The following is a 461,373-nucleotide window of genomic DNA, read 5'->3' as shown; positions in this document are numbered from 1 at the left end:
ACGAAAACCGCCAAGGTCTCTTTTGGAAATTTTCGCTTGATACGCAATCCTCCCGCTACATCGATATCGAAAATCACATTCTTGCCTTCGGCCCATAATCTTTCGACTTCGCTTTTCAAGGTGCCGTAGAAATTATCGCGGTACACCTCTTCCCATTCTAAAAACTTGTCGTTCTTTATGTTGTTCTTAAATTCGGATATGGACATAAAGTAGTAATGCTCCCCATTTTTCTCCTTTATCCTACGAGGCCGCGAAGTTGCAGAGATTGAAAAAGCGAGGTTAAGATCAGGCTGCTCCAAGAGATGCCGTACGATAGTTGTCTTTCCGCTACCGGATGGTGCCGAAAATATAATAAGTTTGCCGCCTTTCATTGTATAGGTTCAAGTTTTAATTCGAGTTTCAAACTCAAGTTTGCGCCAAACGTCCGGGTGGACCAAGAATCAAGCTCAAGCTCGTGTCGACCCACGCCTCGTAAACTGGTAAATTCCCAGTCAAAATACGTCACCACGGGCCAGCGGATCGGGCAAAGGTCTTGATTCCTGGTTCGTAGTCCTTTTTCAGAGCACGTTCAACATCTGTTCCTTGATCTTCTCCAGTTCATCCTTCATTTGCACTACCAGTTGCTGCATTGGGGCATAATTGGCCTTTGAGCCAATGGTATTGATTTCACGACCGATCTCTTGGGCAATGAATCCCAGTTTTTTCCCGTTCGATTCTTTGGAATTCAGGGAAGTCGCGAAATAGTTCAAATGATTGTCCAATCTTACCTTTTCTTCGGTGATATCGTATTTCTCCAAATAGTAGACCAATTCCTGTTCGAACCGGTTTTCATCAAGGTCGGCCTGTATGTCCGCCACCGCTTTTTCTAAGCGCTTTCGAACCTCGATCTGACGGTCGGGATCCATTTGCTCGACTTGGCCCAAGAGGATTTGAAGGTTTTGGATGCGCAGTAAAAAATCCTTTTCTAGAATGCTTCCCTCATCCGATCGAAAATCGGCGATTTCTTTGAGTGCCTCCTGAACGGCACGTTGAATGGCCTCGTATTCTCCAGGTTCTATATCCTCACGCTCCGTTTTGAGGGAATCAGGCATGCGTAAGGCCATTTCCATCAGTTGAATATCGTCGCCATCGGCAATCGAGCGTAACTGATTCATGTAATTTTTGACTGCGGCCTCGTTTACTTCGGCTGAAGTTTCGTCTCCTGTAAACTCTATGTAGAGACTGAAATCAACCTTACCCCTTTTAAGGGCGCCGGCGATCGTCTTTCTCAGTTCCAGTTCCTTTTCGCGATAGGACGAGGGCATCCGTGCATTCAGGTCCAGACTTTTACTGTTCAGGGATTTGAGCTCTACGCTAATTTTTTTTGAGGGAAGCTGTATCACGTGCTTCCCAAATCCGGTCATGGATTGAATCATAGGATTTTGTTGGGTTCTGACAAATATAATGAAGTTAAGGAAAGTAGTTCGGACCCTCTCACAAAATTCAGGTGAAGCCCGCATGGTCAGAGCCAACCCGAGCTGAGGATGCCCCTGCTTTTTTCAAAGCTCCCGTACCCAAATATTTCGAAAACTGACCCGGCTGTCGTCGCCGTGATCTTGGAGTCTTAAAGGCCCTTTGCCGTGTGCCGGATTTTTTGGCCATCCGATATACGGGGTGGTGCCTTTAATTTCAGTATGGTCTTGGATTACGATGCCGTTTTGAATGACCGTCACCGTACCCGATTTAATTTTACCGCCATCTGAGTTGAATTCCGGCGCGTGGTAGATGATGTCGTAGCTGTTCCATTCTCCCGTCGGCCGTGACGCCATGGCAAGGGGCGCACCTTGTTTGTATATCGACCCGACCTGTCCGTTAACGTAGGTAGGATTGTCATTTTGGTCTAAAATTTGGATTTCATAGATTCCGTTGAGAAAAATACCGCTGTTGCCCCGGTTCTGTCCCTCGCGCTGCACCGGCAGAGGCGATTTCCATTCGATATGGAGTTGCATGTCACCGAATTCCTGCTTGGTCTGAATGTCGCCGGTCTTATCGGACACGGTCATACTACCGTCATTGTTCAAGTGCCATTTGGCGGCGGTGCTGTCTTTTGTACTGATCCATTTGTCAAGGTCTGTACCGTCAAAAAGGACAATGGCGTCACTCGGCGGATCACCATATTCTTCCCCGGGTTGTACTTTGGGAACTTTTGGCTCGTAATATTCGGTACCTTCAGGTTCTGTGGGTTCCGGACCCGAATACTCCTCATAAGTAATAACGGAATCTTCGTTGTTCCCGGTCTTTTCCATGGGATCGACTTCAACCTTCTCTTGGCAGGAAAGCATGAGTGCCGATGTAAACACTCCCATTATATAAAACTTGTTCATAAAGTTAATTTGGCTTGATTAAACGTCGGTCGTTAGCTGAACGGCACGCTCTCGCCGTCCGCGACCGAACAGCGTAGTTTGTTAAATTTGAAAATGTTTTTTTAGAACTCCACACCGCTACTGCAACTGCCTACTTTTTCAAAGTTCCTTAATTTTTATATTCCTATATGAGACCTTGTCCCCGTGGTCTTGAAGGACAATTTTCCCTTCTACGAACTTTCCGAATCCGTCCCAACCGGCAAATTTGGATTTAGAGACCATGGTATCCCACATTTCACCGCCTACCGGAAAAGTTGTAATTTCTTCCCCATTGAGTTCAACACTGCCCCGCTTTTCGCCGTTGTCGACCGTAATGACCATGGTATTCCATTCTCCGACGGGTTTGGTCGCATCTTTCGACGGGGCTATCATATCGTAAAGCGCTCCCGCCTGATGGGTGGTGCCCGCTTTGGCATCAGGGTGTCTTTCATTATCCAGCACTTGAATTTCAGGTCCTGTATGATAGGGCCTGTCGAAATCGCCGTCCTCCTTTACGCCCCACATGATACCACTGTTGCCGCCTTCGGAGATTTTCCAGTCCAGCGACAGTACGAAATCAGTAAATTTCCTTTCGGTAACCAAATCATGTATCTCGCCATCCTTGCGATTTTCGGGAGGATGAAAAACCATAGCGTCATCTTCGATTTTCCAATGGTCGGATACGCCGTCTTTTTGAAACTCTTTCCAACCGTCAAAAGAAGTGCCGTCGAAAAGTACCGTCCACTCTTGGGGAGGTTTTTCTGTTTGCGCTTCCGCAATACGTTCGGATTCCATTTTTTCCTGTGATTTTTCCGATTTGTCCTTACAACCGATCGTCAAGGTTGCCGCGAACAGAAATAGGATTAAATTTCTCATAATTTTAGAATTTGAGTAAATGATTTGATGCATCCTGAAATTTGCCTTTGTCTCGGGGATGGATTGCAGAGGCACAGGAAAGCGTTCATCGCAACGTCGAGCGCTTACTTTGTAATCCCCAATATCCTTCTTAACCTATCCTCATCGATATCGGCGCCCGCGAAATCGTCAAAGGCTTTTTCCGTCGCCTCGATGATATGGTCCTGAATAAAGACGGCGCCTTCCCGCGCTCCCTGCTCGGGACTCTTGATACAGCACTCCCATTCCATTACCGCCCAAACGTCGCACCCATATTGGGTAAGCTTGGAAAAGATCGTTTTGAAGTCAATTTGACCGTCGCCAAGAGAGCGGTAACGTCCGGCACGGTCACCCCAGTTGTTATAGCCCCCGAAAGCGCCCTTTTTCCCCGTGGGATTGAATTCCGAATCCTTTACGTGAAAAGACTTGATGAATTCATGGTAATGGTCGATGTATGCAATATAATCGAGCTGCTGCAGTACAAAATGGCTGGGATCATAGAGAATATTGACGCGCTTATGGTTTCCGGTAGCTTCCAGAAAACGCTCGAAGGTATCGCCGTCGTGCAGATCTTCGCCGGGATGGATCTCATAACAGACATCGACCCCTTCCCCGTCATAGTGGTCCAGGATCGGCATCCAACGCTTGGCCAGCTCCTCGAAGCCCATTTCCACAAGTCCGGGCGGTCGCTGCGGCCAGGGGTGCCAGGTATGCCAAAGTAAGGCCCCGGAGAAAGTAGCGGATGTCTTAAGGCCTAATCGACGGCTGGCGGTCGCCGCTTTTTTGACGACATCGACGGCCCATTCGGTGCGCGCCGTGGGATTGTTTTTGACCTTATCGGGAGCAAAATTGTCGAACATCAGGTCATAGGCCGGATGCACGGCCACCAATTGTCCCTGTAGGTGGGTAGAGAGTTCGGCAATCTCGAGTCCGTATGAATTTACCTTCCCTTTCAGTTCATCACAATAGTCTTGGCTTTCGGCGGCCTTATCGATATCGATGAGGAAATTTTCCCATGTGGGTATTTGAATACCTTTGTACCCTAAATCCGACGCCCATTTACACATCCCGTCCAAAGAATTGAACGGCGCCTTGTCATCTACGAATTGCGCCAGAAATACGGCGGGTCCTTTAATTGTCTTCATGCTCTCGACTGAAATTTTTACGGTTGTACTTCGTTTGTTTTCCCTTTACTATTGGAATTAGCCCTATATTTAAATGCTAAAATTCAATTCAAAAAGATATTCCCTGCCAATTTTTTTTTGCAAGTCATAAATATAGGAAATCCATCAGGATAAAAAGAAAAATTACGGTACGAATACAAAGAGGGATACGGCACCCTGGTAGTTAGCCCGCGGTATAGCAGGAGCTGGGCCGACAATAGACTCCGGGTACGCGAAAAAGTTTATTCGATACAATCCTGGAGGTTTCGAATTAAAATCGAACGGTTATACCGGTTTAACGGAATACTTTGTCTTTGTTCCATAAAATGGCACTCACAACCGACGCCTTCGTATATTTTATGCCAAAACAATCGGGGCACCACAATATGAACAGTCTTAATTTAAATCGGCAATTAGTAGTATGGAAAATAAATCTGCCCGCGCCCTTTGGGGCGATTATTTGGACAAACATTTAGAACATGTCTTTGTCAATGCCCCCAGAACGATTCACTTCTCCAACAACGAAAAGGATGCCAACGATTATGCCGTGTTGGTCAAAAAGGGCATAAAAAAAGCGACATCCATGTCTCTTTTGGGATTGCAGCACCGCGGTGAACCTTTGCCTAAAATCGGGGACTTTTTGGTCGTAACGGATTGGGAGGGCCGAGCGCAATGTTTAGTGCGCACCACCAAGGTCACCCTGAAACCTTTCTTTGCAATCGATGTGACCTATGCCCTTAAGGAAGGTATTGGGGACAAAAGCCTTGCCCATTGGAAAAAGGTACACTGGGATTTTTTTGCTGACGAGCTGCAGCGCTTCGGCCGTGAACCCAGGGAAAGCATGATCGTAGTCTGTCAGGAGTTCGAAAAGGTATCTTAAGATCAAAACAGGTTTTCGTAAGATCCACTGGTATTCTTTGCACAAAAAAAGACCTGGGACATTGAATGTTCCAGGTCATTTTTACAGCAAATCGTTTCTATATCGACCCGCGAAAAATCGGCTATTTGCTCAGCTCGACAAACCGGCGGACATCGGCACGGTCAAAATCACTTCTCCAGCTCGACCCAAACGTTACCTTCTTTGTGCGATTCGACCGTAGCCTCGACAAAGTTCATACCGCGGACGCCGTCGACCATCGTTGGAAATTCACCCTGGTCGTATTCTTCCCCACGGATGGCCTTGGCGGCACCGAGGTAGATGTTCGCCATGGAATCGAAGATGCCTTCGGGATGTCCAGGTGGCAGTTTTGTTCCGGCCAATGAAAGCTCACTGTTGTAAGCGTGCCCAGGCTTGTAAATTTGAGTTGGGTCGGTGTCGCTGAGAAGGTATAAAAAATTCGGATCTTCCTGCTTCCAGCGTAAACCGCCTTTTTGACCGTAAATGGAAATACCCAAAGCATTTTCTTCACCCGTAGCGACCTGACTGGCCCGAATCACACCCTTCACGTGGTCGTCCATTCTGATGAGCACCGTACCGTCAATGTCCATTTTATTATCCTTGTACAAATAGTTGAAATCGCAAAGTATGGAATTGATATTAAGTCCTGTGGCATATTCCACCATATTGAAGGCATGGGTACCGATATCCCCCATACACGAACTTATACCCGCTTTCTCGGGATCCAGACGCCATACGCTCTTTCGCTTTTCCTCATCGTGGATAATTTCGTTGATCCACCCTTGATAATACACGGCATCGACCTTGTGGATTTTGCCCAACACACCCTCCTTGATCATTTCGCGCATTTGACGTACCATCGGGTAGCCCGTATAGGTGTGGGTCAGGGCGAATACGGTGCCCGCTTTTTCATGGGCCTTCTGCAACGTCTTGGCCTCTTCTAAGGTCGTGGTCATCGGTTTTTCGCAGATGACATGAAATCCGTTTTCAATTAATTTCAACGCCATGGGAAAATGGAGAAAATTGGGCGTTAGTATCGAGCAGACCTGAATACGCTCATCTTCGGGCAATTTTAATTCCTCTTCCACCAAGGTGTCGAAGTCTTTGTAAATTCGATCTGTGGGTACGTCGATTTCCTCGGCGAAGGCGATACTATCCTTTATATGAGGATTGAAAACCGCCCCGACGATTTCGTAATTATCGTTGATTTGTGAGGCTACCCGGTGCAATACACCGATGAGGGAATCTCCCCCGCCGCCCAAAATTCCTAATCTGATTTTCTTTGGCATGTAATTGTTTTTAAATGTTAAATTGTACCGAAAATAATAATATCCTTCCCTTGATGAAGAATAAGTAAATGGAAAAAAGAAGAAAGACCGCTACGCAAAAGGAAGGCGAAAGACTTTCTATCCCGTATCCAAAAGGCAAGATACTAAAAAACGATCTCCACGATCTACGTCTTATAGCTGATTTTCACATCTTTGAACAGTGTCCCGAAGAGCAGCAGCACCAAAAACGCAAATCCTGCAGGAAATAACCATATCGTACGCCAATCGTGAACGCCGTCGGAGAGCAGATAGGCATCGGTAATCTCTCCAGCGGCCCAAAAGCCGATCAGCATACCTACGCCATAGGTCGCCAAGGTAATCAAACCCTGAGCAGCGCTTTTATATTCCTTACCAGCCTTGCTATCCGTATAAATCTGTCCACTGACAAAGAAAAAATCATAACAGACGCCGTGCAACGCGATACCGACAACGATCAAGGCCACAAATTCGCCAGTATCCCCGTACGCAAACAAAAGGTACCGTAGGCCCCAAGCGAACATGGCCACCAACATGGTCATCTTAAACCCAAAACGCTTAAAGAAAAAAGGGAGCAAAAGCATAAAAACCAATTCCGAGACCTGGCCGAAACTCATCTTAAAAGCGGGATTGGCCACCCCGATTTCCCCCAAGAACTGTCCGGCATGCTGATAATAAAAGGCCAAAGGAATTGATATAAGTACCGAGGCCAAGAAGAAAACCAGAAAATTCCGATCTTTTAAAAGGGAAAGGGCGTCCAGCCCCAAAACATCCGAAAGACTTATTTTTTTCGATTTATCGACCCGGGGCGGCGTTTTCGGCAACGTAAAGCTAAATAGGCCCAGTACAGCCGAAGCGATAGCGGACATCAAAAACGTATTTCGAAGAAGACCCTCGGAAATTCCCTGTTGTGAGTCCCAATTCAAATAACTGATCAGCATTCCCGATGCAATCCATCCCACGGTCCCGAAAACACGTACGAAACCGAACTCCTTGCCGGGGTCTTTCATCTGGTTGAACGATACCGAGTTGACCAAGGCCAAGGTGCTCATATACATAATCATATAAGCCAGCAGATATGGAAAAAACAGGGTGAAATCGGAAGTTTGATAGAGCAAATACATCAGTACGGCTCCCAAGAGATGCAGAATTCCAAGTATCCGCTCGGCGTTAAAATAGCGATCGGCGATCAACCCTATGACGAAGGGCGCCAGAATAGCACCATACGACTGCGTGGAGTAGGCCATTGCCGTCTCGCTGCCGTCGGAACCCAACGTATTCGGAAGATAGATTCCCATGGTCACGTACCAACCTCCCCAAACGAAAAATTCGAGGAACATCATTATAGAAAGTTGGGTGCGTATCGTACCGGTCATAGAAGAGGATTATCTTTTGGAGTATATATAATCGGAGACCAAGGGCTCTATTCCGTTAGCCCTGAAATCCATGGCAATCTGCCCACGGTGGTACGTCGAATGATTGATGATGTGAAACAGCATGTCCTGCAGGGTGTGGGCAAACGACTTACCTTCCGTATTTTCGTAATCGATTGTTTTTTCAAAATCCTCGGTGTTCGAGGTAATACCGAAAGAGTCCCGTTGGTTTTCGTAATGGATGTCGCCCAAGGCCTTGATGTCATGCGACTGCCAAACTTCGTACTCCGACTTTCGACCCAGAATGCGGGCGTTCCATATATGGTGCGCGTTCAGGATATGGCTGAACAGCCGTAGACTTTTTTCGGACACTGCATCGTTGGTCGTCAAAATAGCTATCAATTCTTTGTTGCAATGAAAGTTATAATCGAAAATTGAGTTGAAATATGATTTCACGTAGCTAGTTATAGGTGTATATCAAAGAAAAAGCACCCCCATACCTTTAAACGTGGGGATGCCGTTCCGTTATTAGGCCATTTCCTGGGCTGCCCTGAGCAACAGCTCCTTGGTGGCAATGATGCCCTCCTCCTCGCTGAGTTCGCTACCTTCAAATTCTACCCCGATGTAACCGGTATACCCGTGGTCTTTGACGATTTGCAGCATTTTTTTATAGTCGATTGCCCGCTCATTTCCGGCCTCGTCGAACACATTGCTCTTGGCACTGACTGCTTTGGCGTAGGGCATCAATTCCTCGACCCCTTTATACTTATCATAATCCTCGGCACAGCCATCACTGGAGCGTTCAATACAGAAGTTCCCGAAATCGGGCAGGGTACCGACGTTATCCATATCGACCGTAGCCATTACATCGGCCAGCATTTCTCCGTTCGATGAGAGTCCACCGTGATTTTCTACAAGAATATTGATGCCTTTCTCCTTGGCATATCCGCCCAACTGGGTCAGCCCATCAACGGAGTTGGCTTTCCATTCTTCGGGCTCGTCGCTTCCTGCCAGGTTGACCCTTATGGATTGGCATCCCATATCCTTGGCCGCATCGACCCATTTGTGGTGACGCTCCACGGCCTCCTTTCTTTCTTTGTCGTCGCTAACTGCAAGATTGCCCTGCCCGTCGATCATAATCAAAACGTTCTGCATTCCGTGCCTTTCCGCTTCGGCATTCGATTTTTCAATGAAATTGGCCATCGCTTCCTCGGAATATTCATTGTTATCCAAATCCGCAGGATACAGTTGACTTACATACTCCAAGCCCGAAAAGCCCCAATCTTTGGCTTTTTCGGCAAAGCTGTACGGGTCGACCCCATCGTTGTTTATCATTTTATGGATGCTCCACTGCGCCAGCGAAAGCTTGAAAAACGGATCGACCTCCTCTACGGTCAAATCGGCATCTTCCAAGTTTTCCTCCTCTTTCTTTTTGGTCTCCTTACAGGCATACATTCCTAAAAAGGACAATGCCAGTCCAGCTTGTGAGCTATTTCTGATAAATTTTCTTCGTTTCATTGATTGTGGATTAATTAATGGTTTGCTAATTACTGGATTCTGAGAATATTAATTCAAATATCACTCGAAAATACTACGATATCAAGAAGAATAGCGACTAAATGTAGAAAATTAATTTAATATTTAATAAATTTAGCATCTAAACAATTCGGTTAGATGGATAAATTTTATTACAACCAACAACAGGAATCGTACGATGCCATCGTGGTGGGTACGGGTATCAGTGGAGGATGGGCCGCAAAGGAGCTCTGTGAGAACGGGCTCAAGACATTGGTACTCGAACGCGGTCGGATGGTCAAGCATATAGAGGACTACGAGACCGCGAATATGGACGATTGGGACTTCCCCCTCCGTGGCGAACTTCCGTTGGAGGAACAGAAAAAGCAGCTCAAACAGGCCCGTACCGGTTACACCACGAAGGCACCGAGCCACATGTGGTTCGTCAACGACCTCGTGCATCCGTACAACGAGATCAAGCGCTTCGATTGGATGCGCGGCTATCACGTCGGCGGCCGTTCGCTGCAATGGGGCCGGCATAGCTATCGTTGGAGCGATTTCGACTTTGCCGCCAACCAAAAGGACGGGATATCGATAGATTGGCCGGTACGGTATCGCGATATCGCCCCGTGGTACGACAAGGTGGAAGCCTATATCGGGGTCACTGGGGAACCGTTGGGCCTTGAACAGCTGCCCGACGGGATTTTCGAGCCCATGATGCCGCTCAATTGCCTCGAAGACCATTTTAGGGAGAAGGTAGCCGAAAATTTTGATGGTCGGGTCGTAACGGCAGGGCGGGTCGCCCACATCAATAGTGATAAAAAATTCGAGGGCGACCGACGCCAGCGCTGCCAATATCGAAACCGTTGTATCCGTGGGTGCCCTTTCGGCGCCTACTTCAGCAGTAACTCATCTACCCTGCCCGCCGCAGAGGCCACCGGCAATATGACCCTTCGGCCGGATTCCATCGTACACGAGATCATTTACGACCCCGACACCAAAAAGGCGACCGGGGTCAAGGTCATTGACCGCGTAACCAAAGAGACCCATGAATTCAAAGCCAAGGTCATTTTTCTATGTGCATCGGCCATTGCCTCCACCGCTATCTTGATGCAATCGAAATCCGACCGCTTTCCCGATGGTATGGGGAACGATTCCGACCAGTTGGGCCGAAATATCATGGACCATCATCTGGGCGTCGGTGCTTCCGGCAAGTTTGATGGTTTTGAGGACAAATATTATAAGGGACGAAAGCCCAACGGTATCTATCTGCCGCGTTTCAGGAACCTGGGCGGCGATTCGAACCGTACGGACTATATTCGTGGTTTCGGCTACCAAGGCGGGGCCTCGCGGGGCAACTGGGAAGACTCGGTCGCGGAACTGTCTTACGGAAAAGAGCTGAAGGAGACCATTCTCAAACCTGGAGGCTGGAGGTTCGGGATGACCGGTTTCGGGGAAATGCTGCCCTACGAAGAAAACCGTATGACCCTTGACTACGAAAAATTGGACGGATGGGGACTGCCTACAGTTACTTTCGACGCGGAGTTCAAAGAGAATGAATGGACCATGCGGAAAGACATGAAAGACTCCGCCGTGGAAATGCTGGAAAAAGCGGGACTTAAAGACGTACAGCCCTACGATAATCCAGGGGCACCTGGTCTTGGAATCCACGAAATGGGTACGGCAAGAATGGGAAGAAGCCGACGCACCTCGGTACTGAACGCCTATAATCAGGTACATGATGTGCCCAACGTATATGTGACCGACGGGGCCTTCATGACCTCCGCCAGTTGCGTCAACCCATCGTTGACCTACATGGCCTTTACCGCCAGGGCCGCGAACCATGCGGCGGAGCAACTTAAAAAAGGAACCATATAATGGACAGAAGAAAAGCACTCAGAAATATGGGGTTGGCACTCGGTTACACCGTGACCGCCCCTACTTTGATAAGCATCGTTCAAAGCTGTAAAAACGAGACGGAACTGGAATGGACGCCCGACTTTTTTAGTAAGGATGAAGGAGCGGCCCTTACAAAGCTGGTGGATATCATCATCCCAAAGACCGACACCCCCTCGGCTTCCGAAACCCAGGTTCACCTCTTTATCGACAGGTTTACGGATCAGGTAATGGAACCCCAACAGCAAGAATTCGTCAAGATGTCGATCGGCCGTTTTATGGAGAAGGCCCTTAAGGATTCGGAAAAGGAGAAGGCCGGGGACCTGACCCCAGAGGAACTGGAGCCCGTACTCGCCACCGCGCTAAAAACGACCCCTGAAGATCAAATCAAAAATTTTGAGGCCATAAAACAGTATCACGAGGCGCTGACGGATGGCAAAGAAGCCATCCTTGCCGAAGATATCTTCCGTTTCGCCTTTGCCAACAATCTAAGGGGCCTGACCATAATGGGCTATAAAACCTCGGAGTACGTTGGGGAAGAAATACTGGAGTATCTTCCCGTTCCCGGTGAATATATTCCCTGCGATGATTTGCAGGAGCTGACGGGCGGCAAAGCGTGGTCCATATAGGATTCATAACTTGAACCGAAAGAGCAAGAGTTAGGGGCGAACACAATGGCCTTTAACTCTTTGATCTTTTTGGGCATATGTTAAATTCCAACACCTTCTTCATATCATTTAAAGAAGAAAATCCGAAGAATAATTATACCAAATTAAACTCAAATAAACATGAAGCGAAGAAACTTTCTACAAAAAACAGCTCTGACCGGAGGGGCACTATCCATGGGCGGGGCACTCACCTATGCCGCTATCCCGAATACCTCCGCCGAACCCCATAAATTTAACCTTAACTATGCCCCCCATTTGGGAATGTTCGAAGAACTTGCGGGCAAAGACCCGATCGATCAAATCAATTTTATGGCCGATCAAGGTTTTACCGCCTTTGAAGACAACGGCATGATGAAGCGCGACACCGCCCTCCAGACCAAAATGGGCGAGACCCTGGCCAAGCGCGGTATGACCATGGGTGTTTTCGTAGTCGATAAAGGAGGTAATATGGCGAACACCTTGGCTGCAGGCAAGCAAGAATACATCGATATATTTTTGGACGGATGTAACAGGGCCGTCGAGACCGCCAAAAGGTGCAACGCAAAATGGATGACAGTAGTACCGGGCGGCTACGAAAGAAACCTGCCTATCGGAGTACAGGACGCCCATGTTATTGAAGCCCTAAGACGCGGTGCCGAAATTTTTGAGCCGCATGGCCTGGTCATGGTACTTGAGCCGCTGTCCGACTCTCCCGACCTATATTTGCAGAACTCCGATCAGACCTACATGATTTGCAAGGCGGTCAATAGCCCTTCCTGTAAAATATTATACGATATATACCACCTACAGAAAACGGAGGGACATATAATCCGCAACATGGATCTCACTTGGGACGAAATCGCCTACATCCAAATCGGGGACAACCCTGGAAGAAAAGAACCTACCACCGGTGAACTTAATTACAAGAACATTTTTAAGTGGATTTCCGAAAAGGGATATGACGGGGTGCTTGGCATGGAACACGGAAATTCCAAAGAGGGCAAGGCCGGCGAACAAGCCGTAATCGATGCGTACAAGCAAGTTGACGACTTTCTTTGATTGTTGGATATTACCAAGAGTTTAATGGTACAAGCTTAATTTGGAATAAGGGGAATAATCCTTTTGATAGCTTTCCAACGTATATCAAGTAGCGAAGTCCTATCCCTTTTGTCCATGGACAAGTACATTCTTGTATTGTTTATCTACATCGTGGCCTACGTCAGCGCCGTGGTGGCTCGTCCGTATATAGAAAAATAGGTATCTTGGACAATGTAAGTCTTACCGAAATAGTAGCGTAAAACAGGTGACTAAGCTCAGACCGGCAATGGCAAAAAGAAGGACGTAAACGATAATCGCTTTGGTCGTCCGATTTTTGGAATTCTGGGGATATATTGAGTTCATCAGTGGAAGTTATGTTTTCGAAGTTACTACCTATTACCGAGCTGTAAATCGGATTTGTATAGTTAGTCGCAAAACCTGTATGGTTGACAGAGGTATTCCAAATTATTCCGCAAAGGCCTTAGGGCTACTGGCAATCATTCCCTCGAACATTTTTTATCCTCGAAATTGCCTAGGGGCTATTGTACCCGCATCCGAGTTGAAGCAAATAGCCAAACCAAAATTCAACGTCTGGCGCAACATGATCTTTAATTCCAGATTCGGTCTTTTACCAACTGTCCGTGTTATTCGGAATTATCGATCTAAACCTTAATCGCAGCCTTCGCGGTCGATGTCCGCCTTGGCCTCGTCGATACTTTGTTTTATTTCTGATCTACTGGCCGTGGGTACACACTTATAAACGGATTCCAAGGCATCCAAATAGGCTTTTGCGGCATTTTTATAATCGTTGCAATTGCTCTCGGTCGGATCTTGGCTGTACGCTGTAGCCGCGTTGGAATATCTTTCCAACTCACCACTATATTCTTGGGCCCAATTTCCGTCGAAACAGTTGCCCGCCGGGTTCAAGGGGTCGTCTTCACTGCATCCTGCGGTCATTGCAATCATTGCGGCGCCACAGCCGATCAAAAAAAAATTTCCCTTCATTGTCTTCAAAATTTTCATATTTAAGATTATTAATAGTTAACTAATGTATTTACCCGTTGTTTACTTCGAAATTCACGATATTCGTTATTCACACTTATGTAGCGTTGACATCTTGGTTGCCGGATTGAATATCCCAAAAAAAACTTTGATCCCCACCTATTCTGCTTTCATGAAAGAAATGGCTTCAATGTTTGAAGTCCCAATCTAAAAGCTACTAAAATTATATTCGCCGAGGTCAATGGTCATCGGGTCTTTCTCCAAGGCGACACAGGTCATTTTTGCACTTTGCTTTTTCTTCTTTTTATTGACAAAATCCATTTCCATCATCAGGCTGTTCTCGCCGATTTTATCCAACCATTTGGGATCAAATCCTTTAGGTAGCTGTTTGGCATTGCTACCCGAGTACATATCACTGAAACTGACAGGGGTATCGAAAGCTATGTACATGGTCATTTTTGTATCTTCGTTCTCCATCTGAAAGCCTTGGCAGGTATAGCCCAGGATTTCCTTGGTGCCGATTTCCTTCAATTCATATTCATCCATATCGGATTCTTGGGCGACGGCTTCTGACAAATCCGGATTCGACATGACCATACCGGTTTTCTGTCCCCCATTGTCCATCAGAATCGTGGTAGTCTCAAGCCCTGGATCGATTACCATCAACATATTGCCCATAGAGCCTGTGCCTTGGTTCAGCTCTGGTCTACTACCGAAAGCCCCGCCATCTTCAGATAAAAAATAGTTCAAATCGATGTCTCCCTTTTCGTGCGACATGCGCAACGTGTAGCGCCAATCGAACTCGTACGAACCTGGCAGTACATCGGGGTCGACCTGGGAGCCGCCCATAGTTCCCATCTCCATGGTCAAAACCTCGTCCAAGGCCTGGTCGGTTTTTTTTGCTGCTTCTTCATCCGCCCTGTTCAATACGGTGCGTTCTGCCGCTTTTTCGGCACGTTTGCCCAGTTTTTTGAGAAACTGACCCTGCACCGTGGTCCCGATTAGCAGCAATACGATGAATGTGAATGTTTTTGTTCTGATTTTCATTTCCTGATTTTAAAGGTTTAGCTTAATATTTACCTAAGATAGCCCTAATCCGATGAAAGCGACCTTGATAATTTGACTATTTGTTCAAGGAATACATCTGGTCAGGTATTTATCATAGTTGATCGTAAGGTTTTATGCCAATCGAAATGGTGTGTTAAAAGGTGCCCACAGATTTTAATCGTTCGATAGGAGATGGCTTTAGATGGTCTCGTAAAACGATTTGGTGATTCGCACCGTAGCTCAAGGATTTATAAGGACTTTGTCGATGCGATGTATCATTGCTTAATATTCTAAAGTTCGAAATATTAATAATTGTAACAGACCACTCAACCAAAAATGTATAGATGACGTGTTTTCCTGTATAGATCGCACGAGAAAGGACATTAATTAGGTACTAGTCGAAATACCAATCTCGAATGCGGTCAACTCCTGCTCCGATTATGTTGTTAGCGTTTCGCAGTACCTTAGAAAATAGTTCTGCGCAGTGCCACACTTCTCCAACTTGTATTAACGATTTCCCTCCTCGAACAGCAGGTTGACCTTAAAATATGGATTTATTGCCTACGCATTGATATCCCGGTTTTGGGCAACCAAGGTATCCGAACAAAGCATATTGCACAGATATACTTTTAGGTCATAATACTGGTTGTTCGAGTTCATCAAATAGTCACGGTCCAGGGGCGTACTTCGGAATCTTCGTCTCAAGCTTCCGAATCGGTAGTACAGGCGCTGCCGGTCAACAGAAATGGCGAGGTGGCCAAGACAAGCAGGAATTTTGACTTCATGATCGTTTTAAGATTTTTCATTTCCTACCTATAGGTGTTCCGTTCATCAAAAAGTAAACATAAGGCCTTCTGTCAGAATTCACATTCTCAGGTCTGTTCGACAGGTAGAAACAATTTTTAATCGGAACTTTGAGAGTTTTGGCAAACAGCTTAAGCTCCAAGCTGTATAATCGGTCTTGCTAAAATGTATATTATGTCATCTACTACCCATCGCGGATTTTATGCGAATTCTAGAGAAGTCAAAGCGGCCACTACCATCCAGGCCGCCAGTATCAAGATTGCGAAAAGCACCCATGTTGCGGGGTCGATTTTTTTTAAGGTGGTCATGTTCTCGGGTTTTGGGTTCGGAGTTTGGATTTTAGGATTATCCGCCTACTTATTTGATTGGGAAGCCGGACTTTAGAAGGTTTCAGGTACAATTTACATAGCAATCGCAATAGCGGATACCACATATGTACCAATATATGCAACAGATGTAACGTGAACTTGAAAATCTACCCTACCGCCAGCTATGGAGCACTTTATAGATAATCCGCCGGGGTTTTTTTGTAGGTTTCCTTAAAACATTTGATAAAATACGACGGAGTATTGAAGCCGACCGTGTAGGCTACCTCGCTAACCGAGGAATCGCTGGTCTTGAGAATGTGCAACGCCTGTTTCAAACGTTGCGAGCGAATAAACTCAGTTGTACTTAAACCCGTATAAACCTGCAATTTTCGATGTAGCTGCATACGGCTCATCCCCATTTTATGGCTGAATGATTTGGCGCTAAAACCTGAGTCGTTCAGATTTTCGTCAAGCACCTTTTGAAGCCGGTTCAATAATTTCTCATCAGTGGGGGTTATGGCGAGGTCCTTGCTCTTCAAGACCACTTCTTGGCTATAGCGATCGCGCAAAGCCTTTCTGGCCCTTATCAAGTTTTCGACCCGGGTTTGCAAAACGTTTATTTTAAACGGTTTTACGACAAAATCATCGGCACCTGACCGCAACCCCTGTATCTCCTGTTCTTCATCGGTACCGGCGGTCAACAAAATAATCGGGATGTGGCTGGTACGCCCGTCGGATTTTAAGGTGCGACAGAGTTCGATGCCGTCGGCTTCGGGCATACGTACATCGGAAATAATCAGGTCGGGTACGGTTTCCAAGGCCTTTTCGATACCCTCAGCTCCGTTCGCAGCTTCCAAAATGCCATATCGTTCCGCCCATACGGATTTTAGGAAGCTTCGAACCTCGCTATGGTCCTCGACGATAAGAATCAGGGGCAGTTCGTTAGAATCGGCATTTACGGAAATTGCGTGTGGGAATACCTCATCAACATTGGACTCAATATAGTGGGCTTCCGTCGATGCTGCTTCTGGGTACCTATTCGTGTCGTTGAATGGCTTATTCGAACTCTTTGAGGCACCGTTGGGAGCGGCAAATTCCCGCTCCGGCCATTCCTGAACCATTTCGTCCGTGGAAGCTTTTGGATTATTTGTTTGGGGCATCGAAATTTCGAGAGGCAGTTCAACATGAAAAAAAATGGTGTCATCGGCTTCCATCCGAACACCGATTTCGCCTCGATAGAGCTGTACCAGCTCCTTGACCAAAGACAGGCCTACCCCGGCACCTTCGGCATGTTCGTCTTTTTGGTAAAAACGGGCGAACAGCTTCTCGACATCGATTTGAGATGGTTCCTCTACAGTATTTCGTATTCTTATTTGCAGTTTCCCACTCTTCTTCAAGGCCTCGAACCGGCACGTTCCCCCGTTACGGCCATATTTAAAAGCATTTGATAGCAGGTTCGTCACGATTTTCTCGAGGGCATCCCCATCGTAATACGCTCTTCCAAAAGGATCGATTTGGATGTCGTAATCCATATTTTTTTGCGAGGCCCGGTATTCGAAAGAGCTGGCAAGCATCCCCAAAAAGAGACCGAGGTCGCCTTCCATCATTTTCAGTTTCAGTTTGCCCCTTTCGAGCTTTGCCAAGTGCAAGAGCTGGTCTACCAGGGCAATCAAGCGGTCGGTGTTGCGTTTGATCATCGAAAAATTCGAGACCTCGGTGTCAGTAAGTCCATCCTCGCCCAATTTGGCATCGATGGGCCCCGAAATCAAGGTTAGCGGCGTTCTGAACTCGTGGGATATATCGGTATACAGTTTTGATTTCATATCGTGCAATTGCTGCAATCGCCGTGTCTCATCCTCCTTTAGCCGCAAATCGAGCTGCATTCGCCAACGCCACTTGAGGTACATATATACCATCAGTATGGTAGCCAACAACAACAGGACGTATACGAATTTGGCAGCGGCGGTGGCGTACCAGGGCGGTGCAATGGAAAACGAGTAGGTTGCGGAATTTTCGCTCCACACCCCATCGTAGTTGCTACTTCTGACCTGAAATCGGTAATCGTCCGGCGGTAGTTGCGTATAGCGAGCGAGATTGACGTTGCCCGCTTCCACCCAATCCTCATCGTAATTGTCCAGTTTGTACCGATACCGGTTCTTCTCGGGAAGGGAATACTGCATGCTCGAAAAGGTAAATGAGACCGTGTTTTGGTCATGATCGAGTTCGGGGCGACGGGATAGGGAACGGGGGGCGTCGAGTACGCTGAATCCAGTGATAGTAGTCTTGGGCGGCATGGTGTTTTCCTTAATTTCATCGGGCCTGAACCAATAAAACCCGTCCAACCCACCGAAATAAAGGGTGCCGTCCGGATCTTTATAAGAAGCCCCGGTGTTGAATTCCGTGGCGAGACCCGCATAATTCGTGTAGTTGGTGATTTGGGGATCTCCCGCAAAAGTTGCGCCGGGAGCGAATTTGGTAATACCCTTGTTGGAGCTTAGCCAAAGGTTTCCCGTGGCGTCCGGTAAAATGGAATAGATAACGTTATTGGCCAGGCCTTGGTCGACGGTGTAGGTGCGGAATCTTTTATTTTTAATATCGAAGGCGTCGAGTCCGCCGCCATTGGTGCCGATCCAAAGAATTCCGTTAGGCCCATGATAAAGAGACTTGATCCTGTCGCTGGATAGAGAATCGCCATCCTTCCGGTTATAGGTTTTAAAAGTCCTTTTCCCGACATCGAAATGGGCAACTCCATCGGTTTCGGTGCCTATCCACAAGTTTCCTTTTGCATCTGAGGTAATTACGCGTATGTTGTTGCTCGGAAGGCTATTCCCTTGATCGGGATGGTGTACGAAACGATCGATTTTTCCTTTTTCCTTATCGAATAGAATCAATCCCTGCTCCCGTGTACCCAGCCAAATTCGGTCGGCGTCATCCTTATAAATGCACCAGATGGTCTGGGCCCGCAACGGAACATCCGTATCGATTGAATAATGCAGGAACTTCCCATCGGCAAGCAGAAGGTCGAGCCCGCCGCCTTGGGTACCGATCCACAAATCATTGTCTGCATCTGCCCAAAGGCTCATGACCCGGTCGGAGGATATCGTATTCCGGTTTCCGGACGCCGCGTTATAAGTGAGCCAACTATTGGTGGCCGGCTCGTATCGGGTAAGGCCCTTACCCGAGGTACCAATCCAAACGATTCCATGTTTATCGACTGTAATGGACCGTACCACGTCGATATTGATGTTCTCGGGGGTTTCGTAATTGGTGAGGGAGTTCAACTTTTCAAGGTATTCATCATAATAGCTTGCTCCCGCCCCATCAGTACCGAACCACAGGGTACCGGTGTAATCTTCATAAATACAGAGGATGTCGTTATAATGTAAGGCTTTCGGGTTATGTTTCTCGGCACCGAAGTGTGCGATGCTGTTTTTTTCGAAATCGATCATGTACAGTCCTCGACCATAGGTAGCGACCCACAATCGCTTCTTTGAATCGATATGCAAGTCCAAAATGTTGAGGTCCTGGGTAAGTGGATCCGTAAACGGCAGTTCGGAGATACGATAAAAACTATCGTCGTTCTTTATCCTAAAATAAAGCCCATCGCCGAAAGTCCCGATCCATTGCCGCCCCGCCGCATCATAAACGATGTCGCTAAAATTTATTTCCGCCGTATCGTGGCGGGTCTTCGGAACTATCCGTAGCGCCTCTTCCGATTCGGGCGAATATACGACAAGGTGCCCGTCGGTGGCCAATGTCACAACGGCATCACTGTTTTGGGCGATATTGTAGATTGTCCCCCCAACCTCGGAAAACGGCAGCACCTTCTCCGGTCGGGCCGCATCGGGCCGCAATACGTAAAGTCCTTTGGAATAAGTACCGATCCACAGGTTATCGTCTTGTCCTTGGTAGATTACGCTGGCATTGTCAATATGGGGCAGGATCTCGAACTTGTCTCCCAGGGGATCGAACTTGCGGGGAATTTTGTCCATGGGGATTATCCACAGCCCGCCCTGCCTATCGTTATAGACCTTTCCGAGATGGCTATAATCGCGTTTCGTGATGTCCACGAACCGGTACGGATAGACTTTGAACTTTTTCCCGTCGTATCGGTTCAGACCGTCTTGGGTTGCGATCCAGAGATAACCGGTGCTGTCTTGGGTTATGGATATGGCGCTATTCTGTGAAAGCCCTTCCTTGACCGATAACTGTCTGAAATTGACCTGCGATTGGGAGAAAACGGATTGCGCCCCGCCCAAGGCTATCATTAAAAGAACGAGAACGACTCCTTTTGTTGTCTCTGTTGTCGGGTGCATGGTTTTATGGATAGGATGAATTCCAACTCCCTCCGCTAACCAAGTCGTATATGTAAAAACTATGATACCGCCAATCCGTACGGTCCGTACGATGTATCAGAATTGATATTTACCACAAAGGATGCTGATTCAGGTAGTTCCCCCGAAACCTATAATCGAGCACATCACCGGATGCCAAAAAATTGGATAGGTGTTCCAATAATGGTCCCATCAAGCGGCATAAAACCACGCTTAATTGTACAGCGCGATGCCTAGAACCGTACCTTATGGAATGGCAGTCTCATAGTAATCAAAACTTTTTTGCTCTTTCTGGGCGACTGTCACAGAAATTCAAAAATCAAAAATTCCATCTTCAAGGCTAGCGCTCAGCTTGATAATGTTAATTGAGTGTTCTAAAATTACATAATTTATTCACAATGAACACCATACATGGATGAGAAATTTTGTGCTATCATTAACATTTATCGGAAGGCACTCATAGAAACTATTTTGGCACTATCGAATACTATCCTGTAGATTTTTCCCTAGTACAGCATTTTCGGTCATGTTTTCCCCGATCACAACTTCTTTCTCCAACAAGGAATTTTCCGCCGCGTCTTCCCTAACAATTAGCCCCTGATCGAATTTCGCAGTATTCTTCGCTTGGCTTAAGACGGCAAGGACCAACACCATAACCCACAAAGTAAACATCAAAACACACTTTTTCATGATTTACGCTTTTTGGTCAGTTGGAGTATATTCCCTTGCTGCGGCTACCACTAGAATGTTCGCTAACCTGTAACTAAATTAACAGGTCATCGGGCTTAGAAAAAACGACCTTGTATAGATGGTGTTGTTTACTGTATAAATGGTGAAACCCACCAACCTATAAACTAATATTGGTCTAGATGCTCCGGATACAAAAAGTCATTATACGGAAAGCGGGTGACATGTATATCGCGTACTTCGTCGTACACTCTTTTTTTAAACTCATCCAGGTTCTCTTTATTCAATGCCGAAATAAATAATGCCCTATCGCCTACCCTTTGCATCCAGGTGCGTTTCCACTCTTCGATGGTAAAATGCCTTTCGGTCTTTTCGGTAACGAGGTCATCCTCGGCTATCGTTTCATGCTTGTAAAGATCGATTTTATTGAACACCATGATGGTACTCTTATCCGCGCTGTCTATTTCGCATAGAATTTTGTTTACGGAATCGATGTGCTCCTCGAACTGCGGATGCGAAATATCGACGACATGAAGCAACAAGTCCGCCTCCCGTACCTCATCTAAAGTACTTTTAAAACTTTCGACCAACTGGGTGGGCAGCTTGCGGATAAAGCCGACGGTATCAGTCAAAAGAAAAGGCAGGTTTCCGATAACTACTTTACGCACGGTGGTATCCAATGTAGCAAAAAGCTTGTTTTCGGCAAAGACATCGCTCTTGCTGATGACGTTCATCAAGGTAGACTTCCCTACGTTCGTATAACCGACCAAGGCCACCCGCACCAAACTGCCGCGGTTGCCGCGTTGGGTCTCCATCTGTTTATCTATCTTGGCCAGTTTCTTTTTCAGCAACGAAATCCTATCGCGTACGATACGTCTATCGGTCTCGATCTCGGTTTCCCCCGGACCGCGCATTCCGATACCTCCGCGCTGCCGTTCCAAGTGCGTCCAAAGTCCCGTCAACCTCGGCAAAAGATATTCATATTGTGCCAGTTCGACCTGGGTACGGGCATAGCTGGTCTTGGCACGTTGGGCGAAAATATCGAGGATCAGAGTTGTACGATCTAAAATTTTGCACTTCAACTGCTTCTCGATATTGCGTTGCTGGGCGGGACTCAGCTCGTCGTCAAAAATAACCGAACCGATGTCGTTTTCCTTAACGAACTTCTCAACTTCCTTCATTTTACCGCTCCCGATAAAGGTCTTGGGATCGGGCGGATCCATGCGTTGAACGAAACGTTTTTCGACTTCACCTCCAGCCGTGTAGGTCAGGAACTCGAGTTCATCGAGATATTCGGTCACTTTTTCCTCGTTCTGTTCGCGGTTCATAATTCCGATTAAAACCGCCTTTTCGTGTTCTATGGTCTGTTTCTCAAGCATATCGTGTCACAAATTGCAACTTTATATAGTAACGACCAAGCTATTTTAGCACTTTTAGTAATCCAATCGAAATTGGCTTGTGCGTTAAATTCAAAAATTTTTGGATAGGTCTGGAAACTTGGGGTTGCAATCCTCAAACATGGGGCACCATCGCTACAATACGTCCAAACCAACCTTCCGGTCGGTCAGTCTTTTATTCTACTACCATCGAGAACGGGCTGAATAGTGGTAAACACCGAATTTATCGATGAAGGGATATCTCAGAACAGCGAACGAACGTAGGGGCGTAAAAACAGACCGAGCGATCGGTAAGCAGATGAAATTATAAGATATTGAAAGTTGTCTGCACAGTTTAAAACCTTAAAGCGACCGGGTTCAGGACAGGGTTACGGATTAATCGTGCTTCGTGGATTTTGTGTCTTTTGTATCGGCATCATCATCCTCATTTGATCCGTCGGTCGGGGCAATGGGTCCGGGACCGGAGTTGTATTCCAATACGCCGGATCGCTGGGCTCGGGTCTTCCAATTTTTTCGGGCTAGTTCCTGAAGGTCGGCCACGCTATCACTTTCGTCCATGATTTCCAGTCCGAGTAGGGTCTCGATAACATCTTCCATGGTGACCAGACCGCTTACCGAGCCGTACTCGTCCACAACAAGGGCGACATGTTCCCGTTTTTTCACCAGGGTATCGAATAGTTTGGGGATAGGGGTATTTCGTTCGGTCACCAAAATTTCCCGTTTAATTTCAGAAAGAGGTATATTACCGTTATCCTTGACCATCTCCTCAAGGATATTATCCTTTAGGACGAAGCCGTCGATATGGTCGAGCTTATCGCCATGGACAGGGATACGGGAAAACCGCATTTTCGGATTGGCCTTAAAAAATTCACCGATAGTCGTTTTTTCGGAGGCGATTTTCATCACCGCCCTCGGTGTCATGACATCTTTTACCAACACCTCATCGAAGCGCAGCAGGTTCTTGATTATCGTGGATTCCGATTTTTCGAATACGCCCTCTTCCTGGGCGACCTCGGTCATGGCCGTAAAATCTTCCCGGCTAAAGACACTGCCCTCATGGGCCTTGCCACCGACCAACTTGGTGAAAAGCTGCAAAAACCATAACAATCCCGTGTATTTAAGCGCCAGCACCATGATATTCAAGGTTTTTGCGGTAAAATTAGACAGGTTGCGCCAATAGGTCGCCCCAATAGTCTTGGGAATGATTTCGGATGCGACCAAAATCAAAATCGTCATAATGGTCGAAACAATCCCGACCATCAGGTCTTCGGTAAATGTTACCCCGAAAGCAGTCCGTTGCGTACTACCGTACAGTTCCGCATAAGCGACTTTGGCCTGAACGCCCACCAATATAGCACCTACAGTATGTGCTATAGTGTTTAAGGTAAGAATGGCGATCAAAGGCTTATCCACATCTCGTTTTAGCTCCTCCAAGATTAAAGCGTAGGCCTTGCCCTCTTTTTTCTTTACGTTTATGAAGGTTGGATTGATGCTTAGCAACACCGCCTCCAGCACAGAACACAAGAACGAAAAAAAGATGGAGATAAGCGCGTAGAAAATGAGTAGGCCCATGGACGGATTTTGTGCTAAAATAATGAAAAGTAGGCAGGCTTGGAATTCAAAACGTCAAATTATCAGGCCTAGTTGTTCTTTAGAACGCTATAGTTGAAGGATGCTGTGAATCTATCTTTTTGAAAAGACGGGGATTCCCATGCTTATCGACCAACTAACTATTGTCGGCCCGGACTTATCGTTTCGGAACCGTAAGCGGGGGCTTGGGTTATTTTCCTCTCGAGGGCTTGATAGAACACCTGCTGCACCGCCGATCGGATATGGAGTTCGTAAAGATTTCGATGGTCGCGGGACGGATAGACCCGATTGGACAGAAAAATATAAACCATTTGATTTTTAGGGTCGGCCCAAACGAAGGTCCCTGTAAAGCCGCTATGGCCAAAGCTTTTAGGACTTACCTCCGGCGCGGGGTAGGCGTCTTCGAGAGCCAGGGTGTCGTTCCCCAACAAAGGTTTGTCAAAGCCCAAACCCCGACGGTTGTCGTTTTCGGGATACTGTACTTTGATAAATTCCCTGACCGTATCGCCCGACAAATAGCGCTTGCCATTATAGATGCCGTACTGTAGGTACATTTGCATCATTTTGGCTAGATCGCGCGCCGTAGAGAAAAGTCCCGCATTGCCGGATACTCCGCCCAATAGGGAAGCATTTTCATCATGTACCCAACCCTGGGTCAGGGTATGCCGAAAAATACTGTCCTCCTCGGTAGGCACAATTTTATTGGAAAAGCCTTTGGTACTGGGCCGAAACCCTAGGGTCGGCGCACCTATGGGCAGATAGAAATTCTTTTGCAGATAGTATTCGTAGGAATCTCCAGTCATCTGTTCGATAAGCTCGGGAAAGACGAGAAAGGTGAGTCCGGAATAGCGGTACTTCTTTTCTTGGGCCACCTTCGAGCGGTCGATCATGCGGTACATCTTTCGGTCAAATCGGTCTTTAACGTACAGTCCGTCATACGCCCGATATTGGAAACGGTTATTCGGTTCGGCCCTAACGAACCTACGTTTTGGCTTACCGTTCTTTTTGAGCACCTCGTTCAAAAAAATGATATAAGGTTCAAGTCCCGCTTGATGCGCCAGGATTTCCCGAAGCGTGATGTTCTTCTTGTCCTTTCGATTTTGCCAGCGTTTCCAATAGGTGCTGAACGGGGCATCAAGATCCAGCTTACCCTCACCGACCAATTTCATGATTGCGGGCAGCGGGCCCGCAATCTTGGTGACGGACGCCAGGTCGAAAATATCGTCCGCAGCCGTGCGTTGGATGCTATCATAGGTGTGGTAGCCGTAGGCTTCCTCAAAAATAATTTTTCCTTTTACCGCGACGAGAACCACTGCTCCCGGAAAGGCTTCTTCTTTTATTCCTTTCGTTATTATTGAATCGACTTTGGTGTGCAGCGAGGAGGGGTCCAGACCCATGTCGGCTGGGTGAACCGAAATCAAGGCGTCTTCGGGGATTTGAATGGTGTCGACCGAGGAATCTTCCTGTCCCCGCAAGGTGACCAAGAATAAACTGAGTAGTATATAAATTGCTGTTTTCATGGATTCAAAACGTTTCGGCTACATCAATCGCACGGCATCTTTCGCGAAATAGCTCGCAATAAAATTGGCGCCCGCCCTTTTTATGGCCGTCAACTGCTCCATCATTACGGCATCGTGATCAAGCCATCCTTTTTCGGATGCGGCCTTAAGCATGGCGTATTCCCCGCTGACCTGATAGACCGCGACGGGGACTTCGACCGCATCACGAATCTCACGGACGATATCCAAATAGCAGAGGCCTGGTTTTATCATCACGATATCGGCACCTTCCTCGACATCCATTCGGGTTTCCTTTAGGGCTTCCATCCGGTTCGCGGGATCCATTTGGTACGTGTTTTTATTCTCCGGCACATCCTTTTGATCTACAGGAGCGGAATCGAGGGCATCGCGGAACGGGCCATAAAAGGCACTGGCGTATTTGGCACTATAGGCCATAATTCCTGTATCGGTTAGGCCTTCATCTTCGAGGGCCTCCCGGATGGTACGGATGCGACCGTCCATCATATCACTTGGGGCGACAAAATCAGCTCCGGCATTGGCATGACTGAGGCTCATTTCAGCCAATATTTCGGAGGATTCATCGTTTAGAATCCGTCCGTCTTCCACGATTCCGTCATGCCCGAAAGAAGAATAAGGGTCTAGGGCGACGTCGGTCATAACCAGCATTTGGGGACAGGCATTTTTGACCGTCTTGATGGCCAATTGCATGAGGCCTTTATCGTTCACCGCCTCGGAACCCTTGTTATCCTTTAGGTCGTCGGACACCTTTACGAAGAGAAGCACGGCGCGGAGGCCTAGTTCCCACAGTTCTTTGACCTCTTTTTCAAGATAATCTAAACTCAACCGATAATAATCGGGCATGGAGGGAATTTCTTCCTTTGTGCTTTTACCCTCGACCACAAAAAGCGGCACGAGAAAATCGCTCGGGGTCAGTAGGGTCTCGCGCACCAGATGGCGGATGGCAGGATTGGTTCTCAGTCTTCGATTTCTTCGTAAAGGATACATAGTAATAACAATTAATTCAAAATTCTATTTAGAATCATGAGAAATGGATTGATCGGTATTCTCCGTTTCTTCCCGACACTCGATTATCCGCTGTAAGGCACGACCATGCCCATAACTGGCCCAGACCCCAACATCCTTTTTGATTTTTTCGGGATTCTCCTCGGCGTCGATATAGTTTCTAATCGACGCTACGGCCGGGGCATCGAAGGCATCGATTTTCATGAGGGAGCCGTTCCCGGGAATGGTGTAGGCCCCGTCGTAATCGTAACAGACCACCAGTACCGTATCACCCGTACCGATTCCGGATTCGTAAAAGCAATCCGTTGTAAAAAACCTTTGGTTTTTATAGGTACTGTCTCCCAAATCTTTGATTTTGAAGACTTCTTCAATGGCTATGGTCCCTTTTTGCGGGATATACAAAGGACCGGCTTCGTTGGTGGGAGCTTCCAAATTCTTAACTACGCCCGTAAATACCAGTGACAGCTCGTCTCCGCAATTGCCGACAAATGGTCCGGCTTCCGGCCACCAGTAGGTGTAGCCAACATCTAAAGTGTCGAGCATAAATTCGATATTAAGGTCACTTTTTCGCTTTTTGCCAAATTTGCAGGAGGTAATCGCGACCAAAAGCAGAAGCATCAGGATCGGGGCCCATAGACTATGCAATGGGCATTTCGGACCCCGCCTATTTGAACCTGATCTATTTTGTGCCTGCGCCCTAGCATTAATGCCAAGGTGTGAAACAGACCCATATTTTCGGTTCTTCAAACCCATTCCCTAGGGTTTTTGAGTACATCTAACAATCTTTCTTCCTCGCTGCCTGCCTGCTCTCGATGATCATACCGCCATTGCACGAAGGGTGGCAGGCTCATCAGAATACTTTCAATACGTCCATTGGTCTTCAGGCCGAACAAAGTGCCCTTATCGTGTACTAGATTGAACTCCACGTAACGGCCACGGCGTATTTCCTGCCATTCGCGCTGATCGGCCGTATAGTCGATGTCCTTCCGCTTTAAAACAATCGGTATATAGCTGTCGAGGAAGCTGTCGCCCACCGCGGTCACGAAATTATACCAATCGTTCATTCCCATTTCCTCGGTTGCTTTACAGTAATCAAAGAAGAGTCCGCCGACCCCCCGCGCCTCGTTCCGATGTCCGTTCCAAAAATATTCGTCGCATCGTTTTTTGTACAAGGTATAAAATTCCGGGTCATGTTTATCACAGGCCGCCTTACAGACCGCATGAAAATGTTCCGCATCTTCCTCGAACAGGTAATAGGGAGTCAGATCCTGACCCCCACCGAACCATTGATCTGCAATACTCCCGCTTTTATCGTACATCTCGAAATACCGCCAATTGGCGTGTACGGTCGGCACCATGGGACTTCTAGGATGTAATACCAAACTCAATCCACAGGCGAAGAAGTCGGCATCCTCCACCCCGAAATAGGCCTGCATGCTCTTGGGAAGCTCACCGTGAACCGATGAGATGTTCACCCCGCCCTTTTCAAAAACATTTCCGTTCTCGATAACCCTCGTACGACCCCCGCCTCCTTCCGGACGCTCCCACAAATCTTCGCGAAATCTGGCCGTGCCATCAACTTCTTCGAGCTTTGCGGTAATCGTGTCTTGCAGGACTTTTATGTAGGAGTGGAATTTATCCCTCATATTTTTAGTATTTAGTACAAAGTATTAAGTATCATGTATATCCGTTTAAAAAACATAGCCTGACCTAGGACGGTAAGTCCAATGTTAAGGGGACTGATATAAAGTAAAGTACTATCCATTTATAGAAAAGTCCACCGTCTTAAATTCCATTGTATTCTGTCTTATTTGACGATTGGGTAATTTTAGGTAGATAAGAATTTAGTTATAAAACCGCTTCCACGTTATAAAACCCGATGTCTCGTTAACCACCCATCAAGTTTACTCAGTACTTAATACTAATTGCTTTGTACTTTATACTCCTTTACCGCATCGACAAATGCCTTCGCATTCTCGACGGGGATATTCGGCAGAATACCATGTCCCAAATTCACCACGTATTTATCCTTTCCAAATTCGTCGATCATTTGGGTCACCATTCTTTTAATGTCCGCGGGCGGGGAAAGTAGGCGCGAAGGATCGAAGTTACCTTGTAATGTAATGTTTCCGCCTGATAGATAGCGTGCGTTTTTGGGCGAGCAGGTCCAATCTACACCGAGAGCGGCGGCTCCGGATTTCGCCATGTCGCCCAAGGCGAACCAGCATCCTTTGCCGAACACGATGACGGGCGCTTCGTCTTTGAGGGCTTCGATAATTTGTTGGATGTACTGCCAGGAAAACTCTTGATAATCGCTAGGGGAAAGCATACCGCCCCAGGAATCGAAGACCTGTACCGCATTTACGCCCGCCTTGACTTTCGCCTTTAGATAGGCAATGGTCGTATCCGTAATTTTTTGAAGCATTTCATGAGCCGCAGCGGGTTCTGTAAAGCAGAGTTCCTTGGCCTTGTCAAAGTTCTTGCTGCCCTGACCTTGTACGCAATAACAAAGTATCGTCCAAGGTGATCCCGCAAAACCGATCAGCGGCACTTCGTCGTTCAGCTTTTCCTTGGTAGCCTTGATGGCCTGCATCACATAATCGAGCGCATCGTCGACATCGGGCACGATGACCCGGTCTATGTCTTTCTGGGTACGCACGGGATTCGGCAGATACGGTCCGAAATTGGGCTTCATCTGCACCTCGATATCCATCGCTTGTGGAATGACCAAAATATCGCAAAATAGAATGGCCGCGTCCATCCCGAACCTGCGGATGGGCTGTACTGTTATTTCGGAAGCCAGTTCGGGGGTACGGCAACGGGTAAAGAAATCGTATTTTTCTTTGATTTCCATGAACTCCGGCAAGTAACGGCCGGCTTGGCGCATCATCCACACGGGCGGGCGCTCTACGGTCTCGCCTGTAAGGGCACGGAGGAACAAGTCGTTTTTTATCATAGTTTCATTTTGTTCTAAAGTGCGAGGAGCACGTTAGCGAAGGCAAAACGTGTGACGCGGCAATCCGATTAAACTAATTTAGTGTCAATCAAGTGTTGGCGACGCGGCAATCCGTTCAAAGTACCAAAGTGTAAATCTTGTGTTGGCTCTGGCAATTACTCGTGTAATTTAACATACTGCTCGTTCACCAGTTCGATGACGCTCTCTACAATCGGCGTTTTCGCCACCCGCACATCGGCAAAATGCTTTCGTGCTTCCGCTGCCGTGGTCTCACCAATACAGTATGCGATTTTATCAGGTGCATTTTTTATCAGATAACTCTCGACCGTAGAGGGACTATAGAACATGACCCCCTCGATGTCGTCGTCTACTTTTTCGGAAACGTGTTTTGTTTCATAAGCCTCGATTTCGTTGACCTTGATATTGTTTTCCGCCAAAATCGTCGGGATCGTGTCGAGCCGTAGGCTGCTGCAAAAATAGGTGACCTCAAGGCCTTCCATATATTCCACCAGATAAGCTGCCAGTTTTTCGGCATATTTCTCCTGATGTTTTACGGGGCCGATACGGCGTTCGATCAGGCGCTTGGTCTTTCTGCCGACGCAATAGATGTTTTCGAACCTCAAGTCGGCGGCGTCTACATTCTGTAACAGTGCCTCTACCGCGTTTTGACTTGTTACAATTACATTGTGCTTTGGCTTTTTAAGCTCATAGGCCGAAATGCGATTGGGACTCACCTTTATGAAGTCTTTGGATTTTACACGGACGGACTTGTCAAACAGCGCTAGCTGCTTTTGACTCAGATCTTTGGTGGAGAAAATATTCGTCTTCAAGATAGCGCCCTGAATTTCGTTCATCAAGAGTTTGCCCCCACGGCTCAAAATGCTGTTGGCGCAATCACGCCCCAAGAATTCGTGACGGCCTAAAGGCGCACTGAACTCCGATTGCAGTTTTTTCTTCCCGTCGACCGTTAATAGCACTCCCTTTAGAGTGACCTCGTTTTCGTCGATAGTGGCCAAAGCCCCGATAGGTGCCGTACAGCCCCCCTCGAGAATACGTAAAAACTCCCGTTCCAGTCGGGTGCAGATATCGGTGGGTTCGTGGTTGAGCTGGGCACAGGCTTCCCGAACGACGGCGTCGTCTTCTAGGGCCACCACCATAATCGCACCCTGGGCGGGGGCCGGCATCATCCAGGTTAGACCGACAGTGTTCTCCGGCTCCAGACCGGTACGCTCCAGCCCCGCCGCGGCGAAAATAGCGGCGTTCCAATCATTTTTCTTCAATTTTTCGTAACGTGTTTGAACGTTCCCCCGCAGATCGACCACGGTATGGGTGGGGTAACGGTTCAGCCATTGGGCCTTTCGCCGTAGGCTTCCGGTAGCGATAACGGCCTCCCTTTCGGCCAAAAACTCCTCATTTTTCTTAAAGGCAAGGATGTCAAGAAAATTGCCGCGCTCGAGTACGGCCGCCTGAACGATGCCTACCGGAAGTTTCGTCGGCACGTCTTTCATGCTATGCACGGCCACATCGATTTCACCGCGCAACATCGCAACATCCAGCGTTTTCGTAAAAATACCGGTAATCCCCATTTCGTGAAGCGGTTTGTCGAGTACGAGATCCCCAGTGGACTTAACGGGAACAATCTCGGCCCGATGGCCCAGAGCCTCTAACTTATCCTTAACGGTGGTCGCCTGCCACAGCGCCAGTTCGCTATCGCGGGTACCGATGCGTATGATTTTGTTCATGGGGTGTCTACTTCGAGTTGAAAGACGCTCTGAATAAGTTGAAGGCTGGTATCGGAATCAACATCATCGCCTTTCAAGTGGTTGGCGAACTGTTTGGTGATTTTCTGAATGATGCGGTTAGAAATGATATCGGCCTGTTGTTCATTGAAATCGGAGCGTTTTTTGGACTGGTAGTCCATTTCCTCCTCTTTCATGGTCTTTAGTTTCTTTTTCAGCGCCTTGATTACGGGTGCGAATTTTCGGGTTTCCAACCATTGATCGAAATCGTGTCGCACTTCGGCGATGATTTCTTCGGCATGTGGCACATACTGTTTTCGTCGTTCCAAAGCCTCATCGGTCATTTGAGAGAGATGGTCAAGGTGTATGAGGGTAACGTTCTCTAATTGGGACACCTCATCGGACACATTTTTGGGAATGGACAGATCCAAGATCAACAGCGGCTTCTTTGTGTGGATCAATTCCTTGGATACAGTTGGCGATTGGGCGCTTGTGGCCACGATTAGCACGTCGGTATTCCGGATTTCGGTCTGCAGGTCGCCATAGTCCCTTACCGTCAACTGGAATTTCCCGGCAATTCTTTCTGCTTTTTCCTTCGTACGGTTAACAAGGGTTATGTGATTGTTCTTGGTATGCTTGATCAGGTTTTCACAAGTGTTGCGACCGATCTTCCCGGTTCCGAAGAGCAAAATGTTCTTCTCCGAAGCATCGGGAACGTTTTCCAAAATATAGCGAACCGAGGCAAAAGCTACCGAAGTTGCCCCGGACGATATCTCGGTTTCGTTCTTTATACGTTTACTGGCCTGAATAACAGAGTTGCAAAGACGTTCTATAAACGGATTGGCAAGTTCAAATTTTTTGGAACGGTTGAAACTCTGTTTCAATTGACTGATAATCTCAAAATCGCCCAAAATCTGACTGTCCAGACCAGTTCCGACCCGAAAAAGGTGTCCGATGGCCTCATTGTTCTTATAAACGTAGGCCACATCCTGAAATTCCTCGATTGAACCGGTCGTATTATCGCAAAGCAGTTTGATTAGCTGAAAGGGATGTTGGGCAAACCCGTACAGCTCGGTACGATTACAGGTCGAAGTCGCCAAAAGTCCGTCGATGCCCTGTGCCTTTGCCTGCATCAGCAATTTCTCACTGGCGGCTTTTCCGAGACTGAAATTGCCCCGGGTCTCGGCATCGGCTTTCTGGTAATTGAGACCAATGCTATAGAACGAGTTATGTCGAGAAATATGGTAGTCTTTCATTAATTGGAATGGAAATAACGAACCTGGGCAAAAATAAAGGGTGTACTCCGTAAAAAGTAACGCTAGCGGTACAATTAGTATCGATACCCGATTTTTGGCTGAATTTGGATAGTGATTCGCTCTAAATCCTTATTTTTGTAGGAAATACAACGCTTTACAGCGGATTTATTTAGAACCTTTCTAAATAACCACAGGGAATATCGCAAAGGCTATGGAGGAAAAAAATATCGCTCAAGGTTCATTTCAGGAAGTCTTTATCGAAGACGGGTTTTTCGTTCTCAAGATACAGAACGACACCCCGGAAATACAACGGGTTACCCGAGAAATCGATAGCAGTTTTATCCAGTTCCATTTTTGTTTGAAGGGTGGCGCCAAATTTGTCTTCAGTCAGGGAACCTACGCTTTGGAGGTTTCCGAAGAGAATTCCCTTCTTTTGTACAATCCTCAGTTGGACCTTCCCATCAATCTCGAACTAACTCCCAATTCGTGGCTGGTTTCGGTAGTCATGACTATCCGGAATTTCCACTCCCTTTTCTCAAGGGAAGCGGAATACATCCCGTTCTTGAGTGCGGAAAACAAGGATAAAAAATATTATTCGCAAGAAAAGGTCAGCCCCGCTATTGCCGTGGTTCTCAGTCAGATAATGAACTACAACCTGCATCCCTCCATCAAGGAACTGTACATCAAGGGGAAGGCCTACGAACTCATCTCGCTCTACTTCAACAGGGGGGAGGATGCCGATGTGGAGCAATGCCCGTTTCTGGTCGATGAAGACAATGTCCGCCGCATCCGCAAGGCCAAAGAAATTGTGATAACCCGGATGGCAGAGCCTCCCACCCTGGCAGAGCTATCCGAGGAAATCGGATTGTCCCTTAAAAAATTGAAAGAGGGCTTCAAACAAATTTATGGGGATTCGGTGTTCAGTTTTCTTTTCGACTATAAGATGGAATACGCCCGAAAGATGCTCGAGACCGGCCAACATAACGTTAACGAGGTCGGTCTTAAAGTGGGTTATAGCACGGCGAGCCATTTTATAACCGCATTTAAAAAAAAGTACGGTACTACTCCGAAGAAATATCTGATGGCTATGGCAGGCTCATAGCCGTTTATGAAAAACAGGGTTCTCCGCTGCACCGTATCTTATCTGTTTCGGAAGATTGGAGCTAGAGTTTTGGCCGCGCCACCATGATTCCGGAATTTTTCTTGACCTTTTTGAGATAGTCCGTCAGTGTAAGCTCGCTTACCTCTACTTCCATGGAGCCGGTGGAGGCGTGTAGCAGGTGGATGCGCCCGTCGTCTTCCCGGGTGGCGAAACCGGTATGGGTAATGTCAAGGCCATCGATGGAGGTGGTCAGCGCAATAATGTCACCGGTTTGGATGAGATGCTCCTTATCAGCGATATCTTTTTGCGGGAGGATGTAAATGCCCCGGTCGTTCAAGGCTCTTTCGGATGCCTTTATCCTTTCAAAATTTCCTTCATCGCTTAAAAAAGGATACAGGTCGCGGTGGGTACTCATAAAGTCGATATCCTTGGTAATTTTCTCTCCTCCGATTTCGGCGGTGATATCTTTCAACAGGCCCTTTTCTTCGTTATTGGCAATCCACTCTGAAAAATAATGCAGCCGGGAAGCGTAACCGTCGAGTTCGCCATCCTTGTAGCGAATATTTTCCAAGGTTGCGATAAAGTCGTCGAAGTCCGATTCCCCCTTCTCGAGCATCCGACCAAAGGCCAGCACGTTTTCAACATAGGTGGTACAATCGAGACCTTGCAGGTTGACGACCAGGGTTTCGATGTCCCCGATTTCAAGCGTTTTTGCTACGTAGGGCGTGCCCTTGAAGGTCTTCCCGATCGCGACCAAAGTTTCTCCGAAATCTGCTTTAGCCAAAACGTCGATTTCCTTGAGCTTGTTCTCGACCGCTTGCCTGTCCACGGGGGAGCAGGTGATGGCTTGCGAAAAAGAAGTTTGGACTACAATCAGTGCTATGGCAAGAAATATGCTTTTCATTCTTTTTATTATCAAGTTAATGGTTAAAACCCTGCAATTTTATTGCAGCTCCTTTAGTTTCTATAAACAATTTAGTCGCCAAAGTTACTGAGTTACTCGGTTATTGGATTATGCCGGATTTCTTACAAAATAATCCAATAACTTAACAACCCAATAACCGTTCGCAATTTCAGTGCCTAATGAACACTACGGATTATCAATCCATACGTGGTTTGATTTTATCCGTGATAAGGAACTCGGCAGTCAACGGTTCAATTTAAATTGAAGGTTTCCGTACTCGCTATCGAAACCGCTGTTAGGAAATCAGGGCGCAAGGGATTGATAAGCAGGTTATGCTCCTCCGGATAGACGGACAGGTTCAATCTGGCCGACGGGATTCTAAGCGCCACACTTCTCATCGCCCTTGCCCAACTTGTACCGATTTTCTGGGTCGATTTTGGCCACGGACGGGAATTCCATTCCTTCTGCAACTCCTTGATCGACAGGTCCAATCCGATTCGATTTCCAAGGTATACTCTGGATTGTTTTGCCTTTTATGGGGCAAAAAATCTCCCAATAGCACTAGGTTCCCGGGCCCAAAAGGGTCCGTATTGTCCCCCACAAAGCGGGTGCTCTCCCCTGAGGGATAAGTACCAGCTCCAGTTCTTGATGGTGGTGCCACAATTTTATAAAGTGCGGAAGCCCAACGACATGGCTTACGGAAAAGTATTGGCTATGAACGCTATTGGTCCACCTTATAATATGGGAATTCACCATTTGCAATTCGTACCTGTTCGTATAAATCGGAAATGAAGGTAATGATAATTTGGGCAATACCCGTAATGCGCGAAACCGTTCGGTCGGAACACATGGGCACGCGGCTGGTCTTTGAGCAGAAAGGCCTCGCCCACTCATCCGAAATATGGTACAAAATCAATCCTGCAAAACAGTTAAAGACCCCCCTACTATCCCAGGCTATACTGGCCAATCATTTTCCGTATTTTACGATTTCCTTTTTTTGGACACAAAGTCGAGCGGACGGGCAAGGAAAGAATTCAGGGAATATGTCGCCAAGATGAGTTTCAAGGCCTATTTTTGCAAATGAAAAATTTCTAGCTATGAAATGAGCCATAATAAATCTTGATACCAACCGAGATGAGTACTGGCGCATTACATCTGACCCTTGAAAAAAAAATACAGATGAAAGGAGTTCTATTGGTCAATCTAGGTTCCCCCGAAAGTCCCACTGCAAAGGACCTCAAACCGTATCTCGACGAGTTTTTAATGGACGAACGGGTCATCGATGCACCCCTATGGCTCCGCAATATCATCGTACGCGGGATTATCCTGCAGACCCGACCCAAAAAATCGGCAGAGGCCTACGCCAAGATTTGGTGGGACGAAGGCTCGCCACTAATCATTATATCCGAACGTTTTACCGACAAACTTCGGAAGCAGACCGACATGCCCGTGGCCCTCGGGATGCGCTACGGTACGATGAGCATCAAAAAGTCGTTACAGGAACTAAGGGACAAGGGCGTCGAGGACGTATTATTGGTGCCGTTATATCCACATTACGCCATGTCTAGCTATGAAACCGTAGTGGTCAAGGCGATGGAGGTTCAAAAAGAATTTTTTCCGCAGACGCGATTGACCACACTTCCGGCCTTTTACCGCAATCCAGAGTACATCAAAGTATTATCGAAAAGTATAGCCGATGGCCTGAAGAATTTCGATTATGACCACATCCTGTTCTCATACCACGGCATTCCCGAAAGGCACATCCGAAAATCGGACCCCACCAGCTACCACTGCAAAATCGACGGCAGTTGTTGCACTATCAACTCCGTGGCCCACCATAGCTGCTACCGGCATCAAGTCTATAAAACGACCGAACTTGTGAAAGCGACGCTCGGACTCAAAGACGAACAGGTGAGCTTGTCGTTCCAGTCCCGTTTGGCCGGCGACCCTTGGCTTAAACCCTATACGGATTACGAGTTCGAACGTTTGGCGAAGGAAGGTGTCAAGCGCTTGGCCGTTATCACCCCTGCCTTTGTGGCCGACTGCCTGGAAACCTTGGAGGAAATCGCCATGGAAGGCAAAGACCAGTTTATCGAAGCGGGCGGCGAAAACTACACCCACATCCCTTGTTTGAATGACTCCGATGCATGGGTGCAGGTAATGGCGAACTGGGTAAAGGATTGGGAAACTACGGGGCGGCTTCCCTCGTGAGATGTTAGACATCGATAAAATTGAACAAAAGGTGCCGTTTGAGCTTCTTTAGACGTTAACATCCGCAATTTGAAATGGCAAAAGTATCTGCAGAACAGCTCGGTTCGGAACCGATCGGCAAATTGTTGATCAGGCAATCCGTACCGGCTTCCATCGGTATTTTGGTGATGTCATTGAACGTGTTGGTCGATTCGATCTTTGTGGGCAACTGGATCGGCTCCATTGCCATCGCCGCCATCAATGTCGTACTGCCCGTGTCGTTTTTTATCGCCGCCCTTGGAATGGCCATAGGCATCGGGGGATCTAGCATAATATCGCGCGCACTTGGTGCGAACAACCCCGAAAAGGCTTTAAAAACCTTTGGCAACCAGATTACCCTGACGCTATTGGTCACCGTGGCGATGGTCGCTTTAGGACTCTACTATGTCGATACGCTCATCCCCGCCTTTGGGGGCAAGGGCGCCATTTTTGATCCTGCCAAGACCTACTACAAAATCGTACTGTACGGAGTACCCTTTTTGGCGCTCTGTATGATGGGCAATACCGTCATCCGGGCCGAGGGAAAGCCAAAATTCGCCATGATCGCCATGATCATCCCCTCGGTGGGCAACCTGTTGATGGATTATGTCTTTATCTACATCTTCGATTGGGGCATGGCCGGTGCGGCATGGGCGACCACGGCTGGGTATCTGGTATGTTTCGCCTATATTCTCTATTTTTTCCTATCAAAAAACTCCGAATTAAAGATCAGCCTGCCACATTTCGGATTGGACGGGGACATTTTGAAGGAAATCGGTTCCTTGGGCTTCGTTACCCTTTCCCGCCAAGCGGTGGTGAGCATTACCTATCTTTTAATGAATAACATTCTCTTCGGCCTCGGCGGGGAGGCCATGGTGGCCGTTTACGCCATTATCGGCCGGATGCTGATGTTCGCGTTGTTTCCGGTGTTCGGGGTTACCCAAGGGTTTTTGCCCATTGCCGGTTTTAATTACGGCGCCGAAAAATACCAAAGAGTACGGGAGTCCATCAATACGGCCATTAAGTACGCAGCCATCCTGGCCAGTATCGTTTTCGTAGGATTGTTCCTCTTTCCGGATGAGATAGCGGGCCTCTTTTTGGGCACTGGCCCGGAAATGTCGGAAGAAGACCTAGCGACCAATACTTTTGTACTGGGGCATATTCCCTTGGCCATGCGACTGGTATTCGCGGCAACCCCCATCATCGCGCTCCAGCTTATCGGTGCCGCCTATTTTCAGGCCATTGGGAAAGCTGTCCCGGCGTTATTGCTAACCCTCGCACGACAGGGGTTCTTTTTCATCCCCCTGATCTTGATCCTGCCCCATTATTTAGGTGAACTCGGCGTTTGGATATCCTTTCCGATTGCCGATACCCTGGCCACCATTGTCACGGGATTTTACTTGCGGAGGGAGGTAAAACGGACTTTAGTGAAGAGAGGGTTTCCCTAAAACCAGTATCCCAAACTGAAAAAGAAGTTATTCGTTTTGCCCTCCGGAGACCAGGAATAGTGGACTTGTAGTGGCCCTAGAAAAGATTCCCAACCATAACCGATTCCGTATCCGGAATAGTCGGGAAGTGTGAACCATTCGCCGGTTCTAAAAATGTCGTCGTCGACGTTCGAGAAGTTGGCCGTGAACATTAGATGGTTTTTGGGCCAAAACTCATAATCGAGCCTCCCGTAAGCCTTGACAAAGCTGTTGCCCGGTAAGCTTATAAAGTCATAGCCGAAGAACGGAATATTATTATTGATCAAGTCCGTTCCAAATCCGCCTAGGATAAAATCGAAAGAAGTAACGTCGGATGTACCCAGTTTAAAACCTCCCTCGGTCTCTATGTTCAAGGAAAGGTATTTTGAAATGGGCACCGCCCCGCCCATCCGGGCCTTTGCAACGGAAAATTCCTTGAAATTATCGTTAAAATCCGAAGAAAGAAGATAAAAGTGAAAGTCTCCATCAAAATATAGACCCTTTGACGGAAAGTACGCATCATCGTAGGTATCAAGGGTCAACTTCCCAAAAACACTGTAGAAATTACTGTTTTCGAAATACGTTTTTCCGTCAGACGTTCTTCGATCGGCACGAACCTCATCTTCGCCTAACTGGCCCAGGGTTCTGGTACTATATTTCAGTAATTTATGCTCGACACCCATTCGATAAGCGAACTCTTCCCGTAAAACCGTTTCCACATAAACCCGATTTGTAAAGTCTGAAACATCAAGGTTGATTGTACCTAGATTGATGCCGGAAGGCACTTCGTAGTTGCCCCGTATTAAATCAAAATCGATTTCTTTACGGAAGTCATTAAACCTTGAATTCAGACCAAAGCTCCAATACGATCCTTTATCCACGTAGTATTGGAAATTATACCGTACGTTATCACCAATAATAAAATCAAAGGAGGCTACATCGTCACGGGTCAACAGCTGTTTTCTGGTTACATTGAGAATCGCGGCCGTTTTATAAAGGTCATCGTAGTGGGCACCGATTCGCACAAAAGTCTTGACCGGGTTCTCGGTGAGATCCAGAATTAATTCCTGCTCGCCTCCGCTATCTTTCAATTTATAATGGATGGTCTTAAAGTTTCTGGTCGCCGCGAGATTACCCACTCCCTGTTCCAGTTTTGAAAACGTAGTTTCCCCATCCTTACCCAGCCGCAATTTACCTTTTACGTAGCCTCGGGGGTAATTGGCGCTACCGGTCACGGTCAAATGATCAATGGTCAATTTTTCTACGGGTTTTATAACGGGAACCTGGCCTTTGACGTCGCCTTGCATTTTAGCCAGTCTCCGCAGGTCACCGTAGCTTTTTTTTGCGGCCACGGCACCACTTTCGATAATACGGGCGGCAAGATTAAAGTCGATGACGGAAAATTTATCGATTTCCGGCTTGATGTAGACATCGGTCTGTTCCGATTTTTCAACCATATCATTCACGGTCCTATAATTGTTGATCTGCAGCAGGATTTCCGTGGCCGAGATAAGCCCTTCCCGATCCCGGAGTCCATGCTGCACATCGACTCCGATGATTACGTCGGCCCCCATGTTTTTTACTTTTTCAATCGGGTAATTGTTGACCACTCCCCCGTCGATCAATAAGCGGTCGTCTGCCTTGACAGGTTCGAACAGCGAGGGCAGGGCACCACTTGCCATAACGGCCTGAGGCAGATAGCCTTCTTTTAAAATGACCTCCTCGCCGTTTTCCACATCCGTGGCGATGCATAGAAAGGGAATCGGCAGCTTATCGAAATCGGTGATATTCTTTACGGGATAAAGCAATTTTACCAGCTCATTGTACACATTCTGTCCTCCTGAATATGCGGAAGGCACGGAAATCTTAAACTTGCTAAAGGGCAAGGTAACAGCGTAGCGCTCGGAATCTTCCTTTTCGTAAAAAGTCTTTGCGCTGCGGGGCAGATTATCATCGATCAGGTTGGTAAAATCGGTAGTACGAAAAATGGAATCGAGCTCGGTGGCCGTATATCCAGCTGCGTAGAGCGCGCCCACAATAGCACCCATGCTGGTGCCCCCGATGTAGTCGATTTTGACCCCCGCCTCTTCAATGACTTTTAAGGCCCCAATGTGGGCCAGGCCTTTTGCCCCACCCCCGCTCAGAACCAACCCTACCTTCGGACTACTGCTATCACCGACTTGGCCAAAGGCAAAGATTCCCGAACCTAAAAGCACTACTAAAAGAACAACACAATACTTCATTTGTACTAGCAATGGATTTTTACTTCAGGCTCGTTGTTAGAAGGCGCTCCCCATTAGCGAAAAGTCTCATAGATTTTTTTGGCCTTGGCCCTGCCCACGGTCTCCGCCAAGCTTTCCAATGAAGCTTCCTTGATTCGCTTTACCGACTTGAATGTTCTCAACAATTCACGTGCCGTTTTTTCCCCTACCCCGTTTATACCTTCCAATTCAGAGCTGATGGCCGCTTTGCTACGTTTGTTCCGGTGGAAGTTAATGCCAAACCGGTGTGCCTCGTTACGGAGTTGCTGTATGATTTTCAGGGATTCGGATTTCTTGTCCAAATACAGAGGAATGGGATCTTCGGGAAAGTAGATCTCCTCCAGCCGCTTGGCAATACCTATGATGGCAATTTTACCCCGTAGCCCCAACACCCCCAGACTCCTGACAGCGGATGATAGCTGCCCCTTCCCCCCGTCTATAACAATCAACTGCGGTAGGGGTTCTTCTTGGTTCAAGAGACGTTTGTACCTTCTATATACGACTTCTTCCATCGACGCAAAGTCGTCAGGGCCCTCGACAGTCTTAATGTTATAATGACGGTATTCCTTTTTTGAAGGCCTGCCGTTCCTGAAGACCACGCAGGCCGCTACGGGGTTGCTGCCCTGAATATTACTGTTATCGAAACATTCGATATGCCGTGGTTCCTTCGAAAGTCGTAAATCCTTTTGCATTTGCGCCATAATACGGTTCACGTGCCGATCGGGATCGACGATCTTGATCTGTTTGAATCGTTCTTGCCTAAAAAAGCGGGCGTTGCGTTCGGAAAGATCGAGAATCTTTTTCTTATCGCCCAATATCGGTACGGTCACCTTCAAGTTTGGTTCTACCGTGACCTCGAACGGGAGATATAATTCTTTGGAAGTGGATTTAAAGCGTTGCCGTATTTCCGTTATGGCCAACTGTAAAAGGGTTGCATCGCTCTCGTCGAGTTTCTTTTTTATTTCCATGGTATGCGATCGGATGATCGACCCGTGTGACAATTGCAAAAAGTTGATGTAACCATGTGATTCGTCGGAAATAATCGAGAACACATCTACATTGTTGATTTTGGGGTTTACAATGGTCGATTTCACCTGATAATTTTCCAAGACCTCGATTTTCTCCTTCATGAGCTGGGCCTTTTCGAACTGCATATCGGCGGCCAAAGCTTTCATCCGCCGTTTGAAATAATGTAACGACGATTTAAAGTTACCCTTGATAATTTCCCGGATATCATCAATTTGCGCATGGTATTCCTCCGCGGTTTGCATCCCCTCACAAGGTCCCTTGCAATTGCCCAGATGGTATTCAAGACAAACCTTGTATTTGCCCGCATCGATTTTTTCGTGGGAGAGGTCGTAGTTGCAGGTTCGCAACGGGTAAACACTCTTTACCAAATCGAGCAAGGTACGTACCGTTTTCATGCTGGTGTACGGTCCGTAGTACTCCGATCCGTCCTTGATTACTTTACGGGTTGGAAAAATTCTTGGAAAACGTTCGTTTTTAATACAGATAAATGGATATGATTTATCATCCTTGAGCAGTACGTTATAACGTGGACGGTATTTTTTTATTAGATTATTTTCCAACAATAACGCATCCGACTCGGTCGGAACGACGATATGTTTGATCTGCCGGATTTTTTTGACCATGACCCGGGTCCTGCCATTTTCGTGGATCTTGGAAAAGTAGGACGCAACGCGTTTTTTAAGGTCTTTTGCCTTGCCGATGTACAGAATTTTACCGTCGGCGTCATAGAATTGGTAAACTCCCGCACTTTTGGGCAGAGTACTTAGTTGGATATCTATGGCTACCTGGGACATTCGGATTAAAAACCTTTATTTAGCTGTGGACACTATCGCAAAGTTAGATGGTTACTCGCTAATAGGATCCCTAAGCTTATCATAATTTTATGTAAGGGTAGAGTGTAGGGCTTTGATTGTTAATACATACGCGCCCAAATTTCAGAAATTCGGTGTCCGAACCCTGCTACCCTTCCTGAAAAAAGTTAAATTTTACTTAAAAAATGCATTTCATCGATAAAATATTCCCATTGGCGGTGAAATTAACAATTTATTTATCTAGTTTTAACGTATCAAAATCAACTACCCCCATGGATAAATACATTATAACCCTAGTATTATATTTACTATTGATGATTTCTTTTAAGGTGTACTACTACGTCAATGCAAAGGAGTAGAGAACACCCATTTCGTCCCAACATAGGGCAGAATAGATATGCTGAAAAAAAATCTAAGATCGACTTACGTCGAGCGTAGAAAAGCTATATCCGACCATCATCTTCTAAAATCAAGCCTGGCTATCGCCAATGCCTTGCTCGACTTGCCCATTTGGCATCATGAATACTATCATATATTTATGTCCATTGCGGAAAACAGGGAAGTAGACTCCACCCCTATACTATCCATTTTACACGGTAAAGACAAACAAATTATTATTCCTAAGGTCTCTTATAAAGGAAACTTACAGCATTATTTACTCACCGATGCAACAAAACTTCGAATCAATCGGTGGAACATACCAGAGCCTGTCGATGGCATAGAAATCCCTACCGACAAAATCGACGTAGTTTTTATCCCCTTATTGGCATTTGACAAGAAAGGTAATCGGGTCGGTTACGGAAAGGGGTTCTATGATATCTTTCTTAGAAAATGTCGAAACGATGTGCTGAAAATAGGGGTTTCCCTCTTTAAGGCAGAAGACAGCATCGAGGATGTCCATATCAACGATGTTCCGTTGGACTACTGTGTTACCCCCGAAAAAATCTATTATTTCTCCGGAGGCGGGGGGGGGCCGTAATTCTTACCGCTATCGGTTTCCGCTTCCGCTTCATCGTTCCCAAAGGCTTTTTTGTTGAAAACGATCAAGATGCCCACCCCGGTACTGATCGCCATATCGGCAATGTTGAAGACCGGCTCAAAGAACCGAAAATCAGAACCCCCAAAATAAGGCACCCATTCCGGCCACGTAGTATCGATTAAGGGAAAATACAGCATATCAACTACCCTTCCGTGAAATAAATCGGCATAAGGTTGGTCGGAGAAAGCTGTGGCCACTTGCTGATAGCTGTCGTTAAAGATCATCCCGTAAAAAACCGAGTCTATAATGTTTCCCAGGGCACCTGCAAAAATCAGGGAAACTGCCCAAATCAAGGTATTCGAAGATTTTTTCCGAACCGTGTCAAAGAGCCAGTATCCGATACCTGCAACAGCAAATAATCTGAAAACGGTCAATACTAGTTTCCCCATCCGATCCGTAATAGGAAAAAAATCGCTGAGCTTAGCCCCCCAGGCGGCCCCGGAATTTTCGATAAACAGTATTTTGAACCAACTGAACACGTCGATGGATTCCCCCAGAACGAAATTAGTCTTGATGTAGAATTTGCTCACCTGATCTATCAGTAAAAGCAATACAATGATCAGCACCGATTTCCTTAAACTCATAGTTTCGGTTAGAAATTAGGTGCAAAAATAGGGAAATAGGGGCATATTATTCGCAATGCCACGTATAGGGGCTTAGAAAAGTGGTTCTGCCACGGGATTTTAGGGCAATCGCAAGGCCTTACCAGCCCTTTAAACGGCTCGCTGATTGTAAAAAGACGGAAAGAGCAAGGAAGGAAAACGACTAACCTTTCTTATGCCTGCAATAAGGCAGGCCATCGATAAAAAGCATTCTCCTGTCTTCAGCAATCTTCGTTCCTTCTTCCTTTCGTCTTTTTGTGAGATTAAATAATACACCCTTTTTTCACAGTAGTAATGGTGGAGCCAAAAAAAGATAGGTAGCACCTGTACTTCTTACTGCTGCATATTTTTCGCTTCGATGCTGAGGGTAGCGTGCGGCACCAATTTAAGCCGCTCTTTTGCGATGAGCTTGCCTGTTACCCGACATACGCCATAGGTTTTGTTCTCGATACGCAAAAGGGCATTCTTGAGGTCACGGATAAACTTTTCCTGGCGGATGGCCAACTGCGTATTCGCCTCCTTGCTCATGGTCTGCGACCCTTCCTCGAAGGCCTTGAACGTAGGCGACGTATCGTCGGTACCATTGTTGCCATCGTTCATATAAGAGCTTTTAAGCAACTCTAAGTGGCTTTTGGCCTTTGCAATCTTTTGTTCGATCAGCTCCTTAAATTCGGCCAGATCTTGATCTGAATACTTTACTTTTAATTCTTGTGACATAACCTAATGTTTTACGATAAATAATTTTGTCTTTACTTCATCGAAAGCTACTTCGGCACCTGTTTCCAATTGCGCTACAAGGTCGAGCTCGGCGGTCAGGGTTTCCGCCTTGATATAATCGAGATTACTTTCTACGGCCGTTTCAACACGCCCATCCTTCATAATCTTTACATCAATCTTGTCCGTCACTTCGTATCCCGAGTCCTTTCGAAGGTTCTGAATCCTATTGATCAACTCCCGGGCAATGCCCTCTTTTTTAAGTGCATCATCGATTGAAACATCGAGGGCTACGGTAAGCGGACCTTGACTGGCGACTAACCAACCTTCGATATCTTGCGAAGACACCTCTACATCCTGTAACTCTAATGTAACGCTTTTATTTTCAATTTGGAAGGATATTTTTCCCTCCCGCTCTATTTTTTGGATATCCTCTTGCTGAAACTGGCCCACCGCTTGGGCGATTTTCTTCATGTCCTTGCCGTATTTCGGACCTAAACGCTTGAAATTCGGCTTAATCTGTTTGACCAAGATTCCCGAAGCATCGTCCAACATCTGGATTTCCTTTACATTGACCTCTGATTTGATTAGGTCGGCAACAGCTTCTATTTCCTGTTTTTGCTTTTCGGTCAATGCGGGAATCATAATTTTCTGCAACGGCTGACGTACTTTGATCTTTTCCTTTTGACGGATGGACAACACCAACGAAGATATGGTCTGCGCCATTTTCATCTTGCTCTCCAGCCCCTCGTCGACAATGGATGCATCATATTCAGGGAAATCGGACAAATGAACGCTTTCAAAGGCTTCCCTCTTCGTGACGGCCGTCAAATCTTTAAAGAGCCGATCCATAAAAAAAGGAGCCACGGGAGCGGAAAGCCTCGCTACGGTCTCCAAGCAGGTGTACAGCGTCTGATAGGCCGAAATCTTATCTCTTTGATATTCCCCTTTCCAAAAACGTCTCCGGCACAAGCGAACGTACCAATTGCTCAAATTTTCCTGTACGTAATCGGATATCGCCCGAGCCGCCCTGGTGGCCTCGTAATCGGCATATGCCCCGTCAACGACCTTGATCAGGGAATGCAGTTCGGATAAGATCCACCGATCGATTTCCGGTCTTTCGCTTAGCGGAATGTCATCCTCCGAATAATCGAAGGCATCAATATTGGCGTACAGCGCGAAGAACGAATAGGTATTGTAAAGCGTGCCAAAAAACTTTCGTTTGACCTCAACGATTCCGTCAATATCGAACTTGAGGTTGTCCCATGGATTGGCGTTCGAGATCATGTACCAGCGGGTCGCATCGGCACCGTGGGCGTTCATCGTATCAAAGGGATCGACGGCGTTGCCCAGGCGTTTGGACATCTTTTTGCCGTCCTTGTCCAGCACTAGGCCGTTCGAGACCACGTTTTTATAGGCTACGGAATCGAAAACCATCACGGCGATGGCGTGTAGGGTATAGAACCAGCCACGGGTCTGATCGACGCCCTCGGCGATAAAATCGGCGGGAAAGGGAATATTCTTTTGTTCGAGCAGGTCGCGTACCGTACCGCCTACCTTATCGGAATATGCACCTACCGCCCCCGCATAGGCTCCGGTCGATTCCGATGTGCCGGAACTTTCCTCCCCTTCGGAGCCCTGATCGGCACTGGCGAAAGGAAAATGCCACTGCGCATAGGGCATCGAGCCGCTATCGAACCAGACATCGATCAGGTCCGCCTCGCGTTTCATGGGCTTCCCGGTTGGAGAGATCAAGGTGATTTCATCAACGATATTTTTATGCAGGTCGATGGTGCCGTAGTTCTCATCGGACAGGTCGCCCACCTTAAAATCACTGAAGATGTCCTGTTCAAGTACCCCGGCCTCCACGGCTTTGGCCATTTCGGACTTCAGCTCGGCCACAGAGCCGATAATGAGCTCCTCCTGTCCGTCTTCCGTCCGCCAAATCGGTAACGGAACGCCCCAGTAGCGGGACCTAGATAGGTTCCAATCGTTGGCATTGGCCAACCAATTGCCGAAGCGGCCCTCGCCGGTGGATTTCGGCTTCCAGTTAATGGTCTCGTTCAGTTCCGCCATGCGGTGCTTTACCTCAGTGACCTTGATAAACCACGAATCCAACGGATAATACAGAATAGGCTTATCGGTACGCCAGCAGTTGGGGTAACTGTGTACGTATTTCTCGACCTTAAAGGCCTTATTCTCTTCCTTTAACTTGATCACAAGCTCGACATCGACCGATTTTTCCGGAGCCTCCCCCAAATCATAGTACTCGTTCTTAACGTATTTTCCGGCCAATTCCCCCATTTCGGGCCTAAACCTGCCCTGAAGGTCAACCAGGGGAACAGGATTATCGTTTTCGTCCAACACCAGTAATGGGGGTACTTCGGGATCGGCCTGTTTGGCGACCTGGGCATCATCGGCCCCAAAGGTCGGGGCGGTATGCACGATACCCGTACCGTCTTCGGTGGTCACAAAATCTCCCGCAATCACCCGAAAAGCGTTTTCTGGGTTTTGGTAGGGTAGGGCGTAAGGAAGTAATTGTTCGTATTTGATCCCGACCAGCTCTGTCCCTTTGAACTCCTTGACCACGTAATAGGGAATCTTCTTGTCGCCGGAAACGTATTCCAACAGTTCCGGCTTGGTATCGACCCGCTTAAACTTGCCCGAAAACTGTTCGTAGACCAAACTTTTGGCCAAGACTACGTTCAGAGGCTTAAAGGTATACTGATTGTAAGTTTCGACTAAGACGTAATCGATCTTCGGACCGACGGTCAAGGCTGTATTCGAGGGCAGCGTCCAAGGGGTGGTCGTCCAGGCGAGCAGATAAATATCGCCCTCATCCTGCAGGAAGTCCGGCAACGATGACTCCACTGCCTTGAACTGGGCTACCGCAGTCGTATCGGTGACATCCTGATAGGTGCCGGGCTGGTTCAACTCGTGGGAACTCAGTCCCGTTCCGGCCTTGGGGGAATAAGGTTGGATGGTATATCCTTTGTATATCAATCCCTTGTCGTAAATCTGCTTCAGCAACCACCAGACCGATTCCATGTACTTGGGGGTATAGGTGATATAGGGGTCGTCCATATCGACCCAATAGCCTACCTGTTCGGTCATTCGGTTCCACACATCGGTGTAGCGCATGACCGCTTTTTTGCAGGCGGCGTTGTAATCTTCAACCGAAATTTTACTGCCGATATCCTCTTTGGTAATACCGAGTTCCTTTTCGACTCCGAGTTCAATGGGCAGTCCGTGCGTATCCCATCCGGCCTTTCGGTTGACTTGAAAGCCTTTCATGGTCTTATATCTGGGGAAAATATCCTTGATGGTACGGGCCATTACATGATGGATACCCGGCATGCCGTTGGCGGACGGCGGCCCTTCATAGAAAACGTAATTGGGATGGCCTTCCCTTGTGGAGACGCTTTTTTCGAAAATGCCGTGTTGTTTCCAGTAAGCGAGCACCTCCTCGGCTACTTTGGGCAAGTCCAATCCTTTATATTCGGCAAATTTCATTGGTAAGGGTCTTTTATTGCGTGATTTTTAGGCTGCAAAACTAGGGATTTTTCGTGGGATTTTGAAGATTGGGGACCATGGGTATTCACCTTATCAGTAAAACGGGACTAAACGACGTCCAGATGCTGAAACCATTCGTATATCTTTGCAACAAAAAAAACCAAAATCATGAAAAAAGTACTTTTAAGTTCATTTTTAATGCTTGCCCTGAGTGCATCTTTCGTCTCCTGCAGGGATGCCGAGAACAAGACCAACGATGCCATGGAAGAGACCGAAGACGCCATTGATGACGCCGGGGATCGATTGGAGGAGGTAGGCGATGACATTCAAGATGGTGCGGAAGAGGCCGCGGACAATGTGGAAGATGCTGCCGACGACGCCGGTGAAGCCATTGAGGATGCCGTTGACGATAACTAAAGCATTATGCCGATTCATTTCGAAACCTATATTTGACGTAGGACTGTAGATGAGGCGGAAAAGTATTCAATAGTTCTTAAACAATCTAGTGGTTTCAGGAAAAGCCCCGATGGAAAAATCGGGGCTTTTTTGTGAAGGGAGGGATGCGTCCCGGACCTTATTTGACGTAAACCATGAAGCTCAGACGTCATCGAGATACTTCGAATATGAATGAGTTGGGACTAAAACCGCCATCCCAAACCCAACACCAGGTTTCTGCCCGGCGCGGTAATACCAGAGGAATACGAGCGGTAGCGCTGATCTGTGATGTTTTCAAGACTGACGGAAGCTTTTACGGCATTGGAAATCGCGAACTGGGAACGAAAATTCAAGGTGTACCACGAAGGGGAGTACGGCCTGCCCCTCTTATCGGTGGCGTAGATGTAGGTCTTTTTACGTTCGGATGCCGCAAGGTCATCATAGGATATCTCCCCGTTGTAATTCAAGAACAGATCAAACTTCCACCCTTGTTCAGTCCAAATAACATGAAAATCCCCGAAAGTCGGAGGCACATGCCTGGCGGGAGATTCGATGCCGTCTTCCTCTTCTTCCATCCCTTCGGTCAATGTAAGGTTGGAAACGAGGGACCACTGTTCGAAGAGAAAAGCTTCCAGCCCGAACTCGAATCCGTAAACGAAGGCCATGGCAGCATTCTGTATCGCCTGAACATCGCTAAGCTCCCCATTGTATTCAATCTGGGAAGCCCCATCGAAGCGATAATCCCTTCTTACTAGAGCATCTACCAAATAGGTATAATAGGTGGCCCCCCTTAAGGTCAGTTTATCGTTGAAATTCTTATAAACTCCTAATTCGAGGTTGTAGGCATATTCGGGTTCTAGATCAGGATTGGGCACGACAACCCCGCCGGGCTCGGAATCGAATATCTTGCCGGTGTCGTCGATGTTCGGCGCCCGAAATCCGGTCGATCCGTTCAAGGTAAGCTGAAGGTTTTCCTTAGGAAACCAGCTCAACCCAACGCTACCCGTTAGTGCTCCGTTGTCCAAGTTCGCATTGTCAAACGGAAAAGGATAGAATGACGTGTCAAAAACGGCATCGATCCATACATGGTTATAGCGTAACCCGGTAAGTAACGTGAAATTGGGCCTGGCCTTGTATTCCCCATTGATATAGCCAGCAGCGCTCTGCCAGCTCGAACCGTCGGGATATCTCGAGGGGGCATCGGCCAACTGATCGGTTTCAATATTCCGTTGGCTACCGTCGGATCGGATTTTATTGAAAATATACTCCGCACCGTAGTACAGCCTTAAGTCCCCTATTTTTTTATTCTCGAAATCGAGATTGAGGGAGAAGGCATCGACCACTTCCTCTGTCGTAAAACGAATTCGATCTTGAAACCCCCGGTCATTACGGCTTTCCTCAAAATGTTGATAGGCCGTGGTCACTTTGAAGGCGTCATAAAAGACATTCTTCCCTTTTTTTTCGAGCTGCAGGTTCCCCATAAACCATTTTTGGGGGCCGTAGTACCATTCCGCAGACCGCAACCCGCTGCCCTCCTTGTTGGGTCGGATCAAACGGTCGTATCGGGCGTAGTCGGAAGTTTCGGAATAATGAATTCCCAATTTATAGTTCCACCTCGCGTTCGGCCGATACTGCACTTTCTGCATCAGGTTAAACTGACGATATCCCGTCGGACGTTGTTCCCTAGGGTTCTTGTTGGAGACCAAAACATCTTCCCCGTTGCTCCGGGTCACATAGTTTTTTCGTAGATAGGAATCCGGACCGTGTCCGCCCATCCAAAGGTTGCCAAAATCGGTATAGGAGGCACTGGTCAAAGAAGCCCATTTTTTCTTGCCAAGATTGAGATCGAAGTGCAAGGTATTCTCGGTATTAACGGAGGCAAACCGATAAGCGGCATTCCCAGAAACGGCCAAATCGTTCCCATGGGCAAGAACGGCGTCATTGGTATAAAAATTCATCACGCCCCCGATGGCATCGCTCCCGTAAATCACCGAACCTGGTCCGAAGATCACTTCGGTCTTTTTGACCGTAAAGGGGTCGATCGAAATCACATTCTGTAGGTTGCCGCCCCTGAAGATGGCGTTGTTCATACGCACTCCATCCACCGAAAGCAACAAACGGTTGGTTGCGAAGCCCCGAATCGTGGGACTTCCACCACCCAATTGGCTTTTTTGAACGAATACCTTTCCGCTATTTTGCAATAGATCTGCCGAGGTTTGCGGATGCGTAAAGGAAATATCACGCGCATCGAGGGCCACTATCTTGTTGGGGATGTCTTTTTTCTGTTGTTCCCATTTCGAGACCGAAAGTATCACCCCCTCGAGTTCCTCGGCCTTCATCGTGAGGTATACCACATTTGAATGTCTAAGAATCCGGTTTTTTGTAGTACGCCAAGGGGTATAGCCTAAGCGTTTGAAAGTTATGCGTTCCTTGCCATCAAAAGATGAAAGGTCACATCTTCCGTTGCTGTTGGTCAGCACGGTTTTAGAGCGTGCCGTATTGTAAACGGCCACATTGGCAATGGGCTGTTGATCTTCCTCATCCATGACCGTAATCTGCTGTGCGGATAATACCTGGATAAAAACCAAGGAAAATACGAGAAAGTTCCATTTCATATTACCCGAAGACTTCGTTTAAGACGGCAAGGGACTTCGGTTTTCGAAAGCCCTGTAAATGTAGTTCAAAATACAGGACTAAGGACTGCAAAAGCTCCCGCCGGCCGGTTTTGTTCATTTTGATAGTATGTATCGCATCAAAATGCATGCCCATGAACGATTTGAAGTTCCCAAGATTTTCCCCCGTCAGTACCGGATGCAGTGATGGGGTGTCAGTAAACTCGCCCTCCATCAAATCAAAGCACGAGGCATGCATATCGGAGGTGTCGGGGTAGAATCCCAGGTATTTGGTAAGTTGAATCAAGAAATGACAGTGAAAATTGGCAGTTTGGCTATGGGTGTCCAGCCATTGCAAAGAAGCCTCCAAAAACTCGAAGAGCCCCTGGTTCCGTTCTTCCTCACGAATACAATACCCTAGCGTCTCGGCCAAAAAAAGTGTCGTGGCATTTTTGGCCATATCGCTATGTACCGTTTGGTATGCGTAATGGATCCGGGCTTCCCGAATACGCTCTAGAGTGCCTTTATTCTTATGGTCTGCGACAATTTCCAACTGTGCAAGGGGTTGGAAATAAGCGGATTTTAATTTCCTCTTTTTTGAGGACATCACTCCTTTCAGCAAGTAACTTTTCATGCCATCGGATGCCGTGAACGCCCTTACAATAAGGCTTGTGTCGCCATATTTCAAGGAGGTCAGCACTATGGCCTTCGTAGTTATTGGCATATTTTCCCACTATCGCTTCCTATATTACCCCTTGGGCTAGCATAGCTTCCGCGACTTTTACAAATCCGGCGATGTTGGCTCCCTTTACGTAGTTGCAATGGCCATCTTCCTCCATCCCATATTCCACGCAGGATGCGTGGATATTTTCCATGATTCCACGGAGTCGATCGTCTACTTTTTCCCGAACCCAACTGTAACGCAATGAATTTTGGGTCATTTCGAGGCCCGAGGTAGAGACGCCACCGGCATTCGAGGCCTTCCCGGGGGCGTATAGGATTTTGGCTTCCCGAAAAGCGCGCATAGCCCCTGGGGTGGAAGGCATATTGGCACCTTCCGAAACACAGGTACAACCGTTCTTCAATAGAGTCTTGGCATCATCCTCATTGAGTTCATTCTCCGTGGCACAGGGTAATGCTATATCACAGGGTATCGCCCAAGGTCTTTGCCCTTCGTGATATTCTGCGGACGGATATTCTACGGCATATTCCGAAATTCGTCCGTAACTTTCGTTTTTAAGGTCCATCACAAAGCTTAGTTTTTCCGTATCGATGCCTTCCGAATCATAGATATACCCCCCCGAATCGGAAAGGGCTACGACCTTACCGCCCAAATCGATAATCTTTTCCGCGGCGTATTGTGCCACGTTCCCCGATCCTGAAATTACCACAGTTTTACCCTCAATATCGTCATTTTTGGTCTGAAGCATGCTCTGCGCGAAATAAACCGTTCCGTATCCCGTCGATTCAGGCCGTATTTTCGATCCGCCCCACGAAAGTCCCTTCCCGGTAAGTACCCCGGTAAACTCGTTCTTAATCTTTTTGTAGGTGCCGAACATAAAACCTACCTCCCGGGCACCGACCCCAATGTCCCCGGCAGGAATGTCGGTAAACGGACCAATATGGCGGCAAAGCTCGGTCATAAATGATTGACAGAACCTCATGATTTCGCCATTCGACTTCCCCTTTGGATCGAAATCGGACCCTCCCTTGCCCCCGCCCATGGGCAAGGTGGTCAGACTATTTTTGAAGACTTGCTCGAATGCCAAAAATTTTAGAATACTCGCATTCACGCTGGGGTGAAACCGCAACCCACCCTTGTACGGTCCGATAGCGGAATTCATCTGTACGCGATATCCACGGTTCACATGAATCTGGTTATTGTCGTCGTACCAGACCACACGAAAGGATATAAGGCGTTCCGGCTCTACCATCCGCTCTAAAATCCGTTTATCATTATAGATCTTATGTTGTGCAATGTAAGGAATCACCGATTCTGCTACATCTTGCACCGCTTGCATGAATTCGGGTTCATGGCTGTTTCGCTTCTCGAGGTTGGCCATGAATTCCTGAACATTTGCTTTCATAGGGTTGTTTTGGTTTAGTTTATTATTTTTGACGCCGCGAAATATATTGAACTTGGAGCAACCTGACAAGAAAAAATCAAGCTTTTAGGGCTTGCTCCAAATCTGCGATCAGGTCTCCAGCATCCTCGATGCCAACGCTTAATCGAATCAGGCCATCGACAACGCCACTTTTCTCACGCTCTTCTTTCGGAATGCTGGCGTGGGTCATACTTGCCGGATGGCCCGCCAAACTCTCTACCCCGCCCAATGATTCGGCCAACGTGAACACCTTCAATTTTTCGACGATGTTGATCGCATCCTTTTTGTTCCCGCTTTTTGGAATAAAGGAGACCATACCACCATAATCGTTCATCTGTCGTTTGGCTATCCCATGATTAGGATGGGTTTCAAAACCCGGCCAGAAGACCTTGTCTATCTCGGAATGGCCATTCAAATATTCGGCGACCGCCCGACCGTTCTCGCAGTGCCGCTGCATGCGAACGTGCAGGGTCTTAATGCCACGCAAGGCCAAAAAGCTGTCCATCGGCCCGCAAACGGCACCACTGGCGTTCTGTATAAAATAGAGTTTGTCGGCCAACTCCTTTTCATTGACCACCAACGCCCCCAAGACCACATCGCTATGCCCGCCAAGGTATTTCGTGGCCGAATGCATGACCAGGTCGGCGCCCATATCCAGTGGTGTCTGCAGGTACGGGGTCGCGAAGGTATTGTCTACCGCCAACAAAACATCGTGTTTTTTCGCGATTTGCGAAACCCCTTCGATGTCGATCACGTTCATCATCGGGTTGGTGGGCGTCTCGACCCAGATGAGCTTGGTGTTTTCGTTGATATACGTTGCTATGGTATCGGCGTCTTGCATGCCAACAAAATGGAACTTGATACCGTATTTTTCGAAGACCTGTTTAAAAAGCCGGTAGCTGCCGCCGTATAGATCGTTGGTCGATACTACCTCGTCGCCGGGATTCAACAACTTGATAACAGCGTCCATTGCTGCCAAACCACTGGCAAAAGCCAGGCCGAACTTGCCGTTTTCTATGCTGGCCAAGGCGTTTTCCAATGCGGTACGCGTCGGATTGGCACTTCGGGAATATTCATAACCCTGATGGCCGCCCGGCGTGGTCTGGGCATAGGTCGAGGTTTGATAGATGGGCGGCATCACGGCCCCATACGCCTTATCGGGATGCTGTCCGCCGTGAATCGTCTTGGTATTGAATTTTAACTTTTTTTCGTCCATGTGCTACAATTATTCCTGCAAATGTATCGTTATCTTTGGTAGCATACAAAGGCATGGAACGCTTGTTTCTGCCATAAACCGACCCGACAACCCCAATTTATGAAGGCCTTACTCCCCTGTTTTCTGATTCTTTTAACCCTTATCAGCTGTCAGGAAGAAGAGGATAAACTGACTTTTGAGCGGCTGCGTTTGGATGAAAACCCGTGTACGGATTGCCCCGAAATCTCGATCGAGATACCCCGGGCCATTGAACGTACCAAGACAGCGGCGGCCATCAACACGGCCTTACGGGAAGAGATTATTGCCATGCTGCTATTCGACGATGAGGTGGAAGTATCGGACCTTGACGACGCCCTGATTTCTTTTTCCAATGGATATGCGGAATTACAAAAAAGGTACGCGGACGAGACCACCCCGTGGGAAGCTAAAATCGATGGGGAAATCGTTTATGAAGACCCTAAAATACTGACCGTACAGCTCGATTCGTATGTTTTTACCGGGGGCGCCCACGGCTATAGTGCCAAACGCTTTTTGAACTTCGACAAACAAAGAGGCGTTGAACTCGAAAATTGGCAGCTCTTTCAAAACCGAAAGGATTTCCAGAAATACGCAGAGACCAAATTTCGCGAACAGGAGGGTATTTCCTCCGAAGCCCCTATAAACCAGACTGGGCTAATGTTCGAACAAAATAGGTTTTACCTGCCTGAAAACATCGGTTTTAGCGAAGAAGGTGTGAAGCTGCTGTACAACCCCTACGAAGTCGCTTCATATGCCGACGGACCGATTGTTCTGACCCTTCCGTTTAAGGAAGTCAAACCTTATTTGACATCCAACACAAAATCGTAACGGTCTTTTTCTACTTTTTGACCACTTTTTGCAGTCCGAGTATCGTACCCAAGTGTATTCCCTCGTGAAAGATATTGAAGGTCATGGCATCCTCTACATTTTTCAAGGTGACGTTCACACTGGCGGTATATTCGTTGTAGTCCTCGAACAGACGCTTTTCATAATCCTCTTTTGCCCAATCCGCGGTAGAGATCAGAAAATCGCCGACAACCTTGATTTCCTCGTCGGTGGCGGTGCCGTCGGGTACGGTTCCTTTTTTGAACTTTTCCACGAGCCCATCCGGCACCCGCATTTGCAGATTACTGAATTTATAGACCAGCAATTGTTGGGTTGCCACCACATGGGCGATGTTCCACCAAATGTTATTGCGAAACCCGGAAGGGATCTCCAACAGTTGTTCCCTGGGCGTGTTGTCCAATATTTTATGAAGGAGTTTACGGTGCTGTAAGGTAGTGTCGAATACTTTATCCATATGTGCCTAATTTTATTTCGGATTCTCAAGTTTCAAAAATAGTACAATCGGTTTAAAAATGGCTTTCTTTGTAAAATAAGCTGTATCCAGCAATTATCCAGTTTCCCCCTCCAGCGAAATCCCGCCAAAGAAACAGAAAAAACATCCACATCCATGAAAAAAATCTACCACCTCGGCACCTGCAACACCTGCCAACGTATCCTTAAAGAACTGCAACCTGTGAACGACCTGAAATTACAGGACATTAAAACAAAAAACATTACCGAGTCGCAACTCAATGAAATGAAGGGTCTTGCAGGAAGTTATGAGGCCCTTTTCAGTAGACGGGCCCGCCTATACCGCGAAAAAGGATTGCACGAGAAAGAGCTTTCCGAGACCGATTACAAAAACCTGATCTTGAAACACTATACTTTTCTGAAACGGCCGGTTATCATTGTCAATGACCAAATTTTTATCGGAAATAGCAAAAAAACCGCCGCTTGGGCCCGGGAAGCCCTACAGGACTAAGCGCATCATGGTTGTCGACCTGACGAAGTATTCGCCAGCGCGGAACAATGAAGCAAGAATGGACCGGCCCTGGGTTCTAAATTTCCAGATATAATCTAATGAACGTCACCTAAGTCCTTGGGCACTTCGGCAAACCTCCGCGTGTCTTCTTTGGTAAGCGCCTTAAAATCCCCAGCTTTTTTCGCACTGCTGAAAGCTTTCAAAAATTCATTGGTCAGTCCGGTGAGCTTACGAGTCCTAAGATCGATCCAGGCGCCCATCATCTCGCAGCGGGCAAAGTTCTCTCCCTTGTGGTTGTAGAAGTTATGACGGAACTCGAAGAACTTGGCGTCCTCGCTCATCCCTTTAATCTCCAAGGAAACCTTGATAGGTTTTCCCGGAAATGCTTCCTTAAAATAATAAATTAACTCGTGGAACGCTACCGGACCGAGCTGGTTTTCTGCCAAGGTTTTCTGGTCAAAGCCCAATTCGAACAAAAAAGCCATACGGGTATGGCTCATGAAATTCATATAGGCCGAATTCGCCATGTGGCGATTGGCGTCGAGGTCGCTCCAACGGATTTCGAATTCTTTTAGAAACATGGATAATCAGAATTTTAATGGTGTTCAGCAGAAGTTTACATTTTTCTTCCAACAAATATTCGACAAAGATAAAAGACCGTTAGGCTTTTAGGTCCCGGAAGAAGAAGAAATTTTTCATTGCAGATAGTCTGCATCTGAGTGTAGCTCAACGACAAAGGCTTGCAATGAATCCATCTAAGTGCGATTTTTTTTAATGCTTGTCCGCTTAGAAACCGAAAGAGCATTTTGCTGCCTTGGGCGGTTCTACCGAGCGCAGCCGAGGTATAGTCGAAAGGTCAAACCGAAACGTCTCGACTGCCAACCTGTACTGAGTGCAGTCGAAGTAATCGACGGGACATTCTTAACTCAAGTTGATCGATTGGGTGTTCTTCGGTACAAGCATTTTTTCCTTTGGGAAGTCGCTCTTCCTCCCAGCAAGATTCGGGCAAATCGAAAATACGGTATCGGACCTTCCCAAGCTGAACTTCCCGCCCATCCAAGAAATTGGTCGCCCCGTGTTTTACATTTATATTTGTAGGATATCTTAAAATCAGATTCCATGTCTTCGAAGCCGTCCGTTAAATCAGTAGCAAGCCCATCTTTTATTAAAGATCTTTCACTTCCCGCCATTGCCGCCCCCATGTTCTTGATTTCCTGTCCGAAATTGGTCGTCGAATGCTGTAAGGCGGGCATAGTAGGCACTTTTCCAGCCCTGAACCAGCGTACCAGCGAAGGTTTCGAGGCGTGGTTGGTCGAAATCAAGTCCGAACTTCAAAAATTCGAAAAGGAAACCGGCCGAAAGCCCGCCCCTTTCGGAGTCAACCTGATCGTGCACAACACCAACCCTAGGGTCGAGGCCGACCTTAAACTTTGCGTAAAGCATCAGGTACCTCTGATTATCACGTCATTGGGCGCGGTCAGCGAGGTGGTGGATGCGATACATAGTTACGGGGGACTCGTATTTCATGACATCATTAAAAAACGCCATGCGGAAAAGGCCCAGGAAGCGGGGGTGGACGGATTGATCTTGGTGGCAGCGGGAGCCGGCGGTCACGCGGGAACCACCAACCCGATGACTCTGGTGGCCGAAATCAAGCGATTCTTTAACAAGACAATCATTCTTGCCGGATGCATTTCCACCGGTCGCGATATCGCCTCGGCCCTTCAAATGGGGGCGGACCTCGCCTATCTCGGCACCCGCTTTATCAATACCGAGGAAAGCAAAGCTACCGATGCCTACCGTAAAATGATCATAGATGCAGGAGCCGGCGATGTGGTCTATACCGCAGCAATTTCCGGGGTACACGCCAACTTTTTGGGAGCTAGCCTTCAGGCCGCCGGCATCACGGCAGAAGATTTAAAAAAGGACACCAAAATCGATTTCGGAAAAGAGCTCGACACCGAGGCCAAGGCCTGGAAAACCATTTGGTCCGCCGGGCAGGGTTCCGCGCTTATCGACGATACCCTACCCGTCGCGGAACTGGTCGAGCGTTTAAAATCAGAGTTTAAGACCTCTATTGAAGAGCAGGCCAAGCTGTTGGAAAAATTCAAGGTCTAATCGTCGCTTTGCGGCTGTTCAAGGTTCAAGGTCGATCACTATCACCCTCTGAACCTTGAAACCTTCAACCTCAAATAAGCCAAAACATACATTCGAACCTCCCTGACCGTTGTTCAACACCCTTTTTATGCCGTTACTACCAACAGACTACAATCCCCCATTTTGGAGCAGAAGCGGGCACCTATCTACCATCTACTCTGGGCTCTTCCGAAGGGTAGTCGGGCTCCACCAAGAACGTGAACGGCTCGAACTGCCCGACGGCGATTTTCTGGATTTGGACTGGAGCTTTGCGGATCGCGCAGCATCAAGAGAAATGAGGTCGGGAGAAATACCATCCGAGGAAATGCCGTCCCGTAGAATTGCAACCGAGAAAGAGGCATCCCAAGGAAAAACATCCCATATGGTGGCCATTCTTCTTCACGGGTTGGAAGGGAATGCCCAACGCCCCTATATTGTCGGAAGCGCTAAGATCTTCACCGAGGCGGGCATCGATGTCTGCGCGGTCAACTTCAGGGGCTGTAGCGGAGAGACCAATCGGTTGTTCCGCTCGTACCATTCCGGGGCTACCGAAGATTTGGATGCCGTGGTACGACATATCCTAAGCGAGAAAAAATATAGCGATATCTATATCAAAGGCATCAGTTTAGGGGCGAACATGGCCTTAAAGTACGTTGGGGAGGACCGAGAAATATCCAAAAGAATAAAGGCGGTCATCGCCGTATCGACGCCCTGCAACCTCCATAGCTCCTTAAAGGAACTATTGAAGCCCAAAAACTTTGCTTATGCTCTACGGTTTCGGAACCATCTGGTAGGCAAACTGCTGCTAAAGTTGCCCCTTTTCCCCGATAAAATTACAGCGGAGGACATCAAAAGCATAAAGAACCTAAGAGATTTTGATGAAATTTATACCGCTCCGGCACACGGATTTAAGAATGCACTGGACTACTACGAGCAATGCAGCTGCCGTCAATTTTTACCGAAAGTAAGGGTGCCCTCCCTGATTATCAATGCGGGGAACGATTCGTTTCTGGGCCCCGAATGCTATCCGGTCAAGGAAGCTGAAAAGTACAAAATGATTCATTTAGAAACCCCAAAATTCGGCGGTCACGTGGGATTCGTCGATTCAAGGAATCGTTATTATTCCGAAAAAAGAGCAATAAAATTCCTGAGAGAGCTCGTTTAGATTGATCGATTCATTATATTAGGGGCTGCAAATTGAAATGCCTTAATTCCTCGGTGGGGACAGGCGTAAAAAAAATACACAAATGAAAAAGTTACTTGTATTGTTTGCCTTAGGCGGATTGGTCATCGGCTGTGGCGAATCAAAAAAGGAAGAAAAGAAAGAAGGTTTTGAAATGAACCGCACAAAAAAAGAGGATAAGACGACAGAGGCCAAAAGCGAAGGCGTGCCGGTCGATATGGACAATCAAGGGGTAGGTCCGTTCAAGGACATCTCCTTCGACAGTGACATCGACCAGGAAATGGCCTCCGCGGGAGAAGCCAAGTTCAGTGCCATCTGCACGGCCTGCCACATGGTCGATAAGCGTATGATCGGTCCCGCCCTTAAAGGCGTTTATGAAAGGAGAAGCCCGGCATGGGTGATGAACATGATCATCAATCCCGATGGCATGCTGAAAGAGGATCCGATTGCCAAGGCCCTGCTCGAGGAATATAACAACGCCATCATGTTAAATCAAAACCTGTCCGAAGAAGAAACCCGAAACATTGCGGAGTATCTACGAACGCTATAGACCTCGGTTCTTTCACTGAAAGAGTGTGTCAAAGAGTACTTTTACCCTACGATGACCAGTGAGGTAAAAGTACTTTTTTTCCTGGCGGATTCTTCCTACTGGTATGGCAGCAATGTATTTGGAAGTCGATCTCTCCAAGGAACTATGTTAAAATCAGTCTTGTCATCAATACTTGTTCATGACCGAAAAAGAGAAAATGCTTCAGGGGGATTACTACGATTCCAGAGATCCGGAATTGTTACATATGTACCACAGGGCCCGGAAACTAATTAAAAAATATAATCACCTTGATTCGGAACAGACTCAAGAACGTGAGCGTTTCCTAAGTGAACTCTTCGATTACAAGGGTCGGGGCGTTTGGATCGAAGCTCCATTTTTCTGTGATTACGGAGAAAACATATCCATCGGGGAAAATACGTTCGTCAATGCGAACTGCATGTTTTTGGACAACCACCGAATCACCATCGGAAAGGACGGTTTGATAGCACCTTTCGTACAGATTTATACCGCGAACCATCCCCTAAAAGCTACCGAGAGGATTATCGAAACCGATAACGGGTCTCGCTACCGCACTTTTGCCGAACCTGTCAGCATTGGAGATAAAGTTTGGATTGGAGGGAATTCGATTATCTTTCCCGGCGTAACCATTGGGAATAATGTAACCATTGGAGCGGGAAGTGTGGTTACAAAAGACATCCCCGACAACGTCTTGGCGTATGGAAATCCTTGCAAAATTCAGCAGGTGCTTTAGATGTTTCAACAGCAAATGTCGACGTAAACGGCTTGGACGACACCATTTGGATAGGCAGAAAAACAAGCGAACGAATCGGACAACCACGTGAGGCTGTTGGATTATACACTGTACTCCAACCCTAGAATCCCCAAATATTGTAAGGGTTTTTTAATTCGTCATCGTCTCGTTTGTTCCCATTGTCCATCATCACCTTGTAAGTCGGGTCTTCAAGCACGTTCACATCGATAATCTCGTCGGCATTTCTGATCAACCGAATGCAGTCCCTACTCAAGTGGCGCAGATGCACCTTTTTGCCGACCTTGGCATAGCGTTCGGTGATTTTGTTCAGCGCATCGATACCGGATTGATCGGCGACGCGGCTTTCCCTAAAATCGATGATAACCTCATCGGGATCGTTCTGAACGTCGAATTTTTCCCCGAACAGGGTAGTCGAACCGAAAAATAGCGGACCATAAATCTCATAATGTTTAACGCCATTCCCGTCGATTCGCTTTCGTGCCCGGATTCGCTTGGCATTTTCCCAGGAATAGGCCAAGGCGGAGATGATTACCCCTAGCAATACGGCGATAGCCAAATTATGGGTGATTGCCGTAATCAGGGTGACCAGTACCATTACTACCACATCGGAATTCGGCATTTTTCGAAACGTCCTAAAACTGGCCCACTCAAAGGTGCCGATGGCGACCATGAACATCAGGCCGACCAAAGCGGCCATCGGTAAACGTTCGATCAGGCTGGAACCGAACATGATGAACACCAATAACATAATCGCCGCGGTAATACCGGACAAGCGGGCCCGCGCCCCTGCGGATACATTGATCAGACTCTGCCCGATCATGGCGCATCCGCCCATCCCGGAAAGAAAACCGGAAAAGATATTCGCCGTACCCTGTGCGACACACTCTTTGTTACTTCTGCCCCGCGTCTCCGTAATCTCATCGATGATGTTCAGCGTTAAAAGGCTTTCGATCAGACCGACGCCAGCCACAATGGCCGCATAGGGGAATATAATCTTAAGGGATTCGAGGTTTATGGGAATCTGCGGGATGGACAAGGGTGGGAATCCGCCCTTTATGGATTCTCCTTCGCCCATGATTCCGGCCACGGTCAGGGTGTCGACCCCGAACCCGATGACAATCGCCGAGACCACCACTATTGCCACCAAAGAGGAAGGTACCGCCTTGGTCAATTTCGGAAGTCCCCAAATGATCAGCATGGTCAACAAGGCCAAGCCCAGCATGGTCAAAAACGGACCCGCTGGCAAAAGCTCTTCCGTACCTTTCTGATAGAAGTTAGGAAACTGGGCCATAAAAATGATAATGGCCAGTCCGTTTACGAAGCCAAACATCACGGGCTGCGGCACCAAGCGGATGAACTTTCCCAAACGAAGCAGCCCGGCCGTAATCTGCAATGCACCCGCTAAGATCACCGTTGCGAAAACATAATTGAGGACGGTTTCCGGTTCGATACCGGGAAAATTCCGCTTAAGCTCCAAGATCAATCCGATAAAGACTACCGCCACGGCCCCGGTGGCACCGGAAATCATTCCGGGTCGACCTCCAAAAATCGAGGTAATCAAGCAGAGCACAAAGGCGGCATAGAGTCCCGTCAGGGGAGAGAATCCAGGGATCAGGGCAAACGCAATAGCCTCTGGCACTAAAGCCAGGGCAACGGTCAGACCGGAGAGGATTTCAGTCTTATAATCGACTTTCTGCCTAAAGTCGAAGAGGTTGAGATACTTTTTCACGGGGTCGGTTTTTTTGAGCGGGCAAAAATACGGCATAAAATGGTATTAGCCAATACTGATGGCTTAATGCTGAAAACCTGAGGTCTAGCCTCTGAACAATACAAAAGACATTTTTTTGCTCAGGGCACGGACATTTTCGCGCCTGCCCTAATTTTTATCCGTTGAGAAGACGTATATGACCCTGTGCAATGCCCGATTCCGACAATCGTAGAAAGCCAATGATTTGAAAGAGCTGTTGTTCCGACATCACGAATCTGCCCCTTGCCCCCAATGCGACCGCTTTTCAGTCGTACGGGTGCATCTTTACTAGTTCCCTGTCTCCCATTTGGACGAGCCCAACAATCTTTTCCCGAGTTCAGTCAGTTCGGCCCTACCGTATTTTTCCTGTTCCCAATTCCTGGGATCACCGGGAAAAGCGTATCCTTCAGGCGCAATACGGTGTTTCCACGAGTCGATACGCCATTGCCGCAACTTTTCGTTGTCCTCTTCGGCGGGCATCATGGAAATATATTGGGCGATGCGCACCTTATCCCTTGATTTGTTCGGGCGTATACCATGAGGCAGGGTGCTGTTGAAAATAAGCAGGTCGCCGGCCTCCATTTTAACTTTCACCAGTTTATCCTTGAGGTCGGAAATATCGGGCTGGAAACGATCTCTATCTTCCGGCTGGGTTTTTTTCCATGTGTCGTAATTGCGGTACAACCAGGGAATACATTGAAAACCGCCCATATTTTCATCCATCTGATCGGCAAGGGCCAAGACGCCCTGTACGTTTTGGGGTCTCGTCTCGGGATCATAATCCCAATGGATAAAACCTCTTTTATCCGAATCTGGCGGCAAAGGGAAATTGAGATTGGCCCTATCAATGGTCACCCAAAGCTTTTCGGTACCCCACACATCGACGAAAGCATCGTACAACCGGGGCATTTGCCGGTTGTTCCAAAGATGCTGATGGTTGTAGACCTCGACCATTCCGGTACCGGTCAGCTCCTTCATTTTCATTTCGGCACGGGGCGGGGCATACCAAGTTCTGGAATCGCCGGGATCTTTTTCATCGAACTCCCAAAGAAAATCGGCGGTTGCCTGTGCCTGTTTTTTGGGCACGGCGTTCTTTATCACGATATAGCCGTTGTGTATCCAGAATTTCCAATCGTCTTCGCTCAAAACACGTAAAGGCTCCTTATTGCTGCGTTCGTTCAACTTTTGTTGACTGCTCGTGGCCGTAGAAGGATTCCCCGGTATTTCCTTGTGGGCCTTATTGGCCATTTCCATTTTATGCTTCGACTTCATGGAGTAGGAATTTTTATAGCGATAAATTACGTAATTTCGTCAATTGAAATATAATGAAAGTGCTTAATTTTTCAAAATCGGAAATCCCATAATAGAGGAACAAGTATGGTTCATATGAGCATTACCACTTGAAAATCTTAAAACAATCCATCAGTGAAAACTAAATTCTCCTATCTAGTACCTCTTGTCGCCCTCTTCTTTATGTCCTCATGCGCCCATCGTTTGGTCGGCACGTGGACGGTGCAGAAATACGAATCCGTAGGCCACGGGAATAAAGGAATTTCAGTTCAGAATGTCGGCTCGATATCCTTTGATAAGGATGGTACGGGCCGGAAGGAAATGAACTATACGGTACTGGGGGTCGAGAAAGACGACAGCACCCCTTTCCAATGGTCGGCCACTGATAGCTATATCACCATTGACGGCGAGGATTCCGACCTGTCGAAAACCTGGATATTCGTGGAAAACAAGGGAAAGAGACAACAGTGGAAATCTACCGATGGCAAGAACCAGGTACAGACCTTGGAACTGGTGAAGCAATAGAGATCAAAGCACCAAAATGCAAGATCGAAGGTCTCCGGATTGGTCGGAGTAGGTATCGCCGCAAAGCTTTGGTGAAAGCCTCATCATTAAAATAAGTAGCATGGAAATATTTACATCCTTAGAACCGTGGACCATTGTTCAAATGGGGGTTGCGGCCTTATGTATCTACATATATATCATGTTGGTTACGCGAATCGCCGGGAAGCGGACTTTCGCCAAGATGACCAGTTTCGATTTTGCCGTGACCATAGCGATGGGGTCGATTTTGGCGGATGCCGTGAACAAACCGGTATCTAGCTTAATGCCGGCGTTTGTCTCCTTGGCCCTTTTGGCTTTTTTACAAGTGCTATTCGCCAAGATACTTTCATCTTCCGACAAAGTCGAGAATTTGGCTACCAACACCCCCATTTTATTGATGAAGGATGGAGAAATCTTTGAGAAAAACCTTAATAAGGCCTTGGTCAGTAGGGCTGACCTGATGGGAAAACTGCGGGAAGCGAATGTGCTACAACTTTCGGAAGTTAGAGCGGTAGTATTCGAGACTACTGGCGATATCTCGGTATTACACACCACCGAAAACACGGAACTGGAAGAGGTAATCATGGAGGATGTTTCAAATTGAGATTTCAAAAAAATCCTTATTTCCAATGGTGTAGAAGTGCAACTCCGGAAAATCAGCCTAGCCCCTGCCCTCGATGGATGGCTAGCATTGCTAACAGATTTCTCTTAAGTTTGTAAACAAAACCGCCCTAGCTTTACTAAGCCAGGGCGGTCTCTAACTAAATAACCAACCAAAAATCGTGATTTTCTCAAAGTGCTGTTCTGCTACTATTAACGCAGCATAGTACGCAAATAGTGCCTTGGGCTTACTTAGCGGATGTTAAAGTATTGTGCGTTTCATCGTATTTGTCCCAAAAAGAAGTCATTCATCGATCAATGGGATTGAAATGCACTTTTTTAAGCTTACATAAAGACCATTACATCCGGAACGGTCGTGGCCGATCCAAAGACTTAGGACCGTTCTTCACTTTAAAATGAACCAATCCTTCAGAATTTCGCTCTGGAAAGCTGGCTCCAGGTCCACGCCGTACGGTTCTTTAGCTTTCATTTTTAGCCCTATTTTTGTCAAATATGGAAAAGAACGGAAAATTTGCAGTCATCGGGGGCGGAAGCTGGGCGACAGCCATTGTTAAAATGCTTTGTGTCAATCAGGACAGCATAGGATGGTACATGCGCAATTCGGATGCGGTAGGATATATTAACATCCAAAAGCACAACCCCAATTATCTGAGCTCGGTCACTTTTGATACGGACAAGCTCAAACTGACCGATGATATCAACGTCGCCGTTCGCGAGGCGGATATCCTAATCTTTGCCGTGCCGTCGGCATTTTTAGGTAGCGAACTCAAAAAACTGAACGTCGGCATTCAAGAAAAAATAATTTTTTCGGCGATTAAGGGAATAGTTCCCGAATCGGGAATGATCGTCGGAAAACATTTCAACACGGAATACGGTGTTCCCTTCGAGAATATCGGAGTAATTACCGGTCCCTGTCACGCAGAAGAGGTCGCCTTGGAACGCTTGTCGTACCTTACCATTGCCTGTGCCGATACCGAAAAGGCCGAGTACGTTGCAGAAAACCTTCGCAGCCAATATATCAACACCAGGGTAACCGAAGACATCATCGGAGCAGAATACGCCGCCATGCTCAAAAACATATACGCCATTGCAGCGGGGATTGCCCACGGCCTCCGCTACGGCGACAACTTTCAGGCCGTGCTGATGAGCAACGCCATCCGCGAAATGAAGCGGTTTACCAAGCGTATCCATAAAATCGACCGGAACATCAACAACTCCGCCTACCTTGGTGATCTCTTGGTGACGGGCTATTCCACCTTCAGCCGCAACCGGATGTTCGGCAATATGATCGGCAAGGGCTACACCGTAAAAAGCGCTCAAATGGAAATGAGCATGGTCGCGGAAGGATACTATGCCGCCAAAAGTGCCTACGAAATCAAGTCCAAATTCAAAAAGAAGGCGAGAACGCCCATCATAGATGCGGTGTACGCCATTCTATACGAAGGGAAAAATGCGAAACAGGTTTTCTTGGAATTGACGGAGGAGCTGGATTGAAACTACATCGCGGGCAAAGCGAAGCAATCCGTTCAACATCATAGCGTGTTCAACGGATTGCCGCGTCGCTTTGAACTTGTCGGTAAGTTGAACCATTAGTCCCCACTCCTCGCAATTACTGCCGAGATTGTCCCCGCTCCAATGAAAAATCGGAATGCTCCTCCAATTCTTTTTGTAAAGTTTCGCGCCAGGACGAAATCTGGGCATGGTCGGCTTCGTAGATGGACTTAAATTCTTCCAAAATCGGCTCCATTAAATTTCGGACGCTGTCGATATCGAAGTACAGTCGGCCCGTTCTTCGGATAAAGAAGTCCATAGGATTCTGCACCATTTCGAAGTCGATGCAAAATCGAAGTTCGGCTTTGGCCATACGCACGTTCTTATCGCCATCCCTTAAGGATGCGTAGGTTTTCAAAATGATTTCCGTTTGCTTTCCGTAGCAGGTGACCAAAACCCAGGCGTCGTGTTCGGTAAAGCCCTCCGGCTTGATACGTCTGTACACCTCGCCGATGTATTTTGTAACGTCCTTGAACTTTTTAAACCCTTCATTGCCGCAGAGGGGAATGTCGTCGGTAAAGCACTCCTTGAGTTTTTTGCTTTCGTTCTCGTCTTCGTCTATCTTCTTGGCGATACGGTCAACGACCCGTTCGGCCATTTTGCGGTATCCGGTCAACTTGCCCCCGGCAATACTGATAAGGCCCGTATCGGAGGTAAAAATCTCGTCTTTTCGAGACAGTTCGGAGGCGGACTTTCCTTCTTCATGGATCAAGGGCCGTAGTCCCGCCCAGGATGAAATGATGTCTTCCATCTCCAACTCGATTTTGGGAAACATATTATTGACCGCGGAAATCAGGTAAATGGCATCCGCAAGATCCGTATGTACATCATCTTTGTCCTTGTTGAAGTTGGTGTCGGTAGTACCGATATAAGTAACCTTGCCCCGCGGAATGGCAAACATCATCCGGCCATCGGGCACATCAAAATATACCGAATGTTTTACAGGCAGTTTTTCGTAGGGAAACACTAAATGCACGCCCTTGGTCAAATGCAGTTGCTTCCCTTTTTTCGAATTGTTACGGCTTCGCAACTCATCGACCCACGGCCCGGCGGCACTGATTACATACTTTGATTTTATACCGAACGTTTCATTTGAGAGGACATCCTTGACCTCGACTCCCGCTACTTTCCCATCCTCATAAATAAAGTCCTCGACGGCGGCATAATTCAAGGCCTCCGCCCCGTACTGTAAGCTGGTCTTGATCGTTTCTATGGTCAGCCGCGCATCGTCGGTACGGTATTCGGCATAATAGCCCGCGCCCTTTAATATTTTTTTGGGCAGCAAGGGCTCCAATTTCAGGGCCTCTTTTTTATCCAACATTTGCCTTTTGTCTTCTCCTTCGACCTGGGCCAGGATATCGTACACCTTTAGGCCGATTGAAGTCAACCACTTTCCGTAAGAACCATTTTCTATCAACGGTAACAGCATTTTTTCGGGAAGCACCAGATGCGGGGCCAACTTATGAACTATGGCTCGTTCGGAACCGACCTCCTTGACCAACCAAAAATCGAACTGTTTCAGGTAACGTAGCCCGCCGTGAATCAGTTTAGTGGATTTGCTGCTCGTGCCCGACGCGAAATCGCCCTTTTCGACAAGAGCGACCTTTAATCCACGCGAAGCGGCGTCTAAGGCGATTCCCCCGCCCGTAATTCCACCGCCGATGACAACAAGGTCATAGTTGGTATTGGATAGACTTTCGACGGTTTTACCCCTATTCAGGTACGAAAATTTTATGCTGTTCGCCATTTTCTTTTTTTTAATTTTTAGCTGTGGCCACAAGGTACGAATTGTTATGGATCACACCCTCTCGACCGTGACCGACTCGTTGATATAGACAATCAAACGATTGTTGATCTTATAGCCCATGGCCTGTAGCGCATCGGCATACGTATAGAGTTGCTCCTTGTACTTTGGATCGGGCCTGCCCGTTTTATAATCGATCAGGGTTGCCTCGTTCCCTTCTAGTACCACCTTGTCCGGCCTCAGGATTTGCCCATTGGAGGTGATGATATCCCTTTCGTTTTTGACTATTCTATTCTCCTGGAAATATTCAGTCAATTCCGGATGATTGACTACTTGACGTATACTTTTCTCCACGTTTTCAATTTCGTGGTTGGCCACATCCCCGTTCCGAAACAATCCTTCCAATGCGGTCTCGATATCTCTTTCGGTCTTTACAAGGCCCAAAGCATGGTGGATGAGGTTCCCTTTGGTCAGGGCTTCCTCCCTCCCCGTATCCCAGAGCATTCCCGCTTTCGTCAGGATACGGAATCCGGGACGGTTCTTAAACGTATAACGATAGGCCACCTGCTCGTGGGAAGCAACGGGCAAAGCCTCGGTATTTACGTTTAATTGGCCAAAACTGTAGCTGTTTTCATCGTCTGACCACAGTCCTTTTTCTTTCAGATAGGCTATAAAAAGTCCCGAATACAGATCTGTCTTAGGTTCGCCCTTTTTGGTCAGGTCCTTTTCACTGATAACGTACAGGGCCTTTTCGGCGCGGGTCAGGGCAACATAAAGTACGTTGAACGCGTCGAGCTCCATCTTATGTTCCTCCTCGCGGTACAATTCCGCCGCCACTTCGCCGTAGTTTTCGACTTCCTTTTTTTCGTTGACCAGTACCTCTTCAAAACCGTTGAAACGATCCGGATCTACGGGGAGCCACATCTTTTTGTCCGTCCGCTTGTAGATATTCTCGTTAGCAAAGGGAAAGATAACGATGGGAAATTCGAGTCCCTTTGCCTTATGGATGGTCATGATCCGAACCGCATCGATGCTGTCAGGGGCCGATATGCCGAGTTTGCCCTTTTTCTTTTCCCAATGGGATAAGAAGGATGAAATACCGATACCTTGCTTTTGCTCAGTTTCAAAAACGACATCCATAAAGTATGTGATATAGGCATCGGATGACGGAACCAGATCAAATTGTTTGATGGCCAATTCCATGGCATCATAGATCGATATCTGTTGAAGAATCCTTATATCGAAGCCGTAACCGGTCCGCAAGAGGGTAGCGGTGTTGTGCAGATTGTTATAGATAAAATGGTGTGGATTTTCTTTTTCAGATGATAAAAAGGATAAAATTTCATAAGCCGTTTCAAGATTGGTCACATCTTGGCCGAATTCCAAAAGATGGACCAAAAACCGCACCTTGTCGCTACTGTTCAAAAGCAGACTTTCGGAAGATATGGTGGGGATGTCTTGTTGCGCCAGGTAATCGGCCAACAAGACGCCTTCTTTTTTGCCCCGGACCAATATGCAGATGGAATCATACCCATATTTTTTATCGGTCAGGACTTGGATAGTCTCCAGCACCGCTCCGCAATACCGATCGTTCTTGTCCGTGTCTTCGTCCTGTGCTATAAAGCTCAGCTGTACCTTTCCACCCTTTTTGGCATTGTATCGCTGCCGGTTGCCCTCGACGAAAAGCTTATGGTACAGTTCATTGTTCAAAAGTGGGCCTGTAGCCGTAAAAAAGTCGTTGTTAAATTTGATGACCTCTTCATGACTGCGATAGTTAATAGGCAGCATCTCGGTAAGTGGCGTCTCGACAAACGGATTTTCGACCGCATTGGCGAGGTTCAAAAATTGCTCCGCCCTTCCGCCTCGCCACCTGTAAATGGCTTGTTTGGCATCGCCGACCAGGAAGAGCGAACCGCGTCGCCCCTGCATGTCCTCACTTTCAAGGGCATTGCCTATCAAGGGCACAAGATTATTCCATTGCAGGGCGGAAGTATCCTGAAACTCGTCGATAAAATAATGACGATATTTCTCGCCCAGACGCTCATAAATAAAGGGAGCAGGCTGGTTTCTGATTTCCTTGGATATCAAGGCATTGAACTCCGATATCGACAATTGGTCATTTTCAGACTGCACCGCCTTCACCTCTTGTTGGATGGCATTGAGGACCGTTAGGGGCACGATATTACCGGCGGCGTTCTTTAGGAACGCCAACTCGAAATACCCGGTTTTAAGGGAGTCAAAGATTGTGGTGAGTCTCGTATGCAGCCCATCCAGTTTGGACTTGACATCGTCGGGTGCGGATTTGTTGTATAGTGTTGCGGTTTCAAAATTTTGCTTCCAACCAGCACTAAAATCCATATTGAGGTCCCCATCCGCAATCTTTCTCAGGAACTTGGGGAAATAGCTTCCGGTAAAATCGGAATTCTGCAAGCCCTCTTCCTCGATCAGTCGCAAAGTGGTTGAAGCGGTCTCGATTAAGTGTCCCCCTACTGTTGTCGACTTTCCATATAGTATTTTCTTCAATTCCAGAAAATCGTCGATTTCCTTATTCTTGAGTTTTTCAAGGTGTGGGGTATGGGTTTCGTTGAAAAGCAGTTTCCCGATATTAAAAAGATCGATGCTGACATCCCAACTCTTATCCTCGTCTATTTTTTCGAGGGCGAAATCTAAAAGCACGTTGGTCAACTCCTTATTCGTACCCGCTCTATAAATCAGCCGTGCTACGGCCTCATCCAGCAAAAGGTCGCTATCGAGAATTACCTCGAAATTTTGGGGAAGCTTCAAGTCCTTGGCAAAGGTACGGATCAGGCGATGGGTGAACCGGTCGATGGTGGAGACATCGAAAAAGGCGTAATTGTGCAGAATTTCCTTTAGCGTCTTTCTAGACCGTTCCCGAAGGGTTGGCGCATCGATCTGCAGCTCGTGCATCAAATCCCGAAACAGTGGCGGTGCCAATTGGATATCGTCCACGGTACCGAATTGGTACAGGCTGTCGAGAATTCGCCGTTTCATCTCGTTCACCGCTTTATTGGTAAAGGTGATGGCCAGGATCTTTTTGAAACGACCCGGCGTCGAAAGGGCAATCTTTAGATAGCTCTTGGTAAGGGTATGGGTCTTACCCGAACCAGCAGAGGCATCGAAAATTTTGAAGGGTGCTGGATGCAAGTGCTTTTTTACGCAAAATACGGATTCTATCGCTGTTCTTAACAAATAATTAGGGAGATTTACCTGTTAATACACGTATATTAGCTGTTAGGCACATTACGTGCTCAAACAACTTTCTATTAATCTAAAACACTATAAAATGGCTTTTGACTTACCAAAATTACCATACGATTTTGACGCGCTGGAACCCCACATAGATGCTCGCACCATGGAAATTCACCACGATAAGCACCACGCGGGCTATACCAAAAAATTGAATGCCGCGATTGAGGGAACGGACTTGGAGAACAAAAAAATAGAGGACATTCTGCAAAATCTCGACATGTCGAATACTGCCGTACGCAACAACGGAGGTGGGTTCTATAATCACTCCCTTTTCTGGAAAATGATGTCACCCGACGGTGGTGGCAAACCTTCCGGAGATGTCGCTAAAGCTATCGACGATGCCTTCGGCTCTTTCAATGACTTTAAAGAGAAGTTCAGCGATGCCGCCGGTTCTCGATTTGGATCGGGATGGGCTTGGTTGTGTGTGCATAAGGGAGGTAAGTTGGAAATCTGCTCCACTCCCAACCAAGACAGTCCGTTGATGCCCGACACCGGTTGTGGCGGACGTCCGATATTGGGACTCGACGTTTGGGAGCATTCCTACTACCTAAAATACCAAAACAAGAGACCCGAATATATTGATGCGTTTTTCAGCGTTATCAATTGGGACGAAGTTTCTAAACTGTACGCCGACAATAAGTAAGCCGAGCTCACAAGTTATGAACTAGGAAATTATCTCATGAAAAAAGGCCTGCCGCATTAAGTTGCGGCAGGCCTTTTCCGTTTAACAAACTATCTTCTAAATCTTATTGCACCAACTTGCATTCGATATTATGACCCCGCCCAGCGGCGGGGTTAATTCCGCCTTCCATTTTGTAATCTGCCTTGGCAGTTGCAAAATGGGGCCTGATTAAATAGAAAAGGGCGGAGAAGTCTCCACCCTTTTCGTCCCAAATCTTACCATAAACTTAACCTACTTATGCTATGGCGATGTAAAAATACTGGTATTACGACAAACAAAAAAGAATTTACCTCGAAATTTACGTATTTATTTAAAATTCGGGTCTTGCCAATAAAAAGGCGGAACAACTTGTTCCGCCTTTTCCCCAAATCTTACCATGAACTTAACCTACTTATGCTATGGTGGTCCAAAAATAGGCCAAGGCCGCCTGTCAAAAAAAGGTTTTAGACCAAAGGACGTTTCTTCGGCTGAACTGCGGAAATCAATGGCCAATACTAGAAAGTAGTTCATAAAGAAGGGGGGGGGGAAGCCTCAAAAGTGGGAACAATGGTGGGAAGTGAACTCACTTAAACTTTTTTCTGAAACCGAGAATTTCGGCTTTTGTGCCCTAACGAAGGCTTTTTTGAGCAGCATGGCCATAGTTCGACGCGATCAAAAGACAAAATTAGGGTGCAAAACGTGAAACTGGCAGGTAAAAGAGAAAGTCAACGAGTACATTAACCCAGAATTCCAAAAGATGGTTAAAATGTAGCTCTATACCATAAAAAAGGTGGAGAAATCTCCACCTTTTTTGCCCCAAATCTTACCATAAACTTAACCTACTTATGCTATGGTAAGCTCAAATTTACTTTGGAAAGATCGATAAGAAGTTCAGAGAACGGTATAGAACCAAAATGATCGACGAAACGCGGTTTTTAGGTGCATTTTATCGATTAAATCATACAAAGCAGCAATTGGAGCGATTTTAATATGCGCGTTGGTTCTTGCCCTCATAGAAGTTGATAAAAGCGTTATTGACCACCCGATTCCCTCCTGGGGTGGGGTAATTTCCAGTGAAATACCAATCTCCCAGGTTTTTCGGACAGGCCTGGTGGAGGTTTTCGATAGTCTGATAGATAATTTGCACTTCGGCCTGGACCTCGTCGGAACTCAATAATTCGCCCGTTTTTTCCGAAATTTCGGCGGCTGTAAACGGTGCATAGAACTCCTTAACATGGTTTATTACCTCAGCATCGTTCGAATCGGTCTGCTGAAGGCACTTATTGTAGATATCGTCGATTAGGTCCGTGGTTTTACGCTCTTGATGTAGGGCCAAAGCCGCTCTGAAGGCTATAAAATCTTCCAACTTGGCCATATCGATCCCATAGCAATCCGGATAGCGGATTTGCGGGGCCGAAGAAACTACAACAATCTTCTTAGGGGATAACCTATCTAAAATACGCAGGATGCTTTTCTTCAAGGTGGTGCCCCGAACGATGCTGTCGTCTATGATAACCAAATTATCCCCTTTATCCACCGAGCCGTATGAAATATCGTAAACGTGAGCCACCAAGTCATCCCTGCTACTGTCTTGGGTGATGAAGGTGCGCAGTTTTGCATCTTTGATGGCGACTTTTTCGATGCGAGGGCGAACTTCCAGGATTTCATGGAGCTGCTCACTGGTGATTTTGGCGCCAATCGAAAGTATCTGCTCTTCCTTTCGCTTGTTCAGGTAGTTCTGTGCCTCGATGACCATGCCAAAAAAGGAAGTCTCGGCAGTATTGGGAATATAGGAAAACACCGTGTTTTTCAAATCGTGATCAATGGAGTTTAATATCTGCGGGAAAAGCAGTTTTCCCAACAATTTTCGCTCTTGATAGATTTCCCTATCACTCCCGCGCGAAAAGTAAATACGTTCAAAAGAACAAGCCTTTCTTTCTACCGGGGGCAGTATTTTCTTTAGGGATGTTTTTCCGTTTTTTTCTACAATGATGGCCTTCCCCGGATCGAGCTCCTTGACCTCTTCATAGGGCACATTGAAAACCGTTTGTATCGCTGGACGCTCGGAGGCAATAATCACCACCTCATCGTCCTGATAATGATAAACCGGACGAATTCCCGCAGGATCTCGCATCACGAAAGCATCACCGTGGCCCAACAGTCCGGCAATGGCATACCCACCATCCCAGTTTTTGGCCGCTTTTTTTAAAATTTTATACACTTTCAACCGCTCGGCGATCAAAGGTGAGGCTTCCTGTTTGGTATGGCCTTCTTTTTTAATTTGTTTGTAGAGCTTGGCAACCGCATCATCCAAAAAATGACCGATTTTTTCCATGACGGTCACCGTATCCGCCATTTCCTTGGGATGCTGCCCCAATTGGATAAGGTTATCGAATAGTTCGTTAACATTGGTCATGTTAAAGTTCCCGGCTACGATAAGGTTGCGGTGCATCCAATTATTCTGCCGCAAAAAGGGATGTACGCTCTCGATACTGTTCTTACCAAAGGTGCCGTATCGCACGTGGCCTAACAGTACCTCCCCGATATAGGGTATGTGCTTCTTCTGCTGTGCAACATCGTCAACGTATTCGGGATGCTCTTTCAAGGTCGTGTTGATACGGGCGTTGATCTGGTCAAAAATGTCCTGAATGGGTTGTTGGGCTATGGAACGGACCCGGCTCATATAGCGTTCCCCGGGACTCATATCCAATTTTATACTGGCAAAGCCGGCCCCGTCCTGCCCACGGTTATGTTGCTTTTCCATCATCAGGTACATTTTATTTACCCCGTAGAAGGCCGTACCGTACTTTTCTTTATAGTATTCCAGGGGTTTCAATAACCGTATCAAAGAAATACCACACTCGTGCTTGATCGCGTCGCTCATTGGATTATAATCAAAAAAGCCCTAACAATTTCGTTAGGGCGTAAAATCAACTTAATTCTATATCGAATTGGGTCAAGGTCTTAAATTGGTGCAAGCGTTGGTTCACTTCCTTCCTTTGGAGGTCTTGCATCCGTTCCGTACCGAAACGCTCTACACAGAAAGAGGCCAAGTTAGATCCGTGGATTACTGCATTTTTCAGGTTTCCGAACGAAATACTGCCCGTGGCCGCCAGATAGCCGGCAAATCCCCCCGCGAAAGTATCCCCGGCGCCCGTCGGGTCGAAAACCTCCTCTAAGGGGAGTGCGGGAGCGAAGAACACCTTCTCGCCGTGGAACAGTAAAGCTCCGTGTTCGCCTTTCTTTATGACCACGAATCTAGGTCCCATTTTTTGAATTTCCTCCGCCGCCTTGACCAACGAATATTCCCCGGTCAACTGTCTTGCCTCCTCATCGTTGATAGCGATGACATCTATGTGTTCGATGACCCGATTGAGTTCTTCGAGGGCATTATCCATCCAAAAATTCATGGTGTCCAGGACAATCAACTTGGGGTCGGCCCTCATCTGTTCAATGACACTCATCTGAATGGAAGGATGCAGATTACCTAGCATGACCACCTCGGCGTCCTTGAAACTATCTGGAACAACAGGATTGAAGTCCGCCAAAGTATTCAGTTCTGTGACGAGGGTATCCCTTGAGTTCAGGTCATTGCGATATTTTCCCTTCCAATAAAAGGTCTTGCCTCCCTTGACGACCTCCAGGCCGGACAAGTCGATGTTCCTGTTTTTGAGCAAATCGAGGTACTCCTGGGGCAGATCGTCACCCACAACGGAAACGATGGCCGAATCTACATCGAACTGCGATGCGGCAAGTCCGATGAATGTGGCGGCACCCCCAAGAATCTTGTCCGTTTTGCCGAAAGGAGTCTCGATTTCATCAAAGGCAACGGTGCCTACGATAAGAAGTTTGCCCATAGAAAGTTTTGTTGTATTTGGAATCAGCGGGCAATATCGTTCGCCGGCTGATTCCAAATTTCTGCAAAGATACGGTTTTGGTGTACCAACGAAAATAAAATTCCCCGTCTATTTCGCCCAAAACCTTCCGTCAATTACCCCCGTTTTCTGGCAGATCACGTCAAAACCTAACGACGAAGCAATTAGGCCGGCACCGCAACCTTATCGTACTTGTCCTGTATATTGAGCTCTATCCATTTCAGGCAATCGGCGAACGTTTCGAAAATATGCTCTTCGGGAATCAGTTCTGGAATGACATCTACCCGCTCCATCATATATCGCGGCTGATCGAGCAAATCGACCAACAATATACTGATACCAGATTTTCGAAGGTCGATAAGCACATCTTCGAGCGTGTACAGCCCCGATTGGTCCATATACTGCATACGGTCCATTCTTATGATTACCGTAGAGGCCGTTCTTGGCACCTGGTTTGCCAAGGCCTGAAAATCGCTGGTAGAACCGAAGAACAATGGACCTTTAAGATGTTTAATAAAGACTTCTTCCTTTAGTTTTTTCGGAAAGCCCGCCTCGTCTGCCCAGCCCTGTTCCTTTTCTAAGGTTTTTACATCGGAGCGCTGTGCGGTCATATCGCCTATTTTTTTCATAAACATCAACGAGGCGATGACCAATCCTACCCCAACGGCGTAAACCAGGTTCCATACTGAGGATAGTACCAAGACTATAAGCATTATCACCACCTCGGAACTGAGTTTTACGGGTCCGATACTCATGTCCTTGGGAAGACTTGGTATCGCTTTGAGTCCCTTGTAATCCATTACACCTATGCCAACAGTTACAAGAATTCCAGCAAGTACGGCCGCCGGTATCTGCGATGCTACCGGACCTAAGGCCAAAAGAATGACTAGCAGAAGTATGCCTGCGATCATACCCGACAATTTTGTCTTCCCGCCCGCATTTATATTCACTACGGTTCTGATGGTCGCACCCGCACCGGGAATCCCTCCAAAAATAGCAGCGATACTATTACCGATACCCTGACCGACCAGTTCTTTGTTCGGGCGATGCTTGGTCTTGGTCATGTTATCGGCCACTACAGAAGTCAGCAGCGAGTCGATGGCACCTAAAAGAGCCAAAGTCAAAGCCGTAAAAATATAGGGCGTAAGCGCGCCCAGTTCGAAATTGGTAAAAATTTCCAAGTGGGGAATCGGAAATCCGCCGGGTATTTGCTCAATGGGGCGGTAATCCAAACCAAAACCATAAGCGACTCCCGAAACTACCGCCAAGGCGACAAGAGCGCTCGGAATGGTGGTGGTAATCCGCTTAAAACCATAAATTATAAAAATCGTGGCCAAGGCCAATATCAACTCCAACCAGTTAATATTGCTTAGGGCCCTAGGTAATACCTTAAAAGCTCCAAGAACCCCTGAGGCCTCTTTATTGGCGAGGGTTGCGGCTTCCTTTTGAATGTCTTCTTGAGTGACTGTACCGGCCCGTTCGATGGTTTCCTCAAAATCTTCCAGCACCAAAATGCCTTCCCCGGCCTCTTCCTTTAGGATATTTTCGAGAATGATTTCTTCTGCCATGGGCTTATATCGGGCAACAAATTCGGCGTCTTCCTTGGGATAATAGCCCAATGCCGGCAAAATCTGTGTGACCAGAATTATGACACCAATGGCCGTCATAAACCCCGACACCACAGGATAAGGAATATACCGGATGTATTTACCGATACCCATAAGACCGAGTCCGATTTGCATAAGACCTGCCAAAAGGAAAACAATAAGAATAGCGGGAAGTGCCTTTTCGAGGCTTCCGTCGTTGGCCGCGACGATACCGGCAATTACGACCATACTTACCGCAGTCATCGGTGCCGTGGGTCCGGATATTTGGGTATTGGTGCCCCCAAACAGTGCGGCAAAAAAACCGATAAAAATAGCACCGTAAAGTCCGGCACTTGGGCCCATGCCCGAACTAACGCCAAAGGCAAGGGCCAAGGGCAGGGCGACTATGCCGGCCGTGATTCCGCCGAACAGATCGCCCTTGAAATTTGAGAATATATTCTTCATTTGGAATGTTTCAAGGTTTACAAAATTTTTAATCTCGGCCTTATAAAAAAACCGTGGTAAACATCAATCCAAATGATAGATTTCCATGATGTTGTCAAGGATACCCTCAAAATCGATGTTGAGGTCGACAAGCTCGCCCGTACGAACGTCGAAAACCCACCCGTATACCCTAAGGCCCCGGTCGCGGTAGGCTTTTTGAACGGCCGCGGTCTTGATAAGATTCACGCATTGTTCTTGAACATTGAGCTCCACCAGGCGATCGTATCTTTTATTCTCGTCATCGATTTCGTCCAATTCGGTTTTATGTAGGCGATAAACATCCCGGATGTTCCGCAACCAAGGATTGAGGATGCCCAAGTCGGCGGATTGCATAGCGGCCTTTACCCCGCCACAGGCATAATGTCCGCAGACCACGACATGGCCCACTTTTAAATGGTCGACCGCGTAGTTCACTACAGACATTACGTTTAGGTCGATGCTGGTGACCATATTGGCGATGTTGCGGTGTACAAAAACTTCCCCGGGGCCCATGCCCATGAGTTCTTCGGCGGTCACCCTACTGTCGGAACAGCCGATGTAAAGCAGTTCGGGGCTTTGGCCTTTGCCCAGCTTATCAAAAAAGTCGGCATCTGCGGATAGTTTTTCCTTGATCCAATTTTTGTTGTTTTTGAATACCTTGTTGAGATCCATATATCTTGATTTTAAGTAAATAGGTGAATACCGGAGTTCCTATCAGATGGAATCCAATAACCTGATGAAATATAAAATTAATGAAGCTGTAAGAATGGGTAAAAAATTCGGGAAAGTATGGCCGATATTTCCAGACGGAATCTGGGAATCTTTCAAAAAATAGCACGGGTATTTCTACCGGTTATGTTCTAAACAAAAGACTATTAAGCTTGACAATCTTTCCCGTAGGCGATCCGTTCCGGTGGCGGAAGAATGATTTCCGCTTTGTGATCGGAGTTTCGAAGTAGATAGGGATTGAATAAAGCAGACTGTTGTCTTAGGAATAACAACGAAAGATCGGATAATCCGCTATTGACTACCTTTTTTTCATCAGCACCTTTTTTGCCCTGTTCCTGGTGCTCTTCCTCGGTAAGGTTCGTGACCATTACAGGTTCATCGACATCAATCAAAGTAGTCACGCTAGGCGCGGTAATGGCAAAAAGCCAGAGACCAAGGAGAATAAAATGCATGCGGGACTTCGACATGGTAAGCTTGAAATTTCGGTAAAAATAAGGGAATTCTAATTGTGGCACGTTAAGAAAATATTAAAAATCCTTCACTAACCTAATGTCCTCCGAGGGAATCCATCCAAATGTGCCGTCGGCGATACGGATTTTTTTCCAATCGTTCAGTTCGTCTAGTACGTTCACTTTGGTGCCTTCGTGAAGGGCAAAAGCCTCTTGGCTTATTTTGTTGGGCTCTGATTTAACGCTTGTCTGCTCCGCGAATACGATGGCAGGCCGGTCGGCTTGAAAGGCTTTATATTCCATGTAGGCAAATACGACCGACGCAATGGAAAGGAAAAGACAGACGGTACTCAATATAAAGGCCAAACGTTTGCGCGAGGAATAGCGGAAGTAGTAAAAGCCGATATAGAGCAGCACGAACAGTATCATAAAAACAACGGCAACGTAGCCCCATTGATCAAAGGAAAGCACATCGAGAAAACTGTTATAGATTCTTGCAAATCCGGTTTCCGGCATCGTATCGATGGCGTCAAGAGTCATGTTCCGCGCATACGATAAATTGTTTTTTATTTCAGGATCGTTGGGCTTCAATAGCAAGGCCTTCTCATAATAATAAATACTTGGCGCAATCTGGTTGAGCTTGTAATAGGCATTCCCCAAATTATAGTACAGTTCGGCGGAATGCTTGCCATTATCGAGAATTTCAAGGTAATTGTCAACGGCAGCCTGATACTTTCCGTCATTATAGGCATCCGTCGCCCGATTGAACAGGGCGTCGCTTTGTGCAAAGGCCGTGAACGACATGATGAAAATCAGTATGTAGCCTAGTTTTTTCAATGGATGTTATTTAAATTGATGCTTTCACAATTGTTTATCCAATTGCGAGATCACCTCACTGGCCCTATCGTAATCCTGCTGCATCTGCACTTCGGAAAACGGGCTGTAACGGGCCATTTCGCAGTTTTTGAGCAGGGCTATAAAACCGTCCTTGGTCGATTCGTCCGCTTTCTTCTCCTCCAGTAACGATGCTATTTTCTCCTTGTTGAATTCCGAGGTCTCAATCTTAAGCTTTGCCTTTAGATAGTTGTGCAGGCCTTTTTCCAAGGCAATATAAAAGGGTTCCTTGTTGCCTAGCTCTTTTCGGGCCTTCGAGAGATATTTCCGCGCGAGCCTGTTCGCCCTTCGTATGCGGTTGCCGACCACATCGCTGGCGATCGCTTCCCGTTTCTTTCCGAGGGCAATGGCTATCGGAATCAGCAAGAGGGGCAACAAGAGCCATAGATAAAATCGGGTGGACCCGAAAAAATGCTTGGTGCCGATAGCGGTGAAGTTGGACTTCAATTTTATAAAATTAAATTGACTGCCCGTCGTCACGGATTGTTTTCCCTGGAAGCCCGGAGTGGTATCGGAGCTGGCGCTCGCACTCGTCGGCCCCTCCTTCACATTGATCATGATCTCATCGGAAGTGAGGGTCTTATAGGTTTCGGCCGAGGGATCAAAATAGGTGAACGAAACGGACGGCACGGGGTATTTTCCGCGATAGGAGGGTACAATCGTATAATTATTACTTACTGTGCCCCGGGACCCGGATAGCGTGGTCCTCACGTTTTCCTCAAATTCTGGTTCGTACACCTCTAGCGCACTGGGCAGAGTGGGTTCGGGCAGTTGAAAAAGCTTTAGGTTGCCCCTGCCGCTTACCTCTACCTTGGCCTGTAATGATTCCGACGCGTTGAGCTCCGTCTTACTGGTCGTCACCGAAAAATCGAACGCCCCTACCGCTCCGCTAAAATTGACCGGCTTGCCCTTTTCCGGCAAGGGTTTCACGTTAATCGTACGATTGCCCGCGGAGACCGTCTTGGTGGTCTGTGAATAGATACGGCCCCCGAAGAAATCGCGCTTGTTCGTGGGCACGTCAACGGTGACCTCCAGAGACAGCGGTTCGATGGCCAGCTTTCCGGATTTTTGCGGATAGAGCACCACTCTTTTCAAGATAACATAACGATAGGGCTTGCCCTTGTAGGTGCCGTTCTCGGCGGAAAGGCGTTTAACGGGAATGTCTTGGCTCCAAAAATCATTGTACTTCGGATTGTCCAAGGGCTGATAGTTCGAAACACTGATCGAGGGGCTTACATATAGTTTGTAGACCACGCTCAGGGCCTCGTTGAGATAGGGAGCCGTTTTCGAGACCTCGGCCACCAGATGCAAGCTTTCGTCGGCCACATCATCTGCGGTCATCTGGTCACTGGGCTTATCCACGGCCGCCGTGACCTCGACTTCCTTGGGAGTGGATTTATAGGTCTTGCCGTCGATGACGATGGTCGCTTGTTTGATCGTAATCGTACCCTGAGATCTCGGCGCCAAGGTATAAGAATAGGTCTTGGAATAACTGCGCACCCCGTTTACCCATGATGAGCTGATGGACTGTGATGGCCCCCGAAGCACTCGAAAACCGGTAAAATCCGGGGGATTGAAATTGTCGCCGTCTTTGTTCATGGCAAAATCGACCCGCAGCCTTTCATTGATGCCCAGCTTATCTTTACTGAGCTGCATCTCGAAAGTGATGGCATCACTGTCCTGGGCCTTTAGCACAAGGGCCAAAAGCATTAGGGGAATTAGGGTGATGTAGCTCTTTATCAAAATCATTTTTCTTCTATACAGCGATGTATTGGACGTGAGACTATTTCTTCCAAGGCTACCAGTCCTTTTCATTCTTGACCTTGGCGCCCTTGACTTTTTGGGCGTCAATTTTTTCCTGCACTTTTTTCTCCTCGTTCTGCATGGCCTCCAACAGATTCTGCACTTGCTGCTTGCTCAGTTGATCCGGACGGCGTTGCTGGGGCTGTTTTTCTTGGTCGTCTTGTTCGGATTTATTCTCTTCTTTTTTATCGTTGCCCTCGCCTTCTTTGTCCTCGTCTTTCTGCTCTTCGTTCTGGTCTCCTTCCTCGTTCTTATCGTTTTCGTCTTTGTTGCCCTGCTCCTTGTCCTTGTCCTCGTTATCTCCTTCTTTTTTATCCTTGTCCTTTTCGTCCTTGTTTTCGTTTTCGTCCTTGTTTTCCTCGTTCTGATCGTTCTTCTGCTCCTCTTTTTCCAGCATTTCTTTGGCGAGCGCCAGATTATATCGGGTCTCGTCGTCGGTCGGATTGTTCCGCAGGGCCTCTTTATAGGCCTCGACCGCCTTTTGATAATCCTTTCGCTTCATGAACACATTGCCCATGTTGTGGTAGGCCACGTGCTTTTCTTCCTTATCGGTGGCCAATTCCCCTGCCTCTTTAAAGCGTCCGAAGGCCTCGCTGTAGGTTTCGTTGTGGTAGTAGGCGTTTCCCAAATTGTAGCGGGCAGCCGCATTTTCATCGCTTTTGGCGATAGCGCGGCGGTAATCCATCTCCGCTTCTACAAATTTATCCTCGGAAAGCTGTTTGTTCCCTTCCCAGGTCAAATTTTTGGATTGGGTAAGGGCCTTCTCTCTCGCGCTTTCATCGTCTTGGGCGAAGGCCAAGCATCCTATTAGAATAAAAAAATATGTTACCTTTAGTTTCATCTTTGTATTTTTCAATCGATACTTTTGAACTTCAGCCAAGTCCGCATTTGGTTCAAGGTTTAATCGCTGCTGCGCAGCCGTTCAAGGTTTAAGTTTGGAGACAGGGAAATCGATGGTTCCCGTCACCCGTCTTCCTTCAACTGTCCTTCTTCTTTACTTCTTTCTTCCTTCATCTTACTCCACTTCCCTCTCGTTGAACAAGTTCAATTTTCGCAGCCAGGTGGTCTTTTTTTCCAATGTCAGCACATCCAAAAACAAAAATAGGAGTCCGAGTCCCAAAAACCATTGGAACTGGTCTTTGAATTCTGCGAACTGTTTGGCCTCGAATTCCTTTTTGTCCATCTGTAACAACTGTTCCTTTATAAACTCCACTGCCTCTTCGGTATTCGAACCGTTGATGTATTCGCCATTGCCCTCATCCGCGATTTCCTTGAGAAACGACTCGTCCAATTTGGTAATGACCGTTTCCCCCTTATTGTCTTTCTTCAATCTTTCGACCACTCCGTTGCGTTTGATGGGGATGGGGGCTCCCTTGGCCTGGCCGACACCGATCGTAAAAATTCGGATGCCTTCGTCGGTGGCCTTTTCCACCGCATCGATGGTCGACCCACCGGAATGGTCTTCCCCATCGGAAATGATGAAAAGCACCCGATTGGTCTGCTCTTGGTCGTTGTAATAGGTGGTTGCCAATTCGATGGCCTGATCGATCGCCGTACCCTGGGAGGTGAGCATATCGGTGTTCATGTTCTGTAGGAACATCTTGGCCGCCCCGTAGTCCGTTGTAATGGGCAACTGTGGAAACGCCTGTCCCGCATAGGCGATTATGCCGATTCGGTCACTGGCCAATTGGTTGATAATCTCGGAGACCAGGCGTTTGGATTTTTCCAACCGGTTGGGGGCAATATCTTCGGCCAACATACTCTTGGAGACATCAATGGCAAATACGATATCGACCCCTTCGCGTTTGACCGTTTCGAGTTTCGTACCGATTTTCGGGTTGACCAGCCCCAGGGTCAAAAAGGTGAGTCCCAATAAAAAAAGGAACAACTTTAATCCCGACTTGAATTTCGATCTGTCCGGCGTCAGGCGTCTTAACAGTTCCGTATCTGCGAACTTGTTCCGGGTGCGCTTTCTCCAAAGTTGCAGCAACAAGAATAGGACGATGAGCACCGGGAGGATGCCCAGCAGATAGAAGTATATTTTTTCGTCTAATTGAATCATGGTCTCAAATAAAACTCCGGAAAAGGGTATGTCTCAATATCCATTCCAACAATAACAAACCCCCTGCCAAAAGCACCCAAGAACGGAATTTCTCTTCGTACCTAAAGTACTTGAACTCTTCGATGTCGGTTTTTTCGAGCTTGTTGATCTCTTCGTAAATCGCCTCGAGTTTTTCGTTGTCCGTTGCCCTAAAATATTTTCCATCGGTCACTTTGGCGATATCTTTCAAAAGCGGCTCATCGATTTCGACCTGTCGCATGCCATAGCGAAAAGATCCGTCCGCATTATAGGCAATCGGCGACAGTGCATTACCGTTGGTGCCGATACCGATGGTATAGGTCTTGATTCCGTATTCCACGGCGAGATCGGCGGCGGTCTGGGGCTCTATAAATCCGGAATTGTTGACTCCATCGGTAAGCAGGATGATAATCTTGCTCACCGCCTTGCTTTCCTTCAAACGGTTGACGGCAGTGGCGAGCCCCATTCCTATGGCCGTCCCGTCGTTCAGCTCTCCGTAGGTAATCTCACGTAGGGCACTCAACACAATAGCTTTGTCGCTCGTGATCGGGGTCTTTGTATAGGCTTCTCCCGCATAGGCCACGAGACCGATACGGTCGTTCGGGCGTTCCCTGATAAAATCACCGGCCACTTCCTTTAACGCTGCCAAGCGGTTCGGTTTCAGGTCGCGTGCCAACATGCTTGACGAGACGTCGATGGCCATTACGATATCGATGCCCCGGGTGGTCTTCGTTCGAGTGGAAATGTCCTCGGTCTGGGGGCGCGCCATGGCCACAACTATGGCGGCTAAGGCCAAGAGCCGAAGTACAAACAACAAGGGCTTCAACCGCGGTAGAAATCCCGATTGCGAAAACCCCTTAATGCTCGGCATTTTCAGGGATGCCACCTGTTCCCGACGTTTATAGAAAAACCACAGCACGGCCAGGGGAAGCAACAATAGCAACCAAAAGAATTCCGGGTTCGCGAAGGTGATATTCTCAAGCATTATACGTCTGTTTTGACTTCGACCGTGTTCAACACGTGCTCCACGATCTGTTCGGCATAGGTATCCCCGTCCCGCCAGGTCAGCATGACCTGTTGTTGGAAGCCCGGGCCGCCGAAAAGCAGTAGGGCGTATTTGCCGGGAACCTCCTCCTTGGCATCGGGCACGGCAAAATTGGCGCTACCGTATATTTTTACACCTTTGACCCCGGTCACCGTGGTAAATTCCTCGTCTTTCGTAATGATATTCTTGGCACCCCTGCTTTCCAGCCCGCGAACAAAGGCATCGATGGTCCGTTCGTAGTCCGGTTCGGTTTGCTGGGCGTACAAACTGGAGGCCACCCCGATTGCGAAAATTCCATCGGGAGCTTGGTATTCAAAGGCCTGTAACTCTTGGATGTCGGTCTTCGACCCGGGTGGGACGACGGGGGATTGCCTTTTCAATACTTCGGGCGTTTCAAGACTGATCGGAGGGTATCCGTAGGTACTGGCGACCCACTCTCCCTCGAGCAGACTTTTGGTGGGGTGGCCCAAGACGGTATCCTTTACCGGGTCAAAACCGTAACGAACGACAGCAATACCGGCCGTCAACACCAGGAAGCCAAAAATCGCGGCAATACTGATCGCGACCTTTCGTCGCTGCTGTTTGCGCGCCTGCTCCTCTTTATATTCCTCCTGCTCCATGAGCTCCTCTATCGTAGGCTCGGGCAGGGCATCATGGGTCTTGGTAACGATTTCCTCGATGGATTTTCTGTCGTTCCGTGCGATGGATGACTCCGGTCGTGACCTGGCAAATTTTACCAGATCGGCCGTTTGTAAAATTCGCTTGAACTGCTTGAGGGTATCGTCTTCAAGTCGCAGTTCCCCAGCGTCCCTACGCAGTTCCAATTTGGTTATCAGCTCATCGGTGGTGCTCTCCATGGCCGACACGTTCACGTCTTCCTCGAGATAGGATCGAACAATGTCGGTGAGTTCGGAGTAGTATTCTTTGTACTCCTCCTGGATAAGGTATTTGGAATTCTCCAGTTTTTTCAGTTCCAGCAACGCCCGGTCATATGCGGGCAATAGCGCTACTTTTTCTTCTTCGGACAAGGGTTTCTTACGGAAAACGAACCAATAGAGCAGGCCTGCGACCACGGCCAATCCCAACAGGATGCCCAGCACCCAAAACCAAAGCTCGGTACGGCTCTTTTCGACCTCCATCAGGGGTTTGATGTCGTACATTTTCTGGGTGAGCGTATCGACGGGAACGTTCGCCACGTTCACTACGGTCGAATCGGTAAAAAAGGCCTTGCCATTGACCTCGATGCGTTGGGCGGGCAGATTATAGGCCCCCGAATCGAACTGGGTTAGGGCATAGGTCTTCTGCAAGGTCATCCTGGCTTGCTTGCGGGTGGTATCCGTGGCAAAGGCCTCTACCGTTTCCAAAGGGGAAAAGGTCTGTCCCTCCGGAAAAATGACCTGTGCCGTGCTATCTGCCTCGACCGTCACCGTAAAATTGACCTGTTCCCCGATCTTGATATCGGTGGTATCGGTCCTTGAAGTTATCGAGGGAACTTTTTGGGAAAATCCTATAGAAACCGAGAATAATAGACACAGGAGGATGCCCCGTTTCACGGACGAAAAATTCCAAATCCCAAATTCCAAATCCCAAATCATGCGTTGCTCATTCCTTTTTCGACGGACACTGATTCATAAGCACTTGGGGGCATCCAAGTTAAATAACCCTGAATCCATAACACCGATCATCCCCTTCGTTTAAAATAGCCCAACAACTTTTTTACATAGCTCTCATCGACACGACAGCTCAGGGTCCCGCAGCCGGATTTCGTAAAGGTTTCCCTAAAATAATCGACCCGCTGACGATTGTAGTCACCATAGGCATTCCTGACGCTCCTTGACTGGGTGTTCACCAATTGCACCTCTCCGGTCTCGGCATCCAAAAACTGTACCATTCCTAAATTGGGAATATTCTCTTCGCGTTCGTCGTAGATACGTATTCCCGTCAGGTCGTGTTTGTTGCCTGCAATCTTTAACGTCTTTTCGTAGTCGTCGGCTATAAAATCGGACAAAACGAAGACAATGGCCCTTTTCTTCATGACACTGCTCAAGAACCGCAAGGCCTCCGTGATATCGGTACGGTTGCTTTCGGGCTTGAATTCCAATAACTCCCTTATGATACGCAACACATGGCTCTTGCCTTTCTTCGGGGGGATGTACAGCTCCACTTGATCCGAAAACAGAATCAAGCCCGCCTTATCGTTGTTCTGCAAGGCCGAAAAGGCCAGAGTGGCCGATATTTCGGTAATGATGTCCTTTTTAAATTGGTTCGCTGTGCCGAAAAGCTCCGAACCGCTCACATCGACCATAAGCATCATCGTGAGCTCGCGCTCCTCTTCGAAAACCTTCACGTACGGTTCGTTGTACCGGGCGGTAACGTTCCAATCGATACTGCGAACATCATCGCCGAACTGGTATTGCCGCACTTCGCTGAATGCCATTCCCCGGCCCTTGAAGGTGGAATGGTATTCCCCCCCGAAAACATGATCGGAGAGACGCCGCGTCTTGATCTCGATCTTGCGTACTTTTTTAAGTAGTTCTTTAGTATCCATTTTTTCAGTAGGCAGTGGCTGTTTCGATCGGTAGTGGCAGTTGCGGTCGACAGTGGCAGTCACCGTTGTATTTCTAACACTCCTGCCTACAGCCACCGGAACTGCCCTCTACTTTCACGGTACTTCGATTTCGTTGACGATCTTGTTGATGATCTCTTCGGAAGTGATGTTCTCGGCCTCGGCCTCATAGGTGATACCGATTCTATGTCTTAGCACATCGTGCACCACGGCCCGTACATCCTCTGGCACCACATAGCCCCGGCGTTTGATGAACGCGTAGCATTTGGCGGCATTGCCCAAGTTGATGCTTCCCCTCGGGGACGCTCCAAAACTGATGAAATGCTCCAAGCTTTCGAGGTTGTATTTCTCCGGATATCGAGTGGCGAAAACCAGATCGAGAATGTATTTTTCAATTTTCTCGTCCATATACACCTCGCGCACCGCTTTCTGGGCGCTCAAGATCTGGTTCAACGTGACCACCGGATTTACCGTATCGTATGCCCCTAAAAGATTTTGACGCATGATCAATTGCTCTTGGTTCATTTTCGGATAGTCGATAACGGTCTTGAGCATAAAACGGTCGACCTGCGCCTCGGGCAACGGATAGGTCCCTTCCTGCTCAACGGGATTCTGTGTGGCCATCACTAAAAAGGGCTTGTCCAAAATAAAGGTTTCGTCGCCGATGGTCACCTGTTTTTCTTGCATGGCCTCCAGAAGCGCGGACTGCACCTTGGCCGGGGCGCGGTTAATTTCATCGGCAAGCACGAAGTTGGCGAAAATCGGACCTTTTTTGATGGAGAAATCGTTGAGCTTCATATTGTAGATCAACGTCCCGACCACATCGGCGGGCAATAGATCGGGAGTAAACTGAATACGACTGAAGCTACCCTTTACGGCCCTTGCCAAAGTATTTATGGCCAAGGTCTTTGCCAGTCCGGGCACCCCTTCGAGCAAAATATGGCCCTGTCCCAAAAGACCGATCAATAGTCGCTCGATCATGTGTCTTTGCCCGACGATCACCTTGTTCATTTCGGTAGTCAATAGATCGATAAAAGCGCTTTCACGCTCTATTTTTTCGTTTACCGCACTGATGTCGACAGCCGTATTCTCTTCCATAGTATTTTTATAAATTTATATTGGATAAGCGGGTTGGTATAACAAGCATGCAAATTGAAAATTTATTGCTTGCCCCGCTGTTAATGATAGGTTAAAAAAGCGGCGGGACCCTGAGTTTTAGCAAGAGTTTAAGGGATTTACAGTTTCTTTCGAACTGTGGCACACAAACAGATCTCATTAAAACAGGAAGCCCTCAAATTATCTGATTAACTTTGAACGGACCTAAACCTTGACATAGGGCGGTGACCTAGGGGCAAAGACTATTAAATCTCAAAAACCGGTCGATTTTTAAAACTCTCAACAATTTCACTTCTTAATTCATTCCGGCTTAAGTCCTATTTAACGAGTGGGCAATGACGGATAAACAGCAATCAAAATAACGCAAAGAACTAAATATGAACGCACCAGAAAACAAAAAATCATTGACAAACAAAATAGCCTTGATCACCGGCGCAACCAGTGGCATCGGAAAAGCCACGGCGATACTCTTTGCCGTTGAGGGTATTCAACTCATTCTTTGTGGAAGACGCCAAGATCGGCTAAACGGTCTGAAATCCGAATTGGGGAAGCAGACCAAAGTACATACCCTTAATTTCGACGTCCGCGATAAAGATGCCGTCTTCGACGCCGTAGCTTCGCTTCCGGATGAATTCGCGGATATTGACATCCTCATCAACAATGCCGGTAACGCCCACGGCCTCGACCCCATCGATGAAGGCAATCCCGATGATTGGGATGCCATGGTCGATATTAACGTAAAGGGACTCCTATACGTATCGAAAGCGGTCTCCCCGCGAATGGTCAAGCGAAAATCCGGCCATATTATCAACATCGGTTCTACGGCCAGTAAGGAAGTTTATCCGAAGGGCAACGTGTACTGCGCCACCAAACACGCCGTCGATGCCCTGACCATCGGCATGCGAATGGACCTCAACCCTTACGGCATCAAAGTGGGCGCCGTAAACCCAGGGGCGGTAGAGACTGAGTTCAGCAATGTTCGCTTTAAGGGCGACGACGACCGTGCCGACGAGGTCTACGACGGATTCAAACCCCTGTTGGCGGAAGATGTCGCCGAGACCCTGTTTTTTGTGGTTACCCGTCCCCCGCACGTCAACATAGCCGATCTGGTGGTTACCCCGACGGCCCAAGCTTCGGCGATGGTATGGAATAAGGACTGAACCATGATCAACAAACGCCTTCTTGTCAAAAACTTGCTCGCCCATAACGACGAGAACAGCTTCTATGACAAAAAACGTTTTGTCGATATCGGAAGCCGGGAGGGGAAGGCCAAATTTTTAAAACACGTCTGTGCCCTGGCCAACAGCAACCCCAAGAACCGATCGTTCATTGTAATCGGGGTCAAAGATGAGGACAATAAGATTGTCGGGGTGGACTTCTTCGATGACAGTAAGATCCAAAACCTGGTCAACGCGTACCTCGACAACCCGCCGCTGATCAGCTATGAAAACATTCCCTTTCCCAATCTGCCCGAAGGCAAGGTGGTGGGGCTGGTCACGATCACCTCGACCGGAAAGGTCTGTGCATTGCGCAGGAACATTTGGAAATATTACGGCGGCATGGTCTTTTTCCGCGACGGCAGTATGAGCATGCCCAAGGCCTTCGATATCGAGCTTAAGGACATCAATGCCGAGGCCGTTGCCACCATCGAACAACATGCCAAGAACAATATCGAGCTGACCCTTGACGGGGTCATCGACTTTCTCAACCACCGCCACCCCGATTTGGAGAGCGACTACAAGGTATTCAAAGAGCAATTCGTGGTCTGCTGGGCCGGCAACCAAAAAAAGATAAACAACAAAACCTATTATTCTCGGGTAGATATCGAGCTGATCAACGAACAGGTGAAGCTGTTTTATTCCACTTTAGACGAGGTAACCATCACTTACGACGAGAATTCCTTTACCACCAAGGAATACGTGCAGTTGGGATTAGGCAGGCAACAGAGCCATTATCCCCTGGAGGAAGTCGTCATCACGTTCGAAAACAACGGTACCTACCAAATTCAGACCAGGTTGCTTTTTGAACCGCCCAGATACGACACAAAAAACCTGCACCACGTTTACAACGCCAACAACGCCCTACTTCAAAAACTCTCAAAAAGCGTCGTCTTGACCGATTCGGAGAGAAAAGATCTGAAGCAACTGCCCGATACTTACCTCATATGTTATCTGAACGGATTTGAAGAGGCCAAGGAGCAAATGGATGTGGCCCGTCCCTTGTTGAAAGAATACGACGAGGCAGGATATCGCTCGTTAAAGGAGGCCCAGCGAATCATCCGAAAGGTGCAGTACAATTAATGCCCGATGCACTGCACACGGTGAATACATTAACCTTCAGTCTACAAAATTTCAATTATCTTGGCCGTTGAAAAATCGGCATGGGATCCTGAAAACCGATCGCGGCCTTAAATAAATTCCTAATTAAATCTTTATCGACACTATGAAGACCGAAAACTTAATCATCCTGCTGATCTGCCTTGTGCTGGGCGGCATTACAGGGATGGCCCAAGAGGGTCAGCAAAACGGCAAAGAACGGCCCAACATCCTTTTTATTATGTCCGATGACCACGCCTATCAGGCCATAAGTGCCTACGACGATCGATTGTTAAAAACCCCCAATATCGATCGCTTGGCCAAGGAGGGCATCCGCTTTACCAACGCCAGTGTCACAAATTCAATTTGCGCCCCGTCACGGGCGGTCATCCTAACCGGGAAACACAACCATATCAACGGGAAAATCGACAACCACATGGCATTCGACACCACCCAGGTTACTTTTCCGCAACTGTTTCAAAAAGCGGGCTACCAGACGGCCATGTTCGGCAAGCTTCACTTTGGAAACAGTCCGAAAGGGGTCGACGAGTTTATGATCTTGCCCGGGCAGGGGAACTATATCAACCCGGAGTTCATCACCAAAGAAGGCGGTCGGGTGACCAAACAGGGTTACGTGACCGACATTATTACCGACATGACGTTAGATTGGCTGAAGTCCGGCCGCAACGCCGAAAAGCCATTTATGATGATGTACCTGCACAAAGCCCCCCACCGACCTTGGTGGCCGCGTGCGGATAAATTTAAGGAGTTTTACCAAAAGGAATTTCCACTGCCCGAGACTCTCTTTGACGATTACGAGAACCGGGGCACCGCCGCCAAGACCGCCGAAATGAACCTGTTGAAGCACATGAAATACAGCCATGACAGCAAGGTGTTTCCGCAAACCATCGCCGAAATGGGAGGTGTCGAACCCGAAGTACCGGAATTCGATATGGGGTTCTGGGGGCCCTTTGGTCGGGCTACCGCAGAACAACAGGCCGAATACAGGCCCGTTCTCGAAGCCATTAACGCCGACTTCAAAGAAAACTGGCCGTCGATGACCGATCGTGAAAAAATGATTTGGAAATATCAGAGGTATATGCAAGATTACCTGGGCACCATATCCTCGGTGGACGATAATGTCGGGCGGGTGCTGGACTATCTTGACGAGAGCGGGCTGGCTGAAAACACCATCGTCGTCTACACCTCCGACCAAGGTTTTTATCTGGGCGAGCATGGGTGGTTCGATAAACGCTTTATTTACGACGAATCGTTCAAAACACCCTTACTGGTCCGATGGCCGAACGTCATCACTCCGGGCACCACTGAAGACGAGATGGTGCAAAACCTCGATTTCGCACAGACCTTTCTCGAAGCTGCGGGCATATCCGCCCCTGACGACATGCAGGGCGAAAGCTTGATGCCCTTGCTCGAAGGGAACAATAAGGAATGGGATCGCGATGCGGTCTATTACCATTATTATGAATATCCGAGCGTGCACATGGTCAAACGACATTACGGTATCGTGACCAAGGACTACAAATTGGCGCATTTTTATTACGATGTGGACGAATGGGAGCTCTACGACCGCAAGAAGGATCCCAACGAAATGAATAACGTTTACAACAACCCGGCCTATGCCGACGTGGTCGAGAAGCTAAAAGCGGAACTGACCAAGCTCCGGATAAAGTATAAGGATTCGCCCGAGCTTGACCAGAAATATATCGATATCTATAAGGAAAAAATGAAATAGCCGACCAAATGAACCTAGTCGAACTAGCGGCTCGCCCTGATCTGCTGCACGGTAGGTAGAGCCTGGTTCGACCAAAGAGATTTTATAGCGGGATATAAAGAAGATAGAATAGCCCTTTGTATAGTTTAAATTTTATATTACTTTTAACTTTCATTTTCGTCCGAACGGCAAAATGGTGACCTTGCCTTACGACAACTTTTTAACCTTAACTATACAACCTTAAATTCACCACCCCATTCAAAATCACCTAATCATTTAATCTCTCTCGAGTTATGAAAGAACACTATCTCAAAGGAGCGCCACCATGGCGTATTTCAAAAATCGCCCTGACCGCGATATTGACCATTTTCACGCTGATGTCTCCCTTATTTCAGGTTCAGGCCCGTCCTGATACGGCAAGGACCAATGTACAACAGCAGGTCTCCGGAACCGTTTCCGATGCACAAGGCGTTCCCCTGGCCGGCGCCAATATCGTTGAAAAAGGGACTACCAACGGCACCCAGACCGATTTCGATGGAAATTTTTCGCTCGAGGTCGGAGATAATGCCGTGTTGGTTGTTTCCTATATCGGATTTGCCACCAAAGAAGTCAATGTTGATGGTCAATCCACCGTCTCGATAACTATGGACGAAGATGCCGCGGGGCTCGATGAAGTGGTGGTCGTCGGATACGGAACCCAAAGCCGGGAGAAGGTCACCGGAGCAATCAGCTCGGTCGATGGTGATGCCCTTGCGCAACGTCCCGTAACCAGTACGACGACGGCTTTGCAAGGCCAATCTCCTGGGCTCACCATTATCAATAAAGGCGGGGCTCCCGGGGTCGAGGACGCGGGAATCCGGATCAGGGGCGTCGGAACCCTGAACAATTCCGACCCGTTGGTACTCGTCGATGGTATCGAGCAATCGCTTAGTTCGGTCGAACCCCAGAACATCGAATCCATTTCGGTATTGAAAGATGCGTCCTCTGCCGCGATTTACGGTTCGCGAGCGGCCAACGGGGTAATTCTAGTGACTACAAAACGAGGCACCTCCTCGGGCACCATCTTATCCTATAACACCTTTGCCGGGGTCCAAAATCCCAGCTTTTTCCCCGAAAAAGCGGATACCGAATCTTGGTTGCGCCTGGAAAACGAAGCACAGGTCAATGCCGGGGGCTCGCCTACTTTTTCCGAAGAATACATCAGGAACGCCGTCGCGGGAACCAAGCCCTTCGAGTTTCCCTGGGCGAATTGGGAAGAGGGCATTTTCAATAAAAGTGCCCTGATGCAACAACATACCTTTAGTATCTCCAGTGGAGGGGACCTAGGTAAAATCTTCGCATCGGTCAACTACAGCGACACCGATGGTATCCTTAAGAACTTCAATAATAAAAGGACTACGATGCGTATCAATGCGGACCTGTTCGCCAGCGAAAAGCTGACCTTTAAAGCGGGCCTCATGTACCGGAACGAGAACTTCAGCGGTCCCGGGCACGCCATTAATGCCTCCGGAGTTGCCGGTCAACGGCTGATCCAAGGCCTATTGCACATCAACAGGAACGTGGTCATGGAATACCCCGACGGCACCTACGACCTGGTCGCGGGATATTGGAACCCCCGGGCCATGGGCCAAGAAGGGGAAACGAAACGAAAAACGGATGATGTCGTGGCCCAAGGAGGTTTCGATTACACTATTAATGATGCCCTCTCACTCGAAGGAAACGTAACCTATAAATTTGACAATATCGGTACTTCCCGGTTTATGAACAGCTTGGCCGGAATGAAAAACTATGTAACGGGGGAGCCGCAGACCGTGGCAGGATGGTTCGCCACCAACGAATTGTTCGAAACCACCCAGCGGGAAAGAGAATTCAGCCAAAGATTGTACCTGAACTATTCCCAGCAGTTTGGGGCTCACGAAGTGGAAGCCTTGGCCGGATATGAGGAAATTCACAACACGCTCAAGTTCGTGGAGGCAAGCCGGCAGAATTTCTTTAATAACGACCTAAGGGATTTAAACGCCGGGGGCGTCGATAACCAGGATATAGAGGGATACAATCAGGAATGGCGACTGCGATCCTTCTTCGGCAGGCTCGACTATTCATACGACAATCGCTATCTGCTTCAAGGCAATCTGAGATATGATGGATCTTCGCGCTTTGGTGATGGGAACCGATGGGGACTGTTTCCCTCTGTTTCTGCAGGATGGAACCTGACCAACGAAGCCTTTATGGAAAGCGTGGTGGACAATACCGCAATAAGCAACATCAAATTAAGGGCTTCTTGGGGACAACTTGGAAATCAGGATATTGGCCTCAACAGGTTTAGGAACATGTACGATTTAAATGAAGGCTACCAATTCGGAGGCAATATCGTATCGGGTTCGGCTATTACGGAGGCGGGCAACCCGGATATCACCTGGGAAACCTCTACTATGACCAACGTGGGGCTCGATGCCAATTTTATCGACGGCCGCTTGGCCCTGGTCGCCGAATATTTCTGGAAAAATACGGAGGATATCTTACTCGAACTGCCCATTTCCACCATTGTCGGGGTAGATCCCCCGGTTCAGAATGCGGCCAAGGTCTCGAATAATGGGTATGAGATCAGTCTAAACTATCGCGGGGCCTTTAAAGACAACGACGGATTCAACTACTCCGTAGGAGTCAATTTCTCCGACGTTATTAATAAAATTGAGGACCTCCAGGGAGCCGGGCCTTTCATCCCCGATAATTTCACAGTGTGGACGGAAGGGGAATCGATGAACTCCCTGCGCGGTCTGACCTCTCCCGGCCTGTATCGCACCCAAGGAGATTTAGATCAATATCCGGTTACGCTCCACCCGAGTGTGGGTATCGGTGACATCATTTACGAGGATGTCAATGGCGATGGCCAGATCTCACAATCCATCGCCCCGGGCGGCGACCAGATCATTATCGGCAACGAAGACCCCCGATATGAGTTCGGACTGCGGTTCGAGGCCTCGTACAAAGGTTTCGACTTCTCGATGTTCTGGCAGGGCGTACTGAAGCAAAAACACCTGCTTGATGGCGCGATTCCCGAAGGGCCCGCCTTTTCGAACTTCATCCATAAAGAAATGGTTGAAAACGCTTACCATCCCGAAAGGAATCCCAACGGCTCTTGGCCATTGGTAACCTCCGGCAATACGTGGAATATCGTTAAATCCGACTTTTGGTTGATCGATAACAAGTATGCCCGTTTGAAAAATTTCCAGTTGGGATACACCCTACCTCAAGACATCTTTTCCAAATTTCGAATCTACGTTTCCGGGGAGAATATGTTGACCATTACCCCCCAGGAGCTTTTCGATCCAGAAACCCCAAGGGGACGAAGCCAGTTTTTCCCGCACACCAAGACCATGAGTGTTGGCATGAACATTGTATTTTAAAATTAGATGACTATGAAAACATATAACAACATAAGATATATATTATTGGTCGCCGGCATTCTGATAATGGGCTGTAGCGATGGTCTGGACGAAGGCCTGGATATACAACCGACCGGCGAAGTCTCACAAAATGCCTACTGGTCGACCGAGAGGGACGCCCGATTGGCGGTTAACGCCATTTATAATGAACTGGACGGCACCCAGTCGGTAATTGCCCTGGATGGTGTAACGGACCTCGGATTTCATTCCGCCTCGAACGTTCCTACCTTCAACGATGTACGATTGGGGGAAATTGATGCTTCCAACGGTACCATAACAGCCATTTGGGTGCGGTACTATAGAGGGATTACCAAAGCGAACGATGTGCTGGCCAATATTGACCAGATAAGCGAAGGGGATCAGGAGGTAATGGCACGTTTAAAAGCAGAGGCCCGATTCCTCCGGGCCTACTACTATACACAGCTCGCAAGCCTGTGGTGCAACGCCCCACTAATTTTAGAGCCCTTAGAAGTCAACGAACAGCGTCCCGCCAATTCCAAGGAAGAGATCGTCAGCTTTGTCATCGCCGAATTGAACGATATCATCAATGCCGAGGCGCTTCCCTTGACTTATGGTCCGGACAATACAGGTAGAGCCACCCATGGTGCTGCTTTGACCCTCAAGGCCAGGGCGGCCATCCGGAACGGTCAGTTCGAAGTGGCCCGAGACGCGGCGAAGGCCGTAATGGACCTGGGTATCTATGGACTTTATCCCGACTATCAAAAACTGTTTCAGGTCGAGGGGCAAAATTCCCAAGAGGTCATCTTCGACAGGCAGTACGCGGCCGGAGGCGATACTTATAACAATTTCGGTTATTCCGCCGCTACTATAGGCGGAGGTTCCGGGGTCGAACCCATGAAAGGCCTGTTCGACATATACGAATACAAGGGTCCGGAGAATCCCGATGACCCTTACGAGAACAAAGACCCGAGATGGGACTATATCGCCTATTACACCGGGCAACCCATTGGAAACAGCATCTACAATTCGTGGCCCACGAGCCCTACGCCCGACAGGGTCGCCAGTACGGAATTTTCCACGCTCTATGGCCATAACCTGAAAAAATGGGTAGATTATGATGCGTTCTCAGATAATCCCGATCTTGGCGACATCAACATGATTATCATGCGCTATGCCGATGTACTTCTGATGTATGCAGAGTCCAAAATAGAATTGAACGAGATCGATCAGTCCGTTTTCGACGCTATCAACGCGGTGAGGGAAAGGCCCACCGTTGAAATGCCGCCCATATCCCCTGGACTGGGCCAGGCGGACTTAAGGCAGGCCGTCAGGGACGAACGGGCTAGGGAATTCGCTTTCGAAGGTCTTAGATTGTTCGACATCAACCGATGGCAGATCGGCGAGATCAAAGCTGGCCTACTTGAAGGAATGTACTATATTGATGAGGCCACCGGGGAGTGGGAAATCATGGACTACGGGCAGATCGCCAAGTTCGATCCTAACAGGGATTATTGTTGGCCCATCCCCCAAAGGGAAATGGATATTAACGATGTAATCACGCAAAATCCTGGTTACGCAAATTAACATATTATGAAAACGGGTAAAGAACAAAACAGCACCAACCGTAGAACCTTTATAAAAACAACCGGGGCGGCCACCATTTTTAGCGCTGCCACTCTCAATATGGGCTTTGCAAACCCCCTATTCTCAGGAAGCAAGGAACAGTTAAAGGTAGGCTTGATAGGTTGTGGCGGTCGGGGTACCGGGGCCGCTTCGCAGGCCATTTCGGCTGATTCCGATACCGTGCTCTACGCCATGGGGGATATTTTCGAAGACCGGCTCAACAGCTCGCTCGATATCCTTAAAAAAACACATGCGGGTAAGGTGCAAGTGGACAAAGACCGTCAGTTTCTCGGTTTCGATGCCTACCAAAAGGTAATCGACTCCGGGGTCGACGTGGTCGTACTGGCCTGCCCCCCAGGATTCCGCCCACAGCATCTTTCTGCCGCAGTGGATGCGGGGAAACATGTCTTCTATGAAAAACCGGTAGCGGTCGATGCGCCCGGTGTTCGGAAGGTAATCGAAGCCGCTAAAAAGGCCAAGGAGAAGAACCTGTCAATGGTTTCGGGCTACTGTTTTCGGTACGATATGCCCAAACAGGCCCTTTACGGGAAAGTACTTGATGGGGCCATCGGCGACATCAAGGCCATTTCTACCACGCGTAACGGGGGAGAACTCTGGTACAAGGAAAGACAGCCCGATTGGAACGATATGGAATATCATATGCGCAATTGGTACTACTACAACTGGCTCTCGGGCGATTTTCTTGTGGAAATGTTTGTCCACAGCCTCGATATGATGGCCTGGGCCATGGGCGAGAAAATGCCCGTATCAGCCACAGGAACCGGAGGAAGGCAGTGGCGTACAGATGAAAAATATGGCAATATATACGACCATTTTGCACTGGAGTACGATTACGACAATGGGGTCAGAGGGTACGCCTTTACCCGACAACAGAACGGGGGCTCCTCCAAAAACGCAGTAGAAATTATGGGTACCGAGGGCAATGCCCTTTTTGAGGGTAGTCGGCACGAAATCACCGGCGAAAACCCTTGGCGCTACCGCGGGGAAGAGAACGATATGTACCAAGCCGAACACGATGCCCTGTTCGATTCCATCCGCAACGGAAAAGGAATCAATGACGGGGACAGAGCGGCTCGCAGCACCCTGTTCGGGGTGATGAGCCGAATGGCGGCCTATAGTGGCCAAACCGTCACTTGGGACGAGGCCATGAAGTCGACCAAGGCATTGGGCCCGGATGATTACAACTGGGATTTGGAATACAAGGGTCCCGATATAGCAATCCCGGGCGTTACCAAGGTTTTGGGATAACAGCTTCTATTTGTTTTCTCTTTTAATAAAATAAACCGGTTTTTGCGTCTCCAAGCCAGACAGGAATCCAAGGTTATCCCGAACCTGATCTGACTACAGCTTAGTTTTGCGGTAAGCATGGATTCTTGGAACCTCCTGCCTCGCCCCTACGCCATTTTGGCGACATACATTTTAAGATCCCTTACACGATAAGACAAAAAAAAGGGAGCCATTTCCGAATATAAGGCTACCAAATAAATCAAGAACACAAATTATGTCAAACACAACAAAGAATACAGAAACAACTTCATCCAGAAGAAATTGGCTAAAAAACGTAGGAATGTTAGGTGCCGCATCGATGGCCCCCTCATTGGTCATGGCCGGGTCGAACCACGAAAAGAAGCATAGCAGCCTCTACAACAATCAGCCCATCCGTCTAATTGTATCCACCTATTCGTACTGGCATTTTGAACCCGAAAAATATCCAATCGAAAAGGTTATCGAAAATGCTGCCAAAATCGGTTTTGACGGGGTGGAGATATTGCACCGGCAAATGGAAAACGAATCGGTGGAATATATGAACAAATTGAAACGAATGGCCTTTGAAAGGGGCCTAGCGCTTCCATTTTTATCCATCCATCAAAATTTTGTGGAACCCGATGCGGCCAAAAGAAAGGAGCATATCGAACACACCCTAAGGTGCATCAAACTCGCCGTGCAAATGGGCATTCCGGCCATTCGAATGAATACCGGTAGCTGGAAAGGCAAAAGACCGGCCGATTATTACGAGCACGGCAGAAAGGAACCGACAGAGGGCTACACCGACCAAGATGCCATCAAATGGGTCATAGAAAGCATGAAGGAATGTCTCGAAGAAGCTGAAAAGGCCGGGGTCATCCTTTGTCTCGAAAACCATTGGGGGCTATCGTCGAATATAGACTACCTCGAGGAAATCCATAACGCCCTGTCTTCATCACCGGCCATGGGCCTTAATCTGGATACTGGCAATTTTGTCGGCGAACCCTATGATGATTTTGAACGCCTGATCGGGCATGCCGATATTATTCAGGCCAAAACCTACTATGGCGGAGGAAAGTATTACGATAAGGATATGGATTACGACCGTTTCGCCAAGATTATGCGCGATGCCAACTTTACAGGCTACGTTTCATTGGAAATGGAAGGCGATGAAGATCCCGAGACGGCGGTACCCAAGAGCTACAAATTGTTACGGGAAGCCTTTGCGGTGTAAGTTCATCTCACTATAAAGTCCATATCCATGCATTTCTAATACATATTGAACTATGAAAAAGTTACAAAAGTCTGCCTTCGCGAACCTTTCCGCCTTGTTTTTTATTATGTTCTGCGGTCTCACCTACGCCCAACATGAAAAGTTCGAGTTCGATTTCGGCACATCGACCTCCTTGGAAGATGTTTTGGCGGGCAGTTCGGAAGACGGCGCCACCCTTAAATGGATCAATGTCAACACCGTAAAAGAAGGATGGTCGGTCAACGACGACGGCGTACTGGTGAACCAGGGCCATCCCATTGGGGTAGTACGCTCGGAGAAGCAGTATGAAAACTTTATCCTGCACGTGGAATGGCGACACATGGAAGCCGGCGGAAACTCGGGTATTTTCGCCTGGAGCGGAGCCAACCCGCCGGACGATTCGCCTCTACCAGACGGGGTAGAGATTCAAATGCTCGAACTCGATTGGGTGAACATTAACGCAAAAGACGGTGTTCCGCAGCCCATAGCCTACGTGCACGGCGAGGTATGGGGCGTGGGCGGTGTCGTGACCGACCCTGACAACCCCAGGGGAGAACGGAGTAAATCCATTGAAAACCGAGCCAAGGGCAAAGGGGAATGGAATACCTATGACGTAGTCGCCGTTGACGGGGTCATCAAACTTGCCGTGAACGGTAAATTTGTCAATGGTATCTCAAAATCGACCCAGAAGAAGGGCTATCTGTGCCTTGAATCGGAGGGCGCGGAAATCCATTTCAGGAATTTTAAAATCATCGAACTGCCCCCGGGAGTAACCTCGCACGAGCAGACGGCACCCTTGCTTGATTATTGACCCATTACCTTCCTGAACGAATTCGGGCAAATTTGATGACCATAGTAAATGATAAACGTATGAAACAGTTGCTTTTTTTCCTTTCCTTCTTACTTTGTACCTCGAATGCCATTGCCCAAGAGACCCGAAGTCTTTTCAACGGCGAAGACCTGTCAGGGTGGACGAAGCACGGCTATGAATACTGGTATGTTGACGATGGTGAACTGGTCTGCGAAAGCGGTCCTGAGGAAAAATACGGCTATCTCGCCACCAACAAACCTTACAAAAATTTTATACTGAACCTCGATTTTAAATTGGAGTCCAACGGCAACAGCGGAATATTTATACGCTCTCACGTCGGTGGGGACGACGGAACGACCATTCGCGGATGGCAGGTCGAGGTTGCGCCTCCCGATTTGCACACTGGTGGCATCTACGAATCTACGGAAGGAGGAAGGGGATGGATAATAAAACCCGAGCCCGAAGATGAAAAAGTACTCAAGCCCGATGACTGGAACCACATGAAGATCGAGGCCAATGGCGATAAAATCGTCAGCTGGCTAAATGGGAAAAAGATGGTGGAGCTAAACGATGAAAAAATAGGGGAAGGTAGGGGCTCTATCGCCCTTCAAATCCACAGTGGTGGTGGAATTAAGGTGCGGTGGAAAAATATTGAAATTCAAGAACTGGATTAGAAATTCCTTGTCAAAAGAAATAGTGCTAGTTGGTCACGCGTCTAAAATCACAAGAATGTGAAACGGGCACCAACAAATTTTGAAAATTACTTCACAAAAATTGATGTTTAAAAAATTTAGTGCGAGAGCGTAGGGGTTACCCGATAGCTATCGCAATTGTTAATCTATTAATTAGATTATTTTCGAATAATTTAAAACTGGTAGTATGAAAACCTTGGGCACTGTTTGGCTTTTGCTGTTGACCGTTTCCGCAGCCGAGGACAATGAATTCTATACCTTGGAAGACTTTGCCCGAATCGAAAAAATAGATGTCCACACCCATGTATGGACGGACCGGGATACGTTTGTCGAGCAGGCCAAAAAAGACAATTTCCGGATGCTCAATATCGCGGTGGACCTGTCGAAAGGACAGGCATTCGTTGAGCAACAGTTTGCATATTGCCGCGACCAGAAAAGAAGGTACCCTAAAGCTTTTGAAATGGCCACCGCTTTTTCAATAGCGGATTGGGACAATCCCAACTTTGTAGAAAACACCATTGCCTGGCTTGACCGGTGTTTTGACCAAGGGGCGATCGCGGTAAAGGTCTGGAAGAACGTTGGAATGGTATTTCGAGACAAAAACGGGGAGCTTGTGATGGTCGATGACCCAAGGCTGGACCCTATATTCGACCATCTGACCCAAAAAGGAATTCCCTTGATCGGGCATTTGGGCGAACCCAAAAACTGCTGGCTCCCCTTGGAAGAAATGACCGTGAACAACGACCGGGACTATTTCGGCGAACATCCCGAATATCACATGTACAGGCATCCCGAACTGCCCTCCTATGAAGAACAGGTCGCTGCTCGCGACCGTATGCTCGCAAAACATCCCGATCTCATATTTATGGGCGCACATATGGGCAGTCTCGAATGGAACGTTGACGAATTGGCAAAACGTTTGGACCGATTTCCCAATATGAGCGTGGACCTCGCGGCCAGAATGGGGCAAGTGTTCTATCAGACCATACATGACCGCGAAAAAGTGCGTGATTTTTTTATTAAGTACCAAGATCGCATTCTATACGCCACCGATAAATCCGACACCGGCGAAGATGACCCTGATGCCCTTCAAAAAGAAATCCATGACCGATGGCTGCAGGACTGGCGCTTTTTCGTGACCGACGACCCCATGACCAGCGAGCGGGTTAGCGGAAACTTTATAGGCCTAAGGCTGCCAAAAGCGGTGGTCGATAAAATTTTCCGTCAAAATGCCGAAAGCTGGCTCGGAATGTTTGCCATTTAACTACAGTTTCAGCCTGATAAGGCAGTTCCAAAGAGCAGAAAGCCGACCGAGAAATCTCTCGGGCCCGTATCCCCAGTCGCTGCGATGCAAAACGATTGTAACGTCCTCAAAAAATAGCGTCATACTCCGGTAAAGCAGGTATAGCTCCGTAATTCGTGGTCGTAATGGCACCCGCCCAGTTCGCTTTTTCCACCATTGGGACAAGCTGGTCGGTATCATCCAAAATCTGATGCGGATTTTTAAGTCGGGCGATTTGATAGAGCAAACATCCGATAAACGCATCGCCCGCCCCCGTAGTGTCTATAGGCTCAACCTTTACGCTTGCGACCCTTCTTTTAAAATCCGGGGTGCTAAGCAATGTACCTTTCTTGCCCAAAGTGATAGCAATAATCGGGCTGCCTATACCATGCAATACGGCACAGGCCTTTTCGACATCATTCTCACCTGATAGTAACTGGGCTTCCTCCAAGCTGAACTTACACAGATGCGCCTTCTCAACAAAATGGCGGCATTTCTCTATGAAGGTCCCTTCTTCGCCTTTCCAGAGGTCGCCGCGAAAATTGGGATCAAAGCTGATCAGGGCCTCTTGGGCCAGGGCATCCACGAGGTACCGGTCGTAGGCATCATTGAGTCCACCTCCCAGTAAGGCCGTAGCCGATCCAAAATGCACTACATTCCCCTTAAAACCATTTTTCACCACAGCATCGTATTCCAGCTTTTTATCGGCGCCCCGACTGAATACAAAATCCCGCTCCCCATTCGAAGCAATCGAAACATAGGCCAAGGTCGTAAAATGCTTCGAACGCTGTGCCAAAGTAACATTGACCCTATTTTTTTCAAGTGTGTCCAGCAAATACGTTCCGAAGGGATCTTCGCCGACACAGCCTACGAACTTGCTCTTGCCGCCCAACTTGGCCACGGCACAGGCCACATTGGCAGGGGCCCCACCCGGCTTTTTCGTGAATACATCCGCTTTGGATAGGTCGCTGCCCTGATTTTCGGCTACAAAATCAATCAACAGTTCTCCGATACAATAGATGGTCTGCATACGTCTAGTTTTCAATATCCCACTAAACTAATCACAAAATACCAGACCTAACAAAACCTGGCACCCTTTTTTTAGGTCAATCCATAAGAGAAAATACAAGCTTTCCAACGCGTAATCCTGCAATCCTGTTTATTTTTACGGCATGAACGAAAAAAGGACATTGGTAATCGGGGACATTCATTCGGGGCTTAAGGCCTTGCACCAGATTTTGGAGCGCGCGGAGGTCTCTACGAACGATCAGCTTATATTTTTGGGGGATTATGTAGATGGGTGGAGCGATGCAGTAGAAACGGTCGACTATCTGATAACCTTGAAAAAAACTCACCGTTGTATTTTTATCCGAGGAAATCACGATGAGCTTTGTGTGGAATGGCTTCGCGGCGCAAACGACAACCCCACTTGGCTACAGCATGGTGGGGGGGCTACATTGGCCTCGTACAACGAAGCGGATGACAAAACAAAAGAGCGGCACATCCTGTTTTTTGACAGTCTGAAAAACACGTTTATCGATAAGGAGAACCGCCTTTTTTTACACGCTGGTTTCACCAACCTGAAAGGCATCGAGTACGAATATTTTCCCGAAAGCTTTTACTGGGACCGCACTCTTTGGGAACTTGCGCAATCCCTAGATCCGAACCTGCAGAAAGGGAATCCATTTTATCCCAAAAGACTATCCCATTACAACACGATATTTATAGGACATACTCCAGTTTCGAGAACCGATGTTGCCGAGCCAAAACAGGCCGCCAACGTATGGAATCTCGATACCGGGGCAGCCTTTAAAGGACCCCTCTCGATGCTTGACGTCGATACGAAGCAGGTATGGCAGAGCGATCCGGTGCATACCCTTTATCCCGATGAACGGGGACGGAACTGAAAATAGATGTATTTTCCGTTCCATACTTCGAACAAATTCCTTATTTTATCGATAGTCTTTATATTATTAACGTTCTTTACAAAAACAAGCAAAATACTAGTTTGATTTCGAATCTATGCTGCCTTACATGCTGTCGTGGAACTACATAGGACTCTTATTTTTCAAAAAAAATTCTATTTAAAAGGATTACTATCAAACAGGTATCTAACAAATCAGAACAATGGCTGAAAAAAATATACGATTAGAGGTAATGCAGGCCATAGAGCCGCAAGTCGAAGGATTCATGGATTCGTTCTTGATTCCTATCGAGGAGATTTGGCAACCTTCCGATTTTTTGCCCGATTCAGAAAAAGAAGGCTTTTTGGAATCCGTTCGCGAACTTCGGGGCGATTCCAAAGAACTAGGATATGACTTTTGGGTAACCATGGTGGCGGATACCATCACCGAAGAGGCCCTGCCCACTTACGAATCATGGTTGATGGACGTGGTCGGTATCGATCAACACGGAGAGAATAAAACGAACGGATGGGCCAAGTGGGTACGTGCCTGGACCGCCGAGGAAAACCGGCATGGCGATGTGCTCAATAAGTATCTTTACCTATCCGGACGAGTGAATATGCGAGAGGTCGAAATCACCACCCAGCATCTGATCAACGACGGCTTCGATATCGGAACCGACCGCGACCCTTATAAAAACTTTGTGTACACCACATTTCAGGAACTGGCCACCAATATCTCGCACAAACGCGTGGGGCAGATGGCCAAAAAAAAAGGAAACACCCTTTTGGCCAAAATGTGCACCATCATCGCCGGTGACGAAATGCGCCACCATCTGGCGTACCGTGAATTTGTTAAGACTATTATGGGAGAGGACCCTTCCGGCATGGTACTGGCTTTTGCCGAGATGATGAAAAAGAAAATTGTGATGCCCGCCCATTTTTTAAGGGAATCGGGCGGCACCATCGGGGAGGCCTTTGAAAACTTTTCGAACTGTGCCCAGCGCCTGGGTGTCTATACCGCGCAGGACTATGTGGATATCCTACGAAAACTTAATACTTATTGGGAAATGGAAAAGGTAAGGGACCTTTCCGAAACGGCTGAAAAAGCACGGGATTACCTTGTGAACCTGCCCGACCGCTTGGAGCGTATCGCCGAACGGATGAAGTTTCCGGAGGACCAATATCGGTTTAAGTGGGTGGAAGCGAACGGCATGGTTTAGGAAGCGCAAGTTCATGTCTCAAGTTTAAAATCAAACTTGCCTAGCCCGTTTTCGGAAATCCGAACTTGTAAATTACAATTTTCCATGGTCATGCTCTTCCTGCCATCGGAAGAGTTCCTTCCACATCCCTTTATGGCACATCTTCGCCTGCATGGGCCAGGATGACGGGTCATGAACCTTATAACGTTCTGCCCCGGTGTTCAAAATTTCTTGGCAGTTGGCGACCGATGTCTCCGACAAAGCCTTCCATGTCATGATTCCGGCATGGTGAAACATACCGGCGATTTTAGGACCTATGCCTTCTATTACCGTTAAGTCGTCCTTTTCAATCGTTTTTCCCAAGGCGTCGCTTGCCGCCTTAGCGTCAAAAGCAACTAAAGTAGGAGCAGTTGGGGTAAGACCCGTTTCCATTAAGGCTTCTCTCCCTTCGGATGAGGACCTCGCATCGATGCCGGGTCGGGAGAGCAACTTTTGCTTGCAAGTCTCCAATTCTGACCGTAGCTTAGAATTTTCATCACGCAATAGGCTCGATTCAGAGGATATATCTTTAGGCGCCACTATACCTTTCCCCATATAATAACCCAATATCCCGCAAATAATACCTGCGAATAAGAGAATTAGCCAGTACCCAACAGCTACGTTTTCAACATCCATATTTTTTGAGTTAATTGTTAACAAAAAGGAGCACAATCATTAAATCAGGCCAGTAACACATTGATGTCATGGGGCTTCCGCTGCTTGACTCTAAGATAAATGTATTGAAAAAATTAGAAGGTACGTCAGAGCTTGAGATAAAATCCGTTGAACTAAGCCAGTGGACCTGTAAATGGCCGGCTTTCTGCAATTTATACAATTTCAGCTGCCATTCGTAAAAAGAAGCTTGTTCAAAGAACTAATTTTTCAGACATTGGATGGAGTAATGGTCAACCGTGGGATTTTGGCATCCGGAACCGGAAAACCATCGGAATCAATTGGCGGTAAGCCCTGCTGACCGTTTGAGCCAGTCGCGCCTGTGGCGTGATGAAGGAGCTAAGCGGTCAGCGGACGACTTACCTTAAGCGCTTTACAGTGTTGATCTCCCCTACAAGATATCGACCTTATTAGCTCTAAGTGGAATTAACAGGAATAGACAGCGCAAGTATGAAGATTTGTTCTCCAATCATACACTAAAAACGACCAGTCGTACAATTAGACTGGATTACCTCTACCAAGCACCTTATATTTAACCGAAAGATAGCATAAAGATGTCATGGAAACGGGAACCTTTAACTTATTCATCCAAACGTATTGGGCCATCGCGCTGGTTGCACATGCGCAACCAGCCACAGACCGGAGCGGGTAAACCGACCGAACCCCAGAAAGGGGAGTACGATATAAGACCATAGAACGCCATTTTAAGCGTCGAATATTTAAATAGTTGTTTGAGCCTGCCATGCGGCAGGGAAGTCAGTTAGTTTAGTGTTCAGACCCGCTGTATTTTTCGCTTGCCTATTCGGGGGAAAGTCAAGTAAAAAAGAAAGACAGCGGGTTTTTTTATTCCAAAAGACTGCACCTTTACAGCTCAAAGGTTACCCCTGCGCACCTGCAACCGATGAGGCCCACAATCGACGAGGGAGAAACGACCAAGAGGATTGCCCCTTTACAGCTCGAAGCTTATACCTTGGGCTAGCGGTAATTCAGTGGTATAGTTAATCGTATTCGTCTGTCGCCGCATATAGATTTTCCAGGCATCGGAACCGCTTTCTCGACCCCCGCCTGTCTCTTTCTCCCCACCGAACGCTCCTCCGATTTCAGCCCCGGACGTCCCAATATTCACATTAGCGATACCGCAATCGCTTCCAGCTACCGAAAGAAAACGTTCGGCTTCCCGAAGGTTGTTGGTCATAATGGCGGAGGACAGGCCCTGCACCACCCCGTTATGAATCTCAATGGCATTTTCGACATCGCCGGAATATTTTAAAAGATAGAGCACGGGAGCAAAGGTCTCGTGTTGAACGATATTAAAATCTGGTTCGGCCTCGGCAATGGCCGGTTTGACGTAACAACCGCTTTCATAGCCCTCGCCTTCCATTACGCCGCCATCAACGATTACTTTACCGCCCTCATCGACTACTTTTTGAAGTGCTTCTTGATACATCACAACGGCATCGGTATCGATCAAGGGCCCCACGTGGTTGTTTTCGTCCAGCGGGTTGCCAATACGCAGTTGTTTATAGGCATCGACCACGGCATTCTTCACCTTGTCGTAAATAGAATCGTGAACAATTAATCTACGGGTCGAGGTACAGCGTTGCCCTGCGGTACCGACCGCCCCGAATACGGCCCCAATGACCGTCATCTTTATATCGGCATCAGGGGTGACAATGATGGCATTGTTTCCCCCGAGTTCCAATAGGGATTTTCCCAGACGTGCGGCAACGGCCTGCGCAACAATTTTGCCCATCCGGATAGATCCCGTGGCCGAAACCAAGGGAATCCGGGAGTCTCCGGTCATCATTTCCCCAACTTTATAGTCCCCATTGATCAAACAGGATATCCCTTCGGGAAGATTGTTGGCCTTAAAGATTACGGCAGCGATATTCTGACAGGCTATACCACACAACGGCGTTTTCTCGGATGGTTTCCAAACGCATACATCGCCACAGACCCAGGCCAAGGCGGTATTCCAGGCCCAAACGGCCACCGGAAAGTTAAAAGCAGAGATTATACCGACCGGTCCGAGCGGATGATATTGTTCGTACATCCGATGGCCCGGTCGCTCGGAGTGCATGGTCAGGCCGTGCAACTGCCGGGACAGGCCCACCGCGAAATCGCAGATATCGATCATTTCTTGGACCTCCCCCAGCCCTTCCTGATAACTTTTACCCATTTCATAGGATACCAGTTTTCCCAAGGGCTCCTTCAATTCGCGTAATTTTTCACCGAACTGTCTGACGATTTCACCGCGTTGCGGAGCCGGCTTCTTACGCCAGTCCACGAAAGCATCCGTGGCCGCGGACATCACTCGTTCATAATCTTCTTTTGAGGTGGACTTCACTTTGGCAATCAGCTCCCCGTCGACGGGAGAACGGGACTCGATAATTTCACCTGAACCGAAGTTTTCCGAACCTGTGGAAGTCCCCGCATTGATTTTTTTTATTCCGAGTGCTTTTAAAGCCGCGTCGATACCGAATTCCTTAGCAATTTTTGACATGGTGAAAATTTTTGAGCATTGATGATGAAAGATTCCTTGCAAATATACCGGTTCGATACCAGAATTCAACTAACTTGGAGGAGCACCGGTGGGCAATGTCGTTCTTAAATAGCGAACGAGGACACAAAATCCCTTTCCTCAACAACGGATGTCGGGTTATTCAAAGATTCATCACTTCTACGTCTTGTTCGGAAAAACAAGATTGAACTGTGTTCCTCCCCCATTGGATTCGTAAGAGAGCTTGGCCGAAATCTGCCTGCATAGCGCGCGAATGATTTCGAATCCGATGCCCTCGGCCTTTTCGATATTGAAATCCTTAGGCAGCCCCTTGCCGTTATCGAGTATGGATAACGACACCTTTTCGGGGTTTAAGCGTTCAACGTGAATCAAAAGCTCGTTGTATTGGGTGGTATCGGGGTAGGCATGTTTTAAAGCATTGGTAACCAGTTCTGAAATGATGAGTGCCAAAGGTACGGCGTTATCAAGGTCGATGGAGATTTCGGGACATTCGATTTTGTAACTGAACGAATACGACATTTTCTTCTGGTGCTCCATCAAATCGTTCAGGTAGTCGGAGAGGTTGACGGCCTTTGAGTCTTTGTCCTGATAGATTTTTTGATGGGTCAAGGCTATGGCCGAAATTCGTGCCTGACTGTCGGAAAGCGCCGTTACGGCCTCTGCGCTGAACAGTTTTCTCTTTTGCATGTTCATAAGGCTCGAGGTAATCTGCAGATTGTTCTTGACCCGGTGGTGTATCTCGCGCAGCAGATTTTCCTTTAGTTCGTTCGAAGCCTCAAGCTCCGATGTTCGCAAGCGTACCCTAGCTTCCAGCCGGTCGTTGTATTCGTCTCTTCTCTTGACGGTGTAAGTCAGTAATATTGTCGATATCAAGCCCAAAATCAAGACTACATAAGATTCAAAAACATGGGGAAAGGCTAAATATTCGGACTTTGGTATATAGTGGATATCCCACAAACGGTCGACCGCATTAATCCGTCCGTTTATTGAGCGGTTAGCAAGAGCTTCGGGAGTGGTGTCGCCGAAACTGGAATATAAGAGTTCGACATCGGAAGTTTCGTCGTGAATGCAGATATCGAGAACGTTCAACTCTGAAGCGAGGGTGTTTCCGATAAGGTCATCCATACGGTACACCGCCGCCACGACCCCTTTTGTTTGGTTAGAGATGGTATCGGATACCGATTTCAAAGCCAATACTCCGGGCACATCATTATCGTTCAATATAAGGGTTATAGGTCCCGTGAGTGCAACTTTCTCGGTTCTGATGGCGCGATCGATAGCCTTTCTTCGCGTATCATCGGAGTAGAGATCGTACCCGATCGCCTTTTGTGAATATGTTAACGGGTTCAATACTTGAATGGGATAATGTACCCCTCGCGCAGTCGAAACGACCAAGCTATCGAGCGTATTGGTTTTGGTGATGACGGTCAATCTTTCGAAATCATCCTCAGTGGAGTCTTCAATTCTTGGAGCCCATTCCAGTGCTCTGATACCATTTAATTCCCTCAAAAATGGGTTGGTAAAGCGTTCAAAAAGCGTCTGTGAAACCTCCGAGGTGTTTTCGTAATAAAAAGCCATCGACTCAATGACAAGGTTTATTTTGTTCAGCTCTTCCCCTAATTTCAGCTCCGCCTTGGCGACGGCATTTTCTACAGTAGCTTTGTTTCTGTCTTGATAGGTTTTATTGATGGAGTAGAAAATAAATATGGAAAGAGCGGTACCCAATACCTTGACTGCCGCATATTTTGCCAATTGCCCCTTTGTCATCACATCTCAAATTAGGGAGCAGCAACAAAACGTGCGTCTACGGGCATTACGGTCCCACAATTGTCACAGGTACGCAACTCTTTAGAACCATAAAAGTGTTTAAAGTGTCCTAAAAAATCTTTTTCTATATCGTTCAGGGTAAAATAGGTCTCGTAAAGCTTATGGTTGCAATTATCGCAGAACCAAAGCAGACCGTCATCAACGTTCATATCGGCGCGTTTACGTTCGATGACAAGGCCGATGCTGCCTTCATGCCGGACCGGACAATGAGGGGTCTTGGCTGGATGCAGGTACATATCTCCCGGCCCGAGCTCGAAGGTTTTCTTACGGCCACCTTCTTGGATATGCACTTCGATATGGCCCTCTAGTTGATAAAAAAGCTCTTCGGTCTCGTTGTAGTGGTAGTCTTTTCGGGCATTGGGGCCGGCGACGACCATTACAATATAATCTCCGGCATCTTTGTAGAGGTTTTTATTGCCCACGGGCGGTTTCAGGGTGTCGCGGTTTTCGGCAATCCATTGCGATAGGTTAAAGGGGGGGGTAATGGCCATGACGGAAAAGAGCTTAGAAAGTTATGATTTCATAAATTTAGGAATTTGTTGGTTAAAAAGGCATACAACAAAGAGAATCCTAAACTAAAAACTGTTCCTTCCAAAAATAAGAAAAGAAAATGGCTTAGGAAATAATAAAGAGAAGCAGTACTCCAATAGCCGTCCGGTTAGATCATGACCACGAGATGGATTGGGGCCTCCTAACATCAAACCAAACCGCTTTCGGGCTTAAGCAGGCCCAAGTATAATTTACCGGTAAAAAATCTGCGTAAAGTAGGCCGTACCGTTCTCATCTTTTTTCACGCTGATGGCGGTATGGGTAAAGTCGTCTTCCATGGTGTGTTTGTGGTTGGCACTGCTCAACCAACCGACGAACGCCCCCGAGGCGGTCGAGTAGTCCTTTGCCACATTCTCGGCGACGAATTGCGCATCGACCTCCTTGGAAATGGCGGAGGCCCTTATCGTGAAATTATCGTGATTGATCGCGCCTTTGCCTATCATATAATCGGTATGGACATTGGCCTGGTCATAGGCGGTCGCATTGAATTGCAGCGCATTCTTTCCTAACGAAACCCGGTGGTCGTTGACGAGGCTCAGTAATTCTTTTTCTACTTCCCTTACGTTTTGGCGCTCGACGCTGTTCAATGTCTCCCCTGACTCTTTTGAGCAAGAGACCAGGGCACATGTAAAAACGGCGAGGACCATTAAATGTATCCTCATTTTCATACAAAGTTCTATTTTGCAGCTAAAGCGGGGCCTGTTCACGGCAGTAGGCGGCAACAAATGAAATTCTCGTGCCTTTAAAGTCGATGAGGGGAAACATCAACAGGAGCAATATTGAAAAATATTCCGTAAACTAACTTCTTTTATTGTTTCTTTTCGATAAAATGCCGGTTTTTTGGATTAGCGGGCCAGCCCGAAGGATTTATTCCAACCTGGTCAGGCATGCATGTCGACCGAACGGAACCTGCGGCTGAACACCCACCTGGGAAACTATTTCGGCGTGAAACGGGAGTAGAATCAAGGGAACTTTAAAGATTTGACTCGATTTGGATAACTTTTTGGGCTTTACGGTGGACTTATCGCAGAAAACAGCGGTATTTTTGAAAAAATTAGTACGGATAGGTTGAGACACTATGAGCCTGGTTTAAATACCTGATCGATAGATTTTAACTACAATTCGAGATGTCCGTTCAAATTAGGTCTCGACTGCGCTCGACCTGACATATTGGCGACAGTGAAACATAATTATTGAGTAACTATCAACTGACCTCTACAAACAGATTTCCGCATGATGGCCAAACCGCTATTTCGTTTACTGCTTCTGTCCTTTCTTTTATTGGGATGTACTTCGAAGGATGAAAGTCCCGCCGATCATCGCGACAACCTCAACCGATTTCAAAATCACGTTACTCAGGTAACCCATGGCATGATTTCCGCACAAGACGAGGTGCGTATTGTTTTGATCGAGCCCGTAACGGGATGGAACAAGGGTGATGAACTCGATTCCGACCTGCTGGATGTATCCCCGAACGTAGCGGGAAAACTTATCGCTTTAGACGGACGCAGCCTTGCCTTTATCCCCAAAAATGGCTTTGCACAGGATACGGAATACCGGATCTCCCTTAACCTAGGTGCACTTATTGAGGAGCTTCCAAAGGATTTGAGAACCCTCGTATTCAACGTCAAGACCCTCGAACAGCAGTTCAATATCTACACCGATGCCCTGCAATCCTATTCCAAGGAAAAACAATACCTCACCGGACAATTGCGGTTTGCGGACGAATTTTCCCTGAAGAAGGCCAAACAACTGATATCGGCCACTCACAATGGGAAAACAATCGGTATAAAATTTGATTCCGCGGTAAAACAAGGCACACAATTTTCGTTCAAGATCGATAGCATCCAACGCTACGAACAGGATACCGAGCTTAAAATTGCTTGGGACGGCGGTGCCTTAGACCTAGACAACAAGGGCCAAAACACCATCATGATTCCTGGAAAGAGCCATTTTACCATACTGGATGCAAGGGTCGAAGCCGGGGAAAACGCTCTCGTTCGGATCAACTTTTCAGACCCTATCAAAAAGGAACAGAATTTTAAAGGCTTGGTGGATTTGGAAGACGACGATGCCCCCAAATATTCGGTCGATGGCAACAGTTTGATAGTCTATCCGTCAAGGGATATCGAAGGTACGGTCGACCTCGAGGTCTTTGAAGGCATCGAAAGTACCGATGGATATAAACTAAAACAAAAATTCAGCGAGCGTATCGCATTCGAGGCGTTACGACCACAGGTGCGGCTCCTTTCGAACGGCGCCATCCTTCCGTCCTCCACCAATTTAAAGGTCAATTTCGAAACGGCTAATTTGAAGTCCGTCCGGGTTGCGGTCTTTAAAATCTTTGAGAACAACATCCTACAATTCCTACAAAACAACAATCTGAACGACCAAGGCAACCTGCGTGCAGTGGCGCGTCCGATAGCCCGTAAAAAACTCTCTCTTCTAAACAATCTCTCCAACCCCGAGGGCAAATGGTCCGCCCATGCGCTTGATCTAGAGTCCCTTATATCGCCCGAGCCAGGAGCGATCTATCGGGTGGAGTTCGATTTCGGGCCGCACGACAGTTACTATCCATGTGAGAGCAGCAATTTCTCGGCGGAACCCGCATCCGAAGAAACCAATATCGAGACCGAGGAAAACGGCTATTGGGACGGTATCGGATATGCCGATACATATTATGGGGACTATAATTGGAACGAACGCGAGAATCCGTGTGCCCGTTCTTACTATTATAACAAAACGGTCGGTACGAACCTGCTGGCTTCCAACCTTGGGGCTACGGTCAAAAAGGGACTCAACAACAGCTACTTTGTGGCGGTCAACGATATCTTGAAAACCAATCCGGTCCCGGGCACCAAGGTCACATTCTACAATTATCAGCAACAGCCGATGGGCCAGGTGGTTACCGAGGCCAACGGTACAGCAATTTACGATGCTGAAAAATTGGCCTATTTTGCCATCGCGGAATACAAACGACAAAAGACCTATGTAAAGCTCAATGATGGCAACGCTCTTTCACTCAGCAAGTTCAGGGTAGATGGGGCACAACTACAAAAAGGATTGAAAGGCTATATTTTCGCCGAACGTGGCGTCTGGCGACCGGGCGACCGCATATTTCTGTCCTTTATGCTGAACGATGCCGCCAATCCCCTTCCCGACAACCATCCGGTCAAGTTAGAGCTGATGGACCCCTATAACAAGGTAATGCATCGGGAAATAAAGACCGTGGAGCTTGACAATTTCTATCAATTCGAGGTCAAGACCGATGACAACGCCCCGACGGGAAATTGGTTGGCCAAGGTATCCGTGGGTGGGGCATCCTTTACCAAGACCCTGAAAATAGAGACCATTAAACCCAACCGGCTCAAGATCAAGACAGAATTCAATGCCGATTTTTTGGACGGGGCCAAACCCATTAATGGCGCTATGGAAGTAAAATGGCTGCATGGTGCGGTAGCGAAAAACTTGAAAGCCGATATTACAGCCCGGTTCAATACGACGGATACACAATTCGAAGCCTATCCAAATTTTGAATTTGACGACCCGACCCGTAGTTTTTCGGTGGAGGACCATGTCGTTTTCGACGGGCAAATCGATGCAGGGGGCCAGGCAGATTTCAGCATTGACCCACAGTTGAAAAGTCGGGCCCCAGGCATGCTGCAAGCGGCTTTCATCACCAAGGTGTATGAAAACGGCGGCGACTTTAGTACCGATGTGTTTACCAAACCCTATTCGCCCTACAGCACCTACGTCGGACTGAAAACGCCAAAGGGCGATGAGACCCGGGGGATGCTCCTAACAGATACCCCGCACACTTTCGAGGTAGTCGCCGTTGGCGGAAAAGGCCGGACCAAAGCAGCCAAGAATCTAAAAGTTAGCGTTCATCAAGTAAAATGGCGCTGGTGGTGGGATACTTCGGCGGACAACCTTTCCAACTTTAGCAATAGCCAGTTCCATGAAAAGGTGTTTGAGACAACGATCGGTACCGGAGCCGATGGCAAAGGAAGCTTTCAATTCGAACTGGAATATCCCGCGTGGGGCCGGTATTTGGTACGGGTCGAGGACACTGATGGCGGCCATGCGACCGGACAGACGGTGTACATCGATTGGCCGGGCTGGGCGGACCGGTCGCAAGAAGGTGACCCATCGGCCGCCACCATGTTGGTATTCTCAACGGACAAAGAAACCTACACCCCAGAGGAAACGGCCACGGTCACTTTTCCGAGTTCGGAGGGCGGTCTCGCTTTGGTCACTGTCGAGAACGGGAGCGAGGTGTTGGAAAATCTTTGGGTCGAGACCGCAAAAGGAGAAACGAAGTTCGAGCTGCCGATGAAGGCCATCTATACGCCTAATGTTTTTATCCATATTTCGTTGCTACAGCCACATGCCAGTACCCTAAACGACAATCCTATACGATTATATGGCGTGGTGCCGGTGGCGGTGGAAGATCCCGCAACCAGGATCCAACCGACTCTTGCCATGCCCGAAGTCCTACGGCCCGAGGAAAAGATTACCGTAAAAGTGGGCGAGCGGAACAACAAAGCCATGACCTATAGCCTGGCAATCGTCGATGAAGGCTTGTTGGACCTTACCCGCTTTAAAACCCCCGATCCCTGGAATACTTTCTACGCCCATGAAGCCCTAGGCGTCAAGACTTGGGACGTTTACGATGATGTCATCGGTGCCTACGGCGGGAAAATCGACCAGGTTTTCGCCATCGGGGGCGACGGGGTACTCGCGGGCGCCGAAAACAAAAAGGCGAACCGCTTCGAACCCATGGTCGTGCACATCGGACCGTTTCATCTAAAAGCAGGCGAGATCAGGTCACATCAAATTGAGATTCCGAAATACGTTGGCTCCGTACGTACCATGGTCGTCGCCGGCAACCTTCAGAAGGAGGCTTACGGGTCGGCCGAAAAAACCACACCGGTTCGCAAGCCACTGATGGTATTGGCTTCCTTACCGCGCAAGATGACTCCGGGCGAGAAAGTGATGCTGCCCGTTACGGTCTTTGCGATGGAAAACAAGATCAAGAACGTAACCTTACAGTTGAAAAAAGATGCCTCTTTCCGGATTTTGGGCCAGTCTTCCCAATCGGTCGCTTTTGACCGCCCCGATGAAAAAATGGCCTATTTCGAATTGGAAGTAGCCGATTTCACCGGGAACGGAAAAGTGACGGTGGAAGCCGACGGAAACGGCGAGACCGCCTCCTTCGAAATCCCCATCGTTGTGGTCAATCCGAACCCCGTAACCTCCGAAACTACGGAGGTGGTATTAGAGCCAAAGGCCTCGCAAACCATTGCCTTGGAAACTTTTGGCATCGCGGGAAGCAGTTCCGCCAGTATTGAATTTTCGACACTTCCCCCGATGGATTTTACCGGCCGGATGCAATCCCTGATCAGCTATCCGCACGGTGGTGTAGAGCAGATTACCTCCGCCGCCTTCCCGCAGCTATACCTGCAAGACATTTTTGACCTCGACGGTAACCGAAAAAAGAAAATCCAACAAAACATCGTCCGTGCCGTAAAAAGTTTGGGCAGTTACCAGAACGCTTCCGGCGGCTTCTCTTACTGGCCTGGACAAAACAACGCCGATGACTGGGGCACCAGCTACGCGGGACACTTTTTGTTGGAAGCGGAAAAGAAGGGCTACGTACTGCCCGTCGGGTTTAGGTCGAGCTGGATTGCTTACCAACGCAACGCCGCCAAGCAATGGCGTACCGCAAGTACGCGCTCGGACCTCGCCCAAGCCTATCGCCTCTTTACCCTCGCCCTTTCAGGCAATGCCGACATCGCGAGTATGAATCGTTTGCGAGAAACAGTCGGACTCTCCGACGAAGCGAAATTTCGCTTGGCGGCTACCTATGCGCTGATCGGACAAGCAAGTGTAGCGAAAGATATTCTAACTACGGCCCGCTTGAACTTTGACGGCTACAAATACAATGGGTACACCTACGGATCGCCCGCAAGAAACCGGGCCATGGCCTTGGAAACCTATATCCTTTTGAACGACAGGTCCAAAGCGCGGAGTCTTGCCGAGACGATCGCCGACGGCTTGTCCGACAACCGCTGGATGAGTACCCAAAGCACCGCCTACAGCCTATTGGCCATGGCTAAATTCGCCAAAATGATCGGCGGGAAAGGTATCAAGGCCACGATAACACTGAACGGCAAATCGGAGCAAGTACGTACCGATAAAACCTTGGCCAACCGTGGACTGACCTTCAACGAAGGAAGTAATACCATCGAAATCCAAAATCAGGAAAGCAACACCCTTTTCGTCAACATCGTTAACAGCGGCGTCTTACCGGTAGGCGAGGAAAAGGTCCTCAAAAAAAATCTTTCCGCCCAAGTGGATTTCAAGGGTCGTGACGGCACTCGATTAGACGTTGCCCAGCTCAATCAGGGCACGGACTTCGTGGCCGAGGTAACCTTGACCAATACCACGGAGAAGACCCTAGAAAATATGGCGCTCACCGAAATCTTCCCCAGCGGTTGGGAAATAGTCAATACCCGCTTCACCGATTTCGGGGATTTCGCCCAAAATGAGCTTACGCATACCGACCTCCGCGACGACAGGGCCTATTTTTATTTTGATATGAAAAAGAACGAGACCAAAACGTTTAGGATTCTGTTGAACGCTTCCTATCTGGGCAGCTATTATCTGCCCGGCATCCAGGCCGAGGCCATGTACGACCATGATTACTTGGTGCGGACCAATGGACAGTGGGTCGAGGTGGTGCAGGAGTAAGGTGTAAATCAAAAAATCAGGGTCAATTATCAGGGTTGCAGCCGTCCTCATTAATTCCCTATTTTTGAGCGTTATGGAAGATATGGTTCAAATACCCGACGATTTTATCAATAAAAACACGGACTTTCCGGAGCTGATCGCTGCCCTGAAAAAGGGATTCGCCTCGGAAGATATCTTGGTACCCATGCGGCACCACCACGATTTTCCGAACCCAGAGGTGGGGGCCGATTCCACCCTTTTGCTGATGCCGGCATGGCACTCGGGAAAGGTGGCCGGGGTCAAGATCGCTACGGTAAGTCCCGAAAATGGTCGGTTTGACCTGCCTTCCATTCAAGCCGTCTATGTTTTGTTGGATGCTTTAAAGGGTACGGTAATGGCGATGTTGCAGGCCAAAAGCCTGACCGCAAAGCGTACAGCCGCTGCCTCGGCCCTGGCCTCTTCGTTTCTGTCTCGAGCGGATGCTTCTTCGCTGTTGATGATCGGTACCGGCGCACTTTCAACCAATCTGATCCTTGCCCACGCCAGCGTCAGGCCCATTAAAAACGTATACGTTTGGGGACGTGATTTTGAAAAGGCGCAGTTGGTATGTGATGCCCTAAAGGCAGAGGATTTCGATTGCCGGCCCGTGACGGCCATCGAGGAAAAAATCACGGAGGTCGATATCGTATCGTCGGCAACCCTGTCCCCCGATCCGCTGATTTTTGGGAAGCATCTCAAAATCGGACAACATATCGATCTGGTCGGGGCCTATAAAAAGGATATGCGCGAGGCGGATGACGAAACGCTCCAAAAGGCATCCGTCTATATCGATACCTTTCAAGGCGGACTTAAGGAAAGCGGCGATATTGCCATCCCACTGAAGACCGGTGCCCTAAAGAAAGAGGATATCAAGGGAGACCTCTTCGGGCTTTGCTCCGATAAGGTCAAGGGAAGAAGACATCCCGAGGAAATCACCTGTTTTAAATCTGTCGGCCACGCTCTTGAGGACCTCACGGCCGCATCTTATTACTACCAAAAATTCATCGATGGCTAAGGTGTTCGCGCGTATCCGACAAAAAATTGATCTTTATCCCCCCGAAGATTGGCTGCAGATCAAGAGCATTGATATGCATACGGGCGGGGAGCCCCTGCGGGTCATCGTGGAGGGCTTTCCCGAGCTAAAGGGCGGTTCCGTTCTGGAATACCGTCGGTTTTGTCGGGAACATTTTGACCATTTGCGTACGGCCCTGATGTTCGAGCCCCGGGGCCATGCCGATATGTACGGCTGCATCTTAACGCCTCCCAACGATGAAAATGGCGATTTCGGAGTTATTTTTCTGCATAACGAAGGCTATAGCACCATGTGCGGACATGCCATTATTGCCCTTTCGACCTTGGCCGTTGAAATGGGGTGGGTCGATGTACGGGAAGGAGATAACACCCTCAAGATCAATGCCCCCTGCGGGCGGATCACCGCTTTTGCCCATATGTGCCAGGGCAAGGTCACGGGCGTCCGTTTTCATGGTGTACCCAGTTTTGCAGTGGGTCTCGATAGAACGGTCGAGGTCGAGGGTTTGGGCAAAGTAAGGTATGACCTGGCCTACGGTGGAGCGTTTTATGCCTATGTCGATATGGGGAAGAACCATTTTGATTTCGATTTGACCCCAAATTCGTATCGCAACCTAATTTCTGCCGGGATGGATATCAAACGTGCCGTAGTGCAGCAGGATGCCGGCGTTGTGCATCCGTTCGAGGAAGATCTCAGTTTCCTATACGGAACGATTTTTATCGGGGACCCCTCCCGAATCAGGGGAACCGATCGCATCGAGGATGCCACCGAACCGGACGTTCATAGTAGAAACATCTGTATTTTCGCCGAAGGGGAAGTAGACCGCTGTCCCACCGGGTCTGGCGTATCCGGAAGGATGGCCATCCACTGGGCTAGAGAGGAAATCGAAGTTGGAGAGACCATCGCCATCGAAAGCATTACCGGATCGGTATTCAAGGGGTCCGTAGTATCCGAGCAAGATTATGGGCCATTCAAAGCGGTCATTCCCCGAATAGAGGGTACGGCGCATATCACGGGAACGCACATTTTTATTATCGACCCGAACGACCCGATGAAGGACGGGTTTATCCTGCAATGAAGCCCAACAAGACCGGTCATTTCCCCTCACCACTCCTTCTTCCACTCCCGATATTTTTCGAGCTGCCCCCCGTCTAGAACGGACTGCAACTTGCTTTCCATATCCTGATAGATATTACCGGGTATTTCACCGTTGGCATTTTGTACCCTGTTGAGGTCGTCTCCCATCGCATTTTTAAAATTATCAATTTGCTTCTCCGTCATTTCCAGACGTTCGTACAACGCATCCAAATTGAGACCGGAGCCGGTTTGGGCCGGTTCGGTCGACATCTTCAAATTGTTGGATGCCCCAGTAGTACCCCCGGTCTGCGCGGCGGGCCCCACTCCGGCGGCATCTTCGGGCATAGCCTGCCGTTCGTTGTCTTTTTTTAGTTCCATATTTGAATTTTCACTGGATACTTCCTGGTGCTCGTTCCGGTCCTGCTGTTTTGCATCCTTACAGCTGACTGAGCAAATAATGGCAATTACCGGTAAGGCGTTTAGTAGTGTTCGATACATTTTCATATTGATGGCGTTTAGTGTATATACAATTAAAGATAATAAAACATCCGAAAAAAACCGTTTGAGGATAAGACAGCATCAATCAACGGCTTCCCGACAAATTTTCACGAAGGGAGTGGGCAAATGCCGTGTTGACATAACGGGACTTCACGAATCGCAATAGTCACGGTTTCTAGGTTGGACGATCACCTAAAGAATAAACGTCTCCTTCTCCACCAGCGGCTCCTTTAAGACGCGATCGAACACAAGGGCCCCGATTTGCTTGATGGGTTCATAGAGCACGGACTGCTCCATACTTTCGTCCTGGATTAGGCCGGCCGAAGTATTGACCCTGTCGAAAAACACGAGCAGCGCCCCGAGGATGACCGCTACCTTCACTACGCCGAAAACACCGCCGGCCAACCTGTTGAGCCATCCGAGCAGGGCGAAGGCGGCCACCTTGGTCAAGAGCCTACCCAATAAACTGACCACCAATACAATTAAGATAAATGTAACTACAAACGCGGTGAGGTTAACGTAACGTTCGTTCCAATCCATGTTTTGGGAGAGGTAGTCCCCAATGTAATATGAAAAATGAATGGCACCGTAGATACCGGCGATGAGGGCGGCAATCGAGGCCAGTTCGATAAAGAGTCCGTTTCTAAGCCCCCTCCACAGGCCCCATAAGAGCAATATTCCTAGAATAATATCCAAAAAAGACACGAGCGGCAGTTTTTACAAAAATAGTGATTTGATTTGTACCTTTGAGCCATGTCAAGAGACGAGCAACTAAAACAGAATTGGGATACGCTGGTTAAAAAGCTCTCCCAACAATTCGCCGATGGCGACCCTTTGGATCTGGACGCGATCATCTATCTGGTCGGAATCCAAGAGCTCGGTCAGTTCGATAGAAAGTTTAAAAAGGACCACAAGCTGGATCTGATGCATATCGCCATCTGCCGTTTGCTGGAGCCTTACGGCTACTACGAATTCGAGTTTTTCGATGAAGAAGGATGGCCGCATTATACGATAAAGGAAGAACTGCCACCCTTGAAGGCAGGAGAGCAGTCAGTGCTTATGAAGGAAGCGATCGTCGGGTATTTTTTGGAACTGGAATATATAGGATAAAACTTCAAGCGTCAAATTCCAAATTCCAATAGAAATGGAAAGACCGTATTATGCCGCAATATTTACCTCGTCCCGCGCAGAGGGCGACCACGGATACGCCGAGATGGTCCGTCACATGGAAACATTGGCCCAACAGGAACCGGGCTATTTGGGCATAGAAAGTGCACGCGAAGACACCGGCATCACCGTCAGCTATTGGAAAAGTCTGGAAGCCATCGCCCATTGGAAAGCCAACACGGACCATCTATTTGCACAATTCAAAGGTAAGACCGATCGGTATAAATGGTGTAATGTGCGGATATGTTTGGTAGAGCGGGGGTATGATTTCCACACGTAAAGCAGTCATTTGAGCTATGCCGGCCTTCCCGAAAAAATATTTCTTTACACTAAGTATAGTGGCGACCCTCCTAATCGCCTACTACCTCTGCCTTCCCACCACTCTTTTCAACGCCCCTACCGCGACCGTGGTCGAAAGCCGGCACGGCAGCTTGCTCGGGGCAGTGATCGCCGACGACGAACAGTGGCGTTTTCCGATAGTGGACAGTGTCCCGTACAAATTCAAAAGCTGTCTGTTGCAGTTCGAGGATGCGTACTTTTACCGACATCCGGGTTTTAACCCCGTTTCGATGGTCAAAGCGATGGGCGCCAATATTGCCGCAGGCAGAACCCTACGTGGCGGCAGTACGATCACGCAACAGGTGATCCGGCTCTCACGGGATGGCAAGAAACGGACCTATCTTGAAAAAGCGATCGAACTGGTCCTGGCCACTCGATTGGAGCTTCGGGAACCCAAGGAAGCCATCCTAAAGCTCTATGCCAGCCACGCCCCGTTCGGGGGAAACGTGGTCGGCCTCGATGTCGCCGCCTGGCGCTATTTCGGACTCCGGCCGCACCAGCTTTCCTGGGCGCAAGCGGCGACACTAGCTGTGTTACCCAACGCCCCGGGCCTGATCTATCCCGGCAAGAACCCATCAGCACTTCGGGTCAAACGCGACCGTCTTCTGAAAAAATTGCTGCAGCAAAATCGTATCGACATCATCACCTATGAACTGGCCCTGCTCGAAGAACTTCCGCAGAAACCCCATCCCCTTCCGAAAACAGCCTCGCACTTGGTGCAGTTTATGGCCAAGAAACACCGCGGAAATCGAATCACCAGCACGGTGGACGAAAACCTGCAGCGCAACATCAACGGCCTCGTACAAAAGCACCATCAAAACCTTCGGCAGAATCAGGTGCACAATGCCGCCGTTTTGGTATTGGATGTAAGGTCCAGGGAGGTATTGTCGTACGTGGGCAACACCCAGACCACTGCCGAGCATCAAAGGGATGTCGATTTGATTCAATCGGCGCGAAGCACGGGCAGTACCCTAAAACCGCTGCTTTATGCGGCCCTGTTGGATGCCGGCGAACTGTTGCCCGACATGCTCGTACCCGACGTACCTACCCAGATTGCGGGCTATACTCCTGAAAACTACAGTGAGGAGTACAGCGGTGCCGTACCCGCAAAGGATGCCCTGGCGCGTTCGCTCAACATTCCCGCTGTGCGTTTGCTGCAGAAATATGGCCTCGAAAAGTTCCGCGATCAGTTGGACGCCTTCGGGTTACGGGGACTCGATAGACCCGCCGACCATTACGGCCTGACACTGATCCTTGGGGGCGCCGAAAGCAATCTTTGGGACCTGTGCAAAACTTACGCGAACCTGGCATCCACCGTGAACCACTTTAACCGCACATCAAGCGAATATTTCGAAAAAGAGTTTGCCGATCCCGTGCTGCAAACCGACCAAAGGGTCGAATTCGGGGAAAAATCCATCGAAAAAACCCTTTTCGATGCCGGCAGTATTTATCTGACCTTCGAGGCCATGAAAGAGGTAAATCGACCTCAGGCCGACGAATCGTGGCGGTTCTTCGATAGCAGCAGGCCTATTGCCTGGAAGACCGGTACCAGTTTCGGCAATAAGGACGCTTGGGCCATCGGGGTTACGACCGACTATGTAGTCGGTATTTGGGTCGGCAACGCCGATGGCGAGGGCCGGCCCAATATGACTGGGGTGGCCAGTGCGGCCCCCATCCTTTTCGATGTTTTTGGTTTGCTTCCAAGGTCTCGATGGTTTCAAAAACCCTTGGACGCGTTTGTCGATATCACAGTCTGTTCCGGAAGCGGTTATCTGATGACGGATGCCTGTCCCCCTAAGACCATTTCCATCCCGAACAAAAAGAATTACGTGAAATCCTGTCCGTACCATCATAGGGTTCAGTTGGATGCCAACAGACAATTCCGGGTCAACTCATTCTGTGCCGATTTGTCCGAGACCGTATCCCAATCTTGGTTTACACTGCCGCCCTTGATGGAGTATTATTACAAACGCGTGCATCCTACCTATAAAACCCTTCCCCCTGTTCGTGAAGATTGCCGAAGCACGGGTAGGCCGGTGATGGAGTTCATCTATCCCCAAAATGGAAGCCGTATATCCCTGCCCAGGAATTTTGAGGGCAAGATTAATGAATTGGTGCTCAAACTAGCCCATAACCGTCCCGACACGGAGGTCTATTGGTATCTCGACAAGATTTATTTGCAAAAGACCCGGAATTTTCATGAAATTGGGGTAATTCCATCCCAAGGAGAGCATAAGGTTACCGCCGTCGACGCCCTAGGTCACGAGATTTCAATCATGATTACCGTAGAGTAGTTTGAATGCGGGGAATTAAACCCTATATTTAACGACCGTTCAGTACGATCAGAGGGCCCAAAGACATGCTTTTTAAACAATGCTGTTGATTCTAGCACGCCTTGAGTCTTGATTCATTGTCCACGATCCAAGCCAACGGGCCGGAAAGTGAGCTTGACTCTTAACTCTCAATAAAACAAATCTCATCTAAAATCCCATTTCAAAATGAACTATATCATCTCCCTAGACCAAGGAACCACCAGCTCCCGCGCCCTTTTGGTCGACGAAAACGGAAAAATCAAGGGCATGGTGCAAAAGGAGTTCAAACAGCTATTTCCGAAATCGGGATGGGTAGAGCACGACCCGATGGAAATATTGGAGTCCCAATTGGGCGTATTCGACGAGCTGATCAAAAAGGAGAATATAAACCCGGAGGACATCAAGGCCATCGGAATCACCAACCAGCGGGAGACGACCGTAGTCTGGGACAAACAAACCGGGGAGCCGATCTATAATGCGATCGTTTGGCAGGATATACGCACCGCCGATATCTGCGAACATCTCAAGAATAGTGGATTGACGGAACATGTTCAAACAACAACCGGGCTGGTCATCGACTCTTATTTTGCGGGGACCAAGGTCAAGTGGATTCTGGATAATGTTGATGGTGCCAGGAAAAAAGCCGAAAACGGCGAGCTATTGATGGGCACCATCGATACTTGGCTCGTTTGGAACATGACGGGGAAAAAGAACCATGTTACGGACTATACCAATGCCTCGCGAACCATGGTCTATGACATTGTCAACCTACGATGGGACGATAAAATGTTGAAGGTCCTAGGAATTCCCAAATCGATGCTGCCCGAGGTAAAACCTTCCGCCTATCATTTTGGGGATTATGATTTGGAAGGCACTAAAATTCCGATCGCCGGAATCGCCGGGGATCAACAGGCCGCCTTGTTCGGGCAGGCCTGCTTTAAAAAGGGAACGGCCAAAAACACCTACGGCACCGGATGCTTTATGTTGATGAACACCGGTACCGACCCCCAATTCTCAAAAAACGGATTGCTGACCACCATCGCTTACGGCCTTGACGGGAAGGTGTATTACGCCCTCGAAGGCAGTATTTTTATCGCCGGGGCCGCGATTCAGTGGTTGAGGGACGGATTGGAACTGATCGAGAACGCCAAGGATACCGAGGCCCTTGCGGATTCCGTAAAAGACGAGAATCCGGTGTACGTAGTGCCAGCTTTTGCCGGCCTGGGCGCTCCCCATTGGGATATGTATGCCCGCGGTGCCATCTTCGGCCTTACCCGCGATACCGGAAAGGCGCATTTGGTCAAGGCCACACTCGAATCGCTCGCCTATCAGACTAGGGATATATTGAAAGCCATGGAAAACGATTCGGGCATTCAACTCAAAAACCTTCGGGTCGATGGTGGGGCCTGCGCCAATAACTATCTCATGCAATTCCAAGCCGACATTCTCGATTCCGAAGTTCACAGACCGGAGGTCATAGAATCGACCGCAATGGGCGCGGCATTTTTGGCCGGCATTCAAATTGGATTATGGAAACAGGAGGACGTAGATCAAAACCGTCCTATGGATCGAATTTTCAAGCCTACTTTTGACCGGGTAAAACGCAAGCGGCTCTACACGAAGTGGAAAAAAGCCGTGGAACGGACCATGGGATGGGAAGACCAATAGGCTTTTGACGAAGCAAGGCAGCATCGCGAAATCGGGATGTCATAAGACCGCCCTAAAAGTCATATCCTATTTTAAAGTATTTTCTTTTAGCATCAAAATTCGATTTCTAAACAACCTATTAATCAACTAGGATTAACTATTTTGCAAGTTATGTACGGAAAAATCAAAGAACATCTACAAAACGAATTGGACCAGATCAAAGAAGACGGTCTCTACAAAAAAGAACGTATTATTACGTCTGCCCAAGACGCCGTCATTCAAATCTCGACCGGCGAGGAAGTCATCAATTTTTGTGCTAACAATTATTTGGGCCTATCGTCTCATCCCGAAGTCATTCAAGCGGCAAAGGATACGTTGGACTCCCACGGTTTTGGCATGTCATCGGTACGGTTTATTTGTGGTACGCAGGACATTCATAAGGAACTGGAAAAGAAAATCGCTGAATTTTATGGCACGGACGATACCATATTGTACGCAGCGGCATTCGACGCCAACGGCGGATTGTTCGAGCCTATTCTGACCAAAGAAGACGCCATTATCTCCGATTCGCTGAACCATGCCTCCATTATTGATGGGGTTCGTCTGTGCAAGGCCATGCGGTTTCGGTACGCCAACAGTGACATGGCAGATCTCGAAAAACAACTCAAACAGGCCAATGCGGACAATGCGCGGTTCAAGATTATCGTGACGGACGGGGTTTTCTCCATGGACGGCCTGGTGGCTCCCTTGGACGAAATCTGCGACCTTGCCGAGAAATACGATGCCCTGGTCATGATAGACGATTGTCATGCCACGGGCTTTATCGGAGCTCGCGGACGTGGCACCCATGAAGAGAAAGGGGTAATGGACCGGGTCGACATTATTACTGGCACCCTAGGAAAGGCCATGGGAGGGGCCATGGGAGGTTATACTACCGGCAAGAGAGAGATTATTGAAATATTGCGCCAGCGCTCACGCCCGTATCTTTTTTCGAATTCCCTTGCTCCCGCTATTGTGGGCGGCTCCCTCAAGGCGTTTGAATTGGTGGAAAAGGACAGCTCATTGCGCGATAAGCTTCACGATAACACGGACTACTTTAAAAAAGGACTTAAAGATGCCGGCTTCGATATCATAGATGGCGAATCCGCAATTGTACCCGTAATGCTTTACGACGCCAAATTGGCCCAAGAAATGGCGAGCAGACTGCTCGAGAAAGGAATCTATGTAATCGGTTTCTTCTATCCCGTGGTACCGAAAGATATGGCGCGCATACGCGTACAACTCTCCGCCGCCCATGAAGTGACCCATCTAGACAAAGCCATTGAGGCGTTTATTGAAGTGGGAAAAGCAATGAAAATCGTTTAAATGCATCATTTTTTCCATAAAAGGCGTTAAAAAAATTTATTGATTGATTTTGTTAATAATGTTTAACAACTTACATTTGCAGCTAATAAACACTTAAACTTAAAAATTTGAACATGAAACATCTTAGCAAATTATTGGTTGTCGCCCTGCTATTCGTAGGCGTTGGCAGCATGCAAGCGCAAGACGAAAATAACCCGTGGCAGGTTAGTTTTGGGGTGAACGCCATTGACGTCTATCCGACGAGCGACGACAACTTCCCTACTCAGACCAGCTCTTTTGGTAATGAGTTCTTCAACGCGAGCGACCACTGGAACATTCTTCCTTCCATTTCTTACATTGGTGTATCCCGCTCCGTAGGCAACAATTTGTCCGTTGGTGTTAGAGGTTCGTTGAATAAGATCGACAAATTGGGCGATGTTGGCGTGGACGATCTTTCCCACTATGCTTTAGATGGAACAATAAAATATGCTTTTGCACCCGAATTTATCCTCGATCCATTCGTTGAGATCGGTGGTGGTTATACTTGGGTTGACGAAATTGGTGCCGGTACCGTAAATGGTGGTCTTGGTATCAATTTTTGGTTTACCGACAATATCGGTCTTACCGTACAAACTAGCTACAAGCACGCGTTCGAGGATTACGGACGCAAGCATTTTCAGCATATGGCTGGAATCGCGGTTAAATTCGGCGGCACCGATACGGACGGTGACGGCATCTACGATAAGGACGATGCTTGTCCAGAAGTTGCTGGCTTAGAGGAATTCCAAGGTTGCCCAGATTCTGACGGCGACGGTATTCCGGACAAAGACGATGAATGTCCGAATGAAGCCGGTTCTAAAGAAATGAACGGTTGCCCAGACTCTGATGGCGACGGCATTGCCGATAAAGACGATAAGTGTCCGAACGAAGCTGGTATAGCTGCGCTTGATGGATGTCCTGATGCTGACGGTGACGGAGTTGCCGATGGAGACGATGAGTGCCCGAACGAAGCAGGTCCTGCCGAGAACAACGGATGCCCATGGCCCGATACAGATGGTGACGGCGTCTTGGATAAAGATGACAAGTGTGTTGACACTCCCGGTACCGTAGCGAACGACGGTTGCCCAGAAGTTACCGAAGAAGTTCAGAAGCAATTGAACGAGTATGCTCGTACCATCAACTTCGACACTGGTAAATCATCGATTAAAGCTGAATCAACTTCAGTAATGGTCGACATTATCCAAATCCTGAACGAGTATCCTAATGCTAAGTTCACCGTCGAAGGTCATACGGATAGCGTGGGTAGCGAAAAATTGAACAAGAGTCTATCTGAGTCTAGAGCACTTTCCGTAAAAGAGTTCTTAGTTGACAAAGGTATCCAAGAGTTCAGATTGTCCGCCATCGGTTACGGTGAGGATAAGCCTATCGCCACTAACAACACTAGAGCCGGTAGAGCAGAGAACAGAAGGGTTGAAATCAACTTGGTTAAAGAGTAAGTTTCACTCCATATCATTAGAAAAGCCCTGGCAAATGCCAGGGCTTTTTTTATGCCGAATTCACAGCACATTATCATGGCAACAATCTAATCCCTATTTTTGAAGTCGTTTGCGGGCTGTCATTAGCATTTGAATTTGACGTTTACCTACTTAGACGCCTAATCCCGACTTCGGACTTAGGACGAAATATTTTAAAAGGTGGTTCGTTCATGAGAAATATCGGTAGTCTTGCGTCTTAGGTCATATAGTCTCATGTCATTATTGGACGATTGGGTAAATAGACGGACAAGCATTTTAAGGTTTAATAAGAATGGGTATGACTAGTTTTTTGGAGGATGTTGTAGCCGAGGTCGAAATGAAATATGAGACATTCGAAGACCTCATATTCGTGCTGCCGAGTAAGCGCGCTGGCACATTTCTGAGAAAGGCCCTCGCCGAAAAAGCGGACAAAACCTTTTTCGCACCTGATATTTACAGCATCGAAGAGTTTATCGAAAAAATTTCGGGATTGGCCTATGCAACCCAAACCCAGCAGCTGTTCTACCTGTATAAAACCTACGTATCGCGCAAGCCTGACCCGCAAGACAACTTCTACAGTTTTTCAAAATGGGGCCAGACATTGTTACAGGATATCAATGAGATAGATCGTTACCTCATCGACGCCGAAAAGCTCTTCGACAGTCTTTCCGATATCCAAGAGATGGAACATTGGTCGTTACGACCGGGAAAGACGCAAATGATGGAAGATTACCTCAGCTTTTGGAACAACCTAGAACCCATATATCGCAATTTTAACCATGCTCTGTTGAGCGATGGGTTAGGTCACCAAGGCTTGGTCTATCGAACGGCCTGTGACAAACTGGAGGAATATCTCACCCATATGCCCGCTAAGGTCTTTATTTTTCTAGGCTTTAACGCACTCAATACGGCGGAAAGTCAAATCATTCAGCAAATTCTGGATACCTGTCCCGCTGAAATTTTTTGGGATATTGATAAGCATTTCCTAAACGACGCGGTTCATGACGCCAGCTACTTCATCCGTCATCATGGTAAAACATGGCCCTATCTGGCTGCCCGTGGCATAAAGGGAGTAAGCGAACATTACCTCTCCGAAAAAAAAATAAAGATTATTGGGGTGCCCAAGAATGTTTCCCAATCGAAATACACCGGCCAATTGTTGCATGATATACACCAAGGGCATCCCGGAGGCTTGAAAAGCACAGCTGTAGTACTAGGGGAAGAAAGTCTGCTAAACTCTTTATTGAATGCAATCCCTCCCGAAATCGAGGGAGTAAATATTACCATGGGATATCCACTGCACAAGACGCCCTTGGCAACTTTTTTCGAAATGTTCATCGCCCTTTACATTAACCGTAGTAATCAAGGATGGTTCTACCGTGATATACTTGATTTTTTGGCGCATCCCAGTACCAACGCATTGTTGAATGCAAAAGATGACCCGATCAAGGAAACCATTCAAACCCGTATAAAGAGCAAAAATTGGATTTACATCAAAGCTTCACGACTGTGGGCTTGCACGCATCGGAACGACAAAACGCTCAAGCTGGTCTTTCATGAAAATAACCCCAATCCTCAGGAAATTGTTCAGATAGGACTAAACATCATTGCCGAACTTAGAACAAGGCCTCAAAATAGGGCAAGCCGGCTAGGCATGGAATACCTATACCGGTTCTACGAACTATTCAACCAGCTAGACACACTTCTTGGGACTTATAATTTTATAGACGATCTAAAATCCTTACAGAGCTTATATCGAGAGCTTTTATCCTCCGAGACCCTCGATTTTCAAGGAGAACCCTTACAAGGTCTTCAAATCATGGGGATGCTCGAAAGCCGCAATTTGGACTTTGATACGGTAATTATAACTTCGGTCAATGAGGGAATTTTGCCATCGGGAAAATCAAATAATTCCTTTATTCCCTTCGATTTAAAATTACATTCCAATCTGCCCACCTATAAGGAAAAGGATGCAGTCTACACCTATCATTTTTATCGCCTGTTACAACGTGCCAAGCAAGTTTACATTCTATATAGTACCGAACCGGATGACGGATTGGGGGGCGGGGAACGGAGCAGGTTGATCGATCAACTACTGACCGACGGGAACAGGCCTCAGCATATTGTCGAGACCCAAGCCTCGCCCAGCATATCCCCTAGCTCAAAACATCTGAAACAAATAAAGAAGGACGCGTCGTTGCTCGATCTTATAAAATCACATGCTGCCAAGGGATTTTCCCCGACTTCGCTCAGCAACTACATTCGCAATCCCTTAGAATTTTATCGGCGTTACGTATTGGGCATCGACGATGTTCTTGAAGTTGAAGAAACGTTAGCGGCCAATACCTTTGGCACTATCGTGCACGACACCCTTGAAGATCTGTACCGTCCATTTTTGGGCGAGTATCTCACCGTAGAAGGGCTGAAAACGGCTAAAGCCGATAGCAAGGGAATAATCGAACATCATTTCAAAAAGAGCTACGGAGACGGGGATATCTCAAGAGGTAAGAACCTTATTGCTTTTCATGTCATCCACCGCTATATCGAAAATTTTATTGATCAGGAAATGGAGAATGTCAAGCACCATCGCATCAAACTGTTGGGTCTTGAAGAAAAATTACAGGTATCGCTGGATATTCCTGGAATCGATTTCACAGTTAATTTAAAGGGAAAGCTGGACCGTATCGACGAAATGGACGGTAACGTACGGATTATCGACTATAAAACGGGAAAAGTAACCCCTGCCCAAGTAGAAATTGTAGCTTGGGAAGACATCGCCTCAAATTACGATTACAGTAAAGCCTTTCAAATACTATGTTACGCTTTGATGTACCACAAACAAGACCCGATATCATCTATCGAGGCAGGAATTGTTTCGTTTAAAAACCTCGGTGCCGGTCTGATGCGTTTTGCCACCAAGCCCTCAAAAAGAAGTCGCGCGAAAGACACGAATATTACGCAGGCGACCCTAGATCAGTTTGGTCAAGAGCTGAGTAATTTAGTACTGGAAATCTGCAATCCCGATATACCATTTAGCGAGAAAGAGGTGTAGCTACTTCTTATCGGGCCTACTTGGGCGAACCTCTATTTTACTAGGCAAGGTCCGTGGATGCATCTTTAGCAGGTCGATCACCAGCTCTCCAATATCCTCGGGATGAATTTTCCAATCGTCGGAGCTGTCAGGCTCATTTCCCGCAAAATGAGTTTTGACCGAGCCGGGCATAATCGTTGACACCTTGATATCATACTTTCGCAAATCAAGCATCGCCGCTTGGGTAAAACCGACGACCCCGAATTTCGAGGCATTATAGCCGGCTCCGTTCGCAAAAAAATTGCAGCCCGCCAGACTGGCCAAAGTCATGTAATATCCCTTGGATTTTTTCAGGGCTTCAACGGAAGCCTGAAGGGTGTGAAAGGCCCCGCTGAGATTCGTGTCGATCATTTGATGCCAGTCCTTGTCCGACATTTCATCTATCGGGGCAAAGTTTCCGACCCCCGCATTGGCCAAGACCACATCTAACTGCCCCCATTTGTCCAAAATTTCCTGGACAGCCTTTTTCTCGTCATCGTGATCGGCCACATCTGACTCAATGGCCAATACTTGATCATCTTTTGCTAAGTGTGCGGCCGCTGCCTTGACCGATTTCAAGGTACGGCCACTCACGGCGACTCTCATACCCGCTTCGAGCAGCTTTTGCGCAACTCCATATCCAATTCCTTTAGAGCCTCCCGTAATGTAGGCCACTTTATTCTTCAAATCTTTCATCTGTATCTCTGTTTTTGTTGTTTAAGCTGATTTATTGATGTCAATTTATTTTTGCTGGCCACCTACCGTTGCCTGATCAGTGAAAAAAAAATCCGGACAGGGTGGGTTTGTCGTTTGAATAAGATTGACGGAACGGCTGAAGGCCTTTCCCAATATTTCTTAATCCTAAGTCGCTAAGGTATTCTTTATGTACAAATAACGTTGTGGTATCCAAAATTCTCTTGTCTCATACGCAAACTTTATGTACAAGCCCACTGTATCTTTAGACAGATTTCTTGCTTAAACGGGATGAGTGAACTATTTTTAAGATTTGCAAAGTTTCGTTTGTCAACTTTAGTCCGAGCATACCGAAGCTCAGTCTCAATCTCTAAGGTCTACTATGAAGTATGAAAATCCCTTTCTGCAAGGCAATTTTTTATTAGGAAGCAAACAAGCGGAAACCCTATACCACGATTTTGCGGCCAAAATGCCCATAATCGACTATCACAACCACCTACCCCCTAAGGCCTTGGCCGATGACAAGAACTTTGAGAACATCACGCAGGCCTGGATCAATGGTGACCATTACAAGTGGCGCGCGATGAGAAACCTGGGTATCGAGGAAAAATTCATTACCGGTAACGCTTCCGATAAAGAGAAATTCAACAAATGGGCCTACACCGTGCCCTATACCATGCGAAATCCGCTCTACCATTGGACGCACATGGAACTATCGCGGTATTTTGATCGTAAAGACCTACTTTCAGAGAAAAATGCTTCGTCGATCTATCAATCAGTGTCGGAGACATTGAACACTCCTGATTTCAGTTGTCGAAACCTGATTTCAAAAATGAACGTCAAGGTATTGTGCACAACCGAGGACCCAACGGACACCTTAGAACATCACCAAAGACTCGCCAAAAGCGATTTTGATACCAAGGTAAGTACCGCATTCCGACCCGACAAGGCTCTGCTTATAGACAGCGATGACTATAACGGTTATCTAGACACGCTTTCGGATGTCTCAGGCGTTTCCATCGACACCTACGATGCCCTGTGCGATACCTTGAAAAAGCGCATTTCGTTCTTTCACGATAATGGTTGCAGACTCTGCGATCATGGTCTGAGTCATCTTTATGCTGAAACCTTTACCGATGCAGAGGTGAAATCCATCTTCAAAAAACGCCGGGAAGGCAATGAGCTATCGGAAGGGGAAGCGAATAAATTTCGAAGTGCCCTGCTCTTGTTCCTCGCGGAAACCTATCATGATTTTGGATGGGTACAACAATTCCATCTGGGCGCGTTGCGGAACAATAATAGCAGAATGCTCGAAAAATTGGGTCCCGATACGGGCTGGGATTCCATCGGCGATTACCAGCAAGCCGAAAGCCTGTCGAGGTTTTTGGATACCCTGGACGGAAGAAATAAGCTGACCAAGACCATTCTCTACAACCTCAACCCTACCGATAACGCCGTCTTGGCGACCATGATCGGTAATTTTAATGACGGAAGCATCAAAGGCAAGGTTCAGTGGGGATCGGGCTGGTGGTTCTTGGACCAAAAAGATGGGATGGAAGATCAGATGAATACCCTGTCGAATATGGGGCTCATCAGTTGTTTCATCGGAATGTTGACGGATTCTAGAAGTTTTCTGTCCTTTCCGCGGCACGAATATTTTCGACGTATATTGTGCAATCTTTTCGGGGAGGATATCAAAAACGGGGAATTGCCCAACGATATGGAGTGGATCGGCAAACTGGTGCAGGATATTTGTTATACTAACGCTAAAGAATACTTTGATTTTTAATGAAATCGTATCTCAACCTTATCGTTTGTCTTATAATCGCATTGGGCACGAGCTCCTGCGAAGAATTGATAAAAACGCGTACCGTACGTCTGGGGCATGGGCTCGACACGAGCCATTCCGTGCACAAGGCGATGGTCAAAATGGGAGAGCATCTTGAGGAGCTATCCGACGGAAAAATGACCCTAAAGATTTATCCCAGTCAGCAACTGGGTACCGAAAGGCAGTGTCTTGAACTACTGCAAATCGGAAGTCTGGATATGACCAAGGTCTCCGTAGGCACCTTGGAGAACTTTGCCCCCAAAATGAGGGTCTTGGGCCTTCCCTTTTTGTTTCGCGACAGACAACATTCCTTTAACGTATTGGACGGCCCCATCGGACAAAGCCTTCTGAACGAAGGAGAACAATATTGGCTCAAGGGACTTGGATATTATGATGCCGGTAGCCGAAGTTTTTATACCAAAGACCGCCCCGTTCACAGTCCAGAAGACCTAGTCGGCCTTAAAATAAGGGTGATGGAAAGTGTTACTGCCGTCAATATGGTCAAGGCCCTTGGAGGGTCACCCACTCCCATTTCTTGGGGCGAGCTCTATACCGCCCTACAACAGGGCGTAGTAGATGGAGCCGAAAACAATCCGCCCAGTTTTTATCTTTCGAGACACTACGAGGTCTGTAAATTTTATACGTTGGACGAGCATACGGTACTACCGGACGTGCTTTTGGCGGGTACGCATCTCTGGGACAAACTTTCCGAGGAAGAGCGCGGCTGGTTAAAACAAGCCGTTGACAACTCCATCGGATATCAAAGGGAACTATGGATGGAGTCGGAAAAAGAGGCCTTGGCCGAAGTAGAGAAGGCCGGGGTGGAGATAATCAGACCCAATAAGGAATTGTTTTCCGAAGAGGTCGAGGACATCTATGATAAGTACAAAGAAGATACTGAGCTATCCCAATTGATACAAGATATCAGGGCAACTAAATAAAATAACCTAACCGTCACGTAACTTATAAAATCTGCATAGGAGGATTGACGTAGGAAGTAAGACTAACCAATAAACCGATCAAAAATGCGATTACGGGCAACAATCGATAAAATCCTGGCCAATGCCTTGGTCATTCTTATGGCGGTGATGACCCTGAACGTACTGTGGCAGGTTTTCAGCCGGTTCCTTTTGGGCGCACCCAGTTCCTTTACCGACGAGCTGGCCCGCTATCTATTAATATGGATCGGCATCTTGGGAGCAGCTTATGTTTCCGGTCAAAACCTGCATGTCGCCATCGATGTGCTGCCCAAAAAATTCAGCGAAAAGACCCAGAGACGCCTCCGTGCCATCGTTGATTGGCTCGTTATCTTGTTTGCTTTCTGCGCCTTTGTCATCGGAGGATCTCGGCTAGTCTATATCGTATATGTCCTCGAACAGCATTCGCCTGCCCTTCAGGTTCCGTTAGCCTTGGTCTATTTGGTTATTCCCGTTAGCGGAGTACTGATCATCTATTATAAAATTTTCGACCTATTTAAAAAATAGTTTCCATGGAGTATATTCCCGTCTTGGTGCTGGTCATCAGTTTTGTCGTCTTATTGGCCATCGGCACACCCGTAGCCTGGAGCATCGCCATTTCATCGGTATTGACCATGCTGACGAGTATTCCCTTTACACCCGCCTTCACGACAGTATCGCAACGCATCGGCACTGGACTCGACAGTTTTGCTCTCTTGGCCATTCCCCTCTTTATACTTTCGGGAGAGCTGATGAACAAAGGCGGTATCGCCCATCGGTTGATCGCTTTTGCCAAAACCTTGGTAGGGGCCCTTCCGGGCGGACTGGCTTTAATCAATATCATTTCCGCAATGTTAATGGGTGCAATTGCGGGATCGGCTATGGCGGCGGCATCTGCCATGGGAAGTATCATCGGTCCGGAGATGGAAAAAGAAGGTTATTCCAAGGAATTTGGGGCGGCCGTCAATATCACCGCGGCCACGACAGGTCTAGTCATTCCTCCAAGTAACGTATTGATTGTCTACTCCTTGGCCAGTGGCGGTGCTTCGATAGCCGCCTTGTTTCTTGCCGGATACATCCCTGGGATACTTACCGGTCTATTCCTTATGATCGTTGCCTCTTTATGGGCCAAGAAAAAAGGTTTTAAGCTGGGAAAGCGAAGTTCGCTAAGGGAAATTTTTAGGACCTTCATTGACGCATTTCCCAGTCTGCTCATGTTGGTGGTGGTCATCGGCGGTATCGTAGCCGGTATCTTTACCGCGACGGAAGCTTCTGCTATCGCAGTCCTCTACAGCTTGATTCTTGGCTTTGTCTACAGGGAAATTACGTTTCCGAAACTTCCACAGATTTTATTGGATTCATCGGCGACCACGGCTATAGTAATGCTACTTATAGGCACATCGATCAGTATGTCATGGGCCTTGTCTTACGAAAATATCCCCCAGGACATCAGTACTGGACTTTTGGCGCTAAGTGACAACCCAATCGTCATTTTATTGATAATCAATTTGTTGTTACTATTTGTTGGCATCTTTATGGATATGACGCCCGCCGTTCTCATCTTTACCCCGATATTCTTGCCCGTGGTAACCGCATTGGGCCTAGACCCCGTACATTTCGGCATCATCATGGTACTCAACCTATGTATCGGTCTTTGCACCCCGCCCGTGGGCTCGGTGCTCTTTGTAGGCGTCGGTATAGCCAAAACTACCATAGAAAAGGTCGTAAAACCGCTGTTGCCCCTTTTTGTGGCCATGATTATCGCCTTGATACTGGTAACCTATATTCCGGCCCTAAGTCTTTGGCTACCTAGTTTGTTCGGACTTTAATATCCCGGGTTCTGCTCCAGGAAGCCCGCTGTACCAGAAGCGGCGTCCACTACGCTCTGTGGAATCGGAAAGAGCCTTTTGTTGACATCGGAGTCGGTCTTGTTCGTCCAGGTATCTTCATAGGTGCCGAAACGGATTTGGTCACCCCTGCGGAAGCCTTCCCAGTACAGCTCGAAACCCCGTTCGCGGTACAGAATATCCAAGTTCATGGTCTCTAGGGCGGCGGGAGTTTGGTCCGGACGGGCATTCCTTGAGGTCCGTACCACATTTACATCCGCCAGGGCACCCGCAACATCGCCATTTCTCATCTGAGCCTCGGCACGCATCAAATAAATTTCGGCCAGCCGCATCAATACGAGGTCGACACTGCTAAAATTATTTCCATCATCGGATGTACGGCTAAACTGATATTTAGAGCACCTATAGCCCGTGTTATGCAAGGATCCTTCATTGCTGAAGTTGACCTCCAAGGTATGGTCGACGTAACCCACGTCACGGTCAGGTCCGTTTCCCTTACGCTGCACTATGGGATAAATTCTGACCCCGTCGTCACAGGTTATGAATTCGCCACTTTCATCTTTTCGGGGACCCCATTGGATGCCCCGTAGAATGCCCCTATCCATTTCAAAGGAAACCGGTTCAACACAGTAATAACTGTCCTCGGTCTCAGTGGCGACGAGAGGCTGGCGATTGGCAAGGTCTTGCAGCTGTTCTTCGGGCACTAGAGTATTCCTTTTATAAAACCGGGCATCGGCATCGGCGGGATCGACATCTCCATAGGCATCTACCCAAGTCCGATAAAAATCGGGCGTAATTGCCGGGCCGTCGGTACCGTCGGCGCTGGGGTATTCCGGTCTGGGGAACATAGATCCAGCAATGGACCAGTACGCCCACCGGCTGTGCTCCCTTTCCAACACTCCGCGCTGATCCAAGGCAAATATGAGTTCCGGATTGCCGTTGTTATCATCGTTGAACAAATCAAAATATTCGGGGGAGAGCGAAAAACTCCCCGAATTGATGATGTTATCGGTATACTCAATGACCTTGTCCATATCTTCTTGGGTAAAGTCGGGGGTACCGTAAGGGGCGCGATATACGGCCGCGTTCAGGTGCAACCGCGCCAACAGGCCCCAAACGGCCGATTGGGTCATTCGGCCCGGCCCTCGATCGGTATTGATGACATCGACTACCGACAACAGTTCGTTTCGTATATAGTCGATGGCTTCCTGGGTCTTGAGCACCGTTGATAGTTCTTGGCCTGCGGATTCTTTTTCGAGAACGAGGCCCCAGCTGTCTAAAAGCAACAAATTCAAATAGGCTCTAAGAGCGATCATTTCATACAAGGCCCCTTCCGCTTCGGCATCTCCCTCGTCTGCCAAGGGCCGCAAAGTTTCGATGGCCGCCAGAGTTCGGGAAATATTGGTCGTCAATTGGTTCCACCCACTGGCCACTAAATCGTTGGTGGGTGTAAAATTATGGGCATGGGCCGCTAGGTATTTACCCCCGTCGAACCAATCGGTTCCGCCCCGATAGGGCAGTATGGCCTCATCGGAGGGAATCAGTTGCAAGCCGTAAAAATTCGTGTGTCGCCAGGTCCAGGACACATAGCCATAAGCGGGCGCAATGGCTCCACTGACGACCTCCGCCTGAGATCCGGTCAGGGATTCATCGATTAATTCCTCGTCTAGGTCGGTACAGTTCCAATTCAGAAAAGTGGCCAGCATCAAAATTGAAATTATCAATTTATTCTTCATTGCGAATCAATTTTATTTAAAAAGTTACGTTTAAGCTTACCACCAGTGTGCGGGGAGACGGATAGGTAAACCGGTCGATACCAAAGGTTTGAATACCGTCTATTTCGTTACCGGTATTGACTTCGGGATCGAATCCGGTATAATCCGTGATCACAAAAAGGTTTTGACCGGTAAGGGTAAACCGTATTTGTTTGACCAAGTCGCTGAGACCCATGTTCTGGGTATCTAGGTTATATCCCAAAGTGGCATTGTTCAATCGCAGAAAACTGCCATCTTCCAAATAGCGGGTGGATACCTCGTTGGAATTGCTGATATCCTCATCGGGAAACTGTATGGCAAAATCTGTGGTGTTCAGGCTTTGGTTGAGCTGACTCTTGCTGAATAGGCTCATGGCCGTATGATTGTACACTTTGGTGCCCGCTATTCCGTTGAAATTCAAACCTAGGTCAAAATTTTTATAGTTGAAACCCAGGTTGATGGCATAAATAAGTTCGGGCTGTGCCGTTCCCACGGGAATTCGATCATCGTCTAAAGACTCGCCATCGCCGTTGACATCGCGAAATTGGTTCAGCCCATCGGCACCTATTCCGATAAACTCCTTCATATAGAACGTACCGGCAGGCTCCCCGTTGAGATACCCATTTATCGTAGCCCCGGTCTGCCCCGCACCCTGGGCCTGGCCCGTGGTTATAATTTGAAAAGGGGAGTTGGCCACCTCGTTATCGATAAATGTGATGTTGCCGCCAAGATTCATAAAGAAGTCCTCCCCGATCTGCGTATTATAGTCCAAAGAGAATTCTACTCCGGAATTATGTATTTCCAATTCGGGAATGTTCGTCCATATTTTTTCAGTGGGCTGTATGGGATCTATCCGATTCGATAGCAATACCACCTTGCTCGTAACCTTGTCAAAATAGTTCAAGGTACCCGTTAACCTATTGTTCATCAGTCCGAAATCCAGCCCGACATTCATCTGTGTAGCGACTTCCCACTGTAGGTTGGGGTTCGCGGTACGCACGGGCACGGTTCCAAAGGGATAACCATCGGAAGTGGTGGCACTCGGACTTAGGGGGTACGTATCGTTATCCGCCTTGCTGTCAACGTAACTGGCCAAGGTGACCTTGTTATCGATGCCCTCTTGATTACCGGTCTGGCCCCAACTGGCCCGTAACTTCAAGGTGTTGAAAACAGTGTTGTCGGCCATAAAATCTTCCTTATTAATATTCCAAGCCAAGGCTACCGATGGAAAATAACCGTATTCGTTATTCGCTCCGAATTTCGAGGAACCGTCCGCCCTCATGGTCGCCGTTATCAAATACTTCTCATTGTACCCGTAGTTCAATCTACCGAAGTAGGACTGCAATTCGTTTTTCTCGGCGACGGAGTTCAGACTGGTAGGATTCTCTTGACTGCTCAGCTGATCTTGAAACCGGGGTTCGATGTCATTATCCGCGAACCCCTCCAGCTCGAACCGTTTCTGTTGAAAATAGATGTCTTGGTACGAATGTCCGATTAAAAAGGTAATGTTGTGCACGCCTTTGGAAACATTGTAGGTCAGGGTGTTTTCGATCAAGGTATTTCTATTGCGGGTAAACGTCGTCTGTAAAGTGCCCTCGTCCAGACCTTCCAGCAATGCATAGGGTGTCTGCTGTACATCTCGATCTGTAGAGGAGTAGTCAACACCGAGATTCAATTTATAGGTCAATCCCTCCACAATTTCCAAAGAAGGTGAAATGTTGGCCAGAATACGGTTGCTATTGGTAAAATCTTTATAGATGCGGTTACGGACCACCGGGTTCAGCCGATCATCGAACAAGGTCGGTTGTCCATTGGTAAAGGCTGGTATGGTCGGATTCAACTGGAGCATATCGGATACTATAGCCCCGATATCGGGCCTATCGTTTTCAGTTCTTGAAGCGGTCAGATTAATATCTACGTTCAAACGGCCGTCCAAGGCCTTTTGGTTCAGGTTGACCCGCCCGGAATAGCGAGTCAGCGAACTGTTTTCCAATACCCCCTCTTGGTCGTCGACGCCAGTGGATACATAATAGGAAAACTTATCGGGGGCTCCCCCGCCCATGGAGAAGTTGACATTTTTGGAAATGCCGGTCCGTGTCAGGGCATCCTGCCAGTCGGTATCCGCGCCGCCATCCTGCAAGTTGCCTCCGATGGCCGTCACCTGCTCCCTGAACTCATCGGCCCCGAACACATCGACCTTATTGGCAAAAGTTGAAAAGGCGGTCGATACGGAGAGGTTCATTTCGGTCTTGCCGGCCATTCCTTTTTTAGTGGTAATCGCAATCACCCCATTAGCGGCCCGGGCCCCGTAAATTGCGGCAGCGGAGGCATCCTTCAGTACATCGATCGATTCAATATCCTGCGGATTGATAAAATTCAATGGGTTCGAGGCCACCCCCGTGGATGTATTATCTATAACAAAACCATCGACCACAAAAAGCGGGGTCGTGCCCGAACGGAAACTCCCGAGTCCTCGGATAACAATATTTTGCGCGGCACCCGGCTCGCCACTGACCGCGGTAACATTGACGCCCGATATTTTACCTTGGACCAATTGCCCAGGGTTGGCGACCACTCCCTTATTAAAGTCCTCGCTTTTAATGGAACCGATGGAACCGGTCACGTCTGATTTCTTTTGCGTACCATAGCCTACGACCACTACGTCTTCGAGTTGGGTGGCGTCTTCCTGCAACTGTATCCTCAAGGTGGTTTGTCCTGCAACTGGCTCTTCCGTACTTGAATAGCCCAAATAGGAGACTTCTAAAACGGCCCCGTCCCCGACATCGATTGCAAAATTTCCATCAAAATCCGTGGTTGTTCCGTTGGTCGTCCCTTTTTCAACTACTGTGGCTCCCGGCAAGGGCACATTTTCCGGATCGGTAACGGTGCCGGTTACCGTGGTCTGCGCCCAAGCGGTACCAACCAATAGCAGCCCTGCGATAAGCAAGGTCAATTTTGCATTTTTCATATAGTAAGGCTTGATTGATTGTCATTTACTCCGTGAATGTACTAAATTTTCATGGACACCTAAAATATAGAACCGAGATATTATCTATATTAAAGCGTATCTAAAAATTTAATGCATTCCATCGGCTTATCCGTATTAATAAAATCCACTCCCAAATCAACAAAAGCCTTCCAAGCGGATTTGGAGTCCGGTGTAGCCCAGAAACGGAAGGGTTTGTTAAAGTCGTGGGCTTTTTCAATGACAGCAATAATCCTTTTACGGTCTTCCGATGTCATTGCGCCTTCTCCGCTCCATTCGGAAAAATTCCGGAAGCTCAAGCTGACAAGAGCTATCTTTTGAAGGATAGCAGGATTCTCGAGAGGCTGCAAATTCTGATGGTCGAAGAAAATATATTTGGGATAGTTTAGGTATTCCGGAGGTTTTGGTCGGTTGCCGGAAATGGCAATGGTTACCCTATCACTGCCGGTAATCGAAGGATAATTTTCGAGTATACCGTTCAGGGTTTGAAGGGTAGTATAGGGTTCTGATTTAATATCGATTAGTAACACGAGTTCTTCTGCCCCATCGAAACCCAGGGTAAGGGCTTTTTTCAAAGGCTCGAGATACAGTGCCTCCAAAGTGCGGAGGGTATCTATTTCTTTCCGGGTATGCGCCACGTACAGGTCGTTCTCGATCAAAAACACATCGGCCTCGATGGAATTGGCCCCAGCGGAATAAGCTTTCCAAAAAGGAACATTTTGTAGGTAATCATTATGCGAGTGTACGCCGGCCTGGGTGACATTTTGCGCCATCAAGCCGTTTCCCATCACGATTAAAAAGATTATCAGCTTTTTCATATCCGATGTTTTTTTCTTTCGCCAAGATATGAAATGTAGACGGTAGCTGGAGTAAGAATCGGAAAACGAAAGTTCAAAGGTTGGAAAGGCGTAGCTTAATAGGATTAAAGTGGCGTTATTCTGAATAGAAATATAGAAACAAAAAATCCCGAAAAAAGGGCAGGCTCTACCAAACTGTCGTGGGGCAAACGACCGTAAGGAATTAAGACTGCTTGTTTAATTTTCGGGAATACTTTAAAGTTCCGGCACCGCAATAATTTTTTAGGCGGCCTGTTGGGCGGCCCGGTGTCTTTTTTGGAAAATATCCTCCAAGGTTTTATTGATATCCTCCAGTTCCGGAGTCAGGGTCGATAGGTTACCGCTAACATCGGTAGTGACCTCTTTGCCGCAGTGAATGCATTTGTACTCCTTGATGTGCAGGGTTACTTTTTTTGAAACGGCGTAATGATGGCCGAACAGATTGCAGAATATTTTTTTCATGGTGGTAGGTTTAAGCACATCTCCGGCCTTGGGAACCGTTGATGTTAGATAAGAGATTTGGGTCATTAAATGTCGCATCAGGACATATTATAAAATAACTAACGTCACCATGTCCTTTTTTATTGGATAATTCCTTCCGCAAGAAGCATATTTTCGATGAACTGCAATTTTATCGATAAGCCGCATGCTTCCATCGTCAAGATTACAGCGCAATGCCTCAAGCATTCATCAGCTCCTCGATCTCTTCCACCTCAATGGGGATATTTGCCATCAAGTTAAATGGTTCGCCTGTGTGCTGAATTACCACGTCATCTTCTAAACGTACGCCAATCTTCTCATCGGGAATATAGATGCCCGGCTCTACCGTAAACACCATATTCGCTTTCATAGGCGTCTTTAACGCGCCGTAATCATGTGTATTAAGGCCGATATGATGGCTGGTGCCGTGCATAAAGTATTTTTTGTAGGCGGGATGTTCTTCGGTCTCGTTTTGAAGGTCGGCCTTGTCGAGCAGCCCGAGTCCCAAGAGTTCAGAGGTGATAAGCTTACCGACTTCTTTATGATACGCTGCCCATAATGTACCGGGAACCAGCATTTTCGTGGCATCGTCTTTCACTCGGAGTACGGCTTCATAAACCTGCCTTTGGCGTTTGGTGAACTTGCCGTTAACGGGGATGGTACGGGTCAGGTCACTGGAGTAATTGGCGTATTCCGCCGCGGTATCCATTAGAATCATATCGCCGTCTTGACACTGTTTATTGTTCTCCAGATAATGCAATACGTTGGCATTGTTCCCCGACGCGATGATGGGCGGATAGGCAAAGCCCTTGGAACGGTTTCGTACGAACTGGTGCAAGAGTTCGGCTTCGATCTCGTATTCCCATACTCCCGGTTTCACAAACTCCAGAACACGACGGAACCCTTTTTCAGTGATATCACAGGCCTTTTGCATCAAATCGAGCTCTTCCGGTTCTTTTATACCCCTGATTTCCTGTAGAATGGGATTGCTTTTGGCGACCTGGTGTGCCGGAAATTTCAGCTTACAATTTTGAATAAAACGGGCTTCCCGGGTTTGGGTCTCGACCGCTTGGCGGTAATGCTCGTTGGTATTAAAATAGATGGTCTCGGCTTCAGTCATCAGGTCAAAAAAAACCGAATCGAATTCTTTGAGCCAATAGATGGTTTCGATACCCGAAACCTCGGTCGCTTTGTCCTTGGTCAATTTTTCCCCTTCCCAAATGGCGATGTGCTCATTGGTTTCGCGTACAAAGAGGATTTCCTTACGAGTTTTATCCGAGGCATCCGGAAAAAGCAATAGGATGGACTCTTCCTGATCGGCCCCGCTCAAGTAGAAAATATCGCGATGCTGTTCAAAAGGTAGCACGCTATCGGCACCGATGGGGTAAATATCATTGGAATTAAAAATCGCAATGCTTTTCGGCTTCATACGGGCCTTAAATTTCTTGCGGTTTTTGGTAAAAAGGGAATTGGGAATTTGCTCGTATTTCATTGGCTTTGGGCTTTGTTCAAAAATAAGCATTTATCCTTAGAGGTTTAGAAAGCAAAAAGCCAACTCCGCGGGGGCGGAATGGCTTTTCTAGATTTGGTGCTATCGATTTATTTAAATTAAGCGTGCTGTTCTTCGTGCTTACCTTCCTTAATTTCCTCAATCAGCTTGGCGTTAAAGGCCGGTAGATCATTTGGATTTCTGCTTGTCACAAACCCTTGGTCTACTACTACTTCTTCGTCCACCCAATTCGCTCCAGCGTTAATTAAGTCATCTTTGATCGACACATAACTCGTCATCTTTCGACCTTTTACCACATCGGCGCTAATGAGCGTCCACGGAGCGTGACAGATGGCCGCTACCGGCTTCTCTTGTTTAAAGAAATCGCGTACGAAAGTCAAGGCTTTATCATTATGTCGCAAGGTATCGGGATTTATTACCCCACCTGGCAACATTAAAGCATTGTAATCGTCGGCTTTCACATTGTCCAGGGTTTCGTCCACATCGTAAGAATTAGACCAATTCCCGTCTGACCATCCTTTGATTTTTCCAGCTTGCGGACTAACGATGTCTACCTGAAAACCTTCCTTTTCCATGGCTTCCTTTGGAGATTTCAATTCACTCTCCTCAAATCCGTTTGTCGCTAATATTGCTATCCTTTTCATATATCCTATTATCTTTAAATGTTATCGATTAATTTCATCCCCAATCTAAGCTACATCATCGACAATCTCCGTTAAAACCCTATTAAATAAGGGGTTTCAAAGGTTAAAGCCCTCCCAAGTGTGCGGTATTCCATCCTATTTTAACGCGTTTGCACCGACTTTAGGTGGTCAATGACCTCGCGTAGGCAAGTTTCGAGTTCCTTTTTGATTTCGGATTCCCAAAATCGAAAAACGGTATATCCTAAACGCCGCAGTTCTTCGTTTACCTCTCGATCGCGCTGCATGTTGCGTTCTATCTTGGCGATCCAGAATTCCCGATTGGTTTTGACCTTGGGTTTTCGTTCCGACCAGTTATGGCCGTGCCAGTATTCCCCATCGATAAAAATGGCAGTTTTATACTTTTTTAAGAGGATGTCGGGCTTGCCGATCAACTTTTTGTAGTCGATACGATATCGGTATCCCGATGCGTACAGGGCTTTTCGAAAAGCGAGTTCGGGCTTGGTGTTCCTGCCCCTTATTTTGCTCATTATCTTGGAGCGCTTCGGGGTAGTATAAAAACCCGATTCTTCGTTAAAACGGGGAACCTTGATGCGCTTTTCGGAATAATCTTTGGGCATTTTTAAAAATAAGGAAAGCCCTTCAGAAACCTTGTTAAGCAAATGTCAAGAAAAATCCCAAACTCCATACGTCGGAATTTGGGATTGGTTTTACTATTGAGTTCGGGTCCGTGTTACCCCTTTACGTTGGCCGATAAATACTCGCGGTTCATTCTTGCGATGTTCTCCAAGGAAATACCTTTAGGGCATTCCACTTCACAGGCCCCGGTATTGGTACAGTTCCCAAAACCTTCGAGATCCATTTGGCGCACCATGTTCTGCACGCGCTCGGTAGCCTCGACCTTACCTTGGGGCAGCAGTGCAAATTGCGATACCTTGGCGGAAGTGAATAGCATCGCACTGGCATTCTTGCAAGCGGCGACACAAGCGCCGCACCCGATACAGGTGGCCGCATAAAACGAATCGTCCGCATTTTCTTTTTCAATAGGGGTAGCGTTCGCATCGACCGTGTTACCAGAGGTGTTGACAGAAACATAACCCCCTACCTGCTGTATCCTATCGAAAGCACTGCGATCTATTACCAAATCTTTGATTACAGGAAAGGCCGTTGCACGGAACGGTTCGATAACGATGGTGTCTCCGTCATTGAACTTTCGCATGTGCAATTGGCAGGTCGTAACCAATCGATCGGGACCATGCGGTTCCCCGTTGATCTGCAATGAACAAGACCCACAAATGCCTTCTCGACAGTCGTGATCGAATTGTACGGGCTCTTCGCCCTTATTGATAAGCTCTTCGTTCAAGACGTCCAACATTTCCAAAAACGACATGTCTCCCTCAATCCCATTGATAGGGTAGTCTTTCATTTCTCCTTTGGACTTGGCATCTTTCTGACGCCATATTTTCAAGTTTAATTTCATGAATTATCCATTTGAAAAGTAAACAATTTGAAAATATAACAATAGACCTATTGTTACATTAATTCAATCGATGCATTATTTATACGAGCGCGTTTTCAGTTCAATATTCTCGTACTTCAGGTTTTCTTTATGCAAAACCGCGTTTTTAGGCTCGCCTTTGAACTCCCAAGCTGCGACATACTTGAAATTTTCATCATCCCGTAAGGCCTCGCCTTCCGGCGTTTGGTACTCTTCCCGGAAATGTCCGCCGCAAGATTCATCACGGTGCAGCGCATCCTTGGCAAAAAGTTCGCCCAATTCTAGAAAATCGGCAACCCTGCCGGCCTTTTCCAATTCGGCGTTCAAGCTGTCCGCAACTCCGGTAACTTTAACATTGGCCCAAAAGTCTTCCCGCAACGCAGCAATGTCATCTATGGCCGATGTTAGATCTTCCGCATTCCGGGCCATCCCACATTTGTTCCACATAATCTTGCCCAATAGCTTGTGGTAATGGTCCACTGAATGCTTGCCGCTGCCGGACATCAATTTTTCGATACGCTCCCTAACCGCTTCCTCTGCCTGATCGAATTCCGGGGAATCGATAGATATTTCACCGGTTCGGATATCGTTGGATAAGTAATCCCCGATCGTATAGGGCAAAACAAAATAACCATCGGCCAAACCTTGCATCAGAGCCGAAGCTCCCAATCGATTGGCCCCGTGATCGCTGAAATTGGCTTCCCCGATACAGTAGCAACCATCGACGGTAGTCTGCAGATTATAATCGACCCACAGTCCGCCCATGGTATAATGTACGGCAGGATAGATCATCATAGGGGTCTCATACGGATTCTCATCAACAATTTTCTCGTACATCTGAAAAAGGTTGCCGTACTTGTTCTCGACCACCTGCCTACCCAATTTTGTGATGGTCTTGTTATCGGCATCCTTCATTCCATGGGTCAAAGCCTCCTCTTTTCCGTAGCGCTCAATGGCGGATGCAAAATCCAAATACACGGCTTCGCCTGTTTTGTTGACCCCAAAACCGGCGTCGCAGCGCTCTTTGGCGGCCCTTGAAGCTACATCCCTCGGCACCAGGTTACCGAAAGCGGGGTAGCGACGTTCCAAATAATAATCCCGGTCTTCCTCCTTTAACTGGGTCGGCTTTAATTTTCCCTGACGAATATTCTCGGCATCTTCCTTGCGTTTGGGCACCCAGATGCGGCCGTCGTTCCGAAGGGACTCGGACATTAGGGTCAATTTGGACTGGTGGTCGCCCGAAACGGGGATACAGGTGGGGTGTATCTGGGTAAAGCAGGGATTCGCGAAATAGGCTCCCCTTCGATGCGCACGCCAAGCGGCCATTACGTTGCTTCCCATGGCATTTGTGGAAAGAAAAAACACGTTTCCATAGCCTCCGGTGGCCAAGACCACCGCGTGGGCAGAGTGGCGTTCTATTTCCCCGGATACCAGGTCGCGGGCGATAATGCCCCGCGCCTTACCGTCTACCAAGACCAGATCCATCATTTCATGACGGTTGTAAGGCTTGATTTTCCCCCGGTTGATCTGCCGGTTCATGGCAGCGTAACATCCCAATAACAACTGCTGGCCCGTCTGGCCTTTGGCGTAAAAGGTCCGGGATACCAAAACGCCCCCGAAGGAGCGGTTGTCCAATAATCCGCCGTACTCCCGCGCAAAAGGCACGCCTTGGGCCACGCATTGATCGATTATATTTGCCGATTCTTCCGCCAGACGATATACGTTCGCCTCACGGGAACGGTAGTCTCCCCCTTTTACGGTGTCGTAGAACAATCGATACGCGCTATCCCCATCGCCCTGATAATTTTTCGCGGCATTGATCCCTCCCTGTGCAGCGATGGAATGCGCGCGCCTGGGGGAATCTTGATAGCAAAAGGTCTTTACGTTATAACCAAGTTCGGCCAAGGTCGCCGCAGCAGATCCCCCGGCAAGCCCTGTGCCGACCACGATAACATCAATATTCCGTTTATTTGCCGGATTGACCAGGTTGATTTCGTTCTTATGTTTCGTCCACTTATCGGCCAACGGCCCTGAAGGGACTTTAGAATCCAATTTGCCCATTATCTACTGTGTTATCGGATTAAAATGATGGTAAAGCGCGATAAAAATAAAACCTGCGGGGATTGCTATCGCATATATTTTGGTGAAACCTACAATGGCAGGGGTGTATTTGTTGTTTACGCCCATACTTTGAAAAGAAGAGCCGAAGCCGTGCCATAGGTGCAAGGCCAAGAATACGAATGAAACAACGTAGATCGCGGTTCTCCAAACCGATTCGAACTTGTACGCGGTCTCCTCAAAGTACCGGGTCGGATCTTCCGGATTCGCCGAAAGGTACTTATAGTCCATCTCATGCACCCAAAAATCGTACATATGCAGTCCTAGAAACGCGAGTACGACCAGTCCGGTGATGATCATGTTGCGCGACATCCAGCTGGCATTGGCACTCCCAGTGTATTTTTTATACTTTATCGCCCTTGCCTTGTTGTTTTGGATTTCGAGCACAATACCCATTACAAAGTGGACGATAACGCCCGCAATAAGAACAGGTTGCAATATAAATTGCACCAGCCCGTTGTAGCCCATAAAATGTGACCACTCATTAAAGGTATCGGGAGCAAGTACCGAGGTGACGTTGATCGTGAAATGTTGTGCCAAAAAGAAGACCAAGAAAAGACCCGAAAGGGCCATAACCACTTTTCGGGCTATCGAAGATTTAACCAATCCGCTCATTGTTTAAAGTTGGAATTAGGAAGCGCTTCCAATGTCAGTTTTTAATGCGATCCAGCCGACAGATACCGGCTGGGCATAACGTACGATTTAAGATGCGCTACGAGTTTGGAATCTTCACAAATTTACTTTAAAGCGGACTGTTTAACAAACTTATCGGGATTTTAGTTACGTATTTAGAGCCATTTTAAAAAGGAAAATGGTGCCAAAAGGACGCAATGGTATGACTACTATATTTGCTATGGATTTCGATTAATTCAAGAAGAGGTCACCTGACGGACTTTAACCAAGCATCTTTTTGGGAGCGTTTGACCCGATGAAGTTCACTCAAGGCTTTTTGCGCATCATTAAAGCTGTCGTACGCTACCATATGCAGTCCGAAAGGATTGGTTCCGATATAGGAGGGGTTGAAACCCAGCTTTTGCAACTGTGCTATTCTTTTATCGGCATTGGTTTTATAGCGGAATGCGCCAGCAATTATGTGGTGTATTTTTTGTCCCGCTTTGTCCGTTACCGACTTCTTTGTGGTTTTCAGGGTAATCGTAGGCAGCTCTAACGGGTCGGTGTCGAAAAAAGTGGCCTCCTGAATACGTTTGGAAACCTGTTGCTGCGCCTCTTCGCGCACCAACTGATGATTGTTCCGGTCGGCCTGGTAGAACTGGAAGCCTGCCACCCCGGCAGTAAGCGCCAACAAGACGACCGCCGCATATTTTAAATAGGGTCGGGCCGCTACACTTTTGCGAGTTTCGGGCGTGAAGGCAAAAGGAGTCTTTTCTTCCAAAGCGGCCACCTCTTCTTTCATGGTTTCCCGAGCTACCGGAACGGCGGCAAAAGAGGACATCCCGTAGGAAGCCATCAGATAATTGGTTTTTCCGGAAGGCTGAAACTGTATCCTCCCCTCGGCACCGGACCAGACTTCACCGATTTGGGCCAACTCGAGCCGCTCCCCGTTTTGCAGTCTTGAGATCCAATCTGCCACCTCTTCCTCGACCTGCTTTAGCATGTCTTCGAAAGTGGTTTTTTGGACTTCTGCCATATGGGACACCAACAGCCCGTCATTGGCCACCAGCTGCTGGTTGAAGGATACCCTTTTCATCGGAGGATAAAAGGTCTGGGTTTCTTCATGGATGACGGCGGACCTCGGTTGGGTCAAAAACGCGCCGAAACCCGGCACCACAACGCAGTTGTAGCGGTAAAGCAGTTCAGATATATAGTGTTCTAGTGCCATCTGGTACAAAGATTATAAAATTTAAATGGGGATACCAGCCGCCCGCTTACTATTTATTAACATTATATTTGATGCGCTTTGTGAATAACTTTGAATTCGCTCTTTATGAACGAAATGGACGAAAATGAGCTTATATCGGTCTTACGGCTGCAGCATGTTCCGAATATAGGCGATGTGACCGCAAAAAAACTGATATCCTATTGCGGGAGCCCCGCTGCGGTCTTCGCCGATAAGCGGCAACGGCTATTGAAAATAGACGGCATCGGCTCTTACACCCTAAGCGGACTCTACGATGCGCAACATCGGGAGGCTGCCGAAGCGGAGTATGAATACATCGAAAAAAATCAAATCGAATACACGTATTTCTTGGATGCCCGACATCCCGAATACCTGAAACACTGCTCCGATAGTCCCGTGCTGTTGTTCCAACGCGGGAATATCGAATTGACAGGGCGAAAAATTATCAGTGTTGTCGGTACCCGTCAAATAACAAGCTACGGCAGGGCTTTCTGCGAGAAATTCATTGAAGACATCGCTCCCCTGAACCCGATTATCGTGAGCGGATTTGCCTATGGAGTCGATATTACGGTTCAGAGAGCGGCGGTAAAACACGGCCTGCAAACCATCGGATGTCTGGCGCACGGCCTCAACCAAATCTATCCGAAAGCACATGCCAAATACATTAGGGATGTCGAGAAAAATGGGGGATTTTACACCGAGTTCTGGAGTACGAGCCAGCCGGAAAGGGAGCATTTTCTAAAGCGGAACCGCATCATTGCGGGTATGAGCGAGGCTACGGTAGTAGTAGAATCCGCGGAAAGAGGGGGCAGTTTGGTCACAGCGGATATTGCCAACAGCTATGATCGCGATGTCTTCGCCGTACCGGGGCGTACCCATGATAAATACAGCGTGGGATGCAACAACCTCATCAAACGACATCGGGCCCATATGATGACTTCGGCGGCCGACCTGGTCTATCTGTTGAATTGGGACGTCGAAGAAAAAAAGAACCAAAATGCGCAACAGCAGCTTTTCGTGGGATTGGACGATACCGAGCGAGCGATCCACGATTATCTGCTTAGGGACGGCAAACAATTGCTGGATACCATTGCGCTGGAATGTCGATTACCGGTGTTCAAGGTATCATCTACCTTATTGAACATGGAAATAAAAGGGGTCGTGCGGCCCTTGCCTGGAAAAATGTTCGAGGCCGTCTAGGACGGGTCATAACACGACCTCGTTGTTCAACCATTTCTCGATCAGCCTATCGTTATGCGAAATGTCGACCAGGTGAAACTTCTTGAAGGTTTTAAGGATTTTGGCGGTCTCCAAAGGTTCGATACATACCGAGACGGGGGAAAGATAATTGGAATGTACCAAGAAAATCTTCTCTTTTTTCTTGACCAAAAAACCCACGTGGCCCGTATCGAAACCTATAAAATACACACCTGGCCGTACATGCCCTTTTATTTCTGACAAAGCTTTTTCGGAGTCTTCGTGTGCGATGGTCGTAATCTCAGAGCCGCAGCTCAACGCCCGTGCCTCGTCAAGGGGTGATTTTTGTGCCAACCTGAACCGGTTCAGGTTTAGGCCCATGTCTTTCAGCGTCGTAGCGATGAAATAGCCGCAGGCAATCTTCCCCTTTTTGGGAATGGATGTGTGCCCCCCGAAACTCCATCCGGTTCCATACCAAAAAGGAATGATCCGGTCGGTCAGGTGCCGGCCGAAGCTCCTCTTTACACTGTCGATGCTGATGCGGTTTTCCTTGAAGGCGTTGCGCAGGCGTATCCTGATAAAATCCGCCTGTGCCTTGGTGGCCACATATGTGAGGGAATCGGGATTATTGTAGGCTTTGGGGTCTTCCAGCTTCATTGTGATAACGGCAGCCGCAAAGGCTGAAATCCGGACATCACTTTCATGGGAATTAGCATCGTTCAATGTCACAGCGAAGCCTTGAATTCCGCTGCACAAAAAAAGAATGCTAAGTATAAATCGCATATACTACCCTTAAGAATATCCCATGATTCTACTCAGAATTTCCTGAAACAAAATAAATTTGGAATCGCTTGTACTTTAACAAGACCGTCTGAAGTACTTGAGCGACATGGTTATGCAATAGTAACGTAAAACTTGGAGATAGATTGAATAGAAACGGTAAAAATCGTAAAGATTTAACGTATAAGTTGTTCTATATCTTGAGATTGACCCCCCACCACACTTCATAATCGCGGGGCACTAAGGGCCGATAGCTTTGGTAGCCCTGATCGGCAATTCTCAGTCCCTTTATGGCTCCCTTCTTATCGAGTTCGTAGCCAAGGAAAATAAAGGAGTGCCCGTAAGGGTCAAAATCGAGCACCTCGGCTCCATGACGCACTTTTTCGTAATCTTCCCGCAACCGCCATACCTGTACCAGCGCCCCGGGACGAAGTTTTCCGCTCCATATTCCTTCGGTATCGACCAATTCCCCAAGACCTGCGATCGCAACTGCACCGGCGTTGCCTTTGGCCCTGTACTCGAAGGGCAGGTCACGCCATTCCGCATCTGATTTCGTTGCGGTAATGAACAGGTTGTTGAACACCTGATGAGGCGTCAACTGCTTCGTAGCGATGGCATCTGGCAAGTCTTTGTAAAACGGCCGGCCGTAAACATCTTCGTAGGCCTTTGCAAAACGGCTTTTACTGACGACCAAGCAATCTCCTCCAGGATTTTTATTTATACTGTTATAGTAATTTTCAACGATTTGTCGGGCGACTGGATATTCCGGCTTGAGGTGAAGGGGCTTTCGGGGAATGGCGAAATTTGTTGCATCGGTAGGAATTTCCTTCACCCGAGCGACAACTAGGTTAATCGGGACTTTCTCCAAGAACCGGCTATCCTGGGAATTCGTTGCCTGACTTAACCCGTCCCCTGCGTTGGAAAGAGATGCCTGTGCACGTAAGGGAGTCGATTCGGCACCTAAAAAGAATATTGCGGCAAACAGCCATAGGAGCGGATCGGATGCGTTGGATATAAAAGGTTTAAAAAACATAGTTTCTGAAGATAACGGCGAGAACGAAGAATTTTTATTTGCCAATATATCAATGCATTCTGGAGGACGGCATAATCTCATCCTAAATTTGACATAATTTGTTCTTCAAGGCAGTTTATTCGTTCAAAATTAGGAAACCTCCCCTACGGATTGAATCCAACAGCTATTATTCTTGATGCAATAGGTTTGAAAAGGCGGCCAAATAAAAGGCGGTACGGGAAGGTTGTCGTTCTTATAAAATACAGTCTACCGTACTTTCCATCGCTCAAGTCGTTCCAGAGGACGCCTACACATCGTCGTAGTCCACTTTTAAAACCGAGGTCAAGGGGTGCGCCTGGCAGGTCAAGATAAATCCTTCCTCGATTTCGCCGTCCGTTAAAATCTGGTTTTTGGCCATTTCGGCCTTGCCCTCCGTGACCCGTGCGATACAGGTGCTGCACACTCCGCCTTGGCAGGAGTAGGGGGCGTCGATATTTTCTTTGAGTACGGCATCGAGAACCCTCTCTTTTTTGTCCATGGTCAGGTCGAAAACCTCGTCGTCGACCGTAACATGAAGTTGAGTCATGCCTTCTGGCGTGACAGGAAGTTCGTCCAGGATCCCACTGCTGGTAAAAAGTTCGAAGTGTATTTTGTCTTTGGGAACCTCATTTTCCTTCAAGGTGTCGGACACCAGATTGATCATAGGTTCGGGCCCGCAAAGGTAATAGGCATCGAACTCCGTGTCTGCGTGCTTGTTCTTGAGCACGAAATTGACCATAGCGGTGTCGATGCGGCCGAATCGCGAATCGTCTTCCTGGGTCTGACTGGTCACAAAATACGTAAAGAAGCGGTCTGAGTGCTCCAGTTCCAGCTTGACCAATTCCGTGTAGAACATCGTCTGTTCAAATGATTTATTGCCATAGACCAGCACAAACCTACTCTCGGGATGACTATCCAATACGGCCTTGGCGATACTCATTATCGGGGTAATTCCACTGCCGGCCGCAAAAGCGGCAATCGTCTTGGGACGATCGGTAGCATGGAACGTAAACCGGCCCTCTGGCGGCATAACTTCCAAAGTGTCGCCCACCTTTAATTGAGTATGTGCAAAATGGGTAAACACACCCTTGTCCACTTTTTTAACCCCGATGGTAAAGCAATCGCTTCTAGGCGAGGAGCAGATGGAGTACGATCTTCGCAGCTCTTTGCCCTTTATCTCTTTTTTTACGGTAATGTACTGCCCCGGAACAAAATCGAAGGTCTGAATCAATTCTTTGGGAATACTAAAGGTAATCGCCAGCGAATTCGGAGTAAGCGATTTAATGTGTTTGACCGTTAAGGGATGGAAATCTGCCATAGTATATCAGCTGAAAATTTAAAAGCATCTAGCCCGTCATCCGCAACTGCGACGGCCCACCTCTCACCGAGGACTGCAAAAATACGGATTGGGAAATCGATTTAAAACGTAAAAGCGAAAAACATGTCCCTGATTTCAGAACAAAACGCTACTTTTAAACGGGTCTATCCCATAATTTTACAAATCCGATGCTGAAACACTTCCTGAACCTGCAATGGAAATCGTTCTTTAGGGCCGCCTCTTTCAAAACCAACTTGATCCTCAAGATTTTTATGGGCTTTATGGCCCTGTATTTTATGGTGGTGTTTCTCTCAATGGGGGTCGGGGCGTTCTATCTTATCGAAAAGTCGGGATGGGGCGATCCCCTCCTGATAGTCAACCAGTTTCTAATCTATTATTTGGCGGGGGACCTCGGATTTCGGTATGCCCTTCAAAAAATGCCCATCACCAACATAAAACCTTTGCTCTACCTTCCCATTAAAAAAGTCCAGATTGTCCGTTACTCCTTGGGCAAGACGGTAGTCTCCTTTTTTAACTTGGCCCACGCCTTTTTCTTCGTTCCCTTTTCGGTGGTACTTTTGATCGAGGGATACGCCCCTTTGGGCGTTATAGGATGGCATTTGGGCATCCTGGCGCTTATCTACTGCAACAATTTCCTGAACGTCCTCCTAAATAATAAGGACAGTATCTTGATTCCCTTGGCCATAGTCTTTGCCCTTCTGGGCATCTCCCAGTACTACGGCTATTTTGACATTACCCGGTTGACGGCTCCCTTTTTTGAAGCTCTTTACGAGATACCATGGATGGCACTACTTCCTTGGGCTCTTTTAATTGGACTTTATACCGCAGCGTTCAATTATTTCAAAAAAAACATGTATTTGGATGCCGGTCTAGCACAAAAAAAGACCGAGGCCAAGTCCGAGGATTTCTCGTGGCTGGACCGCTTCGGGAATCTCGGGGTCTTCCTCAAGAACGACATCCGGCTTATCAAACGCAACAAACGCTCCAAGACTACGGTACTGACCAGTGTTTTCTTCCTTTTTTACGGTCTATTGTTCTTTACCGGGGCAATCGAAACCTATGATGGCCCTATTTGGAAGATTTTCGCGGGAATCTTTATCTCCGGGGGCTTTCTTTTTACGTTCGGACAGTTCGTGCCGAGTTGGGACAGCTCGTATTATCCGTTGATGATGAGCCAGAACATCAAATACAGAGACTATTTGAACTCCAAATGGTACTTGGTAACCATCGCCACCCTGGTCAGTACTATTTTAGCACTTCCTTATCTCTATTTCGGATGGGGCGCCTATCTGGCCGTTTTGGTAGGTGCCATCTATAATATGGGTGTCAACTCGTATCTAGTATTATGGGGCGGGGCCTACATCAAAACCCCGATCGACCTGACCTCGAACAAGAGGGCGTTCGGCGACAAACAATCCTTTAACTTAAAGACCATGTTGCTAACGATTCCGAAACTGCTTCTGCCCTTGCTGGTTTACGGACTGGGACATTATCTTATCAATCCGGCCGCAGGGTATATCTTCGTAGTCCTGGCCGGGTTGGCCGGGTTTACGTTCAAGAGCTTCGTTTTTAAACAAATCGAAAAGGTCTATAAAAAGGAAAAGTACAAGACCCTGCTGGCGTATAAACAGACCTCTTAATCCTGAAAGATGCGGTGGAAAAGCTTGAAGAGCATGAAATAAAAGAGATCAAAATTAGGGGCCTCCCCAAAAGATCCTACCCGTCGGGAAACGGACTGAAGTAGGGCTGACGGGCTGGCGAGAATGATTCAATCCGGCGGGAAACGGGCCGAAGTGGGCTGGCAGAATGGCCTCAAGGATAAATGATTACTGGGAACGGAACGACCGACCCGGGCTGTCGAAACGCATCGAAGAGAGGCTTAGCAATATAAAATTGATTCTAAATGATAATAGCACAGAATCTCACTAAAAAATACGGGGCGCAAACCGTATTGAACATCGAAAACCTGGAAATTCCCAAGGGCCAAAGTTTTGGACTGGTAGGTAACAATGGCGCCGGGAAGACCACCTTCTTCAGCCTCTTGTTAGATTTGATTCAGCCTACCACCGGTCGTATCGTGAACAACGAGGTTCAGGTAGATCAAAGCGAGGCCTGGAAACCCTTTACCTCCGCCTTTATTGACGAGACCTTTCTGATCGGCTATCTGACCCCCGAGGAATACTTCTATTTTATCGGCGAACTCCGAGGCCGGAACAAGGCTGATGTGAACGCCTTGCTATCCCAATTTGAGGATTTCTTCCATGGGGAGATATTAGGGCAGAAAAAATACCTGCGCGACCTCTCCAAGGGCAACCAAAAGAAGGCCGGCATTGTGGCATCCTTTATCGGCAACCCCGAGGTGGTGATCTTGGACGAGCCCTTTGCCAACCTCGACCCCACCACCCAGATCCGTCTTAAGGACATTATCAGAAATTTGGCTGCCAAGCAGGGCGTAACCGTTTTGGTGTCGAGCCACGACCTGATCCATGTTACGGAAGTCTGCGAGCGGATCGTCGTCTTGAACAACGGCGAAATAGTTAAGGATATTGAAACCTCTACCGAGACCCTAAAGGAATTGGAACTGTTTTTTGGCGGTAACGAGGTTTCGGCCGACCCCCTGCCCGGTGCGAATGCATCCATCAATCCCCCAAAGACATGGAATGATCCGATGAACGTTCCGCCGCACGAACCCGATGGTCGGTAAGACAAAGGTGTTTTTGAGCTATTCTTTAACAGGTTGACATTGTCAACACCAAGTTTAAAGACAGTTGGTATCGGTGTTTTGCATCCTACCACCCCCCAACCCTCCTTTTTTGATTATATTTCCCGATGAAATACATAATAATACCGCTAAATTTTAGTTTAGCTTACATAGAGCTCGGGGCAGGTAACTCCAAGACCTTGCATCCCAAGGCAAATTCAATATTATCTTGGCAATTTTGAAATTTAGAAAAAAATACATCCTTTTAACGCTTTTGGGGGGCATCGTTTTCAACGCCTGTTCCACCAAAAGGGATGCTTTTTTGAACCGCAACTGGCATGCCCTCAACACCAAGTATAACACGCTGTACAACGGTAACCTAGCCTTTGAGGAAGGCCGTGAGGGACTGAACGCAGGCTATCAAGACGATTATTGGGAGATACTACCTGTAGAGCGCCTAGAGGTTACCGAGGATATTAAGCTAGATTCCGAAGACAACAATCCCAACTTTATCATCGCCGAGGAAAAGGCGAGCAAGGCCATTCAGAAACACAGTATGGACATCGGGGACGAGGAACGCAACCCGCAGACCGACGAGGCCTTTCTCTTACTGGGCAAGGCGCGTTACTTCGATCAGCGGTACATTCCCGCCCTCGAGGCCTTCAACTATATAATCAATAAATACGACTATAGTGACAAGCTGGCCGAGGCGCATATTTGGCGCGAAAAGGTCAACATCCGCCTAGAGAATGAAGACCTTGCCATCAAAAACTTGAAACGTGTTTTCAAGTATGAAAACCCCGATGACCAAGAATATGCCGATGCCCGGGCGATGATGGCTCAAGCCTACATCAACTTGGATTCGTTGGGCAAGGCGATCCAGCAGCTCAAAATCGCATCCTATCAAACCAAAAAAAATCCTGAAAAAGGACGTTATTATTATATTATCGGGCAGCTCTATAATCGACTGGACCAAAAGGACAGCGCCAACTACGCGTTTAACAAGGTCATCGAGCTGAACCGTAAATCGCCGCGCGTCTATATGGTCAACGCGGAGATCGAAAAAATCAGGAATACCGAGGTTACCCCTGAAAACAAGTTGGAAATGCTCGAATTTCTGACCAACATGGAGGAAAACCGGGAAAACCGTCCCTTTTTGGACAAAATCTACCGACAGGTCGCGGAATACCACCTCGAACAAAAAAACGATAGCATGGCCTTGGTCTATTTCAACAAGTCGTTGCGGGCCACCCAGAACGAGCCCAAGTTGAACGCGCTGAACTACGAAAATTTGGCGAGCTACAATTTCGACCGGAACGAGTACAAATTGTCCGGGGCCTATTACGACAGTGTCCTGACCAACCTACAGGAAAACACCCAAAAATACCGTTCGACCAAGAAGAAGCTCGACAACCTAGCGGATGTTATCAAATACGAGGATATCGCACGGTATGCCGATAGTGTAATCACGCTGTACAATCTCCCGATCGACGACCAGATCGCCTATTTCGAAAAGTATGTGGCCGAGCTGCAAGCAGAAAAGCTTGCCGCCGCCAAAAAAGAGGAAGACCGTATGACCGCCGGCTTCGCCCAGTTCGCGGAAAGCCAGGGCGGCAAGGAAAACAAGGGCAAATTTTATTTCTACAACCTGACCAGCCTGGGCTACGGCAAGAACGACTTCATGCAGCGATGGGGCAAAAGAAAACTGGAAGACAACTGGCGCTGGAGCAAAAAAGGACGGTTGCTGCCCTCCGAAGCTACCGGCGGACCGGTTGCCGCCAATGATAGTCTCGACGGCACACCGACCGAAGAGGAGCAATTGACGGTGGACTATTATATGGATAGGATTCCGAAGGAAGAAAGCCATATCGACAGCTTAAGCACGGAACGCAACTTCGCCAACTACCAATTAGGGCTGATCTATAAGGAAAAGTTCAAAGAGAACCTTCTGGCGGCCGAAAAGCTCGAAGATGTGCTGGCATCCGACCCCGAAGAGCGATTGATCCTCCCTTCAAAATACAACCTTTATAAGATTTATGAGGCTGCCGGCAGTCCTTTGATGGCGCAAATGAAAGCCGATATCCTTCAAAACCATTCTGATTCTAGATACGCTGAAATCTTGCTCAACCCCCGCGCGGTGCTCGAAAATGAGGCCGATAGTCCCGATGCCCGCTACGCCGCCCTGTATAAACTGTACCGTCAACAGGAATTCCTGAAGACGATTACCGGGGCCGAAGAAAATATAGATCTATTTACCGGCGACCCGATAGTGCCCAAATTCGAAATGCTGAAGGCCAATGCCATCGGACGGTTGAACGGGTTCGAGCCTTTTAAGGAGCAGCTGGACTATGTAGCGTTGACCTATCCCAACAATCCCGAAGGCAAAAAAGCGGAGCGGATGGTAGCCGAACAACTGCCCAAACTGGCAATCAAGGAGTTCTCCTCGGTAACAGGTGCTACCGGCGCGGGCAATTGGAAGGTCGTTTTTCCGTTTAGAAGAAGCAACAATGAAATCGCGTTACGGGTCAAGCAGGACCTGAAAGCTGCGATTGAAGACCTGAGGTATAGCAATATCGTGTCAAAGGACGTCTACACCTTGGAAGATCAATTCGTAGTGGTGCACGGCTTCCCCTCAAAAGATTACGCCCTAGGTTTTGTAGAACTATTAAAGATTAACAGAGATTATGGTATCGATAATAGGAATTTTGTAATTTCATCATCCAACTATAAAATTATACAGGTACATAAAAACCTACAGGAATACCAAAACCGGATTTTGGAATGATCAAGTGAATTAAACGTGTTTCCATATACTAAACCATCAACTTATTCCGTTGAACTTACCTAATCTATCGTTGTCCGCTCGTCGACAGCAAAATTGCAACGATTATTCCCAAAGTTCATTAATCCCAAAAACCATAAACCATGTTTTCTGACAACAAAAAACCACGCACCATGAATGAAATAGGCGGACAACCCAACCGAATCGAAAAAAACACCAAAATCAAGGGAGACATCGTCTCCGAGGCTGATTTCCGTATCGACGGAAAACTGGATGGCAACGTAAAAACTTCCGGCAAGGTCGTCATCGGAAAAGACGGCTATATCAATGGCAAGGTAGAATGTGTGAACGCCGACATCGAGGGTAGTTTCAATGGCGAGCTATTGGTCTCCGACCTGTTGTCCTTGAAATCATCGGCCCTGATCGAGGGCACCGTCGAGGTCGTAAAATTGGCGGTAGAGCCCGGCGCGACTTTCAACGCCACCTGTTCCATGAAGGGCAAAAGCGGTTCCCTGAACGGAAAATCGAGCGGCTCGAGCAATGGCTCCGCCTCTAGTAACAATTTCAAATCGCAGCTGACGAACACCAGCAAGCATGAGCCAGCAAAAGCCTCGTAAAGAAGATAACGGCAACAGTGGATTGCGAACGGCGGCCCGATTTTCGGGTATCGCCATTCAAATGGGACTCACCATTTATCTGGGGAACCTATTGGGGTCATGGCTGGACCAAAAATTCAATCAGGATTTTTGGGAGATTAGCGTGACCCTTTTCGCTATTTTTCTCTCTATGTATTCGGTCATCAAACAGGCCAACGCATTAAACAAGTGATAGCGTGCACAAAATCATCATAAGCTATATCGTTTCGTTCGGTCTCTTGCTCTTGGTCGGGTTTTCCGCACATCAAAGCATCATGGATTACCTCGGGAAATCACTAGATTTTTCACTTCTCCATAGCTATCTCTTCCATGCAGTTTTCTCCTGCGCAATCTGCACCTCGCTATTGACACTCTCAAAACTGCCCCAATTCCGCGCTCAACTCGGCTTCATCTATCTGGGCGGGCTACTATTAAAGCTTTTGGCCTTCGCCGGTATTTTCCAAGACATTGTATTGCGCGAGAACCCGATATCTACCGCCAGCTCCGTTTCCTTACTTGTTCCGATCGCATTGTTCTTATCCCTCGAAGTGTATTTTATCGCCAAACTGTTACGCCGGATCGACACCAAATTTAAATAAAGGAATTTTGGTTTGAGAAAACATTTTATTGATTACCTTTGCGCGACTTTAAAAGAGCCAACTTTTTGAACGATCTGCAATGAGAAAAGCAATGTCGCGTTTGCGTTTTACAACCATCCTTTTAGTATCGTTGGCCTGTTTTCAAGGCTTTTCCAGCCCTCCGCAGGAACAAGGGGACCGAGTAAACACCCCAAATGAAGTCGAGAATTACATCAATCACCATATTAAGGATGCGCACGACTTCTATCTCTTCTCCTATAACAATGATGCCGGGGAACGAAAACACGTAGGTTTTCCCCTGCCCGTTATCCTTTGGTCTAACAATGGTTTGGTCAGCTTTATGTCCTCCGAATTCCATCACGACGATGAAGGCGAAGTTATCGTGGAAAAAGGAGGGTCACGTTTTGTAAAATACCACACCAAGATCTACGAACTGGAGGAAGGTGCCGGAAGCCTATCCCTTGATGAGAGCCACCACCCCGTCAATGCCGAAAAAGTGCTGGATTTTTCGATTACTAAAAGCGTCGTCGGCATTCTATTGGCAGGCCTCTTGATGTTCTGGGCCTTCTCATCGTTGGCCCGGCAGTATAAAAAAAGAAAAGTGCCAAAAGGTATCGGGCGGGTTCTTGAACCCCTTGTTCTTTACGTACGGGACGAAATAGCAAAGCCCAATATTGGCCCAAGGCACTATCGGAAGTTTACGGGCTATCTATTGACCGTGTTCTTTTTTATTTGGATATTGAACCTTTTGGGCATGACCCCGTTCGGCTTTAACGTAACCGGTCAATTGGCGGTTACCGCCGCCTTGGCTTTTTTCACCTTGATTATCTATACGTTTAGCGGCAACAAAGACTATTGGCAGCATATGCTATGGATGCCCGGGGTCCCCGTGTTGATCCGTCCCGTTCTGGCGATCATCGAATTGGCGGGGGCGTTTATCATCAAACCGTTTTCCCTTTTGGTGCGGCTTTTCGCCAACATCTCCGCGGGTCATATCATCCTTATGAGCTTGATTGCTATTATGTTCACCCTGAAGGATAGTCTCGGCACCGGGGGAGCGACCGCCCTCTCGCTCATTTTATCTTTCTTTATATTACTCATAGAGCTTTTAGTGGTCTTCTTACAGGCGTATATTTTTACCATGCTGTCTGCCCTGTTCATCGGGATGGCAGTTGCGGACCACGACCACGACCATTCCCCGGGGGAGTCGCTCGATACCGAGGAGGCCCGAGAAAATTTTATCTAGAGTTCGTTTAATTTAATATATAAATCATTTTACTATGTACAATTTAATTGGAGCCGGTTTGATCGTAATCGGAGCAGGTATCGGACTAGGTCAGATCGGTGGTAAGGCCATGGAGGGTATCGCCCGCCAGCCAGAAGCTACCGGTAAGATCCAAACTGCGATGATCATTATCGCCGCACTTTTGGAAGGTTTGGCATTCGGTGCCCTGTTCCTTGGAAAATAAGGAACGATCAAGAAAAGACATCGCCCTGTAACGGTTGGTTGCAGGGGATGTTTTATAAATTGCCAATTCCTTTTGACAAAGGATAGGGACTTAAGTTGAACGACTTACAATTTTTGAAACGATATGGAAACATTAGTGAACGACTTTTCACCGGGATTATTCGTTGTTCAGTCCGTCTTATTGATTGGATTGATTTTCCTGCTGGTGAAATACGCCTGGAAACCGATCTTGACCTCTTTGAACGAGCGGGAATCGGGAATAGAGGAAGCCTTAAAGGCGGCGGAGAACGCCCGCAAGGAAATGCAGAACCTACAGGCCGACAACGATAAGTTACTCAAGGAAGCCCGGGCCGAGCGGGAGGCCATGCTTAAGGAAGCCCGGGAGATCAAGAATAAAATGATTTCCGACAGCAAGGAACAGGCCAAGGTCGAAGGTGACAAAATGATCAAACAGGCCCAATCGGCAATCGAAAGTGAAAAGAAAGCTGCGATGGCCGATATCAAGAACCAAGTGGCAGAACTTTCGGTAGAAATCGCGGAGAAAGTGTTGAAAGAGCAGCTATCCAACAAAAAAGAACAACTGAAGCTCGTCGACAATCTTTTGGGCGATGTCAAGCTTAACTGATTGTAAAAAATAGCTACGAGCCGTGATTAGGAAAGATTAAGATTATGGAACAGAGAGCAGCCTTACGTTACGCCAAAGCCGTCCTTGACCTGGCCATCGACAATAAAGCGACAGAGGCCGTCGAAAGAGATATGCGCAGCGTAACTGCGACCATCGCCGACAGTAAAGAGTTACGGGCAATGTTGGCCAGCCCGGTTGTCAATGGAGAGACCAAGAAAGAAGCTTTGAAAGCAATCTTCAAGGACAATGGTGAAATTACCAAGGGACTTATTAATACCCTGACCGACAACAAACGTATCGGACTTTTGAACGAGGTAGCCCTGAAATACATCATCCTCAATGAGGATTTGAAAGGCGAGGGAGTTGCCTACGTGACCACCGCCGTGCCCTTGACTCCCGAATTGGAGAAAAAGGCCCTAAAGCAAATAGCCAAGATTACCGAAGACAAGGTTACTATCGAAAACAAGATCGATCCGAGCCTTATCGGCGGATTCATATTGCGTGTCGGAGATTTGCAGTACGACGCCAGCGTAGCGAACAAATTGAACACTATTAAAAGAGAGCTAACGAACACCATATAATTAAAATAACGTAAGAACAAAGATAGGTTTCTGCCGCCAGGCAGGTCTAACGTCTAATGTCTAACGTCTAACGTCTAAAAACAATGGCAGGAGTAAAAGCCGCCGAGGTATCGGCAATCTTAAAGAAACAGTTATCCGGATTTGATTCATCCGCTTCGTTGGACGAAGTGGGTACGGTATTGCAGGTAGGTGACGGTATTGCCCGCGTCTACGGTTTATCGAACGCCCAATATGGTGAATTGGTGGAGTTCGAGGGCGGTCTCGAAGGTATCGTCCTGAACTTGGAGGAAGACAACGTCGGGGTCGTTCTTCTGGGCCCATCCAAGGAAATCAAGGAAGGCGCTACCGTTAAACGTACCCAGCGGATCGCTTCTATCAAGGTAGGCGAGGGCATCGCCGGCCGCGTGGTCGACACCTTGGGGACCCCTATCGACGGGAAAGGACCCATCGCGGGAGAAACCTATGAGATGCCCTTGGAGCGAAAGGCGCCCGGGGTAATTTATCGGGAACCGGTAACCGAACCCCTACAGACCGGGATCAAGGCAATCGATGCCATGATTCCCGTAGGACGTGGACAGCGGGAGCTGGTCATCGGCGACCGTCAGACCGGAAAGACCACCGTTTGTATCGATACCATCCTGAACCAAAAGGAATTTTACGACGCCGGGGAGCCCGTATATTGTATCTACGTGGCCATCGGACAAAAGGCCTCTACGGTGGCCGCTATCGCCCAGACTTTGGAGGACAAGGGCGCTTTGGCCTACACCACCATCGTTGCCGCAAACGCTTCCGACCCAGCGCCCATGCAGGTATACGCTCCCATGGCAGGTGCTTCGATCGGGGAATATTTTCGCGATACCGGCCGACCTGCCCTGATTATCTACGATGATTTATCAAAGCAAGCGGTGGCCTACCGTGAGGTGTCCCTTCTGTTGAGAAGACCCCCCGGACGTGAAGCCTACCCAGGGGACGTTTTCTATCTGCACTCCCGTTTGTTGGAGCGGTCGTCGAAGATTATTAACGATGACAAGATTGCCCAGGAAATGAACGATTTGCCCGACGTGTTAAAACCGATGGTAAAAGGTGGCGGTTCTTTGACCGCCCTGCCGATTATCGAAACACAGGCTGGCGACGTTTCTGCGTATATCCCGACCAACGTAATCTCGATTACGGACGGACAGATATTTCTCGAGCAAGATCTTTTCAACCAAGGGGTGCGCCCCGCTATCAACGTGGGTATCTCCGTGTCGCGTGTGGGCGGTAACGCACAGATCAAATCCATGAAAAAAGTAGCGGGTACCCTGAAATTGGACCAGGCGGCCTTCCGGGAATTGGAAGCCTTTGCCAAATTCGGTTCCGATCTCGATGCTGCGACCCTTAACGTTATCGAAAAAGGGCGTCGCAACGTTGAAATTCTTAAACAGGCTGAAAACGACCCCTACACCGTAGAAGACCAGATCGCGATCATCTATGCGGGATCAAAGAACCTGCTGCGCGATGTGCCCGTCGATAAGGTAAAGGAGTTCGAAAGGGATTATTTGGAATTCCTGAATGCCAAACACCGTGGCACGCTGGATACCCTGAAAGCCGGAAAATTGACCGATGAGGTTATCGAAACCCTGACGCAGGCGGCGAAGGATGTCTCCGCAAAATACAGGGATTAGTAGGGAAGTATTGAGTATTATGTATTGAGTACAAAGTATTTGGTATGGGTAAATAGTTGGTGGCATTTTATAAAGTTCGCGTACTAACTACTCAATACTAAGTACTAAATACTAAAAAAATGGCAAACCTTAAGGAAATAAGAAACAGGATCTCATCGGTATCTTCTACCATGCAGATTACGAGTGCCATGAAAATGGTGTCCGCTGCGAAGTTGAAGAAAGCGCAGGATGCGATTACGGCCATGCGGCCCTACGCCGATAAGCTGACCGAGTTGCTACAAGGCTTGAGCGCCAGTTTAGATGAGGATTCGGGAAGCAAATACTCGGATGCACGCGAAGTCAGAAAGGTCTTGGTCGTTTCGATAACCTCGAACAGGGGGCTCGCAGGGGCTTTCAACTCCAATGTCCTAAAGCAGTGCGTAGTGCTTTCCGATGAAGTTTACGCAGGTAAAAAGGTCGATTTTATGGCCATCGGGAAAAAAGCGAACGATTACCTAGGCAAGCGTTCGACCGTCATCCGTAACCACAGCAACCTGTACGATGATCTGACGTTCGAAAACGTTTCCGCCATTGCCGAGGAACTGATGCATGAATTCACGGCCGGCAACTACGACCGTATCGACATCGTTTACAACCGGTTCAAAAACGCAGCGACACAGATTGTGACCACCGAGCAGTTTTTGCCCATAGTCCCCGCCGAGGGCGACGAAAACCTGAGTGCGGATTACATCTTCGAGCCTTCGAAAATCGAAATCGTGGAGCAGCTGATCCCGAAATCCTTAAAAACGCAATTGTACAAAGCCATTCGAGACTCTTTTGCCAGCGAACACGGTGCCCGTATGACCGCCATGCACAAGGCGACCGACAACGCCACCGAGCTCCGCGACGACCTGAAACTGAAATACAACAAGGCCCGTCAAGCCTCCATCACCAACGAAATTTTAGAAATTGTTGGCGGCGCGGAAGCGCTAGCGCAATAATTCGGCGGAGCGCAAGCGGAGCCAAATTATCTCAGCGGCGCGGAAGCGCTAGCGCAATAATTCGGCGGAGCGCAAGCGGAGCCAAATTATCTCAGCGGTGCGGAGACCTTGAGCAATTCGGCGGAGCACAAGCGGAGCCAAATTATCTCAGCGGTGCGGAGACCTTGAGCAATTCGGCGGAGCGACAGCGGAGGCGTTGAACAATTAGACATTATCCGTACCGCCGTATTGTATAGGTATTGTTCCTGTGTTTGAAGGTGGCGTCAATTTATTTTAACGACTCCTTCAAGAAAACAATTGGAAGACTTCCAACTACCGCTCAAGCCATTAGTATCGCCCTCAAGGGTCATTATCATATTTTCGCAAGCTTGCAGACCTTCGGGATTCTCAAATATAAAAGGGTCGGACACATCGAGGGTCATAGTATTTCCTGATACGATTCCTGAAAACCGACGTTCTTACAGAGCCTCGCCTCTAACCATAACAAACCTACCGCGTACCGTATTCCAGCAATGGGAAAAATTGATTTTTATATCCCACGGAGCACCGGAATCAGGGTTGCTTAAACTGCCCTCCATTACCATATCGAATTGTCTTTTCCCTTTTAAAAATACCAAGGCATCCAATTTATCGGTAATGTTCGAGCCATTTTTTACCATGGTATAATTCTGCTCTAACAATAGCACCAATAGTTGCTCTTCCGACGCTTCGGGAAATTTTGAGCCCAGTTGTATTCCGAAGGCATTATTATGCAAATTCATGGCTTTTAAATCTTTGTCCTTCGTCAGGGTTTCACGGGCAGCGCTCATTTTCTCCGCAAATTCCTCATTGGTATTCTTCAGCATTAGTGCACTCCATAAAGCGTGTTTTAAAGCCGAAGCTTTTGCTCCAATGAACGCCACGTCTTCATCGCAGGGATAGAACATCACTGCGTGGTCATAGGAAACCTGAATGGAAGGGATGCCGTTAAATGCCTCTAAAGGGCTAGTGAGAACCAATCGCCATTCCGCCTTTGTCATAGATGACGACAAATCGAAAAAAACATCGGTATCATCAGACTTAGGAGCCTCACTAGAGGTGTTCGCATCCGCTATTTCATCGAAAATCGCCCTAGACAATTTAGAAGTATCATGCAGCAAAGCTTTATCTGACTTGACAACTTTCTCGTACGTCTCATTAAATTGTATATAGGTTGGCGGTAAGACAGCATTAAATTCTTCCTCGCTAATTAATCCGATACCACCGGCGTCTTCCATTTTTTCCTCATCGTCTTTCGAGCATGAGGTTAAAAGAAGTAAAGTGAAAAGAAACATAAATTTGAAATTTTTCATCTTTAATGGCATAATTAGTTTAATCATTTAGATAGTCCACTTCAAACTCGTTCCAGACCCTTTTGTTTTTTTTATTGAACTCCCCGTCAAGATATTGTTCATTTTTATCTCTTCCTTCAGCTGCGCCCGATTGATAGGAATCTAGAATAATCCGGAATTCTACTTTATCGGAACTGTTGATTTTTTCCAGCTGGTCTTCAGAGATAGCATATCTGGCATTGGTCACGGAGCTTACCCCGCCGATATCTATATCAAAATCGGAATTGTAGGAACCTTTGGTGGTCAGATCAAATCGTTCGTAGTCCAATAAAAAAATAAGCGATTCGCCTTCCATGACCTTGGCGAATTGCTCGTTATCGGCCTCTACCTTGAAAAGAATGGCCAATTCGTAGGCCCCATTTTTAAGTACCTGTTTTTCCAAATTTAGAAACGTCTTGAAGGTGGGCGCGTCCGTACCAAAAATGAGATTGCCCAATGCGTTCGTGCCCGACAGCTGGCTGAAAACCCGATTCCCCTCCATTTGGTAGGTGGTGGTACCGTCAAACTTATCTGAAGTTTCCTGGACACTTACACCGAATAATTCCTTAAAAATGTTCTGTTTCTTTTTTTGGGCCTTTACGGGAGTAAGAATCAATAGAGCGATGCACGTAATTGCGAATAGATAGTTTTTCATTTTCGGGCTGCTATGGTTAATAAGGATGTATCGAAAGTAAAGCGTGCTGGTATCTGGATACTTGGTCATTTATTAATCCTATTTCGGGAGATGCTTTATCGGAATCATAGATCAATCGGCCCGTATTGTTCTCTATATATTGGTTGTCGGGGTCGCTCTTATCATCGAGCATCAAGCCTGCGAATTGAAAATTAAGAATGCCGGTTTTGCTGGTTGTACCGGTTATCGCTGTGGCCGTTTCGACTGCGAGGTAACCCTCATTTTGAGTTTCCGATTTTATAAAAATCGAGAATGTGTCATCATTGCCCGAAATAAAAGATCCTTTCCCCAATGATGTCTGACCGTTACCCGTAATTTTGAAGTCAATGGTCAGACTGTCATTATTTTGGTTGGACAAGGTGAGCGTTTGATCGGAGAGGCGCTTCCCGATACTGTCAATTCCGGTAGTGCTAGCTTGGATAACAGATGGTGCTATCTCGTAAATCCCTTCTATTTCCGGTGGCTTGCTCCCCGTATGGATGACGAACCCCAAGTTTTTTAGTGCCTCGACCAGCTCTGGAGTGTAGTACTTCTCAATGTCCGATAAGCTACCGTCGAACGTGGGCTCCGGTACGGGGGGCACCATTTCTTCTGGTGAATTGTCACCGGATCGTGTACAGGAACATAAGATGAGCAGGATTAGGACTAAAGTTGAGGGTTTCATAAAACACCTGTTTATCAAGGCATTCGAAAAATAGCAAAGTCCTCAAATTTTCAATCATCCGATTAGTCTCCGTGGAAATCCAGTTAGTTTTCGTTTGAAAACTGGACTTTTCTGTCATCGGTGCCTTTTTTAAAAATTATCCGTAATTTGTTGCTGTTAAATCGCTGATTACCACCGATGCACCTTAAAGGTCTCCTTATAACTTTCCTATCGCTCTTGCCATTCGGTACTTTGCACGCCCAGCAGTATATAATTGATTCCTTAGAAAATGAGCTCGTACATCCGACCAACGGACTGACCATGGGCGAGATAATGAACGAACTGAGTTGGTATTATGCCACAATCAACCCCGAAAAAGGTCTTGGAATAGCCGATAATGCTATTGAAGTAAGCATGAAATCCAAGGATTCGTTACAGTTGGGCATTGCCTACGAGAGAAAGGGATATAATTATGAAAATTTAGGCGAGGATTCGTTGACCGTCGAAATGTACGATACCGCCGGTAGCATCTATATCGGAATAGGACACCGTAAAAGACTGGCCACCTTGGCATTTAACAAGGGAAATTTCTATTTTAATAGGGCACGGTACAAACGCTCCTTGAAAGAGGCCGGTGTATCCCTAAAGGAATATGAACAGCTAAAGGATACCGTCAAAATTGCCCGCATCCAAAATTTGATGGGACTGAACCATATGTATTTGGGAGATTATCCCGCCTCGATGGAGGCTTTTCGAAAGGGTATGATAGTTCTGGAACAATCGAACAGGGATGCAACCCGTTTCTATTCCGCCATTCTCGGTAACCTGTCGATACTATTTACAAAATTGTCCGAGATGGAAAAGGCACTGGACTACCAGTATAAATCATTGGCCATTGACAGAAAAAATAACGATTCGATCCGCATTGGTAACTCATTACTGCATATCGGTCAATTATACGGCCGGTCGGACCAACATAACCAAGCCATGGATAAGTTCCGATCCGCATTGGAAATCAAGGAAAAATCCGGAAATAAATATGAAGTTGCCAGTGCCCTGGCCAATATCGGTATTACATACGCGGAACTACGGCAATATACGCAGGCTCTTGAATTTTTGGACAGGGCCCGGGTATTGTATGTAGAAATCGATCATCTAACCAATCTTTCGACAGTTAATCTGAACATCGGGGATATTCACTTGACCGAGGGCCGAATCCAACTGGCCAAATCACATTTTGAAAAGGCCATGTCGTTCGCGAAAAAAGCGGGGGATAAAAGAGCTTCAATGTTAGCCGCCGAAGGCTTGGCCGCCAGTGCTTTCAAAGCTTCCGAATTTGAAGAGGCCTACACATGGCAATTAGAGACCATGCATCTAAGAGACAGCCTATTATCCGACGACAAAAGAAATGAGATAGCAAGATTGGAAGCGAAATATAAGTATGACAAAGAAAAGGCTGTGCTTAAAGCGAATTTTGAAAAAAACAAGGCCATTGAACAAGCGAATTTAAAGCGACAGATATGGATACGAAACCTAAGCATCTGCGGTGGATTGGGAGGCATGTTGCTCTTGGCCTCTGGGTTTGTCCTTATAAGACGAAAAAGGGAGGCCGAACTCAATGCCAAGATAGCGACCTCAAGACTAGAAACGCTCAGGGCGCAATTGAACCCTCACTTTATTTTCAACAGTCTAAATTCAATAAACGATTTCGTCCAACGAAATGAGACGGAGAGCGCCAGCAGCTATTTAACCCGTTTTTCTAAAATGATGCGTAAGACCTTGGACAATTCAACGCGGGAAGAGGTGTCCCTAGGCGAAGAGGTTGAATTTTTGAAAGGCTATATAGAACTAGAACGGCAAAGGCTGGATGATAGGTTTGACTACACGATTCATGTGGATAACGAGCTTGATCTAGAAGACACCTTGATTCCGCCTACCCTGCTCCAACCTTTCGTAGAGAACAGTATATGGCATGGTCTGTCCCCTAGGAAAGGAAAAGGTGGTTTTCTCTCCATCCGTATCCATAAAAACCGAACTCATTTAAACTGCGTCATAGAGGATAATGGTGTAGGCATGCATCAAAAAAGAAGGACTGAAAATATACGGAACGGTTCATTCGGAGCGGCCAGTGTTACCGACCGATTGAACCTATTGAACCAACTTCGACGCAAGGGGGAATCTAAAATCACCTATGTAGAGAAGGGTGAAGGCGTGCAGGTCGAGATACGACTTCCCATAATTCACGATTCGGATCTATGATAAAAACGCTTATAATCGATGATGAGCAGCATTGCATAAACGTTCTGGTCAACTATTTGAAAAAGTACGATGCCTATCACATCTGTGCGGCCACTAAAACCCTCGAAGAGGCTGTTGAATTGACGGCTTCAATGCAGCCTGATCTGGTTTTTTTGGATATCGACCTTGGCAACGGTACCGGATTCGACTATCTCGAGGCAGTTCGACCGAATATCGCCTTTAGCATCATATTCACAACGGCCTATGACAGTTACGCTGTAAAGGCAATAAAATTCAGTGCGTTAGATTATCTGTTGAAACCTATTGACCATAACGAATTGCATACCGCGTTGCAAAAGGTCGAGTCGACCCTGTCGAAACGAGAGCGCTTCAAACAGTTGGAAAGTCTCGAACACAATGCCAAGCACGAAACCATGGGCAATAAATTCATTCATATCTTCACTACGGGCATGTGCCACAAAATCAACACTAAGGATATCGTGTACTTAAAATCGGATAACAGCTATACGGAATTCTATTTAGAGGATAAACCAAAGGTCACTGCCTCCAATACCCTTAAATATTACGCGGAGCTATTGGAAGAAAGTCACTTTTATAGAATCAACAAGTCTTATTTGGTGAATACCCAGCGAATTGAAAATTATCGAAGACAGTCCAGAGAGCTTATACTGGACGACCGCACCATTCTAACCGTGGCAGTTAGACGACAGAAGGAGTTTCTTACAGACATATTTAAGAAATGATATCATAACCGGGTTGCAATGTATATCGATTACCATCGGTCGTCGAAAGCGAAGCGAAAAATCTGGGTTTAGGAGGACGAATATGGACTTTGCCACATCCCTATAAAAAGGTACTTTTGGGGAATAATCCGCTCAGGTATTGAATCCGCTCAAAAAACTCTTCCAACAAACGGCCATCTACGGTGTGGCAACGGTACTGCCGCGGATGCTTTCCTTCATTTTGGTGCCACTTTATACGGGGGTCATGGCCACCGGGCTCTACGGGGAGGTCAACATTATCTTCGCATGGTTCGCCATTTTCAATGTGTTTTTAGCCTACGGTATGGAAACCGCGTTCTTTCGGTTTTTTAACAAGGCTGATGACGAAAATGTGGTCATATCGACTTCCCTGATTTCTATTTTGGTAACCACCCTGATCTTTGCAGTTGTTGCCTTGCTGTTTCAAGCTCCATTGGCACACATGCTCGGTATAGACATTAAATATGTATGGTATGTAGCGATGATATTGTCTTTGGATGCCCTTGTCATCATTCCCTTCGCCTGGCTTCGGGCCACTGAAAGACCGACACGATATGCCGTAATAAAAATCGGGAATGTAGGCATAAACCTAGGGCTGAACGTATTTTTTCTGCTTGTTCTACCATGGACCGCCACCGAAAATTCCGGTGGATGGTTTGGATGGATGTACCGTCCCGATTTTGAAATCTCCTACATCCTGATTTCGAATTTGATCGCCAGCGGGTTGACCTTGATTGTGATGCTGCCCTTGTATTTTAGGGGTAATTATTTCTTTGACCGCGTGCTATGGAAACGGATGATGCGTTACGCCTGGCCTGTTCTAATTGCGGGGATAGCTTTTACGATAAACGAAGTCTTCGACCGTATCATGCTGGAAAAGCTTTTGCCCGATGACATTGCGGAAAGCGAAATTGGAAAATACTCCGCCTGTTATAAATTGGGATTGTTCATGACCTTGTTCGCAACGGCCTTCAGAATGGGAATCGAACCTTTCTTTTTCAGCCATGCCGGTACCGAGAACCCCCAGAAGGCCTATGCCCAGATTACCAATTATTTCGTCGTACTCGGCAGTATCATCCTCTTGGGGGTCGTGGTCTACGCCGATGTACTGAAAGTAATCATCGTGCGCGACGAGGCCTATTGGGAAGCCATGGATATTGTTCCCCTGATAGTATTGGCCAGTTTCTTTCTCGGCATCTACCACAATCTGTCCGTTTGGTACAAGGTCACCGACAAAACCCGCTACGGGGCCTTTATCTCGATTATAGGTGCCATTATAACAATCGGTATAAACTACTTTTTTATTCCGGTTATTGGTTATATGGCCTCTGCCATTGCGACACTCTCGGCGTATGGTACCATGATGGTATTGTCCTATTATTTTGGAAAGTCGCGCTACCCCATCCCCTACAATTTCAGGAAGATATTGTTCTATCTGGGCCTATCTATTTTGTTCTCCGTCCTATCCTTTTATGTTTTCCATAGGAATTTATATCTTGGAACTGCCTTATTTTTACTTTTTCTAGGTTTGGTGTATAAGTTGGAGCGCGATACGTTGAGGAAGGTGTTTATAAAGAATAAAGGATAGCAGTCGACTTACGACCGATGGGAGCTCAAAGTAGTCCTCCCGTACTGATCATTCCAGTACGACGGCACCCCATTTTCGGAAAAACAATTAAATTAACTACATGAAGATCAAGATTATCAATAAATCACCGCACAACCTCCCCCACTACGAAACGGATGCCTCGGCGGGCATGGATCTACGAGCCCATATTCCCGAACCGGTGATCTTATCGCCCTTGGGGCGAGCCATTATTAAAACGGGGCTTTTCATAGAGCTTCCCATCGGCATCGAGGCACAGGTACGGCCGAGGAGCGGCTTAGCCGCCAAAAAGGGCATAACCGTTCTTAATTCCCCTGGCACTATCGATGCGGATTACAGAGGGGAAATCGGCGTTATACTCGTCAACCTGTCCGACGAATCGTATACGATTGAAAACGGAGAACGCATCGCCCAGTTGGTCATCGCCCGCCACGAAAGGGCGCAGTGGGAGGAAGTAGGAGAACTTTCCCAAACTACGAGGGGCGCAGGCGGATTTGGCAGTACGGGAACGCGGTAATGTCACCATGGATTAGTGTATTGGTGTAAACACGCTTGCCAAAAAGACCTGCGATGCCCGGTAATGAGTAGGCGACCGGGAGTCAAAAAATGCTAGAATGTGTTCATGACAATAAAAATTACATCTGTAATTCTTCTTTCGGCGTTCGGTATGTCCGCCTCACCGCTGTATGCCCAAGAGAAACCTGTTGAGGATCCCGATTCTGAGGTCGTTCCCGAAGTCGAAAACAGTGCAGCGGTTTTTTTGGAGGACTATTCCGATGCGTTTCAGGAGAATTTTTTCGAGGGCCTCAAACAAAAGGGCATCGAAAACTACGACAGGGCGACCCATTTTTTCCTAAAGTGCAAACAGCTGGATGCCTCGAACCGCGTGGTGGATCATGAGCTCGCCAAAATGTACCTCAAAACTAAACAATATCCATTGGCCGAGGAATATGCACTTTCTGCCGTGACCTCAGCGCCCGAGAATCTTTGGTTTACGGAAACCCTGGTGCGGATATTGGCCACCCAAGGAAAATCGGTTGAGCAAATTAAAAACGACCTCCCTTTCGGTTCTTCGGAATTCAAGAAAAATTTAGCCCAAATTTACTTTGACAGAGGCCGATACGAAATCGCATTAAGTATCCTAAAGGAGACCAAGCATAGTCCGTTTATCTCCAACCTCACCTCAAAGATCAACGATTCCATAGCCAAACAGAACGTTCCGACCATAAAGTCCCCCGATGCATTGGACAATTTTGAATCGGCGTCCAATCCGTTGAAAGATTTCAAGCTAAAAATGCAGGAATTGATGGAAACCGATGATTTTCAACAACTACAGCAAATTTCTGACGAAGCCTTGGAAAGTTACCCCGCTCAGGCCTATTTTTATTTCGCCCAAGGATACGCCCTTAACAGGGCGGACCAGCATCAAAGAGCCGTTGAAACTTTGGAGGCCGGACTAGACTATCTTATTGATGACGCATCCCTAGAAAATAAAATATTCCAGGAACTCGTCCTTGGATATACCGCACTTGACAATGCTGTAAAGGCAAATATGTACCTTCGTAAGATAAAACCTGGATTTTAAAGCCGGACAAATCAGAAAATGAACCTAAGCTGCCGATCATCCCTACGATATATCTCCATCGCTATTGTGGCGATGCTAGCCCTTTCCTGTAAAACGAAAAAAGTAATTGCGGACGGTACGCTCGATGAAAGCCTCTCCGCCAAAGCAATTATCCGCACCCATTATGACAATGCCATCGATTTTAAGACCCTGAGCGGCAAGATGCGCATCGATTACTCCGATGGGGAAGATTCGCAGGGCGTATCCGTCAGCTTGCGAATGAAGAAAGATGAGGCGATTTGGATCAGTGCGCCCTTTGGGGTCGTCAAGGCCTATATCACGCCAGGCCGGGTAAGCTTTTATAACAAACTACAGAATGAATATTTTGATGGGGATTTTGCCTATCTCAGTAAATTCGTAGGCATGGAGCTCGATTTTGAACAGGTACAGAACCTATTACTGGGCCAGGCCTTACTCGACCTTAAGGATGTCAAGTACGACGCTACCGTCGCCGGGGGCAACTATCATTTGAAGCCAAAAAGACCCTTAAATCTCTTTAAGGTACTTTTTCAGGTCGAGCCGGACAACTATAAAATGGCCTCCCAGCAATTGTCCCAACCGCTCAAAAAGAGATTGTTGCAAATCAATTACAACGGCTATCAGAAAATAGACAACTGGCTGCTTCCCCTTCGGATTGCAATAGCTGCCATAGACAATGATGAGCGCAGTACGATCAACATCGAGTACCGCAACGTCGACTTCGACCGACCCATGCGATTTCCTTATCAAATACCGAACGGTTTTGACGAGATCAAATTAAAGGATGATGCCCTGTAGACCGCATTTCACTTTCATTTTATTCCTCTTCTCTTTTCTGGGAAGTTACTCCGTTTTTTCCCAAATCGAAGAACAGGAAGTATTGGAGGCCAAACGGGAGCAGCTACAGAAGGAAATCGAACAAATCAATCACTTACTTTTCGACACAAAAGAAAAACGGGGCAATGTCTTGGAACAGATGGAGGCCCTCGATCAGAAAATCAAGGTACGTCGGCGTCTGATTGCGGTGAGCAACGAGCAATCGAACTTACTAAACCGTAAGATCAACGCCAACGTTAGCGCAATTTCAGAACTTCGGGCCGAGCTGGCCGACCTTAAGGACGATTATGCCCTGATGATTCAAAAAAGTTATCAAAGCAAGATTCAGCAGAGCAAATTGATGTTTCTGCTGTCTTCCGACAACTTTTTTCAGGCCTTTAAACGCTTTCAGTACATCCAGCAATATACGGACTTCAGAAGGCAACAGGGCGAGGAAATCGTCGTCAAGACGGAAGAACTGACACAATTGAACATCGAGCTCAGCGAACAACGCAAACAGAAGGAAAGGCTGATTGCCGAAAATCGCCGTTCCCAAAGGCAAATGGAACGGGAAAGAAGCGACCAGCAGGCCCTTCTGGGTTCCATCCGTAAGAACGAGACCAAATACGCCGCGCAGATACGGGACAAGCAACGCCAGGCCAAGGAGATCGACCAACAGATCGAAAGGCTGGTTCGGGAAGCTATTGCCGCGGAGAACGCTGCCTCGGGTAAAGACGATTCCGACCCCAGTAAGTTTTTGTTGACCCCGGAGGCCGCCATAGTGGCCAATAGCTTTTCCGCCAATAAGGGACGATTGATCTGGCCCGTCGAGAAGGGGTTTAAGAGCCAAGGGTTCGGCGTATATGCCGACGCCATATATCCCGGCATCAAACACGAGAGCAACGGGGTAGTCATCACAACCGATGCCGGGGCGAAGGCCCGGGCCGTATTCAGAGGAGAAGTCATTGGTATTCTCTCCATTCCAGGCGGCAATAAGGCCGTACAGCTCAAGCACGGTAATTTTATCAGCACCTACTACAACCTTAGCACCATCTACGTCAAGAAGGGCGACCGGGTCGAGGCCAAGACCGAACTTGGAGATATCTATACCAATCGGTCCAACGGTCGGACCCGACTAAAATTCTATTTGCACCAAAATACGTCGAAGCTGAATCCGGAAGAGTGGGTATATCAGCTATAAAAGCCCAAAATGGCTCAACCTCTGGCCATAAAACTTAAATTCCCTTCATTGCGCCATCCTTTGTATCGATACCGAACCTAAGTTTTTTGACTTTCACGTATTTTCCGGCATTACCGAAAACGAAACTGACTAGAATCCTCTTAATTTAAATACATATGAAAAATATTACGGACATCAACGGAACATTTAAGCTGCACAACGGTGTAGAAATGCCCTATCTAGGCCTTGGCACCTATCAAGCCGATAACGACGACGAGGTGGTCGAAGCGGTGCTACATGCATTGGAAACCGGCTATCGGCATATCGATACCGCGGCGGTCTATCACAACGAAAAGGGCGTTGGAAAAGCCATCTCCCAAAGTAATGTCGCGCGTGATGACATTTTTGTGACCAGCAAGGTATGGAATTCCGATCAGGGCTATGAAAGCTCCCTGAAAGCATTCGATGCCAGCATGGACCGATTGGGGTTGGATTACCTCGACCTCTATTTGATTCACTGGCCGGTCGAGGGAAAGTACAAGGATACATGGCGGGCCCTTGAAAAATTATATAAGGATAAGCGGGTCCGGGCCATTGGGGTCAGTAATTTTTTACAACACCATCTTGAAGATGTGCTAAAAGTGGCACAAACCGCCCCAATGGTCAACCAAATGGAATTCCATCCGTATTTGGTACAGCAGGAGCTTATCGATTTCTGTGACACCGAAAACATTCAGTATGAATCTTGGTCTCCTTTTATGCAGGGCGAATTGTTCGATTTGGATATTACCTCGGACTTAGAGGAAAAATACGGAAAATCGTCCGCCCAGATCATCCTGCGATGGAATTTGCAAAAAGGAGTGGTGGCGATTCCGAAGTCCGTTCACAAAAACCGTATCGAACAAAACGCCGACATCTTCGATTTTGAGCTCTCGAAAGAGGATATGTTGTATCTGAATGGACTGGACCGTCACCATCGTACCGGTGCCGATCCGGATAATTTCGATCTTTAGGTGGTTGGACGGGGTATTACTTTTAAAAATCTTCCCCAGCCCAGGGCACAACGATGGCATCCGTAAATGGCAGATGATTTTTGAGACCGTTTTGAATGAACTGTAAAATTATGATCACGCCATTAAAAACAGTCTTTCACGTGAACAATGCCTTGAGCTCGGTAGCCTCTTGCGGGTTCATCTTGCCCGCTAGCACCAAGCTCAATTGCTTTCGCCGTAGTGCACCTACATAGCGTTGCTTTTCCTGTTCGTTTTCCGGTTCGAGGGGTGGCACTTCGGTGGGCCTGCCGTTTTCGTCAACCGCAACAAAGGTATATATAGCCTCGTTGGCCTTGGAACGTTCGCCGCTAAAGCGATCTTCCATCCACACATCGATATAGACCTCCATCGAGGTTCGGAATGCCCTTGACACTACCGCTTCCACCGTTAGCACACTACCTACGGGCACCGATTCGTTAAAGGCCACGTGGTTGACGGAGGCGGTGACCGTAATCCTCCGGCTATGCCGGCGGGCAGCGATACTCGCGGCACGATCCATTCGCGCCAACAGTTCGCCCCCGAACAAGTTGTTGATGGGATTGGTCTCGCTGGGGAGCACCATATCGGTCATTACAGTCCGGGATTCACTGGGTCTTTTAGCTTGCATAGCTGATTGTTTTCCGCAAATATACTTAACTCACCTCCGAAAGTAAGTACCTTTTTATTTCCCGAAGCTCCGCGACCCTTAATTTTTGTAGTTTTGGGTATGCGCCCATCCCTTAGAAATATTCCCTCAAAACTTCCGAACGTAAAGACCACCATTTTTACGACCGTCGGCAATCTCGCCCGAAAACATGGTGCCTTGGACCTGTCGCAGGGCTTTCCGAACTTTGAGGTAGACACCCACCTGATGAAGCTGGTCACAAAAGCCATGCAGGAAGGCCACAACCAATACGCCCCGATGCAAGGCTATTACCGATTGCGGGAAATCATTTCTCAAAAAATCGAAAAACTCCACGGACCGCGCTACCATCCCGAAAGCGAAATCACGATAACCGTCGGGGCGACTCAGGCCATCTATACGGCCATTACGGCCTTCGTGCATCCTGGTGACGAGGTCATCGTATTGAAACCCGCCTATGATTGCTACGAACCGGCCATAAAAAGCAATGGTGGCATTCCCGTGCCGTTACAGCTGGATGCCGACGGCTATCAAGTAGATTGGGATGCATTCCGAAACAAAATCACGCCCAAGACGCGCATGGTTGTTATCAATTCACCCCACAATCCCAGCGGAAGGATTTTTTCGAAGGATGATATGTTGCAATTACAGGATATACTTCGCCCGACTGATATTATCTTGGTTAGCGACGAAGTTTATGAACACATCGTGTTCGATGGCAAGGAGCATCAAAGCGCCTCCCGCTTCGCCGACCTGGCCTCCCGGAGTTTTGTCTGTGCCTCATTCGGAAAAACCTTTCACGTCACCGGATGGAAAATAGGCTACTGCGTCGCTCCTGCCGCACTTATGCACGAATTCCGACAAATACACCAGTTCGCCGTGTTCTGTGTCGACCACCCTGTACAGCGGGCCTTGGCCGAATATCTGTCCGACGAACGGCGTTATCTGGACCTCAACGCCTTCTACCAACAAAAACGGGATTTCTTTTTAGAGGGATTGAAGGATTCCAAGTTCAAGTTCACCCGGTCCCAAGGCACTTATTTTCAATTGTTGGATTATACGGCGATGGCCGATGAGGCCGATGAAGCTCTGGCTGAACGTTTGATCGTTGACCACAAGCTGGCCAGTATTCCCATTTCTTCCTTTAATGTAAACCATCGTGACGACAAGGTGTTGCGTTTCTGTTTCGCGAAAAAACAGGAAACACTGGAACAAGCGACCGAAATTTTGAGGAGATTGTAGTGATTCGTAGATGCTGGGAACAAGGTCGTTTCATACAATCCTATCGCCCTAAGGTGTAGTCCTGTCAAAGTTCTTGATCAATACGCTATGCCGACGAATACCGAATAAATCGGTCGAATCGGCCACAATGTTTAAAACCGTCCGGCAAAAGAGATGATGACAATGTGCTGGTCAGTGTTGGTTTACATAATCGTTTCACTTCAACGCAGCGTGCACTTTTTCTACAAACTCCCCTATCTGGTCGGGTTCCAGCCAGCGCGTCACGATAACAAGGTCGTTTTCCCCATCAATAACTATAAAATTACCGCCGAAACCGGCCGCGTAATAAATGTCTTCAGAAAGTCCGTCCCAATGGCGGTCGCCTTTTTTGTTCAACCACCACATATACCCGTAGTTCACATTAGGTTTGGAAGGTTCAAGGGCGGCTTGAATCCAAGAACTACTGACGATCTGTTCGCTTTTCCACCTGCCCTTGTTTAAAAACAACAGCCCGAATCGTGCCATGTCTTCGGTGTTGATAAAGATTCCCGCGCCGGAATGCCCTCCTCCCGTAACCGATTTCATCCGTAGTCCGTCAATTTCCGTCCAGGCATGTTCGTAACCGTGCCAACGCCACGTGGTAGAAGCGCCGATTTTCTCCATCAAATTTTCTTTGAGGACCACGGGCAGCGGTTTGCGCCAGACATGGGTCAAGGCATAGGCCAGCACATTGACGCGCACGTCATTATACTCCATGACAGTGCCCGGTTGGTTCAACTTTCGGAATTTCCAATCATCGATTCCGCCCTCCCTGGGCGGTCTGTCGGCCCAGTCTTTCCCGCCCCAAAGTTCACCGGACCAGTCGGAGTTTTGCTGTAGTAGATGTTCCCAAGTGATTTTGCTGTTGTGTTCCCCACCAAAGGTACCGTCCCAAATATAATTGACCACCCTGTCGCCGGTGTCGGCGATCAGGTTTTGGTCGACCGCGAGACCGGCAACGGTGGATAGAAAACTCTTGGTGACGCTAAAGGTCATATCGACCCGTTTTGTATCGCCCCATTGGGCAATAACGTATCCATTCTTTAGGATAATTCCCGCAGGTCCACCGCGCTTTTTGGTCGGACCCAAAATCTCGTGGAAAGGCTCCCTTTCAAATCCCTTTACAATGGCGATCCGTAGGTCACGGGAGCCAGAATATTCATTGGTCTCGGCAAATCTTACGGCATTCTCAAGCGCTTCAGCATCGATTTTAAAATCTCCCGGAGGCCGCTGCTCCCAGTCGGCATTTCTTTGAGGAAAATAAAAGGTTTGGGCAACGGCCGTAATTGAGCCAAGTACCAACAGGGTCGCGAATAGTACGGATTTCATTGCGGTCGGAATTTATTCAGAGTCGAAGTTACGCAAATCGACCCGCATCAACCAATCCGTTTGCCGGTCTTTTCCAATGTAGTAGGGATGGGTCCCGAATTTTGTGAAGCCGTGCCTTTGGTAGAATTTGATGGCTCGCGGATTCTTTTCCCAAACGCCCAGCCACAGAAAGGCCATTCGTTTACCAGTTGCGATCTTTTTTGCCTCATCAAGCATCCATTTCCCGATGCGTCGTCCCTGAAAAGCTTGAAGCACATAAATACGCTCCAGCTCCATACTCTCATCGGATTTAATATCGGTCTGGGCCTGGTTTTCGTTTAGTTTGAGGTATCCGACCAACTCGGAACCGCAATAGACAAAATAAAATGTGGTGTCCTGATCCTCGAGTTCTTTCAGCAATCTGTTTCTGTCAAAGGCAAAAGCGAGGTAGGACTTAAAGTCATTGGGATCGTTGTCTTTTTCGAAGGCATCGATAAAGGTGGTCTTAGAAATACGAACAAGTAATTCCAGATCGCTATCAGTACATGGCTGCAGGTGTAAATCCATTTCCTTTCCGTCAAGTCAAAAATAGGTAAAAAGACAGGCTCCACGGATTGTGGACCTAGGGGAAAAGGAGAATTTTAGACTTTGCCCCATGGGTGCAGGCCTAAAAAGGACTGCCGAGCATGGAAAGAGGACAAAAAAAAACGGCCTTTGGGGGAAGGCCGCAATTTTTCAGCGTAAGTTTAAATAGGTTAAGTTCATCTATAGCATAAATAATTTTTTGGTCAGCATGACGATTCCACTGATAAAATCGTTTTTGTACACTTGAATCTCTTCTTGGGGATGGTTCATTTGGGCTTCCATAGTCTTGTAGGTTTAGTTCAGGATCCGATTTGCCTGCCAGCAGGTTTATTATGTCAGGTATTCGATTAATAGCACTGTAAATGTACATCCGTGTCGGAACTAAAGAAAACTATTGTTGTGAAGCGGCCCAATAGTGTTGTGAAAAATGTGAACGGTGCATTTCGTCGATGAACTGCAGGGGCGTAGGCAAGCTGCTATTGAATTTGACCAAAAAACGAAAGGGGACCCCTTCACTATCAGTGGGCTTGACAATTGCCGGGAGGTTTCAGGATTAAAAACAAAATTCAGGGTCGGGACCTAAGGATTAGAACTTGTATTTTTTAGATTTCCATTTCCGGAATCATATCATCTTCGATCACCAACTTGCCCTCCGTGGCATTCTTAATTTCTTCAACACTAACACCTGGGGCCCGTTCCCTGAGCAGAAATCCTTGTTCGGCAACCTCCAGTACCGCAAGATTGGTGACGATTTTGGTTACGCAGCCCACGCCCGTAAGAGGTAGGGTGCATCTTTTCAACAGTTTTGAGCCGCCGGACCGATTGGTGTGCATCATGGCAACAATAATATTCTCTGCCGAGGCTACCAAATCCATTGCCCCGCCCATTCCTTTCACCATTTTACCGGGAATTTTCCAGTTCGCGATATCGCCATTTTCGGCCACTTCCATAGCACCCAGGATTGTAAGGTCGACGTGCTGGCCCCTGATCATACCAAAGCTAGTGGCCGAATCAAAAAACGAGGCGCCGGGTAGCGCGGTAATGGTCTGTTTCCCTGCGTTGATAAGGTCGGCGTCTTCTTCGCCATCCAAAGGAAATGGCCCCATGCCCAATATTCCGTTCTCACTTTGGAACTCTACATCGATATCGTCGCGCACAAAATTAGCGACCAAGGTCGGAATGCCGATACCGAGGTTAACGTAGTACCCGTCTTTTACTTCCTTTGCGATTCTTTTCGCTATTCCGTTCTTGTCTAACATAATTCGATTTGAAAATTTGAAGATATGTTAATTTGAAAATTTACTTCGCTTGATGGTGTCAATTTTCAAATCAGTCCCGCTTCCGAACCGTTCTTTGTTCAATTCTTTTCTCGTAATCTTTCCCCTCAAAAATGCGTTGTACGAAGATCCCCGGAATATGGATCTGGTTCGGATCCAGTTCCCCGGCAGGGACCAATTCTTCCACCTCGGCTACCGTAATATCCGCAGATCCACACATACAGGGATTGAAGTTCCGCGCAGTGCCCTTGAAGATTAGGTTACCGGCCTCGTCGCCTTTCCAGGCCTTAACGAAAGAGTAATCGGCCTTAAAAGCTTCCTCCAGCACGTACATCTTCCCGTTGAATTCCCGGGTCTCCTTACCTTGGGAAACTTCGGTTCCGTACCCGGCCGGCGTATAGAAGGCGGGAAAACCGCCCTGAGCGGCCTGACATTTTTGGGCCAAGGTGCCCTGTGGGGTCAACTCTACCTCCATTTCCCCATTCAACATTTGACGTTCGAACTCCTTGTTCTCTCCCACATATGATGCAATCATCTTTTTTATCTGATGCTTTTGCAACAGCAGGCCCAAGCCGAAATCATCGACCCCGGCGTTGTTCGAGATACAGGTAATATCCTTAATGTTCAAACGCACCAATTCTGAAATAGCGTTCTCCGGAATACCGCACAATCCGAATCCACCCAGCATAAAGGTCATCCCGTCGCTTACGCCGTTTAGGGCCTCTTGAACATTCTCTACCGTCTTTTTAATCATAATCTTGTAAATTTAATCTCCTACAATAGGACATCGCTTTCTCCTAAAATACGAATTTAAAACGAGAACACGACAAACTCGGGCAGGAACAGAAGGTAAGGTTTTGTCGCTTCGGCCTTTAGTCAAATTGATGGGGCATCCGTGACGAAAGTTGCCCAAATTTATGGAGTTCGACGGAATTTATAAGTGCACTCGTTCAGACTTTCCCTTTTACCTGCAAATTTCATATTTTGCACCCTGATTTGCCTTTTTATCGCAGCGTAGCTATATGCTGCTCAAAAAAGCCTTGATTAGCGCACAAAAGCCTCCCGAAAGCTTTCGGGATCGGATTCGAACAAAAAGTCTAAACGAGTTCGGGATGTGGTTACAAAACAGGCAACTCTTTTCTACAGAATTCATTTTGAGCGGGAAGAGAAAGAAGTTATTACCTTGTTGGATACGAGACAGGATCTCGATAAGCTCAAAAAGCTCCTGGAATAGATAGACAACGCCTATGAACACGTTAGCGGATATAATCGGCCTATCGCGTTTCGAACAATCTGCAAATCAGAAATCCAGATCATCAAGGTCCTCTTCCACATCGGTAGCCTTGGGTTCTTCCTCGGCCTGTTTATCGCAATCGAGGTTAATCGACATATCGTCGGGTTCTTTAAACTCCCCGTCGGAAACCCCCAAATCTTTATTCTCATAGTTGGCCTTCATATAAAGCGCCCAGATCGGCAGGGCCATAGCTGCACCCTGTCCGTAGGTAATCGTCGGAAAATGGATGGACCGATCTTCGCCTCCTACCCATACGCCCGTGACCAGGTTCGGTACCATGCCCATGAACCAGCCATCACTTTGGTTCTGGGTGGTGCCGGTCTTTCCGGCAATGGGGTTGGTGAAATTATAGGGGTAACCCGTGATAATTTCTTTATAGACCGTCGTGTTTTCTTGGGACGAATGCCGTAGACGGGTTCCAGAGCCGCCTTCGGTCACCCCTTCCATCAAATTGATCATGGCGTAAGCTACGTCTTTGCTCAACACGTCGTTGGTCTCCGGCACGTATTCATAGAGCACGGTACCATTTTTATCTTCGATGCGGGTCACCATGACCGGTTTAACATACACCCCTTGATTGGCGAATGTACCATAGGCGCCCACCATTTCATATACGTTAAAATCGGGCGTACCCAAGGCTATGGAAGGCACTTCGGGGATTTCCCGGGTCAATCCCAGGTTTTCGACAATGGACACTACCGAGCGCGGACCCACCCTATCGATTAATTGTGCCGTAATGGTATTGACCGAGTTGGCCAAGCCGTCTTTCAGGGTGTACATGTTTCCTGAATATTGTCCGACAGCATTTTTGGGACACCATGGCTCTGGATTGCCATGCTTCCCGGCCTCGATACAGTATTGGGTATCGGGAAACTTATCGCAGGGCGACAAGCGCAGTTGGTCGATGGCCGCGGCGTAAACGAAAGGCTTAAAGGTAGAACCTGCCTGTCGCGCACCTTGAATAACGTTGTCGTATTGAAAGTGGCGATAATCAATGCCGCCCACCCAGGCCTTGACATGGCCGGTTTGGGGCTCCATGGACATCATGGCGGCCCGGAGAAAGGTCTTGTAATAACGGATGGAATCCATCGGGGTCATGATGGTGTCTTTTTCCCGGGCGTCGCTGTTCCAGTCAAAGACGGTCATTTCGGTTTCCTTGGTAAAGGATTCGCGGATATCCTCCTCAGATTTCCCTTCGGCCTTCATTTTTCTCCAGCGCGGGGAATTTTTCATGGCGCGTTGCATGATCAGTTCGGTTTCGGGCTCGGAAAGTTCCAAAAACGGGGCCGTCGGATTTCGATCGGGCGTGTTCTGATGGAAGAATTCCTCCTGGAGGTTGGCCATATGTTTTTGCACCGCATTCTCCGCATTGGCCTGCATACGTGAATCTACGGTGGTGTAAATCTTTAGGCCATCCAAATAGATATTCCATCGATCACGAGCCCCTTCCACGGCGGGTTTGGGATTTTTGGATATCCACTGGTTCATAAAGCCCTGCAAATACATTCTGAAGTAGGTAGCCAGCCCTTCCTTGTGGGATTCCGGATTATAGCGGATGGCCATTTTCAAATTTTGCAACGAGTCTTTTTCCTGTTCCGTGATGTAGTCGTACTTCGCCATTTGGCCCAACACGGTATTTCTGCGGTTGGTCACCAGTTCTTCCCTTCGTAGGGGATTGTAATAGGATGAGTTTTTAAGCATCCCCACCAAGACCGCGGATTCTTCGGGCTTGAGTTCTTGGGGTTCCTTGCCAAAATAGATTTTTGCCGCCGATCGGATGCCGTCCGCATTGTTGAGAAAATCGTACTGATTGAGGTACATGGCGATTATCTCCTCTTTGGTGTACTGCCTTTCCAAACGCGTGGCGAGCACCCATTCCATCGCTTTTTGCTTGAGGGTCTCAAATTTATTCTTGGACCGTACGCCCACAAAGAGCTGGCGTGCCAGTTGCTGGGTAATCGTACTTGCCCCACCTTTGGTGCCCAAATAACCAACCGCCCGCATTACCCCGAACGCATCTATTCCCGAATGGCCATAAAAACGCGCATCCTCCGTAGCAATCAAGGCGTTGACCAGATTGCTGGGAAGGCTATCGAAAGGTACGGGGGTACGGTTGTCGTCCAAATAGAATTTGCCCAGCGTCTTACCGTCTGACGAAATGATTTCTGTGGCCAGATTGGTCTGGGGGTTCTCGAGGTATTCGTACTCCGGCATCGGACCGAAAACGCCCCATGAAGCGAATGCAAAGAGAAGTACAAAGGACAGGATGCCGACACCGAACAGTATCCAAAACCATTTGATGAATTTAAAGAATCCCTTATTCTTTTTCTTTTTAGCGGCTTTCTTTGCCATTATGGAGGAAATTACTGATTATTTAAAAAGTGTGCTTCAAAACAAATGCCGAACCTAGGCTGGGGGCTCAAAAAATTTTAAAACATCTATTCGATAGCGGTTTTTACCGCCCGTTAGGACCGAATTACCCCCAAATACCTCTGCAAAATTTCAACGCAGCTTGCATATGGTTCCCGAGGTATTCTATCGCTTTTAATAACAGGAAATTCAAAACTTTTATTGTATGCCAACGTGCGAATGCAAAAATAGTTTAAAATAGCCAGCATCCCGTCACGATTATCCCGCTGTTTTGAAGGTATGGAAACTCTTGACAGCAGCTGATAGCCCCCGGTAAAAGCCTATTCCCCACTTTTCTCGATTTGGTATCCTACATCGGTAATACCCTGTAAGTTGACGATTCCTTCAACTTTACCGTTTTTTCGCATCGCTTGTGATATCCGTAATTTATATACGCCCGAAGTGGGAAAAACGATGTTTTCTTTGTACCACAATTTGTTTTCCTTCATCCCTCCAAGCCCCTTGCCCAACCAAGTGCCATCGGGTAGCGCCATTTGATACTGAAGGGTATCCTTTAGGGTTTCACCCGTGGGAAACTCCAATTCGGTAATTAGAAACAAGTTGCTGTACGCAAATGTGGCATCGTTGCGAACGTTAATAAACATATCATGTTCTTGAACGGTATCCATTTCAGCAAAGCTGAACGTGATGATGTTCCCTTGGTTCCAGGCTCCGTCGTCGGTAGCTTGATATTCTGATTTCACCAAACTGTCATTGCAGGCGAGCATGACTGCAGCGAAGAATAGAATAAACAATACGTTACGCATTTTTCGGCCTTCTTCTTTTGTTATTTGTCGGTTTTCCTTTGGCGCCCTTTCCTTTAGTGTTGGTACGTGCTTTGCTATCTTTTTGATTTTTATGACCGCTGCCGCGGTTTCCAGAACGCTTTTTCCCCTTATTTCGTTTACGGTTCCGGCTTTTAGATCGCTTAGGGCGGTCAAAACGGGTCAGGCTATCCTGCCCTACTGCATTCTCAAAAACCTTTTCTTCTTGCTTAACGAAGTTGTCAACGGTGTATTCCTCCAAGCTGGCTACTTTTTCCTTCTTTTTGTTCTTTGATAGGATTTCCTTGACCTGTTCCTTGGTCAGCTCGTGCCAGTTTGAAGGATCGTCTCTATACGAGAACCAAAGTATTCCCTTAAAAATATCGGTCTTTTGGCAGAATGCGAGTCCCTTTTCGGTATATATCTTAGTATCGGTGGAAGGGAAATCCTTTAGGGCTTCCAAATAGGTATCCAACTCATAATTTAGACAGCATTTAAGCTTGCCACATTGTCCGGCCAACTTTTGGGGATTCAAGGATAATTGCTGATAACGGGCCGCTGAGGTGGAGACTGACCTAAAGTCGGTCAACCAGGTGGAACAACACAATTCACGGCCGCAAGACCCGATGCCGCCCAGCCGCTGGGCCTCTTGCCGATAACCGATCTGTCGCATCTCGATCCGTATGCCAAAGGCCTTGGCCATGTCCTTGATCAACTGCCTGAAGTCTACCCGCTCTTCGGCCGTGTAATAAAAAGTGGCCTTCGAGCCATCGCCCTGAAACTCCACATCCGAAATCTTCATTTGTAGGTTGAGGATAATGGCAATTTCCCGCGCCCGTTTCTTGATTTCCTCTTCCCTATCCCGGCATTTTTGCCATCTATCGATATCGTTCTGGGATGCCTTTCGGTAGACTTTGGGCATTTCGCCGTTCTTGAAATCGGTCTTTTTCCGTTTCATCTGTACCTTGACAAGCTCCCCCACCAAGGTGACCATGCCCACATCATGTCCCGATTTCGCTTCGGTGGCAACAATATCGCCAATGGAAAGGGAAAGGTTTTCAGTGTTCCTAAAAAATTCTTTTCTACTGTTTTTGAATCGGACCTCAACACAGTCGAACGGCTTGGTACCGTTGGGGAGCGACATGTTCGAAAGCCAATCAAAGACCGTTAACTTATTACAACCATCGGTACCACAAGTTCCGTTGTTCTTGCATCCTCGAGGCTGTCCGTCCTTCCCGGTCGAACAACTACTACAGCTCATATGTTATATCTTGGTCGCAAAATACCGTTCGGTTTTTGCGATATGGTTCTTAATTTACTTGAAAGTAAAGGTAATGAAATTTTGACGCCCTTCGAAAAAGGCCCCGTGGTTCAATTGCTCTTTCGTGGCCGTCCACAAGTTTGGCAAGGCTCAGTACTAGGCCTGAACACATCAAGAGGCTACTCAAACTTTGATCGATCGCAACCCAATGGCCAAAAAAAATAGGTTTTTCTGTTTCGAGACCTAAACCCACGTAGGGGCAAATTGGCTTCCTACGATTTAAATTTCAACACCGGCGAACGTCCTTTCTTGAAAATCTTATTGCTGGCCCCTTTACCCCTCCGCAGTCTTTTTTGCTCCTCGTAGGGTAGGTTATGGATCTCCTTACACCCCTTCGAACAGCAATCGTCCATCTGCCGGGCACAGCTTTCGCACTGGATGAACAGTAAATGGCAGGCTTCATTGGCGCAATTGACATGGGTATCGCAAGGCTTTCCGCATTGGTGGCAATGGGCGATAACGTCATCGGTAATACGTTCACTGCGGCGGTGGTCGAATACGAAATTTTTACCCAAGAACTTGTTTTCAAGCTTCCCTGCTTCCACTTGGCGAGCATAATCAATGATACCGCCCTCAAGTTGGTACACCTGCTTAAAACCTTTATACTTGTAATAGGCGCTCGCTTTTTCACATCGGATACCGCCGGTACAGTACATCACCAGTTTTTTATCCTCCTTATGATCGGCCAAGTCGTTTTCAATACTATCCAACGAATCACGAAACGTGTCTACATCGGGGGTGATGGCATTCTTAAAATGTCCGATTTCGCTTTCGTAGTGGTTGCGCATATCGACCAAGATAGTCTCGGGGTCGTCGATCAGCGCGTTAAAGGCTTCGGCGTTCACATGGACTCCCTTGTCGGTAACATCGAAGCTGGCATCGTTCAGCCCGTCCGCTACGATTTTTTTACGCACTTTCACCTTCAATTTCAAAAAAGACAGATTGTCTTGTTCAATAGCGATGTTCAACCGTACGCCTTCCAAAAAAGATATACTATCCAAATGGTCCTTAAATGCCTCGAAGTTGTCGGCGGGGACGGATAATTGAGCGTTGATACCCTCGTGGGCGACATAGATACGTCCGAGCACATCGAGCTCGTTCCATCGGACAAAAAGATGGTTCCGGAATAGTCTTGGATTTCCAATGTGTGCGTATTTATAGAAAGAGATAGTCAGACGTTCCTGCCCCGCTTCGCCGATCAAAGCGGCTCTTTCCTTCGCACTTAGGGTATTGTACAGTTGCATGCTATACCAATAGTTAAGTTTGAAGAATTATTTTGGCTGCAAAGATAAGGGAATCCCCGGATTTTTGGATAGGAAGGAAGTATCCTAACGTGACTATCGTGGTTTTGAACGAAATGACGGACAGAAATTCCATCCGAAGAGTAAGAAATGCAAAAAGAAATGGTAAATTAGCCATCCTTAAAAAACATGCTTCCAAGCATCCACTTTCAATTAAAATGAAGTCTCAAAAGCACGTATCAACCATAGCTTTTGAGCTGTAATTTAAACCACTCCAATATGAGCTCCGACAAAGAAAAAGATGCAAAACTAAAAGCCCTTAAACTGACCCTTGACAAATTGGACAAAACCTACGGCAAGGGCGCCGTGATGAAAATGGGCGACAGCGTGGTAGAAGATGTCGATTCGATACCGTCCGGTTCTTTAGGACTGGATATTGCGTTAGGGGTGGGCGGCTATCCCCGTGGACGCGTCGTCGAAATATACGGTCCGGAATCTTCGGGAAAGACGACCTTGACCCTGCACGCGATGGCAGAAGCGCAAAAGGCCGGCGGCATTGCCGCTTTTATAGATGCGGAACACGCTTTCGACCGTTTTTATGCGGAGAAACTCGGCGTCGATATCGACAATCTTATCATATCCCAGCCCGACAACGGGGAACAGGCCCTTGAAATCGCCGACAATCTGATCCGTTCGGGCGCCATCGATATCGTAGTAGTCGATTCCGTAGCCGCCCTGACCCCGAAAAGCGAGATCGAAGGCGAGATGGGCGACTCAAAGATGGGCTTGCACGCCCGGTTGATGTCCCAAGCCCTGAGAAAACTTACCGGCTCGATCAGTAAAACCAAGTGTACGGTTATATTTATCAACCAATTGCGGGAAAAAATAGGTGTGATGTTCGGAAATCCCGAGACCACCACCGGCGGCAATGCCCTCAAATTCTATTGTTCGGTGCGGTTGGATATTCGCCGCTCGACCCAGATCAAGGATACCGATGGCAACGTCAAAGGGAACAAGACCCGGGTCAAGGTCGTCAAGAACAAGGTGGCGCCCCCTTTCAGGACAGCGGAATTCGATATCATGTACGGGGAAGGCATCTCTAAAGTCGGAGAGGTCATCGACCTCGGGGTGGAGTATGAAATTGTCAAAAAAAGCGGCTCGTGGTTCAGCTACGGAGATACAAAGCTCGGACAGGGCAGGGACGCCGTCAAACGCCTTTTACTTGACAATCCCGAGCTCCTAGAGGAACTCGACGACAAGATTCGCGATGCCATTGGGGCGTTGAACGACTGATCCGCTCACGGCTAGCAGACATAAAGCCAGTGAGCGATAAAATTTCAGGCTCAGCCGCTACGGAGCCAAAACACGACGTAGGACTGAAAGATATATAGGACAAGGAACTAAAAGGCTGTGAAAACAGTCGGCTTTGTGAAAAAATTAAAGGTCTTACCTCCTAAGTCCTACAGTCTTATCTCCTTTTTTACTTCTTGGTAAGAATGCAGGCAAGCATCTTTTAAAATTAGGCACAACGCTTTCTGTAGGCATTGTGCCTTTATTATGTTTGACATCCATCCGAACACGTAAAGAGAAAATAGTCCCGCTTTCCACGCAACCGTTCCCAGATTCTTACATCTATTAGACAAGAACCCGTACCACGAGGTGAGTTCGGAGCATTGGCGACCCCGTCAATTGGCTCGAAGGACCGCCCAAAAATTCGGGCAAAACCTTATTTATTTATCAGTAAAAACTAACAGATGAAAAGAGCTTTTTTATTTTTTTTCGTTATCGGCTTGGCGGTACTTGCCGCATCCTGCAGTATCGATGACGATCAGACCAATTTCAAGTACACCACGTTGAAAACGGTCAACGCCAGTTTACCCGATACCTTCGAATTGGGCAGGGTCTATAAAGTCGATGTCAACTTACTGAGACCCGACGACTGCACCTATTCCGAAACCTTCGATGTGAGGCGCTCCTTTACCGACTCGACGAACATTCGAACGGTAGCGGCCATCGGTATCGTATTGGACGAGGGACCCTGTGAAGCGGTAAACGATTCGATCCAAGATTCTTTCCAGTTCGAGGTCATCTATAGCAACCCGTATGTTTTTCAATTTTACACCGGGGACGATGAAAACGGGGAGCCCGAATTCTTGGAAATCGAAGTTCCCGTAAAGCACCGCCGGTAGTTCTCGAACCCACATCGGGATGCGTAGGTCGAATTTAGTTTGGTATTATCTTTGAACTGCGAATCCCGCAGTTAACTTAACTAAGGATTTTGGGTCTCGAAGAACTCATCGAAAGCTGCAAACAAGGCAACAGGAAGGCGCAAGAACGATTGTACCGGGAATTATCCCCGGCCTTGTTCGGTACCTGCCTCAAATATTCGCGCAATCGAACGGAGGCGGAAGATCATCTGCACGACAGCTTTCTATGTATTTTCGATAAAATCGGACAGTTTAAGGCAACGGGGTCCTTCGAAGGATGGGCCAAGCGTATCGCCGTGAACACGATTATGCAGAAATATCGCGAGGAAGGCCGGTTAAAAATTGTTTCCGACAATTTTAAGGACGAGGGCACGAACGGATACGAAAGCACAGGCGAGATCGAGGTGGAATCCCGTTTTTCGCAGCTTAGGCTGGAAACCCTTTTGGGCTATATCCAGGAGCTGCCCCATAAATATCGCTTGACCTTTACGCTTTATGTATTGGACGGATATTCCCATAAAGAAATTGCAGCCTTGTTGGGAACTTCGCCGGGCACTTCAAAATCGAACCTGGCCCGTGCCCGCCTTTGCCTAAAGGAAAAAATCGAGACCGAGCGCAACATCCCGATAATCGGGGTATTGCTATTTATTCTCATGGAGAGCTGTTTATAGCGAAACGTTTAAGCCTTTTACATGGATAAAAAAAACATAGACGATCTCTTTCGGGAAAGGTTGGAGTCCCTCCTGGAGACCCCGGATGAAAGGGTATGGACGGCTATCGAAAATACGCTGGACAAAAAGCGGAAGACTCGTGTGATTCCGATATGGTGGCGATGGAGCGGGGCCGCCGCGGTTCTGGCCATTGCGATATTCGCGTTTTTTATGCTTAGTCCTGCTTCGGATGAAACTCCGATCACCGATTCCGACAATTCAACGACTGAAGATGCAGTACGGGATGGTTTGGATACAGATGGCAAAGAAGAGCGAATGGATGCTTTGAGGGTTCCTGAAGGCAACGAAAACACCGTAGTCGCGAGTCCGGAAGATGAGAGAGAGAAAAATAGCGGAAAGTATTCTATTTCTAATAATCCCGGGGTCCCCGCTCGGGATTCAAAAATATCCAGGAGCGGTGATACCACAAATTCAAAGAACTATTACTTACAAGTTGCACAAGACACAAAACAAGCCGTGGCAACTGGCGGAAATGAAACTCCAAATCAAATTACCGCGGAACCGGATGAATCTAACGCGGATGACGCCGCGTCCCCTGAAAAGAAAACCGATCAGGATTTAGGAGCGACCCCAAATTCCAAAAACCAGCTCGCCTCCAATCGAGCAAATCGCGCTGAAGAGGTCGACGACACGAGAGAAACAGATGCTTCAAGGGCCAATCCTTTAAGAAGGGTTCCTAACAATGGAGACCAAAACAAACTGGCTACATCCGAAAGTGATCGGAGAAAAAGTTTGGAGAAATCCGATAAGGCGATTGCCCTAGGCCTTCCGATGGATAAGGATGACCCTATAAAAGCCAATGATAGCGTTGACGACAATAAAAGGTCCATTTTCGAAGTCCTTGAAGATCGGGAAAAGGTAGAAAAGCTAACCAGCGCATCCCCTAGTCGCTGGTCGGCCGGGCCGAATGTTGCTCCCGTTTACTTTAATGCCTTGGGGGAAGGCTCTCCCATAGACCCCGGTTTTTCGCCGAACGCCAAGTCCGGAAGTACCAATCTGAGCTACGGCCTGTCCATTGCCTACGCCCTTTCTGAAAAATTGAGTGTGCGCTCGGGCCTTCACAAGACCGAGTACGGTTATGACACGAACAACGTAGGGTTTTCGCCGACCTTGGCGGCCTCTTCCAACGGACGCTTACAAAACATCGAACGCAGCGGTAGCTTAGAAACCCTTGCTGCGAACAGTCCGATCGCCAATTCAGATGTCACTGAGAATTTCGCTCCCGAGTTCAGTACAATGGACGAGTTTCAAGAGGGTAGGATTGCCCAACGCTTCGGCTATCTTGAAGTGCCATTGGAACTCGACTACGCCCTATTACAGCGTCAATTTGGCATCCATCTGGTCGGCGGGATTAGTTCGTTGTTCCTCATCGACAACAACGTTACCCTTAGCTCGGGGGCGCTGACAACGGCAATCGGGGAAGCCCGCAACCTGAACGATATAAATTTCAGTGTCAACGTCGGCTTCGGGGTCAACTACCGGTTTACGCCAAATGTACAACTGAACATTGAGCCGATTTTTAAGTATCAGCTGAACACCTTTTCGAATGTATCGGGCGATTTTCGTCCTTTTTCGATCGGGGTTTATAGCGGGCTTAATTTTAGGTTTTAATGGCTAATGGCCTGCAAACAAAATCTAATTCTCCTTTAAGGGCTTGTGCTCAGAGCAAGGAACTTAAAAGTCGCCTTTTTTCATCAACTCCTCTAGAATAACCTCCCTAACATCTTCCCTAAGCTTGCCCTTATCCTCTTCGCCCAAAAGTTCCGTTTCAAAAAAATGGTGGACTCTGGCCCGTACCTTTCCCGGACCGCCGCTTAGAAATGTAAACGAAAAGCGTTTTTTGTTGTCGAGAAAGCTCATCGGCACCACGGGAATGTTATGGGCGATGGCCATCTTAAAGGCACCGTCCTTAAATTCGTCGAGTAAAACGGACTCGTCGTCGGGCACCCCGCCTTCGGGGAAAATGCAAATGCTCAGGCCCTGGTTCAGTCGTCTTTGGGCCCGCCGGTATACACCCGTCCTACTTCTGGTATCCTCCCGGTCCACCATGATACAGACACGCTTATAGAAAAACCCGAAAAGGGGAATGGAGACCAGCTCCTTCTTTCCCACGAATACAAAGGGATTTTTGCTGATGTAGAGCATCAACATAATATCGAGCATGCTGGTATGGTTGGCCACCAGCATATAGCTTTTTCCGCGTTGCATCCGCTGTTCCCATTCGACCTTTGGCGGGCAGCCCATCCCATATAAAATAGGGATGGCCCACAGATTGCGCGCCAACCAAAAGAAACGCGGATACCATTTCTCGGAAAGTGTAGTCACCAACAACAACGGGAAGAAAACCAGGATGGGCACGGCCACCAGAACGTAGAACCAAATACGATATAGGGTGTAGCCTATTTTTTTAAGAAGGGAAAGCATCCTTCAAAAGTAATAATTTTAAGGAGTACGCCCGATTTCATTATCTTTGCGCTTCCATTTTGGCAGAACCTCGACCATTAGGATTGTAATGGGTATGGCCCTGTCCGATGGGCAGATGACCTTACGACCTTGGCCTCTCCCTTTGTGGCCTAAATCGGTGCGGACACTGCCGGAATCTTTAATGTTTTTATAAGGAATGGCAAGAATATTAACAGGCATACAGAGTACGGGCACCCCGCATTTGGGCAATATTTTGGGCGCGATAAAACCGGCCATCGAAATGGCGCAGGACCCAAACAACGAATCCTTTCTTTTTATTGCGGATATGCATTCGTTGACCCAAATAAAAAATGCCGATTTACTGCGGCAGAATACCTATTCGATTGCGGCTACATGGCTGGCTTTCGGCCTCGATATCGATCAGAGCGTTTTCTATCGCCAGAGCGATGTGCCCCAGACTACGGAGCTTACCTGGTACTTGAGCTGCTTTTTCCCCTATCAGCGCCTGACCCTAGCCCATTCCTTTAAGGACAAGGCCGATCGTTTGGAGGATGTCAATGCTGGCCTCTTTAACTATCCTATGCTGATGGCGGCGGATATACTCCTGTACGACGCCAATATCGTGCCCGTAGGTAAAGATCAGCTGCAACATATCGAAATGACCCGGGACGTGGCCTCCCGTTTCCACGCCCAGATGGGCGAGACCTTCGTACTTCCCGAAGGCAAGGTTCAGGAACAGGCCATGTACATTCCCGGTACCGACGGCAAAAAGATGAGCAAAAGCAGGGGCAACCTCATCAACCTTTTTCAGAGGGACAAACAGTTGCGCAAACAGATTATGGGGATACAGACTGATAGCACCCCCATGGAAGATCCAAAAGATCCGACGAACGACACTATCTTCGCGCTTTACAAACTTTTAGGCTCGGTGGAGCAAATCGAGGAAATGAGCGCCAATTATCTGGCCGGAAACTACGGATACGGCCACGCCAAACAAGCGCTGTACGAGCTTATACTCCAGAGGTTCGACGATGCCCGGGAAAAGTACGATTACTACATCAACCATCTGGATGAGGTCGACGAAGCACTCGCCGTGGGAGCGGCAAAAGCCCGGAAAGTCGCGGACGATGTTTTGGAAAGGGTAAGGACGAAACTGGGATATTAATTGAAGCATAAACCTTATAAGATCAGAGCGGCTTCTGCCGTTTTAACTTGGGTTTAGGTCCTTATCCTATCCATTTCCTTAACTTGTGGAGCAAAATGGACGTTTCTGACCAAATGACAAAAGGAATAGGGAACAATGGTAACCAGCTGCCAAAAATCAAGATTGGACAATCCGCCGAGGCAGGGTCCCGCCCAATACCGTCCAATCCGATAAGGATAGGGTAGGAATCGAGTTTTCAAGGGAAGAAAACCTAAAAGGACATGGGAGCAATCGGTTTGCCGACCTTCTGACGAATTTTCCGAAACATAACGCAGAAGAATTGCAGCAAATAAAATCTTAACGATAATGGCAAATAATTATTACGACGCAGCAGATCTGCGGAAATTTGGAAAGATTACGGAATGGAGCGAAGAGCTTGGCGAAAAGTTTTTCGACTACTACGGAAAGGTCTTCGAGGAAGGGGCCCTGTCCGCCCGTGAGAAATCCCTGATTGCCCTAGCCGTCTCCCACGTGGTCAAATGCCCCTATTGTATCGATGCATATACCAAAGACGGACTCGAAAAAGGCATCACGAAAGAAGAAATGATGGAAGCCGTTCACGCCGGGGCGGCCATAGAAAGTGGGGCGACCTTGGTGCACGGGGTGCAGATGATGAACAAGTATAACAAGCTTTCCATGTAAGTCGAGAGGTAAAAACACTGGGGCCTAATCAGAATTTCTGGTTCGGCCGCCAGGAAAACATCCTCTTTAAACAGAGAGCTCACGAAGTTTGCGGTCGAAAACTCCATCGAGGCCACTATAATAGGGTAGAAAAAGTATGGAAATCGCGCCTGCCCATCCCTCGAAATTTTAATTTTTACAAAACAAATGGCTACAAAATCGCTAAAGGCAAGACATAACAGGCTTGCGGAGAACAATACCCAGCTCGATATTTTGAACGGAGGTGTCTTCGCCGATGGGGAACTGCCATATTTTAAAGATAAAATCGAAAACATCGGCAAATTTCCGCTTCGGCCGAAGAAATTGGAAATCCTACAGATCAACGTCGGGTATATGTGCAACCAGGTATGTGCGCACTGCCATGTTGATGCCGGCCCCGACCGGAAAGAAATTATGACCCGGGAGACCATGCGGCAATGCCTTGAAGTCATCAAGAACACGGGGGCACACACCTTGGACCTCACCGGGGGGGCACCCGAAATGAATCCTGATTTTCGTTGGTTCGTCGAAGAAGCCGCCCAAGCCGGTATTGAGGACTTCATCATCCGCTCCAATCTGACTATTATCCGGGCCAACAAAAAATACTACGACCTCCCGGAATTTTTCAAAAAGCACAACGTTCACGTCATCTCGTCCATGCCGCATTACACCCGCGGGAAAACGGACAAACAACGTGGAAACGGGGTCTTCGATAAATCCATCACCGCCCTGCAAGATTTGAACGCGGTCGGATACGGCATGCCCGATAGTAGCCTGCGGCTGGATTTGGTCTACAATCCCTCCGGGGCCTACCTTCCCGGGAATCAAACGGCTATGGAGCGGGACTTTAAAAAAGCCCTGATAGAAGATTTCGACATCCGTTTTCACAATCTCTTCGCTATCACGAACCTGCCCATCGCCCGTTTTTTGGACTATCTCATCGCCTCGGAGAATTATGAGGACTATATGTATGCCCTAGTGGAAGCCTATAATCCCGCAGCGGTCGAGAACCTGATGTGCACGAATACCATTTCCGTAGGTTGGGACGGCTGGCTCTACGATTGCGATTTCAACCAAATGCTCGATCTAAAGGTGGCCAGTAAGGTCAAACATATCAAGGATTACAATGAAGATGTGCTCAACGATAGAAACATCGTCGTTTCGCAACATTGCTACGGCTGTACGGCCGGGGCCGGAAGCAGTTGTCAGGGGTCGGTAACGGAGTAAGGGTGGGCAGACTGCAGAACAGCGGTACTATTCCGTTCCTATCTTGGCCAACCGATATATGTCCCACAGCTCGCGCTCCATCATCGAACCGGTAATACATCCTTGAACCGACGATTTAGTCGGTGTTCTACATCCTACCAAAGACGAAGTATGGAGGATACTGCGATACAGCGAAAAAATCCGCAGCACATCTTTCCTTTTAAATAAACCCATCACTTGCCGGTTCTATAAATAAGACCCTTAGGTCGGTTCACCATTAAAATGCAATAGTATGGAAAAGAGTCTCAAGCGCATGGCCACGATGCAGCGTATGCAAGCCACTGGGCTGGAATTGTTTTACAAAAATGGATATTACAACACCAGTATCGATGATATTCTAAAGGAACTTTCACTTTCAAAAGGGGCGTTTTACTATCATTTCGATTCCAAAGAGGATTTCTTTGTGCAGATTGTCGAGAACCTCTTGATGCGCAAAATGTACAGTCTGCTGATAGAGCCTATCGAGGGCAATGAGAACACTTTAGACCTTTTACTGCAATGCTATGAGGACGCCCTTGAAACTGCCGTGCACAACGAATTGGATTTTGGCTTTGCACTCGGTAATTTTATCAACGAGTTCAACGGTAGGAACGCTACGATTATGAAACATCTAAACGATATACTCAAAGTCTGGGAAGTCAATCTGGTGACCGCTATACAGCGCGGAAAATTCAACGGCTATATCGACAGGCATGTCGATAGCGAAGGAGTTGCCGTTTTTCTGATGAGTTCTTATGTCGGGATACGCACGCTGATGGTGGAAACCGCCCCCAGTGTCCGTAAATACCGCTTTATGTCGCAGGTGCGGACGTACTTCAAGACGATGGAGCCCAAGATGGCTATGGTTTAACCTCTCCATTTTGACAAAATTTGGTTGTACGGTTGCTATAGGATTTCAGGCCGCGCTTAGAAAGACATGACGAGATATCGACCACCGTTAAAAATGACATTCGACGGACATCAGGATTGGGACAACACTTTTTCAATTTTCTTGACGACATCAGGCGGTGTAATCGTTTCCATCGCCTTTTCATAGCCCTCGGGCATATTTTTGCCGTAAATCGAAGTAGGGATAAACGGAAACTTTTTACGATTGGCCAAAAGGGCGTTTTCGGCAGGTTGCCCAAACGGATAAAATCCGGCATAGGGATGGGTCACCCCCCAAATCGTAATGACCGGAATGCCGTACATGGCGGCAAGATGCCCATTGCCACTATCCATGGAAAGCATGGCATCGAGGTTGGAAATCAGGGCCAGTTCTTCGGAAAAGGAAAGCGTTCCGCTGACGTTGATACAGGAAGAAAAGCCGGTGGCCATAGACTCGAGCTGTTGTTTCTCCTGCTGCCCCCCTCCGAAAAGGAAAATTTTATACTTATCGGTATTGTTAAGCTGGTGCACAACTTCCTTCATTAAATGCATGGGATACATCTTTCCTTCAAAAGCAGCGAACGGGGCGATGCCCAACCATTTTTTATTGTGGGGCCCGACGAGTTTCAAGACCTTGTCGGATAATTTTTCTTTATACAAGCAGCTCGCTTTTGACAGATCTACCGGAAAGCCCAGGGCATCTAAAACATCCGCATAGCGTTCATGGGTGGACTTCAAAGCCTTGAAAACCTTATTCTTCGTGGCTGTAAGGGCTTTCTTCTCCCTCCGGCCCTTGGCGATTTGCTCGAAAGGGATACCCCCGAAGTTGAAATAGCGCTTTAAGACCTTACTGCGAAGTACGTTATGCAGGTCCGCAACCAAATCGATGTCGCGATTTTTGAGGTCTTTGTAGAGTGTATGCAGTCCGAATACCCCCTTGTGCCTGCCTTTGGTCTCGGCCTCGAATACTTCAACCTGTTTTAGCTGGGCGAACATCGGCGCAAAAAAGGGTTTGGTAAGTACGGTTATCTCAAGATGGGGATATCGTTGGATAAGTGCCGTTAGCACCGGTACCGTCATGGCGACATCGCCCATGGCGGAGAGCCGGATGACGAGAATGTGGGACCCTCCGCCCTCGCTGGGGTTGGGGCTATTGACGTTATCGGTTTTACCGGGTCTACACATAGATGATAGGCTAACTTCCGCGATTGAGTACCGTCCCCTGATTGAATAGGGACTCCCTTACTTGATGCCGCGCAACACGGGATTCATTTCCTCATCGTTGTACATCTTCATCTGTTTGTAAACCTTCATGTATTTATCCCCGGCCTCGATATCGGATAAAAGCTGATCGATCGCGGCGGAAAGATCTTTACGTTGCTCGAGCAATACCTCGAGCTTTTGATGACATTTTTTGACGTAGTCGGAAGAAGCATCCGTTCGCTCGGCCTCTTCCTTCATATGATAGATCTTTAAGGCCAAAATCGAAAGACGGTCGATGGCCCAGGCCGGGCTCTCCGTATTGATAGTGGCATTGTTCTTAACTTCGACCGTGCGGTATTTTTGGAGGAAATAGCTGTCGATAAACTCCACCAGATCCGTCCGGTCCTGATTGCTGGCATCTATCTTCCGTTTGAGCTTTAAGGCCGCATGGGGCTCAATATCCGGGTCACGGATAATATCCTCATAATGCCATTGCACCGTATCTATCCAATTCTTTCGATAAAGCAATCCGTCGATATCATCCTCTTTGTAAGGGTTGATAAAAGCTTGATCCACGTCGTTTTTGACGTGGTATTTTGTTATACTTTCCTGAAAAATTTTATAGGCAAGAGCACTGAAGTCCATATAATGTCTTTTGTACAAAGTTACCGATAATTATCAAAGGTTCAGTGCCTACTCCATCGCTAGGGAAGGTTTAATGCAAATTATTCAGGAATAAACTAGCTTAGATAAAGCCTTGGAGATTTTCGGTGTACGGACTTATCGTATTGCAATACCCGTCAACAGCATCAAAAAAGGGACAATAATGGCGACAACCAGCGCAATTTCCTTGATATGGGCCCGGCGTATCGATTCGACGTATTTGGTCAAGAATACTACTGCAGGGAAAAAAACGAGCATAACGGGGTACACGTTGTCCGAAAGTTTGAGCAGGTTCACTACCAACCCGATGACGAAAGATAATACGATAAGCCGTATGGTAATCGCCCTGCCAAAATTCGATTTTCCTAATTTTATGAACGCCATTAACCCCGCTAAAGCCGTGACTATAGCAAAGAGAACAAGTTTGGTGCTGTGCCCCCAATATGAAAAATAGGCTAGATCCGGGGAAACATGAAACTCATAGTGTTCGAGCAAAAAATCTTTGTTGCCCGTCAAAATCAAAATACTTTTGGTTATCAGATATACCGTGAAAAGGCCTGCAAGGGGTGCTAGCCAGTTTCTGAAATTTTCGGGCTTGTAAAAGGCAATGGCCGCAAATACCAAGACGAGATACAAAATGGCCCAATCGTAGAACAGACTTGAGACCAGAATCCATATCGTGGCATCGAAAATCTTGAACTTGGTATCGCGCTCAGAACGCATACTGACCAATCGTCTTATGGCCAGCAACAGAAAAAAACTACTCCAAATGGCGTTAGAATCGAGAAGCGTTTCGGGAAAAACTACGATCAAGAGCGCGTAAAAAAGGATGGCAAACGAGTTCGGGCCGGTTACTTTATTCCGTTTTACAATGAAATTGACCAAAAAAATACTGAAAAGCAAGACTCCTAAAACCAAGGTTTTTTGCAGCAATACGTCAGGTGCATACACTCTATCGAACAGAAAAAAATGAACCCCCCAATAGAACATTAACAGGAACGTGAAGACGATTATGAAGTTTATCGGCTTGGTTTTGCCAAAAATGATGGAAATCATATCAACTTTTCATATTTTTGTAGGGTAAATATAGCTAAGATGACTTCATTTTTTAGGGGAATAGAAGATTTGTTCGTAAACTACCTGTTTTGGCCGTTAGACCAGTTGCGCTACTGGGACAGTTGGTGGGGCGCCAACTTTTTCAACTGGATTTTGATGCTCATCGGTTTCGCCGGGTTCATCTATTGGATGTTACAGCTCAAAAAAATCAACGACAATAACGAGGAGGATAAATCGATCAGCTCGCATTCGTTTCTGTAATTTTAGAGGTCGAAGCCGATATCTTTTCGATAGTTCATTCCGTCATACTTTATAAGCGCTATATTTTTGTAGGATAGCTCTAAAGCTTCTTTGAAGTCCTTTCCGTAGGATGTGATGGCCATGACCCGTCCCCCATTTGTGATGATTCTGCCTTGTTCGCCTAAAGTACCCGCATGGAACACCAATGAGCCGTTAATTTTCTCAGGGCCGGTTATCGCTTTTCCTTTTTCATACGCTTCGGGATATCCTCCGGAGACCAACATTACTGTGGCGGCCGCACGCTCTTCAATTTCCAAGGTGATGGAGTCCAAACCCTGATTAGCCACAGCCTCCAAGAGGGATACCATGTCATTTTTTATACGCGGTATCACCACCTCGGTTTCCGGATCTCCCATCCGTACGTTGTATTCGATTACCTTGGGCTCGTCATCTACCTTGATCAGACCGATAAAAACAAATCCCCTATAGGGTAATCCATCTTTTTTAAAACCGTCTATCGTCGGCCTGACGATGCGCTGATGCACCTTGTCCATAAAAGCTGCATCGGCAAATGGAACCGGCGAAATCGCTCCCATGCCCCCTGTGTTCAGTCCGGTGTCCCCCTCGCCGATACGTTTATAGTCTTTTGCGGTCGGCAGTATCTTATAGCCCTTTCCATCGGTCAGTACGAAAACGCTCAGCTCAATGCCCCTAAGAAACTCCTCTATAACGACCGTAGTACTGGCACTGCCGAATTTCGCATCGATGAGCATGGCCTCGAGTTCGTGCTTGGCCTGTTGTAGGTCGCTCAATATCATAACCCCCTTACCGGCTGCAAGGCCATCTGCTTTTAATACGTAAGGCGGTTCTAGGGAATCCAAAAAAGCGAACCCCTCTTGCAAGGTTCCTGCGGTAAAGCTCTTATAGCGTGCCGTAGGAATATCGTGCCGTGCCATAAACTTTTTAGCGAACTCCTTACTGCCCTCCAACTGAGCGGCCGCTTTCTGGGGGCCGATAACGGGAATGGAGACCAAGTCCATATCGTTCAAGAAATAATCATGAATACCGTTGACCAAGGGATCTTCCGGCCCCACCAACACCATTTCAATCTGTTTCTCAAGAACTGCTTTTTTAATGGCGTCAAAGTCGTTTACACTTATCGGTATATTTTCGGCAACGGATGCCGTACCGGCATTTCCCGGTGCAACGTATAGCTTAGATAATTTCGGACTTTGGTGGAGTTTCCAGGCTAAGGTATGCTCGCGTCCCCCCGCGCCCAAGATAAGGATGTTCATCAGTGTCGGTGTTGAATTCGGTTTGCGCAAAAATAGGGGTTATGTTGTAATAACAAACTTGCTTTTTGCAAATTGTGACGGTTTGATGCGGGGATCACAATTTAAGGTAAAAATGGGAGATTTAATTTAAAGCGCTTCGGCAAACCTTGTGGTTAAAGGACTCAACGCAAATCGTATACGATTAAAGCTCCCTGTCCTCTTCAGATTCATCCTTCCCAGGGTTTCTCGGTTTCTTCTTCTTGGGACCTTTCTCCTTTGCCTTCGTCTTCAGGCGGTCGACTTTTCGCTTCAGCAAAATCTTTTGCTTCAAGGTTGTAAAATTGTAGTTGTATTTGAAAAAGATATATCCTAGAAAGATAACTACGGACACCAACATGATCACCATCCCCAGATTCTTTGCCGTGCTGCCCAAAACAACAAAGAGTGTTACGAAAAGCAGGTTAAAACACCCGATGATAAAGCTGGCCTGCTTGTGGGTAAGCCCCCAATAATCGATAAGTACGTGATGGGTGTGGTTGCGGTCGGGAGAAAACGGTCCCTTTTTATTAGCGATTCGGATAGCAAATACCCGCGCCGTGTCAAACAACGGCACAATCAGGATGCTTATGGCGATCAGAGGTGCATTTTCAAGTAAAAACGGAAGATCGGTATACACTACGGGACGCAATGCCAAAAACTTCAAAGTAAGGATGCTAATGATAAACCCCACGATTAACGAACCCGTATCGCCCATAAAAATCTTTTTATCGGAAGATAGGTTAAACCCTAAAAAGGCCATTAGACTGGCATTCAGAGCTATAGCTAGCAAAGCGAAAAAATATTCTTCGGTCAAATAGAATATAGTGGTATAAATTACCAAAATTACGATGCCAACCACCGACGCCAGACCATCTATACCGTCAATTAGGTTGTACGAATTAATAATTGTAATCATCATGAATCCTCCAATGATCAGATATAGGTAATAAGGTATCTCATTGATGTTCAGGAAGCCGTTAAGAGAGTGGATGGTGAAACTGGGGTTTGCAAGAATAAAGACAATGGCGAAAACTTGGGATAAAAGTTTTGCACCGGGAGAGATGACCACTAGGTCGTCTTTCAATCCTACTATAAAGAGGATGGTAAGTCCCGGAATAATGTACATTCCTTCGTCGAAGACGTCTCGGCCATTGATAAAAAAAAGCGCGAAAATAAGAACATAAAAAAAAGACACACCCCCTAAAGTGGGAGTTCCCAACTTGTGGGAACTTCTCTTATTAGGGTTGTCCATCAATCTTTTGTACTCGACAACACTGATAATCTTCGGTATCGTCAAATAGGTAAGAAGGAAGGCACCTATAAAAAGTGATATGGCGGTCTCTAGAAAAAACAAATCGACTATTTATTTCTTAAAAGTAGCAAAAGTTAAACCAACAACCGGAATTTGGATGGAAATAGTAGGAATTCGACTTTAAGAAAACTTTGAAATTAAGCTGAGAACAATTGTTCGTAAGCCTCGCCAATAACTTTCCAAGTATACTTTCTTATCGCGATGTTTTTCATTTTTTTACCTATGGATTTCAAGTTATCGACTTTCATCAATTCGCTATTCAATAGCTGAGTCAAATCGTTCTTCGTACTAAAGTAAAGAGCTTCATTATCCGTGGTATACCGATTGTAATTAACATCAAATGCCACAATTGGAAGCTCCAAATACATTGCCTCGACCAATGAAGGATTTGTACCGCCGGCACTATGACCATGAACATACAAAGAACAGTTAGACCGCAAAGCGTTCAATTTGTCCGGCTCATATATGGGGTCCAACAGGTATAAGTTGTTGCTGCTATCATGTTTTTCTTTTAATAGCTTACCGTATTCGCTGTTGCTCCAATTGCCAACCATCACGAAATCAAAGTCGGTTTCTCCGAAGGCGTTCAAAATTATATGGATGTTATTTTCCGGTTCAATTCGGCAGACCTTGAAGGCAAAACTATCGGGCAGTCGAAGCTCGTTTTTAACAGCTTCGCCTAATCGCTTTTTATAAACGTGGTTGGCGCCGTAGGCAATAAGGTTGCTCGGCAATCCGTACTCTTTCATCACATGGTCCTCTATACCTTTGTTATCCACCACAATACTATTACTGTATTTTATCGCAATCTTCTCCTGCCATTTTAAATATTTTTTCGCCGTCCCGCCCCATTTGTCTCTCTTCCACTCCAAGCCATCAATGTTCGTGATCACACGCTTCTTGGTAAACCATCTAATAACCGGAATCATAAATGCCCCGCTTACCCCCAGTATCAGAATTACGTCCGCAAAGAAAAGAGCCTGAACAATAGATAGGGCATCATAAATGATACTTGACTTTCCGTTGGCCTTTAGGGGGATGTACTTCAACCGCGCCCCTAAATAGCTTTCTTTTCGTTGGCCGATGTAACTCGGCGCACTGCAGTACACGGTAAACTCATACCTGTTTCCAAGTTGTGCGACTAAGTTTTCGGCCAAGGTTTCGAACCCGCCGTATTTGGCCGGGATGCCTACCGTTCCGATAATGGCCACTCGTGTTTTTTGGTTTTTTTTCAAGTCTTTTGTGATTTTCAGGCGGAAAGTCTGGGAGGTTAAGTTTCTTTTGCAGGCTTAAAAGGGAAAATCCTTCATTTAAATCTTTAATTTCGTCTTCAAACCAAAGTACGTGTCACTAGATAAAATTAAAACTATAGCACTCTTTTTCTTAGTGGCTAGCATTCCCTTCGCGAGGGTATATAACATCAACTCTTACGCCGTAGCAGTTTTGTCCGCGCTGTACCTGTTTTCGCCACGACAGCGGTTTCTCCCACATTTCTCGCCATCTGCACTGTTGTTCTTTTTATATTATTTCATTTTGGCAGTCAACCTTCTCGTAATCGAACAACCCCAGAGTGCCTCGACCCTGGTCAAGTACTTACCCTTGGTATTGATTCCTTTTTCTCTTTCATTCATCAAATATCAAAAGCGGATGCTCTTCGTCTTCGTGTACACCGTGATTGCTGCATGTCTTATATCCATTATAACAACCTATATCCGCAGCAAAGGCTACATTTTTTACTATCATGACCCCACCGAAATAATTGATTTGCAATTGAACTATTTGGCCATCTTCGTCTGTTTTACCTTGGCGATACTATATTCCGAATTGATTACGGCAAATGTAGTCAAATTGGAATACTATTTTTTTATCCCTTTTCTCTTTTTCAGCCTGGCAGTGTTCTATAACCGTACAAGCATTATCGTGGCTCTCGTATTGACCGTCTTCTTTATTATTGCCTATCTAAAGAAGAAAGGAGGGCGGAAGTTTTTAATAGGGTTCATTGCTTTTTTCGTTTTAACGACGATATGGATGGCAAACCGACCGATTGTTCAGAGCAAGTTTAAGGAAGTAATTCAAATAGACCTGAACGACCAAGTCAATTACAATAATGGCATTTACAGCAGGATGCTTTCTTGGGAATGTAGTTGGCAACACATCAAAACTGCCGGGTTTTTTGGAACTGGAATTAATAATTCTTCCCGTTTGCTGACCGATTGCTATGAGAAAGAGATTGGTGGAGACGCAGTCCAGGTCGTCGAAGCATACAATGCACACAATCAATTTTTACAAACTACGCTTGACCTCGGTTATTTGGGCTTATTGATTCTTTTACTCATTTATGCTCGTATCCTTTATATTGGTATCAGGAAAAAGGATACTTTACTTTTGTTCTTTTTTACCATTATGTTGCTATTCGGAATGACAGAATCGTTTATGATCCGACAATGGGGTTCTGTGTTTTTTGTTTTCTTTACCTCCTATCTTTTGCATCGATGGCGAAATACTGATATGAAGTCCTATAAAAGTGAGCCTTAGATAAAATAGGAGACGGAGTCCACCTATGTTATTTTCTGACCCGTTTCATAGATCAACCAATATACCGGTCGGTGTCGTCCGATAGCTTTAACCTATTAAGTAGCCTATGGTTTTCAGTTCCACCGTCTTTATCTTTTTATTTCTTCCCCTCGTTCTTGCCATCTATTTCTTGTTGCAAAACAAGCTTAGAAATCTTTTCCTGCTCCTAGCAAGTCTCTTTTTCTATGCATGGGGCGAAGGCTTATTAGTATTGCTGATGATGGGCTCTATAGCCGTCAACTACGTTGTCGGCATAGCAATTTCTACGAATAAGGATAAGCATCGCCCAATAGTTTCCAAGATACTGTTAGGTGTCGGTGTAGGGCTAAATCTACTGGTGCTGGCCTACTATAAATACATACATTTTATTGTTGAAAACCTTGAAAGTATTGGCCTACATTTTAATATTGACATCTCTGGGGTCACCTTACCCATAGGTATTTCCTTTTTTACCTTCCAAAGTATTTCCTATTTAGTAGATGTTCATCGGGGTACTGTAAAAGGCCAAGAAAGTATTGTCAACCTCGGCATGTACATTGCACTTTTTCCGCAACTTATTGCAGGTCCGATTGTGAGATATGTTGATATTTCGAAAGAAATTGAAAAACGAAAGGTAACCCCTGCACTATTCAAGACCGGTATTACGAGATTCTTGACCGGTTTTGCAAAAAAGATAATAATCGCCAACAATGTGGGTCTGATCGCCGATAAGGTTTTTGGGGGGGCGGTCGATGAACTGTCGTCTCCATTGGCATGGATCGGCATACTCTGCTACACCCTGCAGATCTATTATGATTTTTCGGGGTATTCGGATATGGCCATTGGTCTTGGGAAAATGTTCGGGTTCAATTTTAAGGAGAACTTCGACCATCCGTACATTTCACGATCAGTACAGGAATTCTGGCGTCGGTGGCATATATCGCTCTCTACTTGGTTCAGGGACTATCTCTATATTCCATTGGGCGGAAACCGTAAGGGAAAAATCCGAACCTATGTCAATCTTTTGATTGTGTTCTTCTTGACAGGCCTTTGGCACGGGGCAAGCTGGAATTTTATCGTTTGGGGTATGTTCCACGGTTTCTTTCTTATTGTTGAACGCATGGACCTCTTCAGCTTGCCCGAGCGTTTGAATTTCTTGAAGCGGTTTTATTTATTGCTCGTCGTTATGGTGGGTTGGGTCATTTTTCGAGCCGAAGATTTAGGTTATGCCATAGGTTATATTGAGACCATGTTCGCTTTTACCAAAGGTACTTATGAGTATCCATATCTTTTCCTCAATACCTACACTTTAATGGTCATCATCTTAGGAGTGCTCTTCTCGGCACCTTTACGGGCGGGCGCAGTCAAGTATCTGGCCATGAGGTTACCCAATCAGAATTGGGCTTTTGCGATGGAACATGTAATTTACGTGTCACTTTTTATACTCTCGCTGTTGGAGCTTGCGCAGACAACCTACAATCCATTCATTTATTTTAGATTCTAGTATGGTAAAGAAATACTCGTTCACGGTACTGGTAGCACTATCGATTTTCGTTGCAACACGCTTAATTATGGGTATGACGGGGGAAGGACCCTCCGAAATGACCTTGTCCCTGACGGCTACGGTCTTACAGAACGACAAGTTTCAGGTGTTCTATTTATCCGAGGGCGACAGTGGTTTCAATGAGAAGCATAGCATAATCTCGGAGGTAAATGGAAGCGATAAACCTCAGGTCATCGATTTTGTTCTACCTCTCGACACGACCATTTCTAAATTGCGTATCGATATCGGCAATAATAGGGGGCAGTCGCCCCTGCACATTCAAGAGGCTCGCTTGAAAACACCTGACCACTCATTTTCTTACCCTATTTCGGAGTCTTTTTTAAAAAATGTGCACATCTCTGAAAAGGATGGCAAATTCTTTACAAAAATCGTCTCAAATAGCTATGACCCTTTCTTTATTTCTAATTTCAACCTCACCCCGACAATCAAGAAATTAGCCGAAGCACAGCCTCTGGTAGATAAGACTGTGGCCATTATTTTCGCGTTGGTCTTTGCCGTTGCGGCCTTTATCTCCAACTATTTGAAGGTTTCAAGGTCAAAAAGTCCGAGCCCTAGTTTTTATATCGCCACATTCATCGTGATTATTGCTACGCCACCGATAGTGCAGCTGCTAGGAGCTGGTCAAAAAGCCGAAAGCAAGGAGAAACGGGAATTGAGCCCAATGCCTGAATGGACGTTCAACCAAAGTTTCCCCAAAGAATACGAAGCCTATTATAATGACAATTTCGGACTGCGACCCACCATAATCAACTGGGCAAGCAAACTGAAAATCGGTGTTTTCAGGGATTCGCCACAGCCCGAACTAGTGCAATTTGGTAAACAGGGTTTTTTGTTTTTCAATGAACACAACGCAATTGACGGTGGTATTTATTCAAGTTATTCCCATACCAACCTTGCTTCGTTAAAGCAGCTTGAAAACGGTTTTTCCAAGCAATTCAAGCTAAAACAGCAGCTTGCCGCACGCGGTATGGATTATGTTGTCGGATTTTGGCCTAACAAACATACTATTTACAACGAGCTACTTCCTTTTACCATGAAAGTGCAGATTCAAGGCGAAACTTCACTGGCCGATCAGGCCGTTGAATACTTTGATGAAAAGGGAATGTCTCTTTTCGACGTTAGGAAGCATCTATTGAAAGAAAAGCAAGAAGACCAATTGTACTTCAAATTCGATTCGCATTGGAATCTAAATGGTGCCTATGGGGCTTACCGTGCTTTCTGCGAGCAGACCTATGACGAACTAGGGCTATCTCCATTTCCTAAAGAAGCCTTTGAGGTATCGTACATCAAGATAAGAGAAGGTGATTTGACCAATCTTTTAGGCATAGATGGAATGGATTACTATGACGAAAAGCCGAACTACCGTTTAAAAGACGGTAACAAGGCATATCGTTTCGTTGCACCTACAGGGATCTACCAAAATGCAACGGTCACCTTAAATGAGAATTGTGGCAATGATAAAACGGCCCTGGTCTTTAGGGATTCTTACGGGGCTGCACTGATTCAATTTTTATCCCTTCACTATTCAAAGGTCGTTTACGTCGGAAAAAGTCCGGTTGACATGTATTGGGTAGACCAGGTCGATCCCGATGTTGTCATACTTGGGGTTGTAGAAAGACGTCTGCCTTATATTTTGGATACGGTGAACGAGGTAGGAAAACACGCCCCATGAACATGTTGTATCATCGAAATAGGCGTAACCCTAAGCTTTTTGATAGCCCTCCAGTGTTTTTTTGGCTGTCTCTTCCCAAATATACTCCGCCAGGATCTTGTCTTTCAGTTTCATTTCAAAAGGCGCTTGGTACGCTTTATCGATAGCGTCGCTTATTGATGCCACATCGTCTGGCTCGCAGTAAAAAGCAAAATCCTCGAAATAGTCGCGGGTATCTCCTTTCTCGGTAATTACAATATTGGTTTCCATGGCACCGGCCTCTAAGGAGGAGAGGCCCGGGGTTTCCATCCAACTGATCAGCGCATGCACCTTGGCCAGTTTGTAATAGATGGGTAGCTTGTCATGTGGAATCGGACCCGTAAAATAGACGTTATCACCTGCGGCGGCATGGCAAGCGTCAGTGAAGGTCTTGTCGTTTTTCGTCTCATTGCCGATGAGTACAAGCGGATAGCGATCTCCTACTGCCTTTATTAAGTTCAAGGTTGATTTTCTTCCTTCGATCCGGGCGACCGACAATATACAATCTTTAAATCGCAGCAAGTCTTCGTCCAAATCGGTGAGAGAAACTTTATTTGGATCGAACAACTTTGTGTCTACGGCGTTGGGCACTACTTCAAACTTATAATCCGACAGCTTATATTCCCGGGCCACCCTCTCCATTTCGGACAGGGAATTGGGCAGGAACACATCAACTTGTTCGGTCACTTTTTTGGCCAGATGATAGTATCCCCTATAGAGCATATAATACACCCCTTTGTTCATTCGTCCGTCTTTGAGATGTCTTAAAAAGGTCTTGATGTAGTTTATCGTATATGGAGAAAGAACGTTCGCCACCTTTTGTGCAAACCCGCCCCTTGCTTTACGTTCAAATTCGGTGTACAGCCCGTAAATCGTAGAAAGCGCCACCTTTTTATCGTGCTTTTTGGCATGTTTTATCTGCATATAAAGCTCCTGAGGGTCCATTAGGTTAAAAAGATGAACTAGGTCATAACCCGTTAAGTCGGGCTCTAGCTCTATACTAATATCGACCTCAACCCCTAACTTTTCGAGGTGCTCCTTGGTTTTTTCGATTTGAGTGGTATCTCCGCCGGGTGCCGAGTACAGATTGCTTCTGGATTGGAATAATACTTTCATGATTAAATTTTCAATTTTGCAATAAAGATAAATACGGCACAAAGTATCAATTGAGGCACCAAAAAGAAGAGGCCAGGTGCCACGATTCCGCCCACTGCTAAACGGGAAAAATTCAAACTGAAAAGAACAAGGATTACGAACCAACTCAGTTTACCGCTACGTATTATGATTTCGTAAACAAATCCTGCCAGGGTACCCAGAAAGGCAGCGTGCAAAATAATACCGAACCAACCAAAATTCATGTACGCTTCCCCAGGAGAAGTGATGGTCATGCCTTCTCCTTCAAATTCCAATTGGTATTTTTCTTTAAGAATGACCCCGGTAAAACCACGTTCGTGCAAGCCGACAGTCATCCCTAAATCATTTAAGACCGTCTGCCCATAGTAGAATTCACCTTCTTTATCGGTATTGTGAACAATGTCGGCAAGATTGCTTACGTTGACCGCTGTAGTCCATGCCGTAGAGCCAATTGCCCGGTACGAAATTTGACCTGTATGCCGATAATATCCTAACAGGGATAGGAAAATGATAAATATGATTCCCGTCAAAATGTAACGAAAAGATATTCCCTGTTCGTTCAGATATTTTTGAGTGAAAATGAGGTAGGCCAAGAAACAACTGACCACCAGATAGGCAGCGGGACCTCGAAATCCGATACCCATTACGAAAAATACACCGATCAAGAGATAGACAACCGAAATAGGTTTGATTTTGCCCAACACGAATTTTTCGACCGCAAAGCGATAGACCAAGCTTACGCTAATCAGTGCGTTTCCGATAAGGATGTATTTTCCCAATCCCGCTTTGGCCCCCACCCGCGCACTTTCAAGGTCATCCAAGAAAATGGGAATCGTACCCATCTGAAAAAAGTAAATGTAGAGATACAAGGCGACGCCCGACAGAAAAAATAAGTAGAAAGCCCGTTTCCAGTGCTTTATATCCATTCGCACTTGGGCGACCATGTCCTTTAGATTGGGAAATGTCTTCAGCAAAAGATAATTTGGCGCCCAATGGGCAGCTAAAACGAAAATGACTAGATAGACTATCAAAATAGCCCTGACCTTTAGCGTAGTGTTGAAGAAAGGGAAATAGTACTCAAGGAGAAACGGATAGAGCATCAGAAAAAAAACGAAAGCGACCAAAAAGAAAATCGCTGGATGCAGTACGTTAAAAATTCTGATTTTTCTCAAGGGAGCATGCTCTTAAAAGCTATATGTACAAACATCCAGCTTATAGTGTTATTTATTACTCTTACCCGTGCTCTTATCAGCTACTTTCAAGTCATTAATCAGAGTGCGACTCTCTATATTATGTGCGATTCGACCGTGATTTATTATAGTTGCCTTTTCAATTTCGGTATCTATAGCTTCTGAACGTTCCATAAAGGCAAGGTCATTGACAATATAAGGCCATGGTAGAGGTACTTTATTATATCTGGCTTCTATATAAAGGGATCTGATACCAAAATTGCTCCATAATATCTCGTTGTTAAGGTGAAATCCGGCATAATAATGGTTGCTGGTATCCAAATTTTGGAGCAGTCGGATGTAATCGGGCTTCGAAAGCTCCCGTCCTTTGTAATACAATCTGTTGTCGGATACTATTGCATAATTTATGTCCAAATCGACCAATTCTCTTTCGAACTTTTCCAGCTCATGATTTTTTTCTTCATTTTTAAAGAGCGTGACAAAGGTATTTCCTGGTCTGATGTTGTCCTTTGTTTTGGCGAAGATATCGAAGTTGGTATTTTGGGGATAAGTCATCTTCTGGTCAAAAGCAGGAAAATTCACGATTCCTACATCGTTCTTTTTTAGAAGTTCAATGGCCGTGTTTTTCATCTCCCTGGTATATGACTGCACTCCTTGATCGATCAGATAAAGGTTGAGGTCTTTATTTCTGGTGCGCATCGAATAGATGCCGTTCTGCTTGTCCAAAATACAGTAGAACGTATCAAAACCGACGTAAAATAAGTTTTGGATGTCATGGACTTCTAGATAATCGTCCATTTCCTCTTCCTCATAAAATGAGATGCTACCGTCTAAAATAGTCAGGTTTTCATTGTGGGGCTCTATGGAGGGGGCATAGATGACTTTGGCACCCATTACGTCGAATCTCCTGATCAATGGGTTGATAGAATTTATGACTAACGTGTCTAAAAATTCATTTTGCCAGACATCGATAAGCACTAAAGCGCTCTTTTCGGCATCTACTGCGGTCGAGCTGTTAATATCTACATATATTTCGCGATTAGCATCATACTCGGACAAGACATACTCAAAGGGTAACGGATGGGCCAACGGCGTGCCGTAGTTTGAATAAAACACGTCATCATTATCCTTAGCACAGCTTGTAAGGAGAAAAACTGCGGCTATCAACTTGACAAAATATAAAATCTCGATGGTTGTCCGACTCATACTGTACCGATTTACAGAATAGTCAGTTGTCTTATCGTTTTCCAATGGCGAATTTTGATTTATTTAAGCACAAAGGTACTGTTTTTATGGGTCTTGGTACGTACGGCCCACGTGCTTCAAAAATGGTCCGACCCGAGTCTAAAAGCTAAGTCATTAGTTGCTTTACGAAGTCTTCAATTGCGGCGCAACTATTGGGTGCATTGAATCTTTGGGAATCGTAATCTTTTTTTAGACTTTTCGAGGTCATAACCAGGTTGAGCAGCTCAGTAGAATCGCTAGCGACATGCGTGCCCAAATCTTCAAACGAAAAATAGAGTCCTCCGTTTTCGGCAATATAGGTTTCCTTATCAAATATATAAGCGATTATAGGCCTTTTAGTAATCATGAAATCGAAGAGTATCGAAGAATAGTCGGTAATGAGTACATCGGCGACACTCAAGAGCTCTTGGGTGTCTTGAGTAGATACATTCAACACCTTCGTCAAAGGTTTGAAAAATTCTTCGTCAAAGATGTTGCGGTCCAAAGGATGGGGTTTAAAAAAAAGCACACTATCGTCAGCGCTGCGCAATTGTCTATCCAGTTCTACAAGCGTTCTTTTGATAGTCAGGGTAGCGCTCTCGTTATTTCGGAATGTCGGGGTGTACAACAAAACGGTATATTGCTCTAGAGACCGTGACAAGGCCAATCTTGAACTAAGTTTTTCCTTGAGCGCAGCATCGTTGGTCATGGCCAGAAGATGGTCCGTTCTTGGTTGCCCCAAGGGAACAATCTTATATTCTGGCAAACGCATGGCCCTTTCGAAGATGAACGTGGTTTGGGCCGAAGCCGTCACGAGATAATCCCAACGTTCATACGGCAACGTCCTTCCAGACCTGATCATTTCTTCAATCCATATCCGTTCATTTAGCGAATCAAAACCTATCTGCTTTATCGGAGTGCCGTGCCAAAGATTAATGATGGTTCCCCGACGGGGAACTGTCGGGTAGATATCTTTGACCGTATGGGAAACGAAAAAGAACTGGGCACGAATGACCATCCAAAAGGCACCCAAACTCCAACGATAATAGCATCGATATCCTTTTTTTCTTAAGTCACGCGCCTCTTCCCTATCGGAAGAAATCCAGACTGGCCCTTCGAGAAAGTTTTTCTGAAAATGAAGGAACAAAAACTTAGGGTTATCGGAAAAACGGTCGAAGCCCGACCCAAAAAGCATCAATCCTTTTTGGGTCGGTATCAGGACGCTCAGAATACCGAACATAATTTTTTCAACAAATAAGGTTGCCAAACGTTTCATTAGTTCAATCTATTTCGTTGATACATTATTTTTCCGGGTCTTCCGGCACATCAGATGAGGTGAGGTTCCCGCTCTTAAGTGCCCCACTTAGTTTTTTTGCTCCCACCAGACGAATGATAAATACAATGGCCTGGGTAAACAACAATAAGTAAACTATTCGGTACACCGTAAGATGCTCATACAGTACAATCAATAGGATCACGTGGAGAACGGAGGCAAAGACGACGCTATAATTTGCATATTTCTCCTTGCCCAATGCGCCTAGAAAAGGATATCCTATCATGACCGCCGGTACGAATATAAGGGCGAGTACGCAAAAAATTCGCAGAAGTTGGGCACTTTCAGTGAAATCAGGTCCAAAAACCAACAACGTAATCCAATCGCTAAATAGGTAGACGACTAAAGCGACCAGGGTATTGACCGAAATGACGCCAAACAATATTTTTTTGAATAGCCGTAAATTCCTTTTTTTGGCCATGTAAGGATAGAGTGCATCGCCCAATGGAGCGTAAATCACTGTCATAGCCATGAATATTTTCTCAGCGGCACCGAATATGCCGGCGAAGTAGTTACCCAGTGCAAGACCTGCAACGAAAGTATTACTCGACGTATAGAGCGCCGCGGCCGAACGTGACAAAAAGTATTGGGTGCTGCTGCCTAGAAGACGTCTGATTTCCTTTAGGTCGGGGGGCACTAACTTGACATTAAAATATCGGAACGCAAAGTACAGCGAGAAAATACCACCCACGATGAAACCGATAGAGTAGAGCAGGGGCACTTTGTAGTAATCGCCTTCCGAACGGATTACGATAAAGATCAAGGCAGTAAAAAGGCCTTTAGCAATGACATTGACCCGGGTCATATACTTCATGTTCTCCATCCCTTGAAAGAACCATATTGGATTCAATACTTGCCCCACGACAATACCAAAACCCAAGAAATAAGCTAGCTTATGCGCTTTCAACTCAGCGACAGTATAAACACATACGGCCAAAACAATGAATGCCAGCAGCACCAGCACCGATTTAATGTAATAGATGTTGCTGAAAATTCGATCTATTTTCGCCTTATCCTCCCTATAAATGGATACGTCTCTAGTAGCAGAAAGATTAAAGCCATAATCACAAAGAACAAATAGGTATTGCATAACGGCGTAGACCATCAGCACAACTCCATAATTTTCTGCGCCTAAAACCCTACCGAGATAGGGTAGGGTCAAAAATGGAAGCACCAAATTGACGCCCTGCAAAGAAAATAACGAGATAAAGTTATTGAACAGTTGGTTCTTGCTAAACTTCCTATATGTATTCTTAAGCTGGGACAATGGCGGTCTTGAAAGTTTATAGCCTGTTCTTCATGAATGTGACGATACGTTCACAGGCCTTGCCGTCTCCATAGGGATTATGGCGTTGACTCATCGCATCATACTCTTTTTGATGCTCTAAAAGACGTCCTGCCTCATCGATAATTTTATTGGTGTCGGTACCGGTCAAAATCACCGTTCCCGCCTCGACGGCCTCGGGACGCTCGGTAGTATCACGCATGACTAATACGGGCTTGCCCAAACTGGGTGCCTCTTCTTGAACTCCACCGCTATCGGTAATGATAAGATAGCTTCTATTCATTAACCACACAAAACCGGGGTAGGACAAAGGAGCGATAAGACTGATGTTTTCAATGCCCGCCAAAAGTTCATACACTGGCTTTTGTACGTTGGGATTTAGGTGCACCGGATAGATAATCTCTACATCATCATGCTGCTTCGCTATTGCAGCCAAAGCCTTGCAAATATCTATGAAGCCCTGCCCATGGTTCTCACGACGGTGTCCCGTAACCAAAATCAGTTTCTTTCCCGGAGTCCACACGTCTTCCAATTCCTCTATTTCGTGATGAGCATACTCTGGCTGTGTAACCTTCTCGACACTTATCTGGAGGGCGTCGATGACCGTATTTCCTGTCACCTCTATCGTCTCCTGGGCTATATTTTCATTCAGAAGATTCTGGCGAGCCTTGGGCGTCGGTGCAAAATGATAATCCGCGACCCTCCCGGTAATCGACCGGTTTATTTCTTCGGGAAAGGGAGATCTCCTATGGAATGTTCTCAAGCCTGCCTCGATGTGGCAAACTTTAGCGCCGGAGTAGAAGGCGGCGATGGAGGAGGCCATCGTGGTTGTCGTATCACCATGCACGTACACATAATCAGGTTTAAAATCGTCGAGAACGGACTTTAAGCCCGTGATAATATCGGCCGTCAAAGAATACAGGTTCTGATCGGGCTTCATAAGATTCATGTCGTAATCGGGTTCGATATCGAAAAATTCGATTACCTGGTCTAGCATCTCGCGATGTTGTGCCGTAATGCAGACCTTCGTATTAAAGAACTCAGAATGTTTTTGAAACTCTTTGACCAACGGAGCCATTTTTATGGCTTCTGGCCGTGTGCCGAACACAATAAGGTTTTTGGTTTTTTTCTTCATACCACTGGGTAAATTATCCGCTCAGGACAAGCCAAAGAGGGTTAAAATTCGAGCCTATTGACATTAAAAAAATTCGATTACCAATTCGTACCCTTATGACTATTGGAAAAGGGCAGATAAACACGACCAATAAAGTGTGTTTTGATTGAACAGACTGCCGATCGGCACCTATGAAACAGTCGAGACCTTCTTCAAACCCTTCAAAAAAGAACTCTCTTATTTCCTAAGATTTTTTAGTGTCTCGTTTATTAGTGTAGAGGAGGTTCCTTTTGTATAAGGGAAATAAATAATTTTTACACCAACCTCCTTAAACTTTTCATCAAGGACCTTCCATTTTTCGGATTCGAACCAATCGTCACCTACGAACATAACGTCGAATTTAATACGTTGCCACATCTTAAACTTATCCATATCATTCTGTGGCACTACGGAGTCAACGTGTCTAATGTTCCGTACGATTTCCATTCGTTCTTGATGCGGGATAACTGCCTTTTTGTTCTTATAGGCCACCAGCTCGTCGCTGGTGACCCCTACAATCAGTTTATCACACAATCCCTTTGCATTTTTCAGCAGGTTCAGGTGACCGATATGAAATAAATCATAAACTCCAGATGTATATCCTATTACTATTTTCTCGTCCCCCCGTTTGTACATAAGTATACTTAAATTTGAGATTTTGTTGAGTCGTTACGCGTTTCAGAGGCTCTTTACCAGCGCCATTTAGTAGCAAAGTACTGTTTTTTAAACAATTCGATGTTGACAAACATCCAAAGTATCTGCCCCGCTCTGGGTTCAGTCTTGCTCTTTGCAATCAGATCCGTGAGGACGCCTTTCTTAAGCCAAGAGCAATTTATCAATAATTTGTTCGCCAATTCCTCTAAGTTTTCAAACCATTCGGTAAGCGGCACAGGAAATCCCACCTTCTTCCGCTTTATAATCTCTTCTGGAAGATATGAATAAGATACTTCCCGCAATAGATATTTAGGTATGTCCAGCACCTCACTATACTGATCGGCCGTTTGGCCTTTTGCCAGTTTTTCGGAATTTTCGTCCAGCCATTTTAATTTGAGTTGATAGGGTATGGACTTGTATGCGAATTCGATCAAATTATGATCAAGAAACGGTACTCGGGCCTCCACAGAGGTTTGCATGGTGGTCATGTCGACTCTTTGCAGCAAGCCTTTTACATGGTATTGATGAAAAAAACGAAATACGTTCTCTTTGTTTCCATGTTCTTTGAACTGATTACGTACGATGTCGTCAAACTCATCTCGGTATTCCGTTGGGGTATTAATCAGTTCATCGCGCATGTGTCTTGGCACGTATTCATACTTAGCGATGAAGTGGTCGTAAAAATTATCTTCAGGGGAATGGTTTTCATGATCAAACGGAAGACGGAATATTCTACCATAACCCCCCATCAATTCGTCAGCGCCCTCACCGGATAGCACCACGGTTATTTTCTCCTTCAATTTAGAAGACATAATGGCCAGCGGTATTTCATTTGGAACACCTAAGGGGGCATCTTTGGCCGCAATAAGTCGTTCCCAGTTGGCCAAATAGTCTTCCTTTTTCATCAGAATTTCGTGATGTGCCGTATCGTACTTTTCAGCCACCGTTCTGGCGTAATCGAATTCGTTCATTTCTTCAAAACCTATGGTATAGGTATTGACCTGATCCTTCTTTTTTAATGCCGTAATGGCAGTTATCAGGCTTGAGTCAACTCCGCCGCTCAGATACGTTCCCAAGGGGACATCGGCAATCAACCGATATTCGATGGCATTTTTTATCTCGCCCTCGAACTCTTTTTTTATCTTCTGCTCATCGAATTCCGTTGAAACGTTAAAGGCTTTCGGCAGGCTCCAATATATTCTTTCGGTAAGATTTAAAGTTTTCCCGTACCTATGGAAAGAACCTGGTTCCAATTGCCGAATTCCTTTAAAGAAAGTGTAAGGTGCACGGATATACCTATTGGCAAGGTATTCGTCGACCGCTGAAGAATTGAACTCAGCTTCAACCAGACCGCTATTGAGAATAGCTTTGATCTCAGATGCAAATACGAGCGTTGTACCATCATTATAATAATAGAGCGGTTTAATACCCAGTCGGTCACGAACTAGCAATAGCTCTTCACTTTCCGAGTCGTAAACGGCCATAGCGAACATGCCGTTGGCGCGTTTTAAAAACCAGTCCAATCCCTTATCCTGAACAGCTGCTAGAATGACCTCGGTATCCGAATCCGTAATAAAATCATAGGAAAGTTCCTTTTTAATCTCCTTAAAATTATAAATTTCTCCATTGAAGATGATTTGCCAATTTCCGTTCGATGAGGTCATAGGCTGGTTCGCCACGTTTCTTAAGTCGATGATACTCAACCTCCGGTGGCCTAAAGCTACTTTATTTTTGCAGATAAAGAACGCCCCTGAATCTGGTCCCCGATGTTCGATAGATTCCGTCATCTTCGTAATTCGCGTCTCCAAATTCCCGATTTCTTCTTTGGAGTAAATTCCGGTAATTCCACACATAAATCTTAGTTATTTCTTTAAACACGCTTTTAGACTGTCCCTCCAATAGGGTATGTCGATTCCGAAATCACGCTTTACTTTTGTTTTGTCCAACACGCTAAACGCAGGTCGTTCGGCCGATGTCGGAAAGTCGGCACCAGCGATGGGGGTGACATGACATTCGACACCGCTTATGTCAAAGATGGCCTTGCTGAAATCGTACCAACTCGCCACCCCCTCATTACTATAATGATAAATTCCGTACATATTAGTACTGTTAGATAAGACATTCAGCACCATGCGTGCCAAATCGATTCCGTATGTAGGAGTGCCAATTTGATCACATACTACGCTTAGGGAATCCCGCTCCTGACCTAATCGCAACATGGTTTTCATAAAATTATCTCCGTAGTTCGAATACAGCCAAGAGGTTCTTATAATATAATGTTGTTCCAGTATTTCGATAATCGCTGTTTCGCCAGCCAGTTTGGAAGCGCCATATATTCCTAAAGGCCTAGTGGCTGCCTCTTCATTGTAAGGTAATGATTGAAGTCCATCGAATACAAAATCCGTAGAAATATGAATAAGCGTCGCACGATGCTTCTTGCAGGCCGTTGCAAGATTTCTTGTCCCAATATGGTTTACCAGATCTGCCTTTTTGGGTTCCGCTTCCGCTTGATCAACAGCGGTATAGGCGGCACAATTAATGCAGAATTGGATATTGGTATCCTCAAAAAAGCGCTCTACTTCTTTCTCTTCGGTTATGTTAAGATCGGTATAGTCGGTATAGATGAATCGGTTATCATCATCAATGTGGGCGACTTGCCCGATGCATGTTGCCAATTGACCACGTCCCCCGGTTACTAGAACATTACTCATATTCCGGCGTTTTCGAAATTGGGCAATTGGCGGTCTTTTTCAGAAAGTATCAACTCTTCTTCAGGTAGTTTCCAATCAATCGACAGGCTGGAATCATTGTATATAATACCTCCTTCAGAAGCTTTATTATAATGATTATCGCATTTGTAAAAAAATTCGGCCGTTTCACTGAGCACTACAAAGCCATGGGCGAAGCTCCTCGGTATAAAGAGCTGCTTCCCATTTTCATGGCTGAGTTCAATTGCTATGTGATTACCGAAAGTCTTGGAATCTTTTCTAAGGTCGACCACAACATCGAGGACCCTTCCTTGCAGCACCCTTACTAACTTGGCCTGGGCGTGCTCGCCAATCTGATAGTGCAGTGCCCTTATCACGCCTTTTCTCGAAAAAGATTGGTTGTCCTGAACAAACGTGACCCGCCTCCCGAGAAAATCGTCAAATTTTCTTTGGTTGTATGTTTCCAAAAAGTAGCCACGGTCGTCTTTAAATTGTAAGGGTTCAATCACAAAGCACCCTTTAAGTTCGGTTTCGGTAACGTTCATATATTTCCTTTTAAAACTCCCAACAGATTCTTGCCATAGCCACTTTTGACCAAAGGTTCGGCTAAGGCCTTAAACTGTGTTTCATCAATATATCCCATCTCATAGGCGGCAACTTCGATCGAACCTACGACCAGGCCTTGCCGCTCCTCTATAACCTCAACAAACTGCGACGCTTGCATCAAAGACTTGAAGGTCCCCGTATCTAGCCATGCGGTACCACTATCCAAAATGCTGACGTTGAGTTTGCCCTGGTCCAAATATATTTTATTGACATCGGTTATTTCCAATTCACCCCTATCGCTCGGGGGAATAGTTCTTGCTATATCAATGACCGCATTATCATAGAAGTATATCCCCGGAACGGCGTAATTGGATTTTGGGTCTTTCGGTTTTTCTTCTATGCTGATAACCTTTCCGTTGCTATCGAATTCTACTACCCCATAACGCTCTGGGTCATGAACCCGGTAGGCGTAGATTATACCACCGTCAGGGTTATTGTTCGCTTGCAATAGTTTCGCAAGTCCTGAACCGTAAAATATATTATCTCCCAAGATTAGGGCGACCTTGTCTTTACCTATAAAGTCGGCACCTATGATAAACGCTTCCGCTAAGCCATTTGGCGCTTCTTGGACAGCATACGAAAAATGACAGCCGTATTTTCTGCCATCCCCTAGGATTTCTTCAAATAAAGGCAGGTCTTTAGGGGTAGAAATTATCAGGATTTCTTGAATACCCGCGGACATCAGCGTAGATAGCGGATAATATATCATCGGTTTGTCATAAATCGGCATCAGCTGTTTGCTTACCGATAGAGTCAATGGGTGTAAACGTGTTCCAGAACCGCCCGCCAATATTATTCCTTTCATATTTCCTAATTTGTTCGGACTGCGGTAGAATGCGTCCTAAACTCAAAAAAAATTCAATGAATATCCCACTCTTTTTGCTACAATGGAACTAACCATACATTTTGTCGTAGTAGGCCTGGTAATCTCCCGTGGTAACGTTTTTTAACCAGGTTTTATTTGCCAAATACCAGTCAATAGTGCGCTCAAGGCCTTGCTCAAAGGTGACGGATGGTTTCCAACCCAATTCTTTATGAATTTTATCCGCATCGATGGCATAGCGAAGATCATGCCCCGGCCGATCTTTCACATAGGTGATCAATTCTTGAGAACTACCTTCAGATCTTCCTAGTTTTCTATCCATCAGGCGACAAAGTAATTCGACCAGCTCTATGTTCTGCCACTCATTAAATCCACCTATATTATAGGTCTCATGATTTTTGCCTTGATGAAAGACTAAGTCGATAGCTGCCGCATGGTCTTCTACGAACAACCAATCTCGAGTGTACCTACCGTCTCCATATACGGGCAACGGCTTACTTTCGATGGTATTGTGGATAAAGAGAGGAATCAATTTCTCCGGAAACTGATTTGGCCCGTAGTTGTTCGAACAATTGCTAATAATGTAGGGAAAACCATATGTTTCACCATAAGCTCTTACAAAGTGGTCCGAACTGGCTTTTGAGGCCGAATACGGCGAATTCGGATCATACGGGGTGGATTCTGTAAAAAGACCAACGGAACCAAGAGAACCATAAACTTCATCGGTGCTTACATGATAAAATCGCTTGTCTTCCATTCGTTCGTCCCACAGGTCACGAGCAGCATTGAGCAAGTTTACTGTGCCAATTATGTTCGTACGTACAAATGCCAGGGGATCCGATATGGAGCGATCAACGTGAGATTCGGCAGCAAGATGCACCACCCCGTCAAATTGATGTTTAGTGAAGATTCTCTTTGTGAATTCTTCGTCGGTGATGTCGCCTTTAATAAAAGTATAATTAGACGCTTCTTCAACATCACTTAAATTTTCTAGGTTGCCTGCATAGGTCAAAGCATCCAAGTTGTAAACTTGATACTCTGGATATTTACGCACTAACAGACGCACCACGTGGGATCCGATAAAACCAGCACCTCCTGTAATTAAAATCCTCTTATGCATCAATGTCTAAATTGTTTGGGTGACCTACTGAATACGTATTTGTCGACCTATAAGCTTTCGGCGAGCTATAATGCGACCGCTTTCTTATTTAGGTACCGTAGCAAGGTCCATAGGAAAAACAAACCCACCAACACTAGTGGTAATATAATTAAACTTTTATTCAAAAACTGGTTTTTTACTTCCTGAGTCTTTCCGAAGTTGACAATGTTCACAGCTTCTTTTAACTGTACCAAATCAATCTCTTTATCTCCTATCTGTTTGATTAAGGTGTTTTTCAACGCAAACAGACCAGCGATATCCAAAGGTTCCTCCGCGTTCAAGAAGAGTGTTCCCTGCCTTCCAGAAACATCGTCAGACCTTCCCAATTTTTGCGAATAGTTTTTAATTAGAATATCGATTTGGTCAATAAGTTCCCTGTTCTTAGCTATCCGATCTTGTGCGTTTTTCACCGATACCTGTCTCACTTCACTAAAATAGGGGTTTGAATTAATATAATCCATTATTTTGGCTACTACCTCTTGGCCGTTGAAAGGATTTTTATGCAAAAAAATTATCCTGTGGGTTAGCACCGTTTTATCCAAAATTTCAGATCTAATAACCTCTGGAACGAATTCTTGTTCTTTAAAATTTTGGAGAATTTCGAGATACTCATTTTTATCCTTAAGGTTTTCTTGGTCCTCTTTGCTTTTCTCAATAGGTTCGATACTTATTTCAAATCCCCGTAAATCGGCAATGTCAACTCCCAGTTTATTTAGGGCTTGGGTGTCTTTTGCGACAATATTGGCCTGTATCTCTTCTACTACATCGTAGAGATAGTTTTTACTTTCGAAATTAGGCTTAACGATAACCTCAGTCTTTAGCTTCTTATCTATCGTGCTATTGAGCAATACTCCGATGACCAGCCCCAGAGCAACCAATCCTAAAAGCCAAAATATATTCTTTTTTAAATATAGAAAAAGAAGAAGAAAACCTCTGAAAAGGCGATTAAAACCCCTATTGATTATATTCAATAATCGTCCCAAATCAATTTCATCGGACTCGGGTCGGGGGTTCACAGGTTTGTTATCTGCCATTTTCGGTTGCTATGAGTTGAATATTTGCTTTAGTATTTTGTCGGTAATCAAGTAGGTCGGTTTTACACCGGTCGTTCCGAGGCCGCCCGATGCCAAAGTACTCCCGGTCACCAATGGGTTGTCAGAGGCATAATAAGCATATCGGACTTTGACATCTTCGCGGATGCTCTTGCGTATCTTCGAGGCAGATTGTATCGCTTTTTGGTAATGAACGCCTTCCATTTCAAGACCGATAACGTTCCAGGTGCTCTGCTGAAAGAACTTCAGAATATCCTTGTTCTGCAGCGATGTACCCAACACCGTGACCATGGTGCCCTCAAATACCTTTAGCCCGTGGCCCTTGAAATCTTCGGCGCAAAGTTCGTTCTTAAAGGGATAATTATCGGCCGTCCCCTCAAAAATATGGGCAGATGGTATCATCAGATCGCCCTTGCCGCCATCGAGAATGCCCGCTTTTCCCATGATAGAAATTGAGGCAACATTCAAAAATACTTCTTTTTTATCCCCTTCCTTATAGGGCCTTAACAGCTCATCGACGGTCTCGTAGGCCTGTTCGCCAAATGCATAGTCCATTACAAATATAACAGGTTTTTCGGCATGGGGCATATCTTTCGGTAAGTCGTAGCAGCATACATCATCTCCCATTTTGGCGGTGTCGAACAGCTGCACGTCGATATTGGTGCCCGAAAAATCGTTGATGGCGATCATCCCGTTCTTTTTGGCCACTTCGGTGACCTTGTCGCGCAGTTCCTGGTTCAGCGAAGAGCTTAGGTTTTCGTAGATTTTTAAGGTCTCGTCCTCCGGAAATCGGGTCTCCCCGGTCGGTAGATCTTTTAGTAGGGTATTCCTAGCGAACAATGAGTTCATTACACTATGCATGTTCGCGCTAATAATATGGATCGGGCGCTCTAGAAGTCCGTTTTTCCGTAAGGTTTCCTTGATAATGTCGGCCCAGCGTTCTCCATGAATGTGGTGGCCCAAACGCTCCCGAAGTAGGGCGCTAAAGGTTATGACCCGCTTTTCGCCGGTCACCTCTTCCTCGATGGCAAGCTTGCCGAGCCAATAGATAATCTCGAGGAAGCGTTCAGGGTGCTCTTTGGTCGCAAACCTTTCGTGCACGGCCATAATCTCTAAAAACGAGCGGCCTAAAATGTTCGCGGTATGGATTACGGCAACTTCCCTTTCGGCCTGGGTAAGCTCGTCTTTCTTGACAAAAGCCTCCAATTTCACCCAATCGCGAATGGTTTTATCGGTATCCTCGATCAGTACCCGTTTACTGATTTTTTCGGATTCTATGAACAGGAAGGTCAGGTGCGTCAAGATGTCGTAGATGTCGGAACGGCCACGGGTAATCTCGATGTTCATCTGCTCTTCGTCGATGCGATAACAGTTGCGACGGCGTTTCGGGGGAATGATCGGATCGAAATGGGAGCGTCCGTAGCCCTCGTCGGAAGTCAGGTTGATAAACCGGCATTGCTCGATGCCCTCGGGAAGTCTTTCCAGCACGTAGATCAAGCCGCTGAGCTCGGCCTTCTCTTCCCCTACGGAACCGTATATTTCAGGACGAAGCTGTAGCAAAGCGCTCTTCAGCGATTCGCCCGAGACCCCGGTAGGCTTATAAAACCCACGGTTGAACAGGTGCCGCATCGTGATATAGAGCCGCTCGATGGCGTTGGTCGATTCTTGAGCGCGGGTGGTATTGGTCGTCTTGCCCATAACGGAATTTCGGGCAAAGCTACGGTTTTTTTTGATTTCAGCCCCTGAGGTCTCGACTGAGCCTGTCTCGAGCGAAGTGGGGAGACTCGACCTGACTGCGCTGGACCTATACTTATCATAACGCGTCCCTTATATTTTGAACTTGGAGAGCGCATCTGCCACCGTTCGATCGTTAGATAGGCGCTGCACTTTGTTTTGACCGCCCAATTTTCCCTTGGATTTCATATAGTCGTTGAATCCACCCTTTTTAATGCGGACCACTTTTAGGCGTTGCAGTATTTTCCCATCGATTAGGTCAAAATAATAACTGTTCTGTTCCTGTAGGGAGGCATCGAGAATTTCGATAAATTTTTCAAGGTCGGATGGTTCTTGCTCGAACTCCACCAGCCATTCGTGATAGGGAAGCTGATCGCCCTCGGGCACGATTTTCGGCGCGACCGTGAATTCGTTAATTCGGGCATCGGTGTCCGCAATGGCCAAACGCATCGACTCTTCGACCTCTTTCGCAATGACGTGCTCCCCAAAAGCGGATATAAAATGCTTGATTCGTCCGGAGACTATGACTTTATAAGGCTTCAGGGAAGTAAACTGAACGGTATCCCCAAGGTCATAGGCCCACAGGCCCGCATCGGTGGAGATGACCATGGCGTAATTGACGCCCAGTTCAACGTCTTTGAGCGTAATACGCTTCGGATTTTCATCAAAAAAGGCATCGGCCTTTACGAACTCGTAGAAAATACCGGCATCCAAAAGCAGCAACATCCCCTTTTCGGTCTGGGAATTTTGGTAGGCAAAAAAACCCTCGCTGGCGGGAAAGAGCTCTATACTGTCCACTTTCCGTCCGATGAGGTTTTCAAATTTGGCGCGGTAGGGTTCGTAGTTGACCCCGCCATAAATGAACAGTTGAAAGTTATCGAACAGCTGGCCTACTTTTTTACCTGTCCGGACCTGCAGCCGTTCGAAATACATCTGCACCCAAGAGGGAATGCCCGCAATAACGGTCATATTTTCGTCAACGGTTTCCTCGACGATGGCGTTCACCTTGGTTTCCCAATCTTCGATACAGTTCGTTTCCCAACTGGGCAAACGGTTCTTTTGCAGGTAATTGGGGACATAATGGGCAGATATGCCGGAGAGTCGCCCCAATTTGATGCCGTTTTTCTCCTGTAAAATGGGACTCCCCTGTAAAAAAATCATCTTTCCGCTAACGAATTCCGTATTTCCCGTTTCGTCGATGTAATTGAGGATGGCATTTCGCGAAGCATTCACCTGATGTTTGATGGAGGTGTCCGTAATCGGAATGTACTTGGCCCCCGAAGTGGTACCCGAGGTCTTGGCGAAATAAGCCGGTTTGCCAGGCCATAGAATATCCGGTTTGCCGGCCACGACCTCTTCGACGTAAGGTTTCAGAGCCTCATAATCCCGGATCGGAACGCGCTTGATAAATTCTTCGTGGGATGTAATTCGGTCAAACCCGTGGTCTTGTCCGAATTTGGTGGAGGCAGCTTTTCGAAGCAACTTCCTAAAGACCCGGTTTTGCGTTTCGATGGGGTTATCGACCCATTTCGCCGTTTTTCGGGCCACGTAGCTGGCGAAAATCTTGGCGGCAAAGGATTTGAGGGACATTTTTTGAAAGTTTATGAGTTTATGGGTTTATGGGTTTATTTGCCTGCCTGTCGGCGGCCGTGTTTATACTTAGGACCCTGTCCTGTACTCCAATTGACCCCGAACCTGTAAAAAAGTTGGAACTTGCTTAAAAGTCGATGTAATCCAGAGGGTTCACGGTATCGCCATCGCTCCAAAGTTCAAAATGCAGATGTGGACCAGTGGTGAATTCTCCCGTGTTGCCGACGGAGGCGATTACCTCGCCCGAACGAACGATATCGCCCTGTTCCTTGCTCAACGAACCGTTGTGCTTGTACACGCTGAGCAATCCCTCTTTATGTTCTATGAGAATCACGTAGCCTGTTTCGGCCGTCCATTCCGCGAAAATAACGGTACCGTTGGCCACGGCTTTGACGGGTGTATTCATCGGCGCAGTTATATCTACGGCGTAGTGGCGTTTTCCGGCATCATACGTGTTCGACACCACCCCGCTAAGGGGAGGAAACAGTACCAACTCGGCGCCCGTCGTTTCCCTTTCGAATAGATTGTACTTATCTTCCATTTCCACCTCCGCCCGAAGCATAGAATCTTCCTTTATCGGGGTGAGGTCGATACTAGATGGGTCCAGCTCGAACTGTTCCCGAATCGAGTCAAGGTTGGTTTCCTCAGTTTCGATATCCCCGCTTAAAACCATCCGGATAGTCTCTATATACCGATTGGTGTTTTCAAGGTTGGCCACCAGGGAGTCGGTCTTGTAGGTTAGGTCCGTCGCCTGTTTTTTAAGCTTTGTAGAGGAATATCCCGGGATATACTCCCGTAATGGGGTAAAAGCGATCAGAAGGGTCGTCAGTGCAATTAGTCCGATGATGAATAACGAGCCCGTAACAAATACATTGAGCCGACTGAGCTTAAAGGATATTTTCTCCTCGAAAGTGCTTTCATTAAGTATGACCAAACGGTACTTGTGCAAAAGTTTCCTTCTGATCTGCCTCCTCTTCTTCCCCTTTTTTTTGGCCGTTGAACTCATTTAAACAACTTTTTTACCTGCGAATCCTACATCTGGCATCCCAGGAGACTGTTTTAAAAATATGACGATACTTTATTTATGCCCCTTTTGGCGCGCCCTCGTAGCTACTGGCACCTACACCCAACGTCTGATAGGCAGCCCCGCTGCCAGTTTAGACCGTGGCCACGGCGCGTACCCAAAAACTGTCTAAAGCGACATCAAAAACAATCTATACAATTTCTGATCACATATTTCCAAACCATCTCCAATTTTCACCTTTTTGCCATTGAAATCAAGACCGTGCTGTTCAAAAAACGCTTTCATTCGCGCAAGAAACGTCCGAATTCACGGCTTCAAATACATAGCCTTAATGAGCTCATGGACAAATATAAGGATGGAATCGGATTCTCTCCTTATTCTTTCAAAAATAATAAGAACCCTGTAGTGCGACCTTACGTAAGTATTGAAAACCACAAAGATTTCGAAAATCACTGAACTATCATAATTGCAATAGTGAATTGCATTTCTTTTTTAGTACATTTGTTATCCTTAAAGATTAAACTATGGCAGCGTTAAACATATTTTTGGCAATCGGACCTTGGCAAATCGCCATCGTCGTTCTGGTAGTTCTTTTACTGTTCGGAGGAAAAAAAATTCCCGAGTTGATGCGGGGGCTGGGAAGCGGTATCAAAGAATTTAAAGACGCTTCAAAAGAAGACGAGCCGGTCAACGATAAGCTCGAAGACAAAAAAGAATAAGATCGATTAAAATCAGCATTTTCAAAACCCTTGGTTCTACATCAAGGGTTTTTTTGCGGGCGAATGTTGCGTTACTTCATCTCGGCCCCAGATTGGGAAATTAACTAGATATCCCTCCAAAATGTCGAGACTCGTTCAACCCTTGTAGTTAAGCATCTACGACTTCAATAATTCAAAGGTTTAAGACTCCAAATTTTCCGATAAAGGGATCGCTGGAGTCGAATTCACCACAACATATCCGGCTTTCACAACAATTCCTGTTCTGAAAACAGTGGTTCGACGAATTTCACGTTATCTAATAGATTGCAATTCCGCTTAAATCCGGACCATCCCAAATCATGAAGAAACTACTACCTATACTTGGTTTTCTATTATCGTCCGGCCTCTTTGCCCAGTCCCATCAGGCCCTTAAAATCGAAGAAACTCCGACCACGGCGAGTATAGATGCCGAAAGTACCAACCTATATATTCCACCGGTGCTTCCTTTTCACAAAGCATTTGAAGAGGTTGCCGATGGCCACAATGTCCCGCACCGCAGTTTCAGCGGACTCGAAAACGTTGAAAATGGCTATTATATCATATCAGGTATTTTCAGCAGGAAGAAAAACCTTGGCCGGACCATAAAAAGACTTAAGCGGAAAGGTTTTGACGAGGCCGGTTATATTGAACATCCCGATAACGGACTCAACTACGTGTTCTTAGCTTATTATCCTTTCGGGCTTGAGGCAGTCGATGCCTGTGTCTCAAAACTGAACGGGACCTATACCGATGCTGTCTGGATATTGGAGGTTGAAAATAGTATGACTATCGGCGGGCCATCATTAGCTATGCTCGAAGTAATGGAAGATGGCTCTTTTACCACAACGGTTACAAACCAAGAAAATACCCGTATTGAAACCAATTCGAAAACATTGCTGCCCGTCGACGCCAATCTTCCCGATGTCTCCGAAACTGTTTATAAGGGCAAAATCATCGAGGAGGCAGATGCTTGTTTTAACAAAATGTGGTACGCCGAAGCGGCCAGACTCTACGAATCGGCCCTCTCGAAAGACGAAAAATACTACATCCGAGAGAACCTGCAGAAAGCGGCAGACGCCCACTATTTTAACACCGATATGGAAAAAGCCTGCCACTGGTACGACGTGCTCTATAAAACCTATGGGAAGGAGATGTCGGATGACAACTTGTTCAAATACGCACATTCTCTTAAGGGTACAGGCAAATATGGACGCGCCAAACGTCTAATGCGCCTGTACAACAGAAAAATAGGAAAGACCACGAACTCCGACTTCGAAATTGACGATACATTGCCCAATGAAGTGGTGCTGGACAACATCTTGCACTCCAAACAGGATTTTGAACTTCATAATTTGGCCATCAACTCAGAATACTCCGACTTCTCGCCCATGTTCCTCGACTCCAACCAGGTCGTGTTTTCATCGGCCAGGGATTCATCCTTTTTTAAGACCCGCAAGTACAAATGGAACGACCAACCTTTTTTAGACCTTTATGTGGCGGAAATCAATAAGGAATCCCAAGATTTGAAGAACGCAACCAAATTTTCAAAGAAAATAAACACCAAATATCACGAGGCTTCAGTTACCTTTTCACCTAATAATGCCACGATGTATTTTACCCGCAACAACTACGGTAAAAAATTGAAGCGCGATAAAGAAGGGGTAAACCATCTTAAAATCTATACGTCTCATAAAATTGGGCAAGAGTGGACCGAGGCGGTAGAAGTGCCTTTTAATAGTAACGACTACTCCACCGGTCATCCTGCCCTGAGCCCTGATGGCAAGCAGCTCTATTTTGTCTCCGATATGCCCGGCAGTATCGGGGATAGTGATATTTTCGTGGTAGATATTCTAGAGGATGGCACCTATTCGACGCCCCGCAACCTGGGGCCGGGTGTCAACACCGAGAAACGGGAGATGTTCCCCTTCTTCAACGGAAAAAAACTCTATTTCTCTTCGGATGGCCATACCGGACTCGGGGGGCTCGACATATTCGAGACTGCATACATACAAGACAAAGGTTTTGGCGAGGTAATCAATATGGGAATCCCTTTCAATAGTAATAAGGATGATTTTTCGTATATCGTAAACGAGGAGAACGATAGAGGATTTTTCGCCTCCAATCGTGAAGGAGGCAAAGGGGATGACGACATCTATTCGTTCAAAAGGCCCGATATCGAGGAGGTTCCCGCCAACAACAATGCCATTGCGGGGGTAATTACCGAGCTGGTTACGGGCGATTTTATGCCCAAGACCCTAGTGCACCTTTTAGATGAGAACGGCATCAAACTTAAGGAAACGATGACCGAAGAAGATGGCAGTTTTATGTTCGAAGATTTGGACGGCGACACCAAGTATTCTCTTAAAACCGTACAAAAATCTTTCTTCGTTGACGACAGGCCTGTAGCCACAAAAGATAACCGGACCATCAACGTTGACATCCCGATGAAACGCCTTGATGAAATGATCACCGTAGAGCAAGGCATCAAGAAGTTGAAAACGGAAATGATCTATTTTGAGTTTGACAGGTCGGAGGTCAGAGCTGAATCGGCCAAAGAGCTGGACAAGCTGGTCAGTGTAATGAAAGAGTATCCCAACATGGCGATCAAGATCGAATCGCATACCGATTCCCGCGGAAGTAGGTCGTATAATGAGTACCTCTCCGATAAACGGGCCAAATCGACCCGCGACTACATTATATCGAAAGGTATAGACGCCAGTCGAATCGAGAGTGCTATCGGCTATGGAGAAAGCCAATTGCTGAACGAATGTGACGGTACAGTTGCCTGTTCCGAGGAGACCCACCTGCTCAACCGTCGTTCAGAATTTATTATCGTAAGGGAGTAGAAGCTACACGCTTTCACGAACTTCTTAAACTTAAACCCGACCGTCGCCAATAAAAGGTGACGGTTTTTTTATTGGGCCTCAAGAGTCATCCAATTAATACACGTGCTTCCCTGTTCCGGGATTAGTCACGTTTCCTGCTATTCGGGGATTGCCTTCATTTGACCTTCTACGACGTAATACATCGTACATTTACGGGATTTGTCGAATCGTCGGAACGTCGTCCAGAATGCGGTGCGGTTTATCCAATTAATTCTTCCAGAACGACATCTATTTCCATCTTTGCTCCGGTAAAACCCAAATATATAAAAATGAAGAAATTATTACTTGTTAGAGAAATTTATGTAGAAGCGTTTAAGGACTGGACTTATAGAATCCTTAAAAAGTATTTTAAGGCGCTTACCTGGTTTTGGCTAGCTCTATTTGCAATTACCGTTTACGCATTCATCTACAGACTCTCTACAGGCTTTGCTTTCGGTTGATCCCGTGCCTTCATATAATCAAAAAGCCGCAGTCATAAGCTGCGGCTTTTTATTTCTTGTTTATCCGTTTCCAACCTAAATCGAACGTAGGGCCGAATCCACTATCCAGCACGGAAGATACGTAGCTCCAGAGAAGAAAGTAGATATAGAAGCCTATTTTGCATCTTCATCGGCCTGTTGCGGTACGAGTTTTAAGGTCTTTAATATGGCTTCGAGCTCGAAGATATCGTCCCTTTTTTCGGTGGCAGGGGCAAATACGAAGCCTTCCATGACCAATTTTCTATTGTTGGTCTTGTCGTTGAGAATATAGGTCAGAAAGGGTCCGGCCATGGGATAGTTCTTGATGTCCCAAATACCACGGACCTCCACGCCTTTGATGCCCGCAATTTCTACGGGAAATAGAGCGGGGGCGTAGGCGGGTTCCGTTCGCATATAGGTTACCTTTCCGGTCACATCGGGTCCGGGCACATACTTTTTTCCGATGGAGTCGCGCATGGCGATAATGTCCTTCACCAAAGTGGTATCGTTGCCGAAACTGTTGGCGGGCATCTCGTAAACGATAATGTTCGCACTTCCTTTTCGTATCTCCCGGTCGATCCAAACGAAATTGTCTTCCTGCTTCCCAACCTTATAAATTGAGGGCACCTTTAGCGAAATCCCGAATTTCTCCTGAAGCACTCCTTCTTTGTTCAATGAGCGATTGAAGCGCTTTTGTGCCTCGGTGATTTCCACTTCCTTAAAAGCCTTAATGATCTGGTCCGATTCATCTTTCAGGTTTTCAATTATATCTTCCTCAGTTTCTCCTTTTATCACCCCTATTTTCTGTGGCGTGGCATACAAATCGCTCTTGACGTGGGCCACATCGACCGAATCTTTCATGACAAAAAGCACCGAACGGGTGTTTCGGAGAGATCCGGTAAAGAATTTAGGGGCAATCTGATCGATGTTGAAAAGAGGCTCGTCCATGGGCATCCCGAGCACGGGGGCGGCAAAATGCCTTCTAATGGAGTCGCCGACCCTGCTTTTCCAAAGATCATTGTCGATTACGACGACCATCGAGTTTATAGCGCCTATCGAGCTGGGCAAATAGCTCTTGTTTGCGCCGCTATTGCAGGAGGTCAATACAATGGCGAGAAATAAGGCTAAAAATCCAAGTTTTTTCATGTTCTAGGGTATTGATATTTCGAGTCGTTTGCCTATCGGAATTCGGAATTTAAGTCTGCTGGGCACGAACCACTTGAAAACAGAACAAACCTGAGGAACTCACGACTCAAATCTACGACGGGCAGGCGCACAATTTCAGTTTTGTGCCCGGTTTGAGATTTCTACCACTAATACCGTTCCATTGTCGTAAGTTTTCAACAGAAATTCCTGGATATTTTTTTGAGATGGTCCACAACGAGTCGCCACGCTGCACCGTGTGCACCTTCGCCCCTACAGGGATACCCGCATTTCCGGCGCTCGCTCGCGGCATGCGCTCCGGGAATATGGTAAGACGCTGGCCCACCCTTAAGTTGCTTCCGCGGAGCCCGTTCCAGCGCCTAAGCTCACTCACCCCGACCCCGTACTGTTCCGCTATCTTTCCAAGATAGTCACCTTGGCGCACCTTATACCGTATTTTGTTCCGCTCCGCCTCCTCGACCAGTTCCGGAAGGGGGCTCTCCTTACTTTCCAGCTCCTTTTTGACATGCGCGTATATGGCAGCTTCGTTGGCTACAAATCTTCCTATGGCGTATCTGGGCAAACGCAAAGTATGGTGCTCGCCTTCGACAAAAGGAATAACGTTCAGCTTGTAAGAAGGATTGAGCACGCTCAGCTCTTTTTCGCCGACCCCGACAAGTTCGGAAATCTGCTGGAAGGTAATCAGGTTTTTAACACGTACCGTATCGGTCTCGAAGTAGGCGCGTTCAACAGTTTCGCCCTTCAGATCATGTTCGTCGGCATATTCAAAAAGATACATGGTCGCGAGAAAAGCGGGCACGTAACCTGCCGTTTCTCGGGGCAAAAACCTGCGGATGTGCCAATAGTTAGTGGATCCCCCTGACCTGCGAATGGCTTTATTCACATTGCCCGGACCCGAATTGTAGGCCGCCAAGACCAAATCCCAGTCGCCATAGATGTCGTACAGTTTAGAAAGAAACTTGCTGGCGGCTTGAGTGGATTTTATCGGGTCGCTGCGTTCATCGACGTAACTGGATACGTCAAGTTTATATTGCTTTCCCGTTCCGTACATAAATTGCCAAAGGCCCGTGGCGCCCACCCGGGAACGTGCTCTTGGGTTCAAGGCGGACTCCACAATGGCAAGGTATTTCATTTCCAGAGGGATGTCGTGGTTGTCGAGTTCCTGTTCGAATAAAGGGAAATAGAACTGGCTGACGGTCAACATTCTTTCCATAAGCTCCCTCTTCCGAAAGAGGAAAGACTTGATAACGTTTTCCAAGGATGGGTTGTACGCAATGTTGAAAGGTGTCTTTTGGTTCAAACGCTTTAAGCGTGCCTTAAGCGTATCCGTAGACAACGATGTAGGATAGGTCTTCTCGTAATCAAGCTGGGAAACCTCTCGGAACATTTCATCGGAAAGGGATGCATTCTCGTATAGCACTTCCATCCATAAGCTATCATATTTTGCCGCCACGGGAAGGTCTTGCAAGGCATATTTACGAATTGCCCCGTCACGGACCAATTTTAACGCACTGTCGTTCCGGATGGTATCGGATGCCATTTTTTCCATCTGTTCGACACCGTGCATGTCCATTGCCATGGTATCGATTACTACCCTAGAATCATACGTATGGCTTTCTTTGGATGTCGCGAGGGTATCCGCTTTTGATATCGCGGGATAATCCACTTGTTGCGCTATCGCAGGAACGGCACAAACCAAGCTCCAGACCAACGAAAAAAAAGTGCTGTTCTTTGGTGTCATAATCATCTGCTAGTTGAGCATTTATCGATAACGCGCTTATTGGCCCTTTATTGCAGCAATTCCCGGCAGGGTTTTTCCTTCTAGGCTTTCGAGCATTGCGCCCCCTCCGGTAGAGACATAGCTGACCTTGTCATCGAACCCGAATTGTTTGACGGCGGCAACCGAGTCCCCACCCCCGACCAAGGAAAATGCGCCGTTTTGGGTCGCCTCGTCGATAGCCTTTCCAACGGCAATCGTACCTTTGGCGAAGTTTTCCATTTCAAACACGCCTACAGGTCCGTTCCAGAGAATGGTCTTCGCCTTTAGAATGGTTTCCTTAAAGTTTTCCAGGGTTCTAGGGCCGGCATCGAGACCTTGCCATCCATCGGGAATCTTATCGACATCGACCACCTTGGTTTCGGCGTCGTTCGCAAAATCATCGGCGGCCAGAACATCTACGGGAAGGTGTACTTCTACGTTTTTATTTTTCGCCTGTTTCAAAATATCCATGGCGAGATCCATCTTATCGTCTTCACAGATGGAATCGCCTATCTGTCCGCCCTTTGCCTTTATAAAGGTATAGGTCATTCCACCGCCAATAATAAGATGGTCGACCTTGTCAAGAATATTCTCGATAATAGTAATCTTGGAAGACACCTTGGCACCGCCCAATATCGCCAAAACTGGCTTTTCGCCAGTATCCATCACCTTTTCGATAGCCTCGATCTCTTTGGCCAAGAGATAACCAAAACATTTGTTGTCCGGAAAGAAACTGGCTACTACGGTAGTCGAAGCATGGGCCCTATGTGCGGTTCCAAAGGCATCGTTCACGTAAATCTCGCCCAATTTGGAAAGCTGCTCCGCAAAATCGGCATCCCCCGATTTCTCCCCCTCGTGAAAACGTAGGTTTTCTAACAATAACACTTCCCCGGGCCGTAGACCGGCCACCGCATCCTCGGCGCTTTTCCCAACACAATCATCGACAAATTTGACCTTTACCCCAATGATATCGGAGACCGTATCCGCAATATGTTCCATCGACAGATCAGGATCTATCTCCCCGCCAGGCCGTCCCAAATGGCTCATCAGTACGGCACTCCCGCCGTCTTCCAGAACTTTGATTATGGTCGGTTTTGCGGCTTCTATGCGGTTGGTGTCCGTCACCTCAAAACTATCGTCCAAAGGCACGTTGAAATCCACACGGATCAATGCCTTTTTATCCTTGAAATTAAAATCATCTATCGTTTTCATGTTTTTCTGGTTTTATGGGAATAGCAAATGTAATGAAAAGACGGCTGTGCTGAAAGGATAAGAATCGCTTCGCTGAAAGAGGAAAGACCGCTGCGCTGAAAGAGTTAGGACCCTGCCTTGGAAGAGTAAAGTCCACTATTCGAAATGAGTTGGGGCCGCGATGCTGAAAGCGTATATGCGATTCTATTTCAAATCTGGCTGTTTTTAGACCTAGCCTTTAAGGATGCTTCCGTGCACAGGCTCGGGAGTGCTCTCGGTGCCTGGATTCCGTAAAAAGACCCGACTCCTTCAGTCCTTCCCTACTTTGTTTTCCTTCCTCCTATTCTCCCATTCCTTCCATTATTCTTTTAGGCTTACACTATTGCGACCTTCATCCGTCCATTCTTCCGCCTTATCCTCCTTCACTCCGTACCCTGGTACTCCCCTTCCGTCTTCCGTACTCGCTCTTTCGGCCTTTCGTCTATCCTCCTTTTGTCCTTCTTCCTCTGTCCTTTTTCTTTCTCTCGCCCCTTCGATAGCTCGTTGTAAAAATCATATCTTTACCCCCATGCTGTTCAAAGAGATTCTCGGACTCTCCCATATCAAGAACCACTTGACCACCAGCGCCGATGCAGGGCGCATTCCGCACGCGCAGTTGTTCGTCGGGCCAGAAGGTTCCGGCACCTTAGCGATGGCCGTGGCCTACGCCCAGTACCTCGTTTGTTCGAACACCGATGGGGAAAATAACGGCCAAAACCAGGCCTGTAATACCAAGTTCGCTACCTTTTCTCACCCCGATATGCATTTTGCGTATCCGGTGTCCACCTCGGAAAAGGCCAAGAAGCATGCGGTCAGCGACCACTACAGCGAAGAATGGAGGAGTTTTCTGAAAGAGCAACCTTACGGTAACCTCTTTGACTGGTACCGCCTGATCGGTATCGAGAAGAAACAGGGCCAAATCGGGGTCGGCGAGGCCCAGGACGTCGTTAAAAAACTAGCGTTAAAATCCTACGAGGGCGGATACAAGGTGATGCTGATCTGGATGGCCGAAAAAATGAACCTGTCCGCCGCCAACAAGCTACTCAAACTTATCGAGGAGCCTCCGAACAATACCGTTTTCATTTTGATTGCCGAGGACGAAGAACAGATTATCCAGACCATTCGGTCGCGTTGCCAGGTGTTGCATTTTCCCCCGTTGGCGGAAGAGGCGATTGCGAAGGCCCTCGTAGAAAAAGGAGCATCACGCGAAGAAGCCTTACTAACGGCCCACGAGGCCGATGGCAACTTCAACAAGGCGCTGGACCTTTTAAACAAAGACTCGGAAGACCTTATATTCGAAAAGTGGTTCGTGCAGTGGGTCCGCAGCGCCTTTAAGGCCAAGGGCAACAAAGCCGCGGTTCGCGAACTTATCCTTTGGGGAGAAGAGGTGGCAAAGACCGGCAGGGAGACCCAAAAGAATTTTTTACAGTACTGCCTTGCGGTCATGCGTCAAGCCTTGCTGTTTAACTTCAACACGGCAGAACTTACTTTTATGCGATTTCACGTCGATGGCTTTCTCCTGAAGAATTTTGCGCCTTTTGTGCACGAGAACAACATTACCGATATCGTCAGGGAACTGGAAGACGCCATTTACCACATCGAGCGTAACGGCAACTCCAAAATTATACTGACCGACCTTTCGATAAAATTGACGCGTCTTTTGCACCGGCCTGCCGCAACACAAGCTCCTTAGCTAAACCACTATGAATTGAAACTCCATAGGTTTCAAAACGGCAATAAAATTGCAGGGTTTTACCTTTAACCTGACGAAAAAGCCCATAAACAATCTTCGGAGAATTTCTATTAAACTCCCGCCCAAAAGCTCGGTCCCTCTTTTCGGAGTTAGAACAGGGGGGATTAAACCCTTTTGATCAAAGCGCGAAGAGACCAACGTTTTTTACAATTGGCCACAAAACCGCAATCCCCACGAATTAGGGCATGGAGTGTTTAATCGATAGTTATGCTCGACGCGGAACCACGGCGTTATTTTCCACTATCAACGTCCCGACGGTGGACCTTTGAGTTCGAACCTATTTGGTGTACTTCTCGTTCAAGATTTCGACCAGCTCATCGGTAAGGTCATTGGTCTCGGTGCCGTAGAGTACACTTCCGCCGTCACCACCGCCTAAAATATAGGTGTACCCGTTGGCCTTGCCGTAGGCTTCAATCTCTTTTTTCACCTTGCCCACGACACTGTCCATCTCGGTTTGTCCGCTCGCCTGCAATTGTTGGTCTTCCTGTTGCAACTGCTGCCCTATCATCTGACCGCGTTGTTGCATTTCGGCATACTGCTCCTGTGCTTTTTTCTGCGACATTTTTTCGGCTTCTGTCTGAAAAGCTTGGGCCTCTTGCTGAAAAGCCTGCGATATACTGTCACGCTTTTTGTTCAAGGCATCCGCTTTGACCTTAAAATCTGCCTCCACATCCATTTTGCCTTGATACTCGTCCATCAGCCTTACATTGTCAACATATCCAATTTTCGTCTGCTGGCATGAAACCAGGCCTACTACGGCAAAAATCATTAATAGGTTCCTTCTCGTCTTAAATTTCGTTTTCATCTTGATAAATTCTGATTAATGTAATTATAGTTCAAATGTTAGCAGCGCAAAAATAGAAAAGGTTTTCCAAGGAGCGCAACCCCCTGCGAATAATTAGACCATATCGACCTTGCTCGGTTGGGTTGCTACGAATCGTCTGTAGGAGTATTGAAACGCTAAATGCGGAAGAGGGAAAGGTCGCGTCATGATCGGCAAATCTGAATAGCGTACAATCAAACAAATATAAACTGTCTCAAACCGGAATGTTCCCGGATTATGATCGGTCGTCCAATGTTCTGTCACATGCATCTACACTTGTAAAAATTTGCATTTTTGGAGGGTCTCAAGATACCGGGTTCTTATAAAAGGAAAACTAGCCACAAAGCCAATAACATAAACATAATCTATCTTAGAATTCTTAACGATTGTCAGCCCCTATTGAACAAGGGCTGTAGAAACGCCATAAATTTGTAGGTAATCAAACCAGCGATAGCGGAACATGATGAAAGGTGAGAACGCCCGTTAAATGGCCTTAAACAGCTTCAAAACCAATTCCTCCCCCGATAATTTCCAATGGCGTCGAAATTTAAGTGTTTTAAAATTTCTTCACTAGATTTTACCAACTCTCTCTAACGGGGGTAATGTAACGGAGATTCATTATTCGAAAACAATTTTGCACGGTTAGTTTTCTGATACGTCCTCGTTAATTTAGTTTGCTCGTCGCAACCTGATGGCGTACTCTTAGGTCACTTCTTTCCCAGCACATAGATAATGGAGGAATGTTCTTTGGTAAGCCAGCCGGAAATATTGGAGAGCGTGCCTCTGTACAGGGCTCTAAAAAAATGCTGTCTGCCGGTCATGTATTTTTCGGAAAGCAATGAAACATAGTATGGATCAAATACCATAGGTGAAGTGCGCACTACCTTCATCCCGTGTTTCGCGAAAAGTTTATCGATAGCGGTTCTTGAAAAATGCCAAAGATGGCGTGGCACATCATAGGCAGCCCAGAACTCTTTGTAATGTCGAGCGTCGTAGGATCGATAATTAGGTACAGCCACTATCAGCACGCCCTCGTCCGCCAAATGCCGGAGCAACTTAGCAATCTGTTTTTCGAGATCGGGCAAATGTTCGAGCACATGCCATAGCGTTATTACCTGAAACTCTTTTTCGGGCAATTCACCCATGGAAGGCAAAAGCTCCATTTTCTTTTCCCTGGAACGCAGACGAGCGTCACGACTGGGTTCTACCCCATCAACCGACCATCCATTGTTCTTGGCGGCCACCAAAAAATCACCGGTACCCGCCCCGACATCCAACAAGGATTTGTTGCGGTTTGCGTAAGTATTTATTAGCCTAATCTTCATCCATAGGCTAAAGGATTTCACACGTTGATACAGCTTGTCAGCCAAGGTTTGGTCCGCATCCGTGTGGGAAATATAGGTCTCACTCTCATAATAAGGATTCAGGTTCTCCGGTTGAGGCCGGGTCACTAACATTTGCAAATCCTCATCGAGTAGCAGTTCAAAAGCTTCCCCGGATACCGAATAATCCTTTAATTTCAAAAATGGCTTCATTGCATTCTAAAGGATATTTGTATTAGACCTTACGTTCCACGTGGAACATGGGGCTGGTCATCGCCCTAAATAAACCAAAAGGACACTTATATCCGAAGGGTTCACCCCACTCACCCTACCGGCCTGCGCAATGGTAACCGGCTGAACATCCTGCAACTTCTCCCGAGCTTCAAAGGACAAGGATTTTAGTTTGGAGTAATCAAAATTTTCAGGGATTTTTACATCCTCTAACCGCTGCAACTTGTCCGCATTCATTTTTTCCTTGGCAATGTATCCGGCGTATTTGACTTGGATTTCTGTTTGCTCCAACACTTCCCTATTCATCGCGTTGCCGTCAACAAAATTGGAAACCGGCTCCAATTCCAACATATGCTCCATTTTGACCTTAGGTCTGGAAAATACTTTGAACATCTTGTCGGATTGCTTGACCAAAGAAGAATCCAGCCGGTCCAAAATAGGGTTTATATCTTTGGGCAGCACGCTAGTGTGCTTGAAAAAATTGACAAATGCTTGGGATTTGCGCTCTTTATCTTCCATTTTCCTTAGCCGTTCCTCGCTTGCAAGACCGACCTCATACCCCTTAGGCGTTAACCGTAAGTCCGCGTTGTCTTGCCGCAACAAGGTTCTATATTCAGCCCTTGATGTGAACATCCGATACGGCTCTTCTGTTCCTTTTGTAATCAGATCGTCAATCAAGACGCCAATATAAGCTTCATCTCTTTTTAAAATTAAGGACTCCCTGTCGTTCAGCTTTAAATGGGCGTTGATGCCGGCCATTAATCCCTGTGAAGCGGCTTCCTCGTAGCCGGTGGTGCCGTTGATCTGTCCAGCAAAGTAAAGATTGTCGACCAGCTTGGTTTCTAAGGTATGTTTAAGCTGGGTAGGAGGAAAGTAATCATATTCAATGGCATAGCCCGCCCTAAAAAACTTGACCTTTTCAAAACCTTTAACCGTTTTCAAGGCTTTAAACTGCACATCTTCCGGCAGAGAGGTGGAAAAACCATTGACGTAGACCTCGACTGTATTCCAGCCCTCCGGTTCAACGAAGAGTTGATGGCTTTCCTTATCCGCGAATCGATGGATTTTATCTTCAATGGAGGGACAATAACGTGGTCCAACGCTTTTGATCCGGCCATTGAACATGGGCGAACGCTCAAAGCCCTCGCGCAACAAATCATGCACCTGGGTACTGGTGTGGCTCATATGACAATCCCGTTGTTGTGTCAAGAACGGAGTATCCAAATAAGAAAATTTGTCTGGATTCTTATCCCCAGGTTGTGGAATCATGACGGAATAGTCTAGCGATCGGCCGTCGACTCGGGGCGGTGTTCCCGTCTTCATCCGACCGGCCTCGAACCCGAAATCCATCAACTGCTCAGTGATTCCCGTAGCTGCTCGCTCTCCTGCCCTGCCCCCACCGAATTGTTTTTCGCCGATATGGATGAGTCCGTTTAAAAAGGTGCCGTTAGTGAGAACGACTGCCCTCGACTTGATCTTCAGACCCAGCGACGTTCGCACCCCAACTACCTTGCCCCCCTCGACGAGAAGCCCGCTTACCATTTCTTGATAAAAATCGCAATTCGGGGTGTTCTCCAGGGCAAGTCGCCATTCCTCGGCAAAGCGCATTCGATCGCTCTGGGCCCGGGGACTCCACATGGCTGGACCTTTGGACTTGTTAAGCATCTTGAACTGGATGGCGGATTTGTCGGTTATGATCCCGCTATAGCCTCCCAGAGCATCTATCTCGCGCACAATTTGCCCCTTGGCAATACCGCCCATAGCGGGATTGCAGGACATCTGGCCAATGGTCTGTAGGTTCATGGTCACCAGTAGGGTTTTAGAACCCATGTTGGCAGCTGCAGCTGCCGCTTCTGCACCAGCGTGGCCCCCGCCCACTACAATTATGTCATATCTTTCTGCAAACATTCTGTCTTGTTTTTGATACGCTGCCATTTCGGGCGAGCGATCTCTGCACGTTCAAGCCGTAAAGGCTTGCATTTTTTACCGCCTGTCGGCAAGACGCCAATTGAACAAATCGCAACTAAAGTTGCCGCGAGGGGCATACCCTGTTTCCGACAAATTGACAAAAAGCATCAGGGTCTGCCGCCACGCCCTAATGCCTGCCTGACAATTATAAAACTCGATACAACGAATCGCCCTGCACATTATTGTTCCACGTGGAACAATTTAATTTTCTCTTCTTCCTTAGCCCGCATTTCCGCCTTCTCGACATCTGAGCCATCCTTGTAATTGAACAGGTGGAGTACGCCATGTGCCATCACTCGAAGCAGCTCACTTTCCCATGCTACATTATAAAATTGCGCGTTGTCCTTGACCCTGTCGATGGAGATAAAAATATCTCCGCCCACCTGCTTCCCCTCTCTATAATCAAACGTAATGATGTCGGTAAGCGTATCGTGCGACAGATATTTTCTATTCATTTCCAAAAGGTAGGCATCGGTGCAAAATATATAATCAATCCGCTTGGACAGTCCTCCCTCGGAGGCGATTATCCTATTTATCCAATCGGCATAGTTGGAATCGTTTTCCAGCCGAAAATCCGTTTCGTAGTGAAACTCAATCATCGCCACTAAAATAGTCTTTTACCCTGTTTTGAAAATTGGGCCGCAAAGGTAAGGCTTGCCGATTTAAAATCTCAATATCGTTACGATAATTCTTCAGGGCATCCGGTTTGGTAAGGATAGGGTTGTTAAAGCTTTTGGTGTTGGTATTGCTTTCGCGTTCTCTTTTACGGCCTTGCTTCAAGGCGGCATTTTCAAGTTTTAGCAGTTCGTATTGAATGTTGTTAATCTTGGATATACTCCTTTGGGTGATGCCGTTTTCCAATAGATCGTTCTCAAAATCCTCCATTTGTTCAAGCAACTTTTGACCCAGTTTCTTATCGCCGGCGTCAATCAAATCCTGCAACTGCTGCTCAAGTTGTTGACGGATCATCTGCTGTTCTTTGTATATCTCATAGATTTCCTGAAGTTCGGCCTCGCTGGGCTGGCCTTGCCCTTGTGTGCCACCGTTGCCGTTTTCGCCTTGAGAGCCGCTTCCTTGCTCCCCCGCCACGTTTTCACCGCCCTGACCTTCCTGGCCCTTGCCCTGTTTATTTCCCTCCCCGGACTGGGAGTCTCCCTCGCCGGCACCTTCCTGTTGGCCTTCTCCCTGCTGGCCCTTGCCTTCTCCCTCTTGTTGCTGTGCCTTCCCTTGTTGGCCCATTCCTTCCATCTTTTCTTTTAGTTCACCTTGGCCCTTAATAATGTCTGGCAGTTGAAAATCCTGTCCTTGTCCCTGCCCTTTCCCGGTCATCATACTCTGCTGCATATTGTCGAGCATGTTCGCCAAAAAATCGGCCAAGCTGTTGGAAGCGTTCATTACATACTTCTGATAGGATGCACCTTGATAAATTTGGTTTTCCGCCATGCTCTCCAAAGCCTTGTCCACATTGAAATAGACCTCAGCAACTTGCTCGTTCACAAACTCCGAAAGCTCTGCCCGACGTAGTGACAAAGCGAAAAGACTGTCATCAACATGCCCGAACAGCTCACGCAACTCCTGCTGCTCCCTCACAGTTTCCGAAAATTGGGCGTTGTCTGCATCCGTATTTTCCAGCTTGTCGTACAGCGCCTCTTGCTTAAACGAAAATGTGATTAGGTTGTCCAATATCTGTCTCAGCATTTCGGCATCTTCGGTAATACTCGATCCGCCGGATCCTCCAGAAGCGGATTTCCCGAGCTCCTCGCTCATCTGTTTCATCTTCTCCGCAGCTGATTTCTGCTTCCTGCTCGCCCCTTGGGCGGCCTTTTCCATCTCTTCGGATTGGGAGGATTGTTCGGTGCCCTGATGTTTGTTGATTTGCTCCAGCGCATCTTTTTGGTCCTGTTTTACGCCTTCCTTTTTGCTAGGGTCGATCTTTAGCTCGACCGGTTTTTTAAGCCTGGCGTTATCCTTCTCCAGCTCCTCAAGGTCTTTGGCCAATTGCTCGAATTTTTCATTTAATTTCCGCTGTTCCGTGTCTGAAAACTCCTCCCCCAATTTCAATTGGGAAAGGATTTCCTGGCGTTCGGCCTCTTCAGCTAGGTCCTTGGCCAACTGGGCGGCCTTTTCGGTCACATAATACCGTTTGGTCAATTCTAAGAGCTGTTCAAGGTTCCGCTCGCTACTTTGCTGTTTTTTGCCGAGTTCTTCAAGGCGTCTGGTCAACTCCTGCTTATCGATTTTATCGGCGACCTTGTTGAGTTGCTCAAGCAGTTTTTCGTTCTTTTTGGCCTCGATTTCCTGTCGTTCCAAACGCTCCTTTAGCAGCTTGTTCATTTGGTCGTCTTCCTGTCCCTTATCCAGATTTTCCTTCAGCTGCTTGCTGAATTTCTGCATCATGTTTTCTTGCCGTTGCTGCTTTTGCAGAAAATCCTTGATCTGGGCCTGCTCGTTGAAATTCAACCGCTTTTTCTCTTTCTGCTCCCTGTTGATTTCCTTAAGGGTTCTTTGCTGCTCCTTGAACGTATTCAAAGACTGTCCCAGGCCCTTGATAAGGGACTGTTGGGACTGAAGCTCGCTATTCCGCAACTGACCTTCGTCAAGCAATGTTGTGGAAAACAATTGACTTTTTGCAGTCTTACCCTTGTGAAGGGCATCATTGTCCGTGGCCGCGAAATAGTAACTGTAGCGCTGTCCGGATTCAAGCTCCAAACCCGACGGAAAGGTGTAATAAAACTGACCAAAGTTCGCATTGGGTTTGGTGAGCGGGACAACTTGCCGCTTTTCGGGTTGGTCTTCGGGATAACAGACCAGTCGTATATTCCTCAACTTATAGTCATCGGAAGCCTCTCCTGCGTAGTAGGATATATTGGGATTTAAGGAATCCCTGACCTGTTTGACCTTTATGACAGGATACGCATCTTTGACCACGTTAAATCGATATTCCAATTTTTCATAATCCTGTACATTTTTATTGGAAGTGGACAGCTCGTACGGATAATCCGCATATATGCGTTGCGAAAGGTCGAACCGGTCATCCTGCTTGTTAAAGCTCATGGTGGTATCCTTGGCAGTCAATTGAATGTTCTCGGTATACTGTCCTTCTATCTCCCAAGAAACCTCGGTTCCTTCCGGAAATATAGCATTACCGGTGCTTCGAAGCACTTCCGAGGAACGATTGGTATAGTCAGGATAGTCCAACCGCATTTTAAACCCTTTTATGGACGGGGTGCTCAACGCGTTCAATATATACGGCTTGGATCGGACACCATTGGCAGTAAAGAAGAATTCCGCTTTCTTTAACGGAGGAGTTAAGGTATAGCGATACCGCCCGTTTTGTTTTTGTAGCAATGAGCTTGTCCCGTTGATATTGATATAAACCTCCTCAGGCTGGATACTGCCTTCCGTAACCACCTCAATTGCAAATGCTTCCGTATCCAGTACGCTTAAATCTGTGGATAATAATCTAAAATGAAAGGGAGCCGGGGGTTCATACGCCAAGTCATAGTTGACAACACGGTCCGCAGACCCGAAAAAAGACATTAGGCTGCCCGACAACCAAATCAGACCGAACAGTACAATCGGTATGATCAGGAATTTGGTATATTTAAGGGCATCCCGCAAATCCACGGCTTTTGCAAACGGAATCGGGGCCATATTTTCCGATCGCTGGACCATGCTCGCCATTAGCAAATCGGACTGGCTTTTGTCCTCGGCCAAATCCAACAGGTTATACAGCTTATCCCCGACTTCCGGAAAGTGCTTTCCGATCAAGAGCGAGGCCTGTTTGTTGCTGATTCCCTGACGGAGTTTGAAAAGGAAGAACAGCGGAGTGAGGATGAACCGGTACAGCAAATAGCCTTCTATCGCGACGAACGACATAAGCAGGATAAAGCGTCCGGTTGAATCCAACCATAAAAAATACTCCACCCCAAGTACGACGAACATGAAGAGCAGGCCAAGTACCAGAAATAACAGGAGACCCTTGACCAACATCTTGGTGTAGTACTTCCGTGTAAACTGGCTGAGCTTATTTAATATGATTTTATAACCGGCCATAGTAGTCAAAGATACGGAAATTGCCCCGGATGCATCCATCGTGGCTTTCCTGTAGGAAATTCTCCTTGTAATTTCAGATTCAGTACCCTAAAGGGACGGTCGGTATTTGTTATCTTTGCTGTATGATAGAAAAGCCAAGGGTACGTTTTGCCCCCAGCCCCACGGGGCCGTTACACATAGGCGGTGTCCGCACTGCCCTATTTAATTATCTCTTCGCCAAAAAGCACGACGGAGCCTTTATCCTACGCATCGAGGATACCGATCAAAGCCGTTTTGTCGCCGGGGCCGAGCAGTATATCGTGGAGGCCTTGAAATGGTGTGGGATTTCTTACGATGAGGGGCCGGACAAGGACGGCGGCTACGGACCGTACCGCCAAAGTGAGCGCAAGCACCTTTATCAGCGCTACGCCGAGGAACTTGTCGAAAAGGGAAAAGCCTATTACGCCTTCGATACACCCGAAAATCTGGACGCCCATCGAAAAAATCACGAGGCCAAAGGCAAAACATTTATCTACAACTGGCATAACCGGTTAAAACTGGACAATTCGTTATCCTTGACACCGGAGGATACGCAAAAGCGATTGGACGCCGGAGAAGAGCACGTAATCCGTTTCCTTTCTCCTCCCGATGAGACCCTTCGGCTACAGGATTCCATACGCGGCGACATTGAAATCGACACCAATACGTTGGACGATAAGGTGCTATTTAAAAGCGATGGAATGCCCACCTATCATCTGGCCAATATCGTTGACGACCATTTGATGGAAATCAGCCACGTCATACGCGGCGAGGAGTGGCTGCCTTCCCTTGCCCTTCACTGTCAGCTTTATGACGCTTTTGGATGGAAGGCTCCCGAATTTGCCCATCTGCCCCTGATACTAAAACCTTCCGGAAACGGAAAGCTGAGTAAACGCGACGGGGAGAAAGGAGGCTTTCCCGTGTTTCCGTTGACATGGAAGGATGCCCCGGGGTACAGGGAGAACGGTTATTTTCCGGAAGCTGTGGTCAACTTTTTGGCGTTCTTGGGATGGAACCCCGGTACGGAGCAGGAACTATTCAGTTTGAAAGAGCTCGTTCAGGCCTTTAGCCTTGCACGGATCAACAAGTCCGGGGCGCGATTCGACCCTAATAAGACCGTATGGTATAATCACCAATATTTGCAGGCAAAGAGCGATGACGAGTTAGCCGAGCGGTTTAGACCGATTTTAGTCGAGCACGTGGATTCACTTCGCGATGAAGACAGTGACGATTTAATGGGAGCGGCTCGACCTGATAGGGTCAGACATGTTGTCTCATTGATAAAGGAAAGGGCTGACTTCGTCTCCGAGTTTTGGGAACTATCCCATTATTTTTTCATCGCCCCAACATCTTACAACGAAAAAGCGGTGAAAAAACAATGGAAAGACGGTACCCCGGACATTCTGAACCGACTGGTATCTTTTTTGGAAACCATAGAGGACTTCTCATCAAACAATTTGGAAAGCCATGTAAAGGAATGGATTGGCGAACAAGAGCTCTCTTTCGGAAAGGTCATGCCCCCATTGCGTTTGGTCATTGTCGGGGACATGAAGGGTCCGCACCTGTTCGATATCATGGGACTGATCGGGAAAAAGGAGAGTATTCAACGGATTCAAAAGGCCGTTGTCGTTTTGGATTGACGACTGTGGTCGTCAATCCTAAAATGTCCTTCTTGGCCTAAGAGTCACCAAAACCTCGTTCCGATAAGAGCCGATTAGAAGTACCATCAAGTGCTGGAAACGTTTGAGTTGAACTCCTGTGAGTAAATCAGCTCGATTTGTTGGCCCATTAGCTTTCATAATCCATGGGTTTCATCAAAAAAGATGGAGATTGCACCTTGATGGGATAAACATCCATAAAAAAGAGCAACTATATAATAAAGTCTCAGTATCTTCATTCCATCTAACATAAAACCAACATCATGGGCAGTTTCTTTCTTATCCCTGTAATCCTTATAGCAGCGGTCATCCTTTTCTCTTCCTTCTTTATTGTAAAACAGCAGACTGCAGTGGCCATCGAACGCTTCGGCCGGTTTCAGAGTATTCGCGGATCGGGACTCCAACTGAAAATTCCGCTTGTTGACCGTATCGCGGGACGGTTAAGCCTGAAAATTCAGCAATTGGATGTTATTGTGGAGACAAAAACTCTAGACGACGTGTTCGTCAAGCTCAAGATATCGGTACAGTATGTGGTGTTGAAGGATAAGGTCTATGAGGCCTTCTATAGGCTAGAATACCCGCACGAGCAGATAACCTCCTATGTTTTCGATGTGGTGCGTGCAGAGGTGCCCAAAATGAAACTTGACGACGTTTTCGTAAAGAAGGATGACATTGCCATTGCGGTGAAGACCGAATTGCAGGAGGCCATGTTCGATTACGGGTTCGATATCATAAAAACTTTGGTGACTGACATTGACCCCGATGCCCAGGTCAAGAACGCCATGAACCGCATCAATGCATCGGAGCGCGAAAAGATTGCCGCCCAGTTCGAAGGGGACGCCGCCCGTATCCTGATCGTCGAAAAAGCCAAGGCCGAGGCGGAAAGCAAGCGGCTGCAAGGTCAGGGAATAGCCGACCAGCGCCGGGAGATTGCCCGCGGGCTGGAAGAGTCCGTAGAAGTGCTGAACAAGGTCGGCATCAACTCGCAGGAAGCCTCGGCCCTTATCGTGGTCACCCAGCACTACGATACCCTACAGTCCATCGGGGAAGAGACAAATACCAACCTTATCCTCTTACCCAATTCCCCCCAGGCCGGCAGCGATATGCTGAACGATATGGTCGCATCGTTTACTGCCAGCAATATGATCGGGGAAGAAATGAAGAAGAAAAATCCCAAGGGCAAAGGGGATTGACCGGTATTTTCCCAAAAAAAAGCCCGATGAAGTTCATATCATCGGGCTTTTTTAATGTAAATTGAGTTAGCTTTAGCCTTTATTGCTACTAAAACGATTGACCACCTTCTTGGCGACAACGGAAATTAAGAACTTTTTGACTATTCCGCCAACACCGCCCAACAAACTGGTCGGATAAAGGTTGCTCTTGGTTTGCTGAAAGGTCAGCTTAAGATTTTCCACGGCGATATCGCGCTCTAGCTTCAAAATTTTGAGATCTTGATCGATTTCTTCGAAAGAGCTGTATTTCTTTGGTATCATATTTCATCAAAATAAAATTTGGAAAGCTTCTTAAGCATAGATTTTCGGTATAAGTTCCGGGTCAAATATAAGAGAAGACCAATGATGACATATACTCCACCTACAGCTAAAAATCCGAGGTAGGTATCCCCCAACTCGTTTCCCGCCCAAAATCCGGCACCGATGGAGAGAAATAGCATGGCGAATATCAAGGCAATGCCCACCGAAAGGAACTTCACAAGACCTATAAAGCTCTTAGAAAGCACCTTGAAGCCCCTGAGCTTATAGAATTGGCTGCTCGTTTCAATATAAGAACGCGCGTTGGCCTCGGCTTCCGAGAAATTTTCCTTTAACTCATCGAACGCCATACATTATTTCTGAAGTTGCGCATTTTTTTTCCTCAAATCTTCCAACTTCGCTTCTAGCCCTAAAATTATATCATCGGCCTTATAGCTCATGTTGGAGATGGTCTTGTCTAATTTTGCTTCGAAATCAACCTTCTTGGCCTCGGCCGTTTTGGTCAGTTCGTCAGTAGCCTGCGAAATCCGGTTGGCAATATCCTCTTTGGTCTTTTTGGCTTGCTTGCCTATTTTTTTGCGGGTGTTATCGCCTTTATCAGGTGCGTATAGTATTCCGACCCCGGCACCAATCGCGGCTCCGGTCAATAAGGCTAACATGATACTTCCACTATCTTTTGACATAATTTTTGAATTTTAAAGTTATAAATGGTTTTCTGTTGCTGAAATGTTCTGAAAATTTTCCGTGCTCTTCAAACATCAAATGGCAATATACTTGAAATAATGCTGTAAGGTTGCCCTAATCAAAGTAAATATTGACACAAGCGATTAATTTAATCAAAGCCGTCTTTTGAGGCCATTGTTAGAAGCGTTTTTCCCTAAGCGGGGGATAAGTTTGTGAACATCTAAAAACTACGCGAAAAGGGCTTATTTCGAGCTATAATCAATAAACAAATTCTATTTATACCGACTAATCAATAGTTATTTGTTATTTTCCAGTTTAGCCCATGTATCCCGTAATCCCACAGTGCGATTAAAAATTATTTTTTCTTCGGATGAATCGGGATCCACACAAAAATAACCTAAGCGCTGGAATTGGACGCGGTCTCCAACTACGGCATTTGCAACACCGGGCTCAGCGTATCCCTTTACTACATCCAATGAATCCGGGTTGATAAGCTCCATAAAACTTTTGTCCTTGTGCGTATCGGGACTTTCATCGGTGAACAATCGGTCGTATAATCGAACTTCGGTCTCCACGGCGTGCGGAATCGAGACCCAATGCAGGGTTCCCTTTACCTTCCGTTTGCTTTCCTCTGTTCCGCTACCGCTTTTACTCTTAGGATCATAAGTACACTGAACTTCCGTGATATCCCCATCGGCATCTTTGGTGCAGCTCTCGGCCTTGATGATGTAGGCGGACTTCAAACGAACTTCCTTTCCTAACTTTAAGCGAAAGTATTTTCGATTCGCCTCTTCCCTAAAATCGGCCCTTTCAATATAGATTTCCCTAGAAAAAGGGATTCTACGGGTACCAGCGGACTCATCTTCAGGATTGTTCTCGGTTTCCAGCCACTCTTCCTCCCCCTCGGGATAGTTCGTGATGACCACCTTTAAGGGGTCGAGAACGCCCATCACCCGGGGTGCTATTTTATTGAGGTGTTCCCGTACGTGAAACTCCAAAAGGGAGACATCGACCAAGTTTTCCCGCTTGGCGATGCCCACCGTATCCGCAAAGTTGCGAATCGCTTCCGGGGTATAGCCCCTTCTCCGCATCCCGGATATTGTTGGCATTCGGGGGTCGTCCCATCCATCGACGACTCCCTGCTCGACCAGTTGAAGCAGTTTGCGTTTACTCACTACCGTGTGGCTTAGGTTCCTTCTTGCAAACTCTCGCTGCTTGGGCCGCAATTTTCCGGAATCTACCACTTGGTCTAAAAACCAATCGTACAGCTCCCGATGCATCGCAAATTCCAAGGTACACAGCGAATGGGAAACCTGTTCGATGTAGTCGCTCTCCCCATGTGTCCAATCGTACATCGGATAAATACACCAATCGGTATCGGTGCGATGGTGCGCTTTATGCAGCACACGGTACATTATGGGATCGCGCATGAGCATGTTCTGCGCCGCCATATCAATCTTGGCCCGGAGCACGTGCGAGCCTTCTTCGAAATTTCCCTCTTTCATCCCTTGAAAAAGTTCCAAATTTTCATCGACGGAACGATTTCTATAGGGGCTTTCCGTGCCGGGCTCATAAGGGGTCCCTTTTTGGGCGGCCATTTCCTCGGAGGATTGACTATCGACGTAGGCTTTACCCTCCTTGATCAAGAGCACCGCCCAATCGTAAAGTTGCTGAAAATAATCCGATGCATACCGCTCGGTATCCCACGAAAATCCCAACCATTCCACATCCCGCTTAATGGCTTCTACATAAGACTTCTCTTCCTTTATCGGATTGGTATCGTCAAAGCGTAGGTTGACAGGGGCGTTGTAACGCTCGCCCAGTCCAAAATTAAGACAGATGGAACTGGCGTGCCCGATATGCAAGTACCCGTTCGGCTCGGGCGGAAAACGAAACCGCAGGTCCGAACGGGAGTAGCCCTGTTTCAGGTCTTCCTCTACAATATGTTCAATAAAGTTCAATGATTCCCCGGTTTCGGCCATAGCGTGCTATTTTTTAAGGTTCGCAAAGGTACGGAAAATGGAAGAATTTGGCTTTTTTACAGATGCTTTTCATACAAATAACCTGATTTCACAACACTTTTACCCCATGCCACAACATTAAATTTTGTAAGCCTGCCATATATACCATATTTGCTTATGTATAGTCCCGTTTTTCCGAATCCCAAATCCGGAAAAGCTTGTAGTAACCCAAAAACTACGCCTACTTATGAAAGCAAAACTACTTCAGACCGCCCCTGGATTTCTAATACTAATCTTATTTTTCGGCACAGCACAGGTTTCGGCCCAATTGACAATTTTGGCACCTGAGCCTGCGGAGAATCCCAATATATCATGTTCGAGTCCCCCTTGCGAATGGGACAGGGTGTGCGCCGGGAACAACAACGACTTTAACCAATATTATGCGGCCGTAAATTTTGCCGGCACGCCCAACAGTGACAATGAGTGGATTCTAGAACTATCAGATGCTAACGGAAATTTCGCCAACGCCGTGGAGATCGCCCGCGAATCGAGCAATACCACGGTAAGGAATCCCGGCTTTGAATTTGCCATTCCTACCGATACCAGGGGCGACGGGTATAAAATGCGGGTGAGAAGCACGAGTCCCGCTACCACGGGGCTAGAGACTTCGGACGCCTATAGCTTTTATTATATGGACTTCACCTCCGCCCTCGCTATAAGTAAGGACGGAGACGGGGAAGTGGGTGCAGTCTGTAGCAGTACCAATAGTGTTCGCTTGGAAGTGCACAATCTGCCCGCTCCGGAAACCTATCAGTACAATTGGTATCGCAGCGGCACCCTGCTTCCCACCCGCACCTATTTTCTTGACGCGACCCAAGACGGGTTCTATACGGTACAGATCGATTATGGGGCCTGCTCCGGTAGCGGCACCACGGATTCGAACGGCACCCAAGTGACCCTCAACGCATCGGGACAGGGGGTCGCCATCTCAGCTCCCTCTACAACGGGACTTTGTTCTGGGGAAGCCGAAACCCTGAGTATCGATACCACGGACCCAAGTTGGGCATATCAGTGGTATAAAAACGGTACGAGCATTCCCGGAGCGATCGGCACTTCTTATACAGTAAACGGAAGCACGGCGGACTTCGAGGGAGACTATCAGGTAGAAATCTCGGGTACGGGCGTATGTACCGAACGTTCCCCGGCCGTTACGATAACCAATGCGGGCGAATTTACGGTGACAAGGAACAATGCCCCGAATATGGTTGTCCTGCCCTCGGAGAACAAAACCCTTTCCGTGACTACCGATGCCGTATCGCCCACGTACCAATGGTACAGGAACACCACGGCCATCCCGTCTTCCGACAGCAACACCCTCAGCGTTACCCAGGCCGGCACCTATTACGCGGCGGTCACTTCCAGCGGAACCTGCAGCACCACCATCGCCTCGGAAACCACCGAAGTGGTAAGTCCGAACGCCTTCCGGTTTGAAATCGATTATGGAACCGCTTATACCGCCTGCAACAATTCAAGTATCGTATTGGAAGTCGATAAAGTGTATGCGGAACTATCGGATGGCAATGAAATCGACGTCACCGAAGATGCCGCCTCAACCTTTGCCTATACATGGGAAAAAGACGGCACGGATATTCCGGGGGAGACCGCTCAAAGCATCAGCCTCACCTCAAACAATGAAAACGGAAATTACGTAGTAAAAGGAAGCTTTGGGAGTTATACGGCTGCTTCGAACCCTCTTCCGGTTCAGCTTGGCAGTAGCGAAAACCTAGTTATTTCCAGTACCAGTACGATATACTGTAGTGCTTCGGATAGCATAACCCTGAGTACGGAAACAGTGTTAACAGGAGAGACTTTCGCGTGGGAGCGGAACGGCGTTTCGGTCAATACCACGGATACCGAGTTCGTTGCCACCCAACCGGGCATATACCGATTAATCATCGAAAAGGGAGATTGCCCGATAACGTCGAACACCATCACTATTGCGCCATTGGATCCGGACTTGATCAGTCTGAATACCGACGGAGACGTTATTTTTCCTGAGGGAAGCTCGAAAACCATCACCGCCGGTGGTGGAACCGCATACCGGTGGTTTGACGCCGATCAGACGGAAATAGCTACCGGAGCATCGATCACTTTTACCGAAGAAGGAAACTACCTGCTCATTGCAAATATCGACAATTGTGAGGTCAGCAGACCCATCAAGGTAAGCTATCTCGAAATGTTCAATATTCCGAACGTTATTACCCCCAATGGCGACGGATCAAACGACCAGTGGGTAATTCCGAACTCCTATTCCAACAAATCGGATGTAAGCGTGATTATTTACAATGCAAAAGGTGCGGAAATAATGAACGCCACCAACTATCAGAACAACTGGCCGGAGTCTTCCACCTCGTTTTCCAAGCAGAACATGGTCTTCTACTATGTCATCAAAAATGCCGTTGAAACCTTGAAACAGGGTACTATAACCGTCATCAGATAAAGCCGTCATGAAATTTGTCAAACATATCGCTTTATTCCTCATTGCCGTGTTGACGTTAACGGGTGTTCAGGCCCAGGAAGACGACCCAATCTTGCTGTACAGTCCCGCTTCCCAGAACCTGTTGAAGTTCAACCGGTTTTTGATCAACCCCACCTTTTCCACGGTCCAGGAAGATAAGTCGTACGTCAATCTATTGCACCGAAACCAATCGGTACAATTTCAGGACAACGATCAGACCTACTTTCTGAGCTATAGCGGTAGGGTTGGAGATCGTAGCGGATTGGGCCTAAGTGCCTACACCCAAAAACTAGGTCCGATTTCAAATATCGGAGTGCTGGCCAACTATGCCTACGGCATTAAACTAAGCGAAAAAAGTAATTTTACCTTCGGAGCCAACTTGGCCTATTATAGTACCGGATTGGACCGGAACAGCGTCGATGTCATCGATTCCGACGATTTCCGCTTGAACGGTACCGAAGACAGCAACGTATTCTCTTTTCAACCCGGTTTCAACCTGTCTTTCGGGCAGTTCGATTTTGGGATCTTCGCCGAAAACCTGTTCGATTATAACCTGAAGACCAGCAAGTCATTGACCGAGTTCGGCGATAAGACCTATTCGGGGCATTTGCAATATACCTATCCGTTTCAAAACGGGGACGGTATTATGGAAGGCAGTCGCCTGATGCCGTTGGCCCGGGTGCGTATGAACGGACAAAACCGTTTTGCTACAGAAACAGAAACATCAAAGGAAATCTCCTTTGGGGGCGGAATGATTTTAGACCTGCCCAAGCTTGGCTGGCTTCAGGGAGGCTATGACACTTTCTATGGGGCATCCGCAGGGGCCGGATTCAACATCAACCGCAGACTTTCCCTTGGATATACCATGGAAAAAGGACTTTCCACCGACTTCAACAACCTGGGAATTACCCACGAAATATCCTTTGCGTATTCCTTTACCCCGAACCTTACCGAAGACCGGGTAATGTTGGAGGATGGCTTTGAGGATTCGCTGGCAGATGCCGAGGAAGAAGAAGCATCCGACACATACGATTTGGCCGCCCAGGAAGAAATCGCCGAACTAAGAAGGAAACTGGCCGAGAACGATGCCATCATTCAAGAGCTGATGTTCCGTCAGGATTCCATGGAAAACGGTCGTCAGAAAGACCTGGAACGCCGTTTTAATATGGTCATGAACATGGTCCGGAACGAGACCAACGGCAAACGTCCGGAAATCATAAGGGAAGCTGAAAATTTGTTTTTGGGAGACCGGGAACGCCCCGCCCTGGCCACTTCTAACCCTGGCAACGACGGCAACTCCGCAACCGGTACGATCACTACGGGGAAAAATACATTGACCTCGGCTACGGCGGCACGAAACCGCCCGACCGTGGCCAAGGACAAAATCCAGAATAAAAACACCTCCGCTATCGTCGCTACCCATAATCAAGCCGAAACCGATGACTTCGCACAGACCGCAAAGCGAAACAAGGTCAAGGGCCGAAAATTCCGAGATCTCGACGGGGTTAAAGACGGGTATTACGTGGTCGCCAATGTGTACAAAGGTGGCAAGTACATGGAAAAGTTCATCAACGACATGTACAACCAAGGTTTTAGTCCCGATTATGTCGATAACCCGAATAATGGATTGAAATACGTGTATCTAAAACGCTACGATACTTGGCAAGACGCCCTCGCCGCACATAAATCGAAAATGAACGGCGCCTATACCGATGACCTATGGATCATGAACGTCGACAACCGCTATACCAATGAGGCCTATGCTAACAATGTGGACAAGCTCAAGCAAAAATCAGCCAAGTACGAAACGAATGTCCTGCAGAAAAACGTGATCGTCAAAGACCGGGTTGCCGACAATGAACTTTCGGCCAAGTCCTATCAGATTGAGGGAATCGGGTCAGGATATTACATCATCGCAAACGTATTCGCCAATCCCAAAAACGCGAACCGCTTCGTCAAGCTTTTAAATTCCCACGGACTTAGCGCAGGCTATTTTATCAACCCAGAAAACAACTGGAGGTACGTCTACCTGAAAAAACACGCCTCTTGGAACAGTGCCCTACTCTCTTACTACACCAACCTGAACGACTCGTATTCCGAAAAAATGTGGATTATGCGGGTCAGACCTAACCAGCTGGCATGACTATGCGACTGATCAAACCTACCCACTTTCAACGCCTGTTGTTTTTTATCCTGTTTATAAACGGGCTATGTATGTCCGCACAGGAATACGTTCCCTTTGAGCCAAGATTAGATGGCGACAACATCAAAATAAGGGGCGATATCATCTTTGTGGGCAACAACATCCTTAACCGTCAAACGAACGCTGTAGATGCCAATGTTCCGTATAACGATAATGCGAACAACAACAATCAAAGAATGGAGTACATCGACATCGACGGCGACCCCTCGACCTTTAGCTCCAGCAGTGCGGAACTGAACGTGGCGGATCCCAGTTGTTCGCAAGTGCGGTATGCAGGGCTGTATTGGGCGAGTACGTATTCGACCGATAGGAGTACCGCAGATAATGAGCCTTTTACCGGCACACCGAGGGATGAACGCTGGAACGAAATTAAGTTTAAAATTCCCGGAGGGAATTATGTCGATTTAGTGGCGGACAACAACCCCGACGCCCCCGGACAGGAAGACGATATTATTACCAACGGATATCGGCCCGCCGATCCCAGCAGGTTCATTAAGGATGCGCCCGTAATTTGTTACAAAAACGTCACCAATCTGGTGCGTAGCAACGTCAATCCCAACGGGGAATATACCGTAGCCAATGTTCGCGCAACCAAAGGAAAACGAAACGGAGGGAGCTCCGCCGGATGGGTGTTGATCATTATCTACGAAAACCCCAATGAATCTGGCAAGTTTATTTCGACTTTCGATGGATATGCTGGAGTATCAGGGTCATCGGGTAACATCGATGTAGCCGTCAACGGTTTCCGAACCTTGCCCACGCCTTTTCCGGTCAGGGCCAGAATCGGAGTAGGTGCCTTGGAAGGAGATCGCAGCATCAACGGAGATCAATTCAGAATCAGGGCAAATTCCGTTACCGGAGGTTTTACCCAATTGGAGACGGGCAACAATCTTAAAAACAACTTCTTTAATTCTAGCATTACTACCAATGGAAACCAAGTCCCGACCCGTACGCCCTATGGTACCAACACGCTAGGCACGGACCTCGACCTTTTTAACTTGAACAATCCCAACGAATCCGTTTTGCCCAATGATGAAACGGGGGCAACGTTGCGGTTTACCTCCAGTGGGGACGGTTATGGCCCATTTCTGGCCGCTTTCGCCGTAGAAATTATCGAACCCAACATCGTTTTAGAAAAACGGGTGGAGGATATTGCCGGGAACGACATCACCAATGCCGGCGTCAACCTCGGTCAGACCTTGGATTATGTGCTCTCTTTTAGAAATTTAGGGAACGATGACGCCGTCAACTACAGCATTCGCGATGTGCTGCCGACCAATACCAGCTACGTGAGCGTTGACCTATCGGGGGCGCCGGGAGTTACGGCCACCTACGATACCGCAACCAATGAAGTTGATTTTGACGTGCCCGATAATCGAGTCGAGATCGGTGATCCGAAATATACGATACGTCTTCGGGTGCAGGTCGCCTCGAATTGCTTTGATTTTGTCGATGCCTGCTCCGACCGAATCCAAAATTTGGCCTATTCTACCTATCAAGGCGATATTAACAGTGCGGTGATTACCGATGACCCCAGCGTATCCGATTTCGACAATTGCGGGTTCGTAACGCCAGGGGCCACCAATTTTTTATTGGATGATTTGGCGGATTGCAATTTTACCCGAACCGTGCAACTATGTGGAGCCAACGCGGTCCTCGATGCCGGTGACGGTTTCGACGCTTACGAATGGTACCGCGATGTAAACGCTAATGGCGAGATAGATAACGGTATAGATACGCCCGTGAACGATGGTGACCCCGATAACGACCCCAGTACGCTCTTGGTAGATGACATCGGAACGTATATCGTCGATAAAATTGTCGCCGACCCCTGTAAGGGCTTTAAGGAAATCATTACCGTTGAACGCTTCGGAAGTACCCAGACCAACCCTATAATCGATTATTTTAACGATTTAAACGGCGATGCCGACCCTACCAATGACATTCAGGGAGAACTGGTGACCTGTAGCGTGGATGGCGACACGATGCCCAAAATTTTTCTTTGCGGCGCGAATCAATCGCAAGAGATGCAGATCAACATTACCGATGCCCAAAGCCTGATATGGGAACGCCTCGATGAAGCTACGATCGGGGCAGGCGGATGTACCGCTGCCCCGAACGACTGCTCCAACAAAAATCCGAGCTGTGGCTGGAATGAAGTGGCCTCCGGAAACAATTATACGGTCAATACCGCAGGACAATACCGATTGGTCATCAACTATACCAACGGATGCTTCAGCAGGTTCTATTTCGACGTCTTCCAGAACAATCTGGATATTGAATACAACCAGCGGGATATCATCTGTACCCGTGACGGGCGTATCCGGATTACGAATCTCGGCAGCAATTACGGCTACCAACTGGTCGATCATGCCAATAACTCCATCTTGGTACCTTTCAGTGCCGGACACGGACCAGCTTTCGATTTCGGTTCCGGAGAAAACGGCTCTTACCGGGTAGAGGTAGTACAATTGGACGGCACCGGTACGCCCGTTCCAGGAGCCTGTATCTTCAGTACGGAGCCTATTGGTATCCGCGATCGTGACTTTCAGGTGGATATAACTACCACTCCGGCGAACTGTAATGCCCAGGGCAGCATACAAATTGACGTACTGAACGTCAGACCCGACTATACCTATGTGCTTCGCCGGTCCGACGGCACCTTGATCGACGATGAAACGGCGCAACCTGACAATACCCACACCTTTACGGTAAACCAGGGCGACTATATCGTGGAGACCAGTACGGAAGATGGATGTATCGATACTCAAAACATTACGGTCGGCAGAACGCCGAACCCCACCCTTTCGGCCGTCACCACCGCTAATATCGGATGTTCCGCCGGCACCATCGAACTGACCCGTACGGGTGGATTAGGGAATCCTGATTTCCTCTATGCCATATGGAGCAAGGACGGAACAGCCCTGTACCCCAACATTGCCGCGATTCCCGCCGACCAATATCAGGTAGGCAATACCTTTAATTTCGGATGGCGCGACGATGACGGTAACGGTACAGAGGAGTATATTCCCAATGACGATGGCACCTACGAGTTCGTCATCATCGATGCCAACAACTGTCATGCCTTTTCGAACCCGGTGACCATTAATGACAATGGGGCAACGACCATCGATTCGATTACGGAGACCCAACCTTCCTGTAGCGGCGATACTGATGGAGCCTTGACCATTAACGTATCCGGAGGGGTAGGCCCGTATCAATACAGTATCGACAACGGTACTACCTACCAAAGCACCCCAAATTTTGTCAATTTAGGCACCGGCACTTACGAAATTATGGTGATGGATGCTTCCGGTTGCGATGTATCCCAGACCTATAGTTTATCCGAACCTTTTCCTTTGAGTGCATCCGCAGGGGTATCCCGTGACGCCACCTGTGACCCGAACGGGGCCGAGGTTCGGATTACCAATGTCGTAGGTGGAAACGGAACGTATCAGTACAGTTTTGACGGCGGGGCCACTTACGGTGGGTCAACCATCGCAGTGCTTCCTCCGGGCGACTATACCGTTGTCGTGAGCGACGCTTCCTGCGAGTTCCCAATGGCCGTTACCGTTGAAGACCTTCCCGACGAACCCACTGTAACCCTTACCCCCGAGGTCAGTTACCTTTGCGATGGTAGTGCAGTTGTAACGGCTACCCCCGATATACCCAGCTATAATTATACCTATTATTTGGATGGGGTCATTAACTCCCCGGATCCGACCAGCAATATATTTCCAAACGTTCCCCCGGGAACTTATACGGTCAGCACCAGATATACCTCATCGACCCCCCCGACGCCGAGTTTGTTGTTGCAGGAAGATTTCGGATATGGCAGTACCATTCCCAACCCGAACACCTCCGGCTATTTCTACGAAAATCAGCAAGACGATACCTCCCCGAGTGGTGCGCCCATTGACAATGGAAGGGCAATCAACGACTACGAATATGCGGTGACCTCTAACATCGAACGTCCTTTCGGGGCTTGGTTGAACCCAACGGACCATACTTCCGGGGACAAATCTACCCAAGGCAGGTACCTGGTCATTAATATCGGTGCACCTAATCCCGGGCAGATCATTTATCAAAAGCCGATCAACGATATTATCCATAACCAACCCATCGAAGTATCCCTATGGTTGATTAATCTGTTGCGCAGTGGCCGAAATGGGGTCGAGCCTGACCTCACCATAGAACTCCGTGATCCCGGCGCCGGGGTCGTTGTAGCCTCGTCCAATACAGGGGCGGTGCCTGAAAACAATAATTGGAACGAATATGAACTGTCGTTGAACCCCGGGGCCAATTCTTCGCTGGACCTGGTCATCACCACCAACGAAAGCGAAGTCAACGGTAACGATGTTGCTATCGACGATATTACCGTGTACCAAGTTCCCGAAGTCTGCGAACTCAGTGTAGAAACCCCGGTAACCGTAGAAGCGGCGCGTGTCTTTTCCGCCAATGTTACGGCTACCTCGAACGCCAGCTGTAACGGCGCAAGCGATGCCACGATTACTTTCGAAGTCGAGAACTTTGATACTGCGGCCGGTTTTGATTATTCGTTGGATGGAGGCTCAACTTGGAGCAATTCCACCAGTTCTCCCGTTACCACTAGCACACCAATCGGTGCCGGTATCCAGCGTATCGATATCCGAAGAGCGGACGAGCACAGCTGTACCGCTTTTGTTGAGGAGACCATTACCGAACCAAGCACCCTGGTGGCGGATGCCAATATTACTACCTCTTACACCTGTGCCAACGGTGGGGCGACCATTACCGCCAGTGTCAGCGGCGGTACTCCCAATTACGAATACCAATTGGAAGACGATGCCGGAAGCGTGATTGGAAGTTTCGACTATGCGACCAACGGCAACAATACCGTGTTTGGGGGACTGCTCCCCGGCGACTATATCGTTCGGGTACGCGACCACAACAACTGTGAAGATGCTATCGATACCGCTTTACCGGTTGCGGATACCAATCCGGTAACTTTTGACCTAGACCCGACCGCCTGTTATTCCGGTGGAAGCTCGGCCACTATTCGGGCAGATGTTACCAATGGCAACAATGACTATACCTTTAGCCTCAACGGTGGACCTTGGATCACCCCCAGTCCGGCTTCCGCCACATCGCATACTTTTAGCGGATTGGCCAATGGCACCTATACCATCAATGTTCGGGATGGTGCGGGCTGCGTCGGAGCTGCCCAAACCATTACTATCGACCCCCAGTTGACGGTTACGGCATCTGCCCCTAACATTACTGCATGCGCTACGGATACCGATATTACGGTTTCCGCTGCAGGCGGGGACACCAATTATGTCTATGCCGTGGTCAACAACGGTGCCGCCGTCGTCGATGGTGATTTTAGTACCGCAAACCCGGTTACGGTTTCCGCGGCAGGTGATTATGACATCTATGTTCGCGATAATAACGGTGGAACCGGCCCTTCGGATTACTGCCAGGCGATGTACCCCCTGACCGTAGTCCAGGATGCCCCGATAACCAGCACGGTTACCCCGACCGATGTGACCTGCTTCGGCGGTTCCAATGGTGCCATTTCCATTACGGTGGATTCCGGGGGAAGCGGTCCGTTTACCTACAGTATCGACAATGGGGCAACCTTTTTTACCGGAAGCTCTTTCCCCAACCTCTCTGCGGGATCCTATCCTGTTATCGTTCGTGATGCCAACAATTGTGAGACCCTACCTCAGGATGTCGACGTGGACGAGCCTGCGATTCTGGATGCCGATACCGATCTGACCCAAAACTACACCTGTACCCAGCTGGGCGAAATCACCGTAGGCGGAACGACTCTGACCGGAGGCACCGGCAACTACCAGTTCAGCATCAACGGCGGTACCTGGACGGCCGCTACCACCTCGGCCCATACCTTTACAGACCTGACCGACGGCACCTACATCATTCGTGTCCGCGACGCCAATGCGCCCGGATGTAGCGTCAACCTTCCGAATGCCATCATCGATCCCCTGCCCACGGAGCCGACCCTGGCCACGACGGTGGACTACAATTGCGACGGCAGTGGAAACATTAACGTAACACCTTACGATGCGACCTACACCTACAGTTTAAACGGTGCGCCCGCCGTATCCGGCCCCGGGGCCAACGTATTCAACAACGTGGCTGTAGGCAGCCATAGCATTACAGTTGACTACGGAAGAAACTGTACGGTTGACCTAACCGCTATCGTGGCTGACGGCAACGCCTTTGAAGCCTCGATTACTGCCTCCGAAAATTTAGACTGTCATAATGATGGAACCGGAACGATTACCATCGACGCCGATAACTATGGTGCTGGCGGCTACGAATACAGCCTTGACGGCGGGACTACTTTTGTCGGACCGTTTACTGCGCCCGAACAAATTACCGGTCTGGCCGCACAAGCCTATTCCATCGAGGTCCGTGATGTCGATAACGCGGTCTTGGGCACGCCACTTGGCGGATGTGTCGTTACCCTGAACCGAACCTTGACAGAACCTACAGTGGTGGTCGCTTCGGCCAGTGTAACCGATGAGCTGACCTGTACCAACGGCGGCGCGACCATTACCGCCAGCGGGACAGGAGGCACACCGACCTACGAATTCCAATTGGAGGATACCGGCGGAACCCCCATCGCATCCTACGACTTTGCAACAAACGGAACAAATACTGTATTTACGGGACTTCCCGCCGGCGATTATATCGTACGTACCCGGGATATTAACGGGTGTGGAGATGAAATCGATAGCCCCCTTACCGTGGTCCCAACGGATGCCGTTGCCTTTGATGTCGTCCCGACCGTATGTTACTCCGGAGCCAACGATGGAAGCATCCAGGTAAACGTAACTGGCGGGAACGGAAACTATCAATTCAGGATCGATGGCGGTCCTTGGATGATCCCGTCCCCTGTTTCAAATACCACCTATACTTTTAACAATCTTTCGGACGGCACCTACAATATCGAGGTCCGGGATTCCTTTGGATGTCCCGCACCCCTACCGGCACCGACACCCGCGACCATTGCCCCGCAACTTGTCGCTTCGGTCGATGTGACCGATATCAGCGCCTGTAACGACGGACAGATTACCATAAACGCGACCGGAGGAAACGGAACTTTGGTCTATGCCATTGTACCTGCCAGTACGAGCCCCTCTGGCCTTTATACCACAACGAATTCACTGACAGTAACCAATGCAATGGCCACGGCCAATCCGGCAGGTTACGATGTCTATGTGCTTGACGATAATGGCTCCGGTACCTGCTCGTTTTTACAGGAAGATATCATCCTGACTCCAGTCGCCCCGTTAACGGCCAGCGGCACCCCGACCAACCCGGAATGCTACAATGGCCTTGGTTCCATCGATGCTACGGTAGGTGGCGGAACTGCGCCTTTTACCTATAGCCTGACGGACCTGTCCCCCGCCGACAGTATAGATTACAGTAGCACTCTTACCAATGTATTTGCGTCATCTACGCCGTTCAACGGCATAGGTGTTGGCGATTATGAGGTTACGATTACGGATACGAACGGCTGTACGATTACCTCATCGACTATCACCGTCAACAATGCCACCGAAATTACTGCCGATATCCTGCCGATATTGCCTTCAACCTGCAATGACCCGGATATTAACGAATATGGATTTGAATTCGATACTGTCGTAACCCCGACTGGTACGGTCGAATACAGTGCTGATGGTGGCAGTTCTTGGCAAGCTTCGAACGAATTGCGGGGCTATGCTTCCGGTACAGAGGTTTTTCCATCGATTCGGGTGACATTGGCGAGCGGTACGGTCTGCCAAAGGGACTTTGACCGATATGTCATTGAATATCCGTTGGATGATCTGGATATCACCATCAATCCCATTATTTACAACTGCAACGACCTACAAGTAACCGTTCAAGGTAGTGAGGGAGACGGTATTTCCATGGGCGGATATCGCTATACCTACTCCGATGATCCCGCAAATTTTGCCTCCTCGACCCCGGTATGGACCGGCTATATCCCGGCAGGGACCCCGCATACCTTTGCGAATATCGATCCGACGACCCCTCCGACCCCTGGACTTCCGCTTTTGGTTCCCGGAAGAACCTATGTGTTCTATGTCCAGGATGGCTCCGGCTGTATTCGACAGAGCAACGTTAATGTCAACGAGGTTGTGACCAACATTCCTATTGAAATAACCCCCGATGTTACACCAAGTTGTGACGGAGCGGCCAACGGATCCATAACCTTCGAGCTAAACCCCGACACTGCCTATCCTAACATGCGGTGGGAGCTTTACGAAGTGGGCAATGCAACAGCAATTCAAACCAGTGGTGGCAATGTGATCTACAACGATACCATTTCGACAACCGTACCGCTGGATGAAGGAGATTACTATCTCGATGTTATTCAGGTGGACGGTACAAACACCGATGCCTGTAGGGGTGCCAGTGAAAACGTCTATGTACCCGAACTACCACCGTTGACTGCATCTGCGGTCGCAACTGGCGACATATCCTGTAGCTTGCCCGGTCTGATTACCATAGAAAATATCACGGGCGGTGGTGGAGCACCCTATACTTTTGAAGTGACGGGCCCAAGCGGATTTACTGCCTTGACGGGACTGAACACCAATCCGATTCAAATTCCGGTAAATTCCCCCGCAGGAAACTATATCGTAACCGTAAACGACCAGTACGGCTGTCCGGTTACCCTTGCACCGGTAGCACTGGGCCTAACGCCCAATCCGACCATTACTTCAGTGGTTCAGGACAACTGTAGCGCACCCATCAGCCTAACAGTAACGGGCAATTCGGCAGCCGGAAATATTCGCTATGCATTGGTTCCCGCGGGAGACCCGGTTCCGACATCCTATCTCGATAATGGCGGAGTCTTCAACAATGTGGCCGCCAGTTCCTATGATGTGTATGTGATGGACGGAAATGGCTGTTCCAGCGTACAGACAGCATTTGATGTACACCCCGTTCTCACGGCAAGGGCCGCGCTTACAAAAACATTGGATTGTACTGGTTCGCCGGATGCGACAATCGAAATCGAAGCTTTGACGGGATCTGGCAGCTATGAGTATTCCATAACCAATACCGCCGGGGCACCTGCAGTAGCGCGCACTGCGATTACAACCAATCCCTTCGATCACCAAGCGCCTTTGGCAGGGGATTACACCATTATCATATACGATACGAATACGCCCGACAACCCCAGCTGTAATAGGGAATTTACGGTAAACGTTCCCGCCAGATTGCAGCCGGTAGTGGAAAATATAACCACAACGGACATTACCTGTCATGGTGACAACAATGGCACTGTCACTATCTCCGCTGAAGACAACGGCATCGGTCCGTTCACCTTTGAAATCACTTCTATGGATGGGGCCGCGACCAACATCGCCCCGACCAGTTGGACGAACACTTCGGCCAGCTTTACCGGATTGGTACCGACCAACACGGCAGCCGGCTATGTAGTTACCATTACCGGAAACGCCAGCAACGGATGTACTACCAATAGTGGCCCTATTACTATTGTAGAGCCCGCTGCAATTAATGTTCCTCCGCCTGCGGTTGCCGAATTCGGCTGTACCATAGGAAATAATCTCGACAATGCAACTATTACGGTTAATCCAACGGGTGGTTCAGGAAACTTTGTACGATACTTATTTACAAATACAGTTACATCGACCACCGTTCAGGACGGTTCCAGCAACATTTATATGGAGACCAATGTTTCGGGCGGCACTTATGATATTACGGTCTACGATGATACCGGATGTTCGCAAACAACGAGCGCCACTATTGCGCCGTTTGCGGCACTAACCGGAATAACTGCCGCACCTACAGTCCCATCATGTGTCCCCGGTGCCGATGGACAAGTGCAGGTAGATGCAACCTTCAATCCCGGTATCGGCACAAACAACATTCAGTACGATATTGTTGGTCTGGATGTAGTGCATAACGACACTTTTACCGGAAATGTAGCTACGCATACTTTTATAGGCTTGGATATTGGTACCTATGAAGTAACGGCTACCAATACAACTACCGGTTGTTTCCTTCAAACTGCGGTGGAAGTAACAGACCCGAACACCTTTACCATTAATACCAACATAGTAAATAATGTGGTATGCTTTGGAACCAACACCGGTGCCATAACCTTCTCTATGGTAGATGCTACCTATACTGGTGGATTTGATTATCAGGTATTTGAGCAGGTTACCAATAATCCAGTAACGACCATTGCCAATCATGGCAACCTTGGGCCTACGCCGGTTGTAAACTTGCCTGCCGGAGATTTCTATGTAGCCATTACACAAGATGGTGCACCTGCATGTACAAATCAGCAAAATTTTAGTGTCGCCGGACCGAGTGCCGCAATTACAGCGAACACGCAAGTCGATCCGATAACCTGTGTCGGTAACGATGGTGTCATCGAAATCACCAATGTACTCGGTGGATGGGGCGGTTACGAATACTATGTCGGTACCCTTGCACCTACCGTCGCCACGGACTATGATCCTTCGCCCAGATTCGATGCTCTTTCTCCCGGAACCTATGAGTCCTGGGTCATCGACCAAAACGGTTGCCAGACTCAAATACAGAGCGGCATCGTCTTGGCCGACCCAATCCCGATCAGCGCGAACCTACAGATCAACCAAGCCAACTGTACTAATTTCGAAGGGGAAATTGAAGTCTCCCTTCCGACCGGCGGACAGGGCAGTAACTATACCTATCAATTGATCAGGGACGGAGCAGACATTCGTGCCCCACAGAACTCCCGAATATTTTCCGGATTGGATGCAGGTGATTATCAGGTGCGGATTACCGACCAGTGGACGTGTACTTTCATGACATCCCCCGCAGAAATCATCTACGAGCCTATCGTACCTACAACGACGGTAGACAAGACCATTGATTGTTCCGTTACGCCCGGTGGAGATATTACTGTAACACAAACGGGAGGTTCCGGTACTTTCGATTATGAAGTAAGGTACCCTGGCACCCTTCCGACCGATCCGGCGGACGATACCAGTATGGCTGCCGCTTCGGCAACCTTTACCGGTCTTACCCAAGTGGGTAACTACGTATTTACCATTACCGACACAGCTACGGGACACGCTTGCAGTACCACCATCGCACAACGTCTTGAAACCGCTGTTATACCGGTTCTTTCTGTGGATGACTTTACCGACGTTACCTGTAACGGTGCCGATGACGGAACAATATCCGTAAGTGTATCCGACAATGGAGTGGGACCCTATACCTTTGAAATTATCTCAGGGGATGGAAGTTCCACGAGTTCACCGATACTACCCGCCTCCACCACCAATACCACGGCGACGTTTACCGGATTGAGAGGTACGCTTGCAGGAATTGCCTATACCGTTCGTGCAACGGGAATAAATTCTTGCTCCACAGATATTACCCAACAGATCGTACAGCCGGATGCCATTGCCAATGTCAATGCTACGGTTACGGAATTCGGATGTAGCGCTGGCAACAGTCCCGACAACGCGACCATCACTATCGATGACACGGTAATTACCGGCGGCTCCGGCACCTACGGACGCTATGAATTTATCAATATGACAACATCGACCGTAGTTCAGGACGGTGCGAACAATACCTACACGGAGACCAACGTCACCGGTGGCAACTATACCATCAACGTCTATGACGACAATGGATGTGTTGGCAGTACTACCGCCACAATCATTCCCTATGTCGAAATCAGCGATGCGCTAGTTACGACAACCCAAGAAGACGCCTGTACACCAGCGAACAGCGCAGAAATCACGGTTGGCGTGACGGTTACTCCGTCATCGGCTATACCCAATCTGGAATACACGGTAAACGGTATCAATGTTACCTATTCGCAGACCCGGACTTCAACAAACAATCCCGAATCATTTACCGGCCTAGGGTTTGGAAATTATCGGGTGTCCATTACCAATACGGATACAGGGTGTATCATAGAGACCGTCCATACCATCGACAACCCTGATACCATCGAGGCCATTGCGACCAAATTGACCGATGAGCTATGTCTCAACGACGGCACCGACGATGGCAGTTTCAGTGTCGCCATTAACAATTATACGGGCAACTACGACTATCAGGTCTTCGCCATTGCCGATACACCCATTGGCGGCGTAGTCTCGACCGATACTTCGACCCCGTTGATCATTTCGAACCTCCCCGGAGGCAGTTACTATATCCGGGTTACCGCGACCGATGCACCACAATGTGCGGACGGCTCCAACGTAATCACCATTAATGCCCCAAGCGACCCTATAACAGCAGATATTCGCGAGGAAGCCAACGTAACCTGTTCAAACGATCAGGGCAGAATCTTGGTCGACCCCACCGGAGGCGAAGGACCGTACACCATAACTATCGATGATTCCGGCACACAGAACTTTACCGAGACCAACGTAGAAGCCTTTATTTTCGAAGGATTATCCGCAGGTAGTTTCCATATCACCGTTACCGATGCACTTGGATGCGTGCTATCGGATAATATCGACCTCATCCGGCCCGACAATATTGTCCCCACCATCACCGCAACGCCTTTGGCATGTTTCGATGGGAACACCGCAACGGTATCCGCAACGCTAGCCCCAAGGACGAATCCGGTCGCCCCAAACTATGACTACCGGTTGAACCGCTACGACGACATGGCCGGCACCACCTTGCTACGGACCTCGGCCGCACAGTCCACAGCCACCTTTAACGGACTCGCAGCAGGGTTTTACAGCATTACTGTAAGCGACGACGTCAGCTGTTCCGAGGAGACGTCCATTATCGAAATCGTCAACCCCACCGAGGTACAAGCGGCCCTGATCAGAACGAGTCCCCTGACCTGTGCGACCGGTGTCGAACTCGAACTCAGCGCGACCGGAGGAAGCGGTACCTATGAATACAGTACGGACAATGCTACATGGAACCCCATGACCAGCAACAGCGTAAACCTTCCCTTAAGCGGGATGTTAAGTGCCGGCGTTTATCAATATTACGTCAGGGATGCCGCAAACGGATGTACTTCCGTACTCTCGAATTCCATCGAAGAAGATATCATCGAGCCTTTGGCCCTGACCGTCGACAAATCTGCAGCCGTCATCAATTGTAACGGCGACAATACGGCCATCATTTACGCCAGTGCGACGGGGGGACTCGGAAATTACGAGTACGCCTTGTACACCCATCCTTCCTTGACCTCGGCCTCTCTGGTAGCAGGTCCGCAACCAGACGGGGAGTTCGTGGGATTGACCGTGGGTACCTACTATGTAAACGTGACCAGCGGCAACGCAACGACAAGGGACTGTACGGCCCCGGCGGAAGAGGTCATCATTACCGAACCGGATCGGTTGACCTATACCGAAAGCGTCACCGACGCCACCTGTGCCGGAGAGAACGACGGTAGCATTACCGTAACATTATCCGGTGGGTCCGGGGGCTATCAATACGCCATTTCTCCGAACCTAAACCAGTTCGACGACGAAAATACCTTCGAAGACCTGGCTCCCGGAACCTACCGTGTTATCGCTCAAGACAGCAACGGATGTTTTGTGGAACTGGAATATACCATCGACGAGCCCGAGATGCTGGACATAACGGCCACAGTGCTTCCCGAAGTCTGTACCGGCGAGGAAAACGGCTCGATAGAACTGACCATTACCGGCGGCACCGCCCCCTATAGCACCCGGCTGAGCAGCGAGAGCAACTTCGTCCAGGACAGGACCATCCTGACGGATCTGGCATCCGGCGGCTATTTTGTCTTTGTCAGGGACGCCATGGGCTGTGAAGAAAATATCGCGGTTACCATCGATTCCGGTGTGGATCTTAATGCTACGGTAGAACCGGTCTATGGCTGCGAGGGGAACATCCCATCCAACTATATCAACATCGTACTTGAAGATGATAACGTTTCCGATGAGGTACTTTACGCCTTGGATTCCCAGGATCCTGCCGATATGCAGCTCAATCCGTTCTTTAGGGATATCGCTCCGGGAACGCATTACATCACCATCTCGCATGCCAACGGATGTATCTTGACCCATACTTTCGAAATCGATGATTACCAACCTTTGACGATCAGCGTCGAACAGAGCAACATCAACGAGCTGACCGCGACCGTTAACGGGGGTCGTGAAGACTATACGATCTACTTCGGCGACCACAACAACGGGTCGGATACTACCTATAGAATCAACCGAACCGATACCTACGTCGTGACCGTGGTCGATGAAAATGGATGTGAGGCGAGTGCCAATATCTTTATCGAGTTCATCGATATCGAGATTCCCAACTTCTTTACCCCGAACGGAGACGGCGAAAATCAAAATTGGAAACCGCGTAACGATGAGGGCTTCCCACAGATACTAACCATCATATTCGATCGTTATGGTAGGGAGGTATACCGAATGGGCCAGGGCGACAGCGGATGGGACGGTTTTTACCAACAGACCGAACTTCCGAGCGGCGATTACTGGTACATTATCAAACTCAACGGAGAAAATGATGAACGGGAGTTCGTCGGGCACTTTACCTTATATCGCTAAATCTTAACCTACTTGACCATGCGTAATTTTATAACGACCTTCTTGATGCTCTGCGGTCTGTTCGCAGCCCGGGGCCAAGAGCTCAACTCGCCCCAATTATCACAGTATCTGGCGGACAACCCCTTCGTATTGTCCCCCGTTTACGCGGGTATCGGCGATCACGTTAAGATACGGCTGAACGGCTTGGCCCAATGGGTGGGTATCAAAGATGCGCCCCAGACCCAATCCCTTGCGGCGGATATGCGCTTGGGGGAACAATCGGGCCTCGGACTTTTTTTATACAACGATAAGAACGGTTATACCAAACAGCAAGGGGCTAGGATATCCTTTGCGCACCATTTGACCCTGGACCGGTATGATGATGAGTTTCTATCCTTTGGATTATCCTATAACTTCAATCAATTTCGTATCGATATCGATAAATTTATCGATGCCAATCTAGACCCCGGAGTGGTCAACAACCGTCAGACTACCAACCACAACTTTGATGTGGGGGCCATGTACCGCTACGGCAAGTTCTATTTCAGCGCGAACGCCTCGAACCTTTTAGGTAAAGACCCGACTAAGTTCACATTTAACGCCGATGAACCCAACGAACTAAGAAATTATTACGCCTATACCGGCTACCGCTACCGGAAGAATAAAAATTCCGACCTCGAAATAGAGCCCTCGCTCTTGTTCAAACTCTTTGAAAGCGACGGCCGATCTGAGACCGACCTCAACCTAAAATTCCGTTTTTACGATTTTGAGGATTACTATTATACCGGTGTAAACTATCGTTTTTTGAACGACCAGATCGGAGACCCCCTCTACATTGCACCTTTTGCGGGACTTAAAAAAAATAACTTCTACTTTGGATATTCCTATCAGATCATCCTCAACGAAATCATTACCTACAGTACAGGAACCCACGTAGTGACTATTGGGGTCGACCTGTTCCAGGGACTTAGTAATTGTCGGTGTACATATTAAACAAAAGCGCCGGTAGATACTTTTCGACGTTTTCGCTTACCTTTGCCGAATATTTCTTTTAGAAGTGGGAAAAGTAAAAATCGACAACATCCGCGTTTACGCCCATCACGGATGCCTTAAGGAAGAAACTGCCATTGGCAGCGAATATCGGGTAGATGTCGCTGTGGAAGCGGATCTTACCAAAGCCTCACGCTCCGATAAACTATCGGATACCGTAGATTACGTTCACATCAACCATATCGTGAAAGAGGAAATGGCCAAGCCCTCTAAATTATTGGAGTACGTAGGTCAGTCGATTATCGACCGTATTTTTGAAGAAATAAGATTGGTGGTCGAAATTGAGGTCGCGGTATCCAAGATAAACCCGCCGATTGGAGGCGATGTTGAAAAAGTAACGGTCATATTGCAGCGCAGCAGGGATTAAATTTTCCAAAATCACAAAAACACCTTACCTTTGCAATTCTAAAATGGCATCGTGGCCGAGTGGCTAGGCGCAGCTCTGCAAAAGCTTGTACAGCGGTTCGAATCCGCTCGATGCCTCCCCGGACCCTCACAATTTGTGGGGGTTTTTTATGGGCTATAGGTAAATTGGGCCACCCGATGTTACAAGGTGCCCAATGTCGCAGCACACCCTCATAATTCGAGAAGGCTATCCTCATAAGCTGCAGATAAAACGGTAATCAAAAAGTCTAGAGGGACTCAATGTCTTAATCCTCACAACTCGTGCGGGGTTCTAGATAGCCATAGGTGAAAACGTTCTCCTGAAGCCTTGGGTCGCTCAGAATCCCATGATAATCCCAACTCGATGTTCTCTATCCCTTTCTCGATATCGAATTGGTCCTTGGGCAAAAATCCCTTGACGATCAATACCAGTCCACAAATTATCAAAATAAGTCCCAAGAATTTTTTGACCCAGAATATGCGCCTGAAAGTGAGCTTCTGTTTGAGCTGTTTGGCCAAAAGGATTTTTAGGATATCGGTCGCGAAATAGGCTCCGACCATGGACGAAAAAAATATGAGGATGCGGTCGGGATCGTTGTCCAGGCTGGGACCGACCACGATGATAATGCCCAACCAGAATACCAGTACCCCGATATTGATAAAATTGAGCAAAAATCCTTTGATGGCAAGATTCAAATAATTGCTTTTGGTAGATCTGAACTTGGTGACCGCCTTTCTTGATGGTTTTTTAGTGAATACGGTAATACCATATATCAAGAGAATAACCCCACCGAAAACATAGAGTCCCGGCTGATTACTAAGGTTTTCCAGCAGTTGGAAGCTGCTGAAATAGGCGATGACCAAGAAAATAATATCGGCGAAAATTACCCCTAAGTCAAAAGCCAATGCCGCCCTTAAGCCCCTGGTCGCGCTGGTTTCCAACAGCACAAAAAAAACGGGCCCGATCATAAAGGCCAATAAGAAGCCCAAGGGTATCGCTGCCTGTACGTCTTGCCACATAGCTACTCGTTAAAGTCCATCTTAGCGTGAAGAAAGGCAAAAGTTAACGGTTAAAACCGAAACAACAATCTCAGTTAACGAATAACTGTAGAGTATTAACATTCTAAATGGATACACGCATAGGTTCAAGGAAGAAAAAACTAACCCCATCATGACTTCATCTCCGATACATTGATCACCGGTAAATTACATTCGGGTTACAGTACCGCCAAAAACGGTCTTCTTATCCATTTTAGTAGGATTCCCGTAGACCAGAACCTCCCCTCCCGCCTTAACCGTAGCCTTAACATAGTCAGAGGCGTATATTTCGGCCCGTGAACCAGCGTTTACGTTGACCGTAGAAAACTTGGTCTTGAAATTTTTTCCTTCGTAGATACCACCTGTATTGATAGCTACATCCTGTAAGTCGGAGGTTCCGCTGGTAACGATTATTCCGCCGGTCACGGTCTTGATCAATAGCTGTTCCACTTCGACGTCAATCTTGATTTCTCCACCTTCCTGGGCCTTAAGTTCCAAAACATCTTGCGTAAGAGTCCCGTCGGAACTTATCCTGGCATCCTCGTTAACGTCGATGACCACAAGTTTCCCGCTGTAGTGCAAATCGACGAACGTACGGTACCCGCTAAAAATCTTATCGAGCTGCATCCGGATTTTTAAGACCCCGTCACTGTTGACGATAGCCACTTTATCTATGCTCTCGCCTTTAACTACGGCCTTGTTAACGTCTGATTTGATAAGGTTTATAGAAAGTCCGTCGAATACCTTCACTTCCGTGAAAGAGCTAAGCTCTTGGATGCTGTTCTCCTGGGCTATAGTCGTACTTGAGCCTAGCAGGAGTATCATTAAAAACATGAACTGTTTCACACGTTTAAATTTTTGTAATTATTTGAAAATAGGATAATTAAAAAATTGAGAACGGGTGCAACCGCTACGCTCTCGCATTAAAAATTTTAAATATTTCCTTTTGGGAACAGGTGCTTAAAATTTGTTAATGCTCGTTTTAGGATGTTAATTTAGGCCGGTTTTAAGAACATAAGGTCACCGTAATTTGCGTTTAGACCGGTACACTATAAACCCAATCCGTCCCGTTAAATTGTATAGCTTCGATATCGGGACCTTATTTTCGCCAAAATACCAATCTGGAAACCCTATGGGAATATGCCCATTAGTGCTAGCCCTTATGTTTACCGATCAAGGAAAAATCTAGGTGTCGTTTTAACAAGTCGGTGTTCTTTACCATCACCACAACTTCGTCCCCTAACTGATAGGTTTTCCCTGTACGTTCCCCTACAATGGCGTACTCTTTTTCGTCAAAGATATAATAATCACCCTTAATATCGCTTATGCGTACCATGCCCTCACATTTGTTCGCGATGATCTCTACGTAGATTCCCCATTCGGTGACCCCGCTGATAATTCCCACAAATTCCTCGTCCTGATGGTCTTGCATGAACTTGATCTGCATGTATTTAATGGAATCACGTTCTGCCCTAACGGCCAAGTATTCCATATCCGACGAATGCTTGCACTTTTGTTCGTACTCCTCCGCATTGGCCGATTTCCCACCATCCAGGTAATGCTGCAGCAATCGATGTACCATCACATCAGGATACCGGCGTATGGGAGAGGTGAAGTGGGTATAATAATCAAAGCCAAGTCCGTAATGCCCGATGTTATCGGTGGTATATATCGCCTTGCTCATACTCCGGATAGTAAGGGTATCGACCAGGTTCTGTTCTTTTTTACCCTTGACATCCCTTAAAAGTTGATTTAAGGAAGTCGAAATGGATTTTTTATCCTTAAAGTCTATTTTATGTCCGAACCGCGATATGATACCGTTCAAGGCCATCAATTTGTCTTGGTCCGGGTCGTCGTGTACCCGATACACGAAAGTTTTCTTTGGTTTTTGCTTCCCAATGAACTGCGCCACCTTCCGGTTGGCCAATAACATAAACTCCTCGATCATTTTGTTGGCATCTTTCGATTCCTTGAAATAAACCCCTTGAGGCTCGTTGTTCTCATCCAGTTCAAACTTCACCTCGACCTTATCGAAGGACAAGGCACCCTGCTGCATCCGTTTGTTGCGCATGATTTTGGCAAGTCGATCCATTTCCAAGGTAGCTTCCACAACAATATCGGAAACGGAATAGGCGTCGTCCCGAATGGAAATATCTTTTGGGATATCGCCTTTTTTCGTCTCTATGATATGCTGTGCCTCTTCGTAGGCGAAGCGCTGATCGGAATTGATGACCGTTCTACCGAACCATTGGTTCTTGACTCCGGCATTTTTTCTATCCATCTCAAAGATGGCGGAAAAAGTGTATTTCTCCTCATTCGGGCGCAACGAACAGGCGTTATTGGACAACACCTCCGGGAGCATTGGTACCACGCGATCGACCAAATATACCGAGGTGGCACGTTCGTAAGCCTCGTCCTCTAAAATAGTATCCGGCCGCACGTAGTGTGATACGTCCGCGATATGTATGCCTATCTCATAGTTGCCGTTCTCGAGTATCTTAAATGAGAGGGCATCGTCAAAATCTTTGGCATCCTTGGGATCGATGGTGAAGGTCAAGGTCTCGCGCATATCCCGACGCTTTGCGATTTCCTCTTCCTTGATGGCGGTATCCAGGGTATCGGCAAAACGTTCTACCTCGGTCGGAAACTCGTAAGGCAGACCGTATTCAGCCAAGATTGCATGTATTTCGGTCTGATGCTCCCCAGGTTTACCCAGTACTTCGGTTACTTTGCCAATGGGGGAATCGTCATCGTCAGACCAGCGCTCGAAAGTTACCACCACTTTGTCGCCATCCTTGGCATCCATGGTATTTCCCTTGGCAACAAAAAAATCGGTATACATCCTAAAATCCGTAGGCCGTACGAAAGCAAAGGTTTTCTGAAGGTCGAGAATCCCAACGAACTCGGTCTTTTTCCGTTCGACAATCTCCGTTACCTCGCCTTCCAACTTTTTACCTTTTTTAGATTTATAGACAGTAACTGCAACCTGATCGCCGTGAAAGGCTTTATTTAGGCGATTTTGAGGTACGAAGACATCATCGTCCATTCCCTCAACCACAATGTAGGCATTGCCCCTCCCGGTTAGATCTACTTTTCCGATCTGCATATTTGTAGAACTGCCAACGGCCTTGTATTTGCCACGGTCCGTTTCTTCGATACGATCTTCTTTTTCCAACTGTCCCAACCGTTTGATCAATTGGTTACGGTCATTGGTGTCCGTGATACCAAGTTTGGTAGCGATCTGTTTATAGTTGAATGTTTTCTGGGGTTCCTTTTCAAGGGTAGTAAAGATGCCTTTCGTAATCTCGTTCTTTCTATGGTTCCTGGCTTTCTTTTTCTTCGACATTAATGCTATTTATGTATTTGGGCGGAAAATTACGAATTTTGAAGGTAGTACACACAGTTTCGGGCGTTTAGTTGTCTGTTTTGGTCTACCTTGGCTTTACTACTTATCGTTCGTTCGCAGTGAATTGTAACACTCTCGGTTTGAACTTTGAAAATAGTTTCGTGATTTTAGCTTCATCACTTATCAACAAGTATAACATATTCCATTTTTCTTTTTAAAATTTTAAATAAAAAATGATGGTTATGATAGGGTGTTGATAGCGGTATAAAAAAATGAATTTAAATTTGCACCGCACCGATTCACTATGTTGTTCACAACTTATACAAGCGAAATGTTGTTCGGTATGAGGGTATTAAATGGGTTATCAAAATGGGTTGATAACCGATATTAACATCCAATATTTAATAAGTGGGCTGGAATAAATTGTTGATGGGATCAAATATACGTTGTACAGATTGCTATCAACTCGCAACAACTATTTTCTGTTTATTGTATATATTTTTGTAAGGTGGAATCTAAACGGCAATTCCAAATCTGGAAATCGTTTTCTTTCGAGAGGTTATCAACACACAAAGGACAAGTTGTACCCTACAAATGAACATCTCTTTCTCGGGATGCGAAAATCAATGTTGCGAATACTAGGTACTTTGTTGTAAAGTAAGGGATTTCGTATGTTGAGGCATAGAACGCTGCCACAATTTTAATTGAGGAACGCAAACTGTGGTGTTACATCGATTTGTTGTTATAGTATTCCGTTTTCCCATTATTACATTCGTTCATTGTTGCATTATCACATAAAATTATTCCACTAATTATGTCTCACTCCCACGATTCTTCACATAGACACTCCCATCCAGATCTTAAGGGCCGTAATCTTATCATCTCCATCTTATTGAACATATTGATAACGGTGTCTCAAGTCATAGGTGGATTGATATCCGGAAGTCTTTCGCTCTTGTCGGATGCGCTACACAATTTCAGCGATGTGATGTCTCTCATCGTGAGCTATATCGCCAATCTTTTGTCGAAAAAGCAAGCTTCGGATCGAAAGACATTCGGTTACAAGAGAGCGGAAATCATAGCCGCCTTTGTCAACGCCGCAACATTGATGGTGGTAGCGTTAATTTTAATAAAAGAGGCTGTCGAACGTTTTTTCGATCCGCAGGAAATAGAGTCTGATCTTGTAATATGGCTTTCCTTACTTGGGGTTGTAGCCAACGGGTTTAGCGTATTGCTGCTAAAAAAGGATGCAGACAGCAATATGAACATGAAATCGGCCTATTTGCATTTGCTTACCGATATGATGGCATCGGTAGCGGTGCTGGTTGGCGGTCTCTTGATGAAATACTATCAGTACTATTGGGTGGATCCGACCCTCACTTTGGCCATTGCGCTCTATTTGATTTATATGGGATACGATCTGTTAAAGGATTCCACCCGGGTTTTGATGCTTTTTACGCCCGATACCATTCAGGTACAGCGGATTGTGAAGGATATCGAAAAAATTACATCCGTAAAGAACGTACATCACGTACATATCTGGCAACTAAACGAGGACGAGGTACATTTTGAGGCCCATGTTGACTTTAACGAAGATATACGATTATCTGAATTCGACAACATTCTTGGAGAAATAGAGGAGGTAGTGTATCAGAAGTTCGGAATCAATCACGTTAATATTCAACCTGAATTTGATAAGCCGGACAGCAAACAGATTATAGTTCAGGATTAAAGGTGGACCTCCGGTATAGTATAGCGATAGTTTTATATATTGCGGGTCTATGGCCTTAAAACCCATGGCATGATTCAAATTGAAATCAAAGCTTTCAGTGCCCTTGGTTCGATGGAACTTTACGATGTTTTGCGTTTGAGGAGCAAGGTGTTCGTCGTAGAACAGAATTGTATTTATGAGGATATCGACGGTAGGGATCGAAATGCGTTACATATATTAGGAAAGAAAAATGGGGAAATCGTGGCCTACGCCCGAATCTTCAAATCCGGGGATTACGCGGATAAGGCCAGTATCGGTCGCGTGGTAGTCAAAAAAGACCAACGCAAGTTCGGCTACGGAAAAGATATAATGAAGCGGGCGGTCCTTGCCGTAGAGGAGCACTTTAATGACAAAATCATTCATGTATCCGCACAATTGTACCTAGAGCGCTTTTACCACGACTTGGGCTTTAACCAAGTAGGCGATGGCTATCTAGAGGACGGTATTCCGCATATTGGAATGATTCGTAACGGTCCGGAAATAACCGAGTAACCCTGGCCGCAAAAATATACCAGAAAAGAGCCGACAATTGCCAATAAAATTGGTAACTATCGACCCTTTATGGAATAAACTAAAGGACAGAAAATCTGCTATCCCTAGCTTAAATCTTAATAGGTTCTTTATTGCTGAGGTTGATGTCCTCCAACATCGTGTCCGTAAACTTATAATGCCCTCGGGTCGTAATGATTCGAAACCGATTGGAATTCATACGGCTCAAGGTATCCAAGAACAACCATTTGGTTTTGAGCAGCCTGGGCTTATCGGATTTCAAACTGATTTCGAAATAGTATTTTCGACCGTTTTTGACAGCGACTATATCCGGTGTTATTTTAGCATCATGGCCTTTCCTGATGTATGACTTCGGGGTCTCATATCCTTCAAAATCTGCCTTGATGTCCTCAAACCCGGTAGCTTCCAAGTGGTTGATGGACTTTTCTAAAAATTCCTGATTTTCTGACTTTTCTACATTTACCATACTTCACAAGATACGGTAAAAGTTAGATTTTGCAAATTAAACCTCTGGATTAACTAAAGTTTAAGAATATGGGGGACTGCAATAGCTGCAATATGCCAACTGACTCCACTGTCGGTCAGCCTTTCAGGCGCAAACCTGAAACCATAAAATTACCGCGGAAAATAGGGGATATAACGATGAAGGTAATGCAAGGCGAAGAAAATTGTAAGCATTGATTGCGCTTAGCGACCAATCAGTCCGTTTGTAGGTTTAATGATTGGTATTCTGAAGGCCTATCGATGATGTTTCAAGCAAATTTCAGTCAACCAGTGCTTTTTTTGGGCTGTCGATTTGTGAATACAGCTCTTTGCCAAGTTGTTTTATGATGCCCACTACTAGGGCATTTCCCATAAAAAAAGCCCGTTTGGCGTCGGTGATCGCCTCGTGTTCGGTGTGGTTTTCCGGAAACATATTTAATTTTTCCAGCTCCACGGGCGTCAATCGTCTCAATCTCCCGTTCTGCTTTACAACGTGCTTGAACCGGGAAGGCGATTTGCCGCCCTCCCCGGTAATTATCGTTCTGGAAGCCTTGTCCAAAGCATCGGGAAATACCATGCGGCCCTCGGAATACCGGTAATGAAACCCGAATTTTTTATTGTATCTCGATTCGTTCTTTGCCCCCTTTAAATACTTCCATCCCTTTTTCCTGTCTACATCTTCCTGCGAAATAAAAAAAGCTTCTGGTACCGCTTCGGGCGCTACCAGAATATCGCCCAGAACTTGAAATTCCCCCTTGTATGCAGGGTAAGGCTTGGCAGTCCAGAATTGACCTTCTACCATCAGACCGCAATTTTTAAAGGGACTAAACTTTTGGTTCAAATTAAAGGTGTCGGACACCTTTACTAAATCTTTCTCGAATGTCCCCATGGTTATTGTACCGTTCAATGTCTCAATGGGAAATGCCTTGGCAAATGTCCCATAGGAATCCAACCAATCCGATTTTGAAGTTGATTTCTTCAGCTTTTGGTACATGGGGGTATTCCTGTGATAGGCGATAAAGAAAATTCTTCTCCGGCGTTGGGGCATTCCGTAATCGGCCGCATTGATGACCCGCCACTCCACGGCATAACCTAGATTGTTAAGGGACGATAGCATGACCGCGAAATCCCTTCCCCGTTGGGTGGAAGGTGATTTCAATAATCTATCGACATTCTCGAGTAAAAGGTACTTGGGCCTGTATCTCTTTTTTCTCAAGATGGCTTCGATACTCCACCACAACACCCCTTTTTTTCCGATGAGTCCTTTTGAATTATTCAAGGTAGTGGCCACGGAATAATCCTGACAGGGAAATCCGCCTACCAACAGATCATGATCGGGTATTTCATCAAAATTGTGTTCGATGACTTCCTCGATATTTTCTTCGGAGTGGTTCGCGTGCGGCCAACGCTTTTTATAGACCCTATTCGCATGTTGGGTCTTCGTACTCGGCTCCCACTGATTGCTCCAGATGACCTCGTACGGTGATTTTTTTTCCTTGGGATATCCTTCCAGGCCGATTCTAAAACCCCCGACCCCGGCAAAAAGTTCGATCACTTTGATTGGCATATTTGATTTTGCTATTGTTTTGGGATGAAATTGCGACGTTTTGGCGTCTCCCGTAGAATTCTTGTACAAATTATAGGTTTTATTTCTAATTTTGGGTCGTGCTTTCCAATAAAGTACTTTTTTTCAACTGGGGACCCCCGAGATGTTCCATGCCTAAAATAATTTGCAAAGATGCCATGATTTTTGTCGCATAGACTTGGCCAATCTGGGTTCTGGAGCTAAACGCAGCGTTTGAGTTAGAGCTGCCGATCCGGGAAAATCTCAAAAAAATTATGTATCCATGCATTTGGGTAGTAGCCCACGGTGTATCTTCTAGCGCAAAGCCCCGTGGAATTAACCACTATGACTAAATAGTACCTCATGAAAAAATGCGATTTGAAAGCCGTAGGCCTTATCTTGATGACTCTGCTGTTGGCCACTTGCGGAAAGATGGACGACAAGCGAAAACTCTTGGCAGAAATCCAGGTAGTCCGTTCCGAATACGCGCCCGATAAACGAACGGCACTCTTTGATATCAGTGTGGTCGACGCCCAAAATAATTTTGTGTTGGCGGGAGAAAGCAATCGGCCGGATGCGGTCGAGGCGTTGAAGACCAAGTTGAAATCGGATGGCATAGAATTTAGGGATTCCATCGAGATATTGCCCTCGAAAAAGTTGAACGGAAAAACAGAGGCCCTGATTAACATTTCGGTCGCCAATCTGCGCAGCGAACCCAAACACTCCGCGGAACTGTCCACCCAGGCGACTTTGGGCACTCCCGTTAAAATACTCAAGAAAGAGGGGGGATGGTACCTGATCCAGACCCCCGACAAATACCTGGCCTGGGTCGATGATGGGGGCATCGTGCCGATGGAACCGAAATATATGGACAATTGGAAGACCACCCACAAGGTCATTTACACAAAAACCTACGGGCATTCGTATGCCTTACCGGACCATAAACAACCGGTATCCGATCTGGTGGCAGGCAACATTCTAGAAATCGTAAAATATGTGGATGAACATTATATTGTACGCTATCCCGATGGCAGACAGGCCTATGTATCCAAGGAAGAATCGGAGCCTTACAGGCAATGGCTCGAAAAGTTGACGCCCAGTATCGACAGTATTGTGTCCACTTCGATGTCGCTGATAGGGGTGCCTTACCTCTGGGGAGGAACCTCGACCAAGGGAATGGATTGCAGCGGGTTTACCAAGACTGTCTATTTTCTCAACGGCATGGTCATCCCACGGGATGCCTCACAGCAGGTACATACCGGAAAGGCCATCGATTCCGTGGGTAGTTTCGAAACGCTGCAAAAAGGTGATCTGTTGTTCTTCGGAAGCAAGGCGACCGATTCTACCCCGGAAAAAGTGGTGCACGTCGGTATTTGGATCGGGAACAATGAGTTCATTCATGCCTCCGATATGGTACGGATCAGTAGTATGGACAGGGACGCCGAAAATTACGATGACTTCAACCGCGATCGCTATCTGCGCACCAAACGTATTTTAAAGCAGCAGGACGAAGGTCTGATCAGCCTTTTGGACACCCCGTTGTTTAAGGATTGATATTATAGATTGACCGTTTTACCGGTTCTAAACGATTCGTCCGCGGCTAAAACAATCCTCAAGCTATTGACCGCATCCCGCATGTGATCGCCGAGGTCGAGATTTTCCTGGATTGCCTTGAGAAAATATTCCTGCTCCAGTTTACAGAGTGCATCGTGGTCCGGCTCATCGGAGGTATTGATGATTTCGTCATCCTTTGCAAAGTTTCCGTCGTCGTCGAGTTCTGCATGATGTAGAAGCAATCCACCGGTTTTGGTGTGGTCCTCGACACTATCTGATTCCCCTTTGGCTTCATCGGAGATAGAGACGCTTCCCTTGGGACCGATAACGTCCTTGATAAAAAAGGCGGTCTCGCTCATCATGGGTCCCCAGCCGGCTTCGTACCATCCCACGGAACCATCCTCGAACCGTACCTGCAACTGCCCGTAATTGTACATTTTGGTATCGATTTCATCGGAAAGGCGTGCTCCGATGGCACTAACGCTTACGGGAACGGACTGTGTCATCAGACACATGATATCCACATAATGCACTCCGCAATCTACGATGGGCGACATGCTGTTCATCAATTGCTTGTGCGTGTACCACATATCACCCGATGCCTGTTGGTTGAGGTTCATCCGCATTACAAGAGGCTTCCCAAGAGTTCTTGCGACCTCTACAAATTTCGACCAGGCAGGGTGCACGCGCAAAATGTAACCTACCACTAGTTTCTTTCTTTTTTCCTTGGCCAAATCGACCAGTTCTTGGGCCGTTTCGACCGTCAGGGCCAATGGTTTTTCTACAAAAACATGGGCGTCGGCGTTCAGGGCCGCCCGAATGTAGTCCGCATGGGTATCGGGATAGGTATTGATGGAGACGGCATCGGGTTTTGTTTGGGCCAGGGCCTTTTTATAATCACCGAAAGTAGGGTATCCGCCCAGTTCTTCGGACAGTTTCTCCCGGCTTTTTGGCGTACGACTGATCAGTCCTACAATTTCGAACCCGTCCAATTGATGATAGGCGCGGGCATGGGACTTGCCCATGTTGCCGCAGCCGACGACTAGAATTTTTTGTTTTTGCATGAGGATATGTTGAGGAATTATCGGTTTACGGTTGACTACATTGGAAAGTAGCACCGCTTTTTCGCTATATTTATCGGAATGTAAAGAAATCTTATGAACTGGACAACCCAATTTTCCAAGAACTTTTCGTTGATTATTTTTATTAGCCTGCTGGCACTGTTATTTACGGGCTATGTAAATTTTTCGGAAACAGAAACGGGAGAAATAACGGCAACCGAAATGGCCCAACCAAGGCCAAACATCCTCTTTTTGATTGCAGACGACTGGTCGTATCCCCATGCAGGCGCGTACGGCGACCCGACGGTTCGAACGCCTACCTTCGACCGATTGGCCCGTGAAGGGGCCTTGTTCAAAAATGCCTACTGTGCGGTACCTTCCTGTTCCCCGTCACGGGCGAGCATTTTATTGGGGCGGTATCCGCACCAAATAGAAAGTGCAGGGAACCTGTGGTCGGTGATTCCCGATTCATTTCCAAATTGGGTCTCCCGATTGTACGAAGCTGGCTATCACACCGGAAAGAGCCGCAAGGGCTGGGGTCCGGGCGATTTCGAAGCCGGGGGGTACGAACACAATCCCGCCGGAAAAGACTACCTCGATTTTGATACGTTTTTAAGGGATAAAAAGGAAGGACAGCCCTTTTCCTACTGGTTCGGCAGCAGCGATCCGCATCGTGTGTACGAGACCAATGCCGGGGTAAAGACCGGAATGGATGCCGCTTCGGTGCAGGTACCCGGGTTTCTGCCGGATACCCCATGCGTCCGCAACGATATGATGGATTATTTTTATGAGATAGAACGTTTCGATCGAGAATGCGGCAACATCATTGCCCAACTTGAAAAAGAAGGAATGCTCGACAATACGCTGATCGTGATGACCAGCGATAATGGGATGCCCTTTCCCAGGGCCAAGGCCAACCTTTACGATTACGGAACCCGAATGCCATTGGCCATGTATTGGAAAGGTCATATTGAGGGAGGGGGGCGTGTACCCGACTTTATGAACTTTATCGATTTCGGGCCAACTTTTTTAATGGCGGCAGGGGTTGAAATTCCCGATGCATTTAGCGGACATAGCCTGTTGGAGCTCTTCGGGATAGGGAAACTCCCGAAAAGCGACCGAAGCAAGGTCTTTTTGGAACGCGAACGGCATGCGCAGGTGCGAAAGGGTGACCTAAGCTATCCTGCCAGGGCAGTGCGCACCAAAGATTTTCTCTACATCAAAAATTTTGAACCGGACCGGTGGCCTGCGGGCGACCCCAATGCACACCGCTCCGTCGGGCAGTTTGGCGATGTGGACAATTCCATTTCAAAATTTCAGATTATGGCTATGGAAGGCCGACCCAAGAGCAGGGATTATTTCGAGCTGGCCTTCGCCAAACGGCCCGGGGAAGAACTATATGTGTTGGCCGAAGATCCGTATAACCTGAACAACCAAATCGACAATCCGAAATACAACAAAGAGTTGTCGATACTGCGGGATGCTTTACAACAGTGGATGATCGAAACGGATGACCGCCGTGCCACCGAACCCAAAACGGAATATTGGGACAAGGTCCGGTACACCATCGAATATCAGCATGATAATTTTGACCTTTCCGAAAAATTGGACCAGTACCAAATGCTTGTCCGCCAAGGGGGCGATCTTGTCGAGTTTGCCTGCGAACCATGAATCCAAACCTTATACGGTTGAAGTCCCTGAGCCGGGTTATCCTTCGTGGCCGGTCCGAAAGTGTCCAGATGTAGCGCTCTTTGCAATTAAAAACCTCGACCAAAAGCTTGGACTTCAAGACGGCCGGAAAGAAGACCTTAAGGACTACTCCCCGTCCAATGTAAACGCCATAATTTGGTTTCCCTTTTTTGTTCCTAGCTTTTCCCCGCCGCAGGCAAGGGCGATATACTGTTTGCCATCGACCTCGTACATTGCGGGTGTGGCAAAGGCGGGTGCGGGCAGCTGGTATTCCCATAGTACTTCGCCGGTATATTTGTCGAACGCCCTAAAATTGCCGTCCCGGGTCGCGGCAATGAACAATAGTCCATTTTCGGTAACCACGGGCCCACCGTAATTTTCAGTGCCGGTACCCACGCCTTCGTCCCCGAGTTCGGGTGTATTGCCGAAAGGAACAGACCAAATATACTCTCCGGTATTTAAGTTGATGGCATGTAAGGTGCCCCAAGGCGGGGAAATGGCGGGGAGGCCGTTGCTATCAAGAAACTTATGATATCCGGCATGTTTATATAACACTGACGAAGATCCGGATACGCCAATCTCTTCGATTACCTCCTGTTTATCTTCCGATTGCCTATCCTCTTGGTCGAGCAGGAATCGGATAAGGGATTGTTTCTCATTCTGGGGAAGCGCCGGAAAACCGGTCATCATCCCATTACCTTGGGTTATAATTTGGGCCACTTCGTCTTGGGACTTGCTCTTTTCGAGGCCAATCAGCGAAGGATAGCCACTGGCTACAAGCCCCGTTCTGTCCGGCTGATGACACGTAGCGCAATAGTTTTGATAGACACGCTCGCCCAAGGGCATATCCGGGCTGGGAGCATCGTTCTCCTTCATTTGTAGAAACCAGGCCATCTCGTTGGCATTGACGTAGAGAATGCCTTTTTCGGGGTCCACTGCCGCCCCGCCCCACTCGGCAGCCCCGTCGTAACCGGGCAAAAGCAGCACGGGATCAAGGTTGGGCGGCGCATAGATACGTTTATCGGCATTTAAAAGGATTTGCCGCAACGAATCGGGATTTTTGGCAAAGGGACTCACATCATCCTCGGTCAATTCGGTCGATTGACGGGCAAAGGGCTTCGGTCTTACGGGAAAGGGTTGGGTGGGCCATGTCTCTTCTCCCTCTAGCACCGACTGTGGTACGGGTATTTCCTCGATATCGAAGAGGGGGTTCCCGGTTATCCGATCAAATACATAGACATAACCCTGTTTGGTCACTTGGGCGACCACCGGAATGCTTTTGCCGTTCCGTTCGACCATCAAGAGATTGGGAGGGGCGGGCAGGTCACGGTCCCAGATATCATGATGGGTAAACTGAAAGTGCCAGAGATACTTTCCCGTGTTCGCATCCAAAGCCAGCAAACAATTGGTAAATAAGTTGCTGCCCTTTCTGACCCCTCCGTAAAAATCCGGCGCTGCCGAGCCTGTAGGCACATAGAGTATGTCCCGCTCCTCGTCCACCGTCATACCCGCCCAATTATTGGCTGCGCCTACGATTTCATTGCGGTAGGCGTTTTCGTCCTCCCATGTGTCATATCCGAGTTCCCCGGGATGTGGAATCGTGTGAAACTTCCACTCCAGTTCGCCCGTAAGCACGTTGAACGACATCAGATCCCCCGGGGCCGCCCCCGCGCTTTCGGATAGTCGCAAGGGCATGATGATTTGGTCTTCGAACACGGTGCCGGGGGTATTCGAGCTTACGAACTTGTCTTGGGCAGATTTGGGCATTCCCGAACGCAGATCTATACTGCCGTCATCGCCGAACGATGTAATGGGTTGGCCGGTAAGGGCGTTCAGGGCGTATAGGTTGGGTCCGGCAACGTACAGGATCCGACGGTCGTCGTCTTTTTCCCAATAGGATACCCCGCGGCTCGAGGCCCCGGCTTCCTGCAGCGAATCGCCGAACCTCCAGATTTCCTCGCCGGTAGCGGCATTCAACGCGAAAGCGCGCAGGGCCGCCGAAACGCCATAGAGGATAGAATCTACTATGATAGGATTCATTTGCATCTGCCCAAAATCCGGCGCATCATAGGTCCAGGCGAGCTTTAGATCCTTTACGTTTTCGGGTGTAATCTGTGACAGCGTGGAGTAATGGTTACGTCCGGGATCCCCCAGATAGGAGCTCCAGGTGGTGTATTCTTTTTTAGGGGGATTCTTGGTTTCACAGGATGAAGCGCCGACTACGAGTATAAAAAGAGAGCAAAGCAGTGACAGGATGCGATAGACACCTGTAGTGCACAAACTATTATAATAAGAAGTGCTGTGGTGTGCCATCATGGTACGCGTTGGCCTAAAGCAGCGGTGGAAAAGGTGGTCGTTCATAGGATGGTTTCCCTAAAAGTAATCAAAAATACCGATTTAGGATATCGGTGACCGGGGCTTTGTACGAAGCTCCGAACAAGTTCAGGTGAACCAACAGGTAATACAGTTGATAGATGTCGTTACGCTCCGCTTCCCCGCCAACCTTAGAGCCATCAGCGTAGTAGCCATCGTAAAACGATTGTCCAAAACCTCCAAAAAGACGGGTCATGGCGATATCGACTTCGTGATGCCCGTAGTACGTAGCGGGGTCGATAAGGTAGGGCGTGCCGTTCTGGGAAATCAGATAGTTGCCGCTCCAAAGGTCTCCGTGTAAAAGGGATGGTTTTACCTCCGGAAAGAGATTGCGACAGGTTTTGAGCATCTGGTCTTCGGATGGGATTTCGTTACTCCGGAGCCGCCCTCCGTTTTTGGCCAGCTTTAATTGTGGTAGCAAGCGTTCCGCAACGTAAAATTCGGACCAGTCGGTATAATTAATGTTCGATTGTGGTAGGTTGCCGATAAAGTTATCATGTTCCCACCCAAAGTTATCCCCAAAAGCTTTCGTGTGCATGGCAGCCAGTTGCTTTCCGAATCGCCGCATCTCCTTGGAGGAGGCCATTTTCGGTTCAATATATTCCAAAATCAAGATAGCGTTTTTTTCAATGACTTCACAAAGCACTACTTTGGGGGCGGCAATGGATTTCGTTTTAACAATGGCTTCCAGCCCTTTTTTCTCCGCCATGAACATGTTGTGGGCGTTATCGGCAGGGTTGAGTTTACAAAAAAGATGCTGCGTTCCGGTCTCCAGTAGAAATGCCATGGAAATATCCCCGCCAGAAACGGGCCGCACATCTTTAATCGTGGTATTTAGCAGTCGTTCTACGTCGTCTTTGATCGCATCATCCATACCGTATTCATTTACGATCCAATTGACTTTTCCAGGTGCTGTTTTGATGGGTAATTCAATCGACTTCTTCAATTATTGGCATGAGCTTTTTGGCGTAAGCCTCGGCGTACTGCTGCATCCCTAGGTCCGTAGGATGCGTACCATCGACAAAGGCATCGTTCGATAGTCCGATTTCGTCCTTGGTCAGCAGAAAAAGGTTTTTATAATCCTCTTTTTTAAGTGAGGAATAGGATTCCGACATCCAGGAATTCAAGGTTTCGTAAATCTTTCGCCGTTCTGCGTCCACCAATCCGTCGGAATATCCTGCGTGCTGCACCAATAAGATCGGAGTTTGCGGATGTTTTTCCCGAAGGGATGCAACACTTTCAATAATACGCTTTTGAATTTCTTTTTTTGTACGTTCTTCGGTAGGGGTCAAGTTGGGCAGACAATCGAGCACAAAAACCGAAGCATCGATTTCGCTGATCAGGTCGATTATCTCCGGCTCCAGACGGCCATTCCCTGAGAAACCCAAATTAACGATCGGATAGTCCAACTTTCGGGAAAGGATATTTGTCCACGCCATTCCCGGTCGCGAGGCGCACGCCCCTTGGGCGATTGAAGTACCATAGACGACCACCGGATTCTCTTGGCGTAGTGGGAGAAACCGAAACGAACTTCCATACTTAACCCCGATTTTAAGATTTTTCAGATTGTTGTAAAGGGGGAAAAAAAGCTTATGCTCGTGTGGATCATCGGAAAGTGAATCAAGACTGAAATTATACTGTACGGTCTCCTGAAAGCTTGTTTTTCCCCTCGCCCAAAGCCACTTCGAATCGGATTTGACGTAAAGATCAACTCCGCTTACTGCGGTGGCAGGCATGTGGTGCATGTCGAGATCCCCATCGACCTGATACCGGATTACGATGTGATCTGAATCCGTTTCAAAACGAACGCCCAGGCCAGCGGTGTGACCGGACAAGTTCCAAACCGCCTTGCGAACCTTGTGCTCGGCACTTGAGGGCAATCGTCCGATTCCTATATTTTGCCAACCTTGGCTTTCAAATTGTGCTACCGAATCGGTCACGGTGTACCAGATATGGCCTGGCTCTTTTTGAGCCGAAACCAAATGGCTTCCTATTACAAGCAGAAGGCTGCAATACCAGCTTTTGATAATCATGACATTTACATTTTAGGTTGTTCTACCATCATATCCATGAAACAAAACGGATGCCATTTCGTTTGACCAAAAGACGAAAGTAAGAAGGTACAAAGATAACAAAAGGCACATGGGTGTTTTTAGGCATTGGTTTGTCTTTTTGGGTGCCCCGGAAATTGCATTCGTCTTTTCTCCTTGCTCTTTCCGTCCTTTTCGCATCGGCGAGCGTTTACGATAGTCGGCGGAATTCTAAATTTATCTACAAAATTCAGGGTAGGGCCTTTTATGTATGTGGAGCACAATAAACCGAATTACGGGGGAAATCAAATTATGTACAAAAACCAATTCTACAAGTTCGCGTCGCATTAGGGATATTTTTTCTACATTCGGGAATAATTGCGTCACGCGTACCCGTAACCTTACCAGCCTATGTCACAACTCGCCTCCAACGTTTCTAAACGTCTATTTTCCCTGGATGTCTTCCGTGGGCTGACTATGTTTCTTTTGATTGCCGAGGCCGCTGGGTTCCATCATAATTTTGTCAATCTGACGGAGAACACCGCATTTCAAAGCCTGGCCCTGCAATTGGAGCATCACCCTTGGAACGGACTCCGATTCTGGGATCTGATTCAACCCTTTTTTATGTTCATTGTGGGGGTGGCCATGCCGTTTTCGTTACGCAAGCGTTTGGCCTCCGGAACCCGAAGTGCCGTCACCAGACACATCGTACGGCGCTGTTTTCTGCTGTTCGCTTTCGGGGTAATGCTGCACTGTGTATACAGTCACGCATTGGTCTGGGAGCTGTGGAATGTACTGGTACAGTTGGCCTTTACCATATTGATCGCTTATGCCATCATGCACCTGCCCAATAGAATACAAGTCGGTGTATCCATAATATTGCTGCTGCTGACCGAAATTTTGTATCGTGCCTACAATCCCGAAGCTCCCTACGCCCAAAATCACGACAGTTTCGGCGCGTATGTTGATATGTTGGTCATGGGAAAGGTGAATGACGGGTTTTGGGTGTTCGTCAATTTTATTCCGACCGCTGTACATACGATATGGGGCGTGGTCTGTGGTAAAATATTACTATCGCATGTGCCAGTACGGGAAAAGCTGAGGCCATTTCTTATTTGGGGTGCTGCCATCTTGATTTTGGGTTTTGCCATGGATTGGCTGCAGATCACTCCAATTATCAAACGCATCGCAACCTCATCGTTTACCTTGGCTTCAGGAGGTTTCGCCATTCTAACTTTGACCCTGTTCTATTGGGCCATCGATATAAAGGATAACAAACGGGCCTGGCTACGGATTTTCTCGGTGGTCGGTACGAATTCCATATTCATCTACCTGTTTGCGGAAACCGTCGGCGCGCAATGGTTCCGCGGTTTCGGAATGATTTGGACGGAGGGTCTGCTGGGGCCACTGGGGTTATCAGAACCGATAATAGCGGTGATCAACGCGCTTCTGGTACTGTACATGTTTTGGTATATCACTTATTTTTTAGATAAGCATAAGGTGTATTTCAAGGTGTGACAAATCTAGAATTATCCGCAAAAATCCAGAAACATTTATTTTAGGCAAATTAAAAAACAGTGATACGCATGAAAAACAGGATAATGATTTCGATAAAAGGAGTTGTATTTGGATTATGCCTTTTGGTTTTTCATAACTGTAATGCTCAAAAAAATGCGGGTTCAGACAAGGGATGGGTCTCGTTGTTCAACGGCAAGGATCTGGAGGGATGGACCACGAAAATCCACCATTATGAAACGGGCAATAACCACGGAGATACTTTCCGGGCGGAAGATGGCATAATCAAAGTCCGCTATGACAACTACGAGGGGGATTTCGACGACCGGTTCGGACACCTGTACTATGACACGCCCTATTCCCACTACCATTTGTCGATGGAATACCGTTTTGTGGGCGAACTCCATCCGGGAGCGCCTTCGTACACCTTGAAGAACAGCGGGGTCATGTTCCACTCCCAAGACCCACATAGTATGCCGAAGGAGCAGAATTGGCCGATTTCGGTAGAAATGCAGTTTCTGGCGGGAATCAAAGAGGGGCAAGAGCGCCCTACCGGTAATATGTGCTCTCCCGGCACTGAAATCGTATATGATGGGGACATCTATCCCGGACACTGCCTTAACTCGACGTCGGACACCTATTTTGGAGACCAATGGGTAAAGGCAGAACTGATCGTTCGGGGCGATTCACTAGTGACCCATAAGATCAACGGAAAAAAGGTACTGGAGTACACCAAGCCTCAAATCGGCGGCGGGGTAGTAGAGGGTTACGATCCCAAAGTCAAAAAAGATGGGCAGTTGCTAAAAGAAGGTTTTATAGCGCTGCAAAGTGAGGGACAGCCCATCGATTTCAAGAATATTAAAATCAAGGTTCTTGAAGAGCGCTAAGATTTGAAAACAAGGAATCAATGGAGGGGGGGCGGTCAAAAATTGCCTAATAAAAATCAGCTTAAATCCTCGGGGTATTTTCCGGCGGTGGTCCAGCCCCCGTCCACCGGAATCGTCTGCCCATTAATGTGGGAGGCTTCGTCCGAGAGTAGAAAAAGGCAGGTTCTGGCGATATCCTCTGGTTTTCCGACCCTTCCGTTGGGATTCAGTTTGCTCCAGACGCCCTCGTAATCGGGCTGTTCCTGCGAGGTTCGCTCGGTCAGAGTGGCGCCCGGTGCGATGGCATTCACGGTAATTCCATGTTGTCCCAGTTCGTAGGCGAGATTTTGTGCGAACATCCGCAAGGCGGCCTTGGTCATCCCATAGGCGGATAGCCGATGATACGCCCTGATACCGACCTGCGAGGATATTAAGATCATACGTCCGCCCTGCCCTTGACGAATCATCTGTTTGGCGGCACTTTGCGCCAGAAAAAAGGCGCCTTGTAAATTGAGGCGCATTACTTTTTGAAAGGATTCGGGAGTAAAGTCCAAAAAATCCCCGAACAGCGACATCCCCGCATTGGGCACCACGAAATCGACGCTCCCGAAATTCGTGACGGCAAAATCGACCATGCGCTCGATGGTGGGCACATCGCCTGCATCCCCGGCGAAAGCAAGGCATTTCCCCGGATTATTTACGTCGAGGAGTTTAGCCGCTTCCTCCGCCCGTGACTTGTCGAGGTCATTGAGCACCACTTGGGCACCCGCCCGTATCAGCGATTCACAGATGGCGTATCCTATGCCTTCCGCGGCACCGGTGACTATAGCGGTTTTGTTCCTTATACCCGAATATTGCATCAATTGTCCTTAAAATAGTTGATAAGGGTTCCTTTTACCGCAGGGCGGCTTATGAACAGCCCGCCGCTTGCCGGAAACTCCTGTAATTGATTCTCGGAGAGACCGCTTCTTGCCGTAGTAATGTAAAGGGTGTCCAGATTTCTTCCTCCAAAACAACACGAGGTGACGTGCGGGGCATCTACCGTTATTTTTTCAAGGAATTGGCCGGTGGCCGGATTCCAGCGGCGTACGCAACTGCCGCCCCAATGGGCAATCCAAAGCATTCCTTCGTCGTCTATCGACATACCATCGGGACTCCCATATTCTTCCGGAACCCGTATGATGGATTTTTTATTGGAAATCGAACTGTTTTCCGCATCGAAATCATAGGCACGAACCTCGTGGGTCGGAGAATCGATAAAGTAGAAAGTCTTGTTATCGGATGACCAGGCCATCCCGTTCGAAATTGATGTGCTTGCGATTTTGACCTCGACATGGAACCGCTGATCGACAAGATAGAGGTTGCCGGACTTAGGGGCAGTTTCTTTGTGCATGCTCCCGATCCAAAAGTGGCCGTTGGGTCCTACTTTACCGTCGTTGTACCTCATTTTTGAATCGTTGTTTTCCAAGACTTGGAGGGGTGTCAGTCTTTCGGTCTCTGGATCAAAAGAGGCCAAGCCCGACTCTAGGGCCAAAATCAGGTTTCCCGAGCCTGCGGGTACGGCCGCCCCCAGCATCCCGTTAAAATCCCATTGGGTATGATTTTCGCCCGAGGCCTCCGATCGGTGTAGCATTTTCCCTTCGATATCCACCCAAAATAATCGTTGCCTACGCCAATCCCATACCGGGCCTTCGCCCAGAACGGATTGTGTGTCAAAAAGAAGTTCAGATTTGTGGGATTTCAATTTGGATATAATTTAGTTGCTATTAGACATACAAAATGCTTTTGCACCGGGGAATCCATATTCTAATTTTAGAAAGCTAAAGCTAGGATTTTGTCTGATGGGACCTTGTTATACCAAAAAAATGTTATTATAGTTTCTTTTATTTCAATATTCCAAAATACTTCGCTTCATCCCCCAACAGCCCGGTTGCGGCTAGAATCGTTTCATCGTTACTTAGGTAATAATCGTACAGGCCTTCGCGGTAGAAGTACCGCTTTACGATTTCATCCTCCAGTTTTTGTTGGATTTCTTTTTGATAATCCTCCAAGGCGGATACCTTGCTTTTTTCGATATCCAACAACAGGGTCCTAAAATCGTTTTCGATGGCATCGTTAAAAATGACCTCTTCCCGGTCGGTCATGGCCTTTTTAAGCACTTTTTCGGTTTCGGTCTCATACAAGAAATCACTTTTGGAAACGTAGTTCTTAAAATCTTCGTAATCGCTTGACGAAAACCGGAAGTTGTCCAATTCCTGAATATCGTGGTTGTAGTAGTACGCGGTGGCGTAGTCGAAAATGACATGGTTGCTGAGCAGGGCGGTAGTGAGCGCGTTCGCCTTGGCCGAGGTAATCTCTATATCGGGCAAGATGCCGCCACCGTCTTGGACCTTACGGCCGTTGCGGGTGGTAAAATCGTTGTAGGATTTTTGCACGGCATTGCCCTCTTCATCGCGGTGCCAATAGTCCAACGACTGGATACACCTTCCCGAGGGGGTGTAATAGCGGCTGATGGTGACCTTAAGTTGGGTGCCGTAGGTCAGTTTCAGCGGACGCTGTACCAAACCTTTGCCGTAACTGCGCGCGCCCATAATTACGGCGCGGTCAAGATCTTGGAGTCCGCCGGAGACGATTTCGCTGGCCGACGCACTGTGTCCGTTGACTAGAACGACCAAGGGAATTTCAGTATCTACCGGTTTGTGCTTGGTTCGATATTCGCTGTTGAATTTTTTAACCTTGGATTTGGTGGTCACGATCAGTTCGCCCCTGTCCACAAAGAGATTCGTCACATTGATGGCTTCCGAGAGCAGGCCGCCGGGGTTGTCCCGCAAGTCAAGAATTATCTTTTCGGCCCCTTTTCCCTTGAGGTCGATCAATGCATCCCTGGTCTGGCCCGAGGCTTTGGCATTGAATCGCGAAAGTACGATATAGCCGGTATTGTCATCGATCATACGATAGAAGGGCACGGCATCGACCTCGACCGCCCCGCGGGTTATCGTGGTCGTCTTGGTCTCCCCCTGTCTTCGGTAGGTGACCTCGACCGAGGTATCATTGGCCCCCTTTAGGAGTTCGCTGGCATTATCCTTAAAATCGGCCACATCGATTTCGCCGATTTTTAGGATTTCATCGCCGGCCTTCAATCCCGCTTTATCGGCGGGATAATCTTTGTAGGGTTCGACAATCAGTAGTTTATGCTCTAAGGTTCGCACCAAGGCCCCGATACCGGAATATTCACCGGCGTTGTTGATGCGGTAGGTCTCCACATCCTGCTCGTTCAGGAACTTGGTGTAGGGATCTAGGTCTTCGAGCATGTTCTTGATGGCGGTATCCATCAATTGGGCGGGATTGGTCTCGTCAACATAGTTCATGTTCAGCTCCTTAAAGAGCGTGGTAAAAATCTCGATCTGTTTCGCGATTTCGAAGAAGTCGCTTTTTACGAAACTGCTTCCGCCGACAAGTAGAACTACCGCGAATATCGGGATAAGTACCCGTTTCTTAACTATATTTTTCATCTGTATGATTTTTTGTCGTAATCGGTATCGATGCGACTGCCACCTTTATTTCTTCTTATCGACTCTGTCCGAGAAACGCGCAAGCACTTTGATCATTGCATTCTCAACTTCGGGATAGGAGGGCATTTCTTTTCCAAGATATAAAAATAGAAACGCAAAACCGCCATCGCTATTGTTAAAAACCTGATGTTTGTTCAGACGATAAGCTTCCCGAAGCAACCTTTTGATGCGATTGCGTTTCACCGCACTTTTAAAGTTTCTTTTTGGTACCGCTACCCCGGCCTGTATTTTTGCGTCCTTGGGGAGTACGGTCTTCAGATAGATGAGCTTGACGGGATACTTGGAAACCGATCGGCCCTCTGCAAAAAGTAGGTCGATGAGCTTCCTGCTCTTCAGCTTTTCATTTTTGGGATAGGAGAAGTCCATGGGAAAATAGTATTACTTAAGTCCGTACCCACCGTTTAAATGCTTCTCCGATGGAAAAAGGAAAGAGCAAGGAACAAAGAAGGATACACATTTGGAAACACCTAAAAAGGTAAACCAACCCCCAAAAACAATCTCCTGTCTTTCGCTACCTTTGTTCCTCCTTCCTTTCGTCCTTTGGTCCAATGCAACAGCATCTGGAATGCTGCACAAAATAAAGGTAGAATCTTTTAAGGTGCCGGCTGCCACACATTGTCCTCTGGCTTGACATCGGCCATGAGCTGGGAGGGGTCGATGACTACCGCTTTGACGTCTTTTAGAGGCCTGTCGATTGTAAGATCATAAGTTGGGTACGCCCAAGGCCAATCCTCTAATACTGTTCGGTTTATTTGTGGATAGGGATTCTCCTTCTCACCGTGCATCATCCTAAGGGGAATATAAAAGGTTTCCTTAGTATCATCCCCATAAATAACCAGTATGTCCAAAGGCATGGGCATCGATGCTTTGCGTGCCAAGGTGATGGTGGTACCCGCGCTGTCACCGGCCACTTCTTCTATACCGTAATCGATGGTATTGGTAGTCTGCGTCCAATCCGTCAGATACCAATCGAGCTGCATGCCTGAGACCTTTTCGGCGGTTCTTTTAACATCGTTCGGTACCGGGTGCTTGAATTTGAAATCCTCATAATACTTCCGCAGGGTCTGCATTAGCTTGTCCTGACCAATAATATAGCCCAATTGCGATAGAAAGATGGCTCCTTTGCTATAGGCAGCAATGCCGTAGGCGTAGTTGACATCGTAGCGGTCGGCATGGGTGGTCTGCGGTTGTTCCAGTCCCGAATTCACCAGGCTGAAGTAGCCCTTGTAGCTGTTTTCAAACGGATTTTCCTTGCCTTGGTCCATCACCTGGTTCATGGCCAAGCTCGAGATAAAGGAAGTAAAGCCCTCGTCCATCCATTCGTGTTTGGATTCATTGGTGGCCAGCACGTGCTGAAACCAGGAGTGGGCCAGCTCATGAGCCGTGACCCCGACCAGGCTTTCGAACTTTCTATTGCCGGTAATCAACGTGCCCATGGCATATTCCATTCCGCCGTCCCCGCCTTGGATCACGGAATACTGATCGTACGGATATTCCCCGATGTTCTTATTGAAAAACTGCATCAGGTCCGCGGTCTTCGGTTGTAAATTTTTCCAATTTTCCAAGATTTCCTTGTCATCCTTATAGAGAAAATGCAGCGTGGGCCCATTCTCCATCTGTAGAGTATCGTGCAAGTAGTCAGGGTCGGCGGCCCACATAAAGTCGTGTACCATGGGTGCCTTGAAATGCCAGGTCAAGGTTTTTCCTTTGGGACGCTTTACTTTCGTGTTCGGGGCTTCGTATCCATGGCCAATTTCCTGAGGGTTCTGTAGGTAGCCGCTTCCGCCTACAACATAATTCTTATCAAGGGTCAATTTCACATCGAAATCGCCCCAGACACCGTGGAATTCCCGGGCGATATAGGGATCGGCGTGCCATCCCTCAAAATCGTATTCCGCCAATTTCGGATACCATTGGCTCATGGAGAGCGCGACGCCTTCTTTACTGTTTCGTCCTGCCCGACGTATCTGAAGGGGCACCTGCCCGCGGAACTCCATATCGAAGGTTGTCTTTCCTCCGGGCGCCAAAGGGTTGGCCAAATTGACCGTTAGAACGGTGCCTTCTTCGTTAAAATCCACTTTCTGGTGGTCTTGTGACAAAGACGAAATTCGTAGGTAGCCGATTTCATCTTCCGAGAGGGAGGCAATCCTGCTTTTTCCTTCCTCGGTCAGCATACGTTTATCGCCATCCTTGATGTTCTGTAGGCGGACATCCATTTCACTGCCCGGTTGAAAGGCATTAAAGTAGAGATGGTAGAAAACCCGGTTTAGGGTGTCCGGGGAATTATTGGTATAGACCAATTTTTGGGTGCCCGTATATTGGTAGTTTTCCACATTCATATTGACCTCCATCGTGTAATCGACGTGTTGTTGCCAATACGAGGTGTTGTTTTGGGCGAAGCCTACGGCCGAAAGCCCTATTAAAACTGATAAAAATTTTAAAACTTTCATTTTAATTGTCTATGTTTTTCAAGTAGTTAGCGCTTGGTCGCCAATACCGGGCCCTTCGAATCCTTACGGGAGGCGGCATAAGTGAACCAACAAAATCAAAAAGGAACCGGATCGGCAGGTTTTTCCGGCCGTAGGTAAGGGTATCGGGTTTTTGCCCTAAGTTACCAGCCTTTCCGTACAGATTACCGCATTCGGAGTAATTATAGGGTAATCTCTCCCGCTGCGACCCTGCTTGCCATAATCAAGGCGTTATAGGCATTTGCGATTCTACCTGATTTCGAAACCTGATCCAATGTCGCCGTCTTGGAGGTGTCGCCACCCAGAACGACCTTCGCCTGGGGCGCAAGACCCGACTCCAAAATGATGTGCTTCACCTGTGCCGCGGTCAATTTTGGATAATAGGACCGTACCAGGGCCGCAACGCCGGCTACCGCAGGTGCGGCCATCGACGTGCCGCCGCTGAAGGCGTATTCATCACCGGGCATGGCGGAATAGATTTCCCCGCCCGGAGCGAAGATATCGACGTTTCGATTTCCATAATTGGAAAAAGCGGCCACCATTTCAGACCCGTAGTTCGGGGCGAGGGCGCCTACTTCGATAACGTTGTCTGCAATCTCGGTGTCGGAATTTTCATTGTCGTTCGGATAATTGTAGTTGCCGGGGCTGTCGAGATCAATGCCATCATTGCCCGCGGCATGTACGATCAGTACGTCGTTGTCCGCCGCATACTTGATGGCCTCGTACACCCATTCCGCATTGGGAGAGAAGGCCTTTCCAAAACTTCCGTTAATAATTTTAGCACCGTTGTCGACCGCATAGCGAATACCCAGCGCGATATCCTTGTCATATTCATCCCCATTGGGAACGGCGCGTATGGCCATGATCTCGACATTATTGGCTACCCCGTCCATGCCCTTGCCATTTCCGCGTTCGGCGGCAATAATACCCGCTACATGGGTGCCGTGACTCTCTCCTTCGACCCGGTTCTGTGGATTTCCGTCACCGTAACCTAAGCTTTCAATTTCGTAAGGGTCGTCCCCGACGATTTTGCGTCCATCGAAATCGACGTTATAGTTGTAGTCGATCTGATCGCTAAAATGCTCGATTCCCTTGTCCAATTGTTCCAATACTTCCTCGATACTGTCTTCGAAGCTCAGCATTTGGGTCAGGATGCCAACGCTCTGCTGCATCGCCGCATCGTCTGCCTGTATGCCCGCCAAGTCTTCCTGAGTATAGCTCTCCTTGCCAAGTTCCTGCTTTACCGCGGCATCCGCGGCCTTGACCGCCTGTTGCATCTGCTGGTACCGCTGTTTCTGCTGCTGTGCCTCCGCGAGTTCTTTCTCGACAAGGGCCTTGGCCTTGGCCTGTGTGGCCGCGTCGCCCAGTCCGAGTTTCACGATACGGGCGGCCTCGAGCTGTTCGTCGTACGAATCGCCCAAAAAGTTGTATCCGTGTATATCGTCTACATACCCATTGTTGTCGTCATCTTTGCTGTTACCGGGCTTTTCACCTTTGTTCGTCCAGAGTACGTTCTTGAGATCTTCATGCTTTAGGTCGATACCGGAATCCAGCACCGCCACGATGACCTTATCTCCTTTTTTGTTCTTGATGATTTCGGCATAGGCCTTGTCAACGCTCATCCCGGGAATCGTATCGGTTACAAGGTCGAGATGGCCCCAGTGTTTTTTTTCGGCCTCGGTCATATCGGTCACCTTGAGCGGGGTGCTGTCGATGTTTTCGATGGGGGTGGAGACCAGTGCGGTCGCACCGCAGCCCATTAGCAAAATGGAGGCCGAAAGGCTTAGGAGGAATTTTGGAATCAGTCGTATCATAAAAGTAAATTGCTATTAAAGTGGATATTGGATAGACTATGGGGCATCATTTTTCGGGTGCTATCACAGCCTAGATTTTCACAGTGGGCAAGTTACAAATTCCTTGCCATTTTGAAAGGGTATGAGGGATGGCGATATCAGGGAAGGGCAAAAACGGTACTATTTGGCTTAAGCTTAACAGGTGCTACCCAAAAACTTCATCGAAGTGGTACACTTGATCCAGCCGTACCCCTTTTTCGGTCGCTATGACGGTACAGACCTCGTTATGGGCATCATGCTCCAAAAACAGATAATAGCCTTTTTCGGCCGCTTCGTTCAAAAAATGGGATTTTTCCTTGAGGGTCAACAACGGGCGGGTATCGAATCCCATAACATAGGGTAGGGGAATATGGCCCACGGTGGGAAGCAGGTCGGCCACGAACACCAGTTGCTTTCCTTTGTATTCGATATGGGGCAACATTTGCTTGTCGGTATGCCCGTCAACAAATCGGATGCCAAAGCCCAGTTCCGAATTTTCCAAAAAGGAAGGGGCTTCGTCCTGCCGTTTGGCCGTTCTGCCTGCACGGGAAGTCGGGCTATCTTCAGGCGGGCGGGATTCGGCCGTTTGATCAATAGGCTTGCTGTCGGAAGCATCGCGATCTGAACCGATAAACCGCAATTTTCCGCTATCCTGCATCGGCAACAGGTTTTCCTTCAAAAATGACGCCTTTTCGCGGGCATTCGGATGGATGGCCCAATCCCAGTGGTCCTGGTTCGTCCAAAAAACGGCGTTCTTAAAGGCAGGTTCGTAGCCCGTACGGTCTTTGTTCCATTGAATGCACCCCCCGCAGTGGTCGAAATGTAGATGGGTCAGGAACACGTCGGTAATATCGTCGCGGTGAAAGCCGTGTTCGGCCAGGGAAACATCCAGGGAAAAATCGCCCCAGGGGTAATAATAGCCGAAAAACTTATCGGATTGCTTGTCTCCCATGCCGGTGTCAATCAAAGCCAACCGGTCGCCGTCCTCGATGAGCAGGCACCGCGCCGCCATGTCGATCATGTTGTTGGCATCGGCGGGATTCGTTCGTTGCCATAGACTTTTGGGCACCACCCCGAACATAGCGCCGCCATCGAGCTTAAAGTTTCCGGTTTGTATGGGGTATAGGGTCATAATATATGATATGAATCCGCAAATTAAGAAAACTATATTTGAATTTTCGATGAGCATCTTTCTTATGGATGATACTACGCCCGTAGCATCCTTCCGCCCGTACCCCTCCGTTCCCTATCATAAAGAATCTTTTCTTTCGTCACATCCGAACCTGTCTTGGCACCGGACGCGGTTCAGGCATTCTTTTAGTTCGGATAGGCGCTTCATTTCAGAGGGTATTCGGTGCGAACCTCAACTTGTCAAAAAATTGTTCATTAAACAGTAATTTTGTCCTCAGGAATTCAGCGGTATCGCTATTTTGAAATAAAAAGAGTATTTTTCGAAAAAATTCGCTTTTATGGTTGAACTGGCCGGAATTGTCATCCTTGGAATAATCGCTCAATGGGTCGCTTGGCGGTTTAAGTTACCGGCTATCCTACCCTTGATACTTATAGGACTTTTGGTAGGGCCCATCGCCACCATCTTTACCGAAGATGGAACCAAGTTGATAGAACCGGTGTGGAACGGTGCAAAAGGACTTTTTCCCGGGGAAAGTCTCTATTACTTTGTTTCTTTAGCGATCGGTGTTATTCTTTTTGAAGGGGGGCTTACACTCCGGCGCGGCGATATTGCGAACATCGGGCCGGTCATTACCAAATTGATTACTATAGGTAGTATTGTAACGTTCTTGTGTGCCGGTATTGCGGCCCACTTTATTTTTGACCTCAGTTGGCAGATTTCCTTCCTTTTTTCGGCGCTTATCATCGTTACGGGCCCAACGGTTATTACGCCCATTCTAAGAAATATTCCTTTAAAAAAAGATGTTTCGGCCGTTTTAAGGTGGGAAGGGATACTGATAGATCCGCTCGGTGCCCTAGTAGCCGTTTTGGTTTTTGAGTTTATCAGTGTTGGCGAGGGGCAGGCCTACACTAAGACCGCATTTATTGACTTCGGAAAAATCTTACTTTTCGGGTTTGCTTTCGGTTTTACGTTCGCACATGCAATGATGCTGTCGATAAAGAACAAATTAATTCCCCATTATTTGATGAACGTGGTGTCCCTTTCCGCCGTGTTGCTGGTGTTTGTGATTTCAGATGCCTTCGCTCACGAATCGGGACTTTTGGCGGTAGTAATCATGGGAATGGTGATGGGCAACTCGAATTTGCCCAATCTGAAGGAACTACTGTACTTTAAGGAGTCTTTAAGTGTTTTACTCGTTTCCATTCTGTTTATCCTTTTGGCCGCTAACATTAATTTAGAGGACCTGGAACTGATCTATAATTGGAACACGGTGATCCTTTTTCTTATCATTGTCTTTATCGTTCGGCCTTTGGGCGTATTTCTTAGCACATATGGTTCAAAACTGAAATTGAACGAAAAACTTTTTGTGGGATGGGTCGGCCCCAGAGGAATCGTAGCGGCCGGTATTGCATCGCTTTTCGGATCAAAACTCATTCAAAAGGGGGTGCCGGGAGCGGAATACATCACTCCGCTGGTCTTTATGATTGTGCTGGGTACCGTACTATTGAACGCTACAACAGCACGGGTTTTTGCAAAAATGGTTGGCGTGTTTTTGACGAAATCCGAGGGGATATTGATTCTTGGGGCTTCGAAGGCATCGCGGTTGATTGCGGACTACATCCACAGAAACAACCGTCACGTGGTGCTGATCGACAACAACCAGAACAACGTTAGCAAAGCAAAAAAATTGGGATTGGAAGCCTTGACCGCGAACATCTACTCCGATACCTTGACCGACAACATTGAATTGAACGACATCGGTTATTTGATGGCCTTGACCGGAAACTCCGATATCAACGAATACGCTATCGAGAAGTTTGGTAAGGAGTTTGGCGAAAACGGATCTTTCAGGCTGGTGAATGCGGACGAAATGAACGACCCCAAGAAAAGTCCGAAGAAAGGCCTCTTCTCCCACACCGACGATTTTATAAAAATGACGGAGACCGCCAGAAAGTATCCTGCGATGCACGAAATAGAACTGAAGGACGAAGAGCATTACGAAGGGCTGATCGAAATGATAAAGGCCGAGAACTACACTATCCCCATCCTTTTAAAAAAGCCTGACGGCGACTTGACCATTATCTCATCGTATAGTACCGATTTCCATGATATTACCGAGGGCTATAAGTTGGTCTATTTGGGCAAGACGATCGACGTCGAAAAAACCATTGATGAAGAAGAGGAGGCCGGGCCTGATGAAGAGGAAATGCTAGATGAAGATACCGTGGAAGGCGACCTCAATGAAACTGGAGAAGTCGATAAGCTCGATTAGATCTTTAGGTGGATTTATGAGAAATCTAACTCCTAGGGAGTCTAAACATGACTTTTTAAGGTCAACCCGAAAAAGGAAGCGCCTGCCTCACTCTTACCGAAATAGCATCGTGTTCGATGATACACTCTTTTTCCGAGGCCATTCTAAAAAAGTGTATGGAAGATTCGCGTTTGATTTTATTGATCAATAGTGTTTTATCGACTTCCCCGCTCTCTTGTTGCCAGATGAAAACCGAATGCTGCTCAACGTTTACTTGATCGTGTTTGGCCGTAAAATGTGCGATGTAGGTCGTCATGATCTGGGGAACTAAATTCAACAATAAATAGGATTGGACAAGTACCAGATTAAAACAGCGTCCCGCTTAGAAAATTGTTCTTATAAGTGTTAATTGTAGGAAAAGTTATAAACAATAATCCCTTCTTATACTATTACAGTTTCGTTGAGACCCACAACAGTATGCAGCTTATTTGGCAATAGGTTAAACGATTGGCATTGAGGTTTGTAGATTTGTCGAACAAGACGGATTTCAAAATTTATCGTAAAAAAATTTTAATTTATGGCCTCGGCCGGTACGGTCGTATTTACTGACTGTTCTTAGGGCGATGGCGACCAGCACACTATTATAGGCATGGGGGTCTGGTCTCTTAGTCAAGGATGTCTGTAAATAGCGGTCCCGAACAGCCTATTAATCGTTGAGCTTTAACACTGCCATAAACGCCTGCTGCGGAATTTCTACGTTTCCGACCTGTCGCATTCGTTTCTTCCCTTTTTTCTGCTTTTCGAGCAGCTTTCGTTTACGGGAAATATCGCCACCATAACATTTGGCGGTGACGTCTTTTCTCAAGGCCTTAATGGTCTCTCGGGCGATAATTTTGGCGCCGATAGCGGCCTGGATCGGAATATCAAACTGTTGCCGGGGGATAAGTTCCTTTAGTTTTTCGCACATACGTTTGCCGATATCGTAGGCGTTGTCAAAATGCACCAAAGCGGACAACGCATCTACGGGCTGAGCGTTCAAAAGGATGTCTACCCGCACCAATTTTGAAGTTCGCATCCCAATGGGCGCATAGTCGAAAGAGGCGTATCCTTTGGAAATGGTCTTGAGCCGGTCGTAGAAATCAAATACGATTTCGGCCAAGGGCATGTCGAAGGTGAGCTCTACCCGTTCCGTAGTGAGATAGGTCTGGTTGGTGATCATGCCGCGTTTTTCGATGCACAGTCCCATAACATTGCCCACAAAGTCCGCCTTGGTGATAATGGTGGCCTTGATGTAGGGCTCTTCGATGTGGTCTATGGTCGAGGGATCTGGCAGGTCGGAAGGGTTGTTCACTATAATCGGTGCTTCCGGATCTTTGGTGGTAAAGGCGTGATAGCTGACGTTGGGCACGGTGGTGATAACGGTCATATCGAACTCCCGTTCCAAGCGCTCCTGTATGATTTCCATATGCAACATCCCAAGAAACCCACAGCGGAAACCAAAACCTAGGGCGGCACTGCTCTCCGGCTGAAAGACCAACGAGGCGTCGTTGAGCTGCAGTTTTTCCATGGAGGCGCGCAATTCTTCGAAATCTTCGGTATCTACGGGGTAAATGCCCGCGAATACCATCGGCTTGACATCCTCGAACCCCCCAATCGGATTTTTGGTAGGGTTCTCGGCATCGGTCACGGTATCGCCCACTTTCACCTCCCGGGCATCCTTAATACCCGTAATAAGATAACCGACATCGCCCGTTCTTATCGTTTGCTTCGGCAGTCGTTTGAATTTCAGGGTTCCGATTTCGTCAGCATAATAATCTTCTCCGGTAGCCACGAACTTGATTTTCTGCCCCTTTTTTATTTCGCCGTTGATAACCCTAAAATAGGTCTCAACCCCACGAAACTGATTGTAAACGGAATCAAATACCAAAGCCTGCAATGACTCGTCTGGATTGCCCTTGGGCGCGGGAATCCGTTCGATAATGGCCGTCAGGATTTCTTCGATACCTATACCGGTCTTGGCACTAGCGGGGATGACTTCCTCTGGCTTACACCCCAAAAGATCGACGATATCATCGGTTACTTCCTCGGGATTGGCACTGGGCAAATCTACCTTGTTCAGAACCGGAATAATTTCCAGGTCGTTCTCCAAGGCAAGATATAGGTTCGAAATGGTCTGCGCCTGAATGCTCTGGGCGGCATCGACAACTAATAATGCGCCTTCGCAAGCGGCAATGGACCTGGAGACCTCGTACGAAAAATCGACGTGCCCCGGCGTGTCGATAAGGTTCAGCACAAAGGGCTCGCCATTGTGCAGGTAATCCATCTGTATCGCGTGACTTTTAATAGTTATACCGCGTTCGCGCTCAAGATCCATACTGTCCAACAGCTGCTCTTTCTTTTCCCGGGCCGTAACGGAGCCGGTAAAATCCAACAGACGGTCGGCCAAGGTGCTTTTGCCGTGGTCGATATGGGCGATGATACAGAAATTACGGATATTCTTCATGGAGGTGCGAACTGCGTTTGAGCCTGCAAAGATAGGTTATTTTAGAATGTTGACATTGGGGTATTTTCATGGCGGTGCCTATTTGTGCACATTCAGATAATCTAAAATCTTCGGGAGCCATTTTCGGATTTCCATAAAAAACACACGAGCTGAGTAGGATTTTACCTTAAAAACAGTAGTTTTGACTACAACTTGTTGTCGTAGTTCCCCGTCTTTACGCCGAGCGGCAATCTTGGCGTGGCTGGACATCGGTTAGCGCCAATCGCCCCCGTAGTGAAAAACCTATATTATCCTATATTAATCACTTTATTATCGACCGTAATGCTGTCCGCACAGGACTATACTCTGTCCGGAACGGTCGAAAACGCAAGCAACGAGACAGTTTCCTACGCTAACGTCCAACTTTTGAAGCGTCTCGATTCCACCTTGATCGACGGTACCTCGGCCGATGAAAACGGGCGTTTTGAAATTCAACGGGTACCTCAAGGCAATTATTTCATTAAGGCCAGCTACATCGAAAACGAGTCCGAATTACGGCCCATCGAGGTCAACGCTGAGCTGGTTCTTGAGCCGTTGCGGTTGAACGAAGGGGCGCAGGCCTTGAAAGAGGTGGTAGTCATCTCCCAAAAACCAAGACTGGAAAGAAAGGTTGACCGGCTCGTTTTTAATATCGAGAATAGCGCCCTGAGCGATAGCGATATCTGGGACGCCCTCAAGCGCACCCCGAACGTGGTCATCGTAAACGACCAATTGACCGTCAAGGGAAGCGCTGCTGTGGGCATCCTGATCAATGGGCGAAAGGTCAACCTGCCTAAGAGCGACATCATCAACCTTCTGTCGGGCACATCGGCCAGTGACGTCGAGGCCATCGAGGTCATAACCGCTCCTCCTGCCAAATACAGTGCCGATGATGCCGTACTGATCAACATCCGAAAGAAAAGCAATTTGGTGGCTGGGTACAATGGCGCCATATACAACAGATACAAACAAGGCCTCCTCCCGAAACACAGGGTGGGCACCGATCATTATTTTAAGGGAAAAAAAACGGAATTTTCGATCAATTACAGCTTTAATCACGACAGGGAAATCGTTAAATACACCGATGTCACGGATTTTGTCGAAAACAACAGTGTTAGTTCGACCTGGATTGCGGAGCAGTACAACCGGATACAAAAGAAGAGGCACAACCTTTCCGCTTTTTTTGATTACGATATAGATCCGAAAAATAGATTGAGTTTTTCCACGATAAACGTGTACCAGCCCGATGTGGCCCGGCTATATAATACCGAAACCTCGATTGCAGGCGATACCCTTTCCGGTTTCAATACCCTCAACGATTCCGAACAACGGGACCTGAACTCTTCGTATTATGTGGACTACGTTCGCCAACTGGACAAGGAAGGAGCCGAGCTTTCGTTGAACGCCCATTATACCTATTACGACTATGAGAGAAAACAAAACCTGAATACGGTTTTTCTCGGCTTGGACGATAGCCCCACGGGCCGGAACGATTTTACCACGGATGCCGAACAGCGCATCGACCTCTATAGCGTACGGGGAGATTACGGTGTTCCTTTGGGGGAAACTTCCAAGTTCGAAACGGGACTCCGATATGCGGGCATCACTTCGGAGAGCGAGGTGGCCCAACAGGGTTTCGACCGCGACCGACCCGGTATCGACCCTACGGAAGCCGGAAATTTCAAGTACGACGAGTCCATCTTTGCCGCCTATGCTTCTTATAGCGGAAATTGGAACAAATGGGATGTAAAAGCTGGACTACGTGCCGAATATACCCTGACCGAGGGCAAACTCGACGTCGAAGCGCAAGGCAACACCAACGATTACCTAAAATTGTTCCCTACGTTTTCAGTGCAATTTCAGCCCGCGGAAGACCATGAACTCAAAGCCTACTATTACCGAAGGCTGGAAAGGCCGCGGTATGCCGACATCAACCCCTTCCGGGTCTTCCAGAGCAATTTCTTGACCATCGAGGGCAATCCCGACCTCTTACCGGGGGACTATCAATATATGGCGGCCGGATATACCTATAAGAACAGCTATTCGGTCGAAGTTTTTTACAGCCCGAACAAGAACCGGTTGGGGCAGCTTATTTTTCAGGACAACGATACCAAATTGTTGCGCTTTGTACAGGAAAATATCATGCGAGACAGGTCGTGGGGTATCGATTTTATATTCACCAAGAGCGTTACCGCTTTTTGGTACTGCTATTTTTTGGCCAGCGTTTTTGACGATAAGTATGTTTTTAAAAATAAAGGAACCGACGAGCGCGTCGAATACGAGAGGGTCAGTGTGTACCTGAGATCCAATAACAGTTTCTCGTTTTTACGCGACAAGTCCCTCACGGCCGACCTCTCTTTCACGTACATCGGCCCTGGTCTTGCCAATAATGTCAAAATGGATGGATTCGGATCTTTAGACCTGATGTTGCGAAAAACCCTATGGCAGAAAAGGCTTGGCATCTCTATGGGCGTGGAGGATATCCTTAATCAGGGCAATGAATTCAGTACCCGCGATTACCTAGATCAAAAGGGTACTTCGTTGCGCAGGGGAGAGAACCGCCTGTTCGTTTTGGCGCTTCGCTATAAATTCGGGAATACGGGAATCAAGGACAACTACAAATCCAAAGCTATCGACGAGCGAGACAGGCTTTAATTCCGTATTTTTGCAACCCAAAAAGAAAGACAGTTGTCTAAGATAGCCGACATACAACTTCCTGGTTTCCCGTTGCTGCTCGCTCCGATGGAGGACGTTAGCGACCCGCCCTTTCGCGCCTTGTGCAAAGAGCAGGGCGCCGATGTGGTATATACTGAATTCATTTCCTCGGAAGGCTTGATCCGCGACGCCGCCAAAAGCGTTATGAAGTTGGATATCTATGAAAAGGAACGCCCCGTAGGCATCCAGATTTTCGGGGCCAACCTCGATTCGATGCTACGATCGGTAGAAATCGTGGAGGCATCAAATCCCGATATCATCGACATCAATTTCGGCTGTCCCGTAAAAAAAGTGGTCAGCAAAGGGGCCGGGGCCGGCATTTTAAAGGATGTGGACCTGATGGTCTCCCTGACCAAGGCCATGGTCGAGCGCACCAAACTCCCGATTACCGTAAAGACCCGTCTCGGGTGGGACGATAAATCGATTATGATCGTTGAGGTGGCCGAGCGCCTTCAAGATGTAGGTTGCCAGGCCATTGCCATCCACGGCCGTACCCGTGCCCAGATGTACAAGGGTCATGCGGATTGGAAGCCCATTGCCGAGGTCAAGAACAATCCTCGTATGCATATTCCCGTATTTGGCAACGGCGATGTCGATTCGCCCGAGGCCGCTGTTCGCATGCGGGATGAATTCGGACTCGACGGCGCCATGATCGGCCGGGCCAGCATCGGCTATCCCTGGTTTTTCAGGGAAGTCAAGCACTTTTTTGAAACCGGCACCCACGCCGCACCCCCGAGCATGGAAGAACGGGTCGAGGCCGCCCGCCGCCACCTACAGATGGCCATCGATTGGAAGGGCGAAAAACTTGGAGTTTTCGAGACCCGTCGCCATTACACCAACTATTTCAAGGGCATCCCCCACTTCAAGGAATATCGCATGAAAATGGTCACTAGTGACGATGCCGCCGATGTCTTCGCCGCCTTCGACGAGGTCTTGGAGAAATTCGGGGATTACGAGTTTGCGGTTTCCTAGAGTTTACTTAGATGTTTATCCGTTTCGAAACCTAAGCCTGACGTAGCGCTGTAAGACTTATTACAAAGGACTAAAAAATCATAAAAAACGTTGTGTTTTGTGGAGAGATCAATAGTCTTAGGTTGTATTGTCCCGCCAGAGCAAAACATCCTACGTGCCATTATGGTTTCCCCCCAGAAAGATCAGGAGGCAATCAGCTTCTTCGTAATGCGGCTACTCGCAATTGTAGAGGCGATAATCCCCAGTACGATTATCGTGGCGAGAACGATGACCACGTTGATCAGCTGATATTCCACCGGATAGGCCAATGAAGGGGTAATCTTAAGCCACCCGAAGGTCAATTGTGACCAGATGAGCACCGATGCCAAGGCGACCCCGATGATGCCGCCCGCGGTGGTTACTATAACCCCTTGTACAAAATAGATCCGCCGCAGTTTTTTGATGGTAACCCCCAGGTTAAACAGTGTTATGGAGTTCTGCCGCTTGTCCAGAATCATCATAATGATGGCCCCGACCACGTTGAACAGGGCAATGATCAGTACGAGGGTAAAAATGAGGTAAGTGGCCAGATTTTCGGTGTTGAGCATCCTATGGAGCGAACTGTTGAGCTCCTGTCGGTTTTTGAGAACGATGTTCTTTCCCAAGACATCTCGAATTTTAGCTTTCACGGAGGCAATATCCGCAGCATCGTCCAGCTTAAAATTCAATCCGGAAATTTGGTTGCTCTCCTTGTCCAACAACTGCTGTACGGAGGGAAGGTCCGCAAACACATATTTTTTGTCCAGATTTTCCTCGATGCCGTAAACCCCGCTTAGAACCAAGGGTTTGGTTTTGAGATCTTGCAGCTTGATTGAGCCCTTGCCCGGTTTTAAGGCCATGATGACCAAGGGATTTCGATATTGGTTCACCGTGGTGCCTAGAATATTCGCGATGCCGATACCCGCAACGGCATCTTGATCGTTGATGCGCCAAGTACCATATTGAATTGTGCTATCGACCCCGATAACCTGATTATAGCTCGAATCGACCCCCTTGATCATGGCGATATGGCTTTTTTGTCGGTGTTTGAGATAGATTTTTTCTTCCAGTTCCTTAGCATACCCGGCCAGCCCGTTGATTTCTTGCAATTTTCGCCCCTGTTCGGGGGTGATGGAGAAAAACTTTCCGGTCGTAGGAACGGCTTTTAGGTCGGGGTCAAAGGAATTGGTGAAGGAAAGACTAAAGGTTTTTAGTCCCGCAAAGCCCGAAAGCACAATAAACAAAGCTGCCGACCCGATGACGATGACCAGAAAAGTGATAAAATTGATGACGTTCACCGCGTTCTGCCCGCTCTTAGAGCGCAGATAGCGTTTAGCGATGTAGAACGGGAAATTCAAGATGGCCGTGTTTTAGTTAATATGCTTACCTATTTCGCAAGCTAGGTCCAACGTAGGACAAAGGACTAAAAAGTCTTGAAACTTGGGTCACATCCTTTATTTCGAATCCATCCAGGTTTCAAAGGCCTCCCGTGAAGATTAGGGGCACGCGAAACTCCAAATTCGAATCTTCCGGATAAGTTTTCAAATCCCGTGGCGCCTTTTCCTGCCCCGCTAAGCCTTAGATTTTCTTTCTTTTATCCAAAAGATCTCGGTTTTCAATGGGATTTTCATCCCCTTCCAACGATTTCTCTATATTTTCAATGTAATCCAATGAGTCGTCAAGAAAGAAAGACAGTTCCGGCACCCGTCTCAGCTGGTGGCGGGTACGCTGCGCCAGCTCGTGCTTTACAGGGGTTGGATTCGAGGTAAGACCCTCCATGATTTCTTCCGCATTCTTATTCGGAAAAATACTGATATAGACCTTGGCTAGGGAAAGATCAGTAGTCACCGATACCTTGGTCACTGAAATCAAGGTGCCCTTCAATCCTCCGTCAGCGGCGGAACGCTGAAGAATCTCGGCGATATCTTCTTGAATGACCCCGGCAATCTTTTTCTGTCGCTGTGTTTCCATAACGCAAAAATACGCAGAATTAAACGTAATTTAGTAGTAAATAGGTCGGCGTCAAGTCCGTCCGGTTGACGACCCCTAGAAAGAGGGACTCAAATCAAAAAGAATTCAAATTCCCCTGAACCTTGGGGACCTACATGACAGAAAGTGAAGAAAATAGAACATATTGGCATCGCGGTAAAGAATTTGGAAACCTCCAATACGCTCTACGAAACCTTATTGGGAACGCCCCCTTACAAAACCGAAGAGGTTCTTTCGGAAGGGGTTCGGACCTCGTTCTTTAGAGTGGGCGATAGCAAAATCGAGCTGTTGGAAGCCCTGAACGACGAGAGCCCCATCGCCAAATTTTTGGAAAAGCGGGGAGAGGGGGTGCACCATATCGCCTTTGCGGTCGATGATATCGAAGCGGAGGTCGGACGGCTGACATCCGAGGGCTTTAGAGTTTTAAACGAAACGCCCAAATCCGGGGCGGACAATAAGCGGGTGGTTTTTTTACATCCCAAGAGCACGGGCGGGGTGTTGGTCGAGTTGTGCCAAGAGATTTCGTAAAGTGGTCGATGGGAGCTGTGTGGGGTTTCGGTCGAACCTTTGAAACCCGTTTCTACATTGAAGGTTTGAAAGCAAAAATGACGTCTCGGTCATCCTCGGAGCACCTTGACAACTAGGTTTCACGGGAAAATTCGTCCATCAGAGGATTAGGTATTGGACACTTTGCCTTGAAGAGGTGACTTTGAGGTTCTACTTTGCGAGGCGGTTATTTTTTAACCCACAAATTACTTTGTCCGTTACCGTCAAATAGTTAAATTTGCCTGCTCTTTTAAAAATCGGTCCTATAGCTCAGCTGGTTAGAGCACTTGACTCATAATCAAGGGGTCCCTGGTTCGAGCCCAGGTGGGACCACGGAAAACCCTTCTAAGTCACTGATTTAGAGGGGTTTGGTTTTTATTTGGGGGCAGAATAGGGGGCAAAATTTTTATAGTCTTTAAATTATTTGCGTTGTTTCACCTGATTTAAAAAAGATATTCATGAAGATAGAGGCTACTATAATTCCTTAACCAATTTTTTTAGATAACGAATAGGATTTTTATGAGTTTGATCCATTATGAAACAAAACTCTTTATGGCCATAACCTCGAAAATCACCTTTCGTATTAAACAATGCCCATTCTTCGAATGTGGTTAACCTCTTGTTTGGAACATAATGCGAATCCGCAATATATCTCCCTTTTGGCCATAAGTCGTCTACTACTAATGAATAATATTTTATACATGTAAGCAAATCACTGCATTCAATTTCCTTTTTTGCGGCATTAATTGTTTCTTTATTTTTAGTTAGAAATTCAATTTTTTTTGCCTCAAAAATTTCGGCAAGATTATTTCCATCATAGTCTTCGAAAAAATTATGAAAGGTATCTTCATTTGAATCTATATCTCTTATTATTCTTCGCCAACTTGAAAAGTCCCAGTTGTCGTAATAATTAGGCGTTCGTTTCATTGCATAGAACCCGTAATAAAGCAATATTGTATTTAACTTTTTTGAGCCTTTTTCATGGGAAAATAAGCTTACGAACTTGTCATATATATTATTAATTACAGAAACATTCAACTTGTTTTCAAAATCAACTAAATGACTAATATTTATATTTTGAACTTGATAGCCGTTTAGGTTTAGCGGATGATCCTCTAGTTTCCATATTGCCGATTCTAAAATCCTTAATTCTTCACCATTATTTATTTTATTAAAAAATTTATGTTTTACTTTTTCATCTTCTGATATATGTGTAGACCAAACGCCAAGTTTTTTCTCTTCAGCAATTCTGTCCTTAATATTGCTAACTCCTCTGATAAAGTTGTTATACCTAATCCAATATACTCTTAGAAAACGAAAAATTTTGTCTAGTTCAATATTCCTATTTGAAAAGGACGATGTATAATCTATAATAGACCAAAGCAATACCATTCTTCTTCTTTCGGTTGCTCTGTTTGGGTTGTTATAGTCAATAAACCAGTTGGTTTTTTGCTCAAAAAAGATTTCATTAATTGTTTCAAAACATTTGTCAACCCATAACGCATATTCGTATTGCTTTTTAAATAAATCTCTATTTTTATATAGAAATTCCAAAGACTTAAAATATCTTTTAATGATACCAAGCGAAAGATACTTGACCAACCTAGTGCTATATATAGGTTCCAATTCATTAAGAAAATCTTGATCTCCTAGTTTGTAAGCCTCTAAAGCCGCAATACATCTTAGGAATTCATTAAAACCGTCATCTGCATTGTTGCTATCTGCATTCAGTTTTCTGTTTCTCCAGAAAAAATCCTGCCATTGTTCCCACCTCTCACTCCATTCTAAATGTTCAATTTTATCGGTTTTTTCAAATAGTTTTGCCCGTAGAGTTTCATTGTCTTCTAATTGCTTTCCTCGGGAATTCATTGTTATATACAATTCTTCACCTTGATCAGTTTTTTCAGTCTTAAAGTGCCAAAACTTGATGTCATTCTTTAAGAAGTCAAAATAGTTCTCGTTGTTATCATCTCCTTCAAAATGCAGTTTTATTATTTCTAAAGCCTTTAAAACGGCAATTACTGTTGGGTCATTAGCGTATTCGCTTAAAAACCAGGTTGTCTCGCTTATATGGTCGAAATCGGGTAATATATTTACATTATAAATAAAATCAATAAAAAAATTATGAGTTAGATGGCGAACTCGGTAATCGAAAGCAATGGACTCAAGGCTATGATTAAACCTAAATAAGGTTAGAAATTTTTCTTTCTTCTTCTCTTTTATCGAAAAGTAAAAAAGCAGTATGAAAAGAGTTGTTAATCGCTGTTGTCCATCTATAAGATAAACATCTTTATAGAGATCACTCTCCGGAAAATGCTCCATTCTATAGTTAGGCTGATAAGAGTATAAAAACCCAATATTTAGTGGGTTTGAAGTTTCCGCAGATTCAACTAACTTTTTAATCTCTTTAAATTTACCTTCTTTACTCAGTTCTGTTATTCGATCACCTAAATTCTTATTCGTAGAGGTAGATTCTTTTGCATCAATCAAATCTTCGCAAAACACGCTCAAAATTTCTCTTACATTATGTCCCCAAACATATTCTCTTTGAATCTCAGGGATAAAAAAATTCAGCTCATCCATTAGCTCATCTACAGAAAGCTCTTGCATTAATTTACTTTTGGCCATCATCGATGTTGAATTTAAAAAAATTTGATAATGTGTTCATTATAGAGTTTTCATTTGCTTCAATATCATGTTGGGTCCAATGTTCTAAGTCTAATCCTGAAGTTTTTTCATCCTGGAAATATCGCGCAAATACTTTTAATGTATGCGGTTGAATATAGTTGCCTTCATTGAAATGCTGCAAAACTCGTCTACGCTTCTGAGTATATGGTTTTCTTCCAATACTGCGATTTAAACTATCATATAAAAGAACCAGATTGCCAATAGAATGGACTGAGATATTCTTTAAATAATCATCAAGAAATACATTAAGCTTTTCTTGATAATCTTCATTCTCTTTTTTTTCTTCAAATGAAGTTAAAATCGCTTCTGAGGTTAAGTCTTCATCAAAATTCAATAAGAAATCTATAAATCCCTTTTTATCCTTTACATCTTCCGGATTCTGAGGAAAAATGTGTTCAATGTCGTTTCCTGATTTAAAAAATGCGTGACTTTTTAATCTATCTTTATAATTCAGGTTGGCATCAATTATGTCGAGCAGCAATAATATTTGAACAAGGCTTCGGGGGTCGCCCTCATACCAGTTTTTCCCATTTTCAAATAACTCTTCTAAGGATTTTTTCCCAAAAATCTCAACTTTAATGATTTTCAAAAGGTAAGTTTTAAAGTCTTTTCTCGAATTGCACTCGCTATTCCAGAACCTCCAAAGGGATTTAAAACTGAAGTCCTTAGTACTCCTTTTCTGAGCAAACAAGAAACCCAAGTAATGGTATATCTCTTTGTCATTATACCAGTCCCTAAGAGTACTGTTTACCTTGTCGATTTTCTTATATAGTTGCAACGCACTTTTATAACTTTCAATAATCTCTAGACTTAATACATCATGATTGTCGATTTCTGCAAATAGGAATAAAAGATTATTAATAGAATGTTTTTCTCTATCAAACTTGGTATCTCCAGTAGATTTTAATTTAATCCAGGGGTTAAAATATTCTCGGATATACGGCTGGCTCCACCAATAATTGATTTCATCTAAGTGCCACCCTATCCTAACCCTACGTTCATTAACTCTAACTATATTTTTAATATCGGATTCACGTTTACTTTCTTCGTTGGTAACTCTAGTTATTAATATGGCTCTAACCAAATCCGCACCATCTAGATAAATACGTTTTGAGTTTAAATTCCCAAATATTTTTTCCTCCTCTTGTCCCTCTATATAATTGCTGATAAACTTTACATCATTAAGAAGCTTCTGCTTGAACTTATCTTTATCTTCCAATCCATGTAACCAATCACTTATAGCCTTGTATGCATGATAAATGTAATAGATATCTTGATGGTCAAAATGTGGATGTTCTGAAATAAGATTATTCCACGTCTTATAGAGGTCTAAAATATCTTCTCTATCACAATTGGCAATTAAATCATTTAAGAAAGAGTTAGTCTTTTCTCTGATAGAATTATGCGGAAATCGAACTTTATTTTTCACAAGTTCTTTTTCTCCCAACGCCGATAGTATTAAAACCATGGTTGTAAGGCGTTGTTGGCCGTCAACAACATTATACCAACCATTTGAATCTGGTACTAGGGTTATATTTTGAACGCAATAAAACTTTCCAGAACTTGGTAGAAAACGGTTAATATCATCCAAAAGTTTTTCAACTTGTTTTTGCGACCATTTGTAACCTCTTTGATATAGAGGTATATTGTAGTAACCCTTATCAATTAAAAGCCCATCATGATCTTTGAAAATAGAATGTACATTATGTAATAATTCGCTCACGTTTAATTATGTGTTTTAATATCTTATCCAGCGTTACAATTAAGTGCTCAGTTTTTTTAATCAAACATGCTCTAAAAGCTTTTGAATTAGTGCAAATTCTACCAATTAAAGCATTGTCGTGCCATGGAACTCAGATAGATAAATGTTTTAATGAATATCTTGGATTATATTTCATATAGGTAAATTACTCAGGAGTTTTCTGCATTCAGCTCAGAATTAGTGAAGAATGAATTCGATATAGCCTATTTATGTATTCCAAATGTTAGTGTATTCATCTTGATTCAGAGGTCTGTAACCTTTCTTTATAAATGCTCTTAGGAGTTTCTTAATCTTCTCTAGTCTTTCTAAAGTAAATTCGCCGCTATGCGCAGAAAGAGTCTTAAGGCTACACAAAAATCTATAATAAGATAACCATCCTTCTTTTTCGAACTGGTCAAAGAGTTTCTTATCCTTTGGTTTCTTCTTTAGCTTATTTAAAGTTTCTAATCTGGAAAATATTTGACATAAAAAATCATTTGGAGCGTATTGCCTGTAGTCGGTTGGTGAGGTACCTCCTGAGGTTTCATGAAAGTCAAAAAAGTATTTCCAAAAATAATATATGAATCGGGCCTTGATATCTTTTTGAATTAAGTCGTTTGCTGCATTAGCCCTAATTATCTGGTGGTCTGTTGCAATAAACTCAGTATACAAATGATAGGAATCAATGATTAAACCGACCTGTGAAGTTTCCAATATTGCATAATTCAGTTTTTCAATTAGGATATTTTTTATTTCTACATCGCCCAAGACTACGTTTTCATAATCAATCATATTGCTTGAGTTATATAAATCTGGCCGTAATTTTCTTTTCTCATTAATATTGATATCACTTAAAAGCCTTTCCAAATAACCAATTTGTGAAATGTTAATACAATTGGATAGGTCTTTGATTAATTCAGCCTTATTATTATTATAATTTTCTTTTAAAGCATGGTCGAATCTATTAATTATATTTTGGTCTTCAGTAATCGTATTTTGGCCAAAAAACATGTTTACTGCAGTTATATATTCAATGAATTGATCCTTCGTTTTTATTTCTTGAGTTAAAAGAAAACGCTTTAATTCATTTAATACCTGAGATTTCGTTTGAGGTGTATAATTTTTTATTTCAGAGATTAGTTCTTCCAATTTTTGTTCTTCATATGCTTTGTCAAAATCTGAAATTTTATATTTCGCACCTGCTATATTATTCCTTACATATGTGTTTGTGTGGTAAATTTGAGCAATACAGTTTTGATTGGATGTATAGTAGCTAATGTCTTTTTCTCCAAATAATTTCAAGAAAACAGCATCGATTAGCTTTTGATCCTCTGTTTTATAATTACGTAATTTGTCACTTAGTTTTTTATAAGCTGCCTCATCGTAAATATAGACGCCACCATACCCACTGCTTCCAGGGTGTATTTTATCATTTACTGAATCAATCACACCAATAGACAAGATATCTTCTAAATGCAAGAAAATAGTTTGCTGTAATTCTCTGTATTTAAAAAAAAGCAATTTTAAAAGGATAAACTCTTTGGGGATAATATCCTTTTCATTTATGAAGATATAATTAAACTTAAATTCGTTGGTAAATCGTTTAATATCTCTGTAGGTATTTAAAAATCGAAACCAGTTAAGATTTAGGTATTCCCTCGAATTTTCTTCCATTCCGATGAATAAATCTTCAATTTTTGGTGTATAACTGCTGGTTTTATCGAATAAACCATCAAACCCCTGAAACAACTTGAGGTTAAGGCTATCATCTTCCGTGGTGGGAAATGACCTCCTGACTTCATCCAAAATGACCTCTCTAATTCTTTTTTCATCAAATGGAAGCATGTTAATTTCAACTTGAAATATTTTATTGATGTAATCTTTTTTGTCCCGACCACATGTGTTCACGATATAATCACGATTATAACCGGCAATGAATACAACGTTATTAAAATCTGAAAGAGCTCTTATCAATTTAAAGGAGTCTAAAATTTCTTCACTTTCTAAACGATCCAGATCATCTAACAGGACAACTATTTGTCTGTCAATTTTCCTTATAATTGCATTGATACGGTCATAGTGCTCTTCTGTTGTTCTTTCAGGGAAGAGTAACTTTTTACCAGATTTCAGAATACCAGAATATTCGCTGGGGGCAATTTGTAGTATTTCATTGACATATTTGTCTATCTCGTTATCTATTTCTCCTGAAAAAGGTTTTAGCTCATTTGCTAGAAGTTGGAAAAAATTATCAATTATTGCAGTACTTCCCTTATTCTTCCAGATTGAGTACCAAAAGATAATTGCATTTTCGTTTTGCTCAGAGTACTTCTTATGAAAGCGGTTTAAAAAAGTAGATTTACCATAACCCCACGGCGCATTAAGGCCTATAGTGAATGAGTTCTCGGTTTTTAGATTGTGTGTTACTCTTATTAGCTCGTTTAGAACTAGTTCATTGTCAATTTCGCCGTCGTGGATTTTGTCTTCAAGAAAAAAAACGTCCTTGTGGGTGTTGTCGAGTTTGTTTTTTCTGTTTGTGAACAGTAATATTACGTGCAATAGGGCGATGTAAAAAATTATATCTAAATACTTTAAGCCGTCAAATTGAGGTAAAAACATGATAGAATGATTGGAAATTCTAGAGATGAAGTAGCAGCATAGAACAAGTGTAATAATTGATGTAACAACAGGATTAGGAAGGTATTTTTTCAGAATACGTGTTACATAATAAACTGAAAGGAAAAGAAATATTAATATGTAAGCAATTTTGAAACCTACGGTATCATTAGTGGTGAAAGAGCCTAAACCGGTAATTGTTTTTTCTATAAAACCTTGAAAAAGAAGATAGAATATTATGAACGGGTGTGTAATTTAAACTCTGTCCGGTTCACTTTTCATCCATTTCAAAACATGTCGGATCTTTTATCCGACGGGTTTTGGAATGCGCCCCCGCGGCAGCGGCGTTCTCTTTGGGCCCTGTTCTCAGGTCGAACTGTATTCGGTCCCCAAATTTAATATAAAGTTGTTGAACGGTCAGGCTCCAATTATGCAATGGGCTGGTCCACTTCTTTTCAATGTTCTTTGTGGCCAGGTATATCAGTTTCATAAGGGCCATGTCGTTCGTGAACGCGCCCTTGGTCTTGGTCACCTTTCGGACCTGTCGGTGGAAGCCTTCCACCGCATTTGTGGTATAGATGATCTTCCTTATAGGTTCGGTATACTGGAAATACTGCGATAGCTGTTCCCAGTTGCGTTGCCAGCTCTCGATGACCACGGGATATTTGCTTCCCCATTTCACTTCGAGGTTCAGGAGTTCGTCTTCCGCGACCTCTTTGCTCGACGCCCGGTACACAAGTTTCAGGTCGCGCATAAATTCCTTTTGGTCCTTGGAGGCGATATATTTGAGCGAGTTCCTTATCTGGTGCACGATGCAGAGCTGTACCTGCGCTTTGGGGAATACGCCCAATATCGCATCGGTAAATCCCCGGAGGTTGTCCGTACAGGCGATCAGGATATCCTTCAGGCCGCGGTTGTTCAGGTCGGTAAGCACCTGCAGCCAAAAGTTGGCCCCTTCGCTCTCGGAGATGTACATGCCCAATATTTCCTTTCGGCCTTCCTTGTTGATGCCCAAGATGTTATAAAGTGCCTTGTGGGCTATCTTCCCGTCCACCTTCACCTTGTAGTGCATGGCATCGAGCCATACTATACAATAGAGCGGTTCCAAGGGGCGGTTCTGCCATGCCTTGACGTCGGGTATGATCCTGTCGGTTATCTGGCTCAGCACGGTGTGCGAGATATCGGTGTCGTACATTTCCTTTATATGCGAGGAGATGTCGCGATAGCTCATGCCCAGGCCATAAAGCCCGATGATCTTATCGGACAGGTTGTCCGCCAGGATGGTCTGTCGCTTTTTTACCAGTTCCGGCTCGAAACTGCTCTGCCTGTCCTGGGGCGTTTCGATATCGAAGGTGCCGTAGCCGCTCTTGATGGTCTTTTTGCCCTTGCCGTTGCGTTTGTTCCCAACGTTACGCTGGGCCTCGCCGAGATGGCCTTCCATCTCCGCTTCGAGCGCTTTCTCGATGACGTTCTTCAGCATGGGGGCGAACGCGCCGCCCTTGCCGAAAAGGTTCTTGCCCGACATGAACTGGTCAAGTACCTTTTTCTCGAATTCCGTTTGTTCTCCTTTTCTCATGATTCTGTCTGAATAAAATTAATGATTAAATTTATTTCAGACAGAGTTCAGTTTACACTCTCTTATGAACGTAAAAAAGGAAACTATTCTCTTGTAATTTTTATTTAACCAGTTATCTTCCATCCGAGTTTTATACCAATTCCTTTTCCATACACTTCTTCAACAAACCTTCAATATCGCTTGGATGAAAAGAAACATCCCAATGCCATTCTCCAAAACCACCTTGGTTGTTGACTGCCTTTATCCATTCATCTAAGTATTCACGTTTGGTTTGGTTCTGTTGACTATCAAATCCTTTAGTTTCCAAAACCATATAATCTCCATTTGCCAAACGCAAAATGAAATCAGGATAGAATTTTCGGATTACTCCTTTGTGATTGTATAGAATCGTGAATCCCAAATGATCATTCTTTACAAACGATTCTACTAAGTCTGATTTGTCAAAAAAGTAAGCTTCATTGGCTTCCCAACCACTATCATAAACAGAATGACTGATATGTGATTTTTTAGTCCATTCACACGGCTTACTGGTGTACCAAGTTCTAACATCCGTGGTAGAACGAATTGGTCTTTCCTTATCAAATATTGGGGTAAGCTTTTCCGTATTTACAGCCCTAATTTCTGACCAAATGTGTTGAACAATTTTGTTCATGTTAAGAATGATAAGAATTCTTCTTTTAGTATTGTCCTGATGAAACAGGTCATTCTTAATTTGAATCTTTTCTGAAACGATAAATTGTTCCACAATCCTCACAACTTGGGCTAAGAAAATTTCTTTGCTCCCTTTCCAATCCGGCCTTTTCTCAGAGTTATAAATAGTGGAGGCTATTTTGAAAACAATTGTTTGTATTCTAGTGTCTTCCGCAATTTTATTTAAGCCAATTGCGGCTGTGATTTTTGGATTGGCCTTACCTGAAATAATGGCCGCCAATTCAGCTTCTGTTATGGATTCATAAGGGTCGATTTCCAAGGTTTTTACTTTTGACAAATCAATTGTCAATTTTGGACGATAAACATGGTCGATCCTTAAAACATTTGGCCATGTAATTTCATGCTGAGCTTTTTCTTTGGTTGGCTCTATTTTCGTTTTTGGAGTTGGTGGCGGTGGTGGTGGCCCGTCGCCGCCTTCATGGGGGAGAAAAGTAAAAGGCACACCGAATATGTTTACGTATTCAGCCTCAAACAAGCCGTCTTCTCCTACATCGTAACTAACTCGTCTTAATCCCCTGCCAACAACTTGTTCGCAAAGCAATTGGCTAGAAAATGCTCTTAAGCCCATGATATGGGTTACTGTTTTAGCATCCCACCCCTCAGAGAGCATCCCCACCGAAATTACATTTTGTACTTGTTCCCCTGGTTCCCCTTCCTTGCCAACGGTGTCAACGGTTAGCCTTAATAATTCTGCTTGTTGTTTTTTAGTGAGTTTTGGAGCTGTAGTGTCCTCATCGTCATCATCGGTTTCGATGTCAAGTTCGATGGCTTCCGATTCCGATTCAGCACTTTCTAACACACGACTATCTATTTGTAATGTTTTTTCAGGAACACATAACTCAGGTATATGAACTTGATTATGATCAAAGGCATATTTAATCCTTGATGAAGTTTCGGTTCTGTTAGCGACGGTTATCATCACTGGTGGAACGCTGTGCCCTGCAGCTTCCCATTCATTTTTCGTTTCTTCCCAATCAAGGCCTAACAAGGTATACGCATTGATTAGCAAATCGGGAAGCGGTTCGGTTTCGTCTGCTTTTCGATTGATATCATCTTTTACTTCATCATCGGCATAAATGTGGTACAACCTTGATTTTAATTCTTTAGTTCGCTCGCTATCATCACGGACAACAACACGAGGTGTTTTTACCAGACCGGATTCAATGGCATCGTTCAAACCAAAATCAGAAACAATCCATGTAAATAAAGCTTCTTCCGCAGCTTTTTTTCCGGAAGGGGTAAAAGGTGTTGCGGATAGGTCAAAACATTTTAAAATACCTCTTTGTTCGTGAATCTTGTCTAAGCCCCCTACCCATATGGTAGCTTCTTCTGCGCTATCCTTGTCCGAGCCTGTTCGCTTATATTTTCCAGTAGCTTCGGGGTTCAATCGCCATGCATGGTGTGCTTCATCGTTTAAAACGATTATGTTTCGTGCATTGCTCATTTCTCCCAAGATGTTGCGTACATAGGCCTCTCCACTTATTTCCATTCGTTGGCGCTTATCTACAGAACGTAAATAACCCTTTTCAACTTTTGCATCTATCTTGTCTTGAGAGTCCCATGCCAAGGCATGCCAGTTGTGAATAATAATTTTACCCTGACGAAGTTTATCCATTAATGCGGCTGGAACTATATTAAACTCTTCATAATAATTGTCGTCATTAGTGGGCAACAATACTCGCAAACGACTTTTTACTGTTAGCCCAGGAGCCACGACTAAAGCATATTTGCTAAAACGCGGATCTGTTGGACTGGTTACTTTATTCAAGAAGTTCCACGCAATAATCATCGACATTATAATAGTCTTCCCAGAGCCAGTTGCCATTTTACTACACCAACGTTCAATAGCTCCACCATCTCCTCGAATATCAATCCCAACCTTTTCTGCAGCCGGGGCTTCGGTAAGCCAAATAAGGGTTTCAATAGCTTCCATCTGGCAGAAAAAGAACCTACGGTCTTTACGCTCTTCAGGATCTTGCCAATGTTCTAAAAGCCGCTTGGTAATTCCTGTAACTCCTACATAACCCGCTTCACGCCATGCTTTTACCCTAGGTCTAATTTGATTTACCGTGTCTATTTCTACGAATATTCCGGGATCGTCAAATGCCTTTGAATTAGGAGTAGCCATAACATAGCCTGCGGGCCTTCTACCTTCTTTTATATAGAAATTTCTGTTTTCCCTATCGTAATACCAATGTTTTTGAGGTACTTGATGGGGACTGTTTATGATTAGCTTATCGATTGTTCCTGCCATGCCTTATACCGTTAAAACCCTTAAACTCTCAATTCCCCTATCATCAATGATTTTGACGGCCACTGCTGGGCCTGGTTCAAATGGTAGCGAAAGCGTACCCCTAAAAGCCTCAATCTTCTCTTCGTCAATTTCTGCCTTAAGATTTTTTGCAAGTTTGGCCCAACCATCTTTTGCGCCCGCCATAGGGAAAAATACCTGTGAAGGGAATAGGGAACGGTTATCGTAATCGGTATCCAACATCCACATCGCAATATTTTTCTTGCCGCCACTTTCTACATTGCCCGTTTTTGGGTTGTAATAATCAAAACCCATAACCTCAATTGTAACTTTGCCATCCTCTAATTTGTGTAGCTGCACATCTGGTTGGCCTACTAACCAAAAACTTTCGTTACTACTGCGTTTTTTACGCAGATCATCTGTAAGCATATCGGCGTTCATTTGAGCCTTAAGTAATTGCATGCCGGCAATGTAAGGAGTCAATTCATCAATATCTTTTGCAGCTTCTTCGTCAAATTGGAAAGCACAGAACAAGAGTATATCAGGTTTTAAAGCCCGTGCTTCTTGCCAGGCATTTTCAACCATTCGCTGCTCCATGGGGGCGTGTTCAGGGCCGAATATTACCAATACTTTTTTTGGAATATCTTCTTTAGTTTCTGCTTCTGCTTGTATGAATTTAGTACCCATTAAAGGCTCTACACGTATAAAATCTATAATTTTACCGGCTTTGGCCCTCACCCCGGTTCTTAGCAGTTCATCGCGCCATTCAGCTTGGCGATTAGTTTCGCCAGATCTCGAAATAGAAGTATCTGAACCCTGATTATTTAACTCCAACTCATCAAAGCTTTTAGCATATGGCGCTGGAACTGCTTCAACGGTAAAGGGACCAGTAATTCTTGTTTTACTTCTAATTGTTTCTGCCTCATCAAATAAAGACACAATTGTGGGAGGTTGATTTTCTCCAAGAATTTTAGGTGTTACTTTTGATATTGTTTTATATTTAAACCCACTACTGACACCTTCACTTCTGTGGGCTAATTCATAATAATCAAAATTTGCAGTTAAAAGACGTTGTTTGGCAAGAGTAAGGGCAACTCTTGAGGTATCGCAAGTTATCCATCTTCTTCCCCATTGTTCTGCAACCGCAGCCGTTGTGCCACTGCCACATGTTATGTCAAGAGCTAGATCCCCAGGGTCTGTGGACATTAGAATGCATCGCTGTATTGGCAAAATTGCTGTTTGAACCACATAATCTTTATCAGTTGCATACATTTGAGAAGGCCAAAGATTATTAATTCGCCTACCTGGCACCTCATTTTCGTATTTTTTCCACATTAAAGCATTGCCATTTTTAGCAGCATCTAATCTTTTTAACTCTGACAGCCTATTCATGCCATCATAAGAAATTGACCAGTGACGCCCTTTTGCACATGGATATGTTTTGCCGTTCCAATCAAATGGCTCAGATCGACCTGTTGTCGAAGCACCTTGCGAATCCAATCCAGTTCTTCTATATATTCTAGCTCCTTTTGGTAAGTGCTTGTCTGGATCAAATCGTTCTAAATCAGTTAACTTTCTTGTATCTCCATTCTCCAATTCAACCATAACATAAGAAGAAAAAAACTCAATGATTTCTCTTCGACTTAAATTTTCGTAGAGCTGTCGATATTTACACTTATTTTTATCTTTTGCATACCAAAGTATATAGTCTGAAACCTGTGGAATAAAATTACTCGAGCTACCGCTAGTTGTTGCAAAGGAAATAGTAGCTATTCTATTTTCTGCCCCGAACACTTCATCCATTACTAAACTAACACGATGTACATTTTCATCCCCGATTTGCACATACACACTTCCTTCATCAGCTAACAAACGATTTGCCAATTTCATCCTATCCCTTATATAAGTTAGGTACGAATGAATACCTAATTCCCAAGTATCCCTGAATGCTTTTAACATTTCTGGTTCGGCTGTAAGATCATTATCAGCTCCATCCTTGACCTCTTTTTTATTTACAAATGGCATGAAATTACTACCATATTTAATCCCGTAAGGAGGATCAAAATATACCATTTGAACTTTACCAGCCATTCCTTCTTTTTCCAATAACGAATTCATAACTAAAAGGCTATCGCCAGCAATGAGGCGGTTCGTCCAGCCTTCTTTGTGCTTGTAAAAGTCTATTGCTTCACGTAGTGGTTTCTTTTCAGAAAAAAGGCTCATTTGGCCACCATCATCTTTCTCCTTTTTTACAGTTTCAATGATGGTTTTTGGGTCAATTCGCTCATGTACGTGTAAACTCACGGTAGGCACTTCAAAGCTAGTATGCTCGGCTTTGCCCGCCCATTGTAATTGCGGGTCAAGATGCGGGTCATACTGGTAAGTTTTCTTTTCTCCCGTATCTGGGTCACTAGCAGGAGTTACCAGACCTACGTGAGGGTTGTTGGCGCGCTCGGATTTTGAGTGTTCGTATTGGGCTATTTGCTTTTTGGTTCGTTTTTTGGCCATAGTTAATCTACATTTTCAAAAAATTTGATAGCATATTTGCAGTAATCAATAATCAAGTCTTTGTCAGTCTCAAATTCTTTGCGGCTTCCCAACCAATTTCTACATTTTTCATGAATCTCTTTTCCTTCCTTTAGTTCTTTATATGAAATACATTTAATATGTTTTGGAGAGAGTAGCACAAACAAGGCGTTTTCAAATGGATAATCACCATACTTTTCAATGTCCTTTAATTTCAGACATCCATTTTTACGAAATTTGACTTCAATAAAATGAGCGTCTTTGTCTTTGAACACTACAAAATCTGGCATTTGGCGTATGTTTTTAGAAACATCGCTACGCACCCCCTTTAGCAAGTCGGAAATTCCGGGAATAGAATTTTCCATGCCGTACTTAAACACCTGAAAGTCCAATGAAATAAAAAGCTGTTCTACAATAGTTTCGGCAATTCTACCTTTGATTACCCCGGAAACCCATGGGTTTCTATTCTGCTTCTGGTAGCAATCTGTACAAAGCCCATTGTTAAATTTAGTGTAGGAACCACATTCTATGCAGTCTGGCATAATAGTTAAAATTTGGTTGAGGCTGTTATCAGCCTACCAAAATAAAGAATACCTAACAGTTTAACAATTGGAAGTACTATTGAATTCAGAATTTTCCTATAAACAGGGGAATTAATTTGCTTTCCACTTCTTCTTTCAAAGTTCGCACTCCTTTGTTGGCAGATTGAGTTTCGGATTGATTCTATTGCAAAGCTCATCCAATTTGACAGGTGCCAGGACTGGCTAAGTGCCCGGGCGTTCACCACTTGGTCAAAAACCCATTAATAACCAGTGGCTATTGCTCAACTCAATTCCAAGGAAAATCAAAGCCATTTCAATCTTTTTTGAAATTTTTTTTAAGGCATGGTCATTTTGGTTTGATACCTTGCCGGTACGAGGCAGCTCACCCGAACGCTATGGCCGTTGACACATCTAACTAGTCTTTATGCGGCTGTAAGGATACATCGTTTAAAAAAGAATCGATAATCTTTTGTCAGATTGTAGAGGCAACCAAGGCTGGTGCTTTCCTTAAACCTTCTGTAAGTACCTTGGCGCCTGGTCAATCTATTAAACATCCTTGAATTGCTTCTTCTGGTAAATCGTTTTTTCCTAGTGTATCCAAATTTGCAATCCTTCCGCCAATCGGCAACGGTATTTTCGCTAACTTGTGCAACGTCAAGTACAACGGTTAAAGGTGTGCACGAGTTTGAGCGGACTTGAAAGGCTTGGGTGTATTTGGCTTTTTAGATAATCTAAAGATAAAATCCTAAATAAAAATTTCTGCTTTTTGCCCTACCGAAAGTAAATTCCTCATTCTGCGCCCATACCGTTCAAATCCCAAATATTGGGGATAACAATTAAAAAATGAAAATTTATTTAAAAATAGTCCTAATAAATCTATTGCCTAGTATATTTATATTCTTAGGCAAAAATGAATACTTATTTAATTATTTTAAAACTGAAGAACTTTTTTGGTTTAATCAAAATACTGAAATTGAACCTATTCAAACTTGCTTCTTTTTTATAGGAATTTTATGGGTTGGTTTAATTTTCCCCTTTCGATATGCCTACATACAGAAAAGACAAAAAAAGCAAAACGAAATATTTTCAGAACTAATAAATTATAATAAAAAAATACTTTTCAAATTTCCACAAATCAAATATAAATCCCTCAACATCAAATTTAACACAAGAATTTTTGTGCCAAAAAAAGGAATTTGGGAATTTTTTAAAGATGGCACAACTCTTGTTCCGAAACACTATGATGGACTAACAGATAAACTTGAAAATAGAAAGCTTAGCTTTAAAGTAAATGATAAAATCGCAGAGGGCATGGTTGGCAAATCATTCAAAGAGGAAGACGTTTTTATAGACTTTGACATGTCAAATCAAAACAAATACAATCTTACTAAAAATCAAAAAAGATTTGTCAGAGATGCTAAATTCTGCTCTACTATTCCTATATTAGACAATAATAATAAACCTATAGCCGTTTTATCCGTTGATAGTGAAAAGAAAGTTAGAAAAACCGACAATATTAAAGATACTTGGACAGAGCATTTGATAGAATATGCTTCGTTTATAACTAAAAACATCAAAATATGAACATTCGTAAAGGCATTAACAGAAAGAGAAAAGGCTCATATATTTCCTTAAATTCAAAAAACAAGACTGCGTCCTATGGGGATAATGTTCATTCAACTAATTTGTTGAGTGCAATTAAAGAATGCCAAAAGGAATATTTAAGTGAAGAACTTAAAAGGTATGACAACATTAGAGTGGTCATAGATTAAATACTACACTACCGTCTATAAAAGCACTAAAGATTTGCCTCCCCCACTATAGACTAAGTATTCATCCCGTCGACCTTTGGGAAAGCGTTTCTTTTTTTATCTGAATCAAGGATGTTTTGGTGGAATCTGCCTGTGTTTTGTGTAGGCTTTTGACCTCCTAACCTCTTTTGGATTTTACTATGATTTTATCACTAACGCTGTTTGTCTTTCTGTTGCTGTTTGATTAAAAACGGCTTCTACAATCGCTCTCTTGAAAAAATCCATTAAATGTTTATAGTATGTAACGCCCCCAAATACTTACCATAACTTACCTGCGCGTGGATCCTGTCCGGTTTTTGTAGTGTTCCGACAGATAAGCGTGAAGCAAAAACCGGATAGGGCGCACCCTACTTTTGATTTGGTACGCTATCTTTTACTTCTGCCCATTTCCGGTACGATTCATAATGCTCGGGATTCCGGTCAAAATAACCCCGCAGGCTGGATATCGTATATTGCTCCCCTTCGGCAAACGCCTTTTCTCGAATATCGTCTATTCGTGATATCCTGAAAGACAGATAGCCGATGATAATCAATGAAACCAGCCAGATCGAATAGTGCAGCCAAAGCTTTTCTTTCGGGATCAAGCTGGCCGTGGAGACCCGTTCCCCGATATTTTGGATAGAGCCGTTGAGTTTAGACATTTTGCCTTTCTCTACGGCTAGATGCTCCCGGAGTATGGACTCTATTTCGCTGGTATCGGACTTGATATTGATATTGTCCACGTTTTTGGTCAGCCGCTCCAACCTGTCAACGGCCCTGTTGAACCCGGCCAGCTCGTCGTTGAGCAGTTCCATTACCTCGTCCAGTTTTTTGTATCCCATATTGTTGTTTTAATATCCGATTCCCGTATCCAAGGCTCTTTTGATTGTTTTTTTGATTATGTTTTTAGCTATACTCGTAGCAAGGTTGGTACTCATTTCCACAGTTTTTCCCAACAGCTTAACCGATTTGCCCACTTCCATTTGTTTTCCCATTCCTTTATTCTGCGAAAGTTGCCCCATTATTTTTCCTCCGGACATGGAACGGTGCACTTCGCTGGCCTTGAAATTGTGGCCCCGGTATTCGAACCGGAATCCCTGTAATCTGTTCGCCCGGTTGATGCTTGGGATGACCTCCACATTTAGTTCTTTCATTGCCTTCATATAACCGTCGAGGGTTTTTGGCCTTTGGTTCTCCATCACCCTCTGGTGAATGTTCTTTATTTCGAGGCGTACATGTATGGAATCCCGTTCCTTTTCCAGTTGTACCTCCCTGGCCGTGGTCAGTCCCATTTCCTTGGCCACGTTTTCGGCGGCCAGTTGGCTCCGCTTCCCTATAAAACTGTCGTTGTAGGCCTTTCCGTCAAAGCCTATCCGGTTCACATAAAGGTGGACGTGGGTATGGGCCTTGTCCCTATGAACAAAGGCGATGGCCTGCCTTTCCTTCAGCTGCATTTCCTTGATGAACCTTTGGGTCAGTTCGTTTAGTTTCTCCTTAGTCAGGTTCCTGCCATCTTCCCGTGTGGGGCTGAGTACGAAGCTCAGGGTGTTCTTTTGGCAACGGGTATTTTGTTCCTGGATAATCTTGAACTCCTCGGTAATCTGTTTGGCATCGTTGCCCGCCAGATGTTGGCTATAGACTATTTCGGCATCCTTTTCCTGGTTCCAGGCGTAGTCCACGGATGCCCCTGTGTGCGCTATGGATTTTCCCTTTCCTATCATCCCTTTATTTTTTGAAGGTGTACAGGTGTGTCCTTATTACCTCTGCCAAATCCGCGACTTCTTGGGCCAGTCTCGGGTTCCGCTTTTTGAACATATTGCCGATGCTCGTAAAGTTGTTCTTGTACTTGACCAAGGTCTTATAACATTCCAATTGTTCTTTGGTCAGCCGTTCGATGACGGAATTTCCGAAGGCGGAACTGCGGCAGTATTCGGAAAGGGAAATACCTGCCCGTGCCGCCCTTTTTTTGAGCAGCTTCTTTTCATAGATGGAGCATCGGAACTTGATGTAGGTCCTTTTCATTTCCTTTTTACTTTGCGACCATCGGGAGAAAAGCAAGATCGTTTTTGTGGCAACAAAAACACATCTTGAATTCCCTGCCCGATTAATTCTTCTGTACTGCCCATGAGCCGTTCGTTCATATCCTTAAAATCTTTGTAGAGCGTTGATCTGTCCTTACAGTCCTTGGAATGCCTTATCAATTTGTGGGTCGTCTGCTTTCCATTTCTATCGTTATCTAGATAGAGTTCGATACCGGAATAACCATCAATAATCCTCATCGCTTTCTGAACGAATGCCGTGGAGTTCAATACCAAGAAATCATGTTCGGATTCTAATTTTTCATAAGATTCCAGAATTGATAATAGGTCGAACATCCCTTCCGTTACAATGAGTTTGATATTGCCGTTTTTTATATGGGTTATGTCCTTCGGCGAACTCGAATTCTTCATGTATTTGTTGCGTAGTTCCCATCCTCCCGAATCGTTCTTCAGTCCGATAGCGAAATAGCTTTTGTCCCTGAATTTATAATGAACCTCCTTGCAGTATTTTGATGCTCTCCTTATATCAATATTCCTTGATTTCAGATAACCTATTAATGCGGGGTGGGTGATTGGTCCGATTTCGGTGACGGCTATTTTATGTTCGTTCCCTTCTTCCTTTTCAAAAACCGGGCGCCGGTGAAAAGAAAAAGAGGTTTGCTCCTGGGCTATCAATCTTAACGCCTCGCTTACCGGGCATTCGTTTAATTGGCATACCAGATCGATGACGTTCCCGCCTTTTCCCGCCCCGTGGTCGTACCATCTATTTAGCATCTTGGACACCTTGAAAGAGGCTTGGACCTCGGGCCGGAACGGACTGAGGTACCAAGCTTCTTTCCCCGTTGAAGTGGTAGGAAAGTGCCCGAGTTTTGCCAGCGCCCTTTCGATGGGAAAAGCTTGGGCTCTTTCACACGATAGTCCTTTTGTTCTTTTTCTTTTCATCAGCTAAACAATTTTGGGCAAATTTTTGATATTTTGATGAAAACCATTGGAAGGCCCCTGTTTCCTTAAGTTTTTACCGCATCGTTTCTTCATCGGTTTCATCGTTTTTATGTTTTTTGTTCCTGTATCTCTCATCGTTTTATTTTTTGATGAACAAATGATGAGATAATGATGACCTCCCTGACATCGAGGGATAAAGGGAACGGCTCAATCCGGCATCGTTTCGTCAAAATTCTCGAGCAGAAACGACTTTTCCACGGTAAAATAGCGTCCCTTGCCATCCAATAGCTGCATGGAGCCGTCCTGCCAGATCACCAGTTTTCGGTAGCTCAGCGAATTGTCCCTGTTGTCCAGTTTCCACTCCTTTTTCAGCAGCCTCCTGAGCTGTGTCATATCCGTCCTTATCCGTGTCCTGTTGAGCAGCTGCAATGCGTCCCAGGGGCAAAGGTGTATCTGCTCGATATCGAAATGTTCCATTGCGCCCAGAAGTATTGTGGCGAGTTCCTTTTCCACACGGTTCCGGTTGTTGCGTACCAGTTTTTTGAGTGCGGGGGTCCTTATCTCTTGATGGGTGAACCACATCCTGGTCCTGTGTCGCGTGGAGATCTTACGGTCCTTGAGAAAATATAGGAACGCCGGTATTTCCGCCTTCAGCATGGCCAGGAAATCGGTATGTTCCTTTTCTATGGTCGGGACCTTCAGTACCCAGAAGCGGGTCTCGTTGCCGTCGATCTTGATAAAATTATGCTCGTTGTTGCTGCAAAGGATGAACTTGCCAAAAAATTCCACTTCCCTCTTGTCCCTGCCCTTGGCCTCCAGTTTGTTGATGTTGGTCGTACTCAGGTATTTGATCCGCTCGGTCAGCTCTTCCTTATTGAACAGTACCTCCTCGATACAGATCAGCAACCTGTTCGCCCAGTCCGCATTGAACTGGCTGGCGAAGCTGTCGTTGGTCAGATAGGTCATGTTGTTCTCGAAGATGGCCCTTAGCCATTGGAGGAAGGTGGTCTTACCGGTGTTCCGTTCCTTGGATACGAGGCACAGGATGGGCAGTACCTGCACCGGTCTGGTATAGAGCAGTTGCAGATAGTCCAGCCCAAGCTCGTAATGGGTGCCGAAAATATGCCGGACCATGGTGAGCGAGGTATCGATATTTCCTTGCATTGGTTCTGCCGTCAATGGGGAATAGGTGTTGTAGAAACCTTTGTACACCTGCCTGTAATCGATATGGTTCGGGATACAGGTAAAGCCGTCGTACTTCGGCACCTTGGCTAGGTAGTCCTTGCCATGGTCCCGGCGGATGGTCTCGATGTTCCAGTGCACCAGTATCTCGTTGAAATGTCCGGCGATGGTGGGTGCGTGCACCAGTTTATAATAGGCGGTGCCCACACGGAGATAGGGAGTGTCTTTCATACCACTTTGGATTATTGGATAGATTTAGAAGGCTTGAGTAGGGTTTTATAACTACTATTCTCTTCTTATTTTCTAACCGGCGTTACTAGTTTTGGATTTTTTCTTGCACAGTCAAGAAGTTCTTTTTTGGAATAAAAGACAGAGCCTGCGATTTTATAAAAGGGAATCAGCTTCTTCTTTCTCCACTGGATAAGACATTGCTCGGTTTTTCCAAGAAATTTTGCTGCTTCTTTTTGGGTAAGACGGTCTTCTTGGGTATCAAGAACCGTGTTGCTTATCAGCTCTGTTTTTCGAAGTCGCTTTACAACTAACTCGATGGTATATTCCAAGTCTTTCTTGGTAAAACCATATAGAATAGGATTCGACATAATTTAGCAAGTGTTTGATTAACATTCGTTTACATCTGCTAAATTCTGGGATTATCGAACGCGTTTTATTTTACCCATTGGTGTGGGTAAAGCCAACTTTTTGAAATAAGGTATTGTGGAGTAAAAAACCTATGAAGCTATTTTAGGCCGGGGATACCTGTCCAGAAATGAATTGAGTTTTATACGTATTTCCTTGGGCAATTCATCAGGGCAATTTTTAGAAAAGGATGTCCTCATGCTTTCAAATCCTAGAACGGATTTTTCCAATAGATACTTTTCCAATATTCTGGATAGTTTTCTATCGCTGTTACCGGAATTTACGAATACATTTTTCCGGCGTAGATACCTGAGCAGTGCTATAAAATCTCTAAGCTCTTCCTTACTGAGTTCAGGACGATTTGATTTGCTTGAAATATCGGTTAGATAGTGTTTTTCAGAAACTCCTTTGGTGTATCCGGTGCAGGCCGTTGTGAAATCCCTAGCATCCACCTTCTTCAAGTGGTCTAATGTGAAGACCTCAATAATTTTAACCAAATCCGATTGTCGATAGATCCGGTTTAATAAAATGCGTTCTTTCGGGGTTGAAATTTCAGTACTTAGATTATTAATGCGGTAAATGGCATCTTTTAAACCTTTTTTATCTAGCGCAACCCCATTCTCATTTAGATTAATATTAATCAAAAGTGCGTCCTTTATATCAGAAATGGAGGCGGAAATTCTTTTTTGATTCAACAACGCCAAAACGATTTGAATACCTGTTTGAAAAGCGTATTTATAATTGAAAATTTCCCTGATCCATTTGGAGTCATTATGCTTCTGGATTTCATTCTTGTATCGTGCGAAATCAAGTTCGGATAGGATTCTATTTTTGTATTCTTCGGCTAACAATTCATCTACCAAATGTTTTTGCCTGTCGGAATATGTGCCTTTCACAGCATTGGCAATTGGATAGACCAGATCATTTTCCATAATATGCCTTAATGAAATCTCGTAAAAATTTCTTTGCTCTTGATTGCTGAACAATTTAAACGCATTGGTGGAGCAATTTTGGAATTTTATCAATTTAAAATCTCTCTTATCCTTTTTAATTGCCGTATACATCTTAAATCCTAGCCAGAGGGTAGCAATAATTATTAGAAGAAGAACGGGGAATAGAAAGTTCAAATTGATACCGGCCTGGAAAGATTTTGGCCATATGCCTAAGATTATCAAAAGCACTATCGACAGGGTTAGCACTGGAAAAAAGAACAGTAAGGTCTTACTATTTTTTAAAACCACTTTATGAACTGCATATTCCATAAAATTTTTCATCTCAGAATGTTTTTCTCACAACCTCGGCTATTTGGTCAAGCCGTCGTGCTCATTTTATCCCAGGTATTATCCATTTCCTTTCTTTTAAAATCTTCCGCGATATCAACATATCGTCTAAATGAGGCCTCGTCCTTATGGCCGGTAATGTTCCTTACTACCATTGCCTTCATACCAAGCACCAAGCTATTGGTCACAAAAGTTTTACGAGCGGTATGACTTGTAATTAATTGGTATTTGGGATAGGTCTTATCGATTCTTTTTTGACCTATATACCGGGTGATAGTGGTCGGTGTATTTATTCCTACCGCCTCACAGCATTCCTTAATATATTCATTGAATTTTTGGGAGGAGAGCGTTGGGATAGGCTCATAAATTGTATCCACGTATTTATCTAATATACTTTTGGAATATTTGTTCAATGGTATTTTTTGATCAATAGACCGGGTCTTTACGATATTTACCTTTAAAAAGGAATCAAAAACATTTGAAGGCCTCAGCCTGTTTATATCACTGAATCGGAGACCAGTAAAACAGCCAAGGCAATAGAAGTCGCGTACATGTTCCAATCTCTTTGATTTAAACGGATGTTTGTAAAGCTTCATCAGCTCGTCAATCGTTAGATAAATAACCTCAATATCATCTTGTGGCTTTTTGAATCTTTTGTACGTAAGGTTCTCATGATACTCCCTCTCCAGGGACCAGTTCATAAAAGTTTTGATGATGGCTATGAGCTTCCCGAAGTAGTTGTTCAAGGTATTTCGTTTTAGAAAAGAATAGTCCCGGAACTTTTCGTAGAAGTCAATATCTATGGTGTCGAATCGAACTGAAAAGCCGGTACTGTCCTGAAAATCTTTCAAAAAGTTCTTGACCGTAACGTATTTCTTTATAGTGCCTAAAGCCTTGGTGGACTTACTGGTTTCAATAAATTCATCGAAACAATCAAAAAATTTAGGTGCCAAACTATTTTGACCAAAATGCTTGTCACCCAGCTTGTTCAAAATAAAGTCCTCCGATGGTTTAATGTTGCGCAAGTGGATAAATCGGAAAATGGCATTTACTTTTTCCTGGAATTCATCCAGTATTTGATTGTACTCAATATGGTTATTATATGCTTCTGACTTTGTGTTGGGTTTGATGCGCTGATTCTTCCAATGTCTTTCTTTGGTTTTAACGGATTTGATATTTTTTCTAATTCTTGCCCCCTGGAAAGTAATTACCGCCCTAATCGGCATAGTTCCGTCTCTGTTTACCTTGTCTTTTCTCAAAATATAGGTAGTCTGCATTTTAATGGTATTTAACCCTGTTTAATTCGAAATGAACTAATCTGGATTCAAATGGATAAAAAGGGGGGCAAAAAGGGGGGCAAAATGCACCAAATATTATGTGAAAAACTGTGAAAATGGATTCCGCTCAGCCCTTATGTACACTAATATAGGCAATTATTCTGGGTTATACAGGGTTAATCCAAAAAGGGGGTTCAGGTGGGACCACCAGTAAAATCAAGGCTTCGAGGCTTTTAGCTTCGGAGCTTTTTTATTTGCACGCAATTTCCAGGCGAAGCTATTCCCTATTCAAAACGAACCTATCCTTTGGAAGAGGTTTCATCTTGCCGGAAGTAGCTATCGTTAAGGTTTTCGCAATTAAGGAGGTCAGTTTTCCAAAACTGGAGGGTTTTGATAAATATCCATGAGCGCCGTTATGATATGCACTTTCTATATCTGCTTCGGAGTAGGATGTAGAATAAATTGTAATGAAGACCTTGTCCCACTCTGACCTTTGACGAATATGCTTTAATACCTCCATCCCGGATATTACGGGCATATTCAGATCCAAGAACATAAAGGTGAGTACTGAGCGATCTATCCTATCGATTTGCTCGAACAATTCTCTGCCATTTTGAAAGAGCAAAAGTTCTGCTTGAAGTCGTAAGCTAGCAAAGGCATCTGCGAAAAGTTCACGATCATCGCGATCGTCGTCCACCAAAATTATTCTCTGTTCCATATTATTTTGCCTGGATGTTGATATCCGATTTTAGAATTTCGAAAATTACAGTTAAAATTTGAATTATGGATACTGTACTATAATAATTCGGTTTTGACCAACAACGCACCATTTGTCCTGACAGGACATTCTCTACGTTGTCTCCGACTGTCATTTGAAATCTGAAAAATTTATATGGGAGTCTAATTTGAAATTCCAAATTCTGAAGCAATTTCGGGGAAATATATGGTGAATACTGCGCCCTTACCTTCTGAACTTGCTGTTATTGCACCATTATGGGCAACGATTATTTTTTTAACTATAGCTAAACCTATTCCAGTTCCACTGTAATGGGACTTGTTATGCGTTCGTTGAAAAACCTCGAAAATCTTGTGTTCCATTCCTTTTGGAAAACCAATTCCATTATCCCGAATCAGAACCTTTATGTAGCGATTCTCTTGGGTAAGATTTAAATCCGCAATTTCTTGAAGAGTCGCAATTTCTGATGAGATCTGTATACGTGGGGGCACATCTTCTTTTGCAAATTTCAGAGCGTTCCCTATTAAATTGTCGAACACTTGCCTCATTTGAAAAGGTACGCCATATATCGAGGGCAAATCGGTCTGATCAATCTTGGCCCCAGACAGCTCAATATGTTCGAAGCGATCTTCCAATACCCGGTCCATTACTGTATTGAGATCGGTTTTTTCGAACTCAAACCCGTCGTTGTCCGCTTTGGAAAAGGCCAATAGATCATCTATCAAGCGACGCATTCTTTTAGCGGATTCCGTAATCTTATCAAAAAAGACCTTGCCTTTTTGTGAAAGGTTGTCGGCCTCATGCTCTGAGATACGTGATATGAACATTTGAATTTTTCGCAGTGGTTCCTGCAAATCGTGGCTTGATATATAGGCGAACGATTCAAGTTCGTCATTGGCCTTTTCCAGTTGCTTAATAGAACTCTCTAAATCGTTATTCGCCTTATTAAGGAGTTTTGTGCGTTGCTCGACCTGATCTTCCAGTTCCTTGGAGAAATTGATTAATTTCTCTTTTGCCAAAAATTCGTTGGTCACGTCGGTAACCGTTATCATCACTCCAGAAACTGAACCGTCCATCTCCCGTAATGGTAAATAGACGTAGTTGACATAAAAAACGGTCGCCTTCTCCGCTTTAATGACTATCGATTTAGAATCATTGTCTCGAACTGCTTTGCCGGTCGTGATCACCTGTCTTAATATCCTGATGTAATCTTGCTCATTGAGTTCGGGGAACACATCGATAAGACGTTTACCCGCGACTTGCTTCCAGGTCTTACCCCAAAAATGATCCAGCATTTTATTATTGGCCATTTCGATACGCAAATCATTACCCCTAAAAATGGCCTTAGCCACCGGTGATTGCAACACCAAGTTCTTGAACTGATCCTCTTTTTCTTCCAGTGCATTTCGAGCGACTACATATTCCGTGACCTCGTGCGTTATTAACATGATCTCTAGAAAATCATCGAAAGTATCGTTAATAGGGTGTAAAATGAAATTGAAATAAGCGTTCTCAATCTTCCCTTTTCGTCTTATGGGCAAAAAGAACTCTTTCCCAAAGACCGGTTTCCGTTTGGTAAAAACCTCGGTAAATAGCGATTTTATCTCAGGCCGAATGTGTGGAAATATCCTATCAAGCTCACGACCGACAAATTGTTCGTGTTCTTTTTCTATGATTTCCAAAAAGGTGGGGTTTGCCATTTCTACCATAACCTTTGGTCCCTTGAATATCGCAATTCCGGCAGGGGCGCTATGGACGATATTCTCAAACCTTTCCTTTTCATCTTTAATCTGTTGATTGGCCTTTCTTAGCTGTTCGGCGGATTTTTCTTGCGCGGTAACATCCTGCAAGGTTCCGTTAAACCGGTAAGCTGCCCCTCCATCGCTAAACCATGATCGGCCCAGTGCACGAACAATTTTTTTCTCGTTCGTATTTTTGTTCCTTATCGAATAAACAATATCGTACTTCCCATCATTGCTGCCTTTCAAAGCATCTTGAATCGCATTTTCCACGCGGTTTCTGTCTTCGGGAACTATCGCTTCCATAGCAATCGACAAATCTATTTCGGAGTTTTTTGCCAACCCAAACCAATTTTTAAGCCGTTGATTGCCTAGAAATTTATTGGTTATGGGATTATAATCCCAGGTTCCGAGTTCTGCAGCATTCACCGCAAATTTTAACAGGTCTTCACTTTCTTCCAACCTTTGGAGGTTGAGAACGGCTTGAGTAGTTTCGGTACAGGTTACCAGAACGCCATTTATTTTTTCATCATCTCCCATTAACGCACTATAGCTAAAGGTCCAATAGACATTTTCCATTCGGCCATTGCGATAGATCGGTATGAGCTGGTTTTCTCTCCATACTGACTTGCCCGTGGATAAAACATGATTGATCATCGGTTCGATCGTATCCCAAATCTCTGCCCAGGCATCTTGTGCTCTTTCGCCCAGAATAGATGGATGTTTACCATCTTTTCCGAGGCTGGGGCGATAGGCATCATTATAAAAACAGAACAAATCGTTTCCCCACCATATAAACTTGGGGAATGAAGTTTTTAGGATATTACTCAGGGAAACCTTTAACGAAATAGGCCAATTCTTAGGGTCCCCTAGTTCATGCGAAGTCCAGTCCTTAGCGCTGATAAGCCTGCCCATTTCGCCGCCATCCCTTAAAAAGGTCGGCACAGCGCTCTTTTCTTTTTCAATCATCGGTCCTCTCTTACAATGAATTGATCGGGATATTTTCCCTCCCCCTTGGTTTGTAATACGCTAGTAATACATTGTTCCAACAGAGATTTTAGTTGTGGGAACGATGAAGGTTTCTGAAGATACATATTCGCTCCTATCTCCGATAATCTATCTGCCAGGCTGTCAACCACAATAGTCGAATACACTATAATCGGCATTGAGTCTAGTTTGGGAATGCTCCGAAGTCTTTGCAGACATTCCTCTCCTCCCATTATCGGCATATTTAAATCTAAAAATATTAATTGCGGCCAATTGTGGTTTTCATGCTCGAGGAGGGAAATTAATTCGATGCCGCTAGTGAAAGTATTTATTCTTGTTTTGAGCGGTATTTCGTTGATAGCATCTTTAAAAAGATCGCGGTCATCCTCATCATCATCGACCAAAAAAATGCGGATAGAATCTTTCGACATTGAAAATATAGGTAAAGTTGAAGTGTTGTTTTCCTTCAGCCCACAAGTTAAAAATTTTGATGAATTTGAACGATCAGAACCCTATAATTTTCCTCAATGGATACATATTCTTGTTTTAAAAGAGCAGAATCTGAGGCTTCATATATAGTCCTTTTAAAGTTCAGGACTACCCATCGCCCTTGTTAAAATTCAGAAGGTTATCAACATTTATTCTAAAATTGCTATTTTTGTGCGGAAAATCTGGCAATAAGTTAGACAATTCTTCTCATATTCTTTTCCCCTATTCATGCTTTTAACCTTCGGAGTACTAAAGAAAACGTTGGAAGATTGGATAAAATCCGATTCGACCAATTCGCGAATTATCGCTCGGCTGATTAACGGGGATAGCGTTGTTGACATAGCAGTGGGCGGCGCTTTCTATCTTTCTGGGTTTGAGGCGATGTGGTTGATAACCAAGCGCCGCGGGCAAGATGACATCTTCGATGACCACGGGTTATTGCTGAACGATGAAACACCCAGTGGTATCTATAACGACGTCATAAAGGCCGAGGCGGAACAAATAGACAGCAGCACCCAGGTCGGAATAGAGATTTGGTTCGATGATGGCGATGGCGAAATTCAGTACCGGATAGCATCGCATAGCTATTTAATCGACGAGCAATCACTGATTGTTCAACATGATCTGCGAAAGAACAACGATGAATATAAAGAGGAATTTTTGCAACTTTTTAATGAGCAATATAATTGATTTTTAATCGTTAGGCTTCTACGCCTGCGCCTCTTACGTACTGGGGGGGATTTTGAAAGAAATCATTTTTATAGAGTACGAAAGCCCTAAATGACTTAAAATTAAACCTATTCAATGAAAACAAAAATTACTTCAAGGAAACTGATTTTAACATTGCTATTTTGCACTTTGACAAGCGTTTTTACGTTCGCGCAAAAAGATACCTACCGGGTCATGGAAGTGGTCGAAGTAGCATTCAATAGCCAAGAACAATACGATAATGCCTACATGGATGTTGATGTCTGGCTCGAATTGAAAAAATCCGGTTCGCCCAATGAGGCCTATCGTATCCCAGTATTTTGGGATGGGGGAAATGTCTTTCGCGCCCGGTTGGTCGCCACTTCCCCTGGAAAGTGGACCTGGAACATTATCAATGAGACCGTAGAAAACTCAGACCAAGCCTTTATTGGAAAAAGTGGTTCATTTACCGCTGTTGCCGCAAATGTAAGTGGCAATCCCAATAACCAAGGCTTTATACGGGTTGCCGATAACAAGCGGACTCTAGAGTACGCCGATGGCACTCCGTTCTTTTATACTGCGGACACTTCTTGGTCTGCCTTGACGGGCGTATTCGGGTTTGATCGCGCAAACGACATCACCAACATATCTTTTCAGGACTATATTTTGGCAAGAAAAAAACAAGGCTTCAACGGTCTTAATCTTATTGCCAGTTTTCCCGACGACACCTATCTTCAGCAATGGGGCAGAAATCGGGACCGGCCGGGCCGCGAGTCCGGGTTGTGGTCCACCGACACTTGGGGGAAGAAAATAGCAGATAACGGAAGCACCCCCTTCGCTATGAAAAGGCGGGGCCAATCGGTGACCGATGCGCATCCGGAAGTCGATTACAGAAGGATCGTACCAGAGTATTGGCAATCCGTTGACCAACGGATGCAGTTTTTATCCGATCAAGGCTTCGTGACCTTGTTCGAATCCGTACGTCGGCACGAGCGTTGGCCATTTCGGGCCCAGGCCGAAAAAGATGCGTTTTATAACTACATCCGTTATCTGTGGGCGCGATATGGTTGTTATAATATGATTTTTAGTTGGGTACACCATGATACCAATTCCCACAACGTGTATCCCGATTGGCTCGAATTAGTCGAGCATGCACATGGAAAACTAAGTGCACAATTGGGAAATCGGATGCCCTACGGCCAGCCTCGAACCGCAATGTCCTATAATACCTCCCTAAGAAATTGGGAAAAAGACATACCCGACGCCCTAGATGTCCAGAACGTTAGTAATGCGGAAAGGGATGAGACCATGCACCAATGGCTGCAAGAGATTTATGAATATCGCCGCTCGACAAAACCGGCTCTTAATTTGGAGCCGTTCTACCCGGGCTGGGGGTTACATTCCGGTAATGAAATCAATCCGGGCCTAGACGATACCACCATGGCCCAGATGCAAATGTACGGCTCCGTACTAAGTGGGGGCCTGGCGGGCCATGCTTGGGGCGACGCCTGGTATGCGGGTGCAGCGGCCTCGACCCAGAGGCGCAAGACCGATGGAGGTACCATCGTGCCTAGCAACGATCCGCAGATCAACGCGCTATCCAGATTTGGCTCACAGGCCATGGGCCATCTTAGGGATTTTGTATTGGATGAGGGACATGAATACCATCGGCTGATACCGGCCGCGCAGAAGCATCTAAGCGATAGCCAGGATTTCAAACATACCTTGTCGATTTCGGACGACGGGAAGTTTGCGCTAGGGTTTTTTACCGCCGACGCCAGAACGAATCCCAGTCCCCTCCCGGTGTTGACCAACCTCAAGGCTTCGGAAACCTATCTCTTCGAATGGTGGGACGTGACCCACGGAGGTTGGATTTCCGCGGGCGAAATTACGACGAACCGCAATGGTAGACTGCAACCGCCCGCCTTGCCGAATAATGACCGCACAAAAAATTGGGCCTATCGCATTCGGTCGGAGGGCAGCGTCGATGATGAGGCAAGCAGCGATGATGAGGTAAACAACGACAACGATGAGGTCAATGAAGAGTTTACCCTTCGGATCAATGCCGGCGGTGGGGAAGCGCGCTACAATGGGCACACGTTTTCGGCCGACACCTTTTTCGACACGGGCCGCACGTTGAATCGGCCTCGGACGGGCTTGGAGAATCCCTATCGAACCTTCCGCTACAGCACCTCAAAGGAAATGGACTACGACATTCCCTTGAACGATGGGGAGTATACCGTAAGGCTTCATTTCGCGGAGCTGTGGTTCGGGGCGACCGACGGAGGCGAAGGTGGCGCGGGCCGTCGTGTCTTCGATGTACGTATGGAGAACGAACTGATGGAGGACAATCTGGATGTCTTCGCCGAGGTCGGGGCGGAAGCCGCGCTCATTAAAACCTATAACGTCAGAGTCACCGATGGGGAACTGAACCTCTACTTTTCCTCCCTGACCTCGGACGGGGGCACCAGGCACCCCACCGTCAATGCCATCGAGATTATCGGGGCCGGCGCCCCGCCCGAAACGGATGCTCCGGCGATAGCGGAGGGTACTATCGGGTACTGGCAACTAGATGATTCAAAGGGTGCCACAGCGACCGATTCAAGCGGAAACCAGCATCACGGCACCTTGATGCATGGCAGAGACATTCAAGAGGGTTCTATCGATGGGGTGTTGGAAAACGCTTTGGACTTTAATGGTGTGGATGACTTCGTTGGCCTTCCCGATGTTGATGGAACGGTTGACCATGGGTTTACGCTTGCCGCCTGGATAAATCCGGAAAGCACCAGTGGTGACTATCAGGGAATAGCCGGAACCAGTACGGCTAGTGGTTTTATGACCTTCGTCCATCAGGGATCGCTTGCCTTTGCGTTACGTACCGAGACGGGCCGTAAGTTGGAAAGACATGGCAGCATTGTGGCCAACCGGTGGCAGCATATCGCCGTGACCTACGACGGCAGCGCCATGACCTGGTATATCAACGGGGATGAGGTCGGGAGCGAGGCCCATTCCGGTCAGGTTTCCGATTTCAAGGAGGGATATATCGGTTGGTCGGGATGGAGCGAGGAATACTTCGAAGGGGGTATCGATGACGTTCGGCTGTTCGACAACGCCCTTACCCAGCAACAAGTGTCTTCCTTGTCCGAGGCTGGTAACGACAGCACGGTATATGTAGCCTCGAAGGCTTATATACCTACGGCGGATGCGGAAAACGGACCGGCAGCTCAGCAGACCGAAACAGCCCGAATCGGATACGTTCACCCCAACCCCACCCCAGGAAGGTTTAGAATAACGGGGATATCGACGGGGGTAAAGCAGATTATGGTGAACGACTTCACGCACCGGGTGCTGATTAACATGGAAACGGATAGCGAAGAACCGGAGCTGGATCTCTCGGCCTATCCCGATGGGATTTACCTGGTCAGGGTAGTGCAAAACGGATTGGAAGATACGTTTAAGGTTATCAAGGAATAGCTATTGATGGCCGACAGACTTTAATCATATATTTAGGAATGAACCGCGGTCCCTGTACCGCGGTTCATGTTTTATCCTTTGACATATTACCCGTTTTCTGGAGCATTGCCGATACGTCGATATCACCGTCTTATTTCAATACTTCAGAATCAATGACGACCTCGCTTTGCAAGGTTTTATGTACGGGACATCTTGAGGCAATTTCCTTAAGTCGTTGCCGCTGTTTTTCATCTAGGTCGCCCACAAATCTCAACTTTTTTTGCAGATGATCGATGCGGCTCGGCTTTTCGACGTCGACCATGAGATCGTCGCTGTGCTTCTTGGAATAGGTGATGTATACAAAGACTTCCTGAAGATCCCACGTTTTACGTTCGGCATAGAGTTTTAAGGTCATTGCGGTACAGGCGGCCAATCCGGCACTCAGCAAATCATAGGGTGACGGTCCGAAATCGTCCCCGCCTACGCTGCCCGGTTCGTCAGCGGTAAAACTGTGTTTTTTGGTCTGTATGGAGGTAGTAAAATTGTCTTCCGCCAGGTTCAGGTGCGCCACCAGCTGTTCGCCCTCGGTGTCGAGCATGGCGTTGTTTTTTGGCTCGAAATAGCGTTGTACCCAGGTGCCGATGATATTGCCAGCATATTGGCTGTCCCTGCTTTGGGAGAGCAGATGGTCCGCTTGGTCGAGGCTGACAAAACTTTTGGGGTGGTGGGCGTTGTGGTAGAGTTGCTGCGCGTTATCTATTCCGACAATCTGGTCGAAAGGGGCGTGCATGATAAGTAGCGGTTTTCGCAGGTCTTTGGTAATTTGCGGCAAGTCGGTCTTTCCGAAATCCGCTACAAACTCCCGGTCGATTTTAAAGGGTCTGCCCCCAATGTCCACTTTAACCTCCCCTTTCTCCTTTACCTCGTCGATGCCATGGGAAAATAAACGGGTTACGTGGTCAACAGTCGCGGGGGCACCAATGGTGGCCACCGCTTTTACGCTTTTCAATTTTGAGGCTGCCACGATAACCGCGGCTCCGCCGAGCGAATGTCCGACGAGCAGTCCAGGCGCCTTGTAGTTTTCGGACATATAGTCGCTGACCGCCATGAGGTCGGAGACGTTTCCGGAGAAATGGCTGTCCGCGAATTCACCCTCGCTACGGCCTAAACCGGTAAAATCGAAACGCACCACCCCAAAGCTGTGATTGGTCAGTGAACGGCTGATGTTCCTAACGGCCGACAGGGTACTGCTGCAAGTAAAACAGTGGGCGAAAATCGCAAAATAATGTGGTTTTTCATTCGCCGGAAGCTCCAAATGCGCTTGGAGTTTCTGTCCTTTTTTGTTCGTTATCTCGAGTTTAGTGCTCTTCATCTTGGTTTAATGTGTTTTCATGTTTATACTTCGGCTACATTTCGGTGATTACCAATGACTGCTCATGGTAACCGTCACTTCCCACAGGCTATCGTCTCCGCCGACAACCCCCCTATTTTTTCAAGAGCTACGTTGCCCGAAAATTTCCGTAACAGCAGCCTTAATTTCGGATTGATAAACGATTTACAAAAAGGTTTCTTAGGGTTCTTGAAATAGTAATTTTTAAACTGTTCTTCCGATGGTTTAAAGCTTTTAAAGGGATATACCTTGGTAACCAATCGGCCTCCGAATTCCAATTGTAGTCCTGCCAATGTGCTTTCAGCTTCGATTGCCTGTTTTTCGGAGTAGGCATATACGGCCGAGCGGTATTTTGAGCGCATGGAATGGCCGGAACTACTGCTATGTGTATGCAAGTGGATTTCGATCAGGGCAACTAGCGCAATCTGTTTTGGATCGAAATAAACGACCGCCGCTTCCGAAAAGCTACCGTTATTTCCTTCGGAAGCGACAAAGCCCTGCTCCACCTTCCCGACCCCTTTTAAGGATTGAAAGACGGCCTCGGTACACCAGTGGCATCCCCCGCCCAACGCTATTTTGTCCAATTTCTTTTCCATAGTATCTAGCCTCCCTTTCACTTCCGAAACTCCGGAAGCCTCCTCGGCCCAATACTGTTTTATCAATTTCTTTATTCATGTTACCTCGGCCTCAGCACGCGCTAGGCCTGTCCCTGCTCTTTCAGAAAAGTGCCGAAGCGTTCAAAATGGCAGGTATATCCGTTGGGATGTTTTACAAGATAGTCCTGATGCTCGGGTTCGGCGGGCCAAAAGACCGTGAAGGGTTCCAAGGTGGTAACCGCATCGCCCTTCCATCTTCCGGAATCGTTTACGATTTGGATGACCGTCTCGGATTCCTTTTTTTCTTCCTCGTTTTGAAAGAATATAGTCGACCGGTAACTGGATCCCCGGTCGTTTCCCTGTTGGTCCAAAGTCGTGGGATTGTGGATCCTAAAGAAATAGTCCAATATTTCCCTGAACGAGGTCTCGTTGGGGTCGTACGTAATTTCAATGCCCTCGGCATGCCCGGGATGGTTTCGGTAGGTGGGATTTTCGTTTTCCCCCCCCAAATACCCGACTTCGGTATCCTTCACTCCGGGCCGTACCCTGAAAAGATCTTCCATTCCCCAGAAACAGCCTCCTGCGATGTATGCTTTTTTGTACTTGTCCATTTTTTCGTTGTTTTAAATGTTATTTTATTCGAACTCGTTTAGATTTTCTGTTTGGATCCGATCCCGAAAGCTTTCGGGAGGCTTTTATGCCCTATTAAGGCTTTTTTGAGCAGTATAGCCATAGCTGCGCTGCGATAAAAAGACAAAATTAGGGTATAAAATGTGAAATTTGCAGGTAAAAGAGAAAGTCTAAACGAGCTCTTCTACAAAATATGTTGCGCCCAATAAGGAACTTGTCAAAGTCGAAATCTGGGTCAGGAACTGCAGGACAGCATGGAGCAGCCTATTTTGTGCTTGGCCCATTCGGGGCGTTTGTCGAACCATTTTTCGTTATCGGGTTGTTCCGCATACGGCAGTTTCAAGAGGTCGAACAATTCATCCAACACCGAGTAATCGCCATTGTCCGCCGCATCGATGGCCAACTGTGCCATATAGTTGCGCAGCACGTATTTGGGATTGACGCCGTTCATCGCGGCTTTGCGTTCCCCTTCGTTTTTGGTCTCTTGTTCAAGGCGATCCTCGTATTTCATGAACCAGGCTTTCCATTCTTCCTCAAGGGCGCCCGTTATTTCATCGGGACGGTAAAACGCATTCGCGATCAGAGATAGTCCATTGGCGGTGCCATCCTTTTTAAAGTCCGCCAAATTCCTGAAGAAAATGGTCATGTCGGTCTCTGAACGCTGCAAAACGGTTTCGAGTGCCTCGACCAATTGGGCATCGTTTTTATCGGCTTCGAACAATCCTAATTTGGACTTCATCATGTCCAGCCGGGCGGGCTCCAAGCCATCACTTAATTCTTTTAAGGCTGCTTCCAAGGCTTCGGTCTGCCCGATAAGCGGATAGAGCGCATTGGCCAGTTGGTTTAGGTTCCACAGTGCGACCTGCAGCTGTGTGCCGTAGCGGTACCGCTTCTGGGCGAAATCTGTGGTGTTGGGGGTCCATCCGTGGTCGTATCCCTCGAGCCATCCGTAGGGACCGTAATCGATGGTCTGGCCGAGAATGGACATATTATCGGTGTTCATGACCCCGTGGACAAAGCCGACGCGCTGCCAGTGCATGACCATATCGATGCTTTTCTGCCCTACCTCCTTAAAAAACTGGAGATAGGTTTCTTTTGAGGGTTCGCCCAAATGTGGAAAATGGTGCTTGATGGTATAATCGACCAGTGTCCGTAAGGTTTTGGCGTCCCTTCTTGCAGCGAAAATCTCATAGCTGCCAAAACGCAGGAAGGACGGGGCGACCCGGCACACAATGGCTCCCTTTTCATATTCGGGATTGCCGTCGTACAGCGCGTCGCGCAGTACCTGATCGCCGGTCAATGCCAAGGATAAGGCACGCGTGGTCGGGACCTCCAAATGGTACATGGCCTCACTGCACAGGTATTCGCGAATGGAGGAGCGGAGTACCGCTAGGCCGTCCGCCGTTCTGCTGTAGGGGGTTTCGCCCGCACCCTTTAGTTGAAGTACCCAATGCTTGCCTTCATGCTCCACCTCCGCCAGGTTGATGGCCCGGCCGTCGCCCAACTGTCCCGCCCAGTTCCCGAATTGATGTCCCCCATAGCACATGGCATAGGGATTCGTACCGGGCTGTATCTCGTTGCCGCTTAACACCTGAACAAAGGCCTCGCTTTGCGCATCCGTTGCCGTTAGGCCCAGTTCGTCCAGCATTTCCGGGGAAACGTGCAGCATCCTCGGATTTGCGGTTGCTTTGGGCTTCACATATGAAAAACAGGCTTCCATCACCTTCCGCCTACCGTTTTCCGTGGTCGGATCGGCGGGAAGTTCTTTGTTGAACCTGTCCTGTACATTTAGGTTTGAGATCAAAATCTTATCCTTTCTTATTTGTTCGCCGACCTCACAGTTTTTAAAGTCACCGATTTCGAATTGATGCAGTGCCGCGGCCCACTTGGCTCGGGACCGTCCCGAAACACGTGTCCCAAATGCGCATCACAGGTGTTGCACAAGTCCTCCAATAGCCGACTCACATTCAAAACGGCTCAGTACGAGGCTGGCAATCGAGAAAAAATCGTTGTAGGTGTACGTCATCCTCAAGGATTTCAAAAATGGCTCCAGTTGTCCTGCAATTTATGCAGGGAGAGCTTAAGATATCCTTTTTTTTGGTACTTTTTGAAATTAAGCATTATTTTTCAAGCTCCTCCCCGTCTCCTACTATTTTTAACGGTCTTGAGGGGCTCCATTTTTGGGTGAACCAAGAAACTACGATGATGGTAACCAATCCTGAAGCCATGGACAGGGTCCTGAACGGAAATAGAACCTCCCCGTCCTGTATCATGGGATAATCTATAAGCACGGGAATTCCCAAGGTAGCATCGCCACCTCCAAAGCGCAGGATAAAGCTCACAGCGAATCCTGCCAAAGATCCGATGAAGTTGGCCTTCTTGTAGAACAATGCGGTGACCAACTGGGGAAACAGCAAAACATAGACAAAATCGCTGCATAAGAACCACAGGGCATAGACACTGGTAATGTTAAGGGCCAGCAAGGTCCCGGCAATACCGATGATCCAAATACACCTTTTGATTACCTTCGCCAAGGCCTCGTTTGAAACATTGGGACGAAAAATAGGCCGATACACGTTCCAGCTTGTCATGGACGATGCCGAGAGGATAGAGGAGTCCACGGAAGACATGACCGCGGCGGCAATGGCACCGAGTCCGATGGTGGCTACAAAATCAGGGGTGAGATAGCGAACGACGTAAGGAAGGATCAAGGCGGAGTTGTCGGGTGCCCCGGCAGCGCCAACGGCTTCCCAAGAAGGAACGGCCTGGCCGATGACCCCGATCATTACCGGCGGAATGGCGGCCAAGATACAGACGAAACCCGCCATGACGGACAACCGGACCGCGGTATTTTCGTTCTTTGATGAGAGCACCCGTTGAAAATACACCTGCCAGGGGATGCCCCCGAAAATCAGGAGTAACGCAAAATCCCACCAGTTATAGTAGTAATCGCCCAAGGCTTCTTTTGTCGGCAAGATCCCGGCCAGGTCGCCCATATTCAATTGGTACTGTTCCCATGCAAAATCCCATCCCCCTACTTCATGCAGCGCATAGGGAATCACGATGAGCAGCCCGATAATCAACAATGCAAGCTGTACCACGTCGGTCAGGGCTACCGCCCACATGCCACCGATGGCCGTGTAGGCGATGGCGATAAGCGATGAGATAACGATCGCTGTACGGATGTCCAATCCGAGGATCGTTGCAAAGGTAGCACCCAGTGCCGTCAGGATGGCGGCAGTCCAGAATATTTCGCCCAAAAGAGCGGGCAGAAAGAGCAACACGCTCATTTTCTTGCCATAGCGTTGTGCCAAGGGATCGAGAATGGTCTTAAAACGGAACCGTCTCATTTTACGTGCAAAGAACAGGCCCCCGATGATAAGACTAAGGCCATAGCCCCACGGAGCCTGCACCCAAAGCAGCCCATAAGCGTCGTCATAGGTGTATTCGGCGGCGCCGTTTATATAGCCTCCGCCCACCCAAGTGGCGCTCATTGTAAAAATTCCGATCCACAACGGAATGTTCCTCCCTGCCAACAAAACATCGTCCGCTCCTCCGGACTGCCGCATGGTGGCGGCATAGGTTCCCATATAAAATATAAGTCCGTAAAAGAAGATCATGGCTATAAACCCGGGCCAGAAGACCGGGGAATCCGTAAACAAGAAAAGATATCCGCCTGCCAAGGCCAGTGCCAGCATCAAATAGAGCGTAGGGCGTAGGTTCTTGAGTATTTTACGGTTTAACATACAATATCGGTTTTCTCAGGTTTGCTGGTTCTCAGGGGTACGGGAAGTTCTGTCGGTCAGACCTCTTTTTCCGGGGGTAAGGTGGGGCGGCCCATTATTAGGTCGGCCGCTTTCTCGGCGATCATCATGACCGGGGCATAAATATTGCCGTTCGTAATGTAAGGCATAACCGAGGCATCGACGACACGAAGATTCTCGACCCCGTGTACCCGAAGCCGGTCATCGACCACGGCCATTTCGTCAAGTCCCATTTTACAGGTACAACTCGGGTGGTAGGCACTTTCTCCTTCCTGGGCGACCCAGTCTAGAATCTCTTCCTCGGTAGTTACGGATTTGCCCGGGGATATTTCCTTGCCCTTGTATTTTTCCATCGCGGAGGTTTCTATCAGTCCCCGTGTCTTTCGCACCGCGGCGATCCAATCTTCCCGTTCCTGTTCGGTAGATAGGTAGTTGAACAGGATGGACGGAGCTTCGTAGGGGTCGGAGGATTTAATCTTTACATGTCCCCGCACGTCAGTGTTCATGGGCCCCACGTGGAGCTGAAAGCCATGTCCCTCGCTCGGGGCCGAGCCGTCGTATCGGATGGCCAAGGGCAAAAAGTGGTATTGTAGGTCGGGATAGGGCTTGTCTTCGCGGCTTTTGATAAACCCGCCAGCCTCAAAATGGTTGGTTGCTCCCGGACCCTTGCGACGGAAGAGCCAATCGAAGCCTATTTTAGGGGCGCGCCAAGGACTCAGGTTGGGGTATTCGCTGACCGGTTCCTTACAGGCCCATTGCATGTACACTTCCAAATGGTCCTGTAGGTTTTCGCCGACGCCCGGTAAATTGTGAACAACCGAAATCCCATGTTTTTTGAGTTCATCGGCATTACCGATTCCGGACAGTTGCAGCAGCTGTGGGGAATTTATGGCCCCCCCACATAATATGACCTCCTTGTTGACGCGCAGGGTATGTACCTTACTGCCTTTTTTGTATTCGACCCCGACCGCTTTTTTCCCATCGAAAAGCACCTTGTGGACCATGGCCTTGGTCAGTACGGTAAGGTTGTCCCTGTCTTTTACGGGATGAAGATAGGAGCGTGCCGCACTTTTGCGCCGGCTATTGTAAATCGTTTGGTCGAACTTTCCGAAGCCTTCCTGTTGGGCCCCGTTTACATCGTCGGTCAAGGGATAGCCCGCTTCCTGAACGGACTCAAAAAAGGCTTCGAAAAGGGGATTTTCATTTTTCGGCGTAGTCAACTTTAAAGGCCCTTCGTCACCGTGGTACTTGTCGGCACCTTTGAGACGGTTCTCCAATTTTTTGAAATAGGGCAGTACATGGGCGTAGTCCCAGTCTTCCAATCCCTTTTCCCGGCCCCATTTGTTGTAATCGCCTTTGTTACCACGAATCCAGATCATCCCGTTGATGGAACTGGACCCTCCCAGCACTTTTCCTCTGGGTTGGGCGATGCGGCGTTGGTTCATATAAGGCTCCGGATCGGAGGTGTAGCCCCAGTTATAGGTGGTTCCCGTCAATAGAAAGCTAAGGGCGGCGGGCATGTGGATCCTAAAATCGAGGATGTAGTCCGGTCGCCCCGCTTCGAGGACCAATACTTGGGTGTTTGGGTCTTCGCTCAATCGATTGGCCAAAACGGATCCCGCGGACCCGCCGCCCACGATTACATAGTCATAGCTCATAGCTGGTGTTTGTTTTGAATTAAAACAGCCTTAGTAGGGACTGTCGATTTTGTCCATCTCTACATAGACGGTCTTTAGTTGACTATAGGCATCCAGTGCAGCCAAACCGTTCTCCTTACCGATTCCCGACTGTTTATAAGGGCCAAAAGGAATTTCTACTGGGGTGACATTGTAGTTGTTGATCCAGCACATTCCGGCCTCTAATTGATTGATTACCCGGTGTGCCCGGGCCAAGTCGCGGGTAAATACCCCCGCTGCGAGCCCGTAGACCGTGTCATTGGCGCGTTGCACCACTTCTTCTTCACTTTCGAACGATAGCACGGTCATTACGGCACCGAAAATTTCGTCTTGGGCGATACTGGCGGAGTCGTCTTTCGCCTCAAATATGGCGGGGGTCACAAAATATCCGTCTTGGCATTCCGCTATGGCTTCACAGCGTTCACCGCCTAGGATCAAGCGGGCCTCCGCTCGGCCTTTCTCAATATAGCCGAGCACCTTATTCATATGTTCCTTACTGATCAAGGCGCCCACCTGGGTATCCATTTTCATCGGGTTTCCTAATTTGAGCTTTTCGGTTTTCGCGACCAATTTTTTAAGAAACTCCGATTTTATGGATTCCGCTACATAGACGCGGGTGCCATTGGAGCAGATTTCCCCCTGGGTATAAAAATTGGCCATCATTGCCCCGTTCACCGCCTCATCGATATCGGCGTCCTCAAATATGATCAAGGGCGATTTTCCGCCTAGCTCCAAGGTGACATGTTTCAGCGAAGTGGCGGCATCGGCCATTACTTTTTTCCCCGTGCCCACTTCGCCTGTTAGGGAGACCTTGCGGATGTCGGGATGGCCGGTCAGCATCTGCCCCACTTCCGCCTCGCCCTGCACCACGTTGAATACGCCATCGGGCAGGCCGGCCTCGGTAAATACCTCTGCCAGCAGAACCGCGGAACGGGGGGTGAGTTCGGCCGGCTTAAAGATCATGGCATTGCCACAGGCCAGGGCAGGGGCCGATTTCCAACAGGCGATCTGCACGGGATAGTTCCATGCCCCGATTCCGGCACAAATCCCCAAAGGCTCCCGCCTTGTGTAGGCAAAGCTTCCTCCCAGATCGTAATGTTCCCCGTGAAGGGATGCGGCTATCCCTCCAAAATACTCCAAGGCGTCGGCACCGGAATGCGCATCGACCGCGATGGCCTCTGAAAGGGGCTTCCCGGTATCTTCTACTTCGATTCGGGCAATTTCCTCGTTTTTAACGCGTAAAAGTTCCGCCGCTTTTCTAAGGATACGGCCCCGCTCCGTTGGAGCCATGGCCGACCAGATTTGAAATCCCGATTTTGCGGACTGTACGGCAGCCTCGACGTCATCACGGGAGGCGGATTGAACGGTATGCATCATTTTTCCGGTCGCGGGATTGATATTATCAAAGTGGTTGGATGAACTTGCCACTTGTCTTTTTCCCTCATAGTATAAATAAGAGTGTTCTTTTGTCATTGTTTATTCATTTTAAGGATGTTCCACGCCGCTTGTTTATACTTCTCCTGTTTTTTGTAATAGGCTTCGTTCTGTTCGTACAGCGAAAGATAATAATAGGCCCCTTCGACCAGGATATAAATGAGGTCCGCGGCCTCTGCCGAATCTTCTACATCTACTTCGCCGTTCTTCTTTGCATCCTCTATGGCTTGTACGAGTAGCGACCTCAGGTTCTCGTGTAGCTCCTTAAAGGCGGCCTTGATTTTTTCGTCCTTGAAGGCCAGCGTAAAACATCCGTAGAAAACCCCGTCTTCCACCACCTCGTTCCATTCCCTGGAAAACAGATTGTTTAGAACTTGTTCCAAATGGGAATCTCCAGTGTTTACATCATCCTTTATGGAGTATAAGCTCTTGTAGCGCTTCATTATAAAGTCGATGAGGCCATAAATGAGCTCGTTTTTCGAACCGAAATAATGGAGCACCAAACTGGTATTGACCCCCATTTCCTTGGCAACTTTGGCCAGGGAGGCATTTTCCAAGCCTTCTTTTTTCGCCACTTGATAAAAGGCCTCGACCGTTTCTTTTTGTCGGACTTCCTTAAGGCTTTTTCTTCCCATCGGTGAATAGATTCAATAAAAACGCTACAATGATACTACAATTAAATTTAAATTGATTGATTGTTCAATCAAAATATTTTCCTATTTTCGCCCCGTTCGGAGTTACGGCTATAGTCGGCGCGTATCCGACCGATCAATTTTTAAACCATAAGCCTTATCAACCATGAACAGTAAAATGGAAGCCCGTACCAGGATAAAGAGAAAATATTGCCAAGTTCTATTCAGTGCTGCAATACTATTGTTTTCGGTGACCCTCGGACTGGCCCAGGAAAAACAAGTTACGGGGACGGTCATCGATGCCGAAAGTGAACAGCCGTTGCCCGGGGCCAGCGTGGTCATACAGGGCACGGCGACCGGAGTGGTTTCCGACTTTGACGGTAATTTTGAAATCAAGGTACCATCGGAAGAATCGGTTTTGGAGATTTCTTATGTGGGCTATACCACCCAGGAAATCCTGGTCGGGAACAAGTCCGACCTAACCATACCTCTGGCCATCGAGGCAAGTACGCTAGACGAGGTCGTGGTCACTGCCTTGGGTATCAGAAAGGAGACCAAAGCCTTGGGGTACGCCGTGCAGGAGGTCGAAGGGAGTTCTCTCGAAAAAGCCAAGGAGCCCAACGTGGTCAATTCCCTGACGGGTAAAGTGGCGGGACTTACCATCAAGAATTCCACCGACCTTTTCCAAAATCCCGAAATAAACTTACGAGGCGCAAGTCCCTTGCTAGTGATAGATGGTATCCCGGACAGGACTACAGATATCTGGAAGGTGAATGCCGACGATATTGACAACATCAGCGTACTGAAAGGGGCTACGGCTTCTGCCCTTTACGGTTCTGTCGGGCGAAACGGGGCCATTATGATTACGACCAAAAAGGGTAAGGAAGGCAAACTGACCGTCTCCGTGAACAGTTCTACGATGTTCCAGCCCTCTTTCATCAGGGTGCCTGACGTTCAGACGCAGTACGGAAACGGGAACCAGGGCGTATATGCCTACATCGACGGAACCGGTTCGGGGAGCGAAGGCGGAGGTTGGATATGGGGTCCAAGCGTAGATCAGCCCGACCCATCGACCCCTAGCGGTTTTTTTGAGACCCCGCAATACAACAGTCCCGTTGATCCGGTGACGGGCGAGCGGGTACCCATCCCCTTTACTTCACGGGGCAAGAACAATATCCGGAACTTCTTTCGCACCGGAATGATACAGACCAATAACGTTAGCGTTGATTGGGGCAGTGAAAAAGCGAGCTTCCGAACTTCGCTCTCGAACGTCTATCAACTGGGTATCGTACCCAATACTGATCTTGGCAACACCTCCTTCACCTTGGGCGGTACCATGACCCCTTCCGACAAGTTGACGATCGGTACCAACCTGACCTATAACAAGCAGTACACCGACAATTTCCCGTCAGTAGGCTACGGTCCTACGAACTACCTTTATAATCTGGTACTTTGGACGGGGGTTGACGTCGACGTGAACGACCTTAAAAACTATTGGAGGGAAGGCCAGGAGGGCTTCCAGCAACGTCATTTCAACATATCGTATTACAACAATCCACAATTTCAGGCCCGGGAATACCTTCAAGGATACGATAAGGACAATGTTTTCGGAAACCTCAACTTTGAATACGAGCTGACACCGGAACTCAGTCTAAAGGGAAGATCGGGAGTCAATGTGTATAGCTTGCACAGAACCTATAAAGAACCGAAGAGTTATATCGGATACGGAGACAAATCGCGAGGAAACTTTACGATAGCTGATTACAATTATTTTGATATCACCACAGATATCGGGCTAAAATATGAAAAAGAGTTCAGCAGGGATTTCAGTGTCAGCGGGGAGGTGGCCTATTCCAACTATTTCAGGGAAACCACCGGCGGATCGACCGCGACCGACGGCCTGAACATCCCAGGTTTTTATAATCTCGACAATAACGCAGGATCGACCTTTATCGCCGAAAACCGGGAAGAAAAAGAAAGTATTCAGAGTGTTTACGGATTTGTGGACCTTGAATTTTACAATGCCTTTTATCTCAGTTTGACCGGAAGAAACGACAAGGTCTCCACCTTGCCGGCGGGCAACAATTCATTTTTCTATCCTTCCGTTTCAGGGTCGGTCGTGTTGTCCAGCCTCTTTGATACCCCCCAATGGTTGAGCTTTGCCAAATTAAGGGGCTCTTGGTCACGGGTCTCGGAAGGGAAAATTCGGACAAGCTCCGATGACGAAAACCCTTACCGATATATACAGGCCTATGACAAAGGAGCTACATGGGGAGGCGTGCCTTCCGCGGAGTTCGGCAGCAACCTCTTGTCGCCCGAGCTCGAGCCGGAAACTTCCGACACTTGGGAAATAGGGGCGAACGTACGCTTTTTTGGAAACAGGTTGGGGCTGGACGCCACCTATTATGAATCAGAGGACTATAATAACCTGATCTTTAGTCCGATTTCCGATGCGTCAGGCTATGAGAGTATCCTCTTGAACGGAGACATTTTCAAGCGAAAAGGTGTGGAATTCGTACTTAACGCCAAGCCGGTACAGACCGAGAATTTCAGTTGGGACCTGCTGGCAAACCTGAGTCGGTATAGAAGATATCAGGACGAGATTTATGGTGATAAGCAGCAGACCGAAGACCTGATCCAGGTGGGCGACCGCACCGATCGCATTTACGCCAATGTCTTTCAGACCAATGAAAACGGCGAGATCATTTTTGAAAACGGGTTCCCGGTAGATGACCCTTACAGGAGGTTTATCGGGTATGACGAACCGGATTGGACCTACGGGCTTTCTAACACCTTCAATTATAAAAACATTGCCTTGTCCTTTTTGTTCGACGGGCGGATCGGGGGCTTGATATACTCAAGCACCAATCAGAAAATGTGGTGGGGAGGCACCCATCGAGGAACGGTCAACCAATTTAGAACGGATGCCAACAATGGCGAAAGCACCTATGTGGGGCAGGGGGTCAAAGTGGTCGATGGTTCGGTGGAATACGACATCAACGGAAATATAACCAACGACACCCGCGTTTACGAATCGAACGATGAGGCCGTAAACTACATCAACTTTATGCAGACCACCAGCAACTATCACAACAATAATTACCACTATTATAAAGAAACTTTTATCAAACTAAGGGAGGTAACGCTGACCTACAATTTCAGTAACGAGCAGTTGGCCCAGACCCCTTTGGATGCATTGAGCGTCTCCCTTATCGGACGAAACCTATGGCTGGCCTCTGATCTGCCCCATGTCGATCCCGATACGGGCGTGGACAACTTACAGGCGCCTTCGACCAGAAACATGGGCCTCAATGTAAACCTGAAATTTTAAATAACAAACCATGAGACATTCCTTTATAAACACGTTTCTATGCTTATTGCTGCTCTTTGCCGTCGGCTGTACAAAAACGGAAGAGCTGCAAGATGATCCCAACCGAGCCACCCAAGTGCCGCCGAGCTTGATCCTGACCAATATTGAGGTCGAGGCCTTTACCAATGTCAGTCTATCAGCGGGCTTGGCCAGTCGATATTTGACCAATACCGATGGGGTCATTGCAGAACAATATTACAATTGGACGCAAGCTGGATTCGGCGGTTACGACAACCTCAAACAGGTCAGCAAAATGGTCCAGGAGGCGGAGCGCACCGAAGAGGAGGTCTATTCGATTTTGGCCAAGTTCTTCAACTCCTACTTTATTGTCGAGATTACCCAGGTTTTTGGCGACGTACCTTATAGTGAGGCCGTAAGTGTGGCCGAGGAAATCTATGCTCCGGCTTACGATCGGCAAGAGGATATCTTTGTCAAAGTACTGAACGACCTGAAGCAGGCCTCCGATGCCTTGGCTCAAAACGAAGGCACCATTTCAGGCGATATCGTATACGACGGTGATAAGCTAAAATGGCGCAAACTGATCAACTCGTATTACTTGAGGGTGCTCATGGGGCTGTCCAAAAAAACCGGGAATCCCCAACTGAACATTGCGGACCGGTTCAGCACGGTAGTGTCTAACCCTTCCCGGTACCCCTTGTTTGGATCGAACGATGACAATGGCGCCCTTGAATATTTCGATATACAGGATAATCGTTATCCCTATTATAATGATAACGCCATACAGACCGCCTATTACATGGAAAAAACCTTTGTAGACCGTTTAAAGTTGTTCGAAGATCCCCGCCTGTTTGTCTTTGCCGATCAAAAGCCGAACGCCGGCGATGCCGACGAAACGGATTTCGAGGCCTATGACGGACTATTGGGCAGCGCCCCCTTTGATGAAAATTCGGCCAAGGCCGTTGCCGGGGAGGCCTCTAGAATCAACCCGCGCTACTATAACGATCCCATAAACGAGCCCAGTCTGTTGATGGGCTACGCCGAACTGCAGTTTATACTGGCCGAGGCCGCCGCAAGGGGGTGGATCGGGGGCGAAACCGAAGAATATTACAATGAGGGTATCCGTGCATCCTTCGACTTTTTCAATGTTACGGGAGCAGAAGATTATCTGGCTGGTGCTGCCGTGCAGTTGGATGCTTCCAACGAAATCAAAAGTATCTTGCAGCAGAAGCATATCGCCCTGTTCATGAATACAGGATGGCAAATTTTCTACGAGCAGAGGCGAAGCGGATTCCCCGAGTTCGATGTCTCCGGAGGCGGGGTGCTGAACGGGGGGCGAATACCGAAACGATGGCTCTACCCCGAAAGCGAGACGACCAACAATCCCGCCAATCTGGAGGAGGCGATTTCACGACAGTTTCCCGAAGGGGATAATATAAACGCGGTAATGTGGCTTATCGAATAGACGCGAAAGTTCAGGCTCGGAAACTTTGAATAAATTACATTTGGAATCCATAAGAACATAGAATGCTTACGAACAAAGGAATTATCAGCTTTATTTGGATGTGCCTTCTTATCGGAACGATGGGATTCGCGCAGAAAGACACCAAAGTGCTTTTTGCTATCGTTGACGGGATTTCGGCCGACGTCATCGAAGAAATCGCTACCCCGAACCTCGATGCCATTGCAGAAAATGGCGGATATACCCGTGCCCTTGTAGGCGGTGAAAAGGATGGTTACTCCGAAACCCCGACCATCTCGGCCGTAGGCTACAACAGTTTGCTGACAGGCACATGGGCGAACAAGCACAACGTATGGGGCAATTCAATTAAGGATCCCAATTACGAGTATCGGACGATTTTTAGGTATGCGGACGAACACCGGCCGGAACTCAAAACGGCAATTTTCTCCACTTGGCTTGACAATCGCACCAAACTGGTCGGATCCGGACTCGACGCTACCGGAAACATTGAATTGGACTACCATTTCGACGGGTTTGAACTCGATACCATTGCATTTCCGCACGGTAACGACCGGGAGTATATCCATAAAATCGACGAGCATGTCACCTCCGGTGCCGTCCGCCACATAAAGGAAGAGGGCCCGGATATTTCATGGCTTTATTTGCAGTACACCGATGACATGGGGCATATCTACGGCGACAGCGACCAATTTCACGATGCAATTAAGACCATGGACGACCAAATAGGAAGAATATGGGGCGCCATGGAATTCCGGAGCGAAAACTTTGATGAAAACTGGGAATTGTGGATAACTACCGATCACGGCCGTAATCCCAAGGATGGAAGGGGACATGGCGGACAGAGCGATAGGGAACGAAGCACTTGGATTATCACCAATGCAAAAGACCTAAACGATTATTTCAAAAGTAATACCCCCCACGTCGTAGATATTCTGCCCTCTATGTTGCGTACGCTGGACATTCGTCCCAAGAAAGAACAGCTCTGGGAATTGGACGGGGCACCGCTGACCGGTGAGATATCGGTCGCCGAGGCCAAATCGACATTAAAAGGAAAGAAGATCAACTTGACGTGGAAGGCTTTCCTACCGAACGAGAAACTGGAAATCCGAATCGCCACGACCAACAAATTTGCCGTAGGAGGGCAAGACACCTATAAAAACATGGGTCAAGTGAAGGCAGGTGCGGAGAAGACGACCCTTGATGTTTCTGAGCTTCCGTCCGATTTTTACAAGATCGTTCTCATCGGCGAACACAATTCGGTCAATACATGGGTGATGGAGAATTGACATGGAGGAAGTGTGATTTTCTTAAAACGCCACCTATTTTATTCTATTTGGTGACAGGAGTGTTGCTTCTTTCCTGCAATCAGATCAAGGAGACCAATAACCCAGAAACTAGTCCACCGATATCGAGCCTTTCCGGAAGGGAATTGGCCAACGTTCATTGTGCCAGCTGCCATATATTCGTACCCCCCGACAGATTATCGAAAGAAATTTGGAAACTCGATGTACTGCCCGCCATGGGCAACCGGTTGGGCATATACAACGGCGAACACCAGCCCGATAGCATTTTCGGTTCTTTTCGGAATGCGGCGATAGTCAAAGAGGCTAACGTCTTTCCCGAAGAACCTTTGGTGGCCAGGGAAGACTGGGACAAGCTAGTCGCCTTTTACGTGCAGAATGCTCCGGAGATGGCCCCTTCCCCGAAACCGAACACGCCGATCAAAACAGGGCTGAAGCATTTTAAATATAACGAGGCATCCTATGCCAATAGCCCGCCGCTGACTGCTATGGTCAAGATTCTTTCCGGTCAAAAGGGACTGGTATTCGGCGATGGGAAACCCAACGGAAAAGGATTGACGTTTTTAAATCCCGACCTCGAAAAGGGAATCAACCTGCAGCTGGCGAACACGCCCATCCACTATCATCAAGATACCGAAGCAATTTATTTGACCACCATTGGAAAGGATGTCTACCCCAATGACCTCGCGGATGGGGCACTGCTTAAATTCAAGGGCGAGGGAATGGCAATTGACCGGGGAAGCGGGGAACGATTGATCGCGAACCTGCAGCGTCCCGTCGACATGGCCTATGGTGACCTGAACAATGACGGACTGCAGGATGTCGTCGCCTGCGAATACGGAGACCTGACCGGGAAACTGGTCTGGTACGAGAATATGGGCAACGGAAACTATACCTCCAAGGTCCTAAAGATCGGTCCCGGTGCAATCAAAGCGATAATCAACGATTACAATAAAGACGGGCAAAACGATATCTTCGTGCTGATGGCCCAGGGAGACGAGGGCATCCTTTATTTTGAAAATGTCGGAAACGGAAAGTTCGTTGAACGACGTTTATTGCGCTTCTCACCGCTCAATGGCAGCCAATACTTCGAACTGGCCGATTTCAATGGAGACGGTCTCGACGATATACTGTATGTCTGTGGGGACAATGCGGATAAAACTCCAATTTTAAAAGAGTACCATGGAATTTATATTTTCATCAATGCCGGGAACCTGAATTTCGAACCATCCTATTTTTACCATCAAAATGGGGCGTACAAGGCCCTTTCTCGGGACTATGACGGAGACGGCGACCTTGATATAGCGGCTATCTCTTTCTTCCCCGACTATGCCGATACTCCCGAAGAAAGCTTTGTGTACCTTGAGAACCGGGGAGGCCTTGAATTTGTGGCTTCGACGTTTGCTGAATCTACCAAAGGACGATGGGTCGTAATGGATGCCGGGGATATCGACGGTGACGGGGATATCGACCTTGCCCTGGGCTCGTCAGTACAATTTTTTGCAAAGGGAGATACCACAGGGCTCAGCAAGAAATGGTTGACCGAGAGCCCGTCGGTCATTCTACTTGAAAATACGCTCCAATAAAAGGGGAAGAGGCTTCAACTATCTTAACACTTTACATCCCAAATTCAACCTGTATTCAAGTTTTGGTCAAGATATGATGCAAAGCCTATAAAATACTGGTGGCTCGATATCATATAATTCAATTTATTTGTTGGGAATCGTTTATAGAACTACTTAATTCTTATAGAACCATGAACCGACCCAATTTTTATTTTCTCTTCGTTCTTATCACTGTTACCTGCCTTTCCTGCCAGCCCAATGATCAGGAAAAGGAATCCATGGCCGCATTGCCAGTTTATGACGATGTACCCTACCTACAGGATTACGCGATCAAATATAATGTCAATGAAGGCATCACATCCCTTTCTAAGGCTTTCATGGATAGAAACGAAGTGATTCAGGTGATGTCCGATAAAGGAGTGCTGCGTACCAAAAGCGGGCAATTTTTATATCCGGGCACCTTAGTTGAGGATAAAACATACCGTCCGCTTACCGATAAGAACGTGCGGGGCATGACCACCTACCAGAATCAGTTCGTCTATGTCGATGACAAGGCGGTCTTTAGCAATGCGTGGGCGGGCACACCGTATTTTGAACATGAGTTGCCCAAAGCGGATAGGGTAGTTTCGGGCGATGGCTTCGATTTTATGATCAGCGATGGCAGATCGTTGCAGTTTGTTTCAAAATCCAAAGCCGGTTGGAGCGGTGAATTGATGGACGATACCGTAAGGGATATGCTTTATGATGGCAATACCCAAAAATTTTGGATGTTAGGGGAAAGATCCTTGGCGAGTTTTGATACGACCACAAACCGTTTTGAAACCAAGGTAGTGGGGGAAGGGTTCACTTCGTTCGCCTTGAACGGGGAACAACTGGTCATCGGCTCCGATTCGGGATATATTGTAATGGACCCTGTATCGGGAAAGCAGGTTGGGGAAAGATATAACCAGCTGCCCGCCACCGAAATTACCTATATCACTGCTATCAATGGCCAGTTATGGTTCGGCTCGACCCAAGGGGCGTTCAAACTACGCGAAAACGGCAAGTTCGACTACTACTATGGCAAACGCTGGTTGCCCGGCAATAAGGTCCTGCATATTTCACAAGGTACCGACGGATCGGTATTGATACTCACCGATAAGGGCCTGGGCCGGATCGTATTCGAGAAAATGACCCTGTTCGACAAAGCCCAATATTTTGAAAAGCAAGTCCGTGACCGGCATATCCGTTACGGTTTCAATGCGACCTTGGTGGATTTCGAGAACGGCAATTTTGATATGGGAAGGCTCTCCGATTCCGACAATGATGGACTTTGGACGAGCATGTACCTGGCCGGGCAGGTCTTTCGTTATGCGGTAACCCAATCTGAGGAAGCCCTGCAAAACTGCAGGGAATCTATGGATGCCATGGAAAAATTGTTCAGCATCAATCCCGTTCCCGGGTTTCCGTCACGTTCGTTCGACCGCAGCGGCTATATCGATGTACTGCACGACCCCGATAGATGGCAAAACAGTTCCGATCCGGAATGGGACTGGAAGGCGACCACCAGTAGCGATGAGGCCATCGGGCATATGTTCGCCTACGGCGCCATGGCGGAACTGATGGACAATGATCTGAAAGACCGGGCGATTACCCTTATCGACACCCTGATGTCGCATATCGTACGAAACGACATGTACATGGTCGATTACGATGGCAAGCCTACTACTTGGGGCCGATGGAACCCCGAGTACGTCAACGCACGACCAAAAATGGTCGGGGATCGAAAGATAAACGCCTCGAACATCATCGGAATGTTACAGACCGCCTATCATTTTACCGGCAAGGAGAAGTACAAGGAAAAAACTTTCGATCTGATGGAAAATCACGGTTATCTCGAAAACCTGATGCGTCCGATGGACCAAGTGGGCATGGCCCCGGATGATGCCGATGACTGGAGTAAGATGTTGTCGGAATCGTGGAACCATTCCGACGATGAGATGTATTTTGTGGGCTATTGGGGATTGTACCGCTATGCCTTCAATGACAGCCTTCAAGCGAAATATAAGGAAGCCATTATCGACCACTGGGAAATTGAGCGTCCTGAAAAGGAGGGCTTATGGAATATCATGACCGCCCTGACCGAGACTCCTGATTTCGATTTGAACGAAGCTGCTTGGTATCTTCGCGAACATCCGATGGACCTTATTACCTGGGACATTAAAAACAGCCACCGGAAAGATCTCGAGTTTATCGCCCCGAATTTTCGGGAACAGACTACCCGGGAAGTATTGCCCCCTGACGAGCGGCGAATTCAGCGGCACAACGCCAATATGTTCCGGTTGGATAAACTGGGAAGTGACGGCACCCAGGAATACTCCGCCGGCGATATCTGGCTATTACCCTACTGGATGGGGCGCTATTTGGGGGTAATCAGCGAACCGGTCAAAGAACGGGAAGTGAATGGAGAATCATAGTTCTGAGCAGATTAGGATCCGGGACAACCGGCTCTTAATGGTTCCCCTAAAGCGAAAGCCTCGAACACATCATTGAAATTCCGGCCAATACTCCGCTATTTTCTTTCGTAAGAAATGGACACTGCGTTCAAGTTGGTCCATTCCCTCGACCCCGTCCTCGATACTGATCCAGCCATCGAATCCGACCCGTTCCAGTTCGGTAAAAATAGCATCGTAGTCATTGAGTCCCTTTCCTATTTCACCATGGCGAAGACGGCGGGCATATCCGATGCTTCCTTCCTCTTCTTGCCGTAGGTCTTCTACGGTGCCTTCGATGAGATAACGGTCGCTGGCGTGCATGGTAACCACCCTGTCGGAGACATGATAGAGTAATTCCAAGGGATCTTCCCCCGCTAGAAACGCATTGCTCGGATCGAAATTGACCCCGAAATTAGGGTGGTCGATTTGCTCGACCAAACGACAAAAGACATCCATTTTTTGCGCGAATTCCGGATATTCCCAAAAATCGTCCTTATAGTGGTTTTCCAAAATCAGGGTAATGCCCATAGCCCGTGCTTTGGGCAGACAGGCTTTGATACAGGCAGCCGCTAGGTCTATTCCTTCATCCGTAGAAAGCTGTGGGCGTCGTTGTCCGGACAGTACCCGGCAGTACGAGCCGCCCAAGCTGGCCGTCATCTCTATCCAACGAAGTTGTTTTTCGATTTCCTTTTGGCGAAAAGCTTTATCCGGATGCGTAAAATCGGGGGAACAACAGAGCATAGGAATACATTTTCCGCGAGTTTCTACCTCTTGGCGAAAGCCGGTCCATTTCGAAGGGTCCGCCATCTCCAAAAAACCTGCATACCATTCCAGGCCCTCGACCTCCAGGCCACAGGCCAAGTCGATCCACTCGGTCAATTTCATCGTTCCGTTTTTGCAGAGTTCCTGCATAAAAGCTTTGGGGAATACGGCCAGTTTTGGCATATTTTGTTGTTTTGGGATTTATTGTTTGTAGTTAGTCAAAGAAAAATGTTCAACCCCAGAAAGGTAAGTGGTTGTCAGAACCTTCATTAATCGACGTTGTAAACAATTCAAAGTTCAAGTCTGCCTGCGGTAGATTCAAGGATCAAAGTGCTTTTCGGGCTTTATAAAACCACTTTAAACTTCGAGACCAGACTGCGAAGCATTTTTTAGACCTTGAATTACTGGCTCGATTACTAAATATTCCATTTTCAAATTGTCTAATTTTAAAATCATCAAATTGAAAAGCTGCCTGCCGCCAACTGCTTACTCCCTTCCATGTGAACCTTCCCATTTTTTGGGAAGGTTCCGTCCGATAAGCGGAAATTGCTCCAGTTCGATTACCTGCGCGCTGACCGGTCCGCATTCGTCCGAAACCAGATAAACGGCTGCCGCGGCAATCTCCTCCGGCGAAAAAATACGTTGGGCGGGAGCAAAGATGTCCGGCAAGTCTTTGAACCAGTCCTCGCGCATTCCCTGGCGCTTTTTGTCCACCATTTCCCGTTCCGTCAGCACCCATCCGGGATTGATTTGGTTGACCCTTACCCTGTTTTCCCGGAATAGCGTGTCTCCCAGGTTGCGGGTCATCGTCATAAGCGCGCCCTTTGACATGCTATAGGCCAGCAGATCGGGTTCGCCGCACCAGGCATTGATGGAGCCAATGTTCAGCACGCAGCCCCGGGTTTCGGTCAGATGGGGCAAGGCGGCCCTGATCAAAGCCAAGGGGGCAACTGTATTGGTGGCCAAAACACGCTTTAGGAACGCATCGTCGGTTGTTTCGATGTTCGATGACGAGACCAAAGCGGCATTGTTTATCAAGACATCCAATTTTCCATATTTTTCAAGGGCGGTCCCAATCAATTGTACCGGCGCGTTTTCGGCCGTGACATCTACGGTATGGTGCAGCGCGTTTTCGGAGCCCAATTCTTCGACCAATAGCTGTCCTTTGGCATCTTCGAGTCCGTTGACAACGACCTTGGCCCCTTCCTCGACACAACGTTTGGCCATGGCACGGCCAATGCCGGTATAACCGCCGGTAATTAATATGGTCTTGTTATGTAATCGCATCTTTTTACTCAGGTTTTAGGATACTCTTGACCACTTTGCCCGAATGCATCCTCTCGAAGGCGTCCAGCCAATTTGACAACCCCCAAACGCCGCCGATTATAGGTTTGACATCTAATTGTCCCGAAGAGAGTAGAGACAATACCTTTTCCCATATCGGCCAGTTGTGGCTAAAGCTCCCTTGCAAGGTAATGTTTTTTTGTACCAAGGCATCCAACGAAAAACCCAGGGGCTGCGGACCCCAGCCTACCTTGGTGATATGGCCTTTGGGGCGCACCAACTGAAGGGCAGTTCTTAAGGCGGTACTGGCCCCGGTAGCATCGATGATACAGTCCGCCCCGAGTCCGTCCCGCCCCTCGCCCCACTCCGTCGCGTCGCCGATGATAGCTTCACAGCCATAGTGTCGGGCAATCTCAAGCCTTGCCTTATCGGTCTCCAGTCCAACGACGGCGACTTCGGCCCCGCACAACCTTGCCACGGCGGCGCAGAGGATTCCGATGGTGCCCGGTCCAAGTACGATGACCCTGTCCCCGGGAGCAATATTTGAGTTCATTGCTACGGCATTATAGGCCACCGAGCAAGGCTCGGTCAGACAGGCCTGCTCAAAGGGCAGATTTTCCGGCACTCGGTGCAAGCAGCGTGCGGGTACCCGGACAAATCGGGTCATGGCTCCATCGACCCCGTAGCCGAACCCCTTTCGGGAGGCGTCCAGATTATAGAATCCCTGCCTTGAAAGCGGACTGTCGGGGTCGATGACCGCTGCGGTTTCGCTGACTACGCGACTTCCTTCCTTCCATCCCTTTACCCTACTTCCCAACTCAACGACATGGCCCCCGAACTCGTGGCCTAGTACAACCGGATAGTTTACGGGCCAGCTATGGTCGGCGGTCCATTGGTGCAGATCGCTACCGCAGACCCCGACGTTGGCGACTTTCAACAGCACATCTTCTTCTCCGATAGAGGGTTTTGGGATTTCGCGGATTTCCACGCTTCCCGATTTCGGGGCAAAATTGACTACAGCTTCGGATTTCATATTTTAGAATCTATTTTTCCTAACTCTTATCTAATTCCTGTTTTCTGACTCTTAAACCCTATCATCTAACAAGACGTCCAGTTTGCTGATTATCAGCAAACTGTTTTTTTGTTAACTTATAAACCAATAAACTAGCCAACTGATAGAAAAAGTTTGCAATCACGGACCAGCGGCTCATATAAGCGGCTTTGTTCCTGCTTCCTTGGCGTTGTCCTATCACTTTAAACCTCCCCATAGGCATGAATCTTTTCGCAGATAAGACGTAAGGAAGTTTCCAGATCACCGTCGGCGGTCTTAAAGGCATCGGCATCTATGGTCAACGGAGCGCCTAATACCACCAAGGGCGCCCCATACTCGGGACACTTGACGGCCTGCTCCAAGGTCAGTCCGCCTACCGCCTGAACCGGAACGTTTACGGCAGTCACTACCTCCCGTAGCTCATCCAACGGACTTGGCATTCGTTGCCCGCTTGCGGCAATGCCCCTGCGCTCGTCGTAGCCGATATGGTGGATGACGTAATCACAGCCCAAGGCCTCGAGCCGTCGGGCACCGGCAATACGATCGTCGCAGCCCAGATTGTCGCCCATGACCTTAATTCCATAATCTTTTCCTGCCCGCACCACCATTTTGATGGTCTCTTCATGGGCCCGCGCCATGACGACCACGTGGGTCGCCCCCGCTTTGGCCATCATTTCCGCCTCGAGGTATCCCCCGTCCATAGTTTTCAGGTCGGCGACAATAGGCACTTCGGGAAAGGCCTCCCGTAATTTACGCACCCCGTGCAGGCCTTCTGCCAGAATCAGCGGCGTTCCCGCCTCCAGCCAATCGACTCCTGCTCGTACAGCCAAGGCAGCTGTTTCCAGCGCCTCGTCGATTTGGGTCAGGTCCAGCGAAATCTGAACGATGGGTTTCATGGTAGTTGTATATGTTGAAGACATCTAAATATAAGGTTTTTTAAGTCATTGTCGCAAAAGCCAAACTTCGGTGACGCGGGACTGCTTTCTCCAATTGAGATGAGCCTCATTGGGTGTGTCGAAAGTAATTTTCAACTTTCCGGTACCGATTAGATTCCTGGGTAAAGGAAATTCCTTGAATTGTCCGTATTCTTTTTCATATAAAGAGGGACTCAACCGTGTTCCGTTCGCGCGCAATAGGGCTTCCCCGTAACCCGCGACGCGTATCAGGTAGTCGGCTTCGGAATCGAGCCCGTCATACTCCAGGGTCGGTGTAAACTGGAACAGTTGTGTAGACAGCCGTCTTCTGCTTCGGCCATCATTTTCCCATAAATAATCGATGGCATCGTCTGTTTCCGAGGTGACGTGCGTGGCATCCACACTTGAAATATTGTCATAAAAACTACCTTCCCCCGGCGATGCGTAAGTTCGAATGAATTTAATCCGAGCCAGTTTTTCTCTTTCCGATGAAAAAGCTTTTATCTTTTCGAACTCATCTTCTAGCCACCATCTATTGTTCAGGGGGTGGTCGATAAAATCGAGAACAGCGCCTCTTTCAGCACTGCGGGCCTGATGTTTGGACACACTGGTCTGCGCCCCGACAGACCGGTACAGTTTGTCGGCATACTGGACAATCTTTTCCCTAAGGGATGGGGCCACCGGTTTTCGGTCGGCTTGATGCAACTGATTCAAAGCTTCGGCCATGGCTTTGTCCGCTCCTTTCCTATCGGCATCGGCAAGAATACGATAGGCTTCCTGCTCCAGGTTTTTCTCGTAGGCAAGGCGAGCTTGGATGTAGGCATCGTAATAGGCCCGCATGAGAAGCTGTTGCCAGCGCCAGTTGCCTTGCAGGTGGGGGTTCTCGGCTTCCAGCTTCTTCCAGCGCATCAGGGTTCCCTTAATCGTGGCGTTGTCCGCGATCGCACCTTCCCAGTTTCGTTCTAGTCCGAATGTGGCTTCCGTGGCCGCTACCGCAGTTTCGGGACCGAAATAAAAGCGGGAATACTCCATCAGGATATCCTCCGGTTTTTTTTCCGGATTCCAGCCGAGTTGGCTCCATATTGCCTTGTTTACATCATCATGCGAACCGTCGGAATAGGTGATAAAGCCATCGGTAATCGGAACGTCGCGACGAAAAAGTTCGGTGTATCGTAGCGGCTGCGGATTGCAAGGCTCGCGCCCTAGGGTCAGCGCAAAGGCCTGGTCCCAGTTTTTCACGGGGTAATGGCAGCGGACCGTATGGGTGATATCGGGATAAAAGCGGTACTTGTATTTCTTGGGCAAACGCTTACGCTCCAATTCCAAAGGCGGACTGCTGGGCCCGTTGACCAGTCCCGCGAGCCAGTCCGGCCTTTTCTCTTCAAGATATCGGAAAAAATAATCCGTTTTTTCCTTATCGAAACCTTGCAGGGAGACCCAGATGCCGGCCTTGGGATGATATTGTCTTAAAAGCGTGGAAAGGTTCTCTAGGTAGGGTATTAAATCGGACGGATGGTTGTCTCCCGGATCGCCGCCGGGCACAAAAACACCGTCCAATCTCGGGCATCGGGCATAAAAAGCTTCTTGCTGTCGAAGCCCCTCTTTACGTGCGGTGGGTTGGGTCAAGTCACCTGGGGCAGGGGTCCAGGCCCAATAGTCGGCATCGTATTTCTCGCAGATCTTGCTCAGCTCGATTTCCATCTTTTGCGGATCGATCTTAAAGTGAACGCTCGAACCGGGATCTTGAAAGGGGATGTTCTCAAAACTGTTGGCCCCAAAGAGCACCTGTTCCCGAAAATGTTGGTCGAACTGATCTACCGTCCATGCGTCCCACGAATTCGCAGTGTTGCGATAGCCGAATTGGTGACCGCGAAGGGCATATTCGGGAGATTCGGAAATATCGATTTCCGAGGCAATCGAGAATTGGTCCTGTTGCATGTCGGCCGTGCGCAGCAACTTGCCGATGCCATATAGAATTCCCCTTTTGTCGGCCCCTATTATATAAAGTATGTCTTTTCCATGCTCCGTTTGATGTACCAAGCGGTAGCCTTCTTTCTGGTTTTCAGGATGTCCTTCGTCCCTGGTCGGCACCGTTCTGCCATACAATTCGCTATTCCCGCTTAAGGTCACGGCGATTACAGGTCCCGAGTCCCAAGCATCGCCGAGCTCGAGTTCTAGTCCCGTCCTTTTCCCGATTTCTTCGGAAAGGACGGTTTTTACGGTCTTACCAAAAGACGCTTCTATCGAAGGTGCTATCAGCAGGGTGACTCTGGATAGATTAAGATGATGCTCTTTCCCGCCCTGGCAACAGGTGAATACAACGATCAAAAACAGCCAGGATATTTTTCCGTTCATAACTGCGGTTCATTTAAAACGAATTGCCCGGATCTCCCCGGGCAATTCCAGCTAACTCAATCAAACATAGTAGTAAATGGAATAACCCCCCGGTTAATCAACTACTACTATTTTTTTAACTTTTTATCTGCCACAACACCTATTAGGTATCGTCAGCGTTAGAAGTCTAAGGCCTTACCAGGGTTCCGCAACCCCCTGCAGAAGCCAAGGTTTGGACCAAGGGGTGTCATTTTCTACATAGCCGGGCACAGCATCGGTATACGGGGTGACTTCAAGGTCTTCCAGGGCATCGTTATAATTTTGGCTGTTGAAGTTGCGGGCGTTGTCGGGGTACACGAAGCGGACGGGAATAACATCCGCAACGGCGAAAGGGCCGGGCCTAAGCTCGGGCAGACCGGTTCTACGCCAATCCATATACGATTCGGATGCTGCCGAAAAGTTCGCAATCCATTTTTGCTCCATAAGCTGTTGTAAGGTTCCGTCGAAAGCCACTCCGTCGTTATCCATATAATCTGCGGCAAGGTCACCGATGCCCCATGCATCGAAAGACGCCTGTATTCCAGTGTTGTAATTTTCTTCTGCATCGACCCCCCATCCTTTTAAAGCGGCCTCGGCCTTTAAGAAAGCGACTTCGGCATACGATAAAATACGGGCTTTCAGGTAGGGCCCCGCCGTTTCGTTGAATTGCGGATCCATTTCTGAAACATGCACGTTGTCGCCCCCTTGCGTGGGCTGTGGATTAAGGTTATAGGTATAAGGCTCGGTACCTTGAACAGATACGGGGATGCCAACATAGACCGAGCTGGTATCTATTAGGGTCAGGCCGTCCAACCGATCTTGGTACCAGGTTTCGGGATTGTAGATGGTAAAGTTATCGGCCAAGGACGCTTCATTAATATACCGGACTCCATCGACAACAACGTCGTCGCCACCGCCGGGTACCTCTTCAGAAGGCACTACTTGAATGGGAATGGCAACGGGGGCGAACCATATATGACGTCTGGGATCGTCCAAGTTGACCAAGGTTCCGACCAGGGTCTCACAGGGCTTTACCCGGGTAAATTGCGAGGGTGTACCGCTTCTCCCGTTGCTAGGCTGTGAATCGTCGGGACTGACCCCGACATAGGGTACGGCACATTCTTCGTCGATACTTGAGATTAAAGGTTTGCCCAAGGTTTTTTGAACACCGGAACCAGCGAACGAAGGGTCCTTTTCGGAAAGACGCATATAATAGCGTAAGGCCAGGGAATTGGCATATTTGATCCACTTTTCCGAATCGCCCTGGAAATAGATATCCTGTGACGGCAGAAATTGTTCCAGTTGGCCTTGGTTATTTGACAAAAGGGAGGAAGCGGCTTCAAAATCCGCTATTATTCCCTTATAAATGGTTTCCTGTGCGTCATACTTGGGAAGATTGACATCGGTGTCGCCGCGCAGGGCTTCGGAATAGGGCACCTCCCCATAAAAATCTGTCAATAGACCGAAGAGATGGGCCTTCATGATCATGGCCACTGCTTGATGGAATCTCATATCCAGTTCCATCGAGCGGGAGAGGGCGAGGTCTGCGGTGCGTAGGCTGTTGTAGTAACCTTCCCAGCCACCGCCTTCCCAGTCATAGTTGTTGTTTCCCCAAGAATCTTTTTGTATGTACTGGACAAAAGCGGCCAAAGGCTCGGCATAGCCATTGTTGCCTATGTCCTTGGCGGTTTTGGCCATCACTTCCGTGAGCAGGAAACTCGGATTGGCCTCGTCTAGGTTCACCCCATTGGGGTTTTTATTGATTTCGGTAATATCCTTATCACAGGAGAGCGCCAAGAAGACGGTTGTTGCCAGGATTGTGCCTATGGTTTTGTTACTGATTCTCATATGCCTTATAGTTTATATTTGATGTTGTAGCCCTTTCGCTGTCTAGAAACTAAAATTCAATTTGAAGCCAACGGGAATGGCAAAAGGATTCACATTGAACCGTTCGATACCCTGTTTGAATTGAATACCGCTTCTCCCCTGTACATCCGATTCCGGTTGGAAGGCCATCTCGGGATCGATTCCGATATCTGCCTTGGTCCAGAGTATCACGTTTCTGCTGAATAATGAAATGGTCATGTTCTGAATGCCTATTTGTTGTAGGTTTTTTGATGACAATGCGTAGGACAGGGAAATCTCCCGAAGCTTAACGAAGTCGGAATCAAAGGTTGCGTTTCTGGTGAAGTCCCAACCATAATGGTCTTGGTATCGCGTATAGACCGTTCCCGGACCACCCAGATTTTCAGAGGTCGCCACAAAATTTCCGTCATCATCATATTCGCCCTGTACCCCGGGCATAAAGACCCCATCGCTAAGGGTGATGCCTCCATCGTCAACGGGGAAGCCTCCGTCTTCGGCGGTAGGGCCACCGACCAGCACGTAAAATTCGCCATCTTCGGACAGATATTGATTCTCATTCTCTTTTATATAGGTGGGAATGTCCCCTACGTCATTCAAATTATGCAATTTGTCGAGCCAGCGTTGGGTATGCATGTCAGACTCCCCGTAACGGTGTGTCTGTGAGACGAATTGTCCGCCTTTGCGCCAATCGAGATTCATGGAGAGCGACAAATTTTTATAAGACACCGAAGTCGTCATGCCCAATATAAAATCGGGATTGAAATTGCCTATGATGGGGGCGACACGGTTCCCATCTTCATCTTCTAGGGTACGGTCACTGTTCTCAAAACCCTCGTCATCGATCAGGGGCCATCCGTGGTAGGGGGAGTTTAAATCTTCGACCCGAACCAACTCACGATCTACAATATTGCCTATTTCTTCTCCGAGCCAGGTAATGGCACCTCCCTTAGCATCGGTCCACAACGTTATCGAATTCATGTCTTCCGCAAGTTTGACAACCGTAGTGCGGTTTCTGGTAAAAACAAAATCCATGTCCCAGTTCCAGTCCCTATTGGTTACGAGAGTGCCCCCGAGACTGGCCTCGACTCCTTCGCTCGTAAGCAGGCCGGCGTTGATGAATTTGGTATCATAGCCGGAGGAGATGGGGTTGTTTACCGGGAATATCTGATCCCGATTGTCACTTTCGTAGTAGGTGGCATCCAAGCGCAGACGACTGCCTAGGAAGGCCATATCGACACCGACCTCCCAAGAATTCTGGGACTCCGGTTTCAGCCCTGTGTTCAATAGGTCGCCCGGTACGGAAAGCAGGGAGGCATCGCCCCATGAACCACCACTGTTCAATACGGGAATCAGATTGTAGGGATCCGTGTCGTTTCCGACCTCCGCATAACCGGCCCGAAGCTTGATCAATGACACTTTGTTGCCCATATCGAAAGCGTTGTTCAATAAAAGGCTTCCCGATATCGAGGGGTAAAAGTAAGAATTGTTGCTGTCGGGCAGGGTGCTTGACCAGTCGTTTCTGCCGGTGACATCTAAATAAAACATATCCTTAAACCCGATACTGGCCAGTCCGTAAAGACTATTGACCTTCTTTTCCTGTTTATAGGAATCGAAATCAAGGTTGTTGGGCGCTATGTTGCTCAAGGTAAAAAGATTAGGCGTCAAAAGGCCTTGCCCTCTGCTTTTGGTGGCATTTCTTACGGTAGTAGCGTCGAACTTGCGTTGGTTGCCCCCGAAAGACACACTAAAGTCCCAATCCGTAAAGTTCTTTTCATAGGTAAGCAAAAAATCGACGTTGATTTCTTTGCGGAAGATATCCGTCAGCCCGTAGGCGCCGTTCATTTCGTTGGTATAGCCGTTCGATATCTTGGTTTCGCGCTGTTCGTTGATCTCATCATAATTGTAGCGCAGCATGGCGCTAAAGTCGTCTGTGATTTTATAGTCGGCTCTGATGTTCCCATAAAAGCGATTTCTAACAAAGCCGTTGTTAACCTCGTTGGCCAAAAAATACGGATTGTTCCATTCGGTTTCGGTCGGATCGTCGCCAAACTCAAAGGGCGAATTTTGAAACAGTCCCTCAAATCCCGGCAACCAATACTGTTTGAGGTCCCGCACATCGATATGGGGGGCGATCTCGTACATGGCCTGGATGGGGTTGGCCCCTCTATTACCGGCCGGTCGGTTGTCGGCATAAGTTTTCGTGTAGTTCAAACTGGAGCTCACCGAAACGTTTTGGTTCAGGTTTATTTTTGAGTTTAGGTTGATACTGTGCTTGTTGAGATCTGTATTCGGAATGAACCCTTTGTTCTTCAGGTGGTTGTACGACAGCCGGTAATTCACTTTTTCGGTGTTGTCCTGTACTGAAATGTTGTTGGTCGTCGTTATGGCCGTATTAAAGAAATTTTTCGGATTGTTGTGCGATCGAAGTTCCCGGGCTACGGGATTTCCGCTCTCCAGCTCCTGCGCGGTATAGGGCCAGTGAATGGCCTTGATTCCTTGGTCCAAAGCGGGGCCGGCCCATGCGGATGCGGTTTCGCTGATCAAGATTTCACCATAAGGGTTGGTCGGGAAATTATCTGGCGTATAGGGTCGTGATCCGGCGGCAAATCGGGAATGGGTATCCAGGTAACGGTAGGGGATATCAAAAACGGTACTGGAGTTAACCGTGACCCCCAGACCTTTCCTCGATTTACCCGATTTGGTGGTGATAAGCACAACGCCATTGCCCGCGCGGGATCCGTAGAGGGCCGCTGCACTGGCGCCTTTTAAAACGGTCATGCTCTCGATATCATCGGTGTTGATATCCGAAATGGCATTGCCATAGTCGACGCGGTTATCTCGTCCGACGCCCCCTACATTGTTCAACGTATTGAAAATGGGCACGCCGTCGACTACGAATAGAGGTTGATTATCCCCTGATAATGAGGTCGATCCCCGAATGACCATACTCACAGATGAACCGGGAGTTCCCGTCGAGTTTATCGCTACTCCCGATACCTTCCCGGAAAGCGCGTTCAGGGCATTTTCCTGCGGCACATTGTCGATGGCATCGCCACCGACCTCGCTGACGGAGTAGCCGAGCGACTTTTTTTCGCGGGAGATTCCAAGTGCCGTGACTACGACCTCGTCCAGTTCTTGGGACGAAGCCTCTAGAACCACATCGATGTTCGATCGATTTCCAACAGCTATTTCCTTGCTGGACATTCCTAAATATGAGAATACTAGAATGGATTGGGCATCCGGTACCGAAATGGTGTATTGGCCGTCAAAATTGGTAGTCACCCCTGTTACGGTTCCTTTAAGTACAACGGAAACGCCAGGCAGAACGTCTCCCGCGGTGTCGGTAACCGTTCCGGATATCTGGCTCTGTGCAAATAGGCCGCCGGTAAACAAGCTGAACACTAAGAGCGGGAGGTAGCAAAGATTATTTGTTTTCATAAGGTCTATACATTTGAAAATTTCAAGATTTCCCCGGTAAGAGAGTTTCAAAGCTATGTTAATAATTTTGGGAAAACCTCAAGTATATTGTTAGTTATTTATGACATTTTGACCTTCACGCCGTCTTTAGGAGCAAGAACCTGTATTCAGGTTGAAATTCCATGCAAATACAATAAGATATACTAAACACCGTAATCGGAATTCGATTTAATTTGTGTGAGCTGTACCTATTCTCGAGGATGAGGATGTTGACTAAAAACTAAATAAGCAGCAATGAACCCAAATTCACAACTATAGGATGCTAAGCGGAATCGACTACTTTATCGTTATAGCCTACATCGTGGGAATGCTTTTATTAGGACTTTATTTTAAAAGGTTTGTCGGCAGTTCCAAAGATTATTTTTTAGGGGGTAAGAGCCTGCCTTTTTGGGCCATAGGCATGTCGATAGTGGTCTCCGATATCGGTGCTCTCGATTTTGTAGGGGTTTCGGGGCAGGCGTACCGCTATGGTATCGCCGTGGGTAATTTTGATTGGGTGGGCTCCGTGCCGGCGATGCTGTTGGCCGCTTTTATTTTTATCCCTTATTTCTGGCGCGGGGGAATGTACACCATCCCCGAATATTTGGGAAGAAGGTACAATAGATCGGTACGTACCATCGCATCGGCCACGTGGATTCTTTTTTTCGCCCTAGATCTCGGGGTGCTTTTTTGGGCCAGTGCCGTACTCTTGAACGTTTTAATGGGTTGGCCGATTTGGGTATCGATACTTTCTACCGCCGGGGTCGTGGGCCTCTATACTTATTTCGGAGGCATCACGGCAGTGATTATGACCGACGTCGTTCAAATGATCATCATGTTCATCGGGGGTTTCGCCCTGGTGTTTCTCAGTCTCGATGCCGTAGGAGGATGGGTGAACATGGTCGATAAAATCATGAGTATGGGGCCGGAGTACCAGAGCCACTTTGACATTATAAGGCCTATCGACACCCCTTCGCCGTTTCCGTGGACAGGCATTTTATTCGGACTCACTTTCGTTATGGCGAACGCCTATATGATCGGCAACCAATCCATAGTGCAACGCTGTCTCACCGCAAAGAACGAATGGCACGCCAAGGCTAGTATGATTTTTGGCTCGGCCCTGAAAATGCTTATCCCCATTTTGGTATTGTTTCCGGGACTGATGGCGGTTGTCGTGCATCCCGATTTACTAGACGGCGACCAGGCCCTGCCGATGATGATCAAAACGATACTGCCACCGGGCTTGGTCGGACTGATGTTTGCTGCATTTTTTGCCGGACTGATGTCCAGTGTAGATTCGTTACTGAATTCTACCGCAACCTTGTTTACCAAGGATATCTATGAGCCTTTTATCAAAAAGAACGCCGGAGATAAACACTATCTGAAAGTGGGCCAGATAACCACTTTGGTGTTGTTGGGCCTTGGGGTGGCAACAGCGCCGATCAGTAGTGACTTCCCCGGAATTTACGTGGCGATACAGACATTTATGTCCTACTTTCAAGGCCCGTTGTTCGCCATTTTGTTATTGGGAATCTTTTGGAAACGAAGCACCCAATGGGGCGGACTTTCCGCATTGGTCGTCGGAATTGGCTTTGCGGTGTACCTAAACCTGTCCAAATCCCATTTGTTTACGATAGAGGATCCTTTCCTATATGTTTCCTGGTGGTCGTTTCTCTTGGCCTTTATTATTAATGTTCTAGTAAGCTTGTTGACCAAAAGACATACCCAGGCGAACCTCGAAGGGTTGGTATTCAGCCCGAAAATCATCACTAAAAACGAAACCCTGTGACATGTTAAATTTCGATTGGCTTTCGGGAATTTCCAAAGAAACCGCAAAATTGATATTTTTCGGACTTTATTTCGTCGTCGGGGCGTTGGTCATGATGCTTCCGAACGATTATATATTCGAAGGTATCGCCAAGGAAAATCGCCACTGGTGGAACAATCTAAAACTCTGGTCGTTGGCCGTACTAATCATACTGGCAAGTGTGTATTATCAATTTTAAACCGTTGTAGCATGAAGGGCAAGGAGCGAATGGATAGAATCAAAACGGCGCAAATAAACCGTGCTTTGGGGGTTTTCATATGCCTATTCGGGGTCATCATAATAATCGCCATGTACTTCACGGAAACTTTTGTCCAGCAGATGACCGATTTGGTCGCAGGATTGGTTTTATTGACTATAGGAGGAGGTATGGTGTGGAAATCCAGCCACACCTTGAAAAAATATAAACCCGAAGATTTAAATTGATGGTGTACGCATGAACGGCAATCCTATTAAGATACAGCTGTCGCAGCATTGGAGAATACGATCCTCAAGGGATGTTTCCGATGCGGGATCGGTTATTTCGAGCCCAGGTAGGAAAATAGATCACTGGATCGATGCCGAAGTCCCTTCTACGGTACTTGGTGCTTTAGTCGATGCAGAAATCGTCAAAGATCCCTTTGTTGGGGACAATCTTAAAAACATAGCGACAGAGCAGTTCGAAGTGTCTTGGTGGTATGCCACCGATTTTACTCTCGACACGGATCAAGCGGAATCATTTGCCGTATTAAAGTTTGAAGGCATCAACTACAAGGCGCAGGTCTGGCTGAACGGTAAGCAAATTGCCGGCCCTTCAGAAATCAACGGCGCCTACCGACGCACTTCTTTCGAGGTAAGCAAAAACATTGTTAAAGGGCGCAACTTTTTGGCTGTTGAGGTATTACCCCCCAAGCCCGGCGATTTTAGTACAGGCTATGTGGATTGGAATCCCGCCCCGCCCGATGGCAATATGGGTATTTTCAGGCCTGTAAGCTTACGTCTGCATCACGGGGTGCGCATCGAAAACCCCTTTGTTCGGACCAAGGTTGACCTGAAAACCTTAAAGCATGCCGATCTGACCGTGACGACCGAAATGAAAAACGATACCTCAAAAGAAGTCTCGGGGATTCTAAAAGGACGGATAGCATCCAAAGTATTCGAGCGGCACATAAACCTTTCGGCACGGGGTGAAACACGGGTGGAATTCAGGCCCGATGAATTTCCACAGTTGGCATTCAAAAACCCTAGGCTTTGGTGGCCGGTTCATCTGGGAAGCCCCGATCTCTACGAACTGGAATTGGAATTTATCGTTGACGGTCGTGTTTCAAGTGCCGAAAAAACAACCTTCGGTATCCGGGAGGTCGAAGCCTATTGGTTGAACGACATCCATCGCGGCTATAAGATTAACGGACAGAAAGTAATGATCAAAGGGGCGGGGTGGACCGATGACCTGTTTTTAAAGGATTCGGATAAAAGCCTCGAAGCCCAAGTGCGGTACGTCAAGCAGATGAACCTCAACTGCATACGTCTCGAAGGAATATGGGGCAAAGATCACCAACTGTACGATCTATGCGATAAACACGGTATTTTGCTGATGGTCGGATGGAGCTGCCACTGGGAGCATGAAATCCATATGGGCATCCCGGTCGATGAGCGTTACGGCGGGGTTTACAGACCCGAAGATATCGAACACATTGCACAAGCTTGGCAAGAACAGGTGATTTGGCTTCGCAACCATCCCAGTATCTTTGTTTGGACGGTTGCCAGCGACAAGGTCCCCATTACGGTCTTGGAGCAAAAATACATCGAGACCTTTGCCGAATACGACCCCGACCGGCCCTATCTTAATTCGACCGGGGGCGTGGGCAGCGATCAACACGTGGTCGGTAGCGAAGACGTCGTCAGTGAAATCAGCGGTTCTTCGGGCGTAAAGATGCTGGGTCCCTATGCCTATACAGCGCCAAGGTACTGGTTTACGGATACCAAGTTTGGCGGAGCGTATGGATTTAACACTGAAACAGGTCCCGGCGCCCAACCACCCCAACTGAAGAGCCTTAAAAAATTCATCCCCCGTGACAAATTATGGCCGATCAACGAAATATGGGACTATCACTGCGGACTTTATGAATTCAAAAAACTGGACCGCTTTGAGAAGGCTCTCAACGCGCGTTACGGCAAGCCTAATTCTATAGAAGAGTTCGATAGAAAGGCTCAGGCCATGAATTACGAACTGATGCGCCCCATGTTCGAGGCCTTTCAGGTCAATAAAAAGAAATGTACCGGCGTGGTTCAATGGATGTTGAATGCGGCTTGGCCAAAAATGTACTGGCAGCTCTACGATTATTACCTGATGCCCACGGGGGCCTTTTATGCGACTCAAAAAGCCTGTTCCGCCTTACATCTGGCTTACAATTATGGCGACCGTCAAGTTTATTTGATCAATGATCATAAGCAGGACATGGAAGGCTTGAAGGCCCGGATCCGTGTTTATGACATTGATTCACAGCTGGTTTTGGAGGAAGAAAGGACTTTGGACGCGCCTGCCGACAGTTCCGTTTCTGTATTTAAAACTGCAGCCAAGAAAGGAGGTTTATCGACCACTTACTTTTTAGATCTTCGGCTTCGCGATGCGCAGAACAAAGAAATGGATACTAATTTCTATTGGCTTTCCACCCGAGAGGAAACCCTGGATTACGAAGCATATCTCGGCGAATTCGCTTACCACACCCCCAGCAAACAGTACGCTGATCTAAACTTGCTAAATACCCTGTCAAAGGTAAATGTTGAGGTGGTCTGTAACCTTGAAGAAGATGGGGATGCCGTGGCAATATCCGCCACGTTGAAAAATAACGGTACTGTCATCGCTTTTCTAATCAACCTTCATGTAATCGAGAAGGAGACGGGGGAAGCCATTCTCCCTATTTTCTGGGAAGATAATTTTATCAGTTTATTGCCGGGCGAAAAAAGAACGTTACGAGCCACCTTTACCAGTACCGCAGTACCGGAATTAGAAGTAGCTGGTTGGAATTTGAACAAAACAAAAACGAACAACGATGCAACAATTAGCGATTCAAGGGGGGAAACCCTGCCGTAATACGAGCTCCCATCCTTGGCCGAAATGGCCGGCTTGGGGGAAAGAAGAGGAAAAGGCTCTGGTCGAGGTGCTGAACAGCGGCGTATGGTCCTACAACGGCCCTAAGGAAACAGAATTTAATCGACTTTTTGCCGAGTTCACAGGCGTTAAATATTCCATCTGCACCGTCAACGGCACCTTGACCATGCAACTCGCTCTGGAGGCCATGGGTATCGGTCTCGGAGATGAGGTGATTGTGCCGGGGCTTACCTGGCAGGCGACCGCCGCAACGGTGCTCGACGTGAACGCTACCCCGATTTTGGTCGATGTTCTTGAAGATACATGGTGCATCGACCCCGCAGCAATCGAAAAGGCCATCACCCCACGCACAAAGGCGGTCATTCCCGTGCATTTGTACGGAGCCTTTTCCGATATGGATGCCGTTATGGAAATTGCCGAAAAACACGAGCTTTATGTCATAGAGGACTGTGCCCATAAACACGGGGGTGAATGGAGGGGCAAAAAAGCGGGGAGCATCGGCGATGTTGGTAGCTTTAGCTTTCAGCTCTCCAAACACCTGACCGCCGGGGAAGGCGGCGCCATGACGACAGACAATCCGGATTTGGCCGAGAAACTGGATGCCCTACGTAATTGTGGCCGCAGACCCGAAGGAGATTCCCTCATCGGGGCGGATAAAGGTATCGGCGACTATGGGGATGAAGGCAATTTCATCCAGTCGGGCAATCTAAGGATTACCGAGTTTCAAGCGGCGATTCTCGTAGAAGGCCTTAAAAGGATGCCCGAGCAAAATGCCGTTCGGGAAGCCAACGGTACCTATTTAAACGGACTTTTTGAGAAAATCCCTGGGGTCTCCCCCTTGCAAAGAGACGCCAGGGAGACCAAAAAAGCTTATTTTAATTTCGCTTTTCGGTACAATAAAAAGGAGTTTAAGGACTTACCGGTCGATAGATTCCGAAGTGCGCTTGAAGCAGAATTGGATATTATGATAGATGCCTGTTATGAACCCTTGAATATGTGTCCGTTGTATGTGCCGCACACCAAACCGGCCCGCCATAAGCTGAACGAGAGCTACTGGAATGCTATTGATCCCAGTCGTTTTTCATTGCCTGTCTGTGAACGCATCTTTAAGGAAGAATCCGTATGCATCCACCATAAGGTATTACTGGGGAACCGTGGGGATATGGACCTCATTGCTGCTGCAATAAAAAAGATTTACGATAGTGCCGAAAATTTGATGTAAGCATCTTTATCCACAGCATAAATACTTGCATTTTGAAAATTGATACTGCATAAAATTGTGCCAAATACCTCTGTAAGCTCGTTTAAACGAGCTCATTTTATATCCTTTACAAGCCCCAATGGTTTTTCGGATACTATAGATTAAATTTCTATTTTTATGGTAAACGAATTCCCCAAATTTTTAGCTGTCGAACCATTACACCTAATTCCAGAATTGTAAAGGGAGCCATAATTTTTGAAAGGCTATAAAACACGTTTTATCCAAAAATAGATTTCTACGCACCGATATGAAAAAATACCGATTATTTAATACGGTATCCATCGTACTTCTTATCGCATCATTTTTCTGTGCCTGTCGGTCTGAAAAGAAGCGCGAATCGGCGCAGCTCCAAGCACGCGACTCAACAAGTATTGATCGTGAATATGAACTTGAAGCGAGAATGTTGGGCTATTTTGCTCCTGATGGGACCCGAAACCCTACCCTGCGTGCCAACAAAGGTGATCGTGTTCGTATTACCATAACCAATGGCGAGACCATGACACATGATGTTGCTCTGGAGAAATTGGGGATAAAAAGTACTACCTTGCTCGAAACGGGCTCAAGGACAAGCATTTCCTTTTGGGCGGAAAGTGATGACACCTATTATTGTACGGTGCCCGGCCACCGCGCCGCAGGCATGGTCGGTGAGTTCAAGATCGTCGAAGGTGATATCTCCCTTCCCGTAATTGCCGGAATCGTGCCCATGAAAGAAGGCAAACCCTTGAATGTGGGTTTTGAGAGGGGCAACCTGAGCGATTGGAAGGTCGAGGGTGAGGCCTTTAAAGACGCCCTTTTCAATAGGCTTTCATTGGTTTACAAAGAAGATACCCAAATTAACTTTGACGGCGATTTCTTTCTGAGCAGTGGCGGAAGCACCAACTACAAATTAAAGGGCACCCTGACTTCGGTGCCATTTGAGGTTAGCCACCCGTTTGCTTCCTTTAGGGTTTCGGGTGGTGCATTGGCCGATACCCGAGTCGAGATCGTGGAAGCTAAAACGAACCGGATCATTTTCAAATCTACCGGGCAAGGCCGTCCCACCATGCAGCCTGTGGTGGTCGATCTGACTGATCATATGAACGAGAATATTTTCGTACGTATCATCGATAAGGAGACCGGTACATCGCCTATCCCTTACATTCAAGATGATACCTGGGCGCATATCAACTTTGATGATTTTCTTTTTTATCCAAGTCGGCCCAGCTTCCCCAATGAACTCTTCCAAAAGGATATCAGTATTCTCCCTCCGTTGGACCCTGTCTTACATTCCGGGCTATCCGGAAAGGAGGCTGTAAAAGCCATGACCCTTCCCGATGGATTTAAAATTACGCTGGCAGCCGCGGAGCCTGATATTGTTCGTCCCATCAGTTTTACCATCGATGCACGGGGAAGGTTGTGGGTCTTAGAGGGGCATACCTATCCCGTTCCCGCGGAGGAGGGTAAGGGCCGAGACCGCATTTTAATTTTTGAGGATACCAATGGCGATGGCACCTTGGACAAAAGAAAGATATTTATCGAAGGCTTGAATATGGCCAGCGGCATCGAAGTGGGCATGGGCGGTGTTTGGGTGGGGGCGGCACCTTATCTTCTGTTCATTCCTTGGGACAGGGAAAATGACAAGCCCGCCGGCCCGCCGGAAACAGTGCTCGATGGTTGGGGGCTCGATGATACGCACGAGGTGCTGAACAATCTCAGATGGGGCCCCGACGGTTGGCTTTATGGGGTACACGGCGTGTTTACGCATTCCAATGTCGGTAAGCCTGGTGCCATCGACGATGAGCGGACTAAACTGAACGCCGCGGTATGGCGATATCATCCTATACGGCAAGAGTTCGAAGTTTTTTCGGAAGGCACCAGTAACCCCTGGGGATTGGACTTCAATGACTATGGGCATCCGTTTATTACCGTTTGTGTAATTCCGCATATGTTTCACATCATTCAAGGTGCCAGATACCAACGCCAAGGAGGGGAACATTTTAATCCGTATACCTATGATGACATCAAATCCATCGGGGATCACGTGCACTGGTCGGGGAATCGCGGTCCGCATGCCGGCAATTTCAGATCGGCCGCGGCCGGGGGCGGTCATGCCCATGCCGGTGCCATGATCTATCTGGGCGGGGATTCTTGGCCTAGGGAATACCACAATACCATCTTTATGAACAATATAAACGGGTCAAAATTGAACAATGATAAATTGATCCGCTCGGGATCCGGTTACATAGCTTCGCATAAAAAGGACTTTTTGGAAATGAACGATTCCTGGTCGCAATGGCTCAATTTTAAGTATGACCCAAGTGGTTCCGTGTTCGCCATAGATTGGTATGATCAGAACCAGTGCCATAGTCCAAACCCAGAGGTGCACGACAAGACCTTGGGGCGAATCTTTAAAATTACCCACAAAAACGATATATGGGTCCAGGTAAATCTATACAAAGCATCCGATATGGAGCTGGTCAATTATCAATTGCATGAAAACGAATGGTACGTACGACAGGCCCGAATTATCTTGCAAGAGCGGGGCGGTAGTCCCGAAGTACACGAGGGTCTGAAAAAAATTCTGGCCGACCATCCCGATGTGATCCGAAAACTGAGGGCTTTATGGGCGCTCCATGCGACAAACGGGCTTTCAGAGAATGGGCTGAGGGATCTCTTGCAAAATTCGGACGAATACGTCAGAAGCTGGGCAGTTCAGCTTTTGACGGAAGATAAAAACGTTACGGCTGCAACCATGGAACAATTTGTGCAACTCGCAAAAAAGGACACTTCCGCCTTGGTACGGCTATATCTGACTTCCGCTATGATGCGATTAGACCCGGAACACCGCTGGGAAGTATTGGAGGCGCTTGTGCAAAGACCGGAAGACGACGTTGACCATAATCTGCCCTTGATGCTATGGTACGCATCGGAGGCGCTGGTCACCCTAGATACCGACCGCGCCCTGAAAATGGCGGAAAAGGCTAAAATACCGAAACACTTGTCCTACACGATCCAAAGGGCAAGTGCCTTGAATACTGCCAACTCTAAAAAATCATTAAGGGATTTGAAAAAGCGCTTGCTAAAATCAACTTCGGCCGAAAAGGATAGCGTTCTTATTCTGATCGACTCCCTCTTAAAATGAACCAGGAAAAATGAGAACATCGAATTATATCATATTCAGTTGGCACTCGGGAAAGATTGCGGCACTTTTATGCCTCGCACAAATGGCCTACGGCCAAGCCGATAGGGCTACTGATTTTAAAAAATTCACGATTACCAGGGATTTTATTTCGGAAGGCGTAGCCGCGGCAGATCTGAACAACGATGGCCTATTGGATATTGTCGCGGGCTATTATTGGTTTGAAGCCCCTACGTGGGTGCGGCGCGAAATGGCTCCTTCACGTATATTCGACCCCTACAAGGAATACAGCGATTCTTTTTTGAATTTGGGGATGGATGTAAATTTGGATGGCTGGGACGATGTGGTTATTATCGACTATCCCGGAATGGCGGGTTTTTGGTTTGAAAATCCTAGAAACAAATCCGGAGCATGGCAAAAACATAGCATTGCGGATGCAATGGGAATTTCCAACGAATCGCCCGGCTTTATCGATATTGACGGTGATGGCAGGCTTGACATTCTTTGCGGGGATGTCGACAAAAAGCAGATTGTCTGGTTACAGGCACCCTTAGATCCCGGGCAAACCGAATGGAGCCGTTTTGCACTGAGCAAAGAAAATGCACCGGGCACCGAACAGTACTCCCACGGCATCGGATATGGCGACGTTAATAATGATGGTATCGAAGACGTGGTCGTAACGGAAGGATGGTTTGAAGGAAAAGCCGATAAAAGTTCTGGGGATTGGAAGTTTCATCCCGCCGATCTCGGAGAACCTTGTTCGCATATGCAGGTAATGGATGTAAATGGAGACGGCACCAACGATGTCGTAAGTGCATCCGCCCATAAACTAGGTGTTTGGTGGCACGAACAATTGGCAGATCAAAACTTCGTCACCCATTTGATCAGTACCACCACCGCCCAGACCCATGCCTCGATTTTGGCCGATATAAACGGTGATGGCCGTGCCGATTTTATTACCGGCAAGCGATTTCTTGCCCATAATGGCAACGATGCCGGTGATGCCGATACCCCATACTTGTTCTGGATAGAATTTACCCCGGGAAAAAAACCTTATTTCAAGGAGCACCTGATCGATTCCGATTCCGGAGCAGGACTCAATATTGCGGTCCGCGACATGAACAAAGACGAAAGGCCCGATATAATTATCGCCAACAAAAACGGGGTCTTTCTTTTCGAGAATAGAATTCCGGATTGACACATGAAAATTGACAAAGTGTCGAAGTCAACTTATTTTTTAAAACCCTATGGACAACATTAAAGTAGCAATAATTGGTGCCGGTTTCATTGCCCACTACCACGCCCGTGCCCTTAAAGCGACACCAAACGTTCAGATTGCTGCGGTTGTGGCCAGAAAAAAGGAGCGTGCCCAAAAATTCGCAATTGAATATGGTATCGAGCACACCTTTACCGATACTTTAAAAGTAGCGGGGAATGACAGCATTGATGCGGTCATTATCTGTACCCCGAATCAATTCCATGCGCCTTACGCTATCGAATTCCTAAAAAACGGGAAGCATGTTTTCCTGGAAAAGCCCATGGCCATAAATGCCGCGGAAGGCCGGCAGATTGAAAAAACGGCGAAGCAATATAATCGCTTGGTCATGGTCGGGCACATGTGGCGCTTCGATACCGATGTAAATTATATAAAGGAGACTATCGCCTCGGGAAAACTCGGAAAAATTTTTAAGACCAAGGGCTATGGCATCCACGAGAATTGGGGGCCATCAGGATGGTTTGCAAAAAAGGAATTGGCGGGCGGCGGTGCCTTGGCCGATATGGGCGTCCATGCCGTCGATGCCGTACGATATCTGTTGGGCGACCCAAGGCCCTTAAAAGTCTATGCCCGGATTGCAACACACTTTGGGGACTACGACGTTGACGATACCGGAATCATGGTCATCACTTGGGATAACGGTACGGAAAGCATCATCGAAAGCGGCTGGTGGCAGCCCCATATGGACGGTCCCGAAGCAAGTGCCGGTATATTCGGCACCAAGGGATATGCCAACCTTTTCCCGACCTTTTTGAAAATAACCGCCGGGGAAGAGTCTTTCGAGAAAATTATTCCAGACCTGCCCAATAGGAAAGAACATTGCGATCAGACCATCTACGATAAGCAAATGGAACATTTTATTGCCTCCATCAAAAACAATAAAAGACCGAATCCCGGTCTGTCGGAAGGTCAGATCGTTCTGAATATTGTTGATGCGGCATACGAATCCGCAAAAACGGGAGAAGTCGTGAATTTATAGTCGGGAATCCGTGAGTTCATTGGCCAGTCTGAAGTTAAGCTCCATCAGGTAATCTCCCATACTAGGACCGTACCAACCCATCAATCGGGCTTCATAAGTGTCGTAATAATAATATTTTTGAGGTACGATGTAGCCTAAATATTGCCCATTGAAGCTGGTGAGGGCAGAGTTATAACCCGCTACCTCCAAGGCGTTTTTCAAATCTATTCCGTATTCGCCGCTCAGCTCGTAAGGCATCGTAATCCACAGCAAATCGTTTAGTTTTACGCCTTGTAGATAAATCGATTTCATTTCGGCCATCATTTTGCCCCCTGCCCACGGCGAAAGTCGCAACCGGTCGGAAACATAGAAAGCCTGAAGTTCCGGGATTTCGATCTCAGTAGTTATTACCGTCATTGCCAAAATCGAATCGGCTTCCATTTTGTTGATTAGCACCGAGGCCGAATCGGCCAAAGTTTCTCCGATGTATCGTGACTTCTGAAATTTTTCGCCCTTCCCTTTGTTGGAATGGCTGCCTACCGTTCCGGCAAAGAATAGCGCCAAATCTATGCCTTTGGCTTCGAGACTTCTTTGAAAATAACCGGGATAGTCTCCACTGAATTTGTCGTTCCACGGACCTATAGTAGTGGCATGGGCACCGAAGATTCCGATGGCGGCTTTTTTGCCCTCGTGTTGTGCAAAAGTTGCCACGTTCAACTTGTCGTTTAGTCTGCCGGTTTCCCCGATAATGCGGTTGCGTATCAAATTCGGGACCCTGATATCGCCCGAGGAAAACCTTGCAGGCTTCCTGTCTTTTCGAGCATTGAGAATGAGCTGCGTAAATTTCTTTCCGAGCCATTCGACCACTTCGGGTTGAAAGTCACCCATAAAGCTTTCACCCACGAAGCCTGGAATACAGTTTCCAATACTGGCATGCGTGTGTGTTGCACCGTATAAAATTTGTGCTCTTGCAATTTCGCTGTCTAGGTTCGATTCGACCTCTAGCACTACCAGTTCGGGAATGACGACCATATCGGCACTTAAAAAGATCAGTTCATTGCCATCTACTTCCAAAGCGATGGCCTTGGCAAACAAGGAGTCATGAACACCCACAGCTATTTGTCCATCGCCATACCCGGCCAATTTGATCGAACTGAACTCGCCCTTCGCGGCATCTGGCGAATCCTTCACATATTTTGGAGTGATGTTCATGCGGGCAAAACCTGCTAAAAACTGCCCTTGGGCTTCTATTTTTTCTTGGAAGGCGTCATCCACCTTAGCCAAGGTAATTTTATAATACCCAGACTCGAAATAAGGATCGGTTTCAATGGTGTCGGCAGCAAAATAAAACAGCAACCCTAGCATAACGGCCAATATGCCAACAGTCCTCAATACTCTTCGTTGCCATCTTTTGGTACGCATCTATTTGATTTTCGCAGGATCCAAAACCATATATTTTACGGTTTTCCGATTCCAAGTGTAAACCAGGTGTACTTTACCGTCCTCAGCTTGAATTACGGTGGGATATGAATATTCTTCACCTTTCCTATCAGTTGTTTCCCGTACTGGTTCCAGATCTATTACCCGTTCCCAGTTCTTCCCGTCTTTGGAAATTCCTAAGCTCAATGGCACCCGATCGCCCCAATTCTTGCTAGTCGGGTTGTATATCAAGAGATGACGGCCATCTTTCAAGGTCACCCCGTCGATACCTGAATTGGGATTGGGGAGTGGAGTTGCCGTCATTGTGCTCCAGGTTTTGCCGCTATCCTCCGACCAGTTCTGTGTGACCACGTTGTTTTTTGTTCGGCTGAGTAATTGCAGTTTACCGTTGCTATGGTTCAAAACCACGGGTTGAATGGCACCAAATTCGGCTGGATCGTTCAGGGGTTTGGTCTTTGACCATGTTTTGGCATTGTCGGCACTTTGCTCTATATGGATGGTCCACTCCCCTGATTTGGTCTCATTGCTCGAGGGCGATATGACGATGCCGTTTTCCAGTTGAATGGGCTGATTTTTTATAGGTCCTAAAATACCATCCGGAAGCATTACGGGCTCCGACCAAGTTTTACCATCATCCTCGGATGTCATATAAAGCCCCCACCATTCTTGTGGGCTAGGCCCCACTTTATAGTACAGATATAAGGGTTCGTTCTTGGGTTTAAAAAGTACGGGGTTCCAACTCGGATACCGGGTGCCATCCTCCTGCACCCCGTTAGCGACTTCGACAGGGGTGGACCAAGTTCCATCCGTATTTCGCGATATCCAGATACCGACATCCTTGTTCTTTTCCTTAGTACCCCCGAACCAGGAGGCGATGACGGTTCCGTTACTAACTTCGACGGTAGATGCGTGACACTCCGGTGTCGGCGCATTTTCAATTTCATAGATAAACTCTTGAACTAACACAGCAGGATGATCCAACGGTTGAACTTCCGGTAATTTTTCCATTTGTCCCTTCATTGAAAAAGTGAATAGTAAAACGGTACATAAAAGTAAGGCTCTCATAGGCTTTTTATTAGGATTGTTTGCATCCGATAGATTAAACGGGTTTTGTTTCATATTAAAATTTAAATCGGTCCGTGATAAAAATAGCTACACCATAGCGCCCAATGGCTTTTTGATAAAGATAATTATACCGGCAGAAATGAACATTAAGAGTCCGTAAATCGAGGGAACTATGGCGTATTCCACATTATTGAGGGCGATGGTTGCCAAGGTGATGGCCAAGGTGCCGTTCTGAATACCGGTCTCTATGGAAATGCTGATGGCCTGTGTCCGCTTTAATTTAAACCATACGGCCAAAAGAAATCCTAGCGTCATGGTAGTTATGTTCAGCAAGATGGCCGGAAGTCCCGCCTCTTTCAAATAACTCATGAACACATCCTTTATACTAATGGTAACGCCCACTATTACAAGGATGAATATAACCGCGGAGGCTATTTTTACGGGTCTATCCATTTTTGCGGCAAAGGCAGGGAATTTGCCCTTTACCCACATCCCAACCCCGACAGGGATAAGAACGATCAGCAACAATTGTTGAATCATGGTTCCGGCATCTACGGATACCGTTTGGTCCATGTTGGAAAACTCGGTCATCGCAAACTGCATGACAAAGGGAATAGTCAAAATGGATAGAAGGCTGGCCACGGCTGTCAACGATACCGATAGGGCCAAATCCCCTTTGGCCAAATAGGTTAGCATATTGGAGGTCGGGCCACCCGGACACGCGGCCAAAAGCATGATGCCGATGGAAGAAGTGGGCGATAGACCCAGTAATGCGGCAATAAGGTAGCCGATTAAGGGCAAGGTTATAAATTGACAGGCAAGGCCGATAATCATGGCCCTGGGATAGGTCAAAACCCGTTTAAAGTCGGGCAGGGTAAGCGACAGCCCCATCCCGAACATGATGATGATCAGCGAGATGGCCAGAATAATACCGGTGGTGGAAGTCATAGGCCGTTCTTTTGATGGGTCATTGCCAACAAATAAAGCTTTTTGAAAGGATATCCGCTAGTCAAATTTTGGATGAATTACATTAAATGTTGCCCAGAAAGATGGCTTTTGATGAAACATTCATGACAAAGATTAGGATTACTAAAGGCCATTTTTTAGCTTTTAATCTTTTTAAAACGCTGCATGATCTCCTGCCAATTCGTAAAAATGATACCTTCGTCCTCAAAAAATTGGATCAGGTCGGGATCTGAGAACATTTGGGCCTCCCAAACGCGTTGTTGCCATGAACCGGTAATTGTTTTTAGGTTGTCGGTCAATACCGAGGGATGAAAAATGATCTCGGTAAGTCCAGGTTTCAAACCTTTGATCAATTTCTTGAAGTTGGCAATTTTTCCATCGTAGGTCTCGGCCTTGGGCGCACTGGTAAAATTATCCAATTGGGGCAACGTATATCCCTCTATCAGTTTTACGACCTCATCGGTCAAAGGGTAGCCCTGGCTCCTGAACCCGGCCAATACTTCGGGCTTGGACAGGTCGATGATGTTTGCGGGAATACCATATTCCTGTGCCACCTTGATATAGACTTTTACATAACCTGGGTCTGCGAACAGGGTACCCATATGCGTGTCGATATGGTCGGGGCGATACCCCCATGCGATGGATTGCTCGATTTGGGCACGGATTTCCCTTTCTACTTCTTCCGCGGACGCATGCTGTACTACTTGAGGAACTTTATGCCATAATTTCTGGTCTTCGTCCAGCAGGCCGGGGACCTCCGCATCGCTGCTAACGGGTCCCCATCGGTGCGTCTTCCATTCGCTGGTCAGGGTCAGGTGCAGGCCAATATCCATTTTAGGGTGCTTCTTGGCCCAAGTGATGAACTCCTCAGCGTTGGGACAGGGTATCATCACCGCAGCAGATTGGATTACGCCCTCGGTCAATTGCTGTTCGGCGGCCGTATTTGCTTCGGGACACATGCCGATATCATCGGCATGTAGCATGATCACTTTTTTGCCGGCGGGCCAGCCCAGTTTTTCGGCCCAGGTCTTTGAAGCTGCTTCGGCCTTTGCCAATTCAGGTTCCACCATTTGAGCGGTGTCCTTATTCTTTTGTCCACAACCTGTGAGCGTCATGGCCGCTATGCAGCACAGTAAGATTTTGGCACTTGTTGTTTTTTTCATATTCAGCTTTGTTTTAGATAGGTGTTAAACCACTGCAATCCGTCTCCATATACTTTGTCCAACGGGGCATCACGGTGTTTGGCATCATACCAGATGATTTCTTTTGGTTCCTCGGCCTTTTCGAAAAGCAATTGGCTCATCTTCGGGGGAATTACCTCATCATTCTTGGCATTGATCATTAAAAGAGGCCTAGGGGAGATGTGTTTCACAAAGTTTATGGGATCGATAAAACTCACAAAATCCATTGCTTCTTGCGCGGGAATTTTATCTTTGAACAAGAGGTTCAATTGGCCACCGGCCAATACGATTATGGGCACTTTTATCCGCCGCTCGACACCGCAAAAAACGGTACCGGTTATTCCGCCAAGACTTATGCCGAAGTATCCTATTTTTTCGGCGTCGAGTTCCTCCCTGGTTTCAATAAAATCTACGGCTCGTCTTAGGTCGAAAACGGTTTGGCTTACAACATTGCGGGACCAGTATTTGTACTTCCCCGTAAAATCGAATTCGTAAAAATCTTCTTCACGGTCACCGTGATCGCTAATATCCAATCGCAATACGGCGTAGCCATGTTTCAGCAGAAACCGATTTCCGAATTCCACATAGTCCGTTTCCTTGTGGTCGCCAAGACCGTGCATTAAAATAATGACGGGCAAAGGTGCTGTCGCGTTCTTCGGAACGCTCAGCAAGCCCGTCACCGTTTTATGGTGATTACCGGTATATGCTACGCTGAACAAATTGTAATCGGTTGTTTCCGAAATGAGTTGTACGGAGTCTTTTAGCGGTATGGATTTATCGTATTCATAATACTTGACAACAGGTAGCGATTGGGAAAAACACCAAGTACCTGCCAAAAATAGACCTATGAAAAAGATAGATTTTGCGTTCATATCAATGGGTTAAAGAACTTCATCATCATCGGCGACGTACATTCTTGTACTCTTGGTGTACGTTCCGCCATTCGGGTCGGTATATTCCAAATCCATATAGAAGGCCTTATAACCTTTTTTCGGAAAGGAAATTTTGCCTTCGGCCGCTTTACCCGGGGAGGTGCTTATTTCGGTCGCCTTCCAAGTTTCGTCCCTAAAATCCCGGTCCTCGGAATCGGCCGACCACAAATAGCCTGTTTTAAGGTCTTGGGAATCCGACTCCACGGAAAGCGTCGCGGAGGTTTGGTCCGCTTTCAGCTCATAATTGAGATCGGCATAAGGTTCTTTGGCCAAGGTATGTCCCCAAAAACCGCTCAAGGCCTTTAGGGCCTTTTCACCCCCGTCAAGGCCATGCCCGGCGTTGGGCGTATAGTGAATATAGTTCTCTCCGGGGATATCCCTGATATAATTCTTGACGGCATCTACCGGCCAGTACTCATCGTTGGTGCCGATGAATATGATCTTCGGCATGGTCAGTTTTTCCCGGTACGAATAGGGGTCGATCATTTGGGTCAGGGCGTTGCCTTCGGGAGTATTTACCGTTTGGGGTATTTCGAGTTTCACGTAATCGTTGATTTGATTACTGTACTCTTCCCATGCCTCAATATGGTAGTCTAGACTGACGGGCATATTCAAAACATCGATGACCATAGGGCCGATGGCTTCAACACGGTCATCGCTGGCACCGGTCAACCAAGTAGTCCAGCCCCGTTTGGAGGCTCCGGCCACGGTAAATCGCGTAATTTTCTTTTCTAAACTCTTCTTTGAAAAATCCTGTACGGCGTCCATACCCCTGACCGCACTTTTAACCATAGGGAAAAGTAGGGGCCAAGTAAGATCCTTATCATTTTTATAATTGTGCAGGGTATATGAAATCAACTGGTCTTCTGTCAGGTCCCCATCAAATAGAGGTTGCATTGGCACTTGACGTATAATGGAAACGATAGCCCTGTTCTTTTGAGCCATTTCTGCAAATGGAGCCGTATCATCTTCCTTGTTGGTCCAATTGGGCATTCCATCTTTTAGACTACCACCTGTAATAAACAATAGCGCGCCGTCATGGGCGACATCCTCGGGCACCAAAATGGTCAACTGGTGTTTCCAGGTATGCTCCCGCCATTTTTGGGAAGTCAACAAAAGCTCGTAGGCCTTTGCCCCGGCCAGTTCAAAAGAATCCTTAACCTCCCATGCATAGGCATTGTCCTCGGTTCTGAGGTAATTTTCCAAGGCTGTTTCAGGAGTGGCCTTAGTTTCGGACAGCATTGGCTCGGTGGCAGATGCCTTATCGGTCTTATTTGAGTTTTCTTTGCAGGATGATCCAATAAAAGAGAGCACCAGCGCTAAAAGGTACAAGGTTCTTTTCATGATAGGTAGCTATAATTTAGAGTGGGTTAGAGATTGTGGCTTTGGACTGTTCCCAATCATGTGCGATGATTCATTGATCAAGATATCCCCGGTCTTTTCGCCCAGACGGGTACTACTAACATAATCATATCCTTTAAAACCATTGAAATCTTCCTTGATCAAAATGTATCCAAACGCAGCATTGGTAAGTCCGAACAAACCTTTTCGTATTTAGGTTAAAGCTCAAATTCGATTTTATAAGATATTAACACGTTGGCCAAAATTATTATTAATTTATTAAATGAAAGGGTAAGATTTAATGTATTATTAATAACATATGTGAAATGTATTGTGATATTAAACTTTATTTTTGTTAAACTTGTATTAAAATATCAAAAAACATCCCGGAGATTATTTGAAGTGTATCCGTCATGTTCATCATTAAAATAAACCTATGATCAAGAGAAAAACCTTACTGATTTTCGGGACGGTAGTTTCGATGATGTTGTTATCGTCATGTAGCTCCGATGACGATTCGAAGCAAGACTTTCCGTTCTCTGCCGATATCTTCCACAGTGTCCAAGGCAAACGGGTAGCATTTCAAGGATTGACCAATAGTGCGTCCGGTTGGAAGTGGGATTTTGGGGATGGAACAACAAGTACGGAACAAAATCCGGTTCATGTATATCAAGAGGGGGGGTATTATGTCGCTACCTTAACGGCTACAGGTGAAAATGGAGGTACTGAAACTTCCAAGGTAAACCTGGCCTTGGATCTGCCACCGTACGCCTTGTTGACCGGTGATTACACGGCGGAGGATTATCAGGGTAAAACGTGGAAACTTTCTAGCGGCCATTCCGTCAACGATTATTTTGCCAATTCGGATGCGGCACTTTCTCCTTTCGACGGCGCGCCGAACCCGTTACCCGCCGGTATTTTTGGAGGAGGTCTTGGGATGGCCGAGGTCTACGAGGACGAATTCACGTTTTATTTTGACGGCACCTATTCACACGATGTGAAAGCCGATGGTGCTGCCTTTAGCGGTCTGGTTTTTCAATTTGCGACTACGGGCGGAGAGGGAATCGTTAACGACGGAGGTTCCGATTTCGGACTTTGTACCGGTCGCTATACGCCAGAGGCCGATGCGACCTTCACCTATGTGGAAAATGAGGATTTTGAAATAGCCTCGGTTTACGGTCCCGGCGGGAAATTGATCTATCAAGATGTCAGCACCCTCGCTTTTTCGGGCAGTGAATTCGTGGGATTCTATGATTTTGAGAGAAAAGTGATTCTCCAGAATATTACGAACGATTCCATGAGATTGGTGATGTTTCTGGCTGCATCGCCGGATGCCATCGGAGTGAACACCAACGCACTGGTATTGACCTTTGAGGTTGTTCAATAAATGCAAAATCCAAAATAACCAATGCAACACCACGACATTATGGAAAAATATACCGCTACCAAGGCCCATATCAACCGTATCTCAACGGTCTTTCTCATTTCGCTCTTGGCATTGGCCGGTCTTACCGCGCAGGCACAATCGGTCAGCGAGGTTACAGGTACGGTCATCGCTTCCGAAGACGGAACCCCCTTGCCAGGGGTCAGTATCGTATTAAAAGGAACCGCGACAGGAGTAACCACGGATTTCGATGGCAACTATAGTATCAATGTACCCAATAGGGAAGGCATACTGGTATTTTCATATCTAGGATTTGAAACCTTGGAGATTAATGTTAATGGACAGTCCACCATCAATGTTACCTTAAACGCAGGCACCCAGGCCTTGGATGAGGTCGTGGTAACGGCCTTGGGCATAAAGCGCGAGGAAAAATCCCTGGGGTATTCCGTTGAAGAGGTTGCAGGCGAAGAACTGACCCGGGTGGCACAGGAGAATGTATTGAATGCCTTATCGGGCAAGGTCGCCGGGGTAACCCTAAATTCTACCGGAGGTACCGGATCTTCGGTAAGTATGGTCATTAGGGGTGCCATTTCATTAAGCTCCGATAATCAACCGCTTTTTGTGATAGACGGGGTACCGGTTTCCAATTCCTTGAACAATATTGGAGGTTTCGGTGACGACAACAGGGTAGACTACGGAAATGCCATTTCCGACCTAGATCCAAATAGTATAGAAGACGTTAGTATATTAAAAGGCCCGAGTGCTGCCGCCTTGTATGGATCCAGAGCCGGTAACGGAGTGGTGCTGATAACGACCAAAAAAGCACAAGACAACCAGAGAATGAAGGTTTCGGTTACATCCAGTACGGTTTTCGACATCCCCTACAAATTCTTGGAAAAACAGAATAGGTTTGCCTCGGGGTTATTTTCACATTCCCCGGAGTCGCAAGGTGGGAGCAACCTTCTTCCCCCAGTGACTTTGTCCGGCGGCAATGGTGGGCCAGAACTAGATCAGGGCTATTTTGCGGTGCAGTGGAACGCCCCCTTGGATGCCAATGGTGTTCCCATTCCAACCGAACTGAAATCCTATCCCAATAATGTCAATGATTTTGTCCAAACAGGTATTACCACAACCAACGGGGTTACGGTTACCAACAGTACCGAGGCCTTAAACTATAGGGTGGGGGTTACCAATATGCGGAACACGGGATTGATTCCAAATTCCGATGTCAAACGGAACAGTTTCTCCCTTTCGGCATCCTCCACCTTAAGCGAAAAGCTAACGGTAAGCACGAATGTAAACGTTATACATAGTTACGCAGATAACCGGCCGGCTTCCAACAGGGGCGCCAATCCCCTGCAATGGGCCTATTCTACCCCTGCCAACATTGATTTAAACGATCTAAAGGATTATGACCTTCCGGGAACCGACGTGCTGACCCTCGCCCCTGGGTACAACAACCCTTGGTTTTTGGCCAATGAGGTCAACAATAGCTATTCCAGGTTTCGTGTTTTCGGTAATTTGGCCATGGACTGGCAGATTTCCCCATCCTTTAGTCTTAGAACCAGTTATAACCTGAATACTTTCAGTCAGACCCAGGAAACGAAAATGTCACCGGGGTATGATAATGAGCCCAATAATGGCACCTACGGAATCTCTAAGACTGATGGCATGGAAACGAATGTTGACCTCTTGGCCACCTTCACCAAAGATTTCGGGGCTTTTGACATGACGGTTTCCGGGGGCGGTAATTTAATGTACCAAAAGAATACAGGTCTCAACAATTCCGCATTCTCCAGCGTAGGGCTTATAGTTCCCGACCTGTTTACGGTCGATAACATTGCCCCTACGGCCTTGAACTATTCCAGCTTCACGAGTGAAAGAGCGATAAATAGCGTGTATGCCTTAGGCAATTTTGGGTTTATGGATATGCTGTATTTGGACGTTACCGCAAGGAACGATTGGTCGAGTACCTTACCGGTCGATAACCGTTCCTATTTTTACCCTTCCGCTTCCTTGAGTTTTTTGGTCAGCGAGCTGGTGGATATCCCCAAGGTCGATCTTTTAAAATTAAGAGGAGGCTGGGCCAGGGTAGGGAACGATACCGACCCGTTTCAATTGTTGGCCTACTACAATAATGAGGGGAGTTGGGACAATGCCGTGCTATACAGTGCCGGCAATTTAAATACTCCCTCACTGGAACCGGAGGAGGCCACCTCGCAGGAATTCGGTCTTGATCTGTCCATGTTCAACAACAGGCTCCGTTTTGAGGGCACCTACTATACCGTCGAAAACAAGAATCAGATTATCCGCGTACCCATTGCCGGTTCTTCCGGAAGCACCAGCGTAGGCATCAACGCAGGGGTCTTGGAGAGCAAGGGATGGGAGCTTTCCCTGGGAGCCACACCGCTTTGGTCAGACCACTTCAATTGGGATCTGAACCTTAATTTCACCACCAATGAATCAAAGATCTTGGCCTTGACCGAGGGAGTGGATTATATAGAATTCTGGAGCGACAATAAAAGTGTTTCCAGGGGCTATGTGAGAAATCTTGCCACCGGGGAAGACGGATTGGTCGGAAATCTGTACTCCCCAAAAATTTTAAGAGTGACCGACGAAAATTCTCCTTATTTCAACTACCCTTTGATCGGCCAGGGTGAGGATTCGGAATGGCTGGCCACTGAGGAACGCTATAAAGTGGGCAATTACAATCCCGATTTTATCATGGGCCTACAGTCCAGTTTTTCGTACAGGAACTTTACCTTGAACTTGACCTTTGACTGGCGTTCAGGGGGGCAGTACATGTCACAGACCTCAAGGTACATGGTAGAAGATGGCTATGGTCAGCAGCTTTTGGACAATATCGTAAATCCAGGAATTTCCGAACCGGGCCCCGAACTCAAACAATGGGTATTGGATAATGCGGATGAATATATTTATGGGGAAAATTTTATTTCCATTGGCGGAACTCCCGGAAACGGCGGATTCCCCGAATCGTTCAGTGGTGACGTGGTCTACGATGGAATCTTTAATGCGGGCGTAGTCGGTTCCCATGATGAAAATGGGAACTTTATTTTAGACCATGAAAACCTTGGTGACGAAGGCACCACTTTTCTTCCTTTCTCGGTGGCCAACCCTTGGGACTTTGGGGTAACCCACATGTTCGATGCGGATTACATTAAGTTAAGGGAGATTTCATTCAGCTATGACCTTCCCTACAAATTTGTGGAAAGAGCCGGGTTAGATAATCTAAGTGTCTCGCTGTACAGTAGAAATATCATGTTATGGACCAAGGATTCCAATTTTGGAATAGATCCAGAAAGGGCATTCCAGGCGGAAAGCGGTACAGACAATAGGGGAACACAGTTTAAACAGGGCATTGAACGCTATAATGTAGATCCTTGGGTAGTTCCCGTCGGGATTAAAATTGGAGTATCATTCTAAAAAAGAATCATTATGAAATATGGTCTAAAAAATAGCATAGGGGCGTGTGCCTTGGCATTTATCCTTTTGGTTTCCTGCCATGGTTTGGAAGAATTGAACGAGAACCCGAATAAAATTGGCTCCGATAACGTGGACCCTAATCTTTTACTGGCCAACGTGATTGCCGAAGCTGCAAAAAGTACGGTAAATTTAGGTTTTGGGGATATTGCCGGGGTAATGCAGCATACCCAAAAAGACGGATGGTCCGGTGGCCATAACGCCTACGATTGGAGAAACGATTCCCATAGTTGGAACGGATACTACAGCCTTTTGCTTGACAACAGAACCTTGATCGCAAAGGCGGAAGAAGAGAACCTGGAATTCCATATAGGGGTAGGCCTGGTCATGAAATCCTATTTATTCGGTCTTGTAACCGACCTTTGGGGAGATGCGCCGTATTCCGATGCCTTAAGGGGATCCGAGGGAGCCGAGTTTTTCGATGCGCCGTTCGATGATCAAATGGATATTTATACCGGCATATTCGCGGATTTGGGTAGGGCCAACACCTTATTGTCCAAAGGTCAGAATGCATATTCCGGCATTCAGGCGAGTCAGGATATCTTGTACGCAGGTGACGCCTCGAAATGGAGAAAGTTTGCCAATTCTTTGGCAGTACGCTTTTATATGCGATTGTCCGCTAAGGAGCCAAGCCTTGCCGAGGAAGGCCTAAGAAGAATTTTGAGCAATCCGCAGCAATTTCCGTTGATTTTGGATGTCTCGGATGACGCAAACGTGGCTTATGTCGGAACCAGTCCGGATAACGCATGGCCAACCAACACGGAGTTCGATGACGACCCACAGGGCAGCTATTTTAGAATAAAAATGGCAGCCACCTTGGTAGATGCCCTACAATCGCTCAACGATCCGAGATTGGGCGTTTGGGCGAATCCTGTAGAGACGCCCATCGTATTGGATCCGAATGCCGCAGGGGGAGACGAAATCATCGATGGGGAAAGGCACGTCTCCCAAAAACTGGTCGATGATCATTTGGATGTGGTCGGGGTGCCCGTAGATTTTGACAAGGACTATGTCGGTTTGCCGACCCAGATTACCTTGGGCCCTGCCTTCAATCTAAAGAAAGAGTTTAATCAGGGATCTTATAACCCCCATGTTTCGCAATTGAACGATATCTATAAAGATGCCAGCGGGCCTTTGTTGCAAAGCCGTTTGAGTTCTGCGGCCGAGGTGCATTTTATTTGGGCGGAAGCGGCCCTGAAGGGCTGGGCATCGGGAGGCGCGGAGAGCCACTATAACCAGGGTATAAAACAATCCTTTGAGGCCTGGGGGGTGGGAGGTGAATATGACGATTACATTTCGGGGGAAGCGGCCTACGGAGGAACCTTGGAAGATATCATAGAACAAAAATGGATTGCCAGTTGGTCGTCCGCAGCCCAATCTTGGTTCGATTATAGAAGAACCGGCCTTCCCGATTTGCAGACCGGACCGACTGCCAAACGTGCCGCATTGCCCTTGCGGTTCTATTATCATATCGATGAGATAGACAATAACAGCGCCAATGCGGAATCCGCAATTGAAAAATTGCAACCTACCTCGTTTAAGGGTGAGGATAGCAGCAACAACAGTGCGTGGTCTAAAATGTGGTTGCTACAGGGTACGAATCAACCGTATTGACCTTTGGAGGGTTAATATTTGATATGTTTCTTACAATATAATAGTGGTGTAAGGCGTGGCTTTCCTGTTAATTTGCTGATACCCAAATGTAATCCTATGAAATTGCCCCTGAAAGGTATCATCCCGCCTATGGTCACTCCCTTGTCGGAAGCCCAAACCTTGGACTGCAAGGGTCTGAAAAATCTCATCGAACATCTCCTGGAAGGAGGTGTAAGCGGAATCTTCCTGTTGGGCACCAATGGTGAGGGCCCTAGTTTGAGCTATGCGCTGCGAAAGCAACTGATTTCCGAAGCCTGTAATATCGTGGACAAAAGGGTTCCGGTCCTGGTCGGGATAACCGATACTTCTTTTGGGGGAAGCCTGGAAATTGCACATCACGCCCAAAGGGCCGGGGCCGATGCCCTTGTGGTGGCACCGCCTTATTACTTTCCGCTTTCCGAAAAAGAAATAATCGATTATTTTCGAGCACTCGCGCCCTTACTGCCCTTACCTTTTTTAATCTATAATATACCCAGTTGCACCAAACTGAACCTCTCTCCAAAAACCGTAAAAAGTGTCAAGGAACTCGGCGCCATCGGAGTAAAGGATAGTTCGGGCGACGAAGCGATGCTATACGCCTTTATCGAGGCCTTTAAGGATACTCCGGATTTTTCGGTAATTGTAGGGAACGAGCTCTTTTTGTCCAACGCTGTCTTGGAAGGCGGTCATGGTGCAGTTGCCGGAGGGGCCAATGTGTTCCCCAAATTATTCGTGGCGCTGTACGAGGCCTCCCTATCCAAGGACAAACAGCGTATCACAAAAATCCAAAAAGTGATTTTACGGATGCATGACACGATATATAAGGTAGAAGATTCACCTACCAGAAGTATCAAGGCCATAAAATGTGCCCTGTCGATTATGGGAATCTGTGAAGACCACATGGCCGCTCCGCTGTTTAGGTTGAACGGCAATAGACGGAGTAAAATCGAAGGATACCTGCAAGAGTTCGAAAGCGTAACACACATCCGCTCCCCGTTATAACCAAATCTCGATAGCTTTGTAATGAACAGGACAAAAAAACAAAACCTCTTCCTTGCGCTTGTAATGCTGTCCATTATTATACTGTCCACTGTTTTTCAATTTAAAGTACATTTTGAGGACGCTCTGTTACAAAGTCCGGCCCCGGGGTATAAGGTCGATATTTCAATCTGGCGGATTATTTTCGAGCCGATTTTAGGTCCTTTGCTCTATCTGAACCGATCTCTATATGTTTTGGAGGAGCTACCCTTGGCCTTGTTCTGGGGATTTATTTTTTACGTAGGCTATAGTGCTGTAAAAAAATTCAGAGGGAGCCGTTTCAGAAGGGACATGCTCTATCGACAACTGGCAAACCTACCCCTGATAATCGGCCTTTGCTTTGCGCTTTTCGTTGTGGTGCTGTTTATCCCTTTACCGAACAATACGATTAGGAACACCACCGACGATACGGTTTTGGTAACTTCGCATGCCCATACCGAGTTCAGCCATGATGGACTGATATCCCAAGAAAATATGTGGAAATGGCATAAGAGAAACGGTTTTGATGCCTTTTTCATTACCGACCATGCCAACCACAAAAAGAGTCTTGAATTTTCCCAAGAGCAAAAAGAAGGAAAGTTTCCTATAGATCCCTTAGTGCTGGTAGGCCAGGAATTCTCGGGCACCAATCATATGAGCCTGTTAGGGCTTAATGGGGAATTCGAAACCAAGGGAATGGAGGATAAAGCGGTAATTGATTCGGTGCATCGATACGGTGGTGCGGTGATTATAAATCATTGGTTCGATGGCAAGGGAAGAAGGAAAGAAGTCTATGCAGCGCTTGGAGCGGATGGTTTTGAAATAGAAAATACCGGCACAGACCTCTATTATGACCGGGATGTTTTCAAACAGTTGCGGAAATTCTGTGAGGAGAACGGACTTATCATGATCGGCGGCCTCGATTTTCACGGTTACGGAAAAGCGTGTTCCCTATACAATGCCTTTGAAATCCCGGATTGGGATATCCTGGGTCACAGCGGAAAAAAGCAAGCTGTCCTGAACATCCTAAAAGAAGGTCCGCAGGAGAAAATTAAGATTTTAATATACAAAGACCGTCCTTTTTACCCGAAAGCTAATCTTGTTTTTCGTCCTTTTCTGACGACGGTCAACTATTTTAGAACCTTGAATTGGGCCCAGATATTGTCGTGGGCCCTATGGATATTCCTTTTTCAGAGTATTGTCAATCGTACTGAAAAGTCGGTTCTTTTAAGGAATAATGGGCTTTTAGTCCTAAGTAACATAGGCGCCATCTTTTTGATGGGTATAGGCGTTCACTATTATCTCAGGGGAAAGGCGGTAATCGGCTATAACGATATCTATTCTGAATATAGTCTATTATTGGGCCCAATTGGTCTGGGGCTGCTGTTGTACGTTTTGGCCGTTGCTTATTATAGGTTTTCAAAGCGAAAAAGTGCCAAGAGCGATTCAGTACACGAAAAGACTACCATTAATTTCTAAAAGTCTTGCGGATAAAATTGTGGTAGTTGCACTATCGCTTGCAACGGCTTCGGCAGTCCGTGGCCAGTTCGGTCTTGAACATGGTGTCGCATGGGCCGGCACGACCGGTCAGCCAGACCTTTTTTTCGTGATCGCTGGCTTGTTCTGATTGCTGGATGGCATTTGGAGCTGGTACATGGGTAGAATAGATGGCCTATACGAATAAGTACCGTCACTGAAAGTTTTTACGGTACTCCGAAGGGGTTTTCCCCATATTGGCCTTAAAATAATGGTTGAAATTGGCCAGATTGTTATAGCCGCTTTCGAAACAGATTTGGGTAATCTGTTTATCCGTCTCCGCCAATAGTTTGGCAGCAATACCGACTCTCACGTTTTTTACGTATTCCATAAACGTATTCCCCGTCTTCTTTTTAAAAAACCGACAGAAAGAACTGGGAGCCATGTTCAGTACCGCAGCCGCATCGTTAAGTCGAATACCTTCATGTATGTTCTGAAAAACATATTCGTAGACCTTGTTTATTTTCTCGATATTCTTCGAAAAGACCGAAGATTGGTTTATCGGGTTGGAAAGCCGTTCCCGATCTTCGATTTTAATTAAAAGATTGAATATCCTTAGAAGCCCGATATAATATTCAAGTCCTTTGCTGGAAGCCATTTCGGTCAAAATTGTCCTTATTTTCAGGTCATTGTCAGGCTTAAACCGAATTCCCCGGTTCGCTTGTTTTAGCAGTCTAAGGACTGTTTCAAGTTCGGGCATTTTAAAGAAGTCCGATTCGGTGATGTTTTCCGAAAAGTGCGTGACAATACTAGCTGGTGTTGTTTCGTCCCGATCATCGAGTACTTCCCAGCAGTGCGGTAATTCAGGCCCCATGAGCACCAAATCCCCTTTTTCAAAACCCGAGATGTTGTCCCCTACGATTCTCCTGCCAGCACCCGATACAATATAATTGAGTTCAAAATTTTTGTGCGAATGAATTCTGGCATTCGATGACAGAGGCAGCCTCCGGGTGATGAACGAGTGATTGGTAGGCACAAATATTTTTTCGCAAACGAATTCCATGTCGAAGGATATTAACCCGTTTTTCAATAATACATAATTTTTTCGAGTTCTAAAGTTAATATATCACAGCCTTTTTGTAATATAGTTGTGGTATATCCAATTTTCTTCAGTTTACTTTGTGTTACGGGATAAAAAATGTTGTTCCAGACCTACTAACAATGAACTACCAACTAGGAACCCTCGATACTGCCATTCTGGTACTTTACGGATTGGTAATGGTCGCAATGGGCATTTATTTTTTGAGAAAAACCAAGACCTCCGATGACTTCATGGTGGCGGGCAGGGGCATACCCGCTTGGGCCGCGGGTATAGCGGTAATGAGTGCCTATACCAGCAGCATATCGTATATCGCCGTCCCGGGCAAGGCGTTCGATGAAAACTGGCATCCCCTGATTTTCGCGCTTACGGCCCTGCCCGTCACATGGTTCGTGGCAGAATATGTGATTCCCCATTACCGTAAGCATAATATCATTTCGGTCTACAAGTATCTCGAGGATAAAATTGGGGATTGGGGGCGAATTTACGCAGCCTTGTCCTTTGTGTTGTTCATGATAGGTCGAACCGCGGTAATTCTCTATCTTTCTTCTTTATTGCTCACCAGCTTTGTCGATGTCGATATCCGCACCCTGATCTTGATTATAGGTATGGCAACGATTGCGTATACTTTAATGGGAGGTATGGAAGCCGTGATATGGACAGATGTTCTACAGTCCATCGTAATGATCGGGGGCCTGTTGTTCAGTGCCTATCTGTTAACGACCGAGATATTTGAAAAACCCGATTTTCTCGTTCAGAACGCTTTAGATGCAAACAAGTTCAGCTTGGGCGACACTTCATTTTCCTTGGAAGGCCGAACGATTTGGGTCATGATTATTTATGGCGTGACCGAGAACATCAGAAACTTGATGGCGGATCAAAACTATACCCAAAAATACAGCGCCGTTGCTACCGAGAAAAAAGCCAAACGTTCCGTATGGGTGGCCATGCTGATCTACTTGCCCTTAACGGTAATTTTCCTCTATATCGGTACCGCCTTATTTGCATTTTATTCCGGTGGGGGTAACGTCTTAGACCCATCCATTGTAAAGGGGGATGAGGTCTTTCCCTTTTTTATTGCCACTGAACTGCCCGTAGGCTTGAAAGGATTGATCATTGCAGCCATTTTGGCCGCCTCGATGAGTACGGTCGATTCTGCCCTCAACTCCTCGGCCACCGTGTTGTTTCTGGACTTCTATAAAAGATATTTCAAGCCAAAAGCCTCCGAAAGAAACAATATCGGGTTCTTGCGCCTCACGACAGTTCTTTGGGGGTTTCTAGGAATCGGATTCGCCCTCTTATTGATCGATGCCGAAAGCGCGCTCGATATTTGGTGGCAAATTTCAGGCATTTTCGGAGGGGGGATCCTGGGCTTGTTCCTGCTGGCTATCTTTAATGTCAAGATAAAACTTTTACAAGGCATCATTTCGGTAGTCTTCAGCATCCTGATTATAATTTGGGGGACATTTTTAAGAGATTTGCCATCGGGTTACGCTTGGTTAGAGTGCACTTTGGACCCTATTATCGTAGGGGCCGTCGCGACAGCCGGACTGATTGCATTGGCCCTTGTTTTTGTGGGCTTTAATAAACGCAAAAAGGAAAATTAATACTTGGATTTTATCGATAAGAGTCGGCCATGGACGAGAAAATAAAATGGGGAGTCTTGGGCACCGCCACCATTGCAGTAGAGCAGATGATATCTGCACTTTTCAAAAGTAGGTATGCGACGGTAAGGGCCATTGCCTCAAGAAAGGCGGACAGGGCAGAGGCTGTCTCTAAAAAATTCAACATCCCTACATATTATGGAAGCTATCAAGAGTTGCTGGAGAATGCCGATATCCAGGCGGTCTACATACCGCTTCCCAACCACCTGCATGTTGAATGGGCCATCAAAGCCTTGAATGCAGGCAAGCACGTACTTGTCGAGAAACCGATCGCCCTTAGTGTTGTTGAGGCCAGGCGTTTGATGGAAGCATCAAAGAAGCATTCCGAACTAAAGGTAATGGAAGGTTTTATGTACCGGTTCCATCCCCAATGGACCAAGGCGAAACGGCTGGTAGAAGCCGGCGAAATCGGCAAACTGAGAATGGTTCAGTCGTCTTTTTCCTTCTATGATGACCATCCGGACAGCATCGTAAATAGCAAGGCGTACGGGGGCGGCAGTCTAATGGATATCGGATGCTATTCTATTTCAATTGCCCGATACCTTTTCGGAACAGAGCCGACATACGTGATGGCGAACATCGAAAATCATCCAGGGTTTGAGGTAGATGTCCTGGCCTCGGGGATACTCGAATTCGATGAAGGTGTATCGACCTTTTTTTGTGCCACCCAATTGGCCGAAGACCAACAGGCACATATTTATGGAACGAAAGGAAGGATAAGTTTTGAATTTCCTTTTAACCCCCCGAAAGACAGATCCGCGAAAATTTGGTTCACGGGAAAGGAGAACACTGAACAGATAAAGTTAGACCCTTGTGACCAATACACCTTACAGGCAGATGCCTTTGCGCATGCTATTCTAGGGAATACTGAGGTTCCAACGGCTATAAGTGATGGCGTAAACAATATGAAGGTCATCGAAAAACTGAGGGAAAGCTATGAAATAGGTAAACGGATCGGCATGAACGAACCAGGACAATAATGAACAATAACAGTTTACACTAACAACAAAGAGACTGTTTAGAAATATGTGGTTAGAATTTTCATAAGCCATTTTTGATGCAGTTTTATGCAAAACTTTTTAGCATAGCAGTAGCTATGGTCAAAAATTTTAACGAAGAAATGTGCAAAAGGAGCTTTAAAAAAATAGTTGATATAATTTAATACAATCTCTAAAAGAACAGCTTATGAGAATTCAAAAAAGGATGGTAGCCTTACTTTTTTTAGCTTTCAATTTTGCAATGAGTGCGCAAGAATCGTCGGTCGGGCAACACCATAGTCACAACCACGAAAACGACCACGATCACGGGCACAGCCACTATACCGAACACGATTCCGTAGCCGCACATAAATTAATGTTCCCCTCCAGGACCCCGGATCGAATTATAGCCAACCTGACGCTAGACCCCGCCCATAGTTTTGCCGTCAACTGGCGTACGGATCAGCAAATAAAACAGGGGATCGTAGAGGTGGCCGTTGCAACCGACGGTCCCGAGTTTTTGTTGGGAAACCTAAGAAAGATCGAAGCCAAGACCGAGGTGTTCGAGAACCGGAACAGAAAAGAACCCTTGGTGAAGGCGACCTATCACTCGGCCGTAGTTTCCGGTCTCGAACCGAATACGACTTATGTCTACAGGGTGGGAAACGGCTCGGACGACAATGCCTATTGGAGCGAATGGTTTCAGCTTAAGACCGCGCGAACCGATATGGAAGAACCTTTCAGTTTCATCTATTTTGGGGATGCCCAGAACAATGTAAAGTCGCTGTGGTCGCGGGTCATCCGTAGTTCCTACAGGCAATTTCCTCAGGTGGACTTTATGCTGCACGCGGGCGACCTTATCAACGATCGGGATGCGAACTTGGAGTGGGGCGAATGGTTTCACGCGGGCAGCTTTATCCATGCTACCGTACCCAGTATGATGACGCCCGGCAACCACGAGTACCGCGATGGTGTACTAACGTCACTGTGGAGACCCCAATTCACCTTACCGGAAAACGGCCCGATGGAAGAGCTGAAGGAAGCCTGCTACGCTATCGATTACCAAGACATGAAACTGATATCGTTCGATTCGGAAAGTTTCGATGAGCATATGGATAGCCGTAAGGCCCAGACCAAATGGTTGGATTCCGTACTTGCGACCAATACGAAAAAATGGACCGTAATTACTACACATTACCCGGTGTACTCAACGGTCGAGGGCAGGGATAATTGGGAATTAAGGGAGGCCATCAAACCTTTGATCGACAAATACAAGGTGGACCTGGTTTTACAAGGGCATGACCACACCTACGCCAGAGGCTATGCCGAGAACAAAGGTAAGGGGCTTACCGTAGTCAACGATGCCGGCACTATTTATGCAGTTTCAGTCGCAGGACCAAAGATGTATAATTCCGAAGAACAGGAATGGATGGTAAGACGGGGCGAGTACACCCAGCTCTTTCAGATACTAACGGTATCTAAAGACACGATTAAATACGGGGCCTATACACCTATTGGAACCCTTTATGATGCTTTTGAACTTAGCAAGAAAAACGGCAAGAAACAACTGATCAACAAGATACCGGACAGCCCAATTCGATTGGAAAGCAATTTTGCAAAGGAGGAGGACTGAGTTCTTCCGTAAAAAAGAGTAGAAGAGCGCTCGAGAACAGCTAACGGTGCAGCTTGTGTGCCCTGAGGTCGCTTACGCTGCCAGTGCCATTGGTTGTTCTATCGACTGTGCTATCGTGCATTAAAACAAATTTACCGTCCTTGCTCATTCTTAGGTCGATTTCGATAATGTCGATACCGAGTCGTATGCTCTCCTGTACGGCCGCCAATGAATTTTCAGGATGCCTTTGGTGTGCCGCCCGATGCGCGGCGACCATTATAATTTCCGGACGGTCATAAAAGTCAGCAAGTAGGCTGTCTAGCTTTAGTTCCTGCCCGATGCAAGATGCACTCAGCAGGAACAATAGCATAGAGAGATTGTTTTTAAACATGAATTAAAATGGGTTTGGTTTATAAATTATAGGAAAGATTGTCACCCTCGCAGGGCATCCTTCAACAACAACATCACGCTTTCAGAAGGTTTGGCATCGTGTACCAGGGCCATTCTTTCCCTCTCGCGAAGGATCGATTTTCTGAATTGGATGCCGCTCGTATTCCCTTCCTTGTAATCAATAAACGCCTTGAACCACCTAAAATACGGAAAACCGGCATAGGTTTTTAAAAGTCCGCTTTCCCGTTCCAAAAGTCCATACCGTTTTAGAGTCCGCTTGGCCTGTCGGTATTCATACAGGTGAAGCAGGGTTTCCAGATAAGTTCTAAAGAATTTGTTCCAATTGTGCTCCACAATATCCTTTTCGTTCAGGGCGAGCTGGTTTTCGGCATATTGGCGGGCTGTAGCGAACTCTCCGTTGTCGTTATAGCATTTGACCAGCGATGAGATGAAAAGCGATTTGTTGTATTTGTTCGACATCTGCCGGGCGAACGGTAGGGCCTCCTTGAGAATGCGCAAGGCTTCTTCGGGCCGCCCGAGCTTTAAGAGATTAAAACAATAATTGTTGAGGTACATGATGTAGTCGTTCCCTTGCTCCATAATGGACAGACGTCCGAAGTGGAGGGCCTGGTCATATCGATTTAGTTTCATTAAGATCAACTGCCTGTTGCCGTAAAAGTTGAGCAATAGCTTTCTGGAGTAGTACGAACCATCGGTCAGTCGGGGCTCCAGCGCGTCGTAGCATGCAATGGTCGCGTGTAGTAGGTCGTTCTTGAGCAGGGCGAGATAGGATAGCAAGATCAAGGTTTGGTACCGGTTCGACCCGTCGATTTCCGCGTCCTCGAACAGGCGTTTTAGCCAAGGGGCCCATTTAAGCGAGTTTTGGGAGAGTTGGTTGCCGTGATACTCGGTGACGATATCGGAGGTCGCCTGGGTCATCCGGTTGCTGATATCCTTATTGCGGATGTAGTCGTCGTGATAATTATGAACGAAACGGTTGATAAGTCCGTAATCGTTTAACCGAACCCGCACCAATAGAAAATTCAGGTAGTTTTTGACCACTTCATAGAACCGGATAAAGTGAAAACGATGTGGTTGATAGTCTTTGATAAGCTTGAGCAGTTCTTTTTCCTCGGCCGAGGAGATGGCGTCGGTCTTGATCTGGTTGTCGAAATAGTTAAGACGTTTGTAGTACTTGTCGGTACAGTGGTCCTCAAGCCGCGCCTGCATCCAGTTCATGAGGTGCGAATACTTGCGCTTGTCGATGCCGAGGTCGAACGCCCTTTTTGTATCCTTTGAAAGGGCATTGTGTTTTACGATTTTAAAAATAGCAACGCGGTCGGAATCCTGAAACTGGACGGAATTCTCCAATAACAGCGCCTCGTGGGGGAGCAGTGAGTCAGAGAATTCGGTAAACTTCTTTAGTTTCATTGCACCAGATTCAACATAGCCTAGCTGCCTTAATAACTCAATACAATCTAAATGACGGTCGTATGCTCGCTTACTGTTGGATGGCGGCTACGCTACATCACTAGCCCCCCGTCTACACTCAAGGTCGTTCCGTTAATAAAACTGGCCTCTTCGGAGGATAAAAAGACATAGGCATTGGCGATATCCTCAGGCTTCCCCAGACGGCCCAAAGGAGTTTTCGATTCCAGGTCCGCAATCACCTTTTTTGGGATGGTCTCTACCATTTCGGTGGCGATAAATCCTGGGGCCACGGCGTTTACATTGATACCCTTTCTGCCAAGCTCCCTGGCCCATACCTTGGTAAGACCGATTACGCCTGATTTGGTAGCCACATAGTTGCTCTGTCCGAAATTCCCGTACAGCCCGACTACCGACGAGGCGTTGACAATCTTTCCGGATCCTTTTTCGACCATATGGGCCGAGATGGACTGCGTACAGTTAAAAACGCCGGTCAGGTTGACGTCTAAAACGGACTGCCATTGATCCGGGGTCATCTTTTTAAGGGTTGCGTCCCGGGTGATTCCGGCATTGTTGATCAAAATGTCAATACGCCCATAAGTGGTGATAATGTCGTTCACCGCCTGATCGACCTCGGCCTTGTTCACGGTGTTGACTTTTTCGAACTTTAGGGCCTTGCCCTCGTTTTCGGCCAGCAGCTTTTTTCCGGCATCGGCGTTGATATCCCAGCAGATGACCTGGGCGCCCTCGTCCAGAAATTTGTCAACGGTGATTTTTCCTATTCCGTTCGCTCCACCGGTTATAACGGCTACTTTGTCCTTTAGTCTTTCCATTTGTATACGTTTTGAACCAAAGCTATCGCTATTTTCGTACGGTTAAATTAGGCATTATTAATTTATTGGGATTGACTTTAATTGGTATAATTATAAAAAGGGCGTTATATATCTATATATTAGGTGGTTGCAATATTTTAAAAGGATGTGGACAAACTTAAAGAAACTGGCTTGACCTGAAGGAATAAATTGATAAAACTACTCGCTCCGCAGGATGTTGTGCCCAAAAACACGCTTTTAGCGACAAAAAGGGATGGCTTGTGGTCTCGCTTTGGCATCGGCGTTAAAAAAGTCCATATCATAAATCTGAATTTACAAGTATCAAAATGGAAGGGATTGTCTCTATATTGGTCAACCGATTGAACGGATTACCGTCAAAAAAAGTCCAATCCCCTTATGAACGAATATTATCCGATACTGACGCTGACCTCTTTGGTCGTTTTTGTGGGCATCCTGTGCTATTTGGTCATAAAGTCAAGGGCAAAAGACGAAAGTATCGAGACCTATGCCTTGGGCAGTAAATCGTTTTCATCGTTTTCCGTAGCCCTTTCCTTGGCGGCATCCTTGACCAGTGCCGCCACTTTTATCATTAATCCCGGGTTTATCGCCTTATACGGGGTCAGTGCCTATCTGGCTTTTGGGGTGGTCATGCCGCTCGCAATTTTTGTGGCGTTGGTGGTATTGATGAAACGCTTTAGGCAATATGGTATCAATGTAAAGTCGTTGACCATAGCCGATTGGGTGGGCAAACGCTACGGATCGTCGTTCTTAAAGGTGTTTTTTGGATTGCTGAGCGCCCTGCTGATTACGTTTATCGTGTTGATCTGTGTGGGAATTACCAAAGTGATCGCCAAGGCCCTGTCCGCCGATGAACTGACCATCCTTATTATTCTAGTGGTCGTTGTTTTTACGTACATGTTGGCCGGGGGCGCCAATTCCATGGTCTATACCAACTCGTTGCAGGCGGTCATGATGATCGTGGTAGCGGTTTTGCTTCTGGGCTCGGGGGCGGAATATTTTATGGCTGCCGGACAGGAATCCATCATGGCAAGGCTTAGCGCCATCGACCCGCATCTGGTCAAGACCTTTAACAAATCGAGTCCGCTTTTCCGGGATTTTTTCGAAGTGGTGGTCTGTAATGCAATTGTCGGTATCGCCATCGTTTGTCAACCCCACATTTTGACGAAATCCCTACTTATAAAAAGGGATGCCCAGGTCAACCGGTTTTTGATGTATTCCATCCTCTTGTTGGTGGTTTTCTTTTCCGTGGTGATTACCGGTTTATATGCCCGGTTGAGCTTTCCCGATCTGATGCACGGGGGAGAAGTATTGAATATGGACGGAATCATTCCCGCTTACGTGGTAGATCGGTTTCCTATTTATGTGGGCATTTTGGTCATTTTGGGATTGATCGCAGCGGGACTCTCCACCTTGGAAGGCTTGATACAAGCCATCCCGACTACCTTGACCAATGACCTGATCATGCCGGTCTTAGGACGGTATGGGAAAAACCTCAAACCGATTCACATTAATTTGGGCGTTACCCTCTTTGTTGCCCTTGCGGCCATAGGTCTGTCTTACGAACAGCTGGTCAACCCCAGCCTGAGCGTGGGAATTTTTGCCCAAAACGGGGTCTATGCTTTTTTTTCGGCGGCTTTCGTACCCGTGTTCTTCGGCATTTTTACCACGACCACGAATCGATTTATTCCGATTGTCGGCTCCATAGTCGCAATAGCCACCCATTTCGGGATTTATTATTTAGAGTTGACCCCCTATATGGAGGGGGCCACGGTAAGAAATCCGGCCGTGGCGTCGGCCATCGCCCTGATGGCCTCCACAGCGGTCGGCACGGCCATCTATGTTGTCAAACCCATGAAAACCAAGGCCTATGCAAGTTAGACTCCTTCTTTTGACCATCATCGTTTTAACCGCTATGCCCCTCATGAGCCAAAATATCGAACACTCGGAACTGTCGCTGCCGAAAAGCAATATTACCCTGAACTACCGACAGACGGGGGACGGGGACAACACCATCGTACTGATCCACGGGCTGGGAAGCAATTCCAAGGCTTTTAGAAAGAACCTGTCCGCCTTGGCCGAAAAAGCGGTCGTAGTTGCCCCCGACCTTCCCGGGTATGGCGCGACGGAACTCGGTAGTTTTGTTCCCGGGATGGCCAACTACGCCAAAGTCATAGCGGAATTCATCGAACTAAAAAAACTGGAAAATGTCACTTTGGTCGGGCATTCCATGGGCGGACAGATTGCCATGTATCTGGCCGCGGTGCAACAGCCTTCTTGGTTGACAAACCTAGTGCTTTTGGCTCCAGCGGGCCTCGAGCAATTTACCGAGGATGAGAAGCAATGGTTCCATACCACGATCAACGATCGGCTTTACCTGAACATGACGGATGTCCAGATAGAACAGAATTTCAATTTGAACTTTTTCGGAAACAAACTTCCCGAGGACGCCCGGTTTATGCTACGGGACAGGCTCGAATTAAAAGAGGGTGCCGAAAGATACAGGGAGTATGTGTCCACCATCGTAAAAAGCATCCACGCTATGCTGGCCGAGCCGGCGTACGATAAAATTCCGGATATCCAAGTGCCCGTACTGGTGGTCTACGGCAAGAACGATATGTTGATTCCGAATAAAATCCTACATCCCCAATTATCCTTGGAAAAAATCCTGAAGAAATTAAAAGAGGATTATCCTAATATTAAAACGGAACAACTCGACCGGGCCGGCCATTTTGTGCTCTGGGACCGCAACGATGCCGTGAACGATTTTATCCTGGAAGAAATTGAAAAATAGGGAAGTCCGAATGCTTTATGCGACGCGCTTTCTCGAGTCCGTTAGCAGCAGTGTAGCCGATGAAGCGAAAAAGCAAACCTCGCCGCAACTCGATTAAAACAATAAAGTCTATTAACCACTAAATACAAAAACAATGAAACATGTAGCAGTAATCGTGATGTTCTTGGCCAGCTGTATCGCCATGAACGCACAGCAAGTGACGGTCACCGGAAAAGTAATCGACCAAGATGGGGCCGGACTCGCCGGCGCTACGGTCTATGCCGTTGAAATCAGCGTGGGTGCGACCGCCGATATGGACGGGAATTACCAACTGACCGTTCCCGCGGGCAATCTTCTGATCGAGGCTTCCTACGTAGGCTTTTCACCTTCCTCGAAGAACGTGGAGGTGTCGGAAGGTGTTACCGTGGATTTCACACTGTCACAGGGGCAGGCCCTCGAAGAGGTGGTGGTCTATTCCGGCTCCAAAAAAGCCGAAAAACTGACTAATTCCACCGCCACGGTCATTACCATCGGGGCCCGTGAAATCGAACGCTACGCTGGAAATCCGGCAGAACTTTTGGCCCGTAAAAAAGGAGTCGATTACTTTAGGGCGGGAATTGCCGCCCCGGCCTTTAACATTAGGGGGTTTAATTCCAATTTCAATTCAAAGAACCTACAGGTGGTCGATAATCGGATTTCATCGCTTATCGCAACGGGACTCCCAATGGGCCCGCTGACTACGACCATTAAGGAAGATATCGAACAGGTCGAACTGATTTTGGGTCCGAATGCGACCCTCTACGGTCCCAATGCGCATAACGGACTGATCAATACCATCACTAAAGACCCCAGAAGACACCAAGGTCTTACGGTGGCAGGAAATATTGGCGTGAACGGCGATGGCAATGCCTATTACTCCGGCAGGTTACGCTATGCCAAAAAATTCAACGATAAATGGGCCTTCAAGGCTACCGGGGAATATACCAAGGCTACGGAATTCATCTACGCCGATTCGGTCTATATCGATAGAAAAGCGGCGGACGGCAGCCCTGGGGCCGATGGCGTGAAGGAGGCGTATCGGGAACTGGAGCTTGACAATGACGTCGAGTTCTTCAAGACCGAGGCCAGCGCTTACTTCACCCCGAAGGCGGGTACCGACCTGATTGCCACCTACGGCCATAGCAACAGTACCTACCTTTCGCCGACGAACGTGGGCAGGAACCAGATCATCGACTGGCGTATCAACGTATTCCAGCTGCGGTTCAACACCAAGAACTTTTTTGCGCAGACCTATTTGACCACCAGTAAGACCGATGACACCTACTCCATTGATGATCGTACCAAAAGATACTATGCCGGTATCGATGCGGGCTTGAGTCCGGAGGAAGCCGCTGGCGAGTATTCCTACGAAACGGGGGCGCGTTTTAAGGACGACTCCAAAAGATGGAACGCCGAGGTTCAGTATAACAACACCTTCTTCGAAAGTTTGGAGCTGATTACCGGCCTCCAGTATCAAAAGGATATGGCCAACAGTTTGGGCACTTACTTGTTAGACCAAAATGAGGACGATAGTATCGACGTATCTCAAATCGGCGGATATCTGCATTTGAACTACGATTTCGGCAGCGGTTTCAAGGCCTTGGCCGCGGCTCGAGTGGACAACCACGATATTTACGGCACCAATTTTATTCCAAAGCTAGGGCTGTCGAAGGAGCTGGAAAAAGGGAGTTTTAGATTGACTTACGGGCAAGGCATTGCCGCCCCGACCATTTTGAATATGTATGGGAACCTTTTCTCCGGCCTGATTCTCGGAAACGCCGAAGGATTTACCCTGGCCGACGGCTCAAAGATCGATCCCCAGGATGTCGAGAAAGTAACCACATACGAAATCGGTTATCGCGGTACTCTGGCAGAAAACCTGTACACCGATGTGAACGCCTACTATAACGTCAACAAAGACTTTTTGAGTCCCGTTACGGTAATTGGTGTGGCCACCGAACGCGGCGACACCCCAATTGAGGAGGTGCAGGCGGGTTATGCAGGCCTGAACGGCTTGGTCGCCACCTACATCAACTTCGGCGAGGTCAACACCTACGGGGCCGATCTTAGCCTTACCTATTCCATTTCGCCGGAATGGAGCATGACGGCCAACTACTCCTATTTTGACTATTCGTTCGACGAAGACAATTCCGACAACGATTTCAATAATGACGGGGAGGTGAATTTCCTGGATTTCTTGGTCAATGCACCGAAAAACAAAGGCGGTCTGGGATTGAACTATTACGGATCTCGGTTTTTTGGATCGATCTTCGGACGGGCGGTTCAGCAGTACAACTATTTTTCCAGTTTCCAGATCGCTTCCGAGACCATTCCGGGGATGACCTATAGGGGCGTGCCCATTGTTGAGGATGCCCCTAGCGGAGATTCCTATAACTACGGTCCCTTAGGCGGATTCGTAACCTTCGATCTCAACATCGGGTACAAGGTCAGCGATAAGGTGACGATCTCCCTGGCCGCCACCAACCTATTCAACAATGAGCTGCGCGAATTTACCGCCGCCCCGCCGACAAAAGGACTCTATGTTTTGGAAACAAAAATCCATTTGGATTAAGAGACTGTTTTGAACGACCTATAAAAGCTCTAATCACACAATTCAAAACAGTCTCTAAGGGCCAGTGGCAAGTCCAAGTTGAAACGCTGCCCAAGGTGCCGTAGGCATGCCTTGACCGGAAAACAAATTAGTTACATGAAGAATGCAAAAATAATTTCCTCGGGGATGTACGTCCCCGAGCTCACCTTGCCCAACGCTTATTTCAATGAGTTGCTGGGCGAGGATGTCGATACCTGGCTTCGCGAGAACGTCCATATTTACGAACGTCGATGGTGCAAGGAGAACGAGTCTACGGCAGATCTTTGCGAAAGTGCCGCTTTGTCGGCTTTAAAAAATGCCCAGCTAAAACCGGATGACATTGACCTGATCATCGTAGCGACGGACACCCCCGAATACGTGTCTCCCTCTACGGCAGCCGTCTTACAGTACCGGTTGGGGAACGAGAACGCCGGCACCTTCGACCTCAACGCCGCCTGTGCCGGGTTCGTCACGGCCACGGAGACCGCCACGCACTACATCCGCAGCGGTTCGGTAAACAACGTGCTGGTCGTTGGCGCCTACGCCATGAGCAAGTATCTGGACAAGGCGGACAAAAAAACCGTTACCCTTTTTGCCGACGGGGCGGGGGCGATGGTCCTTACTTCCACGGAGGAAATGAACAGGGGCCACCAAGCCGGAAAACTAGCTTCCCAAGGACAATATGCGGATTGGATGGGCATTTATGGCGGCGGTACCAAAAATCCCGTTTCTAAGGACGTGCTGGAGCGAAACGATCATAAACTTAAGTTCGTTAAAAAATTCCCCGCCGAACTCAATCCCCAAATGTGGAGCGACCTTGCGAGGGAGCTTTCCCATCGAATGAAGGTCGGGATAAGCGAAGTGGACCAATTTTTTATCACCCAGATCAATATCAACGCCATATGGGAAACCCTTCGTATCTTGGATGTTGATAAAAATAAGGCCCACACCGTGATGCACGATTACGGCTATACGGGATCGGCCTGCATCCCGATGGCCTTTCACGAGGCCTGGGAACAAAAGAAAATAAAGGAGGACGACCTCGTTTTTTTCATTGGTTCTGGCGGGGGACTTGCCTTTGCAGCGAACGCGTTTATTTTATAATATCGACTTCATGGCGGGAGCCCTGAGATGCCGGCACAAATTGCCCTTGGCACCCGCGAAAAATTATCATTAGCCTAAGATTACTCATGAACAACACTTTGGATTGGTTTCGAAAATGGGCGGACTACCAGCCCGATAAAACGGCGGTCAAGGACGCGATGTCCGGGAGGAGTCTATCCTATGGCGATATCGATACCGCTGGTAATGCCCTGGCCGCGCATTTAAGGGAGAACCACGGGATTGTCATGGGCGACCGGGTGGCGATCGTTGCTGAAAACCACTTGGCCCAAGTCATCCTTTTTGCCGTTGCCCAAAAGACAGGTATCATTCTCGTTCCCATAAATTTCAGATTGGCCCCAAGGGAAATCGAGGTCCTGCTCACTGATTCCGAGTGCAAATTGGCCTATACCGATGGTTGTGTCCCTACGAAGGAACTCAAAGTGGATACCGTTTTCAAGGATTTGGCCTCGGTGTACGGCTTTGTCCGAAAAGAAGCCCCCGCGGTTGCGGAGCCCGAACTGACGGAGAATGCCCCGGTCTTTATCCTATACACCAGCGGCACTACGGGCCTACCCAAGGGTGCGCTCTACACCCATAAGATGCTATTTTGGAACAGTATTAACACCACCCAGAGCCTCTCGATCAATAATGATACCGTTACCCTTAATTGTATGCCGCTCTTCCATACGGGCGGATGGAACGTGCTGCTGACCCCGGTGCTGCATCGCGGGGGAACCATCATCCTATTCAAGAAATTCGATGCCTTGGCCGTACTGAACTGTATCGTCGAGGAGAAATTGGACCTGTTTATGGCCGTGCCCACCATGCTTAAGATGATGACTGAATTGCCCGAATTCGACACAACTGACATCGGTTGTCTGAACTATATTGTGGTCGGGGGCGAGAGCATGCCGTTAAAGCTTATCGCGATTTTCCATTGTAAAAAAGTGCCCATCCGACAGGGCTACGGCCTTACTGAAGTCGGTCCTAACCTGACCTCTTTGCATCAAAACGATGCCGAACGGAAGCAGGGTTCCATCGGCAAACCCAACTTTTATGTGGACGTAAAAATTCTGGACGAGAGCGGGGAGACCGCCGAGCCCGATGTCCCCGGGGAAATCCTGATCGGCGGTCCAATGGTCACGCCCGGCTATTGGCAGAATGAAGCCGCTACCCATCGAGCAAAACAGGGCCGCTGGCTTTGCACCGGCGATATCGGAAAAATCGATGCGGAAGGATTTATTTATGTTTTGGACCGGAAAAAGAACATGTATATCAGCGGAGGCGAAAACGTCTATCCCGCCGAGGTCGAGCGGGCCTTGTTGGCGCACCCGAACGTAAAGGAAGCGGTGGTCATCGCGGCCCCACATGAAAAGTGGGGGGAATGTGGGATCGCGTTTTTAGTGAGCGGCACCAAAATTTCCGAAAAGGATATCAAAGGCCACTGTCTGGAGAATCTGGCCAAATTCAAGGTGCCCTTCCAATTTCATTTCCTCGATAAGATTCCCAAAGGGGACACGGGCAAAATCGACCGCAAAAAAATCCAACGGGACTATTTAAAGGGTATCCCAGACTAATCCGACACTTTAACGTTAGCTTAACCCTAGTTTGTTCAGCTGTTTAGGTTAATTTGCCTATGTTTATCGTTAATTTAAGTTTTAAACAGTTAAGACAGTAGTATTATGGGAAGACCTGCCACAAAACCGACGGCACTTCGCGATGGATATTATATCGAGGTCCGCAATAAAAATCAAAAATCCGGTATCAAGATTGTTAGGGAAACCAAACAACAATTGGAGATGGCCATAGATGAATATAAAAAGACCAAGGACGTTACCGTGCTTGGAAAACTAAAGGACGGTAAAATGGAGCCTATTCCCGGTCTTTCGAACTAAAAGGAAAGGACTCAAGTCCTGACCATGACGGATAAAGCAAACCGATAGTCGTAATGGCCATCGGTTTCTTTTTTGCCGTAATTTATTATTATCATGACATTGTCACGACTAAAACGGAATTACGAACGGAAACCGGTCGTGGCAAAGCCGGAATCGCCACCGCTGACTCAATACTACCCTAGTCGAGGGTATTCCGCAATAGTATTAAAATCCCCTGTTCCTGGAAAAACTAACTAAACCGAAGAATGTCTTTCTGATCACAGGCATTCTATTCATTGCCATCAACCTGCGACCGGCCTTGGCCAGCGTGGGTCCCCTTATCGAGGATATCAGGGCCGCGACCGGACTTTCGAACACCCTGCTGGGTGTTTTGACCACCCTCCCGCTCCTGATGTTCGGGGTCGTATCTACGCTCACCCCCTTGTTTACACGTAGGTTCGGTATCGGCGGCACGTTGTGGGGTGCCATGGCGTTGTTAGCGATCGGTATCGGTATCCGTTCCCTTACTTGGATGCCGGCGCTGTATTTTGGTACGTTTTTGTTCGGTATTGCCATCGCTTTCGGCAATGTGCTCTTGCCCGGATTGACCAAACGTAATTTCGCCTCCAACTCCGGGTTTATAACGAGTATGTATTCTTCCGTCATGGCGGTGGGAGCATCTTTGGCCGCGGGGGTCAGTGTGCCGCTAGCCCAAAATGCGGGTCTCGGATGGCGGGGTTCGCTCGCGGTCTGGTCGATTCTGGCCCTAATTGCTTTTTTCGTTTGGATGCCACAAGTGTCGCGGTTGACCCGGGCAAGGGCCAAGCAAAGCTACCGAGACGCCATGAAAAGTTTGGGAAAATCCCGATTGGCATGGAAGGTCGCCTTGTTCATGGGTTTGCAGTCCATGACCTTTTATGTCATTCTCGCCTGGCTGCCTTCCATTCTTCAGGGCAGGGGATATGATCCCTCGTTTTCCGGGTGGATGCTTTCCCTCTCCCAGGCCACGGGAATACTAGGGTCTTTGATCGTTCCTTTTGTAGCGGGAAAAAAGAGAGATCAGCGCGGCATTGTCTGGTTTTTGATGCTTGTGGAAATCGTTGGCCTAGTGGGCCTGCTGCTGCCCGATATAGGATGGATCGCCCTGTGGGTCTCGCTTATCGGTTTTGTATTGGGAGGTACATTCGGACTTGCGTTGCTCTTTATCGTGCTCCGCTCCCACAACGCGGAATCCGCCACGGAACTCTCGGGCATGGCACAGTCCATCGGATATCTGGTTGCGGCTACCGGTCCGATGATCTTCGGCAGTATTTTTGATCTTTCGGGGAATTGGACCTATTCCCTGATCTTTCTCTTCGTAATCGCCGCCCTTAAACTGAGGATGGGCCTGGGAGCGGCCAGACCGGGAAAGGTGTGAAGTAATGCGTCGCTTTTTACTATTTTTACATGATAAAGGTTTTCATCGTGCTTTCATAAGCAAGGCCGCTATAACACACGTATATGATAGAAAGAATTATCGTCACCCCTTTTCAAAAGTTCGTCAAAATTGAAAGTTTCAGCGGAATCCTCCTGTTCGGGGCGACCGTAATCGCTATGGTTTGGGCCAATTCGGGTTTCAGCGACAGTTATCAGGCTCTTTGGAGCTACAATGTCGGATTTGATACGGAGAATTTTGAGCTCAACAAACCGCTTATTCTGTGGGTCAACGACGGTCTGATGGCCATATTTTTCTTTTTGATCGGCCTCGAGATCAAGAGAGAACTTGCAATCGGGGAACTGAACAGCCTGAAAAAAGCGGCATTTCCTTTGGTCGCGGCCATAGGGGGGGTTGTATTTCCGCTTGGGTTGTTCCTCTTTCTGAACCAGTCTCCAGAAACGGTAAATGGCTGGGGAATTCCCATGGCGACCGACATCGCCTTTACCTTGGCGATTCTCAAAATCTTGGGAAACCGGGTGCCGCTGAGCCTAAAGATTTTCCTGACCGCCTTTGCCATTGTCGACGATTTGGTAGCTGTCTTGGTCATTGCCATTTTTTACAGTTCCGGAATTGATTGGCTCATGATCGGGTATGCCATGATACCCTTGGCCATTTTGTTTTTCCTCTCGTACCGGGGCTTTTATCTTAAGTATCTATCGATTGCCTTTGCCGTAGTCGTATGGTTCCTGTTTTTGAAATCGGGGATTCATCCTACGATAGCCGGGGTACTTATGGCCTTTACCATCCCCATTGGCCAAAAGATAAACATAAGGGACTTTACCGAAAACCTGACTTATATCGCCCAAGGTCTTAGGAAAACCGAACGCGACGGCCTTCCTATATTATCGAAGGAACAGTATCAATATATGGATGACCTCGAGGATCTGACCGAAAAGTTCAATTCGCCCTTACAGCGCTTAGAGAACGGTCTGCACGGCTGGGTGGCCTATTTTATTATGCCGATCTTCGCCTTGGCCAACGCAGGGGTGGTCTTTAGTGCGGATATGCAACTCGATGTATCCTTGGTGATGAACATCGCTATCGCCCTTTTTCTCGGTAAAGGAATCGGTGTTACGTTAATGGCGTTCCTCGGGGTGAAATTGAAACTTGCGGCCCTGCCCGATGGTATGAATTTCAGGCAGGTCGCCGGGGTCGCCGTCTTGGCCGGGGTAGGTTTTACAATGTCTATTTTTGTCGCTAATTTGGCCTTTACGGGAAATGCGATGCTTATCGATTCGTCCAAGGTGGGAATCATTCTAGGTTCGGTCGTTTCGGGGGTGGTCGGATATCTAATTTTACGATGGAACGGAAAAGGGAAAGATATCAAAACCTAGGTTCAAGTGACTATAACCATTGAAAACATCCTGTTGATTGGCTCGGTGCTACTTTTTATGAGCATCGTCATTGGGAAAAGAGCCTTCAAATACGGGGTGCCTACCCTCTTGATTTTTTTGGTTATTGGGATGCTCGCAGGTTCGGAGGGTATCGGCGATATCGATTTTAACGACCCCAGAATGGCCCAGTTCGTCGGGGTGGTGTCCCTCAACTTCATCCTGTTCTCCGGAGGCCTCGATACCAATTGGAAGACCGTAAAGCCTATTCTAAGGGAAGGCATTGCCTTATCGACCATCGGGGTGCTGCTGACTGCTACCTCGCTTGGAACCTTTGTCTGGATCCTGACCGATTTTACCATTTATGAAAGCATGTTGTTGGGCTCGATCGTATCCTCGACCGATGCAGCGGCGGTATTCTCCATTTTACGGGCCAAAAGTTTAGCCTTGAAAACCAACCTGAGACCGACGCTGGAGCTGGAGAGCGGAAGTAACGACCCGATGGCCTATGTGCTGACAATCAGTTTTCTGACCTTAGTGCTCAACCCGGAACAGAACCTGCTCTCCATACTTCCCTTTTTTCTCCTGCAGATGGTGGTGGGCGGTCTGGCAGGTTTTGGCTTCGGCAAGCTGACCAAATTGATTATCAATAGGCTTCAACTTGGTTTCGAAGGGCTTTACCCCGTGATGGTAATCGCCCTGATGTTCATTACCTTCTCGGCCACCGACTTTGTGGGCGGCAACGGTTTCCTCGCCATTTATATCTGCGCGGTCTATCTGGGCAATCAAGACCTGATCCATAAGAAGACCATCATACAGATGTACGATGGACTGGCCTGGTTGATGCAGATCGTGCTGTTCCTTACCTTGGGTTTGCTGGTGTTTCCCTCGGAAATCGTTCCGGTTCTCGGACTGGGGATGTTGATTTCCATTTTTTTGATTTTGGTGGCCCGGCCTATAGGGGTCTTTCTCAGTTTATTGTTCTTCAAGATGAAGCCCGGGCGACGTTTTTATATCTCTTGGGTCGGGTTACGGGGGGCGGCCCCCATTGTATTTGCTACGTATCCATTATTGGCGGGCGTCGAAAAAGCGGGGATGATCTTTAACATTGTTTTTTTTATATCGGTGACCTCCGTCCTGATTCAAGGCACCACATTGGGGGTGCTGGCCAAATGGTTGAATGTGGCGCTCCCCGACAAGGCCAAAATACCCTATCCTACGGACGTGCTTATGGCAGAAAACCCAAAAACGGCTATGAAAGAAATCAAGGTAGGGGAAGGCTGTTATGCGGTCGATAAGAAAATTGTGCGGCTTAACTTCCCCGACAATGCCATTATTGCCATGATAAAACGCAACGGCAGTTACGTAATACCGAACGGTTCTACCCAAATCGAGGCAGATGACGTATTGATCGTACTTTCCGACACCCAAGATGTACTCGACCAGGTGAATGTGTGCATACAAACCGGACAACTCTAAAAAATGAAGGGGTCAAAAGAATTAGTGGCCCGCAAAACGCACTATATTTGAACAAAAGATAAACGGCACATGAACCTAAAGGATGGTGTCAAGACCGCCGAAAACAAAGTGTCTTTAGAGGCTAAGAAATTGGCCGAGTTCGTTAAAGACGAAAAGAAGTCCCTCGTAGACCGTCTGGAGTGCTATGAAGACATCATTAACCTAGAAGTGGGTGATACGGGGCTGCAGCGCGCAAAAACCTTGGAGCGGGAGTTCGGTATTCGTCAGCTCTATGTAAAATATGAGGGAGACAACCCGTCGGGTACCCAGAAAGACCGAATTGCCTTCGCTCAGGTCTACGATGCCTTGCGACGCGGGTTTTCAGCCACTGCCCTGGCGACCTGTGGCAATTACGGGGTCGCCATGGCTTTGGCCGCCAACCTGGCCGGTCTGCGATGCAAGATTTATATCCCCGAAAGCTACCACACCGAACGCGTTTCGGAGATGCAAGGTTTGGGCTCGGAAATCATCCGATTGCCCGGCAGTTACGAAGAAGTAGTGAAAAATAGCAGCGAACTAGCAAAGAAAGAGGGCTGGTACGATGCCAATCCCGGAAGCGCGAACACGCCCTTGCAGATTTCAGCCTATTCGCACATTGCCGTCGAAATTTTTGACGAACTGGGCGATGCTCCCGAATACTGTGCCGTACCGGTATCGAACGGTACTCTTTTCGCAGGTATCTATCGGGGTTTCGTGAGTTTGTACAAACGGGGAAAGACGTCGCGTATCCCGAAAATGATAGCTGCGTCATCAAGTCGGAAAAATCCGATTGTGCAATCCTTTTTACAAGGTTCGGACCACTGCAATGATTTGAACCCCGAAACGATCAGAGAGACCAAATACAACGAACCTCTGATCAATTGGCACAGTTTCGACGGGGATGAAGCCCTGTACGCCCTACGGCAATCCCAAGGGGAGGCGTTCAACATCAGCGATAAAAAACTAAGGGCAATGACCTCGCTCTTGGCCAAAAAGGAAGGCTTACGAATACTTCCTGCGGCGACGGCGGGATTGATAGCCCTTTTGGAATTGGATGGAAAAATGGATTTCGAACCGGGTCGGTTTGTGGCGGTGCTAACGGCGAAGAACTAAGAGGAGTAGAATCAAGATGTAAGAGCCAAGAGACAAGACTGAAAGGTGGGGTTGATTTTACAAATATTGATTCTTGTTTCCCGTCTCTTGGAGACATGGAACACCAGTACTGTTCAATTAAAATAAATAGACCGATAATTTATGAAACAATCAATTGACGGAAAGGCGCTCGTATATTGCGAAGGCGCCTTCACTACGCCCAACGGCAAAACCGCGCATGGCCTGGTACGTTTTACCGAACGCTACGAAATTGTAGGTGTCCTGGATAGCAAATATGCGGGACAGGACGCAGGGGAAGCCCTCGACCGAAAGCCCTATGGGATTCCGATTTTTAAAAATTTGGAAGATGCCATCGAGACACTTACGGGCAGCGGCAACTTGCCTGGGACCCTGGTCATAGGTCTTGCCCCTGATGGCGGACGATTGCCCGACACGGCCAGAACGGTTATAAAAAAAGCTTTGCTAATGGGCTGGAACGTCGATAGCGGGCTGCACGATTTTTTGACCAGCGACAAGGAACTGACCCGTCTCGCCGTGGAGAACAATTGCCGGATACGCGATGTACGCAAGACCCCGGACCGCGACAAGCTCCACTTTTTCACCGGCGAAATTGAGAAAGTAGACTGTCTGAAGCTGGCCGTACTCGGTACGGATTCCGCTCTGGGAAAACGAACCACCGCCTGGTTGTTGGTCCATGGCTTCCGGGATGCCGGTCTTAAGGCCGAAATGATCGGTACGGGCCAGACCGCTTGGATGCAGGGCGCCAAATATAGTATGGTGATGGACAGCTGTATCAACGATTTCGTGTCGGGGGAGATCGAGCATGCCGTGGTAAGCGCCTATAAGAACGAGAAGCCGGATGTCTTGGTCATCGAGGGACAGGGCAGTTTGATGAACCCGGCCTACCCCGGCGGTTTCGAGATACTTGCCGCAGGCAGACCGGACTACATCATCTTACAGCACGCCCCGACCCGAACGGAATACGATGGCTTCCCCGGATACAAATTGCATTCCCTGCCCGAACAGATTCATGCCATCGAGGTGATTTCCGATAAAAAAGTGATTGCCATTACCATAAACCACGAAAACATGGCCGAAGACGAGATTTTGGAAGCCTGCAAACAGGTAACCCTCGAAACCAAATTGCCCGCCTTCGACGTATTGAAGTATGGACCGGAAGAACTGATCGAACTATTGAAGGAAAAATTGTGAATCTCGCATAACGCGCTTTCCCACCTGTCGCCCCGAGCTACCAAAAAAAAATCGGATGAAAATCACAAAAGTAAGCTTCGAACGGCTTGACCTAAAGCTCGCCGAACCCTACACCATCGCCTACGAGACCATTGATAGCTCCACCAATTTCATTCTGAAGGTAGAGACCGATGGCAGTCACGTCGGCTATGGCTGCGGTGCTCCCGACAAAGCGGTGACAGGGGAATATCCCGCGGAAGTAGAAGATGCCATCAAGAACGTGATTTCGCCCTATCTGATCGGGAAGGACCCCTTTTCCTATGCGCTGATCATGATGGAACTCAAAGCCGAACTCCAAAAAAAAGCATCGGCCTTGACTATGGTCGATATGGCCCTGCACGACCTTATTTCAAAAAAGGCAGGGGTGCCGTTATACCGTTATCTGGGAGGCTTTCGAACGTGTATTCCGACCAGTATTACTATCGGAATACTTCCTGTGGATGAGACCTTGCGTCAAGCCGATGATTTTGTTCAAAAAGGTTTTTCCATACTAAAAATTAAAGGGGGCCGCAGCCTACAGGAAGACATTGAAAAAATGTCCAGATTGCACGAAAGACACCCCCAGGTACGGCTTCGCTTTGACGGCAATCAGGGTTATTCGGTCATCGATTCGGTAGCTTTCGTTAAGGCTACGGCACATATCGGAATAGAGATATTCGAACAACCCACCAAAATGGAAAAAGAAGAGCGTTTGGGCGAGGTGACCGATCTGGTCGGTATTCCTGTCATGGCCGATGAAAGCCTAAAGACCCTGACCGATGTGTTCCGGTTGGCGCAGAACGAACGTGTCGATATGGTCAATATCAAATTGATGAAGGTCGGGGGTATTTTAGAGGGCATGCACATCAATTCCGTGGCCAAGGCAGCGGGACTCGAATGCATGGTCGGCTGTAACGATGAATGCGCGTTGGGAATTTCAGCGGGACTCCATTTTGCCCTTTCCCGTCCCAATATCCGGTTCGCCGATCTCGACGGACATCTCGATGTGGTCGATGACCCCTTTATGGGGCTTTTCCGTTTGAAGAAGGGCATCTTGTACCCGACGGGGGCGTCAGGGCTGGGAGAAGTTAATTAATTTGAAGATGAGGTTGCCGAATAATACCCTATCTTCCCATCAGCGTCCCCTAATTACTTTTCAAGGAGGCATTCAAACCATAATCTATTAAAACCCATCCTTATTATGAGACTAATTATAATTGTCCTTCTGATATGTTTAGTAGGTTGTAAAGACCAGAAAAATGAAAATACTGAGGAGATAGCGCAGGCTACGGCGGTCAAAGAGGTTGATTTTGACCTTGATGAGGCCATAGAAGACTGTGAGGACCAGCTGGAAATTTCGGTGCCGAAACTGACCGACCTCACCAAGCATCCCCGATTGATCGAGACTGGGGAAAACGAGTGGAAAGAACTGGAAAACCATAGGTTACGATGGACATCGGGCTTCTATCCCGGTATCCTTTGGTATATGTACGATATCACCAAGGAGGATAAATGGAAGCAAGAGGCCATCAAAAGGACCGAGGTCTTCGAGGATTTTAAGACCATTACCGAGCACCATGATATCGGGTTTATGATGTTTCCTGCATACGGGCTTGGCTACGAGCTGGGAGGGATGACCGAATATAAGGACATACTCCTGACTTCCGCGGAATCCCTGGCCTCCCGTTTTAATCCCAAGGTGGGCACCATCCGATCTTGGTCCAACAAGATGCATCCGCGCTGGAAACAGCATATCACCATTATCGACAACATGTTGAATCTCGAACTCCTGTTCTGGGCCTCGGACTACGGGGGCGGACCTGTTTATAAAGATATCGCCGTAACCCACGCCGAGACAACCATGAAAAACCACTTTCGCGACGACGGCACCTCCTGGCATGTTATCGAATACGATTCGATTACCGGCGATGTCCTGAACCGGCATACCAAACAGGGGTTGAATGACGACAGCCGTTGGTCCCGCGGCCAGGCCTGGGGCATCTATGGCTATACCATGGTCTATCGCGAGACCGGCGACAAAAAGTTTCTCGACTTCGCAAAAAAAATAACCGATGCCTATTTAAAACTGCTCCCTGAGGATTATATCCCCCATTGGGATTTCGACATCGACACCACCCAAGACGATGACCGTGACGCTTCGGCAGCGGCAATCGTCGCCTCAGGGCTGTTGGAATTGAGCACCTTGATCGAAAACGAAAGAGACCGGGAACGCTATTACAACGCCGCCCTGAACATGCTCAAATCCCTCAGTTCGCCGGCCTATTCCGGAGTGGGCAAGGCCGATTCGTTCCTGCTGCATTCCACGGGCGCAAAATCCTTGGGCCATGAAATTGACGTGGCCCTGATCTATGCCGATTATTTTTATATCGAGGCCTTGGATCGGCTTAAGAAGATGAAGGGACAATAATACTACTTTATGGGATGATTTTGGACGAGAGCATGGTTCTGGACACCGAAGGCCTGATTAGCGACCGTGGCCTGAGCTTCCTCGAAAAATTACAGGGTCAGGAATCCATTATCATCAATACCACTTCATGCGCTGCAACCGCATCGCGTTTAAGATTGCGAGCAAGGCTACCCCTACATCGGCGAAGACGGCCTCCCACATGGTGGCGAGTCCCCCGGCGCCCAGTACCAGCACAATAGCTTTGACCCCAAAGGCCAGGGCGATATTCTGCCAGACGATATGCCGGGTGGAACGACCAATGGCCATGGCCCTCGCAATTTTGCTGGGTTGGTCCGTCTGAATGATGACATCCGCGGTCTCGATGGCCACGTCGCTGCCAAGGCCTCCCATGGCGATGCCTACATCGCTTATCGCGAGTACGGGCGCGTCGTTGATGCCGTCACCGACGAAGGCCACCTTGGTATCCCGTTTTTCCTTGAGCCGTTCGACCTCGTCCAGTTTGTCCTCCGGGAGCAGTCCCCCTTTAGCGCTGTCGATGTCCAGTTCCCTGGCCACCTCTTGGGTGATGGAATCCTTATCGCCCGACAACATGATGATATTGGAGATGCCGGATTTTCGGATTTGCCGCACCGCGTCTTGGGCGTCATCTTTCATCTCGTCGGCAATGATTACGTAGCCTGCAAATGTTCCCCCGATGGCCATCATGACGATGGATTCCACAATGCTCTCCGTTTCCGCGGGGGCGTCAATGTTCTGTGAAACCATCAGGGCTTTATTACCTACTAAGACCGTTTTTCCGTTCACCTTTCCTTTAAGGCCCTTTCCCGCGATTTCGGATACTTCGCTCGCCGTTGCTTTCCTTAGGGCAGGCTCGATTTCCGAACCGTTCGACCCGGGCTTCGAGATGTTCGATTTCAATTTCACACCATCCGATCCGTACGCCATGATCGCTTTGGCGATGGGGTGGGTGGACTGTTCTTCCATCGCCATCAGGTAGGTCATAAACTCCGGTTCGGCGAGGGTTTTGGACTGGATGTCCTTGATCTTGAAGATCCCTTTGGTCACCGTTCCGGTTTTGTCCATCACCACCGTGTTCACCTTGGTTATCGCATCGAGAAAGGAAGCGCCTTTAAAGAGGATGCCGTTTCGGGAGGCCGCTCCCAATCCCCCGAAATATCCCAAGGGAATGGAAATGACCAGCGCACAAGGGCAGGAAATGACCAGAAAGATCAACGCCCGATACAGCCAATCGCCAAAGACATAGGTATCGACGAAGAAATAAGGAAGTAGCGTAAGCCCGATGGCCAAAAACACTACGATGGGGGTATAGACACGGGCAAACTTCCGGATAAAGAGCTCGGTCTTTGACTTTCTCGCGGTAGCGTTCTGTATCAGATCTAAAATTCGGGCGATGGAACTGTCCTTGAATTCCGCCGTGGTCTCGATTTCGATGACGGCATCGAGATTGATACTTCCCGCAAATACCTTTTCACCTTCTGCTACGGTGTCAGGTTTGCTTTCGCCGGTAATGGCCGCGGTATTCAGGGAAGCCTTAGGCGAGAGTAAAATGCCATCCAAAGGAACCTTTTCCCCTACACGAACCTGTATTTTCTCTCCGATACCTACTGACTCGGGATCGACGGAAACATAATCGGAGTTCCTATAGACCAAGGCCTCATTGGGGCGAACATCCAACAAGGCTTTAATGTTGCCCTTCGATTTTTTGACCGCTGCGGCCTGAAAGAGTTCCCCCACGGTGTAGAACAGCATCACGGCCACTCCCTCGGGGTATTCCTTCAGCGCGAACGCGCCCAGGGTGGCAATGGACATCAACAGAAACTCCGTAAAGAAATCCCCGTTTCGAATACTGTTCCACCCCGATTTGATAACGGGAAGCCCCACGGGAAGGTAAGCTACCACATACCAGATTAGTCTCGGCCATCCTTTAAAAAAAGCAAAGGTGTCGAAATAGTCAAAAGCGATGCCCGCCACCAACATTACGAAGCTGAAAATAGCGGGAATATAGGTCTTGAAACCACTTGCGCCCCCAGAATGTTCATGTCCGCCGTGGTTAGGGCCTTCATTGTTCTGGTCCTCACGATTATGCGAATCCTGAGCTTGACTATGATCGTCATCCCAACTACAGCATTCCGTAGTCGCAGTTGTTTTTTTTTGTACTGTTTTTTCCGTTCCCATACAGGGTGCAAGATGGCCCGTTTTTGGGTGCAATGGAAGTGCAAAGGCTAGGCCTTAGAATCAGTCTTCTGGATCGAGATGACGCAGGGGTCATCAGCTCGGCCCGCTACATTTTTCGCAGATTCCGGTTAACACCAGATTGGCATCCTCCGCAATATAGCCTTCCGGTAAGTTGATATGAGGAATTTTATGCTCGGTCAGACACACCGTTTCATCGCAGTGGTCACAGTGAAAATGAAGGTGCAGGTCTTGGTCGAGGTCACAATTACAGTCCGGCTCGCATAGTGCGTATTTGGCTATTCCCGTTCCATCATCGATCTGGTGTACGATTCCGTTTTGCTCGAATTTCTTCATGGTCCTGTACAGGGTGGTCCGTTCTGCTCTGACAAATGCGTTTTCGATATCGGTCAGGGCGACCGCAACCTCTTTTTCCGCCAAATATCTGAATATCAAAATACGCATGGCTGTTGGGCGTACGTTCCTGTTATTCAAGAACTCGACCGGGTTTTGCGGTATTTTATTTTTTTCCCGAGACATTAGCGGTCTGTTAAAGAATTTTCCTTTAAGGTTGGTAGCTTCCTTTTCAGGGGATGTGGAGAAATTTGCGATTGGGCGAATCCAAGGGCGTTCCCAACCTGCAATTTAGTCAAAAACCTAATGGCATCTTGATGGAAGCAAACATTATTTGGGCTGAAATTAATTGCGGCTTCCGGAAAAAACAATTGGCAGTTAATACCAAACGTTTGTAATTGGAAAAGCAGTTCGGAGCGGCTTCGGAATCGGGTGACAAGGTCTGGTCCAAGGCAAGCGACACCCTTTTACTCCCCACTGCTTTCCTTGATAGAAACATCCCGTCGGAATGGAATAAACAGGGGGTCAACATCCTTGGTGTCACCGACCACGGTAGCAATTTCACGTTTCAGGTAGTTCAAGTGGGCAATGGTCAGCCGGTCTGTCATCACCGGGAGGGTTCGTTTGATTTTTCCTTGCAGGGTCAAAAGATTGTCCAGTGCCAACGAACGGACATCGGTGTTTATGGTATAGCTCTCCGAGAGCTTGGCCAAGATTCCTCCGACCAGGCCGACCGCCTCGTCCGGTTTGTATAGAGCGATGAGGTTCGAAACATAGGCCTTTTGTAACTTTCTTCTGTAGGCGGTGGTCTGATAAAAAACGTTCATGTCGCCCCAGACCGTTTGGGCGAGATCGTCCATGTAGGCCTCGGGCGTATACGGATTTTCGTTCTCGTAGCGTTCGGCGATAAAAGTCATTCGGCTTAACCGGCTGCCGCCTAGGAGGTTCATCATTACGCTTTCCATGGTCTTGGTGACCGCTTCTTTGGATCGGGGGGACTGAATCGCGTTCAGGATGTCATTGCGCAGCAGCCATTCTGGCTCTTTGAAAATGTAGTCGTTGAGAAAGACCAAGGCCTGTTTTTGCTTCATCCGGTCTACAGGTCGGTACACTTCGCCTTCCTCGCCCATGGTCTTCGGCGTGACATAAATGCCCCCGATGTTCCGCGTCACGTGAAATATATAGTCTTTATATTGGTCGACAAGAGCCTTGTATAGCTGATCAAGGTTGGTGTAATCATCGCTATTGTTCTGCTTGGTCCATTTCTTCAGAAACGGGGCAATGCGCTGTAAGTTTAGAATGCCGTACATGCTGGCCTGCATTGCATCGTTGCCGAGGTCTTCGGTTTGCGAACGGGGATCGAAATCACGGCCTTCGCCACCGAACCAAAGCCTCGGATTGTTCGCCACGCTATCGACTACCATTTGACTTAGCATTTCTTTTTCTTCGGAAAGGTCCATCTCTTCCGGAAAACGGGAATAGCCCCACTGAATGGCCCATTTGTCATAGTCGCCGATACGCGGCATCAAATCTTTCGTAGGGATGCTATCCTCGGGTTGGGCCACGTAGTTGAAGCGTGCGTAGTCCATTATAGAACTTGTGTGGCCGTGTTTTTTCAGCCATTCCGCATCCCGCAGGTTTTCAACGGGGGTGGCGTAGCTGGCCCCCATATTGTGGCGTAGTCCCAAGGTGTGCCCGACCTCGTGGGAGGCTACAAAGCGGATAAGCTCACCCATAAGCCGGGTGTCGAATTTCATTTTTTGGGCCCTTTCGTCGACCGCGCCCGCCTGTACCATGTACCAATTATGCAACAGGCTCATCAGGTTGTGGTACCAGCCAATATGGCTTTCGAGTATCTCGCCGCTACGGGGATCTACGATGTTCGGCCCGTATGCGTTTTTAAAGGGAGAGGCAAAATAGCGCAAGACCGAGAATCTGGAATCTTCCAGACTCATGCTAGGATCGTTTTCGGGCCATTCCACCCCGATAATGGCATCCTTGAAACCGGCCTGCTCAAAAGCGACCCGCCAGTCGTTGATGCCCTGAATGAGATAGGGGCGCCATTTTTTAGGAGTGGCCGGATCGATATAGTAGACGATTGGCTTTTTAGGCACCACGAGTTCGCCCCGCTTCCATTTCAGCGAATCTTCGGGCCTGGGCTCCAATCGCCATCTATGGATGTAGGTATTGCGGTCAACTTTCTGCTGGTCATCGCCATATTCTAAATACGAACTGGCGAAATAGCCCACCCGAGCATCGTACAGCCTTTTTTGCATGGGTTCTTTTGGAAGAAGAATAAAGGAATTGTTGATTTCCAAGGTGACCACACCGGCCAGAATAGCGGCCGGAAGCTCTTTGCGTTTGTTCGTCCCCACGTTCGCCTTATAGGTCTTTACCGTCTTGATTTCGGTATTCATCGGGAAGGAAAGGATCTCTTTGATGTAGGATTTATCCTTTTCCAACGACCTCAACTTATAATCGCTCTTCTGTTCGTCACCCAGGGCCAACAAAGGATTTTCCCCGTTAATAAAATCGGTAACGTCAATGACCGAAGCGTTTTCATCCTCGTTCTTGGCCTTGATATCGAAGGCTTCCAATATCGGGGTAATATTGGAATTATTCACCGCTTTTGAGATGGCATCGTCTTCGTTCGCGGTACTGACCAAGGTGGCGATCCGAAGGAAGATATTGTTCGTCGGCCCCTTCTCGAAAGTAATGGTGTTTTCCGAAATTTTTTCCCCACCGTAGTTTCTTGCACCCGAAGGCGTTTTTATAAACCGGGTGACCACGAGCATTTCGCGGTTGAGCAGACTGTCCGGTATCTCAAAGTAGTATTTGCCGCCGACCTTGTGTACGTCGAACAGGCCGTTCTGGGTAACGGCCTTCTCGCCGATCAATTTGTCGTAGACCTTCGAACTGTTTTGGGATAGACTCTTGGACTTGTTCTTGGCATCCGTCTTGCCGGTAATTCCTAAAACACCGCACGAGCTTACCAATAGAAGTAGTCCTAAACATGTGAAAAGGTGCTTCATATAATTAGCCAACGTTTCATTTTTTGGTTTAGTATGGGAGTGGGCGGATAACTTGTGCATTTCGTGGAATATCTCAACAATGGCGGTCGGTTGTATCCTATGAAATCAAAATTGACAAGAGCAATATACGATTCTAGATTGCGGAAATCAACCACGAACGTCTTAAAATGCCGGATTTTCACTACATTTTAAGAATAATTCTTCAATTTTATCGGTGGAAAGCCTTCTTAAGAATTTTAGATATCTCGATGAGGTAAGTGTGCTTATCGCTATCGAACCATGATCAACACCGCCCCTAGGGCCGTCAGTACCAAAATCATTTTTCGATAGAAGTCGTCCTTGATAATTTTGATCAACCGCACGCCTACCAACATACCCAAGAGGATGCCGGGCACCAGCTTGAGGTTAAAGAGCAGGGTATCTGCAGTAACGGTTTCCCAAACGAAGATATGAAAGGGGAGCTTGATCAGGTTGATGATGAGAAAGAGCCATGCCGCCGTCCCGATAAATTCGTTTTTTTGAACGCGCATGGCCAAGAAATACAAGTTGCTGAACGGTCCGCCCAGATTGCCGATCATGGTCGTAATTCCCGCCAGCGAACCGACCAGGCCCGCAAAGGCCCAGTGGGTGGGCACGGAAACCGATTTTCGCCGATCCCACCAGTACATCATGCCCACGCTGACCAGAATGATGATGGCCATATAGATTTTAAAGACATCCTCATCGAGGTCGTTCCCCGCATACACCCCCACAAGAATGCCAACGATCATCCAAGGTAGAAACCGAACGATATACCACCAATTGGCGTGGCGGTGGTAATACACGACGGCGATGATGTCCCCAACTATCAACAGCGGAACCACCAGCCCGGTCGAAGCCTTCGCCTCGAAGGCCAGCGCCATCAGCGTCACGTTGACGATGGAAATACCCTTGATACCGGCTTTTGAGAGGCCCACTACGAAGGCCGCGGTGGAGGCAAAGAGCCACGCGGTGATTGAAATGTCGAGGGTTTCTGCTGAGAACAAATCGAAGGTTTTAACGATAGGATGGCAAAAGTATCCTAAAAAATAATATCTTTAGAAATTGTTAAAAACATATATGTTGGAAGTGTGACGTAGCCGGTAGGCCCAAGCAGCTTTACCGTTAGGTACGTTGATTTTCCATGCGTTCTTTTTTCAATCACATCTATTACTAACCAATAACCATTATTAAGCTGACCATTAATGGAACTATCAACCCTCGACTACGGCTTTATTATAGTATTTTTTTCAATTGTACTCGGCATCGGGGTCTTCGTCTCCAAAAAATCAGGGAAGAACTCCTCCGAATTTTTTCTTTCCGGCCGGAACATGCCCTGGTGGCTACTGGGCCTTTCCATGGTAGCCACTACCTTTTCTACCGATACCCCCAATCTGGTAACCGATATCGTTCGAACCCACGGGGTTTCCGGCAATTGGGTCTGGTGGGCCTTCCTATTAACGGGGCTCTTGACCGTATTTGTTTACGCAAAGTTGTGGAGAAGGTCGAATGTGAACACAGATTTGGAATTTTATGAACTGCGCTATGGTGGGAAACCGGCCAGTTTTTTGAGAAAGTTCCGTGCCATCTACCTCGGTGCCCTTTTTAATATTATTACGATGGCCTCGGTTACCCTTGCCGCCATTAAGATCGGCGGAATCATGTTGGGCCTGGAGCCTTGGGAAACCGTTGTCGGGGCGGGATTGATTACTGTTACCTTTAGCGCTTTGGGCGGATTTAAAGGGGTGGTATATACCGATTTTCTATTGTTTTTCGTAGCCATGTCCGGCGCAATCGGAGCGGCCTATTATCTGGTCAATATCCCTGAAGTGGGCGGAATCGAAGCCTTGATAAGCCACAATAACGTACAGGGAAAGCTCGATATTCTGCCCGACTTCAGCAGTAAGAACGCCCTTATCATGCTTTTTATCATTCCCCTTGCCGTGCAGTGGTGGAGTTCGTGGTATCCCGGGGCCGAACCCGGTGGTGGTGGCTATATTGCACAAAGGATGCTGGCCTCCAAAGATGAGAACCACGCGATCGGGGCCACGTTTTTCTTCAATATTATGCACTATGCCATCCGGCCCTGGCCCTGGATATTGGTAGCCTTGGCCTCCTTAGTGGTTTTTCCCGATGTGGCCAGCATTCAAGAGGCTTTTCCCAATATCGCGGAAAGTAAATTGGGGCAGGATCTGGCCTATTCCGCTATGTTGACCAAGCTTCCAAGCGGACTGTTGGGGGTGGTTTTGGCTTCTTTGGTAGCGGCCTATATGAGTACGATATCCACTCAACTGAACTGGGGGTCGTCGTACATTGTTTTTGATTTTTATAAACAACAGGTGAATCCCGATGCCACGGAAAAACAAATGGTGGCCATGGGGCGGATTTCAACCGTGGTGCTGATGGTCTTAAGTGCCATTTTGGCCTTGGCCTTGGAGAACGCCTTACAAATATTCGAGATACTGCTCACATTTGGAGCGGGTACCGGGCTCATTTTTATCTTACGCTGGTTTTGGTGGCGTATCAATGCCTGGAGCGAGATTACCGCCATGTTTGCCTCCGGTATTTTATCGATTGCTTTAAAGACGACATCCCTCGGTCCGTTTCTTTTCGCACCCGAGACAGGTGTTTTTCCCGATTGGGCCGAATATCCCTTTGTGGTCGTTGTAACTACCACCATCTGGTTGGCGGCCACCTATATGACCCAGCCCGAATCGCCCGACGTACTCCGTTCCTTTTACCGAAAAATACAGCCTGGTGGACCCGGATGGTCGAAAGTGGTCAATGACGCCCAAACCGACGGTGAAAAAATTGCTAAGGATGAAAAATGGAGTGTCCCCCAAGGTATCACCGCTATGCTTTTGGGCTGTGTGCTGATCTATACCATCATGTTCGCCACCGGGTATTGGATTTACGGCCGCACCACCCCGGCCATGGTGCTCACGGGAATAGCTATCGTGTCGGCCTTTCTTTTGATAAAAGCCTGGAATAGGATGAAGGAGGATATTTTATGAAAGAGCGCATCCTCTCCGTAGATATTTTTCGCGGTATGACCATCGTACTGATGATCCTGGTCAATACCCCCGGCACATGGGCCGCCGTGTATCCGCCGTTCAGGCATGCCGAATGGCACGGCTACACCCCCACGGATTTGGTGTTTCCGTTTTTCCTGTTCATCGTGGGCACGTCCATTGTTTTTGCCTACAAGAACAAGCCGATCGATCTCGGCACCTATAAAAAAATCACGGTACGTACCTTAAAACTGATCGGCCTTGGGCTTTTTCTCGGGGCTTTTACCTTAACTTTTCCGTTTATAAAGGATTTTGCCGACATCCGGTTTCCCGGCGTGCTGCAACGGATCGGGGTAGTCTTCTTTTTTGCATCCATCCTATTTATCAATTTCAATTGGAAGACGTTAGTTGCTATTGCGGCGGTCTTGCTGATAGGCTACTGGATTTTGATGGGGTTCGTTCCTGTGAACGGAATGGAATCCACTTTCGATCGTGCGCCCAACAACTTGGCCAACTATCTGGATGTACAGGTGTTCGGCACCCACAACTATAAGGAAGATTACGACCCCGAAGGCTTGCTCAGTACCCTCCCTGCCATCGTAAGTTCGCTTTTAGGCATTTTTACGGGATTGATATTGACCTCGAAACAGCCCCAAAAAGCTAGGATTCTAATGGGCATCGGGGGTGCTCTATTGATTCTCGGTTATGTATGGGATGTGGTTTTCCCGATCAACAAGGCGCTGTGGACCAGCAGTTTCGTGCTGGTCACCGCTGGATGGGCCAACCTCGTCCTCGCCTTGATCTATTACCTCACCGATGTCAAAGGCATAGAGTTCGGGAGCATTTTCCGGTATGCGGGCGCGAACGCCATCATCCTCTACTTCTTATCCAGTTTTATTGCAAAAGTGATGGGAATGATTAAAGTGGATGGCGATACCTCGCTGCACGGATGGCTGTTCGAAACGGTTTATGTGCACGATTTTATGTCCCTATCCATGTCATCCTTGCTCTATGCGCTTACCGTGGTGGCGTTTTACTGTTGGTTGGCCTATGTGCTATATCATCGGAAGATCTTTTTCAAGGTATAGCCTGAACTGGTCCTGGTCCAAAATCACGGTGCCATCGACACGAGACCCACGACCTCGGAATCATTCTTTTCTTGAATGCCATTTGGTATATTTGTATCTAAACGATGTAATATAAATGGATAAAAACCTGCTGAATGTATTGGGTAACGAATTACAGCCTTGTTGCCTCGACCCGATAACGGGCTTCTACCGCGACGGGCTATGCAAGACAGGTGACCAAGACATCGGCACCCATGTGGTCTGCGCCGTTATGACCCCCGAATTTTTGGAGTACACAAAATCCAAAGGCAACGACCTTTCCACGCCCCGACCGGAATGGCAGTTTCCTGGCTTGAAACCGGGCGACAAGTGGTGTCTCTGCATCTCCCGTTGGCTCGAAGCCGAAAAAGCGGGCAAGGCCCCGCAAATTGTATTGGAGGCCACCCATCAAAAGGCGTTGGAATATACTGATTTTGAGACTTTGTTGGAGTATAAGCACTAAGCCTTTCCGAACGCCCATAAAACGAACTGAGGAAAAACCTTCCCCCAGGTGGGAAGGTCGTGTTTGCCGCCCTTGATTTCGACATAGGTGATATCCCCCGGGTACGAATAGCCCTTGGCTCGGAGCTCCTTGATGACGTCAAGGGTGTCGTCGATGGAGTCGATTACGCCATTGTTGTTGCGATCGGCCTTTTCGTCTTGCGTGCCCGTCTGCAGCCAAAATTTTAGATGCGGCGCCTTTTTCGCATTTTTAATGACATCGAGCAAGATGCGGCTGCGGTCGGCGACATCCTTCTTTGCGTAGGCTTTCTTTCGCCACCAGAACGAGCCGCTGAAAACGCCTATTTTCCCAAAAATGTCTGAATGTCGAAAGCCGATGTCGAAGGCCGATAATCCTCCCAAGGACATCCCGCAGTACACCCAATCCATTCCTTCCGAAGAAACCTTGAAATCCTTTTTAAGAAAGGGGATAAACTCCTCGATGACAAATCTCGAATATTCGAGGGCCCTACCGCCGCGTCCCTTGAAATCGGCCGAGGATGCCGTGCCGTATTCGTGCATACGGTTTTGGTTACATTCCAGTCCGATGTACACAAAGGGGCGTATGGAATTTAAAGTGTAGGCCTCCGAAAAGGTCTTTTCGAGCTTCATGGCTGTAAAATCCTGCCCATCGTTCATAAGAAGCACGGGAAACTTGAGGTCCGTTTCCCAGTAATTGGCAGGTGCCATAAAGCGAAAGCTGACGATCCGGTCTAAATGTTTGGAAACAAAACGGCCCTTGGCGCTTATAAAATCGAATTGAAACTGCATAGAAATCGCTAAAAACCTGCAAGTATAGCGAATCCAACAAATTATAGCACGTTGTCTTAGAAAATATTTTACTTTTACCGCCTTAATCCGCTAAGGACTACTATATTTAGATTATTTTCAAGACATGGCGAAAACCGAGCACATACCTTATTATTCCAACACCTTGGGCCGCAATATCAATGTGGAGGTGACGGGGCATTGGGGGCATCCTATATTGATGTTTCCCTCTTCGGGCGGCCAGTTCACCCAAAATACGGATTTCGGACTGACCGGGGCCGTGATGAAATTTGTGGAGGAAGGGCGCATCAAGTTGTACAATATCGAGACTTTGGATATGCTGTCGTTCTATCACGACCACATGATCACCGAAGAGAAGATTCACAACTACGAATTGTACATGCAGTTTTTGCGGAACGAAATGATTCCGTATATTCAGAACGAATGCAATACCCATCGCATAGCGGTTGCCGGGGTAAGTTTCGGTGGGTTTCACGCCGCGAACACGGCGTTTCGCTTTCCCGACCTGGTTTCGCATCTGATCGCCATGAGCGCCGCTTTCAACATTCGCAACATGGCCCAGCTAAGCGACGATATGAGAATTTATTATAATTGTCCCGATGAGTTTATGCAAAATGAAGAGGGATGGAAGTACCATCATATGCAAATCGTGCTTGGTACGTCGGATTGGGATATTTGTAGGGACAAGAACCTGCACATGTCCGGCATTCTAAAAGCCAAGGGAATAGACCACTGGTACGATGAAAAAAAATGGACGCCGCACGATTGGCCGCTCTGGAAAATGATGTTCCCGGAGTATATTGACAAGCTTTTTTGAGCTGCCGCCCATAGTTGAAGATCGGTCCCGAAACGCTATAAAGTTCAATTCCGCCTCGGCGGCTTCAAGGTTCAAGGTTTGAAAGGTATCGACCTTAAACCTTGAAGAGCTACGAAGTAGCAATGAAACTTTGAACCCTTACCGCAACAGAGAGCAAACAAATTAAAGAAACTCCCGATTATTCGGGAATAACAAACACACTCTAAAAATTATGGCAAAAAAAGTAGGTATAATATTTGGTCAGGAAGACACCTTTCCTTGGGCTTTTATAGACAAAGTGAACGAATTGGGCAACGGTAAGGTCGTCGCCGAACCTGTGAAGATCGACAAGGTGCAACAAGGTATCGATTACGGTTACCATGTCATCATCGACCGTATGTCCCAGGGCGTGCCTTTCTATCGTTCGTACTTGAAGAACGCCGCCCTCATGGGTACGGCGGTCATCAACAACCCGTTCTGGTTCAGTGCCGATGAAAAATTCTTCAATAACTGTTTGGCCATGGAGTTGGGTGTGCCCGTACCAAAGACGGTGTTGCTGCCCTCGAACGTCAGGCCTGACGATACGACCGAGAAATCGTTCCGTAACCTGGCCGGACCTCTGGATTGGGACTATATTTTTAACTACATCGGATTTCCCGCCTATATGAAGCCTTTTGATGGCGGAGGATGGAAAGATGTATATAAGGTCGAAAATCCCGATTCCCTTTTCGCCAGTCATGCCGAAACCGGTCAGTTGGTGATGATGTTGCAGGAAGAAATTGTTTTCGACGATTATTTCCGCGTGTACTGTCTTGGTCAAAAATACGTGCATATCATGCCCTACGATCCCAGAAAACCGTTTCACGAGCGTTACGTCAGTGAAATCAAGGCTACGGGCGAAGAACGGAAAAAATTATTGGAAAAGGTACATGACTATACCCTGAAATTGAATCAGGCCCTCGGGTATGATTTCAACACGGTGGAATTCGCCGTCAGGGATGGAATTCCCTATGCCATCGACTTCTGCAACCCCGCTCCCGATGCGGATGTACACTCCGTAGGGCAGGAAAATTTCGATTGGATCGTGGAGCACTCCGCCAAATACGCTATCGAAAAGGCAGAAACGCACAAGGCCAAACAGAATAATACCTCTTGGGGCAGCTTTGTTAAAAATTCGATTTCCCCGGCCGGTCGCAAAAGAGGCAAGGTCAACCTGAAGACTGCCGATGAGGTCAAAAAAGCCGCAGCGACCAGAAAAAGGACAACTACCACGAAGAAAAAAACAGACTCCGGAAAAGCTCCTGTCAAACCTAAGGCAGCGGCGAAATCGAAGTCCGCCGCGGCAAATAAATCAACTGCAAAAGCTCCGGCCAAAGGGAAAATTCGGGGCAAAAGCTCCGCCAAAAAGAGCAAATAACCTATCCGTTCACACGAAACCACCATCATGCATAAATTCACATTAGGTATTGAGGAAGAGTTCCAGGTGCTCGACGGCGATACGTTCAAATTGCGTTCGCAGATGTCGAAGATCATTGATGGAGGTAAGGTATTGTTGCAAGAACGGATCAAGGAAGAAATGCACCAGTCGATGGTGGAAATGGGCACCAATGTATGTGAGAACATCAATCAGGTGAGGGACGAGGTCTCGTATCTCAGGCAAGAGATCATTAAACTGGCCGATGGGGAAGGACTCAAAGTGGCGGCCTCGGGTACGCATCCCAGCTCCTTTTGGCACGAGCAACTGATTACTTCGAATCCCCGATACGATGAGATTGTCGAAGAGATGAAAGATGTTGCCCGCGGCAACCTGATTTTCGGAATGCACGTACACGTGGCCATTCCCAGTCGCGAAGAAGGTTTGGAAATATTGAACGTGGCCCGATATTTTTTACCGCATCTTTACGCACTCTCTACGAACAGTCCTTTCTGGGAGGGGCGGGAGACCGGCTTTAAATCGTTCCGAAGCAAGGTGTTCGACAAGTTTCCACGAACTGGCATACCGCCGTTTTTCAGCAGTGTCGGGGAGTATGACAAGTTTGTGGAGATTTTGGTCAAGACCAGATGTCTCGATAATGCCAAGAAAATTTGGTGGGACATCCGTCTGCATCCGTTCTATCCCACGATAGAGTTCAGGATCTGCGACGTGGTAATGACAGTCGACGAGGTGACCTGTATCGCGGCCCTGATGCAATGTATCGTGGCCAAACTGCACAAGCTGCACCAAAAGAACCAGACCTTTAAGAACTACCGCCGCCTGCTCCTGAACGAGAACAAATGGCGTGCCGCGCGCTGGGGCGTAGAGGCCAAACTGATCGACTTTGGTAAGGAAGAGGAGGTTCCTTTCAACCAGTTGATGAACGAGCTTTTGGAATTTATCGACGATGTGGTCGATGACCTCGGATGCCGCCCTGAGGTGAACTACGTCTACCAGATGTTGGAGCAGGGTTCGGGAGCCGATCGACAATTGAAAGTCTTTGAAGAAACCGGGGATCTGTCCGAAGTGGCCAAATATATCGTAGAGCAGACGCGTAAGGGACTGTAATTGCGAATATTTGAAGTGAAGATGGAAAAGCGAAACAATCCATTGTGGCTTTCTACGTTATGAAGCAGATTGCTTCAGTTCGGTCGCAATTGTCAATGAAAAGAAATCATGAGTTCTCAAATAAGAATAGCGCTATTGGACATGAACGCCGGGGAGCCGAACGAAGGCATGCGATGCCTTAAGATGTTGGCGGGCGATTTTTTGGCGCAAGACGGAATGCAGGGGCACTATGAAGTGTTCGACGTACGTGTTAAGGGGGAAGTTCCGCTTTTGGATGAGTTCGATATCTTTCTCTCTTCCGGAGGGCCCGGATCGCCATTGGTGAGCGGTGCGGAATGGGAGTACAAGTATTTTGGGTTTTTGGATGGTCTTCTATTGCACAACCTCTCAAAACCCAATAAAAAACATCTTTTTTTAATCTGCCATTCCTTTCAGTTGGCCTGCGTGCATTGGGATTTGGCCAAGGTTTCCAAACGACGTTCGACATCTTTCGGTATTTATCCTATATTCAAAACCAAAAGCGGGGAGCACGAGACCTTGTTCGAAGGACTGGCCAATCCCTTTTTTGCGGTGGATTCAAGGGACTACCAAGTAGTCGGCCCCGCGGAATGGAAGCTGGATACCCTGGACGGCAAAGTGCTTTGCAGGGAAAAGGTGCGTCCCCATGTACCCCTGGAAAGGGCGGTTATGGCCATTCGGTACAGCAGGGAGATTTTCGGGGTGCAGTTTCATCCAGAGGCGGACTCGGAAGGGATGCTGCGGCATTTTAAAAAAGAGGAAAAGCGAAACAAGATCATTAAGAAATATGGGAAAAGAAAGTACCTCAATATGTTGGAACAGTTGGTCGATGACGAAAAAATCATGAAGACCAACCATACCATAATTCCCCGTTTTCTTATGTTGGCCGCTGCGGCCATCGGAAAGAATAAACTGCAGTCCGTATGATACCAGATACCCGGAAAAATTTCAATGAGGAGTTCAAACAGGAATATTACGAAAACTTGTTGCAACATGTAGAAGATACCTTTTCCGCGCCCAGTGCGTTCCGGATTTCGGAAACCCCCGTTTTCATCGATCAGACCCTCGGTAAAAGGATGTTTTCCGCTTGCGATTCCATAATCGAACAATTATCGGCAATCGATTTTCAGCAAGTGAGGGATAGGTTCGTCCCGAACGAACTACAGGCCCCACAGCCGATGGGCCATCCCCATTTTTTGGCCATTGATTTCGGACTATGCGATGACGGTCGGGGGGGGATAACGCCGCAACTTATCGAACTCCAAGCGTTCCCGACCTTGTTCTTCTACCAACCTTTTTTGGGGAAGGCCTTTCGCAAATGCTATCCGAACCTGCCGAAAGAGGGTTTCGATTACTATTTCAGCGGCTTGGACGATAAAAGCTATCGGAAAGAAATCAGGGAAGTTATTCTGGGGCACGAGAGCCCCGAGAATGTCGTTTTACTGGAGTTGTACCCCGAAAAACAAAGAACGCGTATCGACTTTTGGGCGACGGAAAAAGCCCTGGGTATCGAAACGGTCTGTATGACGAAGGTTATTAAGGAGGGCAAAAAGCTGTTCTACGAAAAAGACGGCGAGAAGATACCCATCCACCGTATCTATAATAGGGTCATTTTCGACGAGCTGCAACGTAACGAAAACCTTGATCTTGCCTTCAATTTAAGCGATGATCTTGATGTGCAATGGGTGACCCATCCCGATTGGTTCTTTGTCATCTCGAAATGTATCATGCCGTTGCTGAAGCACAAGAATGTACCGGCGTCCTATTATTTGACCGACTATCCCAAAGGCCTGAATTTGGAGGACTATGTATTGAAACCCCTATTTTCATTTGCAGGCCAGGGCGTAAACTTGCATCCCGACCAAGCGACCATTGATGCTATTGATGACAAGCAGAACTACATTTTGCAGCAAAAGGTGAAGTACGCCTCCCTGGTGAAGACGAATACCGAAAAAAATTCAAAGGTCGAACTTCGTATGCTATACATATGGAGCGAAGGGGAAGACCAATTCAAACCTGTCATCAACCTGACCCGGCTGAGCAAGGGTGAAATGATCAACGTTTCGCACCAAAGCAATGAAACCTGGGTCGGTTCTTCAATCAGTTTTTTTGAAAAGTAACAATTTCAGATAGGTCGCGGGAAGCTGGAGTTGCCCTAGTTGCCCATTAACTTCGCCACGTATTTCCCGATGACGTCGAATTCCAGATTCACGACGGTTCCCACTTCGTACGCATTGAACCGGGTATGTTCGTAAGTGTAGGGAATGATGGCCACACTGAACGAATCCGTGCCCGAATCGACGACGGTCAGACTGGTTCCATCAATGGTAATCGATCCCTTTTGGATGGTTGGATTTCCCGTTCCGGAATCATAATGAAAAGTAAATATCCAGCTTCCGTTTTCCTTCTCGATAGCGGTACAAACACCAGTTTGATCGACGTGGCCCTGAACGATGTGCCCGTCCAATCGGCTACCCAAGATCATGGCCCGCTCGAGATTTACCTTTTCGCCTACTTTGAGTTGGCCGAGATTGGTCTTTTGAAGGGTCTCGGCAATGGCGGTTACCGTATAGGTGTTCTCCCACACGGCAACTACGGTCAGGCAGGCGCCGTTGTGTGCTACGCTCTGGTCGATTTTAAGCTCGGGCGCCAACCCTGATTTTAGCGTGATGTGCAGGTTGCCGCCTTCCCGTTCCAAGCGCAGTACTTCGCCCAAAGTTTCGATGATGCCCGTAAACATGTTCCGTTAAATTTAAGTAGTTTTGTTCCGATGTGATTTTGACTTTTGGTTGACCATGGAACCCCAATATCTGGGAGATTATAGAATGAAAAACAAATTCAAATCCCTACAAAGATAGACATAACATGCAGGAAGACGTTAAAATAAAATTGGGCATTTCGATAGGGGACCTTAACGGCATCGGCTGCGAGGTCGTTTTAAAGACTTTCGAGGATTCTCGGATGCTTGATTTTTGCACTCCGGTAATTTTCGCCTCGAACAAGACCATTGGCTTCCAGCAAAAGCAACTGAACCTCAACATCAAATACAATGGGGTGCAAGAAGCCTCAAAGGCTATTGACGGGAAGGTCAACGTGGTCAATGTATGGAAAGAAGTTCCCAATGTAAAATTCGGCGAAGCCACCGAAGAAGGCGGAAAGTACGCCTTGAAATCCTTGCGTGCCGCGGTAGATGCCTTGAAAAAAGACGATATCGATGCCTTGGTCACCGCGCCCGTCAACAAGAACAATATTCAGACGGAAGATTTTAGGTTTCCCGGACATACCGATTTTCTGGAGCAGGAGCTGGAAGGGGAAAGCTTAATGTTCATGGTCACCGAAGGTCTTAAGGTGGGACTGCTGACCGACCATCTTGCGGTCAAGGACGTGTCTTCGGCAATCAATCCGATCCTGATTCGCAGCAAGGTCCGGACCATCGAAAAATCACTGCGAATGGATTTCGGGATCCGCGCACCTAAAGTGGCCCTCTTGGGCATCAATCCCCATAGCGGCGATAACGGTGTAATCGGGAAGGAAGACGATGAGGTGCTGCGGCCGGTCATCGAGGAAATGGCCAATGCCAGGCATTTGGTCTTCGGTCCGTATTCCGCGGACAGTTTTTTTGGGTCCGACAACTATAAAAATTTTGATGCCATTCTGGCCGCGTACCACGATCAGGGCCTAATTCCCTTTAAGACGCTTTCTTTTGGGAAGGGCGTGAACTTTACGGCCGGGCTTTCGAAGGTACGCACTTCCCCAGATCACGGCACGGCCTACGAAATTGCCGGCCAGGGAAAGGCCGACCATAGCTCGTTCAGGGAAGCTGTATTTACGGCCATCTCTATCGTAGAAAACCGTCGCGAATACCTAGAACTGACCGAAAACCCTTTAAAGCCGCAAAGGGCTCGGCGGTAGACAAAATCAGGTCATCGTATGGGCCGCGACGCTATGGACCGCTGTCGGCAATGATGTACTGCGATAGCGACATCGTTCTAGGCCAAGGTCCTCGCTATAGCTTCCCCTATGGCCATAAGATTATTCTTTTCTTCTTCCGTAAAGTCATAGGGTACGGGCTTTGCGATTCCCAATGTGCCGTACAAGGCACCATTGAACATCATCGGCACTGCAATCGAACCTTCTACCTTGGTTTCCTTGGCCGCCGGTCGGGCGATTCCTGAAGTGTCGGTCTGTAAATTGCATAGCTCCACTGGCTCCTGTCTCTCGGCCGCTATTCCGGCCATCCCCTTTCCTATTGGAATTTTCGATACCTTGGGCATCAAGAACTCAGGGATGCCGATTTGGGCCTGTAGTTTCAATATGTCGGTGTCCGTCTCCAAAAAATGGAGGGTTCCGGTCGAACATCCAAAAGAGGTAATGCACTCGGAAAGTAATTCTTGCCAATCGACGGGCGACTGTTCCAAAGAAGCGGTAATGCGCTCAATTTTTTCCATGTACTGCGTTTTGAATGGCTTAAAGGTACGTAAGATTGAGTATTCGCGCTATAATTATCCGGTCTTTTGGGAACGTTGATAAGATTGCCCGTGAGCGCTTGGTATTTATGAAAATAATAGTAACTTTGCCCCCGCCTTTGATGAAAGGGCGAGTATACTGTAAATAGTGTTGACATGATGAAGCAAGAGAAGTTCAGTATAGCTTTCTCAGGATTAAAGCAGGGAAAACACAATTTCGAATATACGGTTGACAACGCATTCTTTGAGACGTATGGCTATGATGAGTTCAATGCTGCACATATCGTTCTGAATGTATCCTTAATGAAATCGAGCACCATGCTCGAATTCGAGTTGGAGGCCACAGGTACGGTCAACGTGAATGGCGACTTGACCGATGAGCCGTATGATCAACCGATCGAGGGTGAGCTTGAGCTGGTGGTGAAGTTTGGCGATGAATATAACGATGAAGACGATGACATTTTGATTGTTCCGCACGGAACGTACCAAGTCAATATCGCCCAATATGTTTACGAAATGTTGGTGCTAGCCGTGCCGCAAAAACGCGTTCACCCCGGGGTGCTTGACGGTAGTTTGCAGTCGGAAGCCCTGAAAAGATTGGAAGAGCTACAACCTAAAGAAACAAAAGAAAATACACAGGAAAACGATCCCAGATGGGACGAACTAAAGAAGCTTTTAACGGATAAATAAGTTACGATGGCACATCCCAAGAGAAAAATTTCGAAAACCAGAAGAGACAAAAGAAGAACGCATTACAAGGCGGTTGCCCCTACGTTGGCGACCGATTCCACAACCGGTGAAATCCATTTGTTTCACAGGGCGCACTGGCACGAAGGTAAACTGTACTACAGAGGCCAGGTTTTGGTCGATAAAACGGAGGAAATCGAAGCATAATCCTACAATTATGCCGAATACTCTTTCTAAACACTCCCGTAACAGTTAACGGGAGTTTTTTTTGGCCGAATATCTTGGTTGGCCAACTTTTGGCTTGGGCCGCGGGGGGCAGTTTCCGTAATGTTGAAAGCACGGGTCGTATCGAACCATTGGCACTATGGGGCCGATGGTATCGCCAAAATAATTTTAAACACGGGTTTTTTAGGACGATTTTCATGGAAATTGATTATTTTTCACGAATTTTAAGGGATTTCTGAAGGATTAAAGACCAAACTGACATTAAAATGGGTAAAACAACGGCGGCGATTACGGCCGTAGGTGGTTACGTACCAGAATTTGTGCTGACCAATAAGATGTTGGAAGAGATGGTGGACACCAACGATGATTGGATCGTCTCCAGAACCGGAATAAGGGAAAGGCGCATTTTGAAACCTGAAGAGGGGGAAGGTACTTCTTATCTAGGAATTAAGGCTGCCGAAGATTTGATCCGGAAAAAAAATATAGACCCTAAGGAAATCGACCTGGTCATCGTGGCTACCGCTACCCCCGACAGCATGGTTGCCTCGACTGCCGCTTACATAGCTTCCGAAATAGGAGCCGATAATGCGTTTGCCTATGATTTGCTGGCCGCCTGTTCCAGTTTTCTGTTCGGGATGTCGTCCGCCGCGAGCTACATTCAGTCCGGTAAATACAAAAAAGTGCTGCTGGTAGGGGCGGACAAAATGTCGTCGATCATCGATTATACCGATCGTACCACCTGCATCATTTTTGGGGACGGGGCCGGCGCGGTACTTTTTGAGCCCAATGATGAGGGCCTCGGACTGCAAGATGAATATCTTCGCGCAGACGGCAGTGGAAGGCAATATTTAGGTATGGACGCCGGAGGTTCGCTCATGCCGGCCACGGAAGAAACGGTTAAGAACCGCAAGCATTACATTTACCAGGATGGGAAAACGGTATTTAAATTCGCCGTTTCGAATATGGCCGATGTAGCCGAACGTATCATGCAGCAGAACAACCTGGACCATAACGACGTGTCTTGGCTGGTTCCCCATCAGGCCAATAAACGGATCATCGATGCCACGGCAAATCGCATGGGCCTGGATAATTCAAAAGTCATGATGAATATACAGCGCTACGGGAACACCACCTCGGGAACCTTGCCGCTCTTGTTGTCGGATTATGAAAAACAGCTCAAAAAAGGAGATAAGCTGGTTTTCGCCGCCTTTGGCGGAGGATTTACCTGGGGGTCGGTCTATTTGACTTGGGCATATAACTAATTAAACCGGAGCCATATCCGTAACAGTATAAAATTGAAATTCCATGGATATAAAAGAAATTCAAAGTCTTATCAAGTTCGTTGCGAAATCGGGAGCCAGGGAGGTGAAATTAGAGACTGACGATCTCAAGATTACCATCAGAACGGGCACTCCCGAATCAGAGCGCGAAACCCAGTACATCCAACAAATTCCCGTTGGACAGCCTCAAATGACGCAACCCGCGCAACCCCAGGCCCCGACCGCAGAACCGGCTACTGCGGAAAAGCCAAAGGAGGAAAAGAAAGAGGACGATTCGAAATACATTACGATCAAGTCGCCCATTATCGGAACGTTCTATCGTAAGCCTTCGCCCGAGAAAGATGCCTTTGTGGAAGTGGGGAGCGCGATCAAAGAGGGCGATGTACTCTGCGTAATCGAGGCGATGAAACTTTTCAACGATATAGAATCCGAAGTTTCCGGTAAAATCGTAAAAATACTGGTGGAAGATTCTTCTCCCGTAGAATTCGATCAACCCTTATTTTTAGTTGATCCGTCCTAGCGGAAAATCCCAAATCCCAAATCCTAAATTCCCAAGTGAGGAATTGGATTGTAGCGCTCGGAATTTGGAATTTAAATTTTAAGACATGTTCAAAAAAATACTGATAGCTAACAGGGGAGAAATTGCCCTACGGGTCATCCGCACCTGCAAAGAGATGGGCATCAAAACGGTTGCGGTCTACTCTAAGGCCGACGAGGAAAGCCTGCACGTACGTTTTGCCGATGAAGCGGTCTGTATCGGACCTGCGGCGAGCAGTGAATCCTATCTCAAAATCCCCAATATCATAGCTGCCGCGGAAATCACCAATGCCGACGCGATACACCCCGGCTATGGATTTTTGTCCGAAAACTCCAAATTCTCAAAAATTTGCGCCGAACATGAGATAAAATTCATCGGCGCATCGGGCGAGCACATCGACCGCATGGGCGATAAGGCCCAGGCCAAAGCGACGATGAAGAAAGCAGGGGTGCCTACGGTGCCCGGATCCGATGGCTTGCTGAAAGATCTTGCCGACGCCAAAAAGGTGGCCAAAAAAATGGGTTATCCCGTGATGATAAAGGCGACGGCCGGGGGCGGTGGAAAGGGCATGCGCGCAGTCAAGAAAGAAGAAGACATGGAAGCGCTGTTCGAGAGTGCCGTCAAAGAAGCCTCTGCCGCCTTTGGAAACGGAGACATGTACATGGAGAAGCTCATCGAAGAGCCAAGGCATATCGAAATCCAAATTGTAGGAGACCAGTACGGAAAAGCCTGTCATCTGTCGGAAAGGGACTGCTCTATTCAACGCCGTCACCAAAAATTGACTGAAGAAACGCCCTCGCCCTTCATGACCGATAAGCTTCGGGATGCTATGGGAAAGGCAGCGGTCAAGGCTGCGGAGTACATCAAGTATGAGGGGGCGGGCACCATAGAATTTTTGGTCGACAAGCACCGCAATTTCTATTTCATGGAAATGAATACGCGTATCCAGGTCGAGCATCCGATTACCGAGCAGGTCATCGATTACGACCTCATTCGCGAGCAGATATTGGTCGCCGGGGGAGTGCCCATATCCGGAAAGAACTATCTGCCAAAATTGCACTCCATCGAATGCCGAATAAACGCCGAAGACCCCTACAATAACTTTAGGCCTTCCCCAGGTAGGATTACGACCTTACACACCCCCGGAGGTCACGGGGTCCGGATGGATACCCACGTGTATAGCGGCTATATCATCCCCCCGCATTACGACTCCATGATTGCCAAACTTATTACCACGGCACAGACCCGTGAGGAGGCCATCAACAAAATGAAGCGCGCGCTTGACGAGTTTGTCATCGAGGGCATCAAGACCACCATCCCCTTTCACAGACAGCTTATGGAGCATCCCGACTATCTGGCGGGCAATTACACCACCGCGTTTATGGAAAGCTTTAAGATGAAACCGGAGGCGGAAGAGTAACCGAATCTTTTTTTATTGGATTTTTAAATTTCGATTCCCGGCCACAGGATAGGTTTGACTCGGTAATCGAGATTTGAATGCTCCGAGGCTTGCCTCGAAACGCTAATGTTTTTCCTTACGAATACCTCGGGCTTTACCCGAGGTAGCTGACTAAAATTGGCTAGACTACTAAAGTGCTTGTCTAAACTCATCAAATTCGCTTTAGCTTTATAGATGTCGAATTTTCCGCGCTAGAAAGCAAGGGACGGTGGGCCTTGTCTTCGAAACACCTTGCAGTTCTTCCCGCAAATGCCTATTTTAATCCTTCATTTGACTTTCCTATGGCAAAAAAGAAGTCCCTACGCAGCGCCGAATGGTTCGGCGGCAAAGATAAAATGGGTTTCGTACACCGTTCCTGGTTGCGGAACCAAGGTTATCCCGATGACTATTTCGAAGGGAAACCCGTAATCGGTATTTGTAACACTTGGTCGGAACTGACGCCCTGTAACGGCCATTTGCGCGATTTTGCCGAGGTGGTCAAAAGGGGCATTCTCGAAGCAGGCGGATTTCCTATGGAATTTCCCGTCATGTCATTGGGGGAGACCTTGATGCGACCCACGACCATGTTGTTCCGAAATTTAGCGAGTATGGACACCGAGGAATCCATTCGGGCCAATCCGTTGGACGGGATCGTGCTGTTGACCGGTTGCGACAAAACTACCCCCAGCACGGTCATGGGGGCCTGCAGTGTTGATCTGCCGACCATTGTCGTGCCGGGAGGCCCCATGTTGAGCGGGAGGTTTCGCGGCGAGAAAGTAGGTTCGGGCTCCATGAATTGGATGATCAAGGAAAAGCACCATAGGGAAGGTTACACTGCTGCAGATTTCACTGAGGCCGAGACCTGTGTGGCCCGTAGTATCGGACACTGCAATACGATGGGCACCGCCTCCACAATGGCTACGATGGTAGAGGCCTTGGGACTCACCTTACCGGGATTTTCATCCGTTCCCGCCGCGGATTCCCGGAAAAAACGTTTCGCCCAGTTAAGCGGAAGGCGCATCGTCGAAATGGTCCGGGAAGATCTGAAGCTTTCAAAAATACTTACACGAAAGGCGTTTGAAAATGCCATTGTGACCAATGCCGCGGTAGGGGGGTCGACCAATCTAATTATTCATCTTACCGCGATAGCGGGTAGAATCGGAGTCGATCTCAAGCTAGACGATTTCGATACCTTGGGCAGTAAGGTCCCTTTGCTGGTCAGTCTCAAGCCTTCGGGCAAATACCTGATGGAAGATTTTTTCTACGCCGGCGGTCTTCCGGTGGTCCTGAACGAGTTAAAAGAACGGCTGCATCGCGATACCGTCACCGTGAATGGAAATAGTCTTACCGATAATTACAAGGATGCGGTCTGTTACGACGACGACGTTATTGCATCCTTAAAAACACCTTTCCAAAAAGAAGCCGGAATCGCTGTCTTACGAGGCAATCTTTGCGAGAACGGAGCGGTAATCAAACCTTCGGCAGCGTCTGAAGAACTCATGAAGCACAAAGGCGCAGCCGTGGTCTTTGAGAGTATGGAAGATTATCACGAACGAATCGATGATCCCGATCTTGAAATTGATGAAAACAGCGTTATCGTGTTGAAGGGAGTCGGGCCCAAAGGCTATCCCGGCATGCCTGAAGTTGGGAATGTCGATCTTCCAAAAAAAATGATCATGAAGGGGGTAACGGACATGGTACGTATTTCAGACGGACGCATGAGCGGTACAGCGGCGGGAACAGTAGTCCTACACGTTTCCCCTGAATCTACGGTGGGCGGGACATTGGCCTTTGTGAAAAATGGGGATTGTATCGAGCTCGATGTAGAAAAGAGAAAACTCCATCTAGATATTCCGGAGGAGGAATTGAATAAACGGAAAGCGGCCTGGAAACCACCAGCGCCAATGGCGGATAGAGGTTATGTTAAGATGTATGTCGATCACGTAGAACAGGCCGATAAGGGAGCGGACCTTAATTTTCTGGTAGGCGGTTCGGGGTCCAAAGTGGAGCGCGACCTACATTAGGCCATCCCTTGCATCGAGGCCAGGGTAGCCGACCAGATAATGACAGATGAGAAGAAGATTCCAATGGCATTCGCCCAAAATGCCTTCTGTTTTTCAATTTTAAAAAGATAGGTAGCGATACTTCCCGCATAGACCCCGGTACCGGGCAAAGGAATCATCACGAATAGAATTAGTCCCCAAAAACCGAAGCGTTGTATTTTGGCTCCAGATCCCGTCTTTGCCCGTCGCGCAACGAAAATGGCGGATTTTTTATAAAAGACCCAGCGTAGAAAATAACGGTTTATCCGTTCCAAAAAAAACATCATCATGGGAAAGACCAACAAGTTCGCCAAAAAACAAGTTGCAAATACAAGATATATATTTAAACCGTTGAGCATGCCATAGGGAATCCCTACCTTGGCCTCCCCAAAGGGAGACAGGCTCCAAAGCATCGCAATGATAAGGTCCATTAGCATAGGCTGATCCAAAATGCAAAAGTACTGCTACCGATGATGAAAAAATAGTGCCAAATCACAAAAAATAACTAAAATAAATGGCAGTACGTGATGATGCAAGTGTTAATCGATATCTTATATTTGTTAAACAAAGATGGTTTTTGTATCATTGGTAATTCTGCCTTGCTCAAAAAAACTTGGCGTGGCCATTCTAAAACAGCCCATGAAAGAGTACGATAACGCAGCATATCGGTATTACGGTCCTTCAGATTTAAAAATGCTTCCTTTGATGTCATGGGATGTCTACGGCCTTTATTTTGACACCTTATGCAAGAACTATGAGGATCTGGTATCTTTAAAACGCTTGTCCGACCAGAATAAATGGATGGACGTACCCAATTTGAACAAAGCCCTAATAGAAAATGAACTGGTAATTTTAGTTACGGACGTAAAGCAGAAAATCGTTCATGCTACCCAAAACATGGTTGCGATGAACGGCTATCTGCCCCACGAGGTAAAGGGGAGAAGACCTACGATGTTCCAAGGTGCCGATACCAACGAAAAGGATACGTTTGAGATACGAAAGGCTTTGAAAAATCAATCACCGTTCGAAGCTGTCGTGCTCAATTATAAAAAAGACGGAACTGCCTACAATTGTTGGATCAAAGGAGGCCCGATTTTCGATACTTCCGGAGAACTCGTAAACTTTATCGCCTACGAAAAAGTAGTGGCCTAGTTGACTGACCAGTAATCCGAAGCCCCCGGAAGCACTAAAACCTTGGTTTCAGCCTCTAACTTTTTTCATCTTCGATTTCCGACACCCTCAAGGTATTGACCATTCCCTTATCCTTGATCGGCATCGCGGCCAGACTGATCAACATATCCCCGATTTCCAAAAATCCTTTTTGATATGCAATTCTATTGACGTCTTCGATGGTTTCGTCCGTAGTGACATAGCGATCATAATAAAAGGCCTTGACGCCCCAAAGCAGATTCAATTGGGTCAAGATACGCTTGTTGGATGTAAAGACCAAAATATGGGCACTTGGCCGCCAAGCGGATATTTGAAATGCGGTATAGCCACTATTGGTCAAAGTAGATATCGCCTTGGCTTGAATTTCGTTGGCCATAGTGGCTGCATGATAACAGACCGCTTTGGTAATATAACGTTTGGTGCGGATATGCGGTGGATCGTGGGGAACCTGTATCAGATTTGAATTTTCGACACTCATTAAGATGCCGGCCATTTTTTCAATTACCGCTACCGGGTAATTGCCCACTGAGGTTTCGCCCGATAGCATCACCGCATCGGCTCCGTCCATTACGGAGTTGGCTACGTCGTTCACCTCGGCACGGGTAGGGGTAAGACTGGTAATCATAGTTTCCATCATCTGGGTGGCGATAATGACAGGAATTCGGGCCTTTTTTGCCCGGAGTACGAGTTGTTTTTGAATAAGTGGTACTTCTTGAGCGGGTACTTCAACGCCCAAATCACCGCGCGCTACCATTAAACCATCACAATAGGCGACAATTTTATCGATATTTTCTACCGCCTCAGGCTTTTCGATTTTGGCGATAATCGGAATTTTATGTTCCGAATGCTGACTTATGATTTCCTGAAGATCGATCAGGTCTTGGCTAAACCGAACGAAGGAAAGAGCTATCCAATCTACCTGTTGTGAAACTGCGAATTCCGCATCCTTTATGTCTTTTTCGGTCAAGGCAGGTAGCGAGATGTTCGTGTTGGGCAAGTTGACCCCTTTATTCGATTTTAAGGGGCCGCCTTGAATGACCTTTGCCTTTACCTCTGCTTCCCCGTCGCTGGAAACAACTTCGAAAATCAATTTTCCATCATCCAATAGAATACGCTCCCCTGCCTGAACGTCTTGGGGAAAGGTATCGTAGTTCATATACACTCTTTCCGAGTTTCCTTCAAAAGGTTTTCCGGTTACGAACGTGATTTCATCACCTGGGGAAACGACTACTTCACCGGCCATGATACCTACGCGTAGCTTGGGCCCCTGAAGATCACCCAAAATCGATGTATTCGTGCCCAGTTCTGTATTGAGTTCGCGGATCATATTGATCCGTGCCGTGACATCCTCATATTTGGCATGTGAGAAATTGATGCGAAAGACATCTACCCCGG

The 461,373-nt window shown here is 47.2% G+C and carries 350 protein-coding genes, 2 tRNA genes and 1 pseudogene (2 of these 353 cut by a window edge); 156 read left to right on the top strand and 197 right to left on the bottom strand.

The genetic code is table 11. The annotated features are described in order from the left end of the window. The 5 genes from gmk to RQM65_RS10545 form a co-directional block, all read right to left on the bottom strand. Positions 1-371 carry the 5' portion of a guanylate kinase gene (gmk, locus tag RQM65_RS10565; RefSeq protein WP_314014831.1) on the bottom strand. The gene continues 211 nt to the left of window position 1, outside the view, so 371 of the gene's 582 nt are visible here — the first part of the coding sequence; its start codon is at positions 369-371; its stop codon lies off the left edge, out of view. Between the two features lie 186 nt (positions 372-557). Next, positions 558-1,415 carry a YicC/YloC family endoribonuclease gene (locus RQM65_RS10560; protein ID WP_314014829.1) on the bottom strand — a complete coding sequence of 286 codons (858 nt, stop codon included), beginning with the start codon at positions 1,413-1,415 and terminating at the stop codon, positions 558-560. Positions 1,416-1,538: 123 nt separating this feature from the next. Continuing rightward, positions 1,539-2,363 carry a 3-keto-disaccharide hydrolase gene (locus tag RQM65_RS10555; protein ID WP_314014827.1) on the bottom strand — a complete coding sequence of 275 codons (825 nt, stop codon included), beginning with the start codon at positions 2,361-2,363 and terminating at the stop codon, positions 1,539-1,541. A gap of 138 nt (positions 2,364-2,501) precedes the next feature. Continuing rightward, positions 2,502-3,257, bottom strand: a complete 756-nt coding sequence (locus RQM65_RS10550; protein ID WP_314014826.1) for a 3-keto-disaccharide hydrolase — start codon at positions 3,255-3,257, stop codon at positions 2,502-2,504. 104 nt (positions 3,258-3,361) lie between these two features. Next, positions 3,362-4,420: a sugar phosphate isomerase/epimerase family protein gene (locus RQM65_RS10545; protein ID WP_314014825.1), complete on the bottom strand. Its 1,059-nt coding sequence runs from the start codon at positions 4,418-4,420 to the stop codon at positions 3,362-3,364. Positions 4,421-4,859: 439 nt separating this feature from the next. On the opposite strand from RQM65_RS10545, the gene RQM65_RS10540 reads away from it, so the two are divergent. Beyond that, positions 4,860-5,318: an ASCH domain-containing protein gene (locus RQM65_RS10540; protein ID WP_314014823.1), complete on the top strand. Its 459-nt coding sequence runs from the start codon at positions 4,860-4,862 to the stop codon at positions 5,316-5,318. Positions 5,319-5,485: 167 nt separating this feature from the next. On the opposite strand, the gene RQM65_RS10535 is transcribed toward RQM65_RS10540, so the two are convergent. The 4 genes from RQM65_RS10535 to RQM65_RS10520 form a co-directional block, all read right to left on the bottom strand. After that, positions 5,486-6,625, bottom strand: a complete 1,140-nt coding sequence (locus RQM65_RS10535) for a Gfo/Idh/MocA family protein (RefSeq protein ID WP_314014821.1) — start codon at positions 6,623-6,625, stop codon at positions 5,486-5,488. Positions 6,626-6,789: 164 nt separating this feature from the next. After that, positions 6,790-8,016 (bottom strand): nucleoside permease, encoded by a 1,227-nt coding sequence (locus RQM65_RS10530; RefSeq protein ID WP_314014819.1) that lies wholly within the window; start codon positions 8,014-8,016, stop codon positions 6,790-6,792. Between the two features lie 9 nt (positions 8,017-8,025). Further along, positions 8,026-8,469 (bottom strand): DinB family protein, encoded by a 444-nt coding sequence (locus tag RQM65_RS10525; protein ID WP_314014817.1) that lies wholly within the window; start codon positions 8,467-8,469, stop codon positions 8,026-8,028. Between the two features lie 72 nt (positions 8,470-8,541). Beyond that, positions 8,542-9,531 carry a sugar phosphate isomerase/epimerase family protein gene (locus RQM65_RS10520; RefSeq protein WP_314014816.1) on the bottom strand — a complete coding sequence of 330 codons (990 nt, stop codon included), beginning with the start codon at positions 9,529-9,531 and terminating at the stop codon, positions 8,542-8,544. Positions 9,532-9,687: 156 nt separating this feature from the next. On the opposite strand from RQM65_RS10520, the gene RQM65_RS10515 reads away from it, so the two are divergent. From RQM65_RS10515 to RQM65_RS10505, 3 genes are all read left to right on the top strand, one after another. Beyond that, positions 9,688-11,406, top strand: coding sequence for a GMC family oxidoreductase (locus tag RQM65_RS10515; RefSeq protein WP_314014814.1), 1,719 nt, complete (start codon positions 9,688-9,690; stop codon positions 11,404-11,406). After that, a complete protein-coding gene (locus RQM65_RS10510) occupies positions 11,406-12,053 on the top strand; it encodes a gluconate 2-dehydrogenase subunit 3 family protein (RefSeq protein ID WP_314014812.1) in 648 nt (215 codons plus the stop codon). Before RQM65_RS10515 ends, RQM65_RS10510 begins: the two co-directional genes overlap by 1 nt. Positions 12,054-12,212: 159 nt before the next feature. Then, positions 12,213-13,130 carry a hydroxypyruvate isomerase family protein gene (locus RQM65_RS10505; RefSeq protein WP_314014810.1) on the top strand — a complete coding sequence of 306 codons (918 nt, stop codon included), beginning with the start codon at positions 12,213-12,215 and terminating at the stop codon, positions 13,128-13,130. Positions 13,131-13,778: 648 nt separating this feature from the next. Here the strand turns inward: RQM65_RS10505 and RQM65_RS10500 are convergent. The 3 genes from RQM65_RS10500 to RQM65_RS10490 all read right to left on the bottom strand — a co-directional run bounded on the left by RQM65_RS10500 (position 13,779) and on the right by RQM65_RS10490 (position 15,863). Beyond that, positions 13,779-14,132 (bottom strand): hypothetical protein, encoded by a 354-nt coding sequence (locus RQM65_RS10500; RefSeq protein WP_314014808.1) that lies wholly within the window; start codon positions 14,130-14,132, stop codon positions 13,779-13,781. Positions 14,133-14,318: 186 nt separating this feature from the next. Next, the gene (locus RQM65_RS10495) at positions 14,319-15,158 is read right to left on the bottom strand and encodes a DUF4412 domain-containing protein (protein ID WP_314014806.1); all 840 of its coding nucleotides are present in this window, start codon (positions 15,156-15,158) and stop codon (positions 14,319-14,321) included. 561 nt (positions 15,159-15,719) lie between these two features. Then, a complete protein-coding gene (locus RQM65_RS10490; RefSeq protein ID WP_314014805.1) occupies positions 15,720-15,863 on the bottom strand; it encodes a hypothetical protein in 144 nt (47 codons plus the stop codon). Between the two features lie 273 nt (positions 15,864-16,136). Here RQM65_RS10490 and RQM65_RS10485 point away from each other — a divergent pair, with 273 nt between their 5' ends. Next, positions 16,137-16,346: a hypothetical protein gene (locus RQM65_RS10485; protein WP_314014803.1), complete on the top strand. Its 210-nt coding sequence runs from the start codon at positions 16,137-16,139 to the stop codon at positions 16,344-16,346. A 118-nt stretch (positions 16,347-16,464) separates the two neighbouring features. Here the strand turns inward: RQM65_RS10485 and RQM65_RS10480 are convergent, their stop codons facing one another. From RQM65_RS10480 to hemA, 11 genes are all read right to left on the bottom strand, one after another. Continuing rightward, positions 16,465-20,586, bottom strand: coding sequence for a hybrid sensor histidine kinase/response regulator transcription factor (locus RQM65_RS10480; protein WP_314014801.1), 4,122 nt, complete (start codon positions 20,584-20,586; stop codon positions 16,465-16,467). A 495-nt stretch (positions 20,587-21,081) separates the two neighbouring features. Next, positions 21,082-21,294, bottom strand: a complete 213-nt coding sequence (locus RQM65_RS10475) for a hypothetical protein (RefSeq protein ID WP_314014799.1) — start codon at positions 21,292-21,294, stop codon at positions 21,082-21,084. A gap of 164 nt (positions 21,295-21,458) precedes the next feature. Beyond that, positions 21,459-22,670, bottom strand: a complete 1,212-nt coding sequence (gene hflX, locus RQM65_RS10470) for a GTPase HflX (RefSeq protein ID WP_314014798.1) — start codon at positions 22,668-22,670, stop codon at positions 21,459-21,461. A 393-nt stretch (positions 22,671-23,063) separates the two neighbouring features. Beyond that, complete coding sequence (locus RQM65_RS10465) at positions 23,064-24,260, bottom strand: CNNM domain-containing protein (protein WP_314014796.1); 1,197 nt, start codon at positions 24,258-24,260, stop codon at positions 23,064-23,066. Between the two features lie 158 nt (positions 24,261-24,418). Beyond that, a complete protein-coding gene (locus tag RQM65_RS10460) occupies positions 24,419-25,798 on the bottom strand; it encodes a serine hydrolase domain-containing protein (protein ID WP_314014794.1) in 1,380 nt (459 codons plus the stop codon). Positions 25,799-25,816: 18 nt separating this feature from the next. Next, positions 25,817-26,803, bottom strand: a complete 987-nt coding sequence (gene hemB, locus RQM65_RS10455; protein ID WP_314014793.1) for a porphobilinogen synthase — start codon at positions 26,801-26,803, stop codon at positions 25,817-25,819. 24 nt (positions 26,804-26,827) lie between these two features. After that, entirely contained in the window at positions 26,828-27,364 is a 537-nt protein-coding gene (locus RQM65_RS10450; RefSeq protein WP_314014791.1) for a hypothetical protein, read from the bottom strand. A 200-nt stretch (positions 27,365-27,564) separates the two neighbouring features. Beyond that, complete coding sequence (gene hemF / locus RQM65_RS10445) at positions 27,565-28,467, bottom strand: oxygen-dependent coproporphyrinogen oxidase (RefSeq protein WP_314014789.1); 903 nt, start codon at positions 28,465-28,467, stop codon at positions 27,565-27,567. 275 nt (positions 28,468-28,742) lie between these two features. Next, a complete protein-coding gene (gene hemE, locus RQM65_RS10440) occupies positions 28,743-29,777 on the bottom strand; it encodes a uroporphyrinogen decarboxylase (protein ID WP_314014788.1) in 1,035 nt (344 codons plus the stop codon). A gap of 155 nt (positions 29,778-29,932) precedes the next feature. Next, on the bottom strand, positions 29,933-31,519 hold the full coding sequence (gene hemC, locus RQM65_RS10435) for a hydroxymethylbilane synthase (RefSeq protein ID WP_314014786.1): 1,587 nt from the start codon (positions 31,517-31,519) through the stop codon (positions 29,933-29,935). Further along, positions 31,516-32,772 carry a glutamyl-tRNA reductase gene (gene hemA, locus RQM65_RS10430; protein ID WP_314014784.1) on the bottom strand — a complete coding sequence of 419 codons (1,257 nt, stop codon included), beginning with the start codon at positions 32,770-32,772 and terminating at the stop codon, positions 31,516-31,518. Before hemA ends, hemC begins: the two co-directional genes overlap by 4 nt. A gap of 211 nt (positions 32,773-32,983) precedes the next feature. Here hemA and RQM65_RS10425 point away from each other — a divergent pair, with 211 nt between their 5' ends. After that, positions 32,984-33,874 (top strand): helix-turn-helix transcriptional regulator, encoded by an 891-nt coding sequence (locus RQM65_RS10425; RefSeq protein WP_314014782.1) that lies wholly within the window; start codon positions 32,984-32,986, stop codon positions 33,872-33,874. Positions 33,875-33,935: 61 nt separating this feature from the next. Here RQM65_RS10425 and RQM65_RS10420 read toward each other — a convergent pair whose 3' ends face one another. Both RQM65_RS10420 and RQM65_RS10415 read right to left on the bottom strand, forming a co-directional pair. Continuing rightward, positions 33,936-34,778: an N-acetylmuramoyl-L-alanine amidase-like domain-containing protein gene (locus RQM65_RS10420; protein ID WP_314014781.1), complete on the bottom strand. Its 843-nt coding sequence runs from the start codon at positions 34,776-34,778 to the stop codon at positions 33,936-33,938. Between the two features lie 251 nt (positions 34,779-35,029). Next, positions 35,030-35,269 carry an RES family NAD+ phosphorylase gene (locus tag RQM65_RS10415; protein WP_314014779.1) on the bottom strand — a complete coding sequence of 80 codons (240 nt, stop codon included), beginning with the start codon at positions 35,267-35,269 and terminating at the stop codon, positions 35,030-35,032. 688 nt (positions 35,270-35,957) lie between these two features. Between RQM65_RS10415 and hemH the strand changes: the two genes are divergently transcribed. Next, complete coding sequence (gene hemH / locus RQM65_RS10410) at positions 35,958-36,989, top strand: ferrochelatase (protein WP_314014778.1); 1,032 nt, start codon at positions 35,958-35,960, stop codon at positions 36,987-36,989. Between the two features lie 74 nt (positions 36,990-37,063). Further along, a complete protein-coding gene (locus RQM65_RS10405) occupies positions 37,064-38,455 on the top strand; it encodes an MATE family efflux transporter (RefSeq protein ID WP_314014776.1) in 1,392 nt (463 codons plus the stop codon). On the opposite strand, the gene RQM65_RS10400 is transcribed toward RQM65_RS10405, so the two are convergent. Both RQM65_RS10400 and uvrC read right to left on the bottom strand, forming a co-directional pair. Further along, entirely contained in the window at positions 38,452-40,716 is a 2,265-nt protein-coding gene (locus RQM65_RS10400) for a patatin-like phospholipase family protein (protein ID WP_314014774.1), read from the bottom strand. The genes RQM65_RS10405 and RQM65_RS10400 overlap by 4 nt on opposite strands. A 53-nt stretch (positions 40,717-40,769) precedes the next feature. Then, complete coding sequence (uvrC, locus tag RQM65_RS10395; RefSeq protein ID WP_314014772.1) at positions 40,770-42,557, bottom strand: excinuclease ABC subunit UvrC; 1,788 nt, start codon at positions 42,555-42,557, stop codon at positions 40,770-40,772. A gap of 415 nt (positions 42,558-42,972) precedes the next feature. Between uvrC and RQM65_RS10390 the strand changes: the two genes are divergently transcribed. Continuing rightward, the gene (locus RQM65_RS10390; RefSeq protein WP_314014770.1) at positions 42,973-43,554 is read left to right on the top strand and encodes a 5-formyltetrahydrofolate cyclo-ligase; all 582 of its coding nucleotides are present in this window, start codon (positions 42,973-42,975) and stop codon (positions 43,552-43,554) included. Here the strand turns inward: RQM65_RS10390 and RQM65_RS10385 are convergent. From RQM65_RS10385 to ileS, 3 genes are all read right to left on the bottom strand, one after another. Beyond that, positions 43,524-44,198, bottom strand: coding sequence for a lipoprotein signal peptidase (locus tag RQM65_RS10385; protein WP_314014768.1), 675 nt, complete (start codon positions 44,196-44,198; stop codon positions 43,524-43,526). The two genes, RQM65_RS10390 and RQM65_RS10385, sit on opposite strands and share 31 nt — an antisense overlap. 351 nt (positions 44,199-44,549) lie before the next feature. Then, positions 44,550-44,933 carry a TraR/DksA family transcriptional regulator gene (locus tag RQM65_RS10380; RefSeq protein WP_314014767.1) on the bottom strand — a complete coding sequence of 128 codons (384 nt, stop codon included), beginning with the start codon at positions 44,931-44,933 and terminating at the stop codon, positions 44,550-44,552. A 3-nt stretch (positions 44,934-44,936) separates the two neighbouring features. Beyond that, the gene (gene ileS, locus RQM65_RS10375; RefSeq protein WP_314014766.1) at positions 44,937-48,443 is read right to left on the bottom strand and encodes an isoleucine--tRNA ligase; all 3,507 of its coding nucleotides are present in this window, start codon (positions 48,441-48,443) and stop codon (positions 44,937-44,939) included. Between the two features lie 168 nt (positions 48,444-48,611). On the opposite strand from ileS, the gene RQM65_RS10370 reads away from it, so the two are divergent. Beyond that, positions 48,612-48,860 (top strand): hypothetical protein, encoded by a 249-nt coding sequence (locus RQM65_RS10370; protein ID WP_314014764.1) that lies wholly within the window; start codon positions 48,612-48,614, stop codon positions 48,858-48,860. A gap of 221 nt (positions 48,861-49,081) precedes the next feature. On the opposite strand, the gene RQM65_RS10365 is transcribed toward RQM65_RS10370, so the two are convergent. The 4 genes from RQM65_RS10365 to RQM65_RS10350 all read right to left on the bottom strand — a co-directional run bounded on the left by RQM65_RS10365 (position 49,082) and on the right by RQM65_RS10350 (position 54,811). Next, a complete protein-coding gene (locus RQM65_RS10365; RefSeq protein ID WP_314014762.1) occupies positions 49,082-51,493 on the bottom strand; it encodes a TonB-dependent receptor plug domain-containing protein in 2,412 nt (803 codons plus the stop codon). Position 51,494: 1 nt separating this feature from the next. Continuing rightward, complete coding sequence (gene recO / locus RQM65_RS10360; RefSeq protein ID WP_314014761.1) at positions 51,495-52,214, bottom strand: DNA repair protein RecO; 720 nt, start codon at positions 52,212-52,214, stop codon at positions 51,495-51,497. Between the two features lie 19 nt (positions 52,215-52,233). Then, on the bottom strand, positions 52,234-53,577 hold the full coding sequence (gene gdhA, locus RQM65_RS10355; RefSeq protein ID WP_314014759.1) for an NADP-specific glutamate dehydrogenase: 1,344 nt from the start codon (positions 53,575-53,577) through the stop codon (positions 52,234-52,236). A gap of 76 nt (positions 53,578-53,653) precedes the next feature. Beyond that, positions 53,654-54,811, bottom strand: coding sequence for a cystathionine gamma-synthase (locus tag RQM65_RS10350; RefSeq protein ID WP_314014757.1), 1,158 nt, complete (start codon positions 54,809-54,811; stop codon positions 53,654-53,656). 99 nt (positions 54,812-54,910) lie between these two features. On the opposite strand from RQM65_RS10350, the gene RQM65_RS10345 reads away from it, so the two are divergent. Next, complete coding sequence (locus RQM65_RS10345; protein WP_314014756.1) at positions 54,911-55,657, top strand: DUF3298 and DUF4163 domain-containing protein; 747 nt, start codon at positions 54,911-54,913, stop codon at positions 55,655-55,657. A 10-nt stretch (positions 55,658-55,667) separates the two neighbouring features. On the opposite strand, the gene RQM65_RS10340 is transcribed toward RQM65_RS10345, so the two are convergent. Further along, entirely contained in the window at positions 55,668-56,129 is a 462-nt protein-coding gene (locus tag RQM65_RS10340; RefSeq protein ID WP_314014755.1) for a DinB family protein, read from the bottom strand. A 153-nt stretch (positions 56,130-56,282) separates the two neighbouring features. On the opposite strand from RQM65_RS10340, the gene RQM65_RS10335 reads away from it, so the two are divergent. After that, positions 56,283-56,636, top strand: a complete 354-nt coding sequence (locus tag RQM65_RS10335) for an arsenate reductase family protein (RefSeq protein WP_314014754.1) — start codon at positions 56,283-56,285, stop codon at positions 56,634-56,636. 95 nt (positions 56,637-56,731) lie between these two features. Here RQM65_RS10335 and RQM65_RS10330 read toward each other — a convergent pair whose 3' ends face one another. Further along, entirely contained in the window at positions 56,732-57,217 is a 486-nt protein-coding gene (locus RQM65_RS10330; protein WP_314014752.1) for an acyl-CoA thioesterase, read from the bottom strand. A gap of 538 nt (positions 57,218-57,755) precedes the next feature. Between RQM65_RS10330 and RQM65_RS10325 the strand changes: the two genes are divergently transcribed. The 4 genes from RQM65_RS10325 to RQM65_RS10310 all read left to right on the top strand — a co-directional run bounded on the left by RQM65_RS10325 (position 57,756) and on the right by RQM65_RS10310 (position 61,256). Continuing rightward, positions 57,756-58,754: an NAD(P)H-dependent flavin oxidoreductase gene (locus RQM65_RS10325; RefSeq protein WP_314014750.1), complete on the top strand. Its 999-nt coding sequence runs from the start codon at positions 57,756-57,758 to the stop codon at positions 58,752-58,754. 127 nt (positions 58,755-58,881) lie between these two features. After that, positions 58,882-59,937, top strand: coding sequence for a YheT family hydrolase (locus tag RQM65_RS10320; RefSeq protein WP_314014748.1), 1,056 nt, complete (start codon positions 58,882-58,884; stop codon positions 59,935-59,937). A gap of 82 nt (positions 59,938-60,019) precedes the next feature. Continuing rightward, positions 60,020-60,505 carry a c-type cytochrome gene (locus tag RQM65_RS10315; protein ID WP_314014746.1) on the top strand — a complete coding sequence of 162 codons (486 nt, stop codon included), beginning with the start codon at positions 60,020-60,022 and terminating at the stop codon, positions 60,503-60,505. Positions 60,506-60,683: 178 nt separating this feature from the next. Continuing rightward, complete coding sequence (locus tag RQM65_RS10310; protein ID WP_314014745.1) at positions 60,684-61,256, top strand: sugar O-acetyltransferase; 573 nt, start codon at positions 60,684-60,686, stop codon at positions 61,254-61,256. A 121-nt stretch (positions 61,257-61,377) separates the two neighbouring features. Here the strand turns inward: RQM65_RS10310 and RQM65_RS10305 are convergent, their stop codons facing one another. Next, positions 61,378-63,006 (bottom strand): SulP family inorganic anion transporter, encoded by a 1,629-nt coding sequence (locus RQM65_RS10305; protein WP_314014743.1) that lies wholly within the window; start codon positions 63,004-63,006, stop codon positions 61,378-61,380. A gap of 306 nt (positions 63,007-63,312) precedes the next feature. After that, positions 63,313-64,296 carry a phytanoyl-CoA dioxygenase family protein gene (locus RQM65_RS10300; protein ID WP_314014742.1) on the bottom strand — a complete coding sequence of 328 codons (984 nt, stop codon included), beginning with the start codon at positions 64,294-64,296 and terminating at the stop codon, positions 63,313-63,315. Positions 64,297-64,449: 153 nt separating this feature from the next. On the opposite strand from RQM65_RS10300, the gene RQM65_RS10295 reads away from it, so the two are divergent. The 3 genes from RQM65_RS10295 (at position 64,450) to RQM65_RS10285 (ending at position 66,972) form a co-directional block, all read left to right on the top strand. Continuing rightward, on the top strand, positions 64,450-64,839 hold the full coding sequence (locus RQM65_RS10295; protein WP_314014740.1) for a hypothetical protein: 390 nt from the start codon (positions 64,450-64,452) through the stop codon (positions 64,837-64,839). Positions 64,840-64,939: 100 nt separating this feature from the next. Next, positions 64,940-65,461 carry a DUF421 domain-containing protein gene (locus RQM65_RS10290; RefSeq protein WP_314014739.1) on the top strand — a complete coding sequence of 174 codons (522 nt, stop codon included), beginning with the start codon at positions 64,940-64,942 and terminating at the stop codon, positions 65,459-65,461. 509 nt (positions 65,462-65,970) lie between these two features. Then, positions 65,971-66,972 carry an NAD(P)H-dependent glycerol-3-phosphate dehydrogenase gene (locus RQM65_RS10285; RefSeq protein ID WP_314014737.1) on the top strand — a complete coding sequence of 334 codons (1,002 nt, stop codon included), beginning with the start codon at positions 65,971-65,973 and terminating at the stop codon, positions 66,970-66,972. Positions 66,973-67,087: 115 nt separating this feature from the next. On the opposite strand, the gene RQM65_RS10280 is transcribed toward RQM65_RS10285, so the two are convergent. Both RQM65_RS10280 and RQM65_RS10275 read right to left on the bottom strand, forming a co-directional pair. After that, positions 67,088-68,776, bottom strand: a complete 1,689-nt coding sequence (locus RQM65_RS10280) for a glycerol-3-phosphate dehydrogenase/oxidase (protein WP_314014735.1) — start codon at positions 68,774-68,776, stop codon at positions 67,088-67,090. Between the two features lie 51 nt (positions 68,777-68,827). Continuing rightward, positions 68,828-71,938, bottom strand: coding sequence for a UvrD-helicase domain-containing protein (locus RQM65_RS10275; protein WP_314014733.1), 3,111 nt, complete (start codon positions 71,936-71,938; stop codon positions 68,828-68,830). 139 nt (positions 71,939-72,077) lie between these two features. On the opposite strand from RQM65_RS10275, the gene RQM65_RS10270 reads away from it, so the two are divergent. After that, complete coding sequence (locus tag RQM65_RS10270) at positions 72,078-72,686, top strand: superoxide dismutase (protein WP_314014731.1); 609 nt, start codon at positions 72,078-72,080, stop codon at positions 72,684-72,686. A gap of 1,003 nt (positions 72,687-73,689) precedes the next feature. On the opposite strand, the gene RQM65_RS10265 is transcribed toward RQM65_RS10270, so the two are convergent. From RQM65_RS10265 to RQM65_RS10205, 13 genes are all read right to left on the bottom strand, one after another. Continuing rightward, positions 73,690-75,588 carry an amidophosphoribosyltransferase gene (locus tag RQM65_RS10265; RefSeq protein WP_314014729.1) on the bottom strand — a complete coding sequence of 633 codons (1,899 nt, stop codon included), beginning with the start codon at positions 75,586-75,588 and terminating at the stop codon, positions 73,690-73,692. Positions 75,589-75,634: 46 nt separating this feature from the next. Beyond that, positions 75,635-76,561: a PfkB family carbohydrate kinase gene (locus RQM65_RS10260; protein ID WP_314014727.1), complete on the bottom strand. Its 927-nt coding sequence runs from the start codon at positions 76,559-76,561 to the stop codon at positions 75,635-75,637. Between the two features lie 182 nt (positions 76,562-76,743). Beyond that, positions 76,744-78,630: a SulP family inorganic anion transporter gene (locus RQM65_RS10255; RefSeq protein ID WP_314014726.1), complete on the bottom strand. Its 1,887-nt coding sequence runs from the start codon at positions 78,628-78,630 to the stop codon at positions 76,744-76,746. A 63-nt stretch (positions 78,631-78,693) separates the two neighbouring features. Next, positions 78,694-79,320, bottom strand: a complete 627-nt coding sequence (locus tag RQM65_RS10250; RefSeq protein ID WP_314014725.1) for a carbonic anhydrase — start codon at positions 79,318-79,320, stop codon at positions 78,694-78,696. Positions 79,321-79,523: 203 nt separating this feature from the next. Then, positions 79,524-79,844 carry a hypothetical protein gene (locus tag RQM65_RS10245; RefSeq protein WP_314014723.1) on the bottom strand — a complete coding sequence of 107 codons (321 nt, stop codon included), beginning with the start codon at positions 79,842-79,844 and terminating at the stop codon, positions 79,524-79,526. Between the two features lie 60 nt (positions 79,845-79,904). After that, the gene (locus tag RQM65_RS10240; protein WP_314014722.1) at positions 79,905-80,663 is read right to left on the bottom strand and encodes a tetratricopeptide repeat protein; all 759 of its coding nucleotides are present in this window, start codon (positions 80,661-80,663) and stop codon (positions 79,905-79,907) included. Positions 80,664-80,687: 24 nt separating this feature from the next. Then, entirely contained in the window at positions 80,688-82,469 is a 1,782-nt protein-coding gene (locus tag RQM65_RS10235) for a BatD family protein (RefSeq protein ID WP_314014720.1), read from the bottom strand. A gap of 49 nt (positions 82,470-82,518) precedes the next feature. Beyond that, complete coding sequence (locus RQM65_RS10230; RefSeq protein ID WP_314014719.1) at positions 82,519-83,364, bottom strand: tetratricopeptide repeat protein; 846 nt, start codon at positions 83,362-83,364, stop codon at positions 82,519-82,521. A 174-nt stretch (positions 83,365-83,538) separates the two neighbouring features. Continuing rightward, positions 83,539-84,585 (bottom strand): VWA domain-containing protein, encoded by a 1,047-nt coding sequence (locus tag RQM65_RS10225; protein WP_314014717.1) that lies wholly within the window; start codon positions 84,583-84,585, stop codon positions 83,539-83,541. 4 nt (positions 84,586-84,589) lie between these two features. Continuing rightward, on the bottom strand, positions 84,590-85,588 hold the full coding sequence (locus RQM65_RS10220; protein ID WP_314014715.1) for a vWA domain-containing protein: 999 nt from the start codon (positions 85,586-85,588) through the stop codon (positions 84,590-84,592). After that, a complete protein-coding gene (locus tag RQM65_RS10215; protein ID WP_314014714.1) occupies positions 85,588-87,243 on the bottom strand; it encodes a hypothetical protein in 1,656 nt (551 codons plus the stop codon). The genes RQM65_RS10220 and RQM65_RS10215 overlap by 1 nt, the downstream gene beginning before the upstream one ends. An 86-nt stretch (positions 87,244-87,329) precedes the next feature. Continuing rightward, a complete protein-coding gene (locus RQM65_RS10210) occupies positions 87,330-88,196 on the bottom strand; it encodes a DUF58 domain-containing protein (RefSeq protein WP_314014712.1) in 867 nt (288 codons plus the stop codon). A gap of 114 nt (positions 88,197-88,310) precedes the next feature. Then, entirely contained in the window at positions 88,311-89,312 is a 1,002-nt protein-coding gene (locus RQM65_RS10205; protein ID WP_314014711.1) for an AAA family ATPase, read from the bottom strand. 395 nt (positions 89,313-89,707) lie between these two features. On the opposite strand from RQM65_RS10205, the gene RQM65_RS10200 reads away from it, so the two are divergent. From RQM65_RS10200 to RQM65_RS10155, 10 genes are all read left to right on the top strand, one after another. After that, the gene (locus RQM65_RS10200) at positions 89,708-90,490 is read left to right on the top strand and encodes an SDR family NAD(P)-dependent oxidoreductase (RefSeq protein WP_314014710.1); all 783 of its coding nucleotides are present in this window, start codon (positions 89,708-89,710) and stop codon (positions 90,488-90,490) included. A gap of 3 nt (positions 90,491-90,493) precedes the next feature. Beyond that, a complete protein-coding gene (locus tag RQM65_RS10195; RefSeq protein WP_314014709.1) occupies positions 90,494-91,630 on the top strand; it encodes an ATP-binding protein in 1,137 nt (378 codons plus the stop codon). Between the two features lie 142 nt (positions 91,631-91,772). Further along, positions 91,773-93,398 carry a sulfatase family protein gene (locus RQM65_RS10190; RefSeq protein ID WP_314014708.1) on the top strand — a complete coding sequence of 542 codons (1,626 nt, stop codon included), beginning with the start codon at positions 91,773-91,775 and terminating at the stop codon, positions 93,396-93,398. Between the two features lie 272 nt (positions 93,399-93,670). Further along, entirely contained in the window at positions 93,671-96,784 is a 3,114-nt protein-coding gene (locus RQM65_RS10185) for a SusC/RagA family TonB-linked outer membrane protein (RefSeq protein WP_314014707.1), read from the top strand. Between the two features lie 12 nt (positions 96,785-96,796). Next, positions 96,797-98,368, top strand: a complete 1,572-nt coding sequence (locus RQM65_RS10180) for a RagB/SusD family nutrient uptake outer membrane protein (protein ID WP_314014706.1) — start codon at positions 96,797-96,799, stop codon at positions 98,366-98,368. A 6-nt stretch (positions 98,369-98,374) separates the two neighbouring features. Further along, positions 98,375-99,676, top strand: coding sequence for a Gfo/Idh/MocA family protein (locus RQM65_RS10175; protein ID WP_314014705.1), 1,302 nt, complete (start codon positions 98,375-98,377; stop codon positions 99,674-99,676). 253 nt (positions 99,677-99,929) lie between these two features. Next, a complete protein-coding gene (locus RQM65_RS10170) occupies positions 99,930-100,907 on the top strand; it encodes a sugar phosphate isomerase/epimerase family protein (protein ID WP_314014704.1) in 978 nt (325 codons plus the stop codon). A gap of 52 nt (positions 100,908-100,959) precedes the next feature. After that, positions 100,960-101,736: a 3-keto-disaccharide hydrolase gene (locus tag RQM65_RS10165; protein ID WP_314014702.1), complete on the top strand. Its 777-nt coding sequence runs from the start codon at positions 100,960-100,962 to the stop codon at positions 101,734-101,736. Between the two features lie 59 nt (positions 101,737-101,795). Then, a complete protein-coding gene (locus tag RQM65_RS10160) occupies positions 101,796-102,410 on the top strand; it encodes a 3-keto-disaccharide hydrolase (protein WP_314014700.1) in 615 nt (204 codons plus the stop codon). A 205-nt stretch (positions 102,411-102,615) separates the two neighbouring features. Further along, complete coding sequence (locus RQM65_RS10155; RefSeq protein WP_314014698.1) at positions 102,616-103,692, top strand: amidohydrolase family protein; 1,077 nt, start codon at positions 102,616-102,618, stop codon at positions 103,690-103,692. Between the two features lie 106 nt (positions 103,693-103,798). On the opposite strand, the gene RQM65_RS10150 is transcribed toward RQM65_RS10155, so the two are convergent. Next, positions 103,799-104,740: a carbohydrate kinase family protein gene (locus RQM65_RS10150; protein WP_314014696.1), complete on the bottom strand. Its 942-nt coding sequence runs from the start codon at positions 104,738-104,740 to the stop codon at positions 103,799-103,801. Positions 104,741-104,882: 142 nt separating this feature from the next. Here RQM65_RS10150 and RQM65_RS10145 point away from each other — a divergent pair, with 142 nt between their 5' ends. Then, complete coding sequence (locus RQM65_RS10145; RefSeq protein WP_314014694.1) at positions 104,883-105,617, top strand: metallophosphoesterase family protein; 735 nt, start codon at positions 104,883-104,885, stop codon at positions 105,615-105,617. 220 nt (positions 105,618-105,837) lie between these two features. Continuing rightward, positions 105,838-106,836, top strand: a complete 999-nt coding sequence (locus tag RQM65_RS10140) for an acyl-ACP desaturase (protein ID WP_314014692.1) — start codon at positions 105,838-105,840, stop codon at positions 106,834-106,836. A gap of 72 nt (positions 106,837-106,908) precedes the next feature. Here RQM65_RS10140 and RQM65_RS10135 read toward each other — a convergent pair whose 3' ends face one another. The 5 genes from RQM65_RS10135 to RQM65_RS10115 all read right to left on the bottom strand — a co-directional run bounded on the left by RQM65_RS10135 (position 106,909) and on the right by RQM65_RS10115 (position 113,091). After that, positions 106,909-107,490, bottom strand: a complete 582-nt coding sequence (locus RQM65_RS10135) for a helix-hairpin-helix domain-containing protein (protein WP_314014690.1) — start codon at positions 107,488-107,490, stop codon at positions 106,909-106,911. Between the two features lie 985 nt (positions 107,491-108,475). Beyond that, on the bottom strand, positions 108,476-110,029 hold the full coding sequence (gene amaB / locus RQM65_RS10130) for an L-piperidine-6-carboxylate dehydrogenase (RefSeq protein ID WP_314014688.1): 1,554 nt from the start codon (positions 110,027-110,029) through the stop codon (positions 108,476-108,478). A gap of 177 nt (positions 110,030-110,206) precedes the next feature. Further along, the gene (locus RQM65_RS10125) at positions 110,207-111,814 is read right to left on the bottom strand and encodes a sensor histidine kinase (protein ID WP_314014686.1); all 1,608 of its coding nucleotides are present in this window, start codon (positions 111,812-111,814) and stop codon (positions 110,207-110,209) included. Between the two features lie 11 nt (positions 111,815-111,825). Further along, positions 111,826-112,365: a 3-hydroxyanthranilate 3,4-dioxygenase gene (locus RQM65_RS10120; RefSeq protein WP_314014685.1), complete on the bottom strand. Its 540-nt coding sequence runs from the start codon at positions 112,363-112,365 to the stop codon at positions 111,826-111,828. Between the two features lie 249 nt (positions 112,366-112,614). Then, entirely contained in the window at positions 112,615-113,091 is a 477-nt protein-coding gene (locus tag RQM65_RS10115) for a CAP domain-containing protein (protein WP_314014684.1), read from the bottom strand. A 565-nt stretch (positions 113,092-113,656) separates the two neighbouring features. Here RQM65_RS10115 and RQM65_RS10110 point away from each other — a divergent pair. The 3 genes from RQM65_RS10110 (at position 113,657) to RQM65_RS10100 (ending at position 121,302) form a co-directional block, all read left to right on the top strand. Next, complete coding sequence (locus RQM65_RS10110; RefSeq protein ID WP_314014682.1) at positions 113,657-119,176, top strand: alpha-2-macroglobulin family protein; 5,520 nt, start codon at positions 113,657-113,659, stop codon at positions 119,174-119,176. Between the two features lie 73 nt (positions 119,177-119,249). Beyond that, positions 119,250-120,209: a bifunctional Delta(1)-pyrroline-2-carboxylate/Delta(1)-piperideine-2-carboxylate reductase gene (gene lhpI, locus RQM65_RS10105; RefSeq protein ID WP_314016823.1), complete on the top strand. Its 960-nt coding sequence runs from the start codon at positions 119,250-119,252 to the stop codon at positions 120,207-120,209. Next, entirely contained in the window at positions 120,202-121,302 is a 1,101-nt protein-coding gene (locus RQM65_RS10100; RefSeq protein WP_314014680.1) for a proline racemase family protein, read from the top strand. Before lhpI ends, RQM65_RS10100 begins: the two co-directional genes overlap by 8 nt. Positions 121,303-121,328: 26 nt before the next feature. Here the strand turns inward: RQM65_RS10100 and RQM65_RS10095 are convergent, their stop codons facing one another. Continuing rightward, entirely contained in the window at positions 121,329-121,805 is a 477-nt protein-coding gene (locus RQM65_RS10095) for a hypothetical protein (RefSeq protein WP_314014678.1), read from the bottom strand. Positions 121,806-121,991: 186 nt separating this feature from the next. Next, positions 121,992-122,504: a CvpA family protein gene (locus tag RQM65_RS10090; protein WP_314014676.1), complete on the bottom strand. Its 513-nt coding sequence runs from the start codon at positions 122,502-122,504 to the stop codon at positions 121,992-121,994. A gap of 48 nt (positions 122,505-122,552) precedes the next feature. On the opposite strand from RQM65_RS10090, the gene RQM65_RS10085 reads away from it, so the two are divergent. The 7 genes from RQM65_RS10085 to RQM65_RS10055 all read left to right on the top strand — a co-directional run bounded on the left by RQM65_RS10085 (position 122,553) and on the right by RQM65_RS10055 (position 133,174). Further along, positions 122,553-122,909 carry a hypothetical protein gene (locus tag RQM65_RS10085; protein WP_314014675.1) on the top strand — a complete coding sequence of 119 codons (357 nt, stop codon included), beginning with the start codon at positions 122,553-122,555 and terminating at the stop codon, positions 122,907-122,909. Between the two features lie 34 nt (positions 122,910-122,943). Further along, complete coding sequence (locus RQM65_RS10080) at positions 122,944-123,246, top strand: antibiotic biosynthesis monooxygenase family protein (protein WP_314014673.1); 303 nt, start codon at positions 122,944-122,946, stop codon at positions 123,244-123,246. A gap of 16 nt (positions 123,247-123,262) precedes the next feature. After that, on the top strand, positions 123,263-125,599 hold the full coding sequence (gene pbpC, locus RQM65_RS10075) for a penicillin-binding protein 1C (RefSeq protein ID WP_314014671.1): 2,337 nt from the start codon (positions 123,263-123,265) through the stop codon (positions 125,597-125,599). A 204-nt stretch (positions 125,600-125,803) separates the two neighbouring features. Beyond that, positions 125,804-127,285 carry a glycerol kinase GlpK gene (glpK, locus tag RQM65_RS10070; RefSeq protein WP_314014670.1) on the top strand — a complete coding sequence of 494 codons (1,482 nt, stop codon included), beginning with the start codon at positions 125,804-125,806 and terminating at the stop codon, positions 127,283-127,285. Positions 127,286-127,435: 150 nt separating this feature from the next. Further along, complete coding sequence (gene kbl, locus RQM65_RS10065) at positions 127,436-128,629, top strand: glycine C-acetyltransferase (protein ID WP_314014668.1); 1,194 nt, start codon at positions 127,436-127,438, stop codon at positions 128,627-128,629. 113 nt (positions 128,630-128,742) lie between these two features. After that, positions 128,743-130,104 carry an OmpA family protein gene (locus RQM65_RS10060; RefSeq protein ID WP_314014666.1) on the top strand — a complete coding sequence of 454 codons (1,362 nt, stop codon included), beginning with the start codon at positions 128,743-128,745 and terminating at the stop codon, positions 130,102-130,104. A 316-nt stretch (positions 130,105-130,420) separates the two neighbouring features. Beyond that, positions 130,421-133,174: a PD-(D/E)XK nuclease family protein gene (locus RQM65_RS10055; RefSeq protein ID WP_314014664.1), complete on the top strand. Its 2,754-nt coding sequence runs from the start codon at positions 130,421-130,423 to the stop codon at positions 133,172-133,174. Here the strand turns inward: RQM65_RS10055 and RQM65_RS10050 are convergent, their stop codons facing one another. Next, complete coding sequence (locus RQM65_RS10050) at positions 133,175-133,888, bottom strand: SDR family oxidoreductase (RefSeq protein ID WP_314014663.1); 714 nt, start codon at positions 133,886-133,888, stop codon at positions 133,175-133,177. Between the two features lie 379 nt (positions 133,889-134,267). On the opposite strand from RQM65_RS10050, the gene uxaC reads away from it, so the two are divergent. The 4 genes from uxaC (at position 134,268) to RQM65_RS10030 (ending at position 138,498) form a co-directional block, all read left to right on the top strand. Continuing rightward, on the top strand, positions 134,268-135,674 hold the full coding sequence (gene uxaC, locus RQM65_RS10045) for a glucuronate isomerase (RefSeq protein ID WP_314014661.1): 1,407 nt from the start codon (positions 134,268-134,270) through the stop codon (positions 135,672-135,674). Then, complete coding sequence (locus RQM65_RS10040; RefSeq protein ID WP_314014660.1) at positions 135,674-136,654, top strand: TRAP transporter substrate-binding protein; 981 nt, start codon at positions 135,674-135,676, stop codon at positions 136,652-136,654. The genes uxaC and RQM65_RS10040 overlap by 1 nt, the downstream gene beginning before the upstream one ends. Positions 136,655-136,738: 84 nt before the next feature. Further along, on the top strand, positions 136,739-137,197 hold the full coding sequence (locus RQM65_RS10035) for a TRAP transporter small permease (protein ID WP_314014659.1): 459 nt from the start codon (positions 136,739-136,741) through the stop codon (positions 137,195-137,197). Positions 137,198-137,202: 5 nt separating this feature from the next. Next, positions 137,203-138,498 (top strand): TRAP transporter large permease, encoded by a 1,296-nt coding sequence (locus RQM65_RS10030; protein ID WP_314014658.1) that lies wholly within the window; start codon positions 137,203-137,205, stop codon positions 138,496-138,498. On the opposite strand, the gene RQM65_RS10025 is transcribed toward RQM65_RS10030, so the two are convergent. The 11 genes from RQM65_RS10025 to RQM65_RS09975 form a co-directional block, all read right to left on the bottom strand. Continuing rightward, entirely contained in the window at positions 138,495-140,252 is a 1,758-nt protein-coding gene (locus RQM65_RS10025; protein ID WP_314014657.1) for a RagB/SusD family nutrient uptake outer membrane protein, read from the bottom strand. The genes RQM65_RS10030 and RQM65_RS10025 overlap by 4 nt on opposite strands. 16 nt (positions 140,253-140,268) lie before the next feature. Further along, complete coding sequence (locus RQM65_RS10020; protein WP_314014656.1) at positions 140,269-143,238, bottom strand: SusC/RagA family TonB-linked outer membrane protein; 2,970 nt, start codon at positions 143,236-143,238, stop codon at positions 140,269-140,271. An 89-nt stretch (positions 143,239-143,327) separates the two neighbouring features. Then, a complete protein-coding gene (locus tag RQM65_RS10015; RefSeq protein WP_314014654.1) occupies positions 143,328-144,074 on the bottom strand; it encodes a phosphatidylinositol-specific phospholipase C/glycerophosphodiester phosphodiesterase family protein in 747 nt (248 codons plus the stop codon). Positions 144,075-144,335: 261 nt separating this feature from the next. Beyond that, on the bottom strand, positions 144,336-144,554 hold the full coding sequence (locus RQM65_RS10010; protein ID WP_314014653.1) for a DUF1660 family phage protein: 219 nt from the start codon (positions 144,552-144,554) through the stop codon (positions 144,336-144,338). Between the two features lie 217 nt (positions 144,555-144,771). Further along, the gene (locus RQM65_RS10005) at positions 144,772-146,064 is read right to left on the bottom strand and encodes an aminopeptidase P family protein (RefSeq protein WP_314014651.1); all 1,293 of its coding nucleotides are present in this window, start codon (positions 146,062-146,064) and stop codon (positions 144,772-144,774) included. 116 nt (positions 146,065-146,180) lie between these two features. After that, a complete protein-coding gene (locus tag RQM65_RS10000; RefSeq protein WP_314014649.1) occupies positions 146,181-146,726 on the bottom strand; it encodes a type 1 glutamine amidotransferase domain-containing protein in 546 nt (181 codons plus the stop codon). A 140-nt stretch (positions 146,727-146,866) separates the two neighbouring features. Continuing rightward, positions 146,867-147,343, bottom strand: a complete 477-nt coding sequence (locus RQM65_RS09995) for a very short patch repair endonuclease (RefSeq protein ID WP_314014647.1) — start codon at positions 147,341-147,343, stop codon at positions 146,867-146,869. Positions 147,344-147,456: 113 nt separating this feature from the next. Then, positions 147,457-148,203, bottom strand: coding sequence for a succinate dehydrogenase/fumarate reductase iron-sulfur subunit (locus RQM65_RS09990; RefSeq protein WP_314014646.1), 747 nt, complete (start codon positions 148,201-148,203; stop codon positions 147,457-147,459). A 75-nt stretch (positions 148,204-148,278) separates the two neighbouring features. Next, positions 148,279-150,282, bottom strand: a complete 2,004-nt coding sequence (locus RQM65_RS09985) for a fumarate reductase/succinate dehydrogenase flavoprotein subunit (RefSeq protein ID WP_314014644.1) — start codon at positions 150,280-150,282, stop codon at positions 148,279-148,281. 3 nt (positions 150,283-150,285) lie between these two features. Then, a complete protein-coding gene (locus RQM65_RS09980; RefSeq protein ID WP_314014643.1) occupies positions 150,286-150,954 on the bottom strand; it encodes a succinate dehydrogenase cytochrome b subunit in 669 nt (222 codons plus the stop codon). Between the two features lie 265 nt (positions 150,955-151,219). After that, a complete protein-coding gene (locus tag RQM65_RS09975; protein ID WP_314014641.1) occupies positions 151,220-152,179 on the bottom strand; it encodes an HU domain-containing protein in 960 nt (319 codons plus the stop codon). A 114-nt stretch (positions 152,180-152,293) separates the two neighbouring features. Between RQM65_RS09975 and dprA the strand changes: the two genes are divergently transcribed. Then, positions 152,294-153,397, top strand: coding sequence for a DNA-processing protein DprA (dprA, locus tag RQM65_RS09970; RefSeq protein WP_314016822.1), 1,104 nt, complete (start codon positions 152,294-152,296; stop codon positions 153,395-153,397). Positions 153,398-153,403: 6 nt separating this feature from the next. Here the strand turns inward: dprA and RQM65_RS09965 are convergent, their stop codons facing one another. From RQM65_RS09965 to RQM65_RS09955, 3 genes are all read right to left on the bottom strand, one after another. Continuing rightward, complete coding sequence (locus RQM65_RS09965) at positions 153,404-154,177, bottom strand: hypothetical protein (RefSeq protein ID WP_314014640.1); 774 nt, start codon at positions 154,175-154,177, stop codon at positions 153,404-153,406. A 190-nt stretch (positions 154,178-154,367) separates the two neighbouring features. Continuing rightward, the gene (locus tag RQM65_RS09960) at positions 154,368-155,207 is read right to left on the bottom strand and encodes a hypothetical protein (protein WP_314014639.1); all 840 of its coding nucleotides are present in this window, start codon (positions 155,205-155,207) and stop codon (positions 154,368-154,370) included. Positions 155,208-155,493: 286 nt separating this feature from the next. Beyond that, positions 155,494-156,543, bottom strand: a complete 1,050-nt coding sequence (locus RQM65_RS09955) for a ferredoxin--NADP reductase (RefSeq protein ID WP_314014638.1) — start codon at positions 156,541-156,543, stop codon at positions 155,494-155,496. Between the two features lie 188 nt (positions 156,544-156,731). Here RQM65_RS09955 and RQM65_RS09950 point away from each other — a divergent pair, with 188 nt between their 5' ends. The 12 genes from RQM65_RS09950 to atpG all read left to right on the top strand — a co-directional run bounded on the left by RQM65_RS09950 (position 156,732) and on the right by atpG (position 168,599). Continuing rightward, complete coding sequence (locus RQM65_RS09950; protein WP_314014636.1) at positions 156,732-158,204, top strand: DUF5687 family protein; 1,473 nt, start codon at positions 156,732-156,734, stop codon at positions 158,202-158,204. A gap of 263 nt (positions 158,205-158,467) precedes the next feature. Next, positions 158,468-159,268, top strand: a complete 801-nt coding sequence (locus RQM65_RS09945) for an ABC transporter ATP-binding protein (protein ID WP_314014635.1) — start codon at positions 158,468-158,470, stop codon at positions 159,266-159,268. Positions 159,269-159,503: 235 nt separating this feature from the next. Continuing rightward, the gene (gene porW, locus RQM65_RS09940; RefSeq protein WP_314014633.1) at positions 159,504-162,050 is read left to right on the top strand and encodes a type IX secretion system periplasmic lipoprotein PorW/SprE; all 2,547 of its coding nucleotides are present in this window, start codon (positions 159,504-159,506) and stop codon (positions 162,048-162,050) included. Positions 162,051-162,190: 140 nt separating this feature from the next. Continuing rightward, positions 162,191-162,664 (top strand): bactofilin family protein, encoded by a 474-nt coding sequence (locus RQM65_RS09935; RefSeq protein WP_314014631.1) that lies wholly within the window; start codon positions 162,191-162,193, stop codon positions 162,662-162,664. Then, positions 162,642-162,875, top strand: coding sequence for an AtpZ/AtpI family protein (locus RQM65_RS09930; protein ID WP_314014629.1), 234 nt, complete (start codon positions 162,642-162,644; stop codon positions 162,873-162,875). Before RQM65_RS09935 ends, RQM65_RS09930 begins: the two co-directional genes overlap by 23 nt. 4 nt (positions 162,876-162,879) lie before the next feature. After that, complete coding sequence (locus RQM65_RS09925) at positions 162,880-163,281, top strand: DUF6168 family protein (protein WP_314014627.1); 402 nt, start codon at positions 162,880-162,882, stop codon at positions 163,279-163,281. Positions 163,282-163,360: 79 nt separating this feature from the next. Then, on the top strand, positions 163,361-164,527 hold the full coding sequence (gene atpB, locus RQM65_RS09920; protein WP_314014625.1) for a F0F1 ATP synthase subunit A: 1,167 nt from the start codon (positions 163,361-163,363) through the stop codon (positions 164,525-164,527). Between the two features lie 34 nt (positions 164,528-164,561). Continuing rightward, positions 164,562-164,750 carry an ATP synthase F0 subunit C gene (atpE, locus tag RQM65_RS09915; RefSeq protein ID WP_013993139.1) on the top strand — a complete coding sequence of 63 codons (189 nt, stop codon included), beginning with the start codon at positions 164,562-164,564 and terminating at the stop codon, positions 164,748-164,750. A gap of 123 nt (positions 164,751-164,873) precedes the next feature. Next, positions 164,874-165,374 (top strand): F0F1 ATP synthase subunit B, encoded by a 501-nt coding sequence (locus RQM65_RS09910; RefSeq protein ID WP_314014617.1) that lies wholly within the window; start codon positions 164,874-164,876, stop codon positions 165,372-165,374. A gap of 44 nt (positions 165,375-165,418) precedes the next feature. After that, positions 165,419-165,955 (top strand): ATP synthase F1 subunit delta, encoded by a 537-nt coding sequence (gene atpH, locus RQM65_RS09905; RefSeq protein ID WP_314014615.1) that lies wholly within the window; start codon positions 165,419-165,421, stop codon positions 165,953-165,955. An 83-nt stretch (positions 165,956-166,038) separates the two neighbouring features. Then, entirely contained in the window at positions 166,039-167,619 is a 1,581-nt protein-coding gene (gene atpA / locus RQM65_RS09900) for a F0F1 ATP synthase subunit alpha (RefSeq protein ID WP_314014614.1), read from the top strand. 119 nt (positions 167,620-167,738) lie between these two features. Then, positions 167,739-168,599: an ATP synthase F1 subunit gamma gene (gene atpG / locus RQM65_RS09895; protein WP_314014612.1), complete on the top strand. Its 861-nt coding sequence runs from the start codon at positions 167,739-167,741 to the stop codon at positions 168,597-168,599. Between the two features lie 458 nt (positions 168,600-169,057). Here the strand turns inward: atpG and RQM65_RS09890 are convergent, their stop codons facing one another. From RQM65_RS09890 to RQM65_RS09880, 3 genes are read right to left on the bottom strand one after another with little or no spacing between them, the layout of a single operon-like run. Continuing rightward, positions 169,058-169,942: a DUF6973 domain-containing protein gene (locus RQM65_RS09890; RefSeq protein ID WP_314014611.1), complete on the bottom strand. Its 885-nt coding sequence runs from the start codon at positions 169,940-169,942 to the stop codon at positions 169,058-169,060. Between the two features lie 7 nt (positions 169,943-169,949). Next, positions 169,950-170,603 carry a hypothetical protein gene (locus RQM65_RS09885; RefSeq protein WP_314014609.1) on the bottom strand — a complete coding sequence of 218 codons (654 nt, stop codon included), beginning with the start codon at positions 170,601-170,603 and terminating at the stop codon, positions 169,950-169,952. Between the two features lie 16 nt (positions 170,604-170,619). Continuing rightward, on the bottom strand, positions 170,620-171,306 hold the full coding sequence (locus RQM65_RS09880; protein ID WP_314014607.1) for a hypothetical protein: 687 nt from the start codon (positions 171,304-171,306) through the stop codon (positions 170,620-170,622). A gap of 216 nt (positions 171,307-171,522) precedes the next feature. Between RQM65_RS09880 and RQM65_RS09875 the strand changes: the two genes are divergently transcribed. From RQM65_RS09875 to RQM65_RS09840, 8 genes are all read left to right on the top strand, one after another. Then, complete coding sequence (locus RQM65_RS09875; protein ID WP_314014605.1) at positions 171,523-173,544, top strand: histidine kinase; 2,022 nt, start codon at positions 171,523-171,525, stop codon at positions 173,542-173,544. Continuing rightward, complete coding sequence (locus RQM65_RS09870) at positions 173,541-174,287, top strand: LytR/AlgR family response regulator transcription factor (RefSeq protein WP_314014603.1); 747 nt, start codon at positions 173,541-173,543, stop codon at positions 174,285-174,287. Before RQM65_RS09875 ends, RQM65_RS09870 begins: the two co-directional genes overlap by 4 nt. Before the next feature lie 139 nt (positions 174,288-174,426). Continuing rightward, positions 174,427-175,893, top strand: a complete 1,467-nt coding sequence (locus tag RQM65_RS09865) for an oligosaccharide flippase family protein (protein WP_314014601.1) — start codon at positions 174,427-174,429, stop codon at positions 175,891-175,893. A 100-nt stretch (positions 175,894-175,993) separates the two neighbouring features. Next, positions 175,994-176,428 (top strand): dUTP diphosphatase, encoded by a 435-nt coding sequence (gene dut / locus RQM65_RS09860; protein WP_314014600.1) that lies wholly within the window; start codon positions 175,994-175,996, stop codon positions 176,426-176,428. Positions 176,429-176,533: 105 nt separating this feature from the next. Continuing rightward, the gene (locus tag RQM65_RS09855) at positions 176,534-177,496 is read left to right on the top strand and encodes a tetratricopeptide repeat protein (protein WP_314014598.1); all 963 of its coding nucleotides are present in this window, start codon (positions 176,534-176,536) and stop codon (positions 177,494-177,496) included. An 18-nt stretch (positions 177,497-177,514) separates the two neighbouring features. Further along, entirely contained in the window at positions 177,515-178,312 is a 798-nt protein-coding gene (gene lolB1 / locus RQM65_RS09850; RefSeq protein ID WP_314014597.1) for a lipoprotein insertase outer membrane protein LolB1, read from the top strand. Then, entirely contained in the window at positions 178,299-179,531 is a 1,233-nt protein-coding gene (locus tag RQM65_RS09845; RefSeq protein WP_314014595.1) for a murein hydrolase activator EnvC family protein, read from the top strand. Before lolB1 ends, RQM65_RS09845 begins: the two co-directional genes overlap by 14 nt. 155 nt (positions 179,532-179,686) lie before the next feature. Beyond that, positions 179,687-180,523, top strand: coding sequence for an aldo/keto reductase (locus tag RQM65_RS09840; RefSeq protein ID WP_314014593.1), 837 nt, complete (start codon positions 179,687-179,689; stop codon positions 180,521-180,523). Between the two features lie 136 nt (positions 180,524-180,659). Here RQM65_RS09840 and RQM65_RS09835 read toward each other — a convergent pair whose 3' ends face one another. Next, a complete protein-coding gene (locus tag RQM65_RS09835; protein WP_314014591.1) occupies positions 180,660-181,169 on the bottom strand; it encodes an acyl-CoA thioesterase in 510 nt (169 codons plus the stop codon). 99 nt (positions 181,170-181,268) lie between these two features. Between RQM65_RS09835 and RQM65_RS09830 the strand changes: the two genes are divergently transcribed. Continuing rightward, positions 181,269-182,426, top strand: a complete 1,158-nt coding sequence (locus RQM65_RS09830; protein ID WP_314014589.1) for a methionine aminotransferase — start codon at positions 181,269-181,271, stop codon at positions 182,424-182,426. Between the two features lie 195 nt (positions 182,427-182,621). Here the strand turns inward: RQM65_RS09830 and RQM65_RS09825 are convergent, their stop codons facing one another. From RQM65_RS09825 to trhO, 8 genes are all read right to left on the bottom strand, one after another. Continuing rightward, positions 182,622-183,773 carry a serine hydrolase domain-containing protein gene (locus RQM65_RS09825; RefSeq protein ID WP_314014587.1) on the bottom strand — a complete coding sequence of 384 codons (1,152 nt, stop codon included), beginning with the start codon at positions 183,771-183,773 and terminating at the stop codon, positions 182,622-182,624. 12 nt (positions 183,774-183,785) lie between these two features. Beyond that, positions 183,786-184,319, bottom strand: a complete 534-nt coding sequence (locus RQM65_RS09820) for a GNAT family N-acetyltransferase (RefSeq protein ID WP_314014585.1) — start codon at positions 184,317-184,319, stop codon at positions 183,786-183,788. Between the two features lie 620 nt (positions 184,320-184,939). Beyond that, positions 184,940-185,596, bottom strand: coding sequence for a CoA transferase subunit B (locus tag RQM65_RS09815; RefSeq protein ID WP_314014584.1), 657 nt, complete (start codon positions 185,594-185,596; stop codon positions 184,940-184,942). Positions 185,597-185,666: 70 nt separating this feature from the next. Beyond that, positions 185,667-186,368, bottom strand: coding sequence for a CoA transferase subunit A (locus RQM65_RS09810; RefSeq protein ID WP_314014582.1), 702 nt, complete (start codon positions 186,366-186,368; stop codon positions 185,667-185,669). 546 nt (positions 186,369-186,914) lie between these two features. Beyond that, entirely contained in the window at positions 186,915-189,260 is a 2,346-nt protein-coding gene (locus RQM65_RS09805) for a penicillin-binding protein 1A (RefSeq protein ID WP_314014581.1), read from the bottom strand. 338 nt (positions 189,261-189,598) lie between these two features. Next, a complete protein-coding gene (locus RQM65_RS09800; RefSeq protein WP_314014579.1) occupies positions 189,599-190,084 on the bottom strand; it encodes a gliding motility lipoprotein GldH in 486 nt (161 codons plus the stop codon). Next, complete coding sequence (locus RQM65_RS09795; protein ID WP_314014577.1) at positions 190,077-191,342, bottom strand: PSP1 domain-containing protein; 1,266 nt, start codon at positions 191,340-191,342, stop codon at positions 190,077-190,079. The genes RQM65_RS09800 and RQM65_RS09795 overlap by 8 nt, the downstream gene beginning before the upstream one ends. 272 nt (positions 191,343-191,614) lie before the next feature. Then, a complete protein-coding gene (gene trhO / locus RQM65_RS09790) occupies positions 191,615-192,646 on the bottom strand; it encodes an oxygen-dependent tRNA uridine(34) hydroxylase TrhO (RefSeq protein WP_314014575.1) in 1,032 nt (343 codons plus the stop codon). Positions 192,647-192,922: 276 nt separating this feature from the next. Here trhO and recA point away from each other — a divergent pair, with 276 nt between their 5' ends. The 4 genes from recA (at position 192,923) to RQM65_RS09770 (ending at position 197,192) form a co-directional block, all read left to right on the top strand. Beyond that, positions 192,923-193,936, top strand: a complete 1,014-nt coding sequence (gene recA, locus RQM65_RS09785) for a recombinase RecA (RefSeq protein WP_314014573.1) — start codon at positions 192,923-192,925, stop codon at positions 193,934-193,936. A 461-nt stretch (positions 193,937-194,397) separates the two neighbouring features. Then, a complete protein-coding gene (locus RQM65_RS09780) occupies positions 194,398-194,832 on the top strand; it encodes a hypothetical protein (protein WP_314014571.1) in 435 nt (144 codons plus the stop codon). Positions 194,833-194,921: 89 nt separating this feature from the next. Beyond that, positions 194,922-195,521 carry an RNA polymerase sigma factor gene (locus RQM65_RS09775; protein ID WP_314014570.1) on the top strand — a complete coding sequence of 200 codons (600 nt, stop codon included), beginning with the start codon at positions 194,922-194,924 and terminating at the stop codon, positions 195,519-195,521. Positions 195,522-195,542: 21 nt separating this feature from the next. Further along, a complete protein-coding gene (locus RQM65_RS09770; RefSeq protein WP_314014569.1) occupies positions 195,543-197,192 on the top strand; it encodes an outer membrane beta-barrel protein in 1,650 nt (549 codons plus the stop codon). A gap of 63 nt (positions 197,193-197,255) precedes the next feature. Here RQM65_RS09770 and RQM65_RS09765 read toward each other — a convergent pair whose 3' ends face one another. Beyond that, positions 197,256-198,005: a lysophospholipid acyltransferase family protein gene (locus RQM65_RS09765; RefSeq protein WP_314014567.1), complete on the bottom strand. Its 750-nt coding sequence runs from the start codon at positions 198,003-198,005 to the stop codon at positions 197,256-197,258. 196 nt (positions 198,006-198,201) lie between these two features. On the opposite strand from RQM65_RS09765, the gene trpS reads away from it, so the two are divergent. From trpS to arsS, 3 genes are all read left to right on the top strand, one after another. Further along, entirely contained in the window at positions 198,202-199,170 is a 969-nt protein-coding gene (trpS, locus tag RQM65_RS09760) for a tryptophan--tRNA ligase (protein ID WP_314014566.1), read from the top strand. 345 nt (positions 199,171-199,515) lie between these two features. Then, positions 199,516-199,851 (top strand): arsenosugar biosynthesis-associated peroxidase-like protein, encoded by a 336-nt coding sequence (locus RQM65_RS09755; protein ID WP_314014564.1) that lies wholly within the window; start codon positions 199,516-199,518, stop codon positions 199,849-199,851. 186 nt (positions 199,852-200,037) lie between these two features. Further along, positions 200,038-201,096 (top strand): arsenosugar biosynthesis radical SAM (seleno)protein ArsS, encoded by a 1,059-nt coding sequence (gene arsS / locus RQM65_RS09750; RefSeq protein WP_314014562.1) that lies wholly within the window; start codon positions 200,038-200,040, stop codon positions 201,094-201,096. A 27-nt stretch (positions 201,097-201,123) separates the two neighbouring features. Here the strand turns inward: arsS and RQM65_RS09745 are convergent, their stop codons facing one another. Continuing rightward, positions 201,124-201,309, bottom strand: coding sequence for a hypothetical protein (locus RQM65_RS09745; protein WP_314014561.1), 186 nt, complete (start codon positions 201,307-201,309; stop codon positions 201,124-201,126). Positions 201,310-201,367: 58 nt separating this feature from the next. Here RQM65_RS09745 and RQM65_RS09740 point away from each other — a divergent pair, with 58 nt between their 5' ends. After that, the gene (locus tag RQM65_RS09740; RefSeq protein ID WP_314014559.1) at positions 201,368-201,985 is read left to right on the top strand and encodes a TetR/AcrR family transcriptional regulator; all 618 of its coding nucleotides are present in this window, start codon (positions 201,368-201,370) and stop codon (positions 201,983-201,985) included. A gap of 110 nt (positions 201,986-202,095) precedes the next feature. On the opposite strand, the gene RQM65_RS09735 is transcribed toward RQM65_RS09740, so the two are convergent. The 3 genes from RQM65_RS09735 to RQM65_RS09725 form a co-directional block, all read right to left on the bottom strand. Beyond that, positions 202,096-203,187, bottom strand: coding sequence for a glycosyltransferase family 9 protein (locus RQM65_RS09735; protein WP_314014558.1), 1,092 nt, complete (start codon positions 203,185-203,187; stop codon positions 202,096-202,098). Between the two features lie 57 nt (positions 203,188-203,244). Beyond that, positions 203,245-203,850 (bottom strand): DUF4254 domain-containing protein, encoded by a 606-nt coding sequence (locus tag RQM65_RS09730; protein ID WP_314014556.1) that lies wholly within the window; start codon positions 203,848-203,850, stop codon positions 203,245-203,247. A 135-nt stretch (positions 203,851-203,985) separates the two neighbouring features. Beyond that, entirely contained in the window at positions 203,986-204,924 is a 939-nt protein-coding gene (locus tag RQM65_RS09725) for a DUF6427 family protein (protein WP_314014554.1), read from the bottom strand. A gap of 39 nt (positions 204,925-204,963) precedes the next feature. Here RQM65_RS09725 and RQM65_RS09720 point away from each other — a divergent pair, with 39 nt between their 5' ends. Continuing rightward, positions 204,964-205,185, top strand: a complete 222-nt coding sequence (locus RQM65_RS09720; RefSeq protein WP_314014552.1) for a DUF6341 family protein — start codon at positions 204,964-204,966, stop codon at positions 205,183-205,185. A gap of 2 nt (positions 205,186-205,187) precedes the next feature. On the opposite strand, the gene purD is transcribed toward RQM65_RS09720, so the two are convergent. The 3 genes from purD to RQM65_RS09705 form a co-directional block, all read right to left on the bottom strand. Next, the gene (gene purD, locus RQM65_RS09715; RefSeq protein WP_314014550.1) at positions 205,188-206,459 is read right to left on the bottom strand and encodes a phosphoribosylamine--glycine ligase; all 1,272 of its coding nucleotides are present in this window, start codon (positions 206,457-206,459) and stop codon (positions 205,188-205,190) included. 181 nt (positions 206,460-206,640) lie between these two features. Beyond that, complete coding sequence (locus RQM65_RS09710; RefSeq protein ID WP_314014548.1) at positions 206,641-207,831, bottom strand: glycosyltransferase family 4 protein; 1,191 nt, start codon at positions 207,829-207,831, stop codon at positions 206,641-206,643. A 95-nt stretch (positions 207,832-207,926) separates the two neighbouring features. Further along, on the bottom strand, positions 207,927-209,024 hold the full coding sequence (locus tag RQM65_RS09705) for a DUF1972 domain-containing protein (RefSeq protein WP_314014546.1): 1,098 nt from the start codon (positions 209,022-209,024) through the stop codon (positions 207,927-207,929). A 109-nt stretch (positions 209,025-209,133) separates the two neighbouring features. On the opposite strand from RQM65_RS09705, the gene RQM65_RS09700 reads away from it, so the two are divergent. From RQM65_RS09700 to RQM65_RS09690, 3 genes are all read left to right on the top strand, one after another. Beyond that, a complete protein-coding gene (locus RQM65_RS09700) occupies positions 209,134-210,324 on the top strand; it encodes an O-antigen ligase family protein (RefSeq protein WP_314014544.1) in 1,191 nt (396 codons plus the stop codon). A gap of 106 nt (positions 210,325-210,430) precedes the next feature. Then, complete coding sequence (locus RQM65_RS09695; RefSeq protein ID WP_314014542.1) at positions 210,431-211,846, top strand: MBOAT family O-acyltransferase; 1,416 nt, start codon at positions 210,431-210,433, stop codon at positions 211,844-211,846. A gap of 1 nt (position 211,847) precedes the next feature. Then, positions 211,848-213,578: an alginate O-acetyltransferase AlgX-related protein gene (locus RQM65_RS09690; protein ID WP_314014540.1), complete on the top strand. Its 1,731-nt coding sequence runs from the start codon at positions 211,848-211,850 to the stop codon at positions 213,576-213,578. Positions 213,579-213,608: 30 nt separating this feature from the next. Here RQM65_RS09690 and RQM65_RS09685 read toward each other — a convergent pair whose 3' ends face one another. The 16 genes from RQM65_RS09685 to RQM65_RS09610 form a co-directional block, all read right to left on the bottom strand. Next, positions 213,609-214,712 (bottom strand): glycosyltransferase family 4 protein, encoded by a 1,104-nt coding sequence (locus tag RQM65_RS09685; RefSeq protein WP_314014538.1) that lies wholly within the window; start codon positions 214,710-214,712, stop codon positions 213,609-213,611. 2 nt (positions 214,713-214,714) lie between these two features. Next, positions 214,715-215,902 carry an O-antigen polymerase gene (locus RQM65_RS09680; protein WP_314014537.1) on the bottom strand — a complete coding sequence of 396 codons (1,188 nt, stop codon included), beginning with the start codon at positions 215,900-215,902 and terminating at the stop codon, positions 214,715-214,717. 48 nt (positions 215,903-215,950) lie between these two features. Continuing rightward, positions 215,951-217,126: a cysteine hydrolase family protein gene (locus RQM65_RS09675; protein ID WP_314014535.1), complete on the bottom strand. Its 1,176-nt coding sequence runs from the start codon at positions 217,124-217,126 to the stop codon at positions 215,951-215,953. A gap of 145 nt (positions 217,127-217,271) precedes the next feature. After that, the gene (locus RQM65_RS09670) at positions 217,272-218,420 is read right to left on the bottom strand and encodes a CDP-glycerol glycerophosphotransferase family protein (RefSeq protein ID WP_314014534.1); all 1,149 of its coding nucleotides are present in this window, start codon (positions 218,418-218,420) and stop codon (positions 217,272-217,274) included. A gap of 25 nt (positions 218,421-218,445) precedes the next feature. Then, positions 218,446-219,744, bottom strand: a complete 1,299-nt coding sequence (locus RQM65_RS09665; protein ID WP_314014533.1) for a flippase — start codon at positions 219,742-219,744, stop codon at positions 218,446-218,448. Positions 219,745-219,760: 16 nt separating this feature from the next. Beyond that, positions 219,761-220,897 (bottom strand): non-hydrolyzing UDP-N-acetylglucosamine 2-epimerase, encoded by a 1,137-nt coding sequence (gene wecB / locus RQM65_RS09660; RefSeq protein ID WP_314014532.1) that lies wholly within the window; start codon positions 220,895-220,897, stop codon positions 219,761-219,763. 216 nt (positions 220,898-221,113) lie between these two features. After that, a complete protein-coding gene (locus RQM65_RS09655; protein ID WP_314014531.1) occupies positions 221,114-221,551 on the bottom strand; it encodes an FAD synthase family protein in 438 nt (145 codons plus the stop codon). Between the two features lie 53 nt (positions 221,552-221,604). Further along, positions 221,605-223,422, bottom strand: coding sequence for an asparagine synthase (glutamine-hydrolyzing) (gene asnB, locus RQM65_RS09650; protein WP_314014530.1), 1,818 nt, complete (start codon positions 223,420-223,422; stop codon positions 221,605-221,607). A gap of 9 nt (positions 223,423-223,431) precedes the next feature. After that, on the bottom strand, positions 223,432-224,280 hold the full coding sequence (gene rfbD / locus RQM65_RS09645; RefSeq protein ID WP_314014529.1) for a dTDP-4-dehydrorhamnose reductase: 849 nt from the start codon (positions 224,278-224,280) through the stop codon (positions 223,432-223,434). Continuing rightward, complete coding sequence (gene rfbC / locus RQM65_RS09640) at positions 224,277-224,822, bottom strand: dTDP-4-dehydrorhamnose 3,5-epimerase (protein WP_314014528.1); 546 nt, start codon at positions 224,820-224,822, stop codon at positions 224,277-224,279. The genes rfbD and rfbC overlap by 4 nt, the downstream gene beginning before the upstream one ends. Beyond that, a complete protein-coding gene (gene rfbA / locus RQM65_RS09635) occupies positions 224,819-225,688 on the bottom strand; it encodes a glucose-1-phosphate thymidylyltransferase RfbA (RefSeq protein WP_314014527.1) in 870 nt (289 codons plus the stop codon). The genes rfbC and rfbA overlap by 4 nt, the downstream gene beginning before the upstream one ends. Positions 225,689-225,776: 88 nt before the next feature. After that, complete coding sequence (gene rfbB, locus RQM65_RS09630) at positions 225,777-226,826, bottom strand: dTDP-glucose 4,6-dehydratase (protein WP_314014526.1); 1,050 nt, start codon at positions 226,824-226,826, stop codon at positions 225,777-225,779. A 65-nt stretch (positions 226,827-226,891) separates the two neighbouring features. Next, on the bottom strand, positions 226,892-227,899 hold the full coding sequence (locus RQM65_RS09625) for a hypothetical protein (RefSeq protein WP_314014524.1): 1,008 nt from the start codon (positions 227,897-227,899) through the stop codon (positions 226,892-226,894). Between the two features lie 9 nt (positions 227,900-227,908). Beyond that, entirely contained in the window at positions 227,909-229,615 is a 1,707-nt protein-coding gene (locus tag RQM65_RS09620; protein ID WP_314014523.1) for a DUF6909 family protein, read from the bottom strand. 129 nt (positions 229,616-229,744) lie between these two features. After that, positions 229,745-231,241 (bottom strand): GH3 auxin-responsive promoter family protein, encoded by a 1,497-nt coding sequence (locus RQM65_RS09615; protein ID WP_314014522.1) that lies wholly within the window; start codon positions 231,239-231,241, stop codon positions 229,745-229,747. 127 nt (positions 231,242-231,368) lie between these two features. Next, on the bottom strand, positions 231,369-232,247 hold the full coding sequence (locus RQM65_RS09610) for a M23 family metallopeptidase (protein WP_314014521.1): 879 nt from the start codon (positions 232,245-232,247) through the stop codon (positions 231,369-231,371). 542 nt (positions 232,248-232,789) lie between these two features. Here RQM65_RS09610 and tatA point away from each other — a divergent pair. The 3 genes from tatA to RQM65_RS09595 all read left to right on the top strand — a co-directional run bounded on the left by tatA (position 232,790) and on the right by RQM65_RS09595 (position 236,327). Further along, positions 232,790-232,984: a twin-arginine translocase TatA/TatE family subunit gene (gene tatA, locus RQM65_RS09605; RefSeq protein ID WP_314014520.1), complete on the top strand. Its 195-nt coding sequence runs from the start codon at positions 232,790-232,792 to the stop codon at positions 232,982-232,984. A gap of 338 nt (positions 232,985-233,322) precedes the next feature. Next, the gene (locus RQM65_RS09600) at positions 233,323-235,848 is read left to right on the top strand and encodes an OmpA family protein (protein ID WP_314014518.1); all 2,526 of its coding nucleotides are present in this window, start codon (positions 233,323-233,325) and stop codon (positions 235,846-235,848) included. Between the two features lie 308 nt (positions 235,849-236,156). Beyond that, the gene (locus RQM65_RS09595) at positions 236,157-236,327 is read left to right on the top strand and encodes a DUF6747 family protein (RefSeq protein ID WP_314014516.1); all 171 of its coding nucleotides are present in this window, start codon (positions 236,157-236,159) and stop codon (positions 236,325-236,327) included. A gap of 153 nt (positions 236,328-236,480) precedes the next feature. On the opposite strand, the gene RQM65_RS09590 is transcribed toward RQM65_RS09595, so the two are convergent. From RQM65_RS09590 to RQM65_RS09580, 3 genes are all read right to left on the bottom strand, one after another. Continuing rightward, entirely contained in the window at positions 236,481-237,491 is a 1,011-nt protein-coding gene (locus RQM65_RS09590) for a DUF4837 family protein (protein ID WP_314014515.1), read from the bottom strand. 112 nt (positions 237,492-237,603) lie between these two features. Next, complete coding sequence (locus tag RQM65_RS09585; RefSeq protein ID WP_314014513.1) at positions 237,604-239,250, bottom strand: LysM peptidoglycan-binding domain-containing protein; 1,647 nt, start codon at positions 239,248-239,250, stop codon at positions 237,604-237,606. 36 nt (positions 239,251-239,286) lie between these two features. Next, positions 239,287-240,480: a phosphoglycerate kinase gene (locus RQM65_RS09580; RefSeq protein WP_314014511.1), complete on the bottom strand. Its 1,194-nt coding sequence runs from the start codon at positions 240,478-240,480 to the stop codon at positions 239,287-239,289. 547 nt (positions 240,481-241,027) lie between these two features. On the opposite strand from RQM65_RS09580, the gene holB reads away from it, so the two are divergent. Beyond that, a complete protein-coding gene (gene holB, locus RQM65_RS09575) occupies positions 241,028-242,191 on the top strand; it encodes a DNA polymerase III subunit delta' (protein ID WP_314014510.1) in 1,164 nt (387 codons plus the stop codon). Between the two features lie 337 nt (positions 242,192-242,528). On the opposite strand, the gene RQM65_RS09570 is transcribed toward holB, so the two are convergent. The 5 genes from RQM65_RS09570 to RQM65_RS09550 all read right to left on the bottom strand — a co-directional run bounded on the left by RQM65_RS09570 (position 242,529) and on the right by RQM65_RS09550 (position 250,651). Next, positions 242,529-243,056: an OmpH/Skp family outer membrane protein gene (locus tag RQM65_RS09570; protein WP_314014508.1), complete on the bottom strand. Its 528-nt coding sequence runs from the start codon at positions 243,054-243,056 to the stop codon at positions 242,529-242,531. 725 nt (positions 243,057-243,781) lie between these two features. Next, positions 243,782-244,609 carry a class I SAM-dependent methyltransferase gene (locus tag RQM65_RS09565; protein ID WP_314014506.1) on the bottom strand — a complete coding sequence of 276 codons (828 nt, stop codon included), beginning with the start codon at positions 244,607-244,609 and terminating at the stop codon, positions 243,782-243,784. 57 nt (positions 244,610-244,666) lie between these two features. Beyond that, positions 244,667-246,535 (bottom strand): tRNA uridine-5-carboxymethylaminomethyl(34) synthesis enzyme MnmG, encoded by a 1,869-nt coding sequence (gene mnmG / locus RQM65_RS09560; protein ID WP_314014504.1) that lies wholly within the window; start codon positions 246,533-246,535, stop codon positions 244,667-244,669. Between the two features lie 239 nt (positions 246,536-246,774). Continuing rightward, positions 246,775-247,194: an rRNA maturation RNase YbeY gene (ybeY, locus tag RQM65_RS09555; RefSeq protein WP_314014503.1), complete on the bottom strand. Its 420-nt coding sequence runs from the start codon at positions 247,192-247,194 to the stop codon at positions 246,775-246,777. Beyond that, positions 247,187-250,651 (bottom strand): DUF4175 family protein, encoded by a 3,465-nt coding sequence (locus tag RQM65_RS09550; protein ID WP_314014502.1) that lies wholly within the window; start codon positions 250,649-250,651, stop codon positions 247,187-247,189. The genes ybeY and RQM65_RS09550 overlap by 8 nt, the downstream gene beginning before the upstream one ends. 122 nt (positions 250,652-250,773) lie before the next feature. On the opposite strand from RQM65_RS09550, the gene gltX reads away from it, so the two are divergent. Beyond that, positions 250,774-252,309, top strand: a complete 1,536-nt coding sequence (gene gltX / locus RQM65_RS09545) for a glutamate--tRNA ligase (RefSeq protein WP_314014500.1) — start codon at positions 250,774-250,776, stop codon at positions 252,307-252,309. A 281-nt stretch (positions 252,310-252,590) separates the two neighbouring features. Beyond that, positions 252,591-253,520 (top strand): SPFH domain-containing protein, encoded by a 930-nt coding sequence (locus RQM65_RS09540; protein WP_314014498.1) that lies wholly within the window; start codon positions 252,591-252,593, stop codon positions 253,518-253,520. A 72-nt stretch (positions 253,521-253,592) separates the two neighbouring features. On the opposite strand, the gene RQM65_RS09535 is transcribed toward RQM65_RS09540, so the two are convergent. The 4 genes from RQM65_RS09535 to RQM65_RS09520 all read right to left on the bottom strand — a co-directional run bounded on the left by RQM65_RS09535 (position 253,593) and on the right by RQM65_RS09520 (position 256,483). Continuing rightward, positions 253,593-253,820 carry a DUF6327 family protein gene (locus tag RQM65_RS09535; protein ID WP_314014496.1) on the bottom strand — a complete coding sequence of 76 codons (228 nt, stop codon included), beginning with the start codon at positions 253,818-253,820 and terminating at the stop codon, positions 253,593-253,595. Next, positions 253,817-254,167 (bottom strand): phage holin family protein, encoded by a 351-nt coding sequence (locus tag RQM65_RS09530; RefSeq protein ID WP_314014494.1) that lies wholly within the window; start codon positions 254,165-254,167, stop codon positions 253,817-253,819. The genes RQM65_RS09535 and RQM65_RS09530 overlap by 4 nt, the downstream gene beginning before the upstream one ends. Before the next feature lie 3 nt (positions 254,168-254,170). Continuing rightward, the gene (locus RQM65_RS09525) at positions 254,171-254,500 is read right to left on the bottom strand and encodes a YtxH domain-containing protein (protein ID WP_314014492.1); all 330 of its coding nucleotides are present in this window, start codon (positions 254,498-254,500) and stop codon (positions 254,171-254,173) included. Positions 254,501-254,797: 297 nt separating this feature from the next. Beyond that, entirely contained in the window at positions 254,798-256,483 is a 1,686-nt protein-coding gene (locus tag RQM65_RS09520; RefSeq protein WP_314014491.1) for a glutamine--tRNA ligase/YqeY domain fusion protein, read from the bottom strand. A gap of 226 nt (positions 256,484-256,709) precedes the next feature. Here RQM65_RS09520 and RQM65_RS09515 point away from each other — a divergent pair, with 226 nt between their 5' ends. The 6 genes from RQM65_RS09515 (at position 256,710) to RQM65_RS09490 (ending at position 277,250) form a co-directional block, all read left to right on the top strand. Then, complete coding sequence (locus RQM65_RS09515; protein ID WP_314014489.1) at positions 256,710-258,962, top strand: T9SS type B sorting domain-containing protein; 2,253 nt, start codon at positions 256,710-256,712, stop codon at positions 258,960-258,962. A gap of 7 nt (positions 258,963-258,969) precedes the next feature. Continuing rightward, positions 258,970-261,123: a PorP/SprF family type IX secretion system membrane protein gene (locus RQM65_RS09510; protein WP_314014487.1), complete on the top strand. Its 2,154-nt coding sequence runs from the start codon at positions 258,970-258,972 to the stop codon at positions 261,121-261,123. Positions 261,124-261,125: 2 nt separating this feature from the next. Next, complete coding sequence (locus RQM65_RS09505) at positions 261,126-275,738, top strand: T9SS type B sorting domain-containing protein (RefSeq protein ID WP_314014485.1); 14,613 nt, start codon at positions 261,126-261,128, stop codon at positions 275,736-275,738. 18 nt (positions 275,739-275,756) lie between these two features. Beyond that, a complete protein-coding gene (locus RQM65_RS09500) occupies positions 275,757-276,710 on the top strand; it encodes a PorP/SprF family type IX secretion system membrane protein (protein WP_314014484.1) in 954 nt (317 codons plus the stop codon). A gap of 64 nt (positions 276,711-276,774) precedes the next feature. Next, entirely contained in the window at positions 276,775-277,134 is a 360-nt protein-coding gene (gene folB / locus RQM65_RS09495) for a dihydroneopterin aldolase (RefSeq protein WP_314014482.1), read from the top strand. A gap of 45 nt (positions 277,135-277,179) precedes the next feature. Then, positions 277,180-277,250 (top strand) — tRNA-Cys (locus tag RQM65_RS09490). 174 nt (positions 277,251-277,424) lie between these two features. Here RQM65_RS09490 and RQM65_RS09485 read toward each other — a convergent pair. From RQM65_RS09485 to rnr, 3 genes are all read right to left on the bottom strand, one after another. Next, the gene (locus RQM65_RS09485; protein WP_314014480.1) at positions 277,425-278,171 is read right to left on the bottom strand and encodes a LysE family translocator; all 747 of its coding nucleotides are present in this window, start codon (positions 278,169-278,171) and stop codon (positions 277,425-277,427) included. Positions 278,172-278,357: 186 nt separating this feature from the next. Beyond that, the gene (locus RQM65_RS09480; protein WP_314014478.1) at positions 278,358-279,035 is read right to left on the bottom strand and encodes a head GIN domain-containing protein; all 678 of its coding nucleotides are present in this window, start codon (positions 279,033-279,035) and stop codon (positions 278,358-278,360) included. 307 nt (positions 279,036-279,342) lie between these two features. Then, the gene (rnr, locus tag RQM65_RS09475) at positions 279,343-281,535 is read right to left on the bottom strand and encodes a ribonuclease R (protein WP_314014476.1); all 2,193 of its coding nucleotides are present in this window, start codon (positions 281,533-281,535) and stop codon (positions 279,343-279,345) included. An 814-nt stretch (positions 281,536-282,349) separates the two neighbouring features. Here rnr and RQM65_RS09470 point away from each other — a divergent pair. Next, entirely contained in the window at positions 282,350-283,267 is a 918-nt protein-coding gene (locus RQM65_RS09470; RefSeq protein WP_314014475.1) for a cation diffusion facilitator family transporter, read from the top strand. A gap of 69 nt (positions 283,268-283,336) precedes the next feature. Continuing rightward, a complete protein-coding gene (locus tag RQM65_RS09465) occupies positions 283,337-283,798 on the top strand; it encodes a GNAT family N-acetyltransferase (protein WP_314014473.1) in 462 nt (153 codons plus the stop codon). A 109-nt stretch (positions 283,799-283,907) separates the two neighbouring features. Here the strand turns inward: RQM65_RS09465 and RQM65_RS09460 are convergent, their stop codons facing one another. Both RQM65_RS09460 and RQM65_RS09455 read right to left on the bottom strand, forming a co-directional pair. Beyond that, on the bottom strand, positions 283,908-284,282 hold the full coding sequence (locus RQM65_RS09460; protein WP_314014472.1) for a hypothetical protein: 375 nt from the start codon (positions 284,280-284,282) through the stop codon (positions 283,908-283,910). A 297-nt stretch (positions 284,283-284,579) separates the two neighbouring features. After that, positions 284,580-285,866: a DNA cytosine methyltransferase gene (locus RQM65_RS09455; protein WP_314014470.1), complete on the bottom strand. Its 1,287-nt coding sequence runs from the start codon at positions 285,864-285,866 to the stop codon at positions 284,580-284,582. 360 nt (positions 285,867-286,226) lie between these two features. Here RQM65_RS09455 and RQM65_RS09450 point away from each other — a divergent pair, with 360 nt between their 5' ends. After that, positions 286,227-287,417 carry a C40 family peptidase gene (locus RQM65_RS09450; RefSeq protein ID WP_314014468.1) on the top strand — a complete coding sequence of 397 codons (1,191 nt, stop codon included), beginning with the start codon at positions 286,227-286,229 and terminating at the stop codon, positions 287,415-287,417. A 2-nt stretch (positions 287,418-287,419) separates the two neighbouring features. On the opposite strand, the gene RQM65_RS09445 is transcribed toward RQM65_RS09450, so the two are convergent. Then, positions 287,420-288,481: a Gfo/Idh/MocA family protein gene (locus tag RQM65_RS09445; RefSeq protein ID WP_314014466.1), complete on the bottom strand. Its 1,062-nt coding sequence runs from the start codon at positions 288,479-288,481 to the stop codon at positions 287,420-287,422. 93 nt (positions 288,482-288,574) lie between these two features. Between RQM65_RS09445 and RQM65_RS09440 the strand changes: the two genes are divergently transcribed. Beyond that, positions 288,575-290,149: a sulfatase family protein gene (locus tag RQM65_RS09440; protein ID WP_314014464.1), complete on the top strand. Its 1,575-nt coding sequence runs from the start codon at positions 288,575-288,577 to the stop codon at positions 290,147-290,149. A gap of 144 nt (positions 290,150-290,293) precedes the next feature. On the opposite strand, the gene RQM65_RS09435 is transcribed toward RQM65_RS09440, so the two are convergent. The 3 genes from RQM65_RS09435 to RQM65_RS09425 are packed head-to-tail and all read right to left on the bottom strand — an operon-like array spanning position 290,294 to position 294,573. Continuing rightward, positions 290,294-292,528: an outer membrane protein assembly factor BamB family protein gene (locus RQM65_RS09435; RefSeq protein WP_314014462.1), complete on the bottom strand. Its 2,235-nt coding sequence runs from the start codon at positions 292,526-292,528 to the stop codon at positions 290,294-290,296. A 22-nt stretch (positions 292,529-292,550) separates the two neighbouring features. Beyond that, entirely contained in the window at positions 292,551-293,486 is a 936-nt protein-coding gene (locus RQM65_RS09430; RefSeq protein WP_314014460.1) for a fructosamine kinase family protein, read from the bottom strand. Continuing rightward, positions 293,470-294,573, bottom strand: coding sequence for an SGNH/GDSL hydrolase family protein (locus RQM65_RS09425; protein WP_314014458.1), 1,104 nt, complete (start codon positions 294,571-294,573; stop codon positions 293,470-293,472). The genes RQM65_RS09430 and RQM65_RS09425 overlap by 17 nt, the downstream gene beginning before the upstream one ends. Positions 294,574-294,981: 408 nt before the next feature. On the opposite strand from RQM65_RS09425, the gene RQM65_RS09420 reads away from it, so the two are divergent. After that, positions 294,982-296,088 (top strand): acyltransferase family protein, encoded by a 1,107-nt coding sequence (locus RQM65_RS09420; RefSeq protein WP_314014456.1) that lies wholly within the window; start codon positions 294,982-294,984, stop codon positions 296,086-296,088. 68 nt (positions 296,089-296,156) lie between these two features. After that, on the top strand, positions 296,157-296,972 hold the full coding sequence (locus RQM65_RS09415; RefSeq protein ID WP_314014455.1) for a 3-keto-disaccharide hydrolase: 816 nt from the start codon (positions 296,157-296,159) through the stop codon (positions 296,970-296,972). Positions 296,973-297,028: 56 nt separating this feature from the next. On the opposite strand, the gene RQM65_RS09410 is transcribed toward RQM65_RS09415, so the two are convergent. The 7 genes from RQM65_RS09410 to RQM65_RS09380 form a co-directional block, all read right to left on the bottom strand. Then, on the bottom strand, positions 297,029-297,811 hold the full coding sequence (locus tag RQM65_RS09410; protein ID WP_314014454.1) for an SDR family NAD(P)-dependent oxidoreductase: 783 nt from the start codon (positions 297,809-297,811) through the stop codon (positions 297,029-297,031). Next, the gene (locus RQM65_RS09405; protein ID WP_314014452.1) at positions 297,811-298,695 is read right to left on the bottom strand and encodes an SMP-30/gluconolactonase/LRE family protein; all 885 of its coding nucleotides are present in this window, start codon (positions 298,693-298,695) and stop codon (positions 297,811-297,813) included. The genes RQM65_RS09410 and RQM65_RS09405 overlap by 1 nt, the downstream gene beginning before the upstream one ends. Positions 298,696-298,834: 139 nt before the next feature. After that, a complete protein-coding gene (locus RQM65_RS09400) occupies positions 298,835-300,463 on the bottom strand; it encodes a S41 family peptidase (RefSeq protein ID WP_314014450.1) in 1,629 nt (542 codons plus the stop codon). Between the two features lie 45 nt (positions 300,464-300,508). After that, the gene (gene rnpA, locus RQM65_RS09395; protein WP_314014448.1) at positions 300,509-300,889 is read right to left on the bottom strand and encodes a ribonuclease P protein component; all 381 of its coding nucleotides are present in this window, start codon (positions 300,887-300,889) and stop codon (positions 300,509-300,511) included. A 227-nt stretch (positions 300,890-301,116) separates the two neighbouring features. Next, a complete protein-coding gene (locus RQM65_RS09390) occupies positions 301,117-302,973 on the bottom strand; it encodes a M1 family metallopeptidase (protein WP_314014447.1) in 1,857 nt (618 codons plus the stop codon). Positions 302,974-303,173: 200 nt separating this feature from the next. Then, positions 303,174-304,805 carry a S8 family peptidase gene (locus RQM65_RS09385; RefSeq protein WP_314014445.1) on the bottom strand — a complete coding sequence of 544 codons (1,632 nt, stop codon included), beginning with the start codon at positions 304,803-304,805 and terminating at the stop codon, positions 303,174-303,176. 184 nt (positions 304,806-304,989) lie between these two features. After that, on the bottom strand, positions 304,990-305,955 hold the full coding sequence (locus RQM65_RS09380; protein WP_314014443.1) for an MBL fold metallo-hydrolase: 966 nt from the start codon (positions 305,953-305,955) through the stop codon (positions 304,990-304,992). Between the two features lie 337 nt (positions 305,956-306,292). On the opposite strand from RQM65_RS09380, the gene RQM65_RS09375 reads away from it, so the two are divergent. Then, entirely contained in the window at positions 306,293-308,227 is a 1,935-nt protein-coding gene (locus RQM65_RS09375) for a cation:proton antiporter (protein ID WP_314014441.1), read from the top strand. Between the two features lie 61 nt (positions 308,228-308,288). On the opposite strand, the gene RQM65_RS09370 is transcribed toward RQM65_RS09375, so the two are convergent. Next, complete coding sequence (locus RQM65_RS09370; RefSeq protein WP_314014439.1) at positions 308,289-308,543, bottom strand: GTP-binding protein LepA; 255 nt, start codon at positions 308,541-308,543, stop codon at positions 308,289-308,291. Between the two features lie 369 nt (positions 308,544-308,912). Further along, on the bottom strand, positions 308,913-310,709 hold the full coding sequence (gene lepA / locus RQM65_RS09365) for a translation elongation factor 4 (protein WP_314014437.1): 1,797 nt from the start codon (positions 310,707-310,709) through the stop codon (positions 308,913-308,915). A 273-nt stretch (positions 310,710-310,982) separates the two neighbouring features. Between lepA and RQM65_RS09360 the strand changes: the two genes are divergently transcribed. Both RQM65_RS09360 and dusB read left to right on the top strand, forming a co-directional pair. Beyond that, positions 310,983-313,382 (top strand): outer membrane beta-barrel protein, encoded by a 2,400-nt coding sequence (locus RQM65_RS09360; RefSeq protein WP_314014436.1) that lies wholly within the window; start codon positions 310,983-310,985, stop codon positions 313,380-313,382. A 33-nt stretch (positions 313,383-313,415) separates the two neighbouring features. Further along, on the top strand, positions 313,416-314,414 hold the full coding sequence (gene dusB, locus RQM65_RS09355; RefSeq protein WP_314014434.1) for a tRNA dihydrouridine synthase DusB: 999 nt from the start codon (positions 313,416-313,418) through the stop codon (positions 314,412-314,414). 182 nt (positions 314,415-314,596) lie between these two features. Here dusB and RQM65_RS09350 read toward each other — a convergent pair whose 3' ends face one another. Continuing rightward, a complete protein-coding gene (locus RQM65_RS09350; RefSeq protein ID WP_314014432.1) occupies positions 314,597-315,790 on the bottom strand; it encodes an ABC transporter permease in 1,194 nt (397 codons plus the stop codon). Positions 315,791-316,010: 220 nt separating this feature from the next. After that, positions 316,011-316,403 carry a 30S ribosome-binding factor RbfA gene (rbfA, locus tag RQM65_RS09345; protein WP_314014430.1) on the bottom strand — a complete coding sequence of 131 codons (393 nt, stop codon included), beginning with the start codon at positions 316,401-316,403 and terminating at the stop codon, positions 316,011-316,013. A gap of 144 nt (positions 316,404-316,547) precedes the next feature. Between rbfA and mce the strand changes: the two genes are divergently transcribed. Further along, the gene (gene mce / locus RQM65_RS09340) at positions 316,548-316,949 is read left to right on the top strand and encodes a methylmalonyl-CoA epimerase (RefSeq protein ID WP_314014429.1); all 402 of its coding nucleotides are present in this window, start codon (positions 316,548-316,550) and stop codon (positions 316,947-316,949) included. Between the two features lie 277 nt (positions 316,950-317,226). Further along, a tRNA-Ile gene (locus RQM65_RS09335) sits at positions 317,227-317,300 on the top strand. A gap of 141 nt (positions 317,301-317,441) precedes the next feature. On the opposite strand, the gene RQM65_RS09330 is transcribed toward RQM65_RS09335, so the two are convergent. The 7 genes and pseudogenes from RQM65_RS09330 to RQM65_RS09300 all read right to left on the bottom strand — a co-directional run bounded on the left by RQM65_RS09330 (position 317,442) and on the right by RQM65_RS09300 (position 331,615). Next, on the bottom strand, positions 317,442-319,598 hold the full coding sequence (locus RQM65_RS09330) for a DUF262 domain-containing protein (protein WP_314014427.1): 2,157 nt from the start codon (positions 319,596-319,598) through the stop codon (positions 317,442-317,444). Further along, positions 319,582-321,378 (bottom strand): DUF262 domain-containing protein, encoded by a 1,797-nt coding sequence (locus RQM65_RS09325; RefSeq protein WP_314014426.1) that lies wholly within the window; start codon positions 321,376-321,378, stop codon positions 319,582-319,584. The genes RQM65_RS09330 and RQM65_RS09325 overlap by 17 nt, the downstream gene beginning before the upstream one ends. 246 nt (positions 321,379-321,624) lie before the next feature. Next, complete coding sequence (locus tag RQM65_RS09320) at positions 321,625-324,012, bottom strand: KAP family P-loop NTPase fold protein (protein ID WP_314014424.1); 2,388 nt, start codon at positions 324,010-324,012, stop codon at positions 321,625-321,627. 376 nt (positions 324,013-324,388) lie between these two features. Beyond that, positions 324,389-325,585, bottom strand: a pseudogene (locus RQM65_RS09315) (IS256 family transposase); the annotation flags it as partial. A gap of 130 nt (positions 325,586-325,715) precedes the next feature. Then, positions 325,716-328,550 carry a BPTD_3080 family restriction endonuclease gene (locus tag RQM65_RS09310; protein ID WP_314014422.1) on the bottom strand — a complete coding sequence of 945 codons (2,835 nt, stop codon included), beginning with the start codon at positions 328,548-328,550 and terminating at the stop codon, positions 325,716-325,718. Between the two features lie 3 nt (positions 328,551-328,553). Beyond that, on the bottom strand, positions 328,554-331,055 hold the full coding sequence (locus RQM65_RS09305) for a site-specific DNA-methyltransferase (RefSeq protein ID WP_314014420.1): 2,502 nt from the start codon (positions 331,053-331,055) through the stop codon (positions 328,554-328,556). A 2-nt stretch (positions 331,056-331,057) separates the two neighbouring features. Beyond that, a complete protein-coding gene (locus RQM65_RS09300) occupies positions 331,058-331,615 on the bottom strand; it encodes a hypothetical protein (RefSeq protein WP_314014418.1) in 558 nt (185 codons plus the stop codon). 843 nt (positions 331,616-332,458) lie between these two features. Here RQM65_RS09300 and RQM65_RS09295 point away from each other — a divergent pair. Next, positions 332,459-333,199, top strand: a complete 741-nt coding sequence (locus RQM65_RS09295; RefSeq protein ID WP_314014416.1) for a hypothetical protein — start codon at positions 332,459-332,461, stop codon at positions 333,197-333,199. Positions 333,200-333,773: 574 nt separating this feature from the next. On the opposite strand, the gene RQM65_RS09290 is transcribed toward RQM65_RS09295, so the two are convergent. From RQM65_RS09290 to RQM65_RS09240, 11 genes are all read right to left on the bottom strand, one after another. Next, a complete protein-coding gene (locus RQM65_RS09290) occupies positions 333,774-334,247 on the bottom strand; it encodes a DUF6730 family protein (RefSeq protein ID WP_314014414.1) in 474 nt (157 codons plus the stop codon). Positions 334,248-334,256: 9 nt separating this feature from the next. Next, positions 334,257-335,126: a relaxase/mobilization nuclease domain-containing protein gene (locus tag RQM65_RS09285; protein ID WP_314014412.1), complete on the bottom strand. Its 870-nt coding sequence runs from the start codon at positions 335,124-335,126 to the stop codon at positions 334,257-334,259. A 4-nt stretch (positions 335,127-335,130) separates the two neighbouring features. After that, on the bottom strand, positions 335,131-335,427 hold the full coding sequence (gene mbpA / locus RQM65_RS09280; RefSeq protein WP_314014410.1) for a mobilization protein MbpA: 297 nt from the start codon (positions 335,425-335,427) through the stop codon (positions 335,131-335,133). After that, complete coding sequence (locus RQM65_RS09275) at positions 335,424-336,386, bottom strand: DUF8464 domain-containing protein (protein WP_314014409.1); 963 nt, start codon at positions 336,384-336,386, stop codon at positions 335,424-335,426. Before RQM65_RS09275 ends, mbpA begins: the two co-directional genes overlap by 4 nt. A 207-nt stretch (positions 336,387-336,593) precedes the next feature. Further along, a complete protein-coding gene (locus tag RQM65_RS09270; RefSeq protein WP_314014407.1) occupies positions 336,594-337,799 on the bottom strand; it encodes a primase-helicase family protein in 1,206 nt (401 codons plus the stop codon). 65 nt (positions 337,800-337,864) lie between these two features. Beyond that, on the bottom strand, positions 337,865-338,167 hold the full coding sequence (locus RQM65_RS09265) for a helix-turn-helix domain-containing protein (RefSeq protein ID WP_314014406.1): 303 nt from the start codon (positions 338,165-338,167) through the stop codon (positions 337,865-337,867). Positions 338,168-338,296: 129 nt separating this feature from the next. Continuing rightward, entirely contained in the window at positions 338,297-339,478 is a 1,182-nt protein-coding gene (locus RQM65_RS09260) for a hypothetical protein (protein ID WP_314014404.1), read from the bottom strand. A 35-nt stretch (positions 339,479-339,513) separates the two neighbouring features. Beyond that, entirely contained in the window at positions 339,514-340,761 is a 1,248-nt protein-coding gene (locus tag RQM65_RS09255) for a site-specific integrase (protein WP_314014402.1), read from the bottom strand. Positions 340,762-341,038: 277 nt separating this feature from the next. Beyond that, positions 341,039-341,479 (bottom strand): response regulator, encoded by a 441-nt coding sequence (locus tag RQM65_RS09250; RefSeq protein ID WP_314014400.1) that lies wholly within the window; start codon positions 341,477-341,479, stop codon positions 341,039-341,041. 182 nt (positions 341,480-341,661) lie between these two features. Then, positions 341,662-344,205 (bottom strand): PAS domain-containing protein, encoded by a 2,544-nt coding sequence (locus RQM65_RS09245; RefSeq protein WP_314014398.1) that lies wholly within the window; start codon positions 344,203-344,205, stop codon positions 341,662-341,664. Beyond that, the gene (locus tag RQM65_RS09240; RefSeq protein WP_314014396.1) at positions 344,202-344,654 is read right to left on the bottom strand and encodes a response regulator; all 453 of its coding nucleotides are present in this window, start codon (positions 344,652-344,654) and stop codon (positions 344,202-344,204) included. The genes RQM65_RS09245 and RQM65_RS09240 overlap by 4 nt, the downstream gene beginning before the upstream one ends. 286 nt (positions 344,655-344,940) lie before the next feature. Here RQM65_RS09240 and RQM65_RS09235 point away from each other — a divergent pair, with 286 nt between their 5' ends. Together RQM65_RS09235 and RQM65_RS09230 are read left to right on the top strand one after the other, a co-directional pair. After that, positions 344,941-345,402, top strand: a complete 462-nt coding sequence (locus RQM65_RS09235) for a hypothetical protein (protein ID WP_314014394.1) — start codon at positions 344,941-344,943, stop codon at positions 345,400-345,402. A 114-nt stretch (positions 345,403-345,516) separates the two neighbouring features. Then, positions 345,517-348,873, top strand: a complete 3,357-nt coding sequence (locus tag RQM65_RS09230) for a LamG-like jellyroll fold domain-containing protein (RefSeq protein WP_314014392.1) — start codon at positions 345,517-345,519, stop codon at positions 348,871-348,873. Positions 348,874-349,003: 130 nt separating this feature from the next. Here RQM65_RS09230 and RQM65_RS09225 read toward each other — a convergent pair whose 3' ends face one another. The 9 genes from RQM65_RS09225 to RQM65_RS09185 all read right to left on the bottom strand — a co-directional run bounded on the left by RQM65_RS09225 (position 349,004) and on the right by RQM65_RS09185 (position 358,977). Further along, on the bottom strand, positions 349,004-350,224 hold the full coding sequence (locus RQM65_RS09225) for a bifunctional alpha/beta hydrolase/OsmC family protein (protein ID WP_314014390.1): 1,221 nt from the start codon (positions 350,222-350,224) through the stop codon (positions 349,004-349,006). A gap of 74 nt (positions 350,225-350,298) precedes the next feature. Next, on the bottom strand, positions 350,299-350,904 hold the full coding sequence (locus RQM65_RS09220; RefSeq protein ID WP_432279845.1) for a peptide-methionine (S)-S-oxide reductase: 606 nt from the start codon (positions 350,902-350,904) through the stop codon (positions 350,299-350,301). A gap of 35 nt (positions 350,905-350,939) precedes the next feature. Further along, complete coding sequence (gene msrA / locus RQM65_RS09215) at positions 350,940-351,449, bottom strand: peptide-methionine (S)-S-oxide reductase MsrA (RefSeq protein ID WP_314014388.1); 510 nt, start codon at positions 351,447-351,449, stop codon at positions 350,940-350,942. A 254-nt stretch (positions 351,450-351,703) separates the two neighbouring features. After that, positions 351,704-353,272, bottom strand: coding sequence for a protein adenylyltransferase SelO (locus RQM65_RS09210; RefSeq protein WP_314014386.1), 1,569 nt, complete (start codon positions 353,270-353,272; stop codon positions 351,704-351,706). Between the two features lie 14 nt (positions 353,273-353,286). Then, positions 353,287-353,433 carry a peptide-methionine (R)-S-oxide reductase gene (locus tag RQM65_RS09205; protein ID WP_432279844.1) on the bottom strand — a complete coding sequence of 49 codons (147 nt, stop codon included), beginning with the start codon at positions 353,431-353,433 and terminating at the stop codon, positions 353,287-353,289. A 155-nt stretch (positions 353,434-353,588) separates the two neighbouring features. Then, on the bottom strand, positions 353,589-355,214 hold the full coding sequence (locus RQM65_RS09200; protein WP_314014384.1) for a high affinity choline transporter 1: 1,626 nt from the start codon (positions 355,212-355,214) through the stop codon (positions 353,589-353,591). Between the two features lie 56 nt (positions 355,215-355,270). Continuing rightward, positions 355,271-356,890 carry a choline dehydrogenase gene (gene betA / locus RQM65_RS09195; RefSeq protein WP_314014382.1) on the bottom strand — a complete coding sequence of 540 codons (1,620 nt, stop codon included), beginning with the start codon at positions 356,888-356,890 and terminating at the stop codon, positions 355,271-355,273. 30 nt (positions 356,891-356,920) lie between these two features. After that, complete coding sequence (gene betB, locus RQM65_RS09190; RefSeq protein ID WP_314014380.1) at positions 356,921-358,381, bottom strand: betaine-aldehyde dehydrogenase; 1,461 nt, start codon at positions 358,379-358,381, stop codon at positions 356,921-356,923. Beyond that, entirely contained in the window at positions 358,378-358,977 is a 600-nt protein-coding gene (locus tag RQM65_RS09185) for a TetR family transcriptional regulator (RefSeq protein WP_314014378.1), read from the bottom strand. The genes betB and RQM65_RS09185 overlap by 4 nt, the downstream gene beginning before the upstream one ends. Before the next feature lie 163 nt (positions 358,978-359,140). Here RQM65_RS09185 and RQM65_RS09180 point away from each other — a divergent pair, with 163 nt between their 5' ends. From RQM65_RS09180 to RQM65_RS09160, 5 genes are all read left to right on the top strand, one after another. Continuing rightward, positions 359,141-362,305 (top strand): SusC/RagA family TonB-linked outer membrane protein, encoded by a 3,165-nt coding sequence (locus RQM65_RS09180; RefSeq protein WP_314014376.1) that lies wholly within the window; start codon positions 359,141-359,143, stop codon positions 362,303-362,305. A gap of 10 nt (positions 362,306-362,315) precedes the next feature. After that, the gene (locus RQM65_RS09175) at positions 362,316-363,767 is read left to right on the top strand and encodes a SusD/RagB family nutrient-binding outer membrane lipoprotein (protein ID WP_314014374.1); all 1,452 of its coding nucleotides are present in this window, start codon (positions 362,316-362,318) and stop codon (positions 363,765-363,767) included. 62 nt (positions 363,768-363,829) lie between these two features. Next, positions 363,830-365,071, top strand: a complete 1,242-nt coding sequence (locus tag RQM65_RS09170; RefSeq protein WP_314014373.1) for an alkaline phosphatase family protein — start codon at positions 363,830-363,832, stop codon at positions 365,069-365,071. After that, complete coding sequence (locus tag RQM65_RS09165; RefSeq protein WP_314014371.1) at positions 365,053-366,672, top strand: FG-GAP repeat domain-containing protein; 1,620 nt, start codon at positions 365,053-365,055, stop codon at positions 366,670-366,672. Before RQM65_RS09170 ends, RQM65_RS09165 begins: the two co-directional genes overlap by 19 nt. 170 nt (positions 366,673-366,842) lie before the next feature. Beyond that, positions 366,843-369,107, top strand: coding sequence for a ligand-binding sensor domain-containing protein (locus RQM65_RS09160; RefSeq protein WP_314014370.1), 2,265 nt, complete (start codon positions 366,843-366,845; stop codon positions 369,105-369,107). A gap of 69 nt (positions 369,108-369,176) precedes the next feature. On the opposite strand, the gene RQM65_RS09155 is transcribed toward RQM65_RS09160, so the two are convergent. The 7 genes from RQM65_RS09155 to RQM65_RS09125 form a co-directional block, all read right to left on the bottom strand. Then, positions 369,177-370,070 carry a sugar phosphate isomerase/epimerase family protein gene (locus tag RQM65_RS09155; protein WP_314014368.1) on the bottom strand — a complete coding sequence of 298 codons (894 nt, stop codon included), beginning with the start codon at positions 370,068-370,070 and terminating at the stop codon, positions 369,177-369,179. 303 nt (positions 370,071-370,373) lie between these two features. After that, positions 370,374-371,174 carry an SDR family NAD(P)-dependent oxidoreductase gene (locus RQM65_RS09150; protein ID WP_314014366.1) on the bottom strand — a complete coding sequence of 267 codons (801 nt, stop codon included), beginning with the start codon at positions 371,172-371,174 and terminating at the stop codon, positions 370,374-370,376. A gap of 4 nt (positions 371,175-371,178) precedes the next feature. After that, entirely contained in the window at positions 371,179-372,204 is a 1,026-nt protein-coding gene (locus RQM65_RS09145; RefSeq protein WP_314014364.1) for a zinc-binding dehydrogenase, read from the bottom strand. A gap of 221 nt (positions 372,205-372,425) precedes the next feature. Then, positions 372,426-373,118 carry an orotidine 5'-phosphate decarboxylase / HUMPS family protein gene (locus tag RQM65_RS09140; RefSeq protein WP_314014362.1) on the bottom strand — a complete coding sequence of 231 codons (693 nt, stop codon included), beginning with the start codon at positions 373,116-373,118 and terminating at the stop codon, positions 372,426-372,428. Between the two features lie 45 nt (positions 373,119-373,163). Then, complete coding sequence (locus tag RQM65_RS09135) at positions 373,164-375,491, bottom strand: hypothetical protein (protein ID WP_314014360.1); 2,328 nt, start codon at positions 375,489-375,491, stop codon at positions 373,164-373,166. A gap of 174 nt (positions 375,492-375,665) precedes the next feature. Further along, a complete protein-coding gene (locus RQM65_RS09130; RefSeq protein ID WP_314014358.1) occupies positions 375,666-377,357 on the bottom strand; it encodes a SusD/RagB family nutrient-binding outer membrane lipoprotein in 1,692 nt (563 codons plus the stop codon). 42 nt (positions 377,358-377,399) lie between these two features. Continuing rightward, positions 377,400-380,813, bottom strand: coding sequence for a SusC/RagA family TonB-linked outer membrane protein (locus RQM65_RS09125; RefSeq protein ID WP_314014356.1), 3,414 nt, complete (start codon positions 380,811-380,813; stop codon positions 377,400-377,402). A 298-nt stretch (positions 380,814-381,111) separates the two neighbouring features. Here RQM65_RS09125 and RQM65_RS09120 point away from each other — a divergent pair, with 298 nt between their 5' ends. The 8 genes from RQM65_RS09120 to RQM65_RS09085 all read left to right on the top strand — a co-directional run bounded on the left by RQM65_RS09120 (position 381,112) and on the right by RQM65_RS09085 (position 392,381). After that, a complete protein-coding gene (locus tag RQM65_RS09120) occupies positions 381,112-382,620 on the top strand; it encodes a sodium:solute symporter family protein (RefSeq protein WP_314014354.1) in 1,509 nt (502 codons plus the stop codon). A gap of 1 nt (position 382,621) precedes the next feature. Continuing rightward, positions 382,622-382,837 carry a hypothetical protein gene (locus RQM65_RS09115; RefSeq protein WP_314014352.1) on the top strand — a complete coding sequence of 72 codons (216 nt, stop codon included), beginning with the start codon at positions 382,622-382,624 and terminating at the stop codon, positions 382,835-382,837. Between the two features lie 11 nt (positions 382,838-382,848). Then, entirely contained in the window at positions 382,849-383,082 is a 234-nt protein-coding gene (locus RQM65_RS09110; protein WP_314014350.1) for a hypothetical protein, read from the top strand. Positions 383,083-383,092: 10 nt separating this feature from the next. After that, positions 383,093-385,729, top strand: coding sequence for a glycosyl hydrolase 2 galactose-binding domain-containing protein (locus RQM65_RS09105; RefSeq protein ID WP_314014349.1), 2,637 nt, complete (start codon positions 383,093-383,095; stop codon positions 385,727-385,729). After that, positions 385,689-386,969 (top strand): DegT/DnrJ/EryC1/StrS family aminotransferase, encoded by a 1,281-nt coding sequence (locus RQM65_RS09100; RefSeq protein WP_314014348.1) that lies wholly within the window; start codon positions 385,689-385,691, stop codon positions 386,967-386,969. The genes RQM65_RS09105 and RQM65_RS09100 overlap by 41 nt, the downstream gene beginning before the upstream one ends. 286 nt (positions 386,970-387,255) lie before the next feature. Then, positions 387,256-390,129: a PVC-type heme-binding CxxCH protein gene (locus RQM65_RS09095; RefSeq protein ID WP_314014346.1), complete on the top strand. Its 2,874-nt coding sequence runs from the start codon at positions 387,256-387,258 to the stop codon at positions 390,127-390,129. 10 nt (positions 390,130-390,139) lie between these two features. Then, positions 390,140-391,324: an FG-GAP repeat domain-containing protein gene (locus RQM65_RS09090; RefSeq protein ID WP_314014345.1), complete on the top strand. Its 1,185-nt coding sequence runs from the start codon at positions 390,140-390,142 to the stop codon at positions 391,322-391,324. Positions 391,325-391,373: 49 nt separating this feature from the next. Next, a complete protein-coding gene (locus RQM65_RS09085) occupies positions 391,374-392,381 on the top strand; it encodes a Gfo/Idh/MocA family protein (protein ID WP_314014343.1) in 1,008 nt (335 codons plus the stop codon). Here the strand turns inward: RQM65_RS09085 and RQM65_RS09080 are convergent. From RQM65_RS09080 to RQM65_RS09055, 6 genes are all read right to left on the bottom strand, one after another. Continuing rightward, on the bottom strand, positions 392,376-393,782 hold the full coding sequence (locus RQM65_RS09080) for a neutral/alkaline non-lysosomal ceramidase N-terminal domain-containing protein (protein WP_314014341.1): 1,407 nt from the start codon (positions 393,780-393,782) through the stop codon (positions 392,376-392,378). The genes RQM65_RS09085 and RQM65_RS09080 overlap by 6 nt on opposite strands. Beyond that, positions 393,783-394,808: a sialidase family protein gene (locus RQM65_RS09075; protein WP_314014340.1), complete on the bottom strand. Its 1,026-nt coding sequence runs from the start codon at positions 394,806-394,808 to the stop codon at positions 393,783-393,785. It lies immediately after the preceding gene. 144 nt (positions 394,809-394,952) lie between these two features. Beyond that, on the bottom strand, positions 394,953-395,813 hold the full coding sequence (locus RQM65_RS09070; RefSeq protein WP_314014339.1) for a bile acid:sodium symporter family protein: 861 nt from the start codon (positions 395,811-395,813) through the stop codon (positions 394,953-394,955). A gap of 155 nt (positions 395,814-395,968) precedes the next feature. After that, complete coding sequence (locus tag RQM65_RS09065; protein ID WP_314014338.1) at positions 395,969-396,994, bottom strand: polysaccharide deacetylase family protein; 1,026 nt, start codon at positions 396,992-396,994, stop codon at positions 395,969-395,971. Between the two features lie 2 nt (positions 396,995-396,996). Then, positions 396,997-397,884, bottom strand: coding sequence for an alpha/beta hydrolase (locus RQM65_RS09060; RefSeq protein ID WP_314014336.1), 888 nt, complete (start codon positions 397,882-397,884; stop codon positions 396,997-396,999). A gap of 9 nt (positions 397,885-397,893) precedes the next feature. Further along, positions 397,894-399,288 carry a PhoPQ-activated pathogenicity-related family protein gene (locus RQM65_RS09055; RefSeq protein ID WP_314014334.1) on the bottom strand — a complete coding sequence of 465 codons (1,395 nt, stop codon included), beginning with the start codon at positions 399,286-399,288 and terminating at the stop codon, positions 397,894-397,896. 433 nt (positions 399,289-399,721) lie between these two features. On the opposite strand from RQM65_RS09055, the gene RQM65_RS09050 reads away from it, so the two are divergent. The 5 genes from RQM65_RS09050 to RQM65_RS09030 all read left to right on the top strand — a co-directional run bounded on the left by RQM65_RS09050 (position 399,722) and on the right by RQM65_RS09030 (position 408,298). Then, positions 399,722-400,672 (top strand): PKD domain-containing protein, encoded by a 951-nt coding sequence (locus tag RQM65_RS09050; RefSeq protein WP_314014332.1) that lies wholly within the window; start codon positions 399,722-399,724, stop codon positions 400,670-400,672. Positions 400,673-400,693: 21 nt separating this feature from the next. Beyond that, positions 400,694-404,113 carry a SusC/RagA family TonB-linked outer membrane protein gene (locus tag RQM65_RS09045; RefSeq protein WP_314014330.1) on the top strand — a complete coding sequence of 1,140 codons (3,420 nt, stop codon included), beginning with the start codon at positions 400,694-400,696 and terminating at the stop codon, positions 404,111-404,113. Positions 404,114-404,125: 12 nt separating this feature from the next. Then, complete coding sequence (locus RQM65_RS09040) at positions 404,126-405,784, top strand: SusD/RagB family nutrient-binding outer membrane lipoprotein (protein WP_314014328.1); 1,659 nt, start codon at positions 404,126-404,128, stop codon at positions 405,782-405,784. Positions 405,785-405,880: 96 nt separating this feature from the next. After that, a complete protein-coding gene (locus RQM65_RS09035; RefSeq protein ID WP_314014327.1) occupies positions 405,881-406,804 on the top strand; it encodes a dihydrodipicolinate synthase family protein in 924 nt (307 codons plus the stop codon). 21 nt (positions 406,805-406,825) lie between these two features. Then, a complete protein-coding gene (locus tag RQM65_RS09030; protein ID WP_314014325.1) occupies positions 406,826-408,298 on the top strand; it encodes a PHP domain-containing protein in 1,473 nt (490 codons plus the stop codon). 211 nt (positions 408,299-408,509) lie between these two features. Here the strand turns inward: RQM65_RS09030 and RQM65_RS09025 are convergent, their stop codons facing one another. After that, entirely contained in the window at positions 408,510-409,385 is an 876-nt protein-coding gene (locus RQM65_RS09025) for an AraC family transcriptional regulator (RefSeq protein WP_314014323.1), read from the bottom strand. A gap of 131 nt (positions 409,386-409,516) precedes the next feature. On the opposite strand from RQM65_RS09025, the gene RQM65_RS09020 reads away from it, so the two are divergent. The 3 genes from RQM65_RS09020 (at position 409,517) to RQM65_RS09010 (ending at position 413,668) form a co-directional block, all read left to right on the top strand. Beyond that, complete coding sequence (locus RQM65_RS09020; RefSeq protein ID WP_314014321.1) at positions 409,517-411,001, top strand: sodium:solute symporter family transporter; 1,485 nt, start codon at positions 409,517-409,519, stop codon at positions 410,999-411,001. Positions 411,002-411,030: 29 nt separating this feature from the next. Continuing rightward, positions 411,031-412,038 (top strand): Gfo/Idh/MocA family protein, encoded by a 1,008-nt coding sequence (locus RQM65_RS09015; protein ID WP_314014319.1) that lies wholly within the window; start codon positions 411,031-411,033, stop codon positions 412,036-412,038. 205 nt (positions 412,039-412,243) lie between these two features. Then, positions 412,244-413,668 carry a purple acid phosphatase family protein gene (locus tag RQM65_RS09010; protein ID WP_314014317.1) on the top strand — a complete coding sequence of 475 codons (1,425 nt, stop codon included), beginning with the start codon at positions 412,244-412,246 and terminating at the stop codon, positions 413,666-413,668. A 40-nt stretch (positions 413,669-413,708) separates the two neighbouring features. Here the strand turns inward: RQM65_RS09010 and RQM65_RS09005 are convergent, their stop codons facing one another. The 3 genes from RQM65_RS09005 to RQM65_RS08995 all read right to left on the bottom strand — a co-directional run bounded on the left by RQM65_RS09005 (position 413,709) and on the right by RQM65_RS08995 (position 416,298). Beyond that, positions 413,709-414,038: a glycerophosphodiester phosphodiesterase family protein gene (locus tag RQM65_RS09005; RefSeq protein WP_314014315.1), complete on the bottom strand. Its 330-nt coding sequence runs from the start codon at positions 414,036-414,038 to the stop codon at positions 413,709-413,711. 41 nt (positions 414,039-414,079) lie between these two features. Next, a complete protein-coding gene (locus RQM65_RS09000; protein ID WP_314014313.1) occupies positions 414,080-415,468 on the bottom strand; it encodes a tetratricopeptide repeat protein in 1,389 nt (462 codons plus the stop codon). Positions 415,469-415,560: 92 nt separating this feature from the next. Then, the gene (locus RQM65_RS08995) at positions 415,561-416,298 is read right to left on the bottom strand and encodes a beta-ketoacyl-ACP reductase (RefSeq protein WP_314014311.1); all 738 of its coding nucleotides are present in this window, start codon (positions 416,296-416,298) and stop codon (positions 415,561-415,563) included. 396 nt (positions 416,299-416,694) lie between these two features. On the opposite strand from RQM65_RS08995, the gene RQM65_RS08990 reads away from it, so the two are divergent. From RQM65_RS08990 to RQM65_RS08930, 13 genes are all read left to right on the top strand, one after another. Continuing rightward, the gene (locus RQM65_RS08990) at positions 416,695-418,197 is read left to right on the top strand and encodes a sodium:solute symporter family transporter (RefSeq protein ID WP_314014309.1); all 1,503 of its coding nucleotides are present in this window, start codon (positions 416,695-416,697) and stop codon (positions 418,195-418,197) included. Further along, on the top strand, positions 418,187-419,110 hold the full coding sequence (locus RQM65_RS08985) for an alpha/beta fold hydrolase (protein WP_314014308.1): 924 nt from the start codon (positions 418,187-418,189) through the stop codon (positions 419,108-419,110). Before RQM65_RS08990 ends, RQM65_RS08985 begins: the two co-directional genes overlap by 11 nt. A gap of 133 nt (positions 419,111-419,243) precedes the next feature. Next, on the top strand, positions 419,244-421,700 hold the full coding sequence (locus RQM65_RS08980; RefSeq protein WP_314014307.1) for a TonB-dependent receptor: 2,457 nt from the start codon (positions 419,244-419,246) through the stop codon (positions 421,698-421,700). Positions 421,701-421,835: 135 nt separating this feature from the next. Continuing rightward, positions 421,836-422,822 carry a 3-oxoacyl-ACP synthase III family protein gene (locus tag RQM65_RS08975; protein ID WP_314014306.1) on the top strand — a complete coding sequence of 329 codons (987 nt, stop codon included), beginning with the start codon at positions 421,836-421,838 and terminating at the stop codon, positions 422,820-422,822. 86 nt (positions 422,823-422,908) lie between these two features. Continuing rightward, complete coding sequence (locus tag RQM65_RS08970) at positions 422,909-424,399, top strand: class I adenylate-forming enzyme family protein (RefSeq protein ID WP_314014305.1); 1,491 nt, start codon at positions 422,909-422,911, stop codon at positions 424,397-424,399. Positions 424,400-424,504: 105 nt separating this feature from the next. Continuing rightward, a complete protein-coding gene (locus RQM65_RS08965) occupies positions 424,505-424,717 on the top strand; it encodes a hypothetical protein (RefSeq protein WP_314014303.1) in 213 nt (70 codons plus the stop codon). Between the two features lie 298 nt (positions 424,718-425,015). Beyond that, positions 425,016-426,113: a CynX/NimT family MFS transporter gene (locus RQM65_RS08960; RefSeq protein ID WP_314014302.1), complete on the top strand. Its 1,098-nt coding sequence runs from the start codon at positions 425,016-425,018 to the stop codon at positions 426,111-426,113. An 83-nt stretch (positions 426,114-426,196) separates the two neighbouring features. Next, positions 426,197-427,507, top strand: coding sequence for a Na+/H+ antiporter NhaA (gene nhaA / locus RQM65_RS08955; protein WP_314014300.1), 1,311 nt, complete (start codon positions 426,197-426,199; stop codon positions 427,505-427,507). Positions 427,508-427,513: 6 nt separating this feature from the next. Next, positions 427,514-428,983, top strand: coding sequence for a potassium/proton antiporter (locus tag RQM65_RS08950; protein WP_314014299.1), 1,470 nt, complete (start codon positions 427,514-427,516; stop codon positions 428,981-428,983). A 69-nt stretch (positions 428,984-429,052) separates the two neighbouring features. Further along, the gene (locus RQM65_RS08945) at positions 429,053-430,114 is read left to right on the top strand and encodes a pyridoxal-phosphate dependent enzyme (RefSeq protein WP_314014298.1); all 1,062 of its coding nucleotides are present in this window, start codon (positions 429,053-429,055) and stop codon (positions 430,112-430,114) included. Positions 430,115-430,255: 141 nt separating this feature from the next. Further along, positions 430,256-431,326, top strand: a complete 1,071-nt coding sequence (locus tag RQM65_RS08940) for an N-acetyltransferase DgcN family protein (protein ID WP_314014297.1) — start codon at positions 430,256-430,258, stop codon at positions 431,324-431,326. A 55-nt stretch (positions 431,327-431,381) separates the two neighbouring features. Further along, a complete protein-coding gene (locus RQM65_RS08935; protein WP_314014296.1) occupies positions 431,382-432,440 on the top strand; it encodes a mandelate racemase/muconate lactonizing enzyme family protein in 1,059 nt (352 codons plus the stop codon). 105 nt (positions 432,441-432,545) lie between these two features. Beyond that, the gene (locus RQM65_RS08930) at positions 432,546-433,772 is read left to right on the top strand and encodes a glycoside hydrolase family 88 protein (RefSeq protein ID WP_314014295.1); all 1,227 of its coding nucleotides are present in this window, start codon (positions 432,546-432,548) and stop codon (positions 433,770-433,772) included. Between the two features lie 114 nt (positions 433,773-433,886). Here RQM65_RS08930 and RQM65_RS08925 read toward each other — a convergent pair whose 3' ends face one another. From RQM65_RS08925 to RQM65_RS08910, 4 genes are all read right to left on the bottom strand, one after another. Then, positions 433,887-435,968, bottom strand: coding sequence for a heavy metal translocating P-type ATPase (locus tag RQM65_RS08925; protein WP_314014294.1), 2,082 nt, complete (start codon positions 435,966-435,968; stop codon positions 433,887-433,889). 93 nt (positions 435,969-436,061) lie between these two features. Then, entirely contained in the window at positions 436,062-436,505 is a 444-nt protein-coding gene (locus RQM65_RS08920; RefSeq protein ID WP_314014293.1) for a Fur family transcriptional regulator, read from the bottom strand. A gap of 281 nt (positions 436,506-436,786) precedes the next feature. Further along, positions 436,787-439,351 carry a zinc-dependent metalloprotease gene (locus tag RQM65_RS08915; protein WP_314014292.1) on the bottom strand — a complete coding sequence of 855 codons (2,565 nt, stop codon included), beginning with the start codon at positions 439,349-439,351 and terminating at the stop codon, positions 436,787-436,789. Positions 439,352-439,620: 269 nt separating this feature from the next. Continuing rightward, positions 439,621-440,376 carry a sulfite exporter TauE/SafE family protein gene (locus RQM65_RS08910; RefSeq protein WP_314014290.1) on the bottom strand — a complete coding sequence of 252 codons (756 nt, stop codon included), beginning with the start codon at positions 440,374-440,376 and terminating at the stop codon, positions 439,621-439,623. 198 nt (positions 440,377-440,574) lie between these two features. On the opposite strand from RQM65_RS08910, the gene RQM65_RS08905 reads away from it, so the two are divergent. The 3 genes from RQM65_RS08905 to RQM65_RS08895 all read left to right on the top strand — a co-directional run bounded on the left by RQM65_RS08905 (position 440,575) and on the right by RQM65_RS08895 (position 443,949). After that, entirely contained in the window at positions 440,575-442,383 is a 1,809-nt protein-coding gene (locus tag RQM65_RS08905) for a sodium:solute symporter family protein (protein WP_314014289.1), read from the top strand. Next, positions 442,380-443,468, top strand: coding sequence for an acyltransferase family protein (locus RQM65_RS08900; RefSeq protein WP_314014287.1), 1,089 nt, complete (start codon positions 442,380-442,382; stop codon positions 443,466-443,468). The genes RQM65_RS08905 and RQM65_RS08900 overlap by 4 nt, the downstream gene beginning before the upstream one ends. 115 nt (positions 443,469-443,583) lie before the next feature. After that, positions 443,584-443,949 carry a DUF2237 family protein gene (locus RQM65_RS08895; RefSeq protein WP_314014285.1) on the top strand — a complete coding sequence of 122 codons (366 nt, stop codon included), beginning with the start codon at positions 443,584-443,586 and terminating at the stop codon, positions 443,947-443,949. On the opposite strand, the gene RQM65_RS08890 is transcribed toward RQM65_RS08895, so the two are convergent. After that, complete coding sequence (locus tag RQM65_RS08890; RefSeq protein WP_314014283.1) at positions 443,946-444,758, bottom strand: alpha/beta hydrolase; 813 nt, start codon at positions 444,756-444,758, stop codon at positions 443,946-443,948. The two genes, RQM65_RS08895 and RQM65_RS08890, sit on opposite strands and share 4 nt — an antisense overlap. 124 nt (positions 444,759-444,882) lie before the next feature. Here RQM65_RS08890 and RQM65_RS08885 point away from each other — a divergent pair, with 124 nt between their 5' ends. From RQM65_RS08885 to RQM65_RS08865, 5 genes are all read left to right on the top strand, one after another. Continuing rightward, entirely contained in the window at positions 444,883-445,593 is a 711-nt protein-coding gene (locus tag RQM65_RS08885; RefSeq protein ID WP_314014282.1) for an alpha/beta fold hydrolase, read from the top strand. Positions 445,594-445,804: 211 nt separating this feature from the next. Beyond that, positions 445,805-446,989: an ATP-grasp domain-containing protein gene (locus tag RQM65_RS08880; RefSeq protein WP_432279843.1), complete on the top strand. Its 1,185-nt coding sequence runs from the start codon at positions 445,805-445,807 to the stop codon at positions 446,987-446,989. Positions 446,990-447,016: 27 nt separating this feature from the next. Further along, on the top strand, positions 447,017-448,114 hold the full coding sequence (locus tag RQM65_RS08875; protein WP_314014281.1) for a carboxylate-amine ligase: 1,098 nt from the start codon (positions 447,017-447,019) through the stop codon (positions 448,112-448,114). 108 nt (positions 448,115-448,222) lie between these two features. Beyond that, positions 448,223-449,059 carry a type 1 glutamine amidotransferase gene (locus RQM65_RS08870; protein ID WP_314014280.1) on the top strand — a complete coding sequence of 279 codons (837 nt, stop codon included), beginning with the start codon at positions 448,223-448,225 and terminating at the stop codon, positions 449,057-449,059. Further along, positions 449,056-450,252 (top strand): hypothetical protein, encoded by a 1,197-nt coding sequence (locus RQM65_RS08865; RefSeq protein ID WP_314014279.1) that lies wholly within the window; start codon positions 449,056-449,058, stop codon positions 450,250-450,252. Before RQM65_RS08870 ends, RQM65_RS08865 begins: the two co-directional genes overlap by 4 nt. A gap of 35 nt (positions 450,253-450,287) precedes the next feature. Here RQM65_RS08865 and RQM65_RS08860 read toward each other — a convergent pair whose 3' ends face one another. Next, on the bottom strand, positions 450,288-450,872 hold the full coding sequence (locus RQM65_RS08860) for a riboflavin synthase (RefSeq protein WP_314014278.1): 585 nt from the start codon (positions 450,870-450,872) through the stop codon (positions 450,288-450,290). 125 nt (positions 450,873-450,997) lie between these two features. Between RQM65_RS08860 and pdxA the strand changes: the two genes are divergently transcribed. Beyond that, on the top strand, positions 450,998-452,044 hold the full coding sequence (gene pdxA, locus RQM65_RS08855) for a 4-hydroxythreonine-4-phosphate dehydrogenase PdxA (protein WP_314014276.1): 1,047 nt from the start codon (positions 450,998-451,000) through the stop codon (positions 452,042-452,044). A 77-nt stretch (positions 452,045-452,121) separates the two neighbouring features. On the opposite strand, the gene RQM65_RS08850 is transcribed toward pdxA, so the two are convergent. After that, positions 452,122-452,580: a GAF domain-containing protein gene (locus tag RQM65_RS08850; RefSeq protein ID WP_314014275.1), complete on the bottom strand. Its 459-nt coding sequence runs from the start codon at positions 452,578-452,580 to the stop codon at positions 452,122-452,124. Positions 452,581-452,754: 174 nt separating this feature from the next. Between RQM65_RS08850 and RQM65_RS08845 the strand changes: the two genes are divergently transcribed. From RQM65_RS08845 to RQM65_RS08820, 6 genes are all read left to right on the top strand, one after another. Beyond that, entirely contained in the window at positions 452,755-453,288 is a 534-nt protein-coding gene (locus RQM65_RS08845) for a YceD family protein (RefSeq protein ID WP_314014274.1), read from the top strand. Between the two features lie 6 nt (positions 453,289-453,294). Continuing rightward, entirely contained in the window at positions 453,295-453,492 is a 198-nt protein-coding gene (rpmF, locus tag RQM65_RS08840; RefSeq protein ID WP_314014272.1) for a 50S ribosomal protein L32, read from the top strand. 284 nt (positions 453,493-453,776) lie between these two features. Next, positions 453,777-454,772, top strand: coding sequence for a beta-ketoacyl-ACP synthase III (locus RQM65_RS08835; protein ID WP_314014270.1), 996 nt, complete (start codon positions 453,777-453,779; stop codon positions 454,770-454,772). Between the two features lie 43 nt (positions 454,773-454,815). After that, positions 454,816-455,310 carry an acetyl-CoA carboxylase biotin carboxyl carrier protein gene (gene accB / locus RQM65_RS08830; RefSeq protein ID WP_314014268.1) on the top strand — a complete coding sequence of 165 codons (495 nt, stop codon included), beginning with the start codon at positions 454,816-454,818 and terminating at the stop codon, positions 455,308-455,310. Positions 455,311-455,395: 85 nt separating this feature from the next. After that, positions 455,396-456,748, top strand: a complete 1,353-nt coding sequence (gene accC / locus RQM65_RS08825) for an acetyl-CoA carboxylase biotin carboxylase subunit (protein ID WP_314014266.1) — start codon at positions 455,396-455,398, stop codon at positions 456,746-456,748. 320 nt (positions 456,749-457,068) lie between these two features. Next, positions 457,069-458,790, top strand: a complete 1,722-nt coding sequence (locus RQM65_RS08820; RefSeq protein ID WP_314014264.1) for an IlvD/Edd family dehydratase — start codon at positions 457,069-457,071, stop codon at positions 458,788-458,790. Here RQM65_RS08820 and RQM65_RS08815 read toward each other — a convergent pair. Further along, on the bottom strand, positions 458,787-459,245 hold the full coding sequence (locus RQM65_RS08815) for a COG2426 family protein (RefSeq protein ID WP_314016819.1): 459 nt from the start codon (positions 459,243-459,245) through the stop codon (positions 458,787-458,789). The two genes, RQM65_RS08820 and RQM65_RS08815, sit on opposite strands and share 4 nt — an antisense overlap. Positions 459,246-459,426: 181 nt before the next feature. On the opposite strand from RQM65_RS08815, the gene RQM65_RS08810 reads away from it, so the two are divergent. Beyond that, on the top strand, positions 459,427-459,960 hold the full coding sequence (locus RQM65_RS08810) for a PAS domain-containing protein (protein WP_314014263.1): 534 nt from the start codon (positions 459,427-459,429) through the stop codon (positions 459,958-459,960). A 55-nt stretch (positions 459,961-460,015) separates the two neighbouring features. On the opposite strand, the gene pyk is transcribed toward RQM65_RS08810, so the two are convergent. Next, a protein-coding gene (gene pyk / locus RQM65_RS08805; RefSeq protein ID WP_314014261.1) for a pyruvate kinase crosses the window boundary here: on the bottom strand, positions 460,016-461,373 show its 3' portion. Its footprint extends 85 nt past the window's final position; the window shows 1,358 of its 1,443 coding nt (coding positions 86-1,443); its start codon lies off the right edge, out of view; it ends in the stop codon at positions 460,016-460,018.

It is taken from the genome of Pricia mediterranea, assembly GCF_032248455.1.
Lineage (GTDB): Bacteria > Bacteroidota > Bacteroidia > Flavobacteriales > Flavobacteriaceae > Pricia > Pricia mediterranea.
Note: the sequence above shows the minus strand (reverse complement) of the source record. Positions and strands in the feature narration are given on the sequence as shown.

Excerpts from the sequence above, each read along its gene's own strand:
- RQM65_RS08865 (WP_314014279.1), top strand. The coding sequence starts at position 449,056 with ATGATACCAGATACCCGGAAAAATTTCAATGAGGAGTTCAAACAGGAA.
- RQM65_RS10550 (WP_314014826.1), bottom strand. The coding sequence starts at position 3,257 with ATGAGAAATTTAATCCTATTTCTGTTCGCGGCAACCTTGACGATCGGT.
- RQM65_RS10545 (WP_314014825.1), bottom strand. The coding sequence starts at position 4,420 with ATGAAGACAATTAAAGGACCCGCCGTATTTCTGGCGCAATTCGTAGAT.
- RQM65_RS10125 (WP_314014686.1), bottom strand. The coding sequence starts at position 111,814 with ATGACAAAGGGGCAATTGGCAAAATATGCGGCAGTCAAGGTATTGGGT.
- RQM65_RS09040 (WP_314014328.1), top strand. The coding sequence starts at position 404,126 with ATGAAATATGGTCTAAAAAATAGCATAGGGGCGTGTGCCTTGGCATTT.
- RQM65_RS08850 (WP_314014275.1), bottom strand. The coding sequence starts at position 452,580 with ATGGAAAAAATTGAGCGCATTACCGCTTCTTTGGAACAGTCGCCCGTC.
- RQM65_RS10030 (WP_314014658.1), top strand. The coding sequence starts at position 137,203 with ATGGAGTATATTCCCGTCTTGGTGCTGGTCATCAGTTTTGTCGTCTTA.
- RQM65_RS10165 (WP_314014702.1), top strand. The coding sequence starts at position 100,960 with ATGAAAAAGTTACAAAAGTCTGCCTTCGCGAACCTTTCCGCCTTGTTT.
- hemB (WP_314014793.1), bottom strand. The coding sequence starts at position 26,803 with ATGTATCCTTTACGAAGAAATCGAAGACTGAGAACCAATCCTGCCATC.
- RQM65_RS10290 (WP_314014739.1), top strand. The coding sequence starts at position 64,940 with ATGGAAATATTTACATCCTTAGAACCGTGGACCATTGTTCAAATGGGG.
- RQM65_RS09570 (WP_314014508.1), bottom strand. The coding sequence starts at position 243,056 with ATGAAAACGAAATTTAAGACGAGAAGGAACCTATTAATGATTTTTGCC.
- RQM65_RS09140 (WP_314014362.1), bottom strand. The coding sequence starts at position 373,118 with ATGAAACCCATCGTTCAGATTTCGCTGGACCTGACCCAAATCGACGAG.
- RQM65_RS10180 (WP_314014706.1), top strand. The coding sequence starts at position 96,797 with ATGAAAACATATAACAACATAAGATATATATTATTGGTCGCCGGCATT.
- RQM65_RS08835 (WP_314014270.1), top strand. The coding sequence starts at position 453,777 with ATGGGTAAAACAACGGCGGCGATTACGGCCGTAGGTGGTTACGTACCA.
- RQM65_RS10540 (WP_314014823.1), top strand. The coding sequence starts at position 4,860 with ATGGAAAATAAATCTGCCCGCGCCCTTTGGGGCGATTATTTGGACAAA.
- dprA (WP_314016822.1), top strand. The coding sequence starts at position 152,294 with ATGGACGAAAATGAGCTTATATCGGTCTTACGGCTGCAGCATGTTCCG.
- RQM65_RS09105 (WP_314014349.1), top strand. The coding sequence starts at position 383,093 with ATGAACGGCAATCCTATTAAGATACAGCTGTCGCAGCATTGGAGAATA.
- RQM65_RS09165 (WP_314014371.1), top strand. The coding sequence starts at position 365,053 with ATGGGTGATGGAGAATTGACATGGAGGAAGTGTGATTTTCTTAAAACG.
- dut (WP_314014600.1), top strand. The coding sequence starts at position 175,994 with ATGAAGATCAAGATTATCAATAAATCACCGCACAACCTCCCCCACTAC.
- RQM65_RS09310 (WP_314014422.1), bottom strand. The coding sequence starts at position 328,550 with ATGGCAGGAACAATCGATAAGCTAATCATAAACAGTCCCCATCAAGTA.
- RQM65_RS08815 (WP_314016819.1), bottom strand. The coding sequence starts at position 459,245 with ATGCTAATGGACCTTATCATTGCGATGCTTTGGAGCCTGTCTCCCTTT.
- RQM65_RS09870 (WP_314014603.1), top strand. The coding sequence starts at position 173,541 with ATGATAAAAACGCTTATAATCGATGATGAGCAGCATTGCATAAACGTT.
- hemH (WP_314014778.1), top strand. The coding sequence starts at position 35,958 with ATGAAAGGAGTTCTATTGGTCAATCTAGGTTCCCCCGAAAGTCCCACT.
- RQM65_RS09055 (WP_314014334.1), bottom strand. The coding sequence starts at position 399,288 with ATGAAAAGAACCTTGTACCTTTTAGCGCTGGTGCTCTCTTTTATTGGA.
- RQM65_RS10175 (WP_314014705.1), top strand. The coding sequence starts at position 98,375 with ATGAAAACGGGTAAAGAACAAAACAGCACCAACCGTAGAACCTTTATA.
- RQM65_RS09095 (WP_314014346.1), top strand. The coding sequence starts at position 387,256 with ATGAAAAAATACCGATTATTTAATACGGTATCCATCGTACTTCTTATC.
- RQM65_RS09500 (WP_314014484.1), top strand. The coding sequence starts at position 275,757 with ATGCGTAATTTTATAACGACCTTCTTGATGCTCTGCGGTCTGTTCGCA.
- RQM65_RS09990 (WP_314014646.1), bottom strand. The coding sequence starts at position 148,203 with ATGAAATTAAACTTGAAAATATGGCGTCAGAAAGATGCCAAGTCCAAA.
- RQM65_RS10520 (WP_314014816.1), bottom strand. The coding sequence starts at position 9,531 with ATGAAACGAAGAAAATTTATCAGAAATAGCTCACAAGCTGGACTGGCA.
- rpmF (WP_314014272.1), top strand. The coding sequence starts at position 453,295 with ATGGCACATCCCAAGAGAAAAATTTCGAAAACCAGAAGAGACAAAAGA.
- RQM65_RS08880 (WP_432279843.1), top strand. The coding sequence starts at position 445,805 with ATGGCAAAAAAAGTAGGTATAATATTTGGTCAGGAAGACACCTTTCCT.
- RQM65_RS09780 (WP_314014571.1), top strand. The coding sequence starts at position 194,398 with ATGAAAAGAGCTTTTTTATTTTTTTTCGTTATCGGCTTGGCGGTACTT.
- RQM65_RS09225 (WP_314014390.1), bottom strand. The coding sequence starts at position 350,224 with ATGAAGAGCACTAAACTCGAGATAACGAACAAAAAAGGACAGAAACTC.
- RQM65_RS09230 (WP_314014392.1), top strand. The coding sequence starts at position 345,517 with ATGAAAACAAAAATTACTTCAAGGAAACTGATTTTAACATTGCTATTT.
- RQM65_RS10200 (WP_314014710.1), top strand. The coding sequence starts at position 89,708 with ATGAACGCACCAGAAAACAAAAAATCATTGACAAACAAAATAGCCTTG.
- RQM65_RS10220 (WP_314014715.1), bottom strand. The coding sequence starts at position 85,588 with ATGCTTGAGAATATCACCTTCGCGAACCCGGAATTCTTTTGGTTGCTA.
- RQM65_RS09390 (WP_314014447.1), bottom strand. The coding sequence starts at position 302,973 with ATGAAAGTTTTAAAATTTTTATCAGTTTTAATAGGGCTTTCGGCCGTA.
- RQM65_RS09245 (WP_314014398.1), bottom strand. The coding sequence starts at position 344,205 with ATGATTGAAAAAGAAAAGAGCGCTGTGCCGACCTTTTTAAGGGATGGC.
- RQM65_RS09835 (WP_314014591.1), bottom strand. The coding sequence starts at position 181,169 with ATGCAAGCTAAAAGACCCAGTGAATCCCGGACTGTAATGACCGATATG.
- RQM65_RS10380 (WP_314014767.1), bottom strand. The coding sequence starts at position 44,933 with ATGTCACAAGAATTAAAAGTAAAGTATTCAGATCAAGATCTGGCCGAA.
- RQM65_RS09145 (WP_314014364.1), bottom strand. The coding sequence starts at position 372,204 with ATGAAATCCGAAGCTGTAGTCAATTTTGCCCCGAAATCGGGAAGCGTG.
- RQM65_RS10170 (WP_314014704.1), top strand. The coding sequence starts at position 99,930 with ATGTCAAACACAACAAAGAATACAGAAACAACTTCATCCAGAAGAAAT.
- RQM65_RS10260 (WP_314014727.1), bottom strand. The coding sequence starts at position 76,561 with ATGGGCAAACTTCTTATCGTAGGCACCGTTGCCTTTGATGAAATCGAG.
- RQM65_RS09515 (WP_314014489.1), top strand. The coding sequence starts at position 256,710 with ATGAAAGCAAAACTACTTCAGACCGCCCCTGGATTTCTAATACTAATC.
- RQM65_RS10265 (WP_314014729.1), bottom strand. The coding sequence starts at position 75,588 with ATGAGCGACGCGATCAAGCACGAGTGTGGTATTTCTTTGATACGGTTA.
- RQM65_RS09380 (WP_314014443.1), bottom strand. The coding sequence starts at position 305,955 with ATGACCCTATACCCCATACAAACCGGAAACTTTAAGCTCGATGGCGGC.
- RQM65_RS09855 (WP_314014598.1), top strand. The coding sequence starts at position 176,534 with ATGACAATAAAAATTACATCTGTAATTCTTCTTTCGGCGTTCGGTATG.
- RQM65_RS09815 (WP_314014584.1), bottom strand. The coding sequence starts at position 185,596 with ATGTTAGACAAGAACGGAATAGCGAAAAGAATCGCAAAGGAAGTAAAA.
- betA (WP_314014382.1), bottom strand. The coding sequence starts at position 356,890 with ATGAGCTATGACTATGTAATCGTGGGCGGCGGGTCCGCGGGATCCGTT.
- RQM65_RS09550 (WP_314014502.1), bottom strand. The coding sequence starts at position 250,651 with ATGGCCGGTTATAAAATCATATTAAATAAGCTCAGCCAGTTTACACGG.
- RQM65_RS09375 (WP_314014441.1), top strand. The coding sequence starts at position 306,293 with ATGGTTGAACTGGCCGGAATTGTCATCCTTGGAATAATCGCTCAATGG.
- RQM65_RS09250 (WP_314014400.1), bottom strand. The coding sequence starts at position 341,479 with ATGGAACAGAGAATAATTTTGGTGGACGACGATCGCGATGATCGTGAA.
- uxaC (WP_314014661.1), top strand. The coding sequence starts at position 134,268 with ATGAAGTATGAAAATCCCTTTCTGCAAGGCAATTTTTTATTAGGAAGC.
- RQM65_RS10245 (WP_314014723.1), bottom strand. The coding sequence starts at position 79,844 with ATGTCGAAGTCCCGCATGCATTTTATTCTCCTTGGTCTCTGGCTTTTT.
- RQM65_RS08875 (WP_314014281.1), top strand. The coding sequence starts at position 447,017 with ATGCATAAATTCACATTAGGTATTGAGGAAGAGTTCCAGGTGCTCGAC.
- RQM65_RS09625 (WP_314014524.1), bottom strand. The coding sequence starts at position 227,899 with ATGGCAGATAACAAACCTGTGAACCCCCGACCCGAGTCCGATGAAATT.
- atpG (WP_314014612.1), top strand. The coding sequence starts at position 167,739 with ATGGCAAACCTTAAGGAAATAAGAAACAGGATCTCATCGGTATCTTCT.
- RQM65_RS09240 (WP_314014396.1), bottom strand. The coding sequence starts at position 344,654 with ATGTCGAAAGATTCTATCCGCATTTTTTTGGTCGATGATGATGAGGAT.
- RQM65_RS10500 (WP_314014808.1), bottom strand. The coding sequence starts at position 14,132 with ATGAAAATTTTGAAGACAATGAAGGGAAATTTTTTTTTGATCGGCTGT.
- RQM65_RS10215 (WP_314014714.1), bottom strand. The coding sequence starts at position 87,243 with ATGATTTGGGATTTGGAATTTGGGATTTGGAATTTTTCGTCCGTGAAA.
- RQM65_RS09120 (WP_314014354.1), top strand. The coding sequence starts at position 381,112 with ATGCTAAGCGGAATCGACTACTTTATCGTTATAGCCTACATCGTGGGA.
- RQM65_RS08930 (WP_314014295.1), top strand. The coding sequence starts at position 432,546 with ATGAGACTAATTATAATTGTCCTTCTGATATGTTTAGTAGGTTGTAAA.
- RQM65_RS09820 (WP_314014585.1), bottom strand. The coding sequence starts at position 184,319 with ATGGATTTACACCTGCAGCCATGTACTGATAGCGATCTGGAATTACTT.
- rfbA (WP_314014527.1), bottom strand. The coding sequence starts at position 225,688 with ATGAAAGGAATAATATTGGCGGGCGGTTCTGGAACACGTTTACACCCA.
- RQM65_RS09520 (WP_314014491.1), bottom strand. The coding sequence starts at position 256,483 with ATGGCCGAAACCGGGGAATCATTGAACTTTATTGAACATATTGTAGAG.
- RQM65_RS09100 (WP_314014348.1), top strand. The coding sequence starts at position 385,689 with ATGCAACAATTAGCGATTCAAGGGGGGAAACCCTGCCGTAATACGAGC.
- hemE (WP_314014788.1), bottom strand. The coding sequence starts at position 29,777 with ATGATAAAAAACGACTTGTTCCTCCGTGCCCTTACAGGCGAGACCGTA.
- RQM65_RS10020 (WP_314014656.1), bottom strand. The coding sequence starts at position 143,238 with ATGAAAAATGCAAAATTGACCTTGCTTATCGCAGGGCTGCTATTGGTT.
- RQM65_RS09975 (WP_314014641.1), bottom strand. The coding sequence starts at position 152,179 with ATGGCACTAGAACACTATATATCTGAACTGCTTTACCGCTACAACTGC.
- RQM65_RS09080 (WP_314014341.1), bottom strand. The coding sequence starts at position 393,782 with ATGCGTACCAAAAGATGGCAACGAAGAGTATTGAGGACTGTTGGCATA.
- RQM65_RS09845 (WP_314014595.1), top strand. The coding sequence starts at position 178,299 with ATGATGCCCTGTAGACCGCATTTCACTTTCATTTTATTCCTCTTCTCT.
- RQM65_RS10150 (WP_314014696.1), bottom strand. The coding sequence starts at position 104,740 with ATGCAGACCATCTATTGTATCGGAGAACTGTTGATTGATTTTGTAGCC.
- RQM65_RS10040 (WP_314014660.1), top strand. The coding sequence starts at position 135,674 with ATGAAATCGTATCTCAACCTTATCGTTTGTCTTATAATCGCATTGGGC.
- trhO (WP_314014575.1), bottom strand. The coding sequence starts at position 192,646 with ATGCAACTGTACAATACCCTAAGTGCGAAGGAAAGAGCCGCTTTGATC.
- atpE (WP_013993139.1), top strand. The coding sequence starts at position 164,562 with ATGTACAATTTAATTGGAGCCGGTTTGATCGTAATCGGAGCAGGTATC.
- uvrC (WP_314014772.1), bottom strand. The coding sequence starts at position 42,557 with ATGTCCCAGGTAGCCATAGATATCCAACTAAGTACTCTGCCCAAAAGT.
- RQM65_RS09300 (WP_314014418.1), bottom strand. The coding sequence starts at position 331,615 with ATGCCAGACTGCATAGAATGTGGTTCCTACACTAAATTTAACAATGGG.
- RQM65_RS10560 (WP_314014829.1), bottom strand. The coding sequence starts at position 1,415 with ATGATTCAATCCATGACCGGATTTGGGAAGCACGTGATACAGCTTCCC.
- RQM65_RS08895 (WP_314014285.1), top strand. The coding sequence starts at position 443,584 with ATGGATAAAAACCTGCTGAATGTATTGGGTAACGAATTACAGCCTTGT.
- purD (WP_314014550.1), bottom strand. The coding sequence starts at position 206,459 with ATGAACATCCTTATCTTGGGCGCGGGGGGACGCGAGCATACCTTAGCC.
- RQM65_RS10475 (WP_314014799.1), bottom strand. The coding sequence starts at position 21,294 with ATGAAAAAGTGTGTTTTGATGTTTACTTTGTGGGTTATGGTGTTGGTC.
- ileS (WP_314014766.1), bottom strand. The coding sequence starts at position 48,443 with ATGAAATTTGCCGAATATAAAGGATTGGACTTGCCCAAAGTAGCCGAG.
- RQM65_RS09610 (WP_314014521.1), bottom strand. The coding sequence starts at position 232,247 with ATGAGTTCAACGGCCAAAAAAAAGGGGAAGAAGAGGAGGCAGATCAGA.
- RQM65_RS10510 (WP_314014812.1), top strand. The coding sequence starts at position 11,406 with ATGGACAGAAGAAAAGCACTCAGAAATATGGGGTTGGCACTCGGTTAC.
- accC (WP_314014266.1), top strand. The coding sequence starts at position 455,396 with ATGTTCAAAAAAATACTGATAGCTAACAGGGGAGAAATTGCCCTACGG.
- RQM65_RS09050 (WP_314014332.1), top strand. The coding sequence starts at position 399,722 with ATGATCAAGAGAAAAACCTTACTGATTTTCGGGACGGTAGTTTCGATG.
- RQM65_RS09840 (WP_314014593.1), top strand. The coding sequence starts at position 179,687 with ATGAAAAATATTACGGACATCAACGGAACATTTAAGCTGCACAACGGT.
- RQM65_RS09960 (WP_314014639.1), bottom strand. The coding sequence starts at position 155,207 with ATGTTTTTTAAACCTTTTATATCCAACGCATCCGATCCGCTCCTATGG.
- RQM65_RS09565 (WP_314014506.1), bottom strand. The coding sequence starts at position 244,609 with ATGAAGCCATTTTTGAAATTAAAGGATTATTCGGTATCCGGGGAAGCT.
- RQM65_RS10350 (WP_314014757.1), bottom strand. The coding sequence starts at position 54,811 with ATGGACGAAAAAAAGTTAAAATTCAATACCAAGACGATTCACGGCGGA.
- RQM65_RS09065 (WP_314014338.1), bottom strand. The coding sequence starts at position 396,994 with ATGAAAAAAACAACAAGTGCCAAAATCTTACTGTGCTGCATAGCGGCC.
- RQM65_RS10390 (WP_314014770.1), top strand. The coding sequence starts at position 42,973 with ATGCTGAAAAAAAATCTAAGATCGACTTACGTCGAGCGTAGAAAAGCT.
- RQM65_RS09160 (WP_314014370.1), top strand. The coding sequence starts at position 366,843 with ATGAACCGACCCAATTTTTATTTTCTCTTCGTTCTTATCACTGTTACC.
- RQM65_RS09070 (WP_314014339.1), bottom strand. The coding sequence starts at position 395,813 with ATGACTTCCACCACCGGTATTATTCTGGCCATCTCGCTGATCATCATC.
- rbfA (WP_314014430.1), bottom strand. The coding sequence starts at position 316,403 with ATGGAAACACAGCGACAGAAAAAGATTGCCGGGGTCATTCAAGAAGAT.
- RQM65_RS08900 (WP_314014287.1), top strand. The coding sequence starts at position 442,380 with ATGAAAGAGCGCATCCTCTCCGTAGATATTTTTCGCGGTATGACCATC.
- RQM65_RS09385 (WP_314014445.1), bottom strand. The coding sequence starts at position 304,805 with ATGATACGACTGATTCCAAAATTCCTCCTAAGCCTTTCGGCCTCCATT.
- RQM65_RS09795 (WP_314014577.1), bottom strand. The coding sequence starts at position 191,342 with ATGAGCTGTAGTAGTTGTTCGACCGGGAAGGACGGACAGCCTCGAGGA.
- RQM65_RS09885 (WP_314014609.1), bottom strand. The coding sequence starts at position 170,603 with ATGAAAAACTATCTATTCGCAATTACGTGCATCGCTCTATTGATTCTT.
- RQM65_RS10035 (WP_314014659.1), top strand. The coding sequence starts at position 136,739 with ATGCGATTACGGGCAACAATCGATAAAATCCTGGCCAATGCCTTGGTC.
- RQM65_RS09085 (WP_314014343.1), top strand. The coding sequence starts at position 391,374 with ATGGACAACATTAAAGTAGCAATAATTGGTGCCGGTTTCATTGCCCAC.
- RQM65_RS09470 (WP_314014475.1), top strand. The coding sequence starts at position 282,350 with ATGTCTCACTCCCACGATTCTTCACATAGACACTCCCATCCAGATCTT.
- RQM65_RS09415 (WP_314014455.1), top strand. The coding sequence starts at position 296,157 with ATGAAAAACAGGATAATGATTTCGATAAAAGGAGTTGTATTTGGATTA.
- ybeY (WP_314014503.1), bottom strand. The coding sequence starts at position 247,194 with ATGATTGAGTTTCACTACGAAACGGATTTTCGGCTGGAAAACGATTCC.
- RQM65_RS09150 (WP_314014366.1), bottom strand. The coding sequence starts at position 371,174 with ATGCGATTACATAACAAGACCATATTAATTACCGGCGGTTATACCGGC.
- RQM65_RS09585 (WP_314014513.1), bottom strand. The coding sequence starts at position 239,250 with ATGACACCAAAGAACAGCACTTTTTTTTCGTTGGTCTGGAGCTTGGTT.
- RQM65_RS09285 (WP_314014412.1), bottom strand. The coding sequence starts at position 335,126 with ATGATAGGAAAGGGAAAATCCATAGCGCACACAGGGGCATCCGTGGAC.
- RQM65_RS09465 (WP_314014473.1), top strand. The coding sequence starts at position 283,337 with ATGATTCAAATTGAAATCAAAGCTTTCAGTGCCCTTGGTTCGATGGAA.
- RQM65_RS09825 (WP_314014587.1), bottom strand. The coding sequence starts at position 183,773 with ATGAAATCCGTACTATTCGCGACCCTGTTGGTACTTGGCTCAATTACG.
- msrA (WP_314014388.1), bottom strand. The coding sequence starts at position 351,449 with ATGGACAAGTACAAAAAAGCATACATCGCAGGAGGCTGTTTCTGGGGA.
- RQM65_RS10535 (WP_314014821.1), bottom strand. The coding sequence starts at position 6,625 with ATGCCAAAGAAAATCAGATTAGGAATTTTGGGCGGCGGGGGAGATTCC.
- recO (WP_314014761.1), bottom strand. The coding sequence starts at position 52,214 with ATGCCAATAACTACGAAGGCCATAGTGCTGACCTCCTTGAAATATGGC.
- RQM65_RS09010 (WP_314014317.1), top strand. The coding sequence starts at position 412,244 with ATGAGAATTCAAAAAAGGATGGTAGCCTTACTTTTTTTAGCTTTCAAT.
- RQM65_RS09425 (WP_314014458.1), bottom strand. The coding sequence starts at position 294,573 with ATGATTATCAAAAGCTGGTATTGCAGCCTTCTGCTTGTAATAGGAAGC.
- accB (WP_314014268.1), top strand. The coding sequence starts at position 454,816 with ATGGATATAAAAGAAATTCAAAGTCTTATCAAGTTCGTTGCGAAATCG.
- RQM65_RS10340 (WP_314014755.1), bottom strand. The coding sequence starts at position 56,129 with ATGGATAAAGTATTCGACACTACCTTACAGCACCGTAAACTCCTTCAT.
- lhpI (WP_314016823.1), top strand. The coding sequence starts at position 119,250 with ATGGAAGATATGGTTCAAATACCCGACGATTTTATCAATAAAAACACG.
- atpA (WP_314014614.1), top strand. The coding sequence starts at position 166,039 with ATGGCAGGAGTAAAAGCCGCCGAGGTATCGGCAATCTTAAAGAAACAG.
- RQM65_RS10425 (WP_314014782.1), top strand. The coding sequence starts at position 32,984 with ATGGAGGAAAAAAATATCGCTCAAGGTTCATTTCAGGAAGTCTTTATC.
- RQM65_RS09505 (WP_314014485.1), top strand. The coding sequence starts at position 261,126 with ATGCGACTGATCAAACCTACCCACTTTCAACGCCTGTTGTTTTTTATC.
- RQM65_RS09450 (WP_314014468.1), top strand. The coding sequence starts at position 286,227 with ATGAAAAAATGCGATTTGAAAGCCGTAGGCCTTATCTTGATGACTCTG.
- RQM65_RS09670 (WP_314014534.1), bottom strand. The coding sequence starts at position 218,420 with ATGAAACGTTTGGCAACCTTATTTGTTGAAAAAATTATGTTCGGTATT.
- RQM65_RS09935 (WP_314014631.1), top strand. The coding sequence starts at position 162,191 with ATGTTTTCTGACAACAAAAAACCACGCACCATGAATGAAATAGGCGGA.
- RQM65_RS09485 (WP_314014480.1), bottom strand. The coding sequence starts at position 278,171 with ATGTGGCAAGACGTACAGGCAGCGATACCCTTGGGCTTCTTATTGGCC.
- RQM65_RS09000 (WP_314014313.1), bottom strand. The coding sequence starts at position 415,468 with ATGAAACTAAAGAAGTTTACCGAATTCTCTGACTCACTGCTCCCCCAC.
- RQM65_RS09830 (WP_314014589.1), top strand. The coding sequence starts at position 181,269 with ATGCGCCCATCCCTTAGAAATATTCCCTCAAAACTTCCGAACGTAAAG.
- kbl (WP_314014668.1), top strand. The coding sequence starts at position 127,436 with ATGTACGGAAAAATCAAAGAACATCTACAAAACGAATTGGACCAGATC.
- RQM65_RS09175 (WP_314014374.1), top strand. The coding sequence starts at position 362,316 with ATGAGACATTCCTTTATAAACACGTTTCTATGCTTATTGCTGCTCTTT.
- RQM65_RS09200 (WP_314014384.1), bottom strand. The coding sequence starts at position 355,214 with ATGTTAAACCGTAAAATACTCAAGAACCTACGCCCTACGCTCTATTTG.
- RQM65_RS08885 (WP_314014282.1), top strand. The coding sequence starts at position 444,883 with ATGGCGAAAACCGAGCACATACCTTATTATTCCAACACCTTGGGCCGC.
- RQM65_RS09590 (WP_314014515.1), bottom strand. The coding sequence starts at position 237,491 with ATGAAAAAACTTGGATTTTTAGCCTTATTTCTCGCCATTGTATTGACC.
- RQM65_RS08860 (WP_314014278.1), bottom strand. The coding sequence starts at position 450,872 with ATGTTTACGGGCATCATCGAAACTTTGGGCGAAGTACTGCGCTTGGAA.
- RQM65_RS10515 (WP_314014814.1), top strand. The coding sequence starts at position 9,688 with ATGGATAAATTTTATTACAACCAACAACAGGAATCGTACGATGCCATC.
- RQM65_RS10210 (WP_314014712.1), bottom strand. The coding sequence starts at position 88,196 with ATGGATACTAAAGAACTACTTAAAAAAGTACGCAAGATCGAGATCAAG.
- RQM65_RS10095 (WP_314014678.1), bottom strand. The coding sequence starts at position 121,805 with ATGAAAATGTATCGAACACTACTAAACGCCTTACCGGTAATTGCCATT.
- RQM65_RS09965 (WP_314014640.1), bottom strand. The coding sequence starts at position 154,177 with ATGCGATTTATACTTAGCATTCTTTTTTTGTGCAGCGGAATTCAAGGC.
- RQM65_RS09530 (WP_314014494.1), bottom strand. The coding sequence starts at position 254,167 with ATGGCGTTCGATGAGTTAAAGGAAAATTTCTCGGAAGCCGAGGCCAAC.
- rfbB (WP_314014526.1), bottom strand. The coding sequence starts at position 226,826 with ATGCATAAGAGGATTTTAATTACAGGAGGTGCTGGTTTTATCGGATCC.
- RQM65_RS09910 (WP_314014617.1), top strand. The coding sequence starts at position 164,874 with ATGGAAACATTAGTGAACGACTTTTCACCGGGATTATTCGTTGTTCAG.
- RQM65_RS09260 (WP_314014404.1), bottom strand. The coding sequence starts at position 339,478 with ATGAAAAATTTTATGGAATATGCAGTTCATAAAGTGGTTTTAAAAAAT.
- RQM65_RS09810 (WP_314014582.1), bottom strand. The coding sequence starts at position 186,368 with ATGATTAAAAAGACGGTAGAGAATGTTCAAGAGGCCCTAAACGGCGTA.
- RQM65_RS09945 (WP_314014635.1), top strand. The coding sequence starts at position 158,468 with ATGATAATAGCACAGAATCTCACTAAAAAATACGGGGCGCAAACCGTA.
- RQM65_RS09725 (WP_314014554.1), bottom strand. The coding sequence starts at position 204,924 with ATGATTTCCATCATTTTTGGCAAAACCAAGCCGATAAACTTCATAATC.
- hemF (WP_314014789.1), bottom strand. The coding sequence starts at position 28,467 with ATGAGGGATAAATTCCACTCCTACATAAAAGTCCTGCAAGACACGATT.
- RQM65_RS10345 (WP_314014756.1), top strand. The coding sequence starts at position 54,911 with ATGAAGGCCTTACTCCCCTGTTTTCTGATTCTTTTAACCCTTATCAGC.
- RQM65_RS10405 (WP_314014776.1), top strand. The coding sequence starts at position 37,064 with ATGGCAAAAGTATCTGCAGAACAGCTCGGTTCGGAACCGATCGGCAAA.
- RQM65_RS09745 (WP_314014561.1), bottom strand. The coding sequence starts at position 201,309 with ATGGGTTTATTTAAAAGGAAAGATGTGCTGCGGATTTTTTCGCTGTAT.
- RQM65_RS09420 (WP_314014456.1), top strand. The coding sequence starts at position 294,982 with ATGTCACAACTCGCCTCCAACGTTTCTAAACGTCTATTTTCCCTGGAT.
- RQM65_RS09690 (WP_314014540.1), top strand. The coding sequence starts at position 211,848 with ATGGTAAAGAAATACTCGTTCACGGTACTGGTAGCACTATCGATTTTC.
- RQM65_RS08920 (WP_314014293.1), bottom strand. The coding sequence starts at position 436,505 with ATGTCTCGGGAAAAAAATAAAATACCGCAAAACCCGGTCGAGTTCTTG.
- RQM65_RS08870 (WP_314014280.1), top strand. The coding sequence starts at position 448,223 with ATGAGTTCTCAAATAAGAATAGCGCTATTGGACATGAACGCCGGGGAG.
- RQM65_RS09580 (WP_314014511.1), bottom strand. The coding sequence starts at position 240,480 with ATGAAAACGATAGATGATTTTAATTTCAAGGATAAAAAGGCATTGATC.
- pdxA (WP_314014276.1), top strand. The coding sequence starts at position 450,998 with ATGCAGGAAGACGTTAAAATAAAATTGGGCATTTCGATAGGGGACCTT.
- RQM65_RS09005 (WP_314014315.1), bottom strand. The coding sequence starts at position 414,038 with ATGTTTAAAAACAATCTCTCTATGCTATTGTTCCTGCTGAGTGCATCT.
- gdhA (WP_314014759.1), bottom strand. The coding sequence starts at position 53,577 with ATGAAAGCAAATGTTCAGGAATTCATGGCCAACCTCGAGAAGCGAAAC.
- RQM65_RS10145 (WP_314014694.1), top strand. The coding sequence starts at position 104,883 with ATGAACGAAAAAAGGACATTGGTAATCGGGGACATTCATTCGGGGCTT.
- RQM65_RS10205 (WP_314014711.1), bottom strand. The coding sequence starts at position 89,312 with ATGGAAGAGAATACGGCTGTCGACATCAGTGCGGTAAACGAAAAAATA.
- mbpA (WP_314014410.1), bottom strand. The coding sequence starts at position 335,427 with ATGAAAAGGACCTACATCAAGTTCCGATGCTCCATCTATGAAAAGAAG.
- RQM65_RS09060 (WP_314014336.1), bottom strand. The coding sequence starts at position 397,884 with ATGAACGCAAAATCTATCTTTTTCATAGGTCTATTTTTGGCAGGTACT.
- RQM65_RS09595 (WP_314014516.1), top strand. The coding sequence starts at position 236,157 with ATGAAGAAATTATTACTTGTTAGAGAAATTTATGTAGAAGCGTTTAAG.
- RQM65_RS09295 (WP_314014416.1), top strand. The coding sequence starts at position 332,459 with ATGAAAATTTATTTAAAAATAGTCCTAATAAATCTATTGCCTAGTATA.
- RQM65_RS09655 (WP_314014531.1), bottom strand. The coding sequence starts at position 221,551 with ATGTACAAACGGGGGGACGAGAAAATAGTAATAGGATATACATCTGGA.
- RQM65_RS10280 (WP_314014735.1), bottom strand. The coding sequence starts at position 68,776 with ATGGCGAACAGCATAAAATTTTCGTACCTGAATAGGGGTAAAACCGTC.
- glpK (WP_314014670.1), top strand. The coding sequence starts at position 125,804 with ATGAACTATATCATCTCCCTAGACCAAGGAACCACCAGCTCCCGCGCC.
- RQM65_RS09765 (WP_314014567.1), bottom strand. The coding sequence starts at position 198,005 with ATGCTTTCCCTTCTTAAAAAAATAGGCTACACCCTATATCGTATTTGG.
- RQM65_RS09045 (WP_314014330.1), top strand. The coding sequence starts at position 400,694 with ATGCAACACCACGACATTATGGAAAAATATACCGCTACCAAGGCCCAT.
- RQM65_RS09155 (WP_314014368.1), bottom strand. The coding sequence starts at position 370,070 with ATGCCAAAACTGGCCGTATTCCCCAAAGCTTTTATGCAGGAACTCTGC.
- RQM65_RS09950 (WP_314014636.1), top strand. The coding sequence starts at position 156,732 with ATGCTGAAACACTTCCTGAACCTGCAATGGAAATCGTTCTTTAGGGCC.
- RQM65_RS09695 (WP_314014542.1), top strand. The coding sequence starts at position 210,431 with ATGGTTTTCAGTTCCACCGTCTTTATCTTTTTATTTCTTCCCCTCGTT.
- RQM65_RS10000 (WP_314014649.1), bottom strand. The coding sequence starts at position 146,726 with ATGAAAAGGATAGCAATATTAGCGACAAACGGATTTGAGGAGAGTGAA.
- RQM65_RS10120 (WP_314014685.1), bottom strand. The coding sequence starts at position 112,365 with ATGGCCATTACCCCCCCCTTTAACCTATCGCAATGGATTGCCGAAAAC.
- hemC (WP_314014786.1), bottom strand. The coding sequence starts at position 31,519 with ATGAACAAAATCATACGCATCGGTACCCGCGATAGCGAACTGGCGCTG.
- RQM65_RS09185 (WP_314014378.1), bottom strand. The coding sequence starts at position 358,977 with ATGGGAAGAAAAAGCCTTAAGGAAGTCCGACAAAAAGAAACGGTCGAG.
- nhaA (WP_314014300.1), top strand. The coding sequence starts at position 426,197 with ATGATAGAAAGAATTATCGTCACCCCTTTTCAAAAGTTCGTCAAAATT.
- RQM65_RS10230 (WP_314014719.1), bottom strand. The coding sequence starts at position 83,364 with ATGAAACTAAAGGTAACATATTTTTTTATTCTAATAGGATGCTTGGCC.
- RQM65_RS10115 (WP_314014684.1), bottom strand. The coding sequence starts at position 113,091 with ATGAAAATGAGGATACATTTAATGGTCCTCGCCGTTTTTACATGTGCC.
- RQM65_RS10465 (WP_314014796.1), bottom strand. The coding sequence starts at position 24,260 with ATGGGCCTACTCATTTTCTACGCGCTTATCTCCATCTTTTTTTCGTTC.
- RQM65_RS10225 (WP_314014717.1), bottom strand. The coding sequence starts at position 84,585 with ATGATTCAATTAGACGAAAAAATATACTTCTATCTGCTGGGCATCCTC.
- RQM65_RS09955 (WP_314014638.1), bottom strand. The coding sequence starts at position 156,543 with ATGGCAGATTTCCATCCCTTAACGGTCAAACACATTAAATCGCTTACT.
- RQM65_RS10485 (WP_314014803.1), top strand. The coding sequence starts at position 16,137 with ATGTCATCTACTACCCATCGCGGATTTTATGCGAATTCTAGAGAAGTC.
- RQM65_RS09755 (WP_314014564.1), top strand. The coding sequence starts at position 199,516 with ATGGCAAATAATTATTACGACGCAGCAGATCTGCGGAAATTTGGAAAG.
- RQM65_RS10300 (WP_314014742.1), bottom strand. The coding sequence starts at position 64,296 with ATGAAGTCGAAGCATAAAATGGAAATGGCCAATAAGGCCCACAAGGAA.
- RQM65_RS08945 (WP_314014298.1), top strand. The coding sequence starts at position 429,053 with ATGAACCTAAAGGATGGTGTCAAGACCGCCGAAAACAAAGTGTCTTTA.
- RQM65_RS08915 (WP_314014292.1), bottom strand. The coding sequence starts at position 439,351 with ATGAAGCACCTTTTCACATGTTTAGGACTACTTCTATTGGTAAGCTCG.
- RQM65_RS09255 (WP_314014402.1), bottom strand. The coding sequence starts at position 340,761 with ATGCAGACTACCTATATTTTGAGAAAAGACAAGGTAAACAGAGACGGA.
- RQM65_RS10370 (WP_314014764.1), top strand. The coding sequence starts at position 48,612 with ATGAAAAAAGTACTTTTAAGTTCATTTTTAATGCTTGCCCTGAGTGCA.
- RQM65_RS10365 (WP_314014762.1), bottom strand. The coding sequence starts at position 51,493 with ATGAAATGGAACTTTCTCGTATTTTCCTTGGTTTTTATCCAGGTATTA.
- RQM65_RS10010 (WP_314014653.1), bottom strand. The coding sequence starts at position 144,554 with ATGAAAAAAATATTCTGCAATCTGTTCGGCCATCATTACGCCGTTTCA.
- lepA (WP_314014437.1), bottom strand. The coding sequence starts at position 310,709 with ATGAAGAATATCCGTAATTTCTGTATCATCGCCCATATCGACCACGGC.
- RQM65_RS10140 (WP_314014692.1), top strand. The coding sequence starts at position 105,838 with ATGGCTGAAAAAAATATACGATTAGAGGTAATGCAGGCCATAGAGCCG.
- RQM65_RS09115 (WP_314014352.1), top strand. The coding sequence starts at position 382,622 with ATGTTAAATTTCGATTGGCTTTCGGGAATTTCCAAAGAAACCGCAAAA.
- RQM65_RS09460 (WP_314014472.1), bottom strand. The coding sequence starts at position 284,282 with ATGGTAAATGTAGAAAAGTCAGAAAATCAGGAATTTTTAGAAAAGTCC.
- atpB (WP_314014625.1), top strand. The coding sequence starts at position 163,361 with ATGAGAAAAGCAATGTCGCGTTTGCGTTTTACAACCATCCTTTTAGTA.
- RQM65_RS09740 (WP_314014559.1), top strand. The coding sequence starts at position 201,368 with ATGGAAAAGAGTCTCAAGCGCATGGCCACGATGCAGCGTATGCAAGCC.
- RQM65_RS08990 (WP_314014309.1), top strand. The coding sequence starts at position 416,695 with ATGAACGAATATTATCCGATACTGACGCTGACCTCTTTGGTCGTTTTT.
- RQM65_RS10025 (WP_314014657.1), bottom strand. The coding sequence starts at position 140,252 with ATGAAGAATAAATTGATAATTTCAATTTTGATGCTGGCCACTTTTCTG.
- RQM65_RS09800 (WP_314014579.1), bottom strand. The coding sequence starts at position 190,084 with ATGCGTAACGTATTGTTTATTCTATTCTTCGCTGCAGTCATGCTCGCC.
- recA (WP_314014573.1), top strand. The coding sequence starts at position 192,923 with ATGAGCTCCGACAAAGAAAAAGATGCAAAACTAAAAGCCCTTAAACTG.
- RQM65_RS08845 (WP_314014274.1), top strand. The coding sequence starts at position 452,755 with ATGATGAAGCAAGAGAAGTTCAGTATAGCTTTCTCAGGATTAAAGCAG.
- RQM65_RS10005 (WP_314014651.1), bottom strand. The coding sequence starts at position 146,064 with ATGAAATACGAGCAAATTCCCAATTCCCTTTTTACCAAAAACCGCAAG.
- RQM65_RS09445 (WP_314014466.1), bottom strand. The coding sequence starts at position 288,481 with ATGCAAAAACAAAAAATTCTAGTCGTCGGCTGCGGCAACATGGGCAAG.
- RQM65_RS09685 (WP_314014538.1), bottom strand. The coding sequence starts at position 214,712 with ATGAAAGTATTATTCCAATCCAGAAGCAATCTGTACTCGGCACCCGGC.
- RQM65_RS09270 (WP_314014407.1), bottom strand. The coding sequence starts at position 337,799 with ATGAAAGACACTCCCTATCTCCGTGTGGGCACCGCCTATTATAAACTG.
- RQM65_RS09290 (WP_314014414.1), bottom strand. The coding sequence starts at position 334,247 with ATGGGATACAAAAAACTGGACGAGGTAATGGAACTGCTCAACGACGAG.
- RQM65_RS09455 (WP_314014470.1), bottom strand. The coding sequence starts at position 285,866 with ATGCCAATCAAAGTGATCGAACTTTTTGCCGGGGTCGGGGGTTTTAGA.
- RQM65_RS10235 (WP_314014720.1), bottom strand. The coding sequence starts at position 82,469 with ATGATTTTGATAAAGAGCTACATCACCCTAATTCCCCTAATGCTTTTG.
- RQM65_RS09110 (WP_314014350.1), top strand. The coding sequence starts at position 382,849 with ATGAAGGGCAAGGAGCGAATGGATAGAATCAAAACGGCGCAAATAAAC.
- RQM65_RS09510 (WP_314014487.1), top strand. The coding sequence starts at position 258,970 with ATGAAATTTGTCAAACATATCGCTTTATTCCTCATTGCCGTGTTGACG.
- RQM65_RS08970 (WP_314014305.1), top strand. The coding sequence starts at position 422,909 with ATGAACAACACTTTGGATTGGTTTCGAAAATGGGCGGACTACCAGCCC.
- RQM65_RS09615 (WP_314014522.1), bottom strand. The coding sequence starts at position 231,241 with ATGTCCCTCAAATCCTTTGCCGCCAAGATTTTCGCCAGCTACGTGGCC.
- RQM65_RS09805 (WP_314014581.1), bottom strand. The coding sequence starts at position 189,260 with ATGGCAAAGAAAGCCGCTAAAAAGAAAAAGAATAAGGGATTCTTTAAA.
- RQM65_RS10480 (WP_314014801.1), bottom strand. The coding sequence starts at position 20,586 with ATGCACCCGACAACAGAGACAACAAAAGGAGTCGTTCTCGTTCTTTTA.
- RQM65_RS09305 (WP_314014420.1), bottom strand. The coding sequence starts at position 331,055 with ATGGCCAAAAAACGAACCAAAAAGCAAATAGCCCAATACGAACACTCA.
- rfbC (WP_314014528.1), bottom strand. The coding sequence starts at position 224,822 with ATGAACGTTACCGAAACCGAACTTAAAGGGTGCTTTGTGATTGAACCC.
- RQM65_RS09890 (WP_314014611.1), bottom strand. The coding sequence starts at position 169,942 with ATGCCATTAAAGATGAAAAATTTCAAATTTATGTTTCTTTTCACTTTA.
- RQM65_RS10110 (WP_314014682.1), top strand. The coding sequence starts at position 113,657 with ATGATGGCCAAACCGCTATTTCGTTTACTGCTTCTGTCCTTTCTTTTA.
- RQM65_RS10325 (WP_314014750.1), top strand. The coding sequence starts at position 57,756 with ATGTCTTCGAAGCCGTCCGTTAAATCAGTAGCAAGCCCATCTTTTATT.
- RQM65_RS09265 (WP_314014406.1), bottom strand. The coding sequence starts at position 338,167 with ATGTCGAATCCTATTCTATATGGTTTTACCAAGAAAGACTTGGAATAT.
- RQM65_RS10330 (WP_314014752.1), bottom strand. The coding sequence starts at position 57,217 with ATGTTTCTAAAAGAATTCGAAATCCGTTGGAGCGACCTCGACGCCAAT.
- RQM65_RS10100 (WP_314014680.1), top strand. The coding sequence starts at position 120,202 with ATGGCTAAGGTGTTCGCGCGTATCCGACAAAAAATTGATCTTTATCCC.
- RQM65_RS09235 (WP_314014394.1), top strand. The coding sequence starts at position 344,941 with ATGCTTTTAACCTTCGGAGTACTAAAGAAAACGTTGGAAGATTGGATA.
- RQM65_RS09275 (WP_314014409.1), bottom strand. The coding sequence starts at position 336,386 with ATGAAAAGAAAAAGAACAAAAGGACTATCGTGTGAAAGAGCCCAAGCT.
- RQM65_RS10190 (WP_314014708.1), top strand. The coding sequence starts at position 91,773 with ATGAAGACCGAAAACTTAATCATCCTGCTGATCTGCCTTGTGCTGGGC.
- RQM65_RS09985 (WP_314014644.1), bottom strand. The coding sequence starts at position 150,282 with ATGGGCAAATTGGATTCTAAAGTCCCTTCAGGGCCGTTGGCCGATAAG.
- RQM65_RS08995 (WP_314014311.1), bottom strand. The coding sequence starts at position 416,298 with ATGGAAAGACTAAAGGACAAAGTAGCCGTTATAACCGGTGGAGCGAAC.
- betB (WP_314014380.1), bottom strand. The coding sequence starts at position 358,381 with ATGACAAAAGAACACTCTTATTTATACTATGAGGGAAAAAGACAAGTG.
- RQM65_RS09030 (WP_314014325.1), top strand. The coding sequence starts at position 406,826 with ATGAACAGGACAAAAAAACAAAACCTCTTCCTTGCGCTTGTAATGCTG.
- RQM65_RS08905 (WP_314014289.1), top strand. The coding sequence starts at position 440,575 with ATGGAACTATCAACCCTCGACTACGGCTTTATTATAGTATTTTTTTCA.
- RQM65_RS09135 (WP_314014360.1), bottom strand. The coding sequence starts at position 375,491 with ATGAACGGAAAAATATCCTGGCTGTTTTTGATCGTTGTATTCACCTGT.
- RQM65_RS08890 (WP_314014283.1), bottom strand. The coding sequence starts at position 444,758 with ATGCAGTTTCAATTCGATTTTATAAGCGCCAAGGGCCGTTTTGTTTCC.
- RQM65_RS10055 (WP_314014664.1), top strand. The coding sequence starts at position 130,421 with ATGACTAGTTTTTTGGAGGATGTTGTAGCCGAGGTCGAAATGAAATAT.
- mnmG (WP_314014504.1), bottom strand. The coding sequence starts at position 246,535 with ATGTTTGCAGAAAGATATGACATAATTGTAGTGGGCGGGGGCCACGCT.
- RQM65_RS10135 (WP_314014690.1), bottom strand. The coding sequence starts at position 107,490 with ATGGATGTTGAAAACGTAGCTGTTGGGTACTGGCTAATTCTCTTATTC.
- RQM65_RS10400 (WP_314014774.1), bottom strand. The coding sequence starts at position 40,716 with ATGAAGTATTGTGTTGTTCTTTTAGTAGTGCTTTTAGGTTCGGGAATC.
- RQM65_RS09980 (WP_314014643.1), bottom strand. The coding sequence starts at position 150,954 with ATGAGCGGATTGGTTAAATCTTCGATAGCCCGAAAAGTGGTTATGGCC.
- RQM65_RS10160 (WP_314014700.1), top strand. The coding sequence starts at position 101,796 with ATGAAACAGTTGCTTTTTTTCCTTTCCTTCTTACTTTGTACCTCGAAT.
- RQM65_RS08935 (WP_314014296.1), top strand. The coding sequence starts at position 431,382 with ATGAAAATCACAAAAGTAAGCTTCGAACGGCTTGACCTAAAGCTCGCC.
- pbpC (WP_314014671.1), top strand. The coding sequence starts at position 123,263 with ATGCCGGCCTTCCCGAAAAAATATTTCTTTACACTAAGTATAGTGGCG.
- arsS (WP_314014562.1), top strand. The coding sequence starts at position 200,038 with ATGGCTACAAAATCGCTAAAGGCAAGACATAACAGGCTTGCGGAGAAC.
- RQM65_RS10250 (WP_314014725.1), bottom strand. The coding sequence starts at position 79,320 with ATGGATCTCAACAAGGTATTCAAAAACAACAAAAATTGGATCAAGGAA.
- RQM65_RS10155 (WP_314014698.1), top strand. The coding sequence starts at position 102,616 with ATGAAAACCTTGGGCACTGTTTGGCTTTTGCTGTTGACCGTTTCCGCA.
- RQM65_RS09410 (WP_314014454.1), bottom strand. The coding sequence starts at position 297,811 with ATGCAATATTCGGGTATAAGGAACAAAACCGCTATAGTCACCGGTGCC.
- RQM65_RS10460 (WP_314014794.1), bottom strand. The coding sequence starts at position 25,798 with ATGAAAACAGCAATTTATATACTACTCAGTTTATTCTTGGTCACCTTG.
- RQM65_RS10285 (WP_314014737.1), top strand. The coding sequence starts at position 65,971 with ATGGAAAAGAACGGAAAATTTGCAGTCATCGGGGGCGGAAGCTGGGCG.
- RQM65_RS08985 (WP_314014308.1), top strand. The coding sequence starts at position 418,187 with ATGCAAGTTAGACTCCTTCTTTTGACCATCATCGTTTTAACCGCTATG.
- RQM65_RS10335 (WP_314014754.1), top strand. The coding sequence starts at position 56,283 with ATGAAAAAAATCTACCACCTCGGCACCTGCAACACCTGCCAACGTATC.
- RQM65_RS08820 (WP_314014264.1), top strand. The coding sequence starts at position 457,069 with ATGGCAAAAAAGAAGTCCCTACGCAGCGCCGAATGGTTCGGCGGCAAA.
- RQM65_RS10450 (WP_314014791.1), bottom strand. The coding sequence starts at position 27,364 with ATGCTCGACACTTTAGATGTTGGCTACACCTACTGGTGGCCGGAAGCC.
- RQM65_RS08965 (WP_314014303.1), top strand. The coding sequence starts at position 424,505 with ATGGGAAGACCTGCCACAAAACCGACGGCACTTCGCGATGGATATTAT.
- RQM65_RS10195 (WP_314014709.1), top strand. The coding sequence starts at position 90,494 with ATGATCAACAAACGCCTTCTTGTCAAAAACTTGCTCGCCCATAACGAC.
- amaB (WP_314014688.1), bottom strand. The coding sequence starts at position 110,029 with ATGTCAAAAATTGCTAAGGAATTCGGTATCGACGCGGCTTTAAAAGCA.
- RQM65_RS09730 (WP_314014556.1), bottom strand. The coding sequence starts at position 203,850 with ATGGACTTCAGTGCTCTTGCCTATAAAATTTTTCAGGAAAGTATAACA.
- holB (WP_314014510.1), top strand. The coding sequence starts at position 241,028 with ATGCTGTTCAAAGAGATTCTCGGACTCTCCCATATCAAGAACCACTTG.
- rfbD (WP_314014529.1), bottom strand. The coding sequence starts at position 224,280 with ATGAGTAATGTTCTAGTAACCGGGGGACGTGGTCAATTGGCAACATGC.
- RQM65_RS09090 (WP_314014345.1), top strand. The coding sequence starts at position 390,140 with ATGAGAACATCGAATTATATCATATTCAGTTGGCACTCGGGAAAGATT.
- RQM65_RS10320 (WP_314014748.1), top strand. The coding sequence starts at position 58,882 with ATGCCGTTACTACCAACAGACTACAATCCCCCATTTTGGAGCAGAAGC.
- RQM65_RS09735 (WP_314014558.1), bottom strand. The coding sequence starts at position 203,187 with ATGTGTAGACCCGGTAAAACCGATAACGTCAATAGCCCCAACCCCAGC.
- asnB (WP_314014530.1), bottom strand. The coding sequence starts at position 223,422 with ATGTGTGGAATTACCGGAATTTACTCCAAAGAAGAAATCGGGAATTTG.
- RQM65_RS09400 (WP_314014450.1), bottom strand. The coding sequence starts at position 300,463 with ATGAAAAATATAGTTAAGAAACGGGTACTTATCCCGATATTCGCGGTA.
- RQM65_RS10495 (WP_314014806.1), bottom strand. The coding sequence starts at position 15,158 with ATGAAAATCAGAACAAAAACATTCACATTCATCGTATTGCTGCTAATC.
- RQM65_RS09930 (WP_314014629.1), top strand. The coding sequence starts at position 162,642 with ATGAGCCAGCAAAAGCCTCGTAAAGAAGATAACGGCAACAGTGGATTG.
- RQM65_RS09075 (WP_314014340.1), bottom strand. The coding sequence starts at position 394,808 with ATGGAAAAATTACCGGAAGTTCAACCGTTGGATCATCCTGCTGTGTTA.
- RQM65_RS10185 (WP_314014707.1), top strand. The coding sequence starts at position 93,671 with ATGAAAGAACACTATCTCAAAGGAGCGCCACCATGGCGTATTTCAAAA.
- RQM65_RS09620 (WP_314014523.1), bottom strand. The coding sequence starts at position 229,615 with ATGGGCAAGACGACCAATACCACCCGCGCTCAAGAATCGACCAACGCC.
- RQM65_RS09540 (WP_314014498.1), top strand. The coding sequence starts at position 252,591 with ATGGGCAGTTTCTTTCTTATCCCTGTAATCCTTATAGCAGCGGTCATC.
- RQM65_RS10385 (WP_314014768.1), bottom strand. The coding sequence starts at position 44,198 with ATGAGTTTAAGGAAATCGGTGCTGATCATTGTATTGCTTTTACTGATA.
- RQM65_RS09320 (WP_314014424.1), bottom strand. The coding sequence starts at position 324,012 with ATGTTTTTACCTCAATTTGACGGCTTAAAGTATTTAGATATAATTTTT.
- RQM65_RS09435 (WP_314014462.1), bottom strand. The coding sequence starts at position 292,528 with ATGAACGACCACCTTTTCCACCGCTGCTTTAGGCCAACGCGTACCATG.
- RQM65_RS10505 (WP_314014810.1), top strand. The coding sequence starts at position 12,213 with ATGAAGCGAAGAAACTTTCTACAAAAAACAGCTCTGACCGGAGGGGCA.
- RQM65_RS09180 (WP_314014376.1), top strand. The coding sequence starts at position 359,141 with ATGAACAGTAAAATGGAAGCCCGTACCAGGATAAAGAGAAAATATTGC.
- rnr (WP_314014476.1), bottom strand. The coding sequence starts at position 281,535 with ATGTCGAAGAAAAAGAAAGCCAGGAACCATAGAAAGAACGAGATTACG.
- RQM65_RS09020 (WP_314014321.1), top strand. The coding sequence starts at position 409,517 with ATGAACTACCAACTAGGAACCCTCGATACTGCCATTCTGGTACTTTAC.
- RQM65_RS09770 (WP_314014569.1), top strand. The coding sequence starts at position 195,543 with ATGGATAAAAAAAACATAGACGATCTCTTTCGGGAAAGGTTGGAGTCC.
- RQM65_RS10085 (WP_314014675.1), top strand. The coding sequence starts at position 122,553 with ATGTCAAGAGACGAGCAACTAAAACAGAATTGGGATACGCTGGTTAAA.
- RQM65_RS10530 (WP_314014819.1), bottom strand. The coding sequence starts at position 8,016 with ATGACCGGTACGATACGCACCCAACTTTCTATAATGATGTTCCTCGAA.
- RQM65_RS09535 (WP_314014496.1), bottom strand. The coding sequence starts at position 253,820 with ATGATACCAAAGAAATACAGCTCTTTCGAAGAAATCGATCAAGATCTC.
- RQM65_RS10015 (WP_314014654.1), bottom strand. The coding sequence starts at position 144,074 with ATGAAAAAGCTGATAATCTTTTTAATCGTGATGGGAAACGGCTTGATG.
- RQM65_RS10555 (WP_314014827.1), bottom strand. The coding sequence starts at position 2,363 with ATGAACAAGTTTTATATAATGGGAGTGTTTACATCGGCACTCATGCTT.
- RQM65_RS10255 (WP_314014726.1), bottom strand. The coding sequence starts at position 78,630 with ATGAAGAATATATTCTCAAATTTCAAGGGCGATCTGTTCGGCGGAATC.
- RQM65_RS09525 (WP_314014492.1), bottom strand. The coding sequence starts at position 254,500 with ATGTCAAAAGATAGTGGAAGTATCATGTTAGCCTTATTGACCGGAGCC.
- RQM65_RS09600 (WP_314014518.1), top strand. The coding sequence starts at position 233,323 with ATGAAGAAACTACTACCTATACTTGGTTTTCTATTATCGTCCGGCCTC.
- lolB1 (WP_314014597.1), top strand. The coding sequence starts at position 177,515 with ATGAACCTAAGCTGCCGATCATCCCTACGATATATCTCCATCGCTATT.
- RQM65_RS08975 (WP_314014306.1), top strand. The coding sequence starts at position 421,836 with ATGAAGAATGCAAAAATAATTTCCTCGGGGATGTACGTCCCCGAGCTC.
- RQM65_RS09440 (WP_314014464.1), top strand. The coding sequence starts at position 288,575 with ATGAACTGGACAACCCAATTTTCCAAGAACTTTTCGTTGATTATTTTT.
- RQM65_RS09720 (WP_314014552.1), top strand. The coding sequence starts at position 204,964 with ATGACTTCATTTTTTAGGGGAATAGAAGATTTGTTCGTAAACTACCTG.
- RQM65_RS10270 (WP_314014731.1), top strand. The coding sequence starts at position 72,078 with ATGGCTTTTGACTTACCAAAATTACCATACGATTTTGACGCGCTGGAA.
- RQM65_RS09125 (WP_314014356.1), bottom strand. The coding sequence starts at position 380,813 with ATGAAAACAAATAATCTTTGCTACCTCCCGCTCTTAGTGTTCAGCTTG.
- RQM65_RS10080 (WP_314014673.1), top strand. The coding sequence starts at position 122,944 with ATGGAAAGACCGTATTATGCCGCAATATTTACCTCGTCCCGCGCAGAG.
- gltX (WP_314014500.1), top strand. The coding sequence starts at position 250,774 with ATGATAGAAAAGCCAAGGGTACGTTTTGCCCCCAGCCCCACGGGGCCG.
- hemA (WP_314014784.1), bottom strand. The coding sequence starts at position 32,772 with ATGAAAGACTACCATATTTCTCGACATAACTCGTTCTATAGCATTGGT.
- atpH (WP_314014615.1), top strand. The coding sequence starts at position 165,419 with ATGGAACAGAGAGCAGCCTTACGTTACGCCAAAGCCGTCCTTGACCTG.
- RQM65_RS10315 (WP_314014746.1), top strand. The coding sequence starts at position 60,020 with ATGAAAAAGTTACTTGTATTGTTTGCCTTAGGCGGATTGGTCATCGGC.
- RQM65_RS09170 (WP_314014373.1), top strand. The coding sequence starts at position 363,830 with ATGCTTACGAACAAAGGAATTATCAGCTTTATTTGGATGTGCCTTCTT.
- RQM65_RS09330 (WP_314014427.1), bottom strand. The coding sequence starts at position 319,598 with ATGATGGCCAAAAGTAAATTAATGCAAGAGCTTTCTGTAGATGAGCTA.
- RQM65_RS10310 (WP_314014745.1), top strand. The coding sequence starts at position 60,684 with ATGACCGAAAAAGAGAAAATGCTTCAGGGGGATTACTACGATTCCAGA.
- RQM65_RS10060 (WP_314014666.1), top strand. The coding sequence starts at position 128,743 with ATGAAACATCTTAGCAAATTATTGGTTGTCGCCCTGCTATTCGTAGGC.
- RQM65_RS09035 (WP_314014327.1), top strand. The coding sequence starts at position 405,881 with ATGAAATTGCCCCTGAAAGGTATCATCCCGCCTATGGTCACTCCCTTG.
- RQM65_RS08925 (WP_314014294.1), bottom strand. The coding sequence starts at position 435,968 with ATGGGAACGGAAAAAACAGTACAAAAAAAAACAACTGCGACTACGGAA.
- tatA (WP_314014520.1), top strand. The coding sequence starts at position 232,790 with ATGGCAGCGTTAAACATATTTTTGGCAATCGGACCTTGGCAAATCGCC.
- RQM65_RS10420 (WP_314014781.1), bottom strand. The coding sequence starts at position 34,778 with ATGAAAAGCATATTTCTTGCCATAGCACTGATTGTAGTCCAAACTTCT.
- RQM65_RS08980 (WP_314014307.1), top strand. The coding sequence starts at position 419,244 with ATGAAACATGTAGCAGTAATCGTGATGTTCTTGGCCAGCTGTATCGCC.
- hflX (WP_314014798.1), bottom strand. The coding sequence starts at position 22,670 with ATGCTTGAGAAACAGACCATAGAACACGAAAAGGCGGTTTTAATCGGA.
- RQM65_RS09880 (WP_314014607.1), bottom strand. The coding sequence starts at position 171,306 with ATGAAACCCTCAACTTTAGTCCTAATCCTGCTCATCTTATGTTCCTGT.
- RQM65_RS09995 (WP_314014647.1), bottom strand. The coding sequence starts at position 147,343 with ATGCCCAAAGATTATTCCGAAAAGCGCATCAAGGTTCCCCGTTTTAAC.
- RQM65_RS08940 (WP_314014297.1), top strand. The coding sequence starts at position 430,256 with ATGAAACAATCAATTGACGGAAAGGCGCTCGTATATTGCGAAGGCGCC.
- RQM65_RS09130 (WP_314014358.1), bottom strand. The coding sequence starts at position 377,357 with ATGAGAATCAGTAACAAAACCATAGGCACAATCCTGGCAACAACCGTC.
- wecB (WP_314014532.1), bottom strand. The coding sequence starts at position 220,897 with ATGAAGAAAAAAACCAAAAACCTTATTGTGTTCGGCACACGGCCAGAA.
- RQM65_RS09015 (WP_314014319.1), top strand. The coding sequence starts at position 411,031 with ATGGACGAGAAAATAAAATGGGGAGTCTTGGGCACCGCCACCATTGCA.
- RQM65_RS09675 (WP_314014535.1), bottom strand. The coding sequence starts at position 217,126 with ATGAGTCGGACAACCATCGAGATTTTATATTTTGTCAAGTTGATAGCC.
- rnpA (WP_314014448.1), bottom strand. The coding sequence starts at position 300,889 with ATGGACTTCTCCTATCCCAAAAATGAAAAGCTGAAGAGCAGGAAGCTC.
- trpS (WP_314014566.1), top strand. The coding sequence starts at position 198,202 with ATGGCAAGAATATTAACAGGCATACAGAGTACGGGCACCCCGCATTTG.
- RQM65_RS10050 (WP_314014663.1), bottom strand. The coding sequence starts at position 133,888 with ATGAAAGATTTGAAGAATAAAGTGGCCTACATTACGGGAGGCTCTAAA.